Source organism: Kocuria rosea (assembly GCF_006094695.1).
In the GTDB taxonomy this organism is placed as follows: Bacteria; Actinomycetota; Actinomycetes; order Actinomycetales; family Micrococcaceae; genus Kocuria; species Kocuria rosea.
The window spans coordinates 1,357,512-1,810,798 of sequence record NZ_CP035103.1 but is presented as its reverse complement, the minus strand read 5'-3'; the positions used below and the strand labels follow the sequence as shown (position 1 = coordinate 1,810,798).

Genomic DNA, 453,287 nt, shown 5'->3' with positions numbered 1-453,287 from the left:
ACCACCGCCGAGGAGGGCATGACGCGCCTGCAGCTCACCCCCCAGGACCCCGAGCACCTGGCGAACCAGGCGGTCGCGGCCATCGAGCCCGACGCCGCCGGCAAGGGCGTGTCGATCACCTCGGTGAGCACCGGTATGGAGGTCACCCCGATCCCCTTGGATCCGGAGCGGATGGGCCAGGTGCTGAGCAACCTGATGGAGAACGCCCTGCGCCACACCCCGACCGGGGGCACCATCGTGTTGCGCACCGACCACACCCCGGAGGCGGTCACCTACACCGTCTCCGATTCGGGGGAAGGCATCAGTGCGGAGAACCTTCCGCACGTCTTCGAACGCTTCTACCGCGCCCACACCGGCCGGGAGGCCCACCGCGGAGGCTCGGGGCTGGGCCTGGCGATCAGCAGGGCCCTGGTCGAGGCCCAGGGCGGAACGCTGGAGGCCACCAGCGACGGCCCCGGGCGCGGGGCCAGCTTCCGGATCCACCTGCCCCGCCCTCAGCCCGCCGACTGAGCCCCGAGGGAGCACTCGAACTCCAGGTCCGGGCACGGCCCGTGAGGGGGTGCACCGCCAGCTACCCGTGCGAGGACCCGGAGTTCCCGTGGAGCACGGCCCGGCGGGTGCCCTTCACGGACAGCCCGATCACCCGTTCCAGCGGGCCCTGACCCAGGGCCCGGTGCCAGGCCACCGCGAACAGTGCTGCGACCACCAGGTGGATGATGAACCACAGGTAGGGCTGGTCGTAGTGGATCTCAAAGGACAGCGCCACCAGGTGGGCGGTGTAGAGGGTCAGGGTCATCAGACCCATCGCTGCCAGCGGCAGCAGCCAGGCCTCGGCCTTGCGTGCGATCAGCAGGAGAGCTCCCAGCACGGCCAGGCTCACGCCCAGGCTGGCCGCGATGGCCAGCGGGGTGTTGGTGTGCGGGGTGGCGATCGCCAGCCACCACACCGTGGAGGTGGGCAGGGAGTCCGGGCCCCACACCAGCACTTCCTCCAGCTCGTGCTCGTCCATCGAGGAAGCGTCCAGCAGCCGCTGGTAGCCGCCGAAGGCGTAGAGCAGGAAGTAGGAGGTGGTCTGGGCGAAGATCGCAACCCCGATGCCGATGACCAGCAGCCGGATCTGGACCTCTTGCTTGCGCAGGTTCAGCCGTCCGAGCCCCATCCCGACCAGCAGGTACGTCATGTAGGGCAGGGCCGGGTAGGACCCGGTGAGCAGCAGCTGGGAGGCCGTGGCCCCCGGTTCAGCCAGCACGGTGGTGAGGGTGGGGTTGTAGGAGCTCCAGGCGGGCAGCTGGTCGAGCAGGCCCTGCATCAGCAGCGGGGACACGATGCCGAAGACCGCCGCACAGATGAAGAGCGCCTTCGGGCCGGCGTGCAGGAACGGGATCGCCAGCAGGAAGAACACCCCGTAGTAGATCAGGATGTTGTAGGCCGGCGGGTCCTCCGACATCAGAGTCCCGATCCATAGACCGACTGCGGCGATGAGCACCGCCCGTACCAGCAGCCCGATCCGGTCGGCGGTCATCGTCTTGCCCTCGTGCGGGTGGCGCCCCCCGGAGGTCAGTGCCAACCCCACCCCGGCCAGCAGGGCGAACAGGGCCGCGGAGTCCCCGGAGAACACCCGCCAGGTGAAGCTGGCCTCCCCGGTCTCCTCGTTCCAAGACGGCAGGATGTGGATGGCCATCAACCCGATCAGCGCCAGCCCCCTCGCCGCATCAATCCCCACCAACCGGCGTGTGGGCCGGATCAGTGCCTCGTCGAGTCCCCCTGGATCGGTTCTCTCCGCTCGCGACATCGCGCTCATGACTCCCCCTGATCGTGCCGGCCCTTCCCGGGTCGGCGAAGCGTGCGGCCCCGGAGTGTCCGGGGCCGATCTGACTTCAGGGTCTCGTCCACGTTTGGCGGCCACCTCGCGAGATCCTCAAGATTCCGTCAAGATTCCGACGGAGTTGCGCCGGCGGTGGGTGCGTCCGGCACCTGTGGGCGTCACAGTGGCCGCAAAAGCATCTTCTGCACGGCCGAGGTTTGCCCCGCGCGGCTTCCGCTCCCCACGATGGGACCACGGGGGTCGTTGCACCCCGTGGAGCAGCCCGCTCCCGATAGGGCAGGGGTTGGGGGACCAATGAGCGAGACCAGTCGGGCCGGTGTGCGGGGAACGAACCGGTGGGCCGTGGAGGCCTCCGTGCGAACGACCCAGCGGGTGGAGGAGCCGGTGATCGCGGCGGTGCGGGCGTCCATCGCCTCCTGTCACGGGGTGGTCCGCTGCACGGGCGCCCCCGGTGTGTCCGTGCGGCTCTCCTTGGCGGCCCAGACCCCAGCGGCCGCCTACAGCGCGGCCCTGGCCCTGCTGGCAGGCACGGTGCTGCCGTTGCTGGAGGGCTCCACGCTGATGGATCTGCACGTCACCACCGACGAAGCGCCACCGGAGCACCTAGCCCTGCCCGCCCCCACTACCGTGGTGGTGGCAACGGCTCCGTGAACCCCGCCCCGGACCGCGGCTGACCCTGAGCACACAGCCAAGGTGCGGGTCCGGAACCGGGGCTCAGGTCCGAGGTTGCCGTCCCAGCACGAGCCGGCGGGCGGCGCGCACGATCCCGGCGACAACACGCTCGAGCGGGCCCTGCCCGAAGGCCAGTCGCCAGAGCAGGGCGAACACCAGGGCGACCCCGACGTGGATGAGGAACCACACCGGCTGGTCGTAGTGCACCTCCGCGGACAACCCCAGCAGGTGGGCGGAGTACACGGTCAGCGTCATCGAGCCCATCGCGCTCAGCGGCAGCAACCAGCGTCCGGCCCCGCGGGCCAGCAGCAGGAACAGACCCAGCACCGCTGTGGCCGAGCCCAGGCCCAGCAGCAGGGCCATCGGGGTGTTGGTGTAGGGCCCGGCCACCGCCAGCCACCACCACGTCGTCGTGGGCAGCGCCGGCTCAGGACCCCACACGATGATGTCGTTGACCAGTTCCTCGTCCAGCCCTGGGGTGCGGGCCACCAGCTGCTCGAAACCACCGGCCTGCTGGATGAGCACCCAGGAGACCACCCACGCGGCGGCCGCCAGCACCACCCCGCCCACCACCAACCGGGCCTGCACCTGGGCCTGCCCCAGGTCTAGGCGCCCGATCGCCAATCCGGCCAGCAGATAGGCCAGGTACGGCAGCGCGGGGAAGGTCCCGGTCAGCAGCAGCTGGGCCGCCGTGGCGGCAGGGGCGGTGAGCAGGTCGCCCAGGACCGGGTTGTGCCGCTCGAAACCCGGCAGGGTCTCCCGCAGTACGTGCATCAGCACCGGACCGGCCAGGGCGAAGAATCCTGCCCAGGCGAACAGTGCCCGTCCGGACAGGGACAGGAACGGGATCGCCAGCAGGAAGTACACCCCGTAGTAGACCAGGATGTTCACCGCCGGGACCTCATCGATCGTGTCGCCGGGGATGACCTCGTTGATCGCCAGTCCCAGGCCCGCGATCAGCACCGCGCGCACCACCACCCCCACCCGGTCCGCCGTCATCGTCCGCCCGGTGTGCGGTGTGCGGCCACCGGTGGAGAAGGCCAGGCCCACCCCGGCCAGCAGGGCGAACAGGGCCGCGGAGCGCCCGGCGAAGACCGTCCACTGCGCGGTGGGCTCGAAAGAGACCGGGTCCCAGGAGGGCATGATGTGGATCGAGATCATCCCGATTAACGCCAACCCGCGGGCGGCGTCCACCCCGACCAGGCGCCGCTTGCCCGCCCCGGTGGCCGCGGCGCTGGCATCGTTCCCCGCAGCAGCCCCTGCCCCCGTCCGAGTGGTGGGCACTCGTGGACCGTCCTGTGTCCACGGGGCGCTGCGCCCCGGGTGTCCCTGGAAATCTGTCATGCCGAGCTGTCCCCCTGTGCTGCACCGACGGGCCCCCTGCCCACCGGACCAGGCCACGACGCCCGGTACAGGATTTACTTCAGCAAGGGCGGATATAGCTGGGGTATCCGCTGTCTGAGAATCACCTGTGAAAGCGGGTTCGGCTGCCGAGGCGGCTCGTGCGGAAGGGCCCCCATGGACGGCCCCTTCCGACGCCGTCTCCGAACCGGTCAGGACGGAAGATGCGTAACTGAGCCCCTGGACCCTCGTGGACGCCGGCCACCGTCACCACGTCTCCCATTGAAGAAAGGGTGCCCCGGCTTCAGCGGAAGCTGAGCCGGGGCACCCTCACACCGCTGACCCGAGGCACTGCCCGGGGCACCGGCCGATGAGAACTGGGGGTTCCCAAAGGGAAAGCTACGTCTTCTGCAACCCAAAAAACAGGGCCCGAGCCCGCTGGAGACCATGCTTGATGGAAGCTACACACTCCCTTTACTTAAGCTCAACGATCGGCCCCGGAGCCGATAAGGGAAGCCTGCGACATTCGTGGCGCCCTCCAGCCCATGACAACACGCGTGGGGCCAGCACCGCATGGCAACCCCGTCAGAAGCCCAGAGCCGACGGCTCCCGGATGCGCTGGTCGAGCGTGGCCCTGGACTATCTGTGGTTGCACGGGTCAGCACAGGCCGGTGATCCGGGCGAGAACCGACTCGGGCGCCCCGGTGGCGTCCACGACGGTCCAGCCCAGAGCACCGGCGAGCTCCAGATAGGCAGCCCGGGCCGCGCGCAGGTACTCCAGCGACTCGTGGTCCTGCCCGCGGGCGAGGATCCGCGCACGGGCGGTCTCGGCCGGGACGTCGAGAACCACCACCACGGCCCCGCGCAGCGCCCTGACCGCCAGCCACGGCAGGGCCCGGCCCGGCGGCAGCCCCCGGACCTGCCGCAGCACCGACTGGCACACCAGGTGGCGATCGATCACCACCAGACCGTCCCGGTGTGCGGCACGCACCTGGGAGACCAGGACGTTGGCGGTGCGCACCACGGTCTCCAACCGGTCCGCCCACCGCGCCGGCACCTCCACCCCCCATCGCGCCGAGGTGCGTGCCAGCCAGCGGCGGCCGGACTGGTTGCGCAGCACGACCGCCTCCCGCCCCGCCTCTTCCTCCGCCGCCACCAGTGCCGCGGCGGTGGTCGTCTTCCCGGCCCCGTCGACGCCCAGCAGCACCACGGTCCGCGCCCGGCGAGCCGGCAGGGCCCCGGGCCGCCGCCCTCGAGGTGCCCCAGCGGCAGGGTGCCTGCGGCGCCCCTTCATCGGGATGCTCCTAATGCTGCTGAACGGGACACTGCTCCGTCTTTCCGTCTGGGAGGGGCCTGGCGTACTTTGTGCCGATCTGGCCCACGAGCGCCAACACCGGCCGGGAAGCCCACCAGGGCGGCTCGGATTTGGGCCTGGCCATCCGTAAGGCTCTGGTCGCGGCCCAGGGTGGGCCCCTCGACCTGGGCGCGGAGCCGGCTTTCGAATCCACCTGACCCGACATCCACCCGAAGACTGACCGGAGCCAACAGCTCCGAGCCGCGCCCGCCACTGAGGAATCCATCTGCTGTGGCTGGCGCGGCGTGTGAGAGTCTGCCTCGTCTGGTGCTCACATCCGGTGGATCCAGTGGGGGCGCTGGGGGCAGTGGAGTACGGTGCGGCGGGTCGTTTCCACGCTGGTGCTCAGCACCCGCTCCAGCGGTCCCTGACCCAGTGCTCGTTGCCAGGCCACCGCGAGCAGCGCCGCGACCACCAAGTGGATGACGTACCACAGGTAGGGCTGGTCGTAGGGGGTCTGGAAGGACAGCGCCACCAGGTGCGCGGTGTACAGGGTCAGAGTCATCGATCCCATCGCCGACAGCGGCAGCAACCATGCCCCAAACTGTTGGGAGACCAGCAGGAAGCTCCCCAGCACCAGCAGTCCCACGCCCAGGCTGGCGACGATCTCCCATAGAGGATTTGTGTGCGGGGTGGTGATCGCCAGCCACCAAGCAGGATCGGTGGGCAAAGAACCCGGGCCCCGCACCAGCACCTCCGCCAGCTCGTTCTCGCCCATCCCACCGGTGGTCAGCGACCGGTCATACCCGCCGAAGGCGTAGGACACGAAGGCGGAGGTGGTCTGGGCGAAGATCACCAGTCCCGCTCCCACCGTCAGCAGCCGACCCTGGATCCCCGTGTCGCGCAGGTGCACCCGCCCCAGGCCCAACCCGACCAGCAGACAGGTCATGTACGGCAAGGTCAGGTTGGTGCCGGTCAACAACAGATGGGGGACCATCCCCGCAGGCTCCCCCACCCCGTCGGCGAACGCAGGATTGGATGGGCTGTATGCGGGAAGGATTTCTGCCATGCCCTGCATCAGCAGCGGACCCACGATCCAAGAGACCGCCGCGCAGACGAACAACGCCGTCGCCGACAAGTGGAGGAACGGGATCACCAGCAGGAGGAACACCGCGTAGTAGATCAAAAGGTTGTCCGCCGCGGCGTCTGCGGGCAGCAGCAACCCGGCCCCCAGACCCACCACGGCGATCAGCACCGCCCGCACGGCCACACCCACCCGATCGGCAGCCAACCACCTGCCGGTGTGCGGGAACCGCCCCCCGGAACTGAGCGCCAGTCCGACCCCGGCCAGCAGGGCAAACAGTGCCACCGCATCCCCCGAGGAGAAGAGGTGCGACCAGGTCGATTCCTGGGTTGCATCGACATACTCGGACAAGATCTGCATCGAGATCAGCCCGATCAACGCCAGCCCGCGGGCCGCGTCGATGCCGGACAACCACCCCGAGGGCCCGCAGGCACCGCCCATGGCACCCACCAGAGCAGGTTCTTCCGTTCTGGACGTCCAACGCATGGGTCCCCCGACCTTCCGGGCCCGCCCCAGCACCCTCAGGGTCCAGAGTCGAGCCGTATCTGAGGTCCCAACCTCCGGGACCATCCTGCGCTCAGGATCTCTGCTGCACCTGGCGCTCCAGTTGAGTAATCCTCAAGATTCCGTGAAGTCCTGCGTGCCCCACCGTGCACGCACGAGGGATGTCCGCCGCACCCGTCCAGCACGCTACGGTCGCCGAACCGATCCGCCAGTCGATGCGCACGTGTCCCGGATGGTGTCAGGCCCGATGACGGCGAAACTGACGCATCACTGAACGCCTCGACGAACGTTCGCTCAAACTGTTGTCGGCATGGGGAGCTCACGGATCCGCCGATACAGGGTGGCTCTCGACATGCCGAGATCCCGGCCGACCTGGGTGGCCGGTTCCCCACCGTCGATCAGCCGAAGGGCGTTGCGGATCTGGGAGTCGGTGAAGGTCTGCCGTCGCCCGCCGAGATCCTTGCCGGCGGCCCGGCGCTTAGCCACCGAGTCGGTGATCCGCTCCCGTTTGATCTCCAGTTCCATCTGCGCCAGGGCGGCCATGACGGTGAAGACCATTGAACCCATCGGGGTGGCGGTATCCACGTCTCCCCCACCGAGATTGAGCACCCGCAACCCGGCACCTCTCCCCCGCAGCGCCTCGGCGAACGCCAGCATGTTCTGCGTCGACCGCCCCAGCCGGTCCAGCGTGGTGATCACCAGAGTGTCGCCCTCCTCCAGCGCAGCCACCGCCTTATCGAAGGCAGGGCGCGAGCCACGGCCTCCAGACACTCCATGGTCGGCATAGACGTCATCGCGCCGTACACCGGCATTCAAGAGGTCAGACACTTGACGATCTGCGTCCTGCTGCCGTGTCGAGACACGTGCGTACCCGATCAGCTTCCCCACGTCTACCTCATCTGTCTCGCAACACACGTTGAGTAGCTAATTCTAGGGGCATGGATAAAGCACAAGGATGCGAGACAGGTCGAACCGCGGAAACATGCGGGAGCAAATTTCTCAGACGAGACGTCTCGCATCCCTTGAGTTGGGAGGGGCGGTGGGCTGATGAGCAGCAATTGGTCCAAGGCACATACTTGTGAGAGTGGAAAGTATTTGCTTTGATCGTGACATCATGTCTTTTCTGCAGGAGGACCCCGTGGGCCATCACCTCACCCCCGACCAAGCCCGGCAGCGGCTGGACGCTATCCGGAGCCGTCCCCTGGTCACCTCCCGAGACCGTGCGGTGCATGCCGGGGCGACGGCGGTGTTCGGGGTGATCACGGTCCTCTACATGGCCGCCCAGAACATGCGCTCCGACCGGGTGAGCTATACCGTGGCCACCGCGGTGTTCGTAGTTGCCTGGGTGGTAGCGGTGTGCTGGATCGAGCGGGTGGCGCGGACCGTGCCGCGCCGGGCCAAGGCGTGGTCGCGGGGCGGGATCGCAGCCTCTTTCGTGCTGACGCTGACCGTGGTGCTGCCGTGGCTGAACCTCTCCGCCCAGAATTCCCCCAATACCTGGCCCATGGTCGCCGCCGGGGCGACCGTGGCCGCCGTTCCCGCTCTGGTGGCTGCGGTCGTGATCCGCTGGGGGGCCAGATGAGCACCAGGGCAGGACGCCACGCCCGGCACCGGCTGGACGAGCTCATTCACGCCCCGGTGCGCCTGAGCATCGTCGCGGCCCTGGCCCAGGTCGACGAGGCCGAGTTCGCCCGGGTGCGCGACACCGTGGAGGTCTCCGACTCGGTGCTCTCCAAACAGGCGGCCCAGCTCGAGGCCGCCGGCTACGTGAAGATCCGCAAGGGCTACGTCGGCAAACGCCCCCGCACCTGGCTCTCGCTCACTCCCACCGGGCGCACCGCCTACACCGGTCACCTCGAGGCTCTGCGCGCCATCGCTGAGGGCGTGTAGAGGTTCAGACGTTCCCTTTTCCGGAACAGGACAGCCAGGAGCAGCCACCTCATTTGCCCGGCTGGAGGGGCTGATCCCTTTTCCCGGACGAGTCATCGCGCACCCCTTACCGTGCGCACTTCCACACCCTGGGTCTTTTCGGCGATCGATTGACATGAATCGAAGCGGTGCTCCAGGCTGGGGAGTTCCCGGGCGGAGAGGATTCGCCCTGACCGATCGAGGAAGGAGTCAGCATGGTGGACATCGGAGGCTTTGCGGACAAGGCTAAGAATTTCGCCGGCGAGAACCCGGACAAGGTGGAGCAGGGCATCCAGCGCGGCGGCGACATGGTCGATGACCACACCGGCAACAAGTTCCAGGACCAGGTGGACCAGGCTCAGGAACACGCCGGCGGCCTGCTCGGCGGGCAGAACCCTGAGGACCAGCAAGGCTGATCCAGACGGGGTATCACGGGCCTCGGCCCCCCCCTGGGGGACCGAGGCCCGCGCCGTGCCCGCCCCCTTGAGCTCGAAGAACCGGCGCCCCGACCCGGGCACGGGAGGCGGATCCCCCGACATCGGGCCGACCCGCTGCTGCGCACTCCGAGCCGGCTACTACCGCTCTCCCCGTCAAGACCCGCCCCCTGCACCCGGTGCCACCCCCCTGTCCACCCGCAGGAGACGGGCATACAGAACCCGTGGGTGCCGACAGTAGTGGCCGCTCAGACCGATATGCCGCCACCGGCGCATCGCAAGTTCTCGAAAGCGTCTCTAAAGGTGGATGGGAGCGGCTCCGGGGGAGCTCAACACCGGTAGTCTGAGCGCATGCTTAAAGGATTCAGAGAATTCATCATGAAGGGCAACGTCCTGGACCTCGCCGTCGCCGTGATCATCGGCGCCGCCTTCGCCCAGGTCGTCAACGCCCTGGTCGAGTCCGTGCTCATGCCCGCCATCTCCGCACTGGTGGGCTCACCCAACTTCGACTCGTTCGCGATGGTCACTCTCAACGGCAACGACATCAAGTTCGGGGTGCTGCTCACGGCGCTGGTGAACTTCCTGCTCGTGGCCGCCGCCGTGTACTTCGCGATCATCATGCCCATGAACAAGCTGATCGAGGCCCGCAACCGGCGCCTGGGCATCACCCCGGCCGAGGAGGAGGTCGACCCGCAGGTGCAGCTGCTCACCGAGATCCGCGACTCCCTCAAACAGCGCTCCTGAGTTCAAACCCATCCTTGACGGGGGCCTGTCCCTACCCCGGGGCAGGCCCCCCGTTCCTGTCCTCCGGACGAGGTGACACCCGTCAAGCCAGACCCGGACAGCAGTCGTCACTACCTCGCCCTGGTGAGCACCTCGACCCCATGAGCGCCTCGACCCTATGAGCGACTCGGCCCCGAGGGAGCGAGACCTCAGGCGCAAGGGATCCGATCTGGGAGTGCTAAGCCACAACCAACCACAGCGGCGCTCCACCGCACCGGAATGGTGTGGGGCGGGAACACCGGGCAGCCGGCGCCGCGCAACATCCTGTGACGCTGGCCGTGAGGGTCGCATTGGCTCCCGATCGCACCACCCATGGGGATCCCGCGACATGACCTATGGCCGGCATCACTCCCACACGAGTCGAACAGCCGACCCACCGTGGATGAGACGTCAAGCATCCCCTCAGTTGAAAGATGCCGCAGGTCACAAGGATCAGCGTGCTTCCCTCGGTGTCCGTGTGGTGTCTACCGTGGACCATCACCATCGGGTTTCGTCTTCGTCCGCAGTGGGGTTCATCCCTGGCCGCTTTCGCGACGTGATTCTTCACCAGCAACCAGGAAGCCGGCATGGACGCCTCCGCCTCCGGGACTCTCGCCGTTGAGCTGTACCCGCACTCCCCCACCCACTGGGTCGCCACCTACTACCCCATGGTGGCCACTCCCGCGGGCCGCTGGGCCGATGTCACCTGGGTGCTGCACCAGTGTCTGATGCCCCTCGCCCGTTACCCCTTGACCTCGACACGGTGGTTGGAGCTCGGCAGCTCCGATCCGGCGCACCCGGGATACGACCGCCACCCGCTCTGGAGTGCGGCCCTGGCCGCCGGCTATGCCACCGCGCGAGTCGTGCACACCACCGAAACCGCGAACACCACCGGTGCGACTCTTTCGCCCGAGGAAACCCGGCAGCTGCGTGCGGCCACGACCGTGGTGCCGGCCGCACAGCTGACGGAATGGCTGCTCGACGATCTCCAGCACCTGGACTGCTGAAACCACCCCGATCACCTATCGACCGGCCACCAACCCCGAGGTGGAACGAGATCCACCTGAAGCTGTGGCTGACCCCGTGGCCGGAGCGCAACCTCCACACCGGACCCTGCCCACCCCCAGCCACCGCCGTAACCTGATCAGCCCGCGGCACCCCGCTCGGCCTCGGCAGCAGTGACCGACTCGACCGTGACCGACTCGACCGGCTGGGGCGGCAGGTGCCGGTAGAGCGTGGTGCGGGTGATCCCGGTCTTCGCCACGATCTGCGCCATGGTGTGCCCGGTCTCGCGCAGGTGCACCGCGTAGGCCAGCTTGTCCGCATCCACCACGGAGGGCCGCCCGATCCGCCGCCCCTTGGCCGTGGCCACCGCCCTCGCGTGGGCGGCCCGCTCCAGGGTGTAGGTGCGTTCCATCTGACCGAACAAAGCCAGCAGCACCACCGCCAACTGCGCCATCGGATCATTGGGGTTGGTGGAGTCCACCTTGATCGGATCCGCCAGGTTGCGCACCCCCACCCCCCGCTCGGCCAGATCATGGATCAGGTTCAGAGTGTCGCGCACGGTGCGCCCCAGCCGGTCCAAGGTATGCACCACGATCACATCACCCTCCCGGGCATAAGCCAGCGCCGCGGTCAGCCCGGGGCGGTCAGTCGTGGCCCCGGACTTCTTGTCCACATAGATCCGCTCCGCCGCGATCCCCACCTGTCGGAGGGCATCGATCTGCCGATCGAGGTCTTGTTTGGCCGTCGAGACCCGCGCATAACCCAAATCCATGACGACAGCGTACCGAAGGTCGGATCCGTACAGCTGAAACGGAACTGTACTTTTGACCCAACTTATGGAACAGGAATCGCCGATGCCAACCTCGATCTGACGCTCTTGCGACCAACCGTCCCACTACCAAGGAAGTGGAACGTCCCCGCGAGAGCGATCAACACGTCGATCACCTCGAGCTCGGCCGGTCCGACGACTCCGAGCGGGAAGCGAGACCTCGATGCCGCCATTTAGCTCCGTCAGAACACCGCCACTTTTCGTTGCGGTTCACAATCATGCGGCCGCAAATTTTTTGGACGAGACGTCTCGCATCCCATGGCTTGAGAAACGAGTCGCTGTCATCTTGTTCAGTTTGCTTCCTGAGTGATCAGCTCAGTGGTTACTCTGGAATATCGCCGACGGGGTTCCCTCCCGACCCGGCGTCGCGGTCCAGCCCCGGCCGTCTCGATCCTTGACCTGTGAACAGGAAAAAGGCATGACATCCTCTGTCTCCGGGGCTCTGGCAGTCGAACTGCGCCCCCATTCCCCCGCCCACTGGATCGCCACCTACTACCCCATGGTGGAGACTCCCGCCGGCCGCTGGGCCGACGTCACCTGGATCCTGCATCAATGTCGGATACCCCCTCCCGCTTCTGTTGCACTGCCTCGGGCGCAATGGCTGGAGCTGCGCAGCCCCGATCCGGGTCACCACGGTTACGCCAACCACCCTGCGTGGAGGGCGGCCCTGGCGAGCGGCTACGCGGCAGCGCTGGCCGTCTACATCGCCGAGGCCGATGACGTTCCCGCACCGACTCAGCAGGCCCAGCGGCCTCGAGCCGGTACGGTCGTCGTCCCGGCCGGACAGGTCTCGGAGTGGGTGCTCGAGGACCTCGACGAGGAGACCATGCAGATTCCCAGGTGACCCTGCCGTTGGCCACCCGTCATCACCGCCGCTTTCCTGCACCGGCCCTGCACTGGTCGACAGGTTTGGGTGTGCGCTGTGGAATCGGTGCCACCACAACCCCGTGATGAGCAAATCTGCGAGGCAGGTCTGTAGATGTTGAGCTCGTGGGCGGCGCGGTCGAGGACATTGCGCTGGAGGCGAGACAGGTGCAGGGCCTCGTACAGGTAGGCCTGTATCTCCACCTCCCCGGCGTCGCGCCCGAGGTCGTAGTGGTGCCGGCTTGAAGCAGGGGACGGTGGTTCCACCGCCGTCCCGGACGCAGGGCCCGGAGCGTTCCGAGCCACGCGCTGCCCCCTGTCAGGTCCGTGGTGCTGCGGCCGGCTCACCACCCTCCCCTGGCGGGAAGGAGAGGAGGCGTCCGGTCGTGGTGCTCGCCACACGAGGCAGGCGCTCGGAACGACCCGGCCGCCGCCTGCGGTTCAGCACCACCACGAATCCCGTGGGGTGCTGGGGTTCAATTGCTGATGGCCGGGGCGGCGCAGATGTATGTGGTCTCCAGCGCCTGGGCGGCCAGGAACCGGGCGGTGTCGGCGCGGGTGATCGAGGGCCCCACCACGTCCCGGTGGGTCATCCCGACGTGGCGGACCCCGCGTACCGGTCCGTCCGTCAGCGGCGCGTGGCGCACGAGCGTCCAGCTCAGTGCGGAGGAGGCGATGGCATGGAAGTCGGCGGCCGCCTCCCGGCACAGCTGGGGGCACCACCCCTGCCAGAGCAGCCGGGCGGTCCGCCGCCAGGTGTCCGGGTAGCGGGTGTGGTCGACCAGGGTCGCCGGCTGCAGACCGATGTACCGGGTGCGCCCGTGGCCAGCCATGCTGTCCACGATGGCGCGGGTCGCGTCCACGGTGAGGTTCGGCCGCCGCCGGCTGCGTGCGGCACACAGCACGTCGATCACCACCTCGTTGTCCGCCACAGCCGCGTCGATCACGGCCGCGTCCAACGGGTCCCCGACGCGCAGGTGCACCCGGTCGGCCCACTCCGCCGGTGCCTGGGCCGGATCAGTGAGCACGGCGCTGACCCGGTGTCCCCGGAAGACGAGGTCCGTGACGGTCTCACGGCCGACGTCCGTGTCCGCCCCGAACACCACGACCTTCACCGAGCCTCCCACCCGGCACGTGCCGCCCGACCGGTCCCGCTGAGCAGAACGCCACCGGCCCGCGGCCGCTGGTCGGTGGTTGCATCTGGTTCCGGCAGCACGAGATCCACCCGCCCCCCGGGACGATCGCGGCACTGCTGGTCGATGCCGGCGCGCAACAGCGCCACGGCCGCCGGTTCTGGGGGACCGCCCGCGGTGAGGTCGACGAGGACCTCCGCGGCGGGGGTGAGGGTGCGAGCCCGCTCGATGACCGGGTGCAGGGCCTGTTGGTTGGCGGCGCTGAGGCACCCGGTGACGATCAGGCGCAGGCGCCGGCCGTCGAGGTCCACGCGCACCAGCACAGAGAGTTTGGGGTCGGACACAGCAGATCTTTCACGGCGGTCCCCCGGGAAGAGGAAGGGTGGGGCCGGCTGTTCGACCACGTCACAGCCTAGACCATTCCCGACGCGACAGCCGGGGAATGGATCTGCTCGGACATCTCCCTGCACCAGTGATCGGGGACGCCGTGCCGGTCCGGGTGTTGCTCCGGCGGATCCTTGCTGGCGTATCGTTGAGGACGAGGGGCGGCCGAGCACTGTTGGTCCCCTGCACGGGGTGACCCCCTGGCTCGCGCGTCCTGCATGGGCCAGGAATTGCCCGACCGACCGGGGAGCCCCCAATGGAACCCACTACCGCTGCTGCAGCGGACGCCACCGATCTGAGCGCGGTCTTCGCCCGGATCCAGGGGATGTTGCTGAGCCAGGAATCAGCTCAGGCCGCTGCCGCCCAGCTCGCCCTGGCGGCCCGGGATCTGATCGACTCCGCGGCCGGGGCCGGGGTCTCGCTGATCGACGAGACCGGACGCCGGACCTCCACCGCGGCCACCGACACCTTGGTGGAGACCGCCGACACAGCCCAGTACGAGCTGGGGCTCGGCCCGTGCTTGAGCGACTGGGCCACCGAGTCCGTTCAGCGCCTCGAGGACACCGCCGCGGATACTCGGTGGCCGGAGTGGTCCCGCACGGCGGCCGGGGCTGGGATCGCTTCGGTGCTCAGCGCCCCGGTGCTCTACCGGGACAACTGCCTGGGGGCGATGAAGATCTACGCCACCGCCGGGAACGCGTTCAGCGCCCGGGCGGAGCAGCAGCTGGTGCTGCTGGCCTCCGCCGCCGGCACCCTTCTCGGGGCGGCCCAGGGCAGTGACACCCCACAGCGGCTCAGCGCCTCGCTGCAACAGGCCATCACCAACCGCACCGCGGTGGAGACCGCCACCGGGATGCTGATGGAGCGCCACGCCACCGATCACGAGACCGCTCGGCGGATGCTGATCGGCGCTTCTCAGGCCCAGGGCCGGCCGCTGGCGCAGATCGCGCGCCGGGTCGTGGAACGAGCCGCGGACACGACCAGCTGAGGAGTGCGGTGGCGATGGACGACAGTGCTGCAGGCCGCCAGCAGGCCCACCTGGTGCGCCAGGCCCTCGAGGCCGCCGGGATCGAGGTGGGGCAGCTGTGGGTGCACTACTTCAGCATCGGCGGCGACGCCGGGGAGATGGAGGTCGATGCCTTTCTCCACCACTCCCTGACCCTGCCGGTCCTGCAGCGCGATCTGCTGGCACATGCCACCAACGAGCTCCTGGACGAGCAGCGGCCCCAGCGGATCCCGCAGACCTCGGACCTGCTCGACCACGACGACCAGGACGGCATCGGGCAGGACGAGCACAGCACTCGGGACCAGGACAGCGCAGAGGAGTCCTGACGCGCCCCTGCACGAGCAGGTGACCTCAGCGGTCCCGGGACCGCGGTGCAGAACGAGCGGGCCGGCGCGGCAGCGAGAGTTCCCCGGTCTCGACGACCTCGGTGGCGAGCTCGGCCAGCTTCCGGTTGCTGTCCTGACTGGCCACCCGCAGCAGCTCGTGGGCCTGGTCCCGCGTGAGCTTGTGCTGGGCCATCAGCACCCCGATCGCGGTGCCGATCTCCCGGTTGGACCGCAGCGCGGCCTCCAGGTTCTCGGCCCGCTGCCTGGACAGTTCCATGGACACCGCCCACCCGGCGTGGGTGGCCAGCAGCGTGCCCGCCCACTGGGTGTGCGCATCGAAGGCGTCGGTGACGTCGGAGTAGAGGTTCAGTCCCGCGATCAGCTCCGGATCCGCCACCAGGGTCAATCGGTAGGCCAGCGCGCTGCGCACCCCGAGCTCCTCTGCGACGCGGGCCCCGTACACCGGCCACCGGGGGTCGTGGGCCAGATCCGCCGAGCAGTGCACGCTGTCCTCCAGCACGGTGTCCACGCACGGGCCCGCCCCCAGCTCGTACTGCAGCGCGTCCGCCGCGCACGCCGTCTCCGCGGTGGCGGCCAGGGTGCGGAACCTCCCCTGGCGCAACGTGGTGATGCTCGCCCACCGCGCCCCCGGCAGCGCCTCCACCGCGTACTCGATCACCGCTTCCACGAGGGTGTCGGCCGATGCATTGCGCAGCTGTTCCCCCAGGCCCACCAGCGCATCGGCGATCTCGGTCAGTCCGACGGGGTCGGCCTGCGACGTCCGGTCCGAAGAAGCCATGACTACCCCCAAAAAATACCCGGTGGCGACCACGCACCTTGGATTCTCTACGCCTCACTCCTGAAGCACTCCCCAAGTCTATCCATCCCGGACACCGCCACAGCGTGACTGCCGTCGTCCGCGCGCTCGACGGCACATGCCCGGCCGTCGAAAACCGCGCACAGCCCCACCTCCCGTTGCGGGCAGGGTGCTACGACGTCGGGGGCCCGCGGCGATCCCCGTGCCCCGGTGTCGAAACTGTTGCGACCGCGTGCCGACCGTTGGTGTTTTCAGGTTCGGCCGGACGAGAGGTCCTGATGACGGGCTCAGATCCAGAGACGCGGCTGCAGGAGCATCGTGACCGGCATGGACCCGAGCAGCCGCCGTTCCTGTGCGAACGTGGTCCGTTCGTCGAGGAAGTCGAGGACGAGATCAGCATCGCCGGAGGTGAACGCGGCTTTCATGAAGTGCACCGCATGTTCGGGGTCGTGTTCCCACATCGTGAGCAAGGGCCTGTCGTACCAGCGGAAGCGTGGGGACGGCCGGGGAGCGTCGGGTGACCCGGTGGAGGCCAGCGTGGAGGCGAGGTGCTGGGTCTGACGAAGGATCCGGGTGAAGCCGTAGCCCGTGGTGGCCTTGACGGCCCCGGCGGGACATCCGATGCGCACATGGCGGCCGCGCGGAGAACGGAGGCGGATGCCCAAGGGGATGGACCCTCGCTCCACGGACAACGACGAGTACTCGTTCACACCCCAGACTTGGCGCAGGTAGTCCGACGTTGCCTGCTCGAACGAGAATTCCGGGGTGGGAGTCCTCCCCGGCATGATCCGGGTGACTTCGACGACGGCTTACCGGACTGAGAGCGGCAGGACGCAGTGGAAGTGCACGGGGTCGTGTTCGCCGGACCGGAACTCGATGAAGGTGGCGACCGACGGGTCGAAGGAGGCGTGCGCAGTCCGCACCCGACATGAGCAGTGGTGCCCTGATGCCGGGGGGGGGGCAGGGTGCTGTCGAAGCAGTGGGATGCCGTGACGAGCCGGCTGTCGGAGAGGGCCACGTCCACCGAGTCGGCATGAGCCCGTACTCGTGAAACCCGTGCGTCGAGACGGCTGATCTGAGGGTTGGCATCGATGACGTCGTCGAGGCATCGGAAAACGTCCCGTGACGAGGTGAGGCACAGGCGGTGGCGCTCGAGCGGCAGCACCCGCTGGGCAGGTCCTGCGTCAACCGCGAGGTTCGTGAACGTGGCTGCGGGCGTCAGGGGCAACGGGAGGGCGCCGTCGTGCCAGTAGATCAGGGAGCGGTGCGGGTATCGATCTCCGGCGTCGTCGATGATGAGGATCCGCGCCCCGGACAGCCCTGGTTCCCGGCTCAGGAAGAAGGCGAGGCTGCGCCCGGCAAGTCCACCGCCGGCAATGACGACGTCGTACTCCCTCGCTGGGTGGGTCATGAGCAAGGCACTCCTTCTCCGGACGCAGGCATCTCTGCGGCCACTCCCGAAACCGTCAGTGACCCTCGGGGCGATGTCCAGTCTGGCCGATCCGTCAGGGGTCGTCGACGTCGTCATCGGCGGCGGCACCCGCGTCCACACCCGTTGCACGGGAGGCTAGTCTTGGTCGCACCAGTCCGCCCACCACGACAGAAGCCGGCCCTTGGACAACCCACTCCTGCGCCCCAGCCCGCTCCCCTACGAGCTGCCCGACTTCGGGCGGATCAAGGAGGAGCACTTCCTGCCGGCCTTCGAGGCTGCGATGGCCCAGGACCTCGAGTGCGTGCGGACGGTCCTGGCCGACCCGGACCCGCCCACCTTCGCCAACACCATCGAGGCCCTCGAGCGCGGGGGTCTGGCCCTGGACCGGGTCGAGTCGGTCTTCTTCACGCTGACCGCCGCGCACAACACGGAGGGCATCCAGCGGATCTACCAGGAGCTCGCCCCGCGGCTGTCGGAGCACAAGGCGGACTTCACGCTCAACAAGGAGCTCTACGCCCGGGTCCGGCGGGTGGACCGCACCGACCTGGAGCCGTGGCAGCTGCGCGCCCTGGACGAGTACGTCTCCTGGTTCGCGAACTCCGGTGCGGAGCTGACCCTGGACGACCAGCGGCGGCTCCGGGAGATCAACGACGAGCTCTCGGAGCTGAGCATCGGCTACGGCAACGACCTGATCCGGGAGGTCAACGCCTCCGCCGTGTTCGTCGACGACCGCGCGGAGCTGGACGGGCTGTCCCCCACGGACGTCGAGGCCGCCGCCTCCGCGGCCGCCGAGAACGGGATGCCGGGCCGGTACCTGCTCACGCCCTCGCTGTTCACCGTGCAGCCCGTGCTGTCGGTGCTCACGGACCGCGCGCTGCGCCGGCGGATCCATCTGGCCGCCGTCAACCGCGGCACCGGCGAGCACGGCGGCGAGGGCTCGCAGAGCCGCACGGACCTGCTGCCCGTGGCCGCCCGGATCGCCCGGCTGCGCGCGGAGCAGGCCGGGCTGCTCGGCTACCGCAGCCACGGCGACCACGTCATGGCCGGGAACACAGCGCCGTCCCAGGAGGCGGTGCACGAGATGCTGGAGCGGATCACCGGCCCCGCCGTGCGCAACGCCCTCGAGGAGCGGGCGGAGCTCGAGCAGCTGGCCGGGCACCCGATCGAGGCGTGGGACTGGCCGTTCTGGGCCGAGCGGCTGCGCCGGGAGCGCTACGCCGTGGACGCCTCCGCGCTGCGGGAGCACTTCGAGCTGGAGTCCGTGCTGGAGCACGGGATCTTCCGCACCGCCCGGGAGCTTTACGGGCTGGTCTTCACCGAGCGCCCCGACCTGGACGGCTACCTGCCGCAGGTGCGGGTGTGGGAGGTCACCGACGAGGCGGGCCGCGGCGTGGGGCTGTTCCTGGGCGACTGGTTCACGCGGCCCACCAAGCAGGGCGGCGCCTGGATGGGATCGCTGGTGCACCAGAACCGGCTGACCGGTCAGCGCCCCGTCGTCGTCAACAACGCGAACTTCACCCGGCCGCCCGCGGGCAGGCCCAAGCTGCTGACCCTGGACGAGGTGGTGACGGTCTTCCACGAGTTCGGCCACGCGCTGCACGGGCTGCTCTCCGACGTGCACCTGCCCTCGTTCTCCGGGACGAAGGTGCCGCGGGACTTCGTGGAGTACCCCTCCCAGGTGCACGAGATGTGGGTGCTGCACCCGGAGGTGCTCCGGCACTACGCCCGCCACCACCGCACGGGCGAGCCGATCCCCGAGGAGACCCTCGCGGGCCTGCGGGAGGCGTCCGCGCACGGGCAGGGCTACCGGACCGTCGAGTACCTCGCCTCGACCTACCTGGATCTCGCGTGGCACGGGATCGAGGACCCCGCCGAGCTGCCGGACCCCCGGACCGTGGAGCAGGAGGCGCTCGCCCGCGCCGGGGTGGACGTGGACGGCATCGCCCCGCGCTACCGGACCGGGTACTTCAAGCACATCTTCGCCGGCGGCTACTCCGCGGGCTACTACTCCTACATCTGGTCCGAGATCCTCGACGCCGACACGGCGCAGTGGTTCGCGTCCCGCGGCGGACCGACCCGGGAGAACGGGCGGCGCTTCGCCGAGGAGGTGCTCTCCCGGGGCAACGAGACCGCCCCGATGGAGGCCTTCGAGGCCCTGCTGGGACGCCGCCCGCACCTCGGCGCGCTGCTGGAGCGGCGCGGACTCCAGCCGCGGGAGGAGTTCGTCCACCAGCGGCGCGGTGCTCCCGCCCAGGACGCCCGCGGCTGAGCGCCGCGGCGCCCGGGGGCGGAGGGCCCGGGTGTGACGACGACGCGGATCAGGCCGCGGGCCAGGCGTCGGCGATGTCCTGGCGGGTGTCCCCGAGGGTCTGCATGATGGCCTTGGTCCCGGCGAGGACGGGCATGAAGTTGGCGTCCCCGTTCCAGCGGGGCACCACGTGCTGGTGCAGGTGCCCCGAGAGGGAGCCGCCGGCCGCGGCCCCCAGGTTGATGCCCACGTTGAAGGCGTGCGGGGACGCGACGCCGCGGATCGTGGCGACCGCGGTGCGGGTCAGGTCCGTGAGCTCCCGCAGCTCCGCCGGCTCGAGCTCCGTCAGATCGGCCACGTGCCGGTACGGGCAGACCATGAGGTGTCCGGGGTTGTACGGGAACAGGTTGAGGATCACGAAGCAGTGCTCGCCGCGGTGGACGATCAGCGACTCCTCGTCCGCGCGCTGCGGGCCGTTGCAGAAGGGGCACCCGGGGTCCTCCCGCACGGACGGGTCCTCGCCGCGCACGTAGGCGAGCCGGTGCGGGGTCCACAGCCGCTGGAAGCTGTCGGGCACCCCGGGGATCTCGAACTCGTCCTGGCGGATCCAGTGGTGCGGGGGCCCGGCGTCGGGCGCCGTACCGGTCACTGCCCCACCCCGGCCGTCTCCGCGGCGGCGCGGGGGTCCTCGGCGGCGGCGGCCGTCGGCTCCTCGTTGATGCGGCGCTGGACGTGCGCCACGATCCGCTCCACGGCCTCGCCGACGGGGACGCCGTTGTCCTGCGAGCCGTCGCGGAAGCGGAAGGACACGGCGTTCGCCTCGGCGTCCTCCCCGCCCGCGATGAGCACGAACGGGACCTTCTCCTTGGAGGCGGTGCGGATCTTCTTGGGGAACCGGTCCGAGCCGGCGTCGAGCTCCACGCGCACGCCGCGGGCCCGCAGCGTGTCCACCACGCCCTGCAGGTAGTCGTTGAAGGCCTCGGCCACCGGGATCGCCACGACCTGGACGGGGGCCAGCCACGCCGGGAACGCCCCGGCGTAGTGCTCCACCAGCACCCCCATGAACCGCTCCACGGAGCCGAACAGGGCACGGTGGATCATCACGGGCCGCTGCCGGGTGCCGTCGGCGGCCTGGTACTCCAGGTCGAAGCGCTCTGGCAGGTTGAAGTCGAGCTGGATGGTGGACATCTGCCAGGTCCGCCCGATCGCGTCCTTGGCCTGCACCGAGATCTTCGGGCCGTAGAACGCGGCGCCGCCGGCGTCCGGGACCAGGTCCAGCCCGGACTCGGCCGCGACCTCGGCGAGGGTGTTCGTGGCCTCCTCCCAGAGCTCGTCCGAGCCCACGAACTTCTCGGGGTCCTTGGTGGAGAGCTCGAGGTAGAAGTCGTCCAGCCCGTAGTCCTTGAGCAGGTCCAGCACGAAGCCGAGCGTGGTGGTCAGCTCCGCCTTCATCTGCTCCCGGGTGCAGTAGATGTGGGCGTCGTCCTGGGTCATGCCCCGCACCCGGGTCAGGCCGTGCACCACGCCGGACTTCTCGTACCGGTAGACCTGCCCGAACTCGAACAGGCGCAGCGGCAGCTCCCGGTAGGAGCGGCCCCGGGAGCGGAAGATGAGGTTGTGCATCGGGCAGTTCATGGGCTTCAGGTAGTAGTCCTGGCCCTGCTTGGTCAGCTCCCCGGTCTGCGGGTCCCGCTCCTCGTCCACGTGCATCGCGGGGAACATGCCCTCGCGGTACCAGTCGAGGTGGCCGGAGACCTCGTAGAGGTGGCCCTTGGTGATGTGCGGGGTGTAGACGAACTCGTAGCCGGCCTCCGTGTGCCGCTCCCGGGAGTAGTCCTCCATGGTCTTGCGGATGATCCCGCCCCGGGGGTGGAACACCGGAAGGCCGGAGCCGAGCTCGTCGGGGAAGGAGAACAGGTCCATCTCCGAGCCGAGCCGGCGGTGGTCGCGCCGCTCCGCCTCGGCGAGGCGGTTCTTGTACGCGGTGAGGTCCTCCTTGGACGGCCACGCGGTGCCGTAGATGCGCTGGAGCTGCTTGTTCTTCTCGGAGCCGCGCCAGTAGGCGGCGGCCGAGCGCATCAGGGCGTAGCCGTTGCCGATCAGCTTGGTGTCCGGCAGGTGCGGGCCGCGGCACAGGTCCTTCCAGACCGTCTCCCCGGTCTTGCGGTCCACGTTGTCGTAGATCGTCAGCTCGCCGGCGGCGACCTCCACGGAGGCGCCCTCCGCGGCGGCGTCCACGTCCGCGCCGGAGCCGGGGCCCTGGGACAGGCCGATGAGCTCGAGCTTGTACGGCTCGTCCGCCATCTCGGCGCGGGCCTCCTCCTCGCTCACCGCACGGCGGCGGAAGGACTGGGTGGAGTTCACGATCCGCTGCATCCGCTTCTCGATGGCCTTGAGGTCCTCGGGCGTGAACGCCTGCTCGACGTCGAAGTCGAAGTAGAAGCCGTCGGTGATGTACGGGCCGATGCCGAGCTTGGCGTCCTCGTGCAGCTGCTGCACGGCCTGGGCCATGACGTGGGCGGCGGAGTGGCGCAGCACCTCGAGGCCCTCGGGCTCGGAGATCAGCACCCGCTCCACGGCGTCCCCGTCGGCCAGCCCGGTGGCGAGGTCCTTGAGCACGCCGTTGACCCGGGCCACCACCACGGAGCGGTCCTCGCGGTACAGGTCCGCGGCGGACGTCCCGGTCCCCACCGTGCGCTGCTCGCCGTCGACGGTGATCGTGAGGGGGGCGGACTCGGGCTGGTGCTCGGGCACGGTGGTCATGGGGAAGGTGCTCCTCGGGTCGGGATCGGCACGCACCGGTACGGGGGGCGCGTGGCAGCGGCACCGGCGGGCGGCGCGCACTGCATCGATGGTACCTGTCGGCCGGTGGGGACCGCGGCGGTGAGATGATGGCCGGCGGAGGTGAGGCCACCCGATGCCCGCAGACGTTCCCGGACCGCCCGACCCGCCCGCACCGGGAGGGGAGGTGCCCTCTCCCCCGCCGCACCGGCTGTGGACCGCCGGCTTCGTGCTGATGTGGGCGGGCCAGTTCCTCATCTCCATGAACTTCTACCTGCTGATGACCGTCATGGCGCTCTACGCCATGGAGCGCTTCGGCACGGACGAGGCGCTGGCCGGGGTGGCCACGAGCGCCTTCATCGTCGGGGCGGTCCTGGCGCGGCTGCTCACCGGCAAGTACATGGAGCTGCTCGGGCGCCGGCGCGTGCTGCTCGCCGCGCTCCTGCTGCTGGCGCTGTGCGCCGCCGCCTACCTGCTCGACACCGGCTTCTGGGGCCTGCTGGTGGTGCGGGTGCTCAACGGCGTGGGCTTCGGCATGGCCACCACCGTGCTGCCCGCGTCCGTCCAGGCCCTCATCCCCGCGCACCGGCGGGGCGAGGGCACCGGGTACTTCATGCTTTCCACCACCCTGGCCGCCGCGCTGGGTCCCCTGGCGGGACTGAGCCTGTCCACGGCGGTGGGCTACGACACGCTCTTCGGGGTGTGCACGGCGGTCGCCCTGCTGGGCCTCGCCGTGGGAGCCGTCACCCGGGTCCCCGAGCTGAGCCTCTCCGCCGAGCAGCGGGCGGGGCTGCGGTCCTTCTCCGTGGGGCAGTTCGTGGAGGCGCGGGCCCTGCCCGTCTCGGCGCTCATGCTCTTCGTGGGCGTGGGGTACTCGGCAGTCCTGTCCTTCCTCAACCCGTTCGCCGTGCAGGCGGACCTCGTGGGCCCCGCGGGCGCGTACTTCGTGGCCTACGCCGTCACCGTCCTGGTGAGCCGCCCGTTCGCGGGCCGGCTGCAGGACCGGCGCGGGGACAACGCGGTGCTGTACCCGTCGCTGCTGCTCTTCGTGGTGGCGCTGCTGCTGCTCGCGGCCGCGGACTCGCCGTTCCTCGTGCTCGCCTCGGGCACGGTGCTGGGCGTGGGCTACGGGGCGGTGCTCTCGGCGGCCCAGGCCGCCGCGGTCCGCTCGGCCCCGCTCACCCGCGTGGGGCTGTCCACGTCGACCTACTTCCTGTGCATGGACGTGGGGGTGGCCCTGGGCCCGATGCTCATGGGGGCCCTGGTCCCTGCGCTGGGCTACCGGGGGATGTACGTGGCGGCCGCGGCGGTGGTCGCGCTGGGCCTGGTCTACTACGCGGCCGTGCCCGGCACGCGGGCCCGGCGGGCAGCGGGGTGAACCGCGTCCGGCACGACGACGGGGCCCCCGTCACCAGAACGGTGACGGGGGCCCCGGAGTCGATCGGGTGCGATCAGATGCGGTCGCGGCGATCGTCGTCGGTCAGGCCGGTGCCGCGGTTGCGGTCGGTCAGGCCGGTGCCGCGCTCGGCGTCGGTCTCGACCTCGACCTGCTCCTTGCGGACCTCGGCGTCGACGCGCTCGGTGTCGCGGACGGTCTCCTTCTCCAGGCCGACCTTCTCGACGCCCACGGTCTCCTTGGCGACGACGGGGCGCTCCTCGTGGAGGGTCACCTCGACGTCCTCCTCGCCGATGGTGCCGGCGGTGGCCTCGGTGCCGCTCAGCGGGGTGCGCTCGACACGGACCTCTTCGCGCTCGAGGGGCACGTCCACGGACTCGTTCTCCGTGACCACGTACTTGCGCAGACGGGCGCGGCCGGTCTCCTGGCGCTCCTTGCCGACGTGCAGCTGCTCCTCGTGGCGGACCACGCCGTTGTCGACACTGTCGGTGCGGTCACGGTCGGTGAGCCCGGCGGTGCGGTCGCGGTCGACGTCGGCGACCCCCGCGGTGCGGTCGCGGTCGGTGTCGACGTCGGTGATCCCGGCAGTGCGGTCACGGTCACGGTCGGTGTCGGCGTACCCGTCGTTCTCGGGGTAGCCGGCAGTGCCGGTCGCCGGGACGGCGTTGCGGTCGGTGTCCGCGGCGTAGCGGTCGTCGCGGTCGGCGAGACCTGCGGCGCCGGCGGTCCCGGCGGTGCCGGCAACGCCGGCGGTGCGGTCACGGTCGGTGCGGTCGCGGTCGTCGGTGCCGGAGTAGTTCATCTTGTAGTAGCGGTAGATCTCCTCCTCCTCGGCCGGGGAGAGGTGCTGGTCCGCGTCCACGTTCGGGGCGTCCTTGACGACGTCCTTGGTGTAGGGAAGGACGAGGCGGTCGCCGTCCTGCTGGGCGCCGTCGGCGGGGACGAAGCTCTCCTTGGTGCCGAAGAGACCGGTGTTGACGGTCACGAAGGTGACCTCTTCGGTGTTGTCGTCCAGGAAGACCTGCTCGACCTTGCCGATCTTGTCGCCGTCCGACCCGTAGGCGGTGGCGGACAGCAGTGCGTTCACGTCGTACGTAGCCATGAGAACTCCTTCTCTATTCTGCGAGGCAACGGGCTCCCCTGGACGGGGGGCTCGCCGCGGACGATCTCCGCCCGGGGAGGCGGGGTGCAGCTCGTCCGCTGTTATTAGTAACCATACTGGCAATCAGTTCGCTGGCCAATGGCTTCACCGAGAGTGAAACCCCTGGATCCGGACGGTCTCCCGGCTCATCCTGCCCCGGCTCCCCGCAGGCTAGGCGGGGCCGCGGCGCGCACCGCGGCCGGGGTTCCGGGGTCGGCGAGGTCCCAGGCCTGCTCGGCGCTGATGCTGATCCCCCGGGGCCCGGTGCGCCGCGTCCGGCCCCGCACCAGCAGCATCCGCGTGCCGAACAGGTGCTGCCCCGAGCGGGTCTGGGCGTCGGAGAAGAAGGCGCAGTCCACCGCGCCCGTGCCGTCGTCGAGGCTGACGAAGACCACCCGCCGGCCGCTGCGCATGGGCGGGGTCATGGTCGAGACCCGCACCCCCGCCACGAGCACCTCGGACCGGTTGCGCAGCTCCAGCAGCCGCTCCGCGGGCGTGACCCCGAGCTCGCCGAGCAGGGGCGCCCAGCTCTCCAGCAGGTGCGCCGAGACGTCCACCGCGAGCAGGTCCAGCTCGGTGCGGACCTTCTCCGCCAGGGTGGGCTCGGGGCGCTCCGCGGGCAGGGCGCGCAGCTCGAGGTCCCCGAGCGGAAGGGCCAGCTGCCCCTCGACCTCCCCGGCCGGCCGGGCGGGCCGGCCGCTGTCCGCCCGGGCCCGCAGGGCGTGCACCAGGTCGGCGCGGGACGCGGGACCGCCGGAACGGCGCAGCAGGCCGTCGAAGGCCCCCACGGCGGCGAGACGCTCGAGGGTGCGCCGCGAGGGACGGGCCCGCTGCCGCAGCTCGGCGAGCGAGGCGTAGGGCTGCCCCGCCACGATCCGGCGGACCTCTGCCCGGGAGACCCCGTGGATCCCGGTGAGGGCCAGGCGCACGCCCAGGCGGGCGGGGTCGTCGTCGAGCCGTTCCACCCGGTAGTGCTCGTCGGAGCGGTTGACGTCCACGGGCAGGACGGGGATGCCCATCCGCCGCGCCTCCCCCACGAGCAGGCGCTTGGGGTACATCCCGGGATCGTGCTCCCACAGCCCCGCGAGGAACGCCTCCGGGTGGTGGGCCTTCAGCCACGCGGACTGGTAGGTGGGCACCGCGAACGCCGCGCCGTGGGCCTTGCAGAAGCCGAACGAGCCGAACGCCGCCAGGGTCTCCCAGACCCTGTCCACCACGTCCAGGGGGTAGTCCCGCGCACGGGCCCGCTCGCGGAAGAACTCCTCCACCTCGAGCTGGCGCTCGGAGCCCAGCCGGCGGCGCAGCTCGTCGGCCCGGGCGAGACCGCATCCGGTGAAGGTGTCGAGGATGCGCAGGACCTGCTCGTGGAAGACGGTCACGCCGTGGGTCTCGGCGAGGATCGGGTCGAGGGACGGGTGGATCGAGACGGGCGCGGACCAGCCGTGGCGGTGCTCCAGGTAGGGGCGCACCATGTCCGAGTGCATCGGCCCGGGACGGAACAGGGAGATGTCCACGATGAGGTCGCGGAAGCTCGTGGGCGCCATCTTGCCGATGAGCTCGCGCTGGCCCGGGGACTCGATCTGGAAGCACCCCAGGGTGTGGGTCGAGCGGATGAGCTCGAACGTCCTCGCGTCGTCCACGGGGATCGCCTCGAGGTCCAGGCGGGGCCGGTCCGGGTGGGTGCGGGCCACCTCGTCGACGGCGTGGGCGAGCGCCGACTGCATCCGCACGCCGAGGATGTCGAGCTTGAGCATGCCCATGGGGTCCATGTCGTGCTTGTCGAACTGGCTCATGGGCATCCCCGTCCCACTGGACTGCACCGGGGTGCGGTCCAGGAGGCTCAGGTCCCCCAGGATCACCCCGCACGGGTGCATGGAGATGTGTCGGGGCAGCCGGTCCAGGCGCTCGGTGAGGTCCACGAGGAGGTCGAGCTGCTTCTCCTGGGCCACCTGCTCGGCGAAGTCCCGCAGCTCCGGCTGGCGGGCGATGGTCTCCCGCAGCGCCGAGGCCGGCAGGTGCCACAGCTGCTTGGCCGCGCCGTCCACGGTCTCGGGGTCGATGCCGAGCGCCAGCCCGGCGTCCCGGACGGCACCGCGGGCCCGGTAGGCGTTCTGCATGCTCATGAGGCTCACCCGTTCGGGGCCGAAGCGCTCGAAGATCCGCAGGTAGACGCGGTGGCGCTCGGCCGACTCGACATCGATGTCGATGTCTGGGAGGGTCGAGCGGTCGTTGGAGAGGAAGCGCTCGAAGAGCAGCTCGTGCTCGAGCGGGTCCACCTGGGAGACGTCGAGCAGATAGTTGACGAGCGAGGACACCCCCGAGCCGCGGGCGGCGTGGCGGACCCCCATCTGCCCGATCATCGCGGAGACCTCGGCCACGGTGAGGAAGTAGGAGGCGAAGCCGAGGTCCTCGATCACCCCCAGCTCCTGCTCCAGCCGGTCCCGCACGGCCCGTGTCATGCGGCGGCCCGGGTAGCGGCGGCCCAGCCCCGTCTCGCACCGGGCCCTCAGCTCTGCGGGCGCCGGCCGGTCCAGGCCCAGCACGGAGGCCTCGGGCACCACCGGCCGCCCCCAGCCGCAGTCGGCGACCGGGTCCAGCCGGCACCGGTCGGCCACCCGCTGGGTGCCCGCCAGCAGGGCCGCGGCCCCGGCCGCGCCGAGGTCCGCGGCCCGGGCGATCTCCGCGGCGAGCGCGCGCATCTGCCGGGCGGACTTGAGCCAGCCCTGGCCGTTGGGCTGCAGCGGCTCCGGCGCCGTCGTCCGTCGGGACGTCCCGGTCCGCCCGGTGGCCCTGCCGCCGGGGGCGTGGCCGGCGCGCGCCCCGAGGGTCTCGAGCGGGGTGAGGGCGCGGGCGGCGTCGAGGACGTCGGCGGTGGCGGCCTCGGCGGGCGTGGCGTAGCGCACCGCGTTGGTCAGCACGGGGGTCAGCCCCGCCTCGAGGGCGGCGCGCAGCATCCGGGCCGCGTGGGAGGTGCTGCACGCCGTGCCGGGGGCGGCGAGGTGCGAGACCACCTCCACGGCGAGCGCCGGTGCGGGGAGCAGGGTCCGCCACCGGGCCAGGGCGGCGCGCCCGGTGCGGTAGCGGCGGGCCGCGAGCTCCTGCCCGACGTCGGAGGAGGGCCCGAGCAGGACGGTCAGGACCGGCTCCCCGTGCCGGGGCGAGTGTGCGGCGGCCGCGATCTCGGCGGCGGTCACCCCGGGCGGGCCCGCTGCGGCGTGGGCGGTGGAGACGAGCCGGCACAGGGCGGCGTAGCCCGCACCGGCGGTGCCGCCGGCCGCCAGGACCACCACGCGGCCGAGGGCGCGCTCGCGGCCGGGGTCCAGCAGGGCGAGGTCGGCCCCCAGGACCGGGTCGATGCCGTGCTCCCGGCACGCGCCCAGGTGCTTGATCGCGCCGTAGAGCCCGTCCCGGTCGGTGCAGGCGAGCGCGTCCGCGCCGTCCGCCGCGGCGGCGGCCGCCAGGACGGCAGGTCGGCTGACCCCGAAGTGGGCGCTGAAGGCGGTGGCGACGTGCAGGTGCGGAAAGCTCACGCCCCCATTCGAATACGTGTTCGAATCTTAAGTCAATTGCAAACCGCCGGGGCCGCGAGAACTCCGGCTCCTGGGCGTCCGTGGCGGCGCACGCCGGCCCAGGAGGACGCCGGACCCGGGCGGGACACGATCCGCCCACGGCCCGCAGGGGCGCCGCGCACGGGGACGCCCTCGTTCCGGGACGGGGGATGCCGCACTTCTGTGGCATGTTGTTTCCTGCACCCACGGGCAGGACCGAGGGGCCCGCACCCCCGCCGCACGGACGCAGGAGGAGACGACGATGGACGTCCGGCAGCTCATGTACTTCCTGGCCGTGGTGGACCACGGCGGCTTCACCCGCGCCGCGGAGCAGCTGCTCATCGCCCAGCCCTCCCTGTCCCAGACGATCAAGGGCCTCGAGCGGGAACTGGGGGTGCCGCTGTTCCACCGGATCGGGCGGCGGGTGGTGCTCAGCGAGGCCGGCGAGGAGCTGGTGGGCCCGGCCCGGGTGGTGGTCCGGGACCTGGAGGCCGCCCGGTCCGCCGTCGACGACCTGCGCGGGGTGCGCAGCGGCCGCCTGGACGTGGTCGCCATGCCCTCCCCCGGCGTCGAACCGCTCACGTCGATGATCGCCGCCTACGCGCGGGCCCACCCGGCCGTGACGGTCAGCGTGGACGCGGCCTTCACCCCCGAGGAGGTGGCCGACGCGGTGCGCACCGGCCGCGCCGAGATCGGCGTCCTGGGCTCGGAGCACCCGTTCCGCTCCGCCGAGGTCGAGGTGATGCACCTGGAGCAGCAGCCCCTGGTGCTGATCGTGGCACCGCAGGCGGACACCTTCGGTGACGGGCACGCCATCCGCCGGGAGGACCTGGCCGGGCACCGGGTGGTCGTCTCCCAGCAGGGCTCGCTGATGCGGCGGCTGGTCGACGACGCCCTGGCCGGCGGGGTGCCGGTCGAGATCGCCGCCGAGGTCGCCCACCGCACCTCGGTCCTCCCGCTGGTGCTGGCAGGGGTCGGGCACGCGGTGCTGCCCTCCTCCTGGACCCCGCTGGCGCGCGCCGCAGGGCTGCGGGTGCTGCGGATCGAACCGGTCACCGTGCTGCACGTGGCCGTGCTCAGCCGCCCGGCGCACCTGACCCCGGCCGCCCGAGCGTTCCTGGCGGTCGCCGCCGAGCACGCGGCCCGGCACGCCGCGGATTGCTCCCGGGCACCGGAGGGAACGGCGCCGGACCGGGCCGAGAGGGCGGGCCGGCCGGAGGGGACGGCGCCGCAGGACGCGCCGCGGATCGTGTCATAGGGGATTCCTATCCGGGGGATGGGATTCCGGTCTTGGACCTCACGGTGCTCGGGGCGCTCTACTGGAACCCGGTGCCGCACTGCGCTGCGGACACCACGACCAGAGCACCCGAGAAGGAGAGCACCCCATGGCCGAGCACCAGGTCTTCACGATCGCCTCGATCCCCGCCGACGGCGTGGGCCCGGAGGTCGTCGCCGCCGGCCGCACGGTCCTGGACGCGGTGGCCGAGCAGTCGAACGGGGCGTTCTCCTTCGACTGGACCGAGTTCCCCTGGGGCAGTGCGTACTACGCCCAGCACGGGGTGATGATTCCGGCCGACGGGCTGGAGACCCTCCAGGACTTCGACGCCATCTACTTCGGCGCCGTGGGGTGGGAGAACGTCCCCGACCACGTGTCCCTGTGGGGGCTGCGGCTGAACATCACCCAGAACTTCGACCAGTGGGCCAACATCCGCCCCGTCAAGTTCCTCCCCGGCGTGGTCTCCCCGCTGCGCAAGGCCGACGACACCGAACTGGACTGGGTCGTGGTGCGGGAGAACAGCGAGGGCGAGTACGCCGGGCTCGGCGGGCGGAACCTCGCCGGCCGAGGTCCCGGCAACGAGGTCGCCGTCCAGTCCTCCCTGTTCACGGAGAAGGGCTGCGAGCGCATCATCCGCTTCGCCTTCGACCTCGCCCGCACCCGCACGGTGCAGAAGGTCTCCAGCGTCACGAAGTCCAACGCCCAGCAGTACGGCATGGTGCTGTGGGACGAGGTCTTCGCCCGCGTCGCCGCCGACTACCCCGACGTGCAGACGGAGTCGGTGCTGGTGGACGCGATGAGCGCCAAGTTCGTCCTGCACCCCGAGGAGCTCTCCGTGGTGGTGGCCTCCAACCTCAACGCCGACATCCTCTCCGACCTCGGCTCCGCCCTGGCCGGCAGCCTCGGCCTGGCCGCCAGTGCGAACCTCGACCCGGAGCGCCGGTTCCCCTCGATGTTCGAGCCCGTCCACGGCACCGCCCCGGACATCGCCGGCCAGGGCATCTGCAACCCGATCGGGGCGATCGCCAGCGCCGCCCTGATGCTGGACCACTTCGGTCTGCACGCCGAGGCCCGCCGGGTGGAGGCCGCGATCGAGGCCACCACCGCCGCCGGGCACCTCACCCGTGACATCGGCGGCACCGCCGACACCGCCGAGATCACCCGGGCCGTCGTCGACGCCCTGGCCGCCTCCCTGACCTCCGCCTGAGGCTTCCCGTCCCTCCGGCCCCCGCCCCGCCCGGGACACCTCCCGGGACCGGCCGGCGCCGCGCCGGGCGCGGCGGTCAGCGTCCCGTGGCGCAGATCGCCCGCTCGATCAGGGAGGCGCTGCGGCGGTCGATCTCGTCCTCCACGAGCCTGCCGGGCGCCTCGGGGTACCAGCCGAGGTCGTCCCGCACGTCGGCGGCGACCTCGGACCCACCGCCGCGGGGGACCACCCGGAAGGTGGCCCGCAGGGGCAGGGCCCGCCACCCGAACTCGGAGGCCGTCCCGCGCCGGCGGAAGGTGACGTCCGAGCCCACCGAGACCTCCACGCAGCACTCCTGGGAGCGGACCGCCGGGCCGAGGTCCTCGAACGCCGTGCGGATCCGCTCGAGGGCCTCCTCCGGGGGCATCGGGCACGTCCACGCCCGGGTCGTGGTGATGCGCGGCCGGTTCGGGGACCGGCGCGCCAGCCAGGGGACGAGGAACCGCTGGCCGAGCACCAGCGCGACGACGACGAGCGCCGCCGCTCCGAGCGCGAGCTGCGCCACGGAGATCACGCCCCGGAGGAGGAGCTGGACCACGAGGAGGACGACCACGGCCGACCCGGCCGACCCGGCCGGCCCGGCCAGCCCGGCCAGCCGGTACCGTCCCCCGGCGGAGCGTCTGGCAGACACGCGACCTCCCTCCCCCGTCCGGACCACGGTGCCCCTCGGCTGTCCTCCGTCGCTGCCATTCTTGCCCGCGCGCACCCCCGGACACCAGGTGTGCATCCGTAAAGGGGACAGGCTCGCGGGGCGCTCCCCGGGTGCAGGGAAGATCGGGCGGCGCGGCCCGGCGCCCCGCGGTGTCGCCCGCCCTGCCTATGCTGAGGTCCGGCGACAGCGAGGCGGCGCCGGACCGGCGGCCGCGACGACGGAGGGGTGTGGGCCATGACGGCGACCTATCGGTACGACGTGGAGGTCCTGCACCTGCTCGTGTCACCGGCGCACGCCTACTTCGGCCGCGCCCGGGACGGCGCGGCGGAGGTCCCCACCACAGACGCCGAGCGGGTCGAGCTGGTGGCCGGCAAGGGCGTGGTGGGCGACCGGTTCTTCGGCAAGGCCGCGCACATGGACGCCGCCGTCACCCTGCTCGCCGTCGAGGCGCTCGAGGCTATGGCCGCGGACCTGGGCACGGACCCCTTCGACCCGCTCCTGACCCGGCGCAACGTGGTCCTCCGGGGCGCCCACCTGGCCCCGCTGCTGGGCGAGGAGTTCGCGCTGGAGTCCCGGGGCGCCCTCGTGCGGCTGCGGGGCGGGCGCCCGGCCCACCCCTGCGTGTGGATGGACCGGGTCCTGGCTCCGGGCGCGCACGCCGCCATGCGGGGGCGAGGGGGCCTGCGCTGCCGGCCGCTGTCCAGCGGCGACCTGCACCGCGGACCGGCCGTGCTGCACAGCCCGGTCCCGCTCGAGCCGGAGCTGGCCGGCGCGGCCGTGCTGCGGCGCCCGTCCCGGCTGCCGTAGCCCGCCCACCCGGGACCGGCGCCCGGGCCCGCGCCGGGTCAGGCCTGCGCCAGCTGGGGCAGCACCGTCTCCCCGAAGGCGTCGAGGAAGCGGCCCTGCTCCTGCCCCACGTGGTGGAGGTAGATCTCGTCGAAGCCGAGGTCGGCGTACTCGTGCAGCCACTGGGCGTGCCGGCCGAGGTCGGCGGAGACGTTGACCGCCCCGGCGATCTGCTCATCCCCCACGTCCTCCTGGACCGCCTTGCGCAGGTAGTCCTGGGGCGAGGCGAGCTCGGCCATGGTCACGGCGTCGAAGACGTTGGTGCGCCACTGGTCGAAGGCGATCGCGCGGGCCTGCTCCGGGGAGGGCGCCCAGCTCAGGTGCACCTGCAGCGCGGTCCGCCCGGTGCCGCCGGCCTCGCGCCAGGCCTCGAGCATCCGGCGCAGGTCCTCGAGGGGCTGCTGGACGGTGATGAACCCGTCGGCCAGGGGGGCGAAGCGGCGGACCGTCGCCGGGGTGAGCGCGGCCACGCGCAGGGCGGGCAGGACCTCCGGCGGGTCCCAGACCCGGGCGCGGTCGGCGTGGAACGGCTCGCGGCAGGACACCTCCTCGCCCGCGTGCAGCCGGCGGACGGCGTCGAAGCTGCTCTCGAGGAACCGCTGCCGGTGCTCCTTGGCCGGCCAGTCCGGGGTGACGGCCCGCTCGTTGAGCTTCTGCCCGCTGCCCAGGGCGGTCCAGATCCGACCGGGGAACATGCGGGCGAGGGTGGCCGTGGCCTGGGCGGTGACCACGGGGTGGTAGCGCCGGCCCGGGGCGTGCACGAACCCGAAGGGCAGGTCCGTGGTGGCCAGGGCGGCGCCCAGCCAGGACAGGGCGAACCCGGAGTGGCCCTGGTGCGGCGACCATGGCTCGAGGTGGTCCGAGCACATGGCGGCGCCGAAGCCGGCCTGCTGGGCGTGCTCGACGTCGCGCAGCAGCTGCTCGGGAGGGATCTGCTCGTGGGAGGCGTGGAAGCCGATCGTCGCCATGGGGTCCTCCGGTCGAAGGCGGGAACAGGACAGTGGGATCAGGTCACGGGGATCAGGTCACGGGGATCAGGTCACGGGGATCAGGTCACGGGGATCAGGTCACGGGGATCTGGACAGCAGGAGAGGGAGGACGGGACCGGGTGGGGACGGGTGCCGGGTCAGCCGGCCGCCGCCCGGAGGTCCTCGGCGGGGGTGCAGACGTTGCGCAGCTCGCCGATGCCCTCGATCTCGGTGACGACCTCCTGGCCGTCCCGCAACCAGATCCGGCGGGGCTTCTGGGCCAGGCCCACGCCGGCGGGAGTGCCGCAGGCCACGAGGTCCCCGGGCTCGAGGGTCAGGAACCGGCTGAGGTACTCGACCAGCTCCACGGCGGAGAAGATCATCCGGTCGGTGCCGGAGTCCTGGTGCCGCACGCCGTCCACGGTGCAGCGGATCGCCAGTCCCGCCTCGGGGTCGATCTCGTCGGGGGTCACCACCACGGGGCCCACCGGGGTGGTGCGGTCGAAGTTCTTGCCCTGGAACCACTCGGAGGTCCGGCCCTGCCAGTCCCGCACCGAGATGTCGTTCATGATGGTGTACCCGGCGATCGCGGCCCGCGCCTGGTCCGGCGTGGCGTGGCGCAGGGGCGAGCCGATCACCACGGTGAGCTCGGCCTCCCAGTCGATCTTCTCGGACTCCTCCGGCATGGCGATGGGGTCGGTGGGGCCGATGAGCGCGGTGGCGTACTTCGCGAAGATCGTGGGGTGCTCCGGGATCTCCTGACCGACCTCCTCCGCGTGGTCGTAGAAGTTCAGCCCGGCGCACAGGATCTTGCCCGGGCGCAGGACGGGCGTCGCCAGGTCCTCCGGGGCCGGCGCGGGGCCCGGCTCCCCCGGCAGCCGCAGGTCGCCCCCGGCGAGGAGGGCCCCGACGTCGGGGACGGGGAGGTAGACGGTCCGCCCGTCCTCCTGCCGGAAGGCCTGGGTGGTGCCGTCTCGTCGCACGGTGCCGAGTCTCACGGGTGCTCCCTCACGTTCTGCGGTGCGGTCTCCACCGACGATCCTATGCACCTCCGGCGGGAGGGTGCACCGCGGCGGCCTACGCGCAGCGCACCACGCGGATCCCCGAGGCGCTCGTGGCGGCGAGCAGCCGCCAGCGCCCGGTGTCGAGGGTGTGGACGAGCTCGAGGGTCAGCAGCTCGGAGCGGGTGTTCAGCTGCACCTGGACCCGCCACATCTGCTGGTCCACCGCACCGATCCCCCGGTCCTTGGGCAGCCGCGCGTCCTCGGACCACCAGGCGCGGCGCTCGTACCAGCGCACGGGTCCCTGGGCCACCAGGTAGTCCCGCCCGCGCCAGCGCACGCCCACCGGCACCCCGTCCGTGTCGCAGTCCACGTCGACGCTCTCCGTCAGGAAACCCACGACGGCTCCTCTCTCCCTCGGCCCGGCGCCCGTCCCCGGTGCGCCCTGTTCCCTGGAAGCTAGAACACCTGTACGACACGCTAACCCGGAAGAGCGCGGAAAAGGAACAGGTGTTCCCGTGAAGTCCCCGCTCCGACCTGGCCGTTCACTTTTGCGATCGAGGACGGCGAAGCATGGACAAGCCCAGCGAAATGGATACGCTGAATGCACGGAGGGCCTGCCCTGCGCGGCCCTCCCGGACGTCCCCTGTCCCTCGTCCGCCCCGCCGGAGCAACCGGCGTCGACCTCACGGAGGCCTTCCATGACCGGAACCATCACGCTGATCGCCCACACCGCGGCGAACACCAAGAAGCCCGCGGTGAATCTGCGTCCGTCCGGCCCGGAGGACGCCGAGAGCCTCGCCCAGCTCTACTACTCCTCCTACGAGCAGGGCGGGGTCTCCAGTCTGGAGGAGGCCCGCCAGGTGATCCGGGGAGTCTTCGACGGGGAGTACGGGCCCTTCCTGCCCGAGGCCTCGCCGGTGGTGGTCGACGACGACGGGACCGTGGTGGCCGCCGCGCTCGTGCTGTCCCGGCGGGTCGGCGACGACCTCCCTGACGTCCCCTACATCTTCGAGCTGTTCACGGCGGCCTCCCGCCGCCGCCAGGGCCTGGCCGAGCAGCTGGTGCGCTGCGCCATGGGCACCCTCTACGACAACGGCTACGACCAGGTCAGCCTGCGGATCGCCGAGGACAACGCGGCGGCGCTCGCGCTCTACCTGACGCTCGACTTCAACCGCTGGGTCCCCGAGACGGACGACGTCTGAGCCCGGCGGGCGCTCCGGACCGGGGGACGCCGGAGGGGACGCCGGCACGAACAGGACCCGGCACCAGGCCGTGGAAGAGGCCCTGGACCCGCGATGCGGGTCCCGGGCCTCTTCTGTGACCGGCTCAGAGCGAGAACTCCTCCCGGACGGGGGGATCGGCGGCGATGTCGACGAACCGCGCCCAGCGGGGGCGCACCGCCACGAGCCGGGTGCTGTCCTTGTCCGTGGCCCCCGGGTGCCGGGACTCCAGCACCTCGCCGGCGTCCTGCGCGGCGGAGCCCTCCAGCACGGCGGCCTCGCCCTCGAGCTGGAACTCCTGGCCCGTCCCGGAGACCACCACGAGGGAGACCCGGGGATCGGCGAGGAGGTTGGCGTACTTGCGGCTGCGCTCGTTCGTGCCGAAGACCAGCCGCCCGTCCCCGAGGGCCGCGAGGTTGATCCACGCGGACTCGGGGCAGCCGGCGCCGCTGTTGGTCGCCACGACCCCGCCGCCGTGGACGCGGACGAAGTCGGCGACCCGGTCCACGGGCTCCCGGGGGCTCAGAACAGGCTCCGCTGCGGCTCGACGAGCTCCGGGGAGTTGTTGCGCACGTTGCCGACCGCCGGGCCCACCGGGTCGAGCACCCAGCGGGCGGCCGTCCGGTGCGCCTCGGCCCGGACCAGGTCCACGAGCTGCGGGGCGTCGTCCTCCCCGGGGCGCAGCCAGTCCCCCACGTGCTCGGGCGCCAGCGGGATCGGCATCCGGTCGTGCAGACCGTGCAGCTCCGTGAGCACGGGGTGCTCGTCGGAGGGCTCCGGGGAGTCGGTGGTGAGGATGGAGCAGGACAGCAACCAGGTGCTCCCGCCGCCGTCCCTGCCCGGCTGCAGGGCCGCGGAGTGCAGCTCCGTGCCCTCGGGCACCCGCCACCACTCGTAGATCCCGGCGAACCAGATGGTCTCCTCCGGATCGGCCGGGTGGACGTAGTAGGGCTGCTTGCGCCCGCCCTTCCCGGCGCCGGGCTCCTTCTTCCACTCGTAGTAGCCGTTGGCCGGGACCGCGCACCGGCGGGCCCGGACCGCCTTGCGGAAGGACGGCTTCTCGAGGACGGTCTCCGAGCGGGCGTTGAACATCTTCGACCCGACCGCCGGGTCCTTGGCCCAGCCCGGGACCAGTCCCCAGCGGGCCACGTGCAGCTCGCGCACCAGCTCCCCGTCGTCGTCCCGGCCGTTCCCGCCGGTGAGGCGTTCCAGGACGATCGGCACGTCGGTGGTGGGCGCGGTGTTCCAGTTGGCCCGCAGCCGCTCGGTGTCGGCCTCGCCCAGGCTCTCGTCCGGGACCGCCCCGGTCGCGGCGACGAGGTCGCCCACGGCCCGGGCGATGACGTAGCGTCCGCACATCTGCTGCCTCCTCGGTCTGCCCGGCCCGCGGCCGGGGCTCAGTCGGTGAGCGGCCCGTACCCCAGGTACCGGGAGTACATGCCGTACACCTTGCGGATCCCGCGCTCCACGTCGGCCACGGTGGTGCCCGGGCGCAGGTCGTCCACGGCCCCGGCGGTGGCCGGGTCCCAGTCCAGGTCGAGGGCCGAGTAGACGTCGGTGAGCACCGAGCGGATGGGCTCGGACTGCTCGACCACGAGCACGGTGCTGAAGTACCAGGCGCCCGCGACCACCCGCTGGGCCGTCCCGGCCAGCTTCACCTTCCGGCCCGGGGTGGACGACGACGCCGGGTGCGTCCCGTGCACGCTGTGCTCGCCGGCACAGTACTCGCCCGGGATCTCGCCGACGTCGGCCTCGACCTCGAGCTCCTCCAGGGCGGCCACGATCATGTCGCCGAAGAGCCGGTAGCGGTCCTGGATGCCCGAGGTGGGGTCCTCGGCGGCCTCGAGGTGGTCGATGATCAGGCACCCGCCGTGGTAGGCCGCGGCGCGGCCCCCCACCTTGCGGACCAGGGGCTCGAACCCGCTCTCGCGGGCGGCCCGGGCGGCGTCGGGGAAGCCCGGGCGCAGCTCGTCCCGGCGGCCGAAGGCGACCGTGGGGGCCGGTTCGTACAGGCGCAGGACGGGCCCGCTGCGGCGCACGTCGGCGAGGAGGGTCATGGCGCTCTCGTAGTCCTGCTGGACGCCCAGGGACTCGCGCTGGCGGAGAAGTTTCATGCTGGCCCCAGTCTAGTGGCGGATCCGGACGGCCCTGCGGCAGGTCACGCCCCGGTGATCCCGCTGCCGCGGAACCAGCGCCCCAGGGCCAGGGCGCTGAGCTCGACCTTCTCGGCCCACGCGACCGCCTCCTCGTCGGCGGCGTCGGAGACGTGCTTGACCATCCGCAGCGGCACGCCCAGGTGCCGGCAGGCCACCGCGATCGCCCAGCCCTCCATGTCCACGAGGTCCGCCCGGGCGGCCAGGGCGTCCCGGGCGGGTCCGCCGGCCACGAAGGAGTCCCCGGTGGCGAGCACGGGGCCGTCGCCGCCGAGCTCGATGACGTTGTCCACGGGGATCCCCGCCGCGCGCAGCAGCTCCTCGTCCACGTCCCGGTTGATGATCCGGGAGGGCTCGAGCACCCCGGTCAGCCCGTGCTTCAGGGCGCCGGCGCTGCCGATGTTGAGGACCGTCAGCTCCGCCCGGCGCGCGGGGTCCGGGCAGCGGGTCAGCACCGCCTCGGTGGTGCGCACCGCCGCGGCCGACATCCCGACACCGGTCAGGACCAGGTCGATGTCCTCCGGGAAGTACTTGGTCTCCAGGGGGTGGGCGGCGAGAACGAGCAGCTGTGGCACCCCGTCACTCTATCCGCACTCCCCTCCCGCCCCCGCCCGGCCTGACCTCCCGGCGGGGAGGTCAGGCCGGGCGGGTGGTGAACAGCGCGGCGAGCCGCCGGTCGGAGTCCGCCTGGGCGTCGAGATCGTGCGCGCCGCCCGTCACGAGCAGCTCGTCCGCCCCGGTGCGCGCGAGCAGCCGTTCCAGCTGGTCCCGGACTTCCGGGGCCGTGCCGTGGACGGAGGACGTGAGGGTCTCCTGCACGAGGGCCCGCTCCCGGGCCGTGAGCCCGTCCGGCTCCGCGGGCCGTGCGGGCGCCAGGGGCGGGAACTCGCCCCGCGTGCGGGAGGCGGCCAGGGCGCGGGCCTCGGGCAGCAGCAGTTCACGGGCGGCCGCGCGGGTCCGCGCCACCGCGACGTTCGCCGAGACCACCGCGTAGGGCTCCGGCCACCACGACGACGGGCGGAACTGCGCGCGGTACCGCTCGAGCACCGCGGCGCCGCCGCCGGGGCCCTCGCGGATGAGCGCCGGGCCGCCGAGCACCACGGCGAGTCCCGCCCGGGCCGCGGTCTCCACCCCGGCGCCGGTCGCCAGGACGAAGACCGGCGTGGCGGCGTGGTTGCGGGGCCGGGCGGTCACCGGGGCCGCGCCGGAGAGGTGCGCGAGCAGCTCGGCCAGGTCGTCCCCGAAGCGGTCCGCGGCCTCCTTGCCGGTGCGCAGCGCGTCCCGGACCGCGGCGGTGAAGCCGAGGGAGCGGCCCACGCCGAGGTCGATCCGGCCGGGGTGCAGGGCCTCGAGGGTGGCGGCCTGCTCGGCGACCACGAGGGGCTGGTGGTTGGGGAGCATGATCCCGCCGGAGCCGATCCGGAGACGTCGGGTCCGGGCGGCCAGGGCGGCCATCAGCACCGCCGGCGCGGACCCGGCGATCCCGGGCACCGCGTGGTGCTCGGCCACCCAGAACCGGTGGTAGCCCAGCTCCTCCGCGCGCTCGGCCCGCTCCAGGACGCGGGCGAGGTCCTCGGCCTCCGTGGAGCCGTCCCGGGTGTTGGCGCGGTCGAGGAGGGAGAGCGGGACGTCGGAGAGGGCCATGGTGCGCACAACCCGGGCGGCGCCGGAAGCATTCCGGGCCGCTGCCGGAGTCCGGGACGGTCAGGGCCGGCGCCGGACCTGGATCCGTCCCTCCTCGACGCGGGTCTCGTAGCTGGGCTGCGCGGCGGTCGCCGGTCCGCGGACCACGGCGCCGTCCGCGAGCCGGAAGGTGCTGCCGTGCCAGGGGCAGGTGACGCAGCCGCCGTCGACCGTCCCCTCCTCGAGCGGGCCGCCCAGGTGGCTGCAGACGCTGTCGAGGGCCTCGACCCGGTCCCCGTCGCGGACGAGCAGCACCGAGACGCTGCCGGCCGGCACCCGTCGGTGCTCGCCGGCGGCGAGCTCGGCGTCGGCGAGGACGTCGGTCCACCGCCGTGGGCCCCTCCGCCAGGCGGTGCGGTTGACGTTGACGCCCCGCGCGAAGACGAGGTGGCCGCCCAGGTAGCCCCCGCCCGTGACGCAGCCGTAGCCGACCAGGGCGAGGGCCCTGCCGGCGCCGCGCCGGCCCCGGAGCCGGGCGGCGAGCGAGGCCGCGTAGAACGTCAGGGCCACGCTGTTGGCGGTCGCGTGCACCAGACCGATGCGCCGGTCGGCGCCCTGGGTGTCGGACCAGTCGTTGAGCCCGGTCGCCGCCGTGGGGACGGCGGCGGCCAGCCCCGCGGCCACGAGCACGTCGGCGGCGCGGGCCGTGCCGGGGCCGCCGGCCAGGTCCAGCACCGCCGCCATGGTCCACGCACCGATCGGGACGTCGGTGAGGAGGGGGTGCAAGGGGTGCCCGATCACTGTGCCGCTCAGCACGTTGCGCACCGGCGTGGGCCGCACCGCCCGGCCCACGGCGCGGGCCAGGGGCTCAGCCACCCGGTCCAGCGCCTTCCACGTCTCCACGCGGGCCACCAGGTCCTCGAGCTGTGTCATGACCGCCTCCTCAGCGCCGGGGCGGTCAGTGTCCCACCCCGCGCCGGGCGGGACAAGGACGTCCTGGTGTGTGAAGACCGGTGGCGCCGGGAGCCGTTCAGCCGGCGCGGTCGAGGGCCTCCTCGGCGGCGACCCAGCCGAGCATGGCGCACTTGACGCGGGCCACGAACCGGGAGACCCCGGCGAAGGCGGCGGCGTCGCCGAGGACCTCCTCGTCGGGGACCACGGTGCCCCGCGAGCGCAGGAGGTCCCGGAACGCGCCGATCATTTCCACCAGCTCGGCCCGCGTCATCCCGGGGGCGGTCTCGGCCAGCACGGAGGCCGCGGCCATGGAGATCGAGCAGCCCTCGCCCTCCCAGCTGAGTCGGGCCACCACCGGCTCCGCGTCCCCGGGGCCGGTCGCGAGCTCGACCCGCACGGTGATCTCGTCGCCGCACGTGGGGTTGTACTGGTGGGACTCCCCGGCCCCGTGCGCGGGTGCCGGGGCGGCCAGGCCCTCTCCGGAGCGCCGCTTGGCGTGGTCGAGGATGACCTCCTGGTACATCCCGTCCAGCGCGCTCATCGCGTGTTCTCCAAGCGGAAGTAGCCGCGGACCCCGGCGAGCTCGGCCAGGAACCGGTCGACGTCGGCGGTGGTGTTGTACAGGTAGGCGCTGGCCCGCGTGCTGGCGGTCAGCCCCAGCGCCCGGTGCAGCGGCTGGGCGCAGTGGTGGCCCACCCGCACGGCCACCCCGGCGGCGTCCAGCACCTGCCCGACGTCGTGGGCGTGCACCCCCGCCACGTCCACGGCCGCCAGACCCACCCGGTCCGCACCCGGGGGCGGGCCGATCAGCCGGATCCCCTCCAGCTGTCCGAGACCGGCCGCGAGCCGCTGCCCCAGCTCGTGCTCGTGGGCCGCGACCCGCTCCATCCCGATGCCCTGCAGGTAGCGCACCGCCTCGGCCAGGCCCACGGCCTGGGCGACCCGCTGGGTGCCGGCCTCGAAGCGGGTGGGGGCCGGCAGGTAGCGGGCGGACTCCATCGTGACCTTCGTGATCATGGATCCGCCGGTGAGGAACGGGGGCATCGCGTCCAGCAGCTCGGACCGCCCCCACAGCGCTCCGATGCCGGTGGGACCGAGCATCTTGTGCCCGGAGAACACCGCGAAGTCGACCCCCAGGGCGGGGAGGTCCACGGGCAGGTGCGGCACCGACTGGCAGGCGTCCAGCACGGTCAGCGCCTCCGCCGCCCGGGCCAGCTCGACGAGACGGGCGACCTCGGTGATCGCGCCGGTGACGTTGGAGACGTGGCTGAAGGCCACCACCCGGGTGCGCTCGCCGATGACCTCGGCGGCGGCCCCGAGATCGAGGGCGCCGGTCTCATCGACGGGGATCCAGCGCAGGGCGGCCCCGGTGCGGGCGGCCAGCTCCTGCCACGGGATGAGGTTGGCGTGGTGCTCGGCCTCCGTGGTGACGATCTCGTCTCCCGGGCCCAGCCGGAAGCGGGCGGCCGTCCCTCCCCCGCGTCCGGCCGAGGCGTTGGAGAAGGAGTAGGTGATCAGGTTGATCGCCTCGGTGGCGTTGGAGGTCCACACCAGCTCCCGCTCGGTGCCGCCCACGAACCCGGCCACCACCCGGCGGGCCTCCTCGTAGGCGTCGGTGGCCTCCACGGCCAGGGCGTGGGCGCCGCGGTGGACCGCGGCGTTGCGGTGCAGGTAGAAGTCCCGCTCGGCGTCCAGGACGGCCAGGGGCTTCTGCGAGGTCGCCCCGGAGTCCAGGTAGACCGACGGGCTGCCGGCCAGCAGCGGGAAGTCCTCCCGCAGCGCACGCACCTCGGGATCGGTCAGGGGCAGCACGTGGTTTCCTTCCATGCTCCGACACTGTACGGCCCGGGCCCCGGGGTTCTCCGGCCGGACGCCTCCCGGCGTCACGGGCGGGCTACCGGTGGCGGGGGCGCAGATAGGTGTTGCCGTTCGCGTCCTTCTCGACCACGAACTCGTCCTGCAGGTCCTGGTACCACTGCTGCGTCTGCTCGCTGGGCTGGTCCTGGCCCCGGAGGTCGCGGGGACTGCGCACGGCGGGCCCGTAGAACCGCATGGCGAAGTCGTCGAAGCGCCGGAACAGGCTGCGCCGGGGCTCGTCGTCGTCGGCGTGCTGGTGCTTGCGCATGGTGTCCTTCCGGGTGGCGGGCCGGGCCGTCTCCCCCCATGATCTCCCGCCGGTCCGCGGAAGGCGAACCCGGAACGGTGCGCGAGGAGCCCCAGCCGGCGGTACGGGACGACGGCGGCCCACGGGGCGACCGGGTGGGCGGCCTGTCAGGAGAACGCCCGGACGTATTGACGACCATCGATGCTGGTGGCACTCTTCCACATAGACGGACGTCGATACCAAGGAGCGTTCGTCGCACCCGAAAGGAACCCGTCATGTCCAGAGTCCAGCTCGCCCTGCGTGTGGCCGACCTCGAGCGCTCCATCGAGTTCTACTCCACCCTGTTCCGCACGGCCCCGGCCAAACGGCGCCCGGGCTACGCCAACTTCGCCATCGCGGAGCCGCCGCTGAAGCTCGTGCTGCTGGAGGGCGAGCCCGGTGACGACACCCGCATGGACCACCTCGGCGTGGAGGTGGAGAGCACCGAGATCGTCGAGGCGGCCGCGCAGCGCCTGGCCGACGCCGGCCTGGCCACCCGCCCGGAGGAGCAGACCACCTGCTGCTACGCCGTCCAGGACAAGGTCTGGGTGACCGGACCGGGCCGGGAGCCGTGGGAGGTCTACACCGTCACCGCCGACGCCCGGCCCGACCTGGAGGGCAGGACCGGCCGGGAGCTCTCCGAGGTGGGCGGCGACGGCTCGTGCTGCACCTCCGACCCCCGGCCGGAGCCCGTCAGCCCGTGACGGCCCCGCCGCGGTCGGCGACTCCGGCGGGTGCCGCCGACCGCGGCGGGCGCAGGACAGCCCTCGCCGCACCGCCGGAGCGGTGACCGGAGCAGTGGCCGGGGTGGTGGCCGGGACAGCCCCGTGGACCGGGCCGTCCAATGGCGTCACGAAAGGGAACGCCCCTGGTGACCACCTGATTGCAGGAGTAAACTGACACCCTCAGCTGTTGCGCCTCGGCGCCGGGACGTCGTTCCCGGTGCCACCGGTTCCCCGGGGGCGCACCGCGTCCCGGGGACGTCTCCCGGTCGGCCGGGGGCCGGCCGAGGACTCCGGCACGCGCCACCGGCGCCCGTGCCGACGATCCGTCTCATGACCTCGGGGACCCGCCATGAAACACCCACTCCTCTCGCGCGTGCTCACCGGCGCGTCGGCCACCGTGCTGGCGACCGCCGGGCTCGCCGTGGGCGCACCCGCCCACGCCGCGACCGCGCAGCCCATGTTCTCCTACGCCCAGGGCTGGCGCACCGACCAGCACGTGCGCGAGCTCGCGGACGTCAACGGCGACGGCCGCGCCGACGTCGTCGGCTTCGGCGGCGCCGGCGTCCAGGTCGCCTTCGGCCGGGCCGACGGCACCTTCGGCACGCCGCGCATGAGCGTGCGCGACTTCGGCACCGCGCAGGGCTGGTCCAGCGCACGGCACGCGCGCACGCTCGCGGACGTCGACGGCGACCGCCGGGACGACATCGTGGGCTTCGGCGACGCCGGCGTCTACGTGGCCTACTCCCAGGGCGACGGCAGCTTCACCGCACCGCAGCTCAAGGTCCGCGACTTCGGCTGGAACCAGGGCTGGCGCGTCGACCGGCACCCGCGCGAGCTCGCCGACCTCAACGGCAACCTGACCGCCGACATCGTGGGCTTCGGGCACTCGGGCGTCACCGTCTCCCACGGACTGTCCAACCGGACGTTCACCGGGACCGGCAAGCGCATCGACAGCTACGGCTGGGACCGCGGCTGGCGGGTCGACAAGAACCCCCGGATGCTCGCGGACGTCGACGGCAACAGCACCGCCGACATCGTGGGCTTCGGGGACGCCGGCACGTACGTCTCCTACTTCTCGGCGCTCGGGGACACGTTCACCCAGCCCGCCCTGGAGATCCGCAACTTCGGCTACGCCCAGGGCTGGCGCGTGGGCCAGCACCCGCGGATGCTGGCCGACGTCAATGTCAACCCCGCCGGCAACGCCGCGGCGGACATCATCGGCTTCGGCTACTCCGGGGTCTCCGTGGCGCACTCGCTCAACGGAGGGAACTACACCGGCGTGGCACTGCGGGTGAACGACTTCGGCCAGGCCCAGGGGTGGCGGGGCGACCGGCACCTGCGGACCCACGCGGACATCAACGTCGACGGCATCCAGGACCTGGTGGGCTTCGGCAACGCCGGGGTCTACGTGGCCCACGGCCGGGCGGACGGCACCTTCGCCCCGGTGTACCTGAAGGTCGCCGCCTTCGGCTACGACCAGGGGTGGACGGAGGACCGGTATCCGCGCCTGCTCGGTGACGTCAACGGCGACGGCCGCGACGACGTCGTCGGCTTCGGGCACTCGGCCACGTACGTGCAGCTCTCGTGAGCCCGCCGGCCGCGATCCGTCGCGGCCGGGCCACGGCTCCGCCCCCGTCCGCACGGACAGGGACGGGGCCGTGCTACGTGACGGGCTTCGGCTCCGCACCGCGCTCGTGCACGTAGGCGGCCATGGTGATCACGGTGACGAGCTGCACGGCGACCACCACGAAGGTCCAGCCGCCCTCCGCGACGACGTAGACGGCGGCGGAGACGGCGAGCACCAGCGGCAGGACGCGCGACGCGGCGAGCGCGCGGCCGGACTCCCCGGGGGCCCCCGGCGGGTCGGGGCCGTGCCCGGCGGCCGGCTCCGCGTGCTCCGGGAGATCCGACGGTTCCGGGGGTTCCGGGGGTTCCGGGGCGGGCTCGGCAGCGGGCTCGGTCCGTCGGCGTCGCCCGGTGTGGACGGTGCTGACCAGCACCGCCACGTAGAGGGCCGCGACGAGACCGGTGACGAACAGCATGACGGTGCCGTCGTCGTCTCCGACGTACAGCCCCACGACGAGACCGAGGGCCACCGGCAGGAGCCAGAGCCCCAGGAGCAGCCTGTCGCGCACGGTCAGCACGAGGCCCTCCCCCCGTTCGACGATCCCCGTGACCGCATCCTCGCACCCGGCGACCCCGCGTGTCTGACCCCTCATCCGGGGATGGCGCGGGCGTCCCCGGACGGCGCGGTGACCTCCGGCGTCACACACGCGGGGGCCGCCGTCCTCTGCGGCGCGCCGTGCGGTGCCGGACGGGCACCGCACGTAGAACAGGAGGGTGCCCCGCGCGATCCCCCGACGCGTGCCCTCCCCCAGGCGCACTTCCTCTCGTCCCCCCAGGAGCACCATGCGCAACACCCTCTTCCCCTCGCCTGCCCCGGGAGCGGACCCGGCGTCCCGCCGCGGTGTCGCCGCGGGCCGGTGGATCGTGGCGGGGCCGCTGCACCTCGTCCTGGCGATCGGGCTGGTGGCGGGCTGCGCGTCAAGCACCGCGTCCACCGACCCGGCCCCCGGCCCCGTCCCGGGGACCGTGACGACGGTGCCCGCCGCCCCCTCCCCGAGCGCCGAGCCCGGCAGCACGCCCTCGCCCACGGCCTCGAGGACACCGGGGACGGTCACCACGGTCACCCCGTCGCCGAGCTCCGCCCCGGAGCCGTCGGAGACCCCCGTCCGGGCCGTCGCCCCGCCCTCGGGGGCGTTCCTCGCCCTGGAGGACCTCCCGGTCGCCGCCGCCGGGACGATGTCCGACTACGACCGCGACGCCCTGTTCGGCGGGTGGATCGACGCCGACGGCGACTGCGAGGACTCCCGCAACGAGGTCCTGGCCCGGGACCTGACCGGCATCACCTCCGCCGACGGGTGCAGGGTCGACACCGGCACCCTCGCCGACCCGTACACGGGGGCGTCCATCGACTTCGTCCGCGGGGTCGCGACCTCCGCCGACGTCCAGGTGGACCACGTGGTCTCGCTCGGCAACGCCTGGGTCACCGGGGCGCGCCGGCTCTCCCCGGCCGACCGCGTGGCCCTCGCCAACGACCCGCTGAACCTGCTGGCGGTCGACGGCCCGGCCAACGGCTCGAAGTCCGACCAGGACGCCTCGCGGTGGCTGCCCTCGAACCGGGCCTTCGCCTGCGAGATGGTGGCCGTCCAGATCGCGGTGAAGACCCGCTACGGCCTGTGGGTCACCGCCCCGGAGAAGACCGCCATGGCCGAGGTGCTCTCCGGCTGCCCCGACCAGCAGCTGCCCGGCGGCACGCCGTTCGGCGACATCCCCGGGGGCGCCGGGGCCGCCCCGGCGCCCGTCGAGAAGGCCCCGGCCGATCAGGCTCCCGTGCCCGCGGACGTGCACTACGCCAACTGCACGGCCGCCCGGGAGGCCGGCGCCGCACCGCTGCTGCGCGGGGAGCCCGGTTACCGCGAGGCCATGGACGGCGACTCCGACGGCGTCGCGTGCGAGTAGGACGACAGCGGGACGGGGACCGCACGACGGACGCCACCCGCTGCGTCGCCGCCCCCACCGTCCCCGCGGCCGCCGCAGGCCGGCGCCGGGGACGCGCGGCCGCGCTCAGCCCTGCCAGGCGGTCCGACCACCGGCGCGGCGGGCGAACTCCGCGGCGCGGCGGCGCGGCAGCGCGTCCCACAGGGACCCCGCAGCCATGCCGACGAACCACAGGCACGGGAACCACCAGCGCCCGCCGCCCAGGTACAGATAGCACGACACGACGAGGACGAGGGTCAGCGCGATGTTGAGGAACATCAGCGTCATCTGGTGCGGCACAGCGGCCCCCTTCACAGTTCTGCGGCATGCCCTCCGCATCGTGGCACGGCCCGCCCCTCCCCGTCTGACCCCTCTTGGGTGGGCAACTCTCCGGCGGGCCACCCCGGTTCGCCGCCCGGCCCGCCTACAGTGGGAACCCCGCCCCCCAGCGAAGCAGAGGCACCCCATGAGCACGAAGGCCGTCGTCACCAGTCTGTTCCTCGCGTCCGGTCTCGCCCTGGCCGGCTGCGCCGGCGACCCCCCGGTCCAGGAGGACACCCCCGCCGCCCGGACCTCGCCCTCCCCCACGGGCACGGCCCCGGAGACGACGCCGGAGCCGACCCCCGAGTCGACCCCCGAGCCCACGGAGCCCCCGGAGTCCACGGAGCCCGCGGCGCAGCCCGACGACGCGGACGAGGAGCCGGCCGCGGAGTCGCCGGCGCAGCCCGGGGCCGCGCCCGCGGAGCCCGTCCCCGCCGACGCGTGGTCCGCGTTCTCCACGACGCCCGAAGGACAGCCCTACGCCGGGACCGTGTCCGGGATCGAGCAGCAGGCGGCCCCGGGCGGCGGTCTCGTGCACCGGCTCACCGCGGACACGAACGACCGCGCCGTGGCCGTCGAGATCTGCCGGGCCTACCAGTCAGCGATGAGCACCGGCCAGGACCGGATCGACGTCGTCGACACCGTCGGGCAGCTCCTGGCCTTCGCCCCGGGCGGCCCCGGGACCTGCCAGGTGCAGGTCAGCACGGACGTCGGGGCCGTGCCCTTCCCGGCGAAGTTCAGCTACGAGGAGGCACTGGCCGCGTGGCGGAGCGGGGTGCCCTACTACGACGCCTTCTGCATCAACTACGACCCGGTGACGGAGGCCGGCGCCGCCCAGTGCACGGGCATCGAGAACGGCACCGTGGACAGCGTGACCGGGGAGTACATCGGCGGCTGACCGCGGGCCGGCGCCTCAGGTCCCGCAGTAGGTCGTGTAGGAGCCGAAGTCCTCCGGGGGGCCGGCGGCGTAGCGCTCCAGGCCCGGACGCTCCTCGTAGGGGGCGGTCACCGCCTCCAGGAGCCGTCCCAGCGGGTCGAGGTCGCCGTCCACGGCGGCGGCGAGGGCCTCCTCCACGAGGTGGTTGCGGGGGATGTGCACGGGATTCACGCGGTCCATCGCCTCGGGGTCCGGCCCCACGGCGAGCCAGCGCTCGGCCCAGGCGTCGAAGGCCGGCAGGTCGAGGACCAGGTCGCGCGCGGCGGTCGCGCCGGTGCGGGCGGTCCCGGCGAGGGCGCGGAAGAACGAGGTCCAGTCGACGCGGTTCTGCTGGAGCAGCACGAGCAGGTCGTCGACCAGGAACGAGGCGACCTCGTCGTCGAGGTCCTCGGGCAGGCCGAGCTTCGAGCGGATCCCCGCGGACCAGGCCGCGCTGTACTGCGGCGCGAACGCCCCGAGCGCCCCCTCCGCCAGGGACACCGCCCGGTCCTGGTCCTCGTCCAGCAGCGGCAGCATGGCCTCGGCGAGCCGGGCGAGGTTCCACTGCGCGGCGACCGGCTGGTTCCGGTAGGAGTAGCGCCCGCCGTGGTCGATCGAGCTGTAGACCGCGGCCGGGTCGAAGGCGTCCAGGAACGCGCACGGCCCGTAGTCGATGGTCTCCCCCGAGATGGTCGTGTTGTCGGTGTTCATCACCCCGTGCACGAACCCCAGGAGCATCCACCGGGCCACGAGCGAGGCCTGGGCGGCGACGACCGCCTCGAACAGCGCGAGGTACGGGTGCTCGGCGCCGGCGGCGCCGGGGTGGTGGCGGCTGATGGCGTGGTCGGCGAGCCGGCGCAGGAGGTCGGGGTCGCCCGTGGCGCGGGCGTACTGGAAGGTGCCCACGCGCAGGTGGCTGCTCGCCACCCGGGCGAGCACGGCCCCCGGCATCAGGGTCTCGCGGCGCACCTGCCGCCCGGTGGCCACCACGGCCAGGGACCGGGTGGTGGGGACGCCCAGGGCGTGCATCGCCTCGCTGACGATGTACTCGCGCAGCATGGGCCCGATCGCCGCGAGACCGTCGCCGCCGCGCGCGAACGGCGTCCGCCCGGAGCCCTTGAGGTGCAGGTCCCGCCGGCGGCCGCCGGCGTCCACGATCTCGCCCAGCAGCAGGGCGCGCCCGTCGCCGAGGCGCGGGGAGAACGCGCCGAACTGGTGCCCGGAGTAGGCCTGCGCCACCGGTGTCGCCCCGGGCGGCACGAGGTTGCCGACCAGCAGGCGTGCGCCCTCCGGGCCGCTGAGCCACTCCGGGTCCAGCCCCAGGTCGGCGGCGAGGGGCTCGTTGAGCACCAGCAGCCGGGGCTCGGCGACGTCGTCGGCCCGCCAGGGCACGGACAGCTCCCCCAGCTCCTGGGCGAAGCGGCTCTCGAAGGTGACGGTGGACAGGGCTGCGGTGCTCACGATGTCCACGCTACCCCGCGGACCCGTCGCCGCCGAGGGGTCGGCGGGATCAGGAGTGCTCGGCGGTCCGCAGCACGGCCACGAGGAAGTCGCTGTCCTCCCGGAACGGGCGCAGGTCCCAGGTGGAGAGCAGCACATCGGGCACGAGCCCGGCCCGCTCGGCGTCCTGCAGGAACTCCGCGAACGGGTAGCCGCGGCCGGCGCCGAAGCCCACGGCCGCCCGGCCGTCGGCGGCCAGGTGGAGTCGGAGACGGCGCAGCACCTCGAGGCGCGTGCTGGGGGCCAGGAAGGCCATCACGTTGCCGGCGCACACCACGGCATCGAAGGGCTCCGGGACGCCCCGGGCGGGCAGGTCCAGCTCGGCCAGGTCCCCCACGAGCCACCGGGGACCCGGGTGGTCCTCCCGGGCGGCGGAGACCAGCGCGGGGTCGACGTCGATCCCGACGACGGTGTGCCCGCGGCGGTGCAGGTGGCCGCCCAGCCGGCCGGGACCGCACCCGGCGTCGAGGATCCGGGAGCCGGGCGGGACCATGGCCTCGACCAGCCGCGCCTCCCCCACGACGTCCTCACCGGCGGCCGCCATGGTCCGGAACCGTTCGACGTACCACGACGAGTGCCCGGGATCCGCGCGCACCTTCTGCATCCACATGCTCTGCTCGACCACACGGCCAGGGTACCGCCCGCCAGGCGGCCTCCCGCGGTCCGGTCGCGGCGGGCCCGTTGCGGGGCCTCGAGCTCCGCGACCCGGTTGACGGGCTGGTTGCCGTCGTCGTCGACGTCGCGGTTGGGGTGGACCACCATCTTGCCGCCGGCCAGCCAGCCGACACGGGTCATGCTCGCCCCCGTGAGGAAGGGCGGCGCCAAGTGCCCGCGCTGCAGGAGACGGCGGGTCAGATCGGCGGACTGCTCTGACCGGCGGTGACCGGGCCCGCCCTCTTCCCTCCGTTTTCAGGCTACAGCGCGCCGGGGGGCTTGCGGCAAGACCCCGGTCGCGCCGCAGAATGCTCGGGCCGGGAGCGGCACCTGCGGACGGAGGGGCAGCAGATGGACGAGCACGAGGTGGTGGTCGTCGGCGGCGGGCCGACGGGTCTGATGCTGGCGGGAGAGCTGGCACTGGCGGGGGTCGACGTCGTCGTCCTCGAGCGGAGGACCGGTCAGGAGCTCGTCGGCTCGCGCGCCGGCGGGCTGCACGCGCGGACCATCGAGGTCCTCGACCAGCGCGGCGTCGCCGACCGGTTCCTCGCTGAGGGCACGACCGCCCAGGTCGCCGGGTTCGCCGGGACCCCCCTGGACATCAGCGACTTCCCCACCCGGCACCCCTACGGTCTCGCGCTGTGGCAGAACCACATCGAGCGGCTCCTGGCCGGCTGGATCGGCGAGCTGGGGGTGCCGGTCCGCTACGGGCACGAGGTGACGGGCGTGGCCCAGGACGGCACGGGCGTCGACGTCGAGCCGGCCGACGGCCGGCCGCTGCGGGCGCAGTACGTCGTCGGGTGCGACGGAGGACGGAGCCGGATCCGGAAGGCTGCGGGCATCGGGTTCCCCGGGTGGGACCCGACGACGAGCAGTCTGCTCGCCGAGGTGGAGCTGGCCGAGGAGCCGGAGTGGGGCATCCACCAGGACGCCGTCGGCAAGCACGCCTTCCGCCCGCCCCAGGACGGAGGGCCGGCGGGGGTCATGGTGACCGAGCACCATGTGGGGCCCGGCCGCGAGCCCACCCTGCGCGATCTCCGCGCGGCGCTCGTCGCGGTGTACGGGACGGACTACGGGGTGCACAGCCCCACCTGGATCACGCGGTTCACCGACACGACCCGGCAGGCGGCATCCTACCGGAACGGGCGCGTCCTGCTGGCCGGCGACGCCGCGCACGTGCACGCCCCGGACGGTGGGCAGGGCCTCAACACCGGGGTTCAGGACGCGGTGAACCTGGGCTGGAAGCTGGCCCAGGTCGTCGGAGGGACCTCACCGGAGGACCTCCTGGACAGCTACCACGCCGAACGCCACCCGGTGGCCGCCCGCGTGCTGCGCCTCACCATGGCGCAGGTCGCGCTGCGCCGCCCCGACGACCGCGTCCGGGCCGTGGGCGAGACGGTCGCAGAGCTCCTGGCCATGGACGAGCCGCGCCGGCGGTACGCGGCGACGATGTCCGGCCTGGACATCCACTACGACCTCGGCGCGGGACACCCGCTGCTCGGGCTGCGCATGCCTGATCTCGACCTCCGCACGGCCGGCGGCCCGGCGCGGGTCTTCGCCCTCCTGCACGCGGCACGGCCGGTGCTGCTCGAGCTCGGCACGCCCGGCGGTGTCGACATCGGGCCCTGGGCGGACCGCGTGCGACGGGTCACCGCCGCGCACCACGGCCGCTGGGAGCTCCCGGTGCTCGGGCCGGTCACCCCGCCCACCGCGGTGCTCATCCGGCCGGACGGGCACGTGGCCTGGGTGGGCGAGGGCGACACGTCAGGGCTCGAGGCCGCGCTCACCACGTGGTGCGGCCCGCCGGCCGGTCACCGTGCCGTCAGCGCAGATCGAACCGGTCGAGCTCCATGACCTTGACCCACGCGGCGACGAAGTCGCGCACGAACTTCTCCTGCGCGTCGTCGCTCGCGTAGACCTCCGAGATCGCCCGCAACTGGGAGTGCGAGCCGAAGACCAGATCGGCGGCGGTGGCCGTCCACCTGAGCTCGTCCGTGGCGAGATCACGGATCTCGAAGACCTCCTCCGAATCCTCGGACGCCCTCCACTCCGTGCCGGCGGCGAGGAGATTGACGAAGAAGTCGTTGGTCAGCGCCTCCTTCCGGTCGGTGAGGACACCGTGCTCCGACTGCCCGTGGTTCGTCCCCAGGCTCCGCATGCCGCCGACCAGGACCGTCATCTCGGGGGCGGTGAGGTTGAGCATGTACGCGCGGTCGAGCAGCAGCGTCTCGGGCGAGAGCCGCACGTCGGACTGCACGAAGTTCCGGAAGCCGTCGGCCTGCGGCTCGAGCACCGCGAAGGACTCGACGTCGGTCTGCTCCTGCGCGGCGTCCGTGCGCCCGGGTCGGAACGGGACCTGGACCGGGTGACCGGCGTTCCGGGCCGCGCGCTCGACGGCCGCGCAGCCGCCGAGCACGATCAGGTCGGCCAGCGAGATCCTCGTGCCGTCGGACCGACCGCCGTTGAAGTCCTCCCGGACCTGCTCGAGGACGCGCAGCACCTCGGCCAGCCGCTCCGGCTCGTTCACCTCCCAGCCGCGCTGCGGCTCGAGCCGGATGCGGGCGCCGTTGGCCCCGCCCCGGTTGTCGGTGCCCCGGAAGCTCGCCGCGGAGGCCCACGCGGTGGAGGCCAGCTGCGCCACGGTCAGCCCCGAGCCGAGGAGGGTCTCCTTCAGGGCGGCGACGTCCTCGTCCCCGACCAGCTCGTGGTCGACCGCCGGGACCGGGTCCTGCCACAGCTGCGGCTCCGGGACCCACGGCCCCAGGAAGCGCGTGACCGGGCCCATGTCGCGGTGCAGCAGCTTGTACCAGGCCTTGGCGAACGCCTCGGCGAACTCGTCCGGGTGCTCGTGGAACCGCCGCGAGATCTTCTCGTACACCGGGTCCGCCCGGAGCGCGAGGTCGGTCGTCAGCATCGTCGGCCGGTGCTTCCGCCCCGGGTCGAAGGCGTCCGGGACGGTCTCGGTCGCGTCCTCGGCGACCCACTGGTGGGCCCCCGCGGGGCTCTCGGTCAGCTCCCACTCGTGGCCGAACAGGTTGCCGAAGAAGCCGTTGCCCCACTGGGTCGGGGTGCTGGTCCAGGTCACCTCCAGACCGCTGGTGATCGTGTCCGGCCCCTTGCCCGTCCCGTAGCTGCTCCTCCAGCCCAGGCCCTGCCCCGTGACCGGGCACGCCTCGGGCTCGGGGCCCACGTGATCGGCGGGCCCGGCCCCGTGGGTCTTCCCGAAGGAGTGCCCGCCGGCGATGAGCGCGACCGTCTCCTCGTCGTTCATCGCCATGCGGCCGAACGTGTCGCGGATGTCCCGGGCGGACGCGAGCGGGTCGGGGTTGCCGCCGGGGCCCTCGGGGTTGACGTAGATCAGCCCCATCTGGACCGCGGCCAGCGGGCCCGAGAGCTCGCGGTCGCCGGCGTAGCGCTCGTCGCCGAGCCAGGTGTCCTCCGGGCCCCAGAACATCTCCTCGGGCTCCCACACATCCTCGCGCCCGAAACCGAAGCCGAACGTCCGGAAGCCCATCGACTCGAGCGCCACGTTCCCGGCGAGCACCAGCAGGTCGGCCCACGAGATCTTCCGGCCGTACTTCTGCTTGACCGGCCACAGCAGGCGCCGGGCCTTGTCCAGGTTGGCGTTGTCCGGCCAGCTGTTGAGCGGGGCGAACCGCTGGGCGCCCTCCCCGGCTCCCCCGCGGCCGTCCGCGATCCGGTAGGTGCCGGCCGAGTGCCAGCTCATCCGGATGAACAGCCCTCCGTAGTGCCCGAAGTCGGCGGGCCACCAGGCCTGCGAGGTGGTCATGAGCTCGACGAGGTCGCGCTTGAGCTCCTCGACGTCGAGCGTGGCGAACTCCTTCGCGTAGTCGAAGCCAGGGCCCAGCGGGTCGGTCGTGGTCGAGTGCTTCCGCAGGACGTTCAGGTCCAGCTGGTTGGGCCACCAGTCCTGGACCGTCCGCGGCTGACCGGTCTTGGGGGTGGGCGCGTCGATCGCCGGGTTCTCGCTCTCGCTGCCGTGCACGGGAGCATCAGGCGTCTGGGACATGGGTCTTCCTTCCAGGATGGCGGTACCGGTCCGGGGCCGGCGGTGGCCGGGTGGGGTGCTGGGCCGAGGGGCGCCGCTCAGGGAACCGAGCCGGTCCCGCCCCGGCTACCAGCACATGATGGCGGTGTCCCCGGACTGTCCTGCCCATGCGAGCCTGACGCGGACGACGTACCGCCTCCTCCGGAAGAGCTTCGCCGACAGGGTGGAGTTGCGGTCCTCCCCGCTGTCGTCGTCGCCGGCGAGGAAGCGCAGCTCTCCGTCGACCTCCTCGAAGAGCACCAGGGTGGTGTCCGCCGTCCCGAAGGTGGCGATCTGGTGCTTCCGCGACAGGGCGGGGGTGATCTCGAAGTCCGCCTGCTGCCCCGGGACCAGGGTCAGGGGCGTGGACCGGAACGGCTCGAGCGTCGGGAGCACGTCCGGCAGGACCGGGTAGAACTTCCGCACCCAGTCCTGGTCCTTGGCCGACAGGCCGCCCGGAGGGCTGATGCCCGGCTGGTAGCGGGCGGGCTCCTTGATGAGGCCTCCGGGGAAGGAGTACTGCATCACCGAGTCGGGGTCCCAGGTCGAGCCCTCCACCTCGTCCTGGCCCAGTTTGCGCAGGACGTTGTGGTGCGTGGTCTCCGGGGACCAGTGGTTCGGTGCCCCGGCGAAGAACGCGTAGACCTTCGCCTCGTCCCAGACGATCCCGGCGAACGGGTTCTGGTGCTCGTGGGGCAGGCCCATCGTGTGGCCGATCTCGTGCAGCGCCGTGGTGCGCCCGTACTCGTCGGTCAGGTCCCAGCCGAAGTTCATGGTCGCGTCCTGGGTGCCGATCGTCAGGACGTCCCTGCCCAGATAGGACCACGACCCGTCGGCCTGGTCGAAGGAGATCCGGACCTCGGCCTCCCCCGGCTCGTCCACCTCCTGGAACCCGAGGCCGATCTCCAGGTCCTTCCACTCCCGGAACGCGCTGCGCACCGCCTGGCGCTGCGGCTCGGGGCCCTCCCGGAACGCGTAGCGGAGCACTGTCCCGTTGACCCACTTCTGGGCCATCACCCGGACGAGGCGCTGTCTGATGCCCACCAGCCCCTCCGGGAGGGGACGCACGATGCGTGGCTTGGCAGCACAGTAGGGACGAACTGAGGAATTCATCGTTCTCGGCTCCTGGACAAGCGCCTGTCGTGTGATCGCGACTCCCGCACGTCCCGTTCGGGGTGGCAGGAGGACCCCCGGCAACCGTTCTCCAACGCTTTTTTGCGGCGTACTGAGAATACCGGCGGAGTGATGTGCATCGACATAATCACGGGTGGGTCGCACGTGAAAGCAGACGGACGTTCCCGTGCTGCGGCTGTGACCATGTGACGCCGAGATGAAGAATTCCGGTGCACGGGTTCGTGCCCTGGTCAGAGCGTGTTTCGGTGTGCTGACGGGAATACCAGGGAATTTCCGCGACCGCTGATTGTTGTCCGGCGAATTCTTTCCCGTCACACGGGGCCCGATATCGGGCAGCCGTTCCGTGCCCGCACGGCATTTGCTGTACTGACCTCGGGGATCGAACCTGCCGAAGGGGCGTGGACAGCATGGAACGGTATGCCGACCTGGTGCTGGAGGGCGGGGGCGTCAAGGGCATCGCCCTGGTGGGAGCCATCGAGGTCCTCGAGGAGCACGGCTACCGCTTCAAACGGGTCGCCGGCACCTCCGCCGGAGCGATCGTCGGGGCCCTGGTCGCCGCCGGCGCCCCGGCGAGCAAGCTGGTGGACATCATCGGCTCCGTCCAGTACCCGGACTTCCGCGACGGCTCCCGCCTCACGCGCTACACCGCGGGCAAGGCCGCAGGGATCCTCGCCCGCAACGGCATCTACCTCGGCGAGCACCTCCGATCCTGGTTGCAGTCCCAGCTCGACGAGTACGGGGTGCGGACCTTCGCCGACCTGCCCTACACCGACGAGGAACGGCCCCCCGCCCCGGAGCGGTCCTACCGGCTGGTGGTCACCGCCTCGGACATCAGCAGGGGCCGGCTGCGCTACCTGCCCTGGGACTACGACGACTTCGGCCGTGACCGGGGCGCCCAGCACGTGGTCGAGGCGGTCCGGGCCTCGATGTCCATCCCGTTCTTCTACCGGCCCGTCCGCTGGGACACCGCCGACGGGAAGAAGGCGTGGCTGGTCGACGGCGGCATGCTCTCCAACTTCCCGATCGCCGCCTTCGACGCCCCGCCCGGCACCGTTCCGCGTTGGCCCACGCTGGGCATCAAGCTCTCGGCCCATCCGGACGCGGTCCAGGGCACGGGGTACCCGATCAAGGGGCCGGTGAGCATGAGCCGGGCGATGCTCAAGACCATGACCGGCTTCTACGACCAGATGCACATCGAGTCCCCCGACGCCCAGGCCCGCACGATCTTCGTCGACACCGGCACCATCCGCGCCACCGACTTCAACCTCACCGACGAGGACCGGGACTTCCTCTACCGCAGCGGCCGGGCGGCCGCCGAGAAGTTCCTCGACGGCTCGCCCACCCGACCGCCGTGGGATTTCGACGCCTACATCGCCGCCCATCGCTGAGGCGTGCCCGGGCCTGCCGATCCGGTCGAGCCGGAGTGCCGGCCCCGTCCCGCCCGCCGGCCGGAAGCCCGGGCTCACCGGGCCGGCGGTGGGACTCGTTCATGCGGAGGACCGGGAGGCGGTGACGCCGTCCGCGGCGTCCTCCGCCGCGACCTGGGCGTACGACGCCGAGACCCGGCGGTAGACCGGGGTCAGGAAGGCCAGCAGCGCGGCGGCGATCATGACGATGCCGGCCACCAGGAACACCAGGGCGATGCCGCGCGAGGTGCCCTCGCCGAGCAGCGGGGCCAGCTGGGCGCCGCCCTCCGCGGACCGCGCGTACGGGATGATCCAGAACTGGGCGATCGGTGCGATGAGGAACGCGGTGACCGGCGCCGCCGCGGACTCGAACGCCATGGCGAAGCCGAAGACACGGCCCTGCCGCTCCAGCGGCACGACCCGCTGGATGACCGTCTGTTCCGCCGCCTCCACGAAGGGGAAGAGCGCCATGTAGAGCCAGATGCCCAGGACGTACAGCCAGGCCCACTCCCGTACGGTGAACACCGCGCCGAGCACGCCCATCGCCATCACCGCGAACAACATGGTGCGCAGCGGATTGGACCCCAGCCCGAACTTGCCGATCAGCGCCCCGCCCACGATGAAGCCGGTGGCGCCGAGCGCGAAGACCGCGCCCCAGATCTCCACGGGAAACATCTCCAGACCGTACGGGTCCATCAAGGCCATGTAGACGCCGCCGATGAAGTTGTTGAACGTCGAGAACAGGATCAGCGCGAACAGCCCGGACACGGCCAGCACGGCGGCGAACGCCCCCCGCAGGTCGAAGCTGCCGTGGGCGTCCGTGGCCGCGGCGCGCACCTCCTCGGGCATGCGCAGCGTCAACAGGTGCCCGAAGGCCACGGCCGTGAGCGCCACGGCGACCACGACCGTCCAGCCCATGCCCAGCAGTCCGACCGACAGCCCGGAGAGCACCGAGGTCACGATGAACATCAGGCCCTGCACCATGCCCACCAGGCCGTTGGCGTTGGCGCGCCGATCCGGCTCGATGAGGATCGTGACCGTGGTGGACAGGGCGATGTTGCGCATGTTCTCGACCACCGCCCCGATCAGGACGACCAGGGCGAAGACCCAGATCCACGGGCGGGTCAGGTCCGCCATCGAGGCCGCCGGGGCGAGGAGGAACAGGACGCCCGCCAGCACGAACATCACCAGGGTGAAGGCTGCGGCGAAGCGCATCACGGCGAGCTTGCGGTAGCGGTCCACGAAGGTGCCGAAGCTGATGCTGGAGAGCGCGATGAGCAGCATGTACGCGCCGCCGACCACCCCGGTGGCGATGACGTTGCGCGTCTCCAGATACACCCAGAACGTCAGGGCGAACCAGAGGTAGCTGGTCGTGATGTTGGCGAGGGCGGTGTTCACCAGGATCCCGGCGAAGGTGCGAGACCGCTGCGCCGGGCTGCGCACCGAGGTGTCCACGGCCTCGGGATCGACCAGCCCCGGTGATGCCCCGGCTTCATCGATCGGAGCGGACGTGTCGGTCGCGTCCGCGGGAAGTGCCGCACGGCCTGCGGGTGCCGAGGCGGCCCGGGACCGGCCCGGTTCCTGCTCGTTCATGCGGCTCAGTCTAGTGACGGGCGCGGACAGGCTAACGGCTCGGAGCCGACGACAGAACACCGCCGTGACCGCCCGGCGACCCGCCACTCCCGGGTCCGGCCGAGCCCGCCGCACCGGACGATCCCCGCCGGACAACCCCGCCGTTCCGAGGCCGACGAGCCCGCGCCTCGTGCTGAGGACGCACGAGGATTCCCGCTCGCGCCTGGGCGCGCCGTCATCCGGGGGCAACGGGTTGACCCCCGGATCCCGTGGCGAAAAACTGGGCACCACGGATGTCGTCGGAGCACACCGAAGGACCACGTCATGGGCATCATCCAGGTCGACCTCTTCCTCACCCTCGACGGCGTCTACCAGGCGCCGGGCGGGCCCGACGAGGACCGTGCGGGCGGCTTCGATCTCGGCGGCTGGCAGGGGGCGTACTTCGACGACGAATCGGGCGCGACGATCGGCGCCGGGATCGAGCGCATCGACGCGCTGCTGCTCGGTCGCCGGACCTACGACATCTTCGCCGGCTACTGGCCGGACCACGGCGACGCCGACCCGATCGCCGCGACGTTCAACACGGTGCCGAAGTTCGTCGTGTCCCGCACGCTGACCGACCCGTCGTGGGAGGGCACCACGGTGCTGACGGAGGTCGCCGCCGAGGTGCGCGCCCTCAAGGACCGGTTCGGCGAGATCCACGTCATCGGCAGCGGCGACCTCGTGCGGACGCTGCTGAGGGAAGACCTCGTCGACCGGCTGAACCTGCTCCTCTATCCGCTGGTGCTGGGCTCGGGCAAGCGCGTCTTCGGCGACGGCACCGTCCCGGCCGCCTTCACCCTGGCGCAGCCGCCGCGGGCGTTCCCGAAGGGAGCGGTCTCACTCGTCTACGAGCGGGCCGGCGACCCGGTCACCGGCGTGGACGTCTCCCAGCCGACGCGGTGAACGACTCCGTGACGCCCTGATCTCCGCATCCCTCTCACCGGCAACCGGGTCTCCGGGTGACCGGTGCCGCCGCCGCGTCGATCACGTGGAGGAAGACATCCAGAGGGATCCGCTATAATTCGGCCGTCCGAACCCGCGAAGAAGGGCCTGGGATGGACGAGCTGGAGGCACCGCGGTACCGGGTGCCGTTGCGGCTGCAGGGTGTGGAAGGCAGGATCGCGACCTTCGTGGTGCCGTCGGAGTTCGCAGAGCACATTGCCTCGGCCACGCCGGCGAAGAACGCCTGGACCCGCGATTTCAACACCGGTCTCGTCGGCGGGGTCCGCATCGATCGATCCACCACGCCGCCGACGGTGGTCAGCTACCTCACCCGGCCCTTGAAGCAGATCGACGTTGCCGGCGAAGGATGGGTGGCGCTGCTCCGGCGTGACACGCGGCCCCGGGCCAAGAGGCCCTACCAGTTGGTCTCCGTGACCCGCAGCATCGGTCCGGGCAAGGCCAAGAGCTCGGACGGCGGTCCGGCGCCGGTTCCGGTCCACACTGCCCCGCCCATGGCCCTGGACGACCGGATCTGATGTCCTGGCCTCACGGGCGCACCACCCAGGAGACCCGGTGGAGGGGGGGACGGCGATGCCGAACGAGGAGGTCTTCGTACCCTACGGCCCCACTCACTGGGCCGCTCTGGGCATCTGCGTCCTCGGGGCTGTGCTCGTGGTGATGCTGGGCCGCCGCCTTCGGGATTCCCCGGCCGAGGTGGTGTTCTCGCGGGCCTTCGCCGCGGTGCTGACCACGTACACGGTGACGATGCTCGTCTACCGATCGGTGCCGGACAATTTCGACGTCCACATCTCTCTGCCGGTCCACCTCTCGGACCTCGCGTGGATGGTCGCTGTCATCGCCCTGTGGACACGGGCCCGCTGGGCGACGGCGCTCACCTACTACTGGGGACTGACTCTCAACCCGCAGGCCATCCTCACCCCGGCACTCGACTCGCCGGACTTCCCCCACATCGACTTCATCGACCTCTGGGTCCAGCACATCCTGGTCCTCTGGGCCACCCTGTACCTGATCTGGGGACGCGTCGGCCGCGTCGACTGGGGCAGCTACCGCCTGGCCATGGTCGTCACCGTCATGTGGGCCATGGCTGCCTTCGCACTCAACAGCTGGCTGGGGACCAACTACGGCTTCCTCAACGGCAAGCCGGACAACCCCTCGATCCTCGACCTGCTCGGACCCTGGCCGTGGTACCTGCTGGTCGAGTTCCTCATCATCGCCGTGGCCTGGGCGCTCATCACCTGGCCCTGGACGATCCGGCGACAGAGCACCGCCGACCCCCGGGTCGGCGCGGCAGGCTGAGGCAGCACGGCACCACGGCATCGAGTCATGCCTGTCGACGACGGCGGTCCGGCCCACCTCGCGAAGGTGGGCCGGACCGCCGTCGTCGTCCGTATGGCTCAGGCCGGGATCAGAAGTCCCAGTCCTCGTCCTCCGTGTTCACGGCCTTGCCGATCACGTAGGAGGAGCCCGAGCCGGAGAAGAAGTCGTGGTTCTCGTCGGCGTTCGGGGACAGCGCGGACAGGATGGCCGCCGAGACGTCCGTCATCTCCTTGGGGAACAGCGCCTCGAAGCCCAGGTTGTTCAGGGCCTTGTTGGCGTTGTAGTGCAGGAACTTCTTGACGTCCTCGGTCCACCCGACACCGTCGTAGAGGGACTCGGTGTAGCGCACCTCGTTCTCGTAGAGCTCCTCGAGCAGCTCGTAGGTGTAGAGTTTCAGCTCGTCCTGGCGCTCCTGGGACTCCAGGGCCATGGCCCGCTGGAACTTGTAGCCGATGTAGTAGCCGTGCACGGCCTCGTCACGGATGATGAGGCGCACCAGGTCGGCCGTGTTCGTCAGCTTGGCCCGGGAGGACCAGTACATGGGCAGGTAGAACCCGGAGTAGAAGAGGAAGGACTCGAGCAGGGTCGAGGCCACCTTCTTCTTCAGCGGGTCGTCGCCCTTGTAGTACTTGATGATGATGTCGGCCTTCTTCTGCAGGTACGGGTTCTCCCGTGACCAGCGGAAGACGTCGTCGATCTCCTTCATGGAGGACAGCGTCGAGAAGATGGAGGAGTAGGACTTCGCGTGCACCGACTCCATGAACGCGATGTTGGTGTACACCGCCTCCTCGTGCAGGGTGACGGCGTCCGGGATCAGGGAGACGGCGCCCACGGTGCCCTGGATGGTGTCCAGCAGCGTGAGACCGGTGAACACCCGCATGGTGAGCTGCTGCTCCTCCGCGGTGAGGGTCTTCCACGAGGGGACGTCGTTGGAGATCGGCACCTTCTCGGGCAGCCAGAAGTTCGCGGTCAGCCGGTCCCAGACCTCGTCGTCCTTCGGGTCCTCGATCCGGTTCCAGTTGATGGCCTGGGCCTGGTGGTGGAGCAGCTGCACCTTGTCGATGCTCTCGCTCTTCTCCAGAGTCATGATCTGTCTCTTCCTCGAACGGGGTGGACCCCCGCGCGCGTCCTGCGGACGCGCGCGGGGAGTTGTGGGGTGGTCGCCGGGGCTCCGGCGGTCAGAGCATGCAGGAGACGCAGCCCTCGACCTCGGTGCCCTCCAGCGCCAGCTGGCGGATGCGGGAGTAGTACATCGTCTTGATGCCCTTGCGCCACGCGTAGATCTGCGCCCGGTTGATGTCCCGGGTGGTGGCCGTGTCCTTGAAGAACAGGGTCAGCGACAGGCCCTGGTCCACGTGCTGGGTGGCCGCGGCGTAGGTGTCGATGATCTTCTCGTAGCCGATCTCGTACGCGTCCTGGAAGTACTCCAGGTTCTCGTTGTTCATGAAGGGCGCCGGGTAGTACACGCGGCCCAGCTTGCCCTCCTTGCGGATCTCGATCTTCGAGGCGATCGGGTGGATCGAGGACGTCGAGTTGTTGATGTAGGAGATCGACCCGGTCGGCGGCACGGCCTGCAGGTTCTGGTTGTACATCCCGTGCTCCATGACCGAGGCCTTGAGCTGCTCCCAGTCCGCCCGGGTGGGGATGTGCACGCCCGCCTCGGCGAACAGCTCCCGCACCCGCCCGGTGGCCGGGACCCAGTCCCGGTCGGTGTACTTGGTGAAGTACTCCCCCGACGCGTACTGGGACCGCTCGAAGCCGGCGAACACCGCCCTGCGCTCCTTCGCGATCTCGTTCGACGCGCGGACCGCGTGGTACGTGACCGTGTAGAAGTAGATGTTCGTGAAGTCGAGGCCCTCCTCGGAGCCGTAGTGGATGTGCTCCTTGGCGAGGTAGCCGTGCAGGTTCATCTGCCCGAGACCCACGGCGTGGGACATCTGGTTGCCGCGCTCGATCGAGGGCACCGAGGTGATGTCGGACATGTCCGACACCGCGGTGAGCCCGCGGATCGCGGTCTCCACGGACTGCCCGAAGTCCGGGGACTCCATGGTCAGCGCGATGTTGAGGGACCCGAGGTTGCAGGAGATGTCCTTGCCGACCTCGTCGTAGTTCAGGTCCTCGTGGTACGTAGACGGCTCGGAGACCTGGAGGATCTCGGAGCAGAGGTTGGACATGATGATCTTGCCGTCGATCGGGTTGGCCCGGTTCACCGTGTCCTCGAACATGACGTACGGGTAGCCGGACTCGAACTGGACCTCGGCGAGGGTCTGGAAGAACTCCCGGGCGTTGATCTTCTTCTTGGTGATCCGGCCGTCCGCGACCATCTCGTGGTACTTCTCGGACACGTTGACGTCGGAGAACGGCATGCCGTAGACCCGCTCCACGTCGTACGGGGAGAACAGGTACATGTCCTGGTTCTTCTTGGCCAGCTCGAACGTGATGTCCGGGATGACCACGCCCAGGGAGAGGGTCTTGATCCGGATCTTCTCGTCCGCGTTCTCCCGCTTGGTGTCCAGGAAGCTGTAGATGTCCGGGTGGTGGGCGTGCAGGTACACCGCGCCCGCGCCCTGGCGGGCGCCCAGCTGGTTGGCGTAGGAGAAGGAGTCCTCCAGCAGCTTCATGATGGGGATGATGCCCGAGGACTGGTTCTCGATCTTCTTGATCGGGGCCCCGGCCTCGCGGACGTTGGTCAGCGCGAACGCCACGCCGCCGCCGCGCTTGGACAGCTGCAGGGCGGAGTTGATCGACCGCCCGATGGACTCCATGTTGTCCTCGATGCGGAGCAGGAAGCAGGAGACGAGCTCGCCGCGCTGCTGCTTGCCCGCGTTGAGGAACGTGGGGGTCGCCGGCTGGAAGCGCCCGGAGATGATCTCATCGACCAGCTGCGTGGCGAGCAGCTCGTTGCCGTCGGCGAGGTAGAGGGAGACCATGACCACACGGTCCTCGAAGCGCTCGAGGTAGCGCTGGCCGTCGAAGGTCTTCAGCGTGTAGGACGTGTAGAACTTGAACGCGCCCAGGAAGGTCTCGAAGCGGAACTTCTGGGAGTACGCGCGCTTGGAGAGCTCCTTGATGAACTCCATGCTGTACTTCGCCAGGACCTCGGGCTCGTAGTACTGGTGCGAGACCAGGTAGTCGAGCTTCTCCTCGAGGTCGTGGAAGAAGACAGTGTTGTTGTTCACGTGCTGCAGGAAGTACTGCCGGGCGGCCTGCCGGTCGGCGTCGAACTGGATGTGGCCGTCGGCGTCGTAGAGGTTCAGCAGGGCGTTGAGCTCGTGGTAGCCCAGGCCCCGGTACTTCTCGGGGACGCGCGTGTCCTCGTGGCCGGGCTCGACGCTCACGCCCGGAGCTGCGGAAATTGTCGCCAAAACTGTTCCAATCCTTGATTTACCTGGTGGACATCCTCGGGGGTGCCCATGAGTTCGAACTTGTAGAGGACGGGGACGCCGCACTTGGTCGCGATCTTGTCCGCGGCCAGGCAGAACGCCGACCCGAAGTTGGTGTTGCCCGCGCCGATGACGCCGCGCAGGAACCGCCGGTTGGTCTCCTTGTTGAGGAACTTCACGACCTGCGGCGGGACGGCCCCGCTGCCGTTGGGCCGCCCGTACGTCGGGGCGGCCAGCACGAAGGGCTCGGTGATCTCGGGGGGCTCCTCCCCGGTCAGAAGAGGAAGGCGCAGCACGCGGGCGTCGAGCTTCTCGACGAAGCGGTGCGTGTTGTTGGAGACCGAGGAGAAGTAGACCACCAGTGGGGCGTGGCTGTCCGGTGCCGCGGCGGTGTCGCCGTGGTCCTGCTGAGCGGTCCCGGGACGGGTGCCGGGGTGGTGCGTGCTCATTGCTTCCGCGCTCCGAAATGGGGTCGGTGGTGGATGGACCGGCGCGCCGCGGGGAAGCGGGCGGCGCCCCGGCCTCAGGCCGAGAGGAGGACGGCCAGGGAGGTGATCTTGTCCGGGCGGTAGCCGGACCAGTGCTCGGTCGCCGTCTCGACGACCGGGACCTGCTGGTAGCCGAGGGCCAGGACGTGGGCCAGGGCGGCCTCGTCCTCGGTGACGTCGACGACGTTGTACTCGATGCCCTTCTTGCTCAGGGCCCGGTAGGTGGCATTGCACTGGACGCAGGCCGGCTTGCTGTACACGGTCACGGACATCGCTGTTTCCCCTTGGTCGATCGGGTGGTTTGTGGGGGAGATCCGGGACTTCCGCAGGGTCTGCGGCGGTGTAGGGGTCTCTCCGGGTGGCTGATTTCAATACTACATCTAGTGCCAGGAAGGGGAAGCGACCCCTAGATGCAGTGGTGAGGGTTGTCCACAGCTCCTCTCTCGCTATCCCCAGAACCACCGCCGGCCATCCACAGGCGGCCTCCGCGGGGGGTCGCGGAATCCCGCCGCCGGGGTCCCGTTGTGCACAGGCTGTGCGCACCGCGGGACCCCCGGCCGGTGGACAGGATTAATTTTCGGACACGGCGTGTCGGGTCCGGCGGCGGGGCCGGCGCAGCCCGACCGCCGCGGCCGCGAGGCGGGCCCGCAGACCCCGGTAGGGCGGGTAGACGACCCGCAGCGTGTCGGGGGCGAGCGGCTTGTCCAGGACCGCGCGCGCGTGGGAGAACGTGGTGAACGAGAACTTCCCGTGGTAGGCGCCGGTGCCGCTCTCACCCACGCCGCCGAACGGCAGCTGGGGGCTGGTCAGGTGCAGCAGCGGGGCGTTGAAGGACAGTCCGCCGGAGGACGTGCGCCGGCGGAACAGCTCCTTCACCGAGCGCTCCTCGGAGAACACGTAGAGGGCCAGCGGCTTGTCCCCGGCGGTGATCAGCTCGACGGCGTGCTCCGCGGAGGCGACCGGGACCAGGGGCAGGACGGGACCGAAGAGCTCCTCGGCCATGAGCGGGCCGTCCGGGGCGGAGCGCACCACCGTGGGCGCGAGGTAGCGCTCCCCCGGCTCGGCGGTCCCGCCGCAGACGACGTCGTGGGCGGGGACCTGCTCCAGGAGCCCCACCAGCCGGTCGAGGTGGCGCGCGGTGACGATCCGCCCGTAGGAGTCGCTGCGGGACGGGTCCTCGCCGTAGTGCTCCTCCACGGCCCGCAGGAGCTCCGGTTCGAGGGCGGCGAGCGTCTCCGGGGTGCCGAGCACGTGGTCCGGGGCCACGCAGGTCTGGCCGGCGTTGAGGAACTTCCCCCACACGATCCGCCGGGCGGCGGTGCGCAGGTCGGTCGAGCCGTCCACCCAGACCGGGGACTTCCCGCCCAGCTCGAGGGTCACCGGGGTCAGGTGCCGGGCCGCGGCGGCCATCACGATCCGGGCCACCGTCCCGTTGCCGGTGTAGAAGACGTGGTCGAAGCGGTGCTCGAGCAGCCGCGTGGTCTCCGGCACGCCGCCCTCGACCACGCGCACGCAGTCCCCCAGGTAGCGCTCGAGCAGCTCGGCCAGCACCCCGGAGACGGTCGCGGAGACCTCGGAGGGCTTGACGACGACGGTGTTGCCGGCGGCGAGCGCTCCCGCCAGGGGGCTCAGGACGAGCTGGACGGGATAGTTCCACGGCGCCATCACGAGCACGGTCCCGAGCGGCTGGTGCTCCACGCGGGAGCGGGCCGGGGCGAGGCTCAGCGGGACGGGGACGCGGGCCGGGGTCATCCAGCGGCCGAGCTCCTTGCGGATGCCGGCGATCTCCTCGAGGGTGAAGCCGAGCTCGGTCAGCCACGCCTCCGCCGGGGGCTTGCCGAGGTCGGTGGCCAGCGCCTCCTCGAGCACCGTCCGGTTCTCCCGCACGAGGTCCTCGAGCCGGTGCAGCCGGTCCAGCCGGGTCGCGAGGTCGACGTCGGGCACGAAGGCCGCCCGGGCACCGGCGACGGCGGCGTCCACGGCCGGGAAGTCTGCCGAAGTGTCCGCCGGGACGTCTGCCGAGTCGTCTGCCGGTGCGGGGGCGGGGAGGGTGCTGCGGGTGCTGGTCATGGGTCCAGCGTAGGGCCCGGCTCGGACGCCGCAGCCCGCCGGTCAGAGCAGGCCGTGCTCCGCGAGCTGCCGCGAGATCGAGGCTCCGTCGTTGCCCTCGATCCACAGCGTGCCCTCGGGGATGGTGACCCGCCGCTCCTCGTTGACCAGCGGGGTGCCGGCCAGCACGGCCTCCGCCGGGGACAGGTTGCGGATCACGATGGCGGCCACGTGCTCGGGATAGCGGTGCACGAAGCCGCTGTAGATCTCGGGGTCGTGCTGGCCGTCGTCGCCGATGAGGATCCAGCGCACGTGGGGGAAGTTGCGGGCCAGCCGCTCGAGGTTCTGCACCTTGTGCGCGGCCCCGGCCCGGAACCACCGGTCCGTGGTGGGTCCCCAGTCCGTGAGCAGCAGGGCCCCGGCCGGGTAGGCGTTGCGCGTGAGGAAGCGGCGCAGGGTGGGCGCCACGTTCCACGCCCCCGTGGAGAGGTAGAGGAACGGCGCCTCGTGGTGGCGGTGCAGCAGCCGGTCCATCATGACGGCCATCCCGGGGGTGGGTGTGCGGGCGTGCTCGTTGAGCACGAACGAGTTCCAGGCGGCCAGCATGGGCCGGGGCAGGGCGGTGACCATGACGGTGTCGTCGATGTCGGAGACCACCCCGATGCGCTGCTCGTCGGCCACGACGAACACGCGGGACTCGACCGTCTCGGAGCCCTCCGTCTGCATCCACACGGTGTGCTCGCCGGGGGCCAGGGACACCTGCAGGTCGACGTCGACCACCCCGCCCTTGTCGGCCACCAGGTGGAACTCGAACTCGTCGATCCAGATGTTGACGTGGGCGAAGGCGATGGGCACGGAGGTGAACGAGCGCCAGCCGCGGATGGACTCGGCGCTCTCGTCGGTGGACTCGATGAGCCCCCGGGTCTTCAGCAGGGCCCGGCCCAGGACCCGCACGTGGTGCTCGGAGCCGTAGCCCTCGAAGGCCACCATGACCGGGATGTCCCCGCGGGCCTCGGCGCGCCGCTGCCGGAACCGGTGGAGCCGCTGCTCGAGGCGGTAGCCCACGTTGATGGCTTCCTCGGCGACCTGGTCGACGGTCTGCTTGAGCTCCGAGCTGCTGGATTTCTTGGCCATGCGCCCAGTCTTCCACAGGGCACACCGCGGACACGGCGGCGCCCGCGGGGCGGGCCGCGCCGGAGGTCCGGTGCGGCCCGCCCCGCGGGCGGTCGGGGTCCGCGGACTAGTTCTTGATGTAGCCGTTGGGGTTGAGCACGTACTTGGTGGCCGCCCCGGCGTCGAACTCGGCGTAGCCCTGCGGCGCCTCCTCCAGCGGGATGGCCTTGGCGTTGACGGCCTTGGCGATCTGGATCTTGTCGTGCAGGATCGCCATCATCAGCTGCCGGTTGTACTTCATCACCGGGCACTGCCCCGTGGTGAAGGACAGCGACTTCGCCCATCCCGTGCCGAGGCTGATCGACAGGGACCCCTTCTTCGCGGCCTCGTCCACGGCTCCGGGATCCCCGGTGACGTACAGGCCCGGAATGCCCAGCGCCCCGCCGGCGGCGGTGATGTCCATCAGGGAGTTGAGCACGGTGGCCGGGGCCTCGTGGGAGGCGTCCTTGCCGTGCCCACGGGCCTCGAAGCCGACGGCGTCCACGCCGCAGTCGACCTCCGGGACACCCAGGATCTGCTCGATCTGCTCGGCGGGCGAGCCCTTCGAGACGTCGACGGTCTCGCAGCCGAAGCTGCGGGCCTGGGCCAGCCGCTGCTCGTTCATGTCGCCCACGATCACCACCGCGGCTCCCAGCAGGTGCGCCGAGGCCGCCGCGGCCAGGCCCACCGGTCCGGCACCGGCGATGTAGACGGTCGAGCCCACGCCCACCCCGGCCGTCACCACGCCGTGGTAGCCGGTGGGCAGGATGTCGGAGAGCATGGTCAGGTCCATGATCTTCTCCAGGGCCTGGTCCCGGTCCGGGAACTTCAGCAGGTTCCAGTCCGCGTAGGGCACCAGCACGTACTCGGCCTGACCGCCGACCCAGCCGCCCATGTCCACGTAGCCGTAGGCGGAGCCCGGCCGGTCCGGGTTGACGTTGAGGCAGATGCCGGTCTTGCGCTCCTTGCAGTTGCGGCACCGGCCGCAGGAGATGTTGAACGGGACGGAGACGATGTCCCCGACCTTGATGAACTCGACGTCCGGCCCGCACTCGATGACCTCGCCCGTGATCTCGTGACCGAGGACCAGGTCCGTGGGGGCCGTGGTGCGCCCGCGCACCATGTGCTGGTCCGAGCCGCAGATGTTGGTGGCCACGGTCCGGAGGATGACCCCGTGCGGGACCTTCCGGCCGATGTTGGCCGGGTTGATCCCCGGCGCGTCCTTGAGATCGAACTCCGGGTACTCGGTGTCGATGACCTCGACCTTGCCGGGACCCTTGTAGGCGACCGCTCTGTTCCCTGCCATCATGACCTCTTCCGTGGTGGATGTCCGTCACGGGCGTCCACGGTGGGTCTCCACCGTCGACGCCCTTGTCCCCGACGGAACTCCCCACGCTGTGGCCTCGAGCTCGCTGTGACCCGGGTCACGGAGGACGGCCGCCGGTGGTGCTGACGGTAACAGGACGCGTCAACGAACGGAAGGGAAGGAAGCTGAGAAAACGCGAAAGAGCCCGCCCCGCGTGATGCGGAACGGGCTCTTTCGTCCTGGTGGAGCTGAGGGGACTCGAACCCCTGACCCTTTGCATGCCATGCAAATGCGCTACCAGCTGCGCCACAGCCCCAGGTCGTTACCTCGGAGACATTATCACAACCTTCACGGGCTCCTTTTCAGTCACCCTTTTCCGGTTGTTCCAGCGCCTCGCTGGGCAACGCATTCATAGTAGACAGCCGATCAGGCTCCAGGCAAATCGTCGGTGGCGGGGGCCGCGGCGGTCCGGCCGGAGAGCGGTCCGAGGTCCACCACGGGGCTGTCCCGCCACAGCCGCTCGAGGGCGTAGAACGCCCGGTCCTCGTCGTGCTGCACGTGGATCACGACGTCGCCGTAGTCCAGGAGCACCCAGCGCCCCTCGGAGCGGCCCTCGCGGCGGATCGGGCGCAGCTCGAGGCGCTCGACGAGCTTCTCCTCGATCTCGTCGACCACGGCGTTGACGAGCCGCTCGTTGGAGGCGGAGGCGACGAGGAAGGCGTCGGTGATGCCCAGGGCCTCGCTGACGTCGAGGGCCACGATGTCGTGGGCCTGCTTGGCGTCCGCCGCGGCGGCCGCGACCTGGAGGATGGAGAGGGAGAGATCGTTGACAGTCAAGGAGGATCCTTTCCCGGCGAACCGGAGGTCCCGTCCCGTGGGGACGGTTGGAGTGGACGAGTCGTGCAGGTACGGGTGGTGCGGGAACGGTCGGTGCGGTGGAGCCGGCGGGGTGCTCAGAGCACGAACAGCACGAGCACGACGGCGAGGGCCGCGAGCACCGCCAGCAGCAGGAACCACCAGGCGCCGTTCGTGCGGCGGCGGTACTCCCGGGGCTCCAGCAGCTCGAGCCCCTCGGCGGTGCTGGCCGGCACGGGGGCGGCCGGCGGATCGTCCTCGGCCGCGGGCCACGACGCCGCGGGCCCGGACGGAACGGCCCCCGGCGGAGCCGGTGGGTCCTCCGCGTGCCCGTGCTCCTCGTGGTCACCGGCCGCGGCGGGCGCGACCGGTGTGGAGCCGTGGTGCTCGGGATCCGTGGGCGCGACGATCTCGATGTGCGTGAGCGCCGCCAGGTCCTCCGGGGCGAGCCGGTTGCTGAACAGGGCCGGGTCGACGTGCACCGGGTCGTGGGACACGTGCCCGTCCGGCCCGTCCGGGCCGCCGCCGGGGAACACGACGGTGATCTGCTCGAGCGGCTCCTGCGGGTCCTCCGGCACCGCCGGAGGACGCGGGGCCGCAGCGGGCTGCCCCGGGCCGGGCGGTGCGGAGCCGGGCGCCGGGGCCTCCGGAGCCGCCACCGGCTCCCGGACCGCGGTGTCAGCGCCCGGGTCGGCCTGCGCGGCGCCGGCCTGGGCGGCGAGCTCCGCGAACCGGCGCTGCTTCTCGAGCAGCTCGGGGTCCGCCGGGCCGGTGCCGGCCTCCTCGAGCTCGCGGGCGCGCTCGGCCAGCTCGCGCTGCAGACGGGCCAGCCGCCGCGGCCCGAGGGGCTTGACGGGGCGGACCGGCACGCCGTCCCCCCCGAGGTCGATGATGGGCGCCGGTCCGGAGGGCGGCGGCGCCGGGGCCCGGTCGGGGTCCGGTGCGGCGCCGTCCCGCACGTCGTCCTCGCCGGCCATCAGGGTGCCTTCGCCGAGACGCCGCGGGCGCCGACGTGGTCCGTCGTCGTCCCGTCCTCGGGTCCGAGGTAGAGGCCGTACTTGTTGATGTACTGCACCACGCCGTCGGGCACGAGGTACCAAACGGGCTTGTGCTCGGCCACGCGGGCGCGGCAGTCCGTGGAGGAGATCGCCATCGCGGGCACCTCGAGCAGGTTCACGCCGCTGGAGCCCACGGGCGCGGCCAGGTCGTGGCCCGGCCGGGTGACGCCGACGAAGTGGGCGAGCTGCCAGAGCTCCTCGGCGCCCTTCCACGTCAGGATCTCCGCCATGACGTCCGCGCCCGTGATGAAGAACAGGTCCGCCTCCGGGCGCTGCCGCTTCAGGTCCCGCAGGGTGTCGACCGTGAACGTGGGACCGTCGCGCTCGATGTCCACCCGGCTGACCGTGAACCGCGGGTTGGAGGCCGTGGCGATCACCGTCATGAGGTAGCGGTGCTCCGCGGGGCTCACCGCCCCGGCGGCCTTCTGCCAGGGGTGCCCGGTCGGGACGAACACGACCTCGTCGAGGTCGAACTCCCCCGCCACCTCGGACGCGGCCACGAGGTGGCCGTGGTGGATGGGGTCGAACGTCCCGCCCATGACGCCGAGCCGGGTGCGGCCCGGCCTCCGGGGCGGGACGGCCGTGCCCGTCAGGGGCAGGCCCCGGGTCCGGGCGGCGGTGTCCTGCGGAGCGGTCGTCACGACGATGGGGTTCCCCGGCTCAGCCGTGGCGCTTGGCCGCGTACTCGTCGAGCATGGCTCGCTCGTCCGCGGGCAGGTCGGCGGGGTCCTGGTGCTGGCCGACCTCCGGGCTGAGGCCCCGGTTCGCGAAGGAGAGCGTCACCACCATGAGGCCGATCAGCACGACGAATACGGAGGCGCCCCAGACCCACGGGGGAACTCCGGCCTCGGCGGCGGCGTGCCCGCCCTCGGCGGCTGCGAGGACGGTGGTGACGGTCTGCTGGAACATGGGGATCCCTTCTGTCGCCGGCGTGGCGGCGGGTGGTCGGTGGACGGCCCTGCCGCCTCGGCCGGCTGGCCCGGACGGCTCTCATCGTACTGAATCCGCGGCGGGCCCGCCGCGTCCGGGGCTCAGGCGCGGACGTGCCCGTCGCCCTGGACGATCCACTTCGTGGTGGTCAGCTCCTCCAGGCCCATGGGTCCGCGCGCGTGCATCTTCTGGGTGGAGATGCCGATCTCGGCGCCGAGACCCAGCTGGCCCCCGTCGGTGAAGCGGGTGGAGGCGTTGACCATGACCGCGGCGGCGTCGATCTCGGCGACGAACCGCTCGGCGGAGGCGAGGTCGTTGGTCACGATCGCCTCGGTGTGCCGGGTGGACCACCGGTCGATGTGCTGGAGCGCCTCGTCCAGGGAGTCCACCACCTTCACGGCCAGGTCCATGGACAGGTATTCGGTGCCCCAGTCCTCGTCGGTGGCGCGCAGGTGGTGGCTGCCGGCCGGCAGCAGGGCCTCGGCCCGCTCGTCCACGTGCAGCGTGACGCCGGCCCGGTCGAGGGCCGCGAGCACGGCGGCCCCGTGCTCGAAGCCGCGGTGCAGCAGGAGGGTCTCCGTGGTGTTGCACGTGCTCGTGCGGTGGGTCTTGGAGTTGACGACCACGTCCACGGCCATCTTCTTCGACGCCGAGTGGTCGACGAAGAGGTGGACGTTGCCCTCGCCGGTCTCGATGACGGGGACCTTGGCGTTCTGGACGACGGACTGGATCAGACCGTGCCCGCCGCGCGGGATGAGGACGTCGACCTTCCCGCGGGCCGCCATGAGCGCGTTCGCGCCCTCGCGGCCGTACTCGTCGACGCTCTGGACGCAGTCCACGGGCAGCTTCACGTCGGCCAGGGAGTCCCGGATGATGCCCACGAGGGCCCGGTTGGACTCCTCCGCGGCCGAGCCGCCGCGCAGCAGCACCGCGTTGCCGGACTTCAGGGCGATCCCGGCGATGTCCACGGTGACGTTGGGGCGGGCCTCGTAGATGGCGCCGACCACGCCCATCGGCACGCGCACCTGGCGCATCCGCAGGCCGTTGGGCAGGGTGCTGCCGCGGACGAACCCGCCCACGGGGTCGGGCAGCGCGGCGAGCTCGCGCAGGCTCTCGGCCAGGCCGGTGATCCGCTCGGCGTCCAGCTTGAGCCGGTCCAGGAGGGCGGTGGAGGTCCCGTTCACGCGGCCGCGCTCGAGGTCCTTGGCGTTCGCGGCGAGCACCACGTCCTGCTTGCGCTCGATGCGGTCGGCGATGGCGAGCAGCGCCCGGTCCTTCCAGGCCCGGGTGGCGCGGCCCAGGACGCGGGCGGAGTCCCGGGCGTCGTCGGCCATCGCGGCGACGCCGGCGACGGGGTCCTCCCCGAAGGTGGCGATGACGCCGGTGTCGGTCACGACCGCCTTGCCGGTCGTGCGGGTGGCTTCGTCGGTGGTCACGGAATCGTGTGCGGCGGAAGTCATTTCTTCAGTTTAGTCCGTGCGCCGCGGGCGCGCAGGACCACGAGGTTGTCCACGTGCACGAGCTCCCGGCTGTAGTCGTCCCCGAGCTCCTCCGCCAGCACGGAGGTGGACTTGCCGAGCATCGGCGGGATCTCGTCCGAGGAGTAGTTGCTGAGCCCGTGGGCGATCTCCTTGCCCTCCTCGTCCCGCAGCGAGACGGGCTCCCCCGCCTCGAAGGTCCCGGACACGCCGGTGACCCCGGCGGCCAGCAGCGAGTTGCGGTCGCGGATCGCCTCGACGGCGCCAGGGTCGAGGGTCAGGGAGCCCTTGATGTCCGCGAGGTGGGCCAGCCACAGCAGCCGGACGTTGCGCCGCCCGCCGGAGGTCGCGAACCAGGTGCCGACGTCCTCGCCGTCCAGGGCGCGGGTGATGTTCTGGGCCGAGGTGACGAGCGCGGGGATGCCCGAGGCCGCGGCGATCCGGGCCGCCTGGACCTTGGTGACCATGCCGCCGGAGCCGACGCCGGCGCGGCCGACCGACCCGATCTGCACGCCCTCGAGGTCCTTGATGGGGTCGTTCACCACCGGGATCCGCTCCCCGCCCTTGCGGGGGTCCATGGTGTAGAGGGCGTCGACGTCGGAGAGCAGCAGCAGGACGTCGGCCTTGATGAGGTGGGCGATCAGGGCGGCGATCCGGTCGTTGTCGCCGAACTTGATCTCCTGGCTGGACACGGCGTCGTTCTCGTTGACGATGGGCAGCACGCCGAAGTCCAGGAGCCGTTCGATCTGGCGGTGGGTGTTCTTGTAGTGGCTGCGCCGCATCAGGTCCTCGGCGGTGACCAGCACCTGGCCCACCGTGACGCCGTAGCGGGCGAAGGACTCGATGTAGCGGCCCATGAGCAGGCCCTGGCCCACGGCCGCGGCCGCCTGCTTGCCGGCCAGGTTCTTCGGCCGCCGGGACAGCCCCAGGGGCGCCAGGCCGGCCGTGATGGCGCCCGAGGACACGAACACGAGCTCGATGCCGCGGGCCTTCGTCTCGCCGAGGGCGTCGACGATCATCCGCACGGCCTGCTCGTCGATCGAGCTCTCGATGGACGTCAGCGAGGACGAGCCGACCTTGACCACCACGCGGTGGGCGCGCGGGATGTCCTCGCGGCGCTCGATGGGGCTGCGCCGGTTCTTGCCGCGGTTCTCGCTGCTGAGCTGGACCGCGGACTTCTCCGCGACCTCCTCGAGCTGCTCGACGTCGATCTCGTTCGTCTGCTCGTTCATCCTGGGCGTCTCCCTCGTCCGGTGGGCGTCGTCGGTGTGTCGGTCAGTCGGTGTGTCGGGTCAGTCGGTGTGTCGGGTCGGTCGTCGGGTGGTGGCCGCGGGGCGTCCGGCACGTGCGGCCGCGGTCCGCCCCGCGGGCGGGCTCAGTCGTCGGTGCCGGCCGGGGCCTCGCCGCGCCGGGCGTCGACCGACTCGGTCCACACCCCGGCGGAGCGCTCGGCCTCGAGCTCGGCGCGGGCGGCGGCCTTGGCGCCCTTGCGGTCCTGGTACTGCTGGCGCTTCTGCTCGCGGGTGGGACGGTCGATGTCCGCGAAGCGCAGGTCGGTGCCGCGGGGCCCGGCCAGCAGCTCGGCGCCGCCGACCATCGTGGGCTCCCAGTCGAAGACCACGCCGTCGTCCTCGGGGCCGATGAGCACGGCGTCGCCGGGCCGGGCACCCTGCTTGAACAGGTCCGTCTCGACACCGAGCTTCGCGAGCCGGTCGGCGAGGTAGCCGACGGCCTCCTCGTTGTTGAAGTCGGTCTGCAGGATCCACCGGTCGGGCTTGTCGCCGCGCACGTGCCACAGCGGCTCGAGGTTGCGCTCCTCCCGGGTGATGGTGAACTCGGGTCCGCGCACCCCCTTGGGTCGCAGCACGACCCGCGGGGCCTCCGCCGGGGCGGGGCGGGTCGCCCGGGCCTCCTGCACGACCTCGCCCATGGCGAAGGTCAGCTGCCGCAGCCCCTCGTGGGAGGCGGTGGAGATCTCGAACACGCGGTAGCCGCGGGACTCGAGCTCGGGCCGCACGAACTCGGCGAGCTCCCGGGCCTCGAGGACGTCGATCTTGTTCAGCACCACGAGCCGGGGCCGGTCGTTGAGCGGCACCGCCTGGCCGCCGTCGAGGTCGCCGTCGACGGCGTAGCCGGCGAGCTCCGCCTCGATCGTCTCGAGGTCGGAGACCGGGTCCCGCCCGGGCTCGAGGGTGGCGCAGTCGAGAACGTGCACGAGGGCGGCGCAGCGCTCGACGTGGCGGAGGAACTCCAGCCCCAGGCCCTTGCCCTCGGAGGCGCCGGGGATCAGGCCCGGGACGTCCGCCACGGTGTAGCGCACGTCCCCGGCCTCCACCACGCCGAGGTTCGGGACGAGCGTGGTGAACGGGTAGTCGGCGATCTTGGGGCGGGCGGCGCTGATCGCGGCGATCAGGCTGGACTTGCCGGCGGAGGGGTAGCCGACCAGGGCGATGTCGGCGATGGACTTCAGCTCCAGGACCACGTCCCGGGCCGAGCCCGGCGTGCCGAGGAGCGCGAAGCCGGGGGCCTTCCGCTTGACCGAGGCCAGCGCGGCGTTGCCCAGCCCGCCCTGCCCGCCGGGGGCGGCCACGAACTCGGAGCCCTGGCCCACGAGGTCGGCCAGGACGTTGCCGTCCTGGTCCTTGACCACGGTGCCGTCGGGGACGGACAGCACGAGGTCCTCGCCCTTGTGCCCGTGGCGGAGGTCGCCCTTTCCGGGTCCGCCGTTGGGGGCGGACTGGTGCGGGGCGTGGTGGTAGTTCAGCAGCGTGGTGGTCTGGCCGTCCACGCGCAGCACCACGCTGCCGCCGTCCCCCCCGTTGCCGCCGTCCGGCCCGCCGAGCGGCTTGAACTTCTCGCGGCGGATGGACACGCAGCCGTGCCCGCCGGAGCCGCCGGAGACGTGCAGGACGACGCGGTCGACGAAACTGGCCACGGGGAACTCCTCTGGTTCAAGAACGGACGGGCCACGTTAAGACTGTAGAGGGCGGGCGCTGGACGCACCCACCCTCTACAGACCAAACATGGGTGGTGCGGGTCGTGACCCGCACCGGGGCCGGCAGCGCCGGCCCTGTGGACTACTCTGCGGCAGCCTGGATGTTGACGACCTTGCGGCCCCGGCGGGTGCCGAACTCGACCTGACCGGCGGCCAGGGCGAACAGGGTGTCGTCGCCACCGCGGCCGACGTTGAGGCCGGGGTGGAAGTGCGTGCCGCGCTGCCGGACGAGGATCTCGCCGGCGTTGACGGTCTGGCCGCCGAAGCGCTTCACGCCGAGGTACTGCGCGTTGGAGTCGCGACCGTTGCGAGTGGAGCTCGCGCCCTTCTTGTGTGCCATGAGGTGTGCCTACCTTCGGGTCTTTACTGGCTGGTGGAGTCTGGACGGGGACCGGGCCGGTCAGGCGTCGATGCCGGTCACCTTCACGGTGGTCAGCTCGGCACGGAAGCCCTGGCGCTTCTTGTAGCCGGTCTTGTTCTTGAACTTCTGGATGGAGATCTTGGGACCGCGGAGGTTCTCGACGATCTCGGCCGTGACCTTGACGCTCGCCAGGGTCTGGGCATCCGAGGTGATCTTGTCCCCGTCGACCAGCAGCAGGGCAGGGAGCTCGATGGTGCTGCCTGCTCCGCCGGCGACGCGGTCAAGGGTAACGAGGTCTCCGACGGAAACCTTTTCCTGGCGGCCGCCAGCGCGGACAATCGCGTACACCACTTGGGAACTCACTTCTCTCGACGTCATGTGTAAACAGTGTGGGTCGAGCGCATACCTGTCAGGACCAACGACGTTGAGACGAGCTGACGGTGACCGGCCCGTGGGACTAGGCCGAGGTCAGCGCAGGTTCGCCGCAATTCAGGAACTGCACCCGCATGTGCCGCCAGGTGGGGTGTCGAGTTTTTACACGCGCGCACCGGCAGGGCACCGAAGATCAAGACTACTCGATCCGGTCAGCGCCCGCCAACCGGCGCTCCGCCACCGGCGCGGCGAAGAAGTCCCGCTCGAGCGCGCAGGCCTCCAGGAACACCTCCCGCATCCTCGCCCGGACGTCCGCCGGGGCCGCCCGGGCGGCGTCGTCGAGCAGCCGGCGGGCCGTGCGGGTGGCCTCCTGGAACCCCTCGTCCGCGTACGTGGCCAGCCAGTCCGCGTAGGGGTGCCCGTCGGTCCCGTCGGCCGCGGCGAGCTCGTTCAGGTGCCGGCCCACGTCCGCGTAGACCCAGTAGCACGGCAGCACGGCGGCCAGGCCCACCGGGTAGGGCTCCGCGGCGGTGGCCGCGAGCAGGAACGTGGTGTAGCGCCGCGTCACCTCGCCGAGACCGTCCCGGGCACCGCCGGCCCGGGCGCCGCCGTCCCCGGCGTGCCGCAGCCGCGCCCGGTGCAGCTGCGCCTCGGTCTCGGTGCAGGACACGGCGCCGGCGGCGAAGAACAGCCGCTGCTCCTCGTCGGGCGCCCTGGCGGCCAGCAGGGCCAGCGCCCGGCTGTAGCCGTCGAGGTACTGCAGGTCCTGGTCGAGGTAGGCGAGGAAGCGGTCCGGCTCGAGCCGGCCGTCGCCGAGGAGGCGGACGAACTCGAGCTCCTCGATCTCCCGCCGCACGGCCGCGGAGGCCTCCCACAGCTCGTCGGTGAACCGCTCCGGGCCCGTGCCCCAGCTCTCGAGGGCGTCCTGGACGTGGTGGAAGTGGTGGACGGGCCCGCTGCCGTGGCCGACCTCGAGGTCCCCGGCGGCCTCGAGGGCGCCGCGCAGCCAGTCCCGGGCGATCCGCAGGCTCCGGGGCCAGTCCCCGTGCCGGGCCTGGAGGGTGGCCAGGGCCGAGGAGAGGGAGCACCCGGTGCCGTGGGAGTTCTCGGTGGGCACGCGGGCGCCGTCGAACGCCACGAGGGGCTCGGGGGCGTCCGGGCCCACGAGCGCGTCGGGCGTCCGGTCCCCCGTGAGGTGCCCGCCCTTGACGAGCACCAGGGTGCCGTGGGCGCGGGCCACACGGTGGCCCTGCGCGAGGGCCTCGTCCCACGACGACGCCGTGTCCTCCCCGGCGAGCACGGCGAGCTCCTGCAGGTTCGGGGTGATCAGGTCGGCGAGGCCGAGCATCGAGCGCAGGGCGTCCTCGGCCTCGCGCTCCAGCAGGCGGCCCCCGGAGGTCGCGACCATGACGGGGTCCAGGACCACGACCGGCGGCCGGTGGGTCCCGAGCCACCGGGTGACGGCCTCGATGACCGGCACGGACCCGAGCATCCCGATCTTGACGGCGTCGATCTCGACGTCCTCGGCGACCGCGTCCAGCTGTGCCGAGAGGAACTCGACCGGCGGGACGTGGATGTCGCGCACGCCCACGGTGTTCTGCACGACGACGGCGGTGACGGCGCTCATCCCGTAGCCGCCCATCGCGGCGATCGACTTGAGGTCCGCGTGCTGGCCGGCCCCGCCCGTGGGGTCGGTGCCGGCGATGGCCAGGACGCGGGGCACGCGGGCGGTCACGGGGCCACCTCCCCGGCGGGCACGGCGGTGAAGGCCCGCAGGTAGCGGGCGGCCGCGGCGGCGGGGTCCGGGTCGGCGCAGATCCCGGAGACCACGGCCAGCCCCGCGGCGCCGGCGGCGCGCAGGCCGGGGGCGTCCTCGACCCGCACCCCGCCGATGGCCAGGCAGGGCAGGGCCGTGCGGGCCGCGGCGCGGGCGAAGCCCTCGACGCCCAGCGGCTCGGGGTGGTCGGGCTTGGTGCGGGTCGCCCGCACCGCCCCGACGCCCAGGTAGTCGACCGTCCCGGCCGGCAGCGCGGCGGCGGCATCGAGCTCCTCCGCCGTGGCGGCGCTGAGGCCGAGCACGGCCTGCGGGCCGCAGATCTCCCGGGCGAGCGCCACGGGCAGGTCCGACTGGCCCACGTGCACGCCGGCCACGGGGGCGCCGGCCGCGCGGGCGGCGAGGTACACGTCGGCGCGGTCGTCCACGAGCACGGGCACCTCCCGGCCCACGCGCTCGGCCACGGCCGTCAGCAGGGCGACGAGCTCGCGGACCGGGGCGTCCTTCTCCCGCACCTGGACCATGGTGGCTCCCCCGCGCACGGCGGCGGCCACGACGTCCGGGACCGTCCGGGGGGCGCTCAGGGCGGTGTCCGTCACCAGGTGCAGGGCCAGGGCCGCGGGGTCGAGGCGCGGGCTCACCGGGCGACCTCCTCGCGCACGAGCTCCGCCCGGGCGGCGATCCCCTCCGGGGTGACGGCGTGCAGCCGGTCCAGCAGCGCCACGGCGAAGGAGCCGGGCCCGGCGGAGTCGGCGGCCGCGTCCTCGGCCGCCAGGGTGTACACCGTGGTGGCGGCCACCGCCGCGGCGGCCGGGTCCGTGCGCACGGCGGTGAACGCCGCCATGAGGGCGCCCAGGGCGCACCCGCCGCCGGTGATGCGGGTCAGCAGGGGCGTGCCGTGCGGCACCCGGACCACCGTGCCGTCCGGGGAGCGCACGAGGTCCACGGGCCCGGACACGGCCACCGCCGAGCCGGCCCGCTCGGCGAGCGCGGCGGCGGCGTCCCGGGCCGCGTCGACGCCGTGGGTCGCGTCCGTGCCGCGGCCGCCGGCGCCGCCGGCGAGGGCGATGACCTCGGAGGCGTTGCCGCGCACGATCGCCGGCTCGAACCCGAGCAGGTCGCGGGCCAGCGCCGTGCGCACGGGCAGGGCGCCCACCGCCACCGGGTCCAGGACCCAGGCCCGGCCCGCGCGGCGCCGGGCCCCGACGGCCTCGTAGGCGGCGCCGCGCTGCTCGGCGGTGGGCGTGCCGGTGTTGACGAGGAGGCCGTCGGCGAGCTCCGCGAAGACCCCGCCCTCGCCCTGGATGTCGGTCATCGCCGGGGACGCGCCCACGGCGAGCAGCACGTTGGCGGTGAAGTTGGTGACCACGGCGTTGGTGATGCACTGCACCAGCGGCGCCGCGGCGCGCAGGTCCGCCAGGGCCGCGGCGGCGTCCTCGGCGAGCGCGGGGTCCGGCGGCACCGGCCTCCCGGGTCCTGGTGTGCGGTCGGACGGGGGTACGGCATCGCGCATCTGCGACATCCCTTCGCTAGTACTGGCTAGATCAGGTTCGACGGGTGTGTTCTCAGCCGCTCGTGCGGCACCCCGTGTCTGGTGTCCTGCCAGTCTAGTCGTCGTGCGGGAGTCGGCACGGACCCCGCACGGGATCAGAACATGCCGTTGGCGTGGGCCATCCGCTCGGGCACCGGCTGCGCGACGCCCCAGTGCTCCACGATCCGGCCGTCGTCGAGGCGCCAGAGGTCGTAGCAGGCGACCGTTCCGGTGGATCCTCCGTCGCGGCTCCCTCCGGGAACGGCCTCCGCGACGGTCAGCACGAAGTTCCCCTCGCCGACCACGCGGCGCAGCCGCTGGTACGCGGGCTGCGGGCCGTCCGGCGTGCCGCCGGTGTGCTCGGTGCAGCCCCGGGGGCTCATGTGGTCCTGGACGGCGTGGCGGTCGCCCCCGACGAGGGCGGCCTCGACCCACTCGGCGGCGATGCGCTTGTTGCCCTGCGTCCGCTCGTGGTCCGTGACCGCGACGGGACCGTCGAGCTGGGGGCGGGCGCCGTCGGGGCCCGTGCGCAGGGGCTCGAGGACGTCCCAGTGCTCGGCGATCCGTCCGTCCTCCACCCGGAAGACGTCGAAGCCGACCAGCGGTTCCGGACCGAGCCCTTCGTACACCGAGTGGACGGCCACCGTCCCGTGGTCGTCGAGCATCCGGACCATGTCCACGCGGAAGTCCTCGGGCATGCTCTGCACGAACTGCCTGAGACCCTCGCGCCCGTCCGGCGCGAGCGGCGAGTGCTGGACGAAGTCCTCCGTGTAGTGACGGTCCACGGCCGACGGATCCCGATGGACGAACAGTTCCGTGCCGGTGGTGCGGATGGTGTCTGCACTGGTCATGGCGATGCTCCCTGGAACGGGCGGCCGCTCTCCCGGCGGACGGGACGGCGGCCCCGGGTGTGCTGTGGTGCGCACCACGGTACGCCGCCGCGCGGAGGGCGGGCAGGCCGGGACGGTCCGTGACGGTCCGCGACGACGGAGGACCCCGACCGTGCTGGTCGGGGTCCTCCGTGGTGCTGCTCGGCGGGGCGGGTCAGCCCCGGTCGGCGGGCCGGCCGCTGGTGAGGTCCTCGGCCTTGACGCCGACGCCGACGACGGTCGGCGCCCGGCGGGAGGACTCCTCCGGGGCGCGCTGGGCGACGGTCCTCGCCTCGTGCCGGGCGCCCTCCGCGGCGGCCGCCCGGCCGGCGGTCACCTCGGCCTCGCCGGGCCGCGCCGTCGGGGCCGAGGCCCGCCGGGAGCGCCGCCGGGGCCGCACGGGCTCGACGTCCGCCTGCTCCGCGGCGACCGCCGCGGCGGGAGCGGGCGCCTGCCGCTCCGTGCGCTCCTGCGCCATGCTCTCCTGCGCCATGCTCTCCTGGGCCGTGCTCTCCTGGGCCGGGGCCTCCGCCGCGGCGGTGGCCCCCTCCGCGGCGTCATCCGCACCGGTGACCGCCTCGGCGGCGGCCTCCGGGGCGGCGGAGCCGGCGTCCGGTCCCCGCTGCCCGAAGACCTCCGCGAGGGAGTCCAGGCTCAGCGGCCGGGCCTCGGCGGGCTCGACGACCACGGCGTGGCCCTGCGGCAGCTCGATGACCTCGCCGTTGATGGTCAGGCGCGAGCCCTGCTCGCCCGGCGCCCCCTCGGCGGGGAGCTGCTCCGGGGCGGCGGGGGCGGTGTCCTCCCCCTCCTCCGGCTGCTGCTCGGCGGCGGTGTCCCCGCCCTGGCCGCGGCCGCGGCTGCGCTTGCCGCGGCGCTTCTTCCGGGAGCGCCCCGAGCCCTCGGGCCGGGACTCCGCAGGCTGGGCGGCCTCCTCGGCTCGCTCCGGCTCGTCCGCGGCCGCCTCCTCGTGGTGGGTGGCGGCGGCGATCGTCGCGAACGCCGTCCGCGCGGCCTCGGCCTTGGCCTTCTCCGCGGGGTCGGCCTCGGCGGAGCGCTGCTCCGTCCGGGCGGGCTGCTGCTCGTTGCGGCCCCCGCGGCCGCGCTTGCGCTCCGTGCGGTTCGGCCGCTGGTCGCGGGACTCGCTCGTGGCGCCGCCGGAGCGGCCCTCGAGCGGGTGGTCGTGGACCACCACGCCGCGGCCGGCGCAGTGCTCGCACGGCTCGGAGAACACCTCCAGCAGTCCGGTGCCCATGCGCTTGCGGGTCATCTGCACGAGGCCCAGCGAGGTCACCTCCGCCACCTGGTGCTTGGTGCGGTCCCGGCCCAGGCACTCCACCAGCCGGCGCAGCACGAGGTCCCGGTTGGACTCGAGGACCATGTCGATGAAGTCGATCACAATGATCCCGCCGATGTCCCGCAGCCGCAGCTGCCGGACGATCTCCTCGGCCGCCTCCAGGTTGTTCTTGGTGACGGTCTCCTCGAGGTTGCCCCCGGAGCCGGTGAACTTGCCGGTGTTCACGTCGACCACCGTCATCGCCTCGGTGCGGTCGATGACGAGCGAGCCGCCCGAGGGCAGGAAGACCTTGCGCTCGAGTGCCTTCTGGATCTGTTCCTCCACGCGGTAGTTCACGAACAGGTCCTCGTCCTCGTCCCACTTCTTGAGCCGGTCGAGCAGGTCCGGTGCGACGTAGGTCACGTACGCCTCGATGTTGTCCCACGCCTCGTCGCCCTGGACGACCATGGTGGTGAAGTCCTCGTTGAAGACGTCGCGCACCGTCTTGATCGTGAGGTCCGGCTCCGCGTAGAGCATCTCGGGCGCGAGCGTCCTGGTCGACCCGGCCCGCTCCTGGATCTGCTCCCACTGGGCGCGCAGCCGGTTGATGTCGTGGGTGAGCTCCTGCTCGGAGGCCCCCTCGGCGGCGGTGCGCACGATGACGCCCGCCCCGTCCGGCAGACGGTCCTTGAGGATCTTCTTCAGCCGGGCGCGCTCCACATCGGGCAGCTTCCGGGAGATCCCGGTCATCGACCCGCCCGGGACGTAGACCAGGTACCGGCCGGGCAGGGAGATCTGGCTCGTGAGCCGGGCGCCCTTGTGCCCCACCGGGTCCTTGGTGACCTGCACCAGGACCGAGTCCCCGGACTTCAGCGCGACCTCGATCCGGCGCGGCCCGCCCTCGAGCCGCGACGCGTCCCAGTTGACCTCGCCGGCGTAGAGCACGGCGTTGCGGCCCCGGCCGATGTCGATGAACGCGGCCTCCATGGACGGCAGCACGTTCTGCACCTTGCCCACGTAGACGTTGCCGATCAGGGAGTCCTGCTGGGTGTGCGAGACGAAGTGCTCGGCCAGGACGCCGTCCTCGAGGACGCCGATCTGGATCCGGTTGTCCTTCTGCCGGACCAGCATCTGCCGCTCGACCGACTCGCGGCGGGCCAGGAACTCGGCCTCGGTGATCACCTGGCGGCGGCGGCCCGTCTGGCGGGACTCGCGCCGGCGCTGCTTCTTGGCCTCGAGCCGCGTGGAGCCCTTCACGGCCACGACCTCGTCGACCGTGGCGGTCTCCGCGGCGCGGGGCGCCCGGACCCGGGTCACCGTGTTGGGCGGGTCGTCGTCGCTGCCGCCCACGAGCTCCATGTCGACCTCGCCGCGGCGGCGGCGCCGACGGCGGCGGCTGGTGGCGCTCCCGCCGGTCCCCTGGCCGGCCTCCTCGCCCTCGTCGGCGAGCTCCGCCGTGTCCGGCTCCTCGGGACCGTCGGCCGGGTCCTCGGCGGAGGCGTTCTCCTCCTGCTGGCGGCGCCGCGCCTCCCGGCGGCGGGCGGCGCGCTGCTGAGCGGCCTCGCGCAGCTCGTCGAGGTCCGGGGCGTGGAACATCAGCGAGGTCGCCGTCACCGCGGCGGCCGGCGCCGTGCGCGGCTCCCCGTCGTCGTCGGTGTCCTCGTCGTCGGTGTCCTCGTCAACGGTGTCCCCGCCGTCGTCGGTGTCCGCCTCGTCGTCCTCGGCGGACGGGGCGGGGTCCTGCCCGGCTCCGGCCGGCGCGTCGACGGCCGGCGCCTGGGCCCCGGGACCCAGGTCCTCGGTCTCGCCGGCGGGCTCGACGCCCTCGGCGGCCTCCTCCGCGCCGGGCGTGCCGGGCGCGGGGTTCGCGGGCGCGGCGGCCTCCTCGGCCACCGCACCGGGGCGCTCGTCGCCGGGGACCGCGGTCCCGGGCGCGACGTCGAGGGTGTCGGTCCCCGCGGCGTCGCCGGTGGCCGGCGCGGTCTCCGACGGCTGGCCGGGAACCTCGCCCGGCGTGCCGGGCCCGGCCTCTGGGACGGCGTCCGGCGCGGGACGCGCGTCCTCCGAGGGCTCCTCGGGCACGTGGCCCGAGACCTCGGGGGCGGTGTCCGGCACGGCCGGCGCGTCCTCCGAGGGCTCCTCGGGCACGTGGCCCGGGACCTCGGGGGCGGTGTCCTGCACCGTTGCCTCCGCCTCCGGGAGGTCCCGGCGGGCGTCGTGCGATGTGTTCTGCTGACCAGCGTCCAGGGCGTCCTGCGCCCCGGCCTGGTTCACCTGTTCGGCATCCATATACAGCTGTGCTCCTGCCGCGGTACGCCGTCCGTACCCGGTCCCCGCAGCTGCTTGGTCGGCGTATCGCCGGTGGGGGTCCACGCGGCGGCCAGAAGTCCTGTGCGTACCCGTCGCGTCCCGCACACCTCGCGAACGGGCGGGGACGGCAGCGAGCCAGTCCGGGGCTTCGAGCCGCTGCTCACGAGGGCAACGGTCTTGGGCCGGCGGCGGACGCGCTCAATCCGATGAGAGCCGCGGGTCCTGCCGACCTGGGGTCGAAGTCCGACTGGGCCGAGATCCCGCGTACGGGCGGGCTCGACCGTGGCCAGTATCTCACAGACGCCCCGGTGCGGGCCGGATTGGCTCCGTCACGGCCCGCAACCCGCGGGCACGGGGCCGGGAGAGCCCCCGGGGAGCATCAGGGGGCATCGCCTAGGATCGGCGTGTGACCTCCACTCCGCCCCGCCTCGACGACTCCCCCGCCGTGTCCCGCGGCCCGGACGCCCGCGCCGACCGGCGCTGGGGCCTCGTGGCCCTCGTGACCGGGCTCCTGGGCTTCTACGGCGCCGCCACGCTGGTGTACGAGCGGCTCCAGCTCTTCCTCGACGCCGGCCACCGCACCAGCTGCGACATCAACTCGTGGCTGTCCTGCGGCACCGTCATGCGCACGCCCCAGGCGGAGGCCTTCGGCTTCCCCAACCCCTTCATCGGCATCGTCGCCTACGCGGTGGTCGTGGCCGTGGCGCTCGCGGTGCTGGCGGGCGCCCGGTTCGCCGCCTGGTACTGGTGGGGGCTGCAGATCGGGGTGACCCTCGGCTGGGTCTTCGTGCTGTGGCTGTGGTGGCAGACCACCTTCGAGATCAACGCCCTGTGCCTGTACTGCATGCTCGTGTGGGTGATGCAGACCGTCCTGCTGGTGCACACCACGACCCGCAACCTGCGCGGCGGGGTGCTGCCGGCGCCGGCCGGCGTGGCGCGCGGCGCCGAGCAGTGGGCGTGGTTCGTCTCCGCCGCCCTGCTCGTGCTGCTCTTCGGGACGGTCCTGGTCCGCTTCGCCGGGGTCATCTTCCCGGCCTGAGCCCGCCCGGTGCCGTGCGGCTGCGCCGGACGCGGCACGGCACCGACGACGACGGCCTCCGCCCGTGCTGGGCGGAGGCCGTCGTCGTCGGTGCGCACCGGGGTCCGGCGGGCTCAGGGCTCAGGGCTCAGGCGAACCAGATGCCGATCTCACGCTCGGCGGACTCCGGGGAGTCGGAGCCGTGCACGATGTTCTGCTGCACCTTCTCGCCCCAGTCCCGGCCGAGGTCGCCGCGGATCGTGCCCGGCGCGGCGGTGGTCGGCTCGGTGGTCCCGGCCAGGGACCGGAAGCCCTCGATCACCCGGTGGCCCTCGACGACGGCGGCCACGACCGGGCCGCTCAGCATGAACTCGACGAGCGGCTCGTAGAACGGCTTCCCCTGGTGCTCGGCGTAGTGCTGCTCCAGCACGGATCGCTCCGCGTGCAGCAGGCGCAGGTCGACGAGGCGGTAGCCCTTCGCCTCGATCCGGGCGAGCACCTCGCCGGTGAGGCCGCGGGCCACGCCGTCGGGCTTGACGAGGACGAGGGTGCGTTCCGTGGTCATGGGGGTCCTTCCGAGGTGCGGGTCCAGGATGTCGGTGCCCAGCCTAGCCGTCCGGGTGCTCCCGCTCCCACTGCGCCTGGGCGGCGTCGCGGGCGGCGTTCTCCCGGTCCAGCCGCGCCCCGGTGCGCACGGCGTACCACCAGGCGAGCACGGACAGCCCGCCCACGAAGAACATCGTGGGCAGCACGAAGCCGGTGGCCAGGAACACGACCTGCAGGACCCAGCCGACCGTGTACCCCCAGGGCCGGCCCAGCACGGCGGGGGCCAGCCCCAGGAGCAGCGCGAGCGCGGTCCCGCCGGCCAGGATCGCCGTCCGGCCCCCGTCCCCGAGCTCCCGGCCGAGGACCCCGTAGGCGGTGAGGGCCGCGAAGAACGCGATGAACGCCTCCATGACCAGCACCGAGGAGGCGAACATCGTGCGGATCGAGCGCCGCGGCCGGGGCTGCCCGGGGCGCCGGTCGCGCTGGGCTCTGGTCATGCGTGCCACGTGGGACGGGTCCTCTCCTGCGGGGGGTGCGGTCGGTGCGGGGCGCGGGGCACGGTCACAGCCCCAGCAGCGTGCGGGCCTCGCCGACCACGGTGATCGAGCCAGTGACCAGCACGGCGCCGTCGAACTCCGGGCGGGCGGCGGCGTCCTGGACGGCCTCGGTCATCGCGTCGTCGAGCTGCGGGACGGCGTGGACCACGTCCTCCGGGAAGCCGAGGTCCACGGCGAGCTCCACGAGCTCCTGCGGGTCGACCGCCCGGGGCGAGGAGGACCGGGTGAACCAGAACTCGGTGTGGAACTCCTCGTACTCGTCGAGCAGGACCCGCAGCATCGCCTCGGCATCCTTCTCCCGGAGCATCCCCACCACGAGGTTGAGCTTCCCGAACGTGAAGGCCTCCTTGAGGGCGGCCGCCGCGGCCGTGAGCCCGTGCGGGTTGTGCGCGGCGTCGAGGACCACCGGGGGCGCCTTGCGGGCCAGCTCCAGGCGTCCCGGAGACTCGACGGCGCCCAGCCCGGTGCGGACCAGCTCGGGGTTGAGCTCCTTCTCCCCGCCGCCCAGGAAGGCCTCCACAGCGGCGAGGGCCAGGGCCGCGTTCTCCGCCTGGTGGGCGCCGAACAGCGGCAGCAGGACCTCGGGGTACCGCCCGGCCAGGCCCTGGAGCGTGAGCACCTGACCGCCCACGGCCGTGGCGCGGGCCTCCACGCCGAACTCCACGCCGCCGAAGCGGAACGGGACGCCGAGCTCCCGGGCCCGGGCTAGGAGCACCTCGGCGGCCTCCGGGTCCTGCGCGGCGGAGACGAGGAACCCGCCCGGCTTGAGGATCCCGGCCTTCTCGGCGGCGATCTCCCCGAGCGTGTCGCCGAGCAGGTCCGTGTGGTCGAGGTCGATCGGGGTCACCACGGACACCGCGGCGTCCGCCACGTTCGTGGCGTCCCAGGAGCCGCCGATGCCCACCTCGAGGACGACGACGTCGACCGGCGCGTCCGCGAAGACCGCGAACGCGAGCGCCGTGACGGTCTCGAAGTAGCTGAGCCGGGGCTCCCCCCGCTCGGCCAGCTCGGCGTCCACGAAGCCCAGGTACGGGGCGATCTCGCCGAAGACGCGCACGAAGGTCTCGTCGTCGACGGGCGCGCCGTCCACGCTGATCCGCTCGGTGACCCGGGAGAGGTGGGGGCTGGTGTAGCGGCCCACCCGCAGGTCGTGGGCGAGCAGCAGGGCCTCCACCATCCGGGCGGTCGAGGTCTTGCCGTTCGTGCCGGTCAGGTGGATCACCGGGGCGGCGCGCTGCGGCTCCCCCAGGACCTCCATGGTCCGGCGCATCGCGTCCAGGCGCGGGGCCATCCGGTTCTCGGGGGCGCGCTCGAGCAGCCGGGCGTAGACCTCCTCGACGGTCCCCGCCCCACCGGTCCCGGCGAAGGGGGCGCTCACGCCCGCACCGCCCCGGTGCCGGCGGAGGTGCCGGCGGAGGCCCCGGTCGGGGCGCCCAAGACGGACACGGCCACGGCCGGTTCGCCCACGCGCAGCTCGAGCTCGGCGGAGAGCGTCTCGCCGGCCACGAGCCCGCGGTTGGCCTCGAGGGCGGCGACCGTCCGCTCGTCGGCGGTGACGACGGTGCGGATCCGGTCGGAGACCTGGAGGGCGGCGTCCTTGCGGGCCTGCTGGATCGCCCGGACCATGTCCCGGGCGGTGCCCTCGGCCTCGAGCTCGGGGGTGAGCTCGGTGTCGAGGACGAGGAAGCCGCCGCCGGGCAGGACCGCCACGGCGCGGGACCCGGCCGCGGCGTCCTGCGCCACGACGGTCTCGAGCTCGTACTCGCCCTCCTGCAGCGCCGTTCCGCCGGCGGTGACGGTGCCGTCCTCGGCCGTGCTCCAGTCCCCGGACTTCGCGGCCTTGATCACGGCCTGCACGCCCTTGCCCAGGCGGGGTCCCGCGGCGCGGGCGTTGACCTTGAGCTGCTGGGAGATGCCGAACTGCTCCGCGGAGGCCTGGCCGGCGTCGAGCAGGGTCACCGACTTGAGGTTCAGCTCGTCCGCGACGATGCGCTCGAAGGTGCCCGCGAGCTCGTCTCCCCCGGGCACCACCACGGTCATCCCGGCCAGCGGCTGGCGCACGCGCAGCTGGTGGGCCTTGCGCAGGGCGGAGCCGTTGGAGCAGATCGTGCGGGTCGTCTCCATGCGCGCCACCAGGTCGGCCTCGGCGGGGAACAGCGAGGCGTCCGGCCAGTCGGTCAGGTGCACGGAGCGCCCGGCGGTCAGCCCGCGCCAGATCTCCTCCGCGACCAGGGGCAGCAGCGGGGCGGCCACCCGGCAGACGGTCTCCAGGCAGGTGTACAGCACGTCGAAGGCGACGGTGTCCTCGTTGAAGAACCGGTCCCGGGAGCGGCGCACGTACCAGTTGGTCAGGGTGTCCATGTAGGAGCGCAGGCGCTCCGCGGCCCCGGAGACGTCGTAGCGGTCGAAGGCGTCCTGGACGTCCGTCACGAGCCGGCCGGTGGCGGCCAGCACGAAGCGGTCCATCACGTGCTCCGAGTCGTGGCGGGTCCGGGCCTCGTAGCCGGCGCCGCCGTTCGCGGCGTTCGTGTAGAGGCCGAAGAAGTGGTAGACGTTCCACAGCGGCAGCATCATCTGGCGCACGCCGTCGCGGATGCTCTGCTCCGTGACCACCAGGTTCCCGCCGCGCAGGATGGGGCTGGACATCAGGAACCAGCGCATCGCGTCCGCGCCGTCCCGGTCCAGGACCTCGTTGACGTCCGGGTAGTTGCGCAGGGACTTCGACATCTTCTGCCCGTCCGAGCCCAGCACGATGCCGTGGCTGATGACGTTGCGGAACGCGGGCCGGTCGAACAGCGCGGTCGCCAGGATGTGCAGCGTGTAGAACCAGCCGCGGGTCTGGCCGATGTACTCCACGATGAAGTCGCCGGGGTTGTGGGTCTCGAACCACTCCCGGTTCTCCATGGGGTAGTGCACCTGGGCGTACGGCATCGACCCGGAGTCGAACCACACGTCCAGCACCTCGGGCACGCGGCGCATCGTGGCGGCGCCCGTCGGGTCGTCGGGGTTCGGGCGGGTCAGCTCGTCGATCCAGGGCCGGTGCAGGTCGACCTCGCCCCGGTCGTTGACGGGCAGCCGGCCGAAGTCGGCCTCCAGCTCGGCGAGGGAGCCGTAGACGTCGCGGCGCGGGTGCTCGGGGTCGTCGGACTCCCACACCGGGATGGGCGTGCCCCAGTACCGGTTGCGGGAGATCGACCAGTCGCGGGCGTTCTCCAGCCACTTGCCGAACTGGCCGTCCTTGACTTTCTCCGGGATCCAGGTGATCTGCTGGTTGAGCTCGACCATCCGCTCCTTGATCCGGGTGACCTCCACGAACCAGGAGGACACCGCGCGGTAGATGAGCGGGTTCCGGCAGCGCCAGCAGTGCGGGTACGGGTGCTCGTAGCTGGCCTCCCGGACCAGCCGGCCCTGGGCCCTGAGGTCCCGGACCACCGTGCGGGCCACGTCCTTGTCGAAGACGTTGCGCCCGGCGATCCCGGCCAGGGGCGCGCCGGGGGCGAGCCGCTCGTCCTCGAAGAGCCGGTAGAACACCCCGGACTCGTCGAGGGAGAGCACCACGGGGATGTCGTAGCGGGCGCAGACGTTCTGGTCGTCCTCGCCGTAGGCGGGCGCCTGGTGCACGAGCCCGGTGCCGTCGGTGGTGGTGACGTAGTCGGCCACGACGAACTGCCAGGACGTGCCCGTGCCGAAGCGCTCGGCGTCCGCGAAGTAGTCCCACAGCCGCTGGTAGCGCAGCCCCTCGAGGTCGGCCCCGCGGTGCCGGGCGGTCACGGCCGCGGCCGCGGCCGCCGCCGGGTCCTCGGCCTCGCCCCAGCCGAGGTCCTTCGCGTAGGCGCCCAGCAGCTCCTCGGCGACCAGGAAGCGCCGGCCCTCGAGCTCCCCGGCGCCGGGGACCACGGCGTAGACGATCTCGGGGCCCACGGCGATCGCCTGGTTGGTCGGCAGCGTCCAGGGCGTGGTGGTCCAGGCGAGGGCCTCCACCCCGGCGAGCTCGGCGGCCAGTTCGGGCCGGACCGCCCAGGAGGCGTCGTCGAGCACGGGGAAGGTGACGGTCACCGTCTGGTCCTGGCGGTCCTGGTAGACGTCGTCGTCCATCCGCAGCTCGTGGTTGGACAGCGGGGTCTCGTCCTTCCAGCAGTAAGGGAGGACGCGGTAGCCGGAGTAGACGAGGCCCTTGTCGTCGAGCGCCTTGAACGCGGCGATCACGGACTCCATGTAGTCCGGGTTGAGGGTCTTGTAGTCGTTGTCGAAGTCGACCCACCGGGCCTGGCGGGTGACGTAGTCCTGCCACTCGGAGGCGTACTTCATCACGGAGGACCGGCAGGCGTCGTTGAACGCCGCGACGCCCATCCGCTCGATCTCCTGCTTGTCCGCCATCCCGAGCTGCTTCATCGCCTCGAGCTCGGCGGGCAGGCCGTGGGTGTCCCAGCCGAAGCGGCGCTCCACCCGGCGTCCCCGCTGGGTCTGGTACCGGGCCACGAGGTCCTTGACGTAGCCCGTGAGGAGGTGCCCGTAGTGCGGCAGTCCGTTGGCGAAGGGCGGGCCGTCGTAGAAGACGAACTCGTTGGAGCCGTCCCGGCCGGGGTCGCGCTGGTCCACGCTGGCCTGGAACGTGCGGTCCTGCGCCCAGTAGGCGAGGACGCGCTCCTCCACGGCGGGGAACGCGGGCGCCGCGGGCACGCCCCGGGCCGCGGGGTCGGTGGTCGCCTTGGGGTAGACGGGCTGGTCTGACACGGGGTCCATCCTCGTTCTGACGTCGGTGCTGCTCGTGCGGGTCAGGGTGCAAGGACGCTGCCGGCCGGTCGCCCGGGGCGGAACGCGGTACCACCTCGCTTGCGCCCCGGTCCCCTGGGGGACGCGGGCCGCCGCTCGTCGACTGCTGTGACGGGCTTACCCGTTCGGTTCTACTGGGGCGTGCCCCGGGGCGGGGCGGGCCTGTTCTTCCGAAGACTCCCCGGTGATGGCCGGATCGACGCCGTGATGACTGCCCCCATCTTAACCCACCGGCGACTTCGCCGAGGTCGCGGGAGGGCTACCGGCCGCGGATCAGCTTGTGCGGGGCCGCCTGGGCGACCGGCTTGATGGTCACGGTGTCGAGGTCCACGTGGTGGGGCAGGTTCACCGCGAAGGCGCACACCTGGGCGACGTCCTCGGAGGTGAGGGGCTTGTCCACGCCCGCGTAGACCTTCTCCGCGGCCTCCTGGTCCCCGCCGAGACGGTTGAGGGAGAACTCCGGGGTGTGCACGAGGCCCGGGGCGATCTCGACGACACGCACGTTGTGCTCGGCCTCCTCGAGCCGCAGCGCCTCCGTCATGGCCCGCTCGGCGAACTTCGCGGCGTTGTAGCCGCCGCCGCCCTCGTAGGCCCGGTGCGCGGCGAGGGACGTGAGGTTCAGGACGGTGCCCTCGCCGTTGGCGCGCAGCGCCGGGAGGAAGGCGCGGGTCAGGCGCATCGTGCCGAGCACGTTGACCTGGTACATCCACTCCCAGTCCTCGGTGCTGGCCTCGGCCACGCGGTCCGTGCCGCGGGCGCCGCCGGAGATGTTGAGCAGCGCGTCCACGCGGCCCTGCTCCTCCAGCACCTGGTCCCGGAGGGCCTCGACGTCGGCGTCCGAGGTGATGTCGCACGGCGCGGGCACGGCCCCCGTCTCGCGGGCCAGGGCCTCGAGCCGTTCGGCGCGGCGGGCCACCGCGTAGACGGTCCAGCCGGACCGGCGCAGCTCGCGCGCGGTGGCCTCCCCGATGCCGGTCGACGCGCCGGTGACGACGGCGACCCTGCCGGTGTGCGTGGTGGAGCTCTGCTGATCGGTCATGGGTCCCACGCTAGCCGGGCGCCGGGCGCCGCCCAAGCACCGGGGCGTCGGGGCGCGCGCCGGGGCTCGTGAGAGACTGGTCGGCATGGCTGACAACACGCAGGGCACAGACACGCCCGGGACCGCACCGGAGACCACGCCCGAGACCACGCCCGTGACCGTTCCCGACAAGCCCGCCCTGGAGGGCCTCGAGCAGAAGTACGCGCGCAGGTGGCGCGAGGAGGGCACCTTCGCCTTCGACGAGGACACCACGCGCGAGCAGGTCTACTCGATCGACACTCCCCCGCCGACCGCCTCGGGCTCCCTGCACGTCGGCCACATGTTCTCCTACACGCAGACGGACGTGATCGCCCGCTTCCAGCGGATGAGCGGCAAGAACGTCTTCTACCCGCTGGGCTGGGACGACAACGGCCTGCCCACCGAGCGCCGCGTGCAGAACTACTACGGCGTGCGCTGCGACCCCACGAGGCCCTACGTCGAGGGCTACCGCCCGCCGGAGAAGCCCGCGAAGAACCAGCGCGACTGGGACGTGGTCTCCCGCAAGAACTTCATCGAGCTCTGCGAGGAGCTGGCCGTCGAGGACGAGAAGGTCTTCGAGCAGCTGTTCTCCACCCTGGGCCTGTCCGTGGACTGGACCCGCACCTACCGCACCATCGACGCCCGCTCCCGGGCCGTCTCCCAGCGCGCCTTCCTCCAGGACCTCGCGGCCGGCAACGCCTACATGGCCGAGGCCCCCACCCTGTGGGACGTCACCTTCCGCACCGCCGTGGCCCAGGCCGAGCTCGAGGACCGGGAGCGGGAGGGCACCTACCACCGGGTCGCCTTCCACCGTCCCGACGGCGAGCCGGTGCACATCGAGACCACCCGCCCCGAGCTGCTGCCCGCGTGCGTGGCCCTCGTGGCCCACCCGGACGACGAGCGCTACCAGCCGCTGTTCGGCACCACGGTGCGCTCCCCCCTGTTCGACGTCGAGGTCGAGGTGCGGGCGCACCCGCTGGCCAAGCCGGACAAGGGCTCCGGGATCGCCATGATCTGCACCTTCGGCGACCTCACCGACGTGACGTGGTGGCGGGAGCTGGACCTCCCGACCCGGGCGCTGATCGGCCGTGACGGCCGCTTCGCGAGCGAGACCCCGGAGTGGATCGCCGCCGGCGCCCCGGCCGAGCGCTACGCCGAGGTGGCGGGCAGGACCGTGTTCTCGGCGCAGCAGGCCGTCGTGGAGATGCTCCGGGAGTCCGGGGACCTGGTGGGCGAGCCCCGGAAGGTCATGCACCCGGTGAACTTCTACGAGAAGGGCGACAAGCCGCTCGAGGTCGTCACCTCCCGCCAGTGGTACATCCGCAACGGCGGCCGCGACGCCGACCGGCGCGAGGCGCTCATCGGGCGCGGGCGCGAGATGGACTGGCACCCCGCGTTCATGCGGTCCCGGTACGAGAACTGGATCGAGGGCCTGCACGGCGACTGGCTGATCTCCCGCCAGCGCTTCTTCGGGGTGCCCTTCCCGGTCTGGTACCGGCTCGACGGCGACGGCAACCCGGACTACGACGACCCCGTCCTGCCCGCCCTCGACCAGCTGCCCGTGGACCCGGCCGCCGACCCGGCCCCCGGCTTCGACGAGACCCAGCGGGACCAGCCGCACGGCTTCACCGGCGACCCGGACGTGCTCGACACCTGGGCGACGTCCTCGCTGTCCCCCCAGATCGCCACCGGCTGGGCGTTCGACGAGCGGCTGCACGCCAACACCTTCCCGATGGACCTCCGGCCCCAGGGCCACGACATCATCCGCACCTGGCTGTTCTCCACGGTGGTGCGCTCCGAGTCGCTGGCCGGCACGGTGCCCTGGACCAACACCGCGCTCTCCGGGTGGATCCTCGACCCGGACCGCAAGAAGATGTCCAAGTCCAAGGGCAACGTGGTGGTCCCCACCGAGGTGCTCGAGAACTACGGGGCCGACGCGGTGCGCTACTGGGCCGCCTCCGCCCGCCTGGGCGCGGACACCGCCTACGACGAGGGGCAGATGAAGATCGGCCGCCGGCTGGCCATCAAGCTGCTCAACGCCTCGAAGTTCGTCCTCGCCCAGGGCGTCACCGAGGCCTCCGTGCTCGGCGCCGGGGCGTCCGCGGACGTCGTGACCGACGCGGTGGACCGTGCGCTGCTCGCCCAGCTGGCCACGGTCGTGGAGCGCGCCGGCCAGGCGTTCCGGGACTACGAGTACGCCCGGGCCCTGCAGCTCACCGAGCAGTTCTTCTGGACCTTCACCGACGACTACGTCGAGCTCGTGAAGGACCGGGCCTACGGGGCCCGCGGGGCGGCCGCGCAGGCGTCCGTGCACGCCGCGCTCGCCACGACCCTCGACGCGCTGCTGCGCCTGTTCGCCCCCGTCCTGCCGTTCGCCACGGACGAGGTCTGGTCCTGGTGGCGCACCGGCTCCGTGCACCGGGCCTCGTGGCCGGGCGTCGAGGGCTTCGCGGACGCCGTGACCGGCGCCGACCCGGAGGTGCTCACGACCGTGGGCGAGGCCCTCTCGGGGCTGCGCAAGGCCAAGTCCGAGGCCAAGGTCAAGCAGCGCACCGAGGTGCGCTCGGCGACCATCACGGCCGCCTCCGAGGACGTCGCCCGCCTCGAGGCGGGCCTGGGCGACCTCAAGGCCGCGGGCAACGCCGCCGAGCTCGTGCTCGTCGCCGGGCCCGAGGGCCTCGCCGTGCGCGACGTCGAGCTGGTCCCCGCGGAGGAGCCGGCCCGGTAGCGCCGTCCCCGGTGCGCAGCACGAGGGCCCGGCCGCCGCGGCTGCCGGGCCCTCGTGCTGTCCGGGACCCGGGTCGGTCCGGGTCGCTGCTCAGTCGAAGATCGGGCCCTCGTCACGACCGCGCTTGAGCTCGTAGAACCCGTGGTGGGAGACCAGGGCCAGGCAGCCGTCCCAGACCCGGGCGGCGTCCTCGCCCCGGGGCGCCGGCGTGAAGACCGGGCCGAAGAAGCCCACGCCGTTGACGGAGATGCAGGGCGTGCCGATGTCCTCGCCGGCGACCGCCTGGGCGGCCTCCGTGGAGGCCCGCAGCGCGTCGTCGAACTCGGTGGCGTGCCGGGCCGCGGCGAGCTCCGCGGGCAGGCCGACCTCCTCGAGGGACTCGGTGATGATCCGCTCCAGGTCCTCGATCCCCCCGGGGTGGCGCCGCGTGCCCATGGCGTCGTAGAGCCTCTTGTTGTACTCGTCACCGTGGGCACGGGCCGCGGCCTCGACCACGCGCACGAGCCACATCGACTCCTCGTGGCCGTGGTGGTGGCTGCCGGGGTTCTCCTCGTTGAGGATGCCCAGCGAGATGATCCGCCAGTGCACCTCGACGTCGCGCAGCCGCTCGACCTCCTCCATCCACCGCGAGGTCATCCAGGCCCAGGGGCACAGGGGGTCGAACCAGAACTCCACCTTGTCCGTCATCAGCTTCCTCTCGTGCGGGCGTCCGCCGGGAGTGGCGAACGCGTCACCGGGTAGAAGCCACGGCTCAGGCTGTTTTGTTCCGGTTCTGCTCCTCGCGGATCATTTCGTGGGTGATGATCTCCGGCTCGGCCTGCTTGGCGACGGCCTCGGCGGTGACCAGCACGGCGGCGATGTCCTCCCGGCTGGGGAGCTCGAACATGACGGGCTGGAGCACGTCCTCGAGGATGGCGCGCAGCCCGCGGGCGCCCGTGCCCCGCTGGATCGCGAGCTCGGCGACGGCGGTCAGCGCCTCGGGGTCGAACGTCAGCTCGACGCCGTCCAGCTGGAACATCTTCTTGTACTGCTTCACGAGCGCGTTGCGCGGCTCGGTGAGGATGCGGGTGAGGTCGGCCACCGACAGCTCGCGCAGCGTGGTCACCACGGGCAGACGGCCGATCAGCTCGGGGATCAGGCCGAACTTCAGCAGGTCCTCCGGCATGACGTCGGCCATCACCTCGTGGCGCGGCCCGCTCTGCTTGAGCTCCGCGCCGAAGCCGATGCTCGTCCGGCCCGCCCGGGAGTCCACGATGTCCTCGAGCCCGGCGAAGGCGCCGGCCACGACGAACAGCACGTTGGTGGTGTCGATCTGGATGAACTCCTGCTGCGGGTGCTTGCGCCCGCCCTGCGGGGGCACCGAGGCCACGGTGCCCTCGAGGATCTTCAGCAGCGCCTGCTGCACGCCCTCGCCGGAGACGTCGCGGGTGATCGAGGGGTTCTCGGACTTGCGGGAGATCTTGTCGATCTCGTCGATGTAGATGATCCCCGTCTCGGCCCGCTTGACGTCGTAGTCCGCCGCCTGGATGAGCTTGAGCAGGATGTTCTCGACGTCCTCGCCGACGTAGCCGGCCTCCGTGAGGGACGTGGCGTCCGCCACCGCGAAGGGCACGTCGAGCTTGCGGGCCAGGGACTGGGCCAGGTACGTCTTGCCGGAGCCGGTGGGGCCGACCAGCAGGATGTTGGACTTGGCGATCTCGACGTCCTCGTCACCGGCCGCCGTGGCCAGGGACAGGGGCTTGCCGTTCTCGCCGGCCCGGACCCGCTTGTAGTGGTTGTACACGGCCACGGCCAGCGCCCGCTTGGCGGTCTCCTGGCCGATCACGTACTGGTGGAGGTGCTGGTAGATCTCGTGGGGCGTGGGGAGCTCCTGCTGCTCGAGGTCCTTGACCTCGCTCAGCTCCTCCTCGATGATCTCGTTGCACAGCTCGATGCACTCGTCGCAGATGTAGACGCGCGGGCCCGCGATGAGCTTGCGGACCTGCTTCTGGCTCTTGCCGCAGAAGGAGCACTTGAGCAGATCCGCGGTCTCGCCGATGCGCGCCATGAAACAGTCCTCTGGTCGGGGTACGGGAATCCTCGTCCAGGATAGGCGAGGACCGGGTCCCGCCCCAACACCAGGGCGCCCCGGTGCGCCGCGACCGGTCGGGTCGCGGCGCACCGGGGCGCTGCGGGTGGGCTGCGGCGGGTCGCCCGGGTCAGGAGGTGACGGTCGCGGGCTTGTGGATCTTCCGGGACTCCAGGACGTGGTCCACGATCCCGTACTCCTTGGCGGCGGACGCGGTGAGGATCTTGTCGCGCTCGATGTCCCGGTTGACCTCCTCGGCGGTCTTGCCGGAGTGCAGGGCCAGGGTCTCCTCCAGCCACTCGCGCATGCGCATGATCTCGTTGGCCTGGATCTCGATGTCCGAGGCCTGGCCCCCGCCCTGACCGGACATGGCCGGCTGGTGGATGAGCACGCGGGCGTTCGGCAGGGCCAGGCGCTTGCCGGGGGTGCCGCCGGCGAGCAGGACGGCCGCCGCGGACGCGGCCTGTCCGAGGCACACCGTCTGGACCTCGGGGCGGATGAACTGCATGGTGTCGTAGATCGCGGTCATCGCGGTGAACGACCCGCCCGGGGAGTTGATGTACATCGTGATGTCCCGGTCGGCGTCCTGCGCCTCGAGCACGAGCAGCTGCGCCATGACGTCGTCGGCCGAGGCGTCGTCGACCTGGACGCCCAGGAAGATGATCCGGTCCTCGAACAGCTTGGTGTAGGGGTTCTGCCGGCGGTACCCGTAGGGGGTGCGCTCCTCGAAGTCGGGGAGCACGTAGCGGCTGGTGGGCAGGGCGGCCGCGGAACCGGCCGTGGACGAAGGTCCGTGGGTGAAGGTCATGGTTGAGTTCCTCGGAGGTCTGGAAGAGCGTGCCTGATGACGTGGTGGGACCGCCGAGGTCCTACTCCTGGTCCTTCATGGTCCCGCCGCCGCCGGTCATGGAGCCGGCCGAGCTGGCGATGTGGTCGAAGAAGCCGTACTCGAGGCCGCGCTGGGCGTCGAACCAGTTGTCGCGGTCGTTGTCCCGGAGGATCGTCTCCAGGGACTGCCCGGTCTGCTCGGCGGTGAGCTCCGCGAGGCGCTGCTTCATCGACAGGATCAGCTCGGCCTGCACCCGGATGTCCGAGGCGGTGCCGCCCATGCCGCCGGAGGGCTGGTGCATGAGGATCCGGGCGTTCGGGGTGGAGTAGCGCTTGCCCTTGGTGCCCGAGGACAGCAGGAACTGGCCCATCGACGCGGCCAGGCCGGTGGCCACGGTCACCACGTCGTTCGGGATGAGCTGCATGGTGTCGTAGATCGCCATGCCCGCGGTGACGGAGCCGCCCGGGGAGTTGATGTACAGGAAGATGTCCGCCTGGGGGTCCTCGGCCGAGAGCAGCAGCATCTGCGAGCAGATGAGGTTCGCGTTGTCGTCGCGCACCTCGGAGCCCAGCCAGATGATGCGCTCCTTGAGCAGCCGGTTGTAGACGTAGTCGTCCTGGCCGCCCATGGGGCCGCCGCCCTGCAGGCGCGGTCCGGTGGAGGTTGCGTGGGTCGAGCCGAACGGCGACTCGTGAGCGGAGGTCATGTAACAGTGCCTCTTTCGTCCGTGTGGTCCGGTGATCTCTGAACAGAACACTAGTGCCCGCCCCGGGTCCCGGCCGGTCCCCGTCCGGGTTGTTCGCTGATGGCGCATGGTCGCGGGCGCGCCCGCCGCACACGACGACGCCGCCGTCCCGGGCGGGACGGCGGCGTCGTCGGGAGCGGTGTCAGGACGTCACTTGGCGGAGTCCGGGGAGTCGGCCGAGTCGGCCGACTCCGGGGAGTCGGCCGACTCCGCGGACTCGGGCGAGTCGGCGGACTCCTCCTCGGTGCCGGGGGTCGGGGCCGCGGTGGTCTCCTCGGGCTCGACCTCCTCGGCGGGCTCCCCCGCCTGCTCCTCGCCCTGCGGGCGCACGAACTCGGAGAGGTCCACCGTGTTGCCCTGGGTGTCGGTGACCGTCGCGTACTCCAGGACCTTGGCCAGGGCCTTGCGGCGGCGGACCTCGCCCACCATCAGGCCGGCCTGGCCCGAGGAGTCGAGCAGCTGGGCGAACTGGTTCGGGTCCATGCCGTACTGCTGGGACATGTTGATGATGTAGTCGATCAGCTCGGACTGCTCGACGCCGATCTCCTCGGCCTCGGCGACCGCGTCCAGCACGATCTCGTTGCGGAACGCGTCCTCGGCGTTCTTCTGCACCTCGGCCCGGTGGTCCGCGGTGTCGTGGTCCGCCTCGGCCTGCGGGTTGTCGAAGTGCTGGGCGATCTGCTCGTCGATCACGGCCTGCGGCACGGGGATCTCCACGAGGGCCAGCAGCTTCTCCAGGACCTTGTCGCGGGCCTCGACGCCCTGCTCCACCACGGTGCCCTCGGCGGCCTGCTTCTTCAGGTCCTCCTTGAGCTCCTCGATGGTGTCGAACTCGGAGGCCAGCTGGGCGAACTCGTCGTCGGCCTCGGGCAGCTCGCGCTCCTTGACGGCGGTGACCTTGACCTTGACCACGGCGTCCTCGCCGCTGTGCTCGCCGCCGGCGAGCTTGGTCTCGAAGGTGGCGTCCTCGTCGGCGGACAGACCGGTGATGGCCTCGTCCATGCCCTCGAGCATCGTGCCGGCGCCCACCTGGTAGGACAGGTCGTTGGCGGCGTCGACCTCCTCGCCGTCGACCAGGGCCTGCAGGTCGAGGGTGACGAAGTCGCCCTCGGCGGCGGGACGGTCCACGGTCTTGAGGGTGCCGAAGCGCCCGCGCAGCTCGTCGAGGGCCTTCTGCTCGTCCTCGGCGGAGGCCTCGCGGGCCTCCACCTCGACCTCCAGGCCCTTGTAGTCGGGCAGCTCGATCTCGGGGCGCACGGCCACGTCGATCTCGACCTTGACGTCGGCCTCGCGGTCCGTCTCGTCCGGCTTGGCGAGGACCTCGACCTGGGGCTGGGTCAGCGGGGTGATCTCGTTCTCCGCCAGCGCCTGCTGGAAGAAGGTGTTCAGGCCCTCGTTGAGCGCGTTCTCGACGACGAAGTCGAAGCCCACGCGCTGCTCGATCAGCCGCGCCGGAACCTTGCCGCGGCGGAAGCCGGGGACCTGGATCTGGTTGGCGAGCGAGGTGTAGGTCTGGTCGATGAACGGCTTCAGTTCCGCGAACGGGACGTCCACCACGATCTTGACCTGGGTGGGGTTGAGTTTCTCGACGGCGCTCTTCACTTCCGCTGCACTCCTGAGTGGTAGGTCGGTTGGGTCTTCCGGTGCCGCTCTCCGGCCCGGGACAGTCGGGAAGGCGGCTGCCCGGCAGGACCGGGCAGCCGCTCCAACGTCGGGGCGACAGGACTCGAACCTGCGATCTCCTGCTCCCAAAGCAGGCGCGCTAGCCACTACGCTACGCCCCGGTACCTGCAGCCTCGGCTGCAACGACTGCGGTCCGGTGCACGAGCACGGACCACCGGCGAGTCTACCGGCTGGGCGGACGGGGCCGCACCTCGGCCCGCCGGACCCCGCTCCGCACGGCCCGCCGGCGTTCTGCCGGCCGCGCTCCGCGGGTGCGACGAGGCCCCGGGATTTGACACCGCGCGCGCCGGGCCGGTTAATGGGAAGGCCTCGACAGAGCGCTGCGCGGGGATGTAGCTCAATGGTAGAGCCTCAGTCTTCCAAACTGATTACGCGGGTTCGATTCCCGTCATCCCCTCTCCGTGCACGAACGCCCCGGTTCCGCTGGACCGGGGCGTTCGTCGTTCTGCCGGCACCTCGGCCCGGCTCCCGGCGCGTCTCAGCGGCGCAGCCCGACCACCCGCCACACCGCGCCCCGGTCCGCGTGCACGGGACGCAGCCCGTGCTCCTGCAGGACGGCGAGCATGGCCGCCGGGGAGTGCACGTAGGTGCGGAAGGGCGTCCCGGCGGCGCGGAGGCCGAGGTTCTCCAGGGCGGCGAGCGCCCGCAGGAGGCGGTGCCCGGGCGGGTGGCTGAACACGAGCAGACGCGTGGCACGGTCCGCGGCGGCGCCCAGGAGCCGTTCGTGGTCGGGGTAGCAGCACACGACCCGGTGCAGCACCACGACGTCGTGCGGGGCGACCGCCTCCGGGTCCGTCGCGATGTCGAGCTGCCGGCGCACCGCGCGGCCGGCCACCCCGGCGGCGGCGGCCAGCTCCGCGGCCTCGGCCTCGTAGGAGTCCACGAGCTCCAGGTTCGTGGTCCGTGCCGCGCCCCGGCGCAGCAGCTCGAGCTGGATCCCGCCCACGCCGCCGCCGATCTCCAGCACGCTGGCCCCCTCGACGCCCTGGGCGGCGAGGAAGTCCACGACCCGCCGGGAGGCGCGGTCGAGGCCCCGCCGCCGGTACCGGCGGGCGAGGCGCCGCGCGAAGCGGGGGCCGAAGACGCGCCGGTAACCGGGCGCGCCGCAGCAACTGGACACGGCTCCAGGCTACGCCGTGGAACCCGACCCGGTCAGCGCTGGCAGGAGGGGCACCAGTAGAGCGTGCGCCCCTCCAGCTCCCCCGCCGCCACGGGCGTCCCGCACCGGCGGCACGGCAGGCCCTGGCGCTTGTAGACGAGGTGGGCGTGCCCTGGCCACGCCTGCGCCTCCGGGATCCCCGGGCGGTCCGCGGCGTCGGTCGTCAGGATCCGGCCCAGCCGCACGCCCGTGCGCATGAGGGCCGCGTTCTCCGCCCACAGCCCCAGCAGCGCCGGCTCGTCGAGGGCGCGCCCCGGCGTCATCGGGTCCAGTCCGCGACGGAACAGGGACTCCGCCCGGAAGATGTTGCCCACCCCGGCCAGCACGGCCTGGTCCATGAGCAGCGCGCCCACCGGGCGGCGGCTGCGCCGCACGGCGGCCACGAAGGCCGCGGGGTCCGCGTGCGGGTCGAGCGGGTCCGGGCCCAGCCGCGCCCGGGCCGCCTCGGCCTCGGCGGAGCTCTCCAGCACGCACAGCGCCGGCCCGCGCAGATCGGCCCAGCCCTCGTCCCCGACCAGCCGCACGCGCACCGCCCCCACGGGCGCCGGCGGCAGCAGCGGGCCGGCGGGGGCGGCGTCGTCGTCGTGCGCCTCCCGCTCCCCGATCCGGCGCGGGGCCCCGATGGAGGAGGCGCCGCGGAAGCGGTCGGTGCCGCCGAAGCTCCACGCGCCGTAGAGGCCGAGGTGCGAGCGCAGCACCCGATCCCCGGCGAAGTCGAGGAACAGCTGCTTGCCGTGGGCCCGCGCCCCCTCCAGCACGGCGCCGTCCAGGGCGTGCGCCCCGGCGGCGAAGCGCCCCTGCGGGGAGCTCACGGCCAGGGCCTGGCCCACGAAGCAGTCGGCGAACTGGCGGGCGAGGCGGTGGACCGAGTGGCCCTCCGGCACTCAGGCCTCCCGGGCGGCCGGGAACTCGCGCGGGCGCAGGTCCTCGAGCTTCCCCGCGACGGTGCCGGTGGACTCGTACTCGCCGATCTGGGCGATCCGGCGCTCGTGGCGCTCGTCCCCGGAGAAGGGTTCCGCGAGGAACGCCCGGACGATCGCCAGCGCCTCCTCCTGCGGGTGCTGGCGCCCACCGACGGCCACGACCTGGGCGTCGTTGTGCTGGCGCGCGAGCCGGGCGGTGTCCAGGTTCCAGGCCAGCGCGGCACGGATGCCCTCGACCTTGTTGGCGGCGATCTGCTCGCCGTTGCCCGACCCGCCCAGGACGATCCCGAGGGAGTCGAGCCCCGCCTCCCGGTCCGCCCGGACGGCGCGCGCGGCGCTGATGCAGAACGCGGGGTAGTCGTCGAGGGCGTCGTACTCGGCGGGGCCGTGGTCGACGAGGTCGTAGCCGGCGGCGACGAGCTCCTCGACCAGGAAGCGGGAGAGGTCCAGGCCGGCGTGGTCGGTGGCGATGTGGACGCGCATGGGCGGCGTGCTCCTGGGGTTCGCGGGAACGGGGCGGGATCGAGGCGCAGGGCCCGCGCGGACGGACCGGCCGCCCTCCAGCGTAGTGCGTGCCGCGCACACCGCAGGGCCTCCCCGGGCGGCTGGGACCCGGCTGACATAATGGGACGATCCCCTGCGGCCCACCGGTCGCGGACGCCCCGATCCCGAGCCATCCCGACCCGACCCCGACCCCGACGAGAGGACGGCACTGAAGTGCCCGGAACCAACCTGACCCGCCAGGAGGCGGCCGCGCGGGCCGAGACCGTGGCGGTGGACGCCTACGAGGTGGTCCTCGACCTGACCCGCGGCGAGCACGTCTTCCGCTCCACGACCACCGTGCGCTTCCGGGCGACCCCGGGCGCCTCGACGTTCATCGACGCGATCACCGACGCGGTGCACTCCGTGGTGCTCAACGGCACCGAGCTCGATCCCGCCGAGGTCTCGGACGGCGTGCGGATCCAGCTGCCCGGGCTCGCCGCGGACAACGTGCTCACGGTCGAGTCGGACTGCCGGTACATGAACACCGGCGAGGGCCTGCACCGGTTCGTGGACCCGGTCGACGACGAGGTCTACCTCTACACCCAGTTCGAGGTGGCGGACACCCGGCGCGTGTTCGCCGTGTTCGAGCAGCCGGACCTCAAGGCGCGCTTCGCGTTCACGGTCACGGCCCCCGCGCACTGGACGGTCGTCTCGACCCAGCCCACCCCGGAGCCCGTCGCCGCCGGCGAGGGCGCCGCCACGTGGTCCTTCACCCCCACCCCGGTGGTCCCCTGCTACGTCACGGCGCTGATCGCCGGCCCGTACGCGTCCGTGCACGACGAGCTCACCAGCGCCGACGGCCGCACGATCCCCCTGGGCCTGTACGCCCGCCGCTCGCTCGTGGAGCACGTCGAGGCGGAGGAGATGTTCGGCATCACCAAGCGCGGCTTCGAGTTCTTCGAGGCGCAGTTCGGGGTGCCCTACCCGTTCGAGAAGTACGACCAGCTGTTCGTCCCGCAGTTCAACGCCGGGGCCATGGAGAACGCCGGCGCGGTGACCTTCGTGGAGCTCTACGTCTTCCGCTCCCGGCCCACGCAGGCCCGGGTGGAGCGGCGGGCCATCACGGTCCTGCACGAGCTGGCCCACATGTGGTTCGGGGACTTCGTGACCATGCGCTGGTGGAACGACCTGTGGCTCAACGAGTCCTTCGCCGAGTTCATGTCCACCCTCGCCGCCGCGGAGAACACCCGGTACACGGAGGCGTGGACCACGTTCGCCGCCGGGGAGAAGTCCTGGGGCTACGAGCAGGACCAGCTCCCCACCACCCACCCCATCAAGGCCGAGATCCGGGACCTCGAGGACGTGCTGGTGAACTTCGACGGCATCACCTACGCCAAGGGCGCCTCGGTGCTCAAGCAGCTGGTGGCCTGGGTCGGCCAGGAGCAGTTCATGGCCGGGCTCAACCGGTACTTCCGGGAGCACGCGTGGGGCAACACCGAGCTGCGCGACCTCATGGTCCGGCTCGAGGAGGCCAGCGGCCGGGACCTCGACGAGTGGGCCGCGAAGTGGCTCGAGACCGCCGGGGTGAACACGCTGACCCCGGAGCTCGAGACCGACCAGGACGGGATCATCCGCTCCTTCCGGATCCGGCAGACCGCCCCCGACGAGCACCCCACGCTGCGCCCGCACCGCCTGGCCGTGGGCTTCTACGACCACGACGGGGAGCAGGGCAAGCTCGTGCGCACGCACCGGGTCGAGCTCGACGTCGACGGCCCGTCCACGGAGGTGCCGCAGCTGGTGGGCCGGGAGCTGCCGGACCTCGTGCTGCTCAACGACGACGACCTCGCCTACGCGAAGATCCGCCTCGACGAGTGCTCCCTGGACACCGCCCTGACCCACCTGAAGAACTTCGAGGACACGCTCCCGCGCGCCCTCGTCCAGGCGTCCGTGTGGGACGGCGTGCACGACGGCGAGACGCCCGCCCGCCGCTACGTGGAGCTCGTGCTCGACAACATCGCCCACGAGACGTCCTCGACCGGCATCCAGGTGCAGCTGCGCCAGCTGGACACCGTGCTCGACGGCTACGTGGCCGAGCCCGTGCGCGGGGCCACCGTGCGGGCCGCCGCCGACCGGCTCCGCCGGCTCACCGAGGAGGCGGCGCCCGGCTCCGACCAGCAGCTGCAGTTCCTCCGGGCCTTCGCCCGGCACGCCCGCACCGACGAGCAGCTGGACGTCCTCGAGCAGCTCCTCGACGGGCGGCGCACCCTGGAGGGCCTGGCGCTGGACACCGACCTGCGCTGGAGCCTGCTCACCGCGCTGTGCGCCGGCGGGCGTGCCGGCGACGCGGAGGTGGACGCGATGCTCGCGCAGGACAACACCGAGAACGGCGCGATCGCGGCCGCCCGCGCCCGGGCCGCCATCCCCACGGCCGAGGCCAAGGCCCGGGCGTGGCAGCAGATCATGGTGGACGGGTCGCTGCCCAACTCCATCCAGGACGCGGCGATCGACGGCTTCCGCACGGCCGCCGACACCTCCCTGCTGGCGCCCTGGGCCGAGGAGTACTTCGCGGCGATCCCCGGCGTGTGGCGCACCCGGACCCACGAGCTGGCCCAGCAGATCGCGATCGGCATGTACCCGAACATCCCCACCCAGGAGACTGTCGACGCCGCGGACGCCTTCCTCGCGGACCTGCCCGAGGACCTGCACGGGCTCCGCCGGCTGGTCCTCGAGCAGCGCGACGCGACGGCCCGCGCGGTCCGGGCGCAGGCCGTGGACGCCGCCTACGAGGTGGTGCGCGCATGAGCGACGAGCAGCAGCGCCCCGGTCCGGCCGGCCAGGACCCGCGCACCGACCCCGCCGCCTCGGCGCCGCCCGGGGCGCGCTCCTTCGCGGTCGGGGCGCCCCTGTCCCAGCTGCGCCGCCCCGTGCCCCAGGTCGGCGACGAGCGGGAGCAGGCCGAGGCCGGCACGGCGTCGTCGTTCTACGACCAGGTGGGCGGGCACGAGACGTTCGTGAAGCTCGTGCACGAGTTCTACGCCCGGGTGGCCGAGGACGAGCGGTTCCGGGCGCTCTACCCGGAGGACGACCTCGGCCCCGCCGAGGAGCGGCTGCGGATGTTCCTCGAGCAGTACTGGGGCGGGCCGACCACCTACTCGGAGCAGCGCGGGCACCCGCGGCTGCGGATGCGGCACATGCCGTTCCCCGTGGACACGTGGGCGCGCGAGACGTGGCTGACGCACATGCGCGCGGCCCTGGACACCCTGGAGCTCTCCCCGCTGCACGACGGGATCATCTGGGACTACTTCGACCGCGCCGCCCACGCCATGATCAACCGTCCCGGCTGATCCCCCGGGAGTCTCAGCGCTTGGCCAGGACGTGCCCGCCGGGGGTGCTCAGGCGCACCCAGCGGCCGTTCTCCGCGACGGCGACCTCCGCGCCCGGGCGCAGGAAGCCGAGCGAGTACGCGGCGAACGCCGCGCCGTCCGGCAGCGGCGCCCCGTTCAGCCGCCCCGCGAGCGGCTCCGCCCACCCGGACGACCGGCCCCAGACCTGCGAGCGCACGGTGTCCACGACGGCGGCGCCCGCGTCCGTGGGCACCGCCCGGGCGACCTCGGCGATCCCGGCCCGGGCGACCTCGCGCAGCGCGTCCCCGGCGACGGAGCCCACCGGGGTCCACCCGCCCAGGGGCGGGGTGATGCCCGCCCACGAGACGTTCGCGTCCACGGGGGGCAGGCCCACGTCCGTGGCGTCCTGGTCCTGGCGCGGCATCCGGTCGAGGACCCCGCCGAGCGGGACGGTGACGTCCAGGGCCTGCTCCCCGGCCAGCGCGGCGGTGCGCAGCCCCAGGACCGTGGGCGTGGTGTCGAGCAGGCCGTGGGGCTCGAGCACGCACACGTAGACGCCGAGGGCCCGCCCGCGCGCCTGGAAGCGCACCGCGCCCTGCGGGTCCACCCCGCGGGCCCGGGACAGGTACGTCCGCAGGTCGGCGACGTCCCGCGGGTCCGTCAGCGGGAGGGACCGGACCACGGGGCTCAGGCCTCCGCCGGCGCGGGCCGGCGGGCGAAGCGGGTCGGGGCGTCCTGCCACTGCTCGAGCAGGCCCCGCTGCGTGTCGTCGAGGCGCACCGGCCGTCCGGAGGAGCGGTCGATCACGACGACGACCGTCTGGGCCACGGCGTAGACGCGCGAACCGTCTTCCTCCTGGACCGCGTAGTCCAGCACGAAGCTCGACCCGCCCACGGAGGAGACCCACACCCGCACGGACACCGGGTCGTCGCGGTACAGCAGCTGCTGCGTGTACTCGACCTCCTGCCGGCCGATCACGGTCATCAGGTCCCCCAGCAGGGTGCGGAACGTCGCGCCCTCCGGCACCCCCGCGGCGGCGTCCTCGGGCAGCGGACGGGCCATGAGCCTGACCCGGGCGTCCTCGAGGTACTGGAGCATGGTGACGTTGTTGACGTGGCCGTAGCTGTCGATGTCGCCGAAGCGCATCTGGATGGGGATCAGCAGCGAAGACATGCTCCCCATCCCATCACACCCGGGCGCGCCGGACGCGCCCCGGCGCGACCAGCGGCTTGGCTAGAGTGAAGGCCATGACCTACAGCCCGATCCCGGACCCCACGCAGGCCCTGCTCGACATGCTCGACCTCGCGGACGGGGGTGGCGCGCGCACGCTCGAGGACATCTACGTGGGCCACTCCATCTCCCCCGCACGCGGCCGGGTCTACGGCGGGCAGGTCCTGGCGCAGGCCGCGACCGCCGCCATGCGCACCGTGGAGCCGGAGCGGATCATCCACTCGATGCACGCGTACTTCCTGCGCGCCGGGGACGTGTCCCAGCCGATCACCTTCGGCGTGGAGCGGATCCGGGACGGGCGGTCCTTCTCCGCCCGCCGCGTGCACGCCTACCAGGACGGGCGCGCCATCCTCTCGGCCATCGCGTCCTTCCAGGTCCCGGCCCGGGGCCTGGACCACCAGGACGAGTCCCCCCGGAACCTGCCCCAGCCGGAGTCCCTGCCCAGCGCCGTGGAGCTGCTGGGCCACGTCGACGCCCCCGAGGCGCAGGCGATCGCGCACGAGCGGCCCTTCGACATGCGGTACATCACGGAGCCGATCTACTTCAAGCCGGACTCCCGGGGAGAGCCGTTCAACGCGGTGTGGATCAAGACCCTCAAGCCGCTGCCGGACGACCCGAACATCCACCGCGCCGCGCTCGCCTACGCGAGCGACTACACGCTGCTCGAGCCCATCCTGCGCCTGCACGGCAGGACGTGGATCGAGCCCGGCATGAACATCGCCTCCCTCGACCACGCGATGTGGTGGCACCGGGAGACCCGCGCAGACGAGTGGCTGCTCTACGTGCAGTCCTCCCCCAACGCCTCCTCGGCCCGCGGCCTCGGAGTGGGCCGGATGTTCTCCCGGGACGGCCGGCTCGTCGCCACGACCGCCCAGGAGGGCATGATGCGCTTCCCGGAGTTCTCCTGACCGCACCGGAGCACGCCGGAGGGGCCCGCCGGGCGGGAAGGAGCTGCTCCTTCCCGCCCGGCGGGCCCCTCGGGCGGCACGGGCTCCGGGCCCGGCCCTGCGTCAGTCGCGGGTGAGGCGGCGGTGGGTGACGCGGTGCGGCCGCGCGGCGTCGGCGCCGAGGCGCTCCACCTTGTTGGCCTCGTACGACTCGAAGTTGCCCTCGAACCAGTACCACTGGTCCGGCTCGTCCTCGGTGCCCTCCCACGCGAGGATGTGGGTGGCGACCCGGTCGAGGAACCACCGGTCGTGGGAGACGACCACGGCGCAGCCGGGGAACTCCAGCAGCGCGTTCTCCAGGGAGCCGAGGGTCTCGACGTCGAGGTCGTTGGTGGGCTCGTCGAGGAGCAGCAGGTTGCCGCCCTGCTTGAGGGTCATGGCCAGGTTCAGCCGGTTGCGCTCCCCGCCCGAGAGCACCCCGGCCTTCTTCTGCTGGTCGGGGCCCTTGAAGCCGAACGCGGAGACGTAGGCGCGCGAGGGCATCTCGACGTTGCCGACGTTGATGTAGTCCAGGCCGTCCGAGACGACCTCCCACAGCGACTTGCTGGCGTCGAGGTTCGCGCGGTTCTGGTCCACGTAGGAGATCTTGACGGAGTCGCCGATCTTCAGCTCCCCGCCGTCCAGCTCCTCCATGCCGACGATGGTCTTGAACAGCGTCGACTTGCCGACGCCGTTGGGGCCGATGACGCCCACGATGCCGTTGCGCGGCAGGGAGAAGGACAGGCCCTTGATGAGGGAGCGGTCCCCGAAGCCCTTCTGCAGGTCCTTCGCCTCGATCACGAGGTTGCCCAGGCGGGGTCCCGGCGGGATCTGGATCTCCTCGAAGTCCAGCTTGCGGGTCTTCTCGGCCTCGGCGGCCATCTCCTCGTAGCGGGCCAGGCGGGCCTTCGACTTCGCCTGGCGGCCCTTGGCGTTGGAGCGCACCCACTCGAGCTCGTCGGCCAGCCGCTTGGCCTGCTTGGCGTCCTTCTTGCCCTGCACCTCCATGCGGGCGCGCTTGGTCTCGAGGTAGGCCGAGTAGTTGCCCTCGTAGCCGTACAGCCGGCCGCGGTCGACCTCGCAGATCCACTCGGCCACGTGGTCGAGGAAGTACCGGTCGTGGGTCACGGCCATGACGGCGCCGTGGTAGTCCTTCAGGTGCTGCTCCAGCCACAGCACGGACTCGGCGTCGAGGTGGTTGGTGGGCTCGTCGAGCAGCAGGAGGTCCGGCTTCTGCAGCAGCAGCTTGCACAGGGCCACGCGGCGGCGCTCACCACCGGAGAGGACCGTGACGTCGGCGTCCGGCGGCGGGCAGCGCAGGGCGTCCATCGCCTGCTCCAGCTGGGAGTCGAGGTCCCAGGCGTTGGCGGCGTCGATGTCCTCCTGGAGCTTGCCCATCTCCTCCATGAGGGAGTCGAAGTCCGCGTCCGGCTGGGCCATCTCCTCGGAGATCGCGTTGAAGCGGTCGACCTTCGCCTTGATCTCGCCCACGCCCTCCTCGACGTTGCCCAGGACGGTCTTCTCCTCGTTCAGCGGCGGCTCCTGGAGCAGGATGCCGACGGTGTAGCCGGGGCTGAGCCGGGCCTCGCCGTTGGACGGCTGGTCGAGGCCGGCCATGATCTTGAGGATGGTGGACTTGCCGGCCCCGTTGGGTCCCACGACGCCGATCTTCGCGCCGGGGTAGAACGACATGGTGACGTCGTCCAGGATGACTTTGTCGCCCACGGTCTTGCGGGCCTTGGACATTGTGTAGATGAATTCCGCCATGCCCTCAAGGCTACCCCGCCCGGCGGAGGCCGAGGGGCGGCCACCGGGCGGGGACGGACCGGGGGCTGGGGCGCCGCAGCCCCGGCTCCGTCCCCGCGCCGGGACGGCTCCGCCCGGGAAGCTCAGGCGGTGGCGGGCTGGCGGCGCGGGCGCCGTCCCGGCCCGGCAGCGGCCCCGAGGAGCTCACCGGTCTCCGGGTCGACGCCCTCCGGGAGCACGGGGGCCCCGCCGTCGGGGTCGCCGCTCGACTCCGACGGGTCCCCGTCCGGGGCCGCCGGGGCGTCCGCGGCCCCGGTCGCCGCCGCGTCCTCGGTCTGTCCGGCGGGCCGCTCCCCCGTCTGCTCGGCGGGCGGCGAGGAGCTCACGGTGCGCTGGAAGCAGGCCGTGCCGAGGGCGAGGTCGTGCCCCAGGGACACCGCGTCCACGTCCACGGCCGTGTTGCGCCCGTGCTCGCCCTCCCAGAACCGGACCTTGAGCTTGCCGACCACCACCACGGGCTGGCCCTTCTTGATGCTGGCCAGCGCGTTGAGCCCCAGCGAACGGAACGCCTGGACGGAGAACCAGTTGGTGTGCCCGTCCCGCCACGCACCGGCCTGCTGGTCGAACCAGCGCGGGGTGGAGGCGAGGCGGAAGGTCACCACCACGGTGCCGTCGGGCAGGCTGCGGGACTCGGGATCCGTGGCCACGTAGCCGCGGACGGTGATCTGCTCGGTCATCGGGAACTCCTCTGGACGGCGGCCGGTGCGGCCGGTGCTGGCCCCGGTGGCGGGGTGCACCCAGCGTCCTGCCGGAGCCGGTGCCGCCGCGGCGGGCGGGCCCCGGTTGTGGACGGCCGCGCTCCTCGGGTTCCGGGACCACGCGCTGTGCAGTGCGACCGCCGGGCGACCAGCGTGAGACCGGCTCACGGTCCGCGAGCGCCCGTCAGTCGATGTCGACGGCGTTCCAGGCGATGACGGCGAGGGGCTCCCGGTGCCGCTCCTGCTCGTGGGAGCATGCCCAGCACCACGGGCCGTAGAGCGGTGGGGCGCCGCACTGGCAGAGTCGGATCCGGGCCATCGGACTCACCTCGATGTTCGTTGCAGTGGCCTGACAGGTGACGGCCTGCCGGACGACATCCTGCGCGGGTGTCCTCACCCCTACTACCGGCCCAGGGGCTCCTGTGGATGCACCGCGGCCCGGTTTTCGGGGCCGGCACGGCGCCCGGACCGCCGGAGCGGGCGCCGCGCCCACCCCGTCCCCGCGCGTCGCCCCGCTGCGCGGAGCCGTCGCCCCGCCCCTCGGAGCCGTCGCTCCGCGCGGCGGGGCATCGACCGCGGACGTCAGCCACGGGCGTCGGCCGCGATCTCGCCACGGCAGGCCGGTGCCGGTGCAGTGCGGGCGCCCGGACGGGAGGCGGCGGTCGGCCTCGCGTGCGACGACCCCCGCAGTCTCCCGGGCACGGCGCAGCGGCGCCGTGCCCGGTTCGCCGCCGGCCCCCGTGCGGTCCGTTCGACTAGGCGGCGTGCCCCGGCTCGACCACGATGCAGTCCTCCCGGAAGTCGAGGTGCATGCAGTGCAGCGCGACGACGCCCCGGGTGATCGCCTCCAGCTGCTGCGGATCGATGTCCGGGCCGACGTTGCGGACGATGAAGTCACGGGTGTCCTCCGTGGCCTCCTCCACCGTGTCGTAGTGGTAGTAACGGGCCCCCCGGCCGGTCCACTGCCTGATGATGGTGACGCTCATGGTTCCTCCCCCTGAATCGGATCCGGACGCGTGGTCCGCGGCCGCCCCGGGCACCCCGTCCGGGAACTGCGGCCGTCCCGGCGGGCTGCCGCCGGGGTCGTCGCGGAGGTGCTGCTCCGGCTCCTCGTCCGTCCTGGCGCGGAGCTCAGGTGGCCGGAACACTGCACCCCTCGATGTGCTACTTAACGTATGCGAATTCACAGGGTGGTGCTTGTCCACACTTTCGCGACCGCAAACAATCCAGAGCGGGTTGTAGCTCGGGGAGAGGCACCGGCAGGACTGCCTGGGAGGGGACGGCCGGGCCGTGCCCGCCGAGGGCCGCAGGTGGGCCGGTCGTCCGGGGTGTGGCGGGAAAGTGCTCCGGCTCCGGGCGCCTGCCGGGACGCCGCTCAGCACCTGCCGGCTCCGCCACCGACGAAAGATGGCCCGCCCGGTCCAGTAAGACCGAGCGAGCCGCGGACACACAGACGGCGAGATCTGCGTGCCCACCGCACAGCCTACCCCGCCTCCGCTCCGCTCGGAGGTACCGGTCCACCGAACGGGCGCCGGCACGCTCATCCGGTCCGCCGGCCCTGCCCGCAAGGGCCGTGCGTCTCGCCACCGGAGAGATCCCGCCGGGCACCGCAGCACGACGTGCCGTCGGATCTGCCGTCGGATCTGGCGTCGGAGACGACGAGATCCCCGCCACCCTGAGCCATGAGGGCCGGAATGGCGGGGATCGCGAGTGTGCCCCAGGAGGGAGTCGAACCCCCGACCAAGAGATTAGAAGGCTCCTGCTCTATCCACTGAGCTACTGGGGCGTGCCGCCCGGGACCGCGTCCCGGGCACCGCGGTCGAGTTTATCAACTCGCGGGGGCCACACCGGCTCCTCAGATCACGGCGCTCTGCACCGGGGGCTGGTAGCGGCCGCGGAAGAGCCGCCGGGTCGCCGGGTCGATGAACCACAGGTACACGCCGTAGGAGAGGGCGACGACCGCCGCGATCAGCCGGCCGGAGCTGAGGTCGAGGTCCAGGTACGGGAAGACGTCCAGCTGGTCGGAGACCGCGTAGATCATGAAGAAGACGGTGAGGAAGAACAGGATGTCGACCTGCCAGTCGCTGCGGATGCCCGTGACCGCGAACAGCGGGATGAGCCACACCACGTACCAGGCCTGGATCATCGGGGAGAACAGCACGATCGCGGCGAACGCCCAGGTCAGCCGGCGGATGATCCGCTCGTCCCGGCCCACGAACATCAGCCAGAGGATGACGGGCACCGCGAGGGCCTGGCCCGCCGTGTGGACCACCTCCCGCCACTGGCCCGCGTCGGCGCCCACGGCCGCGGCCAGGGTGGTGGCGAGCACGCCGGCGAGACCCACCGGGGCGTACCAGATGGACACGGAGCCGGGGGTGGACATGGCGGAGACCCAGCCGAAGCCGAAGCCGTTGAGCAGACCCATCAGCCCGAGCAGGGCGACCGCGTAGACGAGGACCAGGAACCAGATGACGAAGCGGCGGGTCCACGACGCGTTCCGGCCCGCCCACAGCAGGCCGATGAAGGGCAGGAAGACGAGGGTGATGGGCTTGATCGCCACGGACAGCGTGACGAGCGTGGTCCCGAGCAGACCGCCCTTCCAGTTGCGGTGCACCGCGGCGGCGTAGGTGCCGCCGAGGGCGAGGGCGATCATGATGGCGTCGTTGTGCACGGAGACGATGAAGTTCGTGAGGAACAGGGGGTTCGCCACGCTGAGCCACAGGGCCCGGGCCGGGTTGATGCCGTGCAGCCGCGCGAGCCGCGGGACCAGCCACATGCAGGCGATCACGGCGAGCACGCACATCCCCCGGAACCAGAGCACCCCGGCGTCCGGGTCCGCGCCGGTGACGGCCACCACGAACTGCTCGAGCCACAGGAAGAGCGGCCCGTAGGGCGGCGGGGACTCCGACCACATCTGGTCGGCCCCGAGCTGGAAGAAGTTGTCGATCGTGGAGACGCCGTGCTCGTAGGGGTTCAGCCCGCTGGCCATCACCCGGCCCTGGCCGATGTAGGAGTACACGTCCCGGCTGAACAGGGGGATCGTGACGAGCATGGGGGCGGCCCACGCCGCGATGGCGATGAGCACCCACCGGCCGCTGCCGGGTCCCCACGTGTTGAGCTTCTGCCCCAGGCGCAGCCACTCACGGATCAGGAGCATCCCGCCCACGGCGAGCAGGAGGATGGAGACGATCACCCCGGTAGTCGTGAAGCGCATGCCGATGATGACCGGCGCCTGCCGCAGCGGGGAGACGGAGGCGAGCCAGCCGACGCCCAGGGAGCCGACCAGGAGCATGAGCGAGCCGAGCGTGCCCATGAGCACCGTCCGCAGGAGCGAGTCGGAGTCGTACCACGAGCTCCCGGGATCCGCCGGCGGCCGGACGCCGTCGGGTCCCTCGCCCGGCGCCGGCGTCGTCGAAGTGGTCTGCACTGCTCTCCCGATGCGCCCGTCCGGTGGCTGCGGGCGCCCCGGCTGGGCGCAGCACGGACCCGTGGTCGCCCCGATCCTATCCCCGGCTCCTCGGGGAGTCCCCGACCGGTCCCGGCGGCGACCGGCGGCGTCGGGGCGGCACGGTAGATTGTCCGGGTGGCTAATTCGAACGGACGCATTGTGTGGATCGACTGCGAGATGACGGGGCTGTCCATCGAGGACGACGCCCTGATCGAGGTCGCGGCGCTCGTCACCGACGACGAGCTCAACGTCCTCGGGGAGGGCGTCGACGTCGTGATCCGCCCGGACGAGGCGGCGCTGGCGCAGATGGGGGACTTCGTGCGGAACATGCACACCTCCTCCAAGCTGCTCGACGAGCTCCCCTCCGGTCTGACGATGGAGCAGGCGCAGGAGCAGGTCCTCGCCTACATCAAGGAGTGGGTGCCCGAGCCCGGCAAGGCCCCGCTGGGCGGGAACTCGGTGGGCACGGACCGCACGTTCCTGGTGCGCGACATGCCGGAGCTCGTGGCGCACCTGCACTACCGCGTGATCGACGTCTCCACCATCAAGGAGCTCTCCCGCCGGTGGTTCCCGCGCGCCTACTTCCAGGCCCCGCCGAAGACCGGCAACCACCGGGCCCTGGGCGACATCCGGGACTCGATCGACGAGCTGCGGTACTACCGCCGCGCCGTGTTCGCCGCCGAGCCGGGGCCGGACTCGGTGACCGCGAAGGGCATCGCCGCGGAGATCGCCGCGTCCCGCACGGGCGCCTGAGTCCCCCGTCCGGCGCCGGGACCCCGGCCCGGACGGGCGGGGGTCCCGGCGTGGTCCGGAGCCCTCCGGGAATGCGGTACACTCGTATGCGTTGCCCAGCGGAAGCAGGTCTTCCGGCGGGCGTTCATGGTGGGCGTAGCTCAGTTCGGCAGAGCGCCTGGTTGTGGTCCAGGAGGTCGCGGGTTCAACCCCCGTCGCTCACCCACTGTGAAAGGCCGTCCCGTTGACTCGGGGCGGCCTTTCGTCGTTCCCGAACCGGTTCGAAGGGGCGCAGGCCCCGGCAAGTCGAAGGAAGTGCGTCATGGCCGTCCGTCCCGTGGTGATCACCGGCGATCCCGTCCTCCACCGCCCCGCCGCCAAGGTGGCGCAGTTCGACGAGGACCTGCACGCCCTCGTGGCGGACATGTACGAGACCATGGACGCCGCCCACGGCGTGGGGCTCGCCGCCCCGCAGATCGGCGTGGGGCTGCGGATCTTCACCTACACGTTCCAGAACGACGACGACGTGGCGCCGCGCGGCGTCCTCGTCAACCCCGTGCTGACGCCGGGGAAGATATCCCAGGAGGCGCCGGACCCGGACGAGGAGTCCGAGGGCTGCCTGTCCGTGCCCGGCTACAGCTGGCCGCTGAAGCGGGCGGACTGGGTCCGGGTCGCCGGCTTCGACGTGGAGGGCCGTCCGGTCGACTTCGAGGCCACCGGGTGGTTCGCCCGCGTCATGCAGCACGAGTACGACCACCTGGACGGCAAGCTCTACGTGGACCGGCTCAACGACAAGTGGTCCCGCAAGGCCCGGAAGGCGGTCAAGGCCGAGGGCTGGGGCCGCGGCGGCCACACCTGGACCCCTGGCGTCGACGAGGACCCGTTCGGCCACTGATCCGTCCGCGCACCGGCCCCGGCGCGCCCGCTCAGTCCTCCGTCAGCACGACGACGAGCTCGCCCGCCGACCGAGCCGTGGGCTCCGTCAGCTCGGCCCGCCAGCGCTCCTGCGCCGCCGAGAGCAGGTCCAGCGGCGTCTCCAGGCGTTCGCCGGAGGCGGCGCGCTCGACGAGGTGCCGGGCCAGCAGGCCGCGGGTGTGCTTGGCCATGTGCGAGACGACCTGGCGCCTCCCGCTCCGCTCCCGCACCACCTTCACCCCCACCGTCCGGGCCCGGGGACCGCGCCACGCCGCCGCGTAGGCGGCCGACCGGCAGTCCACGACGAGCCCGTCCCCGGCCGCCGACTCCAGCACCGCGGGCAGGTGGTGCTTCCAGTGCGCCGCGAGCCTGCCGAGCCCCGGCAGCTCGGCACCCATGGACAGGCGGTAGGCCGGGATCCGGTCGTCGGGGCGCACCGCGCCCCACAGCGCCGAGACGACGACGAGGGAGGCCGCCGCGGCGGCCCGCTGCGCCCCGGTCATCCCGGCCGGGTCGAGGGCGTCGTAGAGCACCCCGGTGTAGACGCTCAGGGCCGGTGCGGCCGGCTCGGCGCCCAGCCGGGTGTTGCGCTCGACCTCGCCGCGCAGCCGCTCCCCCACGCCCAGCACCTCGAGCGCGTCCTCGCGGGCGCTCGTCGCGGCCAGCTCGGCGAGCACCTGCTCCCGGGCGGCCGTGAGCTCGGGGAAGGACAGGACGGCGGGGTCCACGGGGGCGCCGGCGCCGGGGGCGGTCTTGGTCTCGGAGGGCGGGAGGAGGATCAGCACTCGCAGCAGTCTAGTGACTCCGCGGGCCGGTCCGGGCGCCCCGGACCGGCGGGTAGGATGGGCCTCGGACAGGTCGGCCGGGTGACCGCGGGCCGCGCAGCTCCGGCTGTCGCGGCGCGAGGAAAGTCCGGGCTCCGCAGAGCAGGATGGTGGGCAACGCCCACTCGGGGAGACCCGCAGGAAAGTGCCACAGAGAACAGACCGCCCGTCCCCGGTCCGTCCGGGCGGCGGGTCAGGGTGAAAAGGTGGTGTAAGAGACCACCAGCGCGCCGGGTGACCGGCGCGGCTCGGTAAACCCCATCCGGAGCAAGGCCAGACAGGGTGCACCCGAGGGCTGCTCGCCCGAGCACCCGGGTAGGCCGCTCGAGCCCACCGGCAACGGTGGGCCTAGATGGATGGTCACCGGCACGGCACGGGCGACCGGCCGTGCGCACAGAACCCGGCTTACAGGCCGGCCTGTCCCCCGCCCCCGCACCGCGCGCTCCGGGCTCGAGCGGCACCGTGAAACCTCAGGAGCGGACGAGCAGAACCCCGCACTCGGGGCACGTGAGCACCTCGTCCGGGGCCGCAGCCCGGAACGTCGCGGCGTCCGTGGGGCTGAGCGCCGTGCCGCAGGACCCGCACGCGGTGCCCCGCAGCTCCGCGGCCGCCGGACGGTCGGTGCCGCGCCCGGTCCGGATCTTCTCGTACCGTGCGAGCAGCCCGGGGTGCCCCACGCCCTCCGCGGCGGCGGGGCGCGTGCGGGCCAGCTCGTCCCGCTCGGCCGTCAGAGCGCGGCCCTCCGCGTCCCGGGCCTCGACCCGGCGCCGGGCCTCCGTGTCGGCCTCCTTGAGCCGCGGCGTGATCCGGGCCCGGTGCGCCACGGCGTCCTCGAGCTCCTGCATGACCTCCAGCTCCGCCTCCTCCGCCTCTGCCAGCTGCCGGGTGCGGGTGTCGATCTCGTGCTGCAGGCCCATGAGGTCCTTGGCGGAGCCGCCCTGCTCGAGGCGCCGGCGGTCCTTCTCGATCGAGGCCTGGACACGGGCGACCTTCTGCTCGGCGGCGGCCAGCCGGTCCCGGACGTCCTGCTCGGCGGCCCCGAGCTCCTTGGCGGTGGCGATCGCCCGGGCCCGGAGCTGCAGCGCGGCGGCGACCTCGGGGTCGGTCTGCAGCTCCGCGATCCGGGCGGCGATCCGGCGCAGCCGGGCGTCCACCCGCTCGAGCTCCAGCAGGGCTCGTTGCTGCTCGGGCGTGGCGGTGCTCATGCGGGTCCTCCTGCGGTCGGTGCGGCGGGGTCGGGGGCGGAACGGTCGTGGCCGGACCGGACGGGGTCGGACCCGTCGTGGCCGGGGTGGTCGAGGCGGAAGTCCCACGGGTCGGAGCACCGCTCGGAGACGTCGACCTGGACGTCGTGGCCGCGCGCCGCGAGCGCCTCCCGCAGCGCGGCGGCGCCCACGGGCAGCCACAGCCACTCGCTCGCGAAGTGGGAGAGGTCCACGAGGTACGGGGTGCCGCCGGCGCCGGGGCCCAGTGCGGCCTCGCGCGCCTCGGACGCCGGGTGGTGGCGCAGGTCCGCGGTCACGTAGACGTCGGCCCCGGAGGACCGCACCGCGTCGAAGAGCGAGTCCCCGGCTCCCCCGCACACGGCCACACGCCGGACGAGGGCGTCGGGGTCCCCGGCCACCCGGACCCCGTGGGCGGTGGGCGGCACGGCGTCGGCCAGGCGCCGGGCCAGCTCCCGCAGGCGCACGGGCCGCGCCAGGTCCCCGACGCGCCCGATGCCCACGGCCGGGTCGGCGGGGTGCGGCGCGAGGGGCGTCGTCGTCGTGAGGCCGGCGGCCCGTGCCACGGCGTCCGAGACGCCGTCCGGGGCGGAGTCCGCGTTGGTGTGGCAGGCGAGCAGGGCGCACCGGTGCTCGATGAGCTCGTGCACCACGGCGCCCTTGAAGCCGTCGGCGGCCACGGACGTCACGCCGCGCAGGAGCAGGGGGTGGTGGGTGACCAGCAGGTCGGCGCCGGTGGACACGGCCTCGGCGACGACCCCGGCCACGGGGTCCACGGCGAACAGGATCCGGCGCACGGGCTGGTCGGGGCGGCCGGTGACGAGCCCGCTGGCGTCCCAGGGCTCCTGCAGGTGCATCGGCCACAGCTGCTCGACGGTCTCGAGCACCTCCGACAGGGTGGGGGCGGGCCGGGGCGGGGACGTGCTCTGCTCGCTCATGCGCCCCAGTCTAGGAGCCCGTTCCGCGCCGGCCGCCGAGGCGGGCGCGGAGACGCCCGGGGCGGGTGCGGGAATGATGCGGGCCGTGCGGTGTTGTACGGGTCATGGCCTACTCCGCGCACGACGACGACGCACGCCCCGCCCCCGATCCCCGCCCCGCTGCGGCGGAGCCCGCCGCGACCGAGACGTTCGTGCTCGCGGGCGGGTGCTTCTGGTGCCTCGACGCGGTCTACCGGATCACCCGGGGCGTCACCTCCGTGGTCTCCGGCTACACCGGCGGCGACCCCGGGCGCGCCGACTACTACGCGGTGTGCACGGGCACGACCGGCCACGCGGAGGCGGTCGCCGTGACCTTCGACCCGTCGGTGGTGCCGGCGGACGTGGTCCTGGACCTGTTCTTCACCGGTCACGACCCGACCACCCTCAACCGGCAGGGCTACGACGTGGGCACCCAGTACCGGTCCGCCATGTTCTGGGCCGACGAGGCCCAGCGGGAGCTGTTCGAGCAGTCGATCCGCCGGACGCAGCCGGCGTGGGACCAGCCGATCGTCACGACGCTGGAGCCGCTGGGCCCGTTCTGGGAGGCGGAGCCCGAGCACCAGGACTTCTACGCCGCGCAGCCCTGGAACGGCTACTGCCAGGTGATCATCAACCCCAAGCTGGCGAAGGTCCGAAAACGTTACTCCGCGTGGCTTACCGCGTAGTAGCGCTTGCGGCGCGTGGCTAGGCTGAGCTAGGACCGCGCCGCCGCGGGCCCCCCAGAGCGCCGGCGGCCGCAGCACGACCCGAGCAGCACCCAGATCCGACAGAGAACCGACCACGCAGAAACCGAGGTACGCACATGCCGAAGATCTACAACGACGTCACCGAGATCGTGGGCCGCACCCCGCTCGTCCACCTCAACCGGCTCGACGAGGGCCTGCCCGGCAACGTCGCCGTGAAGCTGGAGTTCTACAACCCGGCGAACTCCGTCAAGGACCGGATCGGCGTGGCCATCATCGACGCCGCCGAGAAGTCCGGCCAGCTGAAGCCGGGCGGCACGATCGTCGAGGGCACCTCCGGGAACACCGGCATCGCGCTGGCCATGGTCGGCGCCGCCCGCGGCTACAAGGTCATCCTGACCATGCCGGAGACCATGTCCACGGAGCGCCGGGTCATGCTCCGCGCCTACGGCGCCCAGATCGTGCTCACCCCGGGTGCGGAGGGCATGCGCGGCGCCGTCGAGAAGGCCCAGGAGATCGTCGACACCACCGACAACGCGGTCCTCGCCAGCCAGTTCGCCAACGAGGCCAACCCGGCCATCCACTACGCGACCACGGGCCCGGAGATCTGGGAGGACACCGACGGCCAGGTCGACGTGTTCATCTCCGGCGTGGGCACCGGAGGCACCATCACGGGCGCGGGCCGCTACCTGCGCGAGCAGAAGCCGGACGTGCGCCTCGTCGTCGTCGAGCCCGCCGACTCCCCCCTGCTCACCGAGGGCAAGGCCGGTCCGCACAAGATCCAGGGCCTCGGCGCGAACTTCATCCCCGACATCCTGGACCGCGAGATCTACGACGACGTCTACGACGTGACGGTCGAGGACTCCGTGCGGGTCGCCCGCGAGCTCGGCACCAAGGAGGGCATCCTCGGCGGGATCTCCTCGGGCGCCATCGTGTGGGCCGCCCTCCAGGAGGCGGCCAAGGAGGAGAACCGGGACAAGCTGATCGTCGCCATCGTGTGCGACTTCGGCGAGCGCTACATCTCCACCCTGCTCTACGAGGACATCCGGGGCTGAGCCGCGCCGCTGACCACGACCCGTCCCCGCCGGGAATAGCGCCGCCTGCCGGTGACGTTGCTCCCGGTGGTGGGCGGGTCGTTCCCGTCCGCGCCCCAGCACGTCCCGCCGGTCCCGGCGGGCCAGGACCCCCGCCCCCGGAAGAACAGAGGAAGACCGTGAGTATTTGGAGCAGACTCGCCGAGGACCTGCAGACGGCCCGGACGCACGACCCGGCCGCGCGGTCCAGGGTGGAGATCGCCCTCAACTACTCGGGTCTGCACGCCATCTGGGTCCACCGCCTGTCCCACCGGCTGTGGCAGCACCCCGACCGGCGGCTGCTGGCCCGCACGGTCTCCCAGCTCGGCCGCTTCCTCACGGGCGTCGAGATCCACCCGGGGGCGACCATCGGGCGCCGCTTCTTCATCGACCACGGCATGGGCGTGGTCATCGGGGAGACCGCGGAGATCGGCGAGGACGTGATGATCTACCACGGGGTGACCCTGGGCGGGCGCTCCCTGGAGAAGGTCAAGCGGCACCCCACCGTGGGCGACCGCGTGGTGATCGGCGCCGGGGCGAAGATCCTGGGCCCCGTGGAGATCGGCGCCGACTCCGCCGTGGGCGCCAACGCCGTGGTGGTCAAGGACGTGCCGGAGGACTCGATCGTGACCGGGATCCCCGGCAAGGTCCGCCCGCGCACCCCCGAGAAGCAGCAGCCCCTCGTGGACCCCTCCAGCTACATCGACCCCGCGATGTGGATCTGACCCTGCCCCGCTGCGACGCCGGCCGGCCGCCCCCGGGACGGGGACGGCCGGCCGGCGTCGTCGTGCGGGGTCCCGGTCAGGAGACGACCTCGGAGCGGTCCCCGCTCCACAGGGTGTGGTAGGTGCCCTCGGCGTCGTCGGTGCGCCGGTAGGTGTGGGCGCCGAAGAAGTCGCGCAGCCCCTGCGTCAGGGCCGCGTTGAGCCGGGGCCGGCGCAGCGAGTCGTAGTAGTTCAGCGTGGTGGCGAACACCGGCGCGGGGATGCCGCGCTCCACGGCCCGGGCCACGACGCGACGCCAGGACGGCAGGGCCTCCTCGACGGCGGCGACGAACTCCGGGGCGAAGAGCAGGTTCAGCGGCTGCTTGTCCCCCTTGTACGCCTCCATGATGACCTCGAGCAGCTCCGCCCGGATGATGCAGCCCTCCCGCCACAGGCCCGCGATGGTCGCGAGGTCCAGGTCCCAGCCGTACTCCCGGCCGGCCATGGTGAGCATGTCGAGTCCCTGGGCGTAGCTGACCAGCTTCGAGGCGTAGAGGGCCTTGCGCACGTCCTCCACGAACTCGGGGTCGTGCACGACGTCCTCGGTGGTGCCGCCGATGCCGGCGGGCAGCACGCGCTGCGCCTCGAGGCGCATCTCCGGCTCGGCGGAGGACAGCGCCCGGGCGAAGACGGACTCGGCGATCGCGGTGACCGGGGAGCCGAGCTCGAGGGCCTCCTGGACGGTCCAGCGGCCGGTGCCCTTCTGCCCCGCGGCGTCCACGATCACGTCGATGAGGGGCTGGTCCGTGCGGGCGTCGACCTGGCGCAGCACGTGCGCGGTGATCTCGATGAGGTAGGAGGCCAGCTCGGTGCGGTTCCACTGCTCGAAGACGTCGGCCTGCTCGGCCGGCTCGAGCCCGGCGACGGAGCGCAGCAGCTCGTGCGCCTCGCCGATGACCTGCATGTCGGCGTACTCGATGCCGTTGTGCACCATCTTCACGAAGTGGCCGGCGCCGTCCGTGTCGATCCAGGCGCAGCACGGCGTGCCGTCCTCCGCCTTGGCCGCGATGTCCTCGAGGAGGGGGCCGAGGGAGTCGTAGGACTTGCGGGGTCCGCCGGGCATGATGGAGGGCCCGAGCAGGGCGCCCTCCTCACCGCCCGAGACGCCGATGCCCACGAAGTCCAGGCCCTTCTCGGCGAGCTCGCGCTCGCGGCGCCGGGTGTCCTGGAAGTAGGAGTTGCCGCCGTCGATGATGATGTCGTCCTTCTCGAGCAGCGGCACGAGCTGCTCGATGACGGCGTCCACGGGGGCGCCGGCCTTGACCATCACGAGGATGCGGCGGGGGGTCTCGAGGGCGTCCACGAGTTCCTGGAGGGTCTCCGTGCGGATGAACGTCCCCTCGTCGCCGTGGGCGTCGAGCAGGGCGTCGGTCTTCTCGACGGAGCGGTTGTGGAGGGCGACGGTGTAACCGTGCCGGGCGAAGTTGCGGGCGAGGTTCGCGCCCATGACCGCGAGGCCGGTGACCCCGATCTGAGCTTTCTGTTCTGCTGCCATGCCCCCAGCCTACAAACTCCGGGAGGGCGCTCCGTCCGGTGCGCACTTGTTGCCGCGGCCCGCCGGGGTCACGGCGCGATCGCCGAGGCGGGGGCCGGGGCGGAGTCCGGACCGGAGGCCCGGCGGAGAAGTCCGCGGAAGAACCTGCGTCACAATCGCCAATCCCCCCGCCGGGGCTCCTACATTGGTGGTGGAGCACGAGAGCCGGGGGGCTTGGCATGGACGCGTGGAAGAGGACGATGATCGGGGCCGCGGCCTGCGCCGCCCTGTGGTCGGGCGCCGGGTTCGCACCTGCCGCGGCGGCCGCCGACGGCAAGGTCGACGTGGTCGTGGGCGCCAAGGAGGTGCTCAACGAGGCGACGATCGCCCGGGCCAGCGAGAAGGCGGCCCAGCTGTGCGGGGGCAAGGCCTCCTCCTACGTGAAGAAGGCCCGGAAGGCCGACAGCACGGGGAGCATCGTGGTCCTGTGCACCCGGGCCGGGTCCAAGCAGGTGTACTTCCGCTAGTCGTGCTCCGCACCGGCTCCCGCGGGCGTCGCGACCGGCTGGTGGTGGGTCCTACCGGGATCGAACCGATGACATCCACGGTGTAAACGTGGCGCTCTACCAGCTGAGCTAAAGACCCTGACAACCGGGTGGGCGGTTTTCGCAACCGCCGGCACCCGGTTCCCGAACAGGCTACCCGCCGGGGCGCACCGGTGCCGACCGGGTGCGGGCTCCGCCCGGCGTGACGTTCGCCATATTCGCCGCCCGCCCTACGGCCGGGCGAGTCGCTGCTCGAGCCCCACCAGGAAGGCGGTCGCGGACGCGTCGACCTTCAGCCGCGCCGCGGCGTCCCCCCGGGTGCGCCCGTGGTTGACGATCACCACGGGCACGTCGGCGCGCACCGCGTGCCGGACGAAGCGGCGCCCCGAGTTCACGGTCAGGGACGAGCCCACGACCAGCAGGGCGTCGGCGGCGTCGACCATGCGCAGCGCGCGCAGCACCCGGTGCCGGGGCGCGTTCTCCCCGAAGAACACGACGTCGGGCTTCAGGACCCCGCCGCAGACCGGGCAGTCCGGCACCCGGAACCCGGCCGTGCGCGGCACCACCGCGTCCGCGTCCGGGGCGAAGTCGATGTCGTCCGGGGAGGAGATCGAGTCGTAGAAGCCGGGGTTGAGCTCGTCGAACAGGTCGGAGAGCACCGCCCGGGGGATGCGGGTGGCACAGCGCATGCACCCGACCTGCGTGTAGCGCCCGTGCAGGTCCACGACGTTGAGGGACCCCGCGGCCTGGTGCAGGCGGTCGATGTTCTGGGTGACCACGCCCGTGACGGACCCCGTCTCCTCGAGCCGGGCCAGGGCCGCGTGCCCGGCGTTGGGCCGGGCCCGCGCCAGGTGGCGCCACCCGTACTGGTTGCGCGCCCAGTAGTGGCTGCGCATGGCGGCGCTGCCCATGAACTCGTCGAAGGTCATGGGGGTGCGGGGAGTGGAGCCGGGGCCCCGGTAGTCCGGGATCCCGGACTCCGTGCTGATGCCCGCCCCCGTCAGGACGGCGGTCCGCCGACCGTCCAGCAGCGCGGCCGCCCCGGCCAGGCCCGCCTCGAGCCCGGCGGCGTCGGGGTCCGGGAACTGGTCGGGGTGCACGGGGGCGCCGTAGCCGGCGCGGACGGTGGGCATCGCTGCTCGCTGGGGACCGGGCCGGCCGGGCTCAGCCGTGCAGCTTGGTGAGGGCGGTGCGGTAGGCCTCGAGCTCCCGCGGCGTGCCGCGCTCCGACCGGAAGGCGTCGACGACGACGCCCTGCGCGTCCAGCACGAAGGTGGCCCGCTCCGCCAGACCGGCCACCGGGTCGAACACCCCGTAGCGCTGGGCCACCTCCCCGTGGGGCCAGAAGTCGGACAGCAGGTCGAAGTCGAAGGACTCCTCCCGCGCGAACGCCCGCAGCGTGTACTTCGAGTCCACGGACACCGCGAGCAGCTTCACCCCGGCGTCGTCGAACACGGAGAGGCTGTCCTGGAGCCGGCACAGCTCGCCGGTGCAGACCCCGGAGAACGCGAACGGGTAGAACACGATCGCCACGGGGCGGCCGCGGAGGGCGCTCAGGGTCACCGGCTCGCCGAACTGGTTCTTGAGGGTGAAGTCCGGGGCGGGCGCGCCGATCTCGAGCATGCGTGGTCTCCTCCGCTGGGGTCCGGGACGCCCGGTCAGACGTTGCGCTTGGGCATGAGCCGGGTCGCGGCCCAGTCCGCGCTGACGCGGGCGGTCGTCGTCACGTGCAGGCCCGCCGTGGGCGCGGCCTCCTGGACCTCCGCGGGCGGCACGTAGCCGTCGCGGCCCGCCTTGGGGGTCAGCACCCACACCACGCCGCCCTCGTCCAGGGTGGTGGTGACGTCCACCAGCGTGTCGACGAGATCACCGTCACCCTCGCGGAACCAGAGGAGCACCGCGTCGACGACCTCCTGGTCGTCCTCGTCCAGCAGGTCCGACCCGATCACTTCCTCGATGCCGTCCCTCAGGTCGAGGTCGACGTCCTCGTCGTATCCGAACTCCTGGATGTAGTCGCCATCCTTGAAACCGAGCTGGACTACCGCGTCACCCGCGGTGGTCTTGGCCTCGCTCACTGTTCTTGCTCCTTCTGGGATCGGGCCGACGAACGACGACCACGCACTGCGTACCGGTGCTGGGCTCCGCCTGCCCGTCGGCGGACCGCGGGGGCACGGTGGCGGGCCGGATACCGGCTTCACCGTCCAGACAACACCGGATCAGGGACTCTTTCAAGCTCCCGCACGGTGAGCGCCTCCGAATCATGGGGGTGACGCGTGGGCCGGCACGCCGTGTGACGGCCCGCCCCGGGTGTGGAAGCATGGTCCCCACAGACACCCCGTACGCCCGAGGCGGCCCCGGCGGCGCGATCCGCACGACGGGCCCGGTTCCCGGACGTCCGCCCGTTCCGGGTGGCGTTCGGACAGCGGCACGGGCAACGGGTATTTTTGAGACTGTCGGACGTCCCGGCCGCGCCCTCGCGCGCGCACCCGCCCGGGATCCGTCGGGCAACTCGACGAAGAGAGGTTGAACGTGCCTTCATCCAGCAACCACCACATCCTCAGTGGCTTGACCAACAACCTGAAGGACTCCGACACCGAGGAGACCCGGGAGTGGATCGAGTCCTTCGAGGGCCTGATCGAGACGCAGGGCACGGAACGGGCGCAGTACATCATGCGCGCCCTCCTCCAGCACGCCGGTGCGAAGAGCGTGGGCGTGCCGATGGTCACCACCACGGACTACGTGAACTCGATCCCGGTGGACCAGGAGCCGGAGTTCCCGGGCGACGAGGAGATCGAGCGGCGCTACCGTGCGTTCCTGCGCTGGAACGCCGCCGTGATGGTGCACCGGGCCCAGCGCCCGGAGATCGGCGTGGGCGGTCACATCTCCTCCTACGCCGGTGTGGCGACCCTCTACGAGGTGGGCCTCAACCACTTCTTCCGCGGCCCGGAGCACCCCGGCGGCGGCGACCAGGTGTTCTGGCAGGGCCACTCGGCCCCCGGCAACTACGCGCGCGCCTATCTCGAGGGCCGGCTCACCGAGGAGCAGCTGGACGGGTTCCGGCAGGAGAAGACGAAGGCCCCGAACGGGCTGCCCTCCTACCCGCACCCCCGCTCCATGCCCGACTTCTGGCAGTTCCCGACCGTGTCCATGGGCATCGGCCCGATGAACGCGATCTACCAGGCGCAGTTCAACCGCTACCTGCACAACCGCGGGATCAAGGACACCTCCGAGCAGCACGTGTGGGCGTTCCTCGGCGACGGCGAGATGGACGAGCCGGAGTCGCGCGGCCTGCTGCAGCTGGCCGCCAACGACAAGCTCGACAACCTCACGTTCGTCGTCAACTGCAACCTGCAGCGCCTGGACGGGCCGGTGCGCGGCAACGGCAAGATCGTCCAGGAGCTCGAGGCCTTCTTCCGCGGCGCCGGCTGGAACGTGGTCAAGGTGCTGTGGGGCCGCGAGTGGGACGAGCTGCTCGCCAAGGACGAGGACGGCGAGCTCGTCCGGATCATGAACGAGACCCTCGACGGCGACTTCCAGACCTACAAGGCCGAGTCCGGCGGGTTCATCCGCGACCACTTCTTCGGCAAGTCCCCGGCCACCAAGGAGCTCGTCGCGGACATGACCGACGACGAGATCTGGGAGCTCAAGCGCGGCGCCCACGACTACCACAAGGTCTACGCCGCCTACAAGGCCGCGACCGAGCACGAGGGCCAGCCGACCGTGATCCTGGCGCAGGGCGTGAAGGGCTACGGCCTGGGCAGCCACTTCGAGGCGCGCAACGCGACCCACCAGATGAAGAAGCTGACCCTGGAGGACCTCAAGGCCTTCCGCGACCACCTGCGCATCCCCATCTCGGACGAGGAGCTGGAGAGCGACCTCTACGGCGCGCCCTACTACCACCCCGGCAAGGACTCGCCGGAGGTCAAGTACCTGCTGGAGCGCCGCAAGGAGCTCGGCGGCTTCGTCCCCGACCGCCCGCACGAGCAGCAGGAGATCACGCTGCCCACGGACGCCGCGTACAAGTCCGCGAAGAAGGGCTCCGGCAAGCAGATGGCCGCCACCACCATGGCCTTCGTGCGCATCCTGAAGGACCTCCTGCGGGAGAAGGAGTTCGGCCACCGGATCGTGCCCATCGTCCCCGACGAGGCCCGCACCTTCGGCATGGACTCGTTCTTCCCCACGGCGAAGATCTACAACCCCAACGGGCAGAACTACCTCTCCGTGGACCGCGAGCTGATGCTGGCCTACAAGGAGTCCCCGCAGGGCCAGATTTTGCACGCGGGGATCAACGAGGCCGGCTCCGTGGCGGCGTTCACCGCCGCGGGCACCGCCTACGCCACCCACGGCGAGCCCATGGTGCCGGTCTACATCTTCTACTCGATGTTCGGCTTCCAGCGCACCGGCGACTCCTTCTGGGCCGCCGCCGACCAGATGACCCGCGGGTTCATCATCGGGGCCACCGCCGGGCGCACCACGCTCACCGGCGAGGGCCTCCAGCACGCCGACGGCCACTCGCCGCTGCTGGCCGCGACCAACCCGGCGGTCATCCACTACGACCCCGCGTACGGCTACGAGATCGCCCACATCGTCCGGCGCGGCCTCGAGCACATGTACGGCACGGGCGACGAGGACCACAACGTCATGTACTACGTGACGGTCTACAACGAGCCGTACCAGCAGCCGGCCGAGCCGGAGGACGTCGACGTCGAGGGCATCCTCAAGGGCATCTACCTGCTCAAGCCCGCCGAGAACGAGGGGCCCCGGGCGCAGCTGCTCGCCTCCGGCGTGGCCGTGCCGTGGGCGCTCGAGGCGCAGAAGCTGCTCGCCGAGGACTGGGGCGTCTCCGCCGACGTGTGGTCGGTGACCTCGTGGGTCGAGCTGCGCCGCGACGGCCTGGCGGCCGAGAAGGAGGCGTTCCTCAACCCCGGCGACGGGACGCGGACCCCGTTCGTGGCCCAGCAGCTGGCCGGGGCCACGGGCCCGGTCGTGGCCGTCTCGGACTTCAGCGCGGACCTGCCGGACAAGATCCGCCAGTTCGTCCCGAACGAGTTCGCGTCCCTGGGCGCCGACAGCTTCGGCTTCTCGGACACCCGCGCCGGCGCCCGCCGGTTCTTCAAGATCGACTCCCACTCGATGGTGGTCCGTGCCCTGGAGATGCTCGCCAAGCGCGGCGAGGTCGACTGGCGCGCTCCCGGCGAGGCGATCGAGAAGTACTCGCTCAAGGACGTCACCGCCGGCACCTCCGGCAACGCGGGCGGCGACGCCTGAGCCGAGCCCTCCGGCGCACCACGGCGCCCCGCCCACCCGCGTCCGGGTGGGCGGGGCGCCGTCGTCGTCCCCGGGTCCGGGGCGGCGATCCGGTGCTCTAAGCTCGGAGGCATGGCTGGACAGGACGGGAACACCACGACGCGCTGGCTGCGCCCCTCGCGCAGACGGTCCACCGACCGGCACCGTCCCGTCGCCCCGCCCCACCCCAGGACGCTCGAGAACCTCAAGGCCAACCTGGGCGCGATCTCCACGGTCGCGACCCGCCGGCTCGAGACGGACCTCGGCTGGTTCGAGGAGCTGCGCGCCGACGAGCGCTCCGAGCTGGGCCTCGTGGCCCAGCGGGGCATCTCCTCGTTCGTGCGCTGGTACGAGGACCCGGAGGAGCCCCTGTGGGTGCTCACCCAGGTCTTCCGGGGCGCCCCCACGGACCTGACCCGCTCCATCTCCCTCCAGCACGCCCTGCAGCTGCTGCGGATCGTCGTGGACGTCGTGGAGGAGAAGGTCCCGGAGCTCGCCAAGCACCACGACGAGGCCGCGCTGCGGGAGGCCGTGCTGCGCTACTCGCGGGAGATCGCCTTCGCCGCCGCGGACGTGTACGCCCGCGCCGCCGAGAACCGCGGGTCGTGGGACGCCCGGCTGGAGTCCCTCGTGGTCGACGGGATCCTCCGGGGGGAGCACTCCGACGCGCTGCGCTCCCGCGTCGCGGCCCTGGGCTGGACCTCGACGGGCCCGGTCACCGTGCTCACGGGCTCCGCGCCCGAGGGCGCCGGCCCGTCCACCGTGGCCCGGCTGCGCAGGCTCGCCGGCCGCCACGCGCAGGACTCTCTCGTCTCCATCCAGGGCGACCGGCTCGTGCTCATCCTCGGAGGGCTGTCCGACCGGGACCTCGCCCTCGAGAAGCTCGCCGCCGCGTTCGGGCCGGGACCGGTGGCCTACGGCCCGGAGTCCCCCACGGTCTTCGCGGCGGGACGCTCCGCCCGGCTCGCCCACGCCGCCCTGTCCGTGGCGCCGGCCTGGCCCGCGGCGCCCCGCCCGGTGCACTCCGAGGACCTGTGGCCGGAGCGGGCCATGGCCGGGGACGAGAGCGCGCGCACGGCGATGGTCGAGTCGGTCTACCGCCCGCTGACGCGCTCCGCGACCGGGCTCGTGGAGACCCTGTCCGCCTACGTCTCCGTCGGCCACTCCCTCGAGGCCACCGCCCGGGAGCTGTTCGTGCACGCCAACACGGTGCGCTACCGGCTGCGCCGGATCAGCGACCTCACCGGCTGGGACCCCCTGGTCCCCCGCGACGCGTTCGTGCTGCACTGCGCCCTCGTGGCGGGCCGGCTCGCGGACTCGTGCGCCCCCATCGACACCTCCGCCCCCGCCGTGGGACCGGTCTTGTAGCATCCCTACAAACACCGCCGCCGGGCTTGGTGGCCTCCGGGCCACCGCGCGGGGGCCCATCCTTGCGAAGCTGTAGCGGTGATCGCGATCGTCTGCCCCGGACAGGGCTCCCAGAAACCCGGCTTCCTCACCGAATGGCTCGCCCTCGACGGCGTCCGCGCCCACCTCGAGGAGCTGGGCGAGGCCGCAGGACTCGACCTCGTGCACTACGGCACCGAGGCCGACGAGGACACCATCAAGGACACCGCGGTGGCCCAGCCCCTCATTGTGGCCGCGGGCCTCGTCGCGGGCCGGCTGCTCGGGGACCGGATCGGCCCCGGCCGGGACGACCTGGTCTTCGCGGGGCACTCGGTGGGTGAGATCACCGCCTCCGCCCTGGCCGGCGCCCTCACCGAGGCCGACGCCATGGCCTTCGTGCGCACCCGGGCCAACGCCATGGCCCGGGCGGCCGCCGCCGTCCCCACCGGCATGAGTGCCGTGCTCGGCGGCAAGGAGGACGAGGTCCTCGCCGCCATCGAGGCCGCGGGCCTGACGCCCGCCAACGCCAACGGGGGCGGGCAGACCGTGGCCGCCGGCACCCTCGAGCAGCTGGCCGCCCTCGCCGCGGCCCCGCCGGCCCGCGCCCGGGTGATCGCCCTCAAGGTAGCCGGCGCCTTCCACACCGAGCACATGGCCCCGGCCCTGGAGCCCCTGCACGAGCTGGTCCCCCGGCTCTCGCCCGCCGACCCCGTGCATCCGCTGCTCTCCAACGCCGACGGCGAGCCCGTGAGCGGCGGCGCCGCCAACCTCGAGTCGCTCGTGGCCCAGGTCTGCCGGCCCGTGCGCTGGGACCTGTGCACGCGGACGCTCCTGGAGCGCGGCGTCGAGCAGCTCGTCGAGCTCCCGCCGGCGGGCACCCTCGTCGGCCTGGCCAAGCGGGGCATGAAGGGCGTCCCGGCCCTGGCCGTGAACTCCGCGGCGGAGCTGGAGCAGGCCAGGAGTATTCTTGACTGACGTCCGCGCGCGCACCTCGTGCGCCGCCCGTCCCGAGGCCGGAGCAGCCGTTCCGCCCCGCCCAGCCGGCCCGTCCGTCCCGCCCGGCCGCACGAAGGAGCAACGACCCCTGTGGTGACCCTGAAGCAGCAACAGACCAACGCGCACTCCCGGATCCTCGGCCTGGGCGTCTACCGCCCGGACGTGGTGGTGACCAACGACGACGTCTGCCAGTGGATCGAGTCCTCGGACGAGTGGATCCAGCAGCGCACCGGCATCAGGACCCGGCACCGCGCCGCCGAGGACGTGAGCGTCCTCGACATGTCCGAGCACGCCGCCCGCGAGGCGCTGGCCGCCGCCGGCATCGAGGCCTCGCAGCTCGGGGCGGTCATCGTCTCCACGATCTCCTTCCCCTACCTCACCCCGTCCGCCGCCGCGGCCCTGGCGGACCGCCTGGGCGCCACCCCGGCACCGGCCTTCGACATCTCGGCGGCCTGCGCCGGCTACTGCTACGGCGTCGCCCAGGCCGACGCGCTCGTCCGCTCGGGCGCGGCCGACTACGTGCTGGTCATCGGCGTGGAGAAGCTCTCCGACGTCATCGACAACACCGAGCGCTCCATCTCCTTCCTGCTCGGCGACGGCGCGGGCGCCGTGGTCATCGGCCCCTCCGACACCCCCGGCATCGGCCCGTCCGTGTGGGGCTCCGACGGCTCCAAGTGGGACGCCATCCGGATGACCCACCCGCTCACCGACATCCGGGCGGTGGAGCAGGGGCGCGAGCGGGCCCAGTCCCCCGACCTCCTCGACCCGGAGACCGGCGCGGTGCGCGAGGACGCCACCCTCTGGCCGACCCTGCGCCAGGACGGGCAGACGGTCTTCCGCTGGGCCTCGTGGGAGGTCGCCAAGCGCGCGCAGGAGGCCATGGACGTGGCCGGGGTGCGGCCCGAGGACCTGAGCGCCTTCATCCCCCACCAGGCGAACATGCGGATCATCGACCAGATGGCCAAGACGCTCAAGCTCCCCGAGTCCGTGGTCATCGCCCGGGACATCGCCGACTCCGGCAACACGTCCGCCGCGTCCGTGCCCCTCGCCACGCACCGCCTGCTCGCCGAGCACCCGGAGCTGTCCGGGAAGCTGGCGCTGCAGATCGGCTTCGGCGCCGGCCTCGTCTACGGGGCGCAGGTCGTCGTCCTCCCCTGACCGCCGCCGGCACGCGGACCGGGCCCCCGGGGTCCTGCTCACGTGTCGGTGCCGCCGCGGGGCCCTGCGAGTCGTCGTAGGGTTGAACCGCACACCCGATGTCCCCCGGTCCGGGCCCACGGCCCGACCGGGACAGATGCACCCGGCACCTGCCCGGGGCGCACGTCACCACCGGCTGCTCCGGCAGCCGCAGAGAAAGGAAGCCACCATGGCGAGCAAAGAGGAAATCCTGACCGGCCTGGCCGAGATCGTCAACGAGGAGACCGGCCTCGAGACCGAGGCCGTCCAGCTGGACAAGTCCTTCACCGAGGACCTCGACATCGACTCCATCTCGATGATGACCATCGTGGTCAACGCCGAGGAGAAGTTCGACGTGACCATCCCCGACGAAGAGGTCAAGAACCTCAAGACCGTCGAGGACGGCGTCAACTTCATCGACAACGCCCAGGCCTGATCCGGCCGGTCGGTGCGGGGCGCGGCGGACCGCAGGATCCGCCGCGCCGCACCGACCCGCGACCGGGCGGGCCGCCCGCCGCATCACCCCAGGACACGAGGAAGTGCAGTCATGACCCGCAAAGTAGTCGTCACCGGTCTCGGTGCCACCACCCCGATCGGTGGCACCGTCCCCGAGCTGTGGCGCAGCGCCACCACGGGCGTCTCCGGTGTCAGAGCCATCGAGCACGACTGGGTGGACACCTACGATCTGGGCGTGCGGATCGCCGCGCCCGTCTCGACCCCCGCCAGCGAGGTGCTCTCCCGGGTCGAGGCCAAGCGTCTGGACCCCTCCGGGCAGCTGTCCGTCATCGCCGCCCGCGAGGCGTGGGCCGACGCCGGCTTCTCCGGCAACAACGCAGAGACCTCCGAGGAGGTCGACCCGGACCGCTTCGCCGTGGCCTTCGGCACCGGCATCGGCGGGGTCTGGACCCTGCTGGACGCCTACGACACCCTCCAGAAGCGCGGCGCCCGGCGCGTCATGCCCCTCACCGTCCCCATGCTGATGCCCAACGGCAACGCGGCGGCCGTGGGCATGGACCTCAAGGCCCGGGCCGCGTCCATCACGCCCGTCTCCGCGTGCGCCTCCGGCACGGAGGCCTTCTACCAGGGCATGAACCTCATCCGCTCCGGCAAGGCGGACCTCGTGGTGGTGGGCGGCGCCGAGTCCGCGATCCACCCCGTGACCATCGCGGCGTTCGCCTCCATGCAGGCGCTGTCGAAGCGCAACGACGAGCCGGAGCGCGCCTCCCGCCCCTACGACACGGCCCGCGACGGGTTCGTGATGGGCGAGGGCGCCGGCGCCGTGGTCCTCGAGTCGGAGGAGCACGCCCGCGCCCGCGGCGCACGGATCTACGCCGAGCTCGCCGGCGCCGGCCTCACCTCGGACGCCTACCACATCACCGCGCCCGACGAGGAGGGCCGCGGGGCGGCCCGCGCCCTCGCGGAGGCCATGGAGACCGGGGAGTTCGGTCCGGCCGACGTCAAGCACGTCAACGCCCACGCGACGTCCACGCCCAAGGGCGACGCCCCCGAGGCCGGCGCCCTGCGCCGGGCGTTCGGCTCGGCGGTGGACGACATGTGCGTCTCGGCGACCAAGTCGATGACGGGCCACATCCTCGGCGGCTCGGGCGCCGTCGAGGCCGTGCTCACCGTGCTGGCCGTCCACCACCGCACCGCGCCCTGCACCATCAACCTGGAGAACCAGGACCCGGAGATCGACCTCGACGTCGTCACCGACGCCCGCGACCTTCCCTCCGGGGACTTCGTGGCCGTGTCCAACTCCTTCGGCTTCGGCGGCCACAACGCGGTCGCCGCGTTCCGCACCGTCTGAGCGCACGCCCGCCGCGCCCGCGCCGTCGGGCGCAGCCCGTCCGGGCGCGGACCGTTCGGACGCACGGAAGAGGGCCGTCCCGCTGATCGCGGGACGGCCCTCTTGCGCGCTGCGGGCCCGTGCCCCCGGAGGCGGGGCGGGGCCGCGGGGGCTCAGCCGACGCGGTGCAGCCAGCGCACCGGGGCGCCCTCCGCGGCGTGCCGGAAGGGCTCGAGCTCCTCGTCCCAGGCCTCCCCCAGGGCGAGGGAGAGCTCGTTGATGACGAGCAGCGGGTTGCCGGCCGCCGTCTCGTAGGCGTAGCGGATCCGGTCCTCGGAGACCATGATGTTGCCGGCGGCGTCCGTGGTCGCGTGGAAGATCCCGAGGTCGGGGGTGAAGGACCAGCGGGCGCCGTCGTGGCCGCGGCACGGGTTCTCGGTGACCTCGAACCGGAGGCGGCCCATCGTGCGCAGCGCCGAGGCGAGGAGGGCGCCGGTCCCCGCGGGTCCGGACCACTCCAGCTCGGCGCGCACGGAACCGGGCTCGGCGTTCTGCTGGGTCCACTCGAGCTCCGTGCGCTGGCGCGCGACCGACTCCAGCGCCCACTGGATGTGCGGGCACAGCGCTCGCGGAGCCGAGTGCACGTAGAGCACTCCGCGCGTGGTGGGTGCAGACATGACCTGTTCCTCCGTCGTGTAGGTACGTCTTCCCCAACGCCCTGCACGGAAGCGGTCCCACCCGTCGGGCCGCGGCGAGCGTGCCGCGACCGGACGATGCTGTTGTCCGGGCTCGCGTCCCGCCGCGGGGATTCGAGGCCCGCGCGGCGTCCGGTCGCCCGGGTGCCGCACCCGTCGTTCCGGCCGGCTCCGAGCGTGTTGCCGTGTCCGGGACGTCGAGTACAATACGCCACTCATTCAACTGCAAACATTCCACGGGCGTCAACCCGGGACGCCGTGTTGCTCCGCGATCCTCCGCCCCGGCGCACGTCAGGCCCGGGGGTGGGCCTGTCGGTAGACGGTTCCCAGGCGGTCCACGGAGACGTGCGTGTAGATCTGGGTGGTCGCCACGGAGGCGTGCCCCAGCAGCTCCTGCACCGTGCGCAGGTCGGCGCCGCCGTCCACGAGGTGCGTGGCCGCCGAGTGGCGCAGGGCGTGCGGACCCCGGGCGGCGGTGTCGGGGACGGTGCCGAGCTCCCGCTCCACGACGCGCCGGACCTGTCGGGCGTCGATCCGGCCGCCCCGGGACCCGAGGAACAGCGCCGGCCCGCTGCCCGCCGCGGCCAGCACGGGCCGGCGGGCCAGCCAGAGCTGCAGCGCGTCGTCGGCGGGGCGGCCGAAGGGCACCGTGCGCTGCTTGTCGCCCTTGCCGATCACCGTGAGGACGCGGCGGGAGCGGTCGACGTCGTCGACGTCGGCACCCGTGAGCTCGCCCACCCGCGCACCGGTGGCGTAGAGCAGCTCGAGGAGGGCGCGGTCCCGGGCGACGAGCGCGCCCTCCACCCCCGCGGTCCCGGGCTCGGTGGAGCGGGCCGCGAGATCGTCCAGCAGCTCGCGCATCCCGTCGGCGGGCACGACGTCCGGGAGGTGGCGCCGGCGGCGCGGGGCGACGAGCCGCAGGCTGGGGTCGGCGCCCACCAGGCCGGTGCCGGCGGCCCAGCCGAAGAACCCGCGGACCGACGCCGTCCAGCGGGCCATGGACGAGCGGCCCGCCCCCTCGGCGTGCCGGGCGGCCAGCCAGGCCCGGAGCATCTCCAGGTCCACGGCGGCCGGCGCGGCGACCCCGTACCGGGCGTGCAGCCAGGTGAAGAGGGCGCGGAGGTCGCCCGTGTAGGCGTCCACGGTGCGGGGGCTGCGCGCCAGCTCGTGCACCAGGTGGTCCGTGTACCGCTCCAGGGCCCGGACCACGGCCGTGGGCAGCGGGGCGGCGTCGGAGGTCATGCGGCGATTCTAGCGGCGGCGCCACCCCTCCCCCGCCCCCTCCGCCAGGCCGCGCCCCTCGAGCCGGCGCAGCCCGCCCAGCACCTCGCGGGCGGACAGGCCGGCGACGCGGGACAGGTGGTCCGGGCGGCTGCGCACCCTCATCGGCAGCGCGTCGAGGAGCACGCGGTCCCGGTCCGAGAGCCCGTCGACGACGGAGGCCGGGGCGGGGCGGTCGGGCGCCGGCGCCGTCCCGAGGGGCTGGACGAGCTCGAGCACCTCGTCGACGTCCGTGACCAGGACGGCGGTGCCCTCCCGCACCAGCCGGTGGCAGCCGGCGGAGGTGCCGGCGTGGACGCTGCCGGGCACCGCGCCCACCGGGCGGCTGAGCCCGTCCGCGTGGTGGGCCGTGTTCTGCGCCCCGGACCGCCACCGGGCCTCGACCACCACCGTGCCGGCGGAGAGGGCTGCGATGATCCGGTTGCGCTGGAGGAAGCGGTAGCGGCTGGGCGTGCACCCGGGGGCGGCCTCGGCCAGCAGCAGCCCGGCGGCCTCGACCCGGTGGAGCAGCTCGTGGTTGCCCGGAGGATAGAGGCGGTCGATCCCGCACGCCATGACCGACACCGTGGGCGGGTGCGCGGTGCCGGTGGCCAGCGCGGCCGAGTGGGCGGCCTGGTCGATGCCGTGGGCACCGCCGGAGACCACCGTCCAGCCGCGGGCGGCCAGGGCGCCGGCGATGTCCAGGGCGACCTGCCGGCCGTAGGTCGAGCAGTCCCGGGAGCCGACGACGGCGACGGAGCGGGCGGCGGGGAAGCCGAGGAGCCGCCGGTCGCCGCGGCCCCACAGGCCCACCGGCTGGAACAGGCCCAGGTCGGCCAGCGCCGCCGGCCAGTCGGGGTCCTCGGGGATCGCGAACCACGCTCCCGCCCGGGCGGCGATCCCCAGGTCGGCGGAGGGGTCGAGGTCCGCCGCCCGGGGCGCCCAGCGGGCCAGGGCGCGCCGGAGGTCGACCTGCCGGGGACCGTACCCGGCCTCGGCGGCCGCCCGCACGAACACCGGGTGCTCCCCGGCGCCGATGGGGCGCGTCCCCGTGGCGATCTCGAGCGCGGCGACCGGTCCGAGCGCCGCCAGCAGCAGCATGGCGGTGGCGTCGGTCGGCTCCACGAGCCGGGACAGCCCGGCGCGGGCCAGCAGCAGCGGGTCGTGGCCGGAGCGTGTGCCGGGCGGGGCGGAGTGCATGGCGGGCCTTCCTGTCGCGGACGGGTCGGACTAGACGGAATGGGTCGGACCGGACCAACCGGGCCGGACGGGGCGGGACGGGCGGGACGGGGCGGGACGGGCGGGACGGGGCGGATGCGGCGGCGCTCAGGCCGGGACGAGGGAGCGGAAGTACAGCGCGGTGTCGACGTCGTCGAGCACCGGGACGCCCCGGCCCTCCAGGTCGGCCAGCGTCCAGGCGACCCGGAGCACCCGCTGGTGCCCTCGGGCGGTCAGCGAGCCTCGGTCCATGGCCCGCTCCAGCGGGGCGGTGACCGGGCGCGGGGGACGCAGGGCACCGTGCAGGAGGCTGCCCCCGAGCTCGGCGTTCGTGCGCAGCCCCAGGCCGCGCAGACGCTCCGCCTGGGCCGCCCGCGCCCGGGCGACGCGCACGGCGACCTCCGCCGTGCTCTCCCCCTGTCCCGCCCCGGCGGCGAGCTCGCCGTAGGAGACCTTCGGCACCGCGATCTGCAGGTCCACCCGGTCCAGCAGCGGACCGCTCAGCTTGCCGAAGTAGCTGCGGCGCATCCGTGGGGTGCACGTGCAGTCGGCGCCCCGGCCCCCGGCCTGCCCGCACGGGCAGGGGTTCGCCGCGAGGACCAGCTGGAAGCGGGCCGGATAGACCGCCGAGGCCGTGGACCGGTCGATCACGACCCGGCCGTTCTCGAGGGGCTGGCGCAGCGCGTCGACGACCCCACGGTCGAACTCGGGGGCCTCGTCGAGGAAGAGGACGCCGCGGTGCGCCCGGGAGGCGGCACCGGGGCGCGGGATCCCGGACCCGCCCCCGAACAGGGCGGCCGCCGAGGCGGTGTGGTGCGGCGCCTCGAAGGGAGGGCGCCGGATCAGGGCGGTGCACCGCCCGGCGGCCCCGTTGAGCGAGTGGACGGCCGTCACCTCCATCGCGGCGTCGTCCTCGAGGTCCGGCAGCAGGCCCGGGAGCCGCTCGGCGAGCATCGTCTTGCCGGATCCTGGTGGGCCCACCATGAGCAGGTGGTGCCCGCCGGCGGCGGCGATCTCCAGGGCCAGGCGCCCGTCGGTCTGCCCGGCGACGTCGGCGAGATCCGGTGCGGCGCGGGGTGCGGGGTGGGTCCCCACGCCGTCCGTCCCGGGCAGGCCCGGCGCTGCCCCGCCCGGGACGGACCCGGCAGGTGCCGGCCGGCACAGACCGGCGGGATCGGCCCCGGCGCCGGCGAGCACGTCGGCGAGGCAGCGGAAGCCCTCCACCCGTGCGCCGGGGACCAGCCCCGCCTCCGCCGCGTTGGCCGCCGGGACGACGATCCGCTCGTGCCCGGCGCGCACGGCGGCCATGACCGCCGGCAGGATGCCGCGCACCGGCCGCAGCGCCCCGTCCAGGCCCAGTTCGGCCAGGAAGACGGTCCGTCCGGTTGCGGGCACGTCACCGGCGGCCTGCAGGGCGCTCATCACGATGGCGAGGTCGAAGAGGGATCCCCGCTTGGGCAGCGTCGCGGGGGTCAGGTTGACCGTGAGCTTGCGCGGGCTCAGGGGCATCCCGCTGTTGCGCGCCGCCGCCCGCAGCCGTTCCCTCGCCTCGTTGAGCGCGGCGTCCGGCAGCCCCACGATGGAGAAGGCGGGCAGGGTCTGCCCGATGTCCGCCTCGACCTCCACCATCGACCCGTCGAGCCCGACCAGGGCCACCGCCCAGGTGCGTGCGAAGCCCATCAGCGCACCCCGGTGGCGGGCGCGACGGGGTCCCGGGGGCGGCGCCCGGGGACGGGGTACGGAAGGGGACGACGACGGTGCATGGGAACCTCCTCGTTCCCAGACTGTGCCGTGCCGGCGGAGCGCGGCGGTGTCGCCCGCCCGACGGTGGAGAAGTCCGCCGGCTCAGGCCAGTTCGGCCCCGCTGGGGAGCGAGGGTGACGGCCCGGGCGTCGCGGCCGGTGACGGAGCGCCCGTGGAGGCCGTGGGGGTGGGTGTCGCCGTGGGGGACGGAGCGGGCGACGGAGCGGTGGTCGAGGCCGACGGCGCGGGCGTCGGCGTGGACTCCGGGCGCGGGGGCCAGTTCCAGCGCCTGGAGGTGCTCGGCGAGGGCGAGGCCGAGGCGCCGGCGGTGGCCCCGGGGGTGGCGACCTCGCCCCTGGCGGGGTTCTCGGCGGGAGGCATGGTCTCCTCCGGCGGTGGCGCGACCGGGGGAACGGGCGTCGGCGTGGGCTCCGGCGTCGGCTCCGCGGGAGGCATGACGGGAGGGACGACGGGAGGGATCACCGGGTCCACCGGCTGCTGGGGGTTCGCCGGTTCCACCGGCGGCTGCGGCGCCGCCGGCTCGGGCTCGGGCTCGGGGGCCGGTGCGGGTTCGGCCGGCACCGGCGCGGCAGGCACGCGAGGCGGCTGCGCGGCGGGACGGGCGGGTTCGGGTGCCGCCGGTGCCGGCGCCGGTTCCGCCTCGATCCGCTCCCGGGGCGCCGGCTTCGGCACCCCGGCCCGGTACTGGCGCTGCTCGGGCCCGTGCCCGACCGGGGCGGGGTCCTGTGACCGGTCGTTGGGGTACGGGGACAGCTCGATGTCGTCGAAGGTCTTCGGCAGCTTCTCGAAGTCGCCGACCATGAGCTCCCGGCCCGTGGCGCCGACCGGCACGGCGCCGGTGTACTGGGCGATCAGCTCGTGCGTGCGGGCGTCGAGCCGGGCGCCCTCCTGCGGGTCGAGGGGGGAGCCGTCGGCGCCCCAGAAGCCCCCCTCCCCGGAGCGGTTGGGGTCCCAGTCCGAGAGGACCTCGGCGACCGGCTCGAACGGGAACTGCCCGCCCTCGTGGCTGATCACCTTGAGGTCGTCGATCTGGACGGTGCGGGTGCCCTCGGTGTTGTCGATGTGCAGCTCCACGTAGACCACCGGCTCCACGCTCAGGTCCCGCCGCAGCTGCTCGACGTCGTCGTCGGGGGCCGGCACGGTGGGCAGGTCGAAGGTGATGACCGCGCCCTCGTCGGTGGTGAGGGCGTACGGGCCCGGGCTGAGACCGCTGGGCGCGGTGGTCACGGTGCCCGGCTGCGCGATCGCGTCGGGCTCCGGGGCCTTCAGCACGCCGCACCCGGTGGCGGTCAGCGCGACAGCCGCCGCGACAGCCGCCGCGAGAGCCGCAGCGCGTCGTGGAGCGGCGAGCGGTCCCGCAGCGACCACAGCACACCTCCGTCGTTACTCCCGGTCATCGACGGTTCAACATTGGCACGTCGCACGAGGCATGTCACGCGGGCCCGGGCGCGCCGCGTCTCATTGGATCTGCCGCAGGACCTCGATCTCCGGCCCTCCGCCGTGTGCGAAAGTAATTGCAACGGCATCGACCCTGACCACCCGGGGGTCGCGGTCGTGGGCCCGCGCCCAGGCGGCCGCCAGGCGGTGCAGACGGACGATCTTCTGCCGCGTAATGGACTCGAACGGATGCCCGTACCGCAGGCTCGAGCGGGTCTTCACCTCGACGACGACCACCCAGCCCTCGTGCTCCGCGACGAGGTCGGCCTCCCCCCGCAGTCCGTCCCGGGAGGGCCGTGCGCGCCAGTTGCGCTCCAGGACGCGGTACCCCCGCGCCTCGAGGTGGGCGGCCGCCAGCTGCTCGCCGCGCGCGCCCAGTCCCTCGGACACGGGACACCTCCCTGCTCGGCGGCGCCGTCCCGGCGGCGGCCGGTCGGGTGCCCTCATCGTGCGCCGCGCCGGTCCCCCGCCGAGGGGCCCCAGGGGCCGTGTGCAGGGCGGATCAGGGGGCCGCGGGCCCCTCCGGCACGGGCCCGGCGGCGCCCGGCACCGCGAAAGGGTCCGCGTGGGCGAGCTCCTCCACGTTGACGTCCTTGAAGCTCATGACGTGCACGTGCTTCACGAAGCGGGCGGAGCGGTAGACGTCCCACACCCAGGCGTCCTTGAGCTCCACGTCGAAGTACAGCCCGTTCTTCGTCTCGACCGGCTCGACCCGGACCGAGTTGGCCAGGTAGAAGCGGCGGTCCGTCTCCACCACGAACTGGAAGAGCCCGGCGACGTCCCGGTACTCGCGGTACAGCTGCAGCTCGAGGTCCGTCTCGAAGTTCTCGAGTTCTTCGGCGCTCATGTCGTCCCGTCTCCGATCGTGCTCGGCGCGGCCGCGGGCGGCGCCTGCGTGAGCCGCCAGCTGAGCCGGTGGTGCGGCGTGGTCCCGTGCTCCTCGAGGGCGCGGCGGTGCCGGACGGCGCCGTAGCCCTTGTTGCTGTCCCAACCGTACTGCGGCCAGCCCGCGGAGAGCTCGCCCATGACCCGGTCCCGCTCGACCTTCGCGAGCACGCTGGCGGCGGCGACGGACGCGCACGTCAGGTCGGCCTTGACGCGGGTCACGACCTGTCCGTCCCACCCGTGCACCGGGAGGCCGTCCGCCGCGGGCGGGGGGTCTCCGAAGAGCGTCCCGGCGCCGGGCTCCGAGAGCCAGTCGTGCGCGCCGTCGAGGAGCACGACGTCGGGCGGCGTCCCCCGCCGCGCCGCGGCCGCGATCGCCCGGTGTCCGGCCAGGCGCAGCGCGGCCGTCAGCCCGAGTCCGTCGATCTCCTGCGGCGAGGCGTGGCCGACGCCGGCGGCCGCGCACCAGGCGAGGATGCGGGGGACGAGCGCCTCTCGCCGTGCAGGGGTGAGCAGCTTGCTGTCCCGCAGCCCGGGGACCCCGCGCCCGGTCCCGGGTCGCAGGACGACCAGCCCGGCGGTGACGGGTCCGGCGAGGGCCCCGCGGCCCACCTCGTCCATCCCGCCGACGAGGCGCCCGTCCGGCTCCTGCAGGGACCGCTCGACGACGAGCCCCAGGGCCCCGCCCCGGGGCGGCGCCGCGCGCCGGCCCGGCCGGGGCTCAGGAGCCACCGGCGGACCGGTCGGCGACGTCGGCGAAGACCTCGTCCGGGTTCTGCAGCAGCTGGAACCGGTCCAGCGGCCAGGCGATGACGAACGCGGTGCCGACGACGTCGTCGTGGCTGATGAACGCTCCGTTGTCCGCGATCTCGGCCAGGTGCACCCGGGCGTCGGCGGACGCGTCCCGGTGGTCGCCCAGCACGAAGTAGTGGTTCTCGGGGACCTCGACCTCGAACTCGAGCTCCGAGGGCGCGGACCCGGGGTGGAGGTACGCGTCCTGCTCCTCGAGGGCCTCCCCGTTGACCGTGACCCGCCCCGAGGCGTCGCAGCACGCCACGGTGTCGCCCCCGACCCCGATGACGCGCTTGATGAGGTGCTGGTCGGTGCGGTCGGGCAGCACGCCGACGAAGGCCAGGGCGTCGTAGACGGCGTCGGTCGGCCCGCCCCCGCTGTCGGGCTGGGCCGGCAGCCAGCCCTTGGCGTCCTCGAAGACCACGATGTCCCCGCGCTCGAGCGGGCCGAAGGTGGGCTCGAGCACGTTGACGAAGATGCGGTCGTTGAGCTGGAGGGTGTTCTCCATCGAGCCGGAGGGGATGTAGAACCCCCGCACCAGCAGGGTCTTCACGACGAAGGCGATGAGCACGGCCCAGACCAGCACGAGGAGGATCTCCCGCGCCGAGCCCCAGAAGGTGTCGGGACGCTTCTTGCGGGAGCGCCGGTCGGAGGAGCGCCGCCCCGCGCGGCGCGACGACGCCTGGTCCTGCCCGTCCTCGGCGCCGTCGAGGGGTGCGGTGGCGCGCTCCGCGTCGGCGGTGGGCGCTGCCGGGACGGGAACGGCGGCGTCACCGGGGACGCCGTGGTTCTCCTGGGGCACGCCGTCGCCGGCGGGCTGGGTCCTGTCGGCCACTGCTCTCGTCCTTCCTGGGCGGACGCCTGTGGGCGTCCGGATCCGGATCCGTGCGGATCGCGTCAGAGCTGCCCGGCCCGGTCCCGGGGCCACAGAACAGCAATGGGTTCTCCGATGACCTTATCCGCTCGGACCAGTCCGCCACCGGGCGCGCCGAGCAGACTGCGCGAGTCCACCGACACCGACCGGTGGTCGCCCATCAGCCAGAGCCTGCCCTCCGGGACCACCGCGGTGAACTCGACCTCGCTGGGCCGGTCCCCGTCGAGGACGTAGTCCTCGACGACCTCCTCGCCGTCGACCTCGAGGCGGCCGGAGGGACCGCAGCAGGCGACGGTGTCCCCGGGGGTGCCGATGACCCGCTTGAGGTACACGCTGTCCGAGCCGGTGAGCCCGCTCCACCGGCCGAGGGTCTGCAGGACCTGCACGGGCCACGGGTCGTCGCTGTGCAGCGGGGCGAAGCTGCCCCGCCCGTCGAAGACCACGAGGTCGCCCCGTTCGAGAGCGTCCTCGTCGACGAGCTTGCCCACGAGCACCCGGTCCCCCGGTTCGACCGTGGGCTGCATCGAGTCCGACCCGATCCAGTAGACGTCCAGCACGAAGGCGCGCAGCAGACCCGTGACCAGCACGGCCGCCAGGAGGGCGAGGACGACGGAACGCCAGCCCCGAGCACGGGGCTGGCGTTCTCGCCGAACGGCGTGGGACCCGGTGGCGCGGGGGTCCCGTGCGCGGGTTCCGGTGGACACCGAAGCGCGCGCTGTCCTACTTGCCGGACTTGCCGGACTTGACGGCCTTGCCGGACTTCGAGGACTTGGCCGTGGTGTTGTCGCGCTTCTCGCGGATGCGGGCGGCCTTGCCGTGGCGGTCGCGCATGTAGTAGAGCTTCGCGCGGCGGACGTCACCGCGGGTGACGACCTCGATCTTCTCGATGACCGGGGAGTGCACCGGGAAGGTGCGCTCCACGCCCACGCCGAAGGAGACCTTGCGGACGGTGAAGGTCTCGTGCACGCCGGCGCCCTGGCGGCCGAGGACGAAGCCCTTGAAGACCTGGACGCGGGAGCGGCTGCCCTCGACGATGTTGACGTGCACGTTGAGGGTGTCGCCCGGACGGAAGTCGGGGACGTCGCTGCGCAGCGACTTGGCGTCGAGCTGGTCGAGAATGTTCATGGTGACTCTCCTGGTGAACGCCGCAGGTCGCTCACGTGGGTCGGCACGGATCCGTGGTGGCGGGGCGGTGCCCGGTCCGGGTGCGGGATCCGCAAGACGTGGTGACGGGAGCCCTGTTCGGGGCCCCGGGTGTCCGGCTGTTGGTCGCTCATCCCCCTGCGGCAGGGGCGTGCCCAGCAGACACACAGCTGAACATTATGCCACAGGTTCCCCGGAGGCGCCGTCCCCGGCGCGCACCACGTGTCCGCCCGAGACGACCCACCCGGCCTCGGCCAGGACGGCGCGGTCCGCGCGGTCCAGGCCGGCGGGGTCGAGGGACGCGACGAGGTCGGGGCGGCGGGCGGCGGTGCGTTGCAGCTGGCGGTCCCGCCGCCAGCGGGCGATCCGGCCGTGGTGGCCGGAGAGCAGGACCTCGGGGACCGGCCGGTCCCGCCACAGCGCGGGCTTGGTGTAGACGGGGTACTCGAGCAGGCCGTCGGCGTGGGACTCCTCCACGAGGGACTCGGGGTTGCCGACCACGCCGGGCACGAGGCGCCCGACGGCCTCGACCATGGCGAGCACGGCGACCTCCCCGCCGTTGAGGACGTAGTCGCCGAGGCTCATGGGGCGGACCTCGAAGTGCTCGCGGGACCAGTCCACCACGCGCTCGTCGATGCCCTCGTAGCGCCCGCACGCGAAGACGAGGTGCTCCCGCAGGGCCAGCTCGCGGGCGGTGGCCTGAGTGAAGACCTCACCGGCCGGGGAGGGCACGACCAGCACCGGCCGCTCCCCCGCCGGCGCGGGTCCGCCGCCGAGGACGGCGCCGAGCGCCGCGGCCCACGGCTCCGGCTTCATCACCATGCCGGCCCCGCCGCCGTAGGGGGTGTCGTCCACGGTGCGGTGCCGGTCGGTCGTGAACTCGCGCAGGTCCGTCACGGTCAGCTCGAGGAGGCCCTGCTGCCGGGCCTTGCCGATCAGGGAGAGGTCCAGGGCGGAGAGGTACTCGGGGAAGATGCTGACGACGTCGATGCGCATCAGCGCCCGCCCTCCGTCGCCCCGTCCGCGGGGTCCCCGGTGCCGGGGTTCCCGTCGCCGGGGTTCACGGCGTCGCCGTTCCCGTCGTCGTCGTTCCCCTCGTCGGGCTTCCCGTCGTCGAGGCCGAGCTCGAGCAGCCCCGGCGGAGGGGTCACCACGACGAAGCCCCCCTCGGGGTCGACGACCGGGACGATCTCCTCGACGAAGGGGAGCACGGCCTCGCGCCGCCCCTCGTCGAGCTCGATCTCCAGCAGGTCCTGGACGGGCAGGGTGCGCAGCCCGGTGACCACGCCGATCCGCGGGCCCGACCCGTCCTCGGGGCCGGTGCGCACCTCGAGGTCGACCAGCTCGTGCTCGTACCACTCGTCGGACTCGGGGTCCTCCTCCAGCGCCTCGGCGTAGAGGTGGGCTCCGCGCAGGGTCTCGGCCCCGTTGCGGTCGGGGACCTCCTCGAGGGCCACCACGAGCACGGCCTTGTTCCAGCGCGCCCCGCGCACGGTGACCACGCCCTCGGGGGCGAGGGGGACGGACGGCTCGAGCAGCAGCCGGGCGCCGGGGGCGAAGCGCTCCTCCGGGGCGTCGGTGAACAGCTGCACGGTGACCTCCCCCCGGATGCCGTGGGGCTTGCCGACGCGGGCGACCTGGACCTTCATGGATCTCCTGGGGGTCGGCGGCCGGGTGGCCGCGGGGAGGGGTGCGGTGACGGGGAAAAGCCGACGGTCCCCGCATCCGGTGCGGATGCGGGGACCGTGCGGGCGGCGGGACCGGACGCCGGGGCGCCCGGTGCGCGCCTCAGCGGGTGCGGTCGGTGTCGACGACGTCGATCCGGACCGGGCCGTCCTCGGCGAGTGCGCCCACGACGGTGCGCAGCGCCTTGGCCGTGCGGCCCTGGCGGCCGATGACCCGCCCGAGGTCGTCCGGGTGCACCCGGACCTCGAGGGTCTCCGACCGGCGCCCGCTCTTGACACGGACGTCGACGTCATCGGGGCTGTCCACGATCCCGCGGACCAGGTGCTCCAACGCGTCGGCGAGCATGACTACTCGGCCTTCTCGGCGTCAGCCGCGGGGGCGTCGTCGGACTCGGCACCGGGGGCGGCCGGCTCGGCCTTCTCGCCCTTGGGGGTGATCGCCTCGGGGACGATCACGGAGCCCTTGTCGGGGGCGACGAACTCGGCCTTGGGCTCGCGCGTCCGGAGGGTGCCCTCGGCGCCCTCCTCGCCCTTGAACCGCTGCCAGTCGCCGGTCACCTTCAGGATGGCGGCGACGGCCTCGGACGGCTGGGCGCCGACGCCGAGCCAGTACTGGGCCCGGTCCGAGACGACCTCGATGTAGGAGGGGTGCTCGGTCGGGTGGTACTTGCCGATCTCCTCGATGACGCGGCCGTCGCGCTTCTTGCGGGAGTCGACGACGACGACGCGGTAACGGGGATCGCGCATCTTGCCCATGCGCTTGAGACGGATCTTAACAGCCACTGGTGTGGACTCTCCTGGTTCTTGGATGAGGTGAACGCCCTGGTCTCGCTCCCGTGGGGCGGGCCGGTCACAGGGGTTCTGTGGACACGAGAAACGTGCGGCGAGAGGGACCGCACGCATCGAGTACCCGTCCAGTATGCCAGACGCCGTCAAGTCCGGCGTCCGGCGGCGCGCTGCCCGCTCACTGCTCGAGGCGTGCGGCCTCCCGCCACGTGAGGGAGCGTCCGCCCTGGAACACGGCGCGCTGGTAGATCCGCTCCCCGAGGCGCAGCAGCACCCAGGCCGCGGCGAGGGCCAGCGCGAGGGACAGCACGGGCTGCCACCAGGCCACGCCGCCGTCCAGCATCCGGATGGGCATCGCCACCGAGGAGACGACCGGGACGAAGGACGCGGCCGTGAGCCACGCGCCCTCGGCGTAGAGGCCCACGAAGAGGGCTCCGACGAGCACCGTCATGATCGGCCCGGTGCTCGTCTGGAGGTCCTCGGAGCGGGAGGCCAGGGAGCCGAGGACCGCCCAGACGGAGGCCTGCGCGGCGAAGCCCGCCACGAAGAAGGCCACGAACCAGCCGGACGCGGCGAGGATCCAGCCGACGTCCGCGGCGGCGCCCGTGACGTTGACGCCGACGAGGCCGACCGCGGCGTAGAGCCCGATCTGGCCGAACGCGAGCAGGGAGTTGCCGAGCACCTTGCCGTAGAGCAGCTGCCGGACGGGGACGGCGGTGGCCAGGATCTCCACGACCCGGTTCTGCTTCTCCTCGAGCACGGAGTTGGCGATGGCCATGCCGAAGAGGATGGCGGCCAGGTAGAACAGGAACGCGAAGACGAAGCCCACCACGAGCCGTGCGGGGCCGCGGTCCTGTCCGCCGGACAGCAGCTCGGTGCGCACCTCGGCACCCGCGGTCAGCTCCTCGGCGGTCGTCCCGGCGGCCCGGGCGCCGGCCGCCAGCATCTCCGCGGCCACCGCGTCCTCGAGGACCCGCGCGAGGGCGGGGTCGACGTCGTCCTGGCCGACCACCGTCCACCCGTCGAGGTCCCGCAGCAGGGCGGCGTCGGCGGTCCCGTCGGCCACCGCCTCGCGGGCCGCGTCCGGGGAGTGGGCGGAGTGCACGGTGAGGGTGTCCTCGCCGCGCTCGGCCAGCTCCTGCGCGGCCCGCGCCGCGACGGGCGCCGCGTCGGGCGCCGCGGTCGCCAGGACGTGGTCGGCGGCCCGGCCTCCGAACAGGGCGGAGGCGGCGATCGAGGCGGCCACGAGGAGCACCGTGACCACCGTGGAGAGCAGGAAGGACCGGTCCCGCAGCTTGACGGAGATCTCGCGGGACGTGACGATCCACCAGGGGCGGGCTGCGGGCGGGCGGGCGCTCATCGGGTGACCTCCCGGTAGACGTCGGACAGGGAGGGCACGATCTCGGCGAACTCCAGGAGCCCGCGGGGCACGGCCGTCTCGAGGACGCGGCGGCGGGCGGCGGCGTCCTCGAGCTCGAGCACCGCGGCCGGTCCGTCGACGTCGACGACGCGCACGCCCGGCAGGTCCCGCACCCAGCCGGCGTCCTGCTCGCAGCGCAGCCGGTGCCGGCGGGGACCGGTGCGGCGCAGGTCCTCGGCCGTGCCGGAGGCCAGGACCCGGCCGCCGGAGAGGACGACCAGGGAGTCGCAGAGCCGGTCGACGAGATCGAGCTGGTGGCTCGAGAAGAGCACGGGCACGCCCTGGGCCGTGTGCTCGCGCAACAGCTCGACCATGGAGTCCACCGCCACGGGGTCCAGGCCGGAGAACGGCTCGTCCAGCACCAGGGCGGCGGGCCCGTGCAGGAGCGCGGCGGCGACCTGCACCCGCTGCTGGTTGCCGAGGGAGAGGGACTCCAGCCTGTCCTTCCCGCGCTCGGCCAGGCCGAAGCGCTCCAGCAGCCGCCCGGCCTCCGCGAGGGCGTCCCGGCGGTCCATGCCGTGGAGCCGGCCGAGGTAGCCGAGCTGGTCGAGCACCGGCTGCTTGGGGTAGAGCCCCCGCTCCTCGGGCATGTACCCGAAGCGGGCCCGGTCCGCCGCGGTGGCGGGACGGCCGTCCCACAGGACCTCGCCGGCGGAGACGCGCAGCACGCCCATCAGCATCCGCATGGTCGTGGTCTTGCCCGCGCCGTTGGCGCCGACGAAGCCGGTCATCCGGCCGGGCTCGACCCGGAAGGAGACGTCCTCGACCACGGTGCGGCCCCCGAAGGACCGGCTCAGGCCCCGCGCCTCCAGGACGTGCCCCTCGGGGCGGCTCCGGAAGCGGGTCGTGGTCGCGGCGGGGGTGGTGCTGGTGCTCATGGGCCCGGGTCCTCTCGGGGTGCGTCCTCCCGGTGGGTGCCGGGCGGCTCGTGGTCAGCCTACGAACGCGGGGGCCCCGGCGGATCCCCACCCGGGCGGATTGCGGGCGCCCCGGGGAGCGGGTCGCGGCCGGCGGCCTCCGTCCCGGGGCGGAGCCCGCTCAGTCGACGAGGCCTGCCCGGTGGGCGAAGACGACGGCCTGCACCCGGTCCCGGGAGCCCGTCTTGGCGAGGATGTTGGACACGTGCGTCTTGACGGTGGCGGACCCGAGGAACAGCCGCTGGGCGATCTCCGCGTTGGACAGCCCGTCCGAGACCAGCAGCAGCACCTCGTGCTCCCGCTCGGTGAGGGACTCGACGACCCGGCGCCGGGCGGGGTCGGACGGCGGGGGGTCGGCCGGCGCGGGAACGGCCTCGGGGGCGGGGGCCGGGGCGTCCGCGGTCAGGGCCCGGATGACGCGCAGCGTGGCCTCGGGGGCGAGCAGCGCGTGGCCTCCGGCCACGGCGCGCACGGCCTCCACGAGGTCGTCCGGGTCGGCGTTCTTCAGCAGGAACCCGCTGGCCCCGGCGGCGAGCGCGTCGAAGAGGTAGTCCTCGCGGTCGAACGTGGTGACGATCACGACCTTCGCGCACCCGGTCCCGACGATCCGGCGGGTGGCCTCGATGCCGTCCATGACCGGCATCTGCACGTCGAGCAGGGCCACGTCCACGGCCCCGCCGCGGGCGGCGGCGACGGCCTGCGCGCCGTCGGAGGCCTGGGCCACGACCTCGATGTCGTCCTCCACGGACAGGACCATGGCGAAGCCGGAGCGCACGAGGGCGTGGTCGTCGGCGAGCAGGACACGGATCATGCCTCCGATCCTCGCAGAATCCCGTCCGAGGCGCCGGAGGCGGCGTCGGCGGCCGCGTCCGGGGCGTCTTCCCCGGTGCCGCCGGGGGGCAGGGGGCAGCGGGTGCGGACCCGCCAGCCGGGCCGGCCGGAGCGCGGCCCGATCTCCGCCTCGCCGCCGTGCAGGCGGACGCGCTCGCGCAGCCCCTGGAGGCCGAACCCGGTGCCGGCGGTGCCGCGGCGGGGCGAGCCGTCGTCGAGGACCTCGAGCTCGAACCACGGCTGCCCCTCCGGGCCGCGGCCGGTGCGCAGGGTGACGGACGCGGTGCCGGCCGTGGAGTGGCGGATCACGTTGGACAGGGACTCCTGGGCGCACCGGAAGACGGACAGGCCGAGGGCCGGCGGGATCCTGTCCAGGTCACCCGGGACGGCCTCGACGGTGCGGACGTCCACCGCGAGCCCGTTGTCCGCGTGCCGGCGGGCGAGGGCTGCGATGTCGGCGAGGCCGGGGTCCGGCCGGCGCGCGGCGTCGGGGGCGCCTCCGCCGGGGCCCGGGGCGCCCTCCTCGCCCTCGGCGCGGAGCACGCCGAGCAGCTGGCGCATCTCCCCCACGGCGGTCCGGCTGGACGCCTCGATCGTGCGCAGGGCGGTGGTGGCGGCGGCGGGGTCACGGTCCAGGACCTTGCGCGCCGCCCCCGCCTGGATGCCGATGACGGACACGTGGTGGGCGACGACGTCGTGCAGCTCCCTGGCGATGCGCAGCCGTTCGTCGACGACGGCGCGGCGGGCGATCTCGGCGGACTGGTCCCGGATCCGCTGCGCCTGGGCCGCGAGGCGGTGCTGCTGCAGCGCGGCCCGCCAGGACGCGCGCCCGGCCAGCACCGCCCCCCCGAAGTACACGGCGTTCACGATCAGGGTGTACACCGCGTAGGACGGCAGCTGGGGCAGCGGCCCGTCGACCTCGCCCAGACCGGAGAGGAAGTCCGCGTAGGCGTTGGTGATGGTGAAGGCGCCGAGCAGCCACAGCCCCATGGTGCCCACGACCACCGACATGGCGACCCACAGGGCCTGGCGGTCGCGCGACCAGGCGACGGCGGCGTAGAGGGCCGCGAAGTAGGCGCCCTGGAAGGGCAGCGTCATGGCGGCCGTGGGGCTCGCGTAGGTCAGCCCCAGGAACAGCGCGGAGGACGCGACCACGACCGGCAGCGGGTAGCGGCGGCGCACGGCGAGGGGCACCACGATGAGCACGGTGCTGAGGTAGAAGCGCCAGGGCTCGTCCCCCTCGGCGAGCCCCGCGTAGCTGTGCAGCAGCACGGAGGCGAGGAGGGTGACGAGCAGGAAGCCCAGGGCGGCCAGCACGTCGTTGCGCCGCTGGGCCGCCGTGGGCGCGGGCCGGGACCAGAACGGGTCCTCGGGGTCGTTCAGCCAGGCGGTGACGCGCACCGCGAGCGGAGCGCGCCGGACGGGGGCCGGGTCCGGTCCCGCGTCCGGGTCGGTGTCCGGGTCGGTGGTGGGTCGGGTGTGCACGCCCCCACGGTAGCCCGCGGCGGCGACGCGGGACTTCCGCCCCGCGGGGGATCCTGCGGGGGCGCTCTCAGCCGCGGTGCAGGCCGAAGAAGCGGCGCAGGCGTGCTCGCGAGCCGGGGGCTGCGGAGGGCTCGGAGAGCTGGGCGGCGGGCCCGGGGGCCGCGGGCCGCTCCTCGTTCCGCCGGCGGCGCGCGCCGCGCAGGGCGGCGTAGTAGGCGCTCTCCGCGGCGGCGTCCGCGAGTAGCGCCGCGGAGAGGGTGCCGAGCACGCGCGCCCCGGCCCCGCCGCGCCGGGCCGCGCCGGCGAGCCCCACCCCGAGGGCCGTCTCGGTGCCGGCGACGGCCAGCAGCAGCTCCGGGCGGCGGACGAGGGCCCGCTGGTACCGCGCGAACAGCCCGTCGCCGGTGGGCTCGGTGGTCATCCCCCGCAGCAGGGCCGAGCCCACGCCCGTGGGCTCGTAGTGCTCGGCGCCCTCGGTGGCCGTGAGCTCCCGGTGGCCCTCGACGACCTTGGCGGCGAGCACGGGCAGGCCCAGCAGCTGCAGGACGGACTCCAGGACCAGGTCGGTGGACTCCCCCAGCACGTAGTTGCGCAGCCGGTTGGTCTCGGCCGGGTCCAGGTCGAAGACGGAGGCCACGGACTCGATCTGCAGGTCCGAGGTGCCGCCGGAGCACAGCCGGACGAGGTCGCGCTCGAACCGGGCGGCCGGCGTCTGCTCGGCCTCGACGGACACGCCGCCCGCGGGGAGCCAGTCGGGGCCCCACTCGAGGGCGCACACGGCGTCGGCCGCCTCGAGGTCGGTGACGGACGCCGGGTCCTCCCCCGCGAGCAGGACCTCGAAGGAGCGGGTGGCCCCGTCCGAGGACAGCGCCACGGCGGTCTCGGCGAGACCGGTGCGCACGGCCCAGAAGTCGACCTCGGCGTCGAAGACCACCACGGACCAGCCGTGCCGGGACACGGCGGTGAAGCCGGTGCCGGACAGGGCCGCCAGCACGGGCAGCTCGGGGGCGTCCAGGTGCACGAGCAGCACCCGGCGAAGCCCCGGGTGCTCGGGCTGGAGCTGCTGGCCGGTCATCCGCACGAAGGTCTCGGAGAGCTCGTCGAGGGTGCAGCCGGGCTGCACGGAGCCGTCCTCGGCCCCCTGCGCCAGCCGGCCCTCGGCGTCGGCGAGGAACATCAGCTGCGTGGCCCGGGGGCCCTCGGCGTAGGCGCTGATCAGGCGGTGGTGGGCGATGACCTTGCGCATCCCCTCGCAGGTGGGGCGCGGCCCGGGTCCTTCGGACGCGGTGTCCTCCGTCGCGCACAGCACCGTGGCCGGGACCAGGTCCCACGCGGAGGTGGGGGATGCGATGTCGTCGGCGGGGAGTGAGGTCATGGCGTCCATGCTACGCCGTCGCCGGGGCCGGGCCGGGGGTCCGGGGCGTGCGCCCGGTGGCCCCGGGGCGCTCAGCGGGGCCCGTCGACGAGCTCGGCCGTGGTGCCGTCCTCGAGGGCGGCCAGGCCCGCCCGCAGGCGTCGGGCCAGTCCGGGCCGCAGGTACCGGTCCAGGTCCTCCGGCGCCGTCCAGCAGTGGCTGAGCAGCTCCTCCTCCTGGATCGTGATGGGCGTGTCGGCGCCGATGACGCCGCCGTCGTAGACGAAGGAGACCGAGTCCCCCCACAGGCCCATCGCCACGCCGTGGTGGACGACGAGCAGCCGGCCCTCGGGCAGGTGCAGGCCGACCTCCTCGACGACCTCGCGGAAGCACCCGGTGCGGGGGTCCTCCCCCGCCTCGACGGTGCCTCCGGGCACGGTCCAGTCGGACTTGTAGTTGGGCTCCACGAGGAGCACGCGGCCCTCGGGGTCCCGGATGAGGGCCTCCGCGGCGAGGCGGCGGGTGGGCAGCGAGTCGACGAACTGCTTCAGCTCGGTCTCGGACAGGTAGGAGCTCACGGCGCGATCACTGCCCCAGGAACTTCTCGAAGCCCTTGGGCAGGTTCAGGTCCGCGGGGTCCGGCTGCCCCGGTGCCGCGCCGAACGCCGATCCGGCGGGTGCCTTCTGCTTGCGCTGCTGCTCGAGGGCCGCGTTCTCCTGCGCCCGCTTGGCGGGGTTGCCGGAGCGGGACCCGCCCTTCTTCGCGGCGCCCTTGCCCTTGCCCTTCTTCGGGCCGCCGCCCGCACCGGGCATGCCGGGGATGCCGGCGGGCATGCCGGGCACGCCCTTGCCCTGGGCCAGGCGCTTCATCATCTTCTGCGCCTGGGCGAAGCGCTCCATGAGCTGGTTCACCTCGGAGACGGTGACGCCCGAGCCCTTCGCGATGCGGGCGCGGCGTGAGCCGTTGATGATCTTGGGCGCGACCCGCTCGTGCGGGGTCATGGACCGGACGATGGCCTCGACGCGGTCGATCTCGCGCTCGTCGAAGTTCTCGAGCTGCTCGCGCATGCCGGCGGCGCCCGGCATCATCATGAGCATCTTCTTCATCGACCCCATCTTGCGCAGCTGCTGCATCTGCGCGAGGAAGTCCTCGAAGGTGAAGTCCTCCTGGTCGGTGAACTTCCGGGCCATCTTCTCGGCCTCGTCGCGGTCCCACTGCTTCTCGGCCTGCTCGATCAGCGTGAGGACGTCGCCCATGTCGAGGATGCGGGACGCCATGCGGTCCGGGTGGAACTGCTCGAAGTCGTCGACGTTCTCCCCGGTGGAGGCGAACATGATGGGCTTGCCGGTCACGGAGGCCACGGACAGCGCGGCGCCGCCGCGGGCGTCGCCGTCGAGCTTGGACAGGACCACGCCGGTGAAGTCGACGCCCTCGTTGAAGGCCTGGGCCGTGTTCACGGCGTCCTGGCCGATCATGGCGTCGATGACGAAGAGCACCTCGTCGGGCCGGACGGCGTCGCGGATGTCGCGGGCCTGGTCCATGAGGGCCTCGTCGATGCCCAGGCGGCCGGCGGTGTCCACGATGACCACGTCGTGCAGCCGCGCGCGGGCCTGGGCCACGCCGTCCCGGGCGACCTGCACGGGGTCGCCCGTGGGGTCGTCGAACTCCGAGGTGGTGCCCGGGTGCGGGGCGAAGACCGGCACGCCGGCGCGCTCGCCCACGACCTTGAGCTGGGTGACCGCGTTGGGCCGCTGGAGGTCGGAGGCCACGAGCAGGGGGCGGTGGCCCTGGCCCTTGAGCCACTTGCCGAGCTTGCCGGCCAGGGTGGTCTTGCCGGCGCCCTGGAGGCCGGCGAGCATGATGATCGTGGGCCCGGTCTTGGCCATCCGGATCCGGCGGGTCTGGCCTCCGAGGATGTTCTGCAGCTCCTCGTTGACGATCTTCACGACCTGCTGGCCGGGGTTCAGCGCCTCGGAGACCTCGAGCCCGAGGGCGCGCTCCTTGACCGCGGCGGTGAACTCCCGCACGACCGGCACGGCGACGTCGGCGTCGAGCAGGGCGCGGCGGATCTCCCGCACGGTGGCGTCGACGTCCGCCTCGGTCAGGCGTCCCTTGCCTTTGAGGTTCTTGAAGGTGGCGGTCAACCGGTCGGACAGTGAATTGAACACGGGTCGAAAGCTGCTTTCGTCGAGGGAGGCGGCCGGTGCCCCGCGGTCTGCGCCGCGGGCCGCGGCCCGGCCCGGTGTGGCGGGTCAGTGTCCAAGGTTAGCAACTCCGGGCGGCGCGGGGCCCGCCCCGTCGCCGTGCGGGGACGACGACGGCCGGCCCCCTCCCGGTGGAGGGGGCCGGCCGTCGGGACGGGTGGGGTCAGAGCGCCGTCTCGTCGCGCTCGCCGGTGCGCACGCGCACGGCCTGGTGCACGTCGGTGACCCACACCTTCCCGTCACCGGCGCGGCCGGTGTTCGCGGAGGAGACGATGACGTCGACGATGTCCGTGGCCTGGTGGTTGTCCACGAGGATCTCGACCCGGACCTTCTCGAGCAGGTCCACCGTGTACTCCGCGCCGCGGTAGACCTCGGTGTGCCCGCGCTGCTGCCCGTAGCCGTGCACGTTCTGGACCGTCATGCCCTGGACGCCGTAGGACTCGAGGGCGGACTTGATGTCCTTGAACTTCTCGGGGCGCACGATCGCGGTGACGAGTTTCATGGAAGGGATGCCTTTCGTGAGGAGGGAATGCGCCGGCGGTCGCCGCACGGCTCAGCTGTGCACCGGCTCGGAGCGACCGGGCTCGAAGGACGAGGCGTCCTCGCCCGCGGCGTGCCGGCCGGGGCTGAAGGAGCCCGTGGCGTCCCCGGCCAGGGCGTAGCCGGACTCGGCGTGCTGGGTGATGTCGATGCCGTCGATCTCGTCCCGCTCCGTGATCCGGAAGCCGATGGTCTTGTCGATCGCGATGGCGATGACGAAGGTGAGCACGGCGCAGTACAGGACAGAGACCAGCACCGCGACGACCTGGGTGAGCAGCAGGCCGAAGCCGCCGCCGTAGAACAGGCCCGCGGTGCCCTCGGAGGGCAGCGCCACGAAGCCCAGGGCCACGGTGCCGACGATGCCGGAGACGAGGTGCACGCCGATGACGTCCAGGGAGTCGTCCATGCGCAGCCGGTACTTCAGGCCCACGGCGAGGGCGGAGCAGATGCCGGCCACGAAGCCGATCACGATCGCCCAGACCGGGGAGACGTTGGCGCAGGCCGGAGTGATGGCCACGAGCCCGGCCACGGCGCCGGAGGCGGCGCCCAGGGAGGTGGCGTGCTTGTCGCGGATGCGCTCGGTGAGCAGCCAGCCCAGCATGGCCGCGGAGGGGGCCACGAGGGTGTTGATCCAGATGAGGCCGGCCTGCTCGGCGGTGCCCGCGGCACCGGCGTTGAAGCCGAACCAGCCGAACCACAGGATCGCGGCGCCGAGCATCACGAGCGGCAGGTTGTGGGGGCGCTGGCTCGGGTCCTTGCCGAAGCCCTGGCGGGCGCCGACGATCATGATGAGGATCAGCGCGGCCACGCCGGCGTTGATGTGCACCACGAGGCCGCCGGCGAAGTCGATGGCCTCGCCGATCGCGGAGCCCACGGCGCCGTCCTCGGTGAGCAGCCCGCCGCCCCAGACCATGTAGGCCAGGGGGGCGTAGACGAGCGTGGCCCAGACGGGCACGAACACGGCCCAGGCGCCGAAGCGGGCCCGGTCGGCGATCGCCCCGGAGATCAGGGCGACGGTGATGATGGCGAAGGTCCCGCCGTAGGCGGCGCCGAGGAGGTCCTCGGTGCCCATGATGTCGGCCAGGGCGAAGGACGGCACGGGGCTGCCCGTGAGTCCGCCCAGCAGCGGATCCCCGCCGCTCATGGAGTAGCCCCACAGGACCCACACCACGGAGACGAACGCGATGGAGATGAAGCTCATCATCATCATGTTCAGGACGCCCTTGGCGCGGGTCATCCCTCCGTAGAACAGGGCCAGTCCGGGGGTCATGAAGAAGACCAGGGCTGCCGCCACGATCGTCCACACGTGTCCAGCGGTGATTTCCACGATGTGCACCTCTCTCTGAAGCTTGTCAGGTCACCGGTGCCACTGGCCCGTTCCCCGAGGGGCCGTCCGGTGCTCACCGTTCACTGTCGAGTCTCCGAGAGAGATGTTTCGCCTGCCGCCGCGCGGGGTTGCGGACATGTTTCACGCCCGCCGCCATGGTTACGAGCACGTGAACTGCGGCGGGCGTGTGGGGGAAAAGGGGGACGGATCAGTCGAGCAGGGCGTCCACGAAGCTCTCGGGCTCGAAGGGCGCGAGGTCGTCGGGTCCCTCGCCGAGGCCGATGAGCTTGACCGGCACCCCGAGGCTCTTCTGGATGGCGACCACGATGCCGCCCTTGGCGGTGCCGTCCAGCTTGGTGAGGACGATGCCGGTGACGTCGACCACCTCGGCGAAGACCCGCGCCTGGGTCATGCCGTTCTGCCCGGTGGTCGCGTCGATGACGAGCAGCACCTCGTCGACCGCGGCGGCCTTCTCCACGACCCGCTTGATCTTCCCGAGCTGGTCCATCAGCCCCGCCTTGTTCTGGAGCCGGCCGGCGGTGTCGATCATCACGACGTCCACCTCGTGCTCGATGCCGGCGGTCACGGCGTCGTAGGCCACCGAGGCGGGGTCGGCGCCCTCGACGTGCGAGCGCACGGTGGGCACGCCCACGCGGGCGCCCCAGGTGGAGAGCTGGTCGGCGGCCGCGGCGCGGAAGGTGTCCGCGGCGCCGAGCACCACGTCCTTCTCCTCGGCGACGAGCACGCGCGCGAGCTTGCCCACGGTGGTGGTCTTGCCCACGCCGTTGACGCCCACCACGAGGACGACGGCGGGGACCGGCCCCTTGCGCTCCACGGCCAGGGACCGGTCCATCGACGGGTCGACCAGCGCGAGGAGCTCGTCCCGGAGCATGGCCTTCACGTGGGCGGGGTCGTTGGTGCCCTCGACCTTGACCCGGCGCTGGAGGGCCTCGACGAGGGCCATGGACGAGTCGGTGCCGAGGTCGGCGAGCAGCAGCGTCTCCTCGATCTCGTCCCACACGTCCTGGTCGATGCGGTCGCGCGAGAGCAGGGCCAGCAGGCCCTTGCCGAAGACGTTGTTGGACCTGGCCAGCCGCCCGCGCAGCCGCGCCATCCGGGACGCGGCGGACTCGGGGCGGTCGAGGGCCGGCCGGGTGTCGGCGGGCGGGACCGGAGCGGTGCCGGGCTCCAGGTCCCCGGGGGCCGCGACGGGGCCGCCCTCGAGGTCGTCGGGGTCCCGGGTGGAGGGGTAGCCGCCGCGGGGCGCCTTGGGCCCCCGCAGCAGGACCAGCCCGAGCAGACCGAGGACCACGACGGCGATGAGCACGTATGCGAGAACGGGTATCGAATCCACGTCGCCCAGCTTCTCACACCGCCCGGTCCCCGGGCCGGGGGTCGCGGGGCCGGGCCGCCGCCCGGGGTCCTAGACTCGACGGGTGCCTGTCCAGCCCGCCGCCGCCGCGCCCGAACGCGACCGCGTTCCCCAGCAGATCACGGTGCTCATCGCCGCCGCCTTCGTCATCGCGATCGGCTACGGCATCGTGGCCCCGGTGCTCCCCCAGTTCGCCACGACCTTCGGGGTGGGGGTGGCCGCGGCCTCGGCCGTGGTCAGCGTCTTCGCCGTGGCCCGCCTCCTCTTCGCGCCGGCGGGCGGGCGGATCCTGAACCGAATCGGCGAGCGCCCGACCTATGTGACCGGCGTGCTCATCGTCGCGCTGTCCTCCGCGGCCACCGCCTTCGCCCAGACCTACTGGCAGCTGCTGCTGTTCCGGGGCCTCGGCGGGATCGGCTCGGTGATGTTCACGATCTCGGCGATGGGGCTGATCGTGCGGCTGGCGCCGCCGCGGATGCGCGGGCGCGTCTCGGGCTACTACGCCTCTGCGTTCCTGGTGGGCGGGGTGCTCGGCCCCGTGGTCGGCGGCCTGCTCGCCGGCTTCGGCATGCAGGCGCCGTTCCTGATCTACGCGGTGTCGCTCCTGGTGGCCGTGGCCGTGGTGCACTTCCGGCTCAAGGACGAGGTGCTCGGCGCCGGCGCGGACCGCCGGAACCAGCCGGTGATGACCGTGGCCGAGGCGCGCCGGGTGGGGGCCTACCGCTCCGCCCTGGTCTCCAGCTTCGCCAACGGGTGGACCGCCCACGGGATCCGGGTGGCACTCGTGCCGCTGTTCGCGGTGGCCGTGCTGGGGGCCGGCCCGGCCGTGGCCGGCCTGGCCCTGGCGGTCTACGCCGCGGGCAACGCGATGACCCTCCCGGTCACCGGCCGGCTCACGGACCGGTTCGGGCGCAGGCCGCTCGTGCTCTCGGGCCTGGTGCTCAACGGGGTCGCGACCATGGGGCTGGGCCTGGTCCAGGACGTCCCGTGGTTCGTGGTCCTCTCGCTCGTGGCCGGGATGGGCTCCGGGACCCTGAACCCGGGCCAGCAGGCGACCGTGGCCGACGTCATCGGACCGGACCGGGCCGGCGGACCGGTGCTGGCCCGGTTCCAGATGAGCGCCGACGCCGGGCAGATCCTCGGCCCCGTGGTGGCCGGTGCGCTGGCGGACGCCGCGGGCTTCGGCTGGGCCTTCGGGGTCTCCGGGGCGATCATGCTGCTGGCCGCCGGGGCGTGGCTGCCGGTGCGGGACACGATGGAGCGGCCCGAGACCCCGCCCGTGCGCGGCGCCGGGCAGTAGCGCCCCGAGCACGAGCACGGCGGGCTCAGCGCAGCTCGGCGAGCCGCTGCCCGATCACGGTGGTCACGCCGTCCCCGCGCATCGCGACCCCGTAGAGGGCGTCGGCGATCTCCATGGTCCGCTTCTGGTGGGTGATGATGATCAGCTGCGAGGTCTCCTGCAGCTGGCGGAAGATGCTCAGCAGCCGACCGAGGTTGCGGTCGTCGAGGGCCGCCTCGACCTCGTCCATGACGTAGAAGGGCGAGGGGCGGGCCTTGAAGATCGCCACGAGCAGCGCGATCGCCGTCAGCGACCGCTCCCCGCCGGAGAGCAGGGACAGCCGCTTGATCTTCTTGCCGGCCGGGCGCGCCTCCACGTCGATCCCGGTGCTGAGCATGTCCGTGGGGTCGGTGAGGCGCAGCCGGCCCTCCCCGCCCGGGAACAGGGTGGCGAAGACGCCCTCGAACTCCCGGGCGGTGTCGGCGTAGGCCTCCGCGAAGACGCGCTCCACGTGCTCGTCGACGTCGCGGATGATGCTGCGCAGGTCCTGCCGGGAGCGCTTGAGGTCCTCGAGCTGCTCGGCCAGGAAGCGGTGGCGCTCCTCGAGGGCGGCGAACTCCTCCAGCGCCAGCGGGTTCACCCGCCCCAGGGAGGCGAGCTCCTTCTCGGCCCGGCGCAGCCGCGCCTCCTGCTGGGCGCGCACGTAGGGGGCGCCTCCCGCGGCCTCGGCCGGGTCGCCGGACGCGACGCCGAACAGGGCGTCCTGGCCGTCCTCGGCCGCCGCCGGCGCGTCGTCCTGCGGCGCCCCGGGGGCGCGGTCGGAGCCGGCGCCGGCGCCGGGGTCGAGGTCGGGGTCGGGGATCAGCAGGTGCGGTCCGTAGTGCTCCACGAGCGCGTCCGGGGTGAGCCCCAGCTCCTCGAGGGAGCGGTCCTCCAGGGCCTGGATCCGGGCGCGCTGCTGGGTGCGGGCCAGCTCGTCCCGGTGCACGGAGTCGGTGAGCCCGGCGAGCCGCGCGGCGAGCCGGTCGTTGGCGGCGCGCAGGTCCGTCAGCTCCGCGTCCAGCCCGGCGCGGACGGCCTCGGCCCGGTCCCGCTCCGCGGCGGCGACCGCCGCGGACGCCGCCACGAGCTCGAGCAGCTGCTCGGCGCCGGCGAGCACCGCCTCGGCGTTGCGGGCCTGGATCCGGCGGCGCCGGGCCCGCCGCTCCGCCTCCTCCCGCGCCCGGCGCTCGGCGGCGGCGGCCCGCTCCTGGGACGCGGCCCGGTTGCCGAGGGCCCGGGCCTGCTCCTCGAGGGAGCGCAGGGCGAGCCGGGCCTCCGTCTCCGCGGTGCGGGCCGTCGTGGCGGCCCGGTGCAGCTCGTCGCGGCGGGCGGCGGCCTCGAGCTGGACGGTCTCGGTGTCCTCCTCGCCGTGCTCCTCGGCGGCCCCGAGCCGCTCGGCGGCCTCGCGCAGCCGCTCCTGCTCCCGGGCCAGGTGCTCCCGCGCGGCCGCGACCTGCTCGTCGTAGCGCCGGGTCTCCGCCTCGGCCGAGTCCAGCACGGCCCGGACCCGGGAGAGCTCGGACGCGGCCCGGTCCGCCGTGCGCTCGGCGGCGCGCAGCAGCCCCGCGGTCTCCTCGGCGGCCCGGCGGGCGGTGTCCCGCGCCGCGGCCGCCGCGCCGGAGGCGGCCCGCGCCCGGTCGAGGGCCGCGCCCAGCTCGGCCCGCTCCGCCTCGGCGGCCTCGGCCGCGGCGCGGGTCTCGAGCGTGCCGGCCGCCTCCGCGGCGCCGCCCCAGGCGCTGCTGCCCGTGAACACGTCGCCGCCCCGGGTGACGGCCGTCAGCTCGGGCCGGTCGGCCACGATCCGGGCGGCCGTGGCGGCGTCCTCCGTGAGCACGGTCGCGGCCAGCAGGGCCCGGACGGCGGCCGCTCCGCGCCGCGCGTCGTCGTCGCCCGGGCCGGCGCCCTCGCCGTCCCGCAGCACCGCGGCGGCGGGCCGGACCCCGGGACGGTCGGGGAGCGCCGGGGCGGGGCCGGACCGTTCCGGGGCGCCGGCGGCCACCAGCAGGTGCACCCGGCCCACGCCGTCGGCGCGCAGGGACTCGAAGACGGAGACGGCCGCGCCGTGGGAGCGCACGGCGAGGGCCTCGGCGAAGGGGCCCATGGCGGCGGTGACCGCCCGCTCCCAGCCGGGCTCGACGTCGACGAGGTCGACGACGGCGCCGAGCACGGCGTCGGCGTGCCCGTCGAGGACCGCCGCGGAGCCGTCGGGCTGGCGCAGGGCGGCGCGCAGGGTCTCGGCGCGGGCGCGCTGGGCGTCGTGGGCGCGCAGCAGCTCCTGGGCCGCGGCCTCGGCCTCCCGAGCGGCGGCGCGGGCGCCGGCGGCGGCCTCGGCGTCCTGCTCGTGGCGGGCGCGGGCCCGTTCGGCGGCGCCGGCCGCGTCCTGGGCCGCGAGCGCCAGGCTGTCCGCCTCGGCGCCGGCCTGCACCCGGCGCCGCCCGGCGTCCGCGTGGGTGGTGTGCAGGCGGGAGAGTTCGTTCTCGGCCGCCTCGACCCGGGAGCGGGCCGCCGCGACCGCGCCGGTGAGCCGGGCCGTGCCCTCCCGGCGGTCGGCGGCCGCCCGGAGCAGACCGGTGACCACGCCGTCCTGGTCGCGCGCCGCGGCCTCCGCGTCCTCGCGCTCCTGGATGGCCTCGGCGAGGGCGTCGACGGCGTCCTCGACCTGCTCGAGGAGCTGGTGCTGCTCCTCGCGGGTGCGGGCCGCCTGGGCGTCGAGCCGGTCCGGGTCCCGCCCCGGGTCCGCGGGCTCGGCCGCGGACCCGAGCAGCCGGCGCCGCTCGGCGGCGAGCGAGGCGAGGGACCGGTAGCGCTCCTGCACGGCGGTGAGCTGGTACCACGTGTCCCGCGCGGTGTTCAGGGCGGGGGTCGCCTCGGCGGCGCGCGCCTCGACGTCGGCCTGCCGGGCGCGGCCGGTGTCGAGGGCCTGCTCGGCCTCGGCGCGCTCGGCGCGCAGCCGGCGCTCGGCGTCCTCGTCGACGGCGAGGCTCGTGCGGGCCTGCACGAGGTCGTCGGCCAGCAGCCGGGCGCGGGCGTCGCGGACGTCGTGCTGGATCCGCTGGGCACGCCGGGCCGTCCTGGCCTGCCGTCCCAGCGGGGTGAGCTGGCGGCGGATCTCGGCGGTGAGGTCCTCGAGCCGGTCGAGGTTGGCCTGCATCGCCTCGAGCTTGCGCAGCGTCCGCTCCTTGCGGCGCCGGTGCTTGAGGACCCCGGACGCCTCCTCGACGAAGCCGCGGCGCTCCTCCGGGGTGGCGTGCAGGATGCGGTCGAGCTGGCCCTGGCCCACGATGACGTGCATCTCCCGGCCGAGCCCGGAGTCGGAGAGCAGCTCCTGGATGTCGAGCAGCCGGCACGGCCGGCCGTTGATCGCGTACTCGGAGCCCCCCGAGCGGAAGAGCGTGCGCGAGATCGTGACCTCGGAGTACTCGATGGGCAGGGCGCCGTCGGCGTTGTCGATGGTCAGCGACACGTGGGCCCGGCCGAGCGGGGCCCGGCCGGCGGTGCCGGCGAAGATGACGTCCTCCATCTTCCCGCCGCGCAGGGACTTCGCGCCCTGCTCCCCCATGACCCACGCCAGGGCGTCCACCACGTTGGACTTGCCCGAGCCGTTGGGGCCGACGACGGCGGTGACCCCGGGCTCGAACTCGAAGGTGGTGGCCGAGGCGAAGGACTTGAACCCCCGCACGGTCAGGGTCTTCAGGTGCACGGGTGTCCGGTCTCCTGGGGTGGGCGTGGCGGGCAGGGGGTCGCCACCACTGTACTCGCGCGCCCCGACGGCCCCGCGGCCGCCGGCCGGGCGCCGCGCACCGGAGGGAGCGCCGGCCCGCCCGGAGCGGGCGCGGGCGGAGACGAGGAGCGGGGACGAGGAGCGGAGAAGATGATCAGCCTACAGAGAAACGGCCGGGCCCCGGCCGGCGCCGCGGAACCGGCCGGTAGACTGACCGCGACCAGCACGACCTGCCCTCCCCGCGACCGCGCCCTCCGTGGGCGGGCCGGGGCGTCGGCGAGACCCTAACGAAAGCCAGAGACCTTGACCGGTAATTCCTCGATCCGTCACCGCAACGCCGCCCTCCTGGCCATCACCAAGGTCGAGGCGGACGAGGTGGTGCCCTCGTCCCACGCCGACGAGGTCCTGGCGGACACGTTCGCCCGGCTGAAGATGCCGAAGGGCCTGCTCGAGCGGCTCGCGGGCGTCAACGAGCGGCGCGTCTGGGCCCCCGGGCGCCACTTCACCGACGGCGCCGTGGAGGCGGGCGAGGCGGCCCTCGCCCGCGCGGGCGTGCGCCCGGACCAGGTGGGGCTCCTGATCAACGCCTCGGTGACCCGCGACGGCTACGAGCCCGCGGTCTCGGTGTCCGTGCACCACCGGCTCGGCCTGGCCCCCTCCGCCCTGAACTTCGACGTCACCAACGCGTGCCTGGGCTTCGTCAACGGGCTCACGATCGCGTCCACGATGATCGACGCGGGCGCGATCGACTACGCCGTCGTCGTCGCCGGCGAGGACCCGACCCCCTGGCACCGCGAGACGTACGAGCGGCTGCAGGGCCCGGACGTGACCCGGGCGGACGTGGTGCGCGAGTTCGCCACCCTGACCCTCGGCTGCGGCGCGGCCGCCGCCGTGGTCGGCCCCGCCGACCGGCACCCGGAGGGCCACCGCATCGCGGGGTCCGTGACCCGGTCCGCGACCGAGCACCACGGGCTGTGCATCGGGGGCTTCGACGGCATGTACACCGACGCCACGGGGCTGCTCAAGCACGGCGTGGGACTGCTCGCGGACGCGTGGCACGACGCGCACGAGGACGGCTGGGACTGGGCGGACATGGACCGCTACATCGGCCACCAGGTTTCCATGTCCCACACCAACAAGCTGTTCCAGGACGTCGGGATCGACCCGGAGAAGTTCCCCCTGACCTTCCCGTTCTGGGGCAACGTCGCGGCCGCCGCGCTGCCGATGACCCTCGCCCTGGAGGCCGAGCGGCTCCGGCCCGACGAGCGCGTGCTGCTGCTCGGCGTGGGCTCCGGGCTCAACGCGACCTACATGGAGATCGACTGGTGAACCGCCGGCGCTGACGCCGCGCCCGCCCGAGACACCCCGCACGAGACGCACCCTCGAGGAGCCCCACGACCATGGCACGCACACGACCGTCCACGACCCAGCAGCCCGGAGGGCCGGACGCGGCGCGGCTGCCCATGACGGAGGTCCCCCTGCCCGGGGTGGACCCGGCGTGGTCCCGCACGGTCACGGTGGCCTCGACGGCCCCCGTGGAGCCGGTCCCCGGCCGGCGGCGCCGCTGGCACGTCCTCGACAACGCGGCCTCCCTGGAGGCCGCCGGCCTCACCCCGCGGGGCACGGTCCTCGCCGTGCACGGCAACCCCACCTGGTCCTACCTGTGGCGCGACGTGCTGGCCGCCGGGACGGACCCCGCGAACCCCTGGCGGGTGATCGCCGTGGACCAGCTCGACATGGGGTTCTCCGAGCGGACCGGGCTCTTCCGCCGCCTCGACGACCGGGTCCGCGATCTGGGCGACCTCACGGCCGAGCTCGGCCTGGACGCGAGCGAGGCCCCCGTGGTGACCCTCGCCCACGACTGGGGCGGGCTCGTGTCCTCCGGCTGGGCCCTGGAGCACCAGGACGTCCACCGCGCCACGATCCTCACCAACACCGCCGTCCACCACGACAACGCCGAGCGGATCCCCGCCTCGCTGCGGCTGGCACTGGCCCCGGCCGCGCACGGGCTGCTCACCGAGCGGACCACGAGCTTCCTCGACGTGGCCCTGGCACTGGCGGAGCCGTCCCTGTCCCGCGAGGTGCGGGCGGCCTACCGGGCGCCCTACGCCACGCGCGCCCGGCGGGAGGCGATCCGCAACTTCGTGGCCGACATCCCAGCCGCCCCGGACCACCCCTCGCACGCCCGCTACGAGCAGATCGCCGCCGGCGTGGCCGCCCGCGAGGTCCCCGCCCTGCTGCTGTGGGGCATCGGCGACCCCGTGTTCCAGGAGCGCTACCTGCAGGACCTCGTGCGCCGCATGCCGCACGCCGACGTCCACCGCTACGAGGGAGCCCTGCACCTGCTGCCCGAGGACCGGGACGTCGCGACGCCGGTGATGGCCTGGCTCGCGGACCGCTTCGGCCCCGGCCCCCGCCGCCGCGAGCTGCACCTGCAGCGGCGCGCCGTCTCCCGCGGCGAGCACGTCCCCTTCCCCGCGGAGCTCGACGCGCGGCGGGCCGACCTCGGCCTCGCCGTCGTGGACATGGCCCCCGCCTCCGGGGACGCGGGCGCGGGGGCGCACGCGGCCCCGGTGCGGGCGAGCCTGAGCTGGGCGGAGCTCGCCGACCGCGTGGACCGCCTCGCCGCGGGGCTCACCGGCATCGGGGTGCGCCCCGGGGACCGCGTGAGCCTCATGGTGCCGCCGGGCTCCGACCTCACCGCGCTGCTCTACGCGTGCCTGCGCATCGGCGCCGTCGTCGTCGTGGCGGACTCCGGGCTCGGCCCCAAGGGCCTCACCCGGGCGCTGCGGGGGGCCGCCCCGGCCTGGCTCGTGGGCATCCGCAGGGCGCTCGTCGCCGGCCGGGCCCTCGGCTGGCCGGGCACCCGGATCTCGCTCGAGGCCCTCGACCCCGTGTCCCGCCGGGCCCTCGGCGTGGCGCACGACGTCCCCGCACTGCTGGACTCGGCACCGCGCGCCGACCTGCCCGCCCCGGACCCGGACGCGGACGCCGCGGTGCTGTTCACCTCCGGGTCCACGGGCCCTGCCAAGGGCGTCGTCTACACCCACCGCCAGCTCTCCGCCATGCGGGACGCCGTGCGCGGCACGTACGGGCTCGCCGCCGGCACGGGGCTCGTGGCGGGCTTCGCGCCCTTCGCGCTGCTGGGACCCGCCATGGGCACCACGTCCGTGACCCCGGACATGGACGTGACCGCGCCGAAGACCCTCACCGCCCGCGCCCTGGCCGACGCCGCCTCGGCCATCCAGGCCACGGCCGTGTTCCTCTCCCCCGCGGCGATCGCCAACGTCCTCGCGACCCGGCACGAGCTCGACGAGGGGCAGCGGCGGGCGCTCGAGCTCGTGGAGCTCGTGCTCTCGGCCGGGGCACCCCTCCCGGAGCCGCTCCTGGAGCAGCTGCAGGAACTCGTACCCGCGGCGACGCTGCACACCCCCTACGGGATGACCGAGGGGCTGCCCCTCACGGACGTGACCCTCGGGACCATCCGGCAGGCCGGCCTGGACAGCGCGGGATCCGCCGTGGCCGGCGCCGGCAACGGCGTGTGCGTGGGCACCGCCGTGCACGGCGCCGAGCTGGGGGTCACCGCCCTGGGCCCGGACGGCGTCCCCGACGACGGGATCACCACCGAGCCCGGGGTCACCGGCGAGATCGTCGCCCGCGCCCCGCACGTCAAGGACCGCTACGACAGGCTCTGGCACACGGAGCACCTCAGCACCCAGCTGCCCGGCTGGCACCGCACCGGGGACGTCGGGCACTTCGACGCCGCCGGGCGGCTGTGGGTCGAGGGCCGCCTCGCCCACGTCATCGTCTCCGCCGGCGGCGTGCTGACGCCGGTCGCCGCGGAGCACGCGGCCCGGACCGTGCCCGGCGTCGGCCGCACCGCCGTCGTCGGGGTCGGCCCGGCGGGCACGCAGGTGCCCGTGGCCGTCGTGGAGACCGTCCCGGCGGCCCCGCGCCCGGGCCCCGCCGACCCGCTGCTCTCCGGTGCCGTGCGCGCCGCCGTGCGCGAGGCCACGGGCCTGGACCTCGCGGCCGTGCTCGTGGTCCCCGAGCACCCCACCGACATCCGGCACAACTCCAAGATCGACCGAGCCCTGCTGGCCGGATGGGCGGAGCACGCCCTGGCCGGAGGAAGGATCAGGAACCCGTGAACGGCAAGCACCGCCAGGACGGCACGCACGACGACAAGGTCCCCGCCTACGACGCCTCCGTGACGGAGGGCGCCCCGCCGGCCGGCACCGGCAGCCACGAGGTGGAGCGCGGGCGGCAGGAGCTGTCCGGCGACGGGCGGACGGTGCTCGTCACCGGCGCCTCCGGGATGCTCGGGGAGCACGTGGCGCGGCTGCTCGCCGCCCGCCACTGGACGGTCCGGCTGCTCCAGCGCCGGCACGCGCCGCTGGCCGACCAGCCGAACGTCGAGGAGGTCCTGGGCTCGGTCACGGACCCGGACGCCGTGGCGCGGGCCATGGAGGGCGTCGACGACGTCGTGCACCTCGCCGCCAAGGTCTCCTTCGCCGGGGACTGGGACGAGTTCGTGCTGACCAACGTCACCGGCACCCGCGTGGTCCTGGAGACCGCGCGGCGGGCCGGCGTGGACAACGTGGTGTTCGTCTCCTCGCCGTCGGTCGCCCACACGGGCGACTCCATCGTGGGCGAGCCCGCCCGGGCGGCCGACCCCGTGCACGCCCGCGGCAACTACGCCCGGTCCAAGGCCGCGGCCGAGCTGCTCGCGCTCGAGGCCGACGGCCGTGGGATGCGCGTCACGGCCGTGCGCCCGCACATCGTGTGGGGCCCCGGGGACACCCAGCTCGTCGAGCGGATCGTCGACCGCGCCGCGAAGGGGCGGCTGCCGCTGCTGGACCACGGGGCGGCCCTGATCGACACCACCTACGTGGACAACGCGGCCGAGGCGGTCGTGCGGGCGCTGGAGCGGATCGAGTGGGCGCACGGGCGGGCGCTGGTGGTCACGAACGGCCAGCCCCGCACCGTGGGCGAGCTCGTGGCGGGTTTCTGCCGGGCGGCCGGCGTGGAGCCGCCCACGCGCAGGATCCCCGGCGTCCTGGCCCGCCTCGCGGGCACGGTCATCGAGAAGGTGTGGGCGGTCCGCCCGGGGACGGACGAGCCGCCGATGACGGCCTTCCTGGCCGAGCAGATGTCCACGGCCCACTGGTTCGAGCAGCAGAGCACCCGCGAGGTGCTCGACTGGACGCCGTCCGTGACGGTCGAGGAGGGCATGGCGCGGCTGGCCGAGTACTACCGGACCCACCCCCTGGGCGCCCACGACGCCCCGATGCCCGCCACCGGGTCCACCGCCGCCCGCTGATCCCCCGCCGCATCGGGCGGCGGGCCGGTCGACGGTCTGCGCGCGGCGCACCCCCGGGGCGGCCGCACGTGCGGTCGCCCCGGGGGTGCGCGGGGCCGGGGATCAGACCAGCGTGGCGGTGTCGATCACGAACCGGTAGCGCACGTCCGAGTTCTGCACCCGCTCGTAGGCCTCGTTGATCTGCTCGGCCGAGATGACCTCGATCTCGGCGCCCACCCCGTGCTCGGCGCAGAAGTCGAGCATCTCCTGGGTCTCCCCGATGCCGCCGATCATGGACCCGGCGAAGGTGCGGCGGTTGGCCAGCAGCGAGAACACGTTGACGTCCAGCGGCTCCGCCGGGGCGCCGACGTTGACCATGGCCCCGTTGACGTTCAGCAACGACAGGTGGGCGTCGAGGTCGATCTTCGCGCTGACCGTGTTGAGGACCAGGTCGAAGGTCCCGGCCAGCTCCTCGAACGTCTGCGGGTCGCTCGTGGCGTAGTAGGCGTCGGCGCCCAGGGCCAGCCCGGCCTCCTTCTTGCGCAGCGACTGGGAGAGCACCGTGACCTCCGCGCCCATGGCGTGGGCGATCTTCACGCCCAGGTGCCCCAGCCCGCCCAGACCCACGACGGCGACCTTCTTGCCGGGGCCGGCCTTCCAGTGGTTCAGCGGGGAGAAGGTGGTGATGCCGGCGCACAGCAGGGGCGCGGCGACGTCGAGCTCGATGCCCTCCGGGATGCGCAGCACGAAGTCCTCGGTGACCACCACGTGGGTGGAGTACCCGCCCTGGGTGACGGTGCCGTCGCGGTCCTCGGCGCCGTAGGTCATCACGGCGCCGTCGAGGCAGTACTGCTCGTCGCCGGCCCGGCAGTTGGCGCACTCGCCGCAGGAGTTCACCATGCACCCGACCCCGACCCGGTCGCCGACCGCGTGGCGGGTGACGCCGGCGCCGACCTCGGTGACGATCCCGGCGATCTCGTGCCCGGGGGTCAGCGGGTACTGCTGGGGGCCCCAGTCCCCCTGGACGGTGTGCAGGTCGGAGTGGCAGATCCCGGCGTACTTGATCTCGATGAGGACGTCGTGGGCGCCGAGGTCCCGGCGCTCGAGAGTGGTCGGGACCAGCGGTGCGCCGGCGGACGGGGCGGCGTAGGCGTTGACGGTGCGCAAGAGGTGCTCCTCGGAGGGTGTGGGGACAGAAGGATGGGTCCAGAAGGACGGGTGCGGCGGAAGGGTCCCCGGGGTGCCCGGTCTCAGAACCGGGCGTTGCGGGGCGTGCGCTGGCAGACCGGGCAGCGGTAGGAGGAGCGGTTCATGAACTGCTCCCGCACGATCAGGGTGCTACGCCCCTCCTCCGCGCAGCGCGGGCAGGGCAGGGAGGCCCGGCCGTAGGCGGAGAGGGAGCGGGCGAAGTAGCCGGACTCGCCGTTGACGTTGACGTAGAGGGAGTCGAAGCTCGTCCCGCCGGCCGCCAGCGCGCGGTCCATGACCTCGCGGACGGCCGCGAGAAGGCGCAGCGTCTCGGGCCGCCGGAGCGTGTCGGTGGGCCGCGCCCAGTGCAGGCGCGCCTGCCACAGGGCCTCGTCCGCGTAGATGTTGCCGATCCCGGAGACCAGCGCCTGGTCCAGCAGCGCGCGCTTGAGCCCGGTCCGGCGCCGGCGCAGCCGGTCGTGGAGGCGCTCCGCGTCGAAGGCGGGGTCCAGCGGGTCCCGGGCGATGTGGGCGGCCCGGGCGGGCACCAGCGGGACGCCCGTGGCCGAACGGCCGCCCGGGGCGCCGTCGTCGGTGGGGACGAGCCGGTCGAGGAGCATGCCGCCGAAGATCCGCTGGTCCACGAAGCGCAGCTCCGCCGGGGTGCCGGGGCGCTCGGACAGGCCCAGCCGCACCTTGAGGTGCTTCTCGTCGGGCAGCCCGGCGTCCTTGACCAGCAGCTGCCCGCTCATCCCCAGGTGCACCAGCAGCGCCTCCTGCGGCGGGGCGCCGTCCGCCCCGGTCAGCGGCAGCCACAGGAACTTGCCGCGGCGCACCGCGTCGGCCACGACCGCGCCGTCGAGCTCGTGGCCGAAGGAGACGGGGCCGGGCTCGTGGCGGCGCACCGAGCGGGGGTCCAGGACCTGCACGGACTCGATCCGGCGGCCGACCACCCAGCGCTCCACCCCGCGGCGGACCACCTCGACCTCGGGCAGCTCAGGCACGGGGGCTCCGGGGCGCGCGCTCAGCCACCGCGGCGGGCCACCAGGGTCGCGTAGGCCTGCGCCGCGGCGGAGCGCTCGGCCTCCTTCTTGGTGGTGCCGGTGCCCGTGCCGTGGTCCTGACCGCCGACGAGCACGTGCGCCTCGTAGCGGCGGTCGTGGTCGGGGCCCGTGCCCTCCACGGCGTAGCGCACGGGGCCCAGGGCGCGGGCCGCCGCCAGCTCCTGGATCTCGGTCTTCCAGTCCCGGCCCTCGCTCATCATGAAGCCGTCCTCGAGCAGGGGCACCACGAGCCGCAGCACGAAGGCCCGGGCCGCGTCGAGGCCGGTGCTCACGTACACGGCGCCGATCAGCGCCTCCATGGTGTCGGCGAGGATCGAGGCCTTCTCGTGCCCGTTGGTGCGCACCTCGCCCTTGCCCAGCCGGATGTGGGGGCCCACGTCCAGGGACCGGGCGAGGTCGGCGAGCGTGCGGGTGCTGACCACGGCCGAGCGGATCTTCGCGAGGTTGCCCTCGGAGTCGTCGGGGTAGCGGTGGAAGATCTCGTCGGTGACCGCGAGACCCAGCACGGAGTCCCCGAGGAACTCGAGCCGCTCGTTGTGGCCCTGCCCCTCGTGCTCGTACGCGTAGGAGCGGTGGGTCAGGGCAAGACGAAGCGTCCCGGCGTCGATGTCGACGCCGAGACGCTCCAGCAGGTCCTGAGGTGTCGCGGTGGAGGTCACCGTGGTCAGGCGTCGGCCACCTTGCGGCCCTTGTACTCCAGGAACAGCGCGGTGCCGGCGGAGTCGGTCACGACCTTCGCCTGGTGCGGCAGGCTGTAGGTGACCTTGCCGTTCTCGACGGTCTTGACCAGCTTGGGCGCGGTCGCCTTCCACTGCGAACGGCGTGCACGGGTGTTGGCACGGGACATTTTCCGCTTCGGAACAGCCACGGCTATCTCTCTTCTCTCGGTTCGGTCGTCTGGGTCGAGGTGTCCTGCTCGAGCAGCCCCGACAGGGCGCTCCAGCGAGGATCGAGCACCTCGTGGTGGTGTCCCGGGTCGTCCTCCAGGCGCGCGCCGCACTGGGCGCACAACCCCTGGCAGTCCTCCCGGCACACCGGTTGGAACGGCAGCTGCGTGATCACTGCGTCCCGAAGCATGGGCTCGAGGTCGATGGTCTCGTCCTGAACTTCATACATCTGGTCGTCCTCGGAGTCCTCCCCGCCGTCGGCGGCGGGGTCGAAGACGTAGAGCTCCTGCACGTCGACGTCCAGATCGTAGTCGATCGGGTCGAGGCACCGGCTGCACTCGCCGTGGATGGCCACGGCGGCCGTGCCGGACACCAGGATCCCGTCGTGGACGGATTCCAGCCGGAGGTCCAGGTCGATGTCCGAGCCCTCCGGGGCGCCGATGAGTGCGTTGCCGAAGTTCTCCGGCGCGGGCACAACTTCTTCCAGGCGTCGCATCGTCCCCGGGCGGTGCTCGAGGTCCCGGACACCGATGGTGAGGGGCGAACTGTTCTCGCGACTGATGACTGACTCCTGGTGAAATTCTGACCGACAGACCATGTTAGCGTGCCGCCCCGCGCGTTCTCAAACGGGCCGGGTCCGGGCGCGCCGGGACGGGCCGCGCCCGCTCAGCCCTGCAGGGCCCGCAGCACGGGCGCCGGCACGAACCCGGAGACGTCGCCGCCGAGGCCCTGGACCTCCTTCACGAGGGTCGAGGACAGGTGCAGGAACCGGGGGTCGCCGGGCAGGAAGACCGTCTCCACCCCCGTGAGGTGGCGGTTCATCGTGGCCATCGGCACCTCGTACTCGAAGTCCTCGCCCGAGCGCAGCCCCTTGACCAGGGCCACCGCCCCCCGCTGCGCCGCGTACTCCGCGAGCAGGCCCGCGCCCATGGGCTCGACGACGACGCCGGCGACGTCCGCGAGGCTCTCCGCCACCAGGGCCAGCCGCCGGTCAGCGTCGAAGCGGTAGCGCTTGTGCGGGTTGGTGGAGACCGCGACGACGACCTCGTCGAAGAGCGCCGCGGCGCGCGCGACGACCTCCACGTGGCCGTTGTGCAGGGGGTCGAAGGAGCCGGGGCAGATCGCTCGGTGCATGGGTGCCATCCTAGGGGCGCTCCGTGCCGGGGCGGCGTACCGTGGTGGACGAGGGAGTCCTCCGGCCAGAGCGGAGCACCGACATGGGCATGCAGTGCCGCCGGGCGCGGACCGGGGAGCGGATCAGCGCCCTGGACGAGGCCAACCTCCGCGTGGAGCGGCGCGGGGTGCCCATGCACGTCGCGGCCCTGGCCCTCCTGGAGGCCGGTCCCCTCCTCGATGCCGGCGGGCGCGTCCGGCTGGCGGAGGTGCGGGAGCACGTCGAGCGGCGCACCCGGGACGTCTGGCCGCTTCGCCGGCTGCTCACCCGCCCCGGGGGCGGACGCCCCGTGTGGCTCGACGACCCGGTCTTCGACGTCTCCCGGCACGTGCGCAGCCGTCCGGTGCCGCCGCCCGGGGACGAGGAGAGCCTGCTCCGGGTGTGCGCCGGGATCGCCGCCGTCCCGCTGCCCCGGGACCGGCCCCTGTGGGAGCTGTGGCTGCTCCCCGGCCTCGCCGGCGGCCGGGTCGGCCTGCTGATCCGGTGGCACCATGTGCTCGCCGACGGTCTCGCGGCCCTGACCCTGCTCGCGCCCCTGTTCGATCCGGAGCCCGGCGGCGCCCCGCGCGCCCCGGACGCGCCGGATCGCCCGGGGACGGGCGGCCCGCCGCCCGTTTCTGCCACGGCCCGCGCTCCGGCCCGCACTCCGGCCCGCGCCGCTGCCCGCCTGCTCGGCGCCGCGGCCCAGGTCCGCGGCGCGCTCGCGGAGGGCCGCGCCCCGGCGCTGTCCCTCAACCGGCCCGTGGGCGCGCGGCGCCGGGCCGTGCTGGTGCGCGCCGACCTGGCGGCGGTCCGGGAGCTGGCCCACCGGCACGGCGGGACGGTCAACGACGTGGTGCTCACCGCCGTGGCGGGCGGCGCCCGGCGGCTGCTGGCCGCGCGCGGCGAGCTGGCCGGCGTGCCGGAGCTGAAGGTGTCGGTGGCCGCCTCCGTGCGCGCGGCGGGGGACCCCGCCGGCGGCAACCGGGCCGGTGTGCGCGTCGTGGCCGTGCCCGTCGACGAGCCCGACCCGGTGGCCGGGCTGCGGCGGATCGCGGCCACCACCTCCCGGCAGCGGACCCGTCCGCCGTACCGGCCGGGCGGCCGCCTGGCCCAGCGCTGGATGGTCCGGGTCATGGACCGGCAGCGGCTCGTCAACGTGCTGCTCAGCAACGTGCGCGGCCCCGCGGCGCCCCTGCTCTTCGCGGGGGCACCGGTGCTCGAGCTGTTCCAGCTCGGCGCCGTGCAGGGCAACCTGGCCCTCGCCGTGGGCGTCGTCTCCTACACGGGGACCCTGGGCATCGACGTGGTGGCCGACGCCGACGTGGTGCCGGACCTCCCGGTGTTCGTCGAGGGGCTGGCCGGGACCCTCGTGCGCCTCGGCGCCGGGCCGCCGCCCTGAGCCGCCGCGGGACCCTAGACTGGCGGCCATGGATGCCACCGACGCCGCCGTCCCGTCCACGCACACGTCCGGCCCCCCGTGGGAGCGGATGGCCCGCGGGGGCGGTCTGCTGACCGGCACCGGGGAGCTCACCGGGACCGTCTTCGAGGAGATGTCACGGCTGGCCGCGCGCACGGGCGCGATCAACCTGGGCCAGGGCTTCCCGGACGTCGACGGCCCGCGGGAGATGCTCGACGCCGCGGCGGCCGCACTGCACGGCGGCGGCAACCAGTACTCGCCGGTGGCGGGTCTGCCGCTGCTGCAGGAGGCCGTCGCCGCGCACCAGCACCGGTTCTACGGGATCGACCTGGACCCGGCCTCCGGGGTGGTCGTGACCGTGGGCGCGTCCGAGGGGCTGGCCGCGAGCCTGCTCGCGTTCCTGCGCCCCGGGGACGAGGTGGTCGTGTTCGAGCCGCACTACGACCTCTACGGCGCCGTGGTGGAGTTCGCCGGCGCGCGGCTGGTCACGGTCCCCCTCGAGCCGCCGCACTTCTCCCCCGACCTCGACCGCCTCGCCGCGGCCTTCGGGCCCCGCACCCGCATGGTGATCCTCAACGACCCGCACAACCCGACCGGGACGGTGTTCGACGACGCCGTCCTGGCCCGCGTGGCCGGACTCGCCGCCGAGCACGACTGCGTGGTGGTGACCGACGAGGTCTACGAGCACCTGCGCTACGCCGGCGGGCACCGGCCGCTCGCCGCGCTGCCGGGGGCCTTCGAACGGACCCTCACCGTGTCCTCCGTGGGCAAGTCCTTCTCGGTCACGGGCTGGCGGGTGGGCTGGGTCAGCGGGCCGGCGCACCTCGTGGGCCCGGTGCGCGCCACGAAGGCCTATCTCACGCACAGCGCCGCCACGCCGCTGCAGATCGGGGCGGCCACCGCCCTGGGCCTGCCGGACGGGTTCTACGACCGGCTCACGGAGGACTTCCGGCGGCGGCGCGACGTGCTCGTGCGGGGCCTGGCCGCGGCGGGCGCCGAGCCGTTCGAGCCGCAGGGCACGTTCTTCGTCGTGGCGGACGTCCGCGGCCTGTGCGAGCGGTACGGGGTCGAGGACGCCGCGCACCTGGCGCCGGTGCTGGCCGAGCGGGCCGGTGTGGTGGGCGTGCCCGTGCCGGCCCTCGCCTCCGCGGAGCACCGGGAGCGCTACGCGTCCTGGATGCGCTTCTCGTTCGGCAAGCGCCTGGACGTTTTGGAGCGGGCCGGGCGGCAGCTGGCCGGCTGAGCCGGTCCGCACGGCGGGGAGCTCGCCGCCCGCCCTCGTGCCGGCTCCCCGGCGGCGGGGAACCGGCGCGCGGGACGCCGCCCCGCGCGCCGCGGCTCAGACGGCGCTCGCCCGGCGGCCCAGGGCCCGGTAGGTGAAGCCGGCCGCGGTCCATCGGTCGGGGTCGAGCACGTTGCGGCCGTCGAGGATCTGCGGGACGGCCACCAGCGGGTCGAGCTGCTCCGGGGTCATCGCCTTGAACTCGGCCCACTCGGTCAGCAGCACCACGACCTCGGCCCCGGTGACGGCGGCCTCGAGGGAGTCCACGTAGTCCAGGCGCGGATAGCGCTTGGCGGCGTTGGCGTTGGCCTTGGGGTCGTAGACGGCCACCTCGGCGCCGATCGAGTGCAGCCGGGCGGCGATGTCCAGGGCCGGGGAGTCGCGCACGTCGTCGGAGTCCGGCTTGAAGGCCGCCCCGAGCACGGCGACCTGCCGGCCCACCACGGTCCCGCCCAGCATCTGGGTGACCGTCTCCACCGTGTGGCCGCGGCGGCGGACGTTGATGTCGTCGACCTCCGCGAGGAAGCGCACCGACTGCTCCACCCCGAGCTCCGCGGCCCTGGCGCGCAGGGCGCGGATGTCCTTCGGCAGGCAGCCGCCGCCGAAGCCCACGCCGGCGTTGAGGAACTTGCGCCCGATCCGCTCGTCGAGGCCGATCGCGTCGGCCAGGGTGCGGATGTCCCCGCCGACCGCCTCGGTGAGCTCGGACAGGGCGTTGATGAAGGAGATCTTGGTGGCCAGGAAGGCGTTGGCCGCGACCTTGACGAGCTCGGCGGTCTCGAAGTCGGTGACGATCAGCGGGACGCCGGCCTCCAGCTGCCGGGCGTAGACCCGGCGCATCACGGCCTCGGCGGCCGGGTCCTGACAGCCCAGCACCATCCGGTCCGGGGCCAGGGTGTCCTCCACGGCGTAGCCCTCGCGCAGGAACTCGGGGTTCCACACCAGGGACACGTCCACGCCCTCCCGCGCCGAGGCCTTCGCCAGGTCCGCCAGGCGGCGGGCGGAGCCCACGGGGACCGTGGACTTGCCGGCGATCACGCAGTCCTTCGTGGCGGCCGCGGCGATGGAGCCGACCGCGGCGTCGACGTAGCGCATGTCCGCCGCGAAGCTCCCGGCCCGCTGCGGGGTGCCGACCCCGACGAAGTGGACTTCGCCGAAGGCGCCGGCCTCCTCGTAGCTCGTGGTGAAGCGCAGCCGGCCGGTGCCCACGTGCTTGCGCAGCAGCTCGCCCAGGCCCGGCTCGTGGAAGGGCAGCTCGCCGCGGGACAGGGCGTCGACCTTCTCGGGGTCCACGTCCAGCCCCAGCACCTCGAAGCCCATCTCCGCCATCGACGCGGCGTGCGTGGCCCCCAGGTAGCCCGTTCCCAGAACCGTGATCCTCATGGACGTCCTCCGTTCCTCCCGGGCGCTGACCCGGGCTCGATGCTGCCTGTCGAATCTTGTCAAAGGGGGTGCGCCCAGCGGCGCAGGTGTCAGTCCGGCGCGCCGGGGGACGCGGGCGATGTGACGTCCGTCTCGGCGAACCACACGGTGGTCTCCCCGTGCCGCTTCTGCTCGAAGCGGCGCAGCCCGGCCGGCCAGCCGGGCTCCGGGGACCGGGTGGAGCGCTCGACCACGAGCACCCCGCCCTCCCGCAGCCGGCCCACCAGCGGGGCGAGGACCGCGGCGAGCTCCGCCTCCGGCAGGGGGTAGGGCGGGTCGGCCAGCACGAGGTCCCACGGCCCCTCGGCGGGATCCGCGAGGTAGCCGCCCACCGCCCCGTGCCGGACCGTGACGACGTCCTCGCGCCCGAGGGCCCGGTGGACCGTCGCGGCGTTGGCGCGGCAGACCCGCGCCGCGCCCGCGTGCCGCTCCACGAGGGTCACGGCGGCCGCGCCGCGGCTCGCGGCCTCGCAGCCGAGGGCCCCGGAGCCCGCGAAGAGGTCGAGGACCCTGGCGTCCCGGAGCATGCCCCACGCCTCGAGCCGCGCGAAGAGGGACTCCTTGACCCGGTCGGTGGTGGGCCGGGTGTCCCGGCCCGGCACGGACTGCAGGCGCAGCCCCCCGGCGGCCCCGGCGATGATCCTGCTCATGGGTGCTCCTCTCGGGTGCCCGGCGGCACGCGGCTCGGCGGCACGGGGGCTCAGCCCCGGTCCAGGAACGCCTCGGCGTCCGGGTCGAGGTAGCGCTCGATGGCCTCGGCCAGTTCGGGGTGCTCCAGCAGCTGGGGGTCCTCGCCCAGGATCGTCACGGCGTCCCGGCGGGCGCGCTCGATGAGCTCGGCGTCGTCGAGGGCCCGCAGCAGGCGCAGGGTGGAGCGGCCGCCGGACTGCGCGGCGCCGAGGATGTCGCCCTCGCGGCGCAGCTCGAGGTCCGCCCGGGCCAGCTCGAAGCCGTCCGTGGACCCGGCCACCACCTCGATCCGCTCCCGCGACGGGTGCTCGGCGGGGCGCCGGGTGACGAGCAGGCACGTCCCGGCGTGCCCGCCGCGCCCGATCCGGCCGCGCAGCTGGTGCAGCTGGGAGATGCCGAACCGGTCGGCGTCGACGATGATCATCAGCGTGGCGTTGGGCACGTCCACGCCGACCTCGACCACGGTGGTGCACACGAGCAGCTGCACGTCCCCGGCCGCGAACTCCTCCATGAGCCGGGACTTCCGGTCCGTGTCGAGCCGGCCGTGCAGCACCTCGGCGCGCACGCCGGCCAGGACGGGCTCGGCGGCCACGAGCTCGGCGAGCCAGGTGACGGACGCCATCGTCGCCTCGGACTCCTCGTCCTCGGAGGCCGCCGCGAGTGCGGACTCCGCGAGGGAGGCGTGGGGCGGGGGCTCGTCGTCGTCGCCGATCTTGGGCGCGACCACGTAGACCTGGCGGCCCGCGTCGATCTCCTCCCGGGCGCGCCGCCACAGGCGCCGCTCCCAGCCCGGGTGCTCCACGAGCCCCACGGTGTGGGTGGCGATCGGCTGCCGGCCGGCCGGGAGCTCGTCGAGGACGGAGACGTCCAGGTCGCCGAAGACGGTCATCGCCACGGTGCGCGGGATGGGGGTCGCGGTCATCACCAGCAGGTGCGGGGGCCGCCCGGCCTTGTCCCGCAGCCGGTCGCGCTGCTCGACGCCGAAGCGGTGCTGCTCGTCCACCACGACCAGTCCGAGGTCGGCGAACTGGACGACCTCGGAGAGCAGGGCGTGGGTGCCGATGACGATCCCGGCCTCCCCCGACGCAATCCGCAGCAGGGCCCGCTTGCGCGCCGCGGCGCCCATGGACCCCGTGAGCAGCACGACCTGCGTGCCGTCCGGGTCCCCGCCGAGCAGGCCGGCCTGCGCGAGCGGGCCCAGGGAGCGGACCACGGAGCCGTGGTGCTGGGCGGCGAGCACCTCGGTGGGGGCCAGCAGCGCGGCCTGCGCGCCGGAGTCCACGACCTGCAGCATCGCGCGCAGGGCCACGAGCGTCTTGCCCGAGCCGACGTCGCCCTGGAGCAGCCGGTTCATGGGGCGGGTGCCCGCGAGCTCCGCGGCGAGCTCCTCCCCAACGGTCCGCTGCCCGGCGGTGAGCTCGAAGGGCAGCCCGGCGTCGAACCGGGCGAGCACCCCCGCGGGGACGCCCGGGCGGGCGGTCGTGGGGTGGGCGGCGAGCTCGGCGCGGCGGCGAGCCAGGGCGCACTGGAGCAGGAACGCCTCCTGGTAGCGGAACCGGCGGCGCGCCTCCCCGTGCGCCCGGGTGTCCCTCGGGCGGTGGACCTGCCAGTACGCCTCCTCGAGCCCCATGAGCCCTTCCCGCTCCCGGATCCCGTCCGGCAGCGGGTCCGGGACGGCCCCGAAGTCCACGACGGGCAGCAGCGAGTGCACGGCGCGGGCGATCTTGTCCGTGGTCAGCTTGGCCGTGGCCGGGTAGATCGGGATGGGCCGGCCCGCCCGCTCCTCGGCGGTCTCCCCGGCCTCCGGGGCGTCCGGGTCGAGGATCGCGTAGTGCGGGTTCGTCATGGTCACGCCGCCGTTGTACAGCCCGACCTTCCCGGAGAACAGGGCGTGCGTTCCGGGGGGCAGGTCCCTGGCGGCGGTCCAGGCGTTGAAGAAGCTCAGCCGCATCGTCCGGCCGGGGCCCGGGTCGCCGTCCGCGAAGAGCCGCTGCGGGTCGGAGGAGACGCGGTCCGTGATCACCACGTCCGTGATGGACCCGCGCCGCGAGCGCATCTGGCGGGTGGAGGCGTGCACGACCTCGGCCACGATGGTGACCTGCTGGTCGATGCGCAGCTCCGAGAACGGGGTGAGCTCGCCCCGCGGCATGTACCGGCGGGGGAAGTGGTCGAGCAGCTGCCCGATCGTGGACACCGAGAGCTGCCGGGCCAGCTGATCGGCCGTGGTCCGCCCCAGCAGCCGGGCCAGCGGCTGGTCGAGCTCGGAGACCGGGTCGGGGAACGCCCCGCCGCCGTGGGTCGGAGTCATCTCAGGGGTGCCTCATCCGTCCGCCTCCGAGAGGGAGGTCACCGTGAGGTTCACGGCCTTGCCGCGGGCGCCGATCACGGTGAGGGCGTCCTCGGGCCGCGGCACGTGGACGTGCACGCGCCAGCGGTAGCCGTCCCCCGTCTCGGTCACCGCGCTCATGATCACGCTGGTGCCCACCTCGCTGAGCTCGTGGCGCAGCTCCGCGGCGTCCAGCGGGGTGAGCTCCACGGTGCACATCACCTCCACGCCGCCGTGCACGGTGTGCGGGGCGTCCCCGGCGCCGGCGGCCCGGGCCGCGGCGGCGTCGATCAGCGCGTCGAGGGCGTTCTCGTCGCCGGCGTCGTCGCCGCCCACGGTGCGGGCCAGGGCGTCGAAGACCACGAGCATGCCCAGGGCGCCGGCGTCGACCGTGCCGGTCTCGCGCAGGATCTCGAGCTGGTCCGGGGTGACGAGGACCGCGGCGCGGGCGGCGGTGCTGACGCCGGCCAGGAACTCCTTGAGCTGCTGGTTGGACCCGTCCTCCACGCCCTGCGGCACGGGCACGGCGGCGGCGGCCTCCAGGACGGAGAGCATGGTCCCGTCCACGGGGTCCGTCAGGACGCTCCAGGCGCGCACGTGGCCGGCGTGCAGGGCCAGCCGGACGGACTCGGCGCTCATCCTGGTGCTCCCCTCGAGGGAGCGGCCCACGGCCGTGAGGAAGACGGAGAACAGGGTGCCCGAGTTGCCGCGGGCCTCCTCGAGGGCGGCCTGGCCGGCGAGGGAGAGCAGCTCCCCGACGTCGCCGGTCTCGAGCACGGCGGCGGCCTCGGCGGCGGCGCGCACGGTGGTCGCGAGGTTGGTCCCGGTGTCGGCGTCCGCGACCGGGAAGACGTTGAGGGCGTTGAGGACGGGGCTGTGGCGCACGAGATCACGGTGGGCCAGGTCGAGCCACCGCCGCATGACGGCCGCGTTCGATCCGATCCTATGGTTCAAAGTGATCCCATCCTTCGCCGACCGGGTGCCCGAGGGCGAGGTGCGGCGCTCGTCCGTCGAGCAGCACCCGGGGGAGGGTGTCGTCGTGCGCGGGGGGCGCGGGCGCACACGAGCCTATCGCACGGAACATCCCCGGCAGCGGCACGCCCCGGGGGAAGACGGCGAGCAGCCCGTGGTCCTCGCCGCCGGTCAGCACCCAGTCGCGGGGGTCCGCGCCGAGCAGCCGGGCGGCCGGGCGCAGGGGCTCGGCGAGGCCGGCCACGGCCGCGCCGTCGAGGTCGACGACGACGCCGCTGGCGGCCGCGACCCGCCCGGCGTCGCGGAGCAGGCCGTCGGAGAGGTCGATCATCGCGGTGGCGCCGGCGCGGGCGGCCGCGGGGCCGGCGGTCACCGGGGCGCACGGCCGCAGCTGCGCCGCCGCGAGCCCGTCCAGGAGCGCGTCCCGGCCGGGCCGGTAGCGGCCGTCCTCGAGCAGCGCCACGCCCGCCGCCGCCCGCCCGGTGGTCCCGGCGAGCGCCACCGTGCCGCCCTCGCCCGCCCCGGAGCGGCGCACCGGGTCCCGGCCCTCGAGGTCGCCCGTCACCGTGGCGGTGACCGACAGCTCCCGGCCGGCGCCCAGGTCCCCGCCGACCACGGCGCAGCGGTCCGCGCCCATGGCCTCGAACCCGGCCAGGAGGCCGCGGGCGAAGTCCTCGGGCCAGGACACGGGCGTGCCCGGCGGCAGGGTGAGCGAGACGACGGCGGCCGACGGGACGGCGCCCATCGCGGCGACGTCGGCGAGGTTCTGCGCCGCGCACTTCACCCCGGTGTCGTAGCCCGTGGTGACCGCGCCGCCGGTCCAGGCGAGCCGGAAGTCCTGGTCCTGCACCTGGGTGTCCGTGGTGATCACGTACCGCCCGTCCGGGGCCGCGACCACGGCGCAGTCGTCGCCGGGGCCGAGCAGCACCAGGTCCGCTCCGGGGCGGGGGGCGGGGCGCAGGAGCAGCGGGAGCACCCGGGCCAGCAGCTCGGCCTCGGAGAGCTCCCCGACGGTGGGCCCCGGACCGGGCGGGGCGTCGGGCACGGGGGACGGCTCCGCTGGGGGTCGGGTCATGGCGCTCATCCTAACGACGGCCCCGGACGCGGGAACGGGCGCCCCCGAGGATTACGCTGGGGGCATGCCCTCGCCCTCCCTGTCCCGATCCGCCCGTGCCCTGCTGGGGGCGGGAGCCCTGGTGGCGGTCCTCGCGGGGTGCTCCCCCGCCGTCACCGTGGACCCAGCCGAGAACGCCGCCGACCCGGGGTGCGCCCCGGCGATGCTGGCCATGCCGGAGACCGTCGGCGAGCACGAGAGGCGCGAGACCACCAGCCAGGCCACCACGGCCTACGGCGAGCCCACGGCGGCGGTCGTGCGGTGCGGCGTGACCCCGCCCGGGCCCACCACGGACGCCTGCTCCTCCGTCAACGACGTCGACTGGCTGATCCGCCAGGACGAGGACGGGAGCACCTGGACCGCCACGACCTACGGCCGGGACCCGGCCGTCGAGGTGGTCTTCGACAGCACCGCCGTGGCCTCCTCCACCCTGCTGGTCGAGCTGGGCTCCGCGGTGGAGCAGATCCCCGCCGAGCGCCGGTGCCTGGACCTCCAGGACACCGTGGAGGGCCTCTGAGCCGGGGCCGGACGGAGGAGTCCGCCCCCTCCCCCGGGACGTCCCGGGGGCTCGGGAATAGGCCCGTGCCCTGCCCGGTTGTGGCGTGGACACGCGCGCGAGCGCACCGCGCCCCACCACCACGCCAGAAGGAGGCACATCCGTGGCCACCGATTACGACGAGCCCCGCGTCAAGCCCGAGGACGAGCCCGCCAACGAGTCCCTCGAGGTGATCCAGGCGCAGCGCAGCGCCACCGCGCAGAGCCCGGCGATCGACGTCGACGACTCGGACACGGCGGAGGGCATCGACCTGCCGGGGGCGGACCTGTCCCAGGAGGAGCTGCTCATCCAGGTGGTGCCCGAGCAGGACGACGAGTTCACCTGCATGTCCTGCTTCCTGGTCCGCCACCGCAGCCAGCTCGCCCGCGAGCAGGACGGCGCCCGGTACTGCATCGAGTGCGAGGGCTGACGGCCGCGGCACCCGCCCCGGGCCCGCCCGGTCACTCGTGGCGCAGGGAGGCGATGGGGTCCTTCCGCGCGGCCCGGACGGCGGGGATCGTCCCGGCCAGGAACGCGATCCCCATGACCGAGAGCACGATCAGGGCCACCCGCCACGACTCGAACGCGAACAGCGACAGCCCCGGCAGCCCGGACAGGAACCCGTCGGCCAGCGCCCCGCTCAGGGCCGAGCCGCCGACGACGCCCGTGACGGCGCCGACGACCGCCCCGAGGAACCCGATGAAGACGGCCTCGAGGGAGAACAGGCCGAAGACCCTGCCCCCGCTCATGCCCATGGCCTTCATCAGGCCGATCTCCCGGGTCCGCTCCTGGACCGACATCAGCAGGGTGTTGACGATGCCGAGCCCGGCGGCCACGAGCGCGATGACGGCGCAGGCGTTGAGGATCCACACGATGGCGTTGATGACGGCGCGGAACATGCCGAGCTGGTCCTCCACGGTGAGCCCGAGCATGTCCTGCTCCTCCAGCCGCGCCTGGATCCCGGGGGCCAGGGCCATGTCCTCGACCGTGACCGTGGCCATCGCGAAGCTCTCCGGGACCTCCTCCGGGACGCCGCTGACTTGGTAGTCGTAGAGCCGCTCGTTGAACGTGTCCGACGGGATGGGGTTCAGGGAGGTCCCGACGAGACTGGCCTGCGTCACCCCGGAGATCGTGGCGGGGAACGCCCGGTCCTGCTCCGCCATGTTGGTCATGACCACGTCGACGCGGCCCCCGACGGCCTCCTGCGCGGAGGAGAAGCCCAGGTCGGCGACCCAGCTGTCGGGCACCGCGATCTCGTCCCGGCCCGCGGCGGGTGCTCCGCCGGCCACCATCTGCAGGCCCACGGCGTCGACGGGGATCCCCGGGGAGAGCTGGAACCGGCTGCCGTCGGCGGCCTCCAGGTAGGTGGGGGCCACGGAGTACATCGGCTTGACGGAGCGCACCCCGTCCAGGTCCTCGATGACCTCGATGTCCTCGGGGGTCAGCCCTTCGAAGGACACGCCGAACCCCGTGCGGATCCGGGTGGTGTCCGGGTCGTACTCCCGCGGGCCCGAGGTCGAGGACAGCTCGATGAGGGGCTGCGACTTCTGGACGTAGAGCGCGTCGGCGTCGCCGAACGCCGCCACGGTGTCGTCGATGTACCGGTTCACCCCGGTGCCCATGCCGGAGGTGAGGGTCAGGGCGAACGCACCGATGAAGACGGCGAGTACGGTCAGGGTGGCGCGGATCCTGGCGCGCGCGGTGTTGGCGACCGCCGAGGCCAGCAGGTCGGACCACCTCACCGGGCACCTCCGACCGCTCCGACGACGACCTCGTCGTCCGCGCCGGCGTCGTCCCCTCCTGCGGCGTCCCCTCCTGCGGCGTCCCCTCCTGCGGCGTCCGCTCCGGCGGCGGGGGCCTGCCGGGGTGCGGGGGCGTCCACGACGAGACCGTCGTGCAGGTGCACCTGGCGTCCGCAGCGCCGGGCGAGGTCCTCGTCGTGGGTGACGACGACGAGGGTGATGCCGCGCTCCCGGTGGAGCTCGAGCAGGAGGTCCTGGACCACCGCGCCGGTGGCCGAGTCGAGGTTGCCCGTGGGCTCGTCGGCGAAGATCACGGAGGGGTCGTTGACCAGGGCCCGGGCGATCGCGACCCGCTGCTTCTGCCCGCCCGACAGGTCGGCGGCACGGCTGGAGGCCTTCTCCGCCACGTCCAGGCGCTCCAGCACGTCCAGGGCGCGGCGCCGGCGCGCTGCGGGGCGGACCCCGGCGATGCGCAGCGGAAGCACCACGTTCTCCAGGACCGTCTGGTCCGGGGTCAGGTAGAACTGCTGGAACACGAACCCGAACGCGGCGTTGCGCGTCTCGTTGAGCTCACGGGCCGTCATCGACGCCGCCGGCCTGCCGTCCAGGGACACCGTGCCGCGGGTGGGCGCGTCGAGCAGCGCGAGAAGGTGCATCAGGGTCGACTTGCCCGAGCCGGACTTCCCGACGACGGCGACGGACTCCCCGTGCCGGATGCGCAGGTCCACGCCCCGCAGCGCGGCGAAACGGGTGTCCCCCCGGCCGTAGATCTTGACCAGGTTCTCGGCCTCGAGCACCGCGGACGTCATCGAATTCCCCCTGTCGGGGCGACCGTCCCCCCGGACGGCCGCCGCGGGACCACGTCCCTCCCCCATCATGTGCGCAAGCGAATGGTGGCGGCGACCCGATCCGTGTCCCCACTAGTGCTGTCCCGTGCCCCGCGCGGACCGGGACGGCTGCGGAGGACACCCCCGGCGGACCGGTCACGAGGGGCCGGAGGCGCTCGCCGGATCCGGTGCTGCAGGCCGGGACTCCTCCCGTCACGTAACAGTTCACCCTTGCTAATGCCGGGATGTGGACGATAGTTAACAGCACAGCTGTTCTTCGGCAGGGGGTTCCGGCTCCGGGGGACGGGCGCACGCCCCGTCCGCGCCGAACGACGAGCGGCACGACGTGACGGGGGTCCGTCCGCGCGGGGGCGCGGCAAGGACCCCGGTGGGGCCGTGCGGCGCGCTGGCGGTCCTGGGGTGGGCCCGGGCCGACTACGGAGTACAGGAGACGCATCGACATGACAACTACGAGAAGACTGGCTGTTGCCGGTGCCTCGGCGACCGTGCTGGTGGGGGGCCTGTTCCTGGGCGTCCCGGCGGCCGTCGCGGCACCTGGCGACGCCCCGCCGGTCGACGCCCCACCGGGCGCGGCCGCATCCACCGAGGTGGCCGGTGCCGTGGCGGAGCTGCCGGCCGCGGTGCCCGCGGACGTCCCGGTCGCCGAGGTCCTGGTCGCCGAGGCGGCTCCGCCCGCACCGGCGGAGGTCCCGGTCGCCGAGCCCGCACCGGTCGTCGCCGACGTGGCGGCGCCCGAGCTGCCGGCCGCGGCCCTCGCGGACGTCCCGGTCGCCGCGCCCGTGGACGTCCCGGTCGCCGCGCCCGTGGACGTGCCGGCCGCCGAGGAGGTCCTGCCCGCACCGGCGGAGGCGCCGGCTCCGTTCGTGGCCGACGTGGCGCCGGAGGCACCGGCGCTGTCCGACGCGGCACCCGCCGCGCCGGCCGCAGCCGCGGTCCAGCAGGAGGTGGTCCCGGAGCTCGCGCCCCAGGAGGCCGCCGCCGGGGCCGCGAACCCGGGGCTCAACGTGGACACCCGCCTCACCGCGGCACCGATGGGGCAGGCGGCCGGCGCCGGTCTGCTCACGGCGCTGCTCGCGGCGGCAGTGGCCCTTCCCGGTGCGCTCGCGTACCGGGCCCGGAGGCTCGGGCGCAGCGGCGCCTGAGCCGCGTGCCGTGCCGGTGGTGCCCGCGGGGCGGCGCCGGCACGGCACCGACCCCGGCGGAACGCGCCGGGGTCGGAGAACAGGTCAGGTCGGAGGAGGACAGCACAGCATGGCAACGAGCACCGTGGCGGGACCGCCGCGCCCCGTCCCGGCCGAGGAGAGGGATCCCCTGGTCCGGCGGGCGGCGGTGGTGACGCTGTGCGCCGCCGTGCTGTGGGTGGCGCTCATGAACCAGTGGTTCCTCGCCCAGCACCTCCTGGGGCACGTGCCGGCCGCGGCGTCGCCGGTGCGCCTGAGCATAGACTCGGTCGGCTTCGACGCCGACGTGCTCCCCTACGACCCGACCGACGAGGACCTCGAGGGCGGCTCGCTCGTGCCTCCGCAGACCTACAGCGGCTACCGGCTCACGCCGTACGGGATGCCCGGCGAGGGGTCGACGAACACCACGTACATCGCGGGGCACAGCTACGACAAGGTGGAGCTGCCCTTCAACAAGCTGAGCGACCCGACCCTGGTCGGGGAGGAGCTCGAGGTCGAGACCGTGGACGGGACCCTCGACTACGTGGTGGACTCGGTGACCACCTACGAGAAGGACACGCTGAAGGACAGCGAGATCTGGCGGATCGTCCCGAACCGCATCGTCCTGATCAGCTGCTACACCCAGGACGCGGTCGGCAAGAACGTCGTCGTCACCGCGTCGCCCGCTGCGTGAGCCGGGGGCTCCGCCCCCGGTGGCGTGCCGCGGCTCAGCGCAGCCCGACCGGCCGTTCCAGGGCGAGGCCCAGGAGCTCGTCGATCAGCTCGGCGTAGTCGAGCCCGGAGGCGGCCCACATCCGGGGGTACATCGAGATCGGTGTGAACCCCGGCATCGTGTTGATCTCGTTGATGACCACCCGCCCGTCGGGGGTGTAGAAGAAGTCGGCCCGGCACAGGCCCTCCCCGTCCAGCGCCTCGAACGCGGTCACGGCGCTGCGGCGGATCGTCCCGATCGCCTCCTGCGGCAGGTCCGCGGGGCAGCTGAGCCGCGCGGAGGCCTGGGAGACGTACTTCGCCTCGAAGTCGTAGAACGCGTGCTCGTCGACGATCTCGATCTCGCCGGGCATGGAGGTCCGGGCGGCGGCGGTCCCGCGGCCCTGGAGGACGGCGCACTCGATCTCCCGCCCCACGATCCCCGCCTCGACCACCAGCTTGCGGTCGTGCTCGCGGGCGGTCTCGATCGCGGCGTCCAGATCCTCGGCGCGCTCCACCTTCGTGATGCCGAAGGAGGACCCCGCCCGGGCGGGCTTGACGAACACGGGGAAGCCCAGCGCGGCGATGCGCTCGCGCACGTCCTGGGGGTCCACGGCCCACTGCCGGTCGGTCACCACGGTGTAGGGGCCCACCGCCAGGCCCGCCGCCTCGAAGGCGAGCTTCATGAAGTGCTTGTCCATCCCCACCGCGGAGGCCGTGACGCCGCAGCCCACGTAGCGCAGGTCGGCGAGCTCGAGCAGACCCTGCAGGGTGCCGTCCTCGCCGAAGGGCCCGTGCAGCAGGGGCAGCACCACGTCGATGTGCCGGTCCCGGCTGACGGTCTGCCCGCAGGGACCGTCCTGGCGCACGATGAGCTCGCTCTCCCCGACCTTCAGCGGCAGGCTCACGAGCTCGTCGCCCACGGGCAGCTCCGCGATCGGGTTCGCGTCCAGCAGCGCCTCCAGCTCCTCCTGCGGGCAGAGGAACCACTCGCCGGAGGTGGCGATGCCGACGGTCACCACGTCCCACTTGTCCCGGTCGATGGCGCGCAGGACCCCGAGGGCGGTGATGAGGGAGATGGAGTGCTCGCTGGAGCGTCCGCCGAACAGCACGGCGACGCAGGGGCGGGGGGTCATGGGGCGGTCCCTTCGGATTTGATCTCGCGGCCCAGCAGGAGCGGGGCCACGTCGTCGATGGTGATCTCCTCGCGGAGGATGGCCACGACGGCCTCGGTGATGGGCATGTCCACGCCGTGGCGGCGGGCCAGGGCGAGCACGGCGGGGGCGGACTTGATGCCCTCGGCGGTCTGGGTCATCTCCTCCTGGACCTCCGCCGGGGTGAGGCCCAGGCCGAGGAGCCGGCCCGCGGTGCGGTTGCGGGACAGCGGGGAGGAGCAGGTGGCCACGAGGTCGCCCAGTCCGGCGAGGCCGGAGAGGGTCTCCAGCCTCCCGCCGAGGGCGAGCGCGAGCCGGGTCGTCTCGGCGAGCCCGCGGGTGATGATGGAGGCCTTCGAGTTCTCCCCGAAGTGGCGGCCGTCGGCGATGCCCACCCCGAGGGCGATGACGTTCTTGACGACGCCGCCGATCTCGGTGCCCACCACGTCCGTGTTCGTGTAGGGGCGGAAGTAGCGGGTCCGGCAGGCGTGGGCCACCCAGGTGGCCAGGTCCGTGGCGGGGGCCGCCACGACGGAGGCCGTGGGCTGCTCCTCGGCGATCTCCATGGCCAGGTTGGGCCCGGACAGCACGCACGTGCGCGCCCGCCAGTGCCGGGGGCCCAGCCCGGTGGCCCGTCCCAGCTCCTCGGCGACGACCTCGCTCATCCGCAGCCCCGTGTCCCGCTCGAGCCCCTTGGCGAGGGACAGCACCACGGCGTCGCGCTCGAGGTGTCCGGCCACGGCGGTCAGCTGGGCGCGCAGGGACTGGGCGGGCACGGCGAGGACCACGAGGTCCGCGCCGCGCACGGCGGCGGCGAGGTCGGCGGTGATCTCCAGGCGCTCGGGCAGCCGGATGCCGGGCACGTAGCGGTCGTTGACGCGGGTGCGCGCGGTGTGGTCCATCGCGGGGGCGCTGCGTCCCCACAGGGCCACGGTCCGCCCGATCGGCTCGGCCCGGGCGTGGGCGGACTCGCGGGCGCTGTCGGCGAGGATCTTGGCGAAGGTCGTGCCCCAGGACCCGGCGCCCAGCACGGCGATCCTCCGCGGCCCGGCGGCGGGCAGGCCGCCGGCAGGGGCCGCGGCGGTCTCGGGGGGCGTCACAGGCGGCCTCCCCGGCGCCGGTCCCAGAGGACTGCCGGCGCGTCCGTGCCGCGCAGCACCGCGAGCTCCCGGGTCACGGCGCGCATGACGGCGTCGGTGGCGTCCTCGAGCCGCGCCGCATGGCGGCCCACCGGATGGGTCAGGTCGGGGACGTCGTCCCGCCACGGGGTGAGGTCCACGGGCGGGCCGATCCGCACGCGCACGTCCTTCCGGGGGAACAGGCTGACCGTGCGCCGGCCGGTGGAGCGGTCGTGGTCGAGGACCTCCTGGTCCCCCCAGTGCGCCACCGGGACCACCGGGGCCCCGGTCGCGAGGGCCAGGCGCGCGGCGCCCGTGTGCCCGGTCATCGGCCACCGGTCGGGGTCCCGGGTGAGGGTGCCCTCGGGGTAGATCACCACGGCGCCGCCGGAGGCGAGCTCGGCGCGGGCGGCCGTGAGCGCCGCCGCGGCGTCGGCCGTGCCGCGCAGCACGGGGACCTGGCCGGTGGCCCGGAGCACCGTCCCCACCCCGGGGGCGCGGAACAGGGACTCCTTCGCCAGGAACCGCGGCATGATCCCGTTGTCGTAGAGCGTGATCGCGACCGTCAGGGGGTCGAGCTCGGTGAGGTGGTTGGGCACCACGATGAACCCGCCCTCGGCGGGCAGGTGCTCCTCCCCCGTCCAGCGCAGCCGGGCCGCCAGCCGGTAGGCCGGCTTGACGACGCCCGCGAGCACGCGGAACAGGCGGCGGTTCGAGGTGCGGCTCATCGGCGGGCCCGGCTCACTCGCCGTCGAGCTCGAAGGACGCCCCGAGCCCCGTCAGCTTGTCGGTGAAGTGCTCGTAGCCGCGCTCGATGAGCTCCACGCCGGTGACGTGGGACGTGCCCTCGGCGGCCATCGCCGCGATGAGGTGGGAGAAGCCGCCGCGGAGGTCGGGGATGTTGATCTCGGAGGCCTGCAGCGGGGTGGGCCCGGAGATCACGGCCGAGTGCACGAAGTTGCGCTGGCCGAAGCGGCACGGCACGGAGCCCAGGCACTCGCGGTGCAGCTGGATCGTGGCCCCCATCCGGTTGAGGGCGGCGGTGAAGCCGAAGCGGTTCTCGTAGACGGTCTCGTGCACGATGGACACGCCCGTGGCCTGGGTCAGGGCGACCACGAGCGGCTGCTGCCAGTCGGTCATGAAGCCGGGGTGGACGTCGGTCTCCACGATGAGCGGGTTGAGGTCCCCGCCGGGGTGGTAGAAGCGGATGCCCTCCTCCCGGATGTCGAGGCCCCCGCCGATCTTGCGGAACGTGTTGAGGAAGGTCATCATGTCGGACTGCCGGGCCCCGGCCACGAAGATGTCGCCGCCGGTGGCCAGCGCGGCGGAGCCCCAGGAGGCGGCCTCGATGCGGTCCGGCATGGCCCGGTGCCGGTAGCCGGTGAGCTCGGGGACGCCCTCGATGCGGATCACCCGGTCGGTCTGGACGGTGATGATGGCGCCCATCTTCTGCAGGATCGCAATGAGGTCCATGATCTCGGGCTCGGTGGCGGCGCCGCGCAGCTCGGTGTGGCCGTCGGCCCGGGTGGCGGTGAGCAGCACCTGCTCGGTCGCGCCGACCGAGGGGTAGGGCAGCTCCACCTTGGCGCCGTGCAGGCCGTGCGGGGCGCTCATCCGGATCCCGGACTCCAGCTTCTCGACACGGGCGCCGAAGTGGCGCAGCACGTCGAGGTGGTAGTTGATGGGCCGGTCGCCGATCTTGCACCCGCCGAGGTCGGGGATGAACGCCTCGCCGATGGCGTGCAGCAGGGGCCCGCACAGCAGGATCGGGATCCGCGAGTCCCCGGCGTGGGCGTCGATGTCCGCGTGCCGCGCCGTGGTGACGTTGCAGGGGTCCAGGGCCAGCCGGCCGTCCTCGCGCCCCACGTCGACCCCGTGCAGCGCCAGCAGGTTGGTGACGACCTGGACGTCCTTGATCTGGGGCACGTTCTCCAGGACGGACGGTGTGGAGCCCAGGAGGGCGGCCACCATGGCCTTGGGGACGAGGTTCTTGGCACCTCGCACGGTGACCTGCCCGGACAAGGGGATTCCGCCCGTGATGTGCAGTGCGCTGCTCATGACCTTCCGATCTGCTGTTGCCGGGCCACCCCCGAGCGGGAGCGGCACCCGTACAGTGTAGGTTCCCCGGCGAGGGCCCCCGCACAGGGGCGGGCGTCGTGCGTGTCCGGGACAGCACGACGGCCCGGCGGGCCGTGGGAGGCTCCGCCGGGCCGTGCCGGGCGTGACGGGGTCAGGTGCGGGCGGGCAGCGTGGTCGGCTTGAAGGCGGGACGGCCCGCCTCGAACGCGGCGATGTCCTCCTCGCGCTGGAGGGTGAGCCCGATGTCGTCGAGGCCCTCCATGAGGCGCCAGCGCGTGTAGTCGTCGATCGTGAACGGCACCGTCACCGTGTCGCACGTCACCGTGCGGGACTCGAGGTCGACCTCGATCTCGGTGCCGGGGTGCTCCTCGATCAGCTTCCACAGCAGCTCGACGTCCGCCTGGTCGACCTGCGCGGCCAGCAGCCCCTGCTTGCCCGAGTTGCCGCGGAAGATGTCCGCGAACCGGGAGGAGATGACGGCCTGGAAGCCGTAGTCGCGCAGCGCCCACACCGCGTGCTCCCGGGAGGAGCCGGTGCCGAAGTCGGGCCCGGCCACCAGCACGGAGCCGTGCCGGTACGGCTCCCGGTTGAGCACGAAGTCCTCGTTCTTGCGCCAGGCGGCGAACAGGGCGTCCTCGAAGCCGGTCTTGGTGATCCGCTTGAGGTAGACGGCCGGGATGATCTGGTCGGTGTCCACGTTGGACTGGCGCAGCGGGACGCCGACACCCCGGTGGGTGGTGAACTTCTCCATGGCAGGGCCTTTCTGGGCTTCGGGTCGAGGGCTCAGGCGCCGGCGGACGCGAGGTCCGTGGGGGCGCCGGCGGGCTCGAGGTCGGACGGGGAGGACAGCGTGCCGCGCACCGCGGTGGCGGCGGCCACCACGGGCGAGACGAGGTGGGTGCGCCCGCCCTTGCCCTGCCGGCCCTCGAAGTTGCGGTTCGACGTCGAGGCGCACCGCTCGCCGGGGGCGAGCTGGTCCGGGTTCATGCCCAGGCACATCGAGCAGCCCGCGAAGCGCCAGTCCGCGCCGAAGTCCTTGAACACCCGGTCCAGGCCCTCGGCCTCGGCCTGCAGCCGCACCTTGGCCGAGCCCGGCACCACCATCATCCGGACGTTCTGCGCCTTGGCGCGGCCCTTGACGATCTCCGCCGCCGCCCGCAGGTCCTCGATCCGGGAGTTGGTGCAGGAGCCCAGGAAGACGGTGTCCACCGGGATCTCCTTCATCGGGGTGCCGGCGGCCAGGCCCATGTACTCGAGGGCCCGGCGGGCGTTGGCCTTGTCGTTCTCGTCCCCGATGTCCTCGGGGTCGGGGACGGCCTGGGACAGGGGGACGCCCTGGCCGGGGTTGGTGCCCCAGGTGACGAACGGCTCGAGCTCGTCCGCGTCGAGGAAGACCTCGGCGTCGAAGACGGCGTCCTCGTCGGTGCGCAGGGTCCGCCAGTACTCGACGGCCGCGTCCCAGTCGGCGCCCTGCGGCGCGTGCGGACGGCCCTGGACGTAGTCGAACGTGGTGTCGTCGGGGGCGATCATGCCCGCGCGGGCGCCGGCCTCGATCGACATGTTGCAGATGGTCATCCGAGCCTCCATGGACAGGGCGCGGATGGCCGAGCCCCGGTACTCCAGGACGTAGCCCTGTCCGCCGCCGGTGCCGATCTTGGCGATCACGGCCAGGATGATGTCCTTGGCGGACACCCCCGGGCGCAGCGTGCCCTCGACGTTGATGGCCATGGTCCGGAACGGGGCGAGCGGCAGCGTCTGGGTGGCCATCACGTGCTCGACCTCGGAGGTGCCGATGCCGAAGGCCAGGGCCCCGAACGCGCCGTGGGTGGAGGTGTGGGAGTCGCCGCAGACCACGGTCATCCCGGGCTGGGTGAGGCCCAGCTGGGGGCCCACCACGTGCACGATGCCCTGCTCGGCGTCCCCGAGCGGGTGCAGGCGCACGCCGAACTCGGCGCAGTTGGCCCGCAGGGTCTCGATCTGCTTGCGGGACGTGTCGTCGGCGATGCGGGAGAAGATGTCCTGCGTGGGCGTGTTGTGGTCCTCGGTGGCGATCGTGAGCTCGGGTCGGCGCAGCGGGCGGCCCGCCAGGCGCAGCCCCTCGAAGGCCTGCGGCGAGGTGACCTCGTGGAGCAGGTGGAGGTCGATGTAGAGCAGGTCCGGCCGCCCGTCCTCGCCCTGGCGCACGAGGTGGTCCGCCCAGACCTTCTCGGCGAGGGTGCGCCCGCCCCGAGGCCCGGAGGGTGCGGCGGAGGTCGTGGAGGGGGTCGAGGACTGGTAGTCCGGCATGGCGGATCCTTCCGTGCTGCCTGTGCAACGTGTTTCCTCCATGGTCGGCGCCCGGCTCGCGACGGGCCAGCTTTTGGGCTTGCTTCTCACATTTTGAGACGTCAGTATCAGTGCATGGACACATCTGGACACATGGATCCGTCCGGCGCCCCGCTCGGCACGCCGCTGGGCGGGCAGGGCACCGGGGAGTCGCTCGCGCTGACCGCGACCACCGCGCCCAGCGGGGTGGGGGTGGTCGACAAGGCCGCGATGATCCTCGACGCCCTCGAGGCGGGGCCGGCGACGCTGGCCCAGCTGGTGAGCGCCACGGGCCTCGCCCGGCCCACCGTGCACCGGCTGGCCGTGGCACTGGCCCACCACCGGTTCGTGGGACGGGACATCCAGGGCCGGTTCGTGCTCGGCTCCCGGCTCGTGGAGCTGGCGTCCGCGGCCGGCGAGGACCGCCTGATCGCGGCCGCCGGCCCCGTCCTGATGAACCTGCGGGACGCCACCGGGGAGTCCGCGCAGATCTTCCGCCGGCAGGGCGACTGGCGCGTGTGCGTGGCCTCCGCCGAGCGGCCGATCGGGCTGCGGGACACGATCCCGGTGGGCACGCAGCTGTCGATGAAGGCGGGCTCCGCCGCGCAGGTGCTCGTCGCGTGGGAGGACCACGACCGCCTGCTCGAGGGCCTGCGCCACGCGCGGTTCTCCGCGACCGTGCTGGCCGGGGTGCGCCGCCGGGGCTGGGCGCAGTCGCTGGGCGAGCGCGAACCGGGCATCGCCTCCGTCTCGGCCCCGGTGCGCGGACCCTCGGGCCGGGTGATCGCCGCGGTGTCGATCTCCGGACCGATCGAACGGCTCACCCGCCAGCCGGGCCGGCTGCACGCCGAGGTCGTGGTGCAGGCCGCGCGCCAGCTCACGGAGGCGGTCCGGGCCACCACCCAGTAGCCGGGCGCCGGCGGCCCCCGCCCTGCCGTCCCCCGCCGTGCGGCGGGGGACGCTCCGCGGCCGCCGCGCTCAGCCGCGCAGGACGGCCAGCGCCCTCCGGAAGGCGGCGAAGGCCTCGAGCTCCGCCCGCACGGGGTCGACGACGGTGCGCCGGGCGGCCTCGGCCACCGACTCGCGCAGCCGGCGCCGCACCGAGCGCTCCCGCATCCGGGCGCCGAAGCCGGCGAGGACCCGGCCGGTCAGGGCCGTGAAGATCCCGAGCACCACCCCGGCGAGGACGAGCAGCGTGGGCACGGGCAGCGGGAAGCCCTCGACGTACGGGGGCGGCGGGACGGGGATCTGGAACCACTCGAGCAGGAACAGGCCCAGGAGCCACAGCAGACCCGCGACCACCGCGAGCATCGCGAGCCACTGGACGACGTCGAGGACGAGCCACCACCAGGAGTTCCGCCCGGCCCGGAAGTCGGTGCGGGCGACCGCCTGGTCGATCGCGTCCGGCAGCCTCTCCTCGTGGGTGCGCGCGGCCTGCCGGACCGACCGGGTCCACGGTTCGGCGGCCCCGTTTGCGGCGTCGTGGGCGAAGGTGCGCACCGCGGAGTCGGCCGCAGCCCGCTGGGCGGCGCCCATGGGCGGCAGGGACGTGCGGTTGACCTCGGGGTTCACGGTCCCACCCCGGTCGAGGTTCAGCCGCCGCATCGGGTCCTTGCGGAACCTCAGCAGCCACCGGGTGGGGATCCACCCCGTGTGCCCCGCCGCGTGCAGGGCGTAGGACCTCCCGGCGGCCCGGGCGATCCCGGGCACGTTGGCGGCCTGCGCCAGCCCGTCGGTGAGCCGCTCCTGCGCCGGCTCGGTGATCCCGGCAGGCTCCCCGTCCCCGGAGGCCTCGGCGAGCAGCGCGGCGGCGTCGTCCACGTCGGCGTCGAGCCGGGCGCCGACCGCCGCCCTGGTGTCGGCCACCTGGCGGATCCGCGCGCGGAGGGCCTCGACGCCCTCCCCCGTCACCGCGGAGACGGCCACCGGCTTCGACAGCCCCGTGGTGGGCAGCCCGTCCTGGGCCACGAGCTCCTCGAGGGAGGCCATCACGGCGGGGACCTCGGCGGCCGGCAGCCGGTCCACCTGGTTCATCACCACCATGGTCACGGCCCCGTGCCGGGCCAGCGGCGCGATGAACTCCTGGTGGATGACCGCGTCGGCGTACTTCTGCGGGTCCACGACCCACACCACGACGTCGACCATGCCGACGAGACGCTGCACGATGGTGCGGTGGTGCAGGCTCACGGAGTCGAAGTCCGGCAGGTCGAGCAGGATCAGACCGCCGGGCGCCTCCGCGGCGGGCGCGCCCGTGATCCGCTCCTTGACGCGCGTCCACCGGCCGGCGTCCGCGTGCCCGGTGGGCAGGGGCGTGTCGACGTGGTGGCGCTGGGTGACACCGAGCCAGTCCAGCAGGGCCTCGCTGCCCGGCTCCCCCCAGACGGCGGCCAGCGGCTCGGAGGTGGTGGGGCGGCGGGCGGCGGCCCGGGCGATGTCCCGTCCCACGACCGCGTTGAACAGGGTGGACTTCCCGGACCCGGTCGCCCCGAAGAAGCCCACCACGGTGTGGTCGGCGGACAGGGAGCGCCGCTCGGCGGCGCGGTCCAGGACGGTGCGGGACGCCGCCACGGCCACGTCGTCGAGCCGGCCGGAGGCCAGCTCCGTGGCGCGCGCGAGCGCGGTGAGCCGTTCGGAGAGAGTCGGCGCCGCCTGCCGGGCGGGGCTCATGCGCTCTCCCCCAGCGTCCGCCCGGCGGCGCGGATGCGCTCGGCCACGGCCACGAGCTCGTCGGCCTCCGGGTGCCCGTCCAGGACGTCGAGGCGCCGCAGGAACACGGACGCCTGCTGGTCCATGACCGTGTGGATCCGGGACTCGAGGTTCTTGCGGGCGTCCTCGGCCATCCGCCGCACGGCGTCCTCCCCGAAGACCGCCTCGAGCAGCTTGGTGCCCACCACGCCGGAGCCTCCGGCGATGCCGACCTCCAGCCCGGTGAGCCCGCCCGTCATGGAGAACACGCCGATCATGAGGATCACGGTGAGCGCGTTCACACCCAGCGACATGGCCCGCGCCCTGGTCCGCTTGTCCGCGCCCTCGCGCTGGATCAGCTCCATGAGGTCGCCCTGCCAGGCGCGCACCTGCTCTGCCGTGCGCTCGCGGAAGTCCGGGGGCAGCGAGCCGAGGTCGGACCCGCCGAGCAGGACCCGGCCCGCAGGCTCGTCCAGCCAGCGGCGCTCCGCGGTCTCGGAGGCGCGCGCGGCCTCCTCAACGATCACGGTCTGCAGACCGGTCTCGATGGCCTCCTCGACCTGGACCTCGGGTGCCGGCCGCCCGCTGAAGAAGGCGGTGAGCCGGTCCCGCATCCGGCCGATCCCGGCCTCGAGGTTGCGGAAGAACTCGCCGGTGCCCACGAAGTCCTGCCAGCGGGCGAGGACCTCGCCGCGCAGCAGGGTCCCGTCCCGGGTCGACTCGATGACGGCGGCGAGCGCCTCGTCGAAGGCGCGGTCCACGTCGTGGCGCAGCTGCGCCTCGACGCGGTGCTGGGAGAGCACCGCCGTCCCGGCCGCGCCGGTGCGCTCCGCGATGGAGCGGACCGCGCCGCCGAGGGTCCGGCGGGCGATCTCCGAGCGGGAGGCGGCGTTGCGCCCCAGTTCGGCCAGGAAGTCCACCACGGGGGCGACGACGTGGGGCGGGAGCATGCCCATCTCGTTGAGCGGTGACTCCGGGACGGTGAACACCGGGGCGTCCCCGAGGCCCTGCTCGGCGAGCATCCGCCGGAGGTCGTCCTCGATCTCGGCCTCGAGCCCCTGCGGGACCCGGTCGAGGACCACGGCCACCGTGATGTCCCGCTGGGCGGCCTCGACGAGCAGCCGCCACGGCACGGCGTCGGCGTAGCGGTTCGCGGTGGTCACGAACAGCCACAGGTCGGCGGCGGCCAGCAGCTGCCCCGCGAGCCGGCGGTTCTCGTCGGAGATCGAGTCGACGTCCGGGGCGTCGAGCAGGGCGACGCCCTCGGGGATCCGCGGCTCGGCGAGCAGCACGAGGGCCTGGCCGTCCGCGGTGCCGGGCAGCGCGGACGGGGAGGCGGTGTCCGCTGCGGTCGAGCCGGCGGGGATGACCTTCCGCGCGTGGATCCGGCTCAGGTGCGGGAGCACCCGCTGGGTCGAGAACGCCTCGGCGTCGCGCGGGTGGTGGATCAGGATGGGCTGCCGGGTGGTCGGGCGGATGGCCCCGGACCGGGTCACGGGGTGCCCCACGACCGCGTTGACCAGGGTCGACTTGCCGGCGCCCGTGGAGCCGCCGACCACCGCGAGCAGCGGCGCGTCGAGGGAGCGCACCCGGGGCAGCACGTAGTCGTCGAGCTGGGCGACGGCACGGTCGATGTCCTCGCGCTCGCGCAGCACGTCGGTCGTGGACAGCGGGAGGGTCGACGCCGCGAGCAGCGCCCGCGCGTCCTCGAGGGCGCTCAGGATCTCTGTCTGGTCGGTCACAGGGACATTGTGCCAGTCAGCCTGCTGTGCACCTACGCGGCGCGGGTCGCCGGGGGCTCACGCCATCCGGACGGCGATCTTGCCGCGGACATGCCCCTCCTGGCTGAGCCGGTAGGCCTCCACACCCTCGGCCAGGGGCACGCTGCGGGCGAGCTCTATCCGCAGCGCGCCCCGGTCCACCAGACGGCCCAGCTCGGTGAGGTCCTCGGCGGAGGGACGCACCCACATCCACGTCCCGCCGTGGGCCTCGACCGCGTCGTCGGCCACGGAGGCGTGCCGCCCCCCGTCCTTCAGGACGGCGAGCGTCTGCTCCACGACCCCGCCTACGAGGTCGACCACGACGTCCACGCCGTCCGGAGCCAGCTCCCGGACCCGCTCGGGCAGCCCGTCCCCGTAGGCCACGGGCTCCGCGCCGAGACCGCGCAGGTACTCGTGGTTGGCCTCCGACGCCGTGCCGATCACGCGGGCGCCCCGGGCCGCGGCGAGCTGGACGGCGTAGCCGCCCACGCCCCCGGAGGCGTTGTGCACGAGCACGGTCTCTCCCGCGGCCGCCTCCAGGCGGCCGAGGACCTGGTAGGCCGTGAGCCCGGCGAGCGGCAGCGCGGCCGCCCGGTCCCAGTCCACGGAGGCCGGCTTCGGCGCGAGCAGGCGTGCGGGCAGGGCGACGTACTCGGCCATCGTCCCGCCGTGCACCCAGTCCGTGCGGGCGTAGGAGATCACCTCGTCGCCCGGGGCCCACTCCGGGACGTCGATGCCGACGGCCTCCACGACCCCGGACACGTCCCAGCCGGGCACCACCGGGAACTGGACCTCCATCAGCGGATCGAGGCCGCCGGCCATGATCTTCCAGTCCACGGGGTTGATCGCGGCGCTGCGCACCTTCAGGAGCACCCAGCCCGGGGGGACCTTGGGCTCGGGGAGGTCGGTGAGCTCGAGGACTTCGGGGCCGCCGTAGCGGGCGTACGTCAATGCCTTCATGCTCCGCGCAACCGGCGGTCCCGGGAATCTGTTCCCGGCCGCGGGTCAGCGGCCCGGCTCCCGCAGGTGATCCGCGGCGTAGGCGGCGAACACCTCCCCGGGGGCCTCCCCCGTGCTGACGAAGTCCTCCCGCAGCTTTCGCGCGAGCTGCTCCAGGGCCAGGCCCAGGCGGCGGGCGCTCGTGCGCACCGGCGGCGCCGAGGACGCGGCGGCACGGTCGCGCAGCTCGAGGGCGTAGGCCAGCTGCCGGGCCAGGGAGAGGTCCGGGTCCTCCTCCTGGAAGTAGTACGTCTCGCCGTGCTGGGTGAAGTCGATCCGGGCCCGGGACACCTCCGCGGTCAGCCCGTCCAGCACCCGGGCCGCCGTCACGGGGTCCTCCTCCGCGATCCCGTCCGCGTACTCCACCTCGGCGAGGGACGTCAGCTCGAGCGCCAGGGCCCGGCGGCGGGACAGCGGCGGATAGATCTGGGTGAACCACGTCAGGGCCGCCGTGAGCAGGGCGAACCCGGTCAGCGCCTCCAGCGGGGTGGCCAGCCGGATCCAGGGGTCGGTGGCCACGACGTCCCCGAACCCCAGCGTCGCCAGGGTGACGAACGAGAGGTAGAGGGCCTCGAGGAGATCGGGGTAGGCGGCGGGGTCCACCCCCGGCGAGTACGTGAAGCCCTCGGGGACGTGCGGCAGGTAGATCAGGGCCCAGCCGAGGCCCTGCAGGAGCACCCACAGGAGCACCACCGTGATCATCGAGCCCGGGCCCACGGCCGAGCCGAAGCGGTGCCCGGTGCGCCGGGAGACCCACCAGACGCCCGACTGCACCCGGCCGCCGACGGCGCCCGAGCCGCTGGGGTGCAGCAGGCTGTGGTACATGTCCCGCAGGCCGAGCACGATCACCGTGGTCCCCAGCAGCGTCAGCAGCACGTCCACGTCGTCGCTCCGTCCCAGTCGATGACCGTCCTTCCCGGGGACCTTACCCGGTGGCGCCCGGGCCCGTCCCGGAGGTTCGGCCTCCGTGCTTGCCCCGGGGACCATCAGCAGGGTTACGGTGGAAGCATCCGCTGCCCCGGACGGCGACGCGGCCCCCACAGGGACGGAAGGACGACGATGGACATCAACCTGGTGCTGGCGCTCTTCGCCGGAGCCGTCCTGCTGATCTCGGCGTTCTCGACGCTGCTGCAGCGGATCAGTCTCCCCGGCCCGGTGCTCGCCCTCGCGTTCGGCGCGCTGATCGGCCCCTACGCGCTGGACCTCGTGCGGATCGAGGACTTCGGCCTGCCCCCGGGAACGCTGCTGGAGCAGGCGGCGCGGATCACCCTGGCGGTGGGCCTGGCCGGGGTCGCCCTGCGCCTGCCGCACGGCTACTGGCGCAGCGACGCCCGCTGGATCGCCGTGGTCATCGGGCTGGGCATGGCCCTGATGCTCGTCGTGGCCACCGGCGTGCTGTGGGCGGCGCTGGGTGTGCCGTTCCTGGTGGCGCTGCTGCTGGGCGCGATCATCACCCCGACCGACCCCGTGGTCACCACCCCGATCGTCACGGGTTCCCTGGCCGAGGAGCGGATTCCCGAGCGGGTCCGGCACAATCTCTCGGCCGAGAGCGGGCTCAACGACGGACTGGCCTACCTCTTCGTCCTCCTCCCGGTGCTGCTGCTGACCGAGCCGGACCGGGCGTGGCACGAGCTGCTGACCACCGTCCTGCTGTGGGAGGTGCTCGGCGCGGCGGTGTTCGGGGCGCTGGCGGGCTTCCTGCTGGGCAGGCTGTTCGTCGTCGTCCGCCGGCACGGGCTCATGGAGGAGAGCTCCTACCTGGCCTTCGTGGTGCCGCTGGCACTCGTGCTGCTCGGGACCGGCAAGCTGCTGGGCACCGACGCCCTGCTGGCCGTCTTCGTGGGCGTCGCGGTCTTCGGGCAGGTGATCCCCCAGCGGGACGAGGCGCAGGAGGACAAGGTCCAGGACGCCGTGGCCCGGCTGTTCCTGCTGCCGGTGTTCATCCTGCTCGGTCTGGCGCTGCCGGTCGGTGAGTGGGCGGAACTGGGCTGGGGTGCTCCCCTGGTCCTCGGCGCGGCGCTGCTGCTGCGCCGCTTCGTCGCCCTGTGGGCGCTCCGGCCGCTGCTGCGGGGCGTGCACGACCGCGCCGAGACGCTCGTCCTGAGCTGGTTCGGACCCATCGGCGTCTCCGCCCTGTTCTACGCGACGCTGGCCGAACGGCACACCGGCAACCACGAGATCTTCGTCCACACCACCCTGGCCGTCACCCTGTCCGTGCTCGTCCACGGGCTGTCCACCGCACCGCTGAGCGCGTGGCTCCAGCACCGGGAGCCGGAGCGCAAACAGGAGGAGGAGACCCCCGCATGAGCCCGCAGCACCCCTGTCCCGGACCCCTCATCACGGACCGGGAGGCCCGCCGTGTGGTTTGACTCCCGGGCATAGGGCGCCACCGCCCTGGCCCTGCTCGCGGCTCTCCAGCTGCTCGTGGCCCTCGTCTCGGCGCGCCGTCCGGGGGCCCGGCGCTTCTTCACCTCGGACCCCGTCCTGCTGCTGGCCGATGGCCGGATCCGGGGCGAGGCGCTGCGCCGCAACCGGCTCACGGAGTCGGAGATCCGTCAGGCGGTGCGCATGCAGGGCACCGGGGACCTCTCCCGGGTCGAGGCGGTCGTGCTCGAGACCAACGGCAAGCTCAGCGTCATCACATCGAGCTCCTACGGCGACGGGTCCGCGCTCGCGGACGTCCGCGGGACCGAGGCCCTGGGCGACGACGACCGCCGGGGACCGGCCGGCCCGGAGGCGTGAACCGCACGGCGCGGTGGCGCTGCGCCGGGCCCGGTGCTCGCACGTTCCCGCCCGCCGTCCCGGGGCGGTCAGGGGCCGGAGCGGCCCTCCTGCTCGAGCAGCCGCAGCCGCTCCCGGTACTCGTCCTCGGTGAGCTCTCCGGCGGCGTGGCGCTCCAGCAGGCCGTCACGGGCCCGCCGCAGGCCGAGCCGGGTGCGCGACCTGCGGCCCCAGCGGGTGTTCTGCCCGTAGCGTCCCACGAGCCACCGGACGCCCCGGGCCACGGTCCACACGGCGGCGGCGGCCAGCAGGGCCCAGGACATCACCTCCCAGCCCTGGAAGGGGGTCAGTCCCAGTTCGCCCACGGTCCCACCGTCCCTCCGGCGTCGTCCGTCGTTCCTGTCTCCGGCGGCGCGCCGTCCGGGGCGCGCTCGGTGGCCGAAGAGTAGCAGTCGCCTCCGACGCCGGGGCGGTCCGGTCGGGAGGGGCCGGCGGCCGCCGGGCCCACGGGGCGCCGGAGGGGTCAGCGGGTGAGCGTGCCGATGCCCTCGATGATCGCCGCGTGCACGCGCGGGTCGCTGAGCGGCAGGAAGTGACCGCGCGTGCCGAGCCGGACGTTGCGCGCCCCTTCCAGGTGGCTGCCGCCCGGGATGTGGGGGTCGAACAGGCCGTAGACGGAGACGATGTGCTGGTTGACCTCCCGGCGGGTGGTCAGCGCGGTGAGCTCCGGGGAGTGGGGCAGGAACACCCGGATCGTCGGGAGGGGCAGGAGCCGGGCGAGCTCGGAGCCCGTGAAGGGGGTGTTGACGGCCACGAGCCCCCGGATCACGGTGCCCTTGTTGTGGTGGGCCAGGAGGTGCTTGCCGATCAGCCCGCCCTTGCTGTGCGCCACCAGCACGCAGCGCTCGATCCCCTCCCGGCGGATGTGCTCGTCGACCAGCGCCGCCATGTCCTCGATGGTCCCGGTGTTGAACCTCAGGTCCTCCACCACGTGGACGTCGTGGCCGTGCTCCCGCAGCAGCCCGGCCACCGGGAGCATGAACGTCCACGACTCGTAGATCCCGGGGATCAGCACGACCGGCGTCCGCCCCGGCTCTCCCCGGCCCCGGTAGTGGGCGGGCTCCCACCGGCCGAGGACGCCCGCGGCCTGCCACCGGACCGCGTAGACGTAGTCGCGGGCCCAGGCCGCGAGATTCGCGGCCGCCGCGCCCGGCCGCGGGATCACACCGGGCTCCCGGGACGGCAGGCGGCGAGGAAGGGCGCGCAGGCGGCGGCGAGCTCCCGGGGGTCGGTGTGCTGGACGTTGTGCGGGGCCCCGGGGATCTCCAGGAAGCGGGCGTCGGGGGCCGCCCGGGCCAGCCGGCGGGACCAGTCCCGCCGGGCGATGGGGTCCCGGGACCCGCGCACCACCAGCCCGGGGGGCGTGCAGCCCCGGATGTCCTCCTCGATCCGGTCGCGGAGCATGTGCCGGGCAGTGCGCAGATAGCGGAGCGGGCCCATCCGGAGGTAGTCGCGGACGACCACGGCGTTGGTGCGCAGGGGCTCGCGCGCGGTGTCCCGCAGCAGCCGCCGTCCCTGGCCGAGCAGACTGCGCGCGGTGGGGTCGACGGTCGGTCCCACCAGCACGTAGCCGGCGCACAGCCCGGGGTGGTCCCTGACGGCGTCCACGACGACCTGGCAGCCCATGGAGTGCCCCACGACCACGGGAGCCCGCAGCCCCAGCGCCTCGACGGCCCCCGCAACCACGCGGCCGAGCTCGGGCACCGACAGGGGCCGGGCGGGGCGCGGCGAGGACCCGCAGCCCGGCAGGTCGACGGCGTAGACGTCGTGCGTGGCCGCGAGCGCGTCAGCGAGCCGCAGGAAGTACCGGCCCGACATGCCGATGCCGTGCACGAGGACCACCGGGGGCCGCGCGCGGTCGAAGGTCCCCCGCACGTCGACCGCGTGGGTGCCGGCGACGACGCGCCGCCGCTCGAGCCCCGGGTGCCCCCGCGCCCTCACCGGTGGGTCGCCTCGAGCGCCAGGCGCACGACGTCGAGCGGGTCCCGCCGCACGGCGTGGGCCGCCAGCTGCCGCCGGGCGCCGGAGCCGTCCCGCAGGACGCCGGCCACCACGGACTCCACCTGCGCGGCCTCGTCCCACTCGGCGAGCACGGGGCGCACGACGGCCAGCAGCTCCGCCACGACGTCCGCGGCCGGGGCGGGCGCGCCGGAGGCCGGGCTGATCAACGGCCCCTCGACGCCGTCCCTGCTGGCCTGCCAGGACCAGGTCCGCAGCTGCGCCGCGCTCACCGGCGGCGCAGGGAGGCCCGCCCGCCACTGGCGGGCGGCAGTCTCGACCAGCGCCCGGCCGAGGGCGGCCAGCACCCCGGCGTGCTCCGCGTCCAGGCACATGTCGGTGATCCGGATCTCCACGGTGGGGTAGCGGGCCGAGAGCCGGGCGTCGAAGTAGATCATGCCGAGGTCGAGGGGCACCCCGGAGCGCAGCAGGGCCTCGCGCTGCCGGTCGTGCTCCTCGACCGAGCCGAAGACCTCCGTGGGACCGGAGGTGGGCCAGCGGACCCAGGCCTGGTAGCGGTAGCTGCTGAAGCCGCTCTCCCGGCCGTACCAGAACGGGGAGTTGCCGCTCAGGGCGAGCAGGACGGGCAGCCACACCCGGATGCGGTCCAGCACGGCCACGCCCTCCTCGCGGCTGCCGACGCCCACGTGGACGTGGAGGCCGCAGGTCAGCTGCTCGGCGGCCACCAGCCCGAAGCGCTCCTGGAGCCACCGGAAGCGCGGTGCGGGCACGAGGTGCGGGGCGCCCGCCGTGACCGGTGAGGCGAGGGCGACGGCGCGGGCACCCACCGCGCGGGCGGCGGCGTCGGCCAGGCGGCGCCCCTGACGGATCGCGGCGATCTGCTCCGCGAGGCCGGTCAGCGGAGGACTCGCGACCTCGATCTGCTCCTGCTGCAGCTCGGTGGTGACCTGGTGCGCCGGTGCCGTCGCCGGGGAGGAGCGGACGCCGGCGGCGTGCGCGTCCACGGCGTCCGGGCCGGCGGGGGCGGGCTCCAGCGTCACGGCGTCCACGAGGAGCAGCTCCTCCTCCACGCCGAAGGTGCGGGTGGGGCCGGTGGTCGCTGCGGGGGACGGGTGCGGGAAAACGGTGATCACCACCATCCGGGAGGGGCTGGAGCGGTGCGGACGGGCTGGGCGGGAGGCCCCGCCGTCGTCGCCGGGCGGATCCCCCGGCTCACTGCGGAGCGTAGCACCGGGGACCCGCGCAGCGCCGCTGCGGGAGCTCGCCACGCCTCTTGACGCGGAGGGCGGGGCGGGGTTCGCTGGAGGGGCCAGGAGGGGAGTATCCCCCCGCGCAGCGTCGTCACGACGGTCCCCCGCAGGATCCGGCGCGCGGGCCCGGAACGGGCCGGGAGAGACCTCCGGTCGGGAACCGGAGGGTGGCTGGTGGCGATGGACGTCCCGTTCTGGGGGTGGGCCGCGGTGATCGGCGGCATCGTGGTCCTGCTGGCCGTGGACCTGCTCGCCCACCGGCGCCCGCACGCGATCGGGCTGCGCGAGGCCGCGGTGTGGACGGCGGTGTGGGTGGCCTGCGGAACGGGCTTCGGGGTGGTGGTCTGGGCCGTCTTCGGGTCGCAGGCCGGCCAGCAGTACTTCGCCGGGTACCTGATCGAGAAGTCGCTCTCCGTGGACAACGTGTTCGTCTGGGCGGTCCTGCTCACGTACTTCGCCGTCCCCCGCGCCTACCAGCACCAGGTGTTGTTCCTGGGCGTCTTCGGGGCGCTGGTGCTGCGCGGCGCCTTCATCGCCGCGGGCGCGGCGCTGATCCACGCCTTCGAGGGAGTGCTCTACCTCTTCGCCGCGTTCCTGCTCTGCACCGGGTGGCGGATGCTCCGGCAGCGGGAGGCGCGTCTTGACCCGGACCGGTCGGCGGTGCTGCGGGTCTTCCGCCGCTGCGTGCCGATGACCGAGGTGTTCTACGGGCAGCGGCTCGTGGTGCGCGTCGGCGGGACGCTGCGGGCCACGCCGCTGCTGGCGGTGCTGGTGCTGATCGAGGCCACCGACGTGGTCTTCGCCGTCGACTCGATCCCGGCCGTCTTCGCGGTCACCGACGAGGTCTACATCGTCTTCACCGCCAACGCCTTCGCCGTGCTGGGGCTGCGGGCCATGTACTTCCTGCTGGCGGACCTGATGCACCGTTTCGTGCACCTGCGCGCCGGGCTGGCCCTGGTCCTGGTGTGGGTGGGGGTGAAGATGGCGCTCAAGGTCGACGTGGTCGACATCCCCACGGGAGTCTCCCTCGCGGTGATCACGGCCGTCCTGGTCGTGTCGGTCGGCACGAGCCTGCGCGCCACCCGCGGGCAGGGGCGGCGGGCGCCGCAGTGCCCGGAGGCCCCGCCGTTCCGGACCGCGACCCCCGCCGAGCTCGCGGCGCTCCAACCCCTGCGGCCGTCCCGGGCCGCCTCCGCGGACCGGGGCGAGGACGGCCGGAGCGGCCCCTGAGGGGCGCGGACCGCGCCCCGTGGGAGGGTCGCCGCCCCGTGAAGGAGCCGACCCCGTGCACCGCAAGCTCTCCGTCCTCGTCGAGGTGGACCCCGACGGCCGGTTCGTCCGGGTCAGCGTGACCGGTCCCCTGACCCGCGCGAACCAGCAGGCCCTCCACGCCGCGGCCGGGGCCGGCGCTGCGCGAGGCCTCCTGAGCCTTCCGGCGCAACGTTGCCGCGACCGACGGCCCGGATGCGAAGATTGGCGGCAGTGCACACGACATCCTGAGCGCGACCCACCGTGGGGCCGGGGATGAGGAACAGGACGGCGGGACCCATGAACGACCACCCCACGAGAGATCGGGCCGCGGAGGCCACCGGCGGGCTCGACCCCCGCCGGTCGGCCGGGCGTCTGGTCGCCGTGGACGCCGCCCGGGGACTGGCTCTCGTCGGGCTGACGGCGGTCCACTTCCTGCCGCAGTCCTATCCCGACAACGACCGGCCGACGCTGTCCTGGCTGCTGTTCGCCGGGGACTCCGCGGCGCTGTTCGCGCTGCTCGCCGGGGTCGGCCTCGCCTTCTCCACCGGAGCGCGCAGACCCCGCAGGGGCCGGGACCTGACCGCCGCCCGCGCGGGGATCGCGGTGCGCGCGCTGCTGATCATGGTGATCGGGCTGACCGTCGGGTACCTGATGCCGGCGGACCCGCCGGCCGTCGGCATCCTGGTCCACTACGGGCTCTTCTTCCTGCTCGCGCTGCCCTTCCTGGGGCTGCGGGCACGGACCCTGCTCCTGTGCTCGGGCGCGTTCCTGCTCCTCGGGCCCCTCCTGATCCACTGGCTGGGCGACGTGGTGCCCGAGCACAGCGCCGCCAACCCGACGTTCGCCCACCTCGTCACCGAACCGGTCGCGCTCTTCTGGCAGCTGACGCTGACCGGCACGTACCCGGCCGTGACGTACATGGCGTACCTGCTCGCCGGGCTGGCCCTCGGCCGCCTCAACCTCAAGAGCCTGCGTCTGCAGAGCCGCCTCCTGGCCGCGGGACTCGGCCTCGCGGCCCTCGCCAAGCTCGTCTCCTGGGTGCTCCTCTACGGCATGGACGGCTACAACGTGCTGCTCTACAGCATCGTCTCCCTCACCCGGGCGGACCTGGACCACCTCGTCGTCTTCGGCGCCGACGGGCCCCTGCCGACGTCCTCGCTGTGGTGGCAGGCGCTCTCCGCCCCGCACACCAACACGCTCCTCTCGGTGGCCTGGAGCCTCGGAGTGAGCACGGCCGTGCTCGGCGCCTTCCTGCTCGCCGGCCGCGAGTTCGGCAAGTGGCTGCTGCCGCTCACGGCCATGGGGGCCATGACCCTGTCCCTGTACACAGGACAGCTGGTCCTGCTGGCCACCGAGGTCCACTACAGCAGCCCGCTGCTCTGGTTCGCCGCCTGCCTCCTCGTCTCGGCGCTCGTGGCGCTCGCCTGGCGGCACGCCTTCGGACGGGGTCCGCTGGAACGGCTCGTGTCCGCGGCCGCGCACGCGACCACCCGTGCCGTCGCCGATCGGGGGACGCCCCGCGGCCCGGAGACCCCCAGGAGGCCCCTGGGGTAGCACGTGCCTCCGCCGGCCGGACGCGCGCCGACGGCTGAAACACGGCCCCGGCCGCTCGCGGGCCGCACGGATCCGTTAGCGTGACAGCAGCGCCGCCCGGCGCCGGCAGTCGGAGCGCCCGCCTGCCGTGGACCTCAGGAGGAACCATGCCGAAACCCGTCATCAGCAAGGCCAGCACCGTCTGGACCGGCGATCTCTTCAACGGCTCGGGCACCACCAGCCTGACCGGCTCGGGCCTGGGCCCCTTCGACGTGGACTGGGACACCCGCGCGGAGAGCGGCGCCGGCGCCAAGACGAGCCCCGAGGAGCTCCTGGCCTCCGCGCACGCCACCTGCTACGCCATGGCGTTCTCCAACATGCTCGCCCAGAACGAGACCCCGCCGACCCGGATGGACTCCTCGGCCGAGGTGACCTTCGTGGCGGGCGAGGGCATCAAGGGGGTCGAGCTGACCGTGGTGGCGCAGGTGGAGAACATCTCCGCGGAGGACTTCGCGCGCATCGCCGAGGAGGCCAAGGCCGGCTGCCCGGTCTCCCAGGCCCTGTCCGTGGACATCACCCTGAACGCCTCGCTGGCCTGATCCGGCGCCCGGCCCCGCCGGCCCGGGCACTGCCCCGGCCGGCGGGGCCCGCCGCGTGTCGGTGACGGCGGCGGACGGCGGCCCGGGCGGCGACGGCGTGGCAGGTCGCGCCCGCCCTCTCCCGCTCCTCGTGGATCCCCGCCCCCGGCCGGCCGGATCCGTGACGTCAGGCGCGGTGGCGTTCGGCGAGCGCCCGGTCGAGGTCCTCGGCCTGCAGGTCGGCGTTGACGGCCGTGGCGGTCGTGAGCCCGGCCGCCGCCGCGGCGAGGACCTGGGCGTGGAGGTCCGTGACGTTGCCCGCCACGTAGACGCCCGGCACGTCCGTGCCGCCCGTGGGCGCCGAGGGCACGTACGTGCCGACGGCATGGCCCTTCTCCTCCACCTGGGCGGTGCGCAGCCCGAGGGAGTCGATGAGGGCGGAGCGGACCGTGAAGCGCGGCACCACGACCACGGCCCGGCACGGCACGAGCTCGCCGGAGACCAGCCGCAGACCGGTGATCCGGTCCCCGGTCACCTCCACGCGCCCCACCTCGCCCGCCACGCACGCGATGCCGAGGGCCGCCAGGTGCTCGCGCTCCTCGTCGTCCGGCGCCGGGGCGGTGTGCTGCACGAAGGTGATGTCGGGGCTCCACTGCCGGAACAGCTGCGCCTGCTGCACGCCCAGGGGGCCGGTGCCCAGCACCGCCAGCGGCTCGTCCCGCCACTCCCAGCCGTGGCAGTACGGGCAGTGGACGACGTCCCGGCCCCACCGCGGCGCCACGCCCGGGACGTCCGGCAGCTCGTCGGTGAGTCCGGTGGTGATCAGCACGCGGCGCGCCCGCACCGACCGGCCGTCCTCGAGCACCAGCACGAACCGGAGGCCGTGGCCGTCGTCCTCGGCCGGGCGGGCGGAGACCACCGTGCCGTCGACGACGTCCGCTCCGTAGGCGGTGACCTCGGCACGCCCGTCCGCGAGCAGCGCGCCCGGGGCGTCGCCGTCGCGGCCGAGGTAGTTGTGCACGTGCTCCGCGGGGTCGTTGCGCGGGGCCCCGGCGTCCACCACGAGGACCGTGCGCCGGGCGCGGGCCAGGCACAGCGCCCCGGCGAGGCCCGCGGGCCCCCCGCCGACGACGACCACGTCGTAGCTCTCGTCCATCGTGCCTTCCCCCGTCCCGGAACCGGTCCCGGCAGCAGTCCTGCGCCGCTCTGCCAACGTAGCAGTGCCGAGACGGGGATGTAAGCCTGCTGATTGTAGGCGGCGCCGGAGCATTCGGCGGGCGCCCCTCCCCCGGGCGGGGCAGCGCCGGACCGGGCGGTGCCGGTGCTCGTCGTGGGGAAACGACGACGTCCCCCGGACCGTGTGGTCCGGGGGACGTCTTCCGTGGTGACCCCAGCGGGATTCGAACCCGCGTTACCGCCGTGAGAGGGCGGCGTACTAGGCCGCTATACGATGGGGCCGCACCGATCCGGTCCGCGGTTTCCCGCGACCGGCCTCGTACACTGTACCAGGTCCCGGGCCCTGTTCCGGACGCCGGCCCTGTTCCGGCAGCGCAGCGCACCCCGGACACGAGAACACCCCCGGACCGTGTGGTCCGGGGGTGTTCTGCGGTGGTGACCCCAGCGGGATTCGAACCCGCGTTACCGCCGTGAGAGGGCGGCGTACTAGGCCGCTATACGATGGGGCCGTACTGATCCGATGGAGCAGCGCTGGGATACCAGGACTCGAACCTAGAATGACGGTACCAGAAACCGTAGTGTTGCCAATTACACCATATCCCACTGTCGTCCCCGGTCCGGCGGTTTCCCGCGGCGACCGGCGCAACGCAAAAGAACTATACCGGCCTTCCGGCGGGGCGGCAAATCGGGCTCAACGGCAGTAGCGGTCCTCGAGCTCCCCGTCGATCCCCCGGCGGCGGGCGATGCCCGCCAGCGCCCGGACGACCGGCCCCAGCCAGCGGTAGAGCCGCGGGAGGTTGATGTCGGTCCACTGGATGAGCAGCGCCGTGCGGAGCAGGCTCCGCGGCCGGCCGTCCCGGCGGGTGCGCCCGTCCCGGGCGAGCCCGTACAGGGCCACCAGGCCCTTCTCGAAGCCCTCGTGGGCGGGCCGCACCTCGACCACGAAGCGGGCCGGCGACCCACTCGGGTTCTTCCAGCGGAACAGGTGCTCCGGGGGCACCTCGACCTCGCCGCCCGCCCCGAGGTCCCGCACGACGTGGCCGACCTGGACCCGCAGCACGCCCTCGAGGACCCGAACGCGCATCCCGAACCGGCGGTGGTAGTGGGCGAGCACCTCTCCCCCGGCCTCCAGCTCGACGTGCAGCAGGGCGTGCTCGCCCCCGGTCTCCGCGCCGGTGCGCAACCACGTGATGGTGTCGCGCTGCACGGGATTGCGGTGCTGCGGGCGTCCCGCGCGCATCGTCTCGATCTGGTCGTCCGTCCGGTCCATGCTGATCGCCCCCGTGTCCCAGGCTACGCCGGAGCGCCCGGGTGTGTGCAGATGACGTCCACGACGACGGTCCGGCCCGCCCTCCGCGGAGGGCGGGCCGGACCGTCGTCGTCGGCGGGGAGGGCGCTCAGCCGAGCTGGGCGGCGAGGGCGCGCAGGCGGGTCAGGGAGGAGTCCTTGCCGAGGATCTCGAGGGACTCGAACAGGGGCGGCGAGATCCGCCGGCCCGAGACGGCGGTGCGGACGGGGCCGAAGGCCAGTCGCGGCTTGATGCCCAGCCCGTCCACGATGGCTTCGCGGAGCGCGGTCTCGAGGGCGGCGGCGCTCCAGTCCTCGAGCGGCTCCAGGGCGGCGAGCGCGGCCCGCAGGACGTCGCCGGCGGAGTCCTTGAGCTGCTTGCGGGCGTCGTCGGCGACCTCGATCTCGTCGTCGGCGGCGAAGAGGAAGGACAGCAGCTCGGGGGCCTCGCCGAGCAGGTTCATCCGCTCCTGGACCAGCGGGGCGGCCCGGTCGAGGATGTCCCGCTGGCGCTCGTCCAGGGTGTCCCCCAGCACGCCGCCGGCCTGCAGGTAGGGGACGAGCCGGTCGCGGAAGTCCTCGGGGGCGAGCCTGCGGACGTGGGTGCCGTTGATCGCGGTGGCCTTCTTGAGGTCGAAGCGCGCGGGGTTCGCCAGGACGTCGTGGACGTCGAAGTGCTCCACGAGCTGCTCCACGGTGAAGACGTCCTCGTCCGCGGACAGGGACCAGCCCAGCAGGGCCAGGTAGTTGAGCAGGCCCTCGGGGACGAAGCCGCTGTCCCTGAGGTGGAAGAGGCTGGACTCGGGGTCGCGCTTGGACAGCTTCTTGTTGCCCTCGCCCATGACGTAGGGCAGGTGGCCGTACTCGGGCACGTACTTCGCGAAGCCGATCTCGACCAGGACGCGGAACAGCGCGATCTGGCGCGGTGTCGAGGAGAGCAGGTCCTCGCCGCGCAGCACGTGGGTGATCTCCATGAGGGCGTCGTCCACGGGGTTGGTCAGCGTGTACAGCGGCTGGCCGTTGGCGCGCACCACCACGTAGTCCGGGATGGAGCCGGCCCGGAAGACGATCTCGCCGCGGATCATGTCGTGGACCACGATGTCCTCGTCCGGCATCCGCAGCCGCAGCACGGGCTCCCGGCCCTCCGCCCGGTACGCCGCGATCTGCTCCTCGGTGAGGTCGCGGTCGAAGTTGTCGTAGCCGAGCTTGGGGTCGCGGCCGGCCGCCCGGTGCCGGGCCTCGACCTCCTCCGGGGTGGAGTACGCCTCGTAGACCGCCCCGTGCTCCCGGAGCCGGGCGGCCACGTCGCGGTAGACGTCCAGGCGCTGCGACTGCCGGTACGGGGCGTGCGGACCGCCGGTCTCGACGCCCTCGTCCCAGTCGATCCCCAGCCACGCGAGCGCCTCGAGCAGCTGCTGGTAGCTCTCCTCCGAGTCGCGCAGGGTGTCGGTGTCCTCGACGCGGAAGACCATGGTGCCGCCGGTGTGGCGGGCGTGGGCCCAGTTGAACAGCGCGGTGCGGATCAGCCCCACGTGCGGGGTGCCCGTCGGGGACGGGCAGAAGCGCACGCGCACGGGCGAGGAGGTGGTCGAGGCGGTGGCAGGGGTGGCGGGCGTGTCGGTCATGGCTCTTTCGTGGATCGGTCGGGGTCTGGGCGGGGTCGTGCGGTGGTGCGGGGCGCCGCGGTGCCCGCACGGGTCGGCGGTGCGGACCGGCGCCGGCCGGCGGTGCGGGTCAGCGGCGCAGGACGGTCGGCAGGACGCCGATGCCCTCGACCTCCACCTCGATCCGGTCGCCCTCGTCGACGATGCCGACGCCGGCGGGCGTGCCCGTGAGGATGACGTCGCCGGGCAGGAGCGTGAACGCCTGGGAGACGTAGGAGACGAGGAACGGGACGTCGAAGACCATGTCCCGGGTGTTGCCGTCCTGCTTGGTCTCGCCGTTGACGCGGCTGCGCACGGCGAGGGCGGAGGTGTCGAGGTCCGTCTCGATCCAGGGCCCGAGCGGGCAGGCCCCGTCGAAGCCCTTGGCGCGCGCCCACTGCCCGTCGGTCTTCTGCACGTCGCGGCCGGTGAGGTCGTTGGCGGCGGTGTAGCCGAAGACCACCTCGGGCACGCGCTCCACGGGGACGTCCTTGCACATCCGTCCGATGACGACGGCGAGCTCGGCCTCGTAGGAGACCTGCTCGGTCCATGCGGGCAGGGTCACGGGGTCGCCGGGGCCGGCGACGGACGTGTTGGGCTTGAAGAACAGCATCGGCGAGGTGGGCAACTCGTTGCCCAGCTCCGCGGCGTGGTCGGCGTAGTTGCGGCCGACGCACACGATCTTGGAGCGCGGGATCACGGGGGCGAGGAGGCGGACGTCGGCGATGTCGTGGCGCTGCTGGGTGGGGTTGATCCCGGTGTAGAAGGGGTCGCCCGCGAGGACGGTGACCGTCTCCTCGCCGGCGGCGCCCTGCACCGCGCCGAAGTGGATCTCGCTGTCGACCGTGAACCTGGCAATTCGCATGGGACCAGGCTATCCCACGGTCCGCGGGCGGCCGCGCGGCCCCGGTGGCGCCACCGGGGCCGCGCGGGGCTCAGACCAGGCGGGTGAGCCAGCCGTGCGGGTCCTCCGCGCGGCCCGTCTGGATCTCCAGGAGCTGCCGGCGGATGTCCATGGTGACCTCGCCGGGCCGGGCGCCCTCGTCGCCGATGGTCTCCTCGGTGGAGACGAGCCGGCCGATGGGGGTGATGACGGCGGCGGTCCCGCACGCGAACGCCTCGGTGATGGTCCCGGCCTGCCAGCCCTCGCGCCACTCGTCGAGGGTGAAGCGGCGCTCCTCGACGGTCATCCCGCGGTCCTTCGCGAGCTGGATGATCGAGCGGCGGGTGACGCCCTCGAGGATCGTGCCGGTGAGCTCGGGGGTCACCAGGCGGCCGTCGTCGTAGACGAAGAACACGTTCATGCCGCCCAGCTCCTCGACGGCGTCGCCGCGGTCGCGGTCCAGGAACATCACCTGCTGGCACCCGTGGGCGTCGCCCTCCATCTGGGCGATCAGGGAGGCGGCGTAGTTGCCGCCGCACTTGGCCGCTCCCGTGCCGCCGCGGCCGGCGCGGGCCCAGTCGCGGGAGAGCCAGATGTCCACGGGCTTCACCGGGCCGCCGAAGTAGTTGCCGGCCGGGGAGGCGATCACGGAGTACAGCACCTGGCGGGACGGGCGCACGCCCAGGAACGCCTCCGTGGCGATCATGAACGGGCGCAGGTACAGGGACTCCCCGTCCCCGTCGGGCACCCACTGCTCGTCCACCGACACGAGCTCGCGCAGCGAGTCCAGGAACAGCTGCTCGGGCAGCTCCGGCAGCGCCAGCCGGCGGGCCGACAGGTTGAGCCGGGCGGCGTTGGCCTCGGCCCGGAACGTCCACACGGAGCCGTCCGCGTGCCGGTAGGCCTTGAGCCCCTCGAAGATCTCCTGGCCGTAGTGCAGCACGGCCGCGGCGGGGTCCAGCACCAGCGGACCGTACGGCTCGACCCGCGGGTCGCTCCAGCGGCCCGTGCCCTTCTCGACGTCCCCGAACCAGTCGATCTTCACCATGTGGTCCGTGAAGTTCGTGCCAAAGCCCGGCTCGGCGAGGATGGCCGCCCGGACCTCCTCCGGGACCGGGTCCTGGCTGAGGTGGTGGGCGAAGGTGGTGGGCTGTGTGGTCACTGCGTCTCCCTGCGAGGTCGACCCCGTGGCGACCGGCACGCGGGGCTCAGCTGTTGGTTCCGTGCCCCAGCCTATCCCCGGAGCACGGCCGGATCGGCTCAGGCGAGGGCGGCGAGCACGCCGTCGCCCACCTGGGCGGTGGTGCGGGACTCGTTGCCGTGGGCCGCGAGGTCCTGCTGCACGGCGGCCTCGATCCGGGCCGCCGGCCCGGAGTGGCCGAGGTGCTCCAGCATCATGGCGGTGGCGAGGATCGCCGCCACGGGGTTCGCCTTCTGCTGCCCGGCGATGTCCGGTGCGGAGCCGTGCACGGGCTCGAACATCGAGGGCGCCGTGCGGTCCGCGTTGATGTTGCCGGCCGGGGCCAGTCCGATGCCGCCCGTCACCGCGCCGGCGAGGTCGGTGAGGATGTCCCCGAAGAGGTTGTCGGTGACGATGACGTCGAAGCGCGCCGGGTCGGTCGTGAGGAAGATCGTGGCCGCGTCCACGTGCAGGTAGTCGACGGCGACGTCGGGGAACTCGGCACCGATCTCCTCGACGAGGCGCGCGTAGAGGCGGCCCGCGTTGACGAGCACGTTGTGCTTGTGGACGAGGGTCAGCCGCTTGCGCTCCCGCCCGGCGGCGAGCTCGAAGGCGTAGCGCACGAGGCGGCGCACGCCGTAGGCGGTGTTGAGCGAGACCTCGGTGGCGATCTCGGCGTCGGTGCCGCCGCGCAGCACCCCGCCGTTGCCGGCGTACGGGCCCTCGGTGCCCTCGCGCACCACCACGAAGTCGATGTCCCCGGGGTGGGAGAGCGGGCTGGTGGTGCCCGGGAAGAGCTTGGACGGGCGGAGGTTGACGAAGTGGTCGAGGCTGAAGCGCATCTTCAGCAGCACGTCGCGCTCGATGATCCCGGACGGGACCCGCCGGTCCCCGGGGGCGGCGCCGACCGCGCCGAACAGGATGGCGTCGTGGGTCCGCAGCTCGTCCAGCGTCCGGTCCGTGAGGGTCTCCCCCGTGTCCAGCCAGTGCTGCGCGCCGAGGCCGAACTCCGTCCTCTCCACCGTGACGCCGGCCGCGGCGGTCACCGCGTCGAGGACCTTCACCGCCTCGGCCACGACCTCGGGGCCGATGCCGTCACCGGGGACGAGGGCGATCTTCAGGTGGGCGGGGGCGGCTGCGGGCGTCGGCTGGCTCATGGCCCCAGGATAGGAGCCGACCGACACGTCCGACCACGGTGTGGACGGACGTCTCACATGATGGACAGCCGATCGCCGCTCAGGACTGGAGTGCGGCGGGCTCCTCGTAGCGCGGGAACACCGGCGCGGGCGGGGGCAGCTCCGTGCCCGCCACGAGGGGCGTGTCCAGGGCGGTGAACAGGCGGGCGTCGCCCTCGGCCTGGCCGAGCACGTCGAGCAGCCGGGCGGCGGCGTCCGGCACCACCGGCTGGACCAGGATGCCGACCGTGCGCACCACCTCGAGCGTCACCCAGAGCACGGTGGCCATCCGCCCGGCGTCGGTCTTGCGCAGCTTCCAGGGCTCCATGGCGGTGAAGTACCGGTTGGCCTCGGCGACCACCCGCCAGATCCGCTCGAGCGCCCGGTGGAACTGCTGCTCGTCGAACTCGGCGCGCACCGGCGCGCAGAGCCCGGCGGCCGCGGCGAGCATGGCCCGGTCCTCGGGGGTGAGCTCCCCCGGCGCGGGGACCCGGCCCTCGCAGTTCTTGGCGACCATCGACAGCGAGCGCTGGGCGAGGTTGCCGAGGTCGTTGGCGAGGTCGGAGTTGATGCGGTTCTTGATCCCGTCGTGCGAGTAGCTGCCGTCCTGGCCGAACGGCACCTCGCGCAGCAGGAAGAAGCGCAGCGGGTCGAGGCCGTACTCGGCCACGAGGGCGTGCGGGTCGATGACGTTGCCCACGGACTTGGACATCTTCTCGCCCTGGTTGAACAGGAAGCCGTGGGCGAAGACGCGCCGGGGCAGGGGCAGGCCGGCGGACATCAGGAACGCCGGCCAGTACACGGCGTGGAAGCGGGCGATGTCCTTGCCGATCACGTGGGCGTCGGCGGGCCAGTACCGCTGGAACGTCTCGGACGCGGTGTCCGGGAAGCCCACGCCGGTGAGGTAGTTGGTGAGGGCGTCCACCCACACGTACATCACGTGGTCCGGGTTGCCGGGCACGGGCACGCCCCAGTCGAAGGTGGTGCGGGAGATGGAGAGGTCTTCCAGGCCCGAGCGCACGAAGGACGCGATCTCGTTGCGCCGGGTCTCGGGGTGGACGAAGCCCTCCCGCTCGTAGAGCTCCAGCAGCCGGTCCTGGTAGGCGGAGAGGCGGAAGAAGTAGGACTCCTCCTCGGTCCAGGTGACCTCCGTGCCGGTGCCCGTCGAGCACCGCACGCCGTCCGCGCGGAGCTCGGTCTCGTCCTCGCCGTAGAACGCCTCGTCGCGCACGGAGTACCAGCCGGCGTACTTGCCGAGGTAGATGTCCCCGGCCTCCTCCATCCGGCGCCAGAGGGCCGCCGACGCCGCGTAGTGGTCGGCGTCCGTGGTGCGGATGAAGCGGTCGTAGGAGATGTTCAGGGCGTCGTCCATCTCGCGGAAGCGCGCCGAGTTGCGGTCCGCGAGCTCCCGGGCCGTGAGGCCCTCCTTCTCCGCGGTCTGCTGCATCTTCTGGCCGTGCTCGTCGGTGCCGGTCAGGAAGCGGACGTCGTAGCCGTCCAGCCGCTTGAACCGGGCCATGACGTCGGTCGCGATGACCTCGTAGGCGTGCCCGATGTGCGGGGTGCCGTTGGGGTACGCGATGGCCGTGGTGATGTAGTACGGGGTGCGGTGGGAGGAAGTCACGGCCTCCACTCTACCGACCGCGGGGGCCGTGCGCGCCCGGGGCGGCCGGCGCTCGGGGCCCGGCCGGGTCGGCTCACCGCCGGGGGCGCCCCGCGCCCAGCCGCCCGCGGGTGAGGGCCACGACGAGCAGCGCGGCCCCGGCGTAGGTGCCGAACAGGACGAGGTCCACGGTGTCCAGCAGCCCGGTGTGCACCGGCTCCGCGGCCAGCAGGACGAGGTGGTCCTGGGCCGGCGTGAAGCTCGCGTGCAGCAGCACGCACAGCAGCACGCTGCCCGTGCGGTTGTACAGCGGCGTGTAGAGGAACGCGAGGACGAACGGCACCGCGAAGCCCAGCGGCCCGTAGAGCGGGACGTGCCACACCCCCCACAGCAGACCGAGCAGCGCGGTCGCCCGGAGCGGGCCCAGCCGCTCCTGCAGCCGGGGCAGCGCGAAGCCGCGCCAGCCGGGTTCCTCCAGGCCGCCCCCGAGCACCGCCACGAAGACGAAGGTCGCCAGGTAGGCGGGGGCCCGCTCGAGGGCCAGGGACCAGTCGACCTCCCGGCCCAGCGCCGCGAGCAGGGCGTTGACGACGGCGTACAGCAGCGCGGGCAGCCCCAGCGCCCAGGCCCACCAGCGGGCCGGGACCCGCCACCGCACGATCGCCCGGGCCCAGTCCCGCACCGGCTCCCCCGACAGCCACGTGACGGCCCACGCCGCCACGAACGGGCCGAGGCCGCCGAGCAGGAGCAGCGGCGTGCCGCCCGCCCCGAGCAGCAGGGGCGCCCAGCACGTCCAGGACCACGCGTACGTCAGGACGAAGAAGGCCGGCAGCTGGTGCCGGGCGACCCGCCCCCGCAGGCCCGGCCCGGGCTGCTGTGCCCGTGCTCCGACGTCCGCCGTGCGGACCACCCCCCGGGATCGCGGCGACCGGCTCCGCCCCCAGGGTAGGACGCCGGACGCGGCGAGGGGCCGCGTCCGCACGGAATGCTCGGCGCATGACGTGCGGACGCGACCCCTCGGCCGGTGCCCCCGCGCCGGTCGCGGCGGTGGGGCGGGTGCGGATCAGCGGGCCGCGGTGCCCTCGACGTAGTCGGCGTCCGGCGAGGTCCACGCGAAGAGCTTGCGCAGCTCCCGGCCGGTGACCTCGATCGGGTGGGACTCCTCCTTCTCGCGCAGCTTCTTGAACTCGGCGCCCCCGTTGTCCTGGTCCTCGATGAAGCGCTTGGCGAAGGTGCCGTCCTGGATGTCGGCCAGCACGGCCTTCATGTTCTCCTTGACCGTGGGGCTGATCACCCGGGGGCCGGAGACGTAGTCGCCGTACTCGGCGGTGTCCGAGATGGACCAGCGCTGCTTGGCGATGCCGCCCTCGACCATGAGGTCCACGATGAGCTTGAGCTCGTGCAGGACCTCGAAGTAGGCGATCTCCGGCTGGTAGCCGGCCTCGGTCAGGGTCTCGAAGCCGTACTGGACCAGGTGGGACATGCCGCCGCACAGGACCGCCTGCTCGCCGAAGAGGTCGGACTCGGTCTCCTCGGTGAAGGTGGTCTTGATGACGCCCGCGCGGGTGCCGCCGATGCCCTTGGCGTAGGACAGGCCCAGCTCGAGGGCCTTGCCGGAGGCGTCCTTCTCCACGGCCACGAGGGCGGGCACGGCGCGGCCGGCCTCGAACTCGCGGCGCACGGTGTGGCCCGGGCCCTTCGGGGCGACCATGACGACGTCGACGCCCGCGGGGGCCTCGATGTAGCCGTAGCGGATGTTGAACCCGTGGGCGAAGAAGATGGCGTCGCCCTGCTCCAGGTTCGGGGCGATCGACTCGGCGTAGACGTGGCGCTGGACCTGGTCCGGCGTCAGGATCATGATGACGTCGGCTTCCTTGACGGCGTCCGCGACGGTGAGCACCCGCAGGCCCTCGGCCTCGGCCTTGGCCCGGGAGCGCGAGCCCTCGGCGAGGCCGATGCGCACGTCCACGCCGGAGTCGCGCAGGTTCAGCGCGTGGGCGTGGCCCTGCGAGCCGTAGCCGATGACGGCCACGGAGCGGTCCTGGATGATCGAGAGGTCGGCGTCGTCGTCGTAGAAGATCTCTGCCATGGGATTGTCTCCTTGAAGCATGGGTGGGCGCGGCGGGGGCACCGCCGCGAGGTGGTTGGGGTGTCTGTGGGCCGGCGCCCGCGTCCACCGCCGCCCGGGGGCGTCAGTGGCGCAGGGCGCGGTCGCTCATCGACTTGGGACCACGTCCGAGGGCCAGCGTACCGGCCCGGACGATCTCCCGGACGCCGAAGGGCTCCAGGATGTCCAGCAGCGCCCGGAGCTTCTCCGGGGCGCCGGTGGCCTCGATGACGAGCGACTCGGTGGAGACGTCGACAACGGTGGCCCGGAACAGGTCCGCGGCTTGGGTGACCTGCAGACGCGTCGCGGCGTCGGCGCGGACCTTGACCATGATGTGGTCCCGCTGCACCGACGAGTCGGGGGTGAGCTCGACGATCTTGATCACGTTGATGAGCTTGTTCAGCTGCTTGGTGACCTGTTCGAGCAGCTCGCCCTCGGCGTCCACCACCACGGTGATGCGGGAGACGCCGTCGAGCTCCGTGGGTCCCACGGCGAGCGAGTCGATGTTGAAGGCGCGGCGCGCGAACAGTCCGGCCACCCGGGTCAGCACGCCCGGCTTGTCCTCGACCAGCACGGAGAGGGTGTGTCGGCTCATGGGTCAGTCCTCCTCGTCCCAGTCGGGGGTCATGTTGCGGGCGATCTGGATCTGGTCGTTGGACACGCCGGTGGGCACCATCGGCCACACCATCGCGTCGGCGGAGACCACGAAGTCGATCACCACGGGGCGGTCGTTGATCTCGAGGGCCTGCCGGATGACGTCGTCCACGTCCTCGTCCCGGGTGCAGCGCAGGGCGGCGCACCCGTAGGCGTCGGCGAGCTTGACGAAGTCCGGCACCATGATGCTGTCGTGGCCCGTGTTCAGGTCGGTGTTGGAGTACCGGCCGTCGTAGAACAGGGTCTGCCACTGGCGCACCATGCCCAGCGAGGAGTTGTTGATCACCGCCACCTTGATCGGGATCTTGTTGATCGTGCAGGTGGCGAGCTCCTGGTTGGTCATCTGGAAGCAGCCGTCGCCGTCGATCGCCCAGACCACGCGGTCGGGCTGGGAGACCTTGGCCCCCATCGCGGCGGGCACGGCGAAGCCCATGGTCCCCAGTCCGGCCGAGTTCAGCCACTGCCGGGGCCGCTCGTACTGGACGAAGTGGGAGCTCCACATCTGGTGCTGGCCCACGCCGGAGACGTAGACGGCCTCCGGGCCGGTCAGGGCGGAGATCCGCTCGATGACGTGCTGCGGCGAGCCCAGCCCGTCCGCCGGCTTGGGGTAGCCCAGCGGGTAGGTGGCCTGCAGGCTGCTGAGCGCGGTCCACCACGAGGAGAGGTCGGGGCTGCCGCTGCGCTCGAACTCCTGGCGCACGGCGGTCACGAGGTCCGGCAGGATCTCCTTGACGTCGCCCACGATCGGGACGTCGGCGGTGCGGTTCTTGGAGATCTCGGCGGGGTCGATGTCCGCGTGGATGATCTTGGCCGTGGGGGCGAAGGTCTCCAGGTGGCCCGTGACGCGGTCGTCGAAGCGCGCGCCGAGGGTCACCAGCAGGTCGGCCTGCTGCATCGAGTACACCGCCGGGACGGTGCCGTGCATCCCTGGCATCCCCAGGTTCTGCTCGTGGGAGTCCGGGAACACGCCCCGGGCGGTCAGCGTGGTCACCACGGGGGCGCCGGTCAGCTCGGCCAGCTCCATGAGCTCGGCGGCCGCGTCGGCGCGCACCGTCCCGCCGCCCACGTAGAGCACGGGCCGCTGGGCCGCCGCGATGAGCTTGGCGGCCTCCCGGATCTGCTTGGCGTGCCCGCGCGTCACGGGCCGGTAGCCGGGCAGGTCCATCCGGGGCGGCCAGGAGAACGTCATGGTGTCCTGCTGGGCGTCCTTGGCGATGTCCACGAGCACCGGTCCCGGGCGCCCGGTCGAGGCCAGGTGGAACGCCTCGGCGAGCACCCGCGGGATGTCCTCGGCGTGCGTCACCAGGTAGGAGTGCTTGGTGACCGGCATCGTCATCCCCACGATGTCCGCCTCCTGGAAGGCGTCGGAGCCGATCACCTTGGACGAGACCTGCCCGGTGATCGCGACCATGGGGATGGAGTCCATGTGCGCGTCGGCGAGGGCGGTGACGAGGTTCGTGGCGCCGGGGCCGGAGGTCGCGATGCAGACGCCCACGCGGCCCGAGGCGAGGGCGTAGCCCTCGGCGGCGTGGCCGGCGCCCTGCTCGTGGCGGACCAGGATGTGGTTGATCCGGTCCGAGTCCAGGAGCGGGTCGTAGGTCGGCAGGATCGCGCCGCCCGGGAGGCCGAAGACGTCGGTGACGCCGAGCTCCTCCAGCGCCCGGATGACGGCCTGGGAGCCGGTCATCTCCGTGGGGGCCACCGTGCTGCCCGGGCCCATGACGGACGGGACGGCGGGGACGGACTTCTCCGGGGCCCCCGGGGGCCGGTGGTCAGCGGCGGTCTCCGCGCGCTTGGTGGCCATCAGCGCTGGGCTGATCGGCTGTCCCTTGCTCATGTCACTGTCCTTCTGGTCTGGCCTTCTGGGCTGGTGCTGCTGTTCCGGCTCGACTGTCGCTCCGCCGTGGGCGCCGGGCAAGAAAAAAGGCCCTCGCGGCACCGGGAGGTGCGACAGGGCCCGTGCGCTCGACCGGTCGTCGGCTCAGGCCCCGCGTCCGACGAGGACGCGTACCGTGAGCTGGACGACACCGTGGCTGAGTTGCATGCTCCCATGCTCTGCCGCCCGGCCGGGCGTGTCAATCTTCGGACTCCGTGTCCCACGATGTGAGACACGGCACGTCCGGATCACTCCTCCGCGTCCGCCGGGACGTCCAGCCGCCCCTCCTGCTGCAGGAACAGGGGCCGCTCCCCCGCGGCGATGCGCTCGAGCTGGGTCCGCAGCAGCCGCCGCACGCGCGGCTTGTAGGACGTGCAGGAACCACCGGTGTGCGGGGTGAGGATCGCCCCGGGGGCACGGAACAGCGGGTGGTCGCCGGGGAAGGGCTCGGGCTCGACGACGTCGAGGGCGCAGCGGAGCCGCCCGGACACGACCTCCGCGGTCAGCGCGGGGGTGTCGACCACCCGGCCGCGGCCCACGTTGACCACCAGGGCGTCGTCGGGCAGCAGGGACAGCACGCGGGCGTCGACGAGGCCGTCGGTCGCCGGGCTCGCGGGGAGGGCCACCACGAGCACGTCGGCGTCAGGCAGCAGGGCCGGCAGCTCGTCGATGCCGTGCACGGGGCCGCGCTCGTCGGTCCGGGCCCGGGAGGCCACCCTCGTGACCTCGACCTCGAAGGGGAGCAGCCGGTCGACCACGGCGGAGCCGATCTCGCCCACGCCCAGCACCAGGACGCGGCTGTCGGCCAGTGTCCGGGTCTCGAAGCGGCGCCAGATCCCGTCGCGCTGCTGCAGGACGGCGCGGTCGAGCTCCCGCTGGGCGGCGATCATCAGCCCCAGGGCCAGCTCGGCGGTCCCGGCGGCGTGCACCCAGCCCGCCGTCGAGAGGGCGAGGTCGGGCCCGATGGCCTCCGGCACGCCGTCGAAGCCGGTGCTCTGCAGCTGCACGAGCCGCAGGCGGGTCGCGGCGGGCAGGGCCCCCACCCAGCGGCCGGTGAAGTACGGAGCCACCGCCACGTCGATCTCATCGGCGCGGGCCCCGACCGGGTCCCCGGCCATGTCCCACAGGACGTAGCGGAAGCCCGGGACGCGGGCGCTCAGGTGGTCCACGAGCTCCTGCTCCGGGAGGGAGACCACGCGGAGCTCGGAGAGCGGGACGGACGGGGCGGACGGCGCGGGGGTCTGTGCGGAGGGCATGACGGCCATGCTAGACGCCGCCGCCGTCCGGACGGCGGCGGCGGAATGGACAAGGCGGGACGAGCTGGTAGAGTACTTTCTCGTTGCGAGGCGGGACCCGGCGGAAGCCGGCCGGCGCGATTCGGCCCCGGGCCGGGAGCGTGCTAGTGTTCTTGCCGCACCACCAGCGCCTCTAGCTCAATTGGCAGAGCAATTGACTCTTAATCAATGGGTTCTCGGTTCGAGTCCGAGGGGGCGCACCACAGGAGGACCCCACCGCGGAGCACCGCGGTGGGGTCCTTTGTCGTCCCCGGGGCACGGCGGCCCGCGGGCACGAAAAAACCCGGGGTCGTCGTGCCCCGGGTGCTCCCGCCGGAGGCCGCCGTCCGGCGACCTCGCGCGCCCTCGTGCCGGGGTCGTCCTCGACCCCGTGCCGACCCGCCCCGCGCCCGTCCGTGCCGGGACCGCGGGCCGCGGCCGTCTCAGGACGCGGTGTCCCCCGCCGTGCCGGCCTCGGCGATGTCGCGCGACTGCTCGGGCGTGGTCGCGTCGGCGGACCCGGCGTCGGTGACGGTCCCGTCCGGCTGGACCCGCAGCTTCCAGCGGGCGCCGCCGAGCGTGGTGATGATGTCGGCCAGCGTGCGGCGCAGGTTCTCGTCCGTGAGCAGCCCGTGGTCCACCAGCTCGTCCTCGAGCTGGGTGGCGGCCTCGAGAATGCGCAGGCCCTCCGGGGTGATCGACACGAGGTGGCTGCGGCGGTCGTGGACGTTCTTGGACCGGTTGACGTGGCCGTGCAGCTCGAGCCGGTGCAGCGTCTTGCCCATGGTCTGGGCCTGCACCCGGACGCGGTGCGCCAGCTGGGCCTGCGTCATGCTCCCCGCCGTCTTCAGCACGTCCAGCGCCATGACGCCCGCGTGGGTCACCCCGAGCGTGGCCAGGCGCTCGTTCCACGCGTGCTCCACGAGCCGGGCCGCGGTGGAGAGCAGTCGGTTGGTCGGCCATTGAGTGGTGAAAGGCATGCAAAGCAGTCTACCGACCTGCACCACGGAATACAGCACCATGCTAAGCAAACTGACGAGCATTTCTCCGCGGGCGGATCCGCGGCGGTCCTGAGCGCTCCCCCGGGACGGCCGGGACCACCGGGACGAGCGCCGGTAGTGTTCGTGGTCCGGGGCCGTCCCGCGGCACCGGACCCACGCCCGGGCCCGGGCCCGGCCCGGACGGCACCACCGAACCGACGGAGGAACATCCCCATGGCAGCACGTCTCGAACCCGGCAGCCCGGCCCCCGACTTCTCCCTGCCCGACGCCCGGGGCGGGACCGTCTCCCTCGCCGACCACCGCGGGCGGCGGGTGGTCGTCTACTTCTACCCGAAGGCCTCGACCCCCGGCTGCACCACGCAGGCGTGCGACTTCCGCGACAGTCTGGAGCGCTTCGCCGCGGACGGGTTCGCCGTGCTCGGCATCTCCCCGGACTCCCCGGAGGCCCTCGCGCGGTTCGCCGAGGCCGAGTCCCTCACCTTCCCGCTGCTCTCCGACCCGGACCACCGGGTCGCCGAGGCGTACGGCGCCTGGGGCGAGAAGAAGAACTACGGCAAGACCTACGAGGGCCTGGTGCGCTCCACCGTGGTGGTCGGGCCCGAGGGCGAGGTGGAGCTCGCGCAGTACAACGTGCGCGCCGCGGGCCACGTGGCGAAGCTGCGCCGCGACCTCGGCCTGGAGGGCTGAGGCTAGGATGGGCGGGGGCCCGGACGGGCCCTTCGGCGCGAGTGGTGGAACTGGCAGACACGCAGGATTTAGGTTCCTGTGCCCTGACCGGCGTGCGGGTTCGAGTCCCGCCTCGCGCACCCCGCCGTCCCCGGGCACGCCCCGGGGCCGGCCCACGACGACACCCACGACAGATCCGGTGAGGCGGCGAAGGACCCATGGCGCCCAGGCGAACCCCCCGCACCGCGGCCGCGCTCGCGCTCGTCGCGGGGCTCCTCGCCCTCGGCGGGTGCGCCCCTGCGGGCGAGGGACCCGGCACCCCCACCGCCTCCCGGTCCGTGCCGAGCGGGGAGTTCGTGTTCGCCAACGCCGCCGCCGCCCCCACCCTGGACCCGGCCACGGTCAACATCCTGGAGACGTCCCGGATCGGGGCCCAGATGCTCGAGGGGCTCGTCTCCGCCGACCCCTCCACGGGCGAGGCGGTGCCGGCCCTGGCGCGGTCGTGGGAGACCTCCGAGGACGGGCTCACCTACACCTTCGACCTCCGCCGGGACGTGCGCTTCCACGACGGCACCGCCCTGGACGCGGCGGCGGTGTGCGCGAACTTCGAGCGCTGGGAGGCCCTCGCCGCCGACGGGGCACGGACCCCCTTCGCCACGGTCCTGCGCACCGGCGCCCCCGGCATCGATTCCCTCTACGCGGGGTGCGCCGCGGCGTCGGAGTCCACGGTGGAGCTCTCGCTGACCGCGCCGCACACGCCCCTGCTCCGGGCGCTGACGCAGCCCGCGTTCGGGATCGCGTCCCCCGCGGCCCTGGCGGCCGGCACGCACGAGACGCACCCCGTGGGCACCGGCCCCTTCCGCTACGAGTCGGGGGACGGGACGAACGTGGTGCTGGTCGCGAACCCCGACTACTGGGGCGAGCTCGGGGACATCGGCCGGCTCGAGTTCCGCACGATCGCCGAGCCGGAGCTGCGCTACGTGGCGCTGCGCCTCGGCCAGGTGGACGGCTACGACCAGGTGGGCCTGGACTCCTTCGCCCCGCTCGCGCGCGAGGGCGTGCAGGTCCTCCAGCGCGACCCGTACTCCGTGTCCTACCTCGGCATCAACCAGGACGTGGAGCCCCTGGACGACCCCGAGGTGCGGGAGGCGATCGCCGCCGCCGTGGACCGCGGCGCGATCGTGCGCGAGCACTACCCCGACGGCACCCGGGTGGCGAACCAGTTCCTGCCCGCCCGCTTCGCGATGGACGGGACCGACCTGCAGGTCCCGTCCTACAACCCGCAGCGGGCGCGCGAGCTGCTGGCGGCGTCCTCCTACGCCGGCGAGCCGCTGCGGTTCTACTACCCCCGCGGCACCTCCCGCACCTACATGCAGGAGCCCGAGAAGATCTACGCCGACATCGCGGCCCAGCTCGTGCGGGCGGGGTTCGTGATCGAGCCCGTCCCGGTGGACTGGTCGGACGGCTACGTGCAGCAGGTCCAGGACCCGGAGGGCGACCACGCCCTGCACCTGCTCGGCCTCAACGGCGGCTACCGCGACCCGGACTACTTCACGGCCGCCCTGTTCGGCGCCCCCCGCGGGGAGTTCGGCGTGGACGCCGTGTCACTGTTCGGCGCCGTCAACCGCGCGGCGGCGCTGCCCGACGGCGAGGACCGCTCGAGCGCGTACGTGTCGATCAACAACCGCGTCTCGCGGCTGCTGCCCGCCGTCCCGCTGGCCCACCCGATCTCCGCGGTCGCCGTCGGGGACTCCGTGACGTCCTTCCCCCTGAGCTCCACCGGCAACGAGGTCTTCAACCGGGTGGACCTCGGCGCCGCGCCGTGAGCACCGGCCCCGGCGCGCGCCCGGCCGCATTCGGGGTTCGTCCGGGCGTGGCGATAGTCTGATCCCGACCATTCACCGGCGCAGCGCCGGGCGTTCAACGGGAGCATCGACTGTGACATCACCTCAGACAACGGAATCGACCGACGTCCTCCTGATCGGCGGAGGCATCATGAGCGCCACCCTCGGCGTGTTCCTCAAGGAGCTCGAGCCGCAGTGGGACATCACGATGCTCGAGCGCCTCGACCAGGTGGGCGCGGAGAGCTCCAACGTCTGGAACAACGCCGGCACCGGCCACTCCGCGCTCTGCGAGCTCAACTACGCGCCCCAGGCCGCCGACGGGTCCGTGAGCCCGGAGAAGTCGCTCGGCATCAACGAGCAGTTCCAGCTCTCCCGCCAGTTCTGGGCCTCTCTCGTGTCGGAGGGCAAGCTGCGCGAGCCCGGCTCCTTCATCAACCCGGTGCCGCACATGTCCCTCGTCTTCGGCGACGCGCACAGCGACTACCTGCGCCGCCGCTGGGAGGCCCTGCAGCCGAACAAGCTCTTCGAGCGCATGGAGTACACCGAGGACCGTGAGAAGATCGCGGAGTGGGCGCCGCTGACCATGCACGGCCGCGGCGCGGGTCGCGTGGCGGCCTCCTGGTCCCCCGAGGGCACCGACGTCGACTTCGGCGAGCTGACCCGGCAGCAGGTCGCCCACCTGCAGGCCCGGGGCGGGGAGGTGCGCTACGGCCAGCAGGTCACGGACCTCGACCGGCAGGGCGACGGCACCTGGGTGGCGAGGGTCAAGAACCGCCTCAACACCGAGGGCGACCGGCTCGTGCGCGCGAAGTTCGTGTTCGTGGGGGCCGGCGGCGGCGCCCTGCCGCTGCTGCAGAAGTCCGGCATCCGGGAGGCCAAGGGCTACGGCGGGTTCCCGGTCTCCGGCCTGTGGCTGCGCAACTCCGACGAGGACGTGGCGGCCCAGCACAACGCCAAGGTCTACGGCCAGGCCTCCGTGGGCGCCCCGCCCATGTCCGTCCCGCACCTGGACACCCGCTACGAGCACGGGCGGCGCGCGCTGCTGTTCGGCCCCTACGGCGGGTTCAAGCCCAACTTCCTGAAGCAGGGGTCCTACCTGGACCTGCCCCTGTCCGTGCGCCCGCACAACCTCTACCCGATGACCCGCGCGGGCCTGGCCAACCTGGATCTCGTGAAGTACCTGCTGAGCGAGCTGGCCAAGTCCAAGGGCCAGCGGGTCGAGGCGCTGCAGCAGTTCTACCCGACCACCGACGGCTCGCAGTGGGAGCTGATCGAGGCCGGCCAGCGCGTGCAGGTCATGAAGCGGGACAAGCAGAAGGGCGGCGTGCTCCAGTTCGGCACCGAGCTGATCACCGCCGCGGACGGCTCCATCGCCGGCCTGCTGGGAGCCTCCCCCGGCGCGTCCACCGCGGTGCCCATCATGCTCAACCTCCTGGCGAAGTCCTTCCCGGCGCGGATGTCCGGGTGGGAGCCGCGGATCAAGGAGCTCATCCCCTCCTACGGCGTGAAGCTCAACGACAACCCGCAGCTCGCGGACGAGGTCATGGGCCGCACCGCCCAGGTGCTCGGCATCAGCTGACACCGCCCCGACGGGCACCGCGCCGCACGCCGCGGTGCCCGCGCGACGAGGCCCCGGACCGGCCGGTCCGGGGCCTCGTCGTCGTCCGGTCCGCCCCGGCCCCCCGGCCCAGCAGGCCCGGGTGACCTGTCGGTACGCGGCGGTACGCTGAGGGGCGTGCGCCCCGGCCCGGCCGGGACGCCCTCGCCCATCCCTCCCCAAGGAGCAGAGTGTTTCTCCTCGCCCGCGCGTCGATGGCCAACCGCGCCCTGATCGTGCTCATCACGCTGTTCGTCGCCCTCTTCGGGGTGCTCAGCATGCGCTCCATGAAGCAGGAGCTCATCCCGTCCCTGGAGATCCCCGCCATCAGCGTGGTCTCGGCGATGCCCGGCGCGTCCGCGGAGGTCGTCGACGAGCAGGTGGGCCGGCCCCTGGAGCGGGCGCTCAACATCGTGGAGGGCCTCGAGAGCTCGGCGTCCACCTCGCGCAGCGGACTGTCCGAGATCCGGCTCGGCTTCGAGTACGGCACCGACCTGGACCGGGCCCGCAACCAGGTGGAGCGGGCGATCTCCAACGTGCGCACCCAGCTGCCCGACGACGTCGAGCCCACCGCGTTCGCCGGCTCCGTCGCCGACTTCCCCATCGTCTTCCTGGCCGTGTCCTCCGACGAGGACCTCAGCCCGCTCGCCGCCGACCTGGAACGGCTCACGGTCCCGGACCTGCAGCGGATCGAGGGCGTGCGCTCCGCCGAGGTCAGCGGCGCCCCCGAGCAGGTCGTCTCGATCCTGCCGGACCGCGCCGACCTCGCCCGGGCGGGCGCCACGCCCGCGGACATCCGCACCGCCCTGGAGGAGAGCGGCGGGCTGGTGCCCGTGGGCACCGTGGACGACGGGGCCACGGCCCTGCCCGTCCAGGCCGGCTCCCCGCTCGACTCCCTCGAGGCCGTGGAGAACGTCCCGCTGCCCCTCCCCGAGGACGCGCCCGACGGCGCCGAGCCCACCACGGTGGGCGCCGTGGCCGCCGTGGAGCTCGCCGAGCAGGAGCAGACCTCGATCACCCGCACCAACGGGGCCCCGACGCTCGCCCTGTCCGTCACCAAGACCCCGGACGGGGACACGGTCGGGATCTCCCAGGCGGTCGGCGAGATGATCCCCGAGCTCGAGGAGGACCTCGGCAACGGCGCCGAGATCACGGCGGTCTTCGACCAGGCCCCCTACATCGAGCAGTCGATCGAGGACCTCACGGTCGAGGGTCTCCTGGGGCTCGCGTTCGCCGTGCTCGTGATCCTGGTGTTCCTGGCGTCGCTGCGCTCGACCCTGGTCACCGCGATCTCCATCCCGCTGTCCCTGCTCGCCACGTTCATCGGGATCAACGCCCTGGGCTACTCGCTGAACCTGCTGACCCTCGCGGCCATCACCCTGTCCGTGGGGCGGGTCGTGGACGACTCGATCGTGGTGATCGAGAACATCAAGCGCCACTACGGGACGGTCGACCTGAGCACCGACCCCGCCAACGCGAAGCGCCGGGCCATCCTCACCGCCGTGCGCGAGGTCGCGGGGGCGATCACCGCCTCCACCCTCATCACGGTCGCGGTGTTCGTGCCCATCGCGTTCGTGGGGGACGTGACCGGCGAGCTGTTCCGGCCCTTCGCCCTGACCACGACCATCGCGCTGCTGTCCTCGCTCGTGGTGTCCCTGACCATCGTGCCCGTGCTGGCGTTCTGGTTCCTCCGGGACCCCCGCCTCGCGCGGCGGGCCCGCCGGGCGCCGGCGGGGCGCCCCGCCCCCTGGGCCGACGGCACGGCCGGTCCCCCGCCCGGCGCCGCGGCCGGGACGCCGCCCCGGCTGGCCCAGGGCTACCTGCCGGTCCTGCGCGGCACGCAGCGCCACCCGTGGGCCACCCTCGGGGTGAGCGTCCTGATCCTCGGCGGCACGGCCGCCCTGCTGCCGGTGCTGCCCACCAACCTGCTCGGGGACACCGGGCAGAACACCATGACGATCGAACAGGACCTGCCGCCCGGCACCGCGCTCGCGGTGACCTCCGAGCAGGCGGGCCGCGCCGAGGAGGTGCTCGACTGGACCGAGGGCATCGAGGACGTCCAGGTCACCATGGGCCCCGGCGGCGGCTTCTCCGCGTTCCTGCCCGGCAGCGGCACCAACAGCGCCACGTTCTCCGTGACGACGGACGCCGCGGTCGACCAGGAGCGGCTGCGCCGCACCGTCGGCGAGCGCCTGGACCGGCTGGACGGCGCCGGCGAGTTCTCGGTGCGGGGCGCCCAGGGCTTCACGAGCAACGACGTCGAGATCTCCGTCACCGCCACGGACCAGGCGACGCTGGCGGAGGCCGACGACGCCGTGGTGCGGGCCATGCGGGGGCTCGACTCCGCCGGGCAGGTCACGAGCAACCTGGCCGCCACCCAGCCCACCGTCGTGGTCACGGTCGACCGGGCGGCCGCCGCCGCCCGCGGCCTGAGCGAGGAGCAGGTCACGGGGGCGCTCGCCGGTACCGTGAACCCCCTCCCCGCCGGGTCCATCGACCTGGACGCCGACTCGGTGGCGGTGACGATCGGCGAGGGCCGCGCCGTCGAGGACCTCGAGGCGCTGCGCGCCCTGCCGGTGCCGGCCGCGGGCGGGACCGTCCGCCTCGACGAGCTGGCCGAGGTCGAGGAGGCGCTCACGGTCGAGACCATCACCTCGAGCAACGACCAGCGCACCGCCACCGTGGCCGTCACCCCGGGCGGCGACGACCTCGGCGCCACGAGCGCGGAGGTCCGGGACGCGCTCGCGGGCCTGGACCTGCCGCAGGGCGCGGCGGCCGAGCTGGGCGGGGCCGCCACGGAGCAGGAGACCACGTTCCGGCAGCTGGGCCTCGCCGTGCTCGCCGCGATCGCGATCGTCTACGTGGTGCTCGTGGCGACCTTCAAGTCCCTCGTCCAGCCGCTGGTCCTGCTGGTCTCGATCCCCTTCGCGGCGACGGGCGCGGTGCTCGCGCTGCTGGCCTCCGGGGTGCCGCTGGGCCTCGCCTCGCTGGTGGGCGTGCTGATGCTCGTGGGCATCGTGGTGACCAACGCGGTCGTGCTGATCGACCTCATCAACCAGTACCGGGGCCGGGAGCACCGCATGGACCTGGAGGAGGCCATCGAGAAGGGGGCGACCCGCCGGCTGCGCCCCATCGTGATGACGGCCCTGGCGACCATCCTGGCGATGACGCCCATGGCGCTGGGGATCACGGGGCAGGGCAGCTTCATCTCCCAGCCGCTGGCGGTCGTGGTGATCGGCGGGCTGATCTCCTCGACCCTGCTGACCCTGGTGCTCGTGCCGGTGCTGTACCGGCTCGTGGAGGCGCGCAAGGAGGCGCGGCTCCGGCGCCGGGAGGAGCGGATCGCGGCGCTGGCCGCGGCCCCGGGGCGCGGCGCCCGCAGAAGGTGACGTGACACTCGTCACCGTGCGCTCTTTCGTGGACGTTTGCTTCTGAAAAAACTCGCGGGCGCACCCCGGTCACTCCCCGTCCGCAGGGTGCAGAAGGTATCATCGCCGCTGGTCACAGGGGGATTCGGTGCTGTGGAGCGGGTGGCGTGCCGGGAGCCCCCGGGAGGCATCCCCCGAAAGGGGGGACACCGGGGCCCGGTGCACCGATGTAACCGGGCCGTAGCATTATCCTGTGACCCGCAGAGAAACAGATCGTGTGCAGAACAGCGCCGACGCCTGGGAGGCCCTCTTCAGGGCCCAGGTGACGGTCATGCGGCGTCTCCAGCGCCAACCCGAGTTCGCGGAGCTCTCCGCCCGCGAGTACGACGTCCTCTTCAACCTCTCCCGCTCCGACGAGGCCGGCATGCGGCTCAACGAGCTCAACGAGTACGTGCTGCTCACCCAGTCGAGTCTCAGCCGGATGCTGGAGCGTCTCGAGCTCAAGGGGCTGGTGCACCGCTGGCAGGACCCGCAGGACCTGCGGGGGCTGCGGATCCGGCTGACCGACCGGGGCCGGCAGATGCAGGTGCAGATCGCCGAGCAGTTCCGGGTGCACGTGCACGAGCTGATGTCCGCGGGCCTGGACCCGGAGGAGCTGCGCATCCTGACCCGGCTCGCCGACCGCCTGCGGGAAGCCGTCAACGAGCTCTGAGCCGCGCTCCCCCGCCGCGCTACAGCGGGAGGACGACCCTGGCTCCCGGGTCCTCGCGGCCGGGGACGGAGGACTCCGCGGCGACCCGCATCCCGCCCAGCGTGATCTTCCCCTGGAGCGTGGTCAGGAACGCCGTCTCGGAGGCGTCGGCGCCCGTGGCGATGCGCACGAACTCCGTGCGCGGGGCGAGCCCGGTGGCGTCGAGGACGTACCAGGCGCCGTCGTGCCAGGCCTCGACCACCGCGTGGAAGTCCATGGGGGACAGCCCGGGCGCGTAGACCGACGCGAGCCGCGCCGGCACCCCGAGTCCCCGCAGCAGGGTGATGAGCAGGTGGGCGTAGTCCCGGCATACGCCCTGCCGGGTGAGGAACGTGTGCACCGCGGTGTCGGTGGCCGTCGAGGAGCCGACCACGTAGTCCAGGTGCTCGTGCACCCAGTCCCGCACCCGCTGGAGCGTCTCGTAGCCGCCGCCGCGGGCCCCGGGGAAGAGGGCGTCGGGGGTGCCGGCCATCTCGTCGAAGGGGCAGAACCGGCTGGGCCGGGTGTAGCGGACGAAGTCGACCGGCTCCGCCGGAGGCGGTGACCCCGCCGGGCCGTCCAGCTCCAGGGCATAGGACACCGTGCACTGCGTGCCGCCCGGCACCCGGGCCAGGTGCAGCCGCGTGCCGTGCAGGTCCTCCGCCTCCTCGAGCGCGACCTCGGTCCCGTCCACGCGCAGGCTCAGGTGCTCGCCGGGGCGGGCGCCTCCGCCGGGGCGGGCGGCCGCGAGGGAGAACACCGCCAGGTGGTCGGTCTCCGAGGCGAAGTCGACCTCCGCGGAAACGGTGCGCCGAGTGGTGGGCACGAAGGGCCTCCTGGTCGGGGGGAATGTGCGGCGGACCGGTGGCCCGTCCGCTCCATTGTCGCTCACGGGGGCGATTCATCAGTACACTGATCCACGAGACATCCCCCACACGCCCCGCCGCCGGCCGGAGCCCGCGCGCTGCACCCGGCGGCCGACCGCGAAGGACGCAGCATGGCCCAGGACACCACCCAGGACAGCCGCTCCAAGGAGCGCACCGCACCGGATCCCGAGGATCCCCGCAAGCCGGACAGTCCCACCGAGATCAGCAAGCCCTCGTGGGGCTACGTCGTCAAGCGTGCGATCTCCGAGTTCTCCAAGGACGACTGCACCGACCTCGCCGCGTCATTGACGTACTTCGCGGTGCTCTCCCTCTTCCCCGCGCTGCTCGCCATCGTGTCCCTGCTCGGCGTGTTCGGCCAGGGCGAGGCTACCACCCAGGCGATCCTGGACTTCCTCGACCAGTACGCACCGGCGGCGCTCGTGACCCTCCTCGAGGAGCCCATCAACAACCTCACCACCAGCACGGGCGCCGGGCTCGCCCTCGTCGTCGGCATCGTCGGCGCACTGTGGACCGCCTCCGGCTACACGGGGGCCTTCGGCCGGGCCATGAACCGCATCTACGAGGTCGAGGAGGGACGGCCCATCTGGAAGCTGCGGCCGGTGAACCTCCTCGTCACGCTGATGCTGGTCCTCATCGTGGTCCTCATCATGCTCATGGTGCTGCTCTCCGGCGGCGTCGCCCAGTGGGTGGGCGACCTCGTGGGCCTCGGCGCCACGGCCGTGACGGTGTGGAACATCGCCAAGTGGCCCGTCATCGTGCTCCTCGCCATCGTCCTCATCGCGGTGCTCTACTACTTCACCCCCAATGTCCAGCAGCCCAAGTTCCGCTGGATCAGCATGGGCTCGATCGTCGCCCTGGTCGTGGCGGCCGTGGCCGCGGCGGCGTTCACCTGGTACGTGGTCAACTTCGCGTCCTACAACGCCACCTACGGCATCATCGGCTCCGTCATCGTCCTGCTGCTCGGTCTGTGGATCATCAACAACGTGCTGCTGCTGGGCGCGGAGATCGACGCCGAGGTGGAGCGCGGCCGCCAGCTGCAGGGCGGGATCAAGGCCGAGGAGACCATCCAGCTCCCGCCGCGCGACACCCGTCAGGTCGACAAGAAGGACAAGAAGGCGGAGAAGCTCGTGGACCAGGGCCGGAAGCTGCGCCTCGAGCACGAGCACCTCGACTACTCCTCGGACGACTCCGGGAAGGACGCCGACAAGGCCTCCGGCAGGAGCTGACGGCCGACCCCGGCGGCGGACCCGTGGTGCTGATCCACGGGTCCGCCGCTTCGTTCTGCCCGGACCGTGGCCGCCGCGCTCCGGCGCCGCACCGCGCGCCCCCGGCGTCCTTCCCTAGACTGGGGAGCGGTGTTCCGGACCGGAACCGTCACGTCGTCCGCAGGAAGGTCCCACTCATGCACGAGGTCAGAGCCGTCGTCGTCACGGCGAAGAACGCACCAGCCACCCTCGAGACGATCCTCGTCCCGGACCCCGGGCCCGGGGAGGCGCTCGTGGACGTCCTCACCTGCGGGGTCTGCCAGACCGACCTGCACTACAAGGTCGGTGCCGTGGGCGACGACTACCCCTACCTGCTCGGCCACGAGGCCTCCGGCGTGGTCGCCGCGGTCGGCGAGGGCGTCACCGAGGTCGCCGTCGGGGACAAGGTCATCCTCAACTGGCGCGCCGTGTGCGGGGAGTGCCGAGCCTGCCGCAGGGGCGAGCCCTGGTACTGCTTCGCCACCCACAACGCCACCCAGAAGATGACGCTCGCCGACGGCACGGAGCTCTCCCCCGCCCTGGGCATCGGGGCGTTCGCCGAGAAGACCCTGGTCGCGGCCGGTCAGTGCACCAAGATCGAGGGCGAGCTCGAGGACCACCAGTACGCCGCGGTCGGCCTGCTCGGCTGCGGCGTGATGGCCGGCATCGGCGCCGTCCTCAACACCGCGAACGTCCGGCGCGGGGAGTCCGTGGCCGTGATCGGCTGCGGCGGCGTCGGCACCGCGGCGATCGCCGGGGCCCAGCTCGCCGGGGCCACCACGATCATCGCCGTGGACCTCGACGACGAGAAGCTCGCCACGGCGCAGAAGTTCGGCGCCACCCACACGGTGAACTCGAAGGAGCAGGACCCCGTCGCGGCGATCCAGGAGCTCACGGGCGGGCACGGCGCCGACGTCGTGGTCGACGCCGTGGGCGTCGCCGCGACCTTCCAGCAGGCCTTCGAGGCCCGCGATCTCGCCGGACGGCTGGTCCTGGTGGGCGTGCCCGCCCCCGGCACCACGTGGGAGATCCCGCTGGACGAGGTCTTCGGCCGCGGCGGGGCCATCAAGTCCGCCTGGTACGGCGACACCCTGCCGAACCGGGACTTCCCGATGCTCGTGGACCAGTACCGGCTGGGCCGGCTGGACCTCGACGGCTTCGTCACCGAACGGATCGGGATCGAGGACGTCGAGCCCGCCTTCGAGCGGATGACCGCCGGCAAGGTGCTGCGCTCCGTCGTGGAGCTCGGCCGATGAGCGCCGTCGACGGCCACGACGGCGAGGCCCTGCCCGACCGGGAGCGCGCCCACCCCGCCGACCGCGGCGCCGTCCCGGTGCGGCCCGCCGCGGGCGCCGGCCGGGCCCGCATCGACCGGCTGGTCACCTCCGGGACGTTCTCCCTCGACGGCGGGACCTGGGACGTCGAGAACAACGTGTGGATCGTGGGCGACGACGACGAGTGCGTGGTGATCGACCCGGCCCACGACCCCGCCGCGGTGGTGGAGGCCGTCGCCGGGCGCACGGTGACCGCGGTCCTGCTCACCCACGCCCACGACGACCACATCCGCTCCGTCAAGGAGGTGGCCGGGCAGGTGGGCGGGACGATCCACCTGCACCCGGAGGACACGGTCCTGTGGGAGCAGGTCTACCCGAAGACGCCCTTCGACGCGGCGATCGCCGACGGGGACGAGTTCACCGTGGCGGGGACGACCCTCACCGCGCTGCACACCCCGGGCCACTCCCCCGGGTCCGTGTGCTTCTGGGCCCCGGGCCTGGGCGAGGGCGGGGTACTGTTCTCCGGGGACACCCTGTTCCAGGGCGGTCCCGGCGCCACGGGCCGGTCCTGGTCGGACTTCCCCACGATCGTCGACTCCATCCGCGAGCGGCTGCTGACGCTGCCCGAGTCCACGGAGGTGCTCACCGGCCACGGCGACACCACCACGATCGGCGCCGAGGCCCCGCACCTGCAGGAGTGGATCGACCGGGGCCACTGACCGCGACCCCGGCCACCCGCCGCGGCCTCCGGGCCCGGCGGGTGGCCCGGGACGGCGGTGCCCCTGCCGGCACTGTCCCGGGCCCGGTGGGCTCAGAGGTCCCCGGGACCGATGCGCCGCCAGCGGTGCACGAAGGTCAGGGCCGTGGCCAGCAGGACCGCCGCGGAGAGCACCGGCACCAGTGCGGCGCTCCGGTAGCCCCAGGACTCCCCCCACCACCCGGACAGGGCGAGCCCCCCGGTCAGCCCCACGCTCATCACCGCGGTCATGACGGTGGTCAGGGCCGTGACCCGGGAGCTCGGGGCCACGACCCGGGCGATCTCGTAGACCGCCACCAGGCACGGCCCGGTGGTCAGCCCAGCCAGCGCCAGCACGACCACCATCCCCGCGGAGTCGTCCGGGATGGTCAGGAGCATCGCGGCGAGCACGGCCCCGGCGGCCGCCGCCACCCAGTGGTTCCACAGCCGCAGCTCCTCGGTGCGGGCGGACGCGGCCACCGCGGCCAGCGCCGAGGTGAACCCCGAGACCGCGTACAGCCAGCTGACCGAGACCACCGCGTCCACGGCGGTCGCGAAGACGAGGACCGCTCCCAGGGTCGACCCCACGAGGGCCCCCAGCGCCCCCATCCCCAGCACGGGGAGCAGCCGGAGCTGCCGCGCCCGGCGGCGGCGGTTGCGGGCCGCCCGGTTCGGTGCGGCCGCGACGGGCGGCAGGAAGTGGACGAGCCCCCGCGGCAGGCGGGCCGAGCAGTGCAGCAGGAACACGGTGGTGCCCACGAGGGTCAGGGTGGCCGCGAGCACCAGCACGGCCACCGGCCCGAGGGTCACGGCCACGAGCCCGGTCACCGCGGCCGCCAGGACGGTGGCCAGCGAGTCCATGACGCTCTCGTGGCGCAGCGCGGTGTCGAAGAGGTCCTCCCGGGAGTCCCGGCGCAGCAGGGACCACCAGCGCAGCCGGCACGCCACGCCCATCTGCGGCAGCACGAGCCCGGCGAGCAGGCACGGGAGCACCAGCTGGGCGGGGGCCGCCCCGGGGTCGGCGGCGAGGTCCGGGAGCCGGCGCACGAGCCACCACACCACCAGCGGGTTCACGAGGGTGAGCAGCACCAGGCCGAGCTGGCGCCGGCGCCACGAGGCGGCCGCGCCCATGGCCAGCCCGCACACCGCCGAGCCGAACGTCACGGCGGCGGCGCAGAAGGCGCCCAGGGCCGGGGACCCGGAGATCAGCGCCACCGTGGTCAGCACGCCGAGAGGCACCATGGTCTGGGGCAGCCGCACGAGCAGGGTCAGCACGGGGTACAGCGCGCCGCTGACGGCGGCGAGCTCCCGGGAGTCGGCCAGGGGCGAGCGGGCGGCCGTGCTGAAACCCCCGAGGGGCTCGGCGGCGCGCGCACTGCTCACGAGGTACCTCCGCATCCTCCCGACGGCGGCCGTGCACGGACCAGCCTAGCCCCGCCGCCCGGAGGATGACGGAAAGCGACGGCCCCCCGCGGCGGGCGGAGGATCCGGCGGCCCTGCCGGACCCGGCAGGGCCGCGGGCTCACCGCTCCCGGACCGGCGCGGCGGACGCGGCGGGCGTCGCCTCCGCGGCCGGGGCGTCCTCCTCCGCGGCGGGCGCCCCGGCGCCGCGGCGCGGCCGGGAGAGCGTCGCCGAGCGGTGGACCAGACCGGCCACGAGGCCGCCGAGCAGCGGGGCCACCCAGAACAGCCACAGCTGGCCCAGGTGGCCGGCGCCGGCGACCACGGCGGCGCCGGTCGAGCGGGCGGGGTTCAGCGACCCGCCGTCGAACGGCGCGGTGATCGTGAGCAGGAACGCGAGGGCCGCACCGATGGCCACGGGGGCGAGCACCGCGTTGGCCCGCGGCGCGGTGGAGCCCAGGACCACGAGGGCGAACAGGGCGGTCGCCACGAACTCGACGAGCAGCACGGTGGTCCACCCGGCCTGGGAGGTGGAGTTCTCCCCGAAGCCGTTGGAGACCGCGCCGAGGACCTGCGCGGTGGTCGAGGAGTCGAGCAGGCTGATGAGCACCGCCCACAGCACGCCGGCCGCGGCCAGGGCGCCGAGCACCTGGGCCACCACGTAGCCGATCGCGGCCCGCGCGGGCGTGCGCCCGGCCACGACCGCGGCGAGCGTCACCGCGGGGTTGAAGTGCCCCCCGGAGACGTGCCCGAAGGCGACGATCGCGGCGACCAGGCCGAGCCCGAAGCCGAGCGCGGAGTCGATGACCTCGGTGGCGAACATGCCCGTGCCCAGCCCGGCGAAGACCAGCAGCGCCGTCCCGGCGAACTCGGCGGCCCACTGGGCCGGCGCGGACGCGGCCTCCGGGGCGCCGGCGGGCACGGTGTCCTTGCGCGCGGCGACGGGCACGGGCGCCGCGAGGCCCGCCGTGCCGGGGGCGGCGCCGTCGTGGGCGGTGCTGTCGGCCGCGTCGGCGCCGGGGCGCGCGGTGGTGCCGGGAACGTGGTGACTCATGGATTTCTCCTCAGGGATCGGGGCGGCACGGTGGGGGTGCCGTGCCGGCGGGGCGCCGGGCGCCCGTGCCATGCAACCACAGTGACCTGAAGGGCGGTTGAACCCGCCCCGGGCCGTGTCGGCCGCCGACTACACTGACCGCATGCCCGCACCCCTGCTCTCGCCCGACGCCGGCCTCGACCCCGCCTGGCCCGAGTACGCCGACTCCGTGCGCGCCGCCCTGCTGGGCGGAGCCCTCGGGGACGCGCTGGGCGGCCGCGCGAGCTCCGGTCCGCGCTCCCGCTCCGCGGCGGCCGGCGCGGACGCCCTCGCCGAGGCCGCCGACGGCACCGCGGTGCTGCGGATCTCCGACGCCACCCAGCTGACCCTCTACACCCTGGACGCCCTGCAGGAGGTCGTCGAGTGGGCGAACCAGGGCCACGGCGCCGACGAGACCGCGTGCCTGTGGCTGGCCTACCTGCGCTGGCTGGGGACCCAGGGCGAGCGCCACCCGGCCGAGGCGCCGCGGCCCCTGCCCCGCCCGATCGACGAGCACGAGGTCCTGCACGCCGTGCGGGAGCCGGACGGAACGGTGCTGGCGGCCCTCCGCTCCGGCCGGATGGGCGAGGTCGAACGCCCCCTGCAGCCGGAGGCCAAGGGCGCCGGACCGGTGCTGCGCTCCTCGCCGTTCGGTCTGCTCCCCCACGTCGGCTGGCGCACGCTCGCGCCCCTGGCCATCAACGGCGCCGCCCTGACCCACGGGCACCCCGAGGCGCAGACCGCGGCGGCCGTCCAGGGCTTCGTGGTCCACGCCGCCGTGCGCGCCCGCCGGGAGGGCCTGCCGCGGCCGGTCGCGGCCGCCGTGGCCGCCGCCCGCGAGACCGCCGGGAACCTCACGCGCCCGGTGGCCGAGACCCTCGCCCGGCTCGAGGACGCCGTGCGCGCCGCCATGCGGGAGGACCCCGACCCCGCGGCGCTCGACCGGCTGCTCGGCGCGGGCGGGGCCGCCCCGGAGACCCTGGCGGGCGGCCTCGGCGCGGCCCTGCGCGCGGAGGCCGAGGCCCCGGGCGCCGGGGACCCGCAGGCCGTGTTCCGCCGCGCGGTGGAGCTGGCCACCGCCGGCACCGGCCACCCGGGCGCGGCGGGGGCGATCGCCGGCGCCGTGACGGGCGCGGCCCTCGGGACGGCCGCGCTGCCGCCGGAGTGGCGCGCCCGGCTGGACGCCGGGGACGTGGTGTCGGAGACGGCCGAGCGCTGGCTCAGGGAAGTGGGGGCGCCGCCAGCCGCTTGACGTTCAGTCCCGCGCCGGCGAGCAGCTCCCGGACGGTGCCCGCACCGGCCCGGTGGACCAGGTCCACCACGATCCCCGCGCAGGCCCGGGCGTCCTCGAGGGCGTCGTGGTGGCGGCGCAGCGGCACCCCGGCGGCCTCGGCCGCCCGGGGCAGCGCGTAGGACGGCAGGTCGTAGCCGCGCCGGGCCAGCGCCAGGCTGCACGCGTACGCCAGCGGGGCGTGCCGCGTGTCCGTCTCCGCGCACGCGGCGCGGATCACGCCCATGTCGAAGGCCGCGTTGTGCGCCACCACGAGCTCGTCGGGGTCCTCGGCCAGGATCCAGTCCTCGATCCGCGGCCACAGCTCGGCGAAGCCGGGGTGGCCCGCCACCGTGTGCTCGGTGATCCCGTGGATGCGCGTGTTCCCGGGGTCGAAGTCCGCGCGGGTGCGCGGCGGGCGCATGTAGGCGGAGCGCTCCGCCACCACCCGGCCGCCGCGGACCCGCACGAGGCCCACGGCGCACGGCGAGCCGATGAAGCGGTTCGCGGTCTCGAAGTCGATGGCGGTGAAGGAGAGGGACGACGGATCCGCGGCGGGCCGGTCGGTGGTCGTGTCGGGGGAAGCGGGACGAGGCACCGGAACAGCCTACTGCGCCCGCTCAGGCGGAGACACCGCGCAGGTTGGTCTCGATCCAGTCGTCGGCCCGGGCGATGGACTGGTTGACCTGGGCGGTGTCGAGGTCGTGGTGCAGCGCGTAGGCGACCGCCTGCAGCGGGAACGTGCGCGCGTGCAGCCGGGCCCGCTCGTAGACGGTCTCCGAGACGGCGGCGCGCAGGGTGTCCCAGCCGTACCACAGCCCGAGGGACGCGGCGTCGTGCGCGGGGTCGGACAGACAGGCGTGGTCCCAGTCGATGATGCCCGTGAGCTCGTCCCCGTCACCGTCCCACAGCATGTTGTGCCCCATGAGGTCCCCGTGCACCAGGGTCGGCACCACGGTCGGCAGCGCCGCGAGCTCGGCGACGGCCCGCCGCGCGGCCTCCTGGTTGCGGGGCAGCAGCCGCGGGATGACCTCGTCGAGCAGCACGTGCCGCCGCCGGTGGCCGCCCCAGTGCTGGCCGGGACGGTCGAGGTACCGCGCGAAGCCGGAGGTGTCGACCTCGGCCAGCTCGGTCAGCACCCGGTGCAGCACGGCCGGGTCGCCGTGCCCGGGCGGGTGCGGGTGCCCGGGCAGCCACGTCAGGCCCACCCCGGTGTAGCCGTGGGAGACCACCACGCCGGTGAGCGGCCGCGGGGTCGCGAACGAGAAGCGGGGCAGCCTCCGCAGCACCTCCGTGCGGCGCTGGACGTGCTCGCAGACCGTGGCGTTCTTGGCGATCCGCACGGAGATCACGTGGCCCACGTTCACCACCACGTGGGCGGACCCGCCGGCGTGGACCTCCCACTGGCCGGGGTCGGCGCTCATGCCGGCTTCGCGCAGCACGGCCTCGACGGCGCCGGCGAACGGCAGGTGGTGGAGCTGCGACCAGGGCATGGTCAACTTCCTCGGTTCGGACGTGGGTCAGTCGGGGACGGCGGCGGGGTCGAGGGCGGTCAGCAGGTGCGGGAGCAGGGCCCGCATCGCGCGCCCGCGGTGGCTGATGGCGTTCTTCTCCGCGCGCGTGAGCTCGGCGCAGGTCCGGTCGGACCCGTCGGGGCGCAGCACGGGGTCGTAGCCGAAGCCGCCGTCCCCCACGGGCTCCCGCAGCAGGGCGCCGCGCAGCGTCCCGGTCTCCACGTGCTCGCGGCCGTCCGGGGTGACGAGCGCGGCGGCGCACACGAACTGCGCGCCGCGATGGGCGTCGGGGACGTCGGAGAGCTGGGCGAGCAGCAGCCGCAGGTTCGCGGCGTCGTCGCCGTGCCGGCCGGACCAGCGCGCGGAGAAGATCCCGGGGGCCCCGCCCAGCACGTCGACGGCCAGGCCGGAGTCGTCGGCCACGGCGATCAGCCCGGTCGCGGCGGTGGCGGCGCGGGCCTTGAGCAGGGCGTTGGCCTCGAAGGTGGTGCCGTCCTCGACGACGTCGGGCGCCCCGGCCGCGGCGGCGTCCACGACCAGCCGCTCGACGTCGGCTCCGGGCAGCGCGGGCGCGAGCAGGTCCCGCAGCTCGGCGAGCTTGCCCCGGTTGTGCGTGGCGAGCACCACCCGGGCGCCGTGGTGGTCACCCATCGCCGGCCTCGCGCAGGGTCTCGACCTGGATCTGGGTGAGCTGGGCGCAGCCGGCCAGCGCGAGGTCGAGCAGGGCGTCCAGCTCGGCGCGGTCGAAGGGGGCGCCCTCGGCGGTGCCCTGCACCTCCACGAAGTCGCCGGACCCGGTGACCACCACGTTCATGTCGGTCTCGGCCCGCACGTCTTCGACGTACGGGAGGTCCAGCATCGGCACGCCGTCGATGATGCCCACGGACACGGCGGCCACCGTGTCGGTGAGCGGCTGCGCGCGACGGGCGACGAGCCCCTCGGCCCGGGCCCACCCGATCGCCTCGGCGAGGGCCACGTAGGCGCCGGTGATGGCCGCGGTGCGGGTGCCGCCGTCGGCCTGGAGGACGTCGCAGTCGAGGACCACGGTGTTCTCGCCGAGGGCGGAGAGGTCGATGACCGAGCGCAGGGAGCGGCCGATGAGCCGGGAGATCTCGTGGGTGCGCCCGCCGATCTTGCCCTTCACGGACTCTCGAGCGGACCGGGTGGACGTGGCCCGCGGGAGCATCGCGTACTCGGCGGTCACCCAGCCGCGGCCCTCCCCCTTGAGCCAGCGCGGGACGCCTTCGGTCACGGACGCGGTGCACAGCACCCGGGTGCTGCCGAACTCGATGAGGGCGGAGCCCTCCGCCTGCTGGGACCAGCCGCGGGTGATCGTGATGGGTCGCAGCTCACCGGGCGAACGGCCGTCCGACCGGGTCACCCCCGAGGTCGAGAGGGCCGGTGCGGTCTGGTCGACGGGGGAATCCATGTGGTCCACCTTACCCCGCGGCACCGACCGCCCGGCCCGGCCGCCGGCGGCGGGGCTCACGGCCCGACGGCGGCCGCGGGACGGCCGCTCCCCCGCCGGACGATCCGGTAGGTGTAGGCGGGATCGGCCACCCCGATGGGTCCCGCGAAGACCTCCTGCGCCTCCTCCACGGCCCGCGTCGGGGAGTTCCACACCGGCAGGTGCGTCAGCAGCAGCTGGCGGGCCCCGGCGTCCCGGGCGGCCTCCGCCGCGCGCCGGCCGGTCAGGTGGATGCCGCGCAGCGCGTCGTCGCGGCCCTCGTGGTAGGCGGCCCTCGTGGTAGGCGGCCTCGCACAGGAAGACGTCGGCGTCCCGCGCGGCGCGCACGAGCCCCTCGCACGCGTCGGTGTCCCCCGAGTAGGCCAGGGTGCTGGGGCCCATGACGCCGTCGTAGTCGATGCGCAGGGCGTAGGGCTCGGGGGTGGGGTGCTCCACCCGGAAGGGCGTGATCGCGAACGGCCCCACCCGCACGGGCTCCTCCGGGACCCAGGTGTGGAAGTCGAACTCCCCGTGCATCCCGGGCTCCGTGGGGAGCCCGTGGGTGCTGCTGAGGTACTCGTGGAGGCCGGTGGGCGCCCACAGCGGGATCGGGGGTCGGCCCCAGCCGCGCGGGTCCCACTTGATGGCCACGTGCAGCCCGGCCAGGTCGATGCAGTGGTCGGGGTGCAGGTGGCTGACGAGCACGGCGTCGATGTCGTGCAGGTCGATGTGACGCTGCAGCACCCCGAGGGCGCCGTTGCCCATGTCCAGCAGGATGCGCCAGGTCCGTCCCTCGGCGTCCTCACCGCTGACGAGGTAGCAGGAGGCCGGGGAGTTCGGCCCCGCGAAGGAGCCGGTGCATCCGATGATGGTGAGTTTCATGGGCGAGAGCCTTCCAGGAGGTGCCGGTGGGACGGCGGCCGCACCGGCCGCGGAGCTGCTCAGGGCGCGGACGGGCCCGCTCCCCCGATCATCTCCGGGGTGATCCGCGCGAGCGAGCCCGTGGGGTACTGCTCCGCCACGGAGCTGGTGTGCCGGACGCGGGCGACCTCCGGCCCCAGGAACCGCCGGGCGAGGACCTCGAAGGACGCGGCGTCCCCGGTGGCGAGGAACTCGTGCCGGGCGGGCCCGCCCGGCACCCCCGGCTCGCGCTCGAGCCCGTGGCTGACGAGCGCCCGGTAGACGTCCTTGGCGGTCTCCTCCGCGCTGGAGACCAGCGTGACGGCGTCGCCCATGACGTAGGAGATCACGCCGGTGAGCAGGGGGTAGTGGGTGCAGCCCAGCACCAGCGTGTCCACGTCGGCCTCGCGCAGCGGGTCCAGGTAGGCCTGGGCCGTGGCCAGCAGGCCGGGCCCCGTGGTGACGCCCGCCTCCACGTAGTCGACGAACGCGGGGCAGGCCACCGAGTCGATCCGCAGGTGGGGGGCGGCGGCGAACGTGTCGTCGTAGGCGCGGGAACCGACCGTCGCCTCCGTGCCGATGACGCCGATCCGGCCGTTGCGGGTCGAGGCGACCGCCCGGCGCACCGCCGGCTGGATGACCTCGACCACCGGGATCCCGTAGACCCGGGTGTAGCGCTCCCGGGCGTCGCGCAGCACCGCCGCGGACGCCGTGTTGCAGGCGATCACGAGCAGCTTGACGCCGGAGTCGACGAGCTCGTCCATGATCCGCAGGGCGTGCGCCCTGACCTCGGCGATCGGCAGCGGCCCGTAGGGCCCGTGGGCGGTGTCCCCCACGTACACGATCTCCTCGTGGGGCAGCTGGTCGATGATGGCGCGGGCCACGGTGAGACCGCCCACCCCGGAGTCGAACACGCCGATGGGTGAACCGGGGTTGGGGCGCCGGGCGGCCCGGCCGCCGGCCCCGAAGACGTCGTCATCCTGCATATCGTCAAGAGCGTAGTCCCGGGCGTGCCGCCGTCCCAAACCGCGCCGCGGCCGTGCCGCCGTGAGCCGCGTCACCCCCGGCCGGGGCGGGGGCCGCCCGGGGTGTCGTGCCCGGTCAGTCCCGGGGCAGGTCGTGGAGGAGGGCCTCCATGAGGGTCTCCTGCAACCACGAGACGAAGTTGTACAGGAGCGACATGTACGTCTCGACGTCCTCGATCGCGGACCAGTCGTCGTAGCGACCCACGCGCTCGGCGTCGGCCTCGCTGCGGATCCCGAGCCGGTCCGCCAGCACCAGCCGCACGTCGTTGAGGGCCTGCCCGAAGGCCTGCGCCTGGGCGGGGTCCAGCCGCACGGGCTGGGCCTCCAGCGCGAGGGCCGCCTGCTGCAGCACGCCGCGCTTGGTCTCCCGCAGCCCCCGCTCCGTGTACCGGCGGAACTCGGCGGCGCGCTCGGGGTCCAGGCTCCCGTCGGGCAGCAGCCGCCGCAGCGCGGAGTCGTCGGGGACGGTGGCGTCCCCGGACACGCCGAGCATCCGCTCGAGCGAGTCCTCCGAGGCCGGCTGCTCGGGGGCGAGCGCCTGGGCGACGTCCGCGAACAGCTTCTGGAGCAGCTCCTTCTCGGGCTCCTCGAAGCGGGCGGTGATGCCCCGGCGGGTGGACCGGAAGCCCTGCGCCATCAGTGGCCCCCCGCCTGCTCGAAGGTGGCCCACAGTCCGAAGCCGTGCATCGCCGCGGTGTGGGTCTCGGCCTCCTCGAGGGAGCCGCTGGCCACCACGGAGCGCCCGTGGTGGTGGACCTCCAGCATCAGGGAGCGGGCCTTCTCCTCCGGGTAGCCGAAGTAGGAGCGGAACACGTAGGTGACGTAGCTCATGAGGTTGACGGGGTCGTCCCACACGACCACGTTCCACGGGGTCTCGGTCTCAGTGGCCACGGACGTCGCGCCGGTGGGCCGGGTGCCGGTCTCCGGGGTGGCGGTGGCCGCGGGGCGGGCGGCGGCGGGAGTAGCGCAGTGCATGGTCCGTCCATCGTAGCGAGTGCCGGAGACGGGGCGCACCGGCGGCGTCGCTAGAGTGGTGCCCGTGAACCAGCGCAGCCACCGGTGGGCCCCGCCGCCCACGTCCCTGATGACCGACCACTACGAGCTGACCATGCTGCAGGCCGCCCTGCACGCCGGCACCGCGCAGCGGCGCAGCGTGTTCGAGGTCTTCGCCCGGCGGCTCCCCGCTGGGCGGCGCTACGGCGTGGTGGCGGGCACGGGGCGCCTCCTCGAGGGGCTCGGGAGCTTCCGCTTCGGCGACGAGCAGCTGCGCTTCCTGTCGGACACCGGCGTGGTCAACCGAGCCACCCTGGACTACCTCGCCGACTTCCGCTTCACCGGCTCGATCTCCGGCTACGCCGAGGGCGAGGCGTACTTCCCCTCGTCGCCGCTGCTCGTGGTCGAGGCCACCTTCGCCGAGGCGTGCGTGCTCGAGACGTACTTCCTGTCGGTGCTCAACTACGACAGCGCCGTGGCCTCGGCCGCCTCCCGCATGGTGGGTGCCGCGGCGGGGCGCCCATGCATCGAGATGGGCTCCCGGCGCGCCCACGAGGAGGCCGCCGTCGCGGCCGCGCGGGCGGCGGTCATCGGCGGCTTCGACTCGACGTCGAACCTCGAGGCCGGGCACCGCTACGGGATCCGGACGGTCGGGACGGCCGCCCACTCCTTCACGCTCCTGCACGACACGGAGGAGGACGCCTTCCGCGCCCAGCTCCAGTCCATGGGCCGGGACACCACCCTGCTCGTCGACACCTACGACGTCGAGACCGCGGTGCGCAAGGCCGTGGAGCTCGCGGGTCCCGGTCTGGGCGGCGTGCGCCTGGACTCGGGCGACCTCGTGACCCAGGCCGCCTGGGTGCGCGGGCTCCTCGACGAGCTCGGCAACCCGGACACCCGCATCACCGTCACCTCGGACCTGGACGAGTACGCGATCGCGGCCCTGAACGCCGCGCCCGTCGACGCGTTCGGCGTGGGCACCCGAGTGGTCACCGGCTCCGGCGCGCCGACGTCGTCGATGGTCTACAAGCTGGTGGCCCGAGAGGACTCCTCCGGCGAGCTGCGGCCCGTGGCGAAGGCCGCGAAGGGCAAGGTGTCCGTGGGCGGGCGCAAGCACGCCCTGCGGCGCCGGGACGAGCGGGGCACGGCGACCCACGAGATGGTCGGCATCGGCCGGCTGCCCGACGACGACGGCGACGACCGGCCGCTGCTGGAGGACTTCGTCCGCCGCGGCGAGCTGCTGGACGGCTGGACGGGCCCGGAGGGGGTCCGCCGGGCCCGGGAGCGGCACGCGACGTCCGTGGCGGAGCTGCCCCGCTCGGCCCGGCGGCTCAGCGAGGGCGACCCCGTGATCCCGACCGTCCTGGGGCCCGAGGCCCCGGCCTGAGCGGCCGTCCGGGCGGCGCGCGCCGGGCGGGATCCGCCCGGCGGCACCCGCCGGAGGAGCACCACCGGGCGAGAAGCACGAGCGTGAAGCACCGAACAGAGGGAGGAACACCATGAGGACCGCACTGATCGTCGTCGACGTGCAGAACGACTTCTGCGAGGGCGGCTCGCTGCCCGTCGCCGGAGGCGCGGCGGTGGCCGCCGCCGTGTCGGAGCACCTGGAGGACCACCACGGGGACTACGCGGCCGTCGCGGCCACCCAGGACTGGCACGTCGACCCCGGGGCGCACTTCTCCGACGAGCCGGACTACGTGGACTCCTGGCCCGTGCACTGCGTCGCCGAGTCCCGCGGGGCCCACTCCCACCCGGACCTGGACACGGACTGGATCCAGGCGTGGTTCCGCAAGGGCGAGCACGACGCCGCCTACTCCGGCTTCGAGGGGCTGCTCGCCCCGGACGCGGACGTGCCGATGGGCGACGACGAGGACGTCGACGACGAGCCGGACGTGAGCCTCGACGACTGGCTGCGGGAGCACGAGATCGAAGCCGTGGACATCGTGGGCCTGGCGACCGACCACTGCGTGCGGGCGACCGCCCTGGACGCCGTCGAGGCCGGCTACGACACCCGGGTGCTGGTGGAGCTCACCGCGGGCGTCGCCGCGGAGTCCACGGAGCGCGCCCTGCGGGAGATGGCCGAGGCGGGGGTCGAGGTCGTCCGGTCCTGACCCGTGCCCGGCAGCGGACCGCCCCGTCCCGGGCGGTTCGCGTCCCGGGTGCGACTCACTTGCGCCCGATGAACCAGTCCTGCAGCTTCTTCACCCGCGCCTGGAGCTGCGCCTCGTTCGCCTGCGCCACCGCGGGTCCGCCGCACACCCGGCGCAGCTCGTTGTGGACCATGCCGTGCGGGGTGCCGGTGCGGGACGCCCAGGCCGAGACGTTCTTGGACAGGGTGGCGCGCAGCTCCTTGAGCCGCCGGTGGTCGGGCACCGCCGGCTGCTCCGGGGCGCGGGCGGCGCCGGGGCGCCGCCGGGCGTGCTGGGACTGCCGCTCCCGCAGCAGCGCCGAGACCTGGTCGGCCTCGAGCAGTCCCGGGATGCCGAGGAAGTCCGCCTCCTCCTCCGAGCCCACCGCCACGCCGCCGCCGAAGGCGCCGCCGTCGAAGAGGACCCCGTGGAAGGACGCGTCCGAGCCGATGGCCTCGAACCGGCCCTGGGCGAGGGCCGCGGACGCCTTCTCCTCCCGGTTGGCCTCCTCGAGCAGGTCGTCGTCCCAGCCCTCCTCGAGCGGGTCGGCCGGCAGGCCGGTCTCCTCCGCGGCGGGCTTGTCGAGGGCGTGCTCCCGCTCGGCCTCCATCTCGTTGGCGAGCTGCATCAGCGCCGGCACGGACGGCAGGAACACGGAGGCCGTCTCCCCGCGCTTGCGGGCGCGCACGAAGCGGCCGACCGCCTGGGCGAAGAACAGCGGCGTGGACGTGGACGTCGCGTAGACGCCCACGGCGAGCCGGGGGACGTCGACGCCCTCGGAGACCATCCGCACGGCCACCATCCAGCGGCTGTCCCCCGCGGAGAACTCGTCGATCCGGTCCGAGGCGCCCTTGTCGTCGGAGAGGACCACGGTGGGGTTCTCCCCGGTGATCCGGCGCAGCTGCGCGGCGTAGGCCTTCGCGTCCTGGTGGTCGGTCGCGATGACCATCGCTCCGGCGTCCGGCACGGTGCGCCGCACCTCCGTGAGCCGCTGGTCCGCGGCCTGGAGCACCGACGGGATCCACTGCCCGTTCGGGTCGAGCGCCGTGCGCCACGCGTGGGCGGTGATGTCCTTCGTGAAGCCCTCGCCGAGCTCCGCGGCCATCTCCTCCCCCGCGCTGGTGCGCCAGCGCATCTGCCCCGAGTAGGCGAGGAAGATCACGGGCCGGACCACGTGGTCCTTGAGCGCGTCGCCGTAGCCGTAGGTGTAGTCGGCGCTCGAGCGGCGGATGCCGTCCCCGTCCTCCAGGTAGCGCACGAACGGGATCGGCGCGGTGTCCGAGCGGAAGGGGGTGCCGGTCAGGGCGAGCCGGCGGGCGGCGGGGTCGAAGGCCTCCTGGAGCCCGTCGCCCCACGTGAGGGAGTCCCCGGCGTGGTGGATCTCGTCCATGATCACCAGGGTCCGGCCCGCCTCGGTGCGGGCCCGGTGCAGGAGCGGCTTCATGGCCACCTGCGAGTAGGTCACGGCGGCGCCCAGGTAGTCCCGGCCGTGGGAGCCGTCCGCGTTCTTGAAGTTCGGGTCGATCGCCAGGCCCACGCGGGCGGCGGCGTCCGCCCACTGCCGCTTGAGGTGGTCCGTGGGTGTCACCACCGTGATCCGGTTGACGGTCCCGCGGTCGAAGAGCTCCTTGGCCACGCGCAGCGCGAAGGTCGTCTTGCCGGCCCCGGGGGTCGCGACGGCCATGTAGTCCCGGGGCTGTGCCTCGAAGTAGCGCTGCAGCGCCTCCGCCTGCCAGGCGCGCAGCTTGGGGGCCGTGCCCCACGCGGCGCGGTCCGGATAGGCCGGGGGGAGGTCGGCGGCGGCTGCGCCGAACAAGGAGAGCTGGTCGTCCTGGGACACTCTGGCGACGTCCTTTCGCTCGTGGTGCCGCGGCCTCGTGGCCGCGGTGGATGACGGGGGCGCGGCGGCGGGCCACGCAAAAGCGCCCGCCGGCGGCGGGCGCTTGCTCGGCCGGGGGTGCTCAGCCCTGGTCGTCGCCCTGGTCGTTCGGGGGGCGGAGTCCGTCGTAGATCTCCTTGCAGGTCGGGCACACCGGGAACCGCTGCGGGTCGCGGCCGGGGACCCAGACCTTGCCGCACAGGGCGATCACGGGCTCGCCGGAGAGGGCGGACTCCATGATCTTCTCCTTGCGCACGTAGTGCGCGAAGCGCTCATGGTCGCCCGGCTCCTGGAGCTCCCTGGTCTCCTCCCGCTCGATCGTCGAGGTGCCCCCGGCCGGCTGCGCCGGATCGGCACCGTACGGGGTGTCGTCCGGGCCGTTCGTCGGGGTGCCGGTGGTCGCCGCTGAGACATGCATGGGCGCCAGTTTACCCCGTCCCCGCCGACCCCCGTGCGCCGGAAGCGCCCGTCCCGCTCAGCGGAACTGGGCGACCTCCTGGAGCAGCTCGGGGGCCCGCCGGTCGTACCAGCGCCCGCCGAGGACGATCCCGCCCCAGCACAGCAGCGGGCCGAGCACCGCCCCGGCGGCCAGCCCCGCCCAGCCCCACACGGGGTCGCCGGTGAAGACCTGCACGAGGAGGGGGACGGCGGCCGGCAGCACGAGGACGAGGATCAGCCCCAGCGCCACGAACTGGACGAGGACGTTCAGGACGGTGAAGCCCTGCGGCGTCTTCAGCGGGGACGCGCCCGGCGGGGCCACGGGGTAGGTGTACCGGGCGGACATCACCGAGGACAGGCCCGCCCCGCCCAGCAGCGCCAGCAGCGCGGTGCCCGCGACCCCGGGCAGCAGCTGCCACCGGCCCTCGACCGCGAACGGCAGCAGCAGCCCGGCCGCCGTGAGCGGCACGGCGATCACGAGCAGCGCGAGCACCCGGCCCGCGCGGTCGTGGACGCCCCGCACACCGGTGAGGACGTGCAGGTGCAGGGCGGTGTTGTCGTAGGACACGTCGCCCGAGATCTGGTACGCGAGCAGCGCCGCGATCATCGGGCCCAGGGCGTAGAGGAGGACGCCGCCTCCCTCCGGGTCCCGGGAGAACCACATGAGCACGGCGAGGGCCGGGATGACGAGCAGACCGGCCGAGTAGCGGGGGTCCCTGACCCAGTAGACCAGGCACCGGGCCGCGACGGCCGCCCACGGGCGCCGGGGCGCGAGGTCGAGGAGCCCCGCGCCGGCGGCCCCCTCGCGCGGGGCCGCGGTCCGCCCGCCGGCCGTGCTGGTGAGGGCCCGCTCCTGCGCGACCCGCCAGACGAGGACGAGGACGACGACGGTCAGGACCGTGACGGCCAGCCGGGCGGCGGCGGAGCCCCACCGGCCGGCGGCGACGTCGGCCGGGACCGCCCAGACGGCTCCGACCGGTGTCCACGCGAGCACGCCGGCGTACTGCGGCAGCCGGTCCCACAGCCGCTCCAGCCCGCTCAGCAGGCCGGTGAGGATCGGGCCGAGCAGCACCAGGGCCACGAGCGCGGCCAGCGAGACCAGCTCCGTGAGGCGCCGGCGGCGGCCGAGACCGACGGCGAGGGCGGTGACGCAGCGGGATCCGGTGACCACGAGGGCCAGCGCGAGCGGCACGCACAGGAGGGCCGCGATCAGCGCGGCCGCGGACGAGCGCCAGGAGCTCACCGTGGCGAGGAGCGCCACGACGGTGAGCGCACCCGGCACGCCGACGACCGCGCCGAGGGCCTGGCCCCACTGCACCTGGCCCACGGACAGGGGCAGGAGGGCGAGGCGGGCCGGGTCCAGCGTGGCGTCGGCCCGCGCCGCGAGGATGGGCAGCAGCCACCAGGCCAGCACGGCCGCCGACCCGGCCAGCACGAGGACGGTGCGCACCAGGGACAGGTCCTGACGGCCCAGCAGGAACAGCGCGACGACGGCCAGGCCCAGCAGGAACACGAAGTAGGCGGCGCCCAGCACGGTCCCCACGAGCACCCAGGTGCTGCGGGTGAGGGTGTTGACGAGGATCCTCGCCTTGAGGCCCACGAGGCGCCCGGCCAGGGCGGCGGTGCCCGCCCGGGCGGGGGCGAGGCCCTCCGGGGCCGGGGCGAGCTCCGGGCTCACTCCGGGCGCAGCCACGGCAGGCCCTCCCCCGTCTCCCGGCGCCCGCCGACCAGTTCGACGAACCGGTCCTCGAGCGTGGCACCGGCCCGGACCGCGTCGACCGTCCCGGCGGCCAGCACCCGGCCGCGGTCCATCACGGCGACGTGGTCGCACATCCGCTGCACGAGGTCCATGACATGGCTGGAGACGACCACGGTCCCGCCGGCGGACACGAAGCCGTGCAGGATCTCGCGGATGTTCGCCGCCGAGACGGGGTCGACCGACTCGAACGGCTCGTCGAGGACGAGCAGGCTCGGGGCGTGGATGAGGGCGCCGGCCAGCGCGATCTTCTTGGTCATGCCGGCGGAGTAGTCCTGGACCTGGGTCCCGGCGTCGGCCGTGAGGTCCATGGCCCGCAGCAGGTCGTCGGTGCGCTCGGCCACGACGTCCCGGTCCATGCCGCGCAGCAGGCCGGCGTAGGTGACGAGCTGGCGTCCGGTGAGCCGGTCGAACAGGTGCAGTCCGTCCGGCAGCACGCCCATGAGCTGCTTGGCCCGCCGGGGCTCGGCCCAGACGTCGACACCGGCCACGCGGGCGCTGCCCGCCGTGGGGCGGAGGAGTCCGGTCGCCATGGACAGCATCGTGGTCTTGCCGGCGCCGTTGCGTCCCACGAGGCCGAAGAAGGAGCCGCGGGGGACGTCGAGGTCCACGCGGTCCACGGCGACCTTGGCCTCGAGGGTGCCGGGGCGGCCGAAGACCCGGACGAGCCCGCGCACGCTCAGCGCCGGCGGCCCGCCGGACGGGGGCGCCGGGGTGTCCGGCGCGGGGGCGCCGGTCCGTTCCGGGGCGGCCTGCGGGAGGTGCTGGTGGCTCATGCCCCCAGCGTAGGCAGGCGGGACCGGGCGCGCCTCCGGCGCGCGGCGGAGCCGGCCCCACCGGCGCGCGGGATGCGCTCCACCGTGCGGCGGAGGACGCGCCCCGCGCGCCGGCGGACGGTGGCCGTGCGGGCGGGGCGGTCAGGGGGGGGCGTCAGGGGCGGGGGCTCAGAACAGGGCACGCATCAGGGCGCCCCGGGCGGTCACCGTGCGCGGGTCCTCGGCGCCCACCACGTCGAAGAGCTCGAGCAGGCGCAGCCGGACGGCGTCCCGCTCCTCCCCGGCGGTGCGCCGCACCAGGTCCAGCAGCCGGCGGAAGGCGTCCTCCACGTGGCCGCCCGAGACGTCGAGGTCGGCGACGGCCAGCTGCGCCGCCACGTCCTCCGGGGCGGCGGCGGCCTCGGCGCGGACCGTCGCGGCGTCCAGCGGCAGCACCCGCTGGAGCAGGTGCACCTGGGCGAGGGCGAGCTTCGCCTCCCGGTCCCCGGGGTTCTCGGCGATCGCCTTCCGGTAGGCGGCTTCGGCGGCGTCGACGTCCCCGGCCTCGAGGGCGTCCACGGCCTCCTGGTGCAGCGGGGGCAGGGGCTCCGGCTCGTCGTCGGGGCGGACGGGCTCCACGGTGCCCGTGATCCCGTTCTGCTCGGCGAGCGCGAGCAGCTCGTCCAGCAGCTGGGTCACCTGCTCGGCCGGGACCGTGGAGTTGAACAGCGGGACGGGCCGCCCGCCGAGCAGCGCCACCACGGTGGGCACGGACTGCGCCTGGAACATCTGCGCGATCTCGGGGACCGCCTCGGCGTCCACGGAGGCCAGCAGGAGCCGTCCCCGGTAGCGGTCCACGACCTGCTCCAGGGTGTCGGTGAACGCCACGGACTGCTCGCTGAAGCGGGCCCAGAGGGCGAAGACCACGGGGACCCGGGTGGAGAGCTCGGCGACCTCCTGGAAGTCCGCCGCCGTCACCTCCCGGCGGTACCCGCCCGGCCGGCCCTCCCCCGCGGGCTGCCCGCCCGGCCCGGCGGCGGGCACGGCGCCCAGGTCCACCGCGCCCCGCACCGACGACGGGAGCGGGGCCTCCTGCGGCGGCGGAGCGGTCTCGGCGGTGCGGCGGGGCTGCTGGTGCTGGAACTCGTTCACGGGGCGTCTCCTGAGGGCTCGTCGACGGGCACGGCGGTCCGCTGGGCCGTCGGTGTCGGGGCGGGATCGGTGGTCCGGTCCGCCGGGCCGGGGCGGCGGCCGGCGGCGGGACGGCGCCCGGCGGGCGCCGCGGGTCTTCCACGATTATCGGCCGCTGGGGGCGGCTCGGCCACCGGTGCGCCCGCGTGTCCGCTCCCGGCGTGACGCCGTGACGGCGGCCGCGCCGGGCGGGGCCGGGCTCAGCGGCGGGTGCGCCAGCAGCGCTCGTGCCAGTGGCGGCGGTCCTCGAAGGCGCTGCGCGCCCCCAGCAGGGAGTCCTGCTGCCAGACGACCAGGTGCGCGATCCCCGGCGGGATCGACCGGCCGCAGCCGGGGCAGGTGTAGGTCTTGACCGCGTTGGCGGGCCGGACGTGGCGGACCAGCCAGTCCCCGTCCGCCGAGCGCTCCACCGTGGGCGCCGGCTCCAGGACGCGTTCGACCGACCACGGCTCCTGGGCGGCGCCGCGCTGCCACTTGCTCGCGCGCGGGCCGCTGCCGGGGCCGCCGTGGCGGCGTCGGGAGGAGTGGTTGGAGCGTGGCACCGCGCCATCGTCTCACAGCGGGGGCCTCCGGGTCCGGGCCGGGTCCCGCGGAGCGCTAGGCTGGTCCGCGTGCGTCTTGTCATTGCCGATTGCTCCGTCGACTACGAAGGGCGTCTGCGCGCCCACCTGCCCGCCGCCCGGCGTCTCCTCCTCGTGAAGGCGGACGGTTCCGTGCTCGTCCACTCGGACGGCGGCAGCTACAAGCCCCTGAACTGGATGAGCCCGCCCGCCCGCCTGCACGTCGGCGAGCCGGAGGCCGAGCTCGCGGCCGAGGGCGTGCTGCAGACGTGGACCGTCCAGGCCGCCAAGAGCGACGACCGCCTCGTCATCCAGGTGTTCGAGATCCACGAGGACGTCTCCCACGAGCTGGGCACCGACCCCGGGCTGGTGAAGGACGGCGTCGAGGCGGACCTGCAGCGCCTGCTCGCCGAGCAGATCCACCGCCTGGGCTCGGGTCACACCCTGGTCCGGCGCGAGTACCCCACCGCGATCGGGCCCGTGGACATCCTGGCCCGCGACGCCGCCGGCGCCACCGTGGCGGTCGAGCTCAAGCGCCGCGGCGACATCGACGGCGTCGAGCAGCTCACCCGGTACCTCGAGCTGCTCAACCGGGACCCCCTCCTGGCGCCCGTGCGCGGGGTGTACGCCGCCCAGCTCATCCGGCCCCAGGCCCGGGTGCTCGCCGAGGACCGGGGCATCGCGTGCCTGACCCTCGACTACGACGAGATGCGCGGGCTCGACGACAGCGGCTCGCGCCTCTTCTGAGCCCACTCCTCCGGGCCCACCGGCGCGGGCCCGGGTCCGCGCCGGGCGCCGCCGGGGTCACGCGCTCGGCGAACAGCCCGCAACACGCGATGATCAGCAGGCGAACAACGTTGACCGCCCCCGGGGAGTGTGTGAAGCTGAACGTGTTCTTCGTTCCATGTTTTGCATGCTCGCAGAACGGGTAAGCGAGCGTGACGTTCGACCCTGGCCCTGGTCCTCCTCCTTCGGGAACGGAGACCGCGGCCCTCGGCTCATCTCGTGGTACCGCCCTTCAGTGCACGACCTGTGCACACGTTTCGCACCATCTCGCAAGGAGAGATCTTCATGGCCCAGGGCACCGTCAAGTGGTTCAACGCCGAAAAGGGCTTCGGCTTCATCACCCCCGACGACTCCGACTCGGACGTCTTCGTCCACTACTCGGAGATCCAGTCGGGCGGCTTCCGCACCCTCGAGGAGAACCAGCGCGTCGAGTTCGAGATCGGCCAGGGCCAGAAGGGCCCGCAGGCCACCGGCGTCACGCTCATCTGATCCGCTTCCCGCGCACCGGCTGAGCACGGAGCCCCGCACCCGTCCCGGGTGCGGGGCTCCGTCGTGCCGGCGTGCTCAGTACGCGGTGACGACCAGGTGCCGTTCGACGGCGGCCCCCGCGGCCCCGAGCTGCTCGACGAAGTGCTCGTAGCCGCGATCGACGTGCTGGACGCCGCTCACGTCCGTGGTGCCGACGGCGGCCATGCCCGCGATCACGAGGGCCGCGCCCGCCCGGATGTCCATGGCCTCCACCGGCGCCCCGGAGAGCACCGGCATCCCCGCCACCAGGGCGTGGTGGCCGTCGAGGCGCACGCTCGCGCCCAGCCGCTCGAGCTCGGCCGTGAAGCCCCAGCGGGCCTCGAAGACGTTCTCCGTGACCATGCCGGAGCCCTCGGCCACCGCATTGAGGGCCACCACGAACGGCTGCAGATCGGTGGGGAAGCCCGGGTACGGCAGCGTGGACACGTTGATCGCCCGCGGCCGCCGCGGTCCGGCGACCACGAAGCGGCCCCCGTCCGTGTCCACGCGGCAGCCCGCGGAGCGCAGCTTGTCCAGCACCACGGTCAGGTGGCCGGGCTCCGCGCCCTCGATCTCCACCGTCCCCCCGGTCACGGCCGCGGCGAACGCCCAGGTGCCCGCGACGATCCGGTCGGGTACCGTCCGGTGCTCCACCGGGCGCAGGGACGCCACCCCGGCGACCGTCACGGTGCTCGTGCCGAGCCCCTCGATCCGGGCGCCCATCGCCTGCAGCATCCGCCCGATGTCCACGATCTCCGGCTCGCGGGCCGCGTTGTCGATGACGGTGGTGCCCTCGGCCAGCGTCCCCGCCATCATCAGGTTCTCCGTGGCGCCCACGGAGGGGTAGTCCAGGCGGAAGTGCGTCCCGCGCAGGCTGCGCGGCACGGACGCCACGAGGTAGCCGCGCTCGATCTGCAGCACCGCGCCCATCGCCTCGAGGCCCGCCCGGTGCATGTCCAGGCCGCGGGAGCCGATGGCGTCCCCGCCGGGCAGGGCGACCTCGGCCACGTGGCACCGGGCGACCAGCGGACCGAGCACGGAGATCGACGCGCGCATCGCCCGCACCAGGTCGTAGTCCGCCTGGTGGTGCAGGACCGCCGGGACGTCGATGCGGACGGTCTTCTCGGCGCGCTCGTAGACCACCCCGCAGCCGAGCCGGCGCAGCAGCTCCGCCATGATCGTGACGTCGTGGATCTCGGGGACGTTCGTGATGGTCGACTCGCCCTCGGCCAGCAGGGTCGCCGCCATCAGCTTCAGCACGCTGTTCTTCGCGCCGGAGACGCGCAGGGTGCCGTTGACCGCGGTGGGTCCGTGCACGACGATCTTCTCTTCCATCCACTCTCCTGGGCGGTCTCGCCGGGGTCCCTGCGGGGCCCCGGGTACGGCCGCGGCCTCCGCACCGGTGGTGCGGAGGCCGCGATGTGCTGGGCGCGCGGGGCGGGGCCCCGCGCGGACGGGCGGGATCAGGCGGCGGCGGCGCCGGGCAGCTCCACGTTGTCCGCCACGATCGTCACCCGGTCGTTGTCGACGAACACGAAGCCGGCGTCGATCGTGCCCTCGAGCCGGGAGCCGTCCACGGGGTCCACCGCGAAGTCGCCGGGCTTGAGGATGCCGGCCACGGCCTCGTGGCCGGGCAGGATACCGATGTCGCCCTCGGACGTGCGGACCCGCACCATCCGGGCGGTGCCGGTCCACACGGCCTGCTCGAGGGAGACGATTTCGACGATCATCTCAGCCATGACTACTTGCCACCGGTCCGCTTCTTGATCTGCTCCCACTGCTGCATGACGTCGTCGAGACCGCCGACGTTGTAGAACGCCTGCTCCGGCACGTGGTCGAACTCGCCCTCGCAGATCTTCCCGAACGCCTCGATGGTCTCGGCGAGCGGGACCGTGGAGCCCTCGACACCGGTGAACTGCTTGGCGGTGTAGGTGTTCTGGGAGAGGAACTGCTCGATGCGGCGCGCGCGCGAGACGACGACCTTCTGCTCCTCGGAGAGCTCCTCGACGCCGAGGATCGCGATGATGTCCTGCAGCTCCTTGTTCTCCTGCAGGATCGACCGGACGCGGATCGCGACGTCGTAGTGCTCCTGGCCCACGATCTGCGGGTCGAGGATGCGCGAGGTCGAGGTCAGCGGGTCGATCGCCGGGTACAGACCGCGGGAGGCGATGTCACGGGAGAGCTCGGTGGTCGCGTCCAGGTGGGCGAACGTCGTGGCCGGGGCCGGGTCGGTGTAGTCGTCGGCGGGCACGTAGATCGCCTGCATCGAGGTGATCGAGTGGCCGCGGGTCGAGGTGATGCGCTCCTGGAGCACGCCCATCTCGTCCGCCAGCGTCGGCTGGTAGCCCACGGCGGAGGGGATGCGGCCCAGCAGGGTCGACACCTCCGAGCCGGCCTGGGTGAAGCGGAAGATGTTGTCGACGAAGAGCAGCACGTCCTGGTTCTGCACGTCGCGGAAGTACTCCGCCATCGTGAGCCCGGTCAGGGCCACGCGCAGACGCGTTCCCGGCGGCTCGTCCATCTGGCCGAACACGAGGGCGGTGTCCTTGAGCACGCCCGCCTCCTCCATCTCGACCCAGAGGTCGTTGCCCTCACGGGTGCGCTCGCCCACGCCGGCGAAGACCGAGGTGCCGCCGAAGTTGCGGGCCACACGCGTGATCATCTCCTGGATGAGCACGGTCTTGCCCACGCCGGCGCCGCCGAACAGGCCGATCTTGCCGCCCTTGATGTAGGGGGTCAGCAGGTCGATCGACTTGATGCCGGTCTCCATCATCTCCGTGGAGCCCTCGAGCTCCGCGAAGGACGGCGCCTTGCGGTGGATCGGCCAGCGCTCGGTGATCTCCAGGGAGGAGGTCTCGACGTCGAGGGCCTCACCGAGGACGTTGAAGATGTGGCCCTTGACCACGTCGCCCACGGGCACGGAGATCGGCTCGCCGGAGTCCTTGACCTCGGTGCCGCGCACCAGGCCGTCGGTCTGCTGCAGGGCGATCGCGCGGACCATGTTGTCGCCCAGGTGCTGGGCGGTCTCGAACGTGATCGTCCGCTTCTCGCCGTTGAGCTCGTACTGGGCGGTCAGGGCGTTGTAGATGCCGGGCACGGCGTGCTCGGGGAACTCGACGTCGACGACCGGCCCGATGACCCGGGCGATGCGTCCCGTGGCACCGCCCGAGACCGGCTGCCCGGCCTGTTCGCTGATGGTGGCAGTCATATCTCTCACTTCACTTGTTCGTGGTGGACACTTGCTGGATCGCCGGGACGGCCCGTCACAGGGCCTCGGCGCCGCTCACGATCTCGGTGAGCTCGGTGGTGATCTCGGCCTGGCGGGCGTTGTTCATCAGGCGCGTGTACTTCTTGATGAGGTCGTCGGCGTTGTCGCCGGCCGCCTTCATCGCCCGCTGCCGGGCCGCGAGCTCGCTGGTGGCGGCGTGCGCCAGGCTCGCGAAGAGTCGGGCGTCGATGTAGCGCGGCAGGACGGCGTCGAGGAACTCCTCGGGGTTCGGCTCGAACTCGAAGGTGCTGTCGGGCTCCTCCAGCTCCTCGAACTCCCGGGCGACCTCGTCGGTCAGCGCGTTGGCGTCCACGACCTCGAGCGGCAGCAGCCGGAGCACCCGGGGCTCCTGGACGACCATCGACTGGAACGACGTGTAGACGAGGTGGATCTCGTCGACGCCGCCGTCCTCGTACGCGGTCTCCAGGTCCTCGATCAGCACCTTGCGCAGCTCCCGCGCGCGGTCCGGCCGGGCGTTGTCCGTGTCCCCGGTCCAGTTCCGCTCGTACGGACGGCTGCGGAAGTCGAAGTACGCCTGGGCCTTGCGGCCGATCAGGTAGACCTTGGTCTCCTTGCCCTCCCCGTGCAGCAGCTCCAGCAGGCCCTCGGCCTCCTTGAGCACGTTGGACGAGTAGGACCCGGCCAGACCGCGGTCCGAGGTCATGATCACCACGGCCGACCGGCGCACCTCGTCGGCCCTCGTGGTCAGGGCATGGGAGACGTTGTGCTGGGTGGCGACCTGTGAGACCGCCCGGGTCAGCGCGTTCGCGTAGGGACGCGCCGCCTGCAGACCCTGTCGGGACTTGTTGATGCGCGAGGTCGCGATCATCTCCATGGCCTTGAAGATCTTCTTCATGGACTTGGTCGACGCGATCTTGTTCCGGTAGACCCGAATCTGCGCTCCCATGTGACTTCCTTTCGTCACCGTGTCCGGTGCGCCGCCGCGGCGGCGCACCGGACCGACCGGTTACTTCCTGACGATCCGTTCCTGGTCGACCGCGGACGCGTCGAGGGGCTCGTGCTCCTCGTGGCCCGGCTCGATCCCGTGCTTGGTGCCCCGGAAGTCCCGCTTGACCTCGGCGACGGCCGTCTCCAGCGCGGCGACGGCGTCGTCCTCGAGCTTGCCGGAGCCGACGATGGAGTCCATCACGTTGGTGGTGCGGCGCACGTGCTCCAGCAGGGCCTGCTCGAAGTCGAGCACGTCGGCGACCTCCACCTCGTCGAGGTGGCCGTTGGTGCCGGCCCAGATGGACACGACCTGGTCCTCGACCGGGTACGGGGTGTACTGCTTCTGCTTCAGCAGCTCCATCAGCCGGGCGCCGCGGGTCAGCTGCTGCCGGGACGCGGGGTCCAGGTCGGAGGCGAACATCGCGAAGGCCTGCATCGAGCGGTAGGACGCCAGCTCGAGCTTCAGCGTGCCGGAGACCTTCTTCATGGCCTTGACCTGCGCGGCGCCGCCGACGCGGGACACCGAGATGCCCACGTCCACGGCCGGACGCTGGTTGGCGTTGAACAGGTCCGACTGCAGGAAGATCTGGCCGTCGGTGATGGAGATGACGTTGGTGGGGATGAACGCCGAGACGTCGTTGGCCTTCGTCTCGATCATCGGCAGCCCGGTCATCGACCCGGCGCCCAGCTCGTCGGAGAGCTTGGCGCAGCGCTCGAGGAGGCGGGAGTGCAGGTAGAACACGTCGCCCGGGTAGGCCTCGCGTCCCGGCGGGCGGCGCAGCAGCAGCGAGACCGCACGGTAGGCCTCGGCCTGCTTGGACAGGTCGTCGAAGACGATGAGGACGTGCTTGCCGCCGTACATCCAGTGCTGGCCGATGGCCGAGCCGGCGTAGGGGGCGAGGTACTTGATGCCCGCGGCCTCGGAGGCGGGGGCCGCCACGATGGTCGTGTACTCCAGGGCCCCGTTGTCCTCGAGGGTCTGGCGCACGCCGGCGATGGTGGACGCCTTCTGGCCCACGGCCACGTAGATGCAGCGCACCTGCTTGTTGACGTCGCCGGACTCCCAGTTGGCGCGCTGGTTCAGGATGGCGTCCACGGCGATGGCCGTCTTGCCCGTCTGCCGGTCGCCGATGAGGAGCTGGCGCTGGCCGCGGCCGATCGGGATCATCGCGTCGATGGCCTTGATGCCGGTCTGCAGGGGCTCGTGGACCGACTTGCGCATGGTCACGCCGGGCGCCTGGGTCTCGAGGGCGCGGCGGCCCTCGGCCTCGATGGGGCCGAGGTCGTCGATGGGCGTGCCCAGCGGGTCGACCACGCGGCCGAGGAAGGCGTCGCCCACGGGCACGGAGAGGACCTCCCCGGTCCGCTGGACCTCCTGGCCCTCCTCGATGCCGCGGAAGTCGCCGAGGATCACGACGCCGATGTCGCGGGTGTCGAGGTTCTGCGCGAGGCCGAGGACGCCGTTCTCGAAGCGCAGCAGCTCGTTGGCCATGACCGAGGGCAGGCCTTCGACCCGCGCGATGCCGTCGGAGGCGCTGCTGACGCGGCCGACCTCGGTTCGTTCTGCGGTGCCGGGCTCGTAGGACGCGGCGAATTCGCTCAGCGCGCTACGGACGTCGTCGGCATTGATGGTGACTTCGGACATGTCCTGTCCCTGCTCTCCTAGTTCGTGATCACTGCCGTCAGCGGTGACCGTGAGTCCAAATCTGTGGCGGAACGCTGCGCTGGTCCACCGGCTGCTGCCGTTCGGCCGGTGGGGCGCCCGCCCGCGGCGGCGGCGTGGGCGCCCCCGGCGCTCAGGCGCCGATCCGCTGGCGCAGCTCGTCGAGCCGGGCCGCGACGGAACCGTCGATGACCTCCTCGCCGACCTGCACCTTGAGCCCGCCGAGCAGCGCCGGATCGACGTCCACGGTGAGCTTGAGGTCCTTGCCGTACAGCGTGTTCAGCTGCTGCTGCAGCCGGCCGCGCTGGTCCTCGGTCAGCGGTCGCGACGTGGTCACGTGCGCGATCCACCGCTGCCGGCGGGCCGCCACCTCCTCCGCGAAGCGCTCGACCAGACGGCCGACCAGGGCTCCGCGCGGCGAGAGCACGGCCTGCTCCACGAGGAGCAGTGCCTCGTCCGAGGCGCCCGGGGTCAGCCGGTGCGCCAGTCGCGTCTTGGCCTCGACCCCGGCGCGCTGGTCGCTGAGGGCGCGCTGCAGCTCGTGCGAGCCGTCCAGCACGCCCTTGAACGCGATCAACTGGTCCACGACCTGCTCGAGACCCTGGAGTCCGGCGCGGTTCTCGGCGGACGCCGCGGTGAGGGACACCCCGGCGTGCTCGAGGGCGTCGGCGAACTCGCGGTCGTCGCTCCAGCGCCGACCGGCGAGGTGCGCGACGATCTCCACGGCGTCCGGGGAGACCTTGTCGGCGAAGATCCGGCGCACGACCTGCTCGCGCCGCGGCCCCTCGTAGGAGGGGTCGGCCAGCGCGCGCCGCAGGGCGCCGTTCTCGTCGAGGATGGCGAGCACGGCGAACAGCTCACGGGCGAGCGCGGGGCTGGCGGAGCCGGCCCAGCGCTCGACCTCACGAGCGCTCTGCTGGGTGAATTCGTTCGCTGCGTCTCCCATTACCGCGCCGCACCTGCGTTCCGCTCCTGCTCCTGCTCGAGGTCGGCGAGGAAACGGTCGACCACCCGGTTGGACCGGGCGTCGTCGTCGAGGGACTCGCCCACGATCTTCGCCGCGAGCGTGGTCGCCAGGGCGCCCACCTCGTTGCGCAGGGAGACCACGGCCGCCGAGCGCTCCGCCTCGATGGTGCGGTGGGCGTTCTCGGTGATGCGCGCCGACTCGGCGTTCGCCCGGTCCTTGAAGTCCGCGAGGATCTTCTCCCCCTCGAGGCGGGCCTCCTCGCGGATCTTCTGAGCTTCCAGGCGCGCGCTCTCGAGCTGCTGGTTGTACTCGTCGCGGGCGGCGGCGGCCTCGGCCTGCGCGGCCTTCGCCTTGGCCAGGCCACCTTCGATGGCCTCGGTGCGCTCACGGTAGACCCGCTCGAACGCCGGCACGACGAACTTGACGACGAGGAAGAGCAGGATCAGGAACCCGATGCCGGTGATCAGCATTTCCCAGACGTTGGGGAAGAGGGGGTTCGCCCCTTCCTCGGCTGCCAGCAACAGTGTCATGTGCGCGATTCCTGTTCTCTCAGAAGGACGTGTACTTGGTCAGGCACTCAGGCGATGAACGCGAGCACGAAGCCCAGAATCGCGAGGGCCTCGACCACGGCGAAGCCGAAGAACAGCATCGGCTGGAGCACGCGCTGCGACTCGGGCTGGCGGGCGACGGACTGCATGTACGCGGCGAAGATCAGACCCACGCCGATGCCACCGCCGATGGCAGCCAGACCGTAACCAATAGCGCTGAGCGAACCAGTCATGAGGGGTATTTCCTTTCTAGGTGCCCGGGGGCCGGGCGTCGTAGCCGTGTCGGCTCTGAACATTTCGAGGATGGACTGCGGGGTCCGGCCGGGGCCGGGGCTGCTCCACCGGCGTCAGTGGCCCTCTTGCAGGGCACCCTGGACGTACACGGCGAAGAGGAGGGTGAAGATGTAGGCCTGGAGGACCTGGATCAGGATCTCCAGGAAGTAGATGAACACGCCGAGCACGGTCGAGCCCAGGGCGACGACGCTGATGGCGCTGGCCTGGGAGAGCAGGTAGCCCGTCATGGACGCCGCGACCATCAGGGCGAGGTGACCGGCGAACATGGTGGCGAACACACGCAGGGCGTGCGTGACCGGGCGGATGATCAGGTTCGAGAGGAACTCGATCGGGATGAGGAAGATGTAGAGCAGCTTCGGGACGTCCGGCGGCATGGTCATCTTGCCCATGAAGCCGCCGAGGCCGTGGCGCTTGATGCCCATGAAGACCCAGGTGACGTAAGCGATGCCGGCCAGGACGTAGGCGGAGCCCGCGTAGGAGAGGGTCGGCAGCTGCAGCACCGGGATGGAGCCGAACAGGTTGTTCACCAGGATGAAGAAGAAGAACGTGAACAGCAGCGGGACGTAGGGGCGGAACTCCTTCTCACCGATGATGTCCCGGCCGAGGTGGTTGCGGACGAACCCGTAGCCGCTCTCCGCGAGGTACTGCGACTTCGACGGGACGAGCGCGTTGCGGCGGATGGCCCACATGAAGAAGCCGGCGATCAGGACGACCGACAGGAGGATCAGCAGCGTCTGCTTGCCGAACTCGAAGGTGCCCAGCGCGAAGAACGGCGGCAGGTGCATCTCCTCGACGGTCGGGGCGGTGAATCCTCCGGTGGCGGGGAGCCTGATGAGGGCGGCGTTCAATGCGGGTCCTTTCTGCAGTGCTCTGGCCGGTGGTCACGGTCGGGGCGCCGAGTCCGGGCCGGACTGGTGCGGGTTGTGTGGATCTCGCCCATCGGAGGTCAGGCTGCGACGCAACCCCTCCTGCATGTGGAGGTACACGACGTAGATCCCGGAGGCGGCGCCGATGCACGCTCCCAGGACCACGATCCACCGGGTTCCCAGCACGCGATCCGCACCCCACCCTACCAAACTCCAGAACCCCATCCCGATCACCACGTAGAGGAGTGTCGTGAGACCTCCGGAGAGCCCTCCGCCCTCCACGAGCTCCCCCGCGGTGCGCAGTCCGGGGCGCTCCCCGGGCCCGTCCTGCGGGGCCCCGGGGCCCTCCTCCGGCGGGGGCGTTCCGTCCGGGCGGGCCGGGTCGTCGCGGTCATCCGCGCTCATGGTCGTCCGTGCTCATGGTCGTCCTGCTTCCTGTCGTCCGGGGTCCTGCCGTCGCGCGTGCCGTCGCCGGCGGGGCCGGGTGCGCCCGGGCCGTCCGGGTGCTCGGCCGCTGCCCGCCGCCGGGCCTCCAGCACCGGCTCCAGGGCGGTGCGGGTGCCGCGGGCGCCGGCGCGGGCCGCGAGCGCCAGCGAGACGACGATCGCGGCCAGCACCCCGGCCGCGCCCCAGCCCGGGACCAGCCAGCCGGGGGCCGGCACGGTGAGCAGGACCCAGCCGAGCAGGAGCACCTTCAGCACGTACGTCGCGGCGAGCACGGGGGCGGCGACCGGCCCGTCCGTCCCGGCGGTGGCCCGCGCCACGAGCACGGTCACCAGGTGGCTCGCGGTGATCAGCCCCGCGCCGAGCAGGACGCTGAGCAGGGCCGCGCTCACGGGCGGGTCCCCGTCCGGGAGCGGACGCCCGCACGGCGCCCGAGCAGCGCGGGCAGCACCAGGTAGAGCGCGAGCACCGCCAGCACGAACGCGCCGGCCACGGCCGTGGCGACGGGCCCCGTGCGCAGGCCCACGACCGAGGCGACGCTGACGAGGACGGTCGCGGCCGTGACGACGAGCGCGGAGCCCGTGTGGGACAGGCCCACGTCGGTGAGCTGCTGGTAGACGTGCTGGCGGTGCGGCCGGTACCAGGCCTCCCCCGCGCGGACGCGGCGGAGCAGGGTCACGGAGGTGTCGGCCACGTAGACCGCGAGCGGGGGCAGGAGGTACTCGACGTAGACGCCGGAGAGGAAGGCCGCGACCGCGATGCCGGCCAGCGAGCCGCCCAGCAGGTAGGAGCCCACGTCGCCGAGGAACACGGTGCCGCGGCCGAGGTTCCAGGGCAGGAACCCGACGAAGCCGCCCGCCACGGCCAGGCCGGCGGCGATCATCCACGGCAGGTCGTTGGAGGCGCCGGCCCAGGCGTACAGCAGCCCCGCGGCGAGGCCGTGCAGCCCCGAGATGCCGTTGATCCCGTCCATGAAGTTGGCCATGTTCACGTAGGCGGCGATCGCGAGGGTGCCCACGGGCAGCCACCAGGCGGAGGTGCCGAGCACCGCGACCAGGACGGCCGTGGCGGCCAGGCCGATGCCCAGCTGCGCGGCCAGGCGCGCTCGCACGGACACGCCCCGGTAGTCCTCGGCCCAGCCGAGGGCGGCGAACAGCCCGGTCACGGCCAGGACCACGAGCGCGACGGAGCGGTCGACCTCGATCGCGCCGGTGAGCAGGGCGGAGCCGTAGGCGGCGAGCACGGCGAGGGCCACGGCCAGGCCCATGCCCCGCACGACCGTGCGGTGGTGGGAGGAGCGCTCGTTGGGGACGTCGAGCACGCCCCACCGGGCGAGCAGCGGCTTGACGGCCAGGGGCAGCAGGAGGCTGAGCACGAGGGCAGGGACACCGACCGTGAGGACGAGCTCCCCCAGCCGGCGCAGCTCCTCCGGGTCGGGGGCGGCGCCCGGGTCGGTGAGGTCGAGCCCGGCGGGGAGCAGCACGACCGGGGCCGGGCTCACGACGCCCGCCCCGAGGAGCTGCGCGGGCGCTGGACCGACGTGGGCGGCGGCTGCGTGGACGGTCTGACGACGGGGATCGTGCCCGTGTAGACCATGCCGCCGCGCACCTTCCAGGTGTGCCGGTCCAGCTGGGCGGGGTCGAGGCGGTCGGCGCGCGCGTGGGAGATCTTGGGGTGGAAGGGCCGCTCGTCCTTCTCGCCGAGGCCGATGAGGTCCTCGTGCAGCTTCTCCCCCGGGCGCAGCCCGGTGATCTCGATCTCGATGTCCTCGCGCCCGCTCATCACGCGCAGCCGCTCGGCGATGTCCATGATCCGCACGGGCTCGCCCATGTCCAGGATCAGCACCTCGCCGCCGCGGGCGATCGCCCCCGCCTGGATCACGAGCTGGCAGGCCTCCGGGATGGTCATGAAGTAGCGGGTGGCCTCCGCGTGCGTCACCGTGATCGGGCCGCCCTGCCGGATCTGCTCGGTGAAGAGGGGGAGCATCGAGCCCCGGGACCCGAAGACGTTGCCGAAGCGCACCGAGACGTACCGGCGCCCGGTGCGGTCCGCCATCCACGCGGTGAGCTTCTCGGCGACGCGCTTGGAGTGGCCCAGGGCCGTGGTGGGGTTGGCGGCCTTGTCGGTCGAGATGTTGACGAAGACCTCGACCTCCGCCTCCTCCGCGGCCTGCAGCACGTTGAGGGTGCCGACGACGTTGGTCTTCCACGCCTCGTCCGGGTACTGCTCGAGCAGGGACACGTGCTTGAGGGCGGCCGCGTGGAAGACCACCTGGGGGCGGCGGTCGCGGAAGATCGCCCCGACGGACTCCGGGTCGCGGATGTCGGCGAGGACGGTGTCGCGGCCGTCGAGCAGGCCGCGCCCCGTGATGGAGATCTGGGTGCCCTGCAGCGCGGACTCGTCGCGGTCCACCATGATCAGCTCGGCGGGCTCGAAGCCGACGAGCTGGCGGCACAGCTCGGAGCCGATGGAGCCGCCGGCGCCGGTCACCAGGACGCGGCGGCCCTTCACGTAGCCGGCGATCTCCTCGACGTCGATGTCGACGGGGCGGCGGCCGATGAGGTCCTCCATGCTGATGTCCCGGAAGTCCGCGCCCTGGTGCTTGGCGGTGAGCACCTCGCCGAGCGGGGGCATGGTCATGACCCGGATCCCGGTGCCGGCCACGGCGTCCGCGACCCGGTGCATGATCCGGGGGTCCGCACCGGACATCGCCACGATCAGCACCGAGGCGCGGGTGCGGGCCATGACGTCGCGGAGGTCGTGCAGGGTGCCGAGCACGGGCACGGAGGAGATCCGCAGGTGCTTCTTGGCGGGGTCGTCGTCGAGCAGGGCCACGGGCAGGAACTCCGAGTGCGGGTCCTGCATCATCCGCTGGATGAGGAAGGTCCCGAGGTAGCCGGCGCCGTAGACCACCACGTGCTGGGCGGAGGCGCCCGGACGGGCGGAGGCCTCCTGGTACATCCGCTTGAGGTAGCGGAAGGCGGCCATGAACAGGCACGCGAAGGGGAACGCGATGAGGGCGGTGGAGCGCGGGATGCCGATGCTCGTGCCCACCACCAGGAGCAGCACCTGGACCACAGCCGTGACGATGAGGGTGACCACCACGAGGAGCTTGGCCTCATCGAAGCTGCCGAAGGAGTACCGCCCTTTGTACAGGGCGAAGGAGAAGCCGACGACGAGCTGGGCGGCCACGGCCACGAGGGACACCAGCAGCAGCCCGGGGGCGCTGATGAACTGGAGCTCCATCTCGTAGCGCAACACCAGGGCGAGCACGAGGGCCACGACCCAGGCCACGGAGTCCAGCAGCATCTGGATCCACAGCCACGCCACGGGCCTGTCCTGCGGGGCGCCGCGGGGCGGGAACCCCGCGGCGGGACCCCCGGGGGGCACCGCCGTGCCGGCGGTGCGCTCGGGAGAACCACTCATCGCAGAAGTTCCTTTCGTGGTCGGTGCCGGAGCCGGGGGGCCGGGCGGGGAGGGTGCCGGTGCGGGACGGTCAGGGGCGGGGTGCGCCGACCATGGCCCGGTAGGCGAGCTCCCGGAGCCGGGTGGGGACGAACCGGTAGCCGCCGCGCACCACCACGTTGCGCACCCATTGTAGGAACCCGACGTGGCCGATCCCGCGCAGGCGGGCCTGGAGGGCGAGCTCCGCGCGGAGCACGCGCCATCCGCCGCGCCGCTCGTAGGAGCCCGCCGAGACCCGGTAGCCGACCAGCGGTTCGGCCACGTTGCGCACGTCGGCGCCCGCGCGCAGCATCCGCACCCACAGCCAGTAGTCCTCGGCCAGGGGCACGTGCTCGTAGCCGCCGGCCGCCCGCACCGCCGAGCGCCGGAACACCACCGTCGGGTGGCTCACGGGGTTGCGGCGCCGGGAGACGGAGAGGATGTCCCGCTCCCCCACCGGTGCGCGGCGCAGGGCGATCGGGGTCCGCTCGTCGTCGCCGATCTCGTGCATCGACGAGCCCACCAGGTCGGCCCCGGCCTCGATCACGGGCAGCTGCACCGCGAAGCGGCGGGGGTAGGAGACGTCGTCGGCGTCGGCGCGGGCCACCACGTCGTGCCGGCACCGGTCCAGGCCGGCGGTGAGCGCCGCGGTGAGGCCCTCGTTGCGCTCCAGGTCGACCCGCACCACGGGCACGGGGAGCTCGCGCACCAGGCGGTCCAGCTCGGCCTCCAGCGCCGCGGGGACGGGGCCGTCCCGCACGACGACGAGCTCGGCGGGCCGGCGCCGCTGCTCGACGGTGGCCGACTCGGCCGCCCGGCGCACCCGCTCCGCGGTGTCGGCGCGGTAGACGGGCATGAGCACGGAGAACTCGAGCGGGGGGTGCGGGCTCACGGGGTCACCGCGGCCCGCCGAAGCCGCGGCCGCGCATCCCGCCGGCGTAGCGGCTCGCCCAGGACGCGAGACCGCGCACGTCCCGCCGGCGGAGGTAGAAGAGGGGGTAGCCGACGAGGTCGGCCCCGAGCTGGACGACCCGCTTGTACCGCCACGTGGTCCAGCCCCGGTTGCGGAAGAAGTGCTCGCGCTTGAACTCCGTCCCGGGCACCGCGACCTTGAGCCGGCCGGGGACCACGACGTGCTCCTCGTCCCAGCCCGGCGGGTGCGCCACGGCGGTGCGGGTGGTGGTGCCGAAGGGCAGCCCGGAGCGGCGCAGCCGCACCAGGAAGTCGACCTCGTCGCCGCGCAGGAAGAGCTTGAGGTCCGGCAGCCCGACCGTGAAGAAGACGTGCTCGGCCATCAGGGCGCCGTTGAAGAAGGTGGCGTAGCCGGGCAGGAAGCCGAGCGGCTCCAGGTCCGCCCGGGAGTGGGTCATCCGCCCCTCGAGGCGGTAGGAGAAGGCCAGCGCGCCGTGGTCCTGGGGTGCCACGACGAGCGGGGAGACGACCGACAGCTCCCGCCGCGCGGCCTCCTGCAGGAGGATCTCGAGGCAGTCGGGGCCCTCCGGGTGGGCGTCGTCGTCCATGAGCCACACCCGGTCGGCACCGGTGGCGAGCGCGGTCAGGATCGCGAGGGAGAACCCGCCGGCCCCGCCCAGGTTGGCGAGGGAGCGCACGAGCTCGAGCGCGAACCGGCCGCCGATCGCCTCCTCGAGCACCTCCCGCGGCAGCGCCTCGCGCCCCGCGTCGACGAGGCACAGGGAGGCGACGGGCACCGTCTGCTCCCGCAGCGCGGCGACGAGCGCGAGGACGTCCTCGTGCCGGTCCTGGGTCACGCAGGCCACCGCCACCGTGGGGGTGGGCGTGGGGTCGGACGGCATGCGGCTCCTCCAGGGGGTGACGGGCTGTGCGGTGACGGGCAGTGCGGGAACGGGTGCGGGGTCCGGCACGGTGCCGCGGGCGGGCGCCGGAACGTGCCGAGTCTAGCAAGCGGCGCCCGGACGGCCGGGCCGGCGGGCCGCGTCGCCCCGCCCCGGCGGTGGGCCGGTCTGTACGATGAGCGCAGGAATCCGGGCCCGGACGACGGCGACCGGAAGCGACCGGCAGAGAGGAAGCACCGTGACATCGACGACGTGGGCAGTCCTGGGAGCGACGGGGTTCGTGGGTTCCGCGACCGTGGCCCGGCTGCAGGCGGACGGCCAGACGGTGGTCCCGGTCTCCGCGCCGCGGCTGGGGTCCGGGGCGCGCACGGTCCACCACCTGCTCCAGCAGGCCGGCCGGCTCGAGTCCGTCATCGACTACCTCGCCGAGTCCTTCGCCGGTGCCCACGTGGTCGTCAACGCGGCGGGCCTGGCGGCCCCGGACCAGACGCACGAGGAGTCCCTCGTGGGGGCGAACGCGCTGCTGCCGGTGCTCGTGGCGCTCGCGGCGCGCCGCACGAGCGTGCGCCGGATCGTGCACGTCAGCTCCGCGGCCGTCCAGGGCGACGTCGACGTCCTCGACGAGACGCCCACGGTCCGGCCGTTCTCCCCCTACTCCTTCTCCAAGGCCCTGGGCGAGAGCGCGCTCCTGAAGCTGCGCCGCGACTGGGCGGGCGAGGACGGAGCACCCGCGATCACGGTGCTGCGCGCGACCTCGGTGCAGGGCTCCGGCCGGCGCACCACCGCGCGGCTGGCCCGCTTCGCGTCCTCGCCGCTGAGCTCGGTGGCCGGCGACGGCGGCGCGCCCACCCCGGTGACGTCCGTGCACGCCCTGGCCGAGTTCGTCTCCCGGGTCGGGCGCCACGGGGAGGCGCTGCCGCCGGTCGTGCTGCAGCCCTGGGAGGGCGCCACGACCGGCTCCATCCTGCGGGACGCGGGCCGCCGGGAGCCGCGCCACCTCCCCGTGCTGCTGTGCCGGCTCGTCGTGGACGCCGGGTTCGCGGTCTCGGCCCTGGCCGGGCACCGGTGGCACGGCGTGTTCCGCCGGCTCGAGGTCACCTGGTTCGGTCAGCGCCAGGTGCGCGGCTGGGCGGAGGAGCACGACGCGGTCCCCGAGCCGCGGATCAGCGAGGTCCTGCGCCAGGCGCACCTGGCCGCCGGCCGGGGCTGAGCCCCGCAGAGCTGCTCGGGGCCGCGCCGGGCCGCTCCCGGGACGGGCTCAGGCCTCGCCGCTGCCCCGCGCCACGAGCCGGGCGGCCTCCTCGACCGGCAGCGGCCGCGGCTGCCCCGGCGCCCCGGGCCGCTGGACGCGCGTGCGGTCCTGGTCCACGGCCGGGCGAGCGCCCGCCGCGGAGCGCGCCACGAGCGCGGCGGCCAGTCCCTGCGCCGTCGCGGCCCGCGCCGGCCCGGGCGCCGGAGGCTGCCGGTCCGCGGGTGCGGCCGCGCCCGCCGGGTCGGCGGGCTCCGCCGCGGGCGGCACGGCCTCCGGATCGGGCTCGCTCACGGCGTGCGATCCCGAGGCCGCCGGGCGGCCGGCGCCGGGCTCCGCGGGTCCCGCACCCGGCGCGGGAGCGCTGTCGAGCTCCTCGTCGCCGTCCGCCGGCACCACCGAGGGCACCACCGAGCGCAGCCGGGCCAGGCTCACGGTGCCGTGGCGCACCAGCAGCGGGGTCTCCCCCGTGCAGTCCACGATCGTGGAAGGGACCGGGTCCCGGTCGGCGGGTCCGCCGACCGGCCGCGGGCCGCCGTCCAGGTAGAGCTCCACGGAGTCCCCGAGCATGTCCACCGCGGCCCCGGCCGTCGAGGCGGCCGGGTGGCCGGTGCGGTTGGCCGAGGACACGGCCAGCGGGCCGCTCTCGATGAGCAGCGCCTGGGCGAGCTCGTCGTCGGGCACCCGCAGGGCCACGGTCCCGTGGGTCTCCCCCAGGTCCCAGCCCAGCGAGGGGTGGGAGTGGAAGATCAGGGTCAGACCGCCGGGCCAGAAGGCCCGGGCCAGCGCGCGGGCGTCGTCGGAGACCTCGTCGGCCAGGCCGTCGAGCACCCCGGCGTGGGCGATGAGCACGGGCGGGGGCATGGCCCGGGACCGGCCCTTGGCGGCGAGCAGGGTCGCGACGCCCCGGGCGGAGAACGCGTTGGCCCCGATCCCGTAGACGGTGTCGGTGGGCAGGACCACGCACGCGTCGGCCGCGAGGGCGCGCGCGGCGTGCTTGAGCCCGGCGGTGCGCTGGGCGATGCTGCTGCAGTCGTAGACGGTGGAGTTCACGGCGTCCATTCTCCCATTCCGGTCGTGCGGGCGCGGCCCTGAACGGGCGTCCGGCCGGCCGTGGCCCGGTCCCGGCCCGTCAGGTCCTGGTGGCCCTCGACGTCCTCGAGGCCCGCGGCGCGGAAGGCGTGCGCCACGGCGCGGGCCTGCACCTCGGCGTGCTCCATGACGAAGAACCCCCCGGGGCGCAGCAGCCGCAGGGCCGAGGCCAGGGCCGCCCGCGGGAGGTCGAGCCCGTCCTCCCCGCCCCCGTACAGGGCGAGGTCGGGGTCGTGCTCCCGGGCCTCCGGCTCGCGCGGGACCGCGTCCGCGGGGATGTACGGCGGATTGGAGACCACCACGTCGCAGCGCCCCTCGAGCTCCGGGAACGCGGTGCGCAGGTCGCCCCGGACGAGCTCCGCGCGCGTACCGCGCAGGTTCTCGGCCGCCCAGGCGTGGGCGGTCCCGGACAGCTCCACGGCGTGCACGCGGGCCTGCGGCACCTCGTGGGCCACCGAGGCGGCGATCGCCCCGGAGCCCGTGCCCAGGTCCACCACGTGCGGGCGGTGCACGCCCGCGGCCAGCTGCTCGCGCAGCTCGTCGACCACGGCCTGCACCACGGTCTCCGTCTCGGGCCGGGGCACGAACACCCCGGGCCCGACCGCCAGCGTCAGGTAGCGGAAGTGGGCGACGCCCGTGAGGTGCTGCAGCGGGATCCGGCGGGCACGCTCGGCCACGAGCTCCGCGTACCCCGCGGGCTCGTCCCCGCCGATGATGGCTCTCGCCTCGACTTCCCCCCGGGACAGCCCGGTGAGGTGGCCGGCGAGCAGCAGCGCGTCGGTGCGCGCGGAGTCGATCCCCGCCTCGGCGAGCACCTGCTCCGCCCAGCGCACCGCCTGGCCCAGTGACCTCGTCATCCCGGGGCCCCCGCTCAGCCGTCCTGCTGGCCGATGGCCTCGAGCTGGGCCTGCTCGTCCATCTCGATGGCCGAGCGCACGACCGGCTCGAGGTCCCCCGCCATGACGTGGTCGAGGTTGTACGCCTTGTACCCGGTGCGGTGGTCGTTGATCCGGTTCTCGGGGAAGTTGTAGGTGCGGATCCGCTCCGACCGGTCCATGGTCCGGACCTGGGAGCGGCGCTGCGCGGCGTTGTCCGCGTCGATCTGCTCCTGCTGGTGGGCCAGGATGCGGGCGCGCAGCACCCGCATCGCGGCCTCGCGGTTCTGCAGCTGCGACTTCTCGTTCTGCATCGCCACCACGATGCCGGTGGGCAGGTGGGTGATGCGGACCGCGGAGTCCGTGGTGTTCACGGACTGGCCGCCGGGCCCTGAGGAGCGGTAGACGTCGATCTTCAGGTCGTTCTGGCTGATCTCGACCTCCTCGGGCTCGTCGACCTCCGGGAAGACGAGCACCGCCGCGGCGGAGGTGTGGATCCGGCCCTGCGACTCGGTGACGGGCACGCGCTGGACGCGGTGCACCCCGCCCTCGTACTTCAGCCGCGCCCACACGCCCTCGGCGGGGTCCGTGGCGTTCGACTTGATCGCCACCTGCACGTCCTTGTAGCCGCCCAGGTCGGAGTCGTTGGTCGAGATGAACTCGGTCTTCCAGCCGCGGGACTCCGCGTACTTGAGGTACATGCGCAGCAGGTCCCCGGCGAAGAGCGCGGACTCGTCGCCGCCCTCCCCCGCCTTGACCTCGAGGATCACGTTGCGCCCGTCGTCGGGGTCGCGCGGGACGAGCAGCCGGCGCAGCTTCTCGCGGGCCGCCGCGAGCTGCTCCTCGAGGGCCGGGATCTCCTCCGCGAACTCGGGCTCCTCGGCGGCGAGCTCGCGCGCCGCCCCCAGGTCCTCCTCGAGGCGGTGCACCCGGTGGTGGGCCTCGACGATGCCGTTGAGCTCGGCGTAGCGGCGCCCGAGCTTGCGCGCCCTGCCCTGCTCCGCGTGCACGGCGGGGTCGGCGAGCTGGCGCTGCAGCTCGGCGTGCTCGTCGAGCAGGGACTGGATGGGATCCGGCATGGGGCGCTCCTTCGGAGGCGGCGGGGGCGTGCTAGCGGTCGCTCTCGGCGCGGGCCGACAGCGTGGTCTTCTGCACCTGGAGCAGGAACTCGGTGTTGGACTGGGTGTCCCGCAGCTTGTTCGTGAGCAGCTCGAGGGCCTGCTGCTGGTCGAGCCCGGAGAGGACGCGGCGCAGCTTCCACATGATCTTGATCTCGTCCGGGGAGAGGAGGTTCTCCTCGCGGCGGGTGCCCGAGGAGTTGACGTCCACGGCCGGGTAGATCCGCTTGTCCGCGAGCGAGCGGGACAGGCGCAGCTCCATGTTGCCGGTGCCCTTGAACTCCTCGAAGATGACCTCGTCCATCTTGGACCCGGTCTCCACGAGGGCGGTCGCGAGGATCGTGAGCGAGCCGCCGTTCTCGATGTTGCGGGCCGCCCCGAAGAACTTCTTCGGCGGGTACAGCGCCGCGGAGTCCACGCCGCCGGAGAGGATGCGGCCGGAGGCGGGGGCCGAGAGGTTGTAGGCACGGCCCAGGCGGGTCATGGAGTCCAGGAGGACCACCACGTCCATGCCCATCTCCACGAGCCGCTTGGCGCGCTCGATCGCGAGCTCGGCGACCGTGGTGTGGTCGTCCGCCGGGCGGTCGAAGGTCGAGGCGATGACCTCGCCCTTGACCGTGCGCTGCATGTCCGTGACCTCCTCGGGGCGCTCGTCGACGAGCACCATCATGAGGTGGACCTCGGGGTTGTTCGTGGTGATCGCGTTGGCGATCGCCTGCAGCATCAGCGTCTTGCCGGCCTTCGGCGGGGAGACGATCAGCCCGCGCTGGCCCTTGCCGATGGGGGCGACGAGGTCGACGACGCGGGGCCCGATCTTCTTGGGCTCCGTCTCGAGGCGCAGGCGCTCCTGCGGGTACAGCGGGATCAGCTTCCCGAAGTCCACGCGGTCCTTGTTCTCCTCGGTCTTCTTGCCGTTGACCGTGGTGAGCTGGACCAGCGCGTTGAACTTCTGCCGCGTGGCGTTCTGCTGCTCGCCGTCGCGGGGGGCGCGGATGGCGCCGACCACGGCGTCGCCCTTCCGCAGGTTGTGCTTCTTGACCTGGGCGAGGCTGACGTAGACGTCGTTCGGGCCGGGGAGGTAGCCGGAGGTGCGCACGAACGCGTAGTTGTCGAGCACGTCCAGGATGCCGGCGACGGGCAGCAGGACGTCGTCCTCGGTGAACTCCGTGTCGTCGACCTCGGGGCCGGTGCTGCGCCCGCGGCGGTTGCGCCGCTCGTTGCGCTCGGCGCGGTCGTTGCGGTCGCTGCGGTCCCGGTCGCGGTCGTTGCGGTTGCGGTTGCGACGGCTGCGGCGGCTGCCGCCGTCGTCCTGGCGGTTGTCCTGACCCCGGTTGTCCTGACCGCCCTTGTCCTGCCGGTTGTCCTGGCCGCCCTTGTCCTGCCGGTTGTCCTGGCCCTTGCCGTCCTGGGACTTCCCGCCCTCGGACCGGCCGTCGCGCCGGCCGCGGCCGTCGCCCCGGTCCTGGCCACCCTTGTCCTGGCGGTTGTCCTGGCCCCGGTTGTCCTGGCCGCGGTTCTGGTTGCGGCTCCGGTCCTGCTTCGACTGGTCGTCGTCACGGCCCTCGGCGGAGGAGCGCGCCTCGTCGGTCTCCTGCCCGGAGTCCTGGCCCCCGTTGCCCTGGCCGTTGTCGTCGCGGTTGCGGTTGCGGCGGCTGCGGTTGCGGTTGCGGCCGCCCTCGCTCTCGGCGCCGGAGGAGTCCTCGGCGGGAGCGGGCTGGTCGGCCGGCTGCTGCTCGGTGGCGCCCTGCGCCGCGGTCTGCTGGGCGGCGTCCTGCTGCTCGGAGCCCTGCTGCGCGGGGACGGACACCACACCGGTGCTCGTGGCGCGGCGGGAGCGCGAGCGCCGCTGCGGCTGGCCGCCGTCGGCGCCCTGCGCGGCGGAGGAGTCCTCGCCGGTCGTGGCGGCGGCCGGGGCGGCGCCCTGGTCGGCGCCGCCGTCGGCGGTCTTCTCGACCGTCTGCGCGATCTTCTGCTCGACGGCCTGGTCCCGGTCGGCGACGGCGCCGCCGCGCTGGTGGGCGGCGATCGCGTCGACCAGCAGGCTCTTGCGCATCCGGCGGGCGCCGGTGATCCCGAGCTGGGAGGCGAGCGCCTGCAGCTGGGCCAGCTTGAGCGCGGACAGTCCCGCGTTCCGGGGGTCGCTGGTGGTGGTCTCTTCCGTACCCGTGGAAAGGTCGGTGGTCTCGGTCACGAAGTGTCCTTCTCCCTCGGTGGGGGGCCCATGGATCTCAGAGTCCAGGACCGTGGATGGTTCCCGGCGGGCCGCGATCGCGGGCCGCCTGCGGCGGGGCGCACTTCAGGGCGCGGCAGCCTGGGCGAACAAGGTGTCACCCGGAGATCATGGTGCGCTCCGGTCCGTGTCGGTGCGGGCCGGGGCGCCGACGGCATCGAAGAAGCCGGTGCCGGCGGGGGATCACCGGAGGATCTGAGGCGGTGGAGCCGAGGACCCCGGGGCATCCGACCGGGGCGCTGCCCCTCATGATGCCCGCTGTCCTCGCCGCGCCGGGCGCGGTCTCCTACCCCTGGATCTGCTGCGGGTGCCTCTCCAGCTTAGCACCCTGACCGTCGACGCGCAGACGGAGGACACGCCAGGAGACGGAATCGGCCCCGGGGGCGGCGAGCTCCGTGAGGGCCTGCTCCGTCTCCTGCGCCTGGTCCCGATCCCCAGCGAGGACCAGGACGGTCGGCCCGGCCCCGGAGATCATGGCCGGCAGCCCGCGGGCCCGCAGCGCGGCCATCAGCCGCGCGCTGGGGGGCATGGCCGAGGCCCGGTACGGCTGGTGCAGCCGGTCCTCGGTGGCGGGCAGCAGCAGCTCGGGGCGCCGCGTCAGGGCTTCGACGAGCAGGGCCGTCCGCCCGGCGTTGACCGCGGCGTCGTGGTGCGGGACGGTCGCGGGCAGCAGGGAGCGGGCGAGGCGGGTGGGGACCTCGAAGTCGGGGATCGCCACCACCGGCACGACGTCCTCGTGGACGGTCACGGGGGCGCTGCGGTAGCCGTCCGCGTCGGTCCACGAGATCACGAGCCCCCCGAAGAGGGACGGGGCCACGTTGTCCGGATGGCCCTCCATCGCGGCGGCGACCTGGAGCAGGCGCCGGTCGTCGAGGGCTCGCTCCGCGGGCAGCAGCGCGTTCGCCGCGAGCACGCCGGCCACCACGGCCGAGGCGCTCGAGCCCATCCCGCGGCCGTGCGGGATCCGGTTGGTCGCCTCGAGCCGCAGCCCCGGCAGCTCCTCGACGCCCGCGGCCCGGAAGGCGGCCCGCATGGCGCGGACCACCAGGTGCTCCTCGGACCGCGGCACGGACGCGGAGCCCTCCCCGTGCAGCTCGAACTCCAGGCCGCCGCCGGTCACGGTGACGGCGAGGTCGTCGTAGTGGCCCAGGGCCAGGCCCAGGCTGTCGTAGCCAGGGCCCACGTTGCCGGTGGAGCCGGGGACGCTCACCGCTACCCGCTGGCCGATCTCGAACATCCGGGACTACTCCAGGCCCAGCGCGGCGGCGACGGCGACCACGTCGAAGGGCACGCGCGTGGGCTCGGCCAGCGAGGGGTCCTCCCGCTCGGCGGCCTTGATCGCCCACTGCGGGTCCTTGAGACCGTGGCCGGTCACGGTGATGACCACCGTCTGCCCCGTGGGGGCCTCCCCCGCGGCGTGCTTCTGGAGCAGGCCGGCCACGCCCGCGGCGGAGCCCGGCTCGACGAACACGCCCTCCTTGGCCGAGAGCCACCGGTGGGCGGTCAGGATCTCGTCGTCCGAGACGGAGCCGATGAGCCCGCCGGACTCGTCGCGGGCGGCGATCGCCGAGTCCCAGGACGCGGGGTTGCCGATCCGGATGGCGGTCGCGATGGTCTCGGGCTCCGTGACGGGGTGGCCGAGGACCAGCGGGGCCGCGCCCTCGGCCTGGAAGCCCCACATCACGGGCAGCTTCGTCGAGACGGCCGGCAGCTCCCCCGCCGTGGCGGAGGCGTAGGGCCGGGCGTACTCCTGGTAGCCCTTCCAGTACGCGGTGATGTTGCCGGCGTTGCCGACCGGCAGGATGTGCAGGTCCGGGGCGTCGCCGAGGGTGTCGACCACCTCGAACGCCCCGGTCTTCTGGCCCTCGATCCGGTACGGGTTCACGGAGTTGACGAGGAACACGGGGTAGGACTCGGAGAGCTTGCGGGCCACCTCGAGGCAGTTGTCGAAGTTGCCGTCCACCTGGATGATGTCCGCGCCGTGCGCCACGGCCTGCGAGAGCTTGCCCATGGCGATCCGCCCCTCCGGCACGAGCACCGCGCACGTGAGCCCGGCCTGCTTGGCGTAGGCCGCGGCGGAGGCGGAGGTGTTGCCGGTCGAGGCGCACACGACGGCCTCGGCGCCCTCCTCCTTGGCCTTCGTGATCGCCATGGTCATGCCCCGGTCCTTGAACGAGCCGGTCGGGTTCATGCCCTCGAACTTCAGCCAGACGGTGTTGCCGGTGAGCTCCGAGAGGGCGCGCGCCCGGATCAGCGGCGTACCGCCCTCCCCCATCGTGATGACCTCGGTGGAGCCGGAGACCGGCAGCCGGTCCCGGTATTCGTTGATGACGCCCTGCCAGACGTGTGCCATGTGCTGGATCTCTTCCTGTGGACTCGGTGGTGCGGGGGGGGTGCTCGTGCGGGGTGCTCGCGGGGGGCGTGCGGCGGCACCCCCTCCGGGTGCGGTGCCGCCCGCAGGCGGCACCGCGGGGCGGATCAGTCGGCGTGCTCCACACGGATCACGCCGGCGACCTCCTCGACGAAGGGCAGCTCGCGCAGGGCGTCCACCGTGGCCACGAGGTCCTTGTTCGCGCCCCGGTGGGTCACGAGCCGGATCTCCGAGAGCTGCGGGTCGCCGTGCGGGTGGTCCGTCTGCTGCATCGTGAAGATCGACACGCCGTGGTCGGCGAAGACCTGGGCGATCCGCGCCAGGACGCCGAGCCGGTCCTGGACCGTCAGGGTGATCGAGAAGCTCGTGCGGACGTCGTCCATCGGCGCGGCGGCGAGCTGGGCGTGGGGGTCCGCGCCCTGGGCCGGGCCGCCGAGCACGAGCCGGCGCGCGGCCGAGACGAAGTCGCCCAGCACGGCCGAGGCGGTGGCGGCGCCGCCGGCGCCCGCGCCGTAGAACATGAGGGACCCGGCGTTCGCTGCCTCGACGAACACGGCGTTGTAGGCGCCGTGCACGCCGGCCAGCGGGTGCTCCCGCGGGATCATGGTCGGGGTGACCCGCAGGTTCACCCCGCCCGGGCAGCGCTCGCACACCGCCAGGAGCTTGATGACGTAGCCGGCCTCGCGGGCGGCGGCGACGTCCGCGGCGGTGACCCCGGTGATGCCGCGGCAGTACACGTCGTCGATGGTGAAGGTCGAGTGGAAGGCCAGGGACGCGAGGATCGCGGCCTTCGCCGCGGCGTCGTGGCCCTCCACGTCGGCGGTGGGGTCCGCCTCGGCGTAGCCGAGCTCCTGCGCCTCGGCGAGCGCGTCGTCGAACTGCGCGCCGGTGGTGTCCATCTGGTCGAGGATGTAGTTCGTGGTGCCGTTCATGATGCCCAGCACGCGGTCCACCCGGTCCCCCGCGAGGGAGTCCTGCATGGGGCGCACGATGGGGATCGCCCCGGCCACGGCGGCCTCGTAGGACAGGGGCACGCCGGCGGCGTCGGCCGCGTCCTGGAGCTGGCGGCCGTGCCGGGCGATGAGGGCCTTGTTGCCCGAGATCACCGGCTTGCCGGCGTGCAGGGCCCGCAGGATGCGGCTGCGGGCCGGCTCGATGCCGCCGGTCAGCTCGATGACCACGTCCGCGGCGTCGACGAGGGCCTCGGCGTCGGTCGTGAGCAGCTCCTCGGGCAGCTCGACGGTCCGCCGGGCGGCGAGGTCGCGCACGGCGATGCCGATGAGCTCCACGGGCGCGCCCACGCGGGCGGCGAACTCGGGGCCGTGGTCGAGCAGGGTCCGGGCCACCTCGGCGCCGACGTTGCCGGCACCGAGCAGGGCGACCTTCACGGTCGAGGACGGGCGGGTGGTCTCAGGGGTCGAGGCGGTCAATCAGGCTCCCAGGTCGCGGGCGAACAGGTCTTCTTCGGTCTCGCCCCGCACGATGAGCCGGGCCTCCGGCCGGTCGCCGGCGGCGCGCACGGCGACGACCGGCGGGCGGGCGATCCAGTTGTAGTTGCTGGACAGGGCCCAGCAGTAGGCGCCGGTGGCGGGCACGGCCAGGACGTCCCCGGGGGCGAGGTCCTCGGGCAGGTAGACGTCCCGGACCACGATGTCCCCGGACTCGCAGTGCTTGCCCACCACCCGGGAGAGCACGGGGGCCCCCTCGGCGCGGCGGTTCGCGAGCACGGCCGTGTAGTCGGCCCCGTAGAGCACGGGCCGGGCGTTGTCGCTCATCCCGCCGTCCACGGAGACGTACCGGCGCTGCGCGCCGGACTCCGCGGTGACGGTCTTCAGGGTGCCCACGGTGTAGAGGGTGCACGCGGCCGGCCCGGAGATCGCGCGGCCGGGCTCGATGGACAGGTGCGGGACCGCCATCCGCAGGGACCGGGCCGTGGTGGCCACCTGGTCCGCGAGGGCCTCGGCGATCTCGCGGGCCGGGCGGGGGGTGTCGGCCTCGGTGTAGGCGATGCCGTAACCGCCGCCGAGGTCGAGCTCCGGGAGGGTCAGGCCGAAGCGCTCGTCGGCGGCGGCCATGAAGGCGAGCACCCGCTCCGCGGCCATCCCGAAGCCGTCGGCGTCGAAGATCTGGGAGCCGATGTGGCAGTGGATCCCGCGCAGGTCGAGCTCGGGCTCCAGGACGCACGCGGCGACGGCCTGCATCGCGGGGCTGTCCCCCCCGCCCTCGGGCGGGGCGAGGGACAGGCCAAACTTCTGGTCCTCGTGGGCGGTGGCGATGAACTCGTGCGTGGACGCGTGCACGCCGGGGGTGACCCGGATCAGCACGGGGGCAACGACGCCGAGGGTGCGCGCCAGGTGGGCCACGAGCTCGATCTCGGCGAGGGAGTCCACGACGATCCGGCCGAGGCCGTGGTCGAGGGCGCGGGTGATCTCGGCGGCGGACTTGTTGTTGCCGTGCAGGGCGATCCGGGCGGGCTCCATGCCGCCGCGCAGGGCGACGGCCAGCTCCCCGCCCGAGGCGGTGTCCACGTTGAGGCCCTCCTCGCGCAGCCAGCGCACCACCTCGGTGGTCAGGAAGGACTTGCCGGCGTAGTAGACGGAGACCTCGGCCCCGATCCGCGCGAACGCCTCGGTGAAGGCAGCGCGGAACTCGCGGGCGCGTGCCCGGAAGGTGTCCTCGGAGTAAATGTAGGAAGGAGTGCCGTAGCGCTCGGCGAGCTCCGGGACGGGGATCCCCGAGACGGCCAGCACGCCGTCCTCGCCGCGGCGGAACGCCTCGGGCCAGATGACGGGGTCGAGGGCGTCGAGGTCCTCGGGGACGCTGAGCCAGGCCGGCGCCAGGGGGGAGCCCCCGGTGCGGGTGGTCGGGTCGGCGGTCATGCGATCACATCCTCTCCGGCGCGGACACGCCGAGCACGCCCAGGCCATTGGCCAGGACCTGGCGTGCGGCGTCGTTGAGCCACAGGCGGGTGCGGTGCAGGTCGGTGACCTCGTCCTCGCCCTGCGGCGCCACGCGGCAGGCGTCGTACCAGCGGTGGTAGGTCCCGGCGAGCACCTCGAGGTGGCGCGCCACGCGGTGCGGCTCGCGGAACTCGGCGGCCTGGGCGAGCACCGACGGGTACTGGCCGAGGGCGGCCAGCAGCTCCCCCTCCATCGGGTGGTCGAGCAGCGAGGCGTCGAACACGGCCTCCCCCCGCTCGTCCGTGCGGGCGACCCCCGCCGCCTCGGCGTTGCGCCCCACCGCGCACGTGCGGGCGTGGGCGTACTGGACGTAGAACACCGGGTTCTCGTTGGAGCGCCGGGTCAGCAGGCCCAGGTCGATGTCGATGTTGGAGTCCACGGAGAAACGGGTCAGCGAGTACCGGGCGGCGTCGACGCCGACGGCCTCCACGAGGTCCTCCATGGTCACCACGTTGCCGGCGCGCTTGGACATCCGCACGGGCACCCCGTCCTTGACGAGGTTGACCATCTGGCCGATGAGGACCTCGACCCGGTCCGGGGCGTCGCCCAGGGCGGCGGCGGCGGCCTTGAGCCGGGCCACGTAGCCGTGGTGGTCGGCGCCGAGCATGTAGATGCACAGGTCCGCGCCGCGGTCCCGCTTGTCCTTGAAGTAGGCGATGTCCCCGGCGATGTAGGCGGCCTGGCCGTCGGACTTGATGACCACCCGGTCCTTGTCGTCGCCGTAGGCGCTCGAGCGCAGCCACCAGGCGCCGTCCGCGAAGTAGAGGGCGCCGGAGGTCTTGAGCTGCTCGAGGAGCTTCTCCACGGCGCCCTGGTCGAACAGGGACTGCTCGTGGAAGTACACGTCGAAGTCCACGCCGAAGTCGTGCAGCGAGGACTTGATCTCGGCGAACATCAGCTCGACGCCCGCGGCGCGGAACGCCTCCTGGGGGTCCCCGGAGTCGAGGACGCCGGGGTTCTCGGCGACGATGCGCGCGGCGATGTCGGTGATGTACTCCCCGCCGTAGCCGTCCTCGGGGGCGGGTTCGCCCTGGGCGCGGGCCAGCAGGGAGCGGGCGAAGCGGTCGATCTGCGCGCCGGCGTCGTTGAAGTAGTACTCGCGCACCACGTCCGCGCCCTGCGCCTCGAGCACGCGGGCAAGGGAGTCGCCGACCGCGGCCCAGCGGGTGCCGCCCAGGTGGACGGGGCCGGTGGGGTTCGCGGAGACGAACTCCAGGTTGACGGACGTCCCGGCCAGCGACCGAGCCCGGCCGAAGGCCTCGCCCTGCTCCACGACGGTGCGGGCGATCTCCCCGGCGGCGGCGGCGTCCAGGGTGATGTTGAGGAAGCCTGGCCCGGCGACGTCCACGGCGGCCACGCCCGCGGTGCCCTGGAGGCGGTCCCGGACCACGGCGGCGACGTCGCGCGGGGCGCGCCCCACCTTCTTGGCCAGCTGCATGGCGACGTTGGTCGCCCAGTCCCCGTGCTCCCGGTTCTTCGGTCGCTCGATCCGCACCTCCGGCAGCGGAGCGCCGTCGGCGAGGGCGAGGTCGCCCCGGGCCACGGCGTCCTGCAGGCATGCGGATACGGCGAGAGAAAGTTGTTCTGGAGTCACCGGACCAGTGTAACCGGGCGCCGTGGAGCGCCCGCGCCGAGTGGTCCACGAGCACCCCGCGAAACCTGCTAGTATCGTCGAGGTTCATCGCTGCGGCGGTGAAAGGCCCGCGTAGCTCAGGGGATAGAGCGTCTGCCTCCGGAGCAGAAGGCCGTAGGTTCGAATCCTACCGCGGGCACCACTCGGGACGAAGGCCCCGGACCACTTGGTCCGGGGCCTTCGTCGTGCCCGGCCCGGGCCGGTCAGCGGCGCTCCGCGGGTCGGCCGGTGCCGGCGCCCCGGCCCCTCGCCTCCTCGGCCCGCCGGTACCGGACAGGCTGCCCGCCGCGGACCCGGGCGACGGCGTAGAGCAGCACGCCCACGGCGAGGACGATCCCACCGCGTGCCCACACCCCGGCCTCCAGCTGGGTCAGCAGCACGAGGCAGGACAGGACGGCGAGCACCGGCAGGGGCGTCCAGGCACGGAAGTGCCGGTGCTCGACCGCCTCCCGGCGCAGCACGAGGACGGCGACGTTCGTGCTGATGAAGACGATGAGCAGCAGCAGCACCACCGTCTCCGCCAGCACGGCCACCCCACCGGTGAGGGTCAGCGCCAGCGCGGCGAGGGTCGTGACGACGATGGCCACCCACGGGGTGCCGCGGCCCGGCAGGACCCGGCCCAGCACGGCGGGGAAGAGTCCCTGCACGGCCATGCCGTAGGTGAGGCGGCTGGCCATGATCATGGTCAGCAGGGCCCCGTTGGCCACCGCGACCAGGGCGAGGAGGCTGAACAGCCAGCCGGGCACCGGGACCCCGGTGGCCGTCACCACGTCCAGCAGCGGGGCGCTCGAGGACTCCAGCCGGTCGGCCGGCAGGGCCACCGACGCCGCCGTGCCGACCAGCACGTACATCGCCCCGGCCACCAGGAGGGACCCGAACAGGGCCCGGGGGTAGACCCGCGACACGTCGCGGACCTCCTCGGCCATGTTGGCCGAGGTCTCGAAGCCCACGAAGGAGTAGTACGCGAGCAGTGCGGCGCCCAGCACGCCCAGCAGCGGGTCGACGTCCTCGCCGAAGCGCACCGCGCGCCCGACGTCGCCGCCCCCGCCGCCGAGCATCACGGCGACGGCCACGACGACCAGGACCAGCCCCGAGACCTCGAGCGCCGTCATGACGACGTTGGCGCGCAGCGACTCCTTGATCCCGCGCGCGTTGAGCAGGGCGATGGCGACGAGGAACACGATGGCCCCGGCAGCCGGGGGCACGTCCACGAAGACCGCGAGATAGTCCCCGCTGAAGGCCAGGGCCAGCGCGGACGCGCTGACCACGCCGGCGGTGAGCATGCAGAAGCCCACGAGGTAGGGCACGATCGGGACGCGGAAGGCGCGGTGGGCGAAGACCGCCGCCCCGCCCGCCCGCGGGTACTTGGTGACGAGCTCGGCATAGGACGCGGCCGTCAGCAGGGCCAGCAGCAGCGCCACGAGCATCGGCGCCCAGGTGACGCCGCCCACCTCCCCCGCGATGATGCCCACGAGGGCGTAGACCCCGGCGCCGAGGACGTCTCCGAGGATGAACAGGAACAGGAGGGGCCCGGTGATGTGCTTCTTGAGGCCCGGACCGTCAGCAGGCTGATTGAGCATGGGACGAGTCTAGGCCGACCGCCCGGCGCAGGAGGCCGGGGCCCCGGTCGTGGGCCCGTCAGTCGCGGGCGCCGGGGTCCCGGCGCCCCGGGCCGCGGAACTCGTCCGGGTCGTAGGGGCGCACGGGCCCGTCGCCGAACTGTTCGTCGAGCAGCCGGTCCTCCTGGCTGGGACCCTCCCCCGCCGAGCGGCGCCAGTTGAACCCGGCGATCGACAGGGCCCCTCCGCCGAGCAGGGTCACGGCGCCCACCACGACGACCACCACCGCGCGCCCGCTCAGGCCCGTCCCGTCCTCCGCCGAGACGCGCGCCAGGTGGTGGATGGCCTCGGGCACGGTGAACGTGGAGACGAACAGGGCCACCACGCCCACGGCCAGCAGCCACCCTCCGGTGCGTCGGCGGGCGTGGTGCGGGTCGGGGGTCTGGCTCACGGGGCTGCTCTCCTGGCCTTCTGGACGTGCTGCTGGGCTCTGCCGGGCGGACCGCCCGGCGACGCGCGACGGGGCGGGCCGTGCCCGGCCCGCCCCGTCCTCGTCCGCGCCGGTCGTGGACCGGCGGCCGGTGCCGTCCGGTCAGGAACCGTCCTCGGTCTTGACGCTCTCGAACAGCGTAGCGTCGTCGAACGCCTCCTGCCCCGCCCCGGGCTGCAGCCGGCGGAACTGCTCGAGCAGTCCGGGCACCGTCATCGACTGCTTCTGCGCGGCGTCGAGCTCGAAGAGGATCCGGCCCTCGTGCATCATGATGAGCCGGTTGCCCAGGCGCAGGGCCTGGTCCATGTTGTGCGTGACCATCACCGTGGTGAGGTGCTGCTCGGCCACGATGTCCGCGGTGAGCCGGGACACGAGGTCCGCGCGCTGCGGGTCGAGGGCCGCCGTGTGCTCGTCGAGGAGCAGGATGCGCGGCTCGGAGAACGTCGCCATGAGCAGGGACAGCGCCTGCCGCTGGCCGCCGGAGAGCAGCCCCACCTTGGCGCCCAGCCGGTTCTCCAGGCCCAGCTCGAGGCTGGCCAGCTTGTCGCGGAAGAGCTGGCGGCGGGCGCTGGTGAGCCCCGGGGCGAGCCCGCGGGACTTGCCCCGCTGGTACGCGATCGCCATGTTCTGCTCGACCGTCATGGTGGGCGAGGAGCCCTTCATGGGGTCCTGGAACACGCGGGACAGGTACCGGGCGCGCTTGTGCTCGGGCAGCCGGGTGACGTCGGTGTCGTCGACCCGCACCGTGCCGGTGTCCGGGATCAGGCTCCCCGAGATGGCGTTGAGGATCGTCGACTTGCCGGCGCCGTTGGAGCCGATGACGGTGAGGAAGTCGCCCTCCGCCAGGGTCAGCGAGACTCCGGCGAGGGCGCGCCGCTCGTTGACGGTCCCGGCGAAGAACGTCTTGTGGACGTTGTCGATGGTGAGCACGGCTCAGGCACCTGCCTTCGTGGTCGCGGGGGTGTCGGTGAGGTCGTCGACGAGCCGCGCCGCCTCGCTCGCCAGGTGCCGCTCCCTGCGGCGCCGGAAGAACTGCAGCTGGGGCACCACGAGCGCGGCCACCACGAGGACCGCGGAGATCAGCTTCATGTCGGACGGGTTGAGGCCCGCCTGCAGGGCCACGGTGATGACCAGACGGTAGACGACCGAGCCGAGGACGACGGCGAGGGTCGCCATCACCACCGTGCGCGAGCCGAAGAGCCCCTGGCCGAGGATCACGGAGGCGAGGCCGACGACGATGAGGCCGATGCCCATGCCGATGTCGGCGAAGCCCTGGTACTGGGCCACGAGGGACCCGGCGAGGCCCACGAGCCCGTTGGACAGGCACAGGCCCAGCATCTTCTGGTGGTCCGTGTTCACGCCGAAGGAGCGGATCATCTCCGGGTTGTCGCCGGTGGCCTGCATGGCGAGGCCGGCGTCCGTGTAGAGGAACCAGTCGAGGAGGACCTTGACCACGGCCACCCCGAGCAGGAACAGGGCGATGCCGATCCACGTCCCCTGCACGCCCATCTCGGCCAGCGGGGTGAAGACCGTGTCCTCGCGCAGCAGCGACAGGTTCGCGCGCCCGTCCATGACGCGCAGGTTGATGGAGTAGAGCGCGGTCATGGTGAGGATGCCCGCGAGCAGCCCGTTGATGTGGGCCTTGGTGTGGAGCAGGCCCGTGATGAGCCCGGCGAGCGCACCGGTCAGGAAACCGGCGGCGGTGGCGAGCCAGGGGCTGCCGCCGCCGAGGATGATCATCGCCGTGGTGGCGGCGCCCGTGGTGAAGGACTGGTCGACCGTCAGGTCGGGGAAGTCGAGCACCCGGAACGTGAGGTAGACGCCCAGCGCCATGACCGCGTAGAGCAGTCCGAGTTCGATACCGGCTATCACTTCTGCTGGATCCGTTCTGGTTGGTGGGAGACGGGGGCCGTCCGCCGATCGGGCGGGCGCGTCCTCCGTCGGAGGGGTGCCGCGGGGGCGGGGGCCGGGCGGGCCGGCGTCCGGGGTCTCCGGACGCCGGCGCCGTCCCGGCCGCCCGGGACTACTCGATGACCTGGTCGGCGGAGTCCTGGAGCTCCTGGGGGACCTCCACGCCCATCCGCTCGGCGGCCTGCAGGTTGATGATCAGCTGCGTGTCCTCCTGGGACTCGACGGGCATGGAGGCGGGGTCCCCGCCCTCCTTGAGGATGCGCACGGCCATCTCGCCGGTCTGGCGGCCGAGCTGCTCGTAGTCCAGGCCCTGGGTGATGAGGGCGCCGCGCTCCACGGAGTCGCCCTCGCCGGCGATGAGGGGGATCTTCTTGGACTCGGCGGCGGAGATCACGGCCTCGAGGCCGGAGACCACCTTGTTGTCGGTGGGCACGTAGATGGCGTCGGTGTCCAGGGACTCGGCGGCCTGGGCCACCTCGGAGGTGTTGGTCACCGACTTCTCGACGACCTCCAGCCCCTCCTCCGCGGCGGCCTCCTTCGCGAGGTCCACCTGGACCTGGGAGTTGGTCTCGCCCGAGCTGTAGATGATGCCCACGGACTCCGCCGCCGGGTCGAGCTGCTTGATCAGCGCGATCTGCTCGGCAACCGGGTTCATGTCGGTGGTCCCGGTGACGTTGCCGCCGGGGCTCTCGAGGGAGTCGACCAGCCCGGCCTCGACCGGGTCGGTGACGGCCGTGAACAGCACCGGGCGGTCGGTGACCGACTGGGCCAGGCCCTGGGCGGACGGCGTCGCGATCGCCAGGACGAGGTCCGCGTCGGAGGACGCCATGTTGGAGGCGATGCTGGTGGAGGTGCCCTGATCCCCGGAGGCGTTCTGGAGGTCGACGGTGAGGTTCTCCCCCTCCGTGTAGCCGCCCTCCTCGAGCGCGGCGAGGAAGCCCTCCCGGGCGGAGTCGAGCGAGGGGTGCTCCACGAACTGGCTGATCCCGACGGTGGCCTCCTCGGCGGCCTCGCCGCCGCCCCCGCCGCCGGCGGGCTCGGTGTCGGAGCCGCCGCAGGCCGTGAGCAGCAGGGCGGTGGAGGCGAGGGCCGCCGTCATCGGGAACAGTCGCTTCATGGTGGGTCCTTTCGGGAACGAGTGGTGTCAGCGATATTACCTTCCGTTCGGTCACAAAATGAGAGGCAGCTCACAAGTGGTGACATAACGGCTCCGACGGCGTGTCGGCGGTGCCCGATCGTCCACCGGGACCGGGCCCTCCGCGGCCCGCGTCCCCGGTAGGATCGGGGGGTCATGTCAGCATCCCTGAGCAGCCCCCGAACCATCGTCTACCCCGAGAACCTCCCGGTCTCCGCGCGCCGCGAGGACATCATGGGCGCGATCGCCGCGCACCAGGTGGTCGTGATCGCCGGCGAGACCGGGTCCGGCAAGACGACCCAGATCCCCAAGATGTGCCTCGAGCTCGGCCTGGGCGAGCGCGGCCTGATCGGCCACACCCAGCCGAGGCGGATCGCCGCGCGCTCGGTCGCGGAGCGGATCTCCTCGGAGCTCGGCGAGAAGATCGGCGGCACGGTCGGCTACCAGGTGCGCTTCACCTCCGAGGTGGGCGCGGACTCACGGGTCAAGCTGATGACGGACGGCATCCTGCTCGCCGAGATCCAGCACGACCGCCTGCTGCAGAAGTACTCGGCGATCATCATCGACGAGGCCCACGAGCGCTCCCTCAACATCGACTTCCTGCTGGGCTACCTCCGGCGGATCCTGCCCCGGCGCCCGGACCTGAAGGTGGTCATCACCTCGGCCACGATCGACCCCGAGCGCTTCGCCCGGCACTTCGCTCCGGAGGAGACCGAGGGCGACGAGCCGGGGCGGGCCCCGGTCATCGAGGTCTCGGGCCGCACGTACCCGGTGGAGATCCGCTGGCGCCCGCTGGCCCAGCCGCGCTCCGGGGACGGCGGCCAGGACGCCGAGGACGCCGGCGACGGGCTGGAGGACGAGGACCGGGACCCGATCGACGCCGTGTGCGACGCCGTCGAGGAGCTCTCCGCGGAGCCGCCCGGGGACATCCTGATCTTCTTCGCCGGCGAGCGGGAGATCCGCGACGCCCAGGAGGCGCTGCAGGGCACCCTGAAACGGGTCCGGGGCCTGGCCGACGCCGAGATCCTGCCCCTGTTCGGCCGGCTGTCCATGGCGGAGCAGCACCGGGTGTTCGCGCCGTCGGGCCGCCGCCGGATCGTGCTGGCCACCAACGTGGCCGAGACGTCGCTGACCGTCCCCGGCATCAAGTACGTGATCGACCCGGGCACGGCCCGCATCTCGCGCTACTCGGCGCGGACCAAGGTGCAGCGCCTCCCGATCGAGCGGATCTCCCAGGCCTCGGCGAACCAGCGGGCGGGACGCTGCGGGCGCGTCTCGGACGGCATCTGCATCCGGCTGTACTCGGAGGAGGACTACCTCTCCCGCCCGGAGTTCACCGACCCCGAGATCCTGCGCACGTCCCTGGCGGCCGTGATCCTGCAGATGACCTCGGTGGGGGTCGTCAAGGAGCCCGGGGACATCGAGCGCTTCCCCTTCGTGGAGCCGCCGGAGTCCCGGGCCGTCAAGGACGGCGTGGCCCTGCTCCGGGAGCTGGGCGCCCTCAAGGAGCCGCGGGGCGCGTCCCCGCGGGGCGGGCGGGACGACGACGCCCGCGGCGGGCCCCTCACCCCGGTGGGCCGCCAGCTGGCGCAGCTGCCGGTGGACCCGCGGCTGGGCCGGATGATCGTGGAGGCGGACCGGCGGGGCTGCGCCCGGGAGGTCATGGTCCTCGCGGCGGCGCTGACCGTCCAGGACCCCCGCGAGCGCCCCCTGGAGAAGCGGCAGCAGGCGGACGAGCTGCACAAGCGGTTCTTCGACGAGAACTCCGACTTCACGAGCTGGCTGCTGCTGTGGCGCTACGTGCAGGAGCAGCAGGAGGAGCTCTCCTCGACGCAGTTCCGGAAGCTGTGCCGGCGGGAGCACCTGAACTTCCTGCGCATCCGGGAGTGGCAGGACCTCTACGCCCAGCTGCGCCAGATGGGCCAGCAGGTCGGCATCCGGGTCGGCAAGGGCCGCGAGGTGGACCCCTCCGGGAAGGAGCGGGAGATCCACGTCTCGCTGCTGGCGGGGCTGCTCAGCCACATCGGGCTCAAGGACGAGCGCAAGCGGGAGTACCAGGGCGCCCGCGGCTCGCGGTTCGCCGTCTTCCCGGGCTCCAACCTGTTCAAGAAGTCCCCCGACTGGGTCATGTCCGCCGAGCTGGTGGAGACCTCCCGGCTGTGGGCCCGCGTCAACGCCGCGATCGACCCGCTGTGGGCCGAGGAGCTGGCCCCGCACCTGGTCAAGCGCAGCGTCTCGGAGCCCCACTGGTCCCGCGCGCAGGGATCCGTGATGGCCTACGAGAAGGTCACCCTCTACGGCGTGCCCGTCGTGGCCCAGCGCCGGATCAACTTCTGGCGGGTGGACCCCGCCCTGGCGCGGGAGCTGTTCCTCCGCCACGCCCTCGTGGAGGGCGACTGGCAGACCCGGCACCGGTTCTGGGCGCGCAACCGCAAGCGCCTGGCCGAGGTCGAGGAGCTCGAGAACCGGCTGCGCCGCAAGGACCTGCGGATCGACGACGAGGCCCTGTTCGCGTTCTACGACGCCCGGATCCCCGAGTCCGTGGTCTCGGCACGGCACTTCGACGCGTGGTGGAAGAAGGCCCGCCAGCAGGACGAGCACCTCCTGGACCTGGACCCCGAGGACCTGATCGCCGAGGAGGCCGGCGGCTACGACGAGTCGCTCTACCCGCGCCAGTGGGTCCGGCGCACCCGGGACGGGGAGCTGGTGCTGGACCTCGCCTACGAGTTCGCCCCGGGCTCCGACCAGGCGGACGGCGTGACCGTGCGCGTGCCCGTGCTGTTCCTCAACCAGCTGGAGCCGGAGCAGTTCCGGTGGCAGATCCCCGGGTTCCGCACCGAGCTCGTCACCGCGCTCATCAAGTCCCTGCCGAAGGCCGTGCGCCGCAACTTCGTGCCCGCCCCCGACGTCGCCCGCCAGGCGGTGGCGATGCTCGACGCCGACTTCGACCCCGCCGTCGACGCCCTCGAGCCGTCCCTGGAGCTGGTCCTGCGCCGGCTCAAGGGCCACGTGGTCCCGCCGGGCTCCTGGAACTGGGAGGCCGTCCCGGCCCACCTGCGGATGCGCTTCGAGGTGCGGGACCGCCGCAACCGGGTGCTGGGCGAGGGCGAGGACCTCGAGGCGCTCCGGGCGGAGCTGCACGACGAGATCCGTGCCGCCCTGGCCGAGTCCCTCGGCGCGGTGCCCGGCGCGGCCCCCGGCGCCCCGGCCGGCGGCCCCGCCCGGAAGGGCCCGCGCTCCCCCGCGCCCCGGCCCCCGGACGCGGCGCCGGCCCCGCCGGCGCTCGAGCGCTCGGGGCTGACGGCGTGGCCCGAGGAGGACCTGCCGCGCAGCGTGGAGACGACGGTGGCGGGCCAGCGGATCACCGGGTGGCCGGCGCTCGTGCCCGAGCGTGCCCGGGCCGCGGGGAGCCGGCACGCCGGCCGGGAGGCCACGGTGGCCGTGCGCATCCTGTCCTCCGCCGCCGAGCAGCGGGCCGCCCAGCGCCGCGGGGTGATCACGCTGCTGCAGCTGCGCATCCCCTCTCCCGAGCGGTACGTGCTGGAGCACCTCAACAACCGGGAGAAGCTGGTCTTCACGCAGAACCCGCACGGGTCGGTGACCGAGCTCATCGCGGACTGCACGGTCGCGGCCATCGACAAGCTCACGCCGCCCGAGCCCCCCTTCACCCGGGCGGAGTTCGACGCGCTGCACGAGCACGTGCGGGCCGAGCTCATCGACACCGTCTTCCAGGTCACCGCGCTCGTGGAGCAGGTGCTCTCCGGGGCCGCCCGGATCCGCAAGCAGCTCAAGCGGTCGTCCTCGCTCGCCGCGGTGAACTCGCTCAACGACGTCAAGGCCCAGCTCGAGCACCTCGTGCACCCGGGCTTCGTCGCCGCCACCGGCTACGACCAGCTCCAGCACCTGCCCCGCTACGTGCGGGCGATGGAGGTGCGGCTCGAGAAGCTCGCCGGCCACCTGCAGCGGGACACGGTCGGGATGCTCGCCGTGCAGAAGCTCGAGGACGACTACGACGCCGCGCTGGACGCCCTGCCGCCGCACGCCCCGGTCCCGGACGAGCTGCGCCGGGTGGCCTGGATGATCGAGGAGCTGCGGGTCTCGCTGTTCGCCCAGGAGCTGGGCACCGCCCACACCGTCTCGGAGAAGCGGATCCGCAAGGCCCTCAAGGACGCCCTCGGGGCCGCCCGGGCCTGACCCGGCGGCCGGTCAGGCCTGCGGCACGGCGGACCCGTGCCCGGCCTCGACGAGGGCGGCCCGGATCCGCTCCGCGGCCTCGTCCATCCAGGCGGGGTCCGGGTCGCGGAGCACGTTGACGAACTGGAACTGCTCGACCGTCTCCGCCGGCCACACGTGCACGTGGGTGTGCGGGACCTCGAAGCCCTGGATCATCTGGCCCACCCGCGCCGGCCGCCAGACGGCGTCGATGGCCCGCCCGATGCGCTGGGAGACCACCATCAGGTGCGCCGCCAGGTCCTCCGGCAGGTCGACCCAGTGGTCGTGCTCCTCGCGCGGGACCACGAGCGTGTGGCCCTGCGCGAGCGGGTCGATCGACAGGAAGCCGACGCAGCGCTCGTCCTGCCAGACGAAACGGCCGGGGATCTCCCCCTCGATGATCTTCGTGAAGACGGTGCTCACAGGTGCTCCCTTTCGGTGGTGGGTCGGGTGCGGTCGGCGGGCCGGGCGGTCCCGCGGCTACAGGGCGACGCGCTCGCCGACGGCGAGGTGGCGGTACTCGGCCCCGTACTTGGCGGCGAACGAGGTGAGCTGGCCCTCGATCACGCCGAGGCCGTTGTCGGAGAGCAGGCCGTCGTGGATCTGGAAGACCCGCTCGGGGCGCACGGACACCACGAAGTCGACGACCTCCGCCAGCTTGTTCCACGGCGCGTGGATCGGCGCCAGCAGCACGGGGGCGGAGAGCCCGTGCGGGACCACCAGCGAGTCGCCGGGGTGGTAGACCGTGTCCTCGACCAGGTAGCCGATGTTGTCCACGGTGCGGATGAGCGTGTGGATCAGCGCGTGCTGGCCGCCGAACGTCCGCACGGTGAAGCCCTCGAGCTCCAGCACGGTCTCGGGCTCGGCGTCGTGGATCGCGTGGCCCTCCCCCAGGGCCTCCCGGAGCCCCGCGGCCACCGGGGCCGGGGCGTACACCTGCACCTCCGGGTGCGCCCGGAGGTGCGCGTGCACCGGCTCGGGGTCGAGGTGGTCCGGGTGCTCGTGCGTGACGAGCAGGACGTCGGCCCCGTCGAGGGCCTCCGCCAGCTCCTCCCGTCCGGAGAACTTGCCCGGGTCGATCACCAGGACCCTGCCCTCGTTCTCGAGCCGCACGCACGAGTGGGTGTACTTGATGAGCTCCATGGGCCCACCCTAACCCCGGGTCCTCCCGGGTCCCACCGGCCGGCGGGGCACGTTCCGCGCGGTCCTTGTTAAGCTGGTGCCCGGCCCGGGCACCAGCGACGAGAGGACGAGGCGTGAGCGTGAGAACCAGCGGGGGGAGCGCCGGGGAGGTCCGCAACACCCGGCAGCGCCGCGCCGTCGCGCGGGCGCTCGCGTCCCTGGAGGACTTCATCTCCACGCAGGACCTGCACGCCCTGCTGCGGGAGCGCGGCGACTCCGTCTCCCTGGCCACGACCTACCGGATCCTGCAGTCGATGTCCGAGCTCGGCGAGCTGGACGTCCTGCGCAGCGACGACGGCGAGGCGATCTACCGCCGCTGCGCCGCCGAGCACCACCACCACCACCTGGTGTGCCGCCGCTGCGGTGCCGCCGTGGAGCTCGAGGCCCCCGCGGTCGAGGAGTGGGCCGGGCGCACCGCCGCCGCCCACGGCTTCACCGAGGTGGACCACACGGTCGAGATCACCGGCCTGTGCGCCGCCTGCGCGGCGCGGCGGGCCGATGGCTGAGCCGGGCCCGTCCCGCGGCGTCTTCGTCCTGGCGGTCAACCCGTGCGCCGGCCGCGGCCGGGCCCTCGAGGACGCCCACCGGGCCGCGGAGCTCCTGCGGACCGGCGGTGACGAGGCCGTGGTGCTCTCCGCCGCGGACCTCGGCACCCTGGTGGGGCTGGTGCGCGACCGGCTGCGGGCGCACGCCCTCACCACCCGGGCGCTCGTGGTCGTGGGCGGGGACGGGATGGTGCAGGCCGGCCTCGGCGTGCTCGCGGAGCTCGCCGCGCAGGGCGTCGACGTCCCGCTGGGCGTGGTGCCGTGCGGGACCGGCAACGACCTGGCCCGCCACCTGCGCGTGCCGCTCCGGGACCCGGTGGCCGCGGCCGGGCGGATCCTGCGCCGGCTCGACGACCCCCGGGACCGCCGCCTCGACGTGGGCCGGGTGCGCTTCGCGGACGGCCGCACGTCCTGCTTCGCGACCGCCCTGTGCGCGGGCTTCGACGCCGTGGTCAACGAGCGGGCCAACCGGTGGCTGCGCCCGGCCGGCTCCTCCCGCTACCTGCTGGCCGTCCTGGTGGAGATCGTGCGGCTGCGCACCGTCCACTACCGGCTCGAGATCGAGGACGCCGGCAGCCGGCGCCGCACGGAGCGCCGGGACGGGGTCCTGCTGAACGTCGCCAACACGTCGTCGATCGGGGGCGGCCTGCGGATCGTGCCCGACGCCCGGGCGGACGACGGGCTGCTGGAGCTGTTCACCGTGGCGCCCCTGGGCCGGGCCCGGTTCCTGCTCCTGTTCCCCCGGCTGTTCTCGGGCCGCCACGTGGCGCTGGAGAGCGTGCGGATCGAACGGGTCCGCGCCGTGGCCGTGGACGCCCCGGACGTCACCGTCTACGCGGACGGGGAGCGCCTCGGCCCGCTGCCCGTGCGCGTGGACGTGCTCCCCGCGGCGGTCCGCGTCCTGGCCTGAGCCGGGGCCCGGTCGCGGCACCGGGCGCCCGGCGCCGCCCGCCGCGGGAGTCCCCGCGGCGGGCGCCGGCCGTTCAGCGCGGCGGCTCCGAGGTGTCCACCCGGTCCCCGCGGCGCTGCCGCCGGTCCTGGGTGGTGTCCCGGATCTCGCCCACCAGCTCCTCGATGACGTCCTCGAGGAACAGCACGCCCAGGGTCTGCCCGCCGGCGTCGACCACGCGCGCCAGGTGCGAGCCCGTGCGCTGCATCGCCGCCAGCGCGTCGTCGATCTCGATGCCGGGACGCAGGTTCGCCAGCGAGCGCACCCGGGTCACCGGCACCGGCTCGTTGTAGCGGCTCTCCGGGATCGAGAGCACGTCCTTGATGTGCAGGTAGCCGTTGAGCTCGCCGTCGTCCTCCGTGAGGGCGAAGCGGGAGAAGCCCGTGCGGGCCACCGCCTTCTCGACGTCCGCCGCGGAGGCGTCCTCGGGCAGCGTGACGAGCTGGTGCAGCGGCACCATCACGTCGGCGGTGCGCTTGGACGAGAACTCGAGCGCGCCGGAGAGCAGGCCCGTCTGGTCCGCCACCGTGCCCTCCTTCGTGGACTCCGCCACGATGGACTGGAGCTCGTCCAGGGTGAAGGTCGAGGACACCTCGTCCTTCGGCTCGATGCCCATGAGCTTCAGGACGTGGTTCGCCGTCCAGTTCAGCGTGGCGATCACCGGCTTGACCATGCGGGAGACGAGCACGAGCGGGGGCGCCAGCAGCAGCACGGCGCGGTCCGCGGCGGACACCGACATGTTCTTCGGCACCATCTCGCCGAACACCACGTGCAGGAAGGTGACCACGAGCAGGGCCGTGAGGAACCCGCTGACGTCGGCGACCTCGGCCGGCACGCCCAGGTGGACCAGCGGGCCGGAGACGATGTGGTGCAGCGCCGGCTCGGAGATGTTGAGGATCAGCAGCGAGCACACGGTGATGCCCAGCTGGCAGCAGGCCAGCATGAGGGACACGTGCTCCATCGCGTACAGCGCGGTCCGGGCCCGCTTGTTGCCCTCCTCGGCCAGCGGCTCGATCTGGCTGCGCCGCGCGGACATGACGGCGAACTCGCCGCCCACGAAGAAGGCGTTGCCCGCCAGGAGCACCACGAGCCACGCGAGGCCTGCCCAGTCGCTCATCGTGCGTCCTCCTCTCGGGCGCCGCTCTCGCGGGCCCCTGCGGGGGCGTCCTCGGGCTCGGCCGGTGCGGGGACGAACCGGATGCGGTCCACGCGGCGCCCCTCCATCCGGGCGACCTCGAGCACGCCGCCCTGGACGGGGACCACGTCCCCGGGCTTCGGGACCTGCCCGAGCCGGTCCATCATGAACCCGCCCATGGTCTCGTAGGCGGGACCGTCCTCGATGTCGAGCTCGGTGATCTGCTCGGAGACCTCGTCGGGGCGCATCAGCCCGGGGAAGTACCACTCGCCCGCCGCGGACTGCAGGGCGCCGAGGCTGAGCCGGTCGTGCTCGTCGGAGACCTCCCCGACCACCTCCTCCACGAGGTCCTCGAGGGTCACGACGCCGGCGGTGCCGCCCCACTCGTCGACGACGACGGCCATCTGGAGCCCGCCGGAGCGCAGCTGCACGAGCAGGGAGTCGAGGTGGACGGTCTCGGGCACGCGCAGGACGTCCTCCATGATCGCCCCGCACTCGAGGGCGGCGCGGCGCTCCGACGGCACGGCCACGGCCTTCTTGACGTGGACCACCCCGCGGACGTCGTCCGGGGAGTCGTCCATCACGGGGAACCGGGAGTGCCCGGTGCGGGAGGCGACGGCCACGACGTCCCCGACGGACTCGTGGGAGTCGAGCATCTGCACGCGGATCCGGGGCGTCATGACGTCCGCGGCCGTGCGCTCGGCGAAGGTGAGGGTCTTCGCGACGAACGCGGCGGTGCCGGCGTCCAGGGTGCCCATCTTCGCGGAGCGGCGGACCATCGAGGACAGCTCCTCCGGCGAGCGCGCGCCCGAGAGCTCCTCCTTGGCCTCCATCCCGAACAGGTGCAGGACCCGGTTGGCCACGCCGTTGAGGGTGACGACGAACGGCTTGAACACCGCGGTGAACACGAGCTGGGGACGGGCGACCAGCCGCCCCACCCGGAACGCCTCCGCGATGGCCCAGTTCTTGGGCACGAGCTCGCCCAGCAGCATGGACAGCAGCGTGGAGATGAGCATCGACAGTGCCAGGGTCGCTCCCCCGGCGGCCGCCACGGACAGACCGGTGAGCTCGGCGATCGGTTCCCGCAGGAAGGACTGGAGCGCCAGGTCCAGGGTGTAGCCGGTGAGAAGTGTGGTCAGTGTGATCCCCAGCTGGCAGCTGGAGAGCTGCGTGGACAGAGACTTGAGGCACTTCAGCAGCGGTTCCGCCGCGCGGTCGCCCTCTGCGATCGCCCGGCGCACCGTGGTCTGGTCGAGGGCCACGAGGGAGAACTCCACGGCCACGAAGAAGCCCGTGCCGAGGATGAGGAGCAGGCCCGCCGCCAGGAGCAGCCATTCCATCAGGAGCGGCCTCCCGCGGCGGCCCGCCGGGCGGGGACGGGGCGGTCGGCGGCCGGGCGGCCGGGGGCGGAGCGGGGGACGGTGGGCGAGCCGGCTCGGGGGCCGCGGCGGGGGGCGCCGCGGCCGGGCCGGCAACTACTGAACGAGTCCATGAGAGCTCCAGGGTACCGGAGCGGGAGCCCTCCGGCGCCGGTTCAGGACCAGCTGACGGGGCGCGCCCTGCCCTCCTCGTAGCCGGACGCGGACTGGATGCCGACCACGGCCCGGGCCGCGAACTGCTCGAGGGTCGTGGCGCCCGCGTAGGTCATGGAGCTGCGCACGCCCGCGGTGATCTGGTCCACGAGGTCCTCCACGCCGGGGCGCTCGGGGTCGAGGTACATCTTGGAGCTGGAGATGCCCTCCTCGAAGAGCCCCTTGCGGGCGCGGGCGAAGGCGCCCTCGCCGCGGGTGCGCTCGCGCACGGCGCGGGTCGAGGCCATGCCGAAGCTCTCCTTGTACATGCGGCCGTCGGCGTCCACGTTCAGCTCGCCCGGGCCCTCGTGGGTGCCGGCGAACCAGGAGCCCACCATGACCTGGCTGGCCCCGGCCGCCAGGGCGAGGGCGACGTCCCGGGGGTGCTTCACGCCGCCGTCCGCCCAGACGTGCCGGCCCAGCCCGGCGGCGGCCTCGGCGCACTCGAGCACGGCGGAGAACTGGGGCCGGCCCACGGCGGTCATCATCCGGGTGGTGCACATCGCACCGGGACCCACGCCGACCTTCACGATGTCCGCGCCGGCGTCGACGAGGTCCTGGACGCCGTCGGCGGTGACCACGTTGCCCGCTACGACGGGCACGTCGGGGGCCGCCGCGCGGACCAGCTCGAGGGCCTCCACCATCTTGCGCTGGTGGCCGTGGGCGGTGTCCACCACGAGCACGTCCACGCCGGCGTCGAGCAGCGCCCGGGCCTTGCCCCGGACGTCCCCGTTGATGCCCACGGCGGCGCCCACCCGGAGCCGGCCCGCGCCGTCCAGGGCGGGGGTGTAGATCGTGGAGCGGACCGTGCCCTTGCGGGTCAGCACGCCCACCACCGTGTCGCCGTCGAGCACCGGCGCCACGTGGGCGCGGGTCTGCGCGAGCCGGTCGTAGGCGGCGGCGAGGACGTCGTCGCCGGACCCGGCCCGGACCTCCGCCAGGGTGAACACCGGGGCGTCGGTGCGCATGATCGAGCCGAGCTGGGTGAAGCGGTCCACCTCGGCGCAGTCGGCCGCGAGCACCACCCCGCGGTAGGCCCGCCCCGGACCGCACACCACCACGGCGCCGTGGGGCCGCTTGTGCATGATGCCCAGGGCGTCGTGGACGGTGTCCTCGTCCCCGAGGACCACGGGGGTCTCGAAGCGCGGCGAGCGCTCCTTGACCCAGGACGTGACGTCCGCGATGACGTCCAGCGGGATGTCCTGCGGCAGGATGCCCAGACCGCCGCGGCGGGCCAGCGTCTCGACCATCCGGCGCCCGGTCACGGCGGTCATGTTCGCGGCCACCAGCGGCACGGTGGCGCCCGTGCCGTCGCGCGGGGTGAGGTCGACGTCGAACCGGGAGGTGACCCGGGAGCTCGAGGGGACGAGGAAGACGTCGCTGTAGGTCAGGTCGGACGTGGGGGTGTTGAGAAATCGCACGCGCGCCAGTCTAGCCGGGGCCCGCGACACGCGCCCCGGGGCCGGGGGCGCGGACTAGCCATGCCGCCGCGCGGATCACTAGACTCGCCGGAGGTACGGCCGCGCCCGGTCGACGACCGTCCGGCAGGTTCCGGAGGCGGACGCCGCCGGCTGTCACGGGAGACGGCCGGCGAGGAACACCGGCGGCGGGTCCGGACGCTGCCGGGACCGACACTGTGGAGACCGGGCAGACGGCCTCCACGCGATCAACCATGGAAGAGGCGTATTCCCCGTGCCACATCAGCCACAGCACCCCATCCCTGAAGAATTCGCAGGTAACGAGTGGCTCGTCGACGAACTGTTCGAGAAGTACCGGACGGACAAGAACTCGGTGGACGAGAAGTGGTGGCCGATCTTCGAGTCGATGAGCGCGGACAGCAGCACCGCCCCGGAGCCGTCGGGCGCCGCGAAGGCCCCGGCGCCGAAGGCGGCCCCGGCGGCCGCCCCCGCGCAGCCCAAGGCCGCCGCCCCCCAGCCGCCCGCCGCCCAGCGCACCGCCGCCCGCACCTCCCCCGCCCCGGCCGCGAAGCCCGCCACGGCGCCCGCGCCCACCAGGTCCGGTGCCAAGGCCGAGGGCCGGCCCGAGACCGACCAGGGTGAGACCGAGGCCTCCGACGCCAAGAGGCCCATCCCGGCCCAGCCCGCCCGCGCCCGCGCCACGGCCCCCAACCACGACGCGCCGGCCGAGGACAAGGTCGTCAAGCTGCGCGGGCCGGCGAAGGCCGTGGCCGCCAACATGGACGCGTCCCTCACCGTCCCCACCGCCACCACGGTCCGCGCCGTCCCGGCGAAGCTGCTGATCGACAACCGGATCGTGATCAATAGCCACCTCTCCCGCAACCGCGGCGGCAAGGTGTCCTTCACGCACCTGATCGGCTACGCCGTGATCAAGGCGCTGGCCAACTACCCCTCCCAGAACGTCGTCTACGACGAGCAGGACGGCAAGCCCGTGGCGGTGCACCCCGCCCACGTCAACTTCGGCATCGCCATCGACATCCCGAACAAGGACGGCTCCCGCAACCTCGTGGTGCCGAACATCAAGGGCGCCGAGGCCATGTCCTTCATGCAGTTCTGGAACGCGTACGAGGACGTCGTCCGCCGCGCGCGCGCCAACGAGCTGACCATGGAGGACTACCAGGGCACCACGGTGTCCCTGACCAACCCGGGCGGCATCGGCACCGTGCACTCCGTGCCGCGGCTGTCCAAGGGCCAGGCGTGCATCGTCGGCGTGGGCGCGCTCGACCACCCCGCCGAGTACCGGGGCTCCTCCCCCAAGACCATCGCGCGGCACGCGGTCTCGAAGATCATCACCCTGACCTCGACCTACGACCACCGCGTCATCCAGGGCGCGGGCTCCGGCGAGTTCCTGCGCCTCATCGAGTCCTACCTGCTGGGCGGGGACGACTTCTACGACGAGATCTTCGAGGCCCTGCGGATCCCCTACGAGCCCGTGCGCTGGGCCGTGGACAACCAGGTCAACCCGGAGATCCAGGTCAACAAGGTCGCCCGGATCCAGCAGCTCATCCACGCGTACCGGGTCCGCGGCCACCTCATGGCGGACACCAACCCGCTCGAGTACGTGATGCGCAAGCACCCGGACCTCGACATCCGCACCTACGGGCTGTCCCTGTGGGACCTGGAGCGCGAGTGGCCCACCGGCGGCTTCGGCGGCGCGGACGTGCTCAGCCTGCGCACCATCCTGGGCCGGCTGCGGGACGCCTACTGCCGCACCCTCGGCGTGGAGTACATGCACCTGCAGGAGCCGGAGGAGCGCGAGTGGTTCCAGGACCAGCTCGAGCACGGCTACCAGAAGCCCAGCCGCGAGGAGCAGTTCCGCATCCTGGGCCGGCTCAACGCCGCCGAGGCGTTCGAGACGTTCCTGCAGACCAAGTACGTGGGCCAGAAGCGCTTCTCCCTCGAGGGCGGCGAGTCCCTGATCCCGCTGCTGGACGAGATCATCTCCGACGCCGCCGACGCCGGGCTCGCGGGCGTCGGCATCGCCATGGCCCACCGCGGCCGGCTCAACGTGCTCACCAACATCGCCGGCAAGTCCTACGCCCAGGTCTTCCGCGAGTTCGAGGGCAGCCAGGACCCGCGCACCACCGAGGGCTCCGGCGACGTGAAGTACCACCTCGGCACGGAGGGCTCCTTCACCTCCGACAACGGCAACGAGACCCAGGTCTACCTCGCCGCGAACCCGTCCCACCTCGAGGCCGCCGACCCGGTCATCGAGGGCATCGCCCGGGCCAAGACGGACGTCCTGGGCGCCGGGCCCGAGGGCGACGGGACGTTCCCGGTGCTGCCGATCCAGGTGCACGGCGACGCGGCCTTCGCGGGCCAGGGCGTGGTGGCCGAGGTCCTGCAGATGGCGCTGCTGCCCGGCTACACCGTGGGCGGCACCGTCCACGTGGTCGTGAACAACCAGGTGGGCTTCACCACCGCGCCCGCCGCGGCCCGGTCCACCACCTACGCGACGGACATCGCCAAGGGACTCCAGGCGCCGATCTTCCACGTCAACGCCGACGACCCCGAGGCCGTCACGCACGTGGGCCAGATGGCGTTCGCGTACCGGCAGACGTTCCACAAGGACGTCATCATCGACCTCGTGTGCTACCGGCGCCGCGGCCACAACGAGGGCGACGACCCCTCGATGACCCAGCCGCTGATGTACAACCTCATCGAGGAGAAGCGCTCGACCCGCAAGATCTACACCGAGAACCTCGTGGGCCGCGGCGACATCACCCAGGAGGAGGCCGACCGGGCGCTGAAGGACTACCAGGAGCGCCTGGAGCGGGTCTTCGCCGAGACGCACGAGGCGCAGACGTCCTCCATCCCGCTGGTCACCGGGGACTCCGCCGCGATCTCGAACATCGAGCGGCCCTCCGCCCAGCAGGCGGACTCCGGGGTCTCGATCCCCCGCACCACGGCCATCTCGACCGAGGCCGCCCAGCGGATCGGCGCGGTGCACGTGGAGGTCCCCGAGGACTTCGCCGTGCACAAGAAGCTGCGCAAGCTCCTCGAGCGCCGCGAGGCGATGACCCGCGAGGGCGGCGTGGACTGGGGCATGGGCGAGCTCATGGCCTTCGGCTCCCTCATGATGGAGGGCATCCCGGTCCGGATGAGCGGCCAGGACGTCCGGCGCGGCACGTTCACTCAGCGCCACGCCGTGTTCTACGACTCCGGCACCGGCGCGGAGTGGACCCCGCTCAACCACCTCTCCGGGAACCAGGCTCAGCTGGCGATCTACAACTCGCTGCTGTCCGAGTACGGCGTGCTGGGCTTCGAGTACGGCTACTCCGTGGAGCGCCCGGACGCCCTGACCGTGTGGGAGGCGCAGTTCGGCGACTTCGTCAACGGCGCCCAGATCATCCTGGACGAGTTCGTCTCCTCCGCGGAGCAGAAGTGGGGCCAGCGCTCGTCGCTGGTCATGCTCCTGCCGCACGGCTTCGAGGGGCAGGGCCCGGACCACTCCTCGGCCCGGATCGAGCGCTTCCTGACGCTGTGCGCCGAGAAGAACATGGTCGTGGCCAACCCCTCGACGCCGTCGAACCACTTCCACCTGCTGCGCCGGCAGGCCTACAGCCGCCCGCGCAAGCCGCTGGTGGTGGCCACGCCGAAGCAGCTGCTGCGCCTCAAGGCGGCGGCCTCCCCGATCGAGGAGTTCACCTCCGGCGCGTTCCGCCCGGTGATCGGCGACCAGGCGGGGCTCGAGGCCGCCGAGGTCACCGACGTGGTGCTGGTCTCCGGCCGGCTCTACTACGACCTCGCCGCGGCCCGCGAGGAGCGCAAGGACCGGAGGACGGCGATCGTGCGCGTGGAGCAGCTGTACCCGCTGCCCCTCGCGGAGATCCGGGAGGAGCTCGGCAAGTACCCCGAGGCCCGCCTCACGTGGGCGCAGGACGAGCCCGCCAACCAGGGCGCCTGGCCGTTCATGGCGGTCAACCTCCTGCCGCAGCTCGACCGGCCGGTCCGGCTCGCCTCCCGCCCCGCGTCCGCGTCCCCGGCCAACGGCTCGGCCAAGCGCCACGCGGCCGAGCTCGAGACCCTGGTGCAGACGGCCTTCGAGCGCGACTGAGCCCGTCCCGGGAGGGCGGGGCCCGTGCCCCTGCCCTCCCGCACGTCCCCAGCGAGTCCGGCGCCGGCCCGTGCCCACGGGCCGGCGCCGCTCGTCCCCCCGACATCCCGCACCCCCGACCAGAAAGAACGACGTGGAGCAACGAAGGATCAGAATTGTCGCAGTCGGTGACGAGCTGCTGGCCGGCGAGGGCGACCCCCGGGGCCTCGGCTGGTTCGGGCGGGTCATGGCCCGGACCCCGCACCACGTGGCCCCCGTGTCCGCCTACAACCTGGCGGCGCCCGGCGAGGGCAGCGAGTCGCTCAACGAGCGCTGGTTCGAGGAGGCGGCCCGCCGCTTCTCCCCCGGCCACGACAACCGCCTGGTCATCGCGCCCTCCACCCTGGACATCGACCTGTCCATCACGAGCGCGCGCTCCCGGCTGAACATGGCCAACATCATCGACACCGCCTCCCAGCACAACGTGCGGGTCCTCGTGGTCGGCCCCCCGCCCACGATGGACGCCGAGCGCAACCGCCGGATCGCGGACCTCTCGGCCGCCTACGCGGACGTCACGACCCGGCGCAACCACGTCTACGTGGACACGTTCAACCCGCTGCAGCACCACGAGCAGTGGCGCAAGGACCTCGCGGCCAACCACGGACACCCCGGCCAGGCCGGCTACGGGCTGATGGCGTGGCTCGTGCTGCACCGCGGCTGGTACGACTGGCTGGACCTGCCCGAGCCCCGGTGAGCCCCGCCCGTCCCGCGTGTGAGAGAATGGCGGGCAGTGCCTCGTCCGGCCGCCGCTGACATCACCAGACCACGCGGGAACGGACGCCGACACCCACGATCCACCGCGGGCGACCGCGGACAGACAGGAGGCTCGCATGAGCAAGCGCGGACGCAAGCGCAAGGACCGCCGCAAGGGCGGCGCCAACCACGGCAAGCGCCCCAACGCCTGAGGTCCTTCCCGGACCCCGGCGACGCCGTGACGGAAGGGCCCCGGACCGCTGACGCGGTCCGGGGCCCTTCCGTGTGCCCGGAGGTCCTGCCGTGCGGGAGCCGGGGCGCCGCGCTCAGGCGGCGGGCGGGTCCTGGCGCGCGCCGTGCAGCCGGGCGAGGATCGAGACCCGCAGGTCGGCGGGCGCGGTCTCCGCGCAGGACCGCCGGACCACGGAGCGGATCACGCACTCCAGGTCGTACTCGCGGGCGCACTCCGGGCACTCGAGGAGGTGGCCGTGGATCTCGTCGAGGTCGTCCGCCGGGAGCACCCCGTCGAGGTACTCGTAGATCAGGCGGATCCTCTCGTCCGTGCAGCATCCGAGGCTCTCGCAGTCGGCCATGTCTACTTGTCCTTTTCCTTCTTCTTGTCGCCGGTCACCCTGGACGTGTCGAAGCCGCGCTCGGCGGCGTAGTCGGCGAGCTTCTCGCGCAGCAGCTTCCGCCCGCGGTGCAGGCGGGACATCACCGTCCCGATCGGCGTGTCCATGATCTCGGAGATCTCCTTGTAGGCGAAGCCCTCCACGTCGGAGAAGTACACCGCCAGCCGGAACTCCTCGGGCAGCTCCTGCAGGGCGCGCTTGACGTCGCTGTCCGGCAGGTGGTCCAGCGCCTCCACCTCCGCGGAGCGCAGCCCCGAGGACGTGTGGGACTCGGCGCGGTGCAGCTGCCAGTCCTCGACGGTGTCGGTGTTCGCCTGCAGCGGCTCGCGCTGCCGCTTGCGGTAGAGGTTGATGTACGTGTTCGTGAGGATGCGGTACAGCCACGCCTTGAGGTTCGTGCCGGGCTTGTACTGGTGGAACGCGGAGAACGCCTTCGTGTAGGCCTCCTGCACGAGGTCCTCGGCGTCGGCCGGGTTGCGAGCCATGCGCAGGGCGGCGGCGTAGAGCTGGTCCACGTACACCATGGCGTCCTGCTCGAAGCGCGCCTTCCGGTCCTCGGGGGACTCGGTCTCGACGTCGACGGGCGGCTCGGTGCGCTGGGGGGCGGCCCCCTGCTGGTTCTGCTCGTTCATCACGGACCAGTCTACGGGGACGCGCGCGCGGGCCGGGGCGGGCTCGAGAACGCTCGTGGGGGCGGTGATGACTGCTCCTCTCCCCCGCCGTGCGGGTCCCTCCGAAAACCTGTGCCGGTGACCTGCCCCGGACGGGGCGGCCGCTGTCCTGCACAACGGGTGTCACCGTCGCACCTATTCCCACCGCGCCCGGCCCGTGCTCGCCCCGGGCGCGGTCCCCGTGGCTAGGATGGGACGAGCGGCGCCGTCCGCCGATCCAGACCCGCCCGACACAGCCCCGCGGTACCGTCTGCCGCCGAGGAGGAACCCATGAGCATCGTCCGTCGCATCGCCCGCCCGCTGCTGGCCACCGGTTACGTCGCCAACGGGGTGGAGAGCTTCCGCAACTCGTCCCAGGCCGCCCAGCACCTCGCCCCGGCGATCTCCGCCGCCACGAAGGCCTTCCCCCAGGCCGGACCCGCGCTGCAGAACCACGCCGTGGTGGCCCAGGGCCTGGCCGCGGCGCAGCTCGGCGCCGCCGTGCTCTTCGGGCTGGGCAAGCTGCCCCGCCTCTCGGCCGGCGTGCTCGTCACCACCACCGCGCTCAACGCCTACGCCGACTACCGCGCCGCGGAGGCGAGCACCCCGGAGCAGAAGGCCGCCCGCCGCTCCACCGCCTTCAAGAACTCCTCCCTGGTGGGCGCCGTCATGCTCGCCGCCGTGGACACCGAGGGCAACCCGTCCCTGCTGTGGCGTGCCGAGCACCTCGCCGGGGACGTCCGCAAGAACGCCTCCAAGCTGGGCAAGGACACCCAGAAGCAGGTGGCCAAGGCCGAGAAGGCCCTCCAGCACGCCGTCAAGCAGGGCTAGGCCCCGGTCCCCCTGTCGTGATGCCGCCGGAGTCCTCCGCCCCCGCAGCCCGTCCCGACGCCGCGGAGCCGGCCCCGCAGCACGAGCTGTGGCCGGCTCCGTTCGTCGGGCCCCGTCCCGTCGTCGCCGAGCTGACGGTGCCGGGCTCGAAGTCCCTCACCAACCGGTACCTGCTGCTCGCCGCCCTGGCGGACGGTCCGTGCCGGCTGCGCTCGCCCCTGCACTCCCGCGACTCGCGGCTGATGGTCGAGGCCCTGCGGGCCCTCGGGGCCCGCGTCGAGGAAGTGCCCGGGGACGGCGGCTTCGGCCCCGACCTGCTCGTCGAGCCCGCCCCCTGGGACGCCGCCGAACCGGTCACGGTCGAGTGCGGGCTGGCCGGGACCGTGATGCGCTTCGTGCCGCCGGTCGCCGCCCTCGCACGGCGTCCCGTCACCTTCGACGGCGACCCGGGCGCCCGGGTGCGTCCCATGGGGCCGGTGATCGACGCCCTGCGCGCGCTCGGCCTGCGGGTCGAGGACGACGGCCGGGGCCGGCTGCCCTTCACCGTGCACGGCACCGGCGGCGTGCGCGGCGGGGAGCTGGAGATCGACGCCACCGGCTCGAGCCAGTTCGTCTCGGCCCTGCTGCTCGCGGGTGCCCGGTTCGACGACGGGCTCGTGCTGCGCCACCGCAGCGCCGACGGCTCGGGGCGCGGTGTGCCGTCCATGCCGCACGTCGAGATGACCGTCGAGGTGCTGCGCGGCCTCGGCGTCTCCGTGGACGACTCCGTGCCCGACGAGTGGCGGGTCTCCCCCGGGCCGGTGCGGGCCTTCGACGTGACCATCGAGCAGGACCTCTCCAACGCCGGCCCCTTCCTGGCCGCGGCCGTGGTGACCGGCGGACGGGTCTCGGTGCCCCGCTGGCCCGACCGCACCACCCAGGGCGGCGACCACTGGAAGCACATCCTCCCGGCCTTCGGCGCGGCGGTGGAGCTCACGGACGGGACCTTCACCGTCACGGGACCGGACGCGGTGACCGGGGTCGACCTCGATCTCGGCGAGGCCGGGGAGCTCGCGCCCACCGTCGCGGCCGTGTGCGCGGTCGCCGGCACGCCCTCGCGGCTGCGCGGCATCGCCCACCTGCGCGGCCACGAGACCGACCGGCTCGCCGCGCTCGTCACGGAGATCAACCGGCTCGGCGGCGACGCCGAGGAGACCGCGGACGGGCTGCTGATCCGGCCGGCCCCCCTGCACGGCGGGACGTTCCACAGCTACGAGGACCACCGGATGGCCACCGCCGGCGCCGTGATCGGCCTCGTGGTCCCGGACGTCCGGGTCGAGAACATCGCGACCACCGCCAAGACCCTCCCCGAGTTCCCCCGGCTGTGGGCGGAGCTCACGGGCACGAGCCGTGACGCGTAGGGACTCCGTCCGGCGCGACTGGGACGAGTCGGACGTGCGCGTCCGTCCCAGCAAGACCGGCTCCCGCCCGCGCACCAAGGAGCGGCCGGCGCACGAGGACGCCGTCACCGGCCGCATCGTCACCGTGGACCGCGGCCGCTACACCGCGATCCTCGAGGAGGACACCCCCGGGGAGCGGCTGGTCGTGGCCGTGCGCGCCCGGGAGCTGCGCCGCCGGCCCGTGGTCGCGGGCGACCTCGTGGGTCTCGTCGGCGACGTCAGCGGCGCCCCGGACAGCCTGGCCCGCCTCGTGCGGATCGAGGAGCGCTCCACCGTCCTGCGCCGCAGCGCGGACGACACCGACCCGGTCGAGCGGGTCGTGGTGGCCAACGCCGACCAGCTCGTGGTCGTCGTTGCCGCCGCCAACCCCGAGCCCCGCACCGGGTTCATCGACCGCTCCCTCGTGGCCGCCTACGACGCCGGCATCGAACCGCTGCTGTGCATCACCAAGACCGACCTGCGGGACCCCGCCGAGCTGATCTCCCACTACACGGCGCTCGAGCTGCCCGTGCTCGTCTCGGGACCCGCCCGCGACGTCCCGGCCGACGACGACGGGACCACGCTGCCCCTCGACCCGGCGCTCGTCGAGGCCCTGCGCGAGCGTCTCGACGGCCACGTCTCGGTGCTGCTGGGCCACTCCGGCGTGGGCAAGTCCACCCTCGTCAACGCCCTCACGGGCGCCGACCGGGCCACGGGCGGGGTGAACGCCGTGACCGGACGGGGCCGGCACACGTCGTCGTCGGCCCTCGCCCTGAAGATCGAGGACGCCTCCCCCGGGTCCTGGATCATCGACACCCCCGGCATCCGCTCGTTCGGCCTGGCGCACGTGGACCACGACCGGATCGTGGAGTCCTTCGACGAGCTCGCCGAGGCGATCGCCGAGTGCCCCAAAGGCTGCCGGCACACGGGGACGTCCCCCGGCTGCGCCCTGGACGCCTGGGTGGCGCAGGGCCGCGCCGGGGAGGCGGGCGAGTCCCGGCTGGTCTCCCTGCGCCGGCTGCTCGGGGCCGGGGAGCGCCCCGGGGAGTCCCGCGAGGACAAGGAGCTCGGCGTCCAGTGAGCCGTCGGGCGGGGGTGCCTCGCACCCCCGCCCGACCAGGCCCGGGACCGCGGTTCGGGGTAGGTTGGACCAATGCGCAGCCCCAGCAACTACACCGACGACCTCCGCCTCGCCCACATCCTGGCCGACGCCGTGGACCGCCTGACCATGCGCCGGTTCAAGGCCCAGGACCTCACGGTGGAGACCAAGCCCGACCTCACCCCCGTCACGGACGCCGACCGCGAGGCCGAGCAGCTCATCCGCACCCAGCTGGGGCGCGCGCGCAACCGGGACGCCGTGATCGGCGAGGAGTACGGCGCCACCGGCAGCGGCGCCCGGCAGTGGGTCGTGGACCCCATCGACGGCACCAAGAACTTCGTGCGCGGCGTGCCGGTGTGGGCCACCCTGATCGCCCTCGTCGACGAGGGCCGGCCGGTGGTCGGCGTGGTCTCCGCGCCGGCGCTCGGGCGCCGCTGGTGGGCGGCGGCCGGCACGGGCGCGTTCACCGGCAAGTCCCTGGCCAACGCCCAGCGGATCCACGTATCCCAGGTGGGGCGGCTGTCCGACGCCTCGCTGTCCTACTCCTCGCTCACGGGGTGGCGGGACCGCGGGGTGCGCGAGCGCTTCCTGGAGCTCACCGACGAGGTCTGGCGGACCCGGGCCTACGGCGACTTCTGGTCCTACTGCCTCCTCGCCGAGGGCGCCGTGGACATCGCCTGCGAGCCCGAGCTCAGCCTGCACGACATGGCCGCGCTGGTGCCCGTGGTCGAGGAGGCCGGCGGCCGGTTCACGTCCCTCGAGGGCGAGCCCGGGCCCTTCGGCGGCAACGCGCTGGCCACCAACGGCCTGCTGCACGACGAGGTGCTGGGGCTGCTCGCGACCGGCTCCTGAGCCGCCCGCGCGACGACGGGGGCCCGCACCGGCCGGTGCGGGCCCCCGTCGTCGTCGGTCTCCGGCCGGGGTCAGAGGTCCTGGCCGGTGAAGCCCATCTCCCGCTCGATGCACTGCTGGAACGCCGCCTGGTCATTGGAGAACTGCGAGCAGGCCTCCATGGCCGGCCCGAACTCCCCGAACAGCGCCCCGAAGAGCACCAGGAAGAGGATGCTCGCCAGGATCGCCAGGACGCTGAGCACGATGCCGATGATCGGCAGGGCCTTGGACGCGCCGGGCGTCCTGCCCAGCTTGCGCAGCGCCACGATGCCCAGCACCAGGCCCACGAGGCCCGGGACGAGGCCGAGCACGAACCAGCACGTCAGCAGCGCCACGATGCCCAGCACCAGGGAGGCGATGCCCAGCCCCGTGCCGGCGGGCCGCGGGCTCGCGCCGTACTGGTTCATGTCGTACTGCCCCTGGTAGCCCTGCTGCCCCTGGTAGCCCGGGCCGCCGTACTGGCCCTGGTCGTACTGGCCCTGGCCCTGGTAGCCCTGGCCGCCGTACTGACCCTGGTCGTACTGGCCCTGGCGGTACTGGTCCTGGTAGCCCTGCTGCCCCTGGCCGTAGGAGTCCTGGCCCTGGTAGCCCTGGCCGCCGTACTGGCCCTGGCCGTACTGGCTCTGGTAGCCCTGCTGCCCCTGGCCGTACTGCGGTGTGGCGTACGGGTCGCCGGCGCCGCCCTGGCCGGAGCGCGGCGGCTCGTAGGAGGGTCCCGAAGGCGCTCCCTCGACGCGCTGACCGTACTCGGGCGGGTCGTGGCGACCGGAGCTCGACGACCCGCCGGCACCGGTGCCGCTCTGGTCTGGCGTGTTGTCGTTGTGGCTCATGGCGTTGCCCTTTCGGTCGTCTGCGGTACGCCACCAGCTTGTCACACGGCCCGCCGGGACGTGCCCCTTCCCGGGCGGCGGCACGGCGCCCGCCTGCCCCCGGAACGATCCGGGCACGAAAAAACCGGGGAGCGCCTCGCGGCGCTCCCCGGTCAGGGATCTCGTGGAGATGGGGGGAATTGAACCCCCGTCCGATGCAGCATTGTCAGGGCTTCTCCGGGTGCAGTCTGCGTGGCGTTTTCTCAGTCCCGGCCCTCGTGCAGACACGTGGCCGACGGACTCAGTCGCGAAAGTGTTCTCCAGACGCCCGCGACGAACGGCTGGAGCAGTGGCCTCCTGATTGATGCCAGACCCCGGGTCGAAGGCGAACCCGGGCTGACAGTCACCTAAGTAGTCTGGTTGCGCTTACGCCGCGAGGGCGAAGGCGTTCTGAGACTTGGCGACGTTGCTCTGAGAATTGGCAACTATTGTTTTACAGAGAGCGTTTACGAGATAACTCTGCGTCCTCGACCCGCTTCCCCTGTCTCAACTCACATCGTCGAAACCGATCATCCCCGTATTTTGTTGTCAAGCACCCCGCCGCAGCGGGACACACCATTCTACCGCGCGGTACCCGCCGACCGCAAGCATTCGCCCCGGACCCTCAGCCCAGGTTCTTGTAGCGCATGGCCCGCTGGGCCTCGCGGTTGTCCTGCTGCTCCCGCAGGGTCTGGCGCTTGTCGTACTCCCGCTTGCCCTTGGCCACGGCGATCTCGACCTTGGCCTTCTTCCCGTCCACGAAGTAGAGGGACAGCGGCACGATCGTGAAGCCGGACTCCCGCGTCTTCTGCTGGATCTTGTCCATCTCGCTGCGGTGCAGGAGCAGCTTGCGGCGGCGGCGGGCGGAGTGGTTGGTCCACGACCCCTGCAGGTACTCGGGGATGTGGACGCCCTCGAGCCACAGCTCGCCGTCGGTGAACTGGCAGAACCCGTCCACGAGCGAGGCGCGCCCCATGCGCAGGGACTTCACCTCGGTGCCCATGAGCGCGAGACCCGCCTCGTAGGTGTCGAGGATGTGGTAGTCGTGCCGGGCCTTCTTGTTGTTGGCGACGACCTGGCGACCGGTGTCCTTCTTGGCCATGGGCCTCCTCCCTGGGGACGGTGCGGACGGGAACGTGCCGCGCACCGGGGCACGCGGCAGATCCTCCATCCTACGCCACGGCCCTCGCGCGGGACCACGGCCGGCACCCGGACCCGGCGGCGCCCCGCCCAGGAGCGTCGCCCCAGGTCACCCCCGCCGCACCCGGTAGGCTGGGCGGATGCTGGAGCCAGTCCCCATCGAGCGCCCGCCCGCCGCGGACGTCCTGTACCTCGTCGGCACGAGCGGTCACCCGAACTTCGGCGACGAGTTCATCGCCGCCTCGTGGCTGCGCTTCCTCGCCCGCGCCCGGCCCGGCGCCGAGGTGTGGCTCGACTGCCCCCACCCGGGGCTGGCGTCCCACCTGTTCGACGGACTGCACCCGGGTCTGCGGACCACCGACACCCTGTGGCGGCTCGCCTTCGAGACGACCGGGATGGACCCGGCCGCGGCGGACGCCCACGTGGACCGGGTGGTGACGCACCTGGGGTCCCCGCGCTACGACCTCGGCCTGCTCGGCGCCCGGCGCGCGAGTTCCGTGCACTTCCTCGGGGGCGGGTACCTGAACTCCATCTGGCCGCACCACGCGCGCCTGCTCCGCGCGGCGCTGCGGCTGCGCGAGGTCTCCGGGGCGCGGCTGGCCGCCACCGGCCTGGGCCTGGCCCCCGCCACCGACGCTGAGGGCCTGCGCGCCGCGCTCGGCGCCTTCGACCACGCCACAGTCCGTGACGCGCCCAGCGCCCAGCTCGCCCGCGCCGACCGCGCCCCCGACGACGCCTTCCTCGGCCTGCCCGGCCTCGCGGGCTTCACCGGCGCGCCCGCCGAGGGGACGGACGACGGCGACGTGTGGGTGTGCCTGCAGAGCGACATGACCGAGCCCGGGATCCTCGACGGCGCCGTCGCCGCCGTGCGGGCCGCGCTGACGGGGCCGGCCCTGGCCGGCCGCACCGTGCGCTACCTCGAGGCGATCCCCGGCGCGGACCGCGCGGCCTTCGACCGGCTCGCCGACCTCGTCCCCGAGGAGAACTTCGTGCCGTTCACGCGGCTCTGGCAGGAGGGCTTCCCGGCCCGGCCGGGTCAGACGTGGATCACCTCGCGGTTCCACTTCCACCTGCTCGCCGCCGCGTGCGGCGCGGAGGGCACCGCGCTGGAGGTCAACCCCGACTACTACCGCGTCAAGCACCAGTCGCTGCTCGAGGCCGGCACGGGGTGGTCCGTCACGCCCACCGGCGGCACGGAGCCGTCCGCGCCCGCCCGGTCGCACGCCTTCCCCGCCACGGCCGCGCGGCTGCACCGCACCAAGCTGCGGGAGGCGGAGGAGCTGTACCCGGCGGCAGCGGCCCCCGAGGACGACCCCGCCGGGACGGAGCCCCGCACCCGGCCGGGACGGACGGTGGCGCGCTTCCTGCGCCGCTGAGCGCCCGCCCTCCCAGGGCACCGGGCCCCGGCCGGTCGCGGGACCGGCCGGGGCCCGGTCAGGGGTCCCGCGGGAGCTCAGGCGTCGGCCGGGGCGTGGCGCTGGTCGGCGCGCCAGCGGATCCCGGCGTCGACGAAGCCGTCGATCGCGCCGTCGAAGATCGCGGAGGGGTTGCCCTCCTCGTGGTTGGTCCGCAGGTCCTTGACCATCTGGTACGGGTTCAGGACGTAGGAGCGCATCTGGTCGCCCCAGGACGCCTTGACGTCCCCGGCCAGCTCCTTCTTCTTGGCGCTCTCCTCCTCCTGGCGCTGCAGGAGCAGCCGCGACTGGAGCACGCGCAGCGCGGCGGCGCGGTTCTGGATCTGGGACTTCTCGTTCTGCATGGACACGACGATGCCCGTGGGGATGTGGGTCATCCGCACGGCGGAGTCCGTGGTGTTCACGGACTGCCCGCCGGGGCCCGAGGAGCGGAAGACGTCCACCTTGATCTCGGACTCGGGGATCTCGATCGAGTCGTCCTGCTCGATGAGCGGGATGACCTCCACCGCCGCGAACGAGGTCTGGCGCCGCCCCTGGTTGTCGAAGGGGGAGATGCGGACGAGCCGGTGGGTGCCGGCCTCGACGGACAGGGTGCCGAAGGCGTAGGGGGCCTTGACCTCGAAGGTCGCGGACTTCAGGCCCGCCTCCTCCGCGTAGGAGGTGTCCAGGACGGTGGTCGGGTAGCCGTGGCGCTCCGCCCAGCGCAGGTACATGCGCATGAGCATCTCGGCGAAGTCGGCGGCGTCCACGCCGCCGGCGCCGGAGCGGATGGTCACCACGGCCTCGCGCTCGTCGTACTCGCCCGAGAGCAGGGTCTGGACCTCCAGCCGGGAGAGCGCCTTCTTGACCGCGGCGAGCTCCTCCACGGCGAGCTCCAGGGTCTCCGCGTCGTCCTCCTCGGCGGCCAGCTGCACCATGACCTCGATGTCGTCGATGCGGCCGCCGAGCTTCTCGAGCCGCTCGAGGTCGGACTGCTTGTGGGAGAGCTTGGAGGTGATCTTCTGCGCCGCGGCCTGGTCGTCCCACAGGTCCGGGGCGGTCGCCTGCTGCGAGAGCTCGGCAATGTCCCGCTTGATGGCGTCGACGTCGCTCACGGCCTCGATGGACGCGAACGTGGAACGGAGGGCGGAGATCTCTGCCGGGAAGTCAAGGGAGGCCATGGAAGCCAAGATTATCCCATGGGGGCAAATCGCCCCGGCTCGGCCCGGCGTCCCTCTGGCAGGATGGTGCCGAGAGAAAGGAAGCACGATGCGCATCCCTCGCACGCTGGCCCTGGTCCTCGCCGGCGGGAAGGGCTCCCGGCTCGGCGCCCTGACCGAGAAGAAGGTCAAGCCCGCCCTCCCCGTGGCGGGCACCTACCGGCTCATCGACGTCGCCCTGTCCAACCTCGTGCACTCCCACCTCTCGGACGTGTGGGTCGTCGAGCAGTTCCTTCCGCACAGCCTCAACCAGCACCTGGCCAACGGGCGCCCCTGGGACCTCGACCGCACCCACGGCGGGCTCCAGGTCCTGCCCCCGTACCAGGGCACCGAGGGCGAGGGCTTCGCCGAGGGCAACGCGGACTCGCTCTACCGGCAGAAGGACCTGATCCGCGACTTCGCCCCGGACCTGGTCCTGGTGCTCAGCGCCGACCACCTGTACACGCTGAACTTCCTCGACGTGATCGACACCCACCTCGAGCGGGGCGCCGACCTGACCGTGGTCACCACGCTCGTCGACGAGGACCCCTCCCGCTACGGCGTGGTGCAGGCCGACGACGGCGGCCGCGTCACCGGCTTCGACTACAAGCCGGACGAGCCCCGGGGGCGGCTGGTCGCGGCCGAGATGTTCCTCTACGACGCGGAGAAGCTGCTGGAGGCCCTGGACCTCGTGCACGAGCAGGAGGGCGGGCTCGAGGACTACGGCAACGACCTGGTCCCGTGGTTCGTGGCGCACCGCAGGGTGGTGGAGCACCGCCTGGACGGGTACTGGATGGACCTGGGCACCCTGCAGTCCTACTGGACCGCCCACATGCAGATGCTCGACGGCGACGGCGTGGCCCTGGACGACCCCGGCTGGCCGATCCTCTCGGCCCAGCCGCAGCGGGTGCCCGCCCGGATCGCCGGCAGCGCCGAGCTGCGCGGGTCGATGGTCGCCGCGGGCGCGATGGTGCGCGGCGCCGTGGAGCACTCGGTGCTCGGCCCCGGCGTCGTCGTCGAGGAGGGCGCCACGGTGCGCAGCTCGGTGCTGCTGGACGGCGTCCGGGTGGGAGCCGGGGTGACCCTCGAGAACGTCCTCGCCGACACGGGAGCCGACATCTCCGCGGGTGCGCACGGCGCCGCGGGCGCCGTGACCCTGATCGACGGCACGGGCGCCGTGGCGGCCACCGAGGAGTTCGACCGCGGGGCGGTCCTGCCCCGCGGTCACTGAGCCCTCCGCGGACCGGTCCCGCCTGGGCGGGACCCGCCCGGGACGGGACCGCCCGGACGGATCGTGTCCGGGCGGGACGCTAGTGGGCGTGGCGGTAGGGCTGCGGCTCGGGCAGCCCGGCGCGGGCACGCACCCGCCGGCCGAGGCGCTCGATGGAGGTCAGCGCCGCGGCGACGTCGTCCGCCCGCACGGTGAAGGGCATGCTGTGGATGGTCTCGCTCTCCACGGTGGCGGCCCGCGCCACGGCCCGGATCTCCTCGGTGTCCTCCGCGCGCAGCCCGATCTCCGTGAGGGTGGTCGGGAGCCCGACCCGGGTGGTGAACTCGATGAAGTCCACGATCTCCGAGCTCGGGGCGCCCTCCAGCACGAGCTGGGTGATGGAGCCGATGTTGACCTTCTGCCCGTGGGCCAGGCCGTGGGTCTGCGGCGCCGCGGTCAGTCCGTTGTGGACGGCGTGGGCCGCCGCCAGTCCGCCGGACTCGAAGCCGAGCCCGGAGAGCAGGGTGTTGGCCTCGATGACCTTCTCCAGTGCCGGGGTCACGACGTGGTCCCGGGCGGCGTCCATCGCCACGAGGGCGTTGTCCCACAGGACGTCCCAGCTCAGCCGGGCCAGGGCGGTGCCCGTGAGGGTGGCCGTGCCCCCGGCCATGGTCAGCGACCCCGAGGCGGCGGTGGCCCTGGCCTCCAGCCAGGTGGCCAGGGCGTCGCCGACGCCCGCCGCCAGGAACGTCGCCGGCGCGTTGGCCACCAGCTGGGAGTCGACGAGGACGAGGTCGGGGTTGCGGGGGAAGAACCGGTACTCCTCGAAGACGCCCTCGTCGGTGTAGACGACCGCCAGCGCCGAGGTCGGCGCGTCGGTGGAGGCGACGGTGGGGACGCTGACCCACCGGATCCCGGCGAGGAACCCCGAGGCCTTGACCGCGTCGATGGTGCTGCCGCCGCCCACGGCCACGGCCACGTCGGCCCCCGCCGCGCGGATGACCGCCGTGAGCCGGTCGATCTCCCCGGCCGAGGGGATGCCGTTGAAGGCCTCGCGCGTGGTCGCCATGCCGGCCCGCGCCAGGGACGCTTCCACGTCGCGGCCCACGAACCCCCAGACGACGTCGTCGGCCACCACCAGGGGTGTCTGCCCGACGGCGGCGAGATACTCTCCCAGGCAGGCGATGGCGCCCGGTCCCTGGACGTAGCGTCCTGGGCTGATGACGGAGCGGACGGGAGCGTCCATGGCCTTCTCCTTCGACGACGGGGCCGGCAGGTCGTTCCCCCCGCCGTCCGGGATGATCTCCCGGGTGCCCGCCAGCATAGGAACGTCCCCGCGGCCGGCACCAGGGACGTTCTCGCCGGCTGAGAAACCGGGGACGCGTCGCCGTCGCCTCCCGCCGTCCGGGCCGGGCCGCGCCCCGGTCCTCACCGCGTGGTCATCACCCGGTAGTGCTCCTCCACCTGCTTCCTGGGCAGCTCCTTGGTGTAGACCGCCACCTTGCCGACGGCCCCGTCGAAGAACGACCTCAGGTCCCGGGTGCCGACGCGGAACGGCGCGCTGCCGCGCCGGGGCACGACGACCGTGCCGTCGTGCTCCAGGTCGTCCTGGTCCATGCGCTGCCCGTTGCGGTAGATCTTCGTGTAGCCGTGCGGATAGTTCCCGCCCTTGGCGTTGGCATTGATGACGAGCACGTAGTGGATCCACTCCCCCCTGCGCACCGGCACCTGGAAGTAGGACCCCGGCCCCTCCCCTCCGGAGGGGTTGAACGCGTAGCCGGAGATGCGGTTCGGCCGGTTCTCGGAGTTGCTCTTCGAGTACATCCGCGCGACGTACTCGTGGTTCCTCGGCGCGCCCTTGCCCATCCAGTGCACGTACCCCGAACCCTCCTGGGACCGGAAGTCCAGCGCGTCGGGGCGCATCCACGCCTCGACGGTGAGCACGCCGCGCGTGCCCGCGCTGACGGCGGCGGCATCGGGCACCTGGAGGTACTGACCGGTGCCGTCGAAGTCCGCGGCCGTGTCGCCGTTGGGCAGGGTCGCCCGCTTCGGCTTGCCGTGGTAGCTGCCGTGGAGCCTGCCCACCAGGTCCTTCTCCGTGCCCGCACCGGGGCTGCGCATGGCCCAGTACGCGGCGGGTCCGTCCTTCCGGACGGTGTCGTCGTAGGAGAGCGGGCGGGCCGCGCTCCGCAGGACGTCCCCGGGATCGTCCCGGGCGGCCGACGGCGGAAGCCCTGCGATGCCCAGCGCCAGCGCGAGCAGCAGCGTCAGCACGCCCTGCACCGGCGTGCTCCACCGTCCCCGCGCGCGAACAGTGCTCATGTCGAGACCTCGATGTGGTGTCGGACGGGACCGCCCGCACCGGTTGCTCCCGTGGTGCGCGTCCCGCTCACTGCGGTGCCGGCCGTGCGGCCGCACCGGACGTCGTCGCGACACCTCCTCCCCACCAGGACCGATGCACTCCCGAGGACCGGTCCGGAGGAACATCCCCTCGGCACCAGCGTGCGCCGCCGCGCCCGGGCGGTCAATGAGATCGCGCCGAACAGCACCCGAACGGTGACCATCTCCGTCGCCCGGTCCGGGGCCGGCCCTGACGTCTGCGAGCGCCGTGCCTCCCGCACCGGCCGAGCCGCCCCCGGAGCGGCCGCGCGGGTCAGCGGAACCGGGTGGGCCGCGTCATCGGCCCAGTCGCGCGCGGGCCTCGCTCGTGGCGGTGATCGGGATGCCGTCGGGCACCAGGAGGTTGACCACCGGCGGGTGCACGACGGCGGCCAGGGTCACCTCGGCGGTCCGCCCGTCCGGGCTCCCGGTGGGTGCGGCCAGGGCCAGGCCCGGCGTTCCCGCCCAGGCGCTGACGGTGTCGAGGTAGGCGGTCGCCGCCCCTGCCACGGCGTCGTCGTCCAGGACCGTGACGGGCGGGGCGCCGCCCGTCCCCGGCTCCAGCGCCACGAACGTGTCGGCCGCGGCGAGCGCGGCGTTGTCGGCCAGCACCTGCAGCTTGCGCTCCCCCACGTAGACCGCGGTGACCCCCATGACCACGACCGTGAGCAGGAGCAGCACGACCGCGAAGCCGATGACCAGGATCGTCACCTGCCCGTCGTCCCGGTCCTCGCCCCGGGCGTGGTCCCGGTTCTGGTCCCGGCTCCCGTCCCGGCGCGGGCCGGGTCCGGCGGTCCGCCCGCTCATCCGTAGCGGCCGATCACGACCGTGGCCGAGGACGTCAGCACGGCCACGTCCAGGTCGGTGAACCCGGGCACCAGCGGCAGCGGGACCTCCAGGGTGGCGTGCACCGTGGCCACCGCACCGGGCTCCGCGCACGCCCCGTCGGAGCACTCGAGGCGGAGCGCCAGCCGGTCGGGGGCGAAGCCCTGGTCCGCGGCCGCCAGCCGCGCCGCCGCGGTCAGCCCGGTGTCCGAGAGCGCACCGGGCTCGGCCCGGGCCAGCACCTGGGACGCCTGCTGCGCGGCGGCCACCACTCCGAAGGCCCCGGCCTGGACCTGGGCCACCGCGAGCACGAAGTAGACCACGGGGACGAGCAGCAGCGTGCCCAGCGCCACGAACTCCACGACCGCGCTGCCCTCGTCACCGCCCGCAGTCCTCCCGAGCACATCGGGCGGCCCGGCCGCACGGGCCGTCCCGGTCGCTCCGATCGCGCCGGTCGCTCCGGTCGAGGCGGGCGAGGCGGTCGAAGCAGCCGTAGCCGTCGATGCCGCTGCTCCGCTGGAGGCAGGAGCTTCAATCCCCGAGGACGGCATGGCCGCGCACCTCCAGGGAGTCGGGCGGACCGAACAGCGCCACCACGGGCAGGGGCGAGACCACCGTGATCTCCAGGGTCCGCAGCTCGCCCACCGCCGCGGTGGTCGCGACGACGTCCTGGGCGTACCGGGGGCCGAGGGCGCCGGAGACGATCCGGCGGGTCCGCTCGACCCCGTCCTCGGGCGACCGGTCGGCCAGGGTGCCGTACCGGGCGCCCGCCGCGGCGGCGTCGATCAGCGTGTTGCGCACGTGCAGGGCCAGGGCCAGTTGCAGCGTGGCGGCGAAGATCATCGCCACGAGGCCGGCCACCATGACGTACTCGACCACCGCACTGCCCCGGTCCGTCCCCGGGGGCCCGGCGCCCGGCCGGGCGCGCTCCTCGTCCATCCTCAGTTCTGGCTCACGCGCGCCATCGCGTCCTGGAAGAGCCCCTCCAGGGCCGGCTGCGCCACCAGCAGCAGCCCGGCCACGAGCACCGCGGACATCAGGGTCAGCATCACCCAGCCGGGGACGTCCCCGCGGTCCGGATCATCGGCGGCGAGCCGCTCGCGCAGCGCGGCGAGGGTCAGGGTGAGGACGCCGAGCAGGGCGGCGAACCGGTGGAGGTGTGTCATGGGGTGTGTCCTTTCCTGGAGGGCTGCCGGTTCCCGGCCGCCCGGATGAGAGGTCAGAAGCCGAGCTCCAGCACGGCGATCCCGGGGAACACGGCGAACACGACCGTCAGCGGCAGCACGCAGAACACGAGGGGCACCATCATGGCGATCTCCTTGCGCCCGGCGGCCTCCATCAGCTCGCGCTTGTCGTTGTCCCGCACGTCCTGGGCCTGGGCCCGCAGCACGTCCGCCAGGGGCGTGCCGCGCTCGATGGCCACGACGATGCCGTCCACGAACCGCCCGATGGGCGCCACCGGGGTGCGCGCGGAGAAGTCCTGGAGGGCGTGCACGAGTCCGGCGCCGGACCGCGTCTGTGCGAGCACCGCGCGGAACTCCGCGGTGAGCTCTCCCTCCGCGACCCGGCACACCCGCTCGAGCGAACCCACCGCGCTCTCCCCCGCGCCCACCGACAGCGCCATCAGCTCGGCGACGGCGGGGAACTCGGCCAGCATCCGGGCCTCGCGGAGCCGGATCCGCCGGCTCAGCAGGTGCCCGCGCAGCAGGTGCCCGGCGGCCGTGGCCGCGCCCACGGCCAGCAGCACCCCGCCGGGACCCGTGCCCCAGCGCGCCTCGGCGGCCACGCCGAGCAGGACGCCGAGCAGCAGGCCCCCCGTCGCGCACAGGAGCTGCTCGGCGCGGAAGTCCGCCGCCGTGGTGCTGACGCCCGCCCGGACCAGGCGTCCCTCCAGGGCCGCCGACGGGGCGGCGTGCCGGAACACGCGGTGGGCCAGCCCGCGCACGACCGGGTCCAGCCCCGCTGCGGCCCGGCCGGGTGTCCGGGCGGAGCGGCGCCCGGGGCGGGTGAGCAGCGCCGACTCGACCTCCACTGAGCGCAGCTGCGGGGCGATCCGGGTCGCGAAGGACGGCCGGCCGGTGACCCGGGCGCCGGTGAGCACCAGCCACAGCCCGGCGGCGTGCACCAGGCCGAGGAGCACCAGCAGGGCGGGGGTAGCACTCACCGCAGCACCCGCTCGGGCTCGGGCAGGGCGCCGATCCGCAGCATGAGGCGGTAGGCGATCGTGGAGACGAGCAGCCCGCCGATCAGCACCAGGGCGCCGGCCGGGGTGTCGTAGGCCCGGATCGCGGCGGGCTGGGTGGCCATCAGCGCCAGCACGATCCACGGTGCGGCCACCGCCAGCCGGGCGGCGTTGACCGTCCAGGACTGCCGGGCCTCCAGCTCTCCGCGGGTGCGGGTGTTCTCCCGCAGGAACTCGGACAGCGTGCCGAGCAGCCGGCCGAGGTCGGTCCCGCCCACCTCCCGGGTCACCCGCAGGGCCTCGACGATGTTGTCGGCCACGGGGTCGGCCAGCCGGTCCTTGAGCAGGGTGAGCGCGCCCTGCAGCTGCCCCGAGGCGCGGTAGTCGGCGGCGAACCGGGCGAAGGCCGGGCGCACCGGCTCGGGTCCGCGGTACTGCAGCTGGATCAGCGCCTCGGGCAGGGACATCCCGGCCCGGATCGCCGAGCGCAGGTGGTCGACCACGTCGGGCCACACCTCGCGCAGGGCGGCCGCCCGGTGCCGGGCCCGGTGCTGGACCACCGCCAGGGGAACCCAACCGCCCAGGACGGCGGCGCACAGGCCGAGCACCGCCGCGCCGGTGACCGCGGCGACGAGCAGTCCGCTCAGCGTCCCGGCCGCGGCGCAGGCGGCCAGCAGTCCCGCCGGACCGACCCGGGCCAGGTCCGCGCGCAGCAGCAGCTCTCGCAGCCGGCCGGGCCGGCGCGGGCCGGCCGCGCGCGGCGCCTCCTCGGCCCAGCAGGACCACCAGAGCAGGAACACGCCCGCCCCCAGCAGCACGCCCAGCGCCGCGCTCACCGCGCTGCTCCGACCGGGCCGTCGTCCGCCAGCAGCTCGCTCACCCGGTGTCCGGCCCGCTCGAACTTCCACGCCGCCGGCGCCTCGGCGGCCACTGCCAGCAGGGCGCCGTCCGTCTCGGCGAAGACCGGGTACGTCTCGATCACGCCGTTCTCGACCCGGTTGCCGATCGCGAGGATCTCGCTCACCCGGCGGCGGCCGTGCCGGTCCCGGTGGCAGTGCACCACGAGGTCGAAGCACGAGGCCACCGTGGGCACCACGAACCCGGAGCTGATGTTCTCCCCCGCCAGCAGCGGCAGGGTGCAGATCTTGGTCACGGCGTCCCGGGCGGAGTTGGCGTGCAGGCTGCACATCCCCGGGAGTCCGCTGTTGAGCGCGATGAGCATGTCCAGGCTCTCCGCCTCCCGGACCTCCCCGACCACGAGCCGGTCCGGGCGCATCCGCAGCGCCTCCTTGACGAGCCGGCGCAGGGGGATCTCGCCCGTGCCCTCGAGATTGGGCTGACGGCACTGCATCCCCACGACGTCGCGCAGCGGGACCTGCAGCTCGAAGATCTCCTCGACCGTCACCACCCGCTCCCGGGGGCCGATCGAGGCGCACAGACAGTTCAGCAGCGTGGTCTTGCCCGCCTGCGTCGCGCCGGAGACGAGGATGTTGAGCCCGCTGGCCACGGCCGCGTCGAGGAAGCGCGCGGCGCGCGGCGGCAGCGCGCCCAGCTCCACGAGGTCGTCCAGGCGCCGGGCCCGGGCCACGAACTTGCGGATGTTCACGGCCCAGTGCCGGCGCGTCACGTCCGGGATCACCACGTGCAGCCGGGACCCGTCCGGCAGCGCCGCGTCCACGAACGGGGAGGACAGGTCCAGGCGACGGCCCGAGGACTTGAGCATCCGCTCCACCAGGTTGCGGATCTGGGCCTCGGTCAGCACGAGGCTCGTCAGCTCGGACTCCCCGCCGCGGGCGGCGTAGACCTCCGCGGGGCCGTTGATCCAGGTCTCCCCCACACCCATTCATGGTCGTTCGTGAACGCTGGAAACCGCTACATTCCGCGGAAGTTGGGGTGCGTGGCATGAGCCCAGGACACCCAGTTTTTGGACATCTTGCGGACAATCTGCGGACAGGTCGTCTACCGGCCTTCGACCCCAAATAGGAAAGGACCCCGGCACCAGTACGGCGCCGGGGTCCTCCAGACTGCTTCGTGCAGATCAGCCGAACATCGGCTGCGTGCACGAGGCGGAGCCAGCCGAGCCGGTGCCCGTGGCCTCATCCTTAAGCTCGCCATCGACATAGAGCTTGCAGGTGACCTCAGAGGAATCGTCCATGAAGTCGCCGGTGACTGTCACGTTGTACAGCTCGGAGCTCTCCTTGGGAGTGACCTCTTTGGTCCACGTGCCGGTGAAGTCCTCAGTGTTGGTAGAACCGTCGAGGTTGCCCCAAATCACGGTGCCGGTTGTGGAGGCGGTCGCTTCAAAAGTGACCGTGCCTGCGTTTTCGACGTCCTCCGTCTGCACCTCCGACGGCTCTGCATCGGAGTTACTCGAAGACGTCGACGTCTCGCTCGCGCCGCCACTCACGAGGGCCGCACAACCACCGAAGAAAACGAGGGCGAGGACGATCAGGCCAAGACACCCAATGACCCACTTCTTCTTCCCCTTCTTCTGCGGGGGCTGCTGGTACTGACCCGGCTGACCTTGGTAGGGGCCCGGTTGGCCCTGGTAAGGACCCGGCTGCTGGTTGTACTGCGGCCCCTGGGGAGGCGGGCCTTGAGGGGGATTCTGAGACATGGGAGAGCTCTTTCGTACGCGAGGGATCGGGGGAACTTACTGCCGCGTAGAGCCTATGGTTTTCCAGTTGCAAACTCGACTGTGACGTCGCATCTCTCGGTTTGACCAGCAGTTATCTACTGCGATCGGCGTCATAACGCCGTCCGGACACAGTAGAGCTGACCAACAGAGCGCCACTACCTGGCTGTCACTCCATGTGGTGGTCCCCCGAAGGCGGGACCCAGACGTTGCCAGAGACACTGGCGGCCCTTCAGTACGTTGCCGCCCCAGCTCCAGACCCGGAGCCGATTCGAGCGACTATGCCAGGCGACCAGGGGTCGCGGCCCCCCGGGGGATGGGGCCCCACCCCCACTGCTTCACCCGCTGTTGCGCCCAAATAGCTTGATCCTGTCGAAATCGGCTAGCTTCGACTTTTTCAGAATGGGGGCGGGTCGCTTCGCGATTTTGTTACTGACGGCTGTTCCTAGGTTATCTTGAGCGTCAATAATGCGACCAATGTACTGATTGCATATTGATTCCTTACACAAAACTTCATCCTGTGAAAGTTGCTGAGTTAGCTCTATCGCCTGTTCAGTCGCAGAACGAAAATTGTCGATAAAGCCACTTACTTGACTTTGAGTGCCCACAAGTATTTTCAACTGATTAAGCTGATCTACTAGTGCACGCTGAGCTTTCAGCAATCGAGCCACGTACGGGTCTGGACGCTTGAGCCTGTCGGGGCTTAAGCAGTAATCCTCAAACGAATCAATAAATGCTGGAATAGATGACGCAAAAGGCTTGAAGTGCTCAAGCAATTCCCCCCTAAACCATTCCTGATACTCCAGGTGCGCCTTATTGTCTTCTCGATCAACCTCTTTATTCCACCGATATACTTCCAGAATGCGATTGCCAATCATTGTAATGATCGCGGCGACGGCCGCGCTTCCGAGCAAAGGGGCCCATTCCATACCCTCATGCTAGGTCCACTCGAACTGATGACACGGGGATTGACTGCGTGTCGCCGGGCAGTCGCCGCGCAGTTTTTCGCGACCTCACTCTGCGCTACATGACACAGAGCCCACGACCCCTTGTATGCGTCTAGACATAGCAATGGCCCGCGTCGCCGAATGATTAATCCGTAGCTAGTGGCGACGACGCGGGCCCACATAGGGGCGGCTGAACCCTACTTTTTCGCGGTTCCCAGTTCGGAACTGACGGACTTCAACAAGTCCTTCTGGGCCCCGTTCAGGCGCATACTAGCTGCCTGCAGCTGCGGACCAATCTTGTCCAACCCTTCTAAATTGATCCAGCCGTGCAGACTTTTCAACTCCTGAACCGCCTTCATCATTTCAAAAGTCGATGAATGAGTCTTGCTATTTTCGTCTGTTAGAATCTGAATAAGAATGAGATTCCGCTCGAAAGAGTCCTCTAACGCATTTATGGCCTCCACTCGCTGACCCGCTTTTGCGTCGAAATCCTTAGCTTCTTGCGAACCTGGCCTATCTACGGCGTACTGCACCATTTTTTGAATGGATAAGGAATTGCCGACGATGCTACCTGCCTCCGCAATGGCGGCACTTACAGCATCGGCCGCCTTACTGCGGCGCCAGTGATCAATGTCAGCTCGGTTCTTTTGCTTCTGCAGGAAATAGTTGCCCACAAAACCGACAATGCCACCGGTAATCGTTCCTAGAATTGTGAACGCGGCTGCAGCATTCTCAGTTAATAGCGTGAAAAATTGGTCCATGTGCAGATGCTAGCCGCATGAAGCACTCATCCAGTTGCAGGGGTGTTCAAGCTGATCCGGACCACAGCGGCCGGGTGGGAGAACGCGAACGCGGCGCGCAGCGTGGCCCGGATGGCCACCCGGTCTGATGTGAAGAACGCGGATGCATCGGAGCGCACGTCGGCGTCCTGCCGCACACCGATCACGGCACGCCCCTCGGGGATACCCCAGATCGTGCCCGGAGTGCATGCCGGGGAAGTCAGGAGACGGATGCCGTCGATACGCAGCTCCCCGGCCTCGGTGGCGTCCGGGGACAACAGCCGCTTGGCGGAGGTGCTGGTCTCCTTCAGGGTGGCCACCATTTCCGCATCGTCGGGGTGGGCGACGAACCCGGACAGCCGCGCTCCGACGTTGGCCGCACGGAAGCGGGCCACGGAGAAAGCGTCGAGGTCGGTCAGGGTGGCGGGGGCCTCGATGACCGTGACGCCGGTCAGGTCCTCCAGCCCGGCCGGGGCCTTGGGGTTGAGGGCGTTACTTCCGAACCAGGCGGCGTCAAGCTTCCGCGCGAGGTCGCGCACGAGGCCCTCCCCGATCTGCTCGGCTGCGTTCGGGTCGGAGTCCTCTGCCAGCTCCCGCGAGACGACCACGAGCCCGGCAAGCTTCTTGTAGGCGGCGTCAATCTCGCCCAACTGCGCCTCGGAAAGAGGGATCTCGTCCGACTCGGAAACCCAGGCCGCCGACGGGTCGGCGGTGACGAGCGGAACCCGGAGCGCAGAGCCGGTGAGGCCGGTCCGGTAGGTGGCGACCTGGGCGGCGATGGACTGCCCGCCGGTCGGCGTGACAACGAGGTCGAGGATGTCCTGCGGGGCCCACGCGCGGGGGGCGGCGGAGATGGTGGTGGTCATGAGAAAACTCCTGCGGGGCGTGACGGAAAGGGGAGTGCTGCTCGGCTGAGCCGACCAGGGCCCGGTTCCGTACTCCGCAGGAGTCGAGTGGGGCGCGTGGCCTCCACCAGGGAGGGAGCCCGCGCCCTTTTATTGTACCAATGTTTGTATTAGCTCTGGAGCTTCTCCGCCCAGCTCGACCGTGACGCGGGCCGTTCCCCGCCCGCGGCCAGGGCGGGCGCCGTAGGGGCGACCACGGGGGTGCGGAGGTTGAACCGCTCCCGTACCGCCCCGGCCGCGGCGACCAGCGCATCCCGGTCCACGGTGCCGTCGGCGCCGATGAACTCCCCGGGCTCGTGCACCAGCGCGAAGACCTCGGCGGGAACCTCCAGGGCGTTGAGCTCCCGGGCGACGGCGGCGGACTGGAGGGCGGTCACCTGGGCGCGGGTGGCCGTCAGGTCGGCCTCGGCGGCGCGCAGTCGCGTCCGGTACTTCGCGGCCTCCCGGTTGCCCTTCTCGCCCTGCACGTCGTCCTGCGCCTGCGCGTCCTCGGGGGCGTCCTGCGGCTCCTCAGCGGGCCCCTGCGGCTCCTGCGGGGCGTCCTGGGGCTGTTCGGTGGCAGTCGTCGTCATGCTGCTTCTCCTTCAGGGGTGGTGATCGGTGTGGTGGCGGCCAGGGCGTCGGCGGCGTTCAGGTGCCCACCGACCTCCCGGGCCCAGTACCCGCCCGCGGCGTGCACGGTCGTCTCCGCGCCCGTGGGCAGTGCCGTGTCGGTGGCGGCACCCCAGAGGACGGCCTCGGTGGCCGTAGCCGGCCGGGTGAACGGCGGGCGGGTGTCCGTGGCACGGTCACTGTCGGCGGCCTGGGTGGCATCGTCAGCGGCCCGCAACAGGCAGCGCAACGGGACATGGGCCCACCGCCAACCGTCAAGCCATGGGCCACCACAGTCAGGGCAGGCGGGGACTACGGGGGTGCTCATGGGCGGGGTCCTTCCGTGAGGGCTGCGCGCACCCGTTCCAGTTCGGCGCGCACCTGGGCAAGTTCGGACTGGGCAATGACGTGGCGGCGTTCGGCGGTCCGAGCCCGCTCCTGCCAGTGGTCCCGGGAGGCGTTCGCCAACTGGGCGGCGCGCCGGGACTCCTTCGCCCGCTGCTCGTGCCGCCTCGCGTTGCGCTTCCACTCCTTCAACAGCTTCGCCATCGGTGAGGGCCCGGCTTCGGGGGCACCGTGGTGCTCACCATTCCTCCAGGTGGGCCACGGGCAGCCGTGTGGAGGGCACCAGGCGGCCGCGCCCGGGCTGGGCGGGGGCGCCGATGAGCACGGGGCGGGCCGAGACGACCCGCACCAGGCGGTCGCCGTTCGGGACGGCCTGCACGGCGACGAGCTCGCACCGCGGGATCACAGGGGCGCCGTGGTGGCCCGCGTAGGCGGTGCCGGTGTGCACCTGGGCCACGAGGCGGAACGCGGCGTCAAGCACACCACGGGCGGTGTGCTCATCCACCACGGGCAGCGACGCCACGAGGGATCGGGTCAGGGGGTGGCCGTTGACGGCGACGACGGCGACCCCGGGCCACCCGGTCGGCTCGGTCGTCACGTCGTCGTTGTGCAGCAGGGACATGGGGGTGTCCTTTCGTTGAAGTGGCGGGGGTTAGGCGGCGCGGACAGGGACGGCGATCACCGTGTCCGTGGACAGGTGCGGGCGGGCCTCATAGGCCAGGTGCGGCAGGGACGTGCCCCACCGCTGCGGCGGCAGGGACAGTGCCACGACGAGCACCAGCCGTCCGGCCGGGTCGGCGGCGATCCACTCACCCACCGCCGGGCTCGTGGTCGTGGTCCGGCGGCCCGCCTCCAGGGACGTCCAGGCGTAGACCCGGGAAGTGGTCACCGACAGCAGCGGGGTGGCGTCGAGCAGGTCCGGGCGGGCCACCGCCCGCACGGGCAGCGCACGGATCAACTCCGCGGTGAACGGCACACCGTCCAGCCGGGCACGGACCATCCCACCAGGGGCGGGGAACGTCTCGATGTGGGGGGTCATGGTGTCTCCTTCTGAGACGTGGCGTGGGGGCGGGAAGATGAGCGTCCTGCAGTTTGTGCAGTTTCAGCAGAACTTCCCCATACGAGCTGTTGGTTTCGAGAGTTAGGGAGAAACTGCACCAAACTGCTTAAGTGGTCCCTGGCTAGGGGGTTTAGTCGACGTCGCCGCAGTTCCAGTCCGGCCGGAGCATCAGCCCCAGACACTCGCCACGGGCGTTGCGGCGGAACTGGTGGCTGCTCTTGTGGGCGTCCAATTCCTTGCTGAACTCCTTGCGTCCGAGGTGGCGTTCCTTGCTCATCGCCCTGGCCCACAGGACGTAGCGGTCATGCATCGCCTTCACCCCGACGACCTGCCCACCGGCGGGCTGCGTGCAGTCGTTGAGGAACTGGGCCACGTCGTCGTTGTCCTCCCGGTAGGCGGCTGTGGCGATCTGCACGGCGTCGGGGGCGGCGAGGCCATCCCGCGCCTGGTAGTCGGTCCAGCCCTCCACCGCCCAGGCCAGTACCGCGTCGGCGTCGGCGGCGAGCTTTGCGGGGAGGTCCAGGTCCGCGGGGGGCAGGCCCTCGGCCACCTTCTCGGGGGTGTCAGCGAACTTCACGTTCCAGGGGACGACGAGCACGCGCCTCCAGATGGCGTGCCCGGTGTCGGGAATGTGGGGTGGGTCATTGGCGACCATGGCCAGGGTGTGAGAGGGCTCAAACGTGATCAGGGGCTTGTACAAGTTCCGGGCAGTGATGGGGTCACCGCCGGTGAGCCGCTTGACCATGGCCACGTTCAGCTCCCTGCCCTTCTCCGTCTCAGACAGCACCGCCCACCGCGCCCCGCGCAGTTCCACGGACCCGTCGAAGGCGCTGGTGTCCTTGCGCACGAGCAGCATGTCCGGGGGTGCGGTGGCCGCGTACCCGCCGGTCTTGGCTTCCCCGAGCGCGTGGCGCAGGGCGTCCGCGAACACGGACTTGCCGTTGGAGCCCTCCCCAGTGAGGATCACGAGCTTCTGTTCACGAACGGCCCCGAACAGTGCCTGGCCGACGTAGCGGGCGAGGAATGCACGGACCTCGGGGTCGGGCAGGGAGGTTTCGAGGAACGTCTGCCAGGTCCCGGCGTGGAACTGTCCAGGCCGCCAGGCACCGGCGGTGGACCGGGTGATCCGGTCGACGGGGTCGTGAGGGCGCAGATCCATGGCCCACAGGTCGAGGGTTCCGGCGGGGGTGTTGAGCAGGTGCGGTGCGGCGTCGAGGTCCTCCACCTCGGCAGTCAGCTCCTCCAGGGAGGCGGCGATCTTTAGGATGCCCGCACGGGCGTTGTCGGACTGGCATACGCGCACATCCTTGGCCAGGCTGTCGTCGGCCTGGGCTTCGCGCCACGCCCGGCGCAGGGTGTCCTCCACGGCCCGTTTGGCGTGCTTGTCACCGCGGTCTTCGGCCCATCGCTTCCCGTCCCAGCGGAGCCACCCGAGTCCGTGGACGTGGAGCAGGCGGCCGGTGTGGCGGGCGGCCAGCCGGTGGGCGAGGCGGGTCTGCCCGCTGGTTTCCTTGTCCACGTCGCGGGGCGCAAACCCCTCGGCCTGATCCCGGAGGAAGGCGTCGAGGTCATCGGTGGTGCTCATCCTGCCGCCTCCAGCGTGGTCATGGCGGAACCGATGGTGCGGCGGATTTCAGTGTCGCCCAGGCCCGCGTGGCGGGCGGCGTAGGCGAGGGCTTCGAGGTTGTCCTCGGTGGCGGCGCCCTTCTCAATGAGCGTCTTGGCGGCCCAGTACAGGAGGTCGTTGCGCTTACCCTCGGGAGCGGCCGCGACTTTGCGGAGGATGCCGCGGATGGCAGCCGGCGAGGCGGACACCTTGTAGGGACTGGCGCGGCGCCGTGCCGCCGGGCGCTTACCGCCGTTGACTGCCCGTTCCAGCAGCCAGTCGGGCACGATCGGGATGGTGGCGGGCCAGTAGATCGGGGTGTAGGTCCCGTGCGGGAGGCGGGTGCCGGGGGCGACGACGTAGCCGGTGTTTCCGCGCGCATCAACCTGCCAGGCGAGGGTGCGCGCGGAGGACGGCCCCGTACCGGACGGGTCACGGAAGTACAGGTGCACCCCGCCGGAGGGCGTGAGCACGGTGGGGCAGTACGCCCAGGGCGAGGCGTCCTTGTCGTGCGCGTCCCACAGCAGGGCCAGGGCGTCCTCCCCCGTGTGCACACCGGGGATGTCCCAGGGTGGGTTGGGCGCGCCGCCCTTATTGTCGCAGTCCACGACGAACAGCCCGGAGGCGCCGGTGGCGATGCCGACGCCGTGATCCTCGGAGGGCCACCCGGCGGTGGCGCGGTGGGGGTCGTTGCTGGCGTCGTGGAAGCCACGGGAGCCGGGCATGGGCTCCTTCGTGCCGGGGGTCAGCGGGAAGATGTGAAAGCCGCGGGCGACGAGGTGCAGCCGCCATTCCGCCGGAGTCATGGTCGCGTATCGGTCCGCGACGGTAGAATGAGCGTGCTTGGTCACCAGGGCCTCCTGGGTCGTGAGGACTGGGCGTACAGCGGAGAGCTGTTTTCTACGGACCCCGCGCGACGAGCCGCCAAGTTCTGACGCGCGGGGTTCGTGCTTTTTTCTACGAGTGCCATGCGGCCGCTCCCCCGTTCGGGAGTCGGACGGCCGAATGGGTTGAGGGGCCCGCGCTGCGCGTGGGCCCCTCAGTCATGTGCACGGTCATGCGTGCTGTCTCCTTGCTCTGTCTGTCCGCTGGTGCGCCCGCGCAGGAGGGGGGTCTGCGTGGGCGCCGGTGGGCGGTGACGGCGGGTTATGCCGCGTTCTCGAATTGCTCGTTGAGCCACTTCTGGAGGTCCGCGGCTCGCCACCACCGTCGTCGCCCCATGCGCACCGACGGCGGGGCGGTTCCCGCGTGGATGCGTGCACGGACAGCTGGGACGGACAGTCGCAGTTCGGCGGCAACTTCCTCGATGGTGAGCAGTTCAGTCGTGTGGGTCGGTGTGTGTGCCATGGATATCCCCCCGGGATGGTTCGGCGTGCGCGGACGACTTGAGCATCGGACACCTAACGTCAATTGTCAAGTAACACATGATGTCACTACTCTGTCAGAATGGTGACACGGCGTCTCGGCCTGAGACGAGTTGGCAGGGCGTTGGCCTGGCACTGGCATAGATTGGGGTCCATGCCAGGTGAAGACGTAGAGGTAGGCGAGGCCGTCCGCCGCGCCCGCTTGGCCGCCGGACTCTCCCAACTGGACGTATCCCGGCGCATGATCGCCGCCGGACACAGCGCGTGGATTCCCACCACCGTCACCCGAACGGAGCGGGGTGCCCGTGCACTCAAACTCACGGAGGCCGGGGAGCTTTCCCGCATCCTGAGTTGGCCCGTCGCCGCGTTCCTGCCGAGCGGCAACCTCTCTGAACTCACCACGCCCGTCCTAGCTCAGCTACAGCAGGTCGAGGAACGACGATCGGGCGTGCGGGAGGCCGTGAAGGCCTACCGTGCCGCCCGGGAGGACGTACTGGCCGCTTGGGGGCCCGCCGCTGAGGCGTTGGCCGGCCTAGACGACGACACCGAAGATGCGGCCACGCTGCGCGCCCTCGAAGGGCGCGTGCAGCGCGCAGAGGCGGCTACCGTCCGCCAAGTCCTCGAAGACGCCCTGAGAGGCGAGGACGGGGCCTAACCGTGGCCTCGATCAGCAAGCATCCGAACGGAGCGTGGCGCGCCCGCTACCGCGACAGCGACGGCCGGGAGCACGCCCGTCACTTCAAGCGCAAGATCGACGCGCAACAGTGGCTCAACACCGTCACCGCCTCCGTGGTGCGCGGGGACTACGTGGACCCCCGTGCAGGCAAAGTCACTTTCCGCGACTTCTACGCTGCCTGGGCGCCGTTGCAGCTTTGGGAGTCCGGGACTCGGGAGAACATGGACCTCGTGGCCAAGCAAGCCACGTTCGCGGACATGGAGCTGCGCAAGGTCCGCCGGTCGCACGTAGACGCCTGGGTGCAACACATGGTCGGCCGGGACATGGCTCCGCGCACGATCCAGACGCGCGTCAGTCACGCCCGGTCAGTGTTCCGCGCCGCCGTCCGTGACCAGGTGATCGCCCGCGACCCCTCAGAAGGGGCCAGGCTCCCCCGCGTCCGCTCCCGCGAGCACGCAATGGACATCCCCACCGCCGCCGACGTGCGGGCGCTGCTGGAGGCCGCGGAGCCGTGGTTCCGGGTGGCCGTGGGGCTCGGGGCCTTCGCAGGGTTGCGGCTCGGGGAGGCCAACGGCGTGCAGCGCCGGGACATAGATTTCCCGCGCCGGACACTGCACGTCGGGCGCCAGGTGCAGCGACGGGCCCCGGGGCCCGTCGAAGTTCGCCCACCGAAGTACGGCAGTGAACGGACCGTGCACCTGCCCGACGGGCTACTGCACATGCTGTCCGAGCACCTAGAGGACATCGGCGTGTACGGCGAAGCCCAGTGGTTGCTCCCCGGCCGGGACGGCGGACCCGTGTGGCCACGGTCGATGGACTACCAGTGGAACAAGGCCCGTGACGCAGCTGGGCTGTCCACGAAGTTCCACAACCTGCGGCACTTCTACGCCTCCGGACTGATCGCCGCCGGGTGCGACGTGGTGACGGTGCAGCGCGCGCTCGGGCACAAGTCGGCTGCGATCACGTTGAACGTCTACTCGCACCTGTGGCCGACCGCCGAGGACCGTACCCGGGGCGCCGCACAGGGCCTCATGGACCACGTTCTCGGGGCTCCTGCGGACAATCTGCGGACAGACGAGCCATCAAACCCCGTCTGATCAGGGCAAACGCCCATATGGATCAGTTGATCCAGATCTCCTCGATCCGCGGGTCGTCGAGCAGCGGCTGCAGCGGGCCGAACCCGGCGACCAGGTCCAGCAGCACCCGCCGGGCGGCGTCCAGGTCCGCGAGGGCCGGCAGCACCCCGCGCGCCGAGCGCTGGTCGTAGTCACGCACCGCGGCGTCCACCAGCTCCCGGGTCCGCTCCAGCTCGAGCACCGGGTCCAGCCCCCGGCGCCGGATGAGCTCGCGCACCTCGGCCTCGACCAGCCCGAGCGCGTCCTCGGAGAGCAGTGCCGTCATCCGTCCCCCTGCGCGTTCCCCGGCGCGGGATCCGCGTCGGCGGCGCTCCCCCCGGAGCGCATGCACAGGAACATAGGCCGATCCGGCGTCGTCCCCACAACCCCCGCCCGGGCTCCTGTGGACAGCCGTCGCTGACCTGCGACGTTGTTCCCGTCCGGAAACACATGAAGTGTCACAGGATGCGGGCGCATGGAACCAGGTCGGCGAGGGCGACGTCCGGGGAGGGCGTGCAGGCCGGGCCGCCGGGCCGTAGGGTGGCGGGCGAAGACGCTCCCCCCGGGCGTCCGCGTCACGGCACCACCCGTGCCGCACGCACTGCCCCCGATCGCAAGGACCGCCGTGACCCACGTGACCACCGAGCAGGACGGCACACGCCCCGACGTCGCCGCTCGTCTCCGGGCGCTGCTCCGCGCGGGCGTCCCCTTCGCCGGGAACCTGCTCACGAGCGCGGCCGGAGCGGCCCTCGGCCGGCACCTGGTGGCCCCGTCGCCGGTCCCGAGGGCAGCCGTGCCCCGGGACTGGCCGGCCGTCTTCGCGCACCGGGGCGGCGCCGAGGTCGCCCCGGAGAACACCCTCGAAGCGTTCCGGGCCGCCGCGGCCCTCGGGGACGTGGTGCTGGAGCTCGACGTGCAGGCCTCCGCCGACGGCACGGCCGTGCTGATGCACGACCTCACGGTGGACCGCACCACGGACGGGACCGGCGCCGTCGCGCTGATGTCCGCCGCGGAGCTCCAGCGCCTGGACGCCGGGCACGCGTTCACCCTCGACGGCGGGACCTTCCCGTGGCGGGGGCGCGGGGTGCACGTCCCCACGCTCGCGGAGGTCTACGAGGCGTTCCCCGAGCACCCCGTGGCGATCGAGCTCAAGGGCAACCGTCCCGGCGCCGAGGAGATCGTCTGGCGGGCCGTCCGGGCGGCGGGTGCCCAGGAGCGCACGCTCGTCGCGACGAACCGCACGGCCTCGATCCGGCGGTTCCGCCAGGTATCGGGCGGGGCGGTGCCCACGGCGGCCTCCCCCACGGAGTTCGCGGCCTTCCGGCTGCTGTGCCTGCTGGGCCGGCACCAGCACCACACGCTCGCGTTCCAGGGCCTGCAGCCGCCGGACTCGCTCCTGGGCCTGCGCGTGCTCACGCCCGGACTCGTGCGCAGCGCCCAGCAGGCGGGTCTGCGGGTGGACGTCTGGACCATCGACCGGGAGGACGACATGCGCCGCCTGCTGGGGTGGGGTGTGGACGGCGTCATGACGGACCGGCCGGACGTGCTGTCCCGGGTGCTCCGGGAGGCCTGACCCGCGCCGGGGCCGGTCAGGCCGCGGGGCGCTGCGCCGGGGAGGTCTCGGCGAAGTCCCGCACCGAGGCGCGCTGGGCGTGCTCCGGGGCCGGGGCCCAGGGCCGCTCCGCCTCGGCGACGGCGATGTGCCGGGCCAGCCGGGTCACGTTGACCTCCTGCTGGCGGTTGCGCAGCGCGGAGGTGGCCTGGGTGATCATGAAGATCACCACGAAGCCGTACAGGACGAGGTCGGTGCCGCGTCCGATCCCGAAGAAGTGGGCCACGCCCGTGAGCAGGTCGGGGAAGAAGATGGACAGCGCCGCGAAGATGAAGAAGGCCAGGCCCACCACGCGGCGGATCGCCCGGTGCTTCGCGTTGGCCCCGCCGCGGATCAGGGCGAGCGCGCCGTAGCCCACGGCCAGGACCAGCAGGATCTGGACGGCGTAGATCATCGGACGGCTCTTCCCTTCGACGGTGCGGACTGGGTGCGGACGGGGTGCGGACTACTTGACGAACAGCTCGGCGAGGATGTTCACGCCGTTGAGCAGCGACTGCCCCTTGGACTTCGAGTAGTCCGTGTAGATGATCTCCACCGGGTGCTCGACCCAGCGGGGCCGGATGTCGGCCAGCTGGTTGACGATCTCCGAGGCGTGCGCCATCCGGTTCTGGGTCAGCCGGATCCGGGTCAGGGTGCCCCGGTCGATGGCGCGCAGCCCGTTGTGGGCGTCGGAGAGGTCCATGCCGGTGGACAGCTTCGAGAAGAACGCGGCGGTGCGCAGCACGACCCGCTTGAGCGGGGAGATCCGGGTGCGCCCGTCGAGGAAGCGGGAGCCCAGCACGACCTCGGCCTCGCCCGAGCGGATCCGCTCGACCATGTCCCACGCGTCGGTCACGCGGTGCTGGCCGTCGGAGTCGAAGGTGACCACGCAGTCCATCCCGGGGTCCTGCAGGGCGTACTCGAAACCGGTCTGCAGCGCCGCGCCCTGCCCGAGGTTGATGGGGTGCTGGACGACGACGGCGCCGGCCTCGGCGCAGATCCGGGCCGAGTCGTCGGAGGATCCGTCGTCGACGCAGACGACGTGCGGGAAGGTCTTCCGGAGCTCCTTCAGCACCTCTCCCACGACGGCCGCCTCGTTGTACACGGGCATGACGATCCACGAACGACTCACCCGGACATTCTCGCACAGCGCGCCGGACCCGCCCGTCAGGTCGGCGGCCGGACCCGGGCCGGCCGCTATGATCGACCCGACCCTTCCCCCCACCGTGAGGACAAGACCGTGCCCGCTGCCAGGCAGAGCCCCGCAGGACCGACGTGCTGACGGACTGGGGACCCCATCTGCCGGCGTTCCTGGTCCTGCTGGCGTTCCTGTGGCTGCCGGGGCTGGCGCTGCTGTGGGCCTTCGGGCAGCGCGGGGGCCGGATCCTGCTGACGGCACCGGTCTTCAGCGTCGCCGTCGTCGGGCTCACGGGCGTGGTCCTGGACCTGGCGGGCATCCCCTACGGCGCGCTCACCCAGGTGGCCGCCGCGGTGGTGCTGGCGGCGCTGGCGTGGCTGGTCGGCCGGCTCCTCCCCCGGGGCGGCCACGCGCCCGGCCCGCACGACGCCGGGGCGGACCCGGCCGGCCCGGCGGAGCGCTCCGGCGGCGCGGGCCGCCGGCTCTTCCCGGCGGGCGCGGCCGCCGGGCTCGCGATCGGGGCGGTGCTGCTGGTGCGCCGGATGGCGTCCGTGATCGGGCACCCGGAGGCGATGGCCCAGCGCTGGGACAACATCTTCCACCTCAACGCCATCCGCTACGTCGTCGAGACCGGCAACGGCTCGACCCTGACCCTGAACCGGATGGTCAGCCCGGAGAGCACCATCGCGCTGTACCCCGCGGCGTGGCACCAGCTGGCGTCCCTCGCGGTGCCCCTGGCCGGGGACAGCGTGCTCGTGGCCCACAACCTGACGCTGCTCGCGGTGGGCGGGCTCGTCTGGCCCGCCTCGTGCATCTTCCTGGTCCGATGCCTCGTCGGCCCGTCCCCCGTGGCGGCCGTGGTCGCCGGCACGGCCGCCGCCGGGTTCAGCGTCTTCCCGCTGGGCCTGATGGCCTGGGGGCCGCTCTTCCCCAACATCCTCGCCCTGGCGCTCGCCCCCGTGTCCCTCGGCCTGCTCGTGCGGCTGCTCGGCCCCGGGGTGAGCGCGGACCGGACGGCGCGCACCCCGGACGCGGCCGGCCGGGTCCGGCTGGCCGCCAGCCTGGTGGTCACCCTCGGCGCGCTGTTCGTCTCCCAGCCCAACGCGTTCCTCGCCCTGCTCGTGGTCGCGGTCCCCCTGGCGGCCACGGCGTGGTGGCTCGGGCTGCGGGCGGCCGCGGGCGCCCGGCGCCGTGGTCCCGCCCTCGGGCTCGTGGCGGTCGCGGTCGTCGTGGTCACCACGTGGCTGCTCCTGTGGAACGTCCTGACCACGTCGTTCGTGTGGGAGCCGTCCACCACCCTGGCGCGGGCGGCCGGCGAGGCTCTGCTCTTCGGCTCCAACGGCCGGGAGGACGTGCCCTGGGTCCTCGTGCTGCTCACCGGGGCGGGAATCTACGCTGCCATCGCCCGGCGGAGACTGCGCTGGCTGGTCATCGCCCATCTGGTGCTCTCGTACCTCTATGCTGTGGCCGCCGCGGGCGAGGAGAGCCCGGTCCGGCAGTGGCTCGTGGGCGGGTGGTACACCGACTCGTACCGCCTCGCGGCCACACTCCCGCTGACGGCCGTACCGCTGATCGCCCTCGGTGCTGCCCATGTGGTGGGCAGCCTGGCCATCGGCATGACGGCACTGGCCTCGTTCACCGGCCGCCCCCGGGCAGGCCGAGCCGCCTATCCCGTCGCAGCGGTCGTGGTGCTGGGTCTCGCGGTGCCCTACTCCCAGGTCGAGTCCCTGACCCAGGCGACCCGATGGGGCAAGCAGTACTACGCATGGGAGGGGCCGGAAAGCATCCTCAACCAGGATGAGTACGCGTTGCTCCAGGACCTCGACGAGCTCACGGAGCCGGGGGACGTCATCGCGGTCAACCCGTGGAACGGTGGCTCCCTGGCGTTCGCGGTCGCCGAGCGGCCCGTCACCCAGTACCACGTCGAGTCACCCGGGGTCGAACTGCGCACGCTGGACCCGGAATTGAACGCCCTGGCCACGGGGATCGCCGACGCCACCCCGGACAGCCGGGCCTGCGCCGCCGCCGAAGAGCTGGACGTGCAGTGGGTCCTGGACTTCGGCACGCAGTTCATCATTCCCGGTGCCCGCCAGGCCGGTGAGTACGCGGACATCAACGCCGTCGACCCGCAGCTCGCGCCCGGTCTTGCGCTGGTCGAGCGCAACGGGCAGGCCGCGCTCTACGAGATCGTCGGCTGCGACGGCGCCTGAGCCTGCCGCGGGATCCCCGTCCTGCGACGGACGACGGGCCGCCCGGTTCCTCGCGGAGCCGGGCGGCCCGTCGTCGTCCGCGGACCGCGGGCAGGGAGGGCAGTCAGCCGGCGTTCTCCGCGGCGCGGAACTGCTCGATCACCTCGTCGATGGGCCCGTCGCTGCGGACCCGGCCGTGCTCGATCCACACCCCGCGGTCGCAGACCTTGCGGACCACGTCGAAGTCGTGGCTGACGACCAGCAGCGTCTTGCCCTCCTCGGAGAGCTCCTTGACCCGGCCCAGGCTCTTGCGCTGGAAGGGCTCGTCGCCCACCGAGAGGATCTCGTCGATGATGAAGATGTCCGGGTCGGTGAACACCGCCACGGCGAAGGCCAGGCGCAGGTACATGCCGGACGAGTAGAACTTCACCTCGGTGTCGATGAACTGCTCGATCTCGGAGAACGCCACGATCTGGTCGAACTTCCGGTCGATGTCCTCCTTGGACATGCCGAGGATCGCGCCGTTGAGGTACACGTTGTCGCGGCCGGTGAGGTCGGGGTGGAAGCCGGCGCCGACCTCGATCAGCCCGGCCACGCGCCCGTTGACCGTGAGCGAGCCCCCGTCGGGGCTCATCACGCCGGAGACCAGCTTGAGGAACGTGGACTTCCCGGAGCCGTTGAGCCCCACGAGCGCCACGCTCTCGCCCGGCCGGATGCTGAGGCTGAGGTCCTCGAGGGCGCGGAAGCGGTTGGAGATGTCCTGGCGCCGCCCCCGGGCGAGCCACATCACCGTCTCCTTGAGGGAACGGGCGTGGCGGAGCGAGAACTCCTTGGCCAGGTGCTCGGCCACCACGGCGGGCTCGGCCGGCGGGGTGGTGCGGTCGGTGCTCATCGTCACAGCTCCTGCGCGAATCGGCCCTCGAGGCGACGGAACAGCAGGTCGCCCAGGAACATGACGACCGTGACCACCAGCAGCGCCACCGGCGTCCAGAGGGAGAACAGGTGGGGCGGCACCTCGTGGGCGCCGGGGGTGGTGGTCGGCAGCCAGAACGCCGCGTGCGAGAGCTCCACGGCCACGGTCAGGGGGTTCAGCATGAACCCGGCGAACCACACCGGGCCCAGGACGTCCCGGACCATCGTCCACGAGTAGAGCACCGGGGCGGACCACGTGCTGACCATGACGATCAGGTCCACGAAGTTCTCGGCGTCGCGGAAGAACACGTTCGCCGCGCCGAAGAGCATGCCCAGACCGGCCCCCAGCAGACCCACGATCAGCAGCGCCGCGGGCACGGCCAGCAGGGAGATCCACGTGGGCGACCAGCCCACGATGAGGGCGGCCAGGAGCATGACCACCAGCTGCGGCATGAGGTGCACGCCGGCGACCCACACGGACGCCACGGGGAACATCTGCCGGGGCAGGTAGATCTTCTTGATCAGGCTCGCGTTGGCCACGATCGAGCGCGCCGCGTTGCCGAAGGACTCCGAGAAGAAGTTGATCAGGATGATCCCGGAGAACAGGTACACGGCGTAGTTCTCCATCCCCCGCTCCAGGCCCAGGAAGATGCCCAGGGCCACGTAGAAGACGACGAACTGGATCCCCGGCTTGACGTAGGACCACAGCAGCCCGAGGACCGTGCCCCGGTAGCGGATCTGCAGCTCCTTGTCGACCAGCAGCTTCAGCAGGTAGCGCTGGCGGAACACCGCCGGCAGCCCCGTCCCGGGGGACGGCCTCCGGACGACCGTGGCAGCCGGCATCAGGCGCCGATCTCCGAGTGCTCGCGGAAGGTCGCCTCCCAGGCCGCCATGGAGGTGACCTCCGGCAGCGCGGCCCGGTAGCGGCGGGACAGCTCCGGCCAGCGCAGGGCCAGCTGGGCGTGCAGGCGCAGGGACTCCGCCATCAGGGCGCGGGCCTCCCGGGGCGAGCGCTTGTACCAGGTGTAGCCGGTGCCGTCCGAGGCGGAGACCAGGGCGCTGTCGTAGCGGGCCAGCCGCCACCACCGGGCGTCCTGGTAGGGCAGGTGCACCTGCGGGTGCTGCTCGGCCTGCTCCTGCGGGCGCACGGCGAGGTGGCGCACCACGGCGGTGGTCGCCGAGGTGAGCACCTTCAGCCCGTGCGGGGCGGAGAGCCGCCGGGTCCGCAGGGGCTTGGCCGACGCGACCGTGGGGTAGGCGTCCAGGTCCGCCTCGTAGACGGCGTCGGAGTGCTGGGTCATCATCCGGCGCACGTCGCGGATCCGCTGGGGCAGCAGCTCGTGCAGGGCCTCGGGCCCGGCCAGGACGTCCCGCAGGGCCAGGACCCGGGCCTCCTCCGCGAAGTACTGCATGGACAGCAGGTGCCGCAGGTCCTTGATCCCGTTGCGCCCGAGCACCTCGCCGCCGCGGTCGAACGGGGAGTGCAGCAGGGCGGCCACGAGCTGGTTGCGCTTGTGGAAGTACGCCTGCCAGCTGATGGTGTCGTCCTTGTCCGCCCAGGCCAGGTGCCACACGGCCACGCCGGGCAGGGACACGGTGCGGTAGCCGGCCGCCTTGGCCCGGATGCCGTACTCGACGTCGTCCCACTTGATGAACACGGGCAGCGCCAGGCCGATCTCGCGGACGACCTGCGTGGGGATCAGGCACATCCACCACGCGTTGTAGTCCACCTCGATGCGGCGGTGCATCCACGCGGTGCTGCGCAGGTTGCTGCGGCGGAAGTCGTGGCCGATCTCCACGCCCTCGCCCGCGGGGCCGTACTGGAAGCTGTACGGGTCCATGGCCTCGCCGAAGTTGTGGATCTTCGTCGGGTTGAGCAGGTCGATCATGTGCCCGCCGACCAGCGTGGGCCGCTTGCAGAAGTCGGCGAACACGCTGATCCGGCGCACGGCCTCGGGCTCGATCTCGACGTCGTCGTCCATGAGCAGCACGTAGGTGCTGTCGGCGCGCACGGCCTCGTACATGCCGCGGGCGAAGCCGCCGGCCCCGCCCAGGTTGCCCTGGTCGATGACGCGCAGCCGGTCGCCGAAGCGCTCCTGGACCTCGCTGAAGCCCGGCTCGTCGACGACCTTCTGGTTGCCCTGGTCCACGATCACGACCTGCGCGACCTGCGGCAGGTGCTCCCGCTGCTCGTCCAGGAGGCGGGCGTTGGTGAGGCAGTAGGAGGGCTTGTTCATGGTCGTGATCTGGAGGGTCACGGACCCCTCCGTGGTGCCTGTGCCGTCGCCCAGCCACTGGGCGCCCAGGACCTCGAGCTCCTGGTCCGCCGCGGTGGCGTCGAACCAGTACCACCCGCCGTCGGCGAAGGCCTTCAGCGGCAGCACGACCTCGGTCAGCCGCTCGGCGCCGGAGACCTCGTGCACCGACACGGGCACGGACTCGCCGCGCGCGTTGGAGCTGTGCACGTTCACCGAGCCGCGGCCCGTGGTGCGCACGCGCAGCACGACCTCGCGCAGGTGGGTGTTGTGCCGCCAGTAGCTGGCCGGGAACGCGTTGAAGTACGTGGCGAAGGACACGGTGCTGCGGGCCGGCACGCGCACGGAGGTGCGGCCGAGGATCGCCACGCCGCTGGCGGCCCCGGCGTCGGAGGCCACGTTGACCACGATCTGGGGCCGCTGCTCCTTCGTGTCCTCCTGCTGGGCGGCGGTGCCCGTGTCCGCCCGGGAGTCCAGGTAGAGGGGCTGGGTCGGGAAACGGTCCTTGGCCGGGAAGACGAGCTCCTGCAGCACCCGGTAGGAGGTGCCCTCGGTGCCGGTCCGTTCGGTGTCCTGGGTCGTCGCGGTCACGCGTCCACTCCCCCGCTCTCGATGGTGGCCCCGCCGGTGAAGTGGGGCTTGAGCTTGTTGTCGACCATGGACAGCGCGGCCCCGATGGCCATGTGCATGTCCAGGTACTTGTAGGTGCCGAGGCGGCCGCCGAACAGGACCTTGTCCTCGCCGCGGGCGAGGTCGCGGTACTTGAGCAGCTTCTCGCGGTCCACCGAGGTGTTGACCGGGTAGTACGGCTCGTCGCCCTTCTCCGCGAAGCGGGAGAACTCGCGCATGATCACCGTGGCGTCCGTGGTGTAGTCCCGCTGCGGGTAGAAGTGGCGGAACTCCAGGATCCGGGTGAAGGGGACGTCGGGGTCCGGGTAGTTGATCACCGGGGCGCCCTGGAAGTCCTCGATCGGCAGGACCTCCTGCTCCAGGTCGATGGTCCGCCACGAGAGGTCGCCCTCGGCGTAGTCGAAGTACCGGTCCACGGGGCCCGTGTAGACGACCGGGACCTGCCCGGAGACGGCGGAGCGGGAGTAGTCGTGGCCCTCGTCGAAGAAGTCGGTGTCCAGCCGGACGTCGATCTTGGGGTGGTCCGCCATGCGCTCGAGCCACGCGGTGTAGCCGTCCACCGGCAGGCCCTCGTACTTGTCGTTGAAGTACCGGTTGTCGTAGGTGTAGCGCACGGGGAGCCGGTTGATGATCGAGGCGGGCAGGTCCTTGGGGTCCGTCTGCCACTGCTTGCCCGTGTAGTGCTTGATGAACGCCTCGTAGAGCGGCCGGCCGATGAGCTGGATGCCCTTGTCGTTGAGGTTCTGCGGGTCCGTCCCCGCGAGCTCCCCGGCCTGCTCCTGGATCAGCGCCCGGGCCTCGGCCGGCGAGTACGCCGCGCGGAAGAACTGGTTGATCGTGCCGAGGTTGATCGGCATGGGGAAGACCTCGTCGTGGTGCCGGGTGTAGACCCGGTGCACGTAGTCCGTGAAGTCGGTGAACCGGTTCACGTAGTCCCAGACCCGCTCGTTGGAGGTGTGGAACAGGTGGGCGCCGTAGCGGTGCACCTCGATCCCGGTCTGGGGCTCGTTCTCCGTGTAGGCGTTGCCACCGATGTGGTGCCGCCGGTCGATGATGGCCACGTCGAGGCCCAGCTCGTTGGCGGCCCTCTCGGCCACGGTCAGGCCGAACAGGCCGGACCCTACGACGACGAGATCTGCGTTCACGGGCTAACTCCTGGGGTTGGTGTCCTGGTGGGCCCGGCCGGCGTCCGGCCGGTGAGGGGGCGGCACGGGCGCGCCGGGCGTGCGCTGCGTACCAAAGTACCTGATCAGTCGGGGAAGCCCTGGAGCAGCCACTCGGCGGCGAGGCGACCGGAGGCCGCCAGGGAGGCGTTCTCGGCCGCCCATGCGGCCCGGCGGCGGCGCTCCCGGTCGTTGTCCTCGGCCAGCGCCGGGTCGAGCCGGCGGTCGAGGGCGGCGATCATGGCCTCGGCCACCGCGTCGGCGTCGTGGTCGACGGCCGCGCCCAGGCCGTTGTCCTGCACGAGCTCGGCCGCGACCCCCGCCCCCGCGTAGACGACCGGCGTCCCGCACGCGGCGGCGGCGTAGATCTTGGTGGGCTTGGTGAAGTCGTAGCCGATGCCCGGGAGCACCGCGCCCAGGGCGGCGACGGCCCCCCGGGTCCACTCCGCGGTCTCGGCGGCGGGACGCAGCCCCTCGAAGAGCACGCTCCCCGGGGCGAGCCGCTCGGCGATCTCCTGGACGCGGTCGATGTCGGAGCCCCTGCCGAAGAAGCGCAGGCGGGCGTCGGGGTGGGCCTCGAGGACGCGGGGCATGGCGCGGACGAAGACGTCGGCGCCCTGCCACTCGGACATCGACCCGGCGTAGACGAAGTAGGGGGCGCCGGGCTCGGCCACCGGTCCGTCGGGGCGGAAGACGTCGGTGTCGATGCCGTTCTCCGCCACGAGCACCTTCTCCCAGGCCACGCCGGTGACGGACTGCAGCTCGCGGCCCATGGCCTCGGACACGGTGAGCACGCCCGCGGCCCGCCGGGCCGCGAGGGTCTCCATGACGCGCATGGCCCGCTTCACCGGCGCGGAGACCTCCATCTTCTCGGCGGCGGTGGTCCAGATGTCGGGGGCGTACCAGACGTAGGGACGGCCCCGCAGGAGCGAGGAGACGAGCACGGCCATCCCCGTGGTGGGGGGCGGTTCGCTGACCACGAGGTCGGCCCGGGTGGCCAGCAGCCGGAAGAGGACGGGAACGTCGAAGCTGAGGTACTGGACGATCCCGCGCACGTAGTCGAACCGGTCGCGCAGGACGGGCCACCGGCGCACGTCGTAGGGCTCCGGCTCGATGACGGACCCGGCGGGCGGGCGCGTGGTGAGGACCGTGACCTCCGCCCCCGCCTCGGTCAGGCCACGGGCCAGGGCCCGCAGCCGGAAGGACGCGGCGGCCGGCTCGGGGGCGAAGATGCGGCTGACGATGACGATGCGGCGGGGAGTCACGGGACCACCTGTTCGGAGCTGCTCGACGGGAGGGGACGGAACGGACGGGGGCCGGGCACGACGACGGCGGGCACGGGCGCTCCAACTGTACTGGTCCTGCCCGGCCGTCCCGGGCGGGCGCGCCCCGGGGCCGTGGGGGCCGGCCGGGCGGACCCGCTCACCGGACGGTGCGGCTCGTCCACGCGAGCACGCCCGGCCGGAAGAGCAGGACGAGGACGACGACGGCCGGCACCGCCGTCGCGAGCCCGGGCCCCCACTGCCCCGACCGGAGCAGGGGGTAGGCGAGCACCAGGAGGAAGAGCTGGACCACGAGCGCGGCCGCGCGGGGCCACCGGAAGCCGCGCCAGAGGCCCCGGCCCACGCGCAGCAGCCACAGGGCGCCCCCGGCGAAGACCGCCGCGAGGAAGACCGTTCCGCCCACGGTCAGGGGCTCCTCGAACAGGAGGGACCAGACCAGCCGCAGGGCGGCCCCGGCGAGGACCAGGGCCTCGAGCAGCACCACGCCGGTCAGGACCGCGACCGCGCGGGGCCGGGCGTCCCGGGAGGGGGTGGGCATGGGGTTCTCCTTCCGGCCGGGCGGCGGGCCCCGGCGCTCCCCGCCACCCTAGTCCGCCCGCCGCCGGCGCGACCCGCCGTGCGGATCGTGCGGCGGCCCGCCCCGGGCGTCCTGTGAGCAACGCCTCACCGACCCGGCTGTGACGCGCCACCCAAAGCCCTTGTCCGCACCCCTCCGGCGTGGGAAGGTGGACGTCAGTTCTTCACAAGGCCCGTGCGAATGGGCCTTTTCTCTTGTCCCGGACGCGGCCGCCGCAGGATCCTTCTGCCCTGCCCTGACGGGACCCACCCTTGAAAGGAGCGATCGCTGACCATGGATTGGCGTAGCCGCGCAGCATGCCTGGAGAAGGATCCCGAGCTGTTCTTCCCCGTGGGCAACACCGGACCTGCTCTCCTGCAGATCGAGGAGGCGAAGGCCGTGTGCCGCAGTTGCCCGGTGATGGACACCTGTCTGCAGTGGGCCCTCGAGTCCGGCCAGGACGCGGGCGTCTGGGGCGGGATGAGCGAGGACGAGCGCCGCGCCCTCAAGCGCCGCGCCGCCCGCGCCCGCCGCGCCTCCTGAGCGCTCCGCTCGCACCGAGGACCGGGAACCCTGCGGGGTCCCGGTCCTCGCCGCTTCCCGGGCCCTCGCCGGATCAGTCGTCGAGGCGGGCGCACACCGTCACCTCGGTGCCCCCGCCCTGTCGCGGTTCCCAGCGGATCCAGCCCCCGAGCTCGCCCGCCACGAGGGTGCGCACGATCTGCATCCCGAGCCCCTCGCCGCCGCCCGCCCTGCGGAAGGCGCCGACCCCGGACTCCTCGATGACCACGTCGCCCATCCCGGCGCCGTCGTCGCTCACCACGACCTCGAGCAGCTGACCGGCGCCGTCCTCGTCCTGGACCCTGGACGCCTCCAGGGTGACCGTTCCGGTCCGCCCGGCGAGGCCGTGCTCGACCGCGTTCGTGACGAGCTCGTTGATCACGAGCGCCAGCGGGGTGGCCAGGCGGGTCGGCAGCTCCCCGAACTCCCCGATGATCCGCGTGTGCACCGTCTGCTCGGGCGAGGCCACCTCCGCCGCGAGCCGGAACTGCCGGGCGATGAGCTCGTCGAAGTCCACGTTCTGCGTGAACCCCTGGGAGAGCGTCTCGTGCACCATCGCGATGGTCGCGACCCGGCGCATGGCCTGCTCCAGCCCGTGCCGCGCCTCGTCCGTGGTCATCCGCCGGGCCTGCAGGCGCAGCAGCGCGGAGACCGTCTGCAGGTTGTTCTTGACGCGGTGGTGGATCTCCCGCACGGTCGCGTCCTTCGAGACGAGCTCCAGGTCCCGGCGGCGCAGCTCGGTGACGTCCCGGCAGAGCAGCACCGCGCCGAGCCGGCCGGACCGGTCCCGCAGCGGGACGGAGCGGAAGTTGACGCTCACGCGCGCGCCCTCCACCTCGCTGCGCCACGCCGTCCGGCCGCTGAGCACGGGGGCGAGGGTCTCGTCCGCGTCCGCCCCCGGCACCAGCACGGGGGGCACGAGGTCCATGAGCCGCTCCCCGAGCAGCTCGCCGTCGATCCCCAGCCGGCGCAGCGCCGACTCCGCGTTGGGCGAGACGTAGGTCACGCGGTCCTCGGCGTCGAGCCGGATCGCGCCGTCCCCGACGCGCGGCGCGCCGCGGCGCGAGCCCGTCGGGGCGGAGAAGTCCGGCCACAGGCCCTCGTTGGCCATCCGCAGCAGCGCGTCGGCGGTCTCGCGGTAGACGATCTCCTGCCGGGAGACCACCTGGCCCGGCGCCCGTCCGGCGTGCAGGGTCAGCAGGGCGAGCGTCCGCCCCTGGCGCACGAGCGGGACCACCTTGACCGGGCCGGAGGCACCGGCCCCCTCCCCCGACGGGCGCACCCGCTCGATCCGCCGGCCGACCCAGGCGGCCCGCAGGGGCCCGCTCAGCTCGTCGGGCAGCAGCTCGCCCACCATGTCCTTGTGGAAGACAGTGGGACCCGTCGCCGGCCGCACGTGGGCGAGCACCCGGAACGAGCTGCCGGGGGCCGGCATGCCGCGTCCGTTGCCGCTGCCCGCGGCCGGGATGTAGTCGGCCGGGAAGCTGAGGATCAGGTCGCCGAAGGCGAGGTCGGAGATGAGCTGCCAGTCCCCCACGAGCAGGTGGAGCCACTCGTAGTCCCCGGGCCCGAAGTCCTTGGTGTCCCTGAGCGGTTCCGTGAACGCCACGTCGCCTCCGGTGGTCGCAGGTGGGGAGGGGCCGGACGGCGCCCCCGCGATCAGCGCCGCAGCCAGGCCCCGATCCTGCCGCCCAGCCTAGTACCGCGCACGAGCGGGTCCTCGTCCGCCCCCGCCTCCCCGGGCTCGGCGAGCACCCGGCCGGCCAGCTCCCGGATCGCGGCCCGCACGGAGGATCCCGCCGCGGTCTCCGCGAGGACGGCCCCGGCCAGCAGCGCCTCGTCGCAGGTCTCCGGGTCCCACGGCACGAACAGCTCGACCGACGGGCCGGAGCCGAACCGCGCCCACGCCTCCCGGACCCCCAGCTCGGGTGAGCGTCCCGCCGCCGAGCGGCGCAGCTTGTTGACGGCGACGACGAGCCGGGCCCCGGGCGCGGCCGCGGCGACGTCCGGCAGCGCCTTCAGCAGCCTCGGCACGCCGATGGTGTCCGCGGCGCCCACGGCCACCACCACGTCGGCGCGCTCCAGGACCGTGAGGGCCGCCGCGTGCCGGCGGGGAGCCATGGTGTCGACGGTGAGCTCCTCGTCGGCCTCCAGCGCGAAGCCGCAGTCCACCACCGTGGTGCCGAACTCCTGCACCGAGCGCTCCAGCACCGCCGCCACGGCGCTCGAGCGCAGCTCCGGCCAGCGGTCCTGACGGGTCAGCCCCGTGAGCACCCGGACGGTGCGCCCGGCGACGGCCACGTCGGCGGCCGTCCGCCGCAGGTTCACCCCGTCCAGCCGCCCCTGGTCGGCGAGCCGGCACGCCTGGGCGAGACCCGCCGCCTCGTCCAGCATCCCGAGGGCCGCGGCCACCGAGGGTCCGTAGGTGTCCGCGTCGACGAGTGCGGTGTCCTGCCCCAGGAGCGCGAGCTCCGCGGCGAGGTTGACGGCCACCGTGGTCCGGCCCGGCGCTCCGGTGGGCCCCCACACCGCCACGATCCGCCCGGCGCCGCGGGGTGCCGGGGACTCGGCCCCGTCGCCGTCCTCCCCCTCCTGCGGGTGCCCGCCGGCCGCGGGGGCGGGCGCGCCGGGCACGGCGGCGGTTCCGTCGGCGCGGCCCGCCGCGACGACGTCGGCGTAGCCCACCCCGCTCGGTGCGCCCGACGCGGCGGCGACGGCCTCCTCGACGAGGCGGGCGGCGTCCTCGGGGGCCGCCCGCTCCGGGACGACCACGGCGCCGAGACCGGCGAGGCGGCGGTGGTCGTGGCCCTCCAGCACCAGCAGCGCCGCGCCGCCGAGCCGGATCTGCTCGAGCAGGCTCGCCGTGAGGTCCTCGGCGCCCTCCGCCACGAGGGCGGCCCGGCCGAGTCCGGCGCGCGCCGCGGCCAGCAGCTCCGTGAGGTCGAGGCATCGGCGGACCACCGTGACCGGTCCGTGCAGCCGTTCGATGCCGTCGACGAGGGGCCAGGTGGAGACCCCCAGGGCCATGACCGGGAGGACCATCACCGGCCGCCCGCGGGATTCCACACGAGCGTGACGCGGGCGTCGTTGCCGAGCGCGTCCACGAGCTCCTCCATCGGGTCTTCCTCGACCAGGACGTGCACCACGGTGCCGCGGCCCGCGCCGAGGGCGGTCTGCTCCGTCTGCACGCCGGCGATCTCGGCCGCCGGGAGCAGCAGGCGGGCCGGCTCGTGGCCGCGGCCGGAGGGCTTCTGGGCGGCGACCCAGACGTCCACGCGCGTTCCCGCCCCGGCGTCCTGGGGCAGCGGATGGTCCACCGGGACGGCGACCGGCTTGCGGTCCAGCCGGTCCGCGGTGCCCAGCGCGGACCCTGGCAGCAGCTGGCCCGCCGGGATCCGCTGCGTCGCGACCGTGCCCGGCCCCGGTGCCGCGTCCGCAGGGACGTAGAGGTCCGCCGCGTCCTGCAGCCGGACGTCGACGGCCACCAGGTCCTCCCCGGTCACGTCCTGGCCGACCTCGATGTCCCGGGCGGCCGCCAGGTAGGGGTCCGTGCGGTTCGTGGCGGTGACCACGGCGGTCACCCCGGCGACGGAGAGCAGCACGAGCAGCAGCCCGGTGAGCAGCCTCGGGTCCCGCCAGGTCGGTCTCCGGAACCGGGCCGACGGGGCGTCCGTGCCCCTGACCGTGCCGCTCATCGGCGACCGCCTCTCTCGTTGCCCGCACGGCCGTGGGGACCGTGCTCGTGGCCCACATTCTGCCCGCGGCCGTGGTGCCCCGGGAACCGGTCGGTGCACAACTGGGGACAGGGTGCGCGCCCCGGCCCCCCGTGCGCGCCGGGGGCGGGCGGTGGCGACGCCGCATGTGGACGGGGAGCCGTTGCGTCTCTTCGGTGGCAGACTGGAACGGGAGAGCAACCACGAGCAAGGAGGCGGAGGATGTCGCAGCAGCGCTTCCTGACCTTGGCGGACGTCGCCGAGATCCTCAACATCTCGGCGACGCAGGCGAGGGCTCTCGTGCGCAGCGGGGAGCTGCCCGCCATCCAGGTGGGCGGCCGCGGCCAGTGGCGCGTCGAGACCGCCAAGCTGGAGGAGTACATCGCCCGCGGCTACGAGCGGACGGCGGAGGCGGTGCGCTCGGGCGCGCTCGACTGATCCACCGGGACGCCGCCGCCGACCGTCTCACCCCGCCGTGAGCGAGGAGACGCAGACCAGCGCGGGGAACGGCACGGCGCGCAGCGCGGTCACGCTGCCCCGTCTGCGGTAGTCGTCGTCGGGGTGCAGGGCCAGGTCGAAGAAGTCCGCGCCCACCTGGTCAAGCGTCCCCTCGAGCTCGCCCAGCGGTCCACCGCCGGCGAGCCGGATCCGCACCCCGGCCCTGGCCCGGGCCAAAGCGCGCAGCGCGTGCCCCAGGCCGAGCCGCAGGGCCAGCGGGTCGTCACCGGGCGCCCACCCCCGGCCGAGGGACTCCCACCACAGGACGGCCCCCAGCGGCACCAGGTGCTCGGTGCCCCGGTCCTCGAGGACGACCCAGCCGGCGCCCACCGTGCGCACCCGGCCCTCGAGCGGCACGGCACCGGTGAGCAGGACCCGGACGGGTTCGCCCTGCCGGAGGCGCAGCCGGTCGGTCAGGCGCACCCGGGAGTACTCCGCGCGGGCCTGCTCCGCCGCCTCCTCCTCCACGCCCTGCTGGTGCGCGGAGGCCAGCTGCGCCTCCAGGTCCGCGAACAGCTGCTCCCAGCGCACTGCAGGGCCTCCCCTTCCGGCTCCCGGGCCGTCCGGTCGCGCAGGGCCTCAACGTAGGCGTCCGCCCTGCCCTCGTCAAGGAACGTCATGTCCACCGCGGGCCGCTGAGACCTTTACACCGGCACCCAGGGGGTGCTAACAATGCTTTACGACGTCAAACAGCATCAAACGCTGTCAAACGACGTTAAAACTCACTTTCCGGGAGACCAGATGATCGGCACGCCAGGATCCGCGAGCACCGCGTCCGCTCCGCTGTGGTCTGTGCTCCTGGTGCCCGCCCTGGGTGCGGCCACCGCGGCCTGCGGCGCAGCCCTGGACGGTGCGGGCGGCGTCCGCACCGCCGGGGGCCCGGACACCGGGACGCTGATCGGGCTCGCAGCGGCCGTGCTCGGCTGCGCCGTGGTGGCGGCCTGGATCCTCGCCGCCGCCCTGGCGGTGCTCGCGGTGCTGGCAGGTCACCACCGCTGGGAGCGCCTGGCCGGGATCTGCGGGCGGTGCTCCCCCGCCCTGCTGCGCCGCGCGGCGGCCACGGCACTGGGCCTGCAGCTGCTCGCGGCCCCGGCGGCGGTCGCCGTCGACCCACCCTCCCCGTTCTGGGGCGCCGGGGCGTCCGCGCAGGAGACGGCCCCCGCCGCGGAGGGGACGACGTCCGCCCCGGAGGAGACGACCCCCGCCCCGGAGGCACCGGGCCCGGCGCCCGCCCCCGGTGCCGGACCCCGGCCCGGCCCCGACCGCGAGCCCGCCCCGGGCGGGGAGTCCGCCCCCGCGCCGTCGACGGCTCCGGATCCCTGCTTCCCGCGGACCGGCCCCTCGGTGGCGGAGCGCACAGTGGACGGCGCCGTCACGGTCGTGCGCGGGGACACCCTGTGGTCCCTGGCCGCCGCCCACCTGGGCCCGGAGGCCTCCGACCAGCAGGTCGCCCGTGCATGGCCCCGCTGGTACGAGCTGAACCGGCCGGTGCTCCCGGACGGACCGCACCGGCTCCTGCCGGGTCAGCGGCTCGTCGTGCCCGGCGCCGGGGGGCCCTGACCCGCCCCGGCTCCGCGGCACCCCACCATCGACCCACCGCAGCACCGTTCCCAGGAGGCCCGTCATGAACGCACCCACCGCCGGTTCCGACCCCGTTGCCCGTCCGCTCGCGCCCGAGCGCGGACGCCCGGCGGCCGGGCCCCCCGCCCGCCGGGGGCGCCCGGCGCCGCCCACGGCCCCCGGCGGCTACACGTGGGGCGCCACGCGTGTGCTGGGCCACGACGCCGAGGACGAGCTGGGCCGGGTGACGGCCCTGGCCCGTTCCATCGGCCAGGCGGCCGTGGAGGTGCTGGGCGGGAGCCGGCCGGCGGCACAGCTGGGCCGCTGGACCACCCCGGAGATCGCGGAGCGCTTCCAGCAGCGCGCCGACATGCTCCGGCTGCTCCAGGAGCAGTTCGAGGGCAAGGCCGCGCTGCAGGAGCTGCACCGGAACCCCCACGTGCGCAGGTGCCGGGTCTGCCGGGTGGGCCGCGGGGTCTACGAGGTGGCCCTGGTGGTGGTCGAGCCGAGGCGCAGCCGGGCCGTGGCCATGCGGGTGGAGCGGCTGGGGCGGGGCTGGAGCGTGACGCAGCTCGAGGTCGGCTGACCCCGCCTCCCCGCCCCGGCGCGTTCGACCCCGGCGGACCGAGTCCCCGGCAGGCTCAGCCCCCGGCGGACTCAGCCTGGGGAGGAACCTGTCCTCGGCGGGCTCAGCCCTCCGCGGACTCGGCGCTGGCGGCCCGGGCGCGGGCCCGGCGCCCGGCCCGGTTGGCGGACGCCGCGGCGGCGTCCGCGTCGTCCTCGCCGCGGCCCGCCGCGGTGGGCTCCGTGCGGGTCTGCGTGCCGCCGGTCTCAGCGGGCGCGGTGTACTGCAGGAAGCTGGGCTGGCGCGGGATCTGCAGGTCGACGGGCCCGCCGTCGGCGCCCACGCGCTGGCGGCGGATCTCCATCCGGTACAGGGTCGAGACCGTCTCCTCGCGGATCGCGCCCATCATCTCCTGGAACATCGCGTAGCCCTCGCGCTGGTACTCCACGAGCGGGTCGCGCTGGGCCATCGCCCGCAGGCCGATGCCCTCCTTGAGGTAGTCCATCTCGTAGAGGTGCTCGGGCCACTTGCGCCCGATGACCGACAGCAGCACGCGCCGCTCCAGGTTGCGCATGGCCTCCGCGCCCACCTCCTCCTCCCGCTGGTCGTAGACGAGGCGGGCGTCCGAGAGGATCTGCTCGCGCAGGAACTCCGCCGTGAGCCGCGTGCGGCCCCCGGCCTCCTCCACGACCTCGTCGACCGACAGGGTCACGGGGTAGATGGTGCGCAGGGACTCCCACAGGCCGTCGAGGTCCCAGTCCTCGGGGTGGCCGACCGCCGTGCGGTCCTGGACCGTGGAGGTGACCACCTCGTCGACGAACTGGACGATCTGCTCCTGGAGGTCGTCGCCCTCGAGGACCCGGCGGCGGTCGCGGTAGACCGCCTCGCGCTGGCGGTTGAGGACGTCGTCGTACTTGAGGACGTTCTTGCGCTGCTCGGCGTTGCGCCCCTCGACCTGGCTCTGCGCGGAGGCGATGGCGCGGGAGACGATCTTGTGCTCGAGCGCGGTGTCGTCCGGCGCCCCCGCCATGAGCCGCTGGGCGGCACCGGCGTTGAACAGCCGCATGAGGTCGTCCGCGAGGGAGAGGTAGAAGCGGGACTCGCCCGGGTCCCCCTGCCGCCCGGAGCGCCCGCGCAGCTGGTTGTCGATGCGCCGCGACTCGTGGCGCTCCGTGCCCAGGACGTAGAGACCGCCGACGTCGACCACCTCCTGGTGCTCGGCGCGGGTCTCCTCCTCGCAGCCGGCCACCACGTCCGGCCACACGCGCTCGTACTCCTCCGCGTCCCGCTGCGGGTCCAGGCCCTTCTCCCGCATCCGGTCCACGGCGTTGAACTCGGCGTTGCCGCCGAGCATGATGTCGGTGCCGCGGCCGGCCATGTTGGTGGCCACGGTCACCGCGCCCTTGCGGCCGGCCTGCGCGACGATCGCGGCCTCCCGGGCGTGGTTCTTCGCGTTGAGGACCTCGTGGCGGACGCCGCGCTGGGCGAGCAGCTTGGAGAGGTACTCGCTCTTCTCGACCGACACGGTGCCCACGAGGACCGGCTGGCCCTTCGCGTGCCGCTCCTCGATGTCCTTGACCACCGCGGCGAACTTCGCGACCTCGTTCTTGTAGACGAGGTCGGGGCGGTCGATGCGGACGAGGGGGCGGTGCGTCTCGATGGACACGACGCCCAGCCCGTAGGTGTTCATGAACTCCGCGGCCTCGGTCTCGGCGGTGCCGGTCATGCCCGCGAGCTTCTCGTAGAGGCGGAAGTAGTTCTGCAGGGTGACCGTGGCGAGGGTCTGGTTCTCCGCCTTGATCTCGACCCCCTCCTTCGCCTCGATGGCCTGGTGCATGCCCTCGTTGTAGCGTCGGCCGGCGAGGATGCGCCCGGTGTGCTCGTCGACGATCATGACCTCGCCCTTGAGCACCACGTAGTCCTTGTTGGCGCGGAAGAGCTCCTTGGCCTTGATGGCGTTGTTGAGGAAGCCGATGAGCGGGGTGTTCTGGGCCTCGTAGAGGTTGTCGATGCCGAGCCAGTCCTCGACCTTCTCGATCCCGGACTCGAGCACGCCGACGGTGCGCTTCTTCTCGTCCACCTCGTAGTCGGTGCCCGCGTCGAGCCGCTGCACGAGGCGGCCGAACTCGGTGTACCACCGGTTGGCCTCGCCGGAGGCGGGCCCGGAGATGATCAGCGGGGTGCGGGCCTCGTCGATGAGGATGGAGTCCACCTCGTCGACGATCGCGAAGCTGTGGCCGCGCTGCACGAGCTCGTCGGGGCTCCACGCCATGTTGTCGCGGAGGTAGTCGAAGCCGAACTCGTTGTTCGTCCCGTACGTGATGTCGGCGACGTACTGCTGGCGGCGGGTCGCCGGGTCCTGGTTGGCCAGCACCACGCCGGTCTCCATGCCCAGGAACCGGTAGACGCGCCCCATGAGGTTGGCCTGGTACTCGGCCAGGTAGTCGTTCACGGTGACGACGTGGACACCCTTGCCGGAGAGGGCGTTGAGGTAGGCGGGGGCCGTCGCCACGAGGGTCTTGCCCTCGCCGGTCTTCATCTCGGCGATGTTCCCGAGGTGCAGGGCGGCGCCGCCCATGAGCTGGACGTCGTAGTGGCGCTGGCCCAGGGTGCGGGACGCGGCCTCCCGGACCACGGCGAAGGCCTCGGGCAGCAGCCGGTCCAGGGACTCGCCGTCGGCGACCCGGGCGCGGAACGCGTCCGTCTCGGCGCGCAGCTCCGCGTCGCTGAGCTCCCGGAAGCCGTCCTCGAGGCTGTTGATGGCGGTCGTGTAGGACCGCAGCCTCGTCAGGACCTTCTTGTCTCCGGTCCTGAGGACTTTCTCCAGGAATGACGCCACGTGCACACGCTCCTCGTGTTCGACTGCCGTGCTGGGACTGATGGGGGGGTGTCCGGCACCCGCTCCAGTCTACGGGAGCCGGTGCCGGTCTCCGGGCGCGGACGAGCCCGGTGGCCGCGACCACCGGGCTCTTCCGGGGCGGGACCCGGCCGGCACCCAGCCGGACGGGCCCGCCGTCACGGGGTGGGGTCAGCCGGCGGGCTCGGGCTGGTAGGCCCGGACGCTCTCCTCGGACTCCTCGCCGTTCTCGCTCAGGCTGATGACGCCGTAGCTCCAGCCCTTGCGGCGGTAGACCGCGGAGGGCTCGCCGGTCTCCTTGTCGACGAAGAGGTAGAAGTCGTGGCCGACGAGCTCCATGTGGTCGACGGCCTCGTCGACGCTCAGCTCGGAGGCCGGGAACCGCTTGCGCCGGATCTCGACGGGGGTGACCGCGTCGGTGAGGCTCACGCTCTGGTCGAACGCCTCCTGCTCGGCGGTCGCGAGCTCCGCGGCGGTGGTGTAGATGGGCCCGGAACTGGGGACCACGGGCAGGGCGCCGGTGGCCTCGTGAACGGCCGTGGGACGGTGGGCGCCGCGGTGCACCTTGCGGCGGTCGCGGGCCCGGCGAAGGCGCTCGAGGAGCTTGCTGTAGGCCTCGTCGAAGGCGGCGAACTTGTCGTCGCCGCGCGCCTCGGCCCGCAGGACGGGGCCGCGTCCGGAGACCGTGATCTCCACGCCCATCCCCTGGTGGCCGGGCAGCGCGTGGTCCTTGGTGACCTTGACATCAATGCGCTGGACCTTCTCGCCCAGCTCCTCGAACTTGACGACCTTCTCGGCGGCGTACTCCTTGAACCGCTCCGGTACGGCGACGTTGCGCCCCATGACGTTCAGTTCCATGATGCCCTCCAAATCTCGGGGGTGACGTGGGCGGATGGGGCCGCCCACCCGGGAGGATTGTTGCGTCCCGTGACTCAACGTTAGTTGAATCACACGGGATATTCACCCGGCCGGGCCGGACCCGAATCAGCGGTGAGCGGAACTGCCGGCGGCCGCACGGCGGCGAGCACCACCGCCCCGAGCACCTCGGCCCCGCCGGCCCGCAGTGCGCGGGCCGCCTCGCCGAGGGTCGCCCCCGTGGTGAGCACGTCGTCGACGACGACGCACCGGGCGCCGGGGGCCGCGGCGGCCCGCATGGACCCCGCGGGGCGGGCCCGCCGGCCCGCGGTGCCCAGCCGCTTCTGCGCCGGCCCGGTCAGCGAGGCCCCGGCCGCCCGGTGCCGCAGCCCGCGGCTGACGAGCGTGCCGGCAGGGAGCGCGCCGCGGCGCGCGCAGTCCTCGAGCAGCAGCCGCACGGGGTCGAACCAGCGCCGCCGCAGGGCCGCGGGGCTGGTGGGCACCGGGACGAGCAGCACGGGCCCCGCCGGCCAGCCTGGGGCGGCCGCGTGCAGGGCCGTGGCCAGGCAGGCGGCGAGCACGGGGACCAGGTCGGTGCGCCCGGTGCTCTTGAGCGCGAGCAGACAGGTGGCGAGTCCGTGGGCGTAGCGGCCGGCGGCGACGACGGACAGCGGCGGGTCGAGCAGCGGTGCGGCCGAGGACGCCTCGAAGGGGCGGGCGCAGGACCGGCGCAGCACCAGGCGGCAGGCACGGCACAGCGCGGTGCCCGGGGCGCGGCACACGGCGCACTCCACGGGCAGGAGCACCTCGGCGGCCTCGGTCAGCCGGTCGAGGGCGCGTGCGGCCGCCCGGTCGAGGGCGCGGGCGGTGGGCGGGGTCGCGGGCATGCGGCCATGCTGGCCCGTGCCGGACGGCCCCGCCGGGGTGCGGCCGAGGATCCGGACGGCCGGGGCTGTGGACCGCGGTCGGGCCCGGCGGGTGGTCAGCCGGCGAACGCCGTGTCCAGGACGTCCTCGCTCTGCGGCGCCCAGGCGTTGCCGGTGAGCATGTGCAGCGTGCCGCCGGCCACGGCGTAGACGGAGGACGTGCCGTTGCCCCCGCTGAGCCCGGTGAGGCCCTCGATGCCGGGCAGCTCGCGGAAGCGCCCGGACACGTCGTAGACGCGGGGCCGGACGGAGCCGGTGCCGCCGAGCGGGGCCGCGACGAACTCGCGGTCGCTGAGCCACAGGGCCGCGTCCGCGTCGACGTCCGCGGCCACCCGGAACGGCTCGTTGAGCCGGCGGGGCGTGCCGTCTGGCTCGCGCACCACACCGGTCAGCCAGATCTGGGAGACCCCTTCGTCCTCGGTGACGACGAGCGCCCGGGTGCCCCCGCGCGAGACCCGCAGGGACGTCACGGTCCGCGCGGCGAGCCACGATGCCTCGACGCGGACCGGGCTCCCGGCGCCCGGGACGGCGCGCACGGCCCGGACGGTCCCGGCGGAGTCCCCGGTCCACACCCACCCGTGCTCGTCGAAGCTCGGTCGGGTCAGGCCGGTCCCGCTGAACTGCTCCACGGGCTCCTCCTCCCGCGCCACGGTCACGAGCGAGCCGGTGCCCGTGTCCACGAACGCGAAGTGCTCGGCGGCGGCGTCCATCGCGGGGCTGGACGGGTGGTGGCCGTCCAGCGGCGGGATCCCGTCCACGTTCTCGGTCTGGCCGCCCTGGTAGAACACGAGGTCGCCCTCGCGCAGCCCGACCTGGCGGGACGGGACGGTGACGTCCTGGACGGGCGCGGCGTCCGTCCACCCCGCGCCCAGCTCCACGGGCGCCCCCTCGACGAGCAGCTCCACGTCGTTCACCGCGGTCAGCGACCGGAGGCTCAGCGCGAGCTGGTCGTGCATCCGGCGGTTGATCTCGATGTTCGCCGGGTCGAACTCGGGCACGCTGAGCTCCACCGTGGCGGTGCCGTCCCGCACGGGCACCGCCGAGCGGGCGAGCGTGGTGCCCGGGGGGAAGGCCGAGGTCACGGCCCCCCGGAGGTAGGGCGCGGGGCCGCCGAGCAGGGCCCGCACGATCGACGTCGAGACGGGCACCCGGTCCGGGAACCAGCGGGGGTCGACCACCACGTTGGACAGGTCCTCGTCCGCGAAGTAGAGGTGGTGGGGCTCGAAGATGTCCTCGAAGTCGGCCGGGGTGAGCGCCGTGGCGTCGGGGGCGTCGGAGATCCGCCACTGGCCGTCCACCTGGACCACGTCGAAGTCGAGCACCTCGGTGGCGCCCGCCGGCTTGCGCTCGATCACGCCGCTGCCGTCCACCACGCTGTCCACCTCGAGGTTCACCCGGTACTCGTTGTCCTCGAGCCGGGGCACGGGCACGGCGTCGCCCCGGTGCACGAGGGTGCGCGCGTCGGGGTGCCAGGTGCCCGCGAGCTCGGGGGTGAGGTACTCGCGGGCCACGGAGTAGTCGTCGGCCACGCCCGTCCCGGCCGCGAGGAAGCCCCGCACGATCTGCTCCGGCGTCGCGCCCTCGCGGGGGCCGGCCGGCTCGACGTCGTAGCTCGGCTGGACCGCGGACCGGGTGGGCTCCGCGTGCCGGTGCACGGGTCCCGTCCGGGGAATGGCTCCGCAGCCGCCGAGCGCCACGGCCGCGGCCAGGGCCAGTGCTGCCGTGCGGGTCTGCCGCCGGGTCCTGCTCATGACCGGTCCTCCTCGACGTCGGTCGGCTGGGCCGCGGCGGGGGGCGCCGGCTCCGCCGCGGCCGCGGAGGCCAGGGCCAGGGTCCCCGTCCTGGTCACCACCGCGGTCTCCGGGTACGCGTCGGCGTCGGGCGGCAGACCGAGCGGGCTCTCGTCGTCGGGCACGAGCCGCCGTCCGCGGGTCCGGGGCAGGGTGAGCCGGAAGCACGCGCCCTCCCCCGGGGCGCCCCAGACGTCGAGCCGCCCGCCGTGCAGCCGCGTGTCCTCGGTGGCGATCGCGAGGCCCAGCCCCGTCCCGCCGGTCGTGCGGGCCCGGGCCGGGTCAGCGCGCCAGAAGCGGTTGAACGCCTTGGCGGCCTCCTCCTCGGTCATCCCGATGCCGTGGTCGCGCACCGCCACCGCCGCGGCCACCTCGGAGGCCCCCACCACGATGTCGATGGGCCGGCCCTCCCCGTGCTCGAGGGCGTTGACCACGAGGTTGCGCAGGATCCGCTCGATCCGCCGCTGGTCCCCCTGGACGGTGCAGCGGGACAGCTCCGAGCGCACCCGCACCGTGGAGCCGGACGAGACGGCGAGCGGGGCGGCGGCCTCCACGACGTCGTGCACGACCGAGAACAGCTCGACGCTGGCCACCTCGAGCCGCGCCGCCCCCGCGTCGAAGCGGGAGATCTCCAGCAGGTCGGCCAGCAGGGCGTCGAAGCGGTCCACCTGGTGGTAGAGCAGCTCGGCGGAGCGCCGGTTGACGGGGTCGAAGTCCTCGCGGGCGTTGAAGAGCACCTCGGCCGCCATCCGCACCGTGGTCAGCGGGGTGCGCAGCTCGTGGGAGACGTCCGAGACGAAGGTCTGCTGCATCGAGGAGAGCTGCTCGAGCTGGGTGATCTGGTCCTGCAGGCTGTCCGCCATGCGGTTGAAGGACCGGGCGAGACGGGCGACCTCGTGCGAGCCGCTGACGGGCATCCGCACGCCCAGGTCGCCGTCCGCGAGCTGCTCGGCCACGCGGGCGGTGCTGGACACGGGGCGGACCACTTCGCGGGTGACGTACCAGACGATCGCGCCCACGAGCAGCAGCAGGACGACCACCGACAGCAGCAGCACCGCGTGCATCGCGTCGAGGGTGCGCTGCGGCTCGGAGAAGTCGTAGACGAGGTAGAGCCCGTAGCGGCTGTTCTGGTAGAGGTCCACCACCGTGCCGACGACGATGACGGGGGCCTCCTCCCCGTTCTCCGTGACCCGGACCGAGGCGGGCTGCCAGAACACGCCGTCCTGCTCCGCGAGCCGCTCCTGCAGCTCCGGCGGCACGGTGCTCGAGGTCATCCAGGGGCTCTGGCTCTGCGCCGGGATGAGGGTCTGCCCGCTCGTGAAGTCCATCGGGAGCAGGATCCAGCGCTCCGTCTCCGCGCCGTCGACCGAGAGCGAGCCGAGGGTCGAGGCCACGAGCGCCTGCAGCTCGTCGCGGTCGGAGGCGTCCGAGGCGTCGAAGCTGGCCTGCACCTGCTCGAAGTCCGCGGTGGCCGAGGCGAGGACCTGGTCCAGCCGTTCCGAGAACAGCCGGTCCGCGATCTGGTGGGAGAGGAAGCTGCCCGTGACGAAGAAGGCCAGCGCGGTCAGGGAGAGGGACACGGCGATGGCCCGGAACTGCAGGGACTGCCGCCACCGGCGGGCCAGCAGGAGCCGCCCCAGCCGCAGCCGCCGGGTCGCGGCGCCGGCCGGCCCGCGGCGCCGGGAGGAGGCGGCGGCGTCCGGCGGGGTCATCGGGCGGACGTGCCCGCCTTGTAGCCGACTCCGCGCACGGTGACCACGATCTCGGGGCTCTCCGGATCCCGCTCGATCTTGGAGCGCAGCCGCTGCACGTGGACGTTGACGAGCCGCGTGTCGGCGGCGTGCTGGTAGCCCCAGACGTCGCGGAGCAGCATCTCGCGCGAGAACACCTGGTGCGGTGCGCGCGCCAGGGCGGTGAGCAGGTCGAACTCGAGCGGGGTGAGACCGATCTCGTGGTCCCCGCGGTGCACGCTGTGCCCGCTCACGTCGATGGTGAGGTCGCCGATCCGCAGCTCCTGCGAGTTGGCGCGCTCCACGGGGCGCAGCCGGGCCTTGACCCGGGCCACGAGCTCAGCGGGCTTGAAGGGCTTGGGCACGTAGTCGTCGGCCCCGGCCTCCAGACCGCGGACCACGTCGACGGTGTCCGACTTGGCGGTGAGCATGACGACCGGGACGTCGGAGATCGTGCGGATCTCGCGGCAGACCTGGATACCGTCCTTGCCCGGGAGCATGAGGTCGAGCAGCAGCAGGTCCGGGCGCACGGCCCGGAAGGTGTCCACGGCGGTGGCACCGTCGTAGCAGAAGACGGGCTCGAAGCCCTCCGCGGTCAGGACGATCCCGATCATCTCCGACAGGGCGGCGTCGTCGTCGACGACCAGTATTCGCGCGTTCATCGCCTCTCCGGTGGTGTGGGGCGGGCCCGCCGGGGCGGGGGCCGCCGTGGCCCGGGGCGTCCGGGGCGTCGTGGCCAGGGTGTCCTGGGCGTCGTGGTGGACCGGGGTCCACCTGCATTGGGGCCGATTGCGGCCCGCCCCGCACCTCGGCGCGGAGTGTGTCGGTCCACCGGGTGGGACGGGCTCACGCGTCGGCGGCGGTCCGGGCCAGCGCGGAGGCGGTTCCGGTGACCCGCGCGAGGACCTCGCGCAGCTCGGCGGGGCCCAGGGCGTCGAGCTCCTCGCGCGGTGTGATCCGGACCCGGTCGAGGGCGGCGGCGGGCAGCCCGAGGTCCCGCCACACGGACCACACGTCCGCGGCGAGGGCGCGGGCCGTGCCGCCGGCCGCGGGGACGAGGCCCAGCCACAGCTGCATGCCGTCCTCGACGAGCGCGGCGAGCGGCTCCCAGTCGTGGACGGTGCCGGCGGGGGCCGGGACCTGCACGGCGTCCGCGCCGGTCTCCCGGGCGAGCCGGGGGTCGACCCCGGGCGGCAGCCGCAGGGTGACGCCGGCGGCGCCGGCCGACCGGCAGGCCTCGACGACGGCGGTGAGCGAGCGCCGTGCCTCCGCGGCGGGGACCGCGCGCAGCGTCCGGTAGCCGCTCATCGTGGGCAGGCCGCCCGCGAGCACCCGGGCGAGCTCGGGCTCGTCCAGCTGGACGAGGACGTCCCGACCGGGGGCCGCGGCGCGCACCGCGCGGACGTGCTCGAGGACGCCGGAGGCCAGGGAGTCCGCGATGTCGCGGCGGGCGCCGTGGTCCTTGAGCGCCCGCTCCCCCGCGTGCAGGTGGAGCCGGGCGGCCAGGCTGAGCGGGCCGACGAGCTGGGTCTTGACCGGGGCGTCGTCGGGGCCGCTCTCGGCGCCGATCACGTCGGCGAGCACGTTGACGTCGCCGGCCAGCAGCGCCCGGGCGGACCGGGAGTCCTTGCCGGGCACCCCGGAGACGCGCAGCCCGTGGGGCTGCCGGTCCGCGTACAGGTCGTCGAGCACCGCGGCGGTGCGGGCCACGGGGTCGGCGGCCGCACCGCGGGCGGGCAGGACGGGCAGGAACGAGATGTGCGGGGCCCCGAGCTCGCCGCGCAGCAGCGTGACGGACTCGACGACGTCCGTGCCCGGCATCGCGCCGAGGGCCGTGCCCACGACGCCGGGGACGTCGGGGTCGGTGCGCCGGGGGCCGGGCGGGGCGCTGCGGGTCACGGGCGGTCGTCGTCCTGCCGCCGGTGGTCCTCGGAGAGGGCCACGTGGTGGCGGATGACCTCGCTGATGATGAAGTTCAGGAACTTCTCCGCGAACTCGGGGTCGAGCTGCGCGGAGGCCGCGAGCGCCCGGAGGCGGCCGATCTGGGCGGCCTCGCGGTCCGGGTCGCCGGCGGGCAGGCCGTGGGTCGCCTTGAGGACGCCGACGCGCTGGGTCGCCTTGAACCGCTCGGCGAGCAGGTGCACCAGGGCCGCGTCGATGTTGTCGATGGTGCCGCGGATGGACTGCAGCTCGGCGAGCACGCGGGGGTCGGCCTGCTCCTGGAGCGAGGACGCGGTGGCGTCGAAGTCCTGGTGGGCCCGGACGTCGGCGGAGGCGTGGGGGTGCGGTGCGGTCATGGCCGCCAGTCTATCGGGCGGGATCGGGCCGGCCCGCACCACCCGGGACGTCGGGGCGGGCCAGCGAGTGGGCGCGGTCGACCGTGGCCTGGCCGAGGACCCGGGTGCCCTGGTAGAGCACGACCGACTGTCCGGGGGCCACGCCGCGCATCGGCTCCTCGAGCCGGACCACGAGCTCGGGCAGCGGGCCGCCGTCCCCCTCGACGAGCTCGAGATGGGCCCGGGCGGGAACGGGGTCCCCGTGCGCCCGGACCTGGGCGAGGACGGGGAACGGGGCCGACGCCGCCCCGGCCGCGGCCCCGGGCCGCAGGAGCGGCGCCGCCTCGGGCACGGGCGCCCCGGCCCAGGAGGGGCGGATCCCGCGCAGCTCGTCGACCGCCAGCATCGCCTGCGGGCCCACCACGACCTCGTTGGTCCGCGGCCGGATCTCCAGGACGAAGCGCGGCTTGCCGTCGGGGGCCGGGGTGCCGATGCGCAGGCCCTTGCGCTGGCCCACCGTGAACGCGTTGGCGCCGGAGTGGGTGCCGACCACGTTGCCCTCGACGTCCTTGATCTCGCCCTCGGTCATCTCGATGCGCTCCGCGAGCCAACCGCGGGTGTCGCCGTCGGGGATGAAGCAGATGTCGTGGGAGTCGGGCTTGCTCGCCACGGACAGCCCGCGGCGGGCGGCCTCGGCCCGCACCTCGGCCTTGGACGGGGTGTCGGCCAGCGGGAGCAGCACGTGCTCGAGCTGCTCGGCCGTGAGGACGCCGAGGACGTAGGACTGGTCCTTCGCCCAGTCCGCCGCGCGGTGCAGCTCCCGGCCGCCGGCGGGGTCCTCGACCACCTTGGCGTAGTGCCCGGTGCACACGGCGTCGAAGCCCAGGGCGAGGGCCTTCTCGAGCAGGGCGGCGAACTTGATCTTCTCGTTGCACCGCAGGCACGGGTTGGGCGTGCGTCCGGCCGCGTACTCCGCGACGAAGTCGTCGACGACGTCGGCCTGGAAGCGCTCGGAGAAGTCCCACACGTAGTACGGGATGCCCAGGACGTCGGCGGCGCGCCAGGCGTCCCGGGAGTCCTCGATCGTGCAGCAGCCCCGGGAACCGGTGCGCAGGGTGCCGGGCGTGCGCGAGAGGGCCAGGTGCACGCCCGTCACGTCGTGGCCGGCGTCGACGGCGCGGGCCGCCGCCACGGCCGAGTCGACGCCGCCGCTCATGGCTGCCAGTACTCGCACGGTGAGATCGTCTCCAGGGGTCGGGGTCGGGGTCCGTGGCGTCAACGGTGCGGGGCCGGCCGGTATTCCCCGGCCCCGCACCGGCGGGTCCCGCGGTCCCCGCCGGTGCGGGATCGGAGCGGCGCGGGATCGGACCGGCGCGGGGTCGACCGGTGCGGGCTCAGACGGGCGCCGCGCCGGAGAGCCCGGCGCGCAGTGCCCGCCGGTGGACCTCGGGCAGCGCGGCGAGCAGGGCGTCGACGTCGGCGCCCGTGCTCGTGCGGCCCAGGCTGAAGCGCTGCGCACCGCGCGCGGTGGCCTCGTCCAGGCCCATGGCCAGCAGCACGGAGGACGCGCGGGGCACCCCGGCGTGGCAGGCCGAGCCGGTGGAGGAGGCGATCCCGGCGCCGTCCAGCAGGAACAGGAGGGAGTCGCCCTCGCACCCGGGGAAGGTGAAGTGGGCGTTGCCGGGCAGCCGGGCGCCCGTGTGCTCCCGGTCCTCCGGTCCGCGCAGCACGGCGTCCGGCACGATCCGGCGCACGCCCTCCACCAGCCGGTCGCGCAGGCCCGCGAGCCGCTCCTGCTCGGTCTCCCGCTCCGCGGCGGCCTCACGGGCCGCCACCCCGAAGCCGGCGAGCGCGGCGGCGTCGAGGGTGCCGGAGCGCACCGTGCGCTCCTGCCCGCCCCCGTGCTGGACGGGCGCCAGCCCCACCGTGCGCCCGGCCACGAGGGCCCCGGCACCCACCGGTCCGCCCACCTTGTGGGCCGAGACGGCCAGCGTGGTGAGCCCGGGCAGGTGCGCGTCGACGGGCAGCGCGCCGAAGGCCTGCACGGCGTCGCAGTGGAAGGGGACCCCGAACTCCTCCGCGAGGGCGGCGATCTCCGCGACGGGCTGGACGGTGCCCACCTCGTTGTTGGCCCACATGACGGCCAGCAGCGCGGTGGCGCCCGGGTCGCGGGCCAGTTCCTCCCGCACGGCGGCCGGGTCCACGCGGCCGGCCGCGTCGACGGGCAGCCAGACGGCCTCGGCGCCCTCGTGGGCGGCCAGCCACTCGACGGTGTCGGACACCGCGGCGTGCTCCACCGCGGAGACGAGGACGCGGCGGCGGCGGGGGTCCTGCTCGCGCCGGTGCCGGTACAGGCCCTGGACGGCCAGGTTGTCGGCCTCGGTGCCCCCGGAGGTGAAGACCACCTCGACGGGCTCCGCGCCCAGGGCCGCGGCGACGTCCTCGCGGGCCTGCTCGACGACGGCGCGCGCCGCGCGGCCGGGGCGGTGCAGCGAGGACGGGTTGCCGCCGCGGGCCAGCTGCTCGGCGACCGCGGCGAGCGCGGAGGGCCGGAGGGGCGCGGTGGCGGCGTGGTCGAGGTAGGCGGGCTCGTGCGGCACGGACTCCAGTCTAGGGCCCCGGCCCGGGCGTGCGTCCGGCGTCCGTAGACTGGCGGTCATGCTCCGCATCCTCTTCCACACCCCCGAGATCCCGGGCAACACCGGCAACGCGATCCGCCTCGCCGCGGTCACCGGGGCCGAGCTGCACCTCGTGGAGCCGCTGGGCTTCGACTTCGGCTCCGCGCACCTGCGCCGGGCCGGCCTCGACTACCACGACCTCGCGGTGCTGACCGTCCACCCGGACCTGGACGCGGCCTGGGCCGCCCTGGCCCCGGAACGGGTCTGGGCGTTCACCACCGACGGCGAGGTCTCGCACACGGACGTGGCCTACCGCCCCGGGGACGTGCTGCTGTTCGGCCCCGAGTCGGTGGGCCTGCCCGCCGCGGTGAAGGCTGACCCGCACGTCACCGCGCGGGTCCGCATCCCCATGCTGCCGGCCCGGAGGTCGCTGAACCTCGCGAACTCGGCGTCCATCGCCGTCTACGAGGCCTGGCGCCAGCTGGGCTTCGCGGGCGCCGGGAGCTAGCCCCGGCGACCGGCCGCCCGCCGGGGCCGGCCGCTCACTGCTGCTCCTCGGCGTCCCCGACCGTCACGTCCGCGGTGCGCTCCTCGCCGTCCCGCACGAACGTCATCGTCCCGGTCCCACCGGCGGGCAGCTCGCGCACGGCCGCCGTCAGGGAGCTCGCGTCCTGGATGCGGTGGCCGTCGAACTCCGTGATCACGTCGCCCACCTCCAGTCCGGCCTCGTCGGCCGGCGAGCCGGGCACGACCTGCTCCACCGCGGCGCCGTCGGAGAAGGCCCGGCTCCGGCCGTCCGCGCCCGGGGCGGCGCTCACGCTCGTGCCGAGGTAGCCGTGCGTGGCCCGGCCGTTGTTGATGATCTCCACGGCCACCCGCTGGGCGGTGTCGACGGGGATCGAGAAGCCCACGCCGATGTTGCCGGCCTCCGTGCCGGAACCGGCCGAGGCGATGGCCACGTTGATCCCGATCACCTCGCCGTCCGTGTCGATCAGCGGCCCGCCGGAGTTGCCGGGGTTGATGGCCGCGTCGGTCTGGATCACGTTGAGGAACACCGACGGCGAGGATCCCTGCGAGCGGCCGCCGGAGCCGCCGTCCTCGTCGGGGAAGTTGAAGAAGAAGTCGTTGCCGCCGCCCTGCTCCTCGCCCTCGCCGTCGCCCTCCGACGGCGTGGACGGCGCGGCGGAGGAGGCCACCGTGATGGTCCGGTTGAGGGTGGAGACGATCCCGTCGGTCACCGTGCCCGCGAGGCCCAGCGGCGCGCCGATCGCGATGGCCGTGTCGCCCACGTTCACGTCGTCCAGGGAGCCCAGGGTCGCCGGGGTCAGCCCCTGGGCGTCGACCTTGAGCACCGCGAGGTCGGACAGCGGGTCGGTGCCGACCACCTCGGCCGGCAGCACCCTGCCGTCGTCGAGCTGCACCTCGAGGGAGGGGCTGCTCGTGGTCCCGTCGAGGGTCACCACGTGCGTGTTGGTGAGGATGTGGCCCTCGTCGTCGATGATCACCCCCGAGCCGGAGCCGTTCTGACCGCCGCCGGACGCGGAGATCGTCACCACGGACGGGGACGCCTTCACGGCCGCCGCGGTGACCGCGTTCACCTCGTCCTGGTCGTTGACGATGACCGAGCTGGACGTCGACCCGCCCGCCGCCGGTGCCGCGCCGCCGCCGTCCAGCAGGGCGTCCGTCCCGACGGCCGCCCCCGCCCCCACCAGTGCGGCCAGGACCATGCCCGTCACGAGCGATCCCCCCGAGAAGCGCCGCCGCTCCCGGCGGCCCCCGGTGCCGCTCCCGGTGCCGTTCCCCCACGGGTGCCGGGCGGCGGGGTCCCCGGCGCCCTGCCACGCCCCGGCGTAGGGGCCCGCGTCCTGGCCGCCGGCCTGCGGTGCCCCGTGGCCGGCGCGCGCGTCCTGCTCGGCGCCGGACGCCCACGGGTCGTGGGCCGGACGGCCGTAGACGGGCGGGAGGGGCTGTGTGAGCTGTGGATCGGCACCGTACCGCGGGTCGCGGGGCTCGGACATGGGGGTCTCCTCCTGGAAACGGACGGGCCCGGCGGTCCCCGGTGCGGACGGGGTGGCACGGGCGGCTCTGTCCCCAAGTATCCACGTCCGCACTGAGACGACGCTGAGAGCCCTGGCCGTTCCCCGGGCGCCGCCCGGACGGCGGCCGGGGACCGCCGGGGCCCGCCCGCAGGTCATCAGCCGCCTTGTGGTTTCGCCCTGCGCGTAGGTCCGGCGCCGATCGCCACGCCGTGACGCCCTCGCCCTAGAATCGGGAGCACCGACCACGTGAGGGAGATCATGCACTGGCGCCCCATTGCCCGCCGGACCGCCGCCGGCTGCGGCCTGACGCTCGCCCTGTTCGTACCCGCGGGAGCGGCTCTCGCCCAGCCGCCCGTCGACGTGCCCCCGGGCGAGCGGATCGTCGACGAGTCCGGGGTGCTGGAGGATCCCTCCGCGCTGGCCGCGGACGTGCGCGAGCTCGCCACCCAGGAGGGGATCACCCTCACCGCCGTGTTCGTCGACACCTTCACCGACCCCTCGGATCCCGACGAGTGGCTGCAGGAGTTCGCCGAGCTCAACGGGCTCGGCAGCTCGGACGCGGTGCTGGTCGTCGCCACGGAGGACCGGCAGCAGCGCTTCTCCGCGTACTCCACGGGGCCCCTCAGCACCGAGCAGCAGGAGCGCATCAACCGGCAGTTCATCACCCCGGCGCTCGCGGCCGACGACTGGGACGGCGCGGTCGAGGGGGCCGTCGAGGGCATCGAGACCGAGCTCTCCGGCGCCCCCGCCGGGACCGGGGAGAGCTCGGACGGGGGCGGCGCGGGCTTCGGCCTGCTCGGTCTCGGGGCGCTCGGCCTCGGCGGGCTCGCCGTCTACGGCATGGCCTCCCGCAACAAGAAGCGCCGGCAGCAGGGGTCCGCCCCGCAGGGCGGGCCCGGCGGCCGGGGCGCTCCGCAGGGTCCCGCCGGCCCCTACCAGGAGGTCCCGGTGCCGGAGCTGCGCAAGCGGGCCGGGGAGCTGCTGGTGTCCACCGACAACGCCATCCAGCACTCCGAGCAGGAGCTGGCCTTCGCCCAGCTGCAGTACGGGGACGAGCAGGTCGAGCCGTTCCGCCGCGCCGTCCAGGACGCCAAGAAGCACATGCAGGCCTCCTTCGCCCTCCAGCAGCAGCTCGAGGACCACATCCCCGATACCGAGGAGCAGCAGCGCGCCTGGCTCGGCGAGATCATCGCCCGCTCCCAGGACGCCCAGCGCCCGCTCCAGGAGCACCAGGAGGCGTTCAGCTCGCTGCGCCAACTGGAGTCCCGCGCCCCGCAGGCGCTCGAGGAGGTGCGGCGCCAGGCCGAGGCCGTGCGCCCCCGCTTCGGCACGGCCGACGCCCGGCTGCGGGAGCTCACCGCCCGCTACAACGACACGGCGCTCGCCCCCGTCAAGGACAACATCGACCAGGCCCGGGACCGGCTCGACTTCGTGGACACCGCCGTGGAGGAGGCCCGCACCGACCTCGCCGCCGGGCGCACGAGCGACGCCGTGCTGGACATCCGCGCCGCCGAGGAGGGCGTGGGGCAGGCCGGGGGCCTGCTCGACGCCGTGGAGCACGCGGCCACCGAGCTCGCCCACGCCGAGGAGTCCCTCAAGGACGCCGTGACCATCGCCCAGCGGGACGTCGCCGAGGCGGACGCCCTCGTCCGGCGCGGCTCCAACCCGGAGCTCGCCGGGGCGGTCGCCGGCGTCGGCGCCGTCCTGCGCACCGTCGAGGAGCAGATGGGCGCGGGACGGATCGACCCGCTCGGCCTGAGCCGGCGTCTGGCAGTGGCCAAGGACGAGCTCGACAAGGGGCTCGCGTCGGTGCGCTCCCAGAACGACCGGGACCGCTCCGCGCGGGAGACCCTCGCCCACACCCTCGTCTCCGCGCAGGCGCAGCTGAGCTCGGCGAGCGAGTACATCTGGGCCCGCCGCGGCGGTGTCGGCCCGGAGGCCCGCACCCGCCTCGCGGAGGCCGAGCGCTACCTGGAGGCCGCCCAGCAGGCCCGGAAGTCGGACCCCTCCGAGGCGCTGACCTGCGCCAACGAGGCCGTCCGGCTCGCCGGCGAGGCCCAGTACATCGCCCAGCAGGACGTCGACTCCTTCTCCTACGGCGGCTTCGGCACGCCCGTGGGGATGGGCGGCCACCGGGGCCGCTCCAACAGCGGTCTGGGCGGCGCGATGCTCGGCGGCATCCTCCTCGGCTCGATCCTCAACGGCGGCGGAGGCTTCGGCGGTGGCGGCGGAGGCTTCGGCGGCAGCTTCGGCGGCGGGTTCGGCGGTGGCGGCGGAGGCTTCGGCGGCGGCATCGGCGGCAGCTTCTGATCCGCGCCGACGGGCGCCCGCCGCCGGACGGGCACCGCGCACCGCCGCCCCTCTGACCCTCGTCCGCCCCGTGACCCCTGACCGACCCACCGTCCCCGACCGACCCATGATCCCGGGAGCCCCTCCCGGGAAGCACCAGAGGAGAGAAGGAACCATGATCAAGCAGTCCATCTTCGGCCGCATCGCCCAGCTCGCGAAGGCCAACATCAACGGCATGATCGACGCCGCCGAGGACCCCCAGCTCATGCTGGACCAGATGGTCCGCGACTACACCGAGAACATCCGCGAGGCCGAGGCCGCCGTCGCGCAGACCATCGGCAGCCTGCGCCTGCTCGAGCAGGACCACGCGGAGGACGTGCGCGAGTCCCAGGAGTGGGGCAACAAGGCCCTCGCGGCCTCGAACAAGGCCGAGGAGTACCGGGGCGCCGGCAAGTCCTCCGAGGCCGAGAAGTTCGACAACCTCGCCAAGGTCGCCCTCCAGCGCCAGATCCAGTACGAGACGGAGGCGCGCGGCGCCGAACCGCAGATCCAGTCCCAGACCCAGGTCGTGGAGAAGCTCAAGGACGGGCTCAACAAGATGCGGGGCAAGCTCCAGGAGCTGTCCAACAAGCGGGACGAGCTCAACGCCCGGCAGAAGACCGCGCAGGCGCAGTCGCAGGTCCAGGACGCGCTCAAGGCCTTCGACGTGCTCGACCCGACGAGCGAGGTCTCCCGCTTCGAGGACAAGATCCGCCGCGAGGAGGCCCGTGTCCTGGGCCAGCAGGAGCTCGCCGCGTCCTCCCTGGACGCGCAGTTCGAGTCCCTCGAGTCCCTGGGCCAGCAGTCGGAGATCGAGGCCCGGCTCGCCGCCCTGAAGTCCCGCAACGCCGAGCGGATCGTCTCCTCCGAAGAGGTCTGACCCCGCCCCGTCCCCGGGCACGGAAGAGCCCCCACGGCCGCGGCCGTGGGGGCTCCTTCCCGCCCGGGGTCCTCCGGGCAAGGCGAAGGCCCCCGGACCGTGACGGTCCGGGGGCCTTCTGTGGTTGCGGGGGCAAGATTTGAACTTGCGACCTCTGGGTTATGAGCCCAGCGAGCTACCGAACTGCTCCACCCCGCGGCGACATGTATGACTATACGTGCCGCGGGGTGGACCCGCAAATCGGCTACTCGGCGGGCTGCTCGGCCGGCTCCTCGGGGGCCAGGGCGCCCTCCGCCTCGGGGGCGACGACGCCGTCCGCCTCGAGCGCCCGCTCGATGGCGTCCTGCAGCCGCTGCTGGGCCTCGCCGTAGGACGTCCAGTCGCCGTCCTGCAGGGCCTCCTCGGACTCCTGGATCGCCTGGTTGGCGTCGCTGAGGGCGTCCTCGAGGCTGGCGCCGCCGGCCGGGGCCTCGGCCCCGTCCTCGCCGGCGCCGTCCGGGCTCCCGGCCTCCGCCTCGTCGACGCCCGCACCGGACGACGTCTGGGCCCCGGAGTCGCCCTGGAAGACCTCGTCGAGGGCCTCCTCGAGGGTCGGCGCGAAGCCCACCTCCTCGCCGAAGCCGACGAGCACGCGCCGCAGCGTCGGGTACGCGGCGTCGCCCGAGGACTGGACGTAGACGGGCTGCACGTAGAGCATGCCGCCGCCCGCGGGCAGGGTGAGCAGGTTGCCGTTGATGACCTCGGAGGCGCCCTGGCGGAGCAGGTTCAGCTCCGTGGAGACGTCGGTGTCCGAGTTGAACAGGTTCTGCGCCTGGCCCGGGCCGGGCACCACGGACGAGCGCGGCAGCTCCAGGAGGCGCAGCGTCCCGTACTCGTCGCTCTTCACGCCGTCCTCGCCGGTGCCGGCGTCGGAGTTGGCGGAGAGGTACCCGTACATCACGTTGCGGGTGTTGCCCGTCTCCGACTGCTGCGGGATGAAGGAGGTGGTGAGCGAGAAGTTGGCCTCCTCCTCACCGGGCATCCGCATCGACAGGTAGTACGGGGGCAGCGCCACGTCCGAGTCCTGCGTCGGGTCGTTGGGCACGGACCACACGTCGTCGTTCTGGTAGAAGCTGCCGGAGTCCGTGACGTGGTAGCGGTTGAGCAGCTCCCGCTGGACCTTGAACATGTCCTGCGGGTAGCGCACGTGCGCCATGAGCTCCGCCGACATCTCGGAGTAGGGCTTGAGCGTGCTCGGGAAGACGTTCTGCCACGCCTTCAGCACCGGGTCCTGGTCGTCCCACGCGTACAGGTTCACCGAGCCGTCATAGGCGTTGACCGTGGCCTTGACCGAGTTGCGGATGTAGTTGACCCGCTCCGGCGGCAGGGCCGCCGCGGCGCCCTGGGCGGTCTGCGTGTCCTGCGTCGCCTCCTGCAGCACCGACGGCGTCGAGTACGGGAAGGCGTCCGAGGTGGTGTAGGCGTCCACGATCCACTGGACCTGACCGTCGATGATCGCCGGGTACGGGGCGCCGTCGACCGTCAGGTACGGGGCGACCTTCTCGATCCGCTCGCGCGGGTCCCGGTCGTAGAGGATCTGCGACTCCGGGCGCACGGCGTCCGAGAGCAGCATGTCCGAGGACTGGAACTTGATGCCGTAGGCGAGCCGGTTGAAGAAGTTGCCGATGCTGGGCCCGCCGTTGCCGGCGAACGTCGTCTTGGCGTCGCCGGCCTCGTCGCCGGCCGTCTGCGGGCGGTCCAGCTCGAGGGGCTCGTCGCCCTCGGCGCCGCCCACGATGGAGTACAGCGGGGAGTTCTCGCCGAAGTAGATGCGCGGCTCGTAGTCGTCCGAGATCACGCCCCGGGACGGGATGCCGGACTGCATGAACTGCGGCTTGCCGTCCACCTCGACCCGGTTGCCGTAGGCGGCGACCACGCCGTAGCCGTGGGTGTAGACCACGTGCTGGTTGAACCACCCCTGGTTCTGGTCGGGGTTCAGCTCACGCGTGGCGATGACGGTGTCCTGGACCTCGCCGTCGATCTCGTAGCGGTCCACGTTGAGGGTGTCCGGGAACTGGTAGTAGGGGCGGAACTGCTGCAGCTGCGAGAACGCCGCCGAGACCACGTTGGGGTCCAGCAGACGGATGTTCGAGGTGGTCTCGGTGTCCTGGCGCAGGGCGCCCTGCTCGGTCTCCGTGGTGGCGTCGTACGGCATGACCTCGGCCGCGTCCAGCCCGTAGGCCGACCGGGTGAGGTCGATGTTGCGCTGGATGTACTGGCTCTCCAGGGCCTGCTCGGTGGGCGTGACCTGGAAGCGCTGGACGATCCACGGGTAGATCCCGCCTGCCACCACCGCGACCACGAGCAGCATCGCGGTGCCGATGATCGGCAGCCGCCAGCGGCCGATGAAGGACGCGACGACGAAGAGGATCGCGACGATCAGCGCGGCCGCCGCCAGGATCGCCTTGGTGGGGATCACGGCGTTGACGTCGGTGTACAGCGCGCCGGTCCACGTCCCGGACGTGGACTGCAGCGTGGAGTACCGGTCCAGCCAGAAGTTCGCGGCCTGGAGCAGCAGGAACAGCGCGGCCAGCACCCCCAGGTGCACACGGGACGCCCGGGTGGTGCTGAGCCCCCGCTCGGTGATCCGGATGCCGCCGTAGACGTAGTGCATCAGGATCCCCGCCACGCCGGCCAGCAGGATCGCCGAGACCAGGAACCCGATGAGGAAGCGCAGGAACGGGAGGGTGAAGACGTAGAAGCCGATGTCGAGGCCGAACTGCGGGTCCTCCTGGCCGAACGGCTCCTGGTTGAGGAACAGCAGCACGGTGTCCCACTGGGTCATCGCCGTGCTCGCCGCGAAGAGCCCGAAGAGCACGGGCACCACCACGATGGCGATCTTGCGGACCGGCTCGAGGGCCTCCTGGTAGCGGCGCAGGTTGTCGTCCACGATGGACTCGGCCGTGATGGGCCGGCTGCGGTAGGCGAGGAAGAGGCTGGCGAACATCAGCGCCGCCACGAGCACGGCGGCGACCACGAAGATCACGATCTTCGTGACGTTCTCGGTGACGAACACGCTGAGGTAGCCCAGCTGGTCGTACCACAGCACGTCCGTGTAGAGCTGCGTCAGTCCCACGAAGGCGGCCACGAGGACCAGGACGACCACGACCGTCGGCCACAGCGCACCCCGTTTCCGCCGCTGTCCTGCTGGCTGCTGCCTCGGTGGTCGGGGGGCTGTGGGTCCGGCGGTCACTGGTTACCTCTGCAATCGGGGTCGTTCGTCAGGTGTGGTGCGTGAAGTCGTGGGGTGCGGCCTGCGTCGAGGAGGAGCGCCGCCGGCGGGTCGCCGGGGCACCCCGTCCATTCTGCCCGCGGGCTTCTCGGGGGTGCAATCGTGCACACGGCGCCCGTCATCGGGCGGCGCACCCCGGCAGCGCGGAGAGGTCCCCGCCGCTCCCGGCGGCCTCGGCGGCGGCCACGGCGTCGTCGAGGGTGCGCACGGACACGACCGTCAGCCCCTCGGGGACGTGGCCCTGCGCCTCGGCGCAGTTGTCCGCCGGGGCGAGGAAGACCTCCGCCCCGGCCGCCGCGGCCCCCTCGAGCTTCTGCCGGATGCCGCCGATGGGCCCCACCTCCCCCTCCGGGGTGATGGTGCCGGTGCCGGCCACGTGCCGGTCCCCGGCGATCGAGCCCGGGGTCATCTCGTCGACGATCCCCAGCGCGAACATCAGCCCCGCGCTGGGCCCGCCGACCTCGTCGAGCTCGAACGCCACGTCGATCGGGAAGTCGTAGGCGGCCAGCAGGAACACACCGAGCTGCCAGTTCCCCGACGCCTCGTCGCGCACGGTGTCCACCTCGACGTCGCGCGGCGACCCGGCCCGCTCGACCTGCAGGGTGACGCCGCGCTCCCCCGCCGCGTCGAGAGCCGACTTGAGGGACGGCAGCGACGAAACGGGCTCCCCGTCCACGCCGCGCAGGACGTCGCCGTGCTCGAGCACCCCCTCCGCGGGGCCGCCCGGGACCGTGTCCTGCACGGAGAGCCGGGTGCTGAAGTCCTGGCCCAGGTGCGTCAGCGCGGCGGCGACCGAGTCCTCCTGCGAGCTGCTCATCGCCGCCATGCTGTACTGGTCGGCCTCCTCCCCCGACACGTCCCGGGGGTAGAGGGTGTCGGCCGGCACCACGGAGGCGGACGGGTCCAGCCAGGACCCGAGCACGGTGAGCACGTTGACGTTCTTGTTGGGCCCGCCGGTCACGTAGACCGTGGTCAGGTCCAGGACGGAGTCGCTCGGGTAGGTCGGGGCGCCGGAGACCCCCAGCAGCTGCCGGCCGTCGTGCTCCCCCACCGTGTTGAACGTGGGCCCGGGAGCCTCGATCACGAACGGGGCGGGCAGCACCGCCCCGGCCAGCAGCAGCCCGGCGGAGCCCAGCAGCGCCCAGGACTCGAGACCGCGGCGGCGCAGGGCGCGGCGCGGGCGGGGGGATGCGGTCACGGGCGGTCCTCGGCGTCGTCGTCGGAGGGACCGGAGGCTGTGAGGCCGCACGGTCCGGACGGTCCAGCTTATCGCGCGCGACCCGGCCCTGAGCTTCCAGCGAACTGGGAGTTGGCTCATGGTCGGCCCCGTCCGGTGCTCGCTACGCTGGGAGCAGAGACGTCGGGCGCGCCCGTGCCGCCCGATCCCCCGACCCGATCGAAGAACGGTGGACCCATGACTCCCCAGCCTCCCAACGACCGCCCCGGGAACACCCCGGGCGACGACTCCGGCGACGGCCCCAAGGACCCCTTCCAGGAGATGCTCGAGCGCCTCATGGGGCAGAGCGGGATGAGCCCGGAGGACCTCCAGCGCGCCGGCGTGCCGGTGGACCCCCAGGCGATGTCGATGATGTTCCAGCAGATCCAGTCCATGATGGGCGCCGGGGCGTCCGAGGGACCGGTCAACTGGAAGCTCGCCCACGACCACGCGCGGCAGATCGCCGCCGCCGACGGCGACCCGTCGGTGACCCCCGCCCAGCGCGGCGCGGTCGAGGACGCGATGCGCCTCGCCGAGCTGTGGCTGGCCGACCACACCGAGTTCGGCCAGACCTCGATCCGGCCCCAGGCGTGGTCCCGCGCGGAGTGGATCGAGGCCACCCAGGAGACCTGGAAGGACATGACGGGCCCGGTCGCGGAGTCCGTGACGAAGGCGCTCACCGACGCCCTCACCCAGCAGCTGCCCCCCGAGCTGTCCGCCATGATGGGCGGGGCCTCGGGGATGCTCGCGGGCGCCGGCGGGATGCTGTTCGGGATCCAGCTGGGCCAGGCCATCGGCGGCCTGTCCCGCGAGGTGCTGTGCTCCACCGACATCGGCCTCCCGCTCGCGGAGGGCCGCTCCGGGCTGCTGCCCGCCAGCATCAGGGCCTTCGGCGAGGGCCTGGACATCCCCGCGCAGGAGATCATGCTCTACGTCGCCGTGCGGGAGGCGGCGCACGTCCGGCTGTTCGCGGCGAACCCGTGGCTGCGCCAGCACATCCTGGACCTCGTCAAGCGCTTCTCCGCGGGGATCCACATCGACATGTCCCGCATCGAGGAGGCCGCCCGGGACATCGACCCGATGGATCCCTCGAGCATGCAGGAGGCCCTGTCCTCCGGGATCTTCGCCCCGCAGCAGACCCCGGACCAGGAGGTCACCCTCAAGCGGCTCGAGACGGTGCTCGCCCTCGTGGAGGGCTGGGTGCACGTGGTCACCGTCGCCTCGACCGCCAACCTGCCCTCCGGGGAGGCCCTGTCCGAGACCGTCCGGCGGCGCCGCGCCGCCGGCGGGCCCGCCGAGCACGCGTTCGGCTCCCTCGTGGGGCTCGAGCTGCGCCCGCGCCGGCTGCGCGAGGCCGCGCAGTTCTGGGAGTACGTCGGCGAGCGCCGGGGGGTGGAGGACCGGGACGGCCTGTGGGACGCCGCGGAGCTGCTGCCCACCGACGAGGACCTGGACGACCCCGCGGGCTTCACCGAGCGCCGCGGGCTGCTCACCGCGTCCGAGGACGAGGTCGACGCCGCGCTCCAGCGGCTGCTCTCGGGCGGCTACGAGGGCCCCGACGGCGGGCCCGGCGCGGACGGCGGTCCGGCCACGGACCCTGCTCCCGGCGCGGACGGCGGTCCCGGGCGGCCGGAGGACGACGGGCCTCAGGACGGGGACGGCTCCCGCTGATCCGCGCCGGCGCGTCCTGCGTGCCGGTGCGCCCACGCGGCGCCGTCCAGGAACGCCCGGGCCTTCTCGGCGAGGGGGTAGCGGGCCTCGAGCTCCCGGAACCGGGGACTGTGGTCGGCCTCGAGCAGGTGCGCGAGCTCGTGCACCAGCACGAAGTCGAGCACCCACTCCGGGGCCTGCTGGAGCTGCGCCGAGATCCGGATGACGCCGGTGGCCGGCGTCGCGGAGCCCCACCGGGTGTGCTGCCGCCCGGACCACCGCACGTCCGAGGGCCGGGCCCGGCCGTCGAGGTGTCGCCGCGACAGCTCGTGGGCGCGCTGCAGGAGGTGGTCGTCGGAGCGCCGGTCGGCGCCCTTGGCCGCCTCGCGGCGCCGGCGCTCCACGACCCGGGGCACCAGCTCGCGGGTCCAGTGCTCGATCTCCCGCCGGGTGGCCGTCTGGGGGACCGAGAGCACCACCGTGTCCTCGCTCCAGTGGGCGGACACGGTCTTGCGCCGGCGGGCGGAGCGGCGCACGACGACCTCGGGCTGTGACGGTACGGGCATGGGGCCATTGAACACGCCGCGGGCACGGGCCGCGAAACGCCGGCCCGCGCCCATGTGCACGGCGCTCCGCCGTGCACTGTGGACGACCCGCCGGCGGGCGCGCCGCGGGCACGGTCCGGGCGAGAGTGACGACGTCCCGCCCGCGCGTCCCGGAAGGCGTCCCGTGCCCACCACTCCGTTCCCCGGCCCTCCTCAGGGTTCCCCGCACGACCCGGAACTGCGCCTGTCCTGTCTCGAGCGGCCCCGTCCGGACGAGGTGCACGTCCTGCTCCTGGGCCTGGACGGTCTCGCGGCGGCGCTGGCCGTGCGCCTGCTGCGCTGCGGCGTGCTCGGGCTCAACGTCAGCGACACCGCGCCCGTCGCGGCCGCCGACCTCGGGACCGGCGCGTACCGGCCCGCGGACGTCGGCCGGTCCCGCGAGGCGGCCCTGCGCCGGCGGCTGCGCGAGCTCGACCCCCGGTGCGCCCCCGTCAGCGCGCCGGAGCTGTTCCCCGGGGCGCTGCTGCCGGGCACGGTCGTGGTGCACAGCTCCGGGCGGCCCGCCCCGGACGGCCGGCTCCCGCCCGGAGCGGTGGAACCGGAGGCGTGGGCGGGGATCGACCCCCGCCACCCGGTGGTGTCGCTGCACCACGCCGACGGGGTCCTGCTGCGCTGGCCCACCGTGCCCTGGGCGCACCGGCCCTGCCCGGACTGCGTGCGGGCGACGCTCGAGCACACGCAGCCCCGCACGGCGCCGCACGGCCCCGCCGCCGTCCTCGCGGCGTGGGCGGGCGCGGCCCACGCGGAGGCCGTCGCGGTCCGCCTGGCCGTCGAGGTGCTCGCGGTGGCCCTGGACTCGCTGTGCGGCGCCGGAGCCGAGGGGCACGGGCACCGGGAGCAGGGCGGCGCGGGACGCGCCGCCTTCTACGCCCCGCCGTGGCCGGACGCGGTGTCCTGGCCGGAGCCGGACCGGAGCCGGTGCCTGTGCGGGCTCGATCAGGCGTGAGCGCGGGCGCCGCCCGGGCGGGACCGGCGCGGGGCCGGGCGGTCTCCGCCGGTCTCCCGCAGGGCGTCGAGGAAGCGTGAGGGCTTGCGCGTGGGCCGGCCGCCCGGGGTGCGGGACAGGGTCCAGGACAGCACGAGGTGCTCCCGGGCGCGGGTGATGCCCACGTAGAGCAGCCGGCGCTCCTCGTCGATCTCGTCGGCGGTCTCGGCGAAGCCGATCGGCATGAGCCCTTCGCTGAGGCCCGCCAGGAACACGGCGTCCCACTCGAGGCCCTTCGCCGAGTGCAGGGACGCCAGGGTCACCCCATTCATCACGGGAGCGTCCTGCTGGGCCATGCGCCGCTCGAGCTCCGCGGCGAAGTCGGGGAGCACGAACTGCTCCTCGCGGGCGGCGGCCTCCGCGGCCATCCGGTCCGCGAGGGAGACCAGCGCGGCCAGCGACTCCCACCGCTCGCGCACCGCGCCCGTGGAGCGCGGCGCGCGGTCCGAGTAGCCCAGCGAGGAGAGGATGTCGCGCACCAGGCGCGTGGGCTCGTCCGAGGCCTCGGCGGCCCGCGCCGCCGTGCGCAGCTGCACCACGGCCTGCTTGACCTCCGGCCGGTTGAAGAACCGCTCCGTGCCGCGCAGCTGGAAGCCGATGCCCGCCTCCGCGAGCGCGGTCTCGAAGGCCTGCGACTGCCCGTTGGTGCGGAAGAGGACGGCGATCTCGGACGCGGGCACACCGTCGTCGACCAGGTCCCGGATGCGCGCCGCGGTCCCCGCCGCCTCGGCCTCGTCGTCCGCGTACTCGTTCCAGGACGGGGGCGGCCCGTCCGGGCGCTGCGCCACGAGGCGCAGCGGCGTGGCCCAGGCGCCGGGGGTCGAGCCCCGCGCCGGCCGGCGGGCCGCGAGCAGACGATTGGCGGTCTCCACGACCTGCGGGGTGGAGCGGTAGTCGCGCACGAGCTCGATCACCCGCGCCTGCGGGTGCCGGGCCGGGAACTCGAGCAGGTGCCGGGAGGTGGCCCCGGTGAACGAGTAGATCGTCTGGGAGGCGTCGCCCACCACGCAGACGTCGTCCCGGCCCCCGAGCCAGGCGTCGAGGAGACGCTGCTGCAGCGGGGAGACGTCCTGGTACTCGTCGACCACGAAGTGCCGGTACTGCTCGCGCACGGTCGCGGCGACGCGCTCGTCCTCCTCGAGCACGGCCACCGTGAGCAGCAGGACGTCCTCGAAGTCGATCAGGTGCCGGTCGGTCTTGAGCTCCTCGTAGGACTGGTACAGGCGCTGGACCGTGCGCACGTCGTAGTTCAGCGGCATCTCCCGCCCGGCCGCCCGCGTCGGATAGGTGTCGGGGGTCAGCATCGAGACCTTGGCCCACTCGATCTCGGCGGCGAGGTCCCGCACGGCCGCGCGGTCCGTGGACAGGCGCATGTTCTGCGCGGCCTCGGTGATGAGCCGCGCCTTGTGCTCCACGAGCCCGGGCAGGGGCCCGCCCACGGCCTGGGGCCAGAAGTACTGCAGCTGGCGCAGGGCCGCGGCGTGGAACGTGCGCGTCTGCACCCCGGCGGCCCCGAGCTCGCGCAGCCGGTTGCGCATCTCGTTGGCGGCGCGGGCGGTGAACGTCAGGGCCAGGACCTTCTGCGGGGTGTAGACGCCCGTGGCGATGCCATAGGCGATCCGGTGGGTGATGGCCCGGGTCTTGCCCGTGCCGGCGCCCGCGAGCACGCACACGGGTCCGCGCAGCGTGGTCGCGACCTCCCGCTGCTCGGGGTCCAGGCCGGCGAGGATGCGCTCCTCGAGGGTCGACTCCACGTCCGTGCCGGTCTCGCTGCTGGTCACCACGCGGTCTCCGGCAGGTCCTCGCCGAGCCAGTGTGCGATGAGCGCGTGCGCGATCGAGACCCGCCCGGGCAGGGTCACGGACCCGGTGCGCGCCGCCTCCCGCAGCTGAGCCCGCGTGAACCAGCGCAGCTCCAGGATCTCCTGGCCGTCCGGGACGGCCGCGCCGGAGCGCACCACGGCGCGGCAGCCGAGCATCAGGGAGCGCGGGAACGGCCAGGGCTGGGAGCCCAGGTACTGCACGTCCCCCACGGTCAGGCCCGCCTCCTCGGCGACCTCGCGGACCACGGCCTGCTCCAGGGACTCCCCCGGCTCCACGAACCCGGCGAGGGTCGAGAACCGGTTGCCCTTCCAGAGCGCGGAGCGGCCGAGCAGCAGCCGCTCCCGGTCGGGGTCGGGGTCGCCGTCACTGACCGCCACGATGATCGCGGGGTCGGTGCGCGGGAAGTGCAGCGACTCGTCGTTGGGGCACCGCCGGGCCCAGCCGGACCGGATCACCTCGGTGGGCTCCCCGCACTGCGGGCACCGGGGGTGGTCCCGGTGCCACAGTCCCACGGACTGGGCGGTGACGAGCAGCGAGGTGTCCCGGGTCGGGAGCACCGGGCCGAGCTCCCGCAGGCCGGCCCAGCGCAGCTCCTCCCCGCGCCGGCCGGAGGCGAACGCGGTGACGGCCGCCACAAGGGGCTCGGGCACCGCGAAGGGCTCCGCCGCGGCGTCCTCTCTCCCGGGCTCGGGGGCGGCGACGGCGCGCAGCAGGACGCGGGGGCCGGGGGCCCCGTCGGCGCCGGGCAGCCGGCCCAGGTAGACCTCCGGCCGGCGCGGGTCGTGGGGCACGGCCGGGAGCTCGGCCGCGGGCACCAGGACCAGGGCGTCCCCGGCCACGGGGGCGAGACCGCCCGCGAGCACGAGCACGAGCGTGGTGGGGTCCTGCGCGGCGAGCACGCGCACGTCGTGGAGCTCACGGTCGACGGCGTCGCGGTCGAAGGCCGTCGCCGCGAACGGCAGGCGGGCCGGCGAGAGACGCTCGGGGGCGGGCACGGGGCGGGAGCCGGAAACGGGCTCGGAAGGGGTGGAGGCGGGCACGTCCCCCACTGTAGCGACCCGGGCGGACCACGGGTCCGGCGGGTGGGGACGGGGACGGCCGCCGGACCTCTTGCAGGGCCGGGCCTCTTGTAGGGTGGACGGCGTGAGCACGTCCCTCGAGCACCTGGCCGCCGTCGCCGCCGCAGGCGTCCCCGGACTCGCACCCGTGGCCGTGGGGCCCTCCCCCGACGACGACGCCGACTTCCGCTCCGCCGTGGTCCTCGACGCCTCCGGCCGGCGCTGGCGGGTGCGTTCCCCGCTGAGCCCCGAGGCGAGCGTCCGCCTGGAGACCGAGCACCTCGTGCTCCGCTCCTTCACCCCCGCCGTCCGGTCGCGTCTCCCGTTCCTGGTCCCCACCGCCGCCGGCTCCGTGGCGCACGGGGACCTGCACGCCTTCGTGCACTCCCACATCGAGGGCGCCCCGCTGGACATCGACGCGCTCGCCCGCATGGCCGCCGAGCCGGACCCCGAGCACCACCGGCACGTGCCGAGCGCCGAGCCGCCCCCGACGCTCACCGTGCAGCTCGGGCGGCTCCTGGCAGCGATCCACGCCCTGCCGACCGCGCTGGTCCTGGACGCCGATCTGCCCGGCTACACCGCCGAGCAGTGCCGGCAGCGGCGCCGCACGGAGCTGCACCGGGCCGCCGACACGCGGCGCGTGCCGGCCGCGCTGCTGCACCGGTGGGAGCAGGTCCTGGAGGACCGTGCCGTGTGGCGGTTCCAGCCGCGCGTGGTCCACGGCGACCTGCAGGAGGACGACCTCGTGATCTCCCGCGGACGGGTGCGCGGGGTGACCGGGTGGACCGACCTGCACGTGGGGGATCCCGCCGAGGACTTCGCGTGGCTCTTCGCGGCGCGCGACGCCCGCCTCGCCGAGGGGGTGCTCGAGGCCTACGCCGCGGCCTGCCGCCGCACGTCCTTCCAGGCGCCCGACGGGGCACCGGACCCGCACCTGCTGGACCGGGCCCGGCTGGAGGCCGAGCTCGCCCTGGCGCAGTGGCTCGTGCGCGGCGTGGACCGCGGCGCGCAGGACCTGGTGGCCGACGCGGAGCAGATGCTCGCCACGCTCGAGCAGGACGTCGCCCGGCGCCCCGAGCCGGTCGCGGCCGCCCCGGAGACCGCGCCGGCGGCCCCGGGGCAGGACGACGCCTCCCAGGACGCGGCCCCGGACCGCGCGCCCGGGGACACCGCCGCGGAGGATCCCGCCCCGGCCGGCGGCCCCGAGGCCCCCTCCGGCCGGACGCCGCCGACGGGACCGGGCGGCGGCCCCGCTCAGGGGCGCAGCACCACGTCGTAGGCCTCCCGGACCACCGCCTCGAGCTCCTCGGCCCCGGACAGGTCGTGCGGACGGACGACCCGGTCCTCGGCCACGTAGTAGAACGCGGCGGTGACCTCCTCGAGCGGGACGGCCCGCAGCCGGGACCACGCGAGCCGGTACACGGCCAGCTGCGCCGACCGCTCCTGCAGCTCCCGGCCGGAGGGTGCCCGCCCGGTCTTCCAGTCGAGCAGTTCCCACGTGCCGTCGCCGTTGCGGAAGACGGCGTCCACCCGGCCGCGGACCGTGACCCCGGCGATCGGGGTCTCGAGGGGGAACTCCACGGCGTACGGCTGGCGGTCGGCCCACGGGCTGGAGCGGAACGTCGCCGCGAGCTCGGGGAGGTCGTAGGCCGCGTCGACGTAGTCGTCGGCGGTCCCGGGCAGCTCCCCGACGTCGAAGATCGCGGAGCTGCCGTAGTACTGCTCGATCCAGGCGTGGAAGGTGGTGCCGCGCCGCGCCGCGGTGCCGGGCCGGCGCGGCATGGGCCGGCGCAGGCCCGACACGACCTCGAGTGGATCGCGCGCGAGCGCCACCAGGGTCGAGGCCGAGACGTGGGACGGCATGGGGACGGTCCGCTCGGCCCGGCCGTCCTCGTGCCGGGCGAGCAGGATCTTCGCCTCCTCGGACCACCGGCGCGGGTCCGGCGCGAGCCCGTCCCGCTCCGCGACGCCGAGCAGGTCCTCGACGTCGAGGTCCGCGGTGTCCTCGAAGCCGCGCTCCCGCACCGCGCGGGCGGCCCGCTCGAGCACGGCCCGGCGGCCCCGGTACGGGGGCGGGCTCACGCGCACGGCGCTGTGCCCGTACTCGTCCGTCACGGTCTCGGTGACCTCGGGGCCCTCCAGCGGGTCGTACGGCCAGGGGGCGCTCAGCACGGTGGCGGCGGCCGGGTTGCGGGCCCCCTCCGGGACCTCGGCCCAGGGGCCCGGGCGGACGGACGGCTCGGGGCCCTCGGTGAGCGGTGCCAGCTCCGCGACGAACACGGAGGGCTCCTGGCCCTTCGCGGCCGTGCCCCGGAACACGGTGCAGGACAGTTCCAGGACCTCGCGGGCCCGGGTCACGGCCACGTAGGCGAGACGGCGCTCCTCGTCCTCGGCGTGCTGGGCGGCGAGCTCCAGGAACTCCGTGTGGGACTCCTCGAGGGCCTTGAGGTCGCTCGTGTCCACGGCCCACTGCGGCAGGAACCGGGCGTCACCGCGCAGCGGCCAGGCCAGGGTCCCGGTGTCGAGGGTCCAGCGGGAGGGCCGGTCGGTCGGGAAGTTCCCGGCGTTGAGTCCCGGGACGTAGACGTGGTCCCACTCGAGGCCCTTGGAGGCGTGGACCGTGACGAGCTGGACGGCGTCGTGCCGCGTGCGGTCGGGGCCGGGCTCGAGCCCGTTCTCCTCCGCCAGGGTGACGTCGAGCCACGCGAGGAACGCCGAGACGTCGCTGCTCGCGGAGAACGCGGTGAAGGACTGCGCGGCCTCGTGGAACGCGTCCAGGTTGCGCCGCGCCTGGTGGACGGGGCGGTGGGGGTGCGCGGCGACCTCGACGTCGAGGCCGAGCACCGTCTCCACCTCGTGCAGCAGGCTCGGCAGGTCGTCGGAGAGGAAGGAGCGCAGGTGGTCCAGCTCCGTCCGCAGCCGGATCAGGCGCTCCCGCGCGGTCTCGGACAGGGTGCGGGCGTGCGCGGACATCCAGCCCGGCCACGGGAGGGTCTCCAGGGCCTCGATCAGCGACGCGTGGTCGGAGAGGTCGGGCTCGACGAGGGCGTCCTCCTGGGCCTCCTCCGCGGTGACCGGGCTCTCGAGGTCCTCGGCCCGGCCCGCCTGCGCGGCCTCCGTGCGGCGGCGTTCCAGGTGGGACGCCCAGTCGGCGAGGGCCATGAGATCCCGGGTCCCGATCCGCCAGCGGGCCCCCGCGAGCAGCCGCACGAGCGCGTCCGAGCGGCCGGGGTCGTCCAGCACCCGGAGGGTCGCGACGACGTCGGAGACCTCCGGCGTGCTGAGCAGCCCGCCCAGGCCCACGACCTCGTAGGGGATGCCGCGGGCGGCGAGCTCCCGGCGCACGGGCTCGATCTGGGAGCGCTTGCGGCAGAGCACCGCCATGGTGGGCATCTGCTCCTCCGGGTCGCCGCGGTGCTGCTCCCGGCGCTCCCGGACGCGCTCCGCGAGCGCGACGGCCTCCTCGACGTCGGTCGCGTACCGGCTGATCCGCACCCGGCCGGTGCCCGCCCCGGGACGCGGGGTGAGCTCGGGGACGGCGAGGGAGGACGTGCTGCGCGCCCACGCCGGCAGGGTCCGCAGGGGCGCGGCGATGGTGTTGGCGACGTCCAGGATGCTCGCGTCGTTGCGCCACGCCGTGGTGAGGAAGCTGGGCTCCCCGTCCTGGCCGGGCGCGACCGGGAAGGAGTCGTAGAAGCCGAAGAGCTGCCCGGAGGAGGCCCCGCGGAAGCCGTAGATCGACTGCTGGGGGTCGCCCACGGCCATCACGGAGTGCCCCTGCCCGAAGAGCGCGGCGAAGAGCCGCAGCTGGGCGTGCGAGGTGTCCTGGAACTCGTCGAGCAGCACCACCCGGTGTCGCTCCCGCTCGGTCCGGCGGGCTGCCGGGTCCTGCTCCGCGAGCCGGGCGGCGGCGGAGAGGAGGTCGCCGAAGTCCATGGCCTGGGCCTCGCGCTTGCGCCGGGCGAAGTCGGCCACGAGCTCGGCGAGGACCCACGCGGTGCGCTGGTTGTCCTCGACCTTCTTCAGCTGGGCGCCCAGGGTCTTCTTCCGGCGCCCCGGCGGTGTCGTGGCCAGCGCGCCGAGCAGCTCGGCCGCGAAGCGCTCCACGTCCGCCGGGTCCACGAGGTGCTCCGCGCACGCCGAGGCGAGGTCGAGGACGGCGGCGACCATGGTCGACTTCGCGGGCATGGTCTCGAGCAGCTCCCCGGTCCAGGCCTCCACGGTCTGCGCGGCGAGCTGCCACGTCCGGGCCTGGCCCAGCAGCGTGGTGTCCGGCTCGATCCCGATCCGCAGCCCGTAGTTGCGCACGAGCGTGTTGGCGTAGGAGTGGTAGGTGCTGACCGTGGGGTCCTGGGGAGCGGCCGGGAGGTCGTCCTCCTCGGTGTGGGCCGGAGCGACGAGCCCCTGGGCGCGCAGCCGGGCGAGCCGGGAGCGCATGCGCTCCCCCAGCTCGCCGGCGGCCTTGCGGGTGAAGGTCACGCCGAGGACCTGGTCCGGGGCGACGACCCCGTTGGCCACGAGCCAGACCACCCGGTCGACCATGGTCGCGGTCTTGCCCGAGCCCGCGCCCGCGACCACCAGCCGGGGGGTGAGCGGGGCCGAGATCACGGCCGACTGCTGGGCCGTGGGGAGGTTGCCGCCGAGCAGCTCGGCCAGCTCCTCGGGACTGTACCGGGGCTCGACGCCGCCGTAGGGGTGCTCGGCGGCGTCGAGCCGGGTGCGGTCGTCGGGGGCGTCGGTCATGGGCGCTGTCGTCTCCTGCTGTCCGGGTGGGACGGGGCCGGGATCCGTCCGAACGGTCCTCACGGTTCGCTCACCTGCCGCCCCTCGGCGCACAGCGGGCAGATCTGCGGCAGCTTGCACCCGTGCCCGTTGAAGGCGCCCTCGGCCTGGTCGTGGCGGGCGGTGAACCGTTCCCCGGCCACGAGCTCCGCGGCCCGGGTGATCAGGTCCCGCGCCCACGTGGCGTCCGGGTCGAGGGGGTCCTGCTGCTGCACGGAGGGGGACTTGGCCCGGGTGCCGAGCTGGACGAGCAGGGCGCCGCCGGAGAGCTCCGTCACGGTGCCGCCGGGCAGCTCGAGGACGGTCTCGTCCTGACCCGCGACCATGGCTGTGCCCGCTCCCGCCGTGAGCGCCACCTGGTAGGCCGCGAGCTGCGGGTGCTCGGCGATCTTCGCCCCGGCGGGCTGGTTCCGGCCGGTCTTGAGGTCGACGACGACGTAGCGGCCCTGCTCGTCGAGCTCCAGGCGGTCCACGCGGCCCCGGAGCAGGGCGTCGCGCGCCCGCCCCTGGACGAGCACGCTGAACGCCCCCTCCACGGAGGCCAGCCGGCGGCCGTGCTTGCTGCGGGCGTCCAGGACGTACTGGGCGAACTTGCGCAGCATCTGCCGGGCCCGTTCGAGCTGGACCGCGGACTCCCAGGTCTCCGGCAGCCCCAGCGTGGGCCAGCGGCGCTCGAGCTCGGCGACGAGCTCGGTGCCCGACGCCTCCGGCAGCTCCTCGGCGATGGCGTGCACGAGTGAGCCGAGGCTGCGGCTGAGGTCGGTCGCGGCCTCGGCCCGCGAGGCGGCCACGAACCAGTCGAGCGGGGACCGGTGGATGGTCTCGATCCGGGACGGGGAGACGGGCACGGGGACCCCGTCGTCGAAGACGGGCGCCGTGCTGGAGAGTTCCGCGGCGCCCCACCAGGTGTCGGGGTGGGCGCCGGGCACCGGGCGCGGGGAGGAGGAGATGCGGTGGAGCAGCCGGGCCGCGGCCTCCGAGCGCACGGGGTCCTCCTCGTGCAGCTGGACCCACTGCCGCAGCTCGGCCACGAGGGCGCGCAGGGTCATGGGCCGGGGGGCGTCCACCACGGCCCGGGCGCCGTCCCCGGGCCGCGAGCCCGGGGGGTCGACGAGGTCGAGGAACTCCGAGGGCTGCTCGTCCTCGCCGGAGGCCGCCGTGACCACGAGCGTGCCGCAGCTGCGGGAGACGGCGGCGGAGAAGGAGCGCAGCTCGTCGTGGCGGACCTCGCGCATGCGGGTGACCGGGGTGACCCGCGCGGCCTGGTCGACGCCGAGGTCGAGCGCGTCCGTGAGCAGGTCCGCGCCGAGCAGCTGCCCGCGCAGGCGGGTGTTGGGCCACACGCCCTCCTGCACGCCGGCGACGAAGACCACCGGCCACTGCCGGCCCGCGGCGGTGGCGGGCGTCATGATCTCGACCGTCTCGTCGGTCGGGGCGCGGGCGGCCAGGGTGTCCATGGGCAGCTCCTGGTTGTCGATGTAGTCCAGGAACTGGGCGGGGCCGGCCCCGGGAAGGTGGTCCACGTAACGCTCGGCGGACTCGAACAGGCCCACCACGGCGTCGAGGTCGCGGTCGGCCCGCTCCCCCGCCGGGCCGCCCTCCAGTGCCCGGCGCCGCCAGGACTCGGCGACCCCGGCCGCCTCCCACAGCGCCCACAGGACGGTCTCGGCCGTGGCGCCCTCCTCCCGGAGGGCACGGGTCCCGGCCGCGAGCATCCGGGCGATCCGGCGGGCCGGCACGGAGCGCACGCCGGCGGCGTCGAGCGCCCCGGGGGCCACGAGGGCCTCCACGAGCAGGTCGTCGCTGGTGCGCAGACCCCCCGCGGCGAGCTCCTCCGCCCGGAGCCGCTGGCGGAGCCGGCGGACGTCCATCGGGGAGGCGTTGCCGATCCGCGAGGAGAGCAGGTCGACGGCCGCCTGGACCGTGAGGGCGCCGAAGTGCGCGTCCTCCTCGCGGTCCGCGGCCGCCGCGGCGGCCTCGGTCACGATGCGCAGGGCACCCAGCAGCGGGCGCACCGCGGGCTCGTCGCGCACCGGCGTCTCCGCGGCGGAGGTGCTGACGGGCACCCCGAGGGCGGAGAGCTGGCGCTCGAGCCCCTCCAGGTAGCGGCCGTTGCGCACGACCACGGCCATGTCCGCCAGCGGGACGCCGTGCACCAGGTGGCGCTCCAGGACCTGGTGCGCGATCCAGCGGGCCTCGTGCAGCGGTGAGGAGAGCACCACCGTGGTGACCTCTCCGGGCGCCGCGCGGTCTCCGGTGCCGTCCACCGCGACGTCGGCCGGCGCGGTCGCGGTGTCCGCGCCGTGGCCCGTGTCCGCAGCGCCCGGGGCGCTCCCGGCGGGCCGGAGGGCGCGGGGGTGCCGGGCCCCGGCCACGGCGGGGATCCGCTCCGCCACGCGCTGCCACACCTCCGCGACGGCCCCGGGCATCCGCCGGCTCGTGCCCAGGGGGTGCCGCCGCAGGGGGCGCGCGGGCTCGGCGAGCCGGTCCTCGAGGGTGCGCAGCAGGTCGGGGCGGGCCCCGCGGAAGCCCTGGACCACGGTGTCCGTGCAGGCGGTCAGCACGGTGTCCCGTCCCCGGCACAGCACGGCGAGCAGCCGGTGGATCGAGGGCGTCGCCTCGTGCAGGTCGTCGACGAGCACGAGGTCGAGGCGCTCCTGCTCGGCCCGCAGGAACTCCGGCTGCTCCTCGAGGACCCGCGCGGCCTCCGTGACGAGGGCCGCCGGGTCGTAGGACTCCGGCATCCGCAGCCGGCGCACGGCCTGGTACTCGGCCTGCATCGTGGCGGCCGCCGCCCAGTCCGGGCGCTCCAGGCGCCGGGCGAGGCGGCGGAGGTCGTCGGGGGCGAGGTCGTACTCGGACATGCGGTCGAAGAGCTCGCGCACCTCCTGCCGGAAGCCGCGGGTGGCGAGCGCCTCCCGGAGGTCCGGGGGCCACACGACGGGGGCCCCGAAGCCGGCGGCGTGCCCGGCCATGAGCTCGCCGATCAGCACGTCCTGCTCCGGGCCGGACAGCAGCTTGGGTCCGTGCGCGACGCCCGGGAGCAGTCCCTGGTTCTGGGCCCGCCGGAGCAGGTCGAAGGCGTAGGACTGCCAGGCCCGCACGGGCGGGGAGCTCATGGTGGCCGAGACCGCGGCCGTGAGGTCGTCCCGCAGCCGGGCCGCCGAGAGCCGGGACGGCGTGAGCACGAGCAGCCGGTCCGGGTCCAGGCCCCCGCCGATCCGGCGGGCCGCCAGCTCCACGAGCACCCGGGTCCGCCCGGTCCCGGGGCCGCCGAGCACGAGCCGGGGGCCGCACCCGGCCGGGAGCCCGGCGATCTCCTCCTGCTCGGGGTTCGGCCGCCACGGGGCGCGCTCCGGCGCGGAGCCGTGCGGCGGCACCAGGGTCCAGCGCACCGGCCCCGCCCCGGGCAGGGCGGAGCTCGTGGCGTGGGTGCTGTCCTCGGTGTGCCGCATGGGTCTCATCTCATCACGGGACTCCGACGGTCTAAGCGCTCCGCGTCCGTGCGTACCCGGACGGTTCCGGACCGGTGCGCACGGAGGCGTCGGCCGGGGCGGCCGCGTCCGTGGCGGGTCGGAGGGGGCCGGTACGGTGGGAGCCATGTCCTCGCCCTCAGGCCCCGCCGGCCCCACCGACCAGCTGCCCCTGTTCGACGCCGCCCCGCTGCGCGCGCCGAGGCCCGCCCCGCCCGCGCCGGACGACGCCGCGGAGCAGGACGTGCTCTTCGACCTCGAGGGGTCCGCGGGCGCCCCGGGGGCGTCCCCCGCGTGGACCGAGGGTCCGCGCGCCTCCTTCGACCTCGAGACGACCGGCCGCGACCCGCACACGGCCCGCATCGTCACGGCGTCCGTCGTGCGCACCGACGCCGCGGGCGCCGTGACGGACGAGTGGGAGTGGCTGGCGGACCCGGGGGTGGAGATCCCCGAGGAGGCGGCCGCCGTGCACGGGGTGAGCACCGAGCGGGCCCGCGCCGAGGGCCGGCCCGCCGCGGAGGTGGTCGCGGAGATCGCGGGCGTCCTGGCCGGCCTCTTCGCCGCGGGCACGCCCGTGCTGGTGTTCAACGCCTCCTACGACTTCACGGTCCTCGCCCACGAGGGCCGGCGCCACGGGGTGGAGGTCCCGCAGCCCTTCCCGGTGCTGGACCCCTACGTCCTCAACAAGCAGGTGCACCGGTACCGGCGCGGCAAGCGCACCCTCGGGGCGCTGTGCGAGGAGTACGGGGTCGAGCTCACCGCGGCGCACACCTCGGCGGCGGACTCGGTCGCGACGGAGCGGCTCGCGGTGCTGATGGCCCGCCGCTTCCCCGAGCTGGTGCGCCCGGCGGCCGCGCTGCACGCCGACCAGGTGGGGTGGGCGGCCGAGCAGGCCGCGAGCCTCCAGGAGTACTTCCGCCGGACCCGCCCGGACGCGGTGGTCGACGGCGCGTGGCCGCTCCGCCGCCCCGAGGACGCCTGAGCGCTCCCCGGGACGGCGGCCGGCCGGGTCCCGGCGGCCGTGGTCAGGCGGCCGGCCGGGCCTCGGCGGCCGCGCGCGCCGCGGCCGGCAGGGCGGAGACGATCCGGTCCATCGCGGCGTCGTCGTGCGCGGCGGAGAGGAACCACGCCTCGAACACCGACGGGGGCAGGTAGACGCCCTGGTCGAGCATCGCGTGGAAGAACGCCGGGTAGCGGAACGTCTCCTGCGCCTTGGCCTGCGCGTAGTCGTGCACGCCGGCGGCGGAGGTGCCGAAGGCCACCGAGAACAGGTTGCCGGCCGACTGGATCGAGTGGTCGACCCCGGCCTCGGTCAGCGCCGCGCGCACCGCCTCCTGCAGCTGCGCCGAGCGCCGGTCGACGGTCTGGTAGGCGATCCGGTCCGCGGTGCGCAGGGTCGCCGCGCCCGCGGCCATCGCCACGGGGTTCCCGGACAGGGTTCCGGCCTGGTACACGGGCCCGAGGGGCGCCAGGTGGTTCATGACCGCGGCCCGCCCGCCCACGCCGGCGACCGGCAGCCCGCCGCCGATGACCTTCCCGAACATGAACAGGTCGGGCTCCCAGCCGTCCTCGCCCGCGGCGGTGAGACCCCAGTAGCCGGCCTCGTGCACGCGGAACCCGGTCAGCACCTCGTCGAAGATCATCAGCGCCCCGTGCTCGCGCGTGAGCCGGCGCAGGCCCGCGTTGAAGCCCTCGCCGGGGGTGACCACACCCATGTTGGCGGGCGCGCCCTCGGTGATGACGGCGGCGATCCGGCCGGGGTGGGCGGCGAAGGCCTCCTCCACGGCGGCGAGGTCGTTGTAGGGCAGCACCAGGGTCTCGGCCGCGGTGGCCGCGGTGACCCCGGCGGAGCCGGGCAGGGCGAGGGTCGCCACGCCGGAGCCCGCCTCGGACAGCAGGGAGTCCACGTGCCCGTGGTAGCACCCGGCGAACTTCACGACGAGGTCCCGGCCGGTCACGCCGCGCGCCAGGCGGATCGCGGTCATGGCCGCCTCGGTCCCGGTCGAGACCATGCGCAGCTCGTCGATCGCGCCGATCCGCTCGACCACGAGTTCGGCCAGCTCGGTCTCCCCGCGGGTCGTGGCCCCGAAGGACAGGCCGCGCTCCACGGCCTCGTGCACGGCCTCGATGACGGCCGGGTGGGAGTGCCCGACGAGGGCGGGCCCCCACGAGCTGACGAGGTCGACGTACTCGCGGCCGTCGACGTCGGTGAGGTACGGGCCCTTGGCCGCGGTGATGAAGGGCGGGGTGCCGCCCACGGACGCGAAGGCCCGCACCGGGGAGTTGACCCCGCCGGGCATGACCTTGCGCGCGCGGTCGAAGAGTTCCTGGGAAACGCTCATGGGTTTGTCTGCTTCCTTCCGCCGGGGGTGCCGGCTCGGGGGACGGTGGGGGTCAGGAGAGGCCGTTCTCCTCGCGGAACCAGTCCGCGAGCTCGACGGCGAAGTAGGTGAGCACGGAGTCGGCGCCCGCGCGGCGGATGGACAGCACGGACTCCTGGATCGCGGCCCGGCGGTCGATCCAGCCGTTGGCGGCGGCGGCCTCGATCATGGCGTACTCGCCGGAGATCTGGTACGCGGAGACGGGCACCGGGGAGACCTCGGCCACGTCGCGGAGGATGTCGAGGTAGCTCATGGCCGGTTTGACCATGACCATGTCGGCGCCCTCGTCCAGGTCCAGCTGCAGCTCGTGCAGCGCCTCCCGGCGGTTGGCGGGGTCCATCTGGTAGCTGCGGCGGTCGCCCTGCAGCTGGGAGTCCACGGCCTCGCGGAACGGGCCGTAGAACGCGGAGGAGTACTTCGCGGAGTAGGCCAGGACGGCGACGTCGGGGTGCCCGGCCTCGTCGAGGGCGGAGCGGATCACGCCGACCTGGCCGTCCATCATGCCGGAGGGCCCGAGCACGTGGGCGCCCGCCTCGGCCTGGGCCACGGCCATCCGGCCGTAGATCTCCAGGGTCGCGTCGTTGTCCACGGTCCCGTCCTCGGCCAGGACGCCGCAGTGCCCGTGGTCGGTGAACTCGTCCAGGCACAGGTCGGCCATGACGACGAGGTCGTCGCCGACCTCGGCGCGCACGGCGCGCAGCGCCCGGTTCAGGATGCCCTCGGGGTCGCACCCGGCGCTGCCCTCGGGGTCCCGCTCGGCGGGCACGCCGAAGATCATGAACCCGCGGAGGCCCTTGGCCACGGCCTCGGCGGCGGCGCGCCGGAGCGAGTCCATGGAGTGCTGGACGACCCCCGGCATGGAGCCGAGCGGGGCGGGCTCGGCGAGGCCCTCGCGGACGAACACGGGCAGGATGAGGTCGGACGGATGGACCCTGGTCTGCGCGGCGAGCCGGCGCACGGCCGGGGTGGTGCGCAGGCGGCGGGGGCGGGACACCAGGTCGTAGCGGGGAATTCGGTGGGTCACGGAGTTCGTCTCCTCGGTCGCAGGGATCGGTGTCGTCGGGATCGGTGTGGTCGGTGCGGCCGGCGGCGGAGCCGCCGCCGTCGGGGTCGGGGCGGGCGCCCCCGCGGCCGCCCGGGAGGCCGCGGGTGCGGTGAGGGCCCGGGCGAGGGCGTCGCGGATCCCCTCCGGGGTGGGCAGGGACGCGGCCACGGACGGCAGGCCGCGCTCGGCGGCGGCGCGTCTCGTCGGCTCGCCGATGGCCACGAGGACGGTGCCGGCCAGGACGGCGGGGTCGTCGCGCACGAGCTCGGCGAGGTGGGACGGCGCCGTGAGCACCACGGCGTCGGCCTCGCCCGCGGCCAGGACCTGCAGCAGGTCGGACCGGTGGAGCTCGGCCACGCGCCCGTCCACGCCGCGGTCCGTGTCGTCGTCCGTGCCGTCGACCGCGTCGTCGTCCGTGCCGTCGGCCTCCCCCTGGGCCGCGGCCCGCCGCACGAGGGGCGCGGGCGCCGGCCAGGGCACGGTCTCGTAGGCCGTGGCCGTCAGCACCCCGTACCCCCGCGCGGTCAGACCGGTCTCGAGGGTGGGCCGGGCCCGGGCGGAGAGCGGCAGCAGGACGGTGCCGGGAGCCGGCTCCGGCGGCCAGTCGGCGAGCAGCCCGGCGGCCGAGTGCACCGCGCCGGGCACGAGGTCCGGCCGCAGCCCGGCCGCCGTGAGGGCCGCGGCCGTGGCGTCCCCCACCGCGGCCACGCGCAGGCCGGCCCGCCGGGCCGCCGCGAACCGGTCGCCGAGTGCCGTGCCGGACGGCTCCCCCGCGACCGCGCGCAGGGCCCGGACGGTGGTGACCGAGGTGACCACCAGCCAGGACCCGGCGGCGGCCCCCGGGTCCGCCGCCCGGTCCAGCAGGGCGGCCACGGGACCGGTGTCCCCGGGGAGGGTGGCCTCGAGCAGCGGGGCGAGCCGGACCCGGGCCCCGTGCCCGTGCAGCAGCGCCACGAGCTCCCTGGCCCGGTCGGCGGAACGGGTCACGACGACCCTGGCCCCGCGCAGGGCGGCGGCCGGGTCGGCGGAGCGGTCGGCGGGGCCGGGGTGCGGCACGGGTCTCAGAGCGTCAACCGGGCCAGCCGGCCGGCGCCGTCGGCGAGCAGCTCGTCGCCCAGCCGGTGGCCGAGGGCGCGGGCGTCGTCGACGCCGCGCTCCGCGGTGCGGCCGCTGCGGCGCATGACCCGGCTGCCGTCCGGGTCGGCCACGACGACGTCGAGCACGAGCACGCCGTCCTCGATCCGCGCGAAGGTGCCCACGGGGGCCGCGCAGCCGGCCTCGAGCCGGGTCAGCAGCGCCCGTTCCGCGGTCACGGCCAGGCGGGTCTCCAGGTGGTCCACCGCGGCGAGGGCGGCGGCGAGCGGGGTGTCCCCCGAGGCGTCCTCGGTGCGGCACTCGAGGGCCAGGGCGCCCTGCCCGGGGGCGGGGAGCATGACGGACGGGTCGATCAGCTCGGTGATCGCGTCCTCCAGCCCGAGCCGCCGCAGCCCGGAGGCGGCGAGCACCACGGCGTCGAGGTCGCCGGGGGCCACCCGCCCCAGCCGGGTGCCCACGTTGCCGCGGATGTCGACGATCTCCAGGTCCGGGCGCGCCGCGCGCACCTGCGCCGCGCGCCGCGGGGAGCCGGTGCCGACCTTCGCGCCGGCGGGCAGACCGGCGAGGGTCAGCCCGTCGCGGGCGCACAGCGCGTCCCGGGGGTCCTCCCGCTCCGGCACCGCGGCGACCTCGAGGCCCGGCACGGGAGCGGTGGGCAGGTCCTTGAGGGAGTGCACGGCCAGGTCCACGGATCCCGCCAGCAGCGCGGCCCGCAGGGCCGTGGCGAAGACCCCGGTGCCGCCCATCTGGGACAGGGGCCCGGTCAGGACGTCGCCCTCGGTGCGGATCGTGACGAGCTCCGGCTCCAGCCCGCCCGCCGCCGCGACGGCCCTGGCCGCCGTGGTGGTCTGGGTGAGCGCGAGCCGGGAGCCGCGGGTCCCGACCCGCAGCACCGGGAGCCCCTGCGCCGCGGCCGTCACGACCACCGCACCTCCCCCGCCTCGTCGAGGGCGACCGGGAGGGGCTCGCCCTGGGGGCGCTGCGCGATGGTCGGACGGGGCCCGGTGGCGCCGCGCAGCACCTTGACGCAGCAGTCCGGGGCGCAGTCGTCGAACCACGTGCCCTCGGCGCACGCGGAGAGCCGCGGCGGGGCGGCGCGCCCGGCGACGCGCTGCTCCACGAGGTCTGCGAGCCCGGCCACGAACGCCGGGTGGGTGCCCGCGGTGGGGGTGCGCACGGCCGGCAGGCCGAGCCGTTCGCAGGTCTCCAGGGCCTCCGTGTCGAGGTCCCACTTGACCTCCATGTGGTCGGAGACGAAGCCCAGCGGCACGAGGACCACGCCGGCGACACCGCGCTCGGCGAGCTCCTCGAGGGCGTCGTTGACGTCCGGCTCGAGCCACGGCACCTGCGGCGGCCCGGAGCGGGACTGGTAGACGAGGTCCCAGGTGTGGTCCCCGAGCTCCTCCGCCCCCACGCGCTCCAGCACGGTCCGGGCCACGGCCAGGTGCTGGGCGACGTAGGCGGAGCCCTCCTCGAAGTCCATCCGCGCCGGCCCGGAGGCCTCGGCGTCGGTCGTGGGGATGGAGTGGGTGCAGAACAGGACCGCGATCCTGCCGCCGTCGGCGCCGAGCCGGTCGCGCACCTGCGCGAGGCCCTCCCGGAGGCCCTCGACGAAGGGCTGCACGAAGCCCTCGGAGTCGTAGTACTGGTGGACCTTGTCGACCTGCATCTCGTCCGCGAGGCCGAGCTCCTCGAGCGCCACGCCGTAGTCCTCGCGGTACTGGCGGCAGCCGGAGTAGCTGGAGTAGGCGCTGGTGGCGAGCACCAGGAGCTTGCGCAGCCCGCGCGCGTGGCACTCCCGCACCACGTCCGCCACGTAGGGCGCCCAGTTCCGGTTGGCCCACAGCACGGGCACGCTCAGGCCCCGGCCGAGCAGCTCGGCCTCGAGGGCGGAGCGCAGCGCGCGGTTCTGGGCGTTGATGGGGCTGACGCCGCCGTTGGCCCGGTAGTGGGTGGCCACCTCCTCCAGCCGCTCGTCGGGGATGCCGCGGCCCTTCGTGACGTTGCGCAGGAACGGCAGGACGTCGTCCTGCCCCTCCGGCCCGCCGAAGGACGAGAGGACGACGGCGTCGTAGTGCTCCGGCGCGTGCGCGCGGGCCCGCGACAGGGCGTTCTCGGCGCTCATCGGAGCACCTCCGCGAGCTCCTCGGAGCGGATCCGGCGGCCCGTGTAGAACGGTGTCTCCTCGCGCACGTGCAGCCGGGCCTCCGTGTTGCGGAAGGCCCGCATGACGTCGACGAGGTCGACCAGCTCGGGGGCCTCGAGCGCGAGCAGCCACTCGAAGTCGTTGAGCCCGAAGCACGCGATGGTGTTGGCGAGGACCTGGGGGTAGTCGCGCGCCGCCATGCCGTGGTTGCGCAGCATCTCGGCGCGGCGCTGGGCGTTCATGTAGTACCACTCGTAGGAGCGCACGAACGGGTAGACGCAGACCCAGTCCTCGGGGGCGACGCCGCGGGCGAAGGACGGCGAGTGGTTCCGGGTGAACTCGGCGTCCCGGTGCACCCCCATCGCGTTCCAGGCCTGCGCGGTGCCGGCCAGGAGCTCCGTGCGGCGCAGCCGGCGGACCGCCGACTGGAGCGCCTGGGGGTCGTCGCCGTGCAGCCACGTGAGGACGTCGGCGTCCTCGCGCATCCCCGAGACGTCGTAGGCGCCGCGCAGCGTCACGCCCTCGGCCGCCAGCTGCTCGACGACACCGTCGAACTCGGCGGCCGCGGAGGCGTCGTCGCCGGCCGTGCGGGCCGCGGCCCCGCCGGCGGGGCGGGCGAACACGGACCAGACGGCCCAGTGCAGCCGCTCCGCGCCGCCGTCCTGCGTCGGCTCGGGCGTGGCTGCGGGGTGACCGCCGTGCTCGTGGGGGCTGGTGTCGTGGGACAAGGCTCAGTCCTTTCGTCGGGTGCTGGTCGGTGGGGTGCGTGCCGGTTCGGTGGCGGCCGGCGCGGCGTCGTCCGGGACGCCCGCCTCGGCGAGCAGGGCGCGGACCTGGGCCCGGGTGTCGGCGACGACGGAGGCGAGGCCCGTGCCCGCGAGCCACCCGCCGACCGCGACGGCGTCGGGCAGCGCCGCCAGCGCCCGCCGGAAGTCGGCGACCCGCCGGGCGTGCCCGACGCCGGTGCGGGGCAGCGCGGAGCGCCAGCGCACGATGTCCGCGCCGACGAGCTGGGCGGGCCGCAGGGGCATGCCCATGAGGGTCGAGGCGTCGGAGAGGGCCAGGCGGATGAGCTGGTCGTCGGGCAGGGCCACCTCAGGGGGCACGGCGGTGGCGTCGGGCTGGGCGCGCCCGTAGGAGAGCCGCAGCACGTGCCGGCCGGGGCCGGCCGCCTGCCGGACCCAGTCCCACTTGGCGCTCGCGTGGGTGAGGGCCTTGGCGCGCACGCCGCGGGCGTCCTCGCTCACGAGCAGGCCGGTGCCCCGGGGGGCGCCGTCGAGGCGCGGCTCGTCGACCACGAGCGTGGCCAGGGCCACCTGGGGCCCGGCCCCGGGGGCGAACCGCTGGAGCCCCTCCTCGTGGCTGGCGAGGAGCCGGACGGCGGTCGTGCCGTCGGTGGCCATCACGAGCAGCTCCCCGCGCGCCACGGCGGTCTTGTGGCCGAAGCGCGGCTGGCGCTGGATGACCATCCAGCCCTCGCGCCGGGGGTCGCGGTCGAGGGCGATGACGTCGTAGCCGGTGACGAGCTTCACGCCCGCCCGCTCGAGGTCGTGCACGAGGGTCTCGGACAGCGCGTTCATGCCGCCGCGCAGCCCGGCCACGTTCGCGCCCGCGGGCGCGGCGCGGCGCAGGGCGCCCGCCGCGGCGCCGAGGGACCCGTGCTCGCGCAGGGCCCGCCGCAGACCGGGGGCGACGGCGTCGACGTCGAGGTCGTCGGGGTGGGCGGAGTGCACGCCCGTGGCGAACGGCGCGACGAGCCGGTCCAGCACCCGCTCCCCCATCCGCGCCCGGACGAGGCCGCCGAGGGAGCGCTCGGTCATGCCGACGAAGGCCGGCAGCCGGCGGTCGAGGCTCGCGCGCAGCATGCCGGCACGGCCGAGGGCCGCCCGCAGCCGGGGGGCGGTCGGGTCGGCGGGGATGCCCAGGATCCCGGAGTCGGGGGCGGGCACGGCGCCCTCCGGCAGGAACAGCCACGAGCCGGAGCGGTTGGGGTGCACCACGCGCTCGCCGAGGCCGAGCTCGTCCAGGAGGTCGGGGACCGCCCGGGAGCGGGTCGCGAAGGACTCGGCGCCCGAGTCGAGGACGAGGCCCGCCACCTGGTGGGCGCCGACGGCTCCCCCGAGGTGGTCCTCGGCCTCGACCAGGGTGACGCGCAGCCCGCGGGCCGCCAGGTCGCGGGCGGCCACGAGCCCGGAGACGCCGCCGCCCACCACGAGGGCGGATCGGGGCGGGGTCCGGCGGGCGGGCCGGCCGTCCCGCTCCGCGCTCACGGCCTGCCGCCGCGAGGGGTCTGCTCCAGCGGCTGGTCGTGGACGAAGGACACGAGGTCCGTCAGCACCTGCGGGTCGGTGCCCGGCGGGACGCCGTGGCCGAGGTTCACCACGTGCCCGGGCGCCGTGGCCCCGCCGGCCAGCACCTCGCGCACGTGCTCGGCGAGCACGGGCCAGGGGGCGGTGAGCAGGGCCGGGTCGATGTTGCCCTGCAGCACGGTGGACCCGCCGAGCCGCCGGTTGGCCTCGGCCAGCGGGATCCGGTAGTCCACGCCCACCGCGTCCGCGCCGGCGTCCCGCATCGCGGCGAGCAGCTCACCGGTGCCGGTGCCGAAGTGGATCCGGGGCACGGCGAGGTCCTCGACGGCGCGCAGCGCGGCCGCCGAGTGCTCCACCACGTGCGCGGAGTAGTCGGCCAGGGACAGGGAGCCCGCCCAGGAGTCGAAGAGCTGCACGGCGGAGGCGCCGGCCTCGACCTGGGCGCGCAGGAACGCCCCGGACGTCCGGGCCGCCCACTCGGCGAGCGCCCGCCAGGCCGCCGGGTCGGCGTGCATCATCGTGCGCGGCAGCAGGTGGTCCCGGGAGGGCCCGCCCTCGACCATGTAGGCGGCCACGGTGAACGGCGCCCCGGCGAAGCCGATGAGCGGGGTCGCCCCGAGCTCCGCGACGGTGCGGGCGACGGCCTCGCGGATCGGGTCGAGGGAGCCCTCGGCGAGCTCGGGCAGGGCGGCGACGTCGGCGGCCGTGCGCACGGGGCGCTCCAGGACGGGACCGCGGCCCGGGACGATCTCGACGTCCACGCCGGCCACGCGCATGGGCACGACGATGTCGGAGAAGAAGATGGCGGCGTCGACGTCGTGCCGGCGCACCGGCTGGAGCGTGATCTCGGCGGCCATCGCGGGGTCCAGGCAGGCGTCGAGCATGGCGGTGCCCTGGCGCAGGGACCGGTACTCCGGCAGCGACCGGCCCGCCTGCCGCATGAACCACACCGGGCGGCGGCCGGGCGCGCGGCCCGTGAGGGCCTGCAGCAGCGGGGCGTCCAGTGTGCCGGCGGCCCGCAGCGGATGGCCCTGCGGCAGCGCCCCGAGCGATCCGGTCAGGCGCCGGAACGCCGCCGAGGGGTGGGTGCCGCCCGTGGGGTGCCCGGGAACGGCTGCGGTCGACGTGTCCGGCGTGCTCGCCGTCTCAGGGGTGGTAGGCATAGTGCTCCCATTGTGCCAAGGAACACCGACGTCGTTTACCGACGCAGCGTCACCGGGGTCCGGGAGGGGCCGGTCGGTGACGGACGTGAGCGGCCTCTCGGACGTCACTGAGGCGCGGATCCGCGGTGACCGTCTAGTATGAATGCACTGTGGTCCTCTTCGCTCTCGTCGCCTCCCATCAGAACGTCGATCTGAACACCGTTGCGCGTCTCAGCACCGGTGCGCTCGGGCTGTCCGAGGAGATGGTCCGCAGCGGCCCGCTCCGGGGCGCCGTGACCCTCTCGACGTGCAACCGGCTCGAGATCTACGGGGAGCTCGAGGACACGCCGGGCGTCCCGTCCGGGGCGGCGCTGGACCGGGTCCTGGCCGAGCTCGCCGAGCAGATCGGCTCCCGCGCCGGGCTCGACCCCGAGTTCGTGGCCGACTCCCTGCGGGCCTTCACCGACTCCGGCGCCGCACGCCACCTCTTCACCGTGGTCTCCGGGCTGGAGTCCGCCGTGGTGGGCGAGCGCGAGATCACCGGGCAGGTCCGGCGCGCCCTCAACGACGCCCAGCAGGCGGGGACGGTCTCCGGCAAGCTCCAGCGGCTGTTCGAGGCGGCCGCCCGCACCGCCCGCAAGGTGGGCACGCAGACCGCCCTGGGCGAGCGCGGCCGCTCCATCGTCTCCGTGGCCCTGGACCTCGCCGACGACGTCACGTCCGGCACATGGACGTCGCGCCGGGCCCTCGTGTTCGGCACGGGCGCCTACGCAGGGGCGACCATGGCGGCCCTGCGCGACCGCGGCTGCGCGGACATCGAGGTGTACTCGGCGTCGGGCCGGGCGGAGCAGTTCACCGAGAACCGCGGCGGCACCCCGGTGGGGACCGCGGAGCTGGCCGCGGCCCTGGAGCGCGCCGACGTCGTGATCGGCTGCAGCGGCGGCTCCGCCCCCATGGGCGCCGCCGCGTTCCCCGCCGGGTCCCGCACCGTGGTCGACCTGGCCCTGACCCGCGACTTCGACCCCGCCGTGGCGGACCTGCCCGGCGTCGAGCTCATCACCCTCGAGTCGGTGCGCGTGGCCGCCCCGGACGAGACCCGGGAGTCCGTCGACGCCGCGAGCGGGATCGTCGAGCGCGCCGCCCAGGAGTTCGCCGCGAGCCAGGAGGCCCGGGACATGGACGCCGCGATCGTCGCCCTGCGCAAGCACACCATGGCCGTCCTGGACGCCGAGCTCGAGAAGGTCACCTCCCACCACGGATGCACGGCCGCCCAGGAGCAGATCGAGCTCGCGATGCGGCGCATGGTCCGCTCCCTGCTGCACACCCCCACCGTCCGCGCGCGCGAGCTCGCCGCGCAGGGCCGGCAGGACGAGTACATCACCGGTCTGGCGGCGCTGTACGGCATCGAGGTCCCCGCGCCCGCCGCGGAGGAGAGCGCACCACCGGCGGCCGGGGCGCCGCCGGAAGCCGCCACCCGGTCCCAGGCCGCGGGGTAGGGCAGCATTCGTTCGGGCGGCGCCGCCGACCGGTTGAGGAGGAACGGTTCATGACTGAGACCAGGAGAGGCCGCCCGGCGCGCCTCCCGCGCGAGGCCCGCCGGCGGCAGCTGCTCGAGACGGCGCTGACCGTGTTCTCCTCGAACGGCTACCACGGGTCGTCCATGGACGACATCGCCGACGCCGCCCAGGTGAGCAAGCCCGTCCTCTACCAGCACTTCCCCGGCAAGCGCGAGCTGTACCTCGCCCTCGTGGACCACTACCTGCAGGAGCTCTCGCTCGGGCTCGTCACGGCGCTGCAGGGCAGCGACGTGAACCGCGAGCGGGTCGAGTCCATGCTGGACGTCTACTTCGGCTTCGTCGAGGCCAATCCGGAGGCCCACCGGCTGATCTTCGAGTCCGACCTGCTGGCGGACCCGGAGGTCGCGGAGCGCTTCGAGAGCTTCCACCTCGCCGTGGCGGACTCGATCGCCGGGGTCCTCGGGCCCAACGCGGGGCTGAGCCACCCGCACGCCGTGCTCGTCTCCCGCTCCCTCACCGGCATGGCGCAGACCGCCGCGGTGCACTGGATCCGCAACCCGGGCACCGGCGGCCGGGCCGAGGCCCAGCGCCAGATCTTCCGTTTAGCTTGGGGCGGAATCTCGATCATCGACGAGGACTGGCAGTAGCGCCCTCCTAGACTGGCCGGGACGCATCCCGCAACCCTGACCAGGAGGAACCATGGAAATCAAGATCGGTGTTCAGCACGTCGCCCGGGAGATCGTCGTCGACTCCGCGCTCGAGGCGCCGGAGGCCGTGGAGCTGATCACCGCGGCCATGTCCTCCGGGTCCCCCCTGACCCTGACGGACACCAAGGGCAACGTGACGGTCGTCCCCGCGGGCGTCATCGGCTACGCCGCCGTCGGCGCGGAGCAGAAGCGGGCGGTCGGCTTCACCCCCTTCGCCCAGGACGGCTGAGACCCCCTCCGCCCGGCACGGCGGACCCGGCCCGGCGACCGCACGGAGCGTGCGCGGTCGTCGGGCTACACTGTTGAGTGCACTGGATGACCGGTCGTACCCGCGATCCCACGAACGACAGACACCTACTCGCCCCCGCTCCCCGCGAACAGGCCCCCCACAGCGGCCTCGCGCAGGACCGGACCCGGGCGCCACGCTCCCGTGGCCCGCGCGGTCGAGGCGGCGCACGCTCACGATCGGCTTCCACCCACCGCACGCCCCCCGGCGCCCGCCAGCACGGCGGCCCGGAGGCCGGACCCCGAGGTCCCCTCCCTTCAGCGGGCGTGCCCGAGTCGTAAGGAAACCGACCGTGACCGACCACATCACCGACACCGCACCGGACGCCGCCGCGCCCGACGACGGGACCGTCCTCGACGGCACCCCCGAGGTGGTCGTCGAGACCACCGAGCGCCCCGAGCCGCTGCCCCAGGACTTCGCCGAGTTCGGGGTGCGCCAGGACATCGTGGACTCCCTCGCCGCCGAGGGCATCGTCCACCCCTTCCCCATCCAGGCCATGACCCTGCCGGTGGCGCTGTCCGGGCAGGACATCATCGGGCAGGCCAAGACCGGCACGGGCAAGACCCTCGGCTTCGGCATCCCCGTGGTCCAGCGCGTCGTGGGCCGCGGCGACGCGGGGTGGGACCAGCTGAAGAAGCCGGGCGCCCCGCAGGCGCTCATCGTGGTGCCCACCCGCGAGCTCGCCGTCCAGGTCGGCCACGACCTGGCCACCGCCGCGCGGACCCGCGACGCCCGGGTGGCCACCATCTACGGCGGCCGCGCCTACGAGCCCCAGATCGAGCAGCTGCAGGCGGGCGTCGAGGTCGTCGTCGGCACCCCCGGCCGGCTCATCGACCTCAACCGGCAGCGCCACCTCGACCTGTCCGCGGTGCGGGCCGTGGTGCTCGACGAGGCCGACGAGATGCTCGACCTCGGCTTCCTGCCCGACGTCGAGAAGCTGCTCTCGGCCGTGCCCGAGGTCCGGCAGACGATGCTCTTCTCCGCGACGATGCCCGGGCCCGTGGTGGCCATGGCCCGCCGCTACATGACCAAGCCCATGCACATCCGGGCCGCCGCGCCGGACGAGGGCGCCACCAAGAAGGACATCCGCCAGGTGGTCTACCGGGCGCACCACCTCGACAAGGACGAGGTCGTGGCCCGGATCCTGCAGGCCGAGGGCCGGGGGCGCACGATCGTGTTCACCAAGACCAAGCGGGCCGCGGCCAAGCTCGCGGACGAGCTGATCACCCGCGGCTTCGCCGCCGCCCCGCTGCACGGCGACCTGGGGCAGGGCGCCCGCGAGCAGGCGCTGCGCGCGTTCCGCAACAACAAGGTCGACGTGCTCGTGGCCACGGACGTCGCCGCCCGCGGCATCGACGTCGAGGACGTCACGCACGTCATCAACTTCCAGTGCCCCGAGGACGAGAAGACCTACCTGCACCGCACCGGCCGCACCGGCCGCGCGGGCAACAAGGGCACGGCCGTGACGTTCGTGGACTGGGACGACATCCCGCGCTGGCGGCTGATCGACAAGGCCCTGGAGCTCGGCATCCCCGAGCCCCGCGAGACCTACTCCTCCTCCGAGCACCTGTACGAGGAGCTGAGCATCCCGAAGGGCACCAAGGGCCGGCTCCCCCGCTCCAGGCGCACCCACGAGGGGCTCGGCGCCGAGGTCCTCGAGGACCTCGGCGAGCCCGGCGGGCGCAAGAGCGGCCCGCGCGGCGAGGGCCGGGACGGCGCTCGCGCGACCGCGGCGCCGGCCGCGGCGGGCGTATTCCGGCCGCGGCGGGTCCGGCTGCGGTGAGGGGCGCGGCCGCGGCCGCCGCGACGACGCCGCGACGTCGTCCGCTCCGCGCGAGGACGCCCGGGCGCCCCGGGCGGCTGCGCGCGAGACGGCTCCCGAGGCGCCCCGGGAGACCTCGGTGGAGCGCACCTCGGACGGCACCACCCGGCGCCGCCGGCGCCGCCGCAGCAGCGCGGCCTCGCCGGAGCAGAGCGGCACCGCCGGCGAGTGAGCCCCTTCGCCTTCGACGCCGAGGGCCCCGACGCGGTGGTCGCCGCGGAGAACCTGGATCTCCTGCGGCGGCTGCCCGGCGGGGCCTTCCGCATGATCTACGTGGACCCGCCCTTCAACACGGGCCGCACCCAGCGGCGGCGGGAGTCCACGGTGACCCCGGCCGCCGCCGGGGAGGGCGACCGCACCGGCTTCGCCGGCCGCTCCTACACGACCGTGCTGGGGGCCCTGCGCAGCTACGACGACGCGTTCGCCGACTACTGGGGGTTCCTGGAGCCCCGTCTGCGGGAGGCGTGGCGGGTGCTGGCCGACGACGGGACGCTGTACCTGCACCTGGACTACCGGGAGGTGCACTACGCGAAGGTGATGCTGGACGCGATCTTCGGGCGGGAGTGCTTCCTCAACGAGATCATCTGGGCCTACGACTACGGCGGGCGCTCCCGCCGCCGCTGGCCCGCCAAGCACGACAACGTCCTGGTGTACGTCAAGGACCCCGAGCGGTACCTGTTCGACAGCGCCGAGGTCGACCGGGAGCCGTACATGGCCCCGGGCCTGGTGACCCCGGAGAAGGTGCGGCTGGGCAAGCTGCCCACGGACGTGTGGTGGCACACCATCGTCTCCCCCACCGGCCGGGAGAAGACCGGCTACCCCACGCAGAAGCCCGTGGGCCTGGTGCGGCGGATGGTCGCCGCGAGCTCCGCCCCCGGGGACTGGGTCCTGGACTTCTTCGCCGGCTCCGGGACGCTCGGCGCCGCCGCCGGCCAGCTGGACCGGCGGTTCGTGTGCGTGGACCGCAACCCGGAGGCGATCGAGGTCATGCGCGCCCGCCTGCCGGGCGCGACCGTGTGGGACTGAGCACGGCCTCGCCCGGCAGGCGGCGGGGCCCTCAGGGGTAGCGCACGGGGACCCCGGAGCCGGCCTGCTCCTCGATCCGCACGAGCGACTGGACGGACGTCAGGTTCTCCCCCAGCCGGTTGGGCTTGCCGGCCCCGTGGTAGTCGCTCGCGCCCGTGACCACCAGGTCGTGCTCGGAGGCCATCCGGACGAGCCGGGCCCGGGCGTCGTCGGGGTTGTCCCGGTGCGCGACCTCGAGCCCGCCGAGGCCGGCGTCGATCATGGCCTCGAAGACCTCCGGGCCGACCACCCGGCCGCGGGCCGCGGCGAGCGGGTGGGCGAAGACGGGCACGCCGCCGGCGGCCCGGACGAGGCGCACCGCGTGCACCGGGTCCGGGGCGTAGTGGGGGACGTAGTAGCGGGAGCGGCTGTGCAGCACCGAGGCGAAGGCGGCGGTGCGGTTCTCCACGACCCCCACGGTGACGAGCGCGTCGGCGATGTGCGGGCGGCCCACGGTCGCGCCCTCGCGCACGTGGTCCAGGACCACGTCCCAGTCGATCGGGTAGTCCTCGGACAGCAGCTCGACCATGCGCTCGGCCCGGGTGCGCCGCGAGCAGCGGGAGGACTCGATCTCGGCGAGCAGCCGTGGCTCCCGCGGGTCGTGCAGGTAGCTCAGCAGGTGCACCGAGATCCCGTCCTCGGTGGTGCAGGAGATCTCCATGCCCGGGACGAAGGCGACCCCGAGGGCCACCGCGGCGTCCCCGGCCGCCTGCCACCCGGACGTGGTGTCGTGGTCGGTGAGGGCGAAGACGTCCAGGCCCGCCGCGTGCGCCGCGCGGGCCACGTCCGCCGGGCTCTCCGTGCCGTCGGAGTCGGACGAGTGGGTGTGCAGGTCGATCTTCACCCGCTCCACGATACCGGTCCGGGCCGGACGGCCCGCCGCCTCCCGTGGCACGATGAGACCGACGACGCGAGGAAAGGAATCATGACAGAGCACAGCAGCACACCCCAGGACGCGGCGCAGCCGCTCTCGGACCGGGTCGAGAACCGGTCCCAGCGCCCCGACTCCGCCGCCTTCCAGCAGTTCATGGCATCCCAGTGGGCGGAGGCGGAGCCCACCGAGGTGGAGCGGGCCCCGGTCGCGGACTTCGCCGCCGAGCGGCGCCGGCGGATCTCCGAGCGGTTCCCCGGCGAGCGGCTCGTGCTCCCCGCCGGGCCGCTCAAGGTCCGCTCCAACGACACCGACTACCGCTTCCGGCCGCACTCCGCGTTCGCGCACCTCACGGGTCTGGGCGTGGACCACGAGCCCGACGCCGTGCTGGTGCTCGAGCCCGTCCAGGAGGGCGCCGGCGACGACGGGGGCCACCACGAGGCCACCCTGTACTTCCACCCCATGGCCGGCCGGGACTCGAAGGAGTTCTACGCCGACGCCAAGAACGGCGAGTTCTGGGTGGGCCCCCGCCCCACCCTCGAGGAACTGGGCGCCGCCTACGGGCTGCGCACCCGGGACCTCGGGGGCCTCGAGGACGCGGTCACCAAGAACGCCGGGCCCACCGCCCTGGGCGGCCTGCGGGTCCGGCTCGTGCGCGAGGTGGACCTGAACGTCGACGCCCTGGTGGACACCTCCCGGATCAACACCGGGGTGGACCTCGAGTCCTCGGACGCCCTCGACGGCGAGCTCGCCGAGGCGCTCTCGGAGCTGCGGCTCGTCAAGGACGCCCACGAGGTCGGGCAGCTGCGCGAGGCCGTGGACGCGACCATCGCGGGCTTCACCGACATCGTGCACGTGCTGCCGGCCGCCGCGGGCCACCGCCACCGCGGCGAGCGCATGGTCGAGGGCGCCTTCTTCGCCCGCGCCCGCACGGACGGCAACGACCTCGGCTACGACACCATCGCGGCGTGCGGCAACAACGCCACGGTCCTGCACTGGATCCGCAACACCGGGAGGGTGATCCCCGGGGAGCTGATCCTCGTGGACGCGGGCGTGGAGGCCGACTCCCTCTACACCGCTGACATCACCCGCACCCTGCCGGTGAACGGCCGCTACTCGGAGGTGCAGCGGCGGATCTACCAGGCGGTCCTGGACGCCGCCGACGCCGCGTTCGACGCCGCGGTGCCCGGCAACCGGTTCCGGGACGTGCACGCCGCCGCCATGGAGGTCCTGGCCCGGCGGCTGGAGAGCTGGGGCCTGCTGCCCGTGCCCGCCGAGGTCTCGCTCTCCGCGGCGGGCCAGCACCACCGGCGGTGGATGCCGCACGGCACGAGCCACCACCTGGGCCTCGACGTGCACGACTGCGCGCAGGCCAAGCGGGAGCTGTACGTGGACGGGGTCATCGAGCCCGGCATGGTGTTCACCATCGAGCCCGGCCTCTACTTCAAGGCGGAGGACCTCGCGGTGCCGGAGGAGTACCGCGGGATCGGCGTGCGGATCGAGGACGACGTCCTGATCACCGAGGACGGCAACGTCAACCTCTCGTCCGGGCTGCCCCGCACCCCGGACGAGGTCGAGGCGTGGATGACCGGTCTGTGGCACGCCCGGGAGGGCGTCGACCCCAGCTGAGCCGGCGGCCGCCGGCCGTCAGCGGGAGGCGTCGGTGGACGTTCTCCCGCCGGTCGGCGGCCCGGACCGGTCCGGGGCCGCGTCCTGACCGGCGGCGTCCCCGTCGGGCTCCCCGGCGGGGAGCCTGATGCCGTACTGGGGCCGGCCGTCGGGCAGGTCCTGGAACATCGCGGAGCGGCCGGGCGCGTCGGCCTGCTCGCTCTGGCCCGCCGCGGGGACCGCGGGCGCGGGACCCGCGGGTCCGCCGGCCGGCTCCGGGGCGGCGCCGTGGGAGGGCCGCTGCCACGGGGCCCCCGCCGGGGGCCGCCCCGGCGTCCCGGGCTGCGGGGGGCCCTGCCGCATCCCCTGCGGAGGACCCTGCTGCGGAGCGGGCCGCGGCGCGGGAGCGGTCCGCGGCAGGCTCTGCAGCCCGCGCAGCCCCTGGAGCACCTGCTGGGCGCGCTGGGCCACCTCGGGGGCGGCCACGACGTCGTAGGACGTGGCGACGATCTGGTTGGTCGAGGTGAAGTCCCGCTTCCCGCGCTGCATGGCGTAGGTGATGGTGGCGAGCAGCATCCAGAAGGCCCCGCCCATCAGCACCGACACGAGCAGCGTGGACAGCCACTGCTCCCCGCCCAGCAACGACAGGATCATCCCGAGGAACGCGCCGAAGACCATGCCGTTGAGCGCGCCCTGGCCCGCGACCTTCGGATAGCTCAGCCGGCCGGTCACCTGCTCCACGGACTTCAGGTCGTTGCCGACGATCGCGATCCGGTCCACCTCGAACTGCTCGTCCGCCAGGTGGTCCACGGCCTTCTGCGCGTCGGCGTACGTGGCGTAGCGCCCGATCACCTCCCCGCGGGGCAGACCGCGGACGGCGGGACTGGCAGGGGGCAGGGACCGTGGCGAGCTCATGCCCCCATTCTCCCCCATCCGCTCCCGCCACCGCGCCCCGACCCGGTCCCCTCACGGGCCTCGGCCCCCGGAAGGTGCCCGGGGAGCCGGTGGGTAGTCTTGTACGGTGAGCAGCCACATCGACAAGATCTTCATCGCGCGCCTGATCGGCCTCGACGTGTTCGACCCCCTGGGGGACCGTCTGGGGCGGTTGCGCGACGTCGTCGTGCTCATGCGCGGCAGCTCCCGGTACGGCCGCTCCTCCCGCCGGCCCCTCGTGGTCGGCCTCGTGGTGGAGGTCCTCGGCAAGAAGCGGGTGTTCGTGCCGATGACCCGCGTGACCAGCATCGACGCGGAGAAGATCATCAGCACGGGGCTCGTGAACCTGCGCCGCTTCGAGCAGCGCGGCGCGGAGACCCTCGCCGTCGGCGAGGTCTTCGACCGGACCGTGGTGCTGCGCGACGGCTCCGGCTCCGCCACGGTCGAGGACATGGCGATGGAGCGCAAGCGCAACACCGGGGACTGGCTGATCACCCAGCTCTTCGTGCGCCGCACCGGCACGGGCGGGGGCCTGATGCGCCGCCGCAACGAGACGCTGATCATCGACTGGGAGGACGCGGGGGACCCCTCCGCCGCGGGCCACCAGCCGGCCACCCAGTGGGTCGCCTCCCACGAGGAGCAGCAGCCCGCCGACCTCGCGGACGAGCTCCACGACATGTCGGCCAAGCGCATGCTCGAGATCGCCCACGAGCTCCAGGACGACCGGCTCGCCGACGTCCTCGAGGAGCTCCCGGAGGAGGACCAGGTCTACATCCTCACCAACATGGAGCCGGACCGCGCGGCCACGGTGCTCGAGGAGATGGAGCCCGACGACGCCGCCGACCTGCTCAACGAGCTGCCCGAGGCCCAGGCCGAGGAGCTGCTCGCGCGGATGCAGCCCGAGGACGCCGAGGACGTCCGGCGCCTGCTGGAGTACGAGGAGGGCACGGCCGGCTCGCTCATGACCCCCGTGCCGATCATCCTGCCGCCGGAGGCCACGGTGGCCGAGGCGCTCGCGCACATCCGCCAGGAGGAGCTCAGCCCCGCGGTCGCGGCGGCCGTGATCATCTCCCGCCCGCCGCTGGAGACGCCCACCGGCAAGTACCTCGGCATGGTGCACACCCAGAAGCTGCTGCGCTATCCCCCGCCCGAGGCCGTGGGCAACCTCATCGACCGCTCGTTCGAGCCGGTCTCCGACCTCGCCTCCCTGCAGGACGTCGCGCGCGAGCTCGCGACCTACGACCTCACGATCATCCCGGTGGTCAACGACCACGACCGGGTGGTCGGGGCGATCACGATCGACGACGTCCTCGACGCCCTGCTGCCCGAGGACTGGCGCACCGCCGACGACGGGACCCCGATCCGGAAGGTGGGCAAGCGGTATGAGTGAGCGCGAGCCCCGGCGCCCCCGCGTCGGCACCCGCGGCAACGCCCTCGACCAGCCGCGCGAGCACCGGCCGGGACTGCTGGACCGGTTCCGGCCGAACCCCGACGCCTTCGGGCGGATGACCGAGGGCTTCGCCCGGTTCATGGGCACCCCGCAGTTCCTGCTGTGGATGACGGTGTTCGTGGCCCTGTGGCTGGGCTGGAACACCATCGCCCCCCGGGAGCTGCAGTTCGACTCGAAGGACCTCAACTTCACGCTGCTCACGCTCATGCTCTCGCTGCAGGCCTCCTACGCGGCGCCCCTGCTGCTGCTGGCGCAGAACCGGCAGGACGACCGGGACCGGGTGACCCAGGAGGAGGACCGCCGCCGGGCGCAGCAGAACCTCGCCGACACCGAGTACCTGACCCGGGAGATCGCCTCGCTGCGGATCGCGCTGCGCGACGTCGCCACCCGCGACTTCGTGCGCTCGGAGCTGCGCTCGGTGCTCGAGGAGATCCTGGAGTCCCAGGACGACGCCCCGGACGCCGACGAGCCGGGGGCCCCGCCGCGGCGGGGCGCCCGCCGCAGGAGCCGCAACCCCGACCGCCCCACCGCCCCCGAGACCCGAGGGAACCCCCGTGCCTGAGCCCCGCCCCGACGACGTCCTCGCCCCCGAGACCCTCGACCCCGCCCTGCGCGCGGCGCTCGACCGCGTGCTCGACCCGGAGCTGCGCCGGCCCGTGACCGAGCTGGGGATGATCCGCTCCGCCCGCCTCGACGACGCCGGCCACGCCGCGGTGCACGTGCTGCTGACGATCAGCGGCTGCCCCCTCCGCTCGACCATCGAGCGGGACGTCCGGGACGCCGTGGGGACCGTGGCGGGGGTGCGCACCGTGGACGTCGAGATCGGGGTGATGACCCCCGAGCAGCGCACCGCGCTGAAGGACCGGGTGGGCCACACCCGGACCGTCCCCTTCAACGACCCGTCCTCCCTGACCCGGGTGCACGCGGTGACCAGCGGCAAGGGCGGCGTCGGCAAGTCGACGGTCACCGTGAACCTCGCCGCCGCGCTCGCCGCGCGCGGCCGGTCGGTCGGCATCGTGGACGCCGACGTCCACGGGTTCTCCGTGCCCGGGCTGCTCGGCATCGACCGGGCGCCCACCCAGGTGGGGGACATGATCCTGCCCCCCGTCGTGGACGTCCCCGAGGAGGCGCGGGAGGACACCGGGCGCCCCGGGGTGCTCAAGGTCATCTCGATCGGGATGTTCGTGGACCCGGACCAGCCGGTGGCCTGGCGCGGGCCGATGCTGCACCGCGCCGTGGAGCAGTTCCTCACGGACGTGCACTTCGGCGACCTGGACCACCTGTTCCTCGACCTCCCGCCGGGCACGGGCGACATCGCGATCTCCGTGGCCCAGCTGCTGCCGTCCGCGGAGGTGCTCGTGGTCTCCACGCCCCAGCAGGCGGCGGTCGAGGTCGCCGAGCGCTCCGGGGCGCTCGCGGTGCAGACCGGCCAGCGGGTGGCCGGGGTGGTGGAGAACATGGCGGGCATGCCGATGCCGGACGGCAGCGTGCTCGAGCTCTTCGGCGCCGGCGGGGGCACCCGGATCTCGGAGTCCCTGACCCGGCGGCTCGGCTACGACGTGCCGCTGCTCGGCGCCGTGCCGCTCGACGTCGCCCTGCGCGAGGGCGGGGACGCCGGCCGCCCGGTGGTGTGGTCCGCGCCGGGCTCGCCCGCCGCGGTCGCCCTGCGTGCCGTCGCCGACGCGATGGGCGCCCGCCCGCGCGGGCTCGCCGGACGGCCGCTGGGCCTGGGACCGCGCTGACGCGCCGCCGGCCCCGCGCTCGGCGTGTGCGGGGGCCGGCTCAGGTGGCTTCGGTGTCGAAGGGGGCCCGTTCGCCGGGGGCCAGGCGGGTCAGCACCGGGCCGGGGCGCGGCCGGGGTGCGGCGGGCGCCGCCGGCTCGTCGTCCTCCAGGAGGGCCTGGCGCACGATGGTGCGGGGGTCGTACTGGCGGGGGTCGAGCCTGCGCCAGTCGACGTCGGCGATCTCCGGCCCGAGGGTCTCCTTGAGCTCCTCGGTGGCGCCGGTCGCGTAGCGCTTGGCGGCCTTGACCAGCTCCTTGAGCTTCTCCGCGTACTCCGGCAGCCGCTCCGGCCCGATGATGAACAGGGCCAGGAGCACCAGGATGATCGCTTCGCCGCCGTTGATGCCGAGCACAGGAAGTGATTTTACCAGTCCGGGAGCCGGTGGCCGGTCAGCCGAAGATCTCGCGCAGGCCGACCAGCACCGTCTCGACGACGCCGGGGTCCCCCGGGGACGGCTCCACCACGCGCCCCCGCTCGTCGGCCACGACGAGGCCCACGGTGTGGGCCATCGCGGACGGTCCGGAGTCCCCCGAGACGGTGTAGACGACCTCGTCCCCGACGAGCACCGCCCGCCACGGCGGCCCGGCGTCCACCCACAGCGGCACGCCCTCCACGGCGACGCGCTCGAGGCCCTCGGCGCTCACGGGCAGCCCGGTCAGTCCGTCCATGGGGTTCTCGCGGTCGACCCCCCCGCGCTGCTCCACCACGACGACCTCGTCCTCGCCGCGGTGCAGCCTGACGGCCACGACCGGGTGCCCGGACAGGGTGCCGCGGGTCATCGAGCCCACCCGGTAGCCGTCCGCGGCCAGGGTGGGCAGCGTCCAGCCCTCCGTGCGCAGCAGGTCCGCGGACACCTCGTCCGCGTGCAGCACCCCGTGCGTGCCGTGCCACGCCGAGACCGGCACCCGCTCCTCGGCGCTGTGCGCGGACTGCATCACGACCGTGCGCCCGACCGCGTAGCCGGAGCCCAGGACGAGGGTGAGCACCGCGCTCACGGTGGCCGCGGCCACGGGCACCGCGCTGCTGGGGCGGGCCGGCGCGGTGCGGTCCGGGCGGGGCATCGGTCCTCCTCGTGCGGTGGTCGGGCGGCGGGCTCCGGGTGGGCCCGTGCCCGGTCCCGTGCCGCGGTCGGCGTCGGGAGCGGGTGCACGGACCGCTCCGTGAGGAGGCCCGCGAACAGGTCCGTGGAAGACGTCGTGATCGTCTCCATGATCGACCGGGAAGCTGGATGCCGACTGGACGGTGGCCGGACGGACGGGCCCAGCCGGTAGGATGGCGCGCATCCACTACAGCGACGAAGGGCGGACCATGGGCGCGGACAAGACGACGAGCTGGTCGTACGCCGAGGCGTTCGCCGCCGAGGACGAGCTCGCCTACCGCGCCCGGGAGCGGTCCCTCGCCCTGCGCATCCCCCCGGTGACCCCGGGGACGGCCGCCGCCCTGACCGTGCTCGCCGCGGCGGCCCGGCCCGCCACCGTGGTCGAGGTGGGCACGGGGGCCGGGGTGTCCGGTCTCGCCCTGCTGCGCGGTCTGCCCGGCACGTCCGTGCTGACCACGATCGACACCGACATCCGGGCGCTGCGCGCGGCCCGCGACACGTTCCGGGAGGCCGGGATCCCGACGAGCCGGACCCGCACGATCCCCGGCCGCGCGTCCCTCGTGATGCCACGGTTGAGCGCCGGCGCCTACGACCTCGTGTTCCTCGACGCCGACCCCGAGGGGACCCTCGACTACGCCGAGGAGGCCGTCCGGCTGCTGCGCCCGGGCGGGATGCTCGTGGTCAACGACGCCCTGTCCCAGGACAAGGTGGCGCAGCCGGCCAACCGCGAGGAGAACACCCGGACGATGCGGGCCGTGCACCGGCTGTTCCGGGAGGACGAGCGCTTCAGCACCGCCCTGTTGACGACCGGCTCCGGGCTGCTGCTGGCCGTCCGCGCCGGTGGTCACTCGGTGACGCCGGCCAGGCACTCCTTGAGCTCCGCGGCCTCGGCCGGCTTCAGCTCGACCACCAGCCGTCCGCCGCCCTCGAGCGGCACCCGCATGATCAGGCTCCGCCCCTCCTTGGTGACCTCCATCGGTCCGTCACCGGTTCTCGGCTTCATGGCCGCCATGTGGGAACTCCTCTTCCTCGATTGGTGTGGCTCCCATCCTATCCGAGCCGCAACCGTGGACCCGGACCACCCCGGCGCCCGGGGGTCCGCGTCGGCGTGCCCGGCGCGGGGTGCGGACGGGATCAGGGCGGGTAGTCCCCGCCCCCGGGCAGCTGCTTCCAGTGCCACAGCCAGCCGACCCAGACGAGCTGGAGCAGCGCGCCGAACACCACGCAGGCCACCCGGTAGGCGCGCGAGTCCGAGACCGCGGCCAGCGGCAGGGCGAGGGGGAACAGCGGCAGCAGCAGCCGGAAGGTGCTGCTCTGGGGGTGCAGGAAGAGGAGCAGGTACACGGCGTAGCTCGCCAGCCACACGCGCGTGAGCAGGTCCAGCCGCTCCCGCACCACGCGGGTGCCCAGCAGCACCGTCCCGCCCGCGACCAGCAGCACGGGCGCGGCGAGCCCGAGCACGGGGCCGAACAGCCCGGCGGCGGCGTCGAACCAGGGCACCACCGGCTCCAGCCCTCCCCCGCCCCGCCACGCCGTCTCGGTGTCGGTGTACGCGGTCGGCTCGCCCGTGACGGCCCACGCGATCGCCGGCCAGGCGAGGGCCGCGCCGCACGCCAGGACCGCGAGGCCGAACAGCCCGTCGACGGCTTCCGCCGCGCGGCGCAGCTCCCCGGCCCGGTGCCGGCGCACGGAGCGCACGAGCCACGTGATCCCCAGGGCCGCCGCGAAGGGGACCCCCGCCGGGCGCGTCAGGCACATCAGGAGCACCACGGGGGCGGCCGCCAGGTGGTTCCCCCGGGCCACCAGCAGCAGGGCGCCCGCGAGCAGCAGCAGGTGCAGCGACTCGGCGTAGGGGACCTGCAGCACCGGGGCGACCGGGCTGAACGCGACGAACGCGACACCCCACAGGGCGGTGGCCGGAGGGGCGAGCCGGAGGAACAGCCGGTGGACGAGCAGGACGGCGCCCAGGCTCGCGGCCAGGGACACGGCCGACGCGGCCGCGTCCCACCCCGCGCCGGTGGCCGCCGAGACCACCCGCACGACCATCGGGAAGACCGGGTAGAACGCCCAGGCGTTCTCCTGCACCTGCCCGGCCGCGTCCCGGGGCAGGGACGCGGGATAGCCCTCCCGGGCGATGCGCTCGTACCAGTCCGAGTCCCAGGTCCCGGTGAACTCGAGGTAGCCCAGGGCGCCGTCCCCCCACGGACCGGGACCCTGCTGCCGGCCCACCGTGGTGAACACGGCCCAGGCCCAGAGCCGGGAAGCCGCCCAGACCAGCAGGGCCTGTGCCCACCAGGGAGCCCGGGTCCACCGGAGGGCCACGGCCGTCCGGAGGGCCACGGCCGTCCGGCCGCTCACGCCCCCGGCACCGGGCGGGACGGCGGGTCCTCCGGCGGCGGCAGCCGGTCCGCGAGGTGGGCCAGCACGGCGTGGACCTCCGCGGGGTCGTAGCCGCGGCGCCGTACGGAGAACGCGATCCGCTCCACGTCCTCCGCCGTCGGGTGCTCGGGCAGCACGAGCGGCGCCCCGGGGGCGCGCGCCACGGCGATCCCGTCCCGGGCGGGCACGACCCGCTCGGCGAGGCGGTCGCGGCCGAGGACCACGACGCCCACGACCGTGAGCAGCAGCACGAGCCCGGACAGCACCACGAGGATCTCGGTCATGTCCTCCAGGCTATGCGCCGCCGGGCGGGACGGGGCGCCGCAACATTTCTACGGACGGGTAAGCAATTAACACGATTGCAACGTGTTCGGCATCACACGGAACGAATCTGGGATATCTTTCCGGTATGTCACACGCCACTCCGCCGGCCGCCGCTCCGGCCTCCTCCACCGCGGGGACGGCCGAGGCCCTGGTCCGCATGACGCACGTCAACAAGCACTTCGGGGACCTGCACGTGCTCCGGGACATCAACCTGGAGGTGAAGCGCGGCGAGGTGGTGGTCGTGATCGGCCCCTCCGGCTCCGGCAAGTCCACCCTGTGCCGGGCCATCAACCGGCTCGAGAGCATCGACGACGGCGAGATCCTGATCGACGGGAAGCGGCTGCCCGAGGAGGGCAAGGCCCTCGCGAAGCTGCGCGCCGACGTCGGCATGGTCTTCCAGTCCTTCAACCTCTTCGCCCACAAGTCGGTCCTGCAGAACGTGACCCTGGGGCCCGTCAAGGTGCGGGGCAGGTCGGCGGCCGAGGCGAAGAAGCAGGCCATGGAGCTGCTGACCCGGGTGGGGGTCGACAACCAGGCCGAGAAGCTGCCCGCGCAGCTCTCCGGCGGCCAGCAGCAGCGCGTCGCCATCGCCCGCGCCCTGGCCATGGAGCCGAAGGTGATGCTCTTCGACGAGCCCACCTCCGCGCTGGACCCCGAGATGATCAACGAGGTCCTCGACACCATGGTCGCCCTCGCGAAGCAGGGCATGACGATGATCGTGGTCACCCACGAGATGGGCTTCGCCCGCAAGGCCGCCGACCGCGTGGTGTTCATGGCCGACGGCATGATCGTCGAGGAGAACACCCCCGAGGAGTTCTTCACGAACCCCCGCTCCGAGCGCGCCCAGGACTTCCTCGGCAAGATCCTCGGCCACTGACCGTCCCCCGACCCTCCGACCCACGCCACCACCTCCACAGCAAGGAGCACACCATGCGCAGCAGCAAGCCCCTCGGACTGGCCGCGATGGCCGCGGCCGCGGCCCTGACCCTCACCGCGTGCGGAGGTGGCGACGACGGCGGGTCCGGTGCAGGCGGCGAGGGCGGCGGCTCGGGCGAGTCCGTGCGGATCGGCATCAAGTTCGACCAGCCCGGCCTCGGCTACCGCGACGGCAGCGAGTACACCGGCTTCGACGTCGACGTCGCGAAGTACGTCGCCACCGAGCTCGGCTACTCCGAGGACCAGATCGAGTGGGTCGAGTCCCCCTCCGCCAACCGCGAGAACATGCTCTCCAACGACCAGGTGGACATGATCTTCGCGACCTACTCGATCACCGAGGAGCGCGACCAGACCGTGGACTTCGCCGGCCCCTACTTCGTGGCCGGCCAGGACCTGCTGGTGCGCACCGACGACTCCTCGATCGCCGGCCCCGACGACCTCGAGGGCAAGAACCTGTGCTCGGTGACCGGATCGACCTCCGCGCAGAAGGTCAAGGACGACCAGCCCGGCGCCAACCTCGTCGAGCAGCCCGGCTACGCCGACTGCCTCACGGCGCTCGAGTCCGGCCAGGTGGACGCCGTGACCACCGACGACATCATCCTCGCCGGCCTCGCCTCGACCGACGCCAACCAGGGCAAGTTCAAGGTGGTCGGCAACACCTTCTCCGAGGAGCGCTACGGCGTGGGCCTGCCCGACGGCTCCGACCAGTGCGAGGCCGTCAACGAGGCCATCACCAAGATGATCGACGAGGGCGCCTGGGAGGAGGCCGTCACGGCCAACACCGAGGGCGCCGACTACACCTACAACGCCGAGCTCAACCCGCCGGAGCCCGAGCCCTGCGGCGAGTGACCCCGGACGCGTGAGCACCCCGTGGCCGGCCGGCGACCGGCCGGCCACGGGACCGCGACCGCGCAGCACGCCGACCGATCCGCGACGAAGGGGCCTTCCGTGACCCAGGACCTGCCCGATCCCCGGGAGCTCCCGTGAACGACTATCTGACCGACTTCGCCAGTCTGTTCGCCCAGTACGACGTGCCGGGCGCGTTCTGGGTCAACCTGCAGCTGACCTTCTGGGCCGCGATCGGCTCGGCGGTCCTCGGCGCCCTGATCGCCCTGATGCGCATCTCACCCATCGCGTCCCTGCGGCTGCTCGGCACCACGTACGTGAACCTGTTCCGCAACACGCCGCTGACGATCATCCTCGTGTTCCTGGTCCTGGGCGTGTGGAGCCAGCTCGGCATCAACCTCTCCTCGGACTTCAACCGGAACTTCTTCCTCTACGCCGTGATCGGCCTGAGCCTCTACCACGCGGCCTTCGTCTGCGAGGCCATCCGCTCCGGCGTCAACACGGTGCCGGCCGGGCAGGCCGAGGCGGCCCGGGCCATCGGGCTGAGCTTCCTGCCCGCGGCCCGGCTGATCGTCTTCCCGCAGGCGCTGCGCGGGGCGATCACCCCGCTCGGCAACACCCTGATCGCCCTGACGAAGAACACGACGGTGGCCGCGGCCGCGTCGGTCACCGAGATCTCCTCCCTCATGAAGACCATGATCGAGTTCCGCCCGGACGTGATCATCGCGATCTTCCTGGTGGTGGCGCTCGGCTTCGTCCTGATCGTCGTCCCGGTGGGCCTGCTGACCACCTGGGCCTCCCGGAAGCTGGCGGTGAAGCGCTGATGGCCAAGACCCAGAACGTCCTCTTCGACGTGCAGGGGCCGCGTGCCCGCCGGCTCACGCTGCTCTTCAACGTGGCGGGAGTCCTGCTGATCGCCGCGCTCGCCTGGGTCGTGCTCGGCGCGCTCGCCGAGCAGGGCCAGCTGGACGCCGACCGGTGGACCCCGCTGCTCACCGCCCGGGCCTGGGAGAACTTCCTGCTCCCGGGGCTGTGGGAGACCCTGCGGGCCGCGCTGCTGGCGGTGGCCCTCTCGATCGCCTTCGGCCTGGTCTTCGGTCTCGGCCGGCTCTCCCAGCTGGCCCCGGTGCGCTTCGTCTGCACCGTGGTGGTCGAGTTCTTCCGGGCCGTGCCCGTGCTGGTGATGATGATCTTCTTCTACCTGGGCATCGGCCGCGCCGGCCTGGTCGAGCCCGCCAACGTGCCGTTCTGGGCCGTGGTGCTGGGCCTGATGTTCTACAACGGGTCGGTCATCGCCGAGCTCATCCGCTCCGGCGTGCACCAGCTGCCCAAGGGCCAGCGCGAGGCGGGCCTGGTCATCGGGCTCACGCCCTCCCGGTCCCTGCGGATGATCGAGCTCCCCCAGGCCCTCACCGCGATGCTGCCCTCGATGGTCAGCCAGTTCGTGGTGATCCTCAAGGACACCGCGCTGGGCTACATCATCACCTACCCGGAGCTGCTCGCGAGCGCTCGGCGCCTGGGCTCCGGGGACGGCAACATCCTGCAGACGCTGTTCGTGGTGGCGCTGGTCTTCGTGCTCATCAACTACCTGCTGACCCTGCTGGCCGCGTGGCTGTCGCGGTTCCTCAGCTTCCGCACCGCGGGCCGGACCAAGCCGGCCGAGGGGCCCATGGCCGCCGAGGAGACGACCGTCTGACGCCGCTCAGGCCGTGAGCCACGCGGCCAGGGCCCGGCAGCACTCCCGGACCGCGTCGGCACTCACGTGCTCGTCGTCCGTGTGGGCCAGCAGGGCGTCGCCGGGGCCGAAGTTCACGGCGGGCACGCCCATCTGCGAGAAGCGGGCCACGTCCGTCCAGCCGTACTTGGGCTTGGGCTCCTGGCCCACCGCGGCCACGAACGCGGCGGCCGCGGGACGGTCCAGGCCGGGGCGCGCCGCCGGGGAGAGGTCCGTGAGCTCGATCTCGTAGCCGGCGAACACCTCCCGCACGTGCGCCACGGCGTCCTCGGGGCTCTTGTCCGGGGCGAAGCGGTAGTTGATCTCCACGTGGGCGGTGTCCGGGACCACGTTGCCGGCCACGCCGCCGCCGATCCGGATCGCGTTGAGCCCCTCGCGGTACTCGAGCCCCTCCACCGCCACGGTCCGCGGCTCGTAGGCCGCCAGACGGGCGAGGACGTCGGCCTGCTTGTGGATCGCGTTCTCCCCGATCCAGGACCGCCCCGAGTGGGCGGCACGGCCGGTGGTGGTGATGCGGAAGCGCATCGTGCCGTTGCACCCGCCCTCCACGGTCCCGTCGGTGGGCTCGAGCAGCACCGCGAAGTCCGCCTCGAGCAGCTCGGGGGCGTGGCGCTGGAGCCGGCCCAGCCCGCTCGCGTCGGCGTCGACCTCCTCGTGGTCGTAGAAGACGTAGGTGATGTCCCGGTTCGGCGCCGTCAGGGCCGCGGCCAGGACGAGCTGGACGGCCACGCCGCCCTTCATGTCGGTGGCACCCCGGCCGTAGAGCACCCGGTCGCCGTCGGCCCCCGTCCACGTGGCGGGCACGGTCCCCCGGGCGCCGGGCGCGGTCGGCAGGGGCACGGTGTCGAGGTGGCCGGCGAGCACCACCCGCTCGGCGCGGCCGAGGTCGGTGCGCGCCACCACGGCGTCCCCGTCCCGGTGCACGGTGAGGTGCGGGAGCCGGCGCAGCGCGGCCTCGACGGCGTCGGCCAGGGGACCCTCCGAGCCCGAGACGGACGCGATGTCGATGAGGGCGGCCGTCAGGTCGGCGGGGTCCGCGGCGAGGTCCAGCTCCGGTGCGATCATGGCTGCCAGCATAACGGGGAGGCCGCAGCCGCCCGTCGGCCCCGTCCCGGCGTCCCCCGTAGGATGGAGGCCATGACTTCTTCCACCTCTCGTCCCGCCTCCGGACTCGGCCTGGCCACCGTCGTGGCCTCGGGCCCCAAGGAGGGCACCGTCCTCGACGTCTGGTACCCCGCCCCGTCCCTCTCCGACGCGGTCGACACCTCCCTCGACGCGGACCTGCGGCTCGCGGCCACCGCCGACCCCGACCGCAACGTCCGCAGCGAGATCGTCGAGACCTCGATCGACCTCGACGCCGCGCCCGCCGACGCCGCGGACGCCTACCTGCGCCTGCACCTGCTCTCCCACCGCCTCGTGCGCCCCAACACCCTGAACCTCGACGGCGTGTTCGGCCTGCTCGCCAACGTCGCCTGGACGGACCGCGGGCCCGTGCTCGCCGAGGAGCTGACCTTCGCGCTGCTCCGGATGAAGGCCTCCGGCGGGCACGTGACCGTGCACAGCGTGGACAAGTTCCCGCGAATGGTGGACTACGTGGTCCCCGCGGGCGTGCGGATCGGCGACGCCAGCCGGATCCGGCTCGGCGCCCACCTCGCCGAGGGCACCACGGTGATGCACGAGGGCTTCGTCAACTTCAACGCCGGCACCCTGGGCCAGTCCATGGTCGAGGGCAGGATCAGCGCCGGCGTGGTCGTGGGCGACGCCACGGACGTGGGCGGCGGCGCCTCCATCATGGGCACCCTCTCCGGCGGCGGCAAGGAGCGGATCACCGTGGGCGAGCGCGTGCTGCTCGGCGCCAACTCCGGTGTCGGCATCTCCCTCGGCGACGACTGCGTGGTCGAGGCCGGCCTCTACGTCACCGCCGGCACCCGGGTGAGCGTGCACTCCGACGGCGAGCGGTCCACGGCCAAGGCCTCGGAGCTCTCGGGCCTGTCCAACCTGCTGTTCCGCCGCAACTCCCTCACCGGCGCCGTCGAGGTGCTGCCCCGCGCCGGCGGGACCGTGGAGCTCAACGCGGCGCTGCACGCCAACTGAGCGCGTCGGGCCCCGCCCCGCCGCCCGACGCCGCGCAGGACGGGCCCGCCCCGCCCTGCGCGGCGTCGCCCGTCCACCCGTCCCTGCCCGCCCGTCGCCCCCCGCCCGTCCTCCCGTCCGCCCAGGAGCGCCCGTGTCCTCCCCCGTCCCCGGCCGCCGCAGCAGGTCGCTGCGGCTGCCGCTGTTCGTGCTCCTGCTCGTCGGCGCCGTGCTCGCGGCGGGGGTCCTCGTGGCCGTGGAGCTGCGCGCGGGGCGGCCCTCTGCCGGGGAGCCCCGGTGCGTGGTCGCGAGCACGGACGGGGACGGGCAGCGGCAGCGGCACGCCCTGTCCGCGGAGCAGTCCGCCAACGCCGCCCTGATCACCGCGGAGTCCGTGGCGCGCGGCACCGACCCGTACGCGGCGGTCGTGGCCCTGGCGACCGCGATGCAGGAGTCGCAGCTGGTCAACATCGACTACGGGGACCGGGACTCCGTGGGGCTGTTCCAGCAGCGCCCCTCCCAGGGCTGGGGCACGGTCGAGCAGATCATGGACCCGGCCCACGCCACGGCCGCCTTCTACGACGGCCTCGCCGAGCTCGACTACCGGACGATGTCCGTCACCGACGCCGCGCAGGCGGTCCAGCGCTCCGGGCACCCCGAGGCGTACGCGCGGCACGAGGGCCTCGCCCGGGCCTTCGCCGGCAGCCTGACCGGCGCCACGGAGGGCTCGCTCAACTGCGTGCTCCACGACCCCGAGCACCCCGGGGACCCGCGCCGGGCGGCCGACGCCCTCCGCGACGCGTTCCGCACGGCGGTGCCCGCCCCGCGCACGGACGGCGACCGGGTGGTCGTGCCGGCGCCCGGGGAGCCGGCGGGCTGGGCCGCGGCGCACTGGGCGGTCGCGCAGGCGGACGCGCTGGGCGTCGCCGAGGTGTCCTTCGACGGGCGCAGCTGGGTCCGGGCGGACCAGCGCACCGCCCGCTTCGCGCCCGCCCCGGGGTGGGTGGACGCCGCCGAGGCGCACCCGGAGGGCGCTCCCCCGCCCAACGACGTCGTGGTGGTCCTCGCGAGCCGCTGACGGGACCGCCGCGGCCCGGCCGATACGCTGGGGCCATGAAGATTCTCGTCACCGGGGGAACCGGCTACATCGGCTCGCACACCGTCCTCGCCCTGCTGGGGGCCGGGCACGACGTCGTCGTGATGGACAACCTCGCGAACTCCTCGCGGACCTCGCTGGAGCGGGTCGAGGAGCTCGCGGGACGCGCCGTCGAGGCGTTCGCGGAGGTCGACCTCCTCGACCCCGCGGGACTCGACGCCCTGTTCGCGGAGCACCGCCCGGAGGCCGTGATCCACTTCGCCGGGCTCAAGGCCGTCGGCGAGTCGGCCGAGCTGCCCCTGTGGTACTACCGCACCAACGTGGCCGGCACCCTCAACCTGCTGGACGCCATGGGGGCCCACGGCTGCCGGTCCATCGTGTTCTCCTCCTCGGCCACGGTCTACGGCGCCCCCGAGGAGATGCCGCTGACCGAGAAGCAGCCCATGGACGCGCAGAACCCGTACGGGCGGACCAAGGAGCACATCGAGGACATGCTCGTGGACCTCGCCGCGTCGGACCCGTCCTGGAACGTCGCCCTGCTGCGCTACTTCAACCCGGTGGGCGCCCACGAGTCCGGGCGGATCGGCGAGGACCCCTCGGGCGTGCCGAACAACCTGCTGCCGTTCATCGCCCAGGTGGCCGTGGGCCGGCGCGAGAAGCTGAAGGTGTACGGCGCCGACTACCCGACCGCCGACGGGACGGGCGTGCGCGACTACATCCACGTGGTGGACCTCGCCGACGGGCACCTCAGGGCCCTGGACCACATCACCGAGCACGGCGGGGTGCGCACCTGGAACCTGGGCACGGGCAAGGGCTACTCGGTGCTCGAGGTGCACGCCGCCTTCGAGCGGGCCTCCGGGCGCAGCATCCCCTACGAGATCACGGACCGGCGGCCCGGCGACGCCGCGGTGTCCTACGCCGATCCGTCGACGGCCCTGGCCGAGCTGGGCTGGTCCGCCGACCGGGACCTCGACACGATGTGCCGGGACCACTGGAACTGGCAGCGGAGCAACCCCGAGGGCTACGCCGCGGGCGCCTGAGCGCCGGTCCGGCCCGGGGCTCACCAGCCCCGGGGCCGGACCACGTTCGGCGGGGCGTCGGCGAACAGGGCGGCCACCCGCCGCTCGTCGTGGCCGGCGATGCCCGTGCCCACCCGGGTGAGCCAGAACGTCAGCTCGGGGTGCTCCCGGGCGAAGGCCACGAACGCGGCCGCCTCCCGCTCGAGCTCCGGGAGCCCGCTCATGCTGTCGATCGCGTACGAGCGCCCCTGCAGGCCGTGCCCCCGGCCCGGGACGGCGCCGAAGCGCTCGACGGCCGTGCGCGCCGCGCCCGCGAGGTGGGCGCCCCGGGCGTTGGAGCCGAAGACGAAGACGTCGTCCGGGCCGAGCTCGGTGATCCGGTCCGGGGTGTGCCGCTGCTCGCTCATGCGACCACGCTACCGGGGCGGGCGCCGGCGCGGAACGGCGGACGCCGGGCCCGCGCCCCGCGAAGGGGACGGGCCCGGCGTCCGCCGGTGCCGGGACTGCTCAGCGCTGCGGGTAGTGCCGCTCGCCCTCGCCCACGTAGAGCTGGCGCGGGCGGCCGATCTTGGTCTCCGGGTCCTCGATCATCTCCCGCCACTGGGCGATCCAGCCGGGCAGCCGGCCGATCGCGAAGAGGACGGTGAACATCTTCTCGGGGAAGCCCATCGCCTTGTAGATGAGGCCCGTGTAGAAGTCGACGTTCGGGTAGAGCTTGCGCTCCACGAAGTAGTCGTCGGCGAGGGCCTTCTCCTCGAGCCGCATGGCGATCTCGAGCTGCTGGTCGTTGCCGCCCAGCTTCTCGAGGATCTCGTGGGCGTAGTCCTTGACGATGCGGGCCCGGGGGTCGTAGTTCTTGTAGACCCGGTGGCCGAAGCCCATGAGCCGGGCGCCGGACTCCTTGTTCTTGACCTGCTCCATGAAGTCCTCGGGCGTCACGCCCTGCGTCTCGATCCGGTTGAGCATCGCGAGCACGGCCTCGTTCGCGCCGCCGTGCAGCGGGCCGTAGAGGGCGTTGATGCCCGCGGAGACCGAGGCGAACATGTTGGCGTGGGAGGAGCCCACGAGCCGGACGGTGGAGGTGGAGCAGTTCTGCTCGTGGTCCGCGTGCAGCATCAGCAGCACGTCCAGGGCCTTCGCCATGGCCGGGTCGATCTCGTAGTCCTCGGCGGGCACGCCGAAGCACATGCGCAGGAAGTTCTCCGTGTAGCTGAGGTCGTTCTGCGGGTAGAGCATCGGCTCGCCCTTGGACTTCTTGTAGGCGTAGGCGGCCAGGGTGGGCACCTTCGCGAGCAGCCGGATGGTGGAGATCTCCACCTGCTCCTGGTCGAACGGGTCGAGGGAGTCCCCGTAGAACGTGGACAGCGCCGAGACGGCCGAGGACAGCACGGGCATCGGGTGGGCGTTGCGCGGGAACCCGTTGAAGAAGCTCTTGAGGTCCTCGTGGACCATGGTGTGCCGGCGGATCCGGGTGTCGAAGTCCTCGAGCTCGGACGGCGAGGGCAGCTCGCCGTAGATGAGCAGGTAGGCGGTCTCGATGAAGCTGGAGTGCTGGGCGAGCTCCTCGATCGGGTAGCCCCGGTACCGGAGGATGCCGTTGTTGCCGTCGATGTAGGTGATGGCGGAGCGCGCGTTCGCCGTGTTCATGAACCCGGGGTCGAAGGCGACGTTGCCGGTCTCCTTGAGCATGTTCGTGATCGCGTAGCCGCGGTTGCCCTCGGTGGCGTCCTGGAGGGGCAGCTCGAGGGGGCTTCCGTTCCCGTAGTCGAGCCGGGCCGTCCCGGTCTTCTGTGCAGACTCAGTCATGTTCGTCCTCCGCGAGTGGATGTCGGTGTCCGGTGCCCGTGGTCGCCGCGCCGGGCGCCACCGTCGGCGCAGCACGGCCGTGTCCCGGGACACAGCGATCGTCAGGGTCCAACCTACCTGCTCCGTCCGCGCCGCGACCAATCCCGGCGGCGCCGGGGACCGTGTCAGGCGCGGCCGAGGCGCTCCACGGCGGCGTCGATGCGCTCGTCGGTGGCGGTCAGGGCGAGACGCACGTACCCCTCGCCGGCCGTGCCGTAGAACACCCCCGGGCCCACCACGACGCCCCGCTCCGCGAAGCGCTGCACCGTGGTCCAGGTGTCCTCCCCCGCCGTGCACCACAGGTAGAGCCCGGCCTCGGAGTGCTCGACCCGCAGCCCGAAGGCCTCGGCCGCGGGGACGAGCCGCTCGCGGCGGGACCGGTAGAGCGCCTTCTGGGCGGTGACGTGGGCGTCGTCGCCCAGGGCGGCCCGCATGGCCTCCTGGATCGGGGCGGGCACGATCATCCCGGCGTGCTTGCGGGAGTTGACGAGGCTCGCCATGAGCCGGGGGTCGCCGGCGAGGAACGCGGCCCGGTAGCCGGCGGCGTTGGACTGCTTCGACAGGGAGTACGCGGACAGCAGCAGGGAGTGGTCCCCGCCGCTGACCCGGGGGTCGAGCACCGACGGGACCGGGGCGCCGCCCTGCTGGACGTCCCAGGCGCCCCAGCCGAGCTCGGCGTAGCACTCGTCGGAGGCGACCACGGCCCCGAGGGCGCGGGCCTGGTCGACCACCCGCCGCAGCGACGCCGCGTCCCGGACGATGCCGGTGGGGTTGGCGGGCGAGTTCAGCCACACCATGCGCACGCGGGAGCGCACGTCGTCGTCGAGCTCGTCGAGGTCGTCCGCGGCCACGGCCTCGGCGCCCGCCAGCTGGGCCCCGATGTCGTAGGTCGGGTAGGCGACCGTGGGCCGCACGACGACGTCGCCGGGGCGCAGGCCGAGCAGCAGCGGCAGCCAGGCGACCAGCTCCTTGGAGCCGACCGTGGGCATGACCGCGGCGGGGTCCAGGCCGGTCACGCCGCGGCGCCGCGCGTACCAGGCGACGACGGCCTCGCGCAGGGCGGGGGTGCCGTGGGTGGTCGGGTAGCCGTGGGCGTCGGCGGCGGCGGCCAGCGCGTCCTGGACGACCAGGGGCGTGGGGTCCACGGGCGTGCCGATGGACAGGTCCACGACCCCACCGGGGTGCTCCGCGGCGACAGCCCGGTACGGGGCCATCGTGTCCCACGGGTAGTCGGGCAGGGCGAGGCCGAAGGAACGGTCCCCCTGCGTCACAGGGCGACGTCCTGGTTCTGCGGGGGCAGCGCCGCGATCATGGGGTGGTCCGTGTGCGTGTTGCCGAGCTTCGCGGCGCCACCGGGCGAGCCGAGGTCGTCGAAGAACTCGACGTTCGCCTTGTAGTAGTCGGCCCACTCCTCGGGGGTGTCGTCCTCGTAGTAGATGGCCTCGACGGGGCACACCGGTTCGCACGCACCGCAGTCCACGCACTCGTCGGGGTGGATGTAGAGCGAGCGCTCCCCCTCGTAGATGCAGTCGACGGGGCACTCCTCGACGCAGGCCTTGTCCTTCACGTCGACACAGGGCTGGGCGATGACGTAGGTCACGGCGGTTCGAACCTTTCTCCTGGGATTGCTCCGACCAGTCTAGCCACGGTGCCCTGGCTAGGATGACAGCCATGGAGCATCCGACATCCGGCTCAACATCGCCGTCCGGGACGTCATCTTCGGCGCTGGGCCTGCTCACCGGCCTGCCGGCTGGTACGCGCGTGAGCGTGCGCTACGCCCTGCCGGCCGACGACGCCTCCGGGCTGCCGCTCACCGACGCGCTGGGCGAGCTGCTGGCCGCCGACGAGGAGTCCGTCACGGTGCGGACCCGCCGGGGGGACGTGCTGATCGGCGCCGGCGGGATCCGGGCCGTCCGGGTGGTCCCGCCCGCGCCGCCGCGGCGCCGGCCCCGGGGGGCCTGAGCACCGGGCTCCGCCCAGGCGGGCGCCGGGGGGGCTCAGCCCGCGCCGGTCCTGCGCCGCCGGGCGCGCAGCCACCGGGCCGTGACGAGCACGGACAGCAGGGTCGTCGCGAAGACCAGCCCGAACCAGGCCAGCCCCAGGATCCCCACGGGCGTGCCGGGGTCCGTCACGACGATCACGGAACCGTCCCCGCCGTAGGCGAAGAGCCAGGAGACGAGGTAGCCGGTCAGCCCCGGCACGGCGGCGGCCCACACGCGGCGGGTCGCGGTGCCGACCCACAGGGACACGCTGAGCAGCAGGGCGGTCGCGAAGAGCAGCCCCCACGGGAGCCACCACCCGGCGGGCGCGTACCAGACGGCGCTGTGCAGCACCGTGGCCACGGACGCCGCCACGGCCCCGGCCGCGACGGACGTCACGAGGGCCGAGAGCACGGATGCCCGGGCGCGACCGGGCGTCTCCTCCTCCGCGGCGACCGCGTCCGGGTCCCCGGCGAGCAGCCGGTAGGTCTCGAGGGCGCTGAAGGGCTGCCACACCCCGTTCGAGAGGGCGAAGCGCGAGCCGTCCCCGGAGAGCACCAGCTGGGTGGCGTGGGCGGCCATGGCGGCCCGCTTGCGCCCGGCGGAGCCGTGCACCGCGGCCTGCGGCCGCGGGTCCTCGGACCGCGCCTCGCCCTCGACGGCCCACACGAGGGGGGTGTGCCAGGGGTCGACGGGCTCCCCGTCGGCGTCCGCGCCCGGACGGGCGGCCAGCTCGGCGCCGCGCACCGCGACGGCGGAGGTGCGGACGTGGTCGGGGTGGCCGTAGCCGCCGTCGTCGTCGTAGGTGACGAGCACGTGCGGGCGCACGGCCCGGACCGCCGCGGCGACGTGGGCGGCGGCCTCGTCGGCCGCGGCCGCGGTGAGGCTGTGCGGCGAGGAGTCCTCGGCGGGGGCGGCCCGCCCGTCCGGGCCCCAGGACATGCCGGAGTCGTGGTAGTGGCCCGTGCCGCCGGCGAAGCCCACGGCGGGGTCCAGGGCGGGGGGCTCCCCCGCGAAGAAGCGCTCGGCCACGCCCAGGCGGGCCGCGGCGGCGTCGAGCTCGCCGACCCGGTGGCGGCCCAGGGCCGTGCCGTCGTCGGTGCACCCCGGCCGGCCGACCTCGAGGGCGTGCAGCGGCTCGGGGATGACCTCGCCGCGCTCGCCGCGGGTCATGGTGAGCAGCACGACCCGCGCGCCGAGCTCCGCGTAGCGGCCCATGGTGGCGCCGGTGGCGATGGACTCGTCGTCGGGGTGGGCGTGCACGAACAGGAGCCGGGCGTCCTCCGGGCGCAGGCCCGGGGGCAGCAGCCCCGGCAGGGCGTCCTCGCGCACGAGGACGCCCTGCTCGGGGTAGTACGGGACGGGCTGGGTCACGGCCGGGCCTGCTGCGCGGTGCTGCTGCGGTCCGGGGTCAGGCGCGGGCCCGGGCCCGGTGCGCCTTCATCCGCTCGTTGGCGTCGAGGATCACCTTGCGGATGCGGATGGCGTCCGGGGTGACCTCCACGCACTCGTCCTCGCGGGCGAACTCGAGGGACTCCTCGAGGGTCAGCTTGCGCGGGGGCGTGAGGTTCTCGAAGGTGTCGGAGGAGGCCGCACGCATGTTGGTGAGCTTCTTCTCCTTCGTGATGTTCACGTCCATGTCGTCGGCACGGGAGTTCTCGCCCACGATCATGCCCTGGTAGACCTCGGAGGTGGGCTCCACGAAGAAGGACCCGCGCTCCTGCAGGTTGATCATGGCGAACGGGGTGACCACGCCGGCGCGGTCGGCGATCATCGAGCCGTTGGTGCGGTACTCGATGTCCCCGGCCCACGGCTCGTAGCCGTCGGCGTAGGAGGACGCGATGCCGGCGCCGCGGGTCTCGGTGAGGAACCGGGTGCGGAAGCCGATCAGCCCGCGGGCGGGGACCTTGAACTCCATCCGCACCCAGCCGGTGCCGTGGTTGGCCATGGCCTCCATGCGGCCCTTGCGCCCGGCCATCAGCTGGGTCACGGCGCCGAGGAACTCGTCGGGGACGTCGATCGTCATGTGCTCGTAGGGCTCGTGCACCTTGCCGTCGACGGTCTTGGTCACGACCTGGGGCTTGCCCGCGGTCAGCTCGAAGCCCTCGCGGCGCATCTGCTCCACCAGGATCGCCAGGGCCAGCTCGCCGCGGCCCTGGACCTCCCAGGCGTCGGGGCGCTGGGTGGGGAGCACCTTGAGCGAGACGTTGCCGACGAGCTCCTTGTCGAGGCGGTCCTTGACCTGGCGGGCCGTGACCTTGGTGCCCTTGGTGCGGCCGGCCAGCGGGGAGGTGTTGATGCCGATGGTCATGGAGATCGCGGGGTCGTCCACCGTGATCAGGGGCAGCGGCTGCGGGTTCTCCGGGTCGGTGAGGGTCTCGCCGATGGTGATGTCCTCGATCCCGGCCACGGCCACGATCTCGCCGGCGCCGGCGGAGTCGGCCGGGACGCGGTCCAGGCCCTTGGTGGCCAGCAGCTCGGAGATCCGCACGTTCTTGAGCTCGCCGTTGGCGCGCGCCCAGGCCACGGTCTGGCCCTTCTTGAGGGTGCCGTTGAAGATGCGCAGCAGGGCGAGACGGCCCAGGAACGGGGAGGCGTCCAGGTTGGTCACGTGCGCCTGGAGCACGCCCTCGGGGTCGTAGGAGGGCGCGGGGACGTGCTTGATGATGGTCGCGAACAGCGGCTCGAGGTCCTCGTTGTCCGGCAGGCCGCCGTTCTCGGGCTGCGTCAGGGAGGCCCGGCCGTCACGGCCCGCGGCGTAGACCACGGGCACGTCCAGGACGGCGTCCAGGTCCAGGTCCGGCTCGTCCTCGGAGATGTCCGAGGCCAGGCCCAGCAGCAGGTCCATGGACTCGTGCACGACCTCCTCGATCCGGGCGTCCGGGCGGTCGACCTTGTTGACCACGAGGATCACGGGGAGCTTGGCCTCGAGGGCCTTGCGCAGCACGAAGCGGGTCTGCGGCAGCGGGCCCTCGGAGGCGTCCACGAGCAGCACGACGCCGTCGACCATGGACAGGCCGCGCTCGACCTCGCCGCCGAAATCGGCGTGGCCGGGGGTGTCGATGACGTTGATGGTGATGGTCTCCCCCTCGGCGGAGGGACCGTCGTAGAACACCGTGGTGTTCTTGGCGAGGATCGTGATCCCCTTCTCGCGCTCCAGGTCACCGGAGTCCATCACGCGCTCCTCGACCTCACCGTGGGCGGAGAACGCGTGCGTCTGCTGGAGCATCGCGTCCACGATGGTGGTCTTGCCGTGGTCGACGTGGGCCACGATGGCCACGTTGCGGAGGTCGGCGCGCTGGGCGGTGGTGGAGGTGACAGGCATACGCGTGGGTCTCTCTTCGGGTGGAGATGCGGGGGGAGGTGCAGCCCTCCCGATGGGTGCGGCCGGGGCGCCGCCGCGCACCCGGAGGGACCCGGGCGGGAGCGCCCGCTCAGCGGGCCGTAGACCATTCTACCCCGCGGCGCCGCCCCGGCGGCACCCCGGACGGCTGTGACCCCGCCGACTCCCCCCGTCCGCCCGTCCGGCGCGGCGCCTCGTCCCCGTCCCGGGGCGGGCGTCGATCCGTCCGGGGACGTGGAGCGCGCCGGGGGTCCGGTCAGGCCCGGTGCTCCAGCGCCGCCCGGACCGTGGCGGGGGAAGGGTTCGTGTGCGGGACGCTGTCGACGACGACGGTCGGCACCGTCGCGTCGCCCCCGTTGACCGAGCGCACGTAGGCGGCGGCGTCCGGGTCCGCCCAGATGTCCACCCAGCGGGCGCGCCTGGCGCGGGAGCCCAGGGACGCACGCAGGCGCAGGCAGTAACCGCAGCCGGGGCGGTAGTAGACGGTCACCGCGTCCGGGGCGGCGCCCCGGCGCGGGAAGACCAGCGGGGAGCACAGCGCGACGGCCACGGCGCCGGCGAGCACGGCGATCGTCGCCTCGCCGAGCTCGCCGCGCCCGAGCCGGACGGCGGCGGCGGCGCCGGTCGCGAGCACGACGAGCGCCGCGAGCCACCAGCTGCGCACGGGGCGTCCGGTCACCAGGAGGGCAGCACCGGCAGCGGGCCGTCGGCCTCGACGTTCTCGCCGTCGCCGCGGGCCAGCCACTCGAGCAGGCCCTCCCGGTCGGACTCGACGCGCAGGGCGCCGTCGCCGATCACCCACTCGTCGCGCTCCTCCGTCACCAGCGTCATGCCGGGGGCGCCCTTGGCGCGCATGGTGCGCACGGCGGCCTCGAGGGCGTTGAGCAGCGAGTCGGGGTCGGCCTCCTCGATGGTCCAGGCGGTGTCGAGGTCGTGGTGGTGGACGACGACCTCGGCGATGCGCAGCGCCACGATCGAGGTAGCGGGGATCACCTTGCCGTGCAGGTGCACCTCCTCGACCGCGAGCTCACCGGTCAGCCGCTGGGCCTGCTCGGCGAAGTAGGCGGCCGACTCGCGCGCCTTCTCGACCAGCTCCTGGCGGGGCAGGGCGGCCAGCTCGGCGATGTCCTGGTTCCGGGCCTCCATCGAGGCGTAGGGGGCCTGCTCCTGCCCGGTCACGGCCCAGTCGACGAGCTTGACGAGGGCGCGCCCGTTGGAGGCGAGGTGGGCGACGACGTCGGCGCGGCGCCATCCCTCGCACAGCGAGGGGGCGGCCAGCTCGTCGTCGGACAGGGACGCGGTGGTGGCCAGGAACATCTCGGTCTCGCGGCCGAGGCGGGAGAGGTCCGAGTGCAGGCGGGCGGGGTTGATCATGGCCTCACCCTATCGAGCGCCGGGTGAGCCGGACCACCTCCCGGGCCCCCGGACCCATACCGGCTTCGTCTCGGCTCAGAGCGCCGGCAGCCGCGCGAAGGCCCGCTCGGCGGCCGTGCGGCGGGCCGCCGAGAGCTCCTCGAACGGGTCGAGCACGAGCTCGGCTCCACCGGCGCGGCGCACGCGCCCCCAGGTCCCCACGATCCGCCCGCCCGCCACGAGGGTGGGCTTGAAGACCCCGTTGCCGCCGGGGACGATCCGCGCCGCGTGGGCCGGGGCCAGCACGTGGGAGCGGTCCCCGTAGCCCAGGACGTACTCGTCGAAGGGCGGCAGCAGGAAGACCCCGGCGGCGCGGCGCCCGCCGGGTGCGGGGCCCTCGAGCACCTCGGTGGCGCACCACAGCTCGCGGCCGGCGCGGTCGTGCACCGCCACGACACCGTCGGCCCCCGCCAGCGCGGCGCGCACCGCGGAGCGCGGCAGGGCCGCCCACCGGGCGGCGTCCGCGACGGAGGCCGGGCCGTGGCCGCGCAGGTACCGGCGCACCCAGCGGGCGACGACGGGCGGAGTGCCGCCGGCGGCCGCCCCGGGCACGGCCGCCTCCTCCCCCGCGGCGGGGACCCAGTCCGCGACGGGCACCACGAGCTGGTCCCGGCCGTCCGCCGTCAGCGGGCCCAGGCACAGGGTCGCGTCCAGGTGCAGGGCGAGCATCAGGTGGTAGGCCCGGCCAGGCTCGCCCAGCAGCCCGGCCTCCTCCCACGCGGCGTGCAGGCGTTCACGGGGCTGCGGGCCGTGGCGCAGCGCGGCGAGGGCGCTCTCCCGGGCCGCGTCGAGCCGCTCGTCGATGCCCAGGGCCCGGCGCCGGGCGGACGTCGAGGCGACGGTGCGGGGACCCAGGACCGCCAGCCACGCGCGCAGGTCCTCGGCGGGCACCAGGTGCAGGGTCCCGCGCATGGGCCACGTGCGCACGATCCGGCCGTCGTCGAAGGCCTGCCGCAGGCCGTCGGACCCGCCGGCCCGCCGCAGGGCGACCGACACCAGGGCGCCGGGCAGGTCTTGGGCCTGGACGGCCCCGAGGGCGCGCACCACGTCCTCGGGCGCCACGTCCTCCGGGCGCACGAGCCCGTGGGCCGCGAGCCGGGCGAGGCCGATCTCGCGGTCCGTCAGGACGGCCGGGGAGCTCACTGCAGGGCCCGTCCCCGCTGCTCGGGCAGGGCGAACGCGGAGAGGGCGGCCACGAGGAAGGCGGCGCCGAAGACGGCGAAGACGGTGACGACGTCGTAGCGCTCCCCGCCGAGCGCGAGCAGCGCCGGCACGGCCAGCGGGGCGAGGATCGAGGCGACGCGGCCGAACGCCGCCGCCGCCCCGGTCCCCGTCCCGCGCAGCGCGGTGGGGTAGAGCTCGGGGCCGATCGCGTACAGGGCCCCCCACGCGCCCAGGTTGAAGAAGGACAGCGCCATGCCGGAGCCGATCACCTGCCACGGGAGCACGATGCTGCCCATCGAGACGATGCCGAAGAGCAGGGCGCTCACCGCGGAGCCCCCGAGGAACACGGCCAGCGTGATCCGGCGGCCCCAGACCTCGATGAGCCAGGCGGCCGCGGCGTAGCCGGGCAGCTGGGCGAGCGTGATGACCAGGACGTAGCCGAAGGAGGTCGTCAGCGTGAGGCCCTGCTGGAGCAGCAGGGTGGGCAGCCAGGTGAACGCCCCGTAGTAGGCGAAGTTGATGCAGAACCAGACGGTCCACAGCGCCGCCGTGCGCCGCCGCAGGGTCGGGGCCCAGATCCCGCTCGCGTCCTCCGCCGGGCGCGGACCGTGCGCCTCGGCCGCCCGGGCCTGCTCGGGGGTCTCGGCCCGGGAGCGACCCAGCGGCCGCGCCCGCTCGAACCGGCGCACCGCGGCCTCGGCCTCGTCCGTCCGGCCCCGGTGCTCGAGGAAGCGCACGGACTCCGGCAGGGCCCGGCGCACGACCACGGCGTAGAGGGCCGGCACGAGCCCGACGACGAGCGCCCAGCGCCAGCCGTCCGGGGAGGACGGCACCACGAAGTAGCCCACGAGGGCGGCGAGGATCCAGCCGACGGCCCAGAAGGACTCGAGGACCACCACCACGCGGCCGCGGATCCGCCGGGGCGCGTACTCGGAGACGAGGGTGGAGGCGACGGGCAGCTCGGCGCCGAGGCCGAGGCCCACCACGAACCGCAGGATCACGAGCGCGGCGAGGGACCCGACGAGCGCGGACGCGCCGGTGGCCGTGCCGTAGACCAGCAGGGTCAGGGCGAAGACCTGGCGCCGGCCGAGCCGGTCGGCCAGGAGCCCGCCGAGGCTGGCGCCCACGGCCATCCCCACGAAGCCGATCGACGCGAGCAGGGACAGCTGCCCGGAGCCCAGGCCCCACTCCTGGGCGAGCGCGGCCATCACGAACGAGATCAGGCCCACGTCCATGGCGTCCAGGGCCCAGCCGACGCCGGAGCCGACGAGCAGCTTCCGGTGCTCGGTGGTGAACGGCAGCCGGTCCAGCCGCTGGGAGCGCGTCGGGGCGGACGCGGCGGCGCCGGGCCGCTGGCTCTCGTGCATGCTCCGGTCCTTCCCTCGCTGCGCTGTGCTGCGACCACTGTAGGCGCTCGGGGCCGCGCCGGTCCCCGGGGGCCCCCGCCCTAGACTGGAGGGGTCACACCACCGGCCGGCGAGGGAGCTGACTGTGTCCACGGTTGCCATCTATCTCGTCGTCGCCTTCGGGGCCGGTGCCCTGGCCGTCCTCGCGCGGCTGCCGCCCCTGATCGGGTTCCTCGCGGCCGGCTTCGTGCTCAACGGCCTGGGCGTGGAGCGGCTCCCCGCCCTCGACCAGCTGGCGGACGTCGGCGTGACCCTCATGCTGTTCGGCATCGGTCTCAAGCTCGACGCCCGGTCGCTGCTGCGCCGGGAGGTCTGGGGGACGGCCGGGATCCACCTGGTCCTGAGCACGGCGCTCGGGGCGGGGCTCCTGGGCCTGCTGATGCTGGTGGGGCTGCAGCTGCCGGGCGAGAACCTCCGCGCGCTGCTGCTGGCCGGGTTCGCCCTGTCCTTCTCGAGCACGGTCCTGGTGTTCAAGGTCCTCGAGGAGCGCAGCGAGACGACGTCGCTCTACGGGCGCGTGGCGATCGGCATCCTCATCATCCAGGACGTCGCCGCCGTAGCGTTCATCACCGTCACCAGCGAGCACCCACCGAGCCCGTGGGCCCTGGCCCTGGTGCTGCTGCTGCCGGCGGCGTGGGTGTTCCGCCGGATCTGGGACGGCATCGGCCACGGGGAGCTGCAGGCACTGTTCGGCGTCGCCATGGCCCTGGTCCCCGGCTACATCGCCTTCTCGGCCGTGGGCCTGAAGGGCGACCTCGGGGCGCTGCTCGTCGGCATGCTCCTGGCCTCGCACGCCAACGCTGGCGAGCTGTCCCGCACCCTGTTCACGCTCAAGGACCTCTTGCTGGTCGCGTTCTTCGTCTCGATCGGCTTCCACGGGATGCCGACCCTCGAGATGCTCGCCATGAGCGTGCTGCTCCTGGGCCTCCTGCCGGTCCAGGCGATGCTGTTCGTGCTGCTGCTGTGGATGTTCGGGCTGCGCCGCCGCACGTCGCTGCGGACGGGCCTCGCGCTGGGCAACCACTCGGAGTTCGCCCTCATCGTGGGGGCCATCGGCGTCTCGGCCGGGATGTTCGACGGCGACTGGCTGGTGATGCTCTCCGTGGCCGTCGCCCTGAGCTTCGTGATCTCGGCCCTGGTCAACCGGCGCGGCTCCTCCCTGACCAGCACCCTCGCCCGGCGGCTCCCGGAGCACCTGGACGACCGGCTGCACCCGGAGGACCGTCCCATCGACATCAGCCACGCCACGGTGCTCGTGCTCGGCATGGGCCGGGTGGGGCAGGCGGCCTACCGGGAGCTCTCCGAGGAGCACGGCTTCTCCGTGGTGGGCATCGAGAACGCCACGGACCGCGTGGAGCGGCTGCGGGCGCAGGGGATCGACGTCCAGGAGGCCGACGCGACCGACCAGGAGTTCTGGGAGCGGGTGATCGCGACCGGCCACGTGCAGGTCGCCGTGCTGGCGATGCCCTTCCACGGCTCCAACCTCGTGGCCCTCCAGCAGCTGAGCGCCACGGGCTTCGACGGGGTCGTGGCCGCCGTGGCGCAGTACGACGACGAGGTGCAGGAGCTGCGCGGGCACGGGGTCCGGACGGTCTTCAACCTCTACAGCGGCGCCGGCATCGCCCTGGCCGCCGAGACCGTCGAGGCCCTCGGCCGCCGGCCCGACTGACCGCGCCGGTGCCGGCGGGCACCGGCCCCGTCAGCCCCGGCGCGCCAGGGCCCGGCGGACGAGCTTGCGCAGCTCCTCGACCCACAGGACGAGGGACGCCATGCCCACCGCGACCGCCCAGTGGACGAGGTCCAGCGGTGCGGTGCCGAAGGCGACCTGGAGGACCGGGACGTGCACCACGAGCACCTGCAGGGCGGCGGCGAGGGCCAGGGCACCCCACAGCCAGGGGTTGACGAACAGCCGGTGGAAGGCGCTCGCGAGCTCGGAGCGGGAGTTCAGGGCGTTGAACAGCTGGGCGAGCACGAGCGCGGTGAACCCGGCGGTGCGGGCCACGTCGAGGGAGTCCTGGCCGGGCACCAGCCCCCCGGGGAGGAAGATGTCGATGGTCAGCAGGGTCGAGGCGCCCATCACCAGGCCGAGCAGCGCGATCCGCCCCCACATCGGCGCGTCGAGGATCCGTTCGTCGGGCCGGCGCGGCGGGCGGGCCATGACGTCCTCGATCTCGGGGTCCACGCCCATGGCCAGGGCCGGACCGGAGTCGGTGACGAGGTTGATCCACAGGATCTGGGTGGCCAGCAGCGGCACGGCGATCGCGCCGTCGGCGGCGTCCGTCAGCCCCAGGGCGCCCGCGAGGAGCACGCCGAAGAACACGGTGGCCACCTCCCCCAGGTTCGAGGACAGCAGGTAGCGCAGGAACTTCGTGATGTTCTCGAAGATGACCCGGCCCTGCCGGATCGCCACCACGATGGTGGCGAAGTCGTCGTCGCCGAGGATCATCCGCCCGGCCTCCTTGGTGACCTCCGTGCCCGTGATGCCCATGGCCACGCCGATGTCGGCGGCCTTGAGGGCCGGCGCGTCGTTGACGCCGTCCCCGGTCATGGCGACGACGTGGCCCTGGGCCTGCAGGGCGTCGACGATCCGCAGCTTGTGGCCCGGGGCCACCCGGGCGAAGACCGAGACGTCCCGCACGGCGTCGAGGAAGCCGTCCCCGGTGAGCTCGTCCAACTGCGCCCCGGTGAGCGCGGGCGCTCCCGGCGGCACGATCCCCAGGTCCGCGGCGATCCGGGCGGCCGTCACCGGGTGGTCGCCGGTGATCATGATCGTGCGCACCCCGGCGGCCCGGGCCTGCGCCACGGCCGCCGCGGCCTCCTCCCGCGGCGGGTCGAGGACGCCCACCACGCCGAGCCAGACGAGGTCCCGCTCCGCCGCCTCGCCGAGCTCCGCGGCCTCGCGCTCCCGGACCCGCCGGCCGGCGACCGCCAGGGTGCGGAACGCCTGCCCGGACAGCTCCTCGACGGCCGCGGCGGCGTCCCGGCGTCGCGCGGCGTCGAAGGGCTCGACGACGTCCCCGACGCGCACCCCGGTGCAGCGGTCCATGAGGACGTCCGGGGCGCCCTTGGTGAACAGGTAGCGGTGCCCGGAGTCCGTCTCGATCTCGAGGGTGGACATCATCCGGCGCTCGGAGGTGAACGGCATCTCCTGGGCCCGGGAGAAGTCGTCCGCCCGGTCGGCGGCGCCGTAGAGCTTGTGCACGGCGGTGAGGAACGCCGCCTCGGTGGGGTCGCCCTGCACGGTCCACACGCCGGCGGCCTCGTCGAGCTGGGCGTTGTTGGCGCGCGCCCCGCCCACCAGCACGCCCCGCGCCTCCTGCAGGACCTGCGCGGCGGGCGCGCCCCCGGTCACGACCCTGGCCTCGCCCTCCGGGGAGTACCCCGTGCCGGAGAGCTCCACCGTGCCGGACGGGGTCATGAGCACCTTGAGGGTCATCTCGTTGCGGGTGAGCGTGCCGGTCTTGTCGGAGCAGATCACCGAGGCCGCGCCGAGCGTCTCCACGGAGTGCAGGTCCTTGACCACCGCCTGCCGGCGGGCCATCGCCCGCACCCCGATGGCCAGGACCAGGGACAGGATCGCGGGCAGGCCCTCCGGGACGGCCGCGACCGCGAGGGAGACGCCCAGCAGCAGGACCGTCACGAGGTCCTGCACGCCGCGCACCCCGCTGACCAGGACGACCGTGGCCATGACCACCACGGCGACGCCGACCACGATGAGGCCCAGCGACCGGGACACGGCCGCGATCTCGCGCTGCAGCGGCGAGGGCTCGGCCTCCGTGCGCTCCAGCATCTCGGCGATGGCGCCCACCTGGGTGTCCATGCCCGTGGCCACGACCACGGCGCGGCCCACCCCCGAGGCCACGGCCGTGCCCTTGTAGACCATGTTCCGCCGGTCCCCGAGCGGGGCCGGGGCGGGCAGCACGGCCGGGTCCTTGAGCTCCGCCTCCGACTCCCCGGTCAGGGACGCCTCCTGCACGCGCAGGGACGCGGCGGAGAGCAGGCGGGCGTCCGCGCCCACCGCGTCCCCCTCGGCGAGAGCCAGGACGTCACCGGGCACCAGCTGGGCCGAGCGGAGCGTGGTCAGGCGCCCGTCCCGCACCACGGTCGAGTTCGCCGCCGTGAGCACGGCCAGCGCCGCGACCGCGTCCTCGGCCCGCCCCTCCTGGACGCGGCCCAGCACCGCGTTGGCCACCACGATCACGGCGATGACCACCGCGTCCACCGGCACCCCGCGGGCGCCCTCCGCGACCCAGGCGACCACGGACACGGCGATCGCGGTCAGGAGCAGGTAGATCAGCGGGTCCTGGAACTGGGCGAGGACCTTGCGCCACCGCGGCACCCGCGGGGCGGTGCGCAGCTCGTTGGGCCCGTACCGGGCCAGCCGGGCCCCGGCCTGCTCCGCGCTCAGCCCGAGGGCGGGCTCCACGTCCAGCTCGGCGAGGAGCTCGCCCGCCGCGCGGAGGGACGGGTCCTGGTGCACGCGCTCGGTGGCCACGCCCCCATTCTCGTCCCGCCGGCGGCAGCGCGGGCCCCGTGACGCCGCCCGGCGGGCTCCCCGGACTAGGCTCGCGGCATGAGGGCCCGGATCGACCGCTACCTGCTCAACGTCGCGGGACCCCGCCGCACGCCCGCCCTCAACCGGCACCTCGCCTACCTGCTCGCCCTGGTGGCCGGGGTGCTCAACTCCGTGGGCTTCGTGGCCGTGGCCGTGTACACCTCCCACATGACGGGGCTCACCGCGATGGTCGCCGACCACCTCGTGCTGGGCGACCTGCGGCTCGTGGCGGTCGGCGTCCTGGCCGTCCTCGCCTTCACGGCCGGGGCCGCGTGCTGCGCGCTGATGTTCAACTGGGCGCGGCGCCGCGGGCTGCACAGCCGCTACGCCAACGTCCTGCTGCTCGAGGGCCTGCTCATGCTCGTCTTCGGCCTGCTGGCCGAGAGCCTGACCTGGGCGCACCGGGACCTGCTTTTCGTCCCGGTGCTCGCGTTCACCATGGGCCTGCAGAACGCGGTGATCACCAAGATCTCGGGCGCCCAGATCCGCACGACCCACGTGACGGGCATGGTCACGGACATCGGCATCGAGCTCGGCAAGTTCCTCTACCGCAACCGGCTCGCGGACGCGGACCCCGTGACCGGCGACGCCGGGAAGCTCCGGCTGCTGGCCGCGCTCGTGGGGCTGTTCTTCGCCGGCGGGGTGCTCGGCGCCCTGGGCTACCTGGCCGCGGGCTTCCCGGTCCTCGTGCCCACCGCGCTCACCCTGCTCGTGGCGGCGTGGCGCCCGCTCGCCGCGGACCTGGGCTTCCGCCGCTCCCCCACCACCTGAGCCCGGGCGCGAGGACGGTGCCTCAGGCGCCCCGCTGCACGGCCTTGCACAGCTGGACCAGCCGGCCGACCTCGCGGTGCGGGGCGCCGGTGGGGCGGCGCGCCTCGTCCCGGGCCGCCACGGCGCACCGGACGAGCGTCCAGGCCCGGAGGCGCTCCTCGTCGGCGCCGGCCGCCAGGGCGAGCGCCTCCATCCGGTCCGCCAGGGCCGCGGCCAGGGCCCCGCCGTGACCGGCCTCCTCCGTGCGGTGCCACAGGGCGGGGACCAGCGCGAACTCCGGGGTGCCGACCACCGCGTCGGCCCCGGCGGCCAGCCACGGGGCGCGCACCGACGCACGGACGGCGCCGTGGTGCAGGTCCTGGTGCACGAGCGCCGCGTCCAGCTCGTCGCGCCGGAGCCGCTCGAGGCTCCTGACGGCCTGGAGCCGGAAGCGGCGCGGGAACCGGACGTCCAGGTCCACGGCCCCCTCCAGCTCCGCCTGCCACCGCCGGGCCGTCTCCGACAGGCGCGGGAACGGGGGCCGCGGCGGCCGGGCGAGGACCCGGGTCAGCTCGCCGAGCACGCGGCAGGCCTCGAGCACCGGCAGCTCGTGCAGGTCCCGGTCGGCGGTGCGCTCGAGCAGCAGCGCCCGGTCCGCCGGCTCCGCCCGGAGCAGCCGCACGGCCCCGCGCCCGGCCCACACGCGCAGGGCCAGGTGCTCGTGCTCGGCGCCGGGCCGCGGCGGGGAGAGCCGCAGCAGGGCCGGTTCCCCGGCGCGGGTGCGCACCGGCAGGACCAGGGCACCGCCGTCGTCCCGCGCCCGCCCGTCGGGGACCAGCTCCCACGCGGCGGTGTACCGGGCGGCGAGCCCGGCGGGGACACCCGCCGGGCGGCCGCCGGCACCCGGGGCACGCGCGGAGGAGGTCGTCATCGGACCATTCTGGCGCACCGCCGGGGAGCAACGGCCGTTCGCTAGACTGCGAGCGCCCACCCCCGCCCAGGAACGGAGCCGACCCGGTCGTGAACGAGCTGCTGTTCGCCTTCGGCCTGACGCTGTTCGCGGGGCTGGCCACGGGTGTGGGCGCGTTCCTGGCCCTGGTCACCCGGCGCACCGATGCCAAGTTCCTCGCGGTGAGCCTCGGCTTCTCGGCCGGGGTGATGATCTACGTGTCCATGATCGAGATCTTCGTCAAGGCCCAGATGGCCCTGGTCGCGGAGCTCGGACAGCGCTCGGGGGCGTGGGCCACCGCCGGCGGGTTCTTCGCGGGGATCCTCCTGATCGCGGTGATCGACCGGCTGGTGCCCACGCGCGTCAACCCCCACGAGTACCCGCACGACGACGCCGGACGGCAGCGCCGGCTCCTGCGGATGGGGACGATGACCGCGGTGGCCATCGCGATCCACAACTTCCCGGAGGGCTTCGCGACCTTCGTGGCCGCGATGCAGGAGCCGTCCGTGGCGATCCCGGTGGTCGTGGCCATCGCGCTGCACAACATCCCGGAGGGGATCTCCGTGGCGGTGCCCATCCACCACGCCACGGGCAGCCGCCGGAGGGCGTTCCGCTGGGCGTTCCTCTCGGGTCTGGCGGAGCCCGTCGGCGGGGTGCTCGGCTACCTCGTCCTGCTGCCCTTCCTCGACGACGTCCTCTTCGGCGTCGTGTTCGCGGGCGTGGCCGGGATCATGGTCTTCATCTCCCTGGACAAGCTCCTGCCCACGGCCCAGGAGTACGGCGAGCACCACCTGTCGGTCTACGGGCTGGTCGCCGGGATGGCGGTCATGGCCGTGAGCCTGCTGCTGTTCGTCTGACGCGGACGCGGCGCCCGTGACCGGGTCACGGCGGTGTCGGGGCGACCGGGAGGCCCGCCGCCCGCCCGGCCTCGGCGAACGCGGCGGCGAGGCTCGCCCGGGACGCGTGGGCGTTGAGCCCGCTGGGGCTCGGCAGCGCCCACAGCTGCGCCCCGGCCAGTTCCCGGTCCTGGCGCCCGAGCCGGGCCCCCGGGTCCGCGAACGCGTGCCGGTAGGCGGTGACCCCGGCGACCGCGACGACGGCGGGGCGCAGCCCGGCGACGAGCTCGGCCAGCCGCTCCCGGCCGGCCACGAACTCGGCGGGGTCCAGCTCGTCGGCCCGCGCGGTGGCCCGGGGCACCAGGTTCGTGATGCCGAGACCCCGGCCCAGGACGTGCTCCCGGTCCTCCGCGCTCATCCCGGCCGCGCAGTCCACGAGCCGGCCGGTGAGCCCGGCGTCGTGCAGGGCCGGCCAGAAACGGTTGCCGGGCCGGGCGAAGTGCGCCTGCGTGGCCGCGGCCCACAGGCTCGGGTTGATGCCGCAGATCAGCAGCCGCACGTGCGGGCCGAGCAGGTCGGGCAGGGTCGTGCCCCGGGCGGCCTCGAGGTCCGCCCGGCTCGGCCGGGCGCCGCCGGTCGCGTTCGGGGAGGCCATGACCACATGCTAGGCCGCGCCCCCGCCGCCGGGCACCACGGGCCGGCGGCGGGCGCCCGCCGGGCTACCGTGGTGGCCATGCCCCGACCGACCGAGCTCACCGTGCCCACCGAGAGCGGGCCGGGACGCCTGCTGGTCTCCCCCGCCGAGCACCCCGTCGCGCTGCTGTGGCTCGGGCACGGCGCGGGCGGGGGCGCCGGCGCCCCGGACCTCACCGCCCTCGCCGACGAGCTCCCCCTCCACGGCGTCACGGTCGTGCGCCACGAGCAGCCGTGGGTGCTCGCCGGCCGGAGGGTCGCTCCCCGTCCGGCCGCCCTCGACACCGGGTGGCTGGCCGCCGCGGCGGCCGTGACCGGCATGGCGGACGGACTGCCCCTGGTCGTCGGGGGCCGCAGCGCCGGGGCCAGGGTGGCGTGCCGGACGGCCGCCGACGTGGGCGCGTCCGCCGTCGTCTGCCTGGCCTTCCCCCTGCACCCGCCGGGACGCCCGGAGCGCTCGCGCGCCGAGGAGCTGCTGCGGCCCACGGTCCCCGTGCTCGTGCTGCAGGGCACGCGGGACGCCTTCGGCTCCGCGGACGAGGTCGCGGCCGCCGCGGACGGCGCGCCGGCCGTCGACGTCGTCCCGGTGGAGGGCGCCGACCACGCCCTGGCGGTCCGCCGGTCCGGGCCCGTGAGCCAGGAGGACACGCTCGCGCTGGTCACCGCCGAGGTGCGCCGCTTCCTCCGGCGGACACGCACGACCCGCTGAGCACCGGCGGGACTTCAACGGCGCGCCGACCGGGACTACCGTGAGAAGCACAGGGTCACCGCGACCCGTCCGCGACCAGGGAGAGAACCGTCATGGCCCGCACCCCAGCATCCTCCGACCCGCTCCGGCCCGATCCCGCCCCCGGGGACGAGCCGCGGACCCCCGCCGCGGACGCGTCCGCCGCGGACCGGCCGGCGCCCGGCCGGGAGCCGGCCGTCCGGCCGCAGACGGCCACGGACCCCGCCCTGGACGGTCACCAGAAGCAGGGCGTCTCGGGCGCCGCGTGGACGGCCCTGATCCTCGGCCTGCTGATCCTGATCCTGCTGCTGGTCTTCATCCTGCAGAACAACGTCCCGGCGGACTTCAACTACCTGGGCTGGCAGTTCAGCCTCCCCCTCGGCGTCGCCATGCTGCTCGCGGCGGTCGCCGGCGCCCTCATCATGGGTCTCGTCGGCTCCGTCCGGCTCTTCAAGCTGGGCCACCGGGTGCGCAAGCTCGAGAAGGAGCGCGCCGACATCAAGCGCGCCCTGCGCTGACCCCCGCCGCCGCCTCGGCGGTCGCCGTCGGTCGCCGGCGGGTGTCTCATGACGTCAGTAACGGGTCGGCCCATTGTGCGGGCGGCAACAGGCAGTAGCCTGACAGCACCCCGAACGACAGGACGGTTCCCATGAGCTCCCCCGCACTCCCCGACGACCGCCCGGCCCCCGAGGACGTCGAGGTGGTCGCCCCCGCGACCGTCGTCGACCTCACCAGCGGCACCGCCCAGATCACGCCCGTGCTGGTCGACGGCGAGGCGCGCTACGCCGTGGACCTGCCCGACCAGCCCCTGGACGACGACGACGTGGCGAGCCTCGCCGTTGCGCTGCAGGCGGCGCAGGCCGGCCCCGCGGTGCTCGTGGACGTCGAGGACTACCTCGAGGCGGCGGCACCGCCGGAGGACGCCGCCGAGACCCCGCGGTAAGGGCCCGGTTCGGTCCGCCGGCACGACGAAGACCTCGGGCCGCGACGTCGAGAACGCCTCGACGTCGCGGCCCGAGATCTTTTCCGCGCCCGGAGGAATGATCTGCCGCACTGCGTGCGAGTCGCACGCGGGCTGACCGCCCCGCATTCCCTAAAGTGATGAACGGATCCCCCGCCCCCACCGGAGAGACGGCCATGTCACCGAACCCCCCGCAGAACGTCCACCAGAAGCCGCCCATCGGGCGACTGGGACTGGTCGCCCTGTCCCTGGCCCTGGTCACCGGGTGCACCACCTCCGACAGCGGCGGGATCGATGAGCCCGACGCGTCTCCCAGCGCCTCGTCCTCCCCGACGACCGGGGCCACCGGCAGCGCGGAGGCGACGCAGCCGGCCCCATCGCCGACCCCGTCGACGACCCCCGGGGCCACCCCGCCGCCCATGCCCGGGGCGCTGCCGGACCAGGACTTCACCTACGACGAGGCCTACGCGGCCTGGCAGGACGGGATGCCCTACTACGACGCCTTCTGCATCCACTACGAACCCGTCACACCGGCCGGGGTGTCGCAGTGCGAGGGCATCGAGAACGGCACCGTCGACAGCATCACCGGTGAGCCCCTCGGGCAGTAGGCAGGACGTGCCGGGCCGCGCGTCGAACCGCCATTGCGGCTGATTGGCGCGCCCGGCCGCAGACCTCGCCCGAGCAGCCGAAGATCCCCCACCGAGACCGTATGAAATGTGTCGCGTCGCCGGTGCGGGACAATCGTCGGGTGGACGATCTGCACGTGCCCCCAGGCCCCGGCGCGCCCCGCGGCCTCAGGGTGCCGGCGGGTGAGCTGGTCGAGCAGTTCTCCCACGCCTCCGGCCCGGGCGGCCAGGGCGTCAACACCACGGATTCCCGGGTGCAGCTCTCTCTCGACCTGGCCACGACGACGGCGCTGAGCGACGCGCAGCGCGCACGTGCCCTCGATCAGCTCGCCGGCAGACTCTCGGGCACCGTGCTCACCGTCAGCGCCGCCGAGCACCGCTCCCAGCGACAGAACCGCACCGCGGCGAGACAGCGTCTCGCCGCACTCCTGCGCGGCGCGGTGGTTCCCCCGGTCGTTCGCCGAGCAACCCGGCCCACCCACGGCTCGCGCCGTCGCCGTCTCGAAGGAAAACGCCGCCGCTCCGAGACCAAGCAGAACCGCCGGCGCCCCGGGCCGGAATGACCCGCGCCGGCGCGGAGCACCCGCCCGGCTCAGACGTTGAAGCGGAACTCCACCACGTCGCCGTCGCGCATGACGTAGTCCTTGCCCTCGATCCGGACCTTGCCGGCGGCCTTGGCGTCGGCCATGGACCCGGCGGCGTCGAGGTCCTCGAAGGAGACGATCTCGGCCTTGATGAAGCCGCGCTCGAAGTCGGTGTGGATGACGCCGGCGGCCTGCGGGGCGGTGGCGCCCACGGGGATGGTCCAGGCGCGCGACTCCTTGGGCCCGGCGGTGAGGTAGGTCTGCAGCCCGAGGGTGTGGAACCCCGTGCGGGCGAGCTTGTCGAGTCCGGCCTCGTCCTGCCCGGACATCTCCAGCATCTCCTTCGCCTCCTCCTCGTCGAGCTCCACGAGCTCGGACTCGAGCTTCGCGTCGAGGAAGACGGCGTCGGCGGGCGCCACGAGCTCGCGCAGCTCCTGCTGCTTGGCCTCGTCGCCGACCACCCCGTCGTCGGCGTTGAAGACGTAGATGAACGGCTTGGCGGTGAGCAGGCTGAGGTCGCGCAGCTGGTCGACGTCCAGCTTCTCCTTCTCGGCCGCCCCGAAGACGGTGTCCCCGCGCTCGAGGATCGTCTGCGCCTGCTGCATGGCGGCGAGCTTGGCGGGATCGGCCTTCTTGATCTTGACCTGCTTCTCGAGGCGCGGGATCGCGTTCTCGAGGGTCTGCAGGTCGGCGAGGATCAGCTCGGTGTTGATGGTCTCCATGTCCGAGGCGGGGTTGATCTCGCCGTCGACGTGGATGACGTCCGGGTCGTCGAAGGCGCGGACCACCTGGGCGATCGCATGCGCCTCGCGGATGTTGGCGAGGAACTGGTTGCCCAGGCCCTCCCCCTCGGACGCGCCCTTGACGATGCCGGCGATGTCCACGAAGGACACGGTCGCGGGCAGGATCCGGTCCGAGCCGTGGATCTCCGCGAGCCGGTCCAGCCGCGGGTCCGGCAGGTTGACCACGCCGATGTTCGGCTCGATGGTCGCGAACGGGTAGTTCGCCGCCAGGACGGTGTTGCGGGTCAGCGCGTTGAACAGGGTGGACTTGCCGACGTTGGGCAGTCCGACGATTCCGATAGTAAGAGCCACGGGAGACCATCCTACCGGGCACGCGGCGGGCACGCCGTGCCGTCCCCGGGGCCCGTGGCCGAGGTCGTGGGCGTGTCGTGGCCCGCGGAGCTTCCGGGACGGCGCGCGGTGGAGCAGAATCGGAGCATGACGTCCTCACCGGCCTCCCGCACTTCGCCGCATACGAGCCCCGCCGACCCGACGGCCGGTTCCCCGGCCGTCGACGTCTCCGGCGTCCACAAGGGCTTCGGGCGCGGCGAGCAGCGCGTCCGCGCCGTGGACGGCGTGAGTATGCGCATCGAGCGCGGCGAGGTCGTCGCGCTGCTCGGGCCCAACGGCGCCGGCAAGACCACCCTCCTCGACATGGTCCTGGGCTTCACCGACCCCGACGACGGCACCGTGCGCACCCTCGGCGCCGCCCCGCGCGAGAGCGTGCGGGCCGGGCGGATCGGCGCGGTCCTGCAGACCGGGGGGCTGCTGGACGACCTGTCCGTGCGCGAGACGGTCGCGATGGTCGCGACGCTGCACCGGGACCCGCTGCCCGTGGACGAGGCCCTGGGCCGGGCGGGGGCCGCCGGGTTCGCGCGGCGGAAGGTCTCCAAGTGCTCGGGCGGCGAGCAGCAGCGGCTGCGCTTCGCGCTGGCCCTGCTGCCCGAGCCGGACCTGCTGGTCCTCGACGAGCCGACCGCGGGCATGGACGTCGGCGCCCGGCGGGAGTTCTGGGCCGCGATGCACGCCGAGGCAGAGCGCGGCCGGACGGTCGTGTTCGCCACCCACTACCTCGACGAGGCCGAGGAGTTCGCCGCCCGCACCGTGGTGCTCAAGGGCGGCCGGGTGGTCGCCGATGCCCCCACCCCCGAGGTCCAGGCCCTGGCGGGCCACCGCGTGGTCAGCTTCCGCTGGGACGGGCCCGGGCCCGTCGTCGTCCCGGGGGCGACCCCGCTCGAGCCCGCCGGCGGACGCCGGCGGCTCACGGGCCCCGACACGGACGCCATCGCCCGTCACCTTCTGACGACCACGGGCGCGAGCGAGCTCGAGATCACCCACGCCGGACTGGAGGAGGCCTTCCTGGGCCTCACCGCCGACTGACCGGCCCCACTCGCCCCGTTCCGACACCCCGCCCCTGTTTCCCCGTCCCCGGAGGATCCGCACCATGAGCATCGCCTACGCCGCCCACGATCTGCGCCGCAACGTGCGCATGGTCGAGAACACCTTCTTCATCGTGGTCCTGCCCGCCGTGCTCTACGTGATGTTCACGGCGCTGGGGGACTTCTCCGACCTGCGGGTGGGCCACGGCAACGCCGGCGGTTACAACATGATCTCCATGGCGGTCTACGGGGCGGTCACCGCGACCACCTCGATCGCCGGCTCGGCCGCCGTGGAGCAGGCCCGCGGCTGGGGCCGGCAGATCGGGCTGACCCCGGCGCCGCGGCACGGGTACGTGCTGTCCAAGGTGGCCGTGGCCCTCGCCATGGCCGTGCTGCCGGTCCTCGTGGTCTACGCAGTGGGCGCCCTGACCGGTGCCGAGCTGGGCGGCTGGCGCTGGCCCGCCACCGCGGCGATCGTCGTGGCCGGCTCCTCGGTGTTCGCCCTCTACGGCCTGGCGGCCGGGCTGCTGTTCCACTCCGAGTCCGCCGTGGGGGCGGCCTCCGGGATGCTCGTGGTGCTGAGCTTCTTCGGCAACCTCTTCGTCCCGCTCACCGGCGTGATGCTCGACATCGCGCGGTTCACCCCGCTCTACGGCCTGGCCGGGCTCGCCCGCTATCCGCTCGTGGAGGGCGACGTCGTGGCGACCAGCGGACCGCCGGTGGAGTCCGACCCCCTCTGGGCACTGCTGCTGAACACCGGGCTCTGGACGGTGGTCTTCGCGGCCGTGGTGCTGCTCGCCGTGCGCCGCACCACGGTCCGGCGCTGACCGCGCGACGCTCCGAGGAGCGGGGCGGCGAGCGCCGCTGCCGTGCGGTGTCCGGGTGGCGTGCCACACTGCTGGGCATGACCGTCAGCCTCGTCGTCGTCCTCGTCCTGCTCGCCCTGCTGGTGGGCGCCCTCCTGGGCACCGCCGTGGCGCGGGCCCGTGCCGCCGGGGAGGCCCGGGCGGCCGAGGAGGAGCGGGCCGGGCTGCAGGCCGAGCTCGCCGCCGTCCAGGACCGGCTCGTGGACCTGGCCTCCGAGCGGGCGGCGGCCGTCGAGGCGCGCGCCCAGCTCGAGGACCGGCTGCGGGACGCCGACGCCCGCTCCGTGCAGGACAACAACGTCCTGCGGGCCCTGGCGCCGGTGGCCCACCAGCTGCGCTCGGTCGAGGAGCACGTGACGGCGCTCGAGCGGGACCGGGCCGAGCAGTACGGGGGCATCACCCAGGCGCTCGCCCACACCCGCGAGGTGGGCGACCACCTGCGCACGGCGACCACCTCCCTGTCCTCCGCGCTGCGCTCGGGCTCCGCGCGCGGCCTGTGGGGCGAGGTGCAGCTGCGCCGGGTGGTCGAGTCCGCGGGGATGACCGCGCACGTCGACTTCCGGGAGCAGGTCGCCTCCAACGGCACCACCGCGGACGGCGAGCGCAGCGCGATCCGCCCGGACATGGTGGTGCACCTGCCGGGGGGCCGCGACATCGTCCTGGACGCCAAGGCGCCCATGACCGCCTACCTGCGCGCCCAGGACGCCGAGGACGACGCCGGGCGCCGGGCGCAGCTGGCCGGCCACGCGAAGGCCGTGCGCGGGCACGTGGACGCGCTGGCGTCGAAGAAGTACTGGGCGGCGCGGGACGCCTCCCCCGAGCTGGTGCTGTGCTTCCTGCCCGCCGAGTCGGCGCTCTCCGCCGCCCTGGACGCGGACCCGACCCTGCTGGACCACGCCGCGAGCCGCAACGTGGCGCTCGTGTCGCCGGTCTCGCTGCTCGCCTCGCTCAAGGCCGTGGCGTTCACGTGGCGGCAGAACGGGCTCACGGAGAACGCCAAGGAGCTCTTCGACCTCTCCCGCCAGCTCTACGAGCGGCTGGGCACGGTCGGCAAGCACCTCGACGACATGGGCCGGTCGCTGCAGAAGTCGGTGGAGACCTACAACCGGCTGACGGGCTCCGTGGAGACCCGGGTGTTCCCCACGGCCCGGCGGATCAACGACCTCGACCCCACGCTCGCGGAGGACGATCGGCTCACCACGCGTCCGCTCGTGGTGGCACCGCGCCCGCTCACGGCGCCGGAGTTCACCGAGGCGGTGCAGCTCCCTGAGCCGGCGGAGCGCCCGGGCCGCACGGACCCGGAGCGCGGCGTGCCGGGGCAGCTCGACGAGCGCGCGGCGGGCTGAGCGGACGGGTCCGCCCGCGGCTCAGCGGGTGGGGCGGGCCCCGCGGCCGCCGAGCCGGTGGGAGGTGTCCCCGGCCGCGGTGAGCCGGGCGCGCAGCTCCTTGGGGAGGGAGAACAGCACGTCCTCCTCGGCGGTGACGACCTCCTCGACCTCGCCGTAGCCGTAGTCCGCGAGCAGGCGCAGCACGTCCTTGACGAGGACCTCCGGCACGGAGGCCCCGCTGGTGACGCCCACGGTGGCGACGCCCTCGAACCAGGACTCGTCCACCTGGTTCGCGAAGTCCACGCGCTCGGCGCGGCGGGCGCCGTACTCGAGGGCGACCTCCTTGAGCCGCACGGAGTTCGAGGAGTTCGCCGAGCCCACGACGATCACGAGGTCAGCGTCCGGGGCGATCTTCTTGATCGCGGTCTGCCGGTTGGAGGTGGCGTAGCAGATGTCGTCGCTGGGCGGGTCCTGCAGGGAGGGGAAGCGCTCGCGCAGCTTCTGCACGGTCTCCAGGGTCTCGTCCACGCTGAGGGTGGTCTGGGAGAGCCAGACGACCTTCTCCGGGTCGCGGACGACGACCTGGCCGACCTCGTCCGGGCTGTTCACCACCTGGATGTGCTCGGGGGCCTCGCCGGCGGTGCCCTCGACCTCCTCGTGGCCGTCGTGGCCGATCAGGAGGATGTCGTAGTCGCTCTTCGCGAAGCGCACGGCCTCGCGGTGGACCTTGGTGACCAGCGGGCACGTGGCGTCGATGGTGCGCAGCTCGCGGGACTTCGCGGACTCCACCACGGCCGGGGAGACGCCGTGGGCGGAGAAGATCAGCAGGGACCCCTCGGGGACCTCGTCGGTCTCCTCGACGAACACGGCGCCCTGCTCCTCGAGGGTGCTCACCACGAACTTGTTGTGCACGATCTCCTTGCGCACGTACACGGGGGCGCCGTAGTGCTCGAGCGCCTTCTCCACGGCGATGACGGCGCGGTCGACGCCGGCGCAGTAGCCGCGGGGGGACGCGAGCAGGACCTTCTTCGGTCCGGCCACGGGAGCGGCGGCGGCCACGTCCTCCGGCGAGCGCCGGGAACGGGGGACGGTGGGCATGGAGAGCGCAACGGTGGTCGGCATGGCCTCCATGCTACGCGGTGGGGCGGGGCCCGCGCCGTGATCCGCCCGACACGAGGATGGCCCCGACGAGGCCCACGACGCCCGTGATCCCGGCAGCCCAGGCGGCCGTGACCATCTGCTCGCCGAGGGAGTCGGTGAGCAGGAGGACGGCCCGGTCGGCGGCGAGCCGGACCACGGGGTCGCCGCCGAGCATGCCGGAGGCCCGCTGCACGCCCTGCTCCACGAGCAGCCACGCGACGCCCAGTCCGGCCAGGGTCCCCAGCCCCAGCACGGCGAGCACGGCGAAGCGGTGCCGGGTCACGAGCAGCGCGAGCACGGCGAGCACCACGGCGGTCCACGTGAGCGGGACGGCCAGGTCGGTGACCCGGGTGCCCGCCTCGATCAGGCGCCCGGTGTTCGACCCCGGGACGGTGATCCGGCTCTCGCGCTCCGCCAGCCCGACGTCCACTCCGACGGCCCTCTGCACGGCGGCGTCGACCTCCCGGAGGACGGGGGCGATGTCCAGCACGAGGTCCTTCGGCGGCTCCTCCACCGCGCCGTCCACGGGGACGTTGGCCTCGTGGGTGCGGGTGAGCGCCTCCGTCCACGCGCGCTGGTAGGCGGGGTCGGCGGTGAGGTCCGCGGCGACGTCGGCCGCACGGCGGGCGGCGTCCTCGAGCATCCGGTCGAGGAACCCGACGCCGGTGGCCCGCTCCCCCACGATCCGGTCGGCCACCTGCCCCACCGCGGTGCGGGCCAGCTCCTCCTGGAACGGCCGGTCCTCGGCGAGGGTGCCCACCACCCGGGTGAAGCCGTCGCGGGAGACCAGGGTGTCCTGGGCCCAGTGCAGGGGCACGAGCAGCGCCACGAGGGACGCGGCGGCGAGGCCCAGGACGGTGCCGAGGCCGGTGCGCAGGACGGTCGTGGCGCGTCGTCGGGGGCGGGGCGCGGAACGGGGCGCGGAGCGGTGTCCGGGGGCGGGGGGTGCTGAGAGGCTCACGGAACCACTGTACGCACGGGCGGAGCGCGTGCACGGCTGTCCCCGTCGGGTGGTAAGCATGAGGCATGACGTATCTGGAGCCGCAGCAGGACGCCCCGGCGGGCGGCGAGCGGGAGCTGCCGCAGCGGGCGGACCGGACCACCCCGGAGAACCCGTGGCCGCTGCGGATGCTCTCCGAGAACCTGCACGCCTACATCGCCCGCTGCGCGCCCACGTGGGTCGAGGGGCAGATCATCGAGCTCAACCGGCGCGCCCGCGTCACCTACGTGACCCTGCGGGACGTCGACGCCGAGATCTCCGTGCCCGTGACCCTCTTCGCCAACGAGACCGCCCACCTGGACCGTCCCCTGGAGAAGGGGATGCGGGTGGTCGCTCAGCTCAAACCGGACTTCTGGGCCAAGACCGGCCGGCTGTCCATGCTGGGCCGCGGCATCCGCCCGGTGGGCCTGGGCGACCTGCTGGAGCGGCTCGAGCGGCTGCGGCGCGCCCTCGCCGAGGAGGGGCTCTTCGACGCCGCCCGGAAGAAGCCCCTGCCCCTGCTCCCCCGCCGGGTCGGCCTCGTCACGGGGCGCAACTCGGACGCCGAGAAGGACGTCATCCGCAACGCGTCCCTGCGCTGGCCGGCCGTGGACTTCGAGGTGCGGGAGGTCGCGGTCCAGGGCTCCGGCGCGGTGCGCGCCGTGACCCAGGCGCTGCGCGAGCTCGACGCCATGGCCGAGGTGGACGTCATCGTGATCGCCCGCGGCGGCGGCTCCTTCGAGGACCTCCTGGCCTTCAGCGACGAGTCCCTGATCCGGGCCGTGGCGGCCGCCCGCACCCCGGTGGTCAGCGCCATCGGGCACGAGAACGACCAGCCGCTGCTCGACTGGGTGGCCGACCTGCGGGCCTCGACCCCCACGGACGCCGGCAAGCGGATCGTCCCCGACGTCGTCGAGGAGCGCGCCGGGGTGGCCCGGGCCCGGGCGG

At 73.5% G+C, this 453,287-nt stretch carries 413 protein-coding genes, 13 tRNA genes, 2 other RNA genes, 4 pseudogenes and 1 riboswitch (2 of these 433 cut by a window edge); of the genes and pseudogenes, 135 read left to right on the top strand and 297 right to left on the bottom strand.

From position 1 onward, the window contains the following. Positions 1-510 carry the end of a sensor histidine kinase gene (locus EQG70_RS08400; RefSeq protein WP_244296685.1) on the top strand. Its footprint begins 618 nt before the window's first position, so only the last 510 of its 1,128 coding nucleotides appear in the window; its start codon lies off the left edge, out of view; it ends in the stop codon at positions 508-510. Between the two features lie 61 nt (positions 511-571). Here EQG70_RS08400 and EQG70_RS08395 read toward each other — a convergent pair whose 3' ends face one another. After that, positions 572-1,681: a heparan-alpha-glucosaminide N-acetyltransferase domain-containing protein gene (locus tag EQG70_RS08395; protein WP_244296684.1), complete on the bottom strand. Its 1,110-nt coding sequence runs from the start codon at positions 1,679-1,681 to the stop codon at positions 572-574. 498 nt (positions 1,682-2,179) lie between these two features. On the opposite strand from EQG70_RS08395, the gene EQG70_RS08390 reads away from it, so the two are divergent. Continuing rightward, positions 2,180-2,476: a hypothetical protein gene (locus tag EQG70_RS08390; RefSeq protein ID WP_138976462.1), complete on the top strand. Its 297-nt coding sequence runs from the start codon at positions 2,180-2,182 to the stop codon at positions 2,474-2,476. A 63-nt stretch (positions 2,477-2,539) separates the two neighbouring features. Here EQG70_RS08390 and EQG70_RS08385 read toward each other — a convergent pair whose 3' ends face one another. The 4 genes from EQG70_RS08385 to EQG70_RS08370 form a co-directional block, all read right to left on the bottom strand. After that, positions 2,540-3,658, bottom strand: coding sequence for a heparan-alpha-glucosaminide N-acetyltransferase domain-containing protein (locus tag EQG70_RS08385; protein WP_244296683.1), 1,119 nt, complete (start codon positions 3,656-3,658; stop codon positions 2,540-2,542). A gap of 838 nt (positions 3,659-4,496) precedes the next feature. Next, positions 4,497-5,045: an AAA family ATPase gene (locus EQG70_RS08380; protein WP_109268239.1), complete on the bottom strand. Its 549-nt coding sequence runs from the start codon at positions 5,043-5,045 to the stop codon at positions 4,497-4,499. Positions 5,046-5,463: 418 nt separating this feature from the next. Beyond that, complete coding sequence (locus EQG70_RS08375; protein WP_109267953.1) at positions 5,464-6,657, bottom strand: heparan-alpha-glucosaminide N-acetyltransferase domain-containing protein; 1,194 nt, start codon at positions 6,655-6,657, stop codon at positions 5,464-5,466. 357 nt (positions 6,658-7,014) lie between these two features. Continuing rightward, positions 7,015-7,608 carry a recombinase family protein gene (locus tag EQG70_RS08370; protein ID WP_109267954.1) on the bottom strand — a complete coding sequence of 198 codons (594 nt, stop codon included), beginning with the start codon at positions 7,606-7,608 and terminating at the stop codon, positions 7,015-7,017. Positions 7,609-7,834: 226 nt separating this feature from the next. Here EQG70_RS08370 and EQG70_RS08365 point away from each other — a divergent pair, with 226 nt between their 5' ends. The 5 genes from EQG70_RS08365 (at position 7,835) to EQG70_RS08345 (ending at position 10,831) form a co-directional block, all read left to right on the top strand. After that, on the top strand, positions 7,835-8,302 hold the full coding sequence (locus EQG70_RS08365) for a hypothetical protein (protein WP_017831926.1): 468 nt from the start codon (positions 7,835-7,837) through the stop codon (positions 8,300-8,302). Beyond that, positions 8,299-8,610: a winged helix-turn-helix domain-containing protein gene (locus EQG70_RS08360; RefSeq protein ID WP_017831925.1), complete on the top strand. Its 312-nt coding sequence runs from the start codon at positions 8,299-8,301 to the stop codon at positions 8,608-8,610. Before EQG70_RS08365 ends, EQG70_RS08360 begins: the two co-directional genes overlap by 4 nt. A 233-nt stretch (positions 8,611-8,843) precedes the next feature. Further along, on the top strand, positions 8,844-9,044 hold the full coding sequence (locus EQG70_RS08355; RefSeq protein WP_017831924.1) for an antitoxin: 201 nt from the start codon (positions 8,844-8,846) through the stop codon (positions 9,042-9,044). Positions 9,045-9,413: 369 nt separating this feature from the next. After that, positions 9,414-9,806, top strand: a complete 393-nt coding sequence (gene mscL / locus EQG70_RS08350; protein WP_031282206.1) for a large conductance mechanosensitive channel protein MscL — start codon at positions 9,414-9,416, stop codon at positions 9,804-9,806. A gap of 605 nt (positions 9,807-10,411) precedes the next feature. Then, on the top strand, positions 10,412-10,831 hold the full coding sequence (locus EQG70_RS08345; RefSeq protein ID WP_017831922.1) for a hypothetical protein: 420 nt from the start codon (positions 10,412-10,414) through the stop codon (positions 10,829-10,831). 137 nt (positions 10,832-10,968) lie between these two features. Here EQG70_RS08345 and EQG70_RS08340 read toward each other — a convergent pair whose 3' ends face one another. Continuing rightward, a complete protein-coding gene (locus EQG70_RS08340) occupies positions 10,969-11,601 on the bottom strand; it encodes a recombinase family protein (protein ID WP_109267956.1) in 633 nt (210 codons plus the stop codon). A gap of 475 nt (positions 11,602-12,076) precedes the next feature. On the opposite strand from EQG70_RS08340, the gene EQG70_RS08335 reads away from it, so the two are divergent. Beyond that, positions 12,077-12,502 carry a hypothetical protein gene (locus EQG70_RS08335; protein WP_035929032.1) on the top strand — a complete coding sequence of 142 codons (426 nt, stop codon included), beginning with the start codon at positions 12,077-12,079 and terminating at the stop codon, positions 12,500-12,502. 496 nt (positions 12,503-12,998) lie between these two features. Here the strand turns inward: EQG70_RS08335 and EQG70_RS18120 are convergent, their stop codons facing one another. Both EQG70_RS18120 and EQG70_RS18115 read right to left on the bottom strand, forming a co-directional pair. Next, positions 12,999-13,637 carry an NAD(P)-dependent oxidoreductase gene (locus EQG70_RS18120; RefSeq protein WP_035929034.1) on the bottom strand — a complete coding sequence of 213 codons (639 nt, stop codon included), beginning with the start codon at positions 13,635-13,637 and terminating at the stop codon, positions 12,999-13,001. Further along, the gene (locus EQG70_RS18115) at positions 13,634-13,999 is read right to left on the bottom strand and encodes a hypothetical protein (protein WP_035929040.1); all 366 of its coding nucleotides are present in this window, start codon (positions 13,997-13,999) and stop codon (positions 13,634-13,636) included. Before EQG70_RS18115 ends, EQG70_RS18120 begins: the two co-directional genes overlap by 4 nt. A gap of 296 nt (positions 14,000-14,295) precedes the next feature. Between EQG70_RS18115 and EQG70_RS08325 the strand changes: the two genes are divergently transcribed. Together EQG70_RS08325 and EQG70_RS08320 are read left to right on the top strand one after the other, a co-directional pair. After that, positions 14,296-15,027, top strand: a complete 732-nt coding sequence (locus EQG70_RS08325; protein ID WP_109267958.1) for a GAF and ANTAR domain-containing protein — start codon at positions 14,296-14,298, stop codon at positions 15,025-15,027. 14 nt (positions 15,028-15,041) lie between these two features. Then, positions 15,042-15,371 (top strand): hypothetical protein, encoded by a 330-nt coding sequence (locus tag EQG70_RS08320; protein WP_176337466.1) that lies wholly within the window; start codon positions 15,042-15,044, stop codon positions 15,369-15,371. Between the two features lie 25 nt (positions 15,372-15,396). On the opposite strand, the gene EQG70_RS08315 is transcribed toward EQG70_RS08320, so the two are convergent. Further along, the gene (locus EQG70_RS08315) at positions 15,397-16,170 is read right to left on the bottom strand and encodes a GAF and ANTAR domain-containing protein (protein ID WP_109267959.1); all 774 of its coding nucleotides are present in this window, start codon (positions 16,168-16,170) and stop codon (positions 15,397-15,399) included. Positions 16,171-16,475: 305 nt separating this feature from the next. Beyond that, the gene (locus tag EQG70_RS08310; protein ID WP_244296681.1) at positions 16,476-16,898 is read right to left on the bottom strand and encodes a lycopene cyclase family protein; all 423 of its coding nucleotides are present in this window, start codon (positions 16,896-16,898) and stop codon (positions 16,476-16,478) included. Between the two features lie 903 nt (positions 16,899-17,801). Between EQG70_RS08310 and EQG70_RS08305 the strand changes: the two genes are divergently transcribed. After that, the gene (locus tag EQG70_RS08305; protein ID WP_109222902.1) at positions 17,802-19,889 is read left to right on the top strand and encodes a M3 family metallopeptidase; all 2,088 of its coding nucleotides are present in this window, start codon (positions 17,802-17,804) and stop codon (positions 19,887-19,889) included. Positions 19,890-19,938: 49 nt separating this feature from the next. Here EQG70_RS08305 and EQG70_RS08300 read toward each other — a convergent pair whose 3' ends face one another. Together EQG70_RS08300 and thrS are read right to left on the bottom strand one after the other, a co-directional pair. Beyond that, positions 19,939-20,517: an HIT family protein gene (locus EQG70_RS08300; protein ID WP_017834420.1), complete on the bottom strand. Its 579-nt coding sequence runs from the start codon at positions 20,515-20,517 to the stop codon at positions 19,939-19,941. Further along, positions 20,514-22,631, bottom strand: coding sequence for a threonine--tRNA ligase (thrS, locus tag EQG70_RS08295; RefSeq protein WP_052133061.1), 2,118 nt, complete (start codon positions 22,629-22,631; stop codon positions 20,514-20,516). Before thrS ends, EQG70_RS08300 begins: the two co-directional genes overlap by 4 nt. 205 nt (positions 22,632-22,836) lie before the next feature. Here thrS and EQG70_RS08290 point away from each other — a divergent pair, with 205 nt between their 5' ends. After that, entirely contained in the window at positions 22,837-24,027 is a 1,191-nt protein-coding gene (locus EQG70_RS08290; RefSeq protein ID WP_109267960.1) for an MFS transporter, read from the top strand. 73 nt (positions 24,028-24,100) lie between these two features. Here the strand turns inward: EQG70_RS08290 and EQG70_RS08285 are convergent, their stop codons facing one another. Continuing rightward, a complete protein-coding gene (locus tag EQG70_RS08285) occupies positions 24,101-25,147 on the bottom strand; it encodes a PRC and DUF2382 domain-containing protein (protein WP_109267961.1) in 1,047 nt (348 codons plus the stop codon). Between the two features lie 185 nt (positions 25,148-25,332). Continuing rightward, complete coding sequence (locus EQG70_RS08280) at positions 25,333-28,716, bottom strand: DNA polymerase III subunit alpha (RefSeq protein ID WP_109267962.1); 3,384 nt, start codon at positions 28,714-28,716, stop codon at positions 25,333-25,335. 280 nt (positions 28,717-28,996) lie between these two features. Between EQG70_RS08280 and EQG70_RS08275 the strand changes: the two genes are divergently transcribed. Next, positions 28,997-29,992 carry a LysR family transcriptional regulator gene (locus tag EQG70_RS08275; RefSeq protein WP_109267963.1) on the top strand — a complete coding sequence of 332 codons (996 nt, stop codon included), beginning with the start codon at positions 28,997-28,999 and terminating at the stop codon, positions 29,990-29,992. A gap of 127 nt (positions 29,993-30,119) precedes the next feature. Next, the gene (locus EQG70_RS08270; RefSeq protein WP_109267964.1) at positions 30,120-31,217 is read left to right on the top strand and encodes a tartrate dehydrogenase; all 1,098 of its coding nucleotides are present in this window, start codon (positions 30,120-30,122) and stop codon (positions 31,215-31,217) included. 76 nt (positions 31,218-31,293) lie between these two features. Here EQG70_RS08270 and EQG70_RS08265 read toward each other — a convergent pair whose 3' ends face one another. After that, on the bottom strand, positions 31,294-31,887 hold the full coding sequence (locus EQG70_RS08265) for a hypothetical protein (RefSeq protein ID WP_109267965.1): 594 nt from the start codon (positions 31,885-31,887) through the stop codon (positions 31,294-31,296). A gap of 255 nt (positions 31,888-32,142) precedes the next feature. Here EQG70_RS08265 and EQG70_RS08260 point away from each other — a divergent pair, with 255 nt between their 5' ends. Next, positions 32,143-32,715: an MOSC domain-containing protein gene (locus tag EQG70_RS08260; RefSeq protein ID WP_017834644.1), complete on the top strand. Its 573-nt coding sequence runs from the start codon at positions 32,143-32,145 to the stop codon at positions 32,713-32,715. 38 nt (positions 32,716-32,753) lie between these two features. Here the strand turns inward: EQG70_RS08260 and EQG70_RS08255 are convergent, their stop codons facing one another. The 3 genes from EQG70_RS08255 to EQG70_RS08245 form a co-directional block, all read right to left on the bottom strand. Next, positions 32,754-33,722, bottom strand: a complete 969-nt coding sequence (locus EQG70_RS08255; protein ID WP_109243883.1) for a TIGR03885 family FMN-dependent LLM class oxidoreductase — start codon at positions 33,720-33,722, stop codon at positions 32,754-32,756. A 158-nt stretch (positions 33,723-33,880) separates the two neighbouring features. Beyond that, on the bottom strand, positions 33,881-34,720 hold the full coding sequence (locus EQG70_RS08250) for a fumarylacetoacetate hydrolase family protein (protein WP_035929081.1): 840 nt from the start codon (positions 34,718-34,720) through the stop codon (positions 33,881-33,883). Positions 34,721-34,799: 79 nt separating this feature from the next. After that, on the bottom strand, positions 34,800-35,123 hold the full coding sequence (locus tag EQG70_RS08245; RefSeq protein WP_017834641.1) for a DUF6504 family protein: 324 nt from the start codon (positions 35,121-35,123) through the stop codon (positions 34,800-34,802). Positions 35,124-35,424: 301 nt separating this feature from the next. Between EQG70_RS08245 and EQG70_RS08240 the strand changes: the two genes are divergently transcribed. After that, positions 35,425-35,928 (top strand): GNAT family N-acetyltransferase, encoded by a 504-nt coding sequence (locus tag EQG70_RS08240; RefSeq protein WP_017834640.1) that lies wholly within the window; start codon positions 35,425-35,427, stop codon positions 35,926-35,928. A 124-nt stretch (positions 35,929-36,052) separates the two neighbouring features. On the opposite strand, the gene EQG70_RS08235 is transcribed toward EQG70_RS08240, so the two are convergent. The 9 genes from EQG70_RS08235 to EQG70_RS08195 all read right to left on the bottom strand — a co-directional run bounded on the left by EQG70_RS08235 (position 36,053) and on the right by EQG70_RS08195 (position 42,801). Next, positions 36,053-36,454, bottom strand: coding sequence for a pyridoxamine 5'-phosphate oxidase family protein (locus tag EQG70_RS08235; protein WP_109243882.1), 402 nt, complete (start codon positions 36,452-36,454; stop codon positions 36,053-36,055). A 14-nt stretch (positions 36,455-36,468) separates the two neighbouring features. After that, positions 36,469-37,305, bottom strand: coding sequence for an SOS response-associated peptidase (locus EQG70_RS08230; protein WP_017834638.1), 837 nt, complete (start codon positions 37,303-37,305; stop codon positions 36,469-36,471). 38 nt (positions 37,306-37,343) lie between these two features. Beyond that, positions 37,344-38,060: a lipoate--protein ligase family protein gene (locus EQG70_RS08225; protein WP_109222907.1), complete on the bottom strand. Its 717-nt coding sequence runs from the start codon at positions 38,058-38,060 to the stop codon at positions 37,344-37,346. A 44-nt stretch (positions 38,061-38,104) separates the two neighbouring features. Beyond that, entirely contained in the window at positions 38,105-38,674 is a 570-nt protein-coding gene (locus EQG70_RS08220; RefSeq protein ID WP_017834636.1) for a nucleosidase, read from the bottom strand. 61 nt (positions 38,675-38,735) lie between these two features. Continuing rightward, a complete protein-coding gene (locus EQG70_RS08215) occupies positions 38,736-39,743 on the bottom strand; it encodes an MsnO8 family LLM class oxidoreductase (RefSeq protein ID WP_109268240.1) in 1,008 nt (335 codons plus the stop codon). A 60-nt stretch (positions 39,744-39,803) separates the two neighbouring features. Then, on the bottom strand, positions 39,804-40,655 hold the full coding sequence (locus EQG70_RS08210; protein ID WP_109267966.1) for a Rieske (2Fe-2S) protein: 852 nt from the start codon (positions 40,653-40,655) through the stop codon (positions 39,804-39,806). Positions 40,656-40,752: 97 nt separating this feature from the next. Continuing rightward, positions 40,753-41,217, bottom strand: coding sequence for a Fe-S cluster assembly sulfur transfer protein SufU (gene sufU / locus EQG70_RS08205; RefSeq protein WP_109267967.1), 465 nt, complete (start codon positions 41,215-41,217; stop codon positions 40,753-40,755). Further along, the gene (locus EQG70_RS08200) at positions 41,214-42,503 is read right to left on the bottom strand and encodes an aminotransferase class V-fold PLP-dependent enzyme (protein WP_109222909.1); all 1,290 of its coding nucleotides are present in this window, start codon (positions 42,501-42,503) and stop codon (positions 41,214-41,216) included. Before EQG70_RS08200 ends, sufU begins: the two co-directional genes overlap by 4 nt. 67 nt (positions 42,504-42,570) lie before the next feature. Beyond that, entirely contained in the window at positions 42,571-42,801 is a 231-nt protein-coding gene (locus tag EQG70_RS08195) for a hypothetical protein (RefSeq protein ID WP_017834631.1), read from the bottom strand. Positions 42,802-43,055: 254 nt separating this feature from the next. Here EQG70_RS08195 and EQG70_RS08190 point away from each other — a divergent pair, with 254 nt between their 5' ends. Both EQG70_RS08190 and EQG70_RS08185 read left to right on the top strand, forming a co-directional pair. After that, positions 43,056-43,523 (top strand): ArsI/CadI family heavy metal resistance metalloenzyme, encoded by a 468-nt coding sequence (locus tag EQG70_RS08190; RefSeq protein WP_017834630.1) that lies wholly within the window; start codon positions 43,056-43,058, stop codon positions 43,521-43,523. 370 nt (positions 43,524-43,893) lie between these two features. Then, on the top strand, positions 43,894-45,132 hold the full coding sequence (locus tag EQG70_RS08185; protein ID WP_241975581.1) for an FG-GAP repeat domain-containing protein: 1,239 nt from the start codon (positions 43,894-43,896) through the stop codon (positions 45,130-45,132). A 73-nt stretch (positions 45,133-45,205) separates the two neighbouring features. Here EQG70_RS08185 and EQG70_RS08180 read toward each other — a convergent pair whose 3' ends face one another. Beyond that, positions 45,206-45,763 carry a hypothetical protein gene (locus tag EQG70_RS08180; RefSeq protein ID WP_138976461.1) on the bottom strand — a complete coding sequence of 186 codons (558 nt, stop codon included), beginning with the start codon at positions 45,761-45,763 and terminating at the stop codon, positions 45,206-45,208. A 190-nt stretch (positions 45,764-45,953) separates the two neighbouring features. Here EQG70_RS08180 and EQG70_RS08175 point away from each other — a divergent pair, with 190 nt between their 5' ends. Continuing rightward, on the top strand, positions 45,954-47,066 hold the full coding sequence (locus EQG70_RS08175; protein WP_017834627.1) for an excalibur calcium-binding domain-containing protein: 1,113 nt from the start codon (positions 45,954-45,956) through the stop codon (positions 47,064-47,066). 105 nt (positions 47,067-47,171) lie between these two features. Here the strand turns inward: EQG70_RS08175 and EQG70_RS08170 are convergent, their stop codons facing one another. Continuing rightward, positions 47,172-47,384 (bottom strand): hypothetical protein, encoded by a 213-nt coding sequence (locus EQG70_RS08170; protein WP_017834626.1) that lies wholly within the window; start codon positions 47,382-47,384, stop codon positions 47,172-47,174. Between the two features lie 166 nt (positions 47,385-47,550). On the opposite strand from EQG70_RS08170, the gene EQG70_RS08165 reads away from it, so the two are divergent. Next, entirely contained in the window at positions 47,551-48,303 is a 753-nt protein-coding gene (locus tag EQG70_RS08165; RefSeq protein ID WP_109267970.1) for a hypothetical protein, read from the top strand. A gap of 15 nt (positions 48,304-48,318) precedes the next feature. Here the strand turns inward: EQG70_RS08165 and EQG70_RS08160 are convergent, their stop codons facing one another. After that, positions 48,319-49,782 carry a protein adenylyltransferase SelO gene (locus EQG70_RS08160; protein WP_167508872.1) on the bottom strand — a complete coding sequence of 488 codons (1,464 nt, stop codon included), beginning with the start codon at positions 49,780-49,782 and terminating at the stop codon, positions 48,319-48,321. A 49-nt stretch (positions 49,783-49,831) separates the two neighbouring features. Beyond that, on the bottom strand, positions 49,832-50,446 hold the full coding sequence (locus tag EQG70_RS08155) for a class I SAM-dependent methyltransferase (protein WP_109222914.1): 615 nt from the start codon (positions 50,444-50,446) through the stop codon (positions 49,832-49,834). Between the two features lie 380 nt (positions 50,447-50,826). Between EQG70_RS08155 and EQG70_RS08150 the strand changes: the two genes are divergently transcribed. Then, positions 50,827-52,329, top strand: a complete 1,503-nt coding sequence (locus tag EQG70_RS08150; protein WP_109222915.1) for an FAD-dependent monooxygenase — start codon at positions 50,827-50,829, stop codon at positions 52,327-52,329. Here EQG70_RS08150 and katG read toward each other — a convergent pair. Both katG and EQG70_RS08140 read right to left on the bottom strand, forming a co-directional pair. Then, positions 52,298-54,505 carry a catalase/peroxidase HPI gene (katG, locus tag EQG70_RS08145; RefSeq protein WP_109243873.1) on the bottom strand — a complete coding sequence of 736 codons (2,208 nt, stop codon included), beginning with the start codon at positions 54,503-54,505 and terminating at the stop codon, positions 52,298-52,300. The genes EQG70_RS08150 and katG overlap by 32 nt on opposite strands. 105 nt (positions 54,506-54,610) lie before the next feature. Next, positions 54,611-55,591, bottom strand: coding sequence for a M12 family metallopeptidase (locus tag EQG70_RS08140; protein WP_244296679.1), 981 nt, complete (start codon positions 55,589-55,591; stop codon positions 54,611-54,613). Between the two features lie 473 nt (positions 55,592-56,064). Here EQG70_RS08140 and EQG70_RS08135 point away from each other — a divergent pair, with 473 nt between their 5' ends. Then, on the top strand, positions 56,065-57,045 hold the full coding sequence (locus EQG70_RS08135) for a patatin-like phospholipase family protein (RefSeq protein WP_017834619.1): 981 nt from the start codon (positions 56,065-56,067) through the stop codon (positions 57,043-57,045). A gap of 99 nt (positions 57,046-57,144) precedes the next feature. Here the strand turns inward: EQG70_RS08135 and EQG70_RS08130 are convergent, their stop codons facing one another. Further along, on the bottom strand, positions 57,145-58,656 hold the full coding sequence (locus tag EQG70_RS08130; RefSeq protein ID WP_081615851.1) for an MFS transporter: 1,512 nt from the start codon (positions 58,654-58,656) through the stop codon (positions 57,145-57,147). Positions 58,657-58,959: 303 nt separating this feature from the next. Here EQG70_RS08130 and EQG70_RS08125 point away from each other — a divergent pair, with 303 nt between their 5' ends. From EQG70_RS08125 to EQG70_RS08115, 3 genes are all read left to right on the top strand, one after another. Next, positions 58,960-59,580: a dihydrofolate reductase family protein gene (locus EQG70_RS08125; RefSeq protein ID WP_017834617.1), complete on the top strand. Its 621-nt coding sequence runs from the start codon at positions 58,960-58,962 to the stop codon at positions 59,578-59,580. A 152-nt stretch (positions 59,581-59,732) separates the two neighbouring features. Next, the gene (locus EQG70_RS08120) at positions 59,733-60,155 is read left to right on the top strand and encodes a hypothetical protein (RefSeq protein WP_017834616.1); all 423 of its coding nucleotides are present in this window, start codon (positions 59,733-59,735) and stop codon (positions 60,153-60,155) included. A gap of 55 nt (positions 60,156-60,210) precedes the next feature. Beyond that, a complete protein-coding gene (locus EQG70_RS08115; protein ID WP_109148721.1) occupies positions 60,211-60,936 on the top strand; it encodes a YwaF family protein in 726 nt (241 codons plus the stop codon). Positions 60,937-61,045: 109 nt separating this feature from the next. On the opposite strand, the gene nrdF is transcribed toward EQG70_RS08115, so the two are convergent. The 22 genes from nrdF to EQG70_RS08005 all read right to left on the bottom strand — a co-directional run bounded on the left by nrdF (position 61,046) and on the right by EQG70_RS08005 (position 85,120). Next, positions 61,046-62,044, bottom strand: coding sequence for a class 1b ribonucleoside-diphosphate reductase subunit beta (gene nrdF / locus EQG70_RS08110; RefSeq protein WP_017834614.1), 999 nt, complete (start codon positions 62,042-62,044; stop codon positions 61,046-61,048). 91 nt (positions 62,045-62,135) lie between these two features. Further along, complete coding sequence (gene nrdE / locus EQG70_RS08105) at positions 62,136-64,295, bottom strand: class 1b ribonucleoside-diphosphate reductase subunit alpha (protein WP_109222433.1); 2,160 nt, start codon at positions 64,293-64,295, stop codon at positions 62,136-62,138. Next, positions 64,292-64,789, bottom strand: coding sequence for a class Ib ribonucleoside-diphosphate reductase assembly flavoprotein NrdI (nrdI, locus tag EQG70_RS08100; RefSeq protein WP_109222434.1), 498 nt, complete (start codon positions 64,787-64,789; stop codon positions 64,292-64,294). The genes nrdE and nrdI overlap by 4 nt, the downstream gene beginning before the upstream one ends. A gap of 74 nt (positions 64,790-64,863) precedes the next feature. Then, a complete protein-coding gene (gene nrdH, locus EQG70_RS08095) occupies positions 64,864-65,100 on the bottom strand; it encodes a glutaredoxin-like protein NrdH (protein WP_109267973.1) in 237 nt (78 codons plus the stop codon). Between the two features lie 298 nt (positions 65,101-65,398). Beyond that, the gene (locus EQG70_RS08090) at positions 65,399-66,898 is read right to left on the bottom strand and encodes an aldehyde dehydrogenase family protein (RefSeq protein ID WP_109267974.1); all 1,500 of its coding nucleotides are present in this window, start codon (positions 66,896-66,898) and stop codon (positions 65,399-65,401) included. 42 nt (positions 66,899-66,940) lie between these two features. After that, positions 66,941-68,011, bottom strand: coding sequence for an App1 family protein (locus EQG70_RS08085; protein WP_017834609.1), 1,071 nt, complete (start codon positions 68,009-68,011; stop codon positions 66,941-66,943). A gap of 106 nt (positions 68,012-68,117) precedes the next feature. Beyond that, positions 68,118-69,335 (bottom strand): formaldehyde dehydrogenase, glutathione-independent, encoded by a 1,218-nt coding sequence (fdhA, locus tag EQG70_RS08080; protein ID WP_031283632.1) that lies wholly within the window; start codon positions 69,333-69,335, stop codon positions 68,118-68,120. 240 nt (positions 69,336-69,575) lie between these two features. After that, positions 69,576-69,651: transfer RNA gene (locus EQG70_RS08075), tRNA-Ala, on the bottom strand. Between the two features lie 110 nt (positions 69,652-69,761). Beyond that, positions 69,762-70,172: a ribosome silencing factor gene (gene rsfS / locus EQG70_RS08070; protein WP_017834607.1), complete on the bottom strand. Its 411-nt coding sequence runs from the start codon at positions 70,170-70,172 to the stop codon at positions 69,762-69,764. Between the two features lie 116 nt (positions 70,173-70,288). Next, positions 70,289-71,167, bottom strand: a complete 879-nt coding sequence (locus EQG70_RS08065) for a hypothetical protein (protein ID WP_109267975.1) — start codon at positions 71,165-71,167, stop codon at positions 70,289-70,291. Beyond that, positions 71,167-71,787: a nicotinate-nucleotide adenylyltransferase gene (nadD, locus tag EQG70_RS08060; RefSeq protein WP_229587908.1), complete on the bottom strand. Its 621-nt coding sequence runs from the start codon at positions 71,785-71,787 to the stop codon at positions 71,167-71,169. Before nadD ends, EQG70_RS08065 begins: the two co-directional genes overlap by 1 nt. 121 nt (positions 71,788-71,908) lie before the next feature. Continuing rightward, on the bottom strand, positions 71,909-72,157 hold the full coding sequence (locus tag EQG70_RS08055) for a hypothetical protein (RefSeq protein ID WP_017834605.1): 249 nt from the start codon (positions 72,155-72,157) through the stop codon (positions 71,909-71,911). 122 nt (positions 72,158-72,279) lie between these two features. Beyond that, the gene (locus EQG70_RS08050; RefSeq protein WP_031283629.1) at positions 72,280-73,638 is read right to left on the bottom strand and encodes a glutamate-5-semialdehyde dehydrogenase; all 1,359 of its coding nucleotides are present in this window, start codon (positions 73,636-73,638) and stop codon (positions 72,280-72,282) included. Then, positions 73,635-74,888, bottom strand: coding sequence for a glutamate 5-kinase (gene proB / locus EQG70_RS08045; RefSeq protein ID WP_017834603.1), 1,254 nt, complete (start codon positions 74,886-74,888; stop codon positions 73,635-73,637). The genes EQG70_RS08050 and proB overlap by 4 nt, the downstream gene beginning before the upstream one ends. Positions 74,889-75,031: 143 nt before the next feature. Next, complete coding sequence (gene obgE / locus EQG70_RS08040) at positions 75,032-76,591, bottom strand: GTPase ObgE (RefSeq protein WP_109267976.1); 1,560 nt, start codon at positions 76,589-76,591, stop codon at positions 75,032-75,034. A 142-nt stretch (positions 76,592-76,733) separates the two neighbouring features. Beyond that, positions 76,734-76,991, bottom strand: coding sequence for a 50S ribosomal protein L27 (rpmA, locus tag EQG70_RS08035; RefSeq protein WP_017834601.1), 258 nt, complete (start codon positions 76,989-76,991; stop codon positions 76,734-76,736). A gap of 60 nt (positions 76,992-77,051) precedes the next feature. Beyond that, a complete protein-coding gene (gene rplU, locus EQG70_RS08030; RefSeq protein WP_017834600.1) occupies positions 77,052-77,363 on the bottom strand; it encodes a 50S ribosomal protein L21 in 312 nt (103 codons plus the stop codon). 220 nt (positions 77,364-77,583) lie between these two features. Continuing rightward, positions 77,584-79,119: a bifunctional hydroxymethylpyrimidine kinase/phosphomethylpyrimidine kinase gene (locus EQG70_RS08025; RefSeq protein WP_109267977.1), complete on the bottom strand. Its 1,536-nt coding sequence runs from the start codon at positions 79,117-79,119 to the stop codon at positions 77,584-77,586. After that, complete coding sequence (thiE, locus tag EQG70_RS08020; protein WP_017834598.1) at positions 79,116-79,799, bottom strand: thiamine phosphate synthase; 684 nt, start codon at positions 79,797-79,799, stop codon at positions 79,116-79,118. Before thiE ends, EQG70_RS08025 begins: the two co-directional genes overlap by 4 nt. Further along, positions 79,796-80,620: a hydroxyethylthiazole kinase gene (gene thiM, locus EQG70_RS08015; RefSeq protein WP_017834597.1), complete on the bottom strand. Its 825-nt coding sequence runs from the start codon at positions 80,618-80,620 to the stop codon at positions 79,796-79,798. Before thiM ends, thiE begins: the two co-directional genes overlap by 4 nt. Positions 80,621-80,662: 42 nt before the next feature. After that, positions 80,663-80,756: riboswitch (TPP riboswitch) on the bottom strand. Between the two features lie 49 nt (positions 80,757-80,805). Further along, a complete protein-coding gene (locus EQG70_RS08010) occupies positions 80,806-81,540 on the bottom strand; it encodes a nuclear transport factor 2 family protein (protein WP_109267978.1) in 735 nt (244 codons plus the stop codon). 193 nt (positions 81,541-81,733) lie between these two features. Then, on the bottom strand, positions 81,734-85,120 hold the full coding sequence (locus tag EQG70_RS08005; RefSeq protein ID WP_232035288.1) for an Rne/Rng family ribonuclease: 3,387 nt from the start codon (positions 85,118-85,120) through the stop codon (positions 81,734-81,736). Between the two features lie 427 nt (positions 85,121-85,547). Between EQG70_RS08005 and EQG70_RS08000 the strand changes: the two genes are divergently transcribed. Then, positions 85,548-86,180, top strand: coding sequence for a vitamin K epoxide reductase family protein (locus tag EQG70_RS08000; protein WP_035930031.1), 633 nt, complete (start codon positions 85,548-85,550; stop codon positions 86,178-86,180). A 127-nt stretch (positions 86,181-86,307) separates the two neighbouring features. Here the strand turns inward: EQG70_RS08000 and ndk are convergent, their stop codons facing one another. The 5 genes from ndk to EQG70_RS07975 form a co-directional block, all read right to left on the bottom strand. Beyond that, complete coding sequence (gene ndk / locus EQG70_RS07995) at positions 86,308-86,724, bottom strand: nucleoside-diphosphate kinase (protein ID WP_017834593.1); 417 nt, start codon at positions 86,722-86,724, stop codon at positions 86,308-86,310. 43 nt (positions 86,725-86,767) lie between these two features. Continuing rightward, the gene (locus EQG70_RS07990) at positions 86,768-87,202 is read right to left on the bottom strand and encodes a DUF4233 domain-containing protein (RefSeq protein WP_109267979.1); all 435 of its coding nucleotides are present in this window, start codon (positions 87,200-87,202) and stop codon (positions 86,768-86,770) included. A gap of 64 nt (positions 87,203-87,266) precedes the next feature. Continuing rightward, positions 87,267-88,640, bottom strand: a complete 1,374-nt coding sequence (locus tag EQG70_RS07985; RefSeq protein ID WP_109267980.1) for a bifunctional folylpolyglutamate synthase/dihydrofolate synthase — start codon at positions 88,638-88,640, stop codon at positions 87,267-87,269. Beyond that, complete coding sequence (ileS, locus tag EQG70_RS07980; RefSeq protein WP_167508869.1) at positions 88,637-92,005, bottom strand: isoleucine--tRNA ligase; 3,369 nt, start codon at positions 92,003-92,005, stop codon at positions 88,637-88,639. The genes EQG70_RS07985 and ileS overlap by 4 nt, the downstream gene beginning before the upstream one ends. Before the next feature lie 289 nt (positions 92,006-92,294). After that, on the bottom strand, positions 92,295-93,074 hold the full coding sequence (locus EQG70_RS07975) for an SDR family oxidoreductase (protein WP_017834589.1): 780 nt from the start codon (positions 93,072-93,074) through the stop codon (positions 92,295-92,297). Positions 93,075-93,159: 85 nt separating this feature from the next. Between EQG70_RS07975 and valS the strand changes: the two genes are divergently transcribed. Beyond that, positions 93,160-95,820 (top strand): valine--tRNA ligase, encoded by a 2,661-nt coding sequence (gene valS / locus EQG70_RS07970; RefSeq protein ID WP_109267981.1) that lies wholly within the window; start codon positions 93,160-93,162, stop codon positions 95,818-95,820. A 90-nt stretch (positions 95,821-95,910) separates the two neighbouring features. Here the strand turns inward: valS and EQG70_RS07965 are convergent, their stop codons facing one another. The 6 genes from EQG70_RS07965 to EQG70_RS07940 form a co-directional block, all read right to left on the bottom strand. Beyond that, complete coding sequence (locus EQG70_RS07965) at positions 95,911-96,507, bottom strand: mycothiol-dependent nitroreductase Rv2466c family protein (protein WP_109267982.1); 597 nt, start codon at positions 96,505-96,507, stop codon at positions 95,911-95,913. Between the two features lie 64 nt (positions 96,508-96,571). After that, on the bottom strand, positions 96,572-97,867 hold the full coding sequence (gene clpX / locus EQG70_RS07960; protein WP_017834586.1) for an ATP-dependent Clp protease ATP-binding subunit ClpX: 1,296 nt from the start codon (positions 97,865-97,867) through the stop codon (positions 96,572-96,574). 151 nt (positions 97,868-98,018) lie between these two features. Continuing rightward, on the bottom strand, positions 98,019-98,696 hold the full coding sequence (locus EQG70_RS07955) for an ATP-dependent Clp protease proteolytic subunit (RefSeq protein ID WP_017834585.1): 678 nt from the start codon (positions 98,694-98,696) through the stop codon (positions 98,019-98,021). Positions 98,697-98,757: 61 nt separating this feature from the next. Beyond that, positions 98,758-99,423, bottom strand: coding sequence for an ATP-dependent Clp protease proteolytic subunit (locus EQG70_RS07950; RefSeq protein ID WP_017834584.1), 666 nt, complete (start codon positions 99,421-99,423; stop codon positions 98,758-98,760). A gap of 189 nt (positions 99,424-99,612) precedes the next feature. After that, positions 99,613-101,064: a trigger factor gene (gene tig, locus EQG70_RS07945; protein WP_167508868.1), complete on the bottom strand. Its 1,452-nt coding sequence runs from the start codon at positions 101,062-101,064 to the stop codon at positions 99,613-99,615. Between the two features lie 109 nt (positions 101,065-101,173). After that, a tRNA-Pro gene (locus tag EQG70_RS07940) sits at positions 101,174-101,246 on the bottom strand. A 225-nt stretch (positions 101,247-101,471) separates the two neighbouring features. On the opposite strand from EQG70_RS07940, the gene EQG70_RS07935 reads away from it, so the two are divergent. Next, positions 101,472-101,542, top strand: a tRNA-Gly gene (locus EQG70_RS07935). An 81-nt stretch (positions 101,543-101,623) separates the two neighbouring features. On the opposite strand, the gene EQG70_RS07930 is transcribed toward EQG70_RS07935, so the two are convergent. From EQG70_RS07930 to EQG70_RS07920, 3 genes are read right to left on the bottom strand one after another with little or no spacing between them, the layout of a single operon-like run. Then, positions 101,624-102,265 (bottom strand): methyltransferase domain-containing protein, encoded by a 642-nt coding sequence (locus EQG70_RS07930; protein ID WP_109267984.1) that lies wholly within the window; start codon positions 102,263-102,265, stop codon positions 101,624-101,626. A gap of 32 nt (positions 102,266-102,297) precedes the next feature. Beyond that, complete coding sequence (locus tag EQG70_RS07925; protein WP_109267985.1) at positions 102,298-103,188, bottom strand: Fpg/Nei family DNA glycosylase; 891 nt, start codon at positions 103,186-103,188, stop codon at positions 102,298-102,300. Further along, complete coding sequence (locus EQG70_RS07920; protein WP_017834580.1) at positions 103,189-103,710, bottom strand: ribose-5-phosphate isomerase; 522 nt, start codon at positions 103,708-103,710, stop codon at positions 103,189-103,191. It abuts the gene before it with no gap. A gap of 234 nt (positions 103,711-103,944) precedes the next feature. Between EQG70_RS07920 and pepN the strand changes: the two genes are divergently transcribed. Both pepN and EQG70_RS07910 read left to right on the top strand, forming a co-directional pair. After that, complete coding sequence (gene pepN / locus EQG70_RS07915; RefSeq protein WP_109267986.1) at positions 103,945-106,512, top strand: aminopeptidase N; 2,568 nt, start codon at positions 103,945-103,947, stop codon at positions 106,510-106,512. Further along, complete coding sequence (locus EQG70_RS07910; RefSeq protein ID WP_208746263.1) at positions 106,509-107,054, top strand: globin; 546 nt, start codon at positions 106,509-106,511, stop codon at positions 107,052-107,054. The genes pepN and EQG70_RS07910 overlap by 4 nt, the downstream gene beginning before the upstream one ends. A 13-nt stretch (positions 107,055-107,067) precedes the next feature. Here EQG70_RS07910 and EQG70_RS07905 read toward each other — a convergent pair whose 3' ends face one another. Further along, positions 107,068-107,736, bottom strand: coding sequence for a DUF8185 domain-containing protein (locus EQG70_RS07905; RefSeq protein WP_109267987.1), 669 nt, complete (start codon positions 107,734-107,736; stop codon positions 107,068-107,070). Between the two features lie 5 nt (positions 107,737-107,741). Continuing rightward, entirely contained in the window at positions 107,742-108,227 is a 486-nt protein-coding gene (locus EQG70_RS07900; RefSeq protein WP_017834576.1) for an acyl-CoA thioesterase, read from the bottom strand. Between the two features lie 74 nt (positions 108,228-108,301). Here EQG70_RS07900 and EQG70_RS07895 point away from each other — a divergent pair, with 74 nt between their 5' ends. Continuing rightward, positions 108,302-109,192, top strand: coding sequence for an acyl-CoA thioesterase (locus tag EQG70_RS07895; RefSeq protein ID WP_109267988.1), 891 nt, complete (start codon positions 108,302-108,304; stop codon positions 109,190-109,192). 102 nt (positions 109,193-109,294) lie between these two features. Here EQG70_RS07895 and ettA read toward each other — a convergent pair whose 3' ends face one another. From ettA to mptB, 6 genes are all read right to left on the bottom strand, one after another. Then, complete coding sequence (gene ettA, locus EQG70_RS07890) at positions 109,295-110,977, bottom strand: energy-dependent translational throttle protein EttA (protein WP_031283621.1); 1,683 nt, start codon at positions 110,975-110,977, stop codon at positions 109,295-109,297. Positions 110,978-111,099: 122 nt separating this feature from the next. After that, a complete protein-coding gene (locus EQG70_RS07885; protein WP_138976460.1) occupies positions 111,100-111,693 on the bottom strand; it encodes a single-stranded DNA-binding protein in 594 nt (197 codons plus the stop codon). Positions 111,694-111,898: 205 nt separating this feature from the next. Continuing rightward, on the bottom strand, positions 111,899-112,033 hold the full coding sequence (locus EQG70_RS18740) for a hypothetical protein (protein ID WP_017834572.1): 135 nt from the start codon (positions 112,031-112,033) through the stop codon (positions 111,899-111,901). Between the two features lie 436 nt (positions 112,034-112,469). Further along, the gene (locus EQG70_RS07880; protein WP_017834571.1) at positions 112,470-112,700 is read right to left on the bottom strand and encodes a hypothetical protein; all 231 of its coding nucleotides are present in this window, start codon (positions 112,698-112,700) and stop codon (positions 112,470-112,472) included. Between the two features lie 727 nt (positions 112,701-113,427). Then, positions 113,428-113,500, bottom strand: a tRNA-Arg gene (locus EQG70_RS07875). Between the two features lie 69 nt (positions 113,501-113,569). Next, positions 113,570-115,141 (bottom strand): polyprenol phosphomannose-dependent alpha 1,6 mannosyltransferase MptB, encoded by a 1,572-nt coding sequence (gene mptB, locus EQG70_RS07870; RefSeq protein ID WP_306460800.1) that lies wholly within the window; start codon positions 115,139-115,141, stop codon positions 113,570-113,572. 198 nt (positions 115,142-115,339) lie between these two features. Between mptB and orn the strand changes: the two genes are divergently transcribed. From orn to def, 3 genes are all read left to right on the top strand, one after another. Then, on the top strand, positions 115,340-115,915 hold the full coding sequence (gene orn, locus EQG70_RS07865; RefSeq protein ID WP_035929971.1) for an oligoribonuclease: 576 nt from the start codon (positions 115,340-115,342) through the stop codon (positions 115,913-115,915). A gap of 129 nt (positions 115,916-116,044) precedes the next feature. After that, a tRNA-His gene (locus EQG70_RS07860) sits at positions 116,045-116,118 on the top strand. A gap of 98 nt (positions 116,119-116,216) precedes the next feature. After that, the gene (gene def, locus EQG70_RS07855; protein WP_035929883.1) at positions 116,217-116,789 is read left to right on the top strand and encodes a peptide deformylase; all 573 of its coding nucleotides are present in this window, start codon (positions 116,217-116,219) and stop codon (positions 116,787-116,789) included. 31 nt (positions 116,790-116,820) lie between these two features. Here def and EQG70_RS07850 read toward each other — a convergent pair whose 3' ends face one another. Next, complete coding sequence (locus EQG70_RS07850; RefSeq protein ID WP_167508867.1) at positions 116,821-117,594, bottom strand: YaaA family protein; 774 nt, start codon at positions 117,592-117,594, stop codon at positions 116,821-116,823. Positions 117,595-117,663: 69 nt separating this feature from the next. Here EQG70_RS07850 and rnpB point away from each other — a divergent pair. Continuing rightward, positions 117,664-118,057: RNase P RNA component class A (rnpB, locus tag EQG70_RS07845), an RNA gene on the top strand. A 46-nt stretch (positions 118,058-118,103) separates the two neighbouring features. On the opposite strand, the gene EQG70_RS07840 is transcribed toward rnpB, so the two are convergent. Then, complete coding sequence (locus EQG70_RS07840) at positions 118,104-118,838, bottom strand: zinc ribbon domain-containing protein (protein WP_095650532.1); 735 nt, start codon at positions 118,836-118,838, stop codon at positions 118,104-118,106. Then, the gene (locus EQG70_RS07835; protein WP_095650533.1) at positions 118,835-119,794 is read right to left on the bottom strand and encodes a Nif3-like dinuclear metal center hexameric protein; all 960 of its coding nucleotides are present in this window, start codon (positions 119,792-119,794) and stop codon (positions 118,835-118,837) included. The genes EQG70_RS07840 and EQG70_RS07835 overlap by 4 nt, the downstream gene beginning before the upstream one ends. Positions 119,795-119,898: 104 nt before the next feature. On the opposite strand from EQG70_RS07835, the gene msrA reads away from it, so the two are divergent. From msrA to epsC, 3 genes are all read left to right on the top strand, one after another. After that, positions 119,899-120,498: a peptide-methionine (S)-S-oxide reductase MsrA gene (gene msrA / locus EQG70_RS07830; RefSeq protein ID WP_244296677.1), complete on the top strand. Its 600-nt coding sequence runs from the start codon at positions 119,899-119,901 to the stop codon at positions 120,496-120,498. A gap of 137 nt (positions 120,499-120,635) precedes the next feature. Next, positions 120,636-121,571 (top strand): cysteine synthase A, encoded by a 936-nt coding sequence (gene cysK, locus EQG70_RS07825; RefSeq protein WP_017833731.1) that lies wholly within the window; start codon positions 120,636-120,638, stop codon positions 121,569-121,571. Positions 121,572-121,729: 158 nt separating this feature from the next. Then, positions 121,730-122,314 carry a serine O-acetyltransferase EpsC gene (epsC, locus tag EQG70_RS07820; RefSeq protein ID WP_109222445.1) on the top strand — a complete coding sequence of 195 codons (585 nt, stop codon included), beginning with the start codon at positions 121,730-121,732 and terminating at the stop codon, positions 122,312-122,314. A gap of 76 nt (positions 122,315-122,390) precedes the next feature. Here epsC and gndA read toward each other — a convergent pair whose 3' ends face one another. Beyond that, positions 122,391-123,848, bottom strand: coding sequence for an NADP-dependent phosphogluconate dehydrogenase (gene gndA / locus EQG70_RS07815; RefSeq protein WP_031283136.1), 1,458 nt, complete (start codon positions 123,846-123,848; stop codon positions 122,391-122,393). Positions 123,849-124,066: 218 nt separating this feature from the next. Here gndA and EQG70_RS07810 point away from each other — a divergent pair, with 218 nt between their 5' ends. Continuing rightward, positions 124,067-124,354: a hypothetical protein gene (locus EQG70_RS07810; RefSeq protein WP_109267990.1), complete on the top strand. Its 288-nt coding sequence runs from the start codon at positions 124,067-124,069 to the stop codon at positions 124,352-124,354. A gap of 42 nt (positions 124,355-124,396) precedes the next feature. Here EQG70_RS07810 and EQG70_RS07805 read toward each other — a convergent pair. The 4 genes from EQG70_RS07805 to EQG70_RS07790 form a co-directional block, all read right to left on the bottom strand. Continuing rightward, positions 124,397-124,472: transfer RNA gene (locus EQG70_RS07805), tRNA-Val, on the bottom strand. 130 nt (positions 124,473-124,602) lie between these two features. After that, positions 124,603-125,505, bottom strand: coding sequence for an NAD-dependent protein deacetylase (locus EQG70_RS07800; RefSeq protein WP_109267991.1), 903 nt, complete (start codon positions 125,503-125,505; stop codon positions 124,603-124,605). A gap of 31 nt (positions 125,506-125,536) precedes the next feature. After that, positions 125,537-125,995, bottom strand: coding sequence for a peroxiredoxin (locus EQG70_RS07795; protein WP_017833736.1), 459 nt, complete (start codon positions 125,993-125,995; stop codon positions 125,537-125,539). A 35-nt stretch (positions 125,996-126,030) separates the two neighbouring features. Beyond that, on the bottom strand, positions 126,031-126,447 hold the full coding sequence (locus EQG70_RS07790) for a DUF3052 domain-containing protein (protein WP_017833737.1): 417 nt from the start codon (positions 126,445-126,447) through the stop codon (positions 126,031-126,033). Positions 126,448-126,901: 454 nt separating this feature from the next. On the opposite strand from EQG70_RS07790, the gene aceE reads away from it, so the two are divergent. From aceE to EQG70_RS07760, 6 genes are all read left to right on the top strand, one after another. Then, positions 126,902-129,640, top strand: a complete 2,739-nt coding sequence (gene aceE / locus EQG70_RS07785) for a pyruvate dehydrogenase (acetyl-transferring), homodimeric type (protein ID WP_035929960.1) — start codon at positions 126,902-126,904, stop codon at positions 129,638-129,640. Between the two features lie 111 nt (positions 129,641-129,751). Next, positions 129,752-131,026 carry a PucR family transcriptional regulator gene (locus tag EQG70_RS07780; RefSeq protein WP_109267992.1) on the top strand — a complete coding sequence of 425 codons (1,275 nt, stop codon included), beginning with the start codon at positions 129,752-129,754 and terminating at the stop codon, positions 131,024-131,026. Between the two features lie 78 nt (positions 131,027-131,104). Further along, positions 131,105-132,019, top strand: coding sequence for an ACP S-malonyltransferase (locus tag EQG70_RS07775; RefSeq protein WP_109267993.1), 915 nt, complete (start codon positions 131,105-131,107; stop codon positions 132,017-132,019). 111 nt (positions 132,020-132,130) lie between these two features. After that, positions 132,131-133,198, top strand: a complete 1,068-nt coding sequence (locus EQG70_RS07770; protein WP_035929841.1) for a beta-ketoacyl-ACP synthase III — start codon at positions 132,131-132,133, stop codon at positions 133,196-133,198. Between the two features lie 208 nt (positions 133,199-133,406). Further along, positions 133,407-133,652, top strand: a complete 246-nt coding sequence (locus tag EQG70_RS07765) for an acyl carrier protein (RefSeq protein ID WP_109267994.1) — start codon at positions 133,407-133,409, stop codon at positions 133,650-133,652. Between the two features lie 111 nt (positions 133,653-133,763). Beyond that, positions 133,764-135,023 (top strand): beta-ketoacyl-[acyl-carrier-protein] synthase family protein, encoded by a 1,260-nt coding sequence (locus EQG70_RS07760; RefSeq protein ID WP_017833743.1) that lies wholly within the window; start codon positions 133,764-133,766, stop codon positions 135,021-135,023. A gap of 152 nt (positions 135,024-135,175) precedes the next feature. Here the strand turns inward: EQG70_RS07760 and EQG70_RS07755 are convergent, their stop codons facing one another. The 25 genes from EQG70_RS07755 to ftsY all read right to left on the bottom strand — a co-directional run bounded on the left by EQG70_RS07755 (position 135,176) and on the right by ftsY (position 158,974). Then, the gene (locus EQG70_RS07755) at positions 135,176-135,679 is read right to left on the bottom strand and encodes a DUF3145 domain-containing protein (protein WP_031283140.1); all 504 of its coding nucleotides are present in this window, start codon (positions 135,677-135,679) and stop codon (positions 135,176-135,178) included. 309 nt (positions 135,680-135,988) lie between these two features. Continuing rightward, the gene (locus EQG70_RS07750; protein ID WP_017833745.1) at positions 135,989-136,939 is read right to left on the bottom strand and encodes a tyrosine recombinase XerC; all 951 of its coding nucleotides are present in this window, start codon (positions 136,937-136,939) and stop codon (positions 135,989-135,991) included. A 9-nt stretch (positions 136,940-136,948) separates the two neighbouring features. Continuing rightward, positions 136,949-138,157 (bottom strand): DNA-processing protein DprA, encoded by a 1,209-nt coding sequence (dprA, locus tag EQG70_RS07745; RefSeq protein ID WP_109267995.1) that lies wholly within the window; start codon positions 138,155-138,157, stop codon positions 136,949-136,951. A gap of 126 nt (positions 138,158-138,283) precedes the next feature. Next, entirely contained in the window at positions 138,284-139,855 is a 1,572-nt protein-coding gene (locus tag EQG70_RS07740) for a YifB family Mg chelatase-like AAA ATPase (RefSeq protein ID WP_109222452.1), read from the bottom strand. Positions 139,856-140,020: 165 nt separating this feature from the next. Then, on the bottom strand, positions 140,021-141,211 hold the full coding sequence (locus tag EQG70_RS07735; protein ID WP_109244284.1) for a hypothetical protein: 1,191 nt from the start codon (positions 141,209-141,211) through the stop codon (positions 140,021-140,023). Between the two features lie 186 nt (positions 141,212-141,397). Beyond that, positions 141,398-141,766, bottom strand: a complete 369-nt coding sequence (locus tag EQG70_RS07730; RefSeq protein WP_035929827.1) for a YraN family protein — start codon at positions 141,764-141,766, stop codon at positions 141,398-141,400. 112 nt (positions 141,767-141,878) lie between these two features. Next, positions 141,879-142,223, bottom strand: coding sequence for a DUF2469 domain-containing protein (locus EQG70_RS07725; RefSeq protein ID WP_017833750.1), 345 nt, complete (start codon positions 142,221-142,223; stop codon positions 141,879-141,881). Next, complete coding sequence (locus EQG70_RS07720) at positions 142,220-142,993, bottom strand: ribonuclease HII (protein WP_109267996.1); 774 nt, start codon at positions 142,991-142,993, stop codon at positions 142,220-142,222. Before EQG70_RS07720 ends, EQG70_RS07725 begins: the two co-directional genes overlap by 4 nt. Beyond that, the gene (lepB, locus tag EQG70_RS07715) at positions 142,983-143,888 is read right to left on the bottom strand and encodes a signal peptidase I (protein WP_232035286.1); all 906 of its coding nucleotides are present in this window, start codon (positions 143,886-143,888) and stop codon (positions 142,983-142,985) included. Before lepB (EQG70_RS07715) ends, EQG70_RS07720 begins: the two co-directional genes overlap by 11 nt. A 62-nt stretch (positions 143,889-143,950) precedes the next feature. Then, entirely contained in the window at positions 143,951-144,631 is a 681-nt protein-coding gene (lepB, locus tag EQG70_RS07710) for a signal peptidase I (protein WP_109267997.1), read from the bottom strand. 16 nt (positions 144,632-144,647) lie between these two features. Continuing rightward, a complete protein-coding gene (gene rplS / locus EQG70_RS07705; RefSeq protein WP_017833754.1) occupies positions 144,648-145,052 on the bottom strand; it encodes a 50S ribosomal protein L19 in 405 nt (134 codons plus the stop codon). Between the two features lie 195 nt (positions 145,053-145,247). After that, complete coding sequence (gene trmD, locus EQG70_RS07700; protein ID WP_035929813.1) at positions 145,248-146,066, bottom strand: tRNA (guanosine(37)-N1)-methyltransferase TrmD; 819 nt, start codon at positions 146,064-146,066, stop codon at positions 145,248-145,250. Next, complete coding sequence (gene rimM / locus EQG70_RS07695; protein ID WP_035929809.1) at positions 146,066-146,719, bottom strand: ribosome maturation factor RimM; 654 nt, start codon at positions 146,717-146,719, stop codon at positions 146,066-146,068. Before rimM ends, trmD begins: the two co-directional genes overlap by 1 nt. A gap of 139 nt (positions 146,720-146,858) precedes the next feature. Further along, positions 146,859-147,101: an RNA-binding protein gene (locus tag EQG70_RS07690; RefSeq protein ID WP_017833757.1), complete on the bottom strand. Its 243-nt coding sequence runs from the start codon at positions 147,099-147,101 to the stop codon at positions 146,859-146,861. Positions 147,102-147,103: 2 nt separating this feature from the next. Then, a complete protein-coding gene (rpsP, locus tag EQG70_RS07685) occupies positions 147,104-147,538 on the bottom strand; it encodes a 30S ribosomal protein S16 (RefSeq protein ID WP_031283142.1) in 435 nt (144 codons plus the stop codon). Between the two features lie 181 nt (positions 147,539-147,719). Next, positions 147,720-148,901 (bottom strand): ABC transporter permease, encoded by a 1,182-nt coding sequence (locus EQG70_RS07680; RefSeq protein ID WP_095650547.1) that lies wholly within the window; start codon positions 148,899-148,901, stop codon positions 147,720-147,722. Next, positions 148,898-149,839, bottom strand: a complete 942-nt coding sequence (locus EQG70_RS07675) for an ABC transporter ATP-binding protein (RefSeq protein ID WP_109222458.1) — start codon at positions 149,837-149,839, stop codon at positions 148,898-148,900. The genes EQG70_RS07680 and EQG70_RS07675 overlap by 4 nt, the downstream gene beginning before the upstream one ends. Before the next feature lie 160 nt (positions 149,840-149,999). Next, positions 150,000-150,689, bottom strand: a complete 690-nt coding sequence (locus EQG70_RS07670) for a response regulator (protein WP_017833761.1) — start codon at positions 150,687-150,689, stop codon at positions 150,000-150,002. Next, on the bottom strand, positions 150,686-152,194 hold the full coding sequence (locus EQG70_RS07665) for a sensor histidine kinase (protein WP_109267998.1): 1,509 nt from the start codon (positions 152,192-152,194) through the stop codon (positions 150,686-150,688). Before EQG70_RS07665 ends, EQG70_RS07670 begins: the two co-directional genes overlap by 4 nt. A 67-nt stretch (positions 152,195-152,261) precedes the next feature. Beyond that, entirely contained in the window at positions 152,262-153,569 is a 1,308-nt protein-coding gene (locus EQG70_RS07660; protein WP_109244288.1) for a hypothetical protein, read from the bottom strand. Positions 153,570-153,640: 71 nt separating this feature from the next. Next, on the bottom strand, positions 153,641-154,126 hold the full coding sequence (locus EQG70_RS07655; RefSeq protein ID WP_109267999.1) for an NUDIX domain-containing protein: 486 nt from the start codon (positions 154,124-154,126) through the stop codon (positions 153,641-153,643). A 7-nt stretch (positions 154,127-154,133) separates the two neighbouring features. Continuing rightward, complete coding sequence (ffh, locus tag EQG70_RS07650) at positions 154,134-155,717, bottom strand: signal recognition particle protein (protein WP_017833765.1); 1,584 nt, start codon at positions 155,715-155,717, stop codon at positions 154,134-154,136. 199 nt (positions 155,718-155,916) lie between these two features. Then, positions 155,917-156,255: a P-II family nitrogen regulator gene (locus tag EQG70_RS07645; protein ID WP_017833766.1), complete on the bottom strand. Its 339-nt coding sequence runs from the start codon at positions 156,253-156,255 to the stop codon at positions 155,917-155,919. 51 nt (positions 156,256-156,306) lie between these two features. Next, complete coding sequence (locus tag EQG70_RS07640; protein WP_081615781.1) at positions 156,307-157,620, bottom strand: ammonium transporter; 1,314 nt, start codon at positions 157,618-157,620, stop codon at positions 156,307-156,309. 208 nt (positions 157,621-157,828) lie between these two features. Further along, positions 157,829-158,974 carry a signal recognition particle-docking protein FtsY gene (gene ftsY / locus EQG70_RS07635; protein ID WP_031283150.1) on the bottom strand — a complete coding sequence of 382 codons (1,146 nt, stop codon included), beginning with the start codon at positions 158,972-158,974 and terminating at the stop codon, positions 157,829-157,831. A gap of 82 nt (positions 158,975-159,056) precedes the next feature. On the opposite strand from ftsY, the gene EQG70_RS07630 reads away from it, so the two are divergent. After that, entirely contained in the window at positions 159,057-160,292 is a 1,236-nt protein-coding gene (locus EQG70_RS07630) for an MFS transporter (protein WP_017833769.1), read from the top strand. A gap of 25 nt (positions 160,293-160,317) precedes the next feature. Here EQG70_RS07630 and smc read toward each other — a convergent pair whose 3' ends face one another. Continuing rightward, positions 160,318-164,013 carry a chromosome segregation protein SMC gene (gene smc / locus EQG70_RS07625; protein WP_109268000.1) on the bottom strand — a complete coding sequence of 1,232 codons (3,696 nt, stop codon included), beginning with the start codon at positions 164,011-164,013 and terminating at the stop codon, positions 160,318-160,320. A 324-nt stretch (positions 164,014-164,337) separates the two neighbouring features. Here smc and EQG70_RS07620 point away from each other — a divergent pair, with 324 nt between their 5' ends. From EQG70_RS07620 to EQG70_RS07610, 3 genes are all read left to right on the top strand, one after another. Beyond that, entirely contained in the window at positions 164,338-165,363 is a 1,026-nt protein-coding gene (locus tag EQG70_RS07620; protein WP_035929796.1) for a 3-oxoacyl-ACP synthase III, read from the top strand. Between the two features lie 134 nt (positions 165,364-165,497). Continuing rightward, positions 165,498-168,185 (top strand): alpha/beta fold hydrolase, encoded by a 2,688-nt coding sequence (locus tag EQG70_RS07615; RefSeq protein ID WP_109268001.1) that lies wholly within the window; start codon positions 165,498-165,500, stop codon positions 168,183-168,185. Further along, positions 168,182-169,357 carry an NAD-dependent epimerase/dehydratase family protein gene (locus tag EQG70_RS07610; RefSeq protein ID WP_109268002.1) on the top strand — a complete coding sequence of 392 codons (1,176 nt, stop codon included), beginning with the start codon at positions 168,182-168,184 and terminating at the stop codon, positions 169,355-169,357. The genes EQG70_RS07615 and EQG70_RS07610 overlap by 4 nt, the downstream gene beginning before the upstream one ends. A 102-nt stretch (positions 169,358-169,459) precedes the next feature. Here EQG70_RS07610 and EQG70_RS07605 read toward each other — a convergent pair whose 3' ends face one another. The 6 genes from EQG70_RS07605 to coaD all read right to left on the bottom strand — a co-directional run bounded on the left by EQG70_RS07605 (position 169,460) and on the right by coaD (position 173,609). Next, positions 169,460-170,503 carry an NAD(P)-dependent alcohol dehydrogenase gene (locus tag EQG70_RS07605; protein ID WP_017833171.1) on the bottom strand — a complete coding sequence of 348 codons (1,044 nt, stop codon included), beginning with the start codon at positions 170,501-170,503 and terminating at the stop codon, positions 169,460-169,462. 83 nt (positions 170,504-170,586) lie between these two features. After that, on the bottom strand, positions 170,587-171,528 hold the full coding sequence (gene mutM, locus EQG70_RS07600; RefSeq protein WP_017833172.1) for a bifunctional DNA-formamidopyrimidine glycosylase/DNA-(apurinic or apyrimidinic site) lyase: 942 nt from the start codon (positions 171,526-171,528) through the stop codon (positions 170,587-170,589). 20 nt (positions 171,529-171,548) lie between these two features. Continuing rightward, positions 171,549-172,247: a ribonuclease III gene (gene rnc / locus EQG70_RS07595; RefSeq protein ID WP_109268003.1), complete on the bottom strand. Its 699-nt coding sequence runs from the start codon at positions 172,245-172,247 to the stop codon at positions 171,549-171,551. A 5-nt stretch (positions 172,248-172,252) separates the two neighbouring features. Then, the gene (gene rpmF, locus EQG70_RS07590; RefSeq protein ID WP_031282896.1) at positions 172,253-172,456 is read right to left on the bottom strand and encodes a 50S ribosomal protein L32; all 204 of its coding nucleotides are present in this window, start codon (positions 172,454-172,456) and stop codon (positions 172,253-172,255) included. A gap of 2 nt (positions 172,457-172,458) precedes the next feature. Beyond that, positions 172,459-172,971 carry a YceD family protein gene (locus tag EQG70_RS07585; RefSeq protein ID WP_165440247.1) on the bottom strand — a complete coding sequence of 171 codons (513 nt, stop codon included), beginning with the start codon at positions 172,969-172,971 and terminating at the stop codon, positions 172,459-172,461. Positions 172,972-173,141: 170 nt separating this feature from the next. Continuing rightward, entirely contained in the window at positions 173,142-173,609 is a 468-nt protein-coding gene (coaD, locus tag EQG70_RS07580; RefSeq protein WP_031282901.1) for a pantetheine-phosphate adenylyltransferase, read from the bottom strand. A gap of 83 nt (positions 173,610-173,692) precedes the next feature. On the opposite strand from coaD, the gene EQG70_RS07575 reads away from it, so the two are divergent. Both EQG70_RS07575 and EQG70_RS07570 read left to right on the top strand, forming a co-directional pair. Continuing rightward, on the top strand, positions 173,693-175,030 hold the full coding sequence (locus tag EQG70_RS07575) for a wax ester/triacylglycerol synthase domain-containing protein (RefSeq protein WP_109268004.1): 1,338 nt from the start codon (positions 173,693-173,695) through the stop codon (positions 175,028-175,030). A 28-nt stretch (positions 175,031-175,058) separates the two neighbouring features. Further along, positions 175,059-176,291, top strand: a complete 1,233-nt coding sequence (locus tag EQG70_RS07570; protein WP_052133054.1) for an aminotransferase class I/II-fold pyridoxal phosphate-dependent enzyme — start codon at positions 175,059-175,061, stop codon at positions 176,289-176,291. 96 nt (positions 176,292-176,387) lie between these two features. Here the strand turns inward: EQG70_RS07570 and EQG70_RS07565 are convergent, their stop codons facing one another. The 5 genes from EQG70_RS07565 to thiL all read right to left on the bottom strand — a co-directional run bounded on the left by EQG70_RS07565 (position 176,388) and on the right by thiL (position 182,815). Further along, positions 176,388-177,713, bottom strand: coding sequence for a UDP-glucose dehydrogenase family protein (locus tag EQG70_RS07565; RefSeq protein ID WP_109268005.1), 1,326 nt, complete (start codon positions 177,711-177,713; stop codon positions 176,388-176,390). 89 nt (positions 177,714-177,802) lie between these two features. Continuing rightward, positions 177,803-178,402 (bottom strand): 16S rRNA (guanine(966)-N(2))-methyltransferase RsmD, encoded by a 600-nt coding sequence (gene rsmD, locus EQG70_RS07560; protein ID WP_017833180.1) that lies wholly within the window; start codon positions 178,400-178,402, stop codon positions 177,803-177,805. 50 nt (positions 178,403-178,452) lie between these two features. Then, the gene (locus EQG70_RS07555; RefSeq protein WP_109268006.1) at positions 178,453-180,750 is read right to left on the bottom strand and encodes an ATP-dependent DNA helicase RecG; all 2,298 of its coding nucleotides are present in this window, start codon (positions 180,748-180,750) and stop codon (positions 178,453-178,455) included. A 12-nt stretch (positions 180,751-180,762) separates the two neighbouring features. Beyond that, the gene (locus tag EQG70_RS07550) at positions 180,763-181,722 is read right to left on the bottom strand and encodes a DAK2 domain-containing protein (RefSeq protein ID WP_306460801.1); all 960 of its coding nucleotides are present in this window, start codon (positions 181,720-181,722) and stop codon (positions 180,763-180,765) included. After that, positions 181,712-182,815: a thiamine-phosphate kinase gene (thiL, locus tag EQG70_RS07545; RefSeq protein ID WP_232035284.1), complete on the bottom strand. Its 1,104-nt coding sequence runs from the start codon at positions 182,813-182,815 to the stop codon at positions 181,712-181,714. The genes EQG70_RS07550 and thiL overlap by 11 nt, the downstream gene beginning before the upstream one ends. A gap of 64 nt (positions 182,816-182,879) precedes the next feature. Between thiL and EQG70_RS07540 the strand changes: the two genes are divergently transcribed. Together EQG70_RS07540 and EQG70_RS07535 are read left to right on the top strand one after the other, a co-directional pair. Further along, complete coding sequence (locus EQG70_RS07540; protein ID WP_095651683.1) at positions 182,880-183,371, top strand: DUF3515 family protein; 492 nt, start codon at positions 182,880-182,882, stop codon at positions 183,369-183,371. 142 nt (positions 183,372-183,513) lie between these two features. Beyond that, positions 183,514-183,819, top strand: a complete 306-nt coding sequence (locus EQG70_RS07535) for a DUF4193 domain-containing protein (protein WP_017833185.1) — start codon at positions 183,514-183,516, stop codon at positions 183,817-183,819. Positions 183,820-183,850: 31 nt separating this feature from the next. On the opposite strand, the gene EQG70_RS07530 is transcribed toward EQG70_RS07535, so the two are convergent. Together EQG70_RS07530 and EQG70_RS07525 are read right to left on the bottom strand one after the other, a co-directional pair. Beyond that, positions 183,851-185,131 carry an ABC transporter permease gene (locus EQG70_RS07530; protein WP_035928937.1) on the bottom strand — a complete coding sequence of 427 codons (1,281 nt, stop codon included), beginning with the start codon at positions 185,129-185,131 and terminating at the stop codon, positions 183,851-183,853. After that, positions 185,128-185,940: an ABC transporter ATP-binding protein gene (locus tag EQG70_RS07525; protein ID WP_109268009.1), complete on the bottom strand. Its 813-nt coding sequence runs from the start codon at positions 185,938-185,940 to the stop codon at positions 185,128-185,130. Before EQG70_RS07525 ends, EQG70_RS07530 begins: the two co-directional genes overlap by 4 nt. A 479-nt stretch (positions 185,941-186,419) precedes the next feature. Here EQG70_RS07525 and EQG70_RS07520 point away from each other — a divergent pair, with 479 nt between their 5' ends. Both EQG70_RS07520 and EQG70_RS07515 read left to right on the top strand, forming a co-directional pair. Further along, positions 186,420-187,121 carry a hypothetical protein gene (locus EQG70_RS07520; RefSeq protein ID WP_126346259.1) on the top strand — a complete coding sequence of 234 codons (702 nt, stop codon included), beginning with the start codon at positions 186,420-186,422 and terminating at the stop codon, positions 187,119-187,121. A gap of 109 nt (positions 187,122-187,230) precedes the next feature. Next, positions 187,231-187,833: a class F sortase gene (locus EQG70_RS07515; protein ID WP_017833189.1), complete on the top strand. Its 603-nt coding sequence runs from the start codon at positions 187,231-187,233 to the stop codon at positions 187,831-187,833. A 34-nt stretch (positions 187,834-187,867) separates the two neighbouring features. Here the strand turns inward: EQG70_RS07515 and EQG70_RS07510 are convergent, their stop codons facing one another. The 6 genes from EQG70_RS07510 to leuC form a co-directional block, all read right to left on the bottom strand. Continuing rightward, a complete protein-coding gene (locus EQG70_RS07510) occupies positions 187,868-188,986 on the bottom strand; it encodes a D-alanine--D-alanine ligase family protein (RefSeq protein WP_017833190.1) in 1,119 nt (372 codons plus the stop codon). Beyond that, positions 188,983-190,104 carry an NAD(P)H-dependent glycerol-3-phosphate dehydrogenase gene (locus EQG70_RS07505; protein WP_095651678.1) on the bottom strand — a complete coding sequence of 374 codons (1,122 nt, stop codon included), beginning with the start codon at positions 190,102-190,104 and terminating at the stop codon, positions 188,983-188,985. Before EQG70_RS07505 ends, EQG70_RS07510 begins: the two co-directional genes overlap by 4 nt. Continuing rightward, positions 190,101-190,850, bottom strand: coding sequence for a lysophospholipid acyltransferase family protein (locus tag EQG70_RS07500; RefSeq protein WP_017833192.1), 750 nt, complete (start codon positions 190,848-190,850; stop codon positions 190,101-190,103). The genes EQG70_RS07505 and EQG70_RS07500 overlap by 4 nt, the downstream gene beginning before the upstream one ends. A 13-nt stretch (positions 190,851-190,863) precedes the next feature. Next, positions 190,864-192,180 carry a UDP-N-acetylglucosamine 1-carboxyvinyltransferase gene (murA, locus tag EQG70_RS07495; RefSeq protein ID WP_017833193.1) on the bottom strand — a complete coding sequence of 439 codons (1,317 nt, stop codon included), beginning with the start codon at positions 192,178-192,180 and terminating at the stop codon, positions 190,864-190,866. A gap of 172 nt (positions 192,181-192,352) precedes the next feature. Then, positions 192,353-192,952 carry a 3-isopropylmalate dehydratase small subunit gene (gene leuD / locus EQG70_RS07490; protein WP_017833194.1) on the bottom strand — a complete coding sequence of 200 codons (600 nt, stop codon included), beginning with the start codon at positions 192,950-192,952 and terminating at the stop codon, positions 192,353-192,355. Between the two features lie 32 nt (positions 192,953-192,984). After that, entirely contained in the window at positions 192,985-194,487 is a 1,503-nt protein-coding gene (gene leuC / locus EQG70_RS07485) for a 3-isopropylmalate dehydratase large subunit (RefSeq protein WP_035928931.1), read from the bottom strand. Between the two features lie 249 nt (positions 194,488-194,736). Here leuC and EQG70_RS07480 point away from each other — a divergent pair, with 249 nt between their 5' ends. Then, a complete protein-coding gene (locus tag EQG70_RS07480) occupies positions 194,737-195,414 on the top strand; it encodes an IclR family transcriptional regulator (protein ID WP_051063755.1) in 678 nt (225 codons plus the stop codon). A 69-nt stretch (positions 195,415-195,483) separates the two neighbouring features. Here EQG70_RS07480 and EQG70_RS07475 read toward each other — a convergent pair whose 3' ends face one another. From EQG70_RS07475 to EQG70_RS07460, 4 genes are read right to left on the bottom strand one after another with little or no spacing between them, the layout of a single operon-like run. Then, the gene (locus tag EQG70_RS07475; RefSeq protein ID WP_109268011.1) at positions 195,484-197,172 is read right to left on the bottom strand and encodes a dynamin family protein; all 1,689 of its coding nucleotides are present in this window, start codon (positions 197,170-197,172) and stop codon (positions 195,484-195,486) included. After that, a complete protein-coding gene (locus EQG70_RS07470) occupies positions 197,169-198,932 on the bottom strand; it encodes a dynamin family protein (RefSeq protein WP_017833198.1) in 1,764 nt (587 codons plus the stop codon). Before EQG70_RS07470 ends, EQG70_RS07475 begins: the two co-directional genes overlap by 4 nt. Positions 198,933-198,989: 57 nt before the next feature. Continuing rightward, positions 198,990-199,910: an NADP-dependent oxidoreductase gene (locus EQG70_RS07465; RefSeq protein ID WP_035928924.1), complete on the bottom strand. Its 921-nt coding sequence runs from the start codon at positions 199,908-199,910 to the stop codon at positions 198,990-198,992. A 45-nt stretch (positions 199,911-199,955) separates the two neighbouring features. Beyond that, on the bottom strand, positions 199,956-200,831 hold the full coding sequence (locus tag EQG70_RS07460) for a potassium channel family protein (RefSeq protein ID WP_017833200.1): 876 nt from the start codon (positions 200,829-200,831) through the stop codon (positions 199,956-199,958). Positions 200,832-201,008: 177 nt separating this feature from the next. On the opposite strand from EQG70_RS07460, the gene EQG70_RS07455 reads away from it, so the two are divergent. Together EQG70_RS07455 and EQG70_RS07450 are read left to right on the top strand one after the other, a co-directional pair. Continuing rightward, the gene (locus EQG70_RS07455; RefSeq protein WP_109268012.1) at positions 201,009-202,256 is read left to right on the top strand and encodes a cation:proton antiporter; all 1,248 of its coding nucleotides are present in this window, start codon (positions 201,009-201,011) and stop codon (positions 202,254-202,256) included. A 117-nt stretch (positions 202,257-202,373) separates the two neighbouring features. Next, complete coding sequence (locus tag EQG70_RS07450) at positions 202,374-202,691, top strand: DUF421 domain-containing protein (protein ID WP_232035283.1); 318 nt, start codon at positions 202,374-202,376, stop codon at positions 202,689-202,691. A gap of 68 nt (positions 202,692-202,759) precedes the next feature. On the opposite strand, the gene EQG70_RS07445 is transcribed toward EQG70_RS07450, so the two are convergent. The 4 genes from EQG70_RS07445 to EQG70_RS07430 all read right to left on the bottom strand — a co-directional run bounded on the left by EQG70_RS07445 (position 202,760) and on the right by EQG70_RS07430 (position 205,822). After that, positions 202,760-203,035: an SHOCT domain-containing protein gene (locus tag EQG70_RS07445; RefSeq protein WP_035928915.1), complete on the bottom strand. Its 276-nt coding sequence runs from the start codon at positions 203,033-203,035 to the stop codon at positions 202,760-202,762. Between the two features lie 158 nt (positions 203,036-203,193). Beyond that, a complete protein-coding gene (locus EQG70_RS07440) occupies positions 203,194-203,895 on the bottom strand; it encodes an esterase/lipase family protein (protein WP_109268014.1) in 702 nt (233 codons plus the stop codon). Beyond that, positions 203,892-204,671 carry an alpha/beta fold hydrolase gene (locus EQG70_RS07435; RefSeq protein WP_031282909.1) on the bottom strand — a complete coding sequence of 260 codons (780 nt, stop codon included), beginning with the start codon at positions 204,669-204,671 and terminating at the stop codon, positions 203,892-203,894. The genes EQG70_RS07440 and EQG70_RS07435 overlap by 4 nt, the downstream gene beginning before the upstream one ends. Then, positions 204,668-205,822 carry a glutamate--cysteine ligase gene (locus EQG70_RS07430; RefSeq protein WP_232035282.1) on the bottom strand — a complete coding sequence of 385 codons (1,155 nt, stop codon included), beginning with the start codon at positions 205,820-205,822 and terminating at the stop codon, positions 204,668-204,670. Before EQG70_RS07430 ends, EQG70_RS07435 begins: the two co-directional genes overlap by 4 nt. A 297-nt stretch (positions 205,823-206,119) precedes the next feature. Here EQG70_RS07430 and EQG70_RS07425 point away from each other — a divergent pair, with 297 nt between their 5' ends. From EQG70_RS07425 to EQG70_RS07415, 3 genes are all read left to right on the top strand, one after another. Continuing rightward, complete coding sequence (locus tag EQG70_RS07425) at positions 206,120-207,169, top strand: TerC family protein (protein ID WP_043738896.1); 1,050 nt, start codon at positions 206,120-206,122, stop codon at positions 207,167-207,169. 318 nt (positions 207,170-207,487) lie between these two features. Further along, a complete protein-coding gene (locus EQG70_RS07420; RefSeq protein WP_035928909.1) occupies positions 207,488-208,744 on the top strand; it encodes a heparan-alpha-glucosaminide N-acetyltransferase domain-containing protein in 1,257 nt (418 codons plus the stop codon). Between the two features lie 146 nt (positions 208,745-208,890). Continuing rightward, complete coding sequence (locus EQG70_RS07415) at positions 208,891-209,322, top strand: OsmC family peroxiredoxin (RefSeq protein WP_109268016.1); 432 nt, start codon at positions 208,891-208,893, stop codon at positions 209,320-209,322. A 166-nt stretch (positions 209,323-209,488) separates the two neighbouring features. Here EQG70_RS07415 and EQG70_RS07410 read toward each other — a convergent pair whose 3' ends face one another. From EQG70_RS07410 to EQG70_RS07340, 15 genes are all read right to left on the bottom strand, one after another. Continuing rightward, the gene (locus EQG70_RS07410) at positions 209,489-210,457 is read right to left on the bottom strand and encodes an NAD(P)/FAD-dependent oxidoreductase (protein ID WP_109268017.1); all 969 of its coding nucleotides are present in this window, start codon (positions 210,455-210,457) and stop codon (positions 209,489-209,491) included. A 226-nt stretch (positions 210,458-210,683) separates the two neighbouring features. Next, positions 210,684-210,759: transfer RNA gene (locus EQG70_RS07405), tRNA-Glu, on the bottom strand. A gap of 151 nt (positions 210,760-210,910) precedes the next feature. Continuing rightward, positions 210,911-210,986 (bottom strand) — tRNA-Glu (locus tag EQG70_RS07400). 22 nt (positions 210,987-211,008) lie between these two features. Continuing rightward, positions 211,009-211,080, bottom strand: a tRNA-Gln gene (locus tag EQG70_RS07395). Between the two features lie 88 nt (positions 211,081-211,168). After that, positions 211,169-211,747: a cupin domain-containing protein gene (locus EQG70_RS07390; RefSeq protein ID WP_109268018.1), complete on the bottom strand. Its 579-nt coding sequence runs from the start codon at positions 211,745-211,747 to the stop codon at positions 211,169-211,171. A 127-nt stretch (positions 211,748-211,874) separates the two neighbouring features. Then, positions 211,875-213,389, bottom strand: a complete 1,515-nt coding sequence (gene gltX, locus EQG70_RS07385; protein ID WP_095651664.1) for a glutamate--tRNA ligase — start codon at positions 213,387-213,389, stop codon at positions 211,875-211,877. A 109-nt stretch (positions 213,390-213,498) separates the two neighbouring features. Further along, complete coding sequence (locus EQG70_RS07380) at positions 213,499-214,272, bottom strand: fumarylacetoacetate hydrolase family protein (RefSeq protein WP_035928896.1); 774 nt, start codon at positions 214,270-214,272, stop codon at positions 213,499-213,501. Positions 214,273-214,342: 70 nt separating this feature from the next. After that, positions 214,343-215,452, bottom strand: a complete 1,110-nt coding sequence (locus EQG70_RS07375) for a branched-chain amino acid aminotransferase (RefSeq protein WP_035928893.1) — start codon at positions 215,450-215,452, stop codon at positions 214,343-214,345. 98 nt (positions 215,453-215,550) lie between these two features. Continuing rightward, positions 215,551-216,627, bottom strand: coding sequence for a 3-isopropylmalate dehydrogenase (locus EQG70_RS07370; RefSeq protein ID WP_017833214.1), 1,077 nt, complete (start codon positions 216,625-216,627; stop codon positions 215,551-215,553). A gap of 79 nt (positions 216,628-216,706) precedes the next feature. Then, positions 216,707-218,269: a methionine--tRNA ligase gene (gene metG, locus EQG70_RS07365; protein ID WP_017833215.1), complete on the bottom strand. Its 1,563-nt coding sequence runs from the start codon at positions 218,267-218,269 to the stop codon at positions 216,707-216,709. A 73-nt stretch (positions 218,270-218,342) separates the two neighbouring features. Next, on the bottom strand, positions 218,343-219,158 hold the full coding sequence (locus tag EQG70_RS07360; protein WP_109268019.1) for a CPBP family intramembrane glutamic endopeptidase: 816 nt from the start codon (positions 219,156-219,158) through the stop codon (positions 218,343-218,345). A gap of 153 nt (positions 219,159-219,311) precedes the next feature. Further along, entirely contained in the window at positions 219,312-220,337 is a 1,026-nt protein-coding gene (gene ilvC, locus EQG70_RS07355) for a ketol-acid reductoisomerase (protein ID WP_017833217.1), read from the bottom strand. 103 nt (positions 220,338-220,440) lie between these two features. Then, a complete protein-coding gene (ilvN, locus tag EQG70_RS07350; RefSeq protein ID WP_017833218.1) occupies positions 220,441-220,950 on the bottom strand; it encodes an acetolactate synthase small subunit in 510 nt (169 codons plus the stop codon). 3 nt (positions 220,951-220,953) lie between these two features. Further along, positions 220,954-222,846 carry an acetolactate synthase large subunit gene (locus EQG70_RS07345; protein WP_017833219.1) on the bottom strand — a complete coding sequence of 631 codons (1,893 nt, stop codon included), beginning with the start codon at positions 222,844-222,846 and terminating at the stop codon, positions 220,954-220,956. Positions 222,847-223,133: 287 nt separating this feature from the next. Continuing rightward, on the bottom strand, positions 223,134-224,150 hold the full coding sequence (locus tag EQG70_RS07340) for an NAD(P)-dependent oxidoreductase (protein WP_017833220.1): 1,017 nt from the start codon (positions 224,148-224,150) through the stop codon (positions 223,134-223,136). 157 nt (positions 224,151-224,307) lie between these two features. On the opposite strand from EQG70_RS07340, the gene EQG70_RS07335 reads away from it, so the two are divergent. Further along, positions 224,308-224,383, top strand: a tRNA-Lys gene (locus tag EQG70_RS07335). A gap of 219 nt (positions 224,384-224,602) precedes the next feature. Here the strand turns inward: EQG70_RS07335 and EQG70_RS07330 are convergent. After that, positions 224,603-225,139 carry a MarR family winged helix-turn-helix transcriptional regulator gene (locus EQG70_RS07330; protein ID WP_017833221.1) on the bottom strand — a complete coding sequence of 179 codons (537 nt, stop codon included), beginning with the start codon at positions 225,137-225,139 and terminating at the stop codon, positions 224,603-224,605. Positions 225,140-225,373: 234 nt separating this feature from the next. On the opposite strand from EQG70_RS07330, the gene bcp reads away from it, so the two are divergent. The 6 genes from bcp (at position 225,374) to EQG70_RS07300 (ending at position 233,347) form a co-directional block, all read left to right on the top strand. Beyond that, entirely contained in the window at positions 225,374-225,847 is a 474-nt protein-coding gene (gene bcp / locus EQG70_RS07325) for a thioredoxin-dependent thiol peroxidase (protein WP_017833222.1), read from the top strand. A 35-nt stretch (positions 225,848-225,882) separates the two neighbouring features. Further along, positions 225,883-225,966 (top strand) — tRNA-Leu (locus EQG70_RS07320). Positions 225,967-226,044: 78 nt separating this feature from the next. Further along, positions 226,045-227,652 (top strand): ABC transporter substrate-binding protein, encoded by a 1,608-nt coding sequence (locus EQG70_RS07315; RefSeq protein WP_109268020.1) that lies wholly within the window; start codon positions 226,045-226,047, stop codon positions 227,650-227,652. A 169-nt stretch (positions 227,653-227,821) separates the two neighbouring features. Then, the gene (locus EQG70_RS07310) at positions 227,822-229,249 is read left to right on the top strand and encodes a malate:quinone oxidoreductase (RefSeq protein WP_232035281.1); all 1,428 of its coding nucleotides are present in this window, start codon (positions 227,822-227,824) and stop codon (positions 229,247-229,249) included. Positions 229,250-229,458: 209 nt separating this feature from the next. Then, the gene (locus EQG70_RS07305; RefSeq protein ID WP_109268021.1) at positions 229,459-232,656 is read left to right on the top strand and encodes an efflux RND transporter permease subunit; all 3,198 of its coding nucleotides are present in this window, start codon (positions 229,459-229,461) and stop codon (positions 232,654-232,656) included. A gap of 232 nt (positions 232,657-232,888) precedes the next feature. Then, complete coding sequence (locus EQG70_RS07300) at positions 232,889-233,347, top strand: MarR family winged helix-turn-helix transcriptional regulator (RefSeq protein ID WP_031282916.1); 459 nt, start codon at positions 232,889-232,891, stop codon at positions 233,345-233,347. A 19-nt stretch (positions 233,348-233,366) separates the two neighbouring features. Here the strand turns inward: EQG70_RS07300 and EQG70_RS18500 are convergent, their stop codons facing one another. Then, positions 233,367-234,191, bottom strand: coding sequence for a transglutaminase-like domain-containing protein (locus EQG70_RS18500; RefSeq protein WP_232035280.1), 825 nt, complete (start codon positions 234,189-234,191; stop codon positions 233,367-233,369). A 171-nt stretch (positions 234,192-234,362) separates the two neighbouring features. On the opposite strand from EQG70_RS18500, the gene EQG70_RS07290 reads away from it, so the two are divergent. The 3 genes from EQG70_RS07290 to EQG70_RS07280 all read left to right on the top strand — a co-directional run bounded on the left by EQG70_RS07290 (position 234,363) and on the right by EQG70_RS07280 (position 237,489). After that, a complete protein-coding gene (locus EQG70_RS07290; protein WP_095651812.1) occupies positions 234,363-235,478 on the top strand; it encodes a YihY/virulence factor BrkB family protein in 1,116 nt (371 codons plus the stop codon). A gap of 176 nt (positions 235,479-235,654) precedes the next feature. After that, a complete protein-coding gene (locus EQG70_RS07285) occupies positions 235,655-236,752 on the top strand; it encodes an S-(hydroxymethyl)mycothiol dehydrogenase (protein WP_017833230.1) in 1,098 nt (365 codons plus the stop codon). Beyond that, positions 236,749-237,489 (top strand): MBL fold metallo-hydrolase, encoded by a 741-nt coding sequence (locus EQG70_RS07280; protein WP_229586225.1) that lies wholly within the window; start codon positions 236,749-236,751, stop codon positions 237,487-237,489. Before EQG70_RS07285 ends, EQG70_RS07280 begins: the two co-directional genes overlap by 4 nt. A 92-nt stretch (positions 237,490-237,581) precedes the next feature. Here EQG70_RS07280 and EQG70_RS07275 read toward each other — a convergent pair whose 3' ends face one another. Together EQG70_RS07275 and EQG70_RS07270 are read right to left on the bottom strand one after the other, a co-directional pair. Next, the gene (locus EQG70_RS07275; RefSeq protein WP_109268022.1) at positions 237,582-238,889 is read right to left on the bottom strand and encodes a hypothetical protein; all 1,308 of its coding nucleotides are present in this window, start codon (positions 238,887-238,889) and stop codon (positions 237,582-237,584) included. A gap of 139 nt (positions 238,890-239,028) precedes the next feature. Continuing rightward, the gene (locus EQG70_RS07270; protein WP_126346256.1) at positions 239,029-239,961 is read right to left on the bottom strand and encodes an aquaporin; all 933 of its coding nucleotides are present in this window, start codon (positions 239,959-239,961) and stop codon (positions 239,029-239,031) included. 142 nt (positions 239,962-240,103) lie between these two features. Between EQG70_RS07270 and EQG70_RS07265 the strand changes: the two genes are divergently transcribed. Further along, on the top strand, positions 240,104-241,231 hold the full coding sequence (locus tag EQG70_RS07265; protein WP_126346255.1) for an ADP-ribosylglycohydrolase family protein: 1,128 nt from the start codon (positions 240,104-240,106) through the stop codon (positions 241,229-241,231). On the opposite strand, the gene EQG70_RS07260 is transcribed toward EQG70_RS07265, so the two are convergent. The 8 genes and pseudogenes from EQG70_RS07260 to clpS all read right to left on the bottom strand — a co-directional run bounded on the left by EQG70_RS07260 (position 241,200) and on the right by clpS (position 247,110). Beyond that, a complete protein-coding gene (locus tag EQG70_RS07260; RefSeq protein WP_020380579.1) occupies positions 241,200-241,847 on the bottom strand; it encodes a 3'-5' exonuclease in 648 nt (215 codons plus the stop codon). The genes EQG70_RS07265 and EQG70_RS07260 overlap by 32 nt on opposite strands. A gap of 22 nt (positions 241,848-241,869) precedes the next feature. Then, positions 241,870-242,742, bottom strand: coding sequence for a phosphotransferase family protein (locus EQG70_RS07255; RefSeq protein ID WP_035928873.1), 873 nt, complete (start codon positions 242,740-242,742; stop codon positions 241,870-241,872). A 27-nt stretch (positions 242,743-242,769) separates the two neighbouring features. Next, positions 242,770-243,414, bottom strand: a complete 645-nt coding sequence (gene rdgB, locus EQG70_RS07250; RefSeq protein WP_035928872.1) for an RdgB/HAM1 family non-canonical purine NTP pyrophosphatase — start codon at positions 243,412-243,414, stop codon at positions 242,770-242,772. Then, entirely contained in the window at positions 243,407-244,192 is a 786-nt protein-coding gene (gene rph, locus EQG70_RS07245) for a ribonuclease PH (RefSeq protein ID WP_035928869.1), read from the bottom strand. The genes rdgB and rph overlap by 8 nt, the downstream gene beginning before the upstream one ends. A 56-nt stretch (positions 244,193-244,248) precedes the next feature. Beyond that, positions 244,249-245,092 (bottom strand): annotated as a pseudogene (locus tag EQG70_RS07240) (MBL fold metallo-hydrolase). Positions 245,093-245,151: 59 nt separating this feature from the next. Continuing rightward, a complete protein-coding gene (murI, locus tag EQG70_RS07235; RefSeq protein WP_035928866.1) occupies positions 245,152-246,096 on the bottom strand; it encodes a glutamate racemase in 945 nt (314 codons plus the stop codon). A gap of 115 nt (positions 246,097-246,211) precedes the next feature. Continuing rightward, positions 246,212-246,772, bottom strand: a complete 561-nt coding sequence (locus EQG70_RS07230) for a DUF2017 domain-containing protein (RefSeq protein ID WP_017833242.1) — start codon at positions 246,770-246,772, stop codon at positions 246,212-246,214. Further along, positions 246,772-247,110 carry an ATP-dependent Clp protease adapter ClpS gene (clpS, locus tag EQG70_RS07225; RefSeq protein ID WP_017833243.1) on the bottom strand — a complete coding sequence of 113 codons (339 nt, stop codon included), beginning with the start codon at positions 247,108-247,110 and terminating at the stop codon, positions 246,772-246,774. Before clpS ends, EQG70_RS07230 begins: the two co-directional genes overlap by 1 nt. 109 nt (positions 247,111-247,219) lie before the next feature. Here clpS and EQG70_RS07220 point away from each other — a divergent pair, with 109 nt between their 5' ends. After that, positions 247,220-248,515, top strand: coding sequence for a nicotinate phosphoribosyltransferase (locus EQG70_RS07220; RefSeq protein WP_109268246.1), 1,296 nt, complete (start codon positions 247,220-247,222; stop codon positions 248,513-248,515). A 112-nt stretch (positions 248,516-248,627) separates the two neighbouring features. Then, entirely contained in the window at positions 248,628-249,239 is a 612-nt protein-coding gene (locus EQG70_RS07215) for an isochorismatase family protein (protein ID WP_017833245.1), read from the top strand. A 55-nt stretch (positions 249,240-249,294) separates the two neighbouring features. Here the strand turns inward: EQG70_RS07215 and EQG70_RS07210 are convergent, their stop codons facing one another. The 6 genes from EQG70_RS07210 to EQG70_RS07185 all read right to left on the bottom strand — a co-directional run bounded on the left by EQG70_RS07210 (position 249,295) and on the right by EQG70_RS07185 (position 255,818). Then, positions 249,295-251,097: a DEAD/DEAH box helicase gene (locus EQG70_RS07210; RefSeq protein WP_109268025.1), complete on the bottom strand. Its 1,803-nt coding sequence runs from the start codon at positions 251,095-251,097 to the stop codon at positions 249,295-249,297. Between the two features lie 121 nt (positions 251,098-251,218). Further along, on the bottom strand, positions 251,219-251,554 hold the full coding sequence (locus tag EQG70_RS07205; RefSeq protein WP_035928859.1) for a DUF3039 domain-containing protein: 336 nt from the start codon (positions 251,552-251,554) through the stop codon (positions 251,219-251,221). 57 nt (positions 251,555-251,611) lie between these two features. Next, positions 251,612-253,267 carry a hypothetical protein gene (locus tag EQG70_RS07200; RefSeq protein ID WP_269149906.1) on the bottom strand — a complete coding sequence of 552 codons (1,656 nt, stop codon included), beginning with the start codon at positions 253,265-253,267 and terminating at the stop codon, positions 251,612-251,614. After that, a complete protein-coding gene (locus EQG70_RS07195; RefSeq protein ID WP_109243479.1) occupies positions 253,249-254,106 on the bottom strand; it encodes an ABC transporter ATP-binding protein in 858 nt (285 codons plus the stop codon). The genes EQG70_RS07200 and EQG70_RS07195 overlap by 19 nt, the downstream gene beginning before the upstream one ends. 168 nt (positions 254,107-254,274) lie before the next feature. After that, positions 254,275-255,237 carry a tetratricopeptide repeat protein gene (locus tag EQG70_RS07190; protein ID WP_017833250.1) on the bottom strand — a complete coding sequence of 321 codons (963 nt, stop codon included), beginning with the start codon at positions 255,235-255,237 and terminating at the stop codon, positions 254,275-254,277. 239 nt (positions 255,238-255,476) lie between these two features. Then, on the bottom strand, positions 255,477-255,818 hold the full coding sequence (locus tag EQG70_RS07185; RefSeq protein ID WP_017833251.1) for a hypothetical protein: 342 nt from the start codon (positions 255,816-255,818) through the stop codon (positions 255,477-255,479). A 69-nt stretch (positions 255,819-255,887) separates the two neighbouring features. Here EQG70_RS07185 and nucS point away from each other — a divergent pair, with 69 nt between their 5' ends. Together nucS and EQG70_RS07175 are read left to right on the top strand one after the other, a co-directional pair. Beyond that, positions 255,888-256,583, top strand: a complete 696-nt coding sequence (gene nucS, locus EQG70_RS07180; protein ID WP_031282930.1) for an endonuclease NucS — start codon at positions 255,888-255,890, stop codon at positions 256,581-256,583. Between the two features lie 324 nt (positions 256,584-256,907). Next, positions 256,908-257,111, top strand: a complete 204-nt coding sequence (locus EQG70_RS07175) for a cold-shock protein (RefSeq protein WP_017833253.1) — start codon at positions 256,908-256,910, stop codon at positions 257,109-257,111. A 75-nt stretch (positions 257,112-257,186) separates the two neighbouring features. Here the strand turns inward: EQG70_RS07175 and murA (EQG70_RS07170) are convergent, their stop codons facing one another. The 15 genes from murA (EQG70_RS07170) to EQG70_RS07100 form a co-directional block, all read right to left on the bottom strand. Further along, positions 257,187-258,464, bottom strand: a complete 1,278-nt coding sequence (gene murA, locus EQG70_RS07170) for a UDP-N-acetylglucosamine 1-carboxyvinyltransferase (protein WP_109268027.1) — start codon at positions 258,462-258,464, stop codon at positions 257,187-257,189. 128 nt (positions 258,465-258,592) lie between these two features. Beyond that, the gene (locus EQG70_RS07165) at positions 258,593-258,868 is read right to left on the bottom strand and encodes a F0F1 ATP synthase subunit epsilon (protein ID WP_031282932.1); all 276 of its coding nucleotides are present in this window, start codon (positions 258,866-258,868) and stop codon (positions 258,593-258,595) included. A 2-nt stretch (positions 258,869-258,870) separates the two neighbouring features. Beyond that, a complete protein-coding gene (gene atpD, locus EQG70_RS07160; RefSeq protein ID WP_017833256.1) occupies positions 258,871-260,337 on the bottom strand; it encodes a F0F1 ATP synthase subunit beta in 1,467 nt (488 codons plus the stop codon). 55 nt (positions 260,338-260,392) lie between these two features. After that, positions 260,393-261,304 (bottom strand): F0F1 ATP synthase subunit gamma, encoded by a 912-nt coding sequence (locus EQG70_RS07155; protein ID WP_017833257.1) that lies wholly within the window; start codon positions 261,302-261,304, stop codon positions 260,393-260,395. A gap of 60 nt (positions 261,305-261,364) precedes the next feature. Continuing rightward, positions 261,365-262,990 carry a F0F1 ATP synthase subunit alpha gene (atpA, locus tag EQG70_RS07150; RefSeq protein ID WP_017833258.1) on the bottom strand — a complete coding sequence of 542 codons (1,626 nt, stop codon included), beginning with the start codon at positions 262,988-262,990 and terminating at the stop codon, positions 261,365-261,367. Positions 262,991-263,141: 151 nt separating this feature from the next. After that, positions 263,142-263,954: a F0F1 ATP synthase subunit delta gene (locus EQG70_RS07145; protein WP_109268028.1), complete on the bottom strand. Its 813-nt coding sequence runs from the start codon at positions 263,952-263,954 to the stop codon at positions 263,142-263,144. Continuing rightward, on the bottom strand, positions 263,954-264,505 hold the full coding sequence (locus EQG70_RS07140) for a F0F1 ATP synthase subunit B (protein ID WP_031282934.1): 552 nt from the start codon (positions 264,503-264,505) through the stop codon (positions 263,954-263,956). Before EQG70_RS07140 ends, EQG70_RS07145 begins: the two co-directional genes overlap by 1 nt. Before the next feature lie 47 nt (positions 264,506-264,552). Then, entirely contained in the window at positions 264,553-264,756 is a 204-nt protein-coding gene (gene atpE / locus EQG70_RS07135) for an ATP synthase F0 subunit C (RefSeq protein WP_017833261.1), read from the bottom strand. Positions 264,757-264,870: 114 nt separating this feature from the next. Continuing rightward, positions 264,871-265,665 (bottom strand): F0F1 ATP synthase subunit A, encoded by a 795-nt coding sequence (gene atpB / locus EQG70_RS07130; RefSeq protein WP_109243480.1) that lies wholly within the window; start codon positions 265,663-265,665, stop codon positions 264,871-264,873. A gap of 33 nt (positions 265,666-265,698) precedes the next feature. Then, positions 265,699-266,088 carry an AtpZ/AtpI family protein gene (locus EQG70_RS18495; RefSeq protein WP_017833263.1) on the bottom strand — a complete coding sequence of 130 codons (390 nt, stop codon included), beginning with the start codon at positions 266,086-266,088 and terminating at the stop codon, positions 265,699-265,701. Next, entirely contained in the window at positions 266,085-266,519 is a 435-nt protein-coding gene (locus tag EQG70_RS07120; protein WP_109268029.1) for a hypothetical protein, read from the bottom strand. Before EQG70_RS07120 ends, EQG70_RS18495 begins: the two co-directional genes overlap by 4 nt. Further along, positions 266,516-267,628: an MraY family glycosyltransferase gene (locus EQG70_RS07115; protein ID WP_232035279.1), complete on the bottom strand. Its 1,113-nt coding sequence runs from the start codon at positions 267,626-267,628 to the stop codon at positions 266,516-266,518. Before EQG70_RS07115 ends, EQG70_RS07120 begins: the two co-directional genes overlap by 4 nt. Next, a complete protein-coding gene (locus tag EQG70_RS07110) occupies positions 267,625-269,553 on the bottom strand; it encodes a polysaccharide biosynthesis protein (protein ID WP_017833266.1) in 1,929 nt (642 codons plus the stop codon). The genes EQG70_RS07115 and EQG70_RS07110 overlap by 4 nt, the downstream gene beginning before the upstream one ends. Before the next feature lie 70 nt (positions 269,554-269,623). Beyond that, entirely contained in the window at positions 269,624-270,463 is an 840-nt protein-coding gene (locus EQG70_RS07105) for a glycosyltransferase (RefSeq protein ID WP_017833267.1), read from the bottom strand. A 4-nt stretch (positions 270,464-270,467) separates the two neighbouring features. Then, a complete protein-coding gene (locus EQG70_RS07100; protein WP_109268030.1) occupies positions 270,468-271,385 on the bottom strand; it encodes a glycosyltransferase in 918 nt (305 codons plus the stop codon). A 238-nt stretch (positions 271,386-271,623) separates the two neighbouring features. On the opposite strand from EQG70_RS07100, the gene EQG70_RS07095 reads away from it, so the two are divergent. Next, a complete protein-coding gene (locus EQG70_RS07095) occupies positions 271,624-272,595 on the top strand; it encodes an NAD-dependent epimerase/dehydratase family protein (RefSeq protein WP_031283606.1) in 972 nt (323 codons plus the stop codon). Between the two features lie 48 nt (positions 272,596-272,643). Here the strand turns inward: EQG70_RS07095 and EQG70_RS18830 are convergent, their stop codons facing one another. The 9 genes from EQG70_RS18830 to argS all read right to left on the bottom strand — a co-directional run bounded on the left by EQG70_RS18830 (position 272,644) and on the right by argS (position 284,874). Beyond that, positions 272,644-273,687 carry an L-threonylcarbamoyladenylate synthase gene (locus EQG70_RS18830; protein ID WP_306460802.1) on the bottom strand — a complete coding sequence of 348 codons (1,044 nt, stop codon included), beginning with the start codon at positions 273,685-273,687 and terminating at the stop codon, positions 272,644-272,646. After that, positions 273,684-274,583, bottom strand: coding sequence for a peptide chain release factor N(5)-glutamine methyltransferase (prmC, locus tag EQG70_RS07085; RefSeq protein WP_095651911.1), 900 nt, complete (start codon positions 274,581-274,583; stop codon positions 273,684-273,686). The genes EQG70_RS18830 and prmC overlap by 4 nt, the downstream gene beginning before the upstream one ends. A 14-nt stretch (positions 274,584-274,597) precedes the next feature. Further along, complete coding sequence (prfA, locus tag EQG70_RS07080) at positions 274,598-275,680, bottom strand: peptide chain release factor 1 (protein WP_095651910.1); 1,083 nt, start codon at positions 275,678-275,680, stop codon at positions 274,598-274,600. A gap of 31 nt (positions 275,681-275,711) precedes the next feature. Next, positions 275,712-277,910 carry a transcription termination factor Rho gene (gene rho / locus EQG70_RS07075; protein ID WP_109268032.1) on the bottom strand — a complete coding sequence of 733 codons (2,199 nt, stop codon included), beginning with the start codon at positions 277,908-277,910 and terminating at the stop codon, positions 275,712-275,714. A gap of 325 nt (positions 277,911-278,235) precedes the next feature. Continuing rightward, positions 278,236-279,186: a homoserine kinase gene (thrB, locus tag EQG70_RS07070; protein WP_109268033.1), complete on the bottom strand. Its 951-nt coding sequence runs from the start codon at positions 279,184-279,186 to the stop codon at positions 278,236-278,238. A 6-nt stretch (positions 279,187-279,192) separates the two neighbouring features. After that, on the bottom strand, positions 279,193-280,302 hold the full coding sequence (thrC, locus tag EQG70_RS07065; protein ID WP_017834411.1) for a threonine synthase: 1,110 nt from the start codon (positions 280,300-280,302) through the stop codon (positions 279,193-279,195). Between the two features lie 125 nt (positions 280,303-280,427). Next, positions 280,428-281,750, bottom strand: coding sequence for a homoserine dehydrogenase (locus EQG70_RS07060; protein WP_109268034.1), 1,323 nt, complete (start codon positions 281,748-281,750; stop codon positions 280,428-280,430). Beyond that, positions 281,751-283,199 carry a diaminopimelate decarboxylase gene (lysA, locus tag EQG70_RS07055; RefSeq protein ID WP_109268035.1) on the bottom strand — a complete coding sequence of 483 codons (1,449 nt, stop codon included), beginning with the start codon at positions 283,197-283,199 and terminating at the stop codon, positions 281,751-281,753. 4 nt (positions 283,200-283,203) lie between these two features. After that, entirely contained in the window at positions 283,204-284,874 is a 1,671-nt protein-coding gene (gene argS, locus EQG70_RS07050) for an arginine--tRNA ligase (RefSeq protein ID WP_031283503.1), read from the bottom strand. Between the two features lie 105 nt (positions 284,875-284,979). Here argS and EQG70_RS07045 point away from each other — a divergent pair. After that, positions 284,980-285,055 (top strand) — tRNA-Arg (locus tag EQG70_RS07045). Positions 285,056-285,116: 61 nt separating this feature from the next. On the opposite strand, the gene EQG70_RS07040 is transcribed toward EQG70_RS07045, so the two are convergent. The 5 genes from EQG70_RS07040 to EQG70_RS07020 form a co-directional block, all read right to left on the bottom strand. Further along, a complete protein-coding gene (locus EQG70_RS07040) occupies positions 285,117-286,493 on the bottom strand; it encodes an APC family permease (RefSeq protein ID WP_109268036.1) in 1,377 nt (458 codons plus the stop codon). 58 nt (positions 286,494-286,551) lie between these two features. Beyond that, on the bottom strand, positions 286,552-286,923 hold the full coding sequence (locus tag EQG70_RS07035) for a hypothetical protein (protein ID WP_109268037.1): 372 nt from the start codon (positions 286,921-286,923) through the stop codon (positions 286,552-286,554). 141 nt (positions 286,924-287,064) lie between these two features. Continuing rightward, entirely contained in the window at positions 287,065-287,892 is an 828-nt protein-coding gene (locus EQG70_RS07030; RefSeq protein ID WP_017834405.1) for an ABC transporter ATP-binding protein, read from the bottom strand. A 3-nt stretch (positions 287,893-287,895) separates the two neighbouring features. After that, entirely contained in the window at positions 287,896-288,834 is a 939-nt protein-coding gene (locus EQG70_RS07025) for an ABC transporter permease (RefSeq protein WP_031283500.1), read from the bottom strand. A gap of 151 nt (positions 288,835-288,985) precedes the next feature. Beyond that, positions 288,986-289,990 carry an ABC transporter substrate-binding protein gene (locus EQG70_RS07020; RefSeq protein ID WP_017834403.1) on the bottom strand — a complete coding sequence of 335 codons (1,005 nt, stop codon included), beginning with the start codon at positions 289,988-289,990 and terminating at the stop codon, positions 288,986-288,988. A 174-nt stretch (positions 289,991-290,164) separates the two neighbouring features. Here EQG70_RS07020 and hrpA point away from each other — a divergent pair, with 174 nt between their 5' ends. Then, positions 290,165-294,202 carry an ATP-dependent RNA helicase HrpA gene (hrpA, locus tag EQG70_RS07015; protein ID WP_109268038.1) on the top strand — a complete coding sequence of 1,346 codons (4,038 nt, stop codon included), beginning with the start codon at positions 290,165-290,167 and terminating at the stop codon, positions 294,200-294,202. 12 nt (positions 294,203-294,214) lie between these two features. Here hrpA and EQG70_RS07010 read toward each other — a convergent pair whose 3' ends face one another. Both EQG70_RS07010 and EQG70_RS07005 read right to left on the bottom strand, forming a co-directional pair. After that, positions 294,215-294,643 carry an HIT family protein gene (locus EQG70_RS07010; protein WP_017834401.1) on the bottom strand — a complete coding sequence of 143 codons (429 nt, stop codon included), beginning with the start codon at positions 294,641-294,643 and terminating at the stop codon, positions 294,215-294,217. 57 nt (positions 294,644-294,700) lie between these two features. Continuing rightward, positions 294,701-295,363 carry an MBL fold metallo-hydrolase gene (locus EQG70_RS07005; RefSeq protein WP_017834400.1) on the bottom strand — a complete coding sequence of 221 codons (663 nt, stop codon included), beginning with the start codon at positions 295,361-295,363 and terminating at the stop codon, positions 294,701-294,703. A gap of 113 nt (positions 295,364-295,476) precedes the next feature. On the opposite strand from EQG70_RS07005, the gene EQG70_RS07000 reads away from it, so the two are divergent. Together EQG70_RS07000 and EQG70_RS06995 are read left to right on the top strand one after the other, a co-directional pair. Continuing rightward, the gene (locus EQG70_RS07000; protein ID WP_017834399.1) at positions 295,477-295,908 is read left to right on the top strand and encodes a Fur family transcriptional regulator; all 432 of its coding nucleotides are present in this window, start codon (positions 295,477-295,479) and stop codon (positions 295,906-295,908) included. Then, positions 295,901-296,857, top strand: a complete 957-nt coding sequence (locus EQG70_RS06995) for a diacylglycerol kinase family protein (RefSeq protein ID WP_109268039.1) — start codon at positions 295,901-295,903, stop codon at positions 296,855-296,857. The genes EQG70_RS07000 and EQG70_RS06995 overlap by 8 nt, the downstream gene beginning before the upstream one ends. 73 nt (positions 296,858-296,930) lie before the next feature. Here the strand turns inward: EQG70_RS06995 and EQG70_RS06990 are convergent, their stop codons facing one another. From EQG70_RS06990 to guaB1, 3 genes are all read right to left on the bottom strand, one after another. Continuing rightward, on the bottom strand, positions 296,931-298,013 hold the full coding sequence (locus EQG70_RS06990) for a hemolysin family protein (protein WP_035927290.1): 1,083 nt from the start codon (positions 298,011-298,013) through the stop codon (positions 296,931-296,933). Further along, on the bottom strand, positions 298,010-299,371 hold the full coding sequence (locus EQG70_RS06985; protein ID WP_109268040.1) for a hemolysin family protein: 1,362 nt from the start codon (positions 299,369-299,371) through the stop codon (positions 298,010-298,012). The genes EQG70_RS06990 and EQG70_RS06985 overlap by 4 nt, the downstream gene beginning before the upstream one ends. 194 nt (positions 299,372-299,565) lie before the next feature. Beyond that, positions 299,566-301,023 carry a GMP reductase gene (guaB1, locus tag EQG70_RS06980; protein WP_017833670.1) on the bottom strand — a complete coding sequence of 486 codons (1,458 nt, stop codon included), beginning with the start codon at positions 301,021-301,023 and terminating at the stop codon, positions 299,566-299,568. Between the two features lie 271 nt (positions 301,024-301,294). Here guaB1 and EQG70_RS06975 point away from each other — a divergent pair, with 271 nt between their 5' ends. From EQG70_RS06975 to EQG70_RS18895, 3 genes are all read left to right on the top strand, one after another. Continuing rightward, the gene (locus EQG70_RS06975) at positions 301,295-305,137 is read left to right on the top strand and encodes a multifunctional oxoglutarate decarboxylase/oxoglutarate dehydrogenase thiamine pyrophosphate-binding subunit/dihydrolipoyllysine-residue succinyltransferase subunit (RefSeq protein WP_095650608.1); all 3,843 of its coding nucleotides are present in this window, start codon (positions 301,295-301,297) and stop codon (positions 305,135-305,137) included. Between the two features lie 133 nt (positions 305,138-305,270). Continuing rightward, entirely contained in the window at positions 305,271-305,870 is a 600-nt protein-coding gene (locus tag EQG70_RS06970) for a GDSL-type esterase/lipase family protein (protein ID WP_031283102.1), read from the top strand. Positions 305,871-306,006: 136 nt separating this feature from the next. Then, a complete protein-coding gene (locus tag EQG70_RS18895) occupies positions 306,007-306,081 on the top strand; it encodes a 50S ribosomal protein bL37 (protein ID WP_095343185.1) in 75 nt (24 codons plus the stop codon). Positions 306,082-306,195: 114 nt separating this feature from the next. Here EQG70_RS18895 and rsrA read toward each other — a convergent pair whose 3' ends face one another. Together rsrA and EQG70_RS06960 are read right to left on the bottom strand one after the other, a co-directional pair. Then, positions 306,196-306,462 carry a mycothiol system anti-sigma-R factor gene (gene rsrA, locus EQG70_RS06965; protein ID WP_017833667.1) on the bottom strand — a complete coding sequence of 89 codons (267 nt, stop codon included), beginning with the start codon at positions 306,460-306,462 and terminating at the stop codon, positions 306,196-306,198. 2 nt (positions 306,463-306,464) lie between these two features. Beyond that, positions 306,465-307,133 carry a sigma-70 family RNA polymerase sigma factor gene (locus EQG70_RS06960; protein ID WP_017833666.1) on the bottom strand — a complete coding sequence of 223 codons (669 nt, stop codon included), beginning with the start codon at positions 307,131-307,133 and terminating at the stop codon, positions 306,465-306,467. A 309-nt stretch (positions 307,134-307,442) separates the two neighbouring features. Here EQG70_RS06960 and EQG70_RS06955 point away from each other — a divergent pair, with 309 nt between their 5' ends. The 4 genes from EQG70_RS06955 to hisN all read left to right on the top strand — a co-directional run bounded on the left by EQG70_RS06955 (position 307,443) and on the right by hisN (position 311,351). Continuing rightward, positions 307,443-307,982, top strand: a complete 540-nt coding sequence (locus tag EQG70_RS06955) for a DoxX family membrane protein (protein WP_017833665.1) — start codon at positions 307,443-307,445, stop codon at positions 307,980-307,982. 20 nt (positions 307,983-308,002) lie between these two features. Next, entirely contained in the window at positions 308,003-309,382 is a 1,380-nt protein-coding gene (gene aroA, locus EQG70_RS06950) for a 3-phosphoshikimate 1-carboxyvinyltransferase (RefSeq protein WP_109268248.1), read from the top strand. After that, complete coding sequence (rsgA, locus tag EQG70_RS06945; RefSeq protein ID WP_017833663.1) at positions 309,372-310,481, top strand: ribosome small subunit-dependent GTPase A; 1,110 nt, start codon at positions 309,372-309,374, stop codon at positions 310,479-310,481. Before aroA ends, rsgA begins: the two co-directional genes overlap by 11 nt. Positions 310,482-310,553: 72 nt before the next feature. Next, entirely contained in the window at positions 310,554-311,351 is a 798-nt protein-coding gene (gene hisN, locus EQG70_RS06940; RefSeq protein WP_017833662.1) for a histidinol-phosphatase, read from the top strand. A 71-nt stretch (positions 311,352-311,422) separates the two neighbouring features. On the opposite strand, the gene EQG70_RS06935 is transcribed toward hisN, so the two are convergent. The 3 genes from EQG70_RS06935 to smpB form a co-directional block, all read right to left on the bottom strand. Then, on the bottom strand, positions 311,423-312,220 hold the full coding sequence (locus EQG70_RS06935; protein ID WP_109243491.1) for a DUF4190 domain-containing protein: 798 nt from the start codon (positions 312,218-312,220) through the stop codon (positions 311,423-311,425). Positions 312,221-312,381: 161 nt separating this feature from the next. Beyond that, positions 312,382-312,776: a transfer-messenger RNA gene (gene ssrA / locus EQG70_RS06930) on the bottom strand. Positions 312,777-312,863: 87 nt separating this feature from the next. Continuing rightward, positions 312,864-313,340: an SsrA-binding protein SmpB gene (gene smpB / locus EQG70_RS06925; RefSeq protein ID WP_017833660.1), complete on the bottom strand. Its 477-nt coding sequence runs from the start codon at positions 313,338-313,340 to the stop codon at positions 312,864-312,866. A 178-nt stretch (positions 313,341-313,518) separates the two neighbouring features. Between smpB and EQG70_RS06920 the strand changes: the two genes are divergently transcribed. Beyond that, positions 313,519-314,754, top strand: a complete 1,236-nt coding sequence (locus EQG70_RS06920; protein ID WP_109268041.1) for a polysaccharide pyruvyl transferase family protein — start codon at positions 313,519-313,521, stop codon at positions 314,752-314,754. 77 nt (positions 314,755-314,831) lie between these two features. On the opposite strand, the gene prfB is transcribed toward EQG70_RS06920, so the two are convergent. Next, positions 314,832-315,953 (bottom strand): peptide chain release factor 2, encoded by a 1,122-nt coding sequence (gene prfB / locus EQG70_RS06915; RefSeq protein ID WP_017833658.1) that lies wholly within the window; start codon positions 315,951-315,953, stop codon positions 314,832-314,834. Between the two features lie 88 nt (positions 315,954-316,041). On the opposite strand from prfB, the gene EQG70_RS06910 reads away from it, so the two are divergent. Then, on the top strand, positions 316,042-317,202 hold the full coding sequence (locus tag EQG70_RS06910) for a glucose-1-phosphate adenylyltransferase family protein (RefSeq protein ID WP_109268042.1): 1,161 nt from the start codon (positions 316,042-316,044) through the stop codon (positions 317,200-317,202). 79 nt (positions 317,203-317,281) lie between these two features. On the opposite strand, the gene EQG70_RS06905 is transcribed toward EQG70_RS06910, so the two are convergent. The 21 genes from EQG70_RS06905 to EQG70_RS18890 all read right to left on the bottom strand — a co-directional run bounded on the left by EQG70_RS06905 (position 317,282) and on the right by EQG70_RS18890 (position 332,782). Further along, entirely contained in the window at positions 317,282-318,427 is a 1,146-nt protein-coding gene (locus EQG70_RS06905) for a glycerol dehydrogenase (RefSeq protein ID WP_138976459.1), read from the bottom strand. Between the two features lie 182 nt (positions 318,428-318,609). Further along, on the bottom strand, positions 318,610-319,503 hold the full coding sequence (locus EQG70_RS06900) for a LamG domain-containing protein (RefSeq protein ID WP_244296674.1): 894 nt from the start codon (positions 319,501-319,503) through the stop codon (positions 318,610-318,612). Positions 319,504-319,857: 354 nt separating this feature from the next. Beyond that, positions 319,858-320,367, bottom strand: coding sequence for a pilus assembly protein TadG-related protein (locus tag EQG70_RS06895; protein WP_017833654.1), 510 nt, complete (start codon positions 320,365-320,367; stop codon positions 319,858-319,860). After that, entirely contained in the window at positions 320,364-320,747 is a 384-nt protein-coding gene (locus EQG70_RS06890) for a hypothetical protein (RefSeq protein WP_017833653.1), read from the bottom strand. The genes EQG70_RS06895 and EQG70_RS06890 overlap by 4 nt, the downstream gene beginning before the upstream one ends. 169 nt (positions 320,748-320,916) lie before the next feature. After that, positions 320,917-321,324: a TadE/TadG family type IV pilus assembly protein gene (locus EQG70_RS06885; RefSeq protein WP_017833652.1), complete on the bottom strand. Its 408-nt coding sequence runs from the start codon at positions 321,322-321,324 to the stop codon at positions 320,917-320,919. Positions 321,325-321,326: 2 nt separating this feature from the next. Further along, on the bottom strand, positions 321,327-321,551 hold the full coding sequence (locus EQG70_RS06880; RefSeq protein ID WP_017833651.1) for a hypothetical protein: 225 nt from the start codon (positions 321,549-321,551) through the stop codon (positions 321,327-321,329). Positions 321,552-321,604: 53 nt separating this feature from the next. Continuing rightward, entirely contained in the window at positions 321,605-322,549 is a 945-nt protein-coding gene (locus EQG70_RS06875; RefSeq protein ID WP_109268045.1) for a type II secretion system F family protein, read from the bottom strand. Beyond that, complete coding sequence (locus tag EQG70_RS06870) at positions 322,546-323,403, bottom strand: type II secretion system F family protein (RefSeq protein ID WP_017833649.1); 858 nt, start codon at positions 323,401-323,403, stop codon at positions 322,546-322,548. The genes EQG70_RS06875 and EQG70_RS06870 overlap by 4 nt, the downstream gene beginning before the upstream one ends. Continuing rightward, positions 323,400-324,410 carry a TadA family conjugal transfer-associated ATPase gene (locus tag EQG70_RS06865; RefSeq protein WP_109268046.1) on the bottom strand — a complete coding sequence of 337 codons (1,011 nt, stop codon included), beginning with the start codon at positions 324,408-324,410 and terminating at the stop codon, positions 323,400-323,402. The genes EQG70_RS06870 and EQG70_RS06865 overlap by 4 nt, the downstream gene beginning before the upstream one ends. A 195-nt stretch (positions 324,411-324,605) precedes the next feature. Further along, the gene (locus EQG70_RS06860) at positions 324,606-325,184 is read right to left on the bottom strand and encodes a hypothetical protein (RefSeq protein ID WP_109268047.1); all 579 of its coding nucleotides are present in this window, start codon (positions 325,182-325,184) and stop codon (positions 324,606-324,608) included. A gap of 356 nt (positions 325,185-325,540) precedes the next feature. Beyond that, positions 325,541-326,131, bottom strand: coding sequence for a hypothetical protein (locus EQG70_RS06855; RefSeq protein ID WP_138976458.1), 591 nt, complete (start codon positions 326,129-326,131; stop codon positions 325,541-325,543). Between the two features lie 215 nt (positions 326,132-326,346). Beyond that, positions 326,347-326,910 carry a hypothetical protein gene (locus tag EQG70_RS06850; protein WP_138976457.1) on the bottom strand — a complete coding sequence of 188 codons (564 nt, stop codon included), beginning with the start codon at positions 326,908-326,910 and terminating at the stop codon, positions 326,347-326,349. Between the two features lie 26 nt (positions 326,911-326,936). Then, complete coding sequence (locus EQG70_RS06845; RefSeq protein WP_109268048.1) at positions 326,937-327,794, bottom strand: phage major capsid protein; 858 nt, start codon at positions 327,792-327,794, stop codon at positions 326,937-326,939. 149 nt (positions 327,795-327,943) lie between these two features. Further along, entirely contained in the window at positions 327,944-328,405 is a 462-nt protein-coding gene (locus EQG70_RS06840) for a hypothetical protein (protein WP_109268049.1), read from the bottom strand. Continuing rightward, positions 328,402-328,674: a hypothetical protein gene (locus EQG70_RS06835; protein ID WP_138976456.1), complete on the bottom strand. Its 273-nt coding sequence runs from the start codon at positions 328,672-328,674 to the stop codon at positions 328,402-328,404. The genes EQG70_RS06840 and EQG70_RS06835 overlap by 4 nt, the downstream gene beginning before the upstream one ends. Positions 328,675-328,748: 74 nt before the next feature. After that, a complete protein-coding gene (locus EQG70_RS06830) occupies positions 328,749-328,973 on the bottom strand; it encodes a hypothetical protein (RefSeq protein ID WP_109268051.1) in 225 nt (74 codons plus the stop codon). A 34-nt stretch (positions 328,974-329,007) separates the two neighbouring features. Continuing rightward, positions 329,008-329,391 carry a hypothetical protein gene (locus EQG70_RS06825; protein WP_109268052.1) on the bottom strand — a complete coding sequence of 128 codons (384 nt, stop codon included), beginning with the start codon at positions 329,389-329,391 and terminating at the stop codon, positions 329,008-329,010. A 30-nt stretch (positions 329,392-329,421) separates the two neighbouring features. Beyond that, the gene (locus tag EQG70_RS06820) at positions 329,422-329,808 is read right to left on the bottom strand and encodes a hypothetical protein (RefSeq protein ID WP_109268053.1); all 387 of its coding nucleotides are present in this window, start codon (positions 329,806-329,808) and stop codon (positions 329,422-329,424) included. Between the two features lie 151 nt (positions 329,809-329,959). Then, positions 329,960-331,414: a DNA primase family protein gene (locus tag EQG70_RS06815; protein ID WP_109268054.1), complete on the bottom strand. Its 1,455-nt coding sequence runs from the start codon at positions 331,412-331,414 to the stop codon at positions 329,960-329,962. Further along, the gene (locus tag EQG70_RS06810; RefSeq protein ID WP_244296672.1) at positions 331,411-332,160 is read right to left on the bottom strand and encodes a bifunctional DNA primase/polymerase; all 750 of its coding nucleotides are present in this window, start codon (positions 332,158-332,160) and stop codon (positions 331,411-331,413) included. The genes EQG70_RS06815 and EQG70_RS06810 overlap by 4 nt, the downstream gene beginning before the upstream one ends. A gap of 421 nt (positions 332,161-332,581) precedes the next feature. Then, the gene (locus EQG70_RS18890) at positions 332,582-332,782 is read right to left on the bottom strand and encodes a helix-turn-helix transcriptional regulator (RefSeq protein WP_109268056.1); all 201 of its coding nucleotides are present in this window, start codon (positions 332,780-332,782) and stop codon (positions 332,582-332,584) included. 171 nt (positions 332,783-332,953) lie between these two features. On the opposite strand from EQG70_RS18890, the gene EQG70_RS06800 reads away from it, so the two are divergent. Together EQG70_RS06800 and EQG70_RS06795 are read left to right on the top strand one after the other, a co-directional pair. Then, positions 332,954-333,454, top strand: a complete 501-nt coding sequence (locus EQG70_RS06800; protein ID WP_138976454.1) for a helix-turn-helix domain-containing protein — start codon at positions 332,954-332,956, stop codon at positions 333,452-333,454. Positions 333,455-333,456: 2 nt separating this feature from the next. Beyond that, a complete protein-coding gene (locus tag EQG70_RS06795) occupies positions 333,457-334,572 on the top strand; it encodes a tyrosine-type recombinase/integrase (protein WP_109268058.1) in 1,116 nt (371 codons plus the stop codon). Between the two features lie 25 nt (positions 334,573-334,597). Here EQG70_RS06795 and EQG70_RS06790 read toward each other — a convergent pair. After that, a pseudogene (locus EQG70_RS06790) lies at positions 334,598-334,876 on the bottom strand (CpaF family protein); the annotation flags it as partial. A gap of 339 nt (positions 334,877-335,215) precedes the next feature. Between EQG70_RS06790 and EQG70_RS06785 the strand changes: the two are divergent. Beyond that, positions 335,216-336,163, top strand: a complete 948-nt coding sequence (locus tag EQG70_RS06785) for a glycerophosphodiester phosphodiesterase family protein (RefSeq protein WP_167508865.1) — start codon at positions 335,216-335,218, stop codon at positions 336,161-336,163. A gap of 16 nt (positions 336,164-336,179) precedes the next feature. Here the strand turns inward: EQG70_RS06785 and EQG70_RS06780 are convergent, their stop codons facing one another. Further along, positions 336,180-336,596 carry a DUF2304 domain-containing protein gene (locus EQG70_RS06780; protein ID WP_109268060.1) on the bottom strand — a complete coding sequence of 139 codons (417 nt, stop codon included), beginning with the start codon at positions 336,594-336,596 and terminating at the stop codon, positions 336,180-336,182. Positions 336,597-336,647: 51 nt separating this feature from the next. Next, on the bottom strand, positions 336,648-337,313 hold the full coding sequence (locus tag EQG70_RS06775) for a glycosyltransferase family 2 protein (protein WP_240722694.1): 666 nt from the start codon (positions 337,311-337,313) through the stop codon (positions 336,648-336,650). Positions 337,314-337,456: 143 nt separating this feature from the next. Here EQG70_RS06775 and EQG70_RS06770 point away from each other — a divergent pair, with 143 nt between their 5' ends. Further along, entirely contained in the window at positions 337,457-339,529 is a 2,073-nt protein-coding gene (locus tag EQG70_RS06770) for a DUF6541 family protein (RefSeq protein WP_109268062.1), read from the top strand. A 103-nt stretch (positions 339,530-339,632) separates the two neighbouring features. On the opposite strand, the gene EQG70_RS06765 is transcribed toward EQG70_RS06770, so the two are convergent. The 6 genes from EQG70_RS06765 to EQG70_RS06740 form a co-directional block, all read right to left on the bottom strand. After that, positions 339,633-340,400: an ABC transporter ATP-binding protein gene (locus EQG70_RS06765; protein WP_051063783.1), complete on the bottom strand. Its 768-nt coding sequence runs from the start codon at positions 340,398-340,400 to the stop codon at positions 339,633-339,635. Positions 340,401-340,402: 2 nt separating this feature from the next. Then, positions 340,403-341,263 (bottom strand): ABC transporter permease, encoded by an 861-nt coding sequence (locus EQG70_RS06760; RefSeq protein ID WP_017833641.1) that lies wholly within the window; start codon positions 341,261-341,263, stop codon positions 340,403-340,405. Continuing rightward, positions 341,263-343,266: a glycosyltransferase gene (locus EQG70_RS06755; RefSeq protein ID WP_095650618.1), complete on the bottom strand. Its 2,004-nt coding sequence runs from the start codon at positions 343,264-343,266 to the stop codon at positions 341,263-341,265. The genes EQG70_RS06760 and EQG70_RS06755 overlap by 1 nt, the downstream gene beginning before the upstream one ends. Next, positions 343,263-344,450, bottom strand: a complete 1,188-nt coding sequence (gene glf, locus EQG70_RS06750; protein WP_017833639.1) for a UDP-galactopyranose mutase — start codon at positions 344,448-344,450, stop codon at positions 343,263-343,265. Before glf ends, EQG70_RS06755 begins: the two co-directional genes overlap by 4 nt. A 104-nt stretch (positions 344,451-344,554) precedes the next feature. Further along, positions 344,555-345,733, bottom strand: a complete 1,179-nt coding sequence (locus tag EQG70_RS06745) for a glycosyltransferase family 4 protein (RefSeq protein WP_109268063.1) — start codon at positions 345,731-345,733, stop codon at positions 344,555-344,557. Positions 345,734-345,890: 157 nt separating this feature from the next. After that, positions 345,891-346,289, bottom strand: coding sequence for a hypothetical protein (locus tag EQG70_RS06740; RefSeq protein WP_109268064.1), 399 nt, complete (start codon positions 346,287-346,289; stop codon positions 345,891-345,893). Between the two features lie 312 nt (positions 346,290-346,601). Here EQG70_RS06740 and EQG70_RS06735 point away from each other — a divergent pair, with 312 nt between their 5' ends. Then, positions 346,602-346,850, top strand: a complete 249-nt coding sequence (locus tag EQG70_RS06735; protein ID WP_017833636.1) for a WhiB family transcriptional regulator — start codon at positions 346,602-346,604, stop codon at positions 346,848-346,850. Positions 346,851-346,923: 73 nt separating this feature from the next. Here the strand turns inward: EQG70_RS06735 and EQG70_RS06730 are convergent, their stop codons facing one another. The 3 genes from EQG70_RS06730 to EQG70_RS06720 all read right to left on the bottom strand — a co-directional run bounded on the left by EQG70_RS06730 (position 346,924) and on the right by EQG70_RS06720 (position 350,563). Further along, positions 346,924-348,477 (bottom strand): sensor histidine kinase, encoded by a 1,554-nt coding sequence (locus EQG70_RS06730; RefSeq protein ID WP_109268065.1) that lies wholly within the window; start codon positions 348,475-348,477, stop codon positions 346,924-346,926. 50 nt (positions 348,478-348,527) lie between these two features. Then, positions 348,528-349,361, bottom strand: a complete 834-nt coding sequence (locus EQG70_RS18885) for a CpaE/TadZ family protein (RefSeq protein ID WP_419095749.1) — start codon at positions 349,359-349,361, stop codon at positions 348,528-348,530. 548 nt (positions 349,362-349,909) lie between these two features. Beyond that, positions 349,910-350,563 (bottom strand): SAF domain-containing protein, encoded by a 654-nt coding sequence (locus EQG70_RS06720; protein ID WP_017833633.1) that lies wholly within the window; start codon positions 350,561-350,563, stop codon positions 349,910-349,912. A gap of 240 nt (positions 350,564-350,803) precedes the next feature. On the opposite strand from EQG70_RS06720, the gene EQG70_RS06715 reads away from it, so the two are divergent. Then, the gene (locus tag EQG70_RS06715; protein ID WP_109268066.1) at positions 350,804-351,019 is read left to right on the top strand and encodes a helix-turn-helix domain-containing protein; all 216 of its coding nucleotides are present in this window, start codon (positions 350,804-350,806) and stop codon (positions 351,017-351,019) included. A gap of 27 nt (positions 351,020-351,046) precedes the next feature. On the opposite strand, the gene EQG70_RS06710 is transcribed toward EQG70_RS06715, so the two are convergent. After that, positions 351,047-351,610 carry a hypothetical protein gene (locus tag EQG70_RS06710; protein ID WP_109268067.1) on the bottom strand — a complete coding sequence of 188 codons (564 nt, stop codon included), beginning with the start codon at positions 351,608-351,610 and terminating at the stop codon, positions 351,047-351,049. A gap of 210 nt (positions 351,611-351,820) precedes the next feature. On the opposite strand from EQG70_RS06710, the gene EQG70_RS06705 reads away from it, so the two are divergent. Continuing rightward, entirely contained in the window at positions 351,821-352,639 is an 819-nt protein-coding gene (locus EQG70_RS06705) for a LysM peptidoglycan-binding domain-containing protein (protein WP_138976453.1), read from the top strand. 64 nt (positions 352,640-352,703) lie between these two features. Beyond that, the gene (locus tag EQG70_RS06700; RefSeq protein WP_109268069.1) at positions 352,704-353,225 is read left to right on the top strand and encodes an Rv3235 family protein; all 522 of its coding nucleotides are present in this window, start codon (positions 352,704-352,706) and stop codon (positions 353,223-353,225) included. Between the two features lie 103 nt (positions 353,226-353,328). On the opposite strand, the gene secA is transcribed toward EQG70_RS06700, so the two are convergent. The 10 genes from secA to EQG70_RS06650 form a co-directional block, all read right to left on the bottom strand. Beyond that, a complete protein-coding gene (secA, locus tag EQG70_RS06695; protein ID WP_109222181.1) occupies positions 353,329-356,043 on the bottom strand; it encodes a preprotein translocase subunit SecA in 2,715 nt (904 codons plus the stop codon). 189 nt (positions 356,044-356,232) lie between these two features. Continuing rightward, positions 356,233-356,919, bottom strand: coding sequence for a ribosome hibernation-promoting factor, HPF/YfiA family (gene hpf / locus EQG70_RS06690; RefSeq protein WP_017833627.1), 687 nt, complete (start codon positions 356,917-356,919; stop codon positions 356,233-356,235). Between the two features lie 89 nt (positions 356,920-357,008). Further along, a complete protein-coding gene (locus tag EQG70_RS06685; protein WP_109268070.1) occupies positions 357,009-357,803 on the bottom strand; it encodes a ComF family protein in 795 nt (264 codons plus the stop codon). 95 nt (positions 357,804-357,898) lie between these two features. Then, entirely contained in the window at positions 357,899-359,593 is a 1,695-nt protein-coding gene (locus EQG70_RS06680) for an LpqB family beta-propeller domain-containing protein (protein ID WP_017833625.1), read from the bottom strand. Beyond that, positions 359,590-361,344 carry an MtrAB system histidine kinase MtrB gene (mtrB, locus tag EQG70_RS06675; protein ID WP_017833624.1) on the bottom strand — a complete coding sequence of 585 codons (1,755 nt, stop codon included), beginning with the start codon at positions 361,342-361,344 and terminating at the stop codon, positions 359,590-359,592. Before mtrB ends, EQG70_RS06680 begins: the two co-directional genes overlap by 4 nt. Next, positions 361,341-362,024 carry an MtrAB system response regulator MtrA gene (gene mtrA, locus EQG70_RS06670; RefSeq protein WP_017833623.1) on the bottom strand — a complete coding sequence of 228 codons (684 nt, stop codon included), beginning with the start codon at positions 362,022-362,024 and terminating at the stop codon, positions 361,341-361,343. Before mtrA ends, mtrB begins: the two co-directional genes overlap by 4 nt. A 184-nt stretch (positions 362,025-362,208) precedes the next feature. Then, positions 362,209-363,261 (bottom strand): uroporphyrinogen decarboxylase/cobalamine-independent methonine synthase family protein, encoded by a 1,053-nt coding sequence (locus tag EQG70_RS06665; protein WP_017833622.1) that lies wholly within the window; start codon positions 363,259-363,261, stop codon positions 362,209-362,211. After that, positions 363,258-363,659 carry a chorismate mutase gene (locus tag EQG70_RS06660; protein WP_017833621.1) on the bottom strand — a complete coding sequence of 134 codons (402 nt, stop codon included), beginning with the start codon at positions 363,657-363,659 and terminating at the stop codon, positions 363,258-363,260. Before EQG70_RS06660 ends, EQG70_RS06665 begins: the two co-directional genes overlap by 4 nt. Positions 363,660-363,669: 10 nt before the next feature. After that, on the bottom strand, positions 363,670-364,872 hold the full coding sequence (mnmA, locus tag EQG70_RS06655; RefSeq protein ID WP_081615777.1) for a tRNA 2-thiouridine(34) synthase MnmA: 1,203 nt from the start codon (positions 364,870-364,872) through the stop codon (positions 363,670-363,672). A gap of 160 nt (positions 364,873-365,032) precedes the next feature. Then, positions 365,033-366,238 carry a cysteine desulfurase family protein gene (locus tag EQG70_RS06650; RefSeq protein WP_017833619.1) on the bottom strand — a complete coding sequence of 402 codons (1,206 nt, stop codon included), beginning with the start codon at positions 366,236-366,238 and terminating at the stop codon, positions 365,033-365,035. A 58-nt stretch (positions 366,239-366,296) separates the two neighbouring features. On the opposite strand from EQG70_RS06650, the gene EQG70_RS06645 reads away from it, so the two are divergent. Continuing rightward, the gene (locus tag EQG70_RS06645) at positions 366,297-366,764 is read left to right on the top strand and encodes a tRNA (cytidine(34)-2'-O)-methyltransferase (protein ID WP_017833618.1); all 468 of its coding nucleotides are present in this window, start codon (positions 366,297-366,299) and stop codon (positions 366,762-366,764) included. A gap of 34 nt (positions 366,765-366,798) precedes the next feature. On the opposite strand, the gene EQG70_RS06640 is transcribed toward EQG70_RS06645, so the two are convergent. Further along, positions 366,799-368,274, bottom strand: coding sequence for a S1C family serine protease (locus EQG70_RS06640; protein WP_109243507.1), 1,476 nt, complete (start codon positions 368,272-368,274; stop codon positions 366,799-366,801). Between the two features lie 279 nt (positions 368,275-368,553). On the opposite strand from EQG70_RS06640, the gene EQG70_RS06635 reads away from it, so the two are divergent. Together EQG70_RS06635 and EQG70_RS06630 are read left to right on the top strand one after the other, a co-directional pair. Then, complete coding sequence (locus EQG70_RS06635; protein ID WP_109268249.1) at positions 368,554-370,605, top strand: TPM domain-containing protein; 2,052 nt, start codon at positions 368,554-368,556, stop codon at positions 370,603-370,605. Positions 370,606-370,759: 154 nt separating this feature from the next. Further along, complete coding sequence (locus EQG70_RS06630; protein ID WP_017833616.1) at positions 370,760-371,503, top strand: PspA/IM30 family protein; 744 nt, start codon at positions 370,760-370,762, stop codon at positions 371,501-371,503. Positions 371,504-371,624: 121 nt separating this feature from the next. Here the strand turns inward: EQG70_RS06630 and EQG70_RS06625 are convergent. The 3 genes from EQG70_RS06625 to EQG70_RS06615 all read right to left on the bottom strand — a co-directional run bounded on the left by EQG70_RS06625 (position 371,625) and on the right by EQG70_RS06615 (position 375,972). Next, positions 371,625-371,701 (bottom strand) — tRNA-Met (locus tag EQG70_RS06625). A gap of 46 nt (positions 371,702-371,747) precedes the next feature. Further along, positions 371,748-374,735: a UPF0182 family membrane protein gene (locus EQG70_RS06620; protein ID WP_109268071.1), complete on the bottom strand. Its 2,988-nt coding sequence runs from the start codon at positions 374,733-374,735 to the stop codon at positions 371,748-371,750. 157 nt (positions 374,736-374,892) lie between these two features. Continuing rightward, positions 374,893-375,972 (bottom strand): YlbL family protein, encoded by a 1,080-nt coding sequence (locus EQG70_RS06615; protein WP_109222094.1) that lies wholly within the window; start codon positions 375,970-375,972, stop codon positions 374,893-374,895. 216 nt (positions 375,973-376,188) lie between these two features. Here EQG70_RS06615 and EQG70_RS06610 point away from each other — a divergent pair, with 216 nt between their 5' ends. Further along, on the top strand, positions 376,189-377,661 hold the full coding sequence (locus EQG70_RS06610) for a zinc-dependent metalloprotease (RefSeq protein WP_109268072.1): 1,473 nt from the start codon (positions 376,189-376,191) through the stop codon (positions 377,659-377,661). Here the strand turns inward: EQG70_RS06610 and EQG70_RS06605 are convergent. Then, positions 377,637-378,206: a M48 metallopeptidase family protein gene (locus EQG70_RS06605; RefSeq protein WP_035927587.1), complete on the bottom strand. Its 570-nt coding sequence runs from the start codon at positions 378,204-378,206 to the stop codon at positions 377,637-377,639. The genes EQG70_RS06610 and EQG70_RS06605 overlap by 25 nt on opposite strands. 163 nt (positions 378,207-378,369) lie before the next feature. On the opposite strand from EQG70_RS06605, the gene EQG70_RS06600 reads away from it, so the two are divergent. Further along, the gene (locus EQG70_RS06600; protein ID WP_167508864.1) at positions 378,370-379,191 is read left to right on the top strand and encodes a ThiF family adenylyltransferase; all 822 of its coding nucleotides are present in this window, start codon (positions 378,370-378,372) and stop codon (positions 379,189-379,191) included. On the opposite strand, the gene EQG70_RS06595 is transcribed toward EQG70_RS06600, so the two are convergent. Together EQG70_RS06595 and nudC are read right to left on the bottom strand one after the other, a co-directional pair. After that, the gene (locus EQG70_RS06595; protein WP_017833443.1) at positions 379,182-381,014 is read right to left on the bottom strand and encodes an ATP-dependent helicase; all 1,833 of its coding nucleotides are present in this window, start codon (positions 381,012-381,014) and stop codon (positions 379,182-379,184) included. The two genes, EQG70_RS06600 and EQG70_RS06595, sit on opposite strands and share 10 nt — an antisense overlap. Further along, positions 381,008-382,093, bottom strand: coding sequence for an NAD(+) diphosphatase (gene nudC / locus EQG70_RS06590; protein ID WP_244296669.1), 1,086 nt, complete (start codon positions 382,091-382,093; stop codon positions 381,008-381,010). Before nudC ends, EQG70_RS06595 begins: the two co-directional genes overlap by 7 nt. Before the next feature lie 103 nt (positions 382,094-382,196). Between nudC and EQG70_RS06585 the strand changes: the two genes are divergently transcribed. After that, positions 382,197-383,390, top strand: a complete 1,194-nt coding sequence (locus EQG70_RS06585) for a phosphotransferase (protein ID WP_167508863.1) — start codon at positions 382,197-382,199, stop codon at positions 383,388-383,390. Here the strand turns inward: EQG70_RS06585 and EQG70_RS06580 are convergent. Beyond that, positions 383,366-386,854 carry an ATP-dependent helicase gene (locus tag EQG70_RS06580; RefSeq protein ID WP_109268075.1) on the bottom strand — a complete coding sequence of 1,163 codons (3,489 nt, stop codon included), beginning with the start codon at positions 386,852-386,854 and terminating at the stop codon, positions 383,366-383,368. The two genes, EQG70_RS06585 and EQG70_RS06580, sit on opposite strands and share 25 nt — an antisense overlap. A gap of 59 nt (positions 386,855-386,913) precedes the next feature. Then, the gene (locus EQG70_RS06575; protein ID WP_095650632.1) at positions 386,914-390,348 is read right to left on the bottom strand and encodes an ATP-dependent helicase; all 3,435 of its coding nucleotides are present in this window, start codon (positions 390,346-390,348) and stop codon (positions 386,914-386,916) included. A gap of 145 nt (positions 390,349-390,493) precedes the next feature. On the opposite strand from EQG70_RS06575, the gene EQG70_RS06570 reads away from it, so the two are divergent. Further along, positions 390,494-391,348, top strand: coding sequence for a 3'-5' exonuclease (locus tag EQG70_RS06570; protein ID WP_095650633.1), 855 nt, complete (start codon positions 390,494-390,496; stop codon positions 391,346-391,348). Between the two features lie 43 nt (positions 391,349-391,391). On the opposite strand, the gene hemL is transcribed toward EQG70_RS06570, so the two are convergent. The 8 genes and pseudogenes from hemL to hemE all read right to left on the bottom strand — a co-directional run bounded on the left by hemL (position 391,392) and on the right by hemE (position 400,505). Beyond that, positions 391,392-392,708 carry a glutamate-1-semialdehyde 2,1-aminomutase gene (gene hemL, locus EQG70_RS06565; RefSeq protein WP_095650634.1) on the bottom strand — a complete coding sequence of 439 codons (1,317 nt, stop codon included), beginning with the start codon at positions 392,706-392,708 and terminating at the stop codon, positions 391,392-391,394. Between the two features lie 52 nt (positions 392,709-392,760). Next, the gene (gene hemB / locus EQG70_RS18485) at positions 392,761-393,759 is read right to left on the bottom strand and encodes a porphobilinogen synthase (protein ID WP_167508944.1); all 999 of its coding nucleotides are present in this window, start codon (positions 393,757-393,759) and stop codon (positions 392,761-392,763) included. Between the two features lie 513 nt (positions 393,760-394,272). Next, positions 394,273-394,746, bottom strand: a pseudogene (locus EQG70_RS18825) (uroporphyrinogen-III synthase); the annotation flags it as partial. Between the two features lie 107 nt (positions 394,747-394,853). Beyond that, on the bottom strand, positions 394,854-395,813 hold the full coding sequence (gene hemC, locus EQG70_RS06555; RefSeq protein WP_017833436.1) for a hydroxymethylbilane synthase: 960 nt from the start codon (positions 395,811-395,813) through the stop codon (positions 394,854-394,856). Continuing rightward, a complete protein-coding gene (locus EQG70_RS06550) occupies positions 395,804-397,012 on the bottom strand; it encodes a ferrochelatase (protein ID WP_109268077.1) in 1,209 nt (402 codons plus the stop codon). The genes hemC and EQG70_RS06550 overlap by 10 nt, the downstream gene beginning before the upstream one ends. Continuing rightward, on the bottom strand, positions 397,009-397,761 hold the full coding sequence (gene hemQ, locus EQG70_RS06545) for a hydrogen peroxide-dependent heme synthase (protein WP_095650638.1): 753 nt from the start codon (positions 397,759-397,761) through the stop codon (positions 397,009-397,011). Before hemQ ends, EQG70_RS06550 begins: the two co-directional genes overlap by 4 nt. A gap of 3 nt (positions 397,762-397,764) precedes the next feature. Continuing rightward, positions 397,765-399,303 carry a protoporphyrinogen oxidase gene (hemG, locus tag EQG70_RS06540; protein ID WP_241975588.1) on the bottom strand — a complete coding sequence of 513 codons (1,539 nt, stop codon included), beginning with the start codon at positions 399,301-399,303 and terminating at the stop codon, positions 397,765-397,767. Continuing rightward, positions 399,300-400,505: a uroporphyrinogen decarboxylase gene (gene hemE / locus EQG70_RS06535; RefSeq protein WP_095650639.1), complete on the bottom strand. Its 1,206-nt coding sequence runs from the start codon at positions 400,503-400,505 to the stop codon at positions 399,300-399,302. The genes hemG and hemE overlap by 4 nt, the downstream gene beginning before the upstream one ends. Before the next feature lie 149 nt (positions 400,506-400,654). Between hemE and EQG70_RS06530 the strand changes: the two genes are divergently transcribed. The 5 genes from EQG70_RS06530 to EQG70_RS06510 all read left to right on the top strand — a co-directional run bounded on the left by EQG70_RS06530 (position 400,655) and on the right by EQG70_RS06510 (position 405,842). Beyond that, positions 400,655-401,980 carry a glutamyl-tRNA reductase gene (locus EQG70_RS06530; RefSeq protein ID WP_017833431.1) on the top strand — a complete coding sequence of 442 codons (1,326 nt, stop codon included), beginning with the start codon at positions 400,655-400,657 and terminating at the stop codon, positions 401,978-401,980. Positions 401,981-402,030: 50 nt separating this feature from the next. Next, entirely contained in the window at positions 402,031-402,648 is a 618-nt protein-coding gene (locus EQG70_RS06525; RefSeq protein ID WP_017833430.1) for a TetR/AcrR family transcriptional regulator, read from the top strand. Between the two features lie 52 nt (positions 402,649-402,700). Next, positions 402,701-402,937, top strand: a complete 237-nt coding sequence (locus EQG70_RS06520; protein WP_035927396.1) for a DUF3107 domain-containing protein — start codon at positions 402,701-402,703, stop codon at positions 402,935-402,937. 349 nt (positions 402,938-403,286) lie between these two features. Next, the gene (locus tag EQG70_RS06515; RefSeq protein ID WP_419095748.1) at positions 403,287-404,777 is read left to right on the top strand and encodes a DEAD/DEAH box helicase; all 1,491 of its coding nucleotides are present in this window, start codon (positions 403,287-403,289) and stop codon (positions 404,775-404,777) included. Positions 404,778-404,984: 207 nt separating this feature from the next. Next, positions 404,985-405,842 (top strand): DNA-methyltransferase, encoded by an 858-nt coding sequence (locus EQG70_RS06510; RefSeq protein ID WP_017833427.1) that lies wholly within the window; start codon positions 404,985-404,987, stop codon positions 405,840-405,842. 31 nt (positions 405,843-405,873) lie between these two features. Here EQG70_RS06510 and EQG70_RS06505 read toward each other — a convergent pair whose 3' ends face one another. Continuing rightward, complete coding sequence (locus tag EQG70_RS06505) at positions 405,874-406,725, bottom strand: PHP domain-containing protein (protein WP_031283018.1); 852 nt, start codon at positions 406,723-406,725, stop codon at positions 405,874-405,876. An 81-nt stretch (positions 406,726-406,806) separates the two neighbouring features. Here EQG70_RS06505 and EQG70_RS06500 point away from each other — a divergent pair, with 81 nt between their 5' ends. Continuing rightward, a complete protein-coding gene (locus EQG70_RS06500) occupies positions 406,807-408,381 on the top strand; it encodes an aminopeptidase P family protein (protein ID WP_035927404.1) in 1,575 nt (524 codons plus the stop codon). A gap of 18 nt (positions 408,382-408,399) precedes the next feature. On the opposite strand, the gene EQG70_RS06495 is transcribed toward EQG70_RS06500, so the two are convergent. Further along, positions 408,400-409,275, bottom strand: a complete 876-nt coding sequence (locus tag EQG70_RS06495; protein ID WP_109268079.1) for a YflT domain-containing protein — start codon at positions 409,273-409,275, stop codon at positions 408,400-408,402. A gap of 106 nt (positions 409,276-409,381) precedes the next feature. Here EQG70_RS06495 and EQG70_RS06490 point away from each other — a divergent pair, with 106 nt between their 5' ends. The 3 genes from EQG70_RS06490 to EQG70_RS06480 are packed head-to-tail and all read left to right on the top strand — an operon-like array spanning position 409,382 to position 412,485. After that, complete coding sequence (locus EQG70_RS06490) at positions 409,382-410,683, top strand: magnesium transporter MgtE N-terminal domain-containing protein (RefSeq protein ID WP_017833422.1); 1,302 nt, start codon at positions 409,382-409,384, stop codon at positions 410,681-410,683. Beyond that, a complete protein-coding gene (locus EQG70_RS06485) occupies positions 410,676-411,305 on the top strand; it encodes a DUF1003 domain-containing protein (protein WP_017833421.1) in 630 nt (209 codons plus the stop codon). Before EQG70_RS06490 ends, EQG70_RS06485 begins: the two co-directional genes overlap by 8 nt. Continuing rightward, a complete protein-coding gene (locus EQG70_RS06480) occupies positions 411,298-412,485 on the top strand; it encodes an Mrp/NBP35 family ATP-binding protein (protein WP_109268080.1) in 1,188 nt (395 codons plus the stop codon). The genes EQG70_RS06485 and EQG70_RS06480 overlap by 8 nt, the downstream gene beginning before the upstream one ends. Before the next feature lie 40 nt (positions 412,486-412,525). On the opposite strand, the gene EQG70_RS06475 is transcribed toward EQG70_RS06480, so the two are convergent. Next, positions 412,526-412,879, bottom strand: coding sequence for a twin-arginine translocase TatA/TatE family subunit (locus EQG70_RS06475; protein ID WP_017833419.1), 354 nt, complete (start codon positions 412,877-412,879; stop codon positions 412,526-412,528). Between the two features lie 37 nt (positions 412,880-412,916). Next, positions 412,917-413,588, bottom strand: coding sequence for a hypothetical protein (locus EQG70_RS06470; RefSeq protein ID WP_017833418.1), 672 nt, complete (start codon positions 413,586-413,588; stop codon positions 412,917-412,919). Positions 413,589-413,835: 247 nt separating this feature from the next. On the opposite strand from EQG70_RS06470, the pseudogene EQG70_RS06465 reads away from it, so the two are divergent. Further along, a pseudogene (locus EQG70_RS06465) lies at positions 413,836-414,462 on the top strand (O-methyltransferase); the annotation flags it as partial. A gap of 8 nt (positions 414,463-414,470) precedes the next feature. On the opposite strand, the gene EQG70_RS06460 reads toward EQG70_RS06465, so the two are convergent. From EQG70_RS06460 to EQG70_RS06450, 3 genes are all read right to left on the bottom strand, one after another. Next, positions 414,471-414,638, bottom strand: coding sequence for a DUF3117 domain-containing protein (locus EQG70_RS06460; RefSeq protein ID WP_017833415.1), 168 nt, complete (start codon positions 414,636-414,638; stop codon positions 414,471-414,473). Between the two features lie 122 nt (positions 414,639-414,760). Beyond that, entirely contained in the window at positions 414,761-415,984 is a 1,224-nt protein-coding gene (locus tag EQG70_RS06455) for a hypothetical protein (protein ID WP_017833414.1), read from the bottom strand. Next, on the bottom strand, positions 415,981-416,289 hold the full coding sequence (locus tag EQG70_RS06450) for a DivIVA domain-containing protein (protein WP_035927412.1): 309 nt from the start codon (positions 416,287-416,289) through the stop codon (positions 415,981-415,983). The genes EQG70_RS06455 and EQG70_RS06450 overlap by 4 nt, the downstream gene beginning before the upstream one ends. Before the next feature lie 188 nt (positions 416,290-416,477). On the opposite strand from EQG70_RS06450, the gene EQG70_RS06445 reads away from it, so the two are divergent. The 4 genes from EQG70_RS06445 (at position 416,478) to EQG70_RS06430 (ending at position 419,807) form a co-directional block, all read left to right on the top strand. After that, the gene (locus EQG70_RS06445; protein ID WP_031282997.1) at positions 416,478-417,206 is read left to right on the top strand and encodes an amino acid ABC transporter ATP-binding protein; all 729 of its coding nucleotides are present in this window, start codon (positions 416,478-416,480) and stop codon (positions 417,204-417,206) included. Between the two features lie 53 nt (positions 417,207-417,259). After that, on the top strand, positions 417,260-418,114 hold the full coding sequence (locus EQG70_RS06440) for a glutamate ABC transporter substrate-binding protein (RefSeq protein WP_017833411.1): 855 nt from the start codon (positions 417,260-417,262) through the stop codon (positions 418,112-418,114). A 134-nt stretch (positions 418,115-418,248) separates the two neighbouring features. Further along, positions 418,249-418,935, top strand: a complete 687-nt coding sequence (locus tag EQG70_RS06435; protein ID WP_017833410.1) for an amino acid ABC transporter permease — start codon at positions 418,249-418,251, stop codon at positions 418,933-418,935. Further along, on the top strand, positions 418,935-419,807 hold the full coding sequence (locus EQG70_RS06430; protein ID WP_017833409.1) for an amino acid ABC transporter permease: 873 nt from the start codon (positions 418,935-418,937) through the stop codon (positions 419,805-419,807). The genes EQG70_RS06435 and EQG70_RS06430 overlap by 1 nt, the downstream gene beginning before the upstream one ends. A 6-nt stretch (positions 419,808-419,813) precedes the next feature. On the opposite strand, the gene dapE is transcribed toward EQG70_RS06430, so the two are convergent. After that, complete coding sequence (dapE, locus tag EQG70_RS06425; protein ID WP_017833408.1) at positions 419,814-420,923, bottom strand: succinyl-diaminopimelate desuccinylase; 1,110 nt, start codon at positions 420,921-420,923, stop codon at positions 419,814-419,816. Positions 420,924-420,974: 51 nt separating this feature from the next. Between dapE and dapD the strand changes: the two genes are divergently transcribed. The 3 genes from dapD to galE all read left to right on the top strand — a co-directional run bounded on the left by dapD (position 420,975) and on the right by galE (position 424,055). Further along, a complete protein-coding gene (dapD, locus tag EQG70_RS06420; protein ID WP_031282996.1) occupies positions 420,975-421,940 on the top strand; it encodes a 2,3,4,5-tetrahydropyridine-2,6-dicarboxylate N-succinyltransferase in 966 nt (321 codons plus the stop codon). Between the two features lie 133 nt (positions 421,941-422,073). Then, positions 422,074-422,997 (top strand): hypothetical protein, encoded by a 924-nt coding sequence (locus EQG70_RS06415; protein WP_109268081.1) that lies wholly within the window; start codon positions 422,074-422,076, stop codon positions 422,995-422,997. 35 nt (positions 422,998-423,032) lie between these two features. Continuing rightward, positions 423,033-424,055 (top strand): UDP-glucose 4-epimerase GalE, encoded by a 1,023-nt coding sequence (gene galE / locus EQG70_RS06410; protein WP_017833405.1) that lies wholly within the window; start codon positions 423,033-423,035, stop codon positions 424,053-424,055. A 20-nt stretch (positions 424,056-424,075) separates the two neighbouring features. Here the strand turns inward: galE and EQG70_RS06405 are convergent, their stop codons facing one another. The 4 genes from EQG70_RS06405 to fdxA form a co-directional block, all read right to left on the bottom strand. Then, positions 424,076-424,441: an A1S_2505 family phage non-structural protein gene (locus EQG70_RS06405; RefSeq protein WP_017833404.1), complete on the bottom strand. Its 366-nt coding sequence runs from the start codon at positions 424,439-424,441 to the stop codon at positions 424,076-424,078. 100 nt (positions 424,442-424,541) lie between these two features. Next, positions 424,542-425,840, bottom strand: coding sequence for a citrate synthase (locus EQG70_RS06400; protein ID WP_017833403.1), 1,299 nt, complete (start codon positions 425,838-425,840; stop codon positions 424,542-424,544). A gap of 164 nt (positions 425,841-426,004) precedes the next feature. Next, positions 426,005-427,150 (bottom strand): succinyldiaminopimelate transaminase, encoded by a 1,146-nt coding sequence (dapC, locus tag EQG70_RS06395; RefSeq protein ID WP_017833402.1) that lies wholly within the window; start codon positions 427,148-427,150, stop codon positions 426,005-426,007. Continuing rightward, complete coding sequence (fdxA, locus tag EQG70_RS18305; protein WP_017833401.1) at positions 427,147-427,479, bottom strand: ferredoxin; 333 nt, start codon at positions 427,477-427,479, stop codon at positions 427,147-427,149. The genes dapC and fdxA overlap by 4 nt, the downstream gene beginning before the upstream one ends. Positions 427,480-427,640: 161 nt before the next feature. Between fdxA and EQG70_RS06385 the strand changes: the two genes are divergently transcribed. Then, complete coding sequence (locus EQG70_RS06385) at positions 427,641-427,841, top strand: putative acetyltransferase (RefSeq protein WP_052132967.1); 201 nt, start codon at positions 427,641-427,643, stop codon at positions 427,839-427,841. A gap of 35 nt (positions 427,842-427,876) precedes the next feature. Here EQG70_RS06385 and EQG70_RS06380 read toward each other — a convergent pair whose 3' ends face one another. The 6 genes from EQG70_RS06380 to EQG70_RS06355 form a co-directional block, all read right to left on the bottom strand. Further along, positions 427,877-429,232: a PIG-L family deacetylase gene (locus EQG70_RS06380; protein ID WP_232035273.1), complete on the bottom strand. Its 1,356-nt coding sequence runs from the start codon at positions 429,230-429,232 to the stop codon at positions 427,877-427,879. Between the two features lie 37 nt (positions 429,233-429,269). Then, on the bottom strand, positions 429,270-431,183 hold the full coding sequence (typA, locus tag EQG70_RS06375) for a translational GTPase TypA (protein ID WP_109268082.1): 1,914 nt from the start codon (positions 431,181-431,183) through the stop codon (positions 429,270-429,272). Between the two features lie 274 nt (positions 431,184-431,457). After that, on the bottom strand, positions 431,458-431,880 hold the full coding sequence (locus EQG70_RS18475) for a glutaredoxin domain-containing protein (RefSeq protein WP_232035272.1): 423 nt from the start codon (positions 431,878-431,880) through the stop codon (positions 431,458-431,460). Continuing rightward, positions 431,877-432,575 (bottom strand): maleylpyruvate isomerase family mycothiol-dependent enzyme, encoded by a 699-nt coding sequence (locus tag EQG70_RS06365; protein ID WP_017833396.1) that lies wholly within the window; start codon positions 432,573-432,575, stop codon positions 431,877-431,879. The genes EQG70_RS18475 and EQG70_RS06365 overlap by 4 nt, the downstream gene beginning before the upstream one ends. A gap of 75 nt (positions 432,576-432,650) precedes the next feature. Beyond that, positions 432,651-433,757 carry a winged helix DNA-binding domain-containing protein gene (locus tag EQG70_RS06360; RefSeq protein ID WP_017833395.1) on the bottom strand — a complete coding sequence of 369 codons (1,107 nt, stop codon included), beginning with the start codon at positions 433,755-433,757 and terminating at the stop codon, positions 432,651-432,653. Next, on the bottom strand, positions 433,754-435,145 hold the full coding sequence (locus EQG70_RS06355) for an MFS transporter (RefSeq protein WP_109268084.1): 1,392 nt from the start codon (positions 435,143-435,145) through the stop codon (positions 433,754-433,756). Before EQG70_RS06355 ends, EQG70_RS06360 begins: the two co-directional genes overlap by 4 nt. Positions 435,146-435,269: 124 nt before the next feature. On the opposite strand from EQG70_RS06355, the gene EQG70_RS18735 reads away from it, so the two are divergent. Continuing rightward, the gene (locus EQG70_RS18735; RefSeq protein WP_109268085.1) at positions 435,270-436,853 is read left to right on the top strand and encodes a cation:proton antiporter family protein; all 1,584 of its coding nucleotides are present in this window, start codon (positions 435,270-435,272) and stop codon (positions 436,851-436,853) included. Between the two features lie 30 nt (positions 436,854-436,883). Here the strand turns inward: EQG70_RS18735 and EQG70_RS06345 are convergent, their stop codons facing one another. Continuing rightward, positions 436,884-439,679 carry a cation-translocating P-type ATPase gene (locus EQG70_RS06345; RefSeq protein WP_208746260.1) on the bottom strand — a complete coding sequence of 932 codons (2,796 nt, stop codon included), beginning with the start codon at positions 439,677-439,679 and terminating at the stop codon, positions 436,884-436,886. Between the two features lie 78 nt (positions 439,680-439,757). Here EQG70_RS06345 and EQG70_RS06340 point away from each other — a divergent pair, with 78 nt between their 5' ends. Then, complete coding sequence (locus tag EQG70_RS06340; RefSeq protein ID WP_109268086.1) at positions 439,758-440,510, top strand: YoaK family protein; 753 nt, start codon at positions 439,758-439,760, stop codon at positions 440,508-440,510. A 22-nt stretch (positions 440,511-440,532) separates the two neighbouring features. Here the strand turns inward: EQG70_RS06340 and EQG70_RS06335 are convergent, their stop codons facing one another. Further along, complete coding sequence (locus tag EQG70_RS06335) at positions 440,533-441,420, bottom strand: aminoglycoside phosphotransferase family protein (RefSeq protein ID WP_109268087.1); 888 nt, start codon at positions 441,418-441,420, stop codon at positions 440,533-440,535. An 89-nt stretch (positions 441,421-441,509) separates the two neighbouring features. Between EQG70_RS06335 and zupT the strand changes: the two genes are divergently transcribed. After that, the gene (gene zupT, locus EQG70_RS06330; RefSeq protein ID WP_109268088.1) at positions 441,510-442,295 is read left to right on the top strand and encodes a zinc transporter ZupT; all 786 of its coding nucleotides are present in this window, start codon (positions 441,510-441,512) and stop codon (positions 442,293-442,295) included. A 25-nt stretch (positions 442,296-442,320) separates the two neighbouring features. Here the strand turns inward: zupT and EQG70_RS06325 are convergent, their stop codons facing one another. Then, positions 442,321-442,929 carry a mismatch-specific DNA-glycosylase gene (locus EQG70_RS06325; protein WP_095651610.1) on the bottom strand — a complete coding sequence of 203 codons (609 nt, stop codon included), beginning with the start codon at positions 442,927-442,929 and terminating at the stop codon, positions 442,321-442,323. 78 nt (positions 442,930-443,007) lie between these two features. Here EQG70_RS06325 and EQG70_RS06320 point away from each other — a divergent pair, with 78 nt between their 5' ends. The 5 genes from EQG70_RS06320 to arfB all read left to right on the top strand — a co-directional run bounded on the left by EQG70_RS06320 (position 443,008) and on the right by arfB (position 445,844). After that, positions 443,008-443,676 carry an alpha/beta hydrolase family protein gene (locus EQG70_RS06320; protein WP_167508861.1) on the top strand — a complete coding sequence of 223 codons (669 nt, stop codon included), beginning with the start codon at positions 443,008-443,010 and terminating at the stop codon, positions 443,674-443,676. 92 nt (positions 443,677-443,768) lie between these two features. Continuing rightward, a complete protein-coding gene (locus EQG70_RS06315; RefSeq protein ID WP_095651608.1) occupies positions 443,769-444,212 on the top strand; it encodes a LapA family protein in 444 nt (147 codons plus the stop codon). 131 nt (positions 444,213-444,343) lie between these two features. After that, positions 444,344-444,637 carry a hypothetical protein gene (locus tag EQG70_RS06310; protein ID WP_035927458.1) on the top strand — a complete coding sequence of 98 codons (294 nt, stop codon included), beginning with the start codon at positions 444,344-444,346 and terminating at the stop codon, positions 444,635-444,637. 194 nt (positions 444,638-444,831) lie between these two features. Further along, positions 444,832-445,263, top strand: coding sequence for a hypothetical protein (locus tag EQG70_RS06305; RefSeq protein ID WP_109244298.1), 432 nt, complete (start codon positions 444,832-444,834; stop codon positions 445,261-445,263). Between the two features lie 140 nt (positions 445,264-445,403). Continuing rightward, positions 445,404-445,844 (top strand): alternative ribosome rescue aminoacyl-tRNA hydrolase ArfB, encoded by a 441-nt coding sequence (gene arfB / locus EQG70_RS06300; RefSeq protein WP_035927467.1) that lies wholly within the window; start codon positions 445,404-445,406, stop codon positions 445,842-445,844. A 29-nt stretch (positions 445,845-445,873) separates the two neighbouring features. On the opposite strand, the gene ychF is transcribed toward arfB, so the two are convergent. Continuing rightward, the gene (gene ychF, locus EQG70_RS06295; protein WP_109268090.1) at positions 445,874-446,959 is read right to left on the bottom strand and encodes a redox-regulated ATPase YchF; all 1,086 of its coding nucleotides are present in this window, start codon (positions 446,957-446,959) and stop codon (positions 445,874-445,876) included. Between the two features lie 126 nt (positions 446,960-447,085). On the opposite strand from ychF, the gene EQG70_RS06290 reads away from it, so the two are divergent. From EQG70_RS06290 to EQG70_RS06280, 3 genes are all read left to right on the top strand, one after another. Further along, complete coding sequence (locus tag EQG70_RS06290; RefSeq protein ID WP_109244457.1) at positions 447,086-448,027, top strand: ABC transporter ATP-binding protein; 942 nt, start codon at positions 447,086-447,088, stop codon at positions 448,025-448,027. A gap of 64 nt (positions 448,028-448,091) precedes the next feature. After that, positions 448,092-448,853, top strand: a complete 762-nt coding sequence (locus tag EQG70_RS06285) for an ABC transporter permease (protein ID WP_109268091.1) — start codon at positions 448,092-448,094, stop codon at positions 448,851-448,853. 77 nt (positions 448,854-448,930) lie between these two features. After that, a complete protein-coding gene (locus EQG70_RS06280; RefSeq protein WP_244296667.1) occupies positions 448,931-450,238 on the top strand; it encodes a DNA recombination protein RmuC in 1,308 nt (435 codons plus the stop codon). Positions 450,239-450,259: 21 nt separating this feature from the next. Here the strand turns inward: EQG70_RS06280 and EQG70_RS06275 are convergent, their stop codons facing one another. Together EQG70_RS06275 and EQG70_RS06270 are read right to left on the bottom strand one after the other, a co-directional pair. After that, positions 450,260-451,342, bottom strand: a complete 1,083-nt coding sequence (locus EQG70_RS06275; RefSeq protein WP_017833377.1) for a 4-hydroxy-3-methylbut-2-enyl diphosphate reductase — start codon at positions 451,340-451,342, stop codon at positions 450,260-450,262. A gap of 10 nt (positions 451,343-451,352) precedes the next feature. Further along, positions 451,353-452,321 carry a hypothetical protein gene (locus EQG70_RS06270; RefSeq protein ID WP_109268093.1) on the bottom strand — a complete coding sequence of 323 codons (969 nt, stop codon included), beginning with the start codon at positions 452,319-452,321 and terminating at the stop codon, positions 451,353-451,355. A 65-nt stretch (positions 452,322-452,386) separates the two neighbouring features. Between EQG70_RS06270 and xseA the strand changes: the two genes are divergently transcribed. Next, on the top strand, positions 452,387-453,287 hold the 5' portion of the coding sequence (xseA, locus tag EQG70_RS06265) for an exodeoxyribonuclease VII large subunit (RefSeq protein ID WP_095651602.1). The gene runs 401 nt beyond the window's last position; only the first 901 of its 1,302 coding nucleotides appear in the window; its start codon is at positions 452,387-452,389; its stop codon lies off the right edge, out of view.

Coding starts and splice junctions, on each gene's coding strand:
- EQG70_RS08395 (WP_244296684.1), bottom strand. CDS start 1,681: ATGGCCATCCACATCCTGCCGTCTTGGAACGAGGAGACCGGGGAGGCC.
- EQG70_RS08385 (WP_244296683.1), bottom strand. CDS start 3,658: ATGATCTCGATCCACATCATGCCCTCCTGGGACCCGGTCTCTTTCGAG.
- EQG70_RS08375 (WP_109267953.1), bottom strand. CDS start 6,657: ATGGGCGGTGCCTGCGGGCCCTCGGGGTGGTTGTCCGGCATCGACGCG.
- EQG70_RS08365 (WP_017831926.1), top strand. CDS start 7,835: ATGTCTTTTCTGCAGGAGGACCCCGTGGGCCATCACCTCACCCCCGAC.
- EQG70_RS08360 (WP_017831925.1), top strand. CDS start 8,299: ATGAGCACCAGGGCAGGACGCCACGCCCGGCACCGGCTGGACGAGCTC.
- EQG70_RS08355 (WP_017831924.1), top strand. CDS start 8,844: ATGGTGGACATCGGAGGCTTTGCGGACAAGGCTAAGAATTTCGCCGGC.
- mscL (WP_031282206.1), top strand. CDS start 9,414: ATGCTTAAAGGATTCAGAGAATTCATCATGAAGGGCAACGTCCTGGAC.
- EQG70_RS08345 (WP_017831922.1), top strand. CDS start 10,412: ATGGACGCCTCCGCCTCCGGGACTCTCGCCGTTGAGCTGTACCCGCAC.
- EQG70_RS08340 (WP_109267956.1), bottom strand. CDS start 11,601: ATGGATTTGGGTTATGCGCGGGTCTCGACGGCCAAACAAGACCTCGAT.
- EQG70_RS08335 (WP_035929032.1), top strand. CDS start 12,077: ATGACATCCTCTGTCTCCGGGGCTCTGGCAGTCGAACTGCGCCCCCAT.
- EQG70_RS08325 (WP_109267958.1), top strand. CDS start 14,296: ATGGAACCCACTACCGCTGCTGCAGCGGACGCCACCGATCTGAGCGCG.
- EQG70_RS08320 (WP_176337466.1), top strand. CDS start 15,042: ATGGACGACAGTGCTGCAGGCCGCCAGCAGGCCCACCTGGTGCGCCAG.
- EQG70_RS08315 (WP_109267959.1), bottom strand. CDS start 16,170: ATGGCTTCTTCGGACCGGACGTCGCAGGCCGACCCCGTCGGACTGACC.
- thrS (WP_052133061.1), bottom strand. CDS start 22,631: ATGACCACCGTGCCCGAGCACCAGCCCGAGTCCGCCCCCCTCACGATC.
- EQG70_RS08285 (WP_109267961.1), bottom strand. CDS start 25,147: ATGGCTACGTACGACGTGAACGCACTGCTGTCCGCCACCGCCTACGGG.
- EQG70_RS08275 (WP_109267963.1), top strand. CDS start 28,997: ATGGACGTCCGGCAGCTCATGTACTTCCTGGCCGTGGTGGACCACGGC.
- EQG70_RS08270 (WP_109267964.1), top strand. CDS start 30,120: ATGGCCGAGCACCAGGTCTTCACGATCGCCTCGATCCCCGCCGACGGC.
- EQG70_RS08260 (WP_017834644.1), top strand. CDS start 32,143: ATGACGGCGACCTATCGGTACGACGTGGAGGTCCTGCACCTGCTCGTG.
- EQG70_RS08255 (WP_109243883.1), bottom strand. CDS start 33,722: ATGGCGACGATCGGCTTCCACGCCTCCCACGAGCAGATCCCTCCCGAG.
- EQG70_RS08240 (WP_017834640.1), top strand. CDS start 35,425: ATGACCGGAACCATCACGCTGATCGCCCACACCGCGGCGAACACCAAG.
- EQG70_RS08230 (WP_017834638.1), bottom strand. CDS start 37,305: ATGTGCGGACGCTACGTCATCGCCCGGGCCGTGGGCGACCTCGTCGCC.
- EQG70_RS08225 (WP_109222907.1), bottom strand. CDS start 38,060: ATGAAACTTCTCCGCCAGCGCGAGTCCCTGGGCGTCCAGCAGGACTAC.
- EQG70_RS08215 (WP_109268240.1), bottom strand. CDS start 39,743: ATGGCCCTCTCCGACGTCCCGCTCTCCCTCCTCGACCGCGCCAACACC.
- EQG70_RS08210 (WP_109267966.1), bottom strand. CDS start 40,655: ATGACACAGCTCGAGGACCTGGTGGCCCGCGTGGAGACGTGGAAGGCG.
- sufU (WP_109267967.1), bottom strand. CDS start 41,217: ATGAGCGCGCTGGACGGGATGTACCAGGAGGTCATCCTCGACCACGCC.
- EQG70_RS08200 (WP_109222909.1), bottom strand. CDS start 42,503: ATGGAAGGAAACCACGTGCTGCCCCTGACCGATCCCGAGGTGCGTGCG.
- EQG70_RS08195 (WP_017834631.1), bottom strand. CDS start 42,801: ATGCGCAAGCACCAGCACGCCGACGACGACGAGCCCCGGCGCAGCCTG.
- EQG70_RS08190 (WP_017834630.1), top strand. CDS start 43,056: ATGTCCAGAGTCCAGCTCGCCCTGCGTGTGGCCGACCTCGAGCGCTCC.
- EQG70_RS08185 (WP_241975581.1), top strand. CDS start 43,894: ATGAAACACCCACTCCTCTCGCGCGTGCTCACCGGCGCGTCGGCCACC.
- EQG70_RS08180 (WP_138976461.1), bottom strand. CDS start 45,763: ATGAGGGGTCAGACACGCGGGGTCGCCGGGTGCGAGGATGCGGTCACG.
- EQG70_RS08175 (WP_017834627.1), top strand. CDS start 45,954: ATGCGCAACACCCTCTTCCCCTCGCCTGCCCCGGGAGCGGACCCGGCG.
- EQG70_RS08165 (WP_109267970.1), top strand. CDS start 47,551: ATGAGCACGAAGGCCGTCGTCACCAGTCTGTTCCTCGCGTCCGGTCTC.
- EQG70_RS08150 (WP_109222915.1), top strand. CDS start 50,827: ATGGACGAGCACGAGGTGGTGGTCGTCGGCGGCGGGCCGACGGGTCTG.
- katG (WP_109243873.1), bottom strand. CDS start 54,505: ATGTCCCAGACGCCTGATGCTCCCGTGCACGGCAGCGAGAGCGAGAAC.
- EQG70_RS08135 (WP_017834619.1), top strand. CDS start 56,065: ATGGAACGGTATGCCGACCTGGTGCTGGAGGGCGGGGGCGTCAAGGGC.
- EQG70_RS08130 (WP_081615851.1), bottom strand. CDS start 58,656: ATGAACGAGCAGGAACCGGGCCGGTCCCGGGCCGCCTCGGCACCCGCA.
- EQG70_RS08125 (WP_017834617.1), top strand. CDS start 58,960: ATGGGCATCATCCAGGTCGACCTCTTCCTCACCCTCGACGGCGTCTAC.
- EQG70_RS08120 (WP_017834616.1), top strand. CDS start 59,733: ATGGACGAGCTGGAGGCACCGCGGTACCGGGTGCCGTTGCGGCTGCAG.
- EQG70_RS08115 (WP_109148721.1), top strand. CDS start 60,211: ATGCCGAACGAGGAGGTCTTCGTACCCTACGGCCCCACTCACTGGGCC.
- nrdF (WP_017834614.1), bottom strand. CDS start 62,044: ATGACTCTGGAGAAGAGCGAGAGCATCGACAAGGTGCAGCTGCTCCAC.
- nrdI (WP_109222434.1), bottom strand. CDS start 64,789: ATGAGCACGCACCACCCCGGCACCCGTCCCGGGACCGCTCAGCAGGAC.
- nrdH (WP_109267973.1), bottom strand. CDS start 65,100: ATGTCCGTGACCGTGTACAGCAAGCCGGCCTGCGTCCAGTGCAATGCC.
- EQG70_RS08090 (WP_109267974.1), bottom strand. CDS start 66,898: ATGACCAGCACCCGCAGCACCCTCCCCGCCCCCGCACCGGCAGACGAC.
- EQG70_RS08085 (WP_017834609.1), bottom strand. CDS start 68,011: ATGGCCAAGAAATCCAGCAGCTCGGAGCTCAAGCAGACCGTCGACCAG.
- fdhA (WP_031283632.1), bottom strand. CDS start 69,335: ATGGCAGGGAACAGAGCGGTCGCCTACAAGGGTCCCGGCAAGGTCGAG.
- EQG70_RS08065 (WP_109267975.1), bottom strand. CDS start 71,167: ATGGCCGGCGAGGACGACGTGCGGGACGGCGCCGCACCGGACCCCGAC.
- nadD (WP_229587908.1), bottom strand. CDS start 71,787: ATGGGCGGGACGTTCGACCCCATCCACCACGGCCACCTCGTGGCCGCG.
- EQG70_RS08055 (WP_017834605.1), bottom strand. CDS start 72,157: ATGTTCCAGCAGACCGTCACCACCGTCCTCGCAGCCGCCGAGGGCGGG.
- EQG70_RS08050 (WP_031283629.1), bottom strand. CDS start 73,638: ATGACTTCCGCCGCACACGATTCCGTGACCACCGACGAAGCCACCCGC.
- proB (WP_017834603.1), bottom strand. CDS start 74,888: ATGAACGAGCAGACGAACGAGATCGACGTCGAGCAGCTCGAGGAGGTC.
- rpmA (WP_017834601.1), bottom strand. CDS start 76,991: ATGGCACACAAGAAGGGCGCGAGCTCCACTCGCAACGGTCGCGACTCC.
- EQG70_RS08010 (WP_109267978.1), bottom strand. CDS start 81,540: ATGACCAGTGCAGACACCATCCGCACCACCGGCACGGAACTGTTCGTC.
- EQG70_RS08005 (WP_232035288.1), bottom strand. CDS start 85,120: ATGGATGCCGAACAGGTGAACCAGGCCGGGGCGCAGGACGCCCTGGAC.
- ndk (WP_017834593.1), bottom strand. CDS start 86,724: ATGACCACGGAACGCACCCTCGTCCTCGTCAAGCCCGACGGCGTGGCC.
- EQG70_RS07990 (WP_109267979.1), bottom strand. CDS start 87,202: ATGACCAGAGCCCAGCGCGACCGGCGCCCCGGGCAGCCCCGGCCGCGG.
- ileS (WP_167508869.1), bottom strand. CDS start 92,005: ATGGACCCCGTGTCAGACCAGCCCGTCTACCCCAAGGCGACCACCGAC.
- EQG70_RS07975 (WP_017834589.1), bottom strand. CDS start 93,074: ATGACCGATCAGCAGAGCTCCACCACGCACACCGGCAGGGTCGCCGTC.
- valS (WP_109267981.1), top strand. CDS start 93,160: ATGGCTGACAACACGCAGGGCACAGACACGCCCGGGACCGCACCGGAG.
- EQG70_RS07965 (WP_109267982.1), bottom strand. CDS start 96,507: ATGACGGACAAGGTGGAGTTCTGGTTCGACCCCCTGTGCCCCTGGGCC.
- clpX (WP_017834586.1), bottom strand. CDS start 97,867: ATGGCGCGCATCGGCGAGACCGCGGATCTGCTCAAGTGCTCCTTCTGC.
- EQG70_RS07955 (WP_017834585.1), bottom strand. CDS start 98,696: ATGACCTTCACCCACGGACCTTCGTCCACGGCCGGTTCCGCGGCCGCC.
- EQG70_RS07950 (WP_017834584.1), bottom strand. CDS start 99,423: ATGACCTCCGCTCACGAGTCGCCGTTCGGCTCGACCCACGCAACCTCC.
- EQG70_RS07920 (WP_017834580.1), bottom strand. CDS start 103,710: ATGCGCGTCCACATCGCCACCGACCACGCCGGCCTGGACCTCTCCCGC.
- EQG70_RS07910 (WP_208746263.1), top strand. CDS start 106,509: ATGAGCGACGAGCAGCAGCGCCCCGGTCCGGCCGGCCAGGACCCGCGC.
- EQG70_RS07900 (WP_017834576.1), bottom strand. CDS start 108,227: ATGTCTTCGCTGCTGATCCCCATCCAGATGCGCTTCGGCGACATCGAC.
- EQG70_RS07895 (WP_109267988.1), top strand. CDS start 108,302: ATGACCTACAGCCCGATCCCGGACCCCACGCAGGCCCTGCTCGACATG.
- ettA (WP_031283621.1), bottom strand. CDS start 110,977: ATGGCGGAATTCATCTACACAATGTCCAAGGCCCGCAAGACCGTGGGC.
- EQG70_RS07885 (WP_138976460.1), bottom strand. CDS start 111,693: ATGACCGAGCAGATCACCGTCCGCGGCTACGTGGCCACGGATCCCGAG.
- EQG70_RS18740 (WP_017834572.1), bottom strand. CDS start 112,033: ATGGCCCGGATCCGACTCTGCCAGTGCGGCGCCCCACCGCTCTACGGC.
- EQG70_RS07880 (WP_017834571.1), bottom strand. CDS start 112,700: ATGAGCGTCACCATCATCAGGCAGTGGACCGGCCGGGGGGCCCGTTAC.
- orn (WP_035929971.1), top strand. CDS start 115,340: ATGACGGGGCTGTCCATCGAGGACGACGCCCTGATCGAGGTCGCGGCG.
- def (WP_035929883.1), top strand. CDS start 116,217: ATGGCCGTCCGTCCCGTGGTGATCACCGGCGATCCCGTCCTCCACCGC.
- EQG70_RS07840 (WP_095650532.1), bottom strand. CDS start 118,838: ATGAGCACCGCCACGCCCGAGCAGCAACGAGCCCTGCTGGAGCTCGAG.
- EQG70_RS07835 (WP_095650533.1), bottom strand. CDS start 119,794: ATGAGCGAGCAGAGCACGTCCCCGCCCCGGCCCGCCCCCACCCTGTCG.
- msrA (WP_244296677.1), top strand. CDS start 119,899: ATGGCCTACTCCGCGCACGACGACGACGCACGCCCCGCCCCCGATCCC.
- cysK (WP_017833731.1), top strand. CDS start 120,636: ATGCCGAAGATCTACAACGACGTCACCGAGATCGTGGGCCGCACCCCG.
- gndA (WP_031283136.1), bottom strand. CDS start 123,848: ATGGCAGCAGAACAGAAAGCTCAGATCGGGGTCACCGGCCTCGCGGTC.
- EQG70_RS07810 (WP_109267990.1), top strand. CDS start 124,067: ATGGACGCGTGGAAGAGGACGATGATCGGGGCCGCGGCCTGCGCCGCC.
- EQG70_RS07800 (WP_109267991.1), bottom strand. CDS start 125,505: ATGCCCACCGTCCGCGCCGGCTACGGCGCCCCCGTGCACCCCGACCAG.
- EQG70_RS07795 (WP_017833736.1), bottom strand. CDS start 125,995: ATGCTCGAGATCGGCGCGCCCGCCCCGGACTTCACCCTCAAGAACCAG.
- EQG70_RS07780 (WP_109267992.1), top strand. CDS start 129,752: ATGGCTGGACAGGACGGGAACACCACGACGCGCTGGCTGCGCCCCTCG.
- EQG70_RS07765 (WP_109267994.1), top strand. CDS start 133,407: ATGGCGAGCAAAGAGGAAATCCTGACCGGCCTGGCCGAGATCGTCAAC.
- EQG70_RS07760 (WP_017833743.1), top strand. CDS start 133,764: ATGACCCGCAAAGTAGTCGTCACCGGTCTCGGTGCCACCACCCCGATC.
- EQG70_RS07755 (WP_031283140.1), bottom strand. CDS start 135,679: ATGTCTGCACCCACCACGCGCGGAGTGCTCTACGTGCACTCGGCTCCG.
- EQG70_RS07750 (WP_017833745.1), bottom strand. CDS start 136,939: ATGACCTCCGACGCCGCCCCGCTGCCCACGGCCGTGGTCCGGGCCCTG.
- dprA (WP_109267995.1), bottom strand. CDS start 138,157: ATGCACTCCGCCCCGCCCGGCACACGCTCCGGCCACGACCCGCTGCTG.
- EQG70_RS07740 (WP_109222452.1), bottom strand. CDS start 139,855: ATGGGCTTCGCACGCACCTGGGCGGTGGCCCTGGTCGGGCTCGACGGG.
- EQG70_RS07725 (WP_017833750.1), bottom strand. CDS start 142,223: ATGAGCGCCGAAGAACTCGAGAACTTCGAGACGGACCTCGAGCTGCAG.
- rplS (WP_017833754.1), bottom strand. CDS start 145,052: ATGAACATTCTCGACCAGCTCGACGCCAAGTCGCTGCGCAGCGACGTC.
- trmD (WP_035929813.1), bottom strand. CDS start 146,066: ATGCGCATCGACGTCGTCAGCATCTTCCCCGAGTACCTCTCCGCCCTG.
- rimM (WP_035929809.1), bottom strand. CDS start 146,719: ATGAAGGTCCAGGTCGCCCGCGTCGGCAAGCCCCACGGCATCCGGGGG.
- EQG70_RS07690 (WP_017833757.1), bottom strand. CDS start 147,101: ATGCTCGCCGACGCGTTGGAGCACCTGGTCCGCGGGATCGTGGACAGC.
- EQG70_RS07680 (WP_095650547.1), bottom strand. CDS start 148,901: ATGAGCGCCCGCCCGCCCGCAGCCCGCCCCTGGTGGATCGTCACGTCC.
- EQG70_RS07675 (WP_109222458.1), bottom strand. CDS start 149,839: ATGAGCACCAGCACCACCCCCGCCGCGACCACGACCCGCTTCCGGAGC.
- EQG70_RS07670 (WP_017833761.1), bottom strand. CDS start 150,689: ATGATCCGTGTCCTGCTCGCCGACGACCACGCCCTCGTGCGCTCCGGC.
- EQG70_RS07660 (WP_109244288.1), bottom strand. CDS start 153,569: ATGACCTCACTCCCCGCCGACGACATCGCATCCCCCACCTCCGCGTGG.
- EQG70_RS07645 (WP_017833766.1), bottom strand. CDS start 156,255: ATGAAACTCGTCACCGCGATCGTGCGCCCCGAGAAGTTCAAGGACATC.
- EQG70_RS07615 (WP_109268001.1), top strand. CDS start 165,498: ATGACGGAGGTCCCCCTGCCCGGGGTGGACCCGGCGTGGTCCCGCACG.
- EQG70_RS07585 (WP_165440247.1), bottom strand. CDS start 172,971: ATGCGACGCCTGGAAGAAGTTGTGCCCGCGCCGGAGAACTTCGGCAAC.
- coaD (WP_031282901.1), bottom strand. CDS start 173,609: ATGCACCGAGCGATCTGCCCCGGCTCCTTCGACCCCCTGCACAACGGC.
- EQG70_RS07575 (WP_109268004.1), top strand. CDS start 173,693: ATGGGCATGCAGTGCCGCCGGGCGCGGACCGGGGAGCGGATCAGCGCC.
- EQG70_RS07570 (WP_052133054.1), top strand. CDS start 175,059: ATGGATGCCACCGACGCCGCCGTCCCGTCCACGCACACGTCCGGCCCC.
- EQG70_RS07565 (WP_109268005.1), bottom strand. CDS start 177,713: ATGAGGATCACGGTTCTGGGAACGGGCTACCTGGGGGCCACGCACGCC.
- rsmD (WP_017833180.1), bottom strand. CDS start 178,402: ATGAGCAGGATCATCGCCGGGGCCGCCGGGGGGCTGCGCCTGCAGTCC.
- EQG70_RS07555 (WP_109268006.1), bottom strand. CDS start 180,750: ATGACTCCGACCCACGGCGGCGGGGCGTTCCCCGACCCGGTCTCCGAG.
- thiL (WP_232035284.1), bottom strand. CDS start 182,815: ATGACCCGACCCCCAGCGGAGCCGTCCCCCGTGCCCGACGCCCCGCCC.
- EQG70_RS07540 (WP_095651683.1), top strand. CDS start 182,880: ATGCCCTCGCCCTCCCTGTCCCGATCCGCCCGTGCCCTGCTGGGGGCG.
- EQG70_RS07525 (WP_109268009.1), bottom strand. CDS start 185,940: ATGACGTCCGCGGTGCTCGAGGCCGAGAACCTGGTCAAGATCTACGGC.
- EQG70_RS07520 (WP_126346259.1), top strand. CDS start 186,420: ATGACAACTACGAGAAGACTGGCTGTTGCCGGTGCCTCGGCGACCGTG.
- EQG70_RS07515 (WP_017833189.1), top strand. CDS start 187,231: ATGGCAACGAGCACCGTGGCGGGACCGCCGCGCCCCGTCCCGGCCGAG.
- EQG70_RS07510 (WP_017833190.1), bottom strand. CDS start 188,986: ATGACCCCCCGCCCCTGCGTCGCCGTGCTGTTCGGCGGACGCTCCAGC.
- EQG70_RS07500 (WP_017833192.1), bottom strand. CDS start 190,850: ATGAGCCGCACCTCGAACCGCCGCCTGTTCCGCGTGCTCGCGGGCGTC.
- murA (WP_017833193.1), bottom strand. CDS start 192,180: ATGAGCAGCGCACTGCACATCACGGGCGGAATCCCCTTGTCCGGGCAG.
- leuD (WP_017833194.1), bottom strand. CDS start 192,952: ATGGAGAAGTTCACCACCCACCGGGGTGTCGGCGTCCCGCTGCGCCAG.
- leuC (WP_035928931.1), bottom strand. CDS start 194,487: ATGCCGGACTACCAGTCCTCGACCCCCTCCACGACCTCCGCCGCACCC.
- EQG70_RS07480 (WP_051063755.1), top strand. CDS start 194,737: ATGATCCTCGACGCCCTCGAGGCGGGGCCGGCGACGCTGGCCCAGCTG.
- EQG70_RS07475 (WP_109268011.1), bottom strand. CDS start 197,172: ATGAGCCCCGCCCGGCAGGCGGCGCCGACTCTCTCCGAACGGCTCACC.
- EQG70_RS07465 (WP_035928924.1), bottom strand. CDS start 199,910: ATGAAGGCATTGACGTACGCCCGCTACGGCGGCCCCGAAGTCCTCGAG.
- EQG70_RS07455 (WP_109268012.1), top strand. CDS start 201,009: ATGGACATCAACCTGGTGCTGGCGCTCTTCGCCGGAGCCGTCCTGCTG.
- EQG70_RS07425 (WP_043738896.1), top strand. CDS start 206,120: ATGGACGTCCCGTTCTGGGGGTGGGCCGCGGTGATCGGCGGCATCGTG.
- EQG70_RS07420 (WP_035928909.1), top strand. CDS start 207,488: ATGAACGACCACCCCACGAGAGATCGGGCCGCGGAGGCCACCGGCGGG.
- EQG70_RS07415 (WP_109268016.1), top strand. CDS start 208,891: ATGCCGAAACCCGTCATCAGCAAGGCCAGCACCGTCTGGACCGGCGAT.
- EQG70_RS07410 (WP_109268017.1), bottom strand. CDS start 210,457: ATGGACGAGAGCTACGACGTGGTCGTCGTCGGCGGGGGGCCCGCGGGC.
- EQG70_RS07390 (WP_109268018.1), bottom strand. CDS start 211,747: ATGGACCGGACGGACGACCAGATCGAGACGATGCGCGCGGGACGCCCG.
- gltX (WP_095651664.1), bottom strand. CDS start 213,389: ATGACCGACACGCCCGCCACCCCTGCCACCGCCTCGACCACCTCCTCG.
- EQG70_RS07380 (WP_035928896.1), bottom strand. CDS start 214,272: ATGCGAATTGCCAGGTTCACGGTCGACAGCGAGATCCACTTCGGCGCG.
- EQG70_RS07370 (WP_017833214.1), bottom strand. CDS start 216,627: ATGAGCCAGCCGACGCCCGCAGCCGCCCCCGCCCACCTGAAGATCGCC.
- ilvC (WP_017833217.1), bottom strand. CDS start 220,337: ATGGCAGAGATCTTCTACGACGACGACGCCGACCTCTCGATCATCCAG.
- ilvN (WP_017833218.1), bottom strand. CDS start 220,950: ATGAGCCGACACACCCTCTCCGTGCTGGTCGAGGACAAGCCGGGCGTG.
- EQG70_RS07345 (WP_017833219.1), bottom strand. CDS start 222,846: ATGAGCAAGGGACAGCCGATCAGCCCAGCGCTGATGGCCACCAAGCGC.
- EQG70_RS07340 (WP_017833220.1), bottom strand. CDS start 224,150: ATGGCCGTCATGCCCTCCGCACAGACCCCCGCGCCGTCCGCCCCGTCC.
- EQG70_RS07330 (WP_017833221.1), bottom strand. CDS start 225,139: ATGCCTTTCACCACTCAATGGCCGACCAACCGACTGCTCTCCACCGCG.
- bcp (WP_017833222.1), top strand. CDS start 225,374: ATGGCAGCACGTCTCGAACCCGGCAGCCCGGCCCCCGACTTCTCCCTG.
- EQG70_RS07315 (WP_109268020.1), top strand. CDS start 226,045: ATGGCGCCCAGGCGAACCCCCCGCACCGCGGCCGCGCTCGCGCTCGTC.
- EQG70_RS07310 (WP_232035281.1), top strand. CDS start 227,822: ATGAGCGCCACCCTCGGCGTGTTCCTCAAGGAGCTCGAGCCGCAGTGG.
- EQG70_RS07290 (WP_095651812.1), top strand. CDS start 234,363: ATGGCCCAGGACACCACCCAGGACAGCCGCTCCAAGGAGCGCACCGCA.
- EQG70_RS07285 (WP_017833230.1), top strand. CDS start 235,655: ATGCACGAGGTCAGAGCCGTCGTCGTCACGGCGAAGAACGCACCAGCC.
- EQG70_RS07280 (WP_229586225.1), top strand. CDS start 236,749: ATGAGCGCCGTCGACGGCCACGACGGCGAGGCCCTGCCCGACCGGGAG.
- EQG70_RS07270 (WP_126346256.1), bottom strand. CDS start 239,961: ATGAGTCACCACGTTCCCGGCACCACCGCGCGCCCCGGCGCCGACGCG.
- EQG70_RS07265 (WP_126346255.1), top strand. CDS start 240,104: ATGCCCGCACCCCTGCTCTCGCCCGACGCCGGCCTCGACCCCGCCTGG.
- EQG70_RS07255 (WP_035928873.1), bottom strand. CDS start 242,742: ATGCCCTGGTCGCAGCTCCACCACCTGCCGTTCGCCGGCGCCGTCGAG.
- rdgB (WP_035928872.1), bottom strand. CDS start 243,414: ATGGGTGACCACCACGGCGCCCGGGTGGTGCTCGCCACGCACAACCGG.
- rph (WP_035928869.1), bottom strand. CDS start 244,192: ATGGATTCCCCCGTCGACCAGACCGCACCGGCCCTCTCGACCTCGGGG.
- murI (WP_035928866.1), bottom strand. CDS start 246,096: ATGCAGGATGACGACGTCTTCGGGGCCGGCGGCCGGGCCGCCCGGCGC.
- EQG70_RS07230 (WP_017833242.1), bottom strand. CDS start 246,772: ATGGCGCAGGGCTTCCGGTCCACCCGCCGGGGCATCACCGCCCGCTTC.
- clpS (WP_017833243.1), bottom strand. CDS start 247,110: ATGCACTGCGCTACTCCCGCCGCCGCCCGCCCCGCGGCCACCGCCACC.
- EQG70_RS07220 (WP_109268246.1), top strand. CDS start 247,220: ATGACCGACCACTACGAGCTGACCATGCTGCAGGCCGCCCTGCACGCC.
- EQG70_RS07215 (WP_017833245.1), top strand. CDS start 248,628: ATGAGGACCGCACTGATCGTCGTCGACGTGCAGAACGACTTCTGCGAG.
- EQG70_RS07205 (WP_035928859.1), bottom strand. CDS start 251,554: ATGCATGTCTCAGCGGCGACCACCGGCACCCCGACGAACGGCCCGGAC.
- EQG70_RS07195 (WP_109243479.1), bottom strand. CDS start 254,106: ATGAGCCACCAGCACCTCCCGCAGGCCGCCCCGGAACGGACCGGCGCC.
- EQG70_RS07175 (WP_017833253.1), top strand. CDS start 256,908: ATGGCCCAGGGCACCGTCAAGTGGTTCAACGCCGAAAAGGGCTTCGGC.
- murA (WP_109268027.1), bottom strand. CDS start 258,464: ATGGAAGAGAAGATCGTCGTGCACGGACCCACCGCGGTCAACGGCACC.
- EQG70_RS07165 (WP_031282932.1), bottom strand. CDS start 258,868: ATGGCTGAGATGATCGTCGAAATCGTCTCCCTCGAGCAGGCCGTGTGG.
- atpD (WP_017833256.1), bottom strand. CDS start 260,337: ATGACTGCCACCATCAGCGAACAGGCCGGGCAGCCGGTCTCGGGCGGT.
- EQG70_RS07155 (WP_017833257.1), bottom strand. CDS start 261,304: ATGGGAGCGCAGATTCGGGTCTACCGGAACAAGATCGCGTCGACCAAG.
- atpA (WP_017833258.1), bottom strand. CDS start 262,990: ATGTCCGAAGTCACCATCAATGCCGACGACGTCCGTAGCGCGCTGAGC.
- EQG70_RS07145 (WP_109268028.1), bottom strand. CDS start 263,954: ATGGGAGACGCAGCGAACGAATTCACCCAGCAGAGCGCTCGTGAGGTC.
- EQG70_RS07140 (WP_031282934.1), bottom strand. CDS start 264,505: ATGACACTGTTGCTGGCAGCCGAGGAAGGGGCGAACCCCCTCTTCCCC.
- atpE (WP_017833261.1), bottom strand. CDS start 264,756: ATGACTGGTTCGCTCAGCGCTATTGGTTACGGTCTGGCTGCCATCGGC.
- EQG70_RS18495 (WP_017833263.1), bottom strand. CDS start 266,088: ATGAGCGCGGATGACCGCGACGACCCGGCCCGCCCGGACGGAACGCCC.
- EQG70_RS07110 (WP_017833266.1), bottom strand. CDS start 269,553: ATGAGTGGTTCTCCCGAGCGCACCGCCGGCACGGCGGTGCCCCCCGGG.
- EQG70_RS07100 (WP_109268030.1), bottom strand. CDS start 271,385: ATGCCGTCCGACCCCACGCCCACCCCCACGGTGGCGGTGGCCTGCGTG.
- prmC (WP_095651911.1), bottom strand. CDS start 274,583: ATGACGAGGTCACTGGGCCAGGCGGTGCGCTGGGCGGAGCAGGTGCTC.
- prfA (WP_095651910.1), bottom strand. CDS start 275,680: ATGCCGGATCCCATCCAGTCCCTGCTCGACGAGCACGCCGAGCTGCAG.
- thrB (WP_109268033.1), bottom strand. CDS start 279,186: ATGTTCGAGATCGGCCAGCGGGTAGCGGTGAGCGTCCCCGGCTCCACC.
- thrC (WP_017834411.1), bottom strand. CDS start 280,302: ATGGCACACGTCTGGCAGGGCGTCATCAACGAATACCGGGACCGGCTG.
- lysA (WP_109268035.1), bottom strand. CDS start 283,199: ATGACCGCCGACCCGACCACCCGCACCGGGGGCTCCCCCCTGGCGCCG.
- EQG70_RS07040 (WP_109268036.1), bottom strand. CDS start 286,493: ATGCTCAATCAGCCTGCTGACGGTCCGGGCCTCAAGAAGCACATCACC.
- EQG70_RS07020 (WP_017834403.1), bottom strand. CDS start 289,990: ATGAAGCGACTGTTCCCGATGACGGCGGCCCTCGCCTCCACCGCCCTG.
- hrpA (WP_109268038.1), top strand. CDS start 290,165: ATGTCAGCATCCCTGAGCAGCCCCCGAACCATCGTCTACCCCGAGAAC.
- EQG70_RS07005 (WP_017834400.1), bottom strand. CDS start 295,363: ATGGAGCTCATCAAGTACACCCACTCGTGCGTGCGGCTCGAGAACGAG.
- EQG70_RS06995 (WP_109268039.1), top strand. CDS start 295,901: ATGGCTGAGCCGGGCCCGTCCCGCGGCGTCTTCGTCCTGGCGGTCAAC.
- EQG70_RS06990 (WP_035927290.1), bottom strand. CDS start 298,013: ATGAGCGACTGGGCAGGCCTCGCGTGGCTCGTGGTGCTCCTGGCGGGC.
- EQG70_RS06985 (WP_109268040.1), bottom strand. CDS start 299,371: ATGGAATGGCTGCTCCTGGCGGCGGGCCTGCTCCTCATCCTCGGCACG.
- rsrA (WP_017833667.1), bottom strand. CDS start 306,462: ATGGCCGACTGCGAGAGCCTCGGATGCTGCACGGACGAGAGGATCCGC.
- EQG70_RS06960 (WP_017833666.1), bottom strand. CDS start 307,133: ATGAACGAGCAGAACCAGCAGGGGGCCGCCCCCCAGCGCACCGAGCCG.
- EQG70_RS06955 (WP_017833665.1), top strand. CDS start 307,443: ATGAGCATCGTCCGTCGCATCGCCCGCCCGCTGCTGGCCACCGGTTAC.
- aroA (WP_109268248.1), top strand. CDS start 308,003: ATGCCGCCGGAGTCCTCCGCCCCCGCAGCCCGTCCCGACGCCGCGGAG.
- hisN (WP_017833662.1), top strand. CDS start 310,554: ATGCGCAGCCCCAGCAACTACACCGACGACCTCCGCCTCGCCCACATC.
- EQG70_RS06935 (WP_109243491.1), bottom strand. CDS start 312,220: ATGAGCCACAACGACAACACGCCAGACCAGAGCGGCACCGGTGCCGGC.
- smpB (WP_017833660.1), bottom strand. CDS start 313,340: ATGGCCAAGAAGGACACCGGTCGCCAGGTCGTCGCCAACAACAAGAAG.
- EQG70_RS06920 (WP_109268041.1), top strand. CDS start 313,519: ATGCTGGAGCCAGTCCCCATCGAGCGCCCGCCCGCCGCGGACGTCCTG.
- prfB (WP_017833658.1), bottom strand. CDS start 315,953: ATGGCCTCCCTTGACTTCCCGGCAGAGATCTCCGCCCTCCGTTCCACG.
- EQG70_RS06910 (WP_109268042.1), top strand. CDS start 316,042: ATGCGCATCCCTCGCACGCTGGCCCTGGTCCTCGCCGGCGGGAAGGGC.
- EQG70_RS06905 (WP_138976459.1), bottom strand. CDS start 318,427: ATGGACGCTCCCGTCCGCTCCGTCATCAGCCCAGGACGCTACGTCCAG.
- EQG70_RS06900 (WP_244296674.1), bottom strand. CDS start 319,503: ATGAGCACTGTTCGCGCGCGGGGACGGTGGAGCACGCCGGTGCAGGGC.
- EQG70_RS06895 (WP_017833654.1), bottom strand. CDS start 320,367: ATGAGCGGGCGGACCGCCGGACCCGGCCCGCGCCGGGACGGGAGCCGG.
- EQG70_RS06885 (WP_017833652.1), bottom strand. CDS start 321,324: ATGGACGAGGAGCGCGCCCGGCCGGGCGCCGGGCCCCCGGGGACGGAC.
- EQG70_RS06880 (WP_017833651.1), bottom strand. CDS start 321,551: ATGACACACCTCCACCGGTTCGCCGCCCTGCTCGGCGTCCTCACCCTG.
- EQG70_RS06865 (WP_109268046.1), bottom strand. CDS start 324,410: ATGGGTGTGGGGGAGACCTGGATCAACGGCCCCGCGGAGGTCTACGCC.
- EQG70_RS06860 (WP_109268047.1), bottom strand. CDS start 325,184: ATGTCTCAGAATCCCCCTCAAGGCCCGCCTCCCCAGGGGCCGCAGTAC.
- EQG70_RS06855 (WP_138976458.1), bottom strand. CDS start 326,131: ATGGAATGGGCCCCTTTGCTCGGAAGCGCGGCCGTCGCCGCGATCATT.
- EQG70_RS06850 (WP_138976457.1), bottom strand. CDS start 326,910: ATGGACCAATTTTTCACGCTATTAACTGAGAATGCTGCAGCCGCGTTC.
- EQG70_RS06845 (WP_109268048.1), bottom strand. CDS start 327,794: ATGACCACCACCATCTCCGCCGCCCCCCGCGCGTGGGCCCCGCAGGAC.
- EQG70_RS06840 (WP_109268049.1), bottom strand. CDS start 328,405: ATGACGACGACTGCCACCGAACAGCCCCAGGACGCCCCGCAGGAGCCG.
- EQG70_RS06830 (WP_109268051.1), bottom strand. CDS start 328,973: ATGGCGAAGCTGTTGAAGGAGTGGAAGCGCAACGCGAGGCGGCACGAG.
- EQG70_RS06825 (WP_109268052.1), bottom strand. CDS start 329,391: ATGTCCCTGCTGCACAACGACGACGTGACGACCGAGCCGACCGGGTGG.
- EQG70_RS06820 (WP_109268053.1), bottom strand. CDS start 329,808: ATGACCCCCCACATCGAGACGTTCCCCGCCCCTGGTGGGATGGTCCGT.
- EQG70_RS06815 (WP_109268054.1), bottom strand. CDS start 331,414: ATGAGCACCACCGATGACCTCGACGCCTTCCTCCGGGATCAGGCCGAG.
- EQG70_RS06810 (WP_244296672.1), bottom strand. CDS start 332,160: ATGCCCGGCTCCCGTGGCTTCCACGACGCCAGCAACGACCCCCACCGC.
- EQG70_RS18890 (WP_109268056.1), bottom strand. CDS start 332,782: ATGGCACACACACCGACCCACACGACTGAACTGCTCACCATCGAGGAA.
- EQG70_RS06800 (WP_138976454.1), top strand. CDS start 332,954: ATGCCAGGTGAAGACGTAGAGGTAGGCGAGGCCGTCCGCCGCGCCCGC.
- EQG70_RS06780 (WP_109268060.1), bottom strand. CDS start 336,596: ATGATCTACGCCGTCCAGATCCTGCTGGTCCTGGCCGTGGGCTACGGC.
- EQG70_RS06765 (WP_051063783.1), bottom strand. CDS start 340,400: ATGAGCACCGACCGCACCACCCCGCCGGCCGAGCCCGCCGTGGTGGCC.
- EQG70_RS06760 (WP_017833641.1), bottom strand. CDS start 341,263: ATGCCGGCTGCCACGGTCGTCCGGAGGCCGTCCCCCGGGACGGGGCTG.
- EQG70_RS06740 (WP_109268064.1), bottom strand. CDS start 346,289: ATGCCCACCCCCTCCCGGGACGCCCGGCCCCGCGCGGTCGCGGTCCTG.
- EQG70_RS06735 (WP_017833636.1), top strand. CDS start 346,602: ATGGATTGGCGTAGCCGCGCAGCATGCCTGGAGAAGGATCCCGAGCTG.
- EQG70_RS06720 (WP_017833633.1), bottom strand. CDS start 350,563: ATGAGCGGCACGGTCAGGGGCACGGACGCCCCGTCGGCCCGGTTCCGG.
- EQG70_RS06715 (WP_109268066.1), top strand. CDS start 350,804: ATGTCGCAGCAGCGCTTCCTGACCTTGGCGGACGTCGCCGAGATCCTC.
- EQG70_RS06705 (WP_138976453.1), top strand. CDS start 351,821: ATGATCGGCACGCCAGGATCCGCGAGCACCGCGTCCGCTCCGCTGTGG.
- EQG70_RS06700 (WP_109268069.1), top strand. CDS start 352,704: ATGAACGCACCCACCGCCGGTTCCGACCCCGTTGCCCGTCCGCTCGCG.
- hpf (WP_017833627.1), bottom strand. CDS start 356,919: ATGGAACTGAACGTCATGGGGCGCAACGTCGCCGTACCGGAGCGGTTC.
- EQG70_RS06685 (WP_109268070.1), bottom strand. CDS start 357,803: ATGCCCGCGACCCCGCCCACCGCCCGCGCCCTCGACCGGGCGGCCGCA.
- EQG70_RS06680 (WP_017833625.1), bottom strand. CDS start 359,593: ATGAGCAGGACCCGGCGGCAGACCCGCACGGCAGCACTGGCCCTGGCC.
- mtrB (WP_017833624.1), bottom strand. CDS start 361,344: ATGACCCCGCCGGACGCCGCCGCCTCCTCCCGGCGCCGCGGGCCGGCC.
- mtrA (WP_017833623.1), bottom strand. CDS start 362,024: ATGAACGCGCGAATACTGGTCGTCGACGACGACGCCGCCCTGTCGGAG.
- EQG70_RS06660 (WP_017833621.1), bottom strand. CDS start 363,659: ATGACCGCACCGCACCCCCACGCCTCCGCCGACGTCCGGGCCCACCAG.
- EQG70_RS06645 (WP_017833618.1), top strand. CDS start 366,297: ATGCTCCGCATCCTCTTCCACACCCCCGAGATCCCGGGCAACACCGGC.
- EQG70_RS06640 (WP_109243507.1), bottom strand. CDS start 368,274: ATGTCCGAGCCCCGCGACCCGCGGTACGGTGCCGATCCACAGCTCACA.
- EQG70_RS06635 (WP_109268249.1), top strand. CDS start 368,554: ATGCACTGGCGCCCCATTGCCCGCCGGACCGCCGCCGGCTGCGGCCTG.
- EQG70_RS06630 (WP_017833616.1), top strand. CDS start 370,760: ATGATCAAGCAGTCCATCTTCGGCCGCATCGCCCAGCTCGCGAAGGCC.
- EQG70_RS06610 (WP_109268072.1), top strand. CDS start 376,189: ATGACTCCCCAGCCTCCCAACGACCGCCCCGGGAACACCCCGGGCGAC.
- EQG70_RS06605 (WP_035927587.1), bottom strand. CDS start 378,206: ATGCCCGTACCGTCACAGCCCGAGGTCGTCGTGCGCCGCTCCGCCCGC.
- EQG70_RS06580 (WP_109268075.1), bottom strand. CDS start 386,854: ATGACCGACGCCCCCGACGACCGCACCCGGCTCGACGCCGCCGAGCAC.
- EQG70_RS06575 (WP_095650632.1), bottom strand. CDS start 390,348: ATGCGGCACACCGAGGACAGCACCCACGCCACGAGCTCCGCCCTGCCC.
- EQG70_RS06570 (WP_095650633.1), top strand. CDS start 390,494: ATGTCCTCGCCCTCAGGCCCCGCCGGCCCCACCGACCAGCTGCCCCTG.
- hemL (WP_095650634.1), bottom strand. CDS start 392,708: ATGAGCGTTTCCCAGGAACTCTTCGACCGCGCGCGCAAGGTCATGCCC.
- EQG70_RS06550 (WP_109268077.1), bottom strand. CDS start 397,012: ATGAGCGCCGAGAACGCCCTGTCGCGGGCCCGCGCGCACGCGCCGGAG.
- hemE (WP_095650639.1), bottom strand. CDS start 400,505: ATGCCTACCACCCCTGAGACGGCGAGCACGCCGGACACGTCGACCGCA.
- EQG70_RS06525 (WP_017833430.1), top strand. CDS start 402,031: ATGACTGAGACCAGGAGAGGCCGCCCGGCGCGCCTCCCGCGCGAGGCC.
- EQG70_RS06520 (WP_035927396.1), top strand. CDS start 402,701: ATGGAAATCAAGATCGGTGTTCAGCACGTCGCCCGGGAGATCGTCGTC.
- EQG70_RS06500 (WP_035927404.1), top strand. CDS start 406,807: ATGACAGAGCACAGCAGCACACCCCAGGACGCGGCGCAGCCGCTCTCG.
- EQG70_RS06495 (WP_109268079.1), bottom strand. CDS start 409,275: ATGAGCTCGCCACGGTCCCTGCCCCCTGCCAGTCCCGCCGTCCGCGGT.
- EQG70_RS06485 (WP_017833421.1), top strand. CDS start 410,676: ATGAGTGAGCGCGAGCCCCGGCGCCCCCGCGTCGGCACCCGCGGCAAC.
- EQG70_RS06470 (WP_017833418.1), bottom strand. CDS start 413,588: ATGCCCCGCCCGGACCGCACCGCGCCGGCCCGCCCCAGCAGCGCGGTG.
- EQG70_RS06460 (WP_017833415.1), bottom strand. CDS start 414,638: ATGGCGGCCATGAAGCCGAGAACCGGTGACGGACCGATGGAGGTCACC.
- EQG70_RS06450 (WP_035927412.1), bottom strand. CDS start 416,289: ATGACCGAGATCCTCGTGGTGCTGTCCGGGCTCGTGCTGCTGCTCACG.
- EQG70_RS06440 (WP_017833411.1), top strand. CDS start 417,260: ATGCGCAGCAGCAAGCCCCTCGGACTGGCCGCGATGGCCGCGGCCGCG.
- EQG70_RS06430 (WP_017833409.1), top strand. CDS start 418,935: ATGGCCAAGACCCAGAACGTCCTCTTCGACGTGCAGGGGCCGCGTGCC.
- dapE (WP_017833408.1), bottom strand. CDS start 420,923: ATGCTGGCAGCCATGATCGCACCGGAGCTGGACCTCGCCGCGGACCCC.
- dapD (WP_031282996.1), top strand. CDS start 420,975: ATGGAGGCCATGACTTCTTCCACCTCTCGTCCCGCCTCCGGACTCGGC.
- galE (WP_017833405.1), top strand. CDS start 423,033: ATGAAGATTCTCGTCACCGGGGGAACCGGCTACATCGGCTCGCACACC.
- EQG70_RS06405 (WP_017833404.1), bottom strand. CDS start 424,441: ATGAGCGAGCAGCGGCACACCCCGGACCGGATCACCGAGCTCGGCCCG.
- EQG70_RS06400 (WP_017833403.1), bottom strand. CDS start 425,840: ATGACTGAGTCTGCACAGAAGACCGGGACGGCCCGGCTCGACTACGGG.
- typA (WP_109268082.1), bottom strand. CDS start 431,183: ATGCCTGTCACCTCCACCACCGCCCAGCGCGCCGACCTCCGCAACGTG.
- EQG70_RS06365 (WP_017833396.1), bottom strand. CDS start 432,575: ATGATCAACCCCGCCCGCCTGCACTCGGACCTCTCCCGCCTCGGCCGC.
- EQG70_RS06355 (WP_109268084.1), bottom strand. CDS start 435,145: ATGCACGAGAGCCAGCGGCCCGGCGCCGCCGCGTCCGCCCCGACGCGC.
- EQG70_RS06340 (WP_109268086.1), top strand. CDS start 439,758: ATGAGGGCCCGGATCGACCGCTACCTGCTCAACGTCGCGGGACCCCGC.
- EQG70_RS06335 (WP_109268087.1), bottom strand. CDS start 441,420: ATGACGACCTCCTCCGCGCGTGCCCCGGGTGCCGGCGGCCGCCCGGCG.
- EQG70_RS06325 (WP_095651610.1), bottom strand. CDS start 442,929: ATGGCCTCCCCGAACGCGACCGGCGGCGCCCGGCCGAGCCGGGCGGAC.
- EQG70_RS06320 (WP_167508861.1), top strand. CDS start 443,008: ATGCCCCGACCGACCGAGCTCACCGTGCCCACCGAGAGCGGGCCGGGA.
- EQG70_RS06315 (WP_095651608.1), top strand. CDS start 443,769: ATGGCCCGCACCCCAGCATCCTCCGACCCGCTCCGGCCCGATCCCGCC.
- EQG70_RS06310 (WP_035927458.1), top strand. CDS start 444,344: ATGAGCTCCCCCGCACTCCCCGACGACCGCCCGGCCCCCGAGGACGTC.
- EQG70_RS06305 (WP_109244298.1), top strand. CDS start 444,832: ATGTCACCGAACCCCCCGCAGAACGTCCACCAGAAGCCGCCCATCGGG.
- EQG70_RS06290 (WP_109244457.1), top strand. CDS start 447,086: ATGACGTCCTCACCGGCCTCCCGCACTTCGCCGCATACGAGCCCCGCC.
- EQG70_RS06285 (WP_109268091.1), top strand. CDS start 448,092: ATGAGCATCGCCTACGCCGCCCACGATCTGCGCCGCAACGTGCGCATG.
- EQG70_RS06280 (WP_244296667.1), top strand. CDS start 448,931: ATGACCGTCAGCCTCGTCGTCGTCCTCGTCCTGCTCGCCCTGCTGGTG.
- EQG70_RS06275 (WP_017833377.1), bottom strand. CDS start 451,342: ATGCCGACCACCGTTGCGCTCTCCATGCCCACCGTCCCCCGTTCCCGG.